Genomic DNA, 461,373 nt, shown 5'->3' on the forward strand with positions numbered 1-461,373 from the left:
TCGGCTGTCGCCGCACTTACGTGGCAACCCTTTATCAAGCGGTTGTGTCGTGCAACCCAGGAGAATTGAAATGTCCCGTACCACCAAAAACACTATCGGTCTGCTTGGCGCTGTTTTGGCCGGTGGCATGATGTTGACCGGCTCCGTATTCGCTTCGCAGCCGTTGACTCAAGGCTACCTGCTGGCCTCGGCTGAACAGGTGGGGAAAACCCCTGAAGGCAAATGCGGTGAAGGCAAGTGTGGCGATGCATCGATGGCCAAAACCGACACCGATGACGACGGTAAAGTATCCCGTGCGGAATTCCTGAAAGTCGCGCCGAAGTCCAATTTCGACAAGATCGACACCAACCACGACGGCTTCATCGACGAGCAAGAGGCGTTTGATAACGTGAAAGCCAACTACGAAGCCAATGGCAAGAAAATGCCAAAAGGCCTGTTCGAGCACCTGAAAGACCAAGACGGCGCCTAAGCCTCTGAGTACCGCGCCCCGCCTTCTCCACCGAGAAGCGGGGTTTTTTTGATTTTCACAGACAAAAAAAATCCCCGTATCTTTCGATACGAGGATTTTTAATATGGTCGGGGTAAGGGGATTCGAACTCCTGACATCCTGCTCCCAAAGCAGGCGCGCTACCGGACTGCGCTATACCCCGGTAAAAAAAAGGCGACCTTTACAAGTCGCCTTCTTCGATCAGCGCTTTTGGCCTCTGATCTTAAGATTCGATTCCAGCGTTAACTGGTTTCAAAAATGGTGGGTCGTGTGGGATTCGAACCTACGACCAATTGGTTAAAAGCCAACTGCTCTACCAACTGAGCTAACGACCCAAAAATGGTCGGGGTAAGGGGATTCGAACTCCTGACATCCTGCTCCCAAAGCAGGCGCGCTACCGGACTGCGCTATACCCCGGTTTGAAATTGGCTCCGTGACCAGGACTCGAACCTGGGACCCAATGATTAACAGTCATTTGCTCTACCGACTGAGCTATCACGGAACTACATATTTCAATTTACAACGGTGAAGCTTTTTGCGTTCTCTTCGACCCGTTCGCATCGCTGCGTTCGTGTGTCTGAGGCGCGCTATTCTACAATCTTAAGCACCTCTGTCAACCCCCTAAATTGCTTTCAAGTTAATGATTTGCAACTTATTTCAGATTTCCGCTTGGGGAGCAGAAACCCTTCCGGGTGACTTACTGCGGGGCGCACTTTACAAGCCTTTTCCTTAGAGTTCAACAGCCTGGCGAAAAAAAGGCCTCGCAATGCGAGGCCTCGTCAGTTTTGTTGCCTGGAGGGGTCAGACGAATACGATTTCGTCGTTTTCCACCACACCCTTGGCGGTATCGCCGGGCATAAAACGACCCGACAGAATCAACTGAGCCAGCGGGTTCTCGATCCAGCGCTGAATCGCTCGTTTGAGCGGACGCGCGCCGTACACAGGGTCGTAACCCACCGCGATCAGCTTATCCATGGCCTCAGGGCTCAGATCAAGCTTCAGCTCACGCTCGGTCAGACGACTGCGCAGGCGTCCCAACTGGATCTCGGTAATGCCCGCGATCTGATCCCGCGCCAATGGCTCGAAGATCACCACTTCGTCGACCCGGTTGATGAACTCCGGCCGGAAGTGGGTGGAAATGGCATCCATCACCGCCGCACGCTGCGCCTCACGATCACCGACCAGTTCCTGGATCTGCACCGAACCCAGGTTGGATGTCATGACGATCACGGTATTCTTGAAATCCACCGTGCGGCCATGGCTGTCGGTCAAGCGGCCATCTTCCAGCACTTGCAGCAAGATGTTGAACACATCCGGGTGGGCCTTCTCGACCTCGTCCAGGAGGATCACCGAGTAAGGCTTGCGACGCACCGCCTCTGTCAGGTAACCGCCCTCTTCATAGCCTACGTACCCTGGTGGCGCACCGATCAGTCGAGCCACGGAATGTTTCTCCATGAACTCGGACATGTCGATCCGCACCATCGCCTCTTCGGTATCAAAGAGGAACTCGGCCAGTGCCTTGCACAACTCGGTTTTACCCACACCGGTCGGACCGAGGAACATGAACGAACCACTTGGGCGATTCGGGTCGGACAACCCGGCCCGCGAACGCCGCACCGCGTTGGAAACCGCGATCACCGCTTCGTCCTGACCAATCACACGCTGGTGCAACAGGCTTTCCATCTTCATCAGTTTGTCGCGCTCGCCTTCGAGCATTTTCGACACCGGAATGCCGGTCCACTTCGACACGACCTCAGCGATTTCTTCCTCAGTTACCTTGCTGCGCAGCAACTGGTTCTCGCTTTTTCCGTGCTGGTCGACCATTTGCAGGCTGCGCTCCAGGTCCGGGATCACCCCGTATTGCAGCTCGGCCATGCGGTTCAGGTCGCCTTTACGGCGCGCGGCTTCCAGCTCCTGACGGGACTGTTCGATTTTCTGCTGGATCTGCGCAGAACCCTGAACTTCGGCTTTTTCCGAATTCCAGATTTCTTCCAGGTCCGAGTACTCACGCTCAAGACGGACGATTTCTTCCTGGAGTTTCTCCAGACGCTTGATCGCCGCTTCATCGCTTTCTTTCTTCAGTGCCTGAGATTCCACCTTCAACTGAATCAGGCGACGCTCCAGACGGTCGAGCACTTCCGGCTTGGAGTCGATCTCCATGCGGATACGGCTGGCCGCTTCGTCGATCAGGTCGATGGCCTTGTCCGGCAGTTGGCGATCGGTAATGTAGCGATGGCTGAGCTTTGCCGCGGCAATGATCGCGCCGTCGGTGATCGCCACCTTGTGGTGAACTTCGTAACGCTCTTTGAGACCACGCAAAATCGCGATGGTGTCTTCTTCGCTCGGCTCGTCCACCAGGACTTTCTGGAAGCGCCGTTCGAGGGCGGCGTCCTTCTCTATATATTGGCGGTACTCGTTGAGCGTGGTCGCGCCGACGCAATGCAGCTCACCGCGAGCCAGTGCAGGCTTGAGCATGTTGCCCGCATCCATCGAGCCTTCGCCTTTACCAGCACCGACCATGGTATGCAGTTCGTCGATGAACAGAATGATCTGTCCTTCCTGCTTCGACAGCTCGTTGAGCAGCGACTTCAGGCGCTCTTCAAACTCACCGCGATACTTGGCGCCGGCAATCAGCGCCCCCATGTCGAGGGACAGCAGGCGCTTGCCTTTCAGGCCGTCCGGCACTTCGCCGTTGATGATGCGCTGGGCCAGGCCTTCGGCGATGGCGGTTTTACCCACGCCAGGCTCACCGATCAGCACCGGGTTGTTCTTGGTGCGGCGTTGCAGGACCTGAATGGTCCGGCGAATTTCGTCGTCACGGCCGATCACCGGATCGAGCTTGCCTTCTTCGGCACGCTTGGTCAGGTCGACGGTGTATTTATCCAGCGCCTGGCGCGACTCCTCGTGGTTGGCGTCGTTGACCGCTTCGCCGCCTCGCAGGTTATTGATCGCATTTTCCAGGGCTTTCTTGCTCACGCCCTGCCCCAGCAACAACTTGCCGAGCTTGCTGTTTTCGTCCATGGCGGCGAGCAGCACCAGCTCGCTGGAGATGAACTGGTCACCCTTCTGCTGGGCCAGGCGATCAGCCTGATTGAGCAGGCGCGCCAAGTCCTGCGACATGTTCACGTCGCCGGTCGGATTCTGGATTTTCGGCAGCTGGTCGAGCTCTTTGGTCAGCTCTTTACGCAGGCTGTTGACGTCGAAACCGACCTGCATCAGCAGGGGTTTGATCGAGCCGCCCTGCTGTTCAAGCATGGCCTGCATCAAGTGCGCCGGCTCGATGCCGGGATGGTCGAGGCCGACTGCCAGGGATTGGGCGTCGGAGAGTGCTAACTGCAATTTGCTGGTTAAACGGTCTATACGCATGGGTCACCTTCCTTTTAAGCAGGCCGGACCTATAAAACATCCTGAATGAAGAAACCTGCCAGATACCGTTATAGATGCGGTCGATTCCGGGAGTTTCAAGCGTCGTAACGTTGATGCAGATCAGGGGAGTTTAGCGTTCGAGCCAGATCAGGGAGGCAAACCGACCAGTGCGTGGGCTGCGGCGGTAAGAAAAGAAGCGGGGATCGGTCACGGTGCAGAAACCGCCACCATAAACAGCAGTGACACCCCGAGCCGCCAGACGCAAACGCGCCAGCTCATAGATGTCGGCCATGAACTTGCCAGCATTGGCACTCGGCACAAAGGCGTTGGCGGCTTCTGGCAGTTGCTGGACGAAGGTTTCGCGCACTTCCGGGCCGACTTCAAAGGCTTGCGGGCCAATGGCCGGGCCGAGCCAGACCAGCACGTCATCTGCCGGTAGGGCCAACGCGTCGAGGGTCGCTTCCAGCACCCCCGCCGCCAACCCGCGCCAACCGGCATGCGCCGCCGCAACGCGGGTGCCGGCACGGTCGCAAAACAGCGCCGGCAAGCAATCGGCAGTCATTGCCGCGCAGGCGATACGGGGCGTGGCCGTCCAGCTGGCATCAGCGGTAGCTACCAGGCTCGGGTCCGCGTGGGCCACGGCGATGCCGTGAACCTGTTGCAGCCAGGCCAGTTGAATAGAGAAATGATCGGTGAGGCGAAGGCGGTTCTCGGCCACAGCTTCGGGGCTGTCGTCGACATGATCGCCGAGATTGAGGCTGTCGAACGGCGTCAGGCTGACGCCGCCCGCACGGGTGGTCACACAGGCTTTCACCCCGGCAGGCGCAGGCCAGTCGGGAATCAGCCAGTCACTCATCCGATGAACGCCTCACGGTCTTGCTTGAGCAGGGTCAGCAACCAGACGAAATCGTCCGGCAGCGGCGATTCCCAGCTCATGCGTTTACCGGTAGTCGGGTGATCCAGCTCGAGGAACCGCGCATGCAGTGCCTGACGCGGGAACGCCTTCAACGACTCGACCATGGTCACACTGGCTGCCGGCGGGATACGGAAGCGACCGCCGTAGGCAGGGTCTCCGACCAACGGGTAGTTGATGTGAGCCATGTGCACACGAATCTGGTGGGTACGACCGGTTTCCAGCTTCACCCGCACGTGAGTGTGGGAGCGGAAACGCTCGAGCACGCGGTAGTGGCTGACGGCTTGCTTGCCACCTTCCATCACCGCCATGCGCTGGCGTTGCTGGCCGTGACGACCGATGGGAGCGTTGATCTTGCCACCCGCAGTCACAACACCGATCACGATGCACTCGTAGATCCGGCTTACACTGCGGCTCTGCAATTGCGTGACAAGCTGTGTCTGCGCCTGAATGGTCTTGGCCACCACCATCAAACCGGTGGTGTCCTTGTCCAGGCGATGCACGATACCGGCGCGGGGCACATTGATAATGTCCGGCACGTGGTGCAGCAAGGCGTTGAGCAAGGTGCCATCAGCGTGGCCGGCAGCCGGATGCACCACCAGACCCGCAGGTTTGTTGATCACCAGGATGTCGTCATCTTCGTAGACGATGTCCAGCTCGATGTCTTGAGCGATCCATTCGCCCTGAGCTTCCTGCTCGGCAGTCAGTTCAAGAATGGCGCCACCGTGAACGATGTCTCGCGGGCGGATAACCGTCCCATCCACAGTCAGGCGGCCGTCTTTGATCCAGGCGGAAAGGCGCGAGCGCGAGTGCTCAGCGAATAATTGTGCGGCGACTTGATCGAGGCGTTGGCCGCCCAATTCGGACGGCACCTCTGCGCGAAGTTCAATTTTATCGGACATGCTCAGACTAGGCGTCGGCACAGCTTTTGGTTTCAGCTGCGCGCTTGTGGTTAAATACGGCGTCTTTTGCCCCGAGGCTATACAACGGGGCGCTCATCATAACAGGACGGCCCCGCCCAAGACAGCGGCCGTCATAGGGACGCAAGCCGCCATGCAAGTGAAACACCTGCTGCTGATCGCCATCCTCGCATTGACCGCTGCTTGCTCATCGAAGGAAGTCGTAGACGAAAACCTTAGCGAAGTCGAGCTGTACCAGCAGGCTCAACAAGATTTGGACAAGAGTAGCTACACAAGCGCCATTACCAAGCTGAAGGCTCTGGAATCGCGTTATCCGTTCGGTCGCTACGCTGATCAGGCTCAACTCGAGCTCATCTACGCGAACTACAAAAACACCGAGCCAGAAGCTGCCAAGTCGGCCGCCGAGCGTTTCATTCGTCTGCACCCGCAGCACCCGAACGTGGATTACGCCTACTATATGAAAGGTCTGACGTCCTTTGATCAGGACGTCGGCCTGCTGGCGCGCTTTCTGCCGCTGGACATGACCAAGCGTGATCCGGGGGCCGCTCGCGACTCCTTCAACGAATTCGCCCAACTGACCAGCCGCTTCCCGAACAGCCGCTACTCGCCGGACGCCAAGCAGCGCATGATTTACCTGCGCAACTTGCTGGCGGCCTACGAGATTCACGTTGGCAACTATTACTTGACCCGTCAGGCTTATGTCGCCGCCGCTAACCGTGGGCGTTACGTAGTGGAAAACTTCCAGGATACCCCGTCCGTCGGAGACGGCCTGGCGATCATGACTGAAGCCTACCAGCGTATGCATCTGGACGAGCTGGCGGCCACCAGCCTCGAAACCCTGAAGCTCAGCTACCCGAACAACCCAAGCCTGGAAGACGGTCAGTTCAAGCCTTCGGTCGCCGAAGCTGACAACCGTTCGTGGTTGAGCAAGTCCACACTGGGCCTGATCGAGTCCCGTCCGCCGCTGCCCCCGGGCGAAACCCGCGCCAACCAGGACGTGCAGAGACAGTTCCAGGATGCCAAGGAAGCGATTCCGAGCGAACTGAAGCCTAAAGATGGAAATGGCGACGCGATCGAAGAAGAGCAACACGAGTCCGAAGGCAACAACAGCGACCGCTCGTGGTTCAGCTACATGACCTTTGGCGTGTTCGACTGATACGACCCGGCGGTGCAAAAAGGGAGACTCTTGAGTCTCCCTTTTTTATTGCGCCGTTTTTAAGTAGCGCAATTACGCTGTGCGCCTGTCATGACCTTGGCTAAACTGCCGGTTCATCAATCAAAAAGCAGCTCACCATGCTTCGTTTATTATTCTGGATCGCCGTGATTGCCGCCGCGGTGTGGTTCTGGCGCAAGTACAAGGGCCAGGCATCCGCGCCCAAGTCCCCTGCCGAGCTGGAAGCGGCGCCAATGGTCCGCTGCGCGCAATGCGGCGTGCACCTGCCCCGCGACCGCGCGCTGAAACTCGATCAACAGTGGTACTGCAGCCAGGCGCACCTTGAGCAAGGCAAGGATTCAAAGTAACTGCTGACCGTCGGCAGCCATTGGTCATGCCGCGCAGGTATTGCGCCAGCCGGAGGAACTGAACAACGCAGATCGACGTCTGACGCAGATTACTCAAGACCACGCTCAGCCAATGAATCGGGTAATCGAAAACCTCCTGCAACTGTCCCGCAAGCTGCGCGAACGCAACCAGGTCCGCCGAGACTTCAACCCACGCCAGGATGGCAGCTGCTTGCGCAGCACTTTCGCTCACGGACGGAAACACTGTTGAAGATCGACCCACGGCAAAAAGTCCTGATCGTCGACGACGAACCGGACATCCGCGAACTCCTGGAAGTCACCCTGGGGCGGATGAAGCTCGACACGTTCAGTGCCCGAAATATCACTGAGGCGCTAGCCCTGCTGAAACGCCATGCATTCGATCTGTGCCTGACCGACCTGCGCCTGCCGGGTGGAACCGGCCTAGAGCTGGTGCAGCACATTCAGCATCGCTACCCGCAAGTCCCGGTCGCCATGATCACCGCCCATGGCTGCCTCGACACGGCGATCAACGCGATCAAGGCGGGCGCCTTCGACTTCCTCACAAAACCGGTGGATCTCCCTCGCCTGCGGGACATGGTCACCCGCGCCCTGCTGCTGCCTGCCCCCGACATGGCGATCCGGCGCCGCTTGCTGGGTGACTCGGTGCCCATGCGTAACTTGCGCAAACACATCGCCAAACTGGCTCGCAGTCAGGCACCGGTGTACATCAGCGGCGAGTCCGGCAGCGGAAAAGAGCTGGTTGCGCGGCTGATCCATGATCAAGGCCCCCGAGCCAGGCAGCCATTCATCCCGATCAACTGCGGAGCAATTCCCTCGGAGTTAATGGAGAGCGAGTTTTTCGGCCATCGCAAAGGCAGCTTCAGTGGAGCCATCGAGGATAAACCCGGCCTTTTCCAGGCGGCTCATGGAGGCACACTGTTTCTCGATGAAGTGGCTGATTTGCCGCTGGCGATGCAGGTGAAACTGCTGCGGGCGATTCAAGAGAAAGCCGTGCGCAGCGTCGGCGGGCAGCAGGAAGTGATGGTCGACGTGCGCGTCCTCTGCGCAACGCACAAACACTTGGATGCCGAAGTGGCCGCCGAACGTTTCCGTCAGGATCTGTACTACCGCCTGAACGTGATCGAACTCCGCGTGCCGCCCTTGCGCGAGCGGCGCGACGACATCGAAATACTGGCCAGCCATATGCTCAAGCGCCTGGCCGCAGACACCGGTCAACCCGTCGCAAAACTTCACCCGCAGGCCCTCGATGCACTGAAAAGCTATCGCTTTCCGGGCAACGTACGCGAGTTGGAGAACATGCTCGAACGGGCTCATACCTTGTGCGAGAACAAGCAGATTGAGGCCAGCGACCTGCGTCTGGCCGAAGGCAACTGTGCCGCTGAATGCGGCGTGCCGGACCTCACGCAAATCGACAATCTGGAGGCATACCTGGAAAACGTCGAACGCCAACTGCTACTCCAGGCACTGGAGGAAACTCGCTGGAACCGCACGGCGGCGGCTCAGCGGTTGAATCTGTCTTTCAGATCGATGCGTTATCGACTTAAAAAGTTAGGCCTGGACTGAGCCTTTTGAAAAGGCCTTAGATCAGATCCGCCCGGCAGGCGCATACGGCGCCGGATCAATAATTGGCGCCCTTCCCAGCATCACATCAGCAAACAACTGACACGACGCCGGCGCCAGCACCAGACCGTTGCGGTAATGCCCGCAGTTGAGCCAAAGCCCCTCAACCCCCGGCACCCGACCGATATACGGAATGCCTTCTGGCGACCCCGGGCGCAAACCGGCCCAATGCCCGACCACTTCGGCGTCGGCCAGTGCCGGAATCAACTCCACCGCCGATGCCTTCAGGCTCTCCAGGGCTGACTCAGTCGGAGTCTTGTCGAAGCCTTCATGCTCCAGCGTGCTGCCAATCAGAATGTGCCCATCGCGTCGCGGAATCGCGTAACGCCCCTTGGCCAGGACCATGCTCGGCAAAAAGTCCGCCGCACACTTATAGAGAATCATCTGCCCCTTCACCGGTTCGACCGGCAGCGCCAGATCGAGACTCTTGAGCAAGTCGCCGCTCCAGGCACCCGCGGTCAGGACCACTTGATCGCCGCGAATAGCGCCGGCCGTGGTCTGCACACCGACAACTTGATCGGCCTCGCGAATGAAGCCGCTGACTTCACACTGCTCATGAATGGTCACGTTCGGCAGCGCCAGCAACGCCGCCTTGAGCGACTTCACCAGGCGCGGGTTGCGGACGTTGGCGACGTCGTCCATGTAGATCGCCCGGGAGAAACCGCTCCCCAGCACGGGCACCGCGTCGTGCGCAGCGCAGATATCCACCGCGCGCAACGGACGATTTTCACGGGCCGCCCAGGCCAGCGCTTCGGCCTCGTCGTCCAGATCCAGCCAGTACAGGCCGGTGGTGTGTACTTCAGGATCAACGCCGGTCGCGGCAAAAAGTCGCTCGCCCAGCTGTGGATAAAAATCCTGCGACCAATGGGCCAGCGCGGTCACTGCCGGGCTGTAGCGCCACGGATAAAGCGGCGAGACGATGCCGCCACCGGCCCAGGACGACTCCTGGCCCACGCTCGAGCGATCCAGCAGCACAATACTGTGCACTTCGGACGCGAGATTGAACGCCGTCAGCAAACCAATCACACCGCCGCCGACAATCACCACTTGCTGTTGCCTGGTCATGTTCTGATCCAACCGTTAAATAGACAGCGGGCGCAAAAGGCGCCCGAAAAGAAGAAACTCAACGCCCCCAGCAATCTTTGCTGGTCAGGCCGGACGTTGCATTGACCATGCTCAGCACACCGGTGTTGGTGACGGTCAAATCACCGCATTTATCCGTGGCCATGCTCGTGCCAGCCTTGCGCACCGCCGTCAGCAGGAAGGTCTGGTCGGTCAGCGTCGGGACAATGGTGTAGTAGTCATTGCCGGCACTGAGGCCTGTCGCGTCGGTGTACACATTTTTCTGCGAGTAGAAGCGCTCCAGGACCTGCGCTTGTTCGGAGAGTAGTCCAGCCACTTCGGTACGGCGGCCCTTGTTCATGTACTCGGTGAAGCTCGGGGCAGCAATGGTCAGGACAATCCCGATGATCGCAATCACGATCATGATTTCGATCAGGGTAAAACCGCGGTTGAATCTGTGCATGCCTCAACTCTCACTTACTGAATTTGTCGCCACATAATGCGACGGCTGCCGCCGCCAGGTTTTTCCACCACTGGGGTGATGCCACTGCTGGAATCGTTCACGTCGCCGGCCGCAGCGCTATCGGCGTCATCCGGGCCTGGATTATCGCCGATAAAGATCACCCCACTGGAAATCGAGTCGGGGTTATCCACAACCCCATCGCCGTTGCTGTCGAGCATCTTAACGCTGAACCCATCGGGCAGCTTCAGGCAGATGGGCTTGCGGCCCGGTTTGTCGCTATAAAAGCCGTACCAGTAACCACTGGCCAGGCAACGATTGCGATTCGGGGCCGGCGAATCCGGCGGCGTAAAGCAATAGGCTGATGCCGGCAGGCACAACGCCAGAACAGTAGCGCATAGCAGGGGCCGAACGCCAAACCGCCGTTCAGTACTTCGCATAAATGCTCTCCACTACGCTGCGCGAGTTGCCCACGATGCCTATCGCCGTGACCCGGTACAACGTGGCCGGCGTGTTGATCGGCACATTCACAGCAGTCCGGCTGATGCCGATGTTTTGCACACCATAAAAGCCATTGCCGGAGGCGACCCAGGTCACCCCCGAAGCGGAATTGAACCCGGCGACCTTGAGGCTCGACGACTCCGCTGGCGGCGCGCACCGACGGGTGCCGTTGCACACGGCCAACGAATAGCTGTCGAGTTGCACCGCGCTTTCGCCGACGCGTAGCGCCGCTTCGGCGCCCTGGAACGACTGATTACGCACGCTCACGCTGCCGGCCATTTTCTCCTGCAGGGTGGCGCTCTGCATGGATGAAATACCGATGAGTGTCAGTACCAGCAGGAACACCAGGCTGACCAGCAAGGCCATGCCGCGTTGCCCGCGAGCGGCCACAGAAATACAACTCATCGACCCTCCCCTCATGGCAAGCGGTTGCGCAGAGCGGCAACCACGTTGAAAGTTTGATCGCTCACGCGGTGGTGCGGGTCGTAGAGGGTCAGTGTCAGGCGAACACTGCGAATGCGGGCCGGGTCTGTTGGGGTACTGCTGTAACTGGACGCGGCCAGGTCAGTATTGGAGCTGGCGAGGCCGAAGCTGACGTCGAAGGCGCTGACGTTGTCCACCAGCGGCTGCTGGCGCGGCTTACCTTGGCCAATGCCCATCGTCAGCTGGTTATTCTTGAAGCTGTAAATCGTGCGCCGGATCGGAAAGGCCAACTGTCCCGACGCAGGGGAATGCCGGGCGGTGTGGGCCGTGGCAGTGTTTCGACAATCGGAAACCACCGTCCATGTTGGCTCGCCGCCATGGCTGCCGACATCCGCTGTCACCAGCGTCAACCGGGCATTGTCCCAGCTGATCGGCGTGAGCTGGCTGGCCTTGAAGTCACCCGCCGCAGTGGCATCAGTGATCGTTCCCAGGCAACCGAACATGCCGACCATGCGGATTTCCTGAATCATCTTGCTCAGGACAAAGCGCGCGTCTTCTTGCATCGCGGCTGCGCTGTTCTGACTGAGGTAGGTGTTTTTGGCCGCAATGAAAACCTGTACCACGCCCAGCACCACGATCAGGCTCAATGCCAGGGCGATCAGCATTTCGATCAGGCCGAACCCTCGATTGAAACGGCTCATGGTTTCGTCACCGGGTCGACGGTCGCTCGACTGGTAAGCACGAAGCTACGCCGATAATCGGCGACTTTGGCCGCCCGCGAGTCGTCCCAGGTGATGGTGATGGTGTACACGCGCTGATTGAGGGTGACGCTGCCGGTCGCCGTCGGGCCGCCGAAGTTGACGATGTTGCTGGTGAAGTCGTAAAGGTCCTGGTCCCGGGCGACGCTCAGGTTGCCCGAGGTCGGTGGCGTCACGGTGTAGTCGGCGCCAGCGTTGGCACGAATGCGGTCCATCATGTCGTAGGCGATAAAACTGGCCTGAGTGGTCATCCGCGCACTGTCGGTGTACTTCAGCGCATTGAGTTGCAGCGCCGCCGCTCCCAATAGCCCTACGCTCAGTATCAACAACGCCACCAAAACCTCGATCAACGTCATACCTTCCTGTGCAGGCTTGCTCCATTGCCTCATCCGCAATCCCCACCCGATAAAATTCGTCCGTTCAGGCACACGCTCAGCGTCCTGCTTTGCGTGCCCCGCACATAGCTGATCAGCACCGCCGTGGACGGCGACGACAACGCGCCCAAACTGTTGAAATCGATGGCGGTCACGCCTGAGGGTAGCGTCAGAGTCGCGCCGCCGCTCAGCGCTGGAACAGCCCGCAATACATTGGCCGGCGTGCCAGTATCGTCATAGACCGTCAATTCCCCGGTCCAGATGCTGCCGCCCGCCGTCGGGCGCAGCCGCGTGGTCACCCCACGATCAATCGCCGCCAGTCGGGCGAAATTCAGGCCGCGCTGCAGATCACCGATCTCGGTATCGGCCCTGGTCATTTGCGTCGAACGGGTAAACGCCGGGACTGCCAGCGTGATCAAGAGCAGAAAGATCGCCATGGCGACCAGCAACTCGATCAGCGTGAAACCTTTTGTACGATGATCCATCGGTGTCCTCTGACGCCCTCGGCTATACCTGCTTTTGCACACCACAACATTCGATCGCCAAGGCGTGGTTGATTGGCCATTCCTCGGGCAGGGATTGCTCGAGGCACAACTCCCCAAGGAGGGAAATATCATGCGTCAGCAAGGTTTCAGCCTGATCGAATTGCTTATGGGACTGGCGATTGCCGCAATTGTTCTGCACTTGGTCAGCCCGGCGTTCGCGGCGCTGACGGAATCGAACCATCGTGAGGACGTAGCGAAGTCACTTGTCGGCGGTTTGCGCAGCGCAAGGAGCGAAGCAATCACGCGAAACCAGACGGTGGTCATTCACAGTATTAACGATGACTGGAGCCAAGGCTGGCGGATCGTTCTGGATGTAAGCGGCAAGGGCTATGAGGACATCAGCAATCCACTGCTGACCGAGCACCAAAGTGGCACTCGAGTGCCGATTGTCGGCAATAAATTTGTCAGGACTTCCGTGCGATTCAGCCACTTGGGCGAACCGGTACATGGCGGCTTTCAATCGGGGACATTACACATTTGCGCCACCCGCGAACCGGTGAGCCAGTACCAGGTGGTGCTGGCCTCGAGCGGTCGCGTCAGCCTGCGCAGCGACAAGGCTGAACAGGCGTTATGCGCGGAAGGGAAAGAACTCAGAGCAGCGAGCGCACGCGCAGCTCTTTAGGCATGGAGAACGTGATGTTCTCCTCGCGACCGGCCAGCTCATCGGCACCGGTAGCACCCCAGGCCTGCAATTGCTGGATCACCCCACGCACCAACACTTCCGGAGCAGAAGCGCCGGCGGTAATGCCGATACGCTCGACACCGTCAAACCAGCTCTTTTGCAGGTCTTCGGCGCCGTCGATCAGGTACGCCGGGGTGGCCATGCGTTCGGCCAGCTCACGCAAACGATTGGAGTTGGAGCTGTTCGGGCTGCCGACCACCAGCACCACGTCGCATTCGTCGGCCAGTTGCTTGACGGCGTCCTGACGGTTTTGCGTGGCATAGCAGATGTCGTCCTTGCGCGGGCCACCAATCGCCGGGAAGCGCGTACGCAGTGCGTCGATCACGCGACTGGTGTCGTCCATGGACAGAGTGGTCTGGGTCACGAACGCCAGTTTTTCAGGGTTGTTGACCTGCAAGGCGGCGACGTCTTTCTCGTCTTCGACCAGATAGATCGCGCCACCGTTGCTGCCATCGTACTGGCCCATGGTGCCTTCGACTTCCGGATGACCGGCGTGGCCGATGAGGATGCATTCACGGCCGTCGCGGCTGTAGCGTGCAACTTCGATGTGTACCTTTGTCACCAGGGGACAGGTAGCGTCGAACACCTTCAGGCCACGACCTGCAGCTTCGGTGCGTACGGCTTGGGAAACACCGTGGGCACTGAAGATCACGATGACGTCATCCGGCACCTGATCCAGTTCCTCAACGAAGATCGCCCCGCGAGCACGCAGGTCTTCGACGACGAACTTGTTGTGGACCACTTCGTGGCGCACATAGATCGGCGGCCCGAACACTTCCAGGGCGCGGTTGACGATTTCGATCGCACGGTCCACACCGGCGCAGAAGCCACGGGGGTTGGCGAGTTTGATTTGCATGCTGTGCCTCGTGTCTTGCGCGCAAGAAATTAGATCATTACAACCCTGTAGGAGCAGAGCTTGCTCGCGAAAGCGGTGGGTCAATCGACATTGATGTTGAATGTGATGACGCCATCGACGGAACGCCGCCCGCAGCAAGCTCTGCTCCTACACTGGACCGTGTTCGGTCAGTTACAGCGATTTGACGCTGATGATCTCGACGTCAAAGGTCAATGTCTTGCCAGCCAGCGGGTGGTTGAAGTCGATGGTCACTTGCTCGTCATCGAATTCTTTCACCACGCCAGGCAGCTCAGTATTCGCCGCATCGTTGAAGATCACCAGCAAACCCGGCGAAAGGTCCATGTCCTTGAACTGTGAACGCGGGATGATCTGTACGTTCTGCGGGTTCGGCTGGCCGAAAGCGTTTTCCGGCTGAATGGTCAGCGTACGCTTGTCGCCCGCCTTGAAGCCGAACAGTGCCGCTTCGAAACCTGGCAACAGGTTGCCGTCGCCGACCTGAAAGGTCGCCGGGGCTTTGTCGAAGGTGCTGTCGACGGTGTCGCCGTTCTCCAGGCGCAGTGCAAAGTGCAAGGTGACTTCCGTGTTCTGGCGGATGCGTTGCTCAGCCAATACCTGTTCAGTCATGAACGGTTTCTCCGGTCTTCTTGGTTTTGAACATATCCAGTGCCAGCATCACGGCACCCACCGTGATTGCGCTGTCGGCAACGTTGAACGCCGGGAAATACCAGCGGTTCTGCCAATGCACCAGAATGAAATCGATCACATGGCCCAGGGCAATGCGGTCATACAAGTTGCCCAGCGCACCGCCCAGCACTAACGCCAAGGCGACAGCCAGCCAGGTTTCGTTGCGCCCCAGACGCTTGAGCCACACCACCAGCACCGCACTGACCACCACCGCGATCAGGGCAAACAACCAGCGCTGCCAGCCGGAGCTGTCGGCCAGGAAGCTGAACGCCGCGCCGGTGTTGTAGGCCAGGGTCCAACTGAACAAATCGGGGATCACCACGATTTGCTGGAACATCTCGAGCCTGTCTTCGAAGTAGAACTTGCTGGCCTGGTCGATGACCAGGACCAGCAAACTCAACCAGAGCCAGCTCAGCCGTCCGAAACGGCCAACGGCATTAGGCATAGTGACGGACCTCGCCAGCGCCGCTGATGTTGTCGACGCAACGACCGCAGATTTCCGGATGCTCCGGGTTCACGCCGACGTCTTCACGGCAATGCCAGCAACGGGCGCACTTGGCGTGGCTCGACTTGACCACTTGCAGCTTCAAACCGCTGACTTCGGTGACCACGGCATCGGCCGGTGCCTGCACGAATGGTGCGAGGGTTGCGGTCGAAGTGATCAACACGAAGCGCAGTTCGTTGCTCAGCTTGGCCAGGTCGGCGCTCAGCGCTTCTTCGGCGAACAGCGTCACTTCGGCTTGCAGGTTGCCACCGACGGCCTTGGCCGCGCGCTGGATTTCCATTTCTTTGTTGACGGCCACTTTGACGGCCATGATCCGCTCCCAGTAGGCGCGGTCCAGCTCGACGCCTTCCGGCAGCTCGGTCAAGCCTTCGTACCAGGTGTTGAGCATCACCGATTCGTTACGCTCGCCCGGCAGGTATTCCCACAGTTCGTCAGCAGTGAACGCGAGGATCGGTGCGATCCAGCGCACCAGCGCTTCAGAGATGTGATACAGCGCGGTTTGCGCCGAACGGCGGGCCTTGCTGTTGGCGCCAGTGGTGTACTGACGGTCCTTGATGATGTCGAGGTAGAAACCGCCCAACTCTTGCACGCAGAAGTTGTGGATCTTGGAGTACACGTTCCAGAAACGGTACTCGCCGTAGTGCTCTTGCAGCTCACGTTGCAGCAGCAGCGTGCGGTCCACGGCCCAACGATCCAGCGCGAGCATGTCCTCTGCCGGCAGGATGTCAGTGGCCGGGTTGAAGCCGGTCAGGTTCGAGAGCAGGAAGCGCGCGGTGTTACGGATACGCCGGTAGGCGTCCGCACTGCGTTGCAGGATCTGCTCGGAAACCGCCATTTCACCCGAGTAATCGGTGGAAGCCACCCACAGACGCATGATGTCGGCGCCCAGGGTGTCATTGACCTTTTGCGGTGCAATCACGTTGCCCAGCGATTTCGACATCTTGCGACCGGACTCATCAACAGTGAAGCCGTGGGTCAGCAGTTCGCGGTACGGCGCGTGATTGTCGATGGCGCAACCGGTCAGCAACGACGAGTGGAACCAGCCACGGTGCTGGTCCGAGCCTTCCAGGTACAGGTCGGCGCGTGGACCGGTTTCGTGGCCCATCGGGTGCGAACCGCGCAGGACGTGCCAGTGCGTGGTGCCCGAATCGAACCAGACGTCCAGGGTGTCGCTGATCTTGTCGTACTGCGGCGCTTCATCACCCAGCAGTTCAGCAGCGTCCATCTTGAACCAGGCTTCGATGCCTTCGACTTCGACGCGCTTGGCGACTTCTTCCATCAGTTCGGCGGTGCGTGGGTGCAGTTCGCCGCTTTCCTTGTTCAGGAAGAACGGGATCGGCACACCCCAGTTGCGCTGACGGGAGATGCACCAGTCCGGACGGTTGGCGATCATCGAATGCAGGCGCGCCTGGCCCCAGGTTGGAACGAACCTGGTGTCTTCGATGGCTTTGATCGCCCGCTTGCGCAGGGTGTCGCCGGTCACAGGCTCTTTGTCCATGCCGATGAACCACTGCGCGGTGGCGCGGTAGATCAGCGGGGTCTTGTGACGCCAGCAGTGCATGTAGCTGTGTTCGATGATGGTGGTGTGCAACAGCGCGCCGACTTCAGTCAGCTTGTCGACGATGGCCGGGTTGGCCTTCCAGATGAACTGGCCACCAAAGAATTCCAGCGACGTCGCGTATACGCCGTTGCTTTGTACCGGATTGAGGATGTCATCGTTGACCATGCCGTATTTCTTGCAGGTCACGAAGTCGTCCACGCCGTAGGCCGGAGCGGAGTGAACCACGCCCGTGCCGGCGCCCAGTTCAACGTACTCGGCCAGGTAAACCGGCGACAGGCGATCGTAGAACGGGTGACGGAAATTGATCAGTTCCAGTTGTTTACCGGTGGTGGTCGCGATGACCGAACCTTCCAGGCTGTAACGCGCCAGGCACGACTCGACCAGCTCTTCAGCCAGCACCAGCAGTTTGTCGCCGACATCGACCAGGGCGTAGTTGAATTCCGGGTGAACGTTCAGCGCCTGGTTGGCGGGGATGGTCCACGGGGTGGTGGTCCAGATCACGATCGAAGCCGGTTTGGCCAGCGATGGCAGACCGAAAGCGGCAGCCAGATTGGCTTCGTCGGCAATCGGGAAGGCTACGTCGATGGTCGAGGATTTCTTGTTCTCGTACTCGACTTCCGCTTCAGCCAGGGCCGAACCGCAGTCGAAGCACCAGTTCACAGGCTTGAGGCCTTTGAACACGAAACCGCCTTTGACGATTTCAGCCAAGGCGCGGATTTCACCGGCCTCGTTCTTGAAGTCCATGGTCTTGTACGGGTTGGCGAAGTCGCCCAACACGCCCAGACGGATGAATTCGGATTTCTGACCTTCGATCTGCTCGGTGGCGTAGGCACGACACAGTTCGCGGGTCTTGTCCGCGCCCAGGTTCTTGCCGTGGGTCACTTCGACTTTGTGCTCGATCGGCAGACCGTGGCAGTCCCAACCCGGCACATAAGGCGCGTCGAAACCCGACAGGGTCTTCGAGCGAATGATCATGTCCTTGAGAATCTTGTTCAGCGCATGACCGATGTGAATCGTGCCGTTGGCGTACGGAGGACCGTCGTGCAGGACGAACTTCGGACGATCCTTGCCAATCTCGCGCAACTTACCGTACAGGCCAATACTGTCCCAGCGCTGCAGAATCTGCGGTTCGCGCTGTGGCAGGCCGGCCTTCATTGGGAAGGCGGTGTCCGGAAGGTTTAGCGTGGCTTTATAGTCGGTCATTTAAGGCTCTTCATTAGCGATTGGCGCTAGGTGCGACAGGGCACGGGCGGCGGCGACATCCGCATTGATCGCCGTCTTAAGCGCCTCCAGAGAGGCGAAACGCTGCTCTTCACGCAGCTTGTGGTGGAAGACCACCGTCAAACGCCGGTCATACAGATCGCCGGCAAAATCTAAAAGATGCACTTCGAGGTGGGCTTTGCCATCACCTTGAACCGTTGGCCGCACGCCGATATTGGCGACACCTGGCCAGGTCTTGCCGTCGATGTCGACGTTGACCAGGTAAACCCCGGTCAGCGGCACGCGACGGCGCTTGAGTTGTATGTTGGCCGTGCGCGTACCCAACTGGCGCGCCAGCTTCTGGCCGTGCAGCACTCGCCCGGTAATCTGGAACGGTCGCCCGAGCAGTCGCTCGGCCAAGGCAAAATCGGCAGCGGCCAGAGCATTGCGGACCTGAGTGCTGCTGACCCGAATGCCGTCCAGCTCGACGGTTTGCGCCGCTTCGACGGTAAAGCCCTGAACGATGCCGGCTTGTTGCAGGAAATCGAAATCTCCTACGCGGTCGCAGCCGAAGCGGAAGTCGTCACCGACCTCAAGGTGCTGCACGCCAAGGCCGTCGACCAGAATGGTATCAACGAATTCACTGGCGCTGAGCTTGCTCAGCCGCTGGTTGAAGGCCAGGCACAGGACGCGGTCGACACCTTCGTCGGCCAGCAGTTGCAGTTTGTCCCGCAACCGGGCCAGTCGGGCAGGAGCCGTGTCCGGGGCGAAAAATTCTCGGGGCTGCGGCTCAAAAATCACCACGCAGCTGGGCACGCCCAACTCGAGCGCACGTTCACGCAGCCGCGCCAGGATAGCCTGGTGACCACGGTGAACACCGTCAAAGTTGCCAATAGTGGCGACACAGCCCCGATGCTGGGGGCGCAGATTTTGGAGGCCTCGAACCAGCTGCATAACGCGCTTCTTGCTCATAAAGTGGTCGATTATAACCACACCCGGCGGCCGACGACAGGCAACACCGTAACCAAAGTGATCGAGCCGACAAAACCACCGGCTCGCCCGTGTTTATCGAGGCCGCAACCTCAACTCAGTGCCTTGCGATTAAAGTCGCGCAAACGGAAGCCCATCAGCAGCAACATCCCGAAATAAGAGACGATACCGGCCGCGACCAAAGCGCCAAGGCGCAGGAACCGCTCCAGCATATGCCCCTGATCCCACGCCGGCATAAAGTGCATCCCGACCAGCAACACCGCAGACATCACCAACACGGCGATGACGAGCTTGGCGCCGAACTTTGCCCAACCCGGTTGCGGCTGGTACATCTGCTGCTTGCGCAACTGATAGAACAATAACCCGGCGTTGAGGCAGGCACCGGCACTGATGGCCAGTGCCAGACCGGCATGGGCCAGTGGACCGATCAACATCAAGTTGAATAACTGAGTCACCACCAGGGTGAAAATTGCAATTTTCACCGGCGTACGGATGTTTTGTTGCGCATAAAAGCCCGGCGCCAGCACTTTGATCACGATAATGCCCAGCAACCCGACCGAATAAGCGATCAACGCCCGTTGCGTCATCGACGCATCGAAGGCGCTGAACTGGCCGTACTGGAACAGCGAGACGGTCAGCGGCTCAGCCAGAATCCCCAGCGCCAGCGCACACGGCAACACCAGCACGAAGCACAGGCGCAGCCCCCAATCGAGGATGCGCGAATATTCGTGACGATCCTTGCTGGCGTAGGTTTTGGCCAGTGTGGGCAACAGAATCGTGCCCAACGCCACGCCCAATACACCGGACGGCAATTCCATCAAACGGTCGGCGTAGTACATCCAGGACACCGAACCGGCCACCAGGAACGACGCGAAAATAGTGTTGATGATCAGCGAAATCTGGCTCACGGACACGCCGAGAATCGCCGGCAGCATCTGTTTCATGACCCGCCAGACGCCGCTGTCACGCAGGTTCAGGCGTGGCAACACGAGCATGCCGATCTTTTTCAGGTGCGGCAGCTGATAGAGCAATTGCGCCAGACCACCCACCAGAACCGCCCAGCCCAACGCCATGACCGGTGGATCGAAATACGGAGTCAGGAACAGCGAAAAAACGATCATGCTGACGTTTAGCAGAGTCGGCACAAAGGCCGGCACTGAAAAACGGTTGTATGTATTGAGGATCGCACCAGCCAGGGACGACAGGGAGATCAACAAGATGTAGGGAAAGGTCACCCGCAACAGGCTGGAGGTCAGCTCGAACTTTTCCGGTGTATTGGTAAATCCCGGCGCGGTCGCCCAGATGACCCAGGGTGCAGCAATCATCCCCAATACCGTAACCAGGGCCAGCACCAGCGTCAGCAGGCCCGAGACGTACGCAACAAACGTTCGCGTCGCCTCCTCACCCTTCTGGCTTTTGTATTCGGCCAGAATCGGCACGAAAGCCTGGGAAAACGCCCCCTCGGCGAAGATCCGCCGCAGCAGATTGGGCAGTTTGAAGGCGATAAAGAAGGCGTCCGTCGCCATCCCGGCACCAAATGTGCGTGCAATAAGCGTGTCACGAACAAACCCCAAAACCCGGGAAATCATCGTGATAGAGCTGACGGCGGCCAACGATTTGAGCAGATTCATTGAAAGAGTTTGTGCCTGTCGATAAACAGCAGGCGAACAAAGCGCCTACTTATGCGATACTCCGCGCCGCAGCAGCACAGAGCCAAAGCTCGCGAGTTTACAGGTCAAGCGCCGGAAATAAATATCCCGCCTCTTTATACCTACCACTTAGCGGAACGTCTCAACCGCCCTTGACAAGACATCAACTCATCGGCATGATTCGCGGCCTATTTTGTTTGCTATTTCCTAAAAAGTCTTTCGAGGAGCTCGACGGTGGCCAACACACCTTCCGCCAAAAAACGTGCAAAACAGGCTGAGAAGCGTCGCAGCCACAACGCCAGCCTGCGTTCCATGGTTCGTACCTACATCAAGAATGTAGTTAAAGCCATCGACGCAAAAGACGCTGCTAAAGCTCAAGCTGCTTACGTTCTGGCCGTGCCAGTAATCGACCGTATGGCCGATAAAGGCATCATCCACAAGAACAAGGCTGCTCGTCATAAGAGCCGCCTGAACGGTCACGTCAAGGCTCTGAACCTTGCTGTTGCCGCTTAAGCGATAAGCTTGTTGAAAAACCGACCTCAGGGTCGGTTTTTTATTGCCTGCGATTTAGTGAATCCAGTACAAAAAAAAATGTGGGAGCGGGCTTGCTCGCGAAAGCGGTGTCTCAGGCGACATTTGTGTCGACTGATCCTCCCTATTCGCGAGCAAGCCCGCTCCCACATTTTGGATCTGCGCCAGGTTATTGAGCGTGCGTCCACGGCAAGATCGGAATCGCCGTCACCGCATTCTGCGGGCTGCCTTCGATCAAACGATCGCTGTAGACCAGGTACACCAGCGTATTGCGTTTCTTGTCGAGAAAACGCACCACCTGCATGGTCTTGAACACCAGCGATGTGCGCTCCTTGAACACCTCATCGCCATCCTTCAGCTCACCCTTGAAACTGATGGGCCCGACCTGACGGCAAGCGATAGAGGCCTCGGCGCGATCTTCAGCCAGACCCAGACCACCCTTAACGCCACCTGTCTTGGCGCGCGACAGGTAGCACGTCACGCCATCGACCTTCGGATCATCAAACGCCTCGACGACGATACGGTCGTTCGGGCCGACGAACTTGAACACCGTCGATACCTGGCCAATTTCCTCAGCCGAAGCCAGCAGCGGCATCGCCAGCAGCAGACCCAACAATCCTTTTGCTATACGCATTCAGGTATTCCTTCAGACCAGAATCAGGTTATCGCGGTGAACCAGCTCCGGCTCCGCCATGTAACCCAACAGACCGACAATCGCCTCAGACGACTGACCGATGATTTTTTGCGCTTCCAGCGCGCTGTAATTGGCCAGGCCACGGGCGATCTCGCGACCATCCGGCGCCACACACACCACCATTTCGCCGCGACGGAAGCTGCCCTGCACCAGCTTGACGCCCACCGGCAGCAAACTTTTATGGTCCTGGGCCAGCGCTTTCACTGCACCACCATCCAAGACCAGCGTGCCACGGGTTTGCAGGTGCCCGGCCAGCCATTGCTTGCGCGCCGCCAGCATGCCGCGCTCAGGCGAGAGCAAGGTGCCGATGCGCTCCCCTGCTTTCAGGCGATCCAGCACGCGCTCAATGCGCCCACCAACGATGATGGTGTGTGCCCCAGAGCGAGCCGCCAGACGCGCTGCACGCAACTTGGTCTGCATACCGCCACGCCCCAACGCACCACCCGTACCGCCAGCCACCGCATCCAACGCCGGATCATCGGCGCGCGCCTCGTAAATCAGGTTGGCGTCGGGGTTGTTGCGCGGATCAGCGTCAAACATGCCATCGCGATCCGTGAGAATCACCAGCAAATCGGCCTCGACCAGGTTGGCCACCAGCGCCGCCAGCGTGTCGTTGTCACCAAAACGGATTTCGTCCGTCACCACAGTGTCGTTTTCGTTGATCACCGGGATCACTTTCAATTCCACCAGTGCGCGCAAGGTGCTGCGGGCGTTCAGATAACGTTTGCGGTCGGACAAGTCATCGTGCGTCAGGAGAATCTGCGCGGTGTGCCGGCCATGCTCGGCAAAGCTCGATTCCCATGCCTGCACCAACCCCATCTGACCGATGGCAGCAGCAGCCTGCAACTCGTGCATCGCACTGGGTCGTACGGTCCAGCCCAAGCGACTCATGCCCGCAGCTACCGCACCGGAAGACACTAACACCAGTTCGACACCCGCTTCATGCAAAGCCACCATCTGCTCGACCCAGACACCCATTGCTGCGCGATCCAGGCCTTTACCGTCCGCCGTCAGCAAAGCGCTGCCGATCTTCACGACCCAACGCTGCGCACCTGTCACCTTGCTCCGCATCATCTTCAACCTTAGCTTGAGGACAGCGCGACCCAGCGCTGCCCGTAACGTTATTCGTGACTACCGATTTCCAGATACTAAAACGCCGCTCGATTGAGCGGCGCTTAGTGAGCCGGTCTGCCAGCGATGATAACACCGCGGTCAGACAGATAAACCGCCTTCGCGGGCAAGCCCTGCTCCTACAGAATCAGTCACGCACGTAAATGATTTCCGGACCGTCTTCGTCATCCACATCTTCTTCATCCCAATCATCGTCGCCGATGTCGTGAACCGACTTCACGCCGCTACGGCGCAGGGCACGCTGGTCATCCAGGGCCTGCAACTGAGCACGCGCTTCATCTTCGATGCGCTGATCGAGTTCTGCCAACTCTTCCTTGTAAGCCGGGTCGTTCGCCAGGCGATCAGCACGATCTTCCATGTAACGCATGATGTCGTGGCACAGACGTTCGGTACCGAGCTTGGAGATGGCCGAGATCACATAAACCGGACCAGCCCACTCCAGACGATCAACGATTTCCTTGACGCGAGCGTCGTGCTCTTCTTCAAGGATCTGGTCGCACTTGTTCAGCACCAACCAGCGATCACGCTCAGCCAGGGACGGGCTGAACTTGGTCAACTCGCTGACGATCACTTCAGCAGCATCCGGTGCGCTGGTGTCATCCAGCGGCGCCATGTCGACGAGGTGCAGCAGCAAGCGGGTACGCGACAAGTGCTTGAGGAAGCGAATCCCCAGGCCGGCGCCATCGGAAGCACCTTCGATCAGGCCCGGAATGTCCGCGACCACGAAGCTCTTCCAGCGATCGACGCTGACCACACCGAGGTTCGGCACCAAGGTGGTGAACGGGTAGTCGGCAACTTTCGGCTTGGCGGCCGAGACCGAGCGGATAAAGGTACTTTTACCGGCATTCGGCAAGCCCAGCAGACCGACGTCAGCCAGTACTTTCATTTCCAGCTTGAGGTCACGCGCCTCACCCGGTTTACCCGGAGTGGTCTGACGCGGAGCGCGGTTGGTACTGGATTTGAAACGGGTGTTACCCAGACCGTGCCAGCCGCCGTGAGCCACCAACAGCTTCTGACCAGCCTTGGTCAGGTCGCCGATCACTTCCTGAGTGGCCGCATCGATGACAGTTGTGCCGACCGGTACGCGCAGCACCAGCTCTTCACCTTTCTTGCCGGTGCAGTCGGTGCTGCCACCGTTGGAACCGCGCTCGGCATCGAAGTGACGGGTGTACCGGTAGTCGACCAGGGTATTGAGGTTTTCGTCGGCGATCATGTAGACCGAGCCGCCATCACCACCGTCACCGCCGTTCGGGCCGCCGTTTTCAATGAATTTTTCGCGACGGAAGCTCATGCAACCGTTGCCGCCGTCGCCGGCCTTTACTCGAATCGATACTTCATCAACAAACTTCATAACAAAACGCCTCTCGCCATACGGACGAGCCGAAAAAATCTAGACATAAGACTCTTGCAAAAATGAGCGCAGCGACCTCAATCAACGACCGCAAAACCTGCGCTGGAGCCCATCACAAACAGCTTTGCAAGAGACTCACCCCACAAACGAAAAAGCCCCGTCGCAAGACAGGGCTTTTCCAGCAACCACGTAATTATGCCGCGACGACGTCAGTCTTCGGGACAATGCTTACGTAACGGCGGTTGAAAGCGCCTTTTACTTCAAACTTGATCACGCCGTCGATTTTAGCGAACAGAGTGTGATCTTTACCCATGCCAACACCGTAACCGGCGTGGAATTGGGTGCCGCGCTGACGCACGATGATGTTGCCCGGAATGATAACCTGGCCGCCATACATCTTCACGCCAAGGCGTTTGGCTTCTGAGTCGCGACCGTTACGGGTACTACCACCAGCTTTTTTGTGTGCCATGAGTCAATTCTCCTAGTGAGGAATTAGGCTGAAATTAAGCCTGAATACCGGTGATTTTGATCTCGGTGTACCACTGGCGGTGGCCCATACGCTTCATGTGGTGCTTACGACGACGGAACTTGATGATGCGGACTTTATCGTGACGACCTTGGGAGATCACTTCAGCCACAACGGTAGCGCCAGCAACAACTGGAGCGCCGATGTTCACGTCATCGCCATTGGCGACCAACAGAACGCGATCAAAAGTAACGGATTCGCCGGTAGCGATTTCCAGTTTTTCGATCTTCAGGTATTCACCTGGGGCGACCTTGTATTGCTTGCCACCAGTAACAATTACTGCGTACGACATGGTATTTCTCCGATAATCCTGCTCACCCAGCTCTTTATAAGAAGAGGTATTGGCTGGCATGGCTGCATATGGCTGGAAGGCCGGTTTGCAATTGCGTAAGGCAGGTGCTGCCCAGGAAGTTCAGGGTGCGCGATTGTACGCAAGCTACCGGGGCGATGCAAGAGGCCGTCCATCGCGCCTTGACACTCGCCGACGTGGGTCCTAGCATGCCGCGCAACCCTTCTGGAGCAACTGTCGCTGATGCAACCCCAAGCTTTCTACCGCGCGGTGGCGGACGATTTTAGCGCCGTCGACGGCATCATCAAGAAACAGCTGACTTCCCGAGTGCCGCTGGTATCGAAAATCGGCGATTACATTACCTCGGCCGGCGGTAAACGCCTGCGTCCTTTATTAGTGTTGCTGTGTGGCAAGGCGCTGGGCCGCGAAGGCGATGACCTGCGTCTGCTGGCCGCGACCATCGAGTTTCTGCACACCGCCACCCTGCTGCACGACGACGTGGTCGACATGTCCGGCATGCGCCGTGGCCGCTCGACCGCCAACGCCATGTGGGGCAACGCACCGAGCGTGCTGGTCGGCGACTTCCTCTATTCGCGCTCCTTCGAAATGATGGTCGAACTGGGCTCCATGCCGGTGATGAAGATCCTTTCGCAAGCGACCCGAATCATCGCCGAAGGCGAAGTGTTGCAGCTGTCGAAGGTCCGTGACGCCAGCACCACCGAAGAAACCTACATGGAAGTCATCCGCGGCAAGACCGCGATGCTCTTCGAGGCTTCGACCCACAGTGCTGCCGCGCTCTGCGAAGCCACAGCGGAACAGGCTGAAGCCCTGCGCACCTTTGGCGACCACCTGGGCGTGGCCTTCCAACTGGTCGACGACCTGCTGGATTACAAAGGCGACGCGGAAACCCTGGGCAAGAACGTCGGCGACGATCTGGCCGAAGGCAAGCCGACCTTGCCGCTGATCTACACCATGCGCGAAGGCACGCCAGAACAGGCGGCACTGGTGCGCAAGGCGATCCAGAAAGGTGGCATCGAAGACCTGGAAAGCATCCGCGAAGCGGTAGAAGCCTCTGGTTCGCTGGAATACACCGCGCAACTGGCCCGTGATTACGTGGCACGTGCGATCAAATGCCTCGACGCGCTGCCTGCCAGCGAGTATCGCGATGCATTGGTTGAGCTGAGTGAATTTGCGGTAGCCCGCACTCACTGATACCCACTTGTTAGAACCCCGCCCCTGTAGGAGCCTTGCCAGCGATGGCATCAACTCGGTCTGACGATAAACCGCGGTGATCCAATCGCGGGCAAGCCCGGCTCCTACAAGGAACGCGCTGCCCCACCACCTGCCTAAAACCCTATATAATGTGCGCTTTTTAGCCGTCCTGAATTCAAGGAGCTTTAGTGAGCACGTTGCCACCCTGCCCAAAATGCAACTCCGAATACACCTATGAAGACGGCGCACAGCTGATCTGCCCCGAGTGCGCGCACGAATGGTCTGCCAGCGGCGAAGCCGACGTGGCGTCCGATGACACCGTGAAAAAGGATTCGGTCGGCAATGTCCTGCAGGACGGCGATACCATCACCGTGATCAAGGACCTAAAGGTCAAAGGCACGTCGCTGGTGGTCAAGGTCGGCACCAAGGTCAAGAACATCCGCCTGTGCGATGGCGATCACGACATCGACTGCAAGATCGACGGCATCGGCCCGATGAAACTCAAATCCGAGTTCGTCAGAAAAGTCTGAACCGGCTGTATTCCATCCCGCGCCTTGCGTGGGATGCTGCTTCGCCCTCCTCCCGCTTCATCCCGCCTACACGCGCAATAGCCAAACGCCAGCCGTTTTGACCTTACGCAATCTTTACCCGGAAAAAAGCACAAAGCGCCAATAGGCTCTTGCTATTTGATGAATAAGAATTATTCTCATTGAAATCTATTCAATGGAGATAAGACATGACTTATTTGATCGATGCCTGGCTGGACCGCCCACACCCTTACCTCAGGATCCTGCATCGGGAAACCGGGGAAGTCTGTGCGGTGCTTGAAGAAGAAGCCTTGAGCGAGCTGCAGGATCAGGGGGATCTGGACGTCAGCGACTTGAGTTCCAGCGAGCCGGTGGTGCTCAAGGAACTGGTGCGTAATCTGTTTCTGTTCTGCTACGCCCGGGCGTTGCGCCCGTCGAGTGAACTGCACCACAAGATCGAACTATGAGAAACGCTGAAAAAACTTGTAGGAGAAAAGCTTGCTCGCGATGCAGGCGACTCGGTTTCAGTTCAAAACCGAGGTGATGCAATCGCGGGCAAGCCTCGCTCCTACAGGATCACGTTGATCACACGATCCGGATTACAAAACGTCGAGCAGTTCGACGTCGAATACCAATACGCTGTGCGGTGGAATGCTGCCAACGCCTTGAGCGCCGTAAGCCAGTTCGCTCGGCACATACAGACGCCATTTGCTGCCGGCGTTCATCAGTTGCAGGGCTTCGGTCCAGCCAGCGATCACGCCGCCAACCGGGAATTCTGCCGGCTCGCCGCGCTCGTAGGAGCTGTCGAACACAGTGCCGTCGATCAGGGTGCCGTGGTAATGCGTACGCACTTGATCTTCACGGGTTGGCTTGGCGCCTTCACCGGCAGTCAGTACTTCGAACTGCAGGCCGGAAGCCAAGGTGGTGATGCCATCACGCTTGGCGTTTTCAGCCAAAAAGGCCAGGCCTTCGCCAGCAGCGGCTTGAGCTTTGGCAGCGGCTTCGGCTTGCATGATTTCGCGGATGACCTTGAAGCTCGCGGACATTTCTTCCTGGCCAACACGGCTATCTTTGCCGGTGAAGGCGTCAGTCAGGCCAGCCAGGATCGCATCCAGGCTAACGCCCGGTGGAGGGTTGTCGCGCAGTTGGTCGCCCAACTGACGGCCTATACCGTAGCTGACGCGGGTTTCGTCGGTGGACAGATTTACTTCGGACATGACATTGCTCCGCTGTGCGGACGGCTCAGGAACTCGCCGTGCTCGCACAGCGCATCCCGGAGAGCGCCCGGAACCAAAAGGGCCAGCAGACTAGCACAGATGTCATTGTGTTGATGAGAGCCGTCAGTGATGCCAGGAAGAGCGGAAGGCTATCGGCACCTTCAGGTTTTCCCCCTCGATCGCACCCAGCCCGCACATTTCATCATGAACCGAGGCGTGAACAAGATTGAAGGGTAAGGAAGGGAAGTCATGCAGCACTTCACGAGCATGCTCGACCGAGCGCAGTTGAAACATTTGGTCGTGGGCATCACTCAGCGGATACGCGGCACCATGCATGCGCGCCTCCAGCAGGTAGATCCCGCCCTCCATGGAGATCAGATTCAACTCATCGACCTTCCCTGCGATGGCATAAGCGCGTAGTTCAACAAGGTTCATGAATGCACCTCATACAGTGGCGAGCCAAGACTACTTACAGGGATAGGCCTCGGCGAATCAAAGTACAAGCCAGAAATCACACCACCCGTCCGGTTCGACCAAATTCCCTAGTAGGAGCCTGGCTTGCAAGCGATGGCATCAACTTGGTCTGACGATAAACCGCGGTGATGCCATCGCTGGCAAGCCAGACTCCTACAGGGGGGGGGACGAATCAGTGCTTGGTCAGCTTGTCCAGATAGCCCATGGCAAACGCCGACACGACGAACGTCATGTGAATGATCACGTACCACTTCAAATGCTCGGGATCGACGTTCTTGGCGTCCATGAAGATCCGCAGCAGGTGGATAGAGGAAATCGCCACGATGGAAGCGGCCACCTTCATCTTCAGAGAAGATGAATCCATGGTGCCCAGCCAGTTGAGCTTTTCCTTGTGGTCATCGATGTCCAGTTCAGAGACGAAGTTCTCGTAACCGGAAATCATCACCATCACCAGCAAACCGCCCACCAGCGCCATGTCGATCAGCGACAGCAGCACCAGAATCAGATCCGATTCTGCCATCGAGAAAACGTTAGGGATTACGTGGAAAACCTCTTGGAAGAACTTCAGCGCCAGCGCCAGCAGACCAAGGGATAGCCCGAAGTAGATCGGCGCCAGCAGCCAGCGGGAGGCGTACATTGCATTTTCGATAAAGCGTTCCATTGAATCTCACACGTGGGTTGAAAATGGCCGCGAGTATACCAGCCACCTGTCTATACCCAGAAGCAGCCAGAAACCGTCGAAAAATCCGCTACCTGCGCCTGTGCCACAAATTTTTTCTGCTAGTGTCCAGACTATTGACTGCTCAGCGACGTCGGACAGGAAGACTGGAAAATGGATGTGCGATTGCCTTTAACGAGTACCGGCATTTGCCTGATCTTGCTGATGAGCGGCTGCTCGCCCAGCGAGGACAAGCGTCAGGTCAGTCTCGAGGAAAAAACCGCACAGTTCGAGCAATCGCTGGATCAGATCCAGGACCCGAAGCTCAAGGACGCGGTCTCTGAACTTGGCGGCTCACTCTTGTTGCTCGAACGTGCGCAACTCAAGCTCGACAGTAAACCGGTGGAAACCGAATACGGCGAAGACGCCCTCGCCGTGCTCAAGCACTACCCCACGCCCCAGGCCCTGGTCGACACCTACATCAATGGCCTGTTCGTGCTGCACAAGGACTCCAGCTCCGATTACCTGACCGATCTGCAACCGGTATTCCCCTTCAATTTCAGTATTCCGGCGGCGTTCCTTTTCCCCCATGGCCTGGAATGGCAATCGGTGACACTGAACAACAAACGGGTCATCCCCTTCCAGCCCGAATGGTCGGAAACCGATCCCGGCATCCAGTTCAGCCCGTCGAGCTCCAACCTGACCAGCCCCGATGACCTGACGGTGACCTACCCCTTCATCAACGGCCTGGACGTCGACAAAAAAAACCAGCCGCAACCGGTGAGCGTGCAAGGCAAAGTCGAAGTGATCGCGCCACGCCGGCTCTACAGCTTCGACCTGACCAAAAAGGATGTCGGACAGACGCGCACCAACGACAACCTCAGCGTCACCCTGCTGAAGCTTGAAAAGAACTACGCCGAAATTGAATACAGCAACAGCGCGCCACTGCCCCCCGAAGTCGCTGAAACCCGGTTGATTCCACTGATTGTTCAGGCCAAAGACACCACAGGGCAATTTCTCGCGCGCGCAGGCTCGATCAATGAAACCGCCACGCAAATTGCTTTCTATCAAAAACAACTGGCGAAAATGCAGCAGCAGAAGGCCTGGAGCGAGGCGTTCGAACAACAGCTCAATGAAGAACAGCGCACGTTCGAGCAGCAGCAGGGACAGCAATATTCCAAGGTGTACTTCAACGGGCCGATCGAGACCCTTGAGGTCAGCCTTTTGGACTTCTCCGCCGCGACCATAACCCGCAAAGATCTAAACCTGCCGATACGCCGCTTCGACCCGCACACCACGAAAAAAACCATCCCGCCACTGACCTTACCGGTAGTGGTGTATGACGATCAGACGGCGAACTGGCTCAAGGGCGCGACACTGAGTGAGGAACAGCTGAAAAAAAGCATCAACGTCAATCAGTCGGTGGAGGACCCGAGCGCCGCGCGCATCGAATTCGATCACCCCAGAAGCTTCAATGACGAGTTGCTCGGCAGCACCTTCAGCCCCGGCGATAGCCCGCTCAGTTTTTTTACCGCGGACAGTAGCGGCAAACGCGATGAGCCGATCGAACTGCCATCGCAGGCGTATCAGGTCGACCCTCTGCGCGGCACGATCACTTACGACCTGAACCTGTTTCCACAAACGCCAGCGTACGCAGTGGGCTCCATGCCGTTGTTTCTGGCCACGATCGAGAAGCAGACGCTCGACACCCGGAAATTGCCCAAGGGACTGGAGCTCAGAGGCAATGCGCTGGTGGTGGATGTGAAAGTGTTCCCTGCGCAGGACTGGCGATTTTTCGCCAAGGACGACAGCGGGAACTATCTGAAAGAGATTCTTGCGGTCACGCATGACGCAAGCGCCGAAGGCCCGGCGTTATTCGAGGTGCATTACTTTTATGGTCAGCCGACACGCCTGGAAAGCTTTCAGCGAACCGACCTCACCACCGTGCAATATGGTTTCGAGGTTCAACTATCCAAGGCTGATCCAAGTGAACTTGATCAATAACCCGTTCAGTGATCGGGCCGGTACTCGAAGCCACCGAGATTGCGGCAACGGCCACCGTTGATTTCCCGCAACTGGGCTTGCAGGTGCAGGCACCAGATTTGTGGGTCGTCGGCCAGTTCGTAGCCGTGCAAGGTCAGGCTTTCAACGATGGTGTCGAGAATTGATTCAGCCACGATAGGACCATGAAACGGGCCTTGCGCCTTGATGGCCGAGGGCTGCTCGCCGGCCATCCCGGCGGCGAAGAGCAAGGTCCACATACCCGTATCTCCCGCCAGAGGGCGGATGGCACACTCGATACGGGTTACAAGGCCCAGGCATTGACGGGTGAGGCAGAGGTTGCGCGACATGGCGGCGACCCTCGGTAGATCCGGTATTCAGCCCCACAGAGGAGCTGTCTCGATCCAGTGATTACTGTCGACATCCTTGAAGCAGAGAATAGAAGAAAAGTCCGCCCCGTACGTCAGGCGAGACCAGAAGGCGCCGAATGGTCATTGTGTGAAGCTTGACGTCAGAGTGATGGCACTTTTCACGACTGACACAAAACAAATGTGGGAGTGACGGTACGACGATTCGACCTGCTCGCGATGAGGCACTGACATCCAACATCTCTGTTGTCTGAAAGTCAGCAATCGCGAGCAGGTCGAATCGTCGCACCGTCGCTCCCACAGTGGATCCGTGTGATCCCATTGATTATTTGTATCAGGCCGGTTTTGTTTCTGCCAACGCCTCTTGCGCCATCTCTTTTTCGGCTTCCTTGAGGTCTTCTTCGCTGATCATTTCCGCAATCACGCGCAGTCGCTCCACCACCCGCGCATTGACGCTGCCTTCCGGAAACTCGCCATTCTCATCCGGCGCACCGGCAGGCTCGCCGACCAACAGGCTCAAGGCCTCGTCCGCCTGACGCACCGCGTAAACATGGAACTGCCCCGCGCGCACCGCCGCCAATACCTTCTCGTCGAGCATCAATGTGGCAACGTTCGCTTGCGGAATGATCGCCCCTTGCTGACCGGTCAGCCCGCGCGCTTCGCAGAGCCGGAAGAAGCCTTCGATCTTCTCGTTGACCCCGCCTACCGCCTGCACTTCGCCGAACTGATTGATGGAACCTGTGATCGCAAAGCACTGCTTGAGCGGTGTTTTCGACAAGGCCGAAATCAGCGTACAGGCCTCGCCCAGCGACGCACTGTCGCCATCGACATAACCGTAGGACTGCTCCAGGGCGATGCTCGCGGAAATCGCCAGCGGGAATTCCTGGGCGTAACGACTTCCCAGATACCCGGTGAGGATCATCACGCCTTTTGAGTGAATCGGCTGCCCCAGGTTGACCTCACGCTCGATGTCGACAATGCCACTGCCGCCCGGATACACCGTGGCGGAAATCCGTGCCGGCACACCGAAAGCCGAGTCGCCGACTTCCAGCACCGTCAGCCCGTTGCACTTGCCGACGGCCGCGCCATCGGTATCGATCAGGATGATCCCGGCCAGCATGTCGTCGAGAATCCGCGCCGAGACGCGCCCGGTGCGGGTGGCCTTGGCCTTGAGCGCACGCTCGATGTGCCCCGCGTCGGTCATTTCATCACCGGCCAGGTCGCGAATGAAATCCGCCTCGCTGACCAGCTGGAACAGATCACCGATCCGCGCCGACAAACGCCCTTGGTGTTCGGCCAGACGCGCGCTATAGGTGGCCAGACGCGCCACGGCATCCGCCGTCAACGGGGCCATGCCCTCTTCGGAGGTGCGGGTTTTGAGCAACTGGGCGAACTGCTCCAGGCTCTCGTCGACCATCGGGATGTCTTCGTCGAAGTCCACCAGGACGCGGAACATCTCCTGGAAGTCCGGATCGAGGTCTTGCAGCGTGTAATACAGCTGACGGGCACCGATGATGACGACTTTGACCTGCAACGGGATGTGTTGCGGCGTCAGGGTCACGGTGGCCAGACGGCCCAGCTCACCCAATGGCGATTCCATTTTCAGCTTGCGCGATTGCAGGGCGCGCTTGAGCGCATCCCAGACGAACGGCTCGCTGAGCATTTTTTCCGCTTCAAGGATCAGAAAACCACCGTTGGCCCGGTGCAAGGCACCCGGTCGCAGTTGCCGATAGGTCGTGTACAGGGCGCCCTGATCGGTGCTGTATTCGATGCGGCCAAACAGATTTTCATAAGTCGGGTGCGGTTCGAACACCACCGGCGCACCGCCGCTGGCTGAATGCCCGACCACCAGGCTCGGTGCGTATTGCTCTTCCAGCAGCTTGCGGGCAATGGCGTCGGTCTTGCTGTCGTCCACCAGTTGCTCGACCACCGTTTTCAGCAGGTAAACCTGCATCGCTTGCAGGTAACCGCACACGGCCGCGTTCTCGGCGTACTTCTCCGACAAAGGCGACAGCAACGGCTGCAACGCCAGCGTGATGGTTTCTTCGTTGAGGTGGCGCAGTTGATTGCTCGATTCACGCTTCCATTGCGGCAGGCTGGCGAGCTCTTCGTTCAGACGCTCTTCCAGGCCGGAAATGTCCTCGTGAAAACGTTCGCGATCGGCTTCCGGCAACTGGGCGAATTCCGCTTCATCCAGCGCTTTGCCTTCGCTCATCGGGGTAAAGGCGATGTTGCTGGCGTCGCGGTACAGGGCGACTTCTTTTTCCAGGGCCAGACGCTCGATGACGTCCAGCGCCTTGTCGTAGCGTTGGTTGAAGGCGCGGTCGATGGCGCTTTTCTTCTGCTGGTAGGACGGGTGTTCGAACACCGCCGGAAAGGTCGCCAGCAAGTTGTCGATCAAGCCATTGATGTCGCCGATGAAAGCGCCCGCGGTGCCTGACGGCAATTCCAGGGCGCGAGGCTCGCGCGGTTCATCGAAATTGTTGACATAGACCCAGTCCGCCGGGGTCTGCAGGCGTTTGCCTTCGGCTTTCAGGTAACGTTTGACGAACGAGAACCGGCCGGTGCCAGGCTCACCCATGACAAAGACGTTGTAACCGGGGCGTGGCATGGCCACACCGAACTGCAAGGCTTCGACCGCACGTTCCTGGCCAAGCACACCGCGGAAGGGCTCCAGATCATTGGTGGTAGAGAAGCTGAACTGTTCAGCGGAAAACGGACGGGTCAGCGCTTCAGGCGCTAGACGCAAGCTGGCAGCAACAGGATCAGGCATCGGGCTTCCTTACATCAGGCGGGGCAGATAGCGGCATTCTGGCGCTGCCCATACCTCACTTGCAAGGCGCGCCTCCAGCCAAAGCATAGACAAACTGGCAACCCCAGGCGGGCCGGGGCCAAATCAATGATTTCAGCGGGTGTTTTGCAAAAAATCACGGAACCCCGGGATCGCGCCTAAACTCCAAACTGCGCGGCTGGACTAATGACCGGCCTAACTGGCGCCAAAGTGGCACCAGTCTCCCTTGTCCATCGGTATGCACACAAAGAGAACATTGCTATGAAACGGATTCTTCTCGGTACTCTCTTCACCGTTGTATCCCTCAACGCCATGGCGCAAGCCCCAGGCGGCCCGGATTGCGGTTGGGGCAACATGCTGTTCGAAGGTCAGCGTGGCACCCCGGCTCACTTCATGGCCTCCATCACCAACGGCACATCCGGCAACGCGACCTTTGGTATGACCTCCGGCACCAATGGCTGCGCAACGAATGCGTCGCTGACCTACGGCGGCAAATCCTGGTTTGCCATGAACGGCATGATGAACGAGCTGTCCGAAGACATGGCTAAAGGTCAGGGCGAAGCGCTGACCACTTACGCCGTAGTCCTGGGCGTGGCGCCGGAAGACCGTGCGCATTTCGCCGCCGTGACTCACGAGCATTTCCAGCAAATCTTCAGCAAGGCGGATGTGACCGCTGAAGACGTGCATACCAACACCCTGGCCGTTCTGAAGAACGATCCGCGTCTGGCCAAGTACGCCACTCAAGCTTAAGCTCGACCCGCCCGCTCCTTTCGGGGAGCGGATTTATTTTTTAGGCCTGCCCCTCTTTGGGTCTTTGTTTTTTTCGACTTAAGTTGCCCATTATGCTCAAACGCCTTGCCTGGCTGGCGCTCTGTGTCTGCGCCCCGCTGTCTGCTGCGCCGCACATCGACCCTCAACGTTTGCAGCAATTGGCCAATGACCCCTTCTGGATTTCTCTGGGACACTACGAAACCGCCAAGCTCGGCGGCTGGCGCAGCTATATCAGCGACAAGACGTTCTTCCTGGCGCCCGACGGCAACGAACACCCCGACCGTGAACTGGCCGCCACCGTGCAAGCGTTGTACGCCCCGACCAGTGCTGGCGAACAACACGCCCAATGCGTCTATCCGGCCCGTACCCGCTGGCTGAAGGCGCAGCTCAACCTGACCGGTCTGCCGACGCTTGCCTGCACTGAGTTCAAGCAATGGTTCAAAGACGTCTCGCCGCACAGTGCGGTGATGATTTTCCCGGCGGCTTACTTGAACAGTCCGTCATCGATGTTCGGCCACACGTTGCTGCGCATCGATCAGGCGGATGTGCAAAGCGACCACACGGCCCTGCTCAGTTACGCAATCAACTTCGGCGCCTTCATCGAAGGTTCGGACAACAGCATCCTCTTCGCCTGGAAAGGCTTGATGGGTGGCTATCCGGGGCTTTTTTCGCTGGTGCCCTATCAGGAAAAACTCTCGGAATACCGCAGCCTCGAGAACCGGGACTTGTGGGAGTACCGGCTGAACCTGACCCCGCCAGAAACCGAACGCATGGTCGAGCACGTCTGGGAGCTGAAGCAGGTCCGATTCGACTATTTCTTCTTCGACGAAAACTGCTCTTATCGCTTGCTTGAATTGCTGCAAGTGGCGCGGCCGAGCCTGCGCCTGACTGAGCAATTCCCGCTGACCGCGATTCCTACCGACACCGTCAAAGCCGTGAAAGCCGCCGGTTTGGTGGAATCGATTCAATATCGCCCGTCCCGCGAGCGTGAGTTGTTAAGTCGTGCCGAACCGCTGAATCCTGATGAACAGCAATGGGTGTTGAAAGTCAGCGCTGACCAGAAGCAGTTGCAGGAACCCGCCTTCAAGGCACAACCCAAGGATCGCCAGGCGCTGATCATCGACGCCGCCTATCGTCTGGAACGCTACCGTGCCAACGGCCAGGAACGCGACCCCGCGCAGGCTCAGCGCAGTTTTGAATTGCTGCGGGCGATCAACCAGAACCCGGCGCCGGAACTGGATATCCCGCAACCTAGCCTGCCCGAGGATGGCCATGAATCCCGCACCTGGCAGGCCGGTATCGGCACCCGGGGTGACAAGGCGTTCGGCGAATACGGCCTGCGTATGGCCTATCACGACCTCAACGACAACGCCGAGAGCTTCCCGCTCGGCGCACAAATTGAAATCCTGCAAATGAAACTGCGCCAGTACGAAGGCAATCACTGGCAGTTTCAGCAGCTTGATCTGGCGACGATTCGCTCCTTCACCCCACGCAACGAGCTGCTGCAACCGCTGTCATGGCAGGTGACTGGCGGCCTGGAACGCGTGCCGGGCAAACATGACGACGAAACCCTGGTCAGCCACATCAATGGCGGAGGCGGCGGCACCTGGCAACTGGGCGATGACATGCTCGGTTTTGCCTTGGGTACCGCGCGCATCGAACACAACAACGACTTCGCCGGTTTCATCGCCCCGGCGGCGGGTTTCAACACCGGCGTTCTGTGGAAAAACCCGCTGGGTAATTTCAGTCTGGAGACCAAAGGCGATTTCTTCACCAATGGTGAAGTGCGCCGTAGCATCAGCCTGAATCAGCAGTGGGAGCTGTCCCGCAACCTGGGCCTGCGCCTGAGCGCCCAGCGCGAATTCAGCCACCTCGCCACCCCCGAGAATGAAGTGATGCTTGAGGTGAAGTGGTATCACTACTGACCGCCCCGCTTTACCTGTAGGAGCCCAGCTTGCTGGCGATGGCATCGATGCGGTTAATCAGACAGACCGAGGTGATGCCATCGCCAGCAAGCTGGGCTCCTACATACCTGTCACCATGGCCCAAACGCTATACGGGAGAAGAGCATGAGCCGGGCATTCGTCAACGAAGATAACGCCGCCGCGCAAGCCGATCAGCCGGTCGAACGGCAGGTCAGCGCGCAGCCCAATTACGTCACGCCCGCGGGCCTGGCCCAATTGCAGGCGAAAGTGTCCGAACTGCAACACCAGCACAGCGAGCAATCGGCCAAAGGGGAGCAAGCAGACAAGCAGCGCCAAGCGGATATTGAGCGCGATTTGCGGTATTTCAACCAGCGCCTGCAAAGCGCCCAGGTAGTGACCTGCGCCAGCTCGACTGAAAAAGTGCAGATTGGCAGCCGTGTGACGTTCGCTGACGAACACGACTCCCGGCAAACCGTGCAGTTGGTGGGTGAAGACCAGGCCGACGCGGCGGCGGGTCTGATCAATTGGGGCTCCCCGTTGGGTCGGGCGTTGCTCGGGGCGCAGCTCGGCGACGAGGTGCTGTGGCAACGTCCGGCGGGTGATCAACTGATCGAGATCACCCGCATCGAACCGGCTTAAAACACGCCTTGGGCGAGCATGGCGTGGCGACTTTGACGAAGCCGGCGATGTTCGCGCCTTTGACATAGTTGACCCGGCCGTTCTCTTCACCGTAATGCACGCAAGCATGGTGGATCGACTGCATGATCGCGTGAAGCGTGTTGTCAACTTCACCACCGGTCCACAGCAGGCGCATGGCATTCTGCGACATCTCCAGCCCGCTCACCGCCACACCGCCCGCGTTGGAAGCCTTGCCCGGCGCGAACAGAATCCCCGCCTCGATAAACAGGTCCACGACCTCCAGGGTGGTCGGCATGTTTGCCCCTTCCGCTACACAGTTACAGCCGTTGCGTTGCAACGCTTCCCGAGCAAGCTCGCACCTACAGGGTTATGTGATCGACGCCAGTGTGGGAGCGAGCCTGCTCGCGAAGGGCGCAACACGGCGCCTCTGAAAAATGCGCAAAAAAACGGAGCCCGAAGGCTCCGTTCTTTCATGCAACCAACCTGAAATCAGGCCAGTTTCTTGTGCCGTACACGATGCGGCTGAGTAGCCGCTTCGCCAAGACGCTTGCGGCGATCGGCTTCGTATTCGCTGTAGTTACCTTCGAAGAACACTGCTTGCGAGTCGTCTTCGTACGCCAGGATGTGCGTCGCGACGCGGTCAAGGAACCACCGATCGTGAGAGATCACAATGGCGGCGCCCGGGAAGTCCAGCAGGGCTTCTTCCAGGGAACGCAGGGTTTCAACGTCGAGGTCGTTGGACGGTTCGTCGAGCAGCAGGACGTTGCCGCCCTCTTTCAGGGTCAGGGCCAGATGCAAGCGACCGCGCTCACCACCGGACAGGTCCTTGACGAACTTCTGCTGATCGCCGCCCTTGAAGTTGAAGCGACCGACGTAGGTACGCGACGGGATCTCGTAGTTGCCAATGCGGATCTGATCCGAACCGTCGGAGATTTGCTGGAATACGGTCTTGCTGCCGTCGAGGTCTTCGCGGCTCTGATCGACACACGCCAGCTGCACGGTTTCGCCGACTTCGATGCTGCCCGAGTCCGGCGTTTCCTTGCCCATCAACATGCGGAACAGGGTCGATTTACCGGCACCGTTACCGCCGATCACGCCAACGATGGCGCCTTTAGGCATGGAGAACGACAGGTTGTCGATCAACACGCGATCGCCGTAGCCCTTGGTGACGTTCTTGAATTCGATGACCTTGTCGCCCAGGCGCGGACCGGCCGGGATGTAGATCTCGTTGGTTTCGCTGCGCTTCTGGAATTCCTGCGATTGCATTTCTTCGAAGCGTTGCAGACGAGCCTTGGATTTCGACTGACGGGCCTTCGCGCCTTTGCGCACCCACTCCAGTTCTTCCTTCATCGCCTTTTCGTGAGCCGACTGCTGCTTGGATTCGGCCGCCAGACGATCGGACTTGGCTTCGAGCCAACCCGAATAGTTGCCCTCGTACGGAATACCCGCACCGCGGTCGAGTTCCAGAATCCAGCCGGCAACGTTGTCCAGGAAATACCGGTCGTGCGTGATCGCAACCACGGTGCCCGGGAAATCGTGCAGGAAGTGCTCCAGCCAGGCGACGGAATCGGCGTCCAGGTGGTTGGTCGGTTCGTCGAGCAACAGCATGTCCGGCGCGGACAGCAGCAGGCGGCACAGGGCCACACGACGCTTTTCACCACCGGAGAGGAATTCGACCTTGGCGTCCCACGCCGGCAGGCGCAGCGCATCGGCGGCGACTTCCAGTTGGCGGTCAAGGTTGTGACCGTCGCTGGCTTGCAGGATGGCTTCGAGCTTGGCCTGTTCTGCCGCCAGTTTGTCGAAGTCGGCATCTTCTTCAGCGTAAGCCGCGTAAACCTCGTCCAGGCGTGCCTGGGCGTTCTTGATCACGCTGACCGCTTCCTCGACCACTTCACGCACGGTCTTGGTCGGATCCAGGATCGGTTCCTGTGGCAGGTAGCCGATGTTCAGCTCTGGCATCGGGCGGGCCTCGCCCTCGAACTCGGTTTCGACGCCAGCCATGATTTTCAGCAGCGTGGACTTACCCGAGCCGTTGAGGCCCAGTACACCGATCTTGGCGCCAGGGAAGAACGACAGAGAAATGTTTTTCAGGATTTCCCGCTTCGGCGGAACAACTTTGCCCAGCCGATGCATGGTGAAGACGTATTGAGCCATGGAGAACCTTGGGTCAGTGACAGATGAATGATTGGAGCGCAGGCAAAGCCCGACCAGACCGTGCGCGTCGTCCGATTGATGGGGATCAATGCGTGCGCGCTGAAAAAGTCTGAGTTTAGGAGCTGGAACGCTCCCGCGTAACCGGCAAAGCTACCTGATTGACGGAAGGCAGTCCAGCCGAGCGGGACTGGCACTTCGCCACAACTCAAGGCATGCTAGCCGCCCTTCGGGCGTGCGACTTATAGTGCACGTCGCGCCAGCCCAGCCAAACCGCAGGATTTCAGTTTGTCTAATGCCACTCCGCCTATTTCCGTGAGCGCCCCCAGTCCTGCGACCGGCTCGCCCCTGCGCGGAACCTTGAAGGGCACATTGGCCACCCTCGTCCTGTTGCTGCTCGCCCTGCTGTTCTGGCAGTTGCTGGATCAGCTTCGCGAAACCCAGAAAAGCCAACGCCAATACACCATCGATTACACCGCCGATCTGGCCGCGCAAGTCAGCTTGAACATGTCGCTCAACGCCCAGATCGCCCTCAACCTGCTACCGATCGTCGAACAACCGCAAAGCGCCGACGAACAGCAGGCACTGCTGCGCAAGCTGCAACGGTCATTGCCCGAGCTGCGCAGCCTGGCGTTGCTCAGCCCTTCCGGAAAAATCCTCAGTGACAGCGCCGATGACAACCAGGACGCCGATTACCTGAGTGAACTGGTGCGGCGCAGTCACGCCCAGGCGCACTATTTCAGCAACGCCGATGACGGTTCGGTGGTGCATCTCCTGTTGCATCAAGCCAGCGGTAGCACCCGAGGTTATTGGGCCCTGCGCCTGACGCCGACTTTTTTCTCAGGCCTGACCAAACAAGACGAAGCCGGTATCCGCCCGCTGTGGCTGGTGGAAAACCGGGTCAATCGCCAGATCATCAGCCGCGATGATGCATTGCCCTCAAGCACGCCAGCCGTGCTGACGCCGGATGAACTGGCCAGCAGTGTGCTGACCGTTCCCTTGAGCAACAGCGACTGGCAACTGCGTGGGTTGTTTGATCGGCATCGCGTGCTCGAAGACCTGCTGCCGGCGTTCATTGGCAAATGCCTGCTGGGGCTGGCGCTTTCTCTACTGCCATTCATTGCACTGCTGAACATGCGCCGGCGTCAACGCCAACTGAATGAGGGTCGCCGACGTTATCAGGACATTTTCGAAGGCACCGGCGTTGCCCTCTGCGTACTCGACGTGGCCGGGCTCAAGAGCTTTTTCGACAAGGCTCAGCTGCACAGCCGCGAACAATTGCAAACCTGGCTCGATTCCCCGGAACAACGTCGACAACTGCTTCAGCAATTGCGCATCACCGAGGTCAACCAGGTTGCCCTGCAACTGCTCAACGTCACATCTTGCGATCAAGCCTGGGACCTGCTGATCGACGGCAACCCGCTGGACGGCACCGCCATCGGCAATCAAGTGCTCGAAGCGGTGTTCAATCAGCAGAAGCAGCTTGAGCTGGAAATCAAACTGCAGGACGCCCATGACCGCGATCAGCATTTGTGGCTGGTCCTGCGTCTGCCGGTCGATCAGGACGACTATAAAGCCGTGATCCTCAGCATCACCGACATCACCAGCCGCAAGCTGATCGAGCTGTCGCTGCTGGAACGTGAAGGGTTCTGGTCCGATGTGGTGCGCACCGTGCCGGATCACCTGTACGTGCAGGACGTGATCAGCCAGCGGATGATTTACAGCAACCACCACCTGGGGCAGACCCTGGGTTACGACCGCACCGAACTGCATCAAATGGGTGAGTACTTCTGGGAAATCCTGCTGCACCCCGAAGACGCCGATTTCTACCACCGCTCACGCCAGATCCAGCGCCAGGGTGGTTACAGCCAATTGATGCAGTGCCAACTGCGCTTCCGCCACCGTGATGGCCAATGGCGGCGGTTCGAGATTCGCGAACAAGCCTTGGCACGGGACAAGCACAATCAGGTCACGCGCATCATCGGTGTGGCCAAGGACATCACCGATCAGATCGAGGCCAGTGAGTCGTTGCGCGATAGCGAGCAGCGCTACCGGATGCTCGCTGAAAGCATCAGCGACGTGATTTTCTCCACCGACAGCAAGCTGTCGCTCAACTACGTCAGCCCCTCGGTGCAAGCCGTGCTGGGCTATGACGCTGAATGGATCTTTCAAAACGGCTGGCAATCGATCGTCGCCAACCCGCAACAACTGACCGGCATCTTCAACCTGATGGACCGGGTCGGCAAAGCGCTGGATAAACCCGAGCAACTGGCGCTGTTGCGCAGCCAGGTGCAGACCCAATTGTTTCTGTTCGATTGCCTGCGGGCCGACGGGCGCAAGATTCCCATCGAGCTGCGGGTGGTGCTGGTCTGGGACGAACACGGCGCATTCGAAGGCGTGCTCGGTGTCGGTCGCGACATCAGTCAGCAGCGCCGGGCCGAGAAAGACCTGCGCATGGCAGCCACGGTATTTGAACACTCGACCTCGGCCATTCTGATCACCGACCCGGCCGGTTACATCGTTCAGGCCAACGAAGCGTTCAGTCGCGTCAGCGGGTATGCCGTGGAGCAAGTGCTCGACCAGTTGCCGAACATGCTGACCGTCGACGAGCAGCAGGAAGCGCATCTGCGCTACGTGCTCAAGCAACTTCATCAAAACAACACCTGGGAAGGCGAAGTCTGGCTCAAGCGTCGCAGTGGCGAACACTATCCGGCCTGGGTCGGCATCACGGCCGTGCTCGACGATGAAGGTGATCTGGCCAGTTACGTGTGCTTCTTCAGCGACATCAGCGAACGCAAGGCCAGTGAACAGCGGATTCACCGCCTCGCCTACTACGACGCCCTGACTCACCTGCCCAACCGCACGCTGTTCCAGGATCGCCTGCACACCGCGCTGCAATCGGCGGAACGGCAGAAGTCGTGGGTGGTGTTGATGTTCCTTGACCTCGACCGCTTCAAACCGATCAACGACTCCCTCGGTCACGCTGCCGGCGACCGCATGCTCAAGGAAATGGCCACGCGCCTGCTCGGCTGCGTCGATGACGACGACACCGTGGCACGCATGGGCGGCGATGAATTCACCTTGTTGCTGCAACCCAAGGTCAACCGTGAAATCGCGCTGAACCGGGCGATTCATGTGGCAGAACAGATTCTCGCCAGCCTCGTGAAACCCTTTGTGCTGGAAGGCCGCGAGTTCTTCGTCACGGCCAGCATCGGGATCGCCCTGAGCCCGCAGGACGGCAACGAACTCAGCCAGTTGATGAAGAACGCCGACACGGCGATGTACCACGCCAAAGAACGCGGCAAAAACAACTTCCAGTTTTATCAGGCGGACATGAACGCCAGCGCCCTGGAGCGGCTGGAGCTGGAAAGCGACCTTCGCCATGCCCTCGAACAGAACGAATTCGTGCTGTATTACCAACCGCAGTTCAGCGGCGATGGCAAACGATTGACCGGTGCCGAAGCCTTGCTGCGCTGGCGTCATCCGCGACGCGGGCTGGTGCCGCCGGGGGACTTCATTCCGGTGCTCGAAGAGCTCGGCCTGGTGGTGGATGTCGGTGACTGGGTGATCAGCGAAGCGTGCCGCCAGCTCAAGACCTGGCACCAGACGAAGGTCCGTGTGCCGAAGGTTTCGGTGAACATTTCGGCGCGGCAGTTTTCCGACGGCCAGTTGGGCACGCGGATCGCCAACATCCTCAAGGAAACCGGCCTGCCGCCAGCGTGCCTGGAGCTGGAGCTGACCGAAAGTATCCTGATGCGCGAAGTCAGCGAGGCGATGCAGATTCTTGCCGGGTTGAAAAACCTCGGCCTGAGCATCGCGGTCGACGACTTCGGCACCGGTTATTCATCGCTCAACTACCTCAAGCAATTCCCGATCGACGTGCTGAAAATCGACCGCACGTTTGTCGACGGTCTGCCGTCCGGTGAACAGGACGCGCAAATCGCCCGGGCGATCATCGCCATGGCTCACAGCCTGAACCTGGCGGTAATCGCCGAGGGCGTGGAAACCCACGAGCAACTGGACTTCCTGCGTGAGCATGGTTGCGATGAGGTTCAGGGCTATCTGTTCGGCCGGCCGATGCCGCCCAGCCAGTTTGAAGCGCAGTTCAGCAATGATGCGCTTTTCATGTTCGACTGAGATTTTGTGGTGCAGCGACCGGCCCCTTCGACTTGCTCGCGAAGGGGCCCTGACGGGCACCGCACATCTGGACATGAAGCCCACTTGTCTGCGACATGATGTCCTTTCATATGCCATCTAAAAGCGGTTGGGTTAGAATGCCCCCTTTTCTGCCCCGATCCTTGAGGACCGCCATGTTCAGCCGTGATTTGACTATTGCCAAGTACGACGCCGATCTTTTTGCCGCCATGGAGCAAGAAGCTCAGCGCCAGGAAGAACACATCGAGCTGATCGCTTCAGAAAACTACACCAGCCCAGCGGTGATGGAAGCTCAAGGCTCGGTACTGACCAACAAGTACGCCGAAGGCTACCCGGGCAAGCGCTACTACGGTGGTTGCGAGTTCGTTGACATCGTTGAGCAGCTTGCTATTGATAGAGCCAAGCAACTGTTCGGCGCCGATTACGCCAACGTTCAGCCACACGCCGGTTCGCAAGCCAACAGCGCCGTTTACCTGGCCCTGCTGTCCGCTGGCGACACCATCCTGGGCATGAGCCTGGCCCACGGTGGTCACCTGACCCACGGTGCCAGCGTTTCGTCCTCCGGCAAGCTGTACAACGCCATCCAGTACGGCATCGACGCCAACGGCCTGATCGACTACGACGAAGTCGAGCGCCTGGCGGTTGAGCACAAGCCAAAAATGATCGTGGCCGGTTTCTCTGCCTACTCGCAGATTCTGGACTTCCCGCGTTTCCGCGAAATCGCCGACAAAGTGGGCGCTTACCTGTTCGTCGACATGGCCCACGTGGCCGGTCTGGTCGCCGCTGGCGTCTACCCGAACCCGGTGCCATTCGCTGACGTCGTGACTACCACCACGCACAAGACCCTGCGCGGTCCACGTGGCGGCCTGATCCTGGCTCGCGCCAACGCCGACATCGAGAAGAAGCTGAACTCCGCCGTATTCCCGGGCGCCCAGGGTGGCCCGCTGGAGCACGTAATCGCTGCCAAGGCGATCTGCTTCAAGGAAGCGCTGCAGCCTGAGTTCAAGACCTATCAGCAACAAGTGGTGAAAAACGCCAAGGCCATGGCTGGCGTGTTCATCGAGCGCGGTTTCGACGTGGTTTCCGGCGGTACCGAGAACCACCTGTTCCTGCTGTCGCTGATCAAGCAGGAAATCTCCGGTAAAGACGCCGATGCCGCTCTGGGCAAAGCGTTCATCACCGTGAACAAGAACTCCGTGCCAAACGATCCACGCTCCCCGTTCGTCACCTCCGGCCTGCGCTTCGGCACTCCGGCTGTGACCACTCGCGGCTTCAAGGAAGCAGAGTGCAAGGAACTGGCCGGCTGGATCTGCGACATCCTGGCAGACCTGAACAACGAAGCGGTGATCGACGCCGTTCGTGAGAAGGTCAAGGCTATCTGCAAGAAGCTGCCGGTGTACGGCGCTTAATTGCACCGCTAAATCGCAGCAATAAAAAACCGGCCAGAGATGGCCGGTTTTTTTATGCCCTCGAATCAGTCGGCGGCCACCCGCGCAAACCCCTCGCGAATTTTCTCTTCCGGCAAATCATCGGCAATGAACACGATCACGCTTTCACGCGATTCACCGTCCGCCCATTCCGTGTCCCAATCGAACCCGTACAACTTCAGCACGCCTTGAAACACCATCCGCCGCGGTTCACCCAAGATGCTCAACACCCCTTTATAGCGCAGCAATTGCTTGCCATGGTCTTCCAGCAGTTCGTTCATGAACTCACTGAGTTTGTCGATATCCAGCGGCTTGTCGGTGCGCAGCACCACACTGGAAATACGGTCAATGGAAGGCGCTTTGCTCACCGGGCGCAAACTCACGCCACCGCCGAGGTCGGCATTCAGGTTAAAACCGCGCACATCGAGCAATTCGGCCAAATCGATCTTGCCATGATCCACCACGCGGATCGGTGCACGTCGGTTGATGCGGGTCAGGCGCTCACTCAATGCAGTGAACGTCGGCTCGTCCACCAGATCGCGCTTGCTCACCAGCAAGCGGTCGGCGAAACCGATTTGCGCCTGGGCGATGGTTTGGGTCAGGTGAGTCTCGGCATGCGCCGCGTCCACCAGGGTGATGATGCCGTCGAGGATGTAGCGCTCGCGCAGTTCTTCGTCGATGAAGAAGGTTTGCGCCACCGGAGCCGGATCGGCCAGGCCGGTGCATTCGATCACCAGACGGTCGAAGGCGATGTCGCCGCTGTCCAGGCGTTCGAGCAACAGGTAAAGCGCCTTGGTCAGATCGGTGTGGATGGTGCAGCAGACGCAGCCGTTGGACAGCGTCATGACTTGTACCGGCTCGTCGCCCAATAGCTGGGTGTCGATACCGGCATCACTGAATTCGTTTTCGATCACGGCGATTTTCAGCCCGTGCTCGGCTTTGAGCAGGTGGCGCAACAGCGTGGTCTTGCCGGCGCCGAGGAAGCCGCTGAGGATTGTTACCGGAATGGGAGAGGACAAACTGGATCTCCTTCTACTGCACAAAAAAAGGGAGCGGTGCTGTGGGAGCGAGCCTGCTCGCGATAGCGGTGGGTCATCAACATCAATGCTGACTGACACGCCCTCATCGCAAGCAGGCTCACTCCCACAAAAGCCCGCTCCACATTACATCTGATAACCCGCCGCTAGCGGATCAACAGCACTTCGGCCCACCCTTGCCACCGTAACGAGCTTCCTGGCGTTCGCGGAAGAACATTTCGTAGCTCATCACCGGTTTGTCCGGGTGTTTGGTCTGCATATGCTCGACGTAGTTGTCGTAGTCGGGCATGCCGACCATCAGGCGCGCGGCCTGACCGAGGTATTTGCCGAGGCGACTCAAGTCATTGAACATGTTTGCAATCCTCGATTACGCGTCCGGCAAGGCCTGGAATGGAGATTCTTTATCCGTACGCTCTTTTTTACCCCAGGAGGCAATGCCGACCTTGAGTGCGTAGAACAGGATACTGAACACCACGAACAAGAACAGCGCCGTCAGCGTTGCGTTGGTGTAGGCATTGAAGATCACATGCTGCATCTGCGTGATGTCCTTGGCCGGGGCGAGGATCTGACCATTGGCCAGCGCATCGCTGTATTTCTTGGCCAAAGACAGGAAGCCGATCGCCGGGTTGGCGTCGAACAGCTTGATGAAGCCTGCGGTGGTGGTGCAGATCAGCAGCCAGGTCGCGGGCACCAACGTCACCCAGATGTAGCGTTGGCGTTTCATTTTGATCAGCACAACGGTGCCGAGCATCAGCGCGATACCGGCGAGCATCTGGTTGGAGATGCCGAACAGCGGCCACAAGGTGTTGATGCCGCCCAATGGGTCGATCACGCCCTGGTAGAGCAACCAACCCCACATCGCTACACAACCGGCGGTGGCGATCAGGTTGGCGGTCCAGGATTCGGTACGTTTGAGCGCCGGCACGAAGGAGCCGAGCAAATCCTGGAGCATGAAACGACCGGCACGGGTGCCAGCGTCGACAGCGGTCAGGATGAACAGTGCTTCGAACAGGATCGCGAAGTGGTACCAGAATGCCATGGTGTTTTCACCCGGCAGGACACTGTGCAGGATCTGCGCGATACCCACCGCCAAGGTCGGCGCACCACCGGCACGGGCCAGGATGGTGGTTTCGCCGATGTCATGGGCCACCGCTTGCAGGGCTTCCGGGGTTATTGCAAAGCCCCAGTTGCTGACCGCTTGCGCCACCGCCACCACATCACCGCCGACCACGGCTGCCGGGCTGTTCATCGCGAAGTACACGCCCGGCTCGATCACCGAAGCGGCAACGATGGCCATGATGGCCACGAACGACTCCATCAGCATGCCGCCGTAACCGATGTAACGGGCGTTGGTTTCGTTATCCAGCAGCTTCGGCGTGGTGCCGGAGGAGATCAGTGCGTGGAAACCCGAGACCGCACCACAAGCGATGGTGATGAACAGGAACGGGAACAGACCGCCCTTCCACACCGGCCCCGTGCCGTCGATGAACTGGGTCAGCGCCGGCATTTTCAGCTCGGGCATGGTTACCAGAATACCGATCGCCAAAGCGACGATGGTGCCGATTTTCAGGAAGGTCGACAGGTAGTCGCGCGGGGCCAGAATCAGCCACACCGGCAACACTGCCGCAACAAAACCGTAGCCAATCAACATCCAGGTAATCTCAATCCCGGTGAAGCTGAACGCCTTGGACCAGACCGGGTCAGCAGCAATCTGCCCACCGAGCCAGATCGAACCCAGCAGCAACAGCACGCCGACCACGGAGATTTCACCAATGCGGCCCGGGCGGATGTAGCGCATGTAGATACCCATGAACATCGCAATCGGGATGGTCGCCATCACCGTGAAAATGCCCCACGGGCTCTCGGCCAGGGCCTTGACCACGATCAGCGCCAGCACCGCGAGGATGATGATCATGATCAGGAAGCAGCCAAACAGCGCGATGGTACCGGGAATGCGGCCCATTTCTTCACGGACCATGTCACCCAGAGACCGGCCATTACGGCGGGTCGACATGAACAACACCATGAAGTCCTGAACGGAACCGGCCAGCACCACGCCCGCGATCAGCCACAGCGTACCTGGCAAGTAGCCCATCTGCGCCGCCAATACCGGACCGACCAGAGGACCAGCGCCAGCGATGGCCGCGAAGTGGTGACCGAAAAGAATGTGTTTGTTGGTCGGAACGTAGTCCAGACCGTCATTATTGAGTACGGCGGGGGTGGCCCGTCGCGGGTCGAGTTGCATCACATTGTTAGCGATGAACAGACTGTAGTAGCGATACGCAACCAGATAAATGGCCACCGCAGCAACGACAATCCACAAGGCGTTGATCGCCTCACCTCGGCGCAATGCCACTACACCCAGGGCGCACGCACCGACGATTGCCAGCAGAAGCCAAGGTAAGTGGCGTAGCGGGCTATTATTATTTTTCATTTTATGATTCCAGCCAGAGTGGACAAGAAAGACAGCCACCCCGAGTTTAGCTCTCCTGACGGCAAAGGCCATACCCTGACATTGGTCTGGACGCCTGTCTGCGCTGGCAGGCCTTGAGAATGCGGGTCTATAGTCAGCGTACCTTTTCGAGGATTGCGCCATGAGCGAACACACAGCCAACCGCCGCCGCTTCAAACGTATCGCGTTCGATGCCAGGACCGAGCTGAGTCAGGGGGAATACATCTGGCCGGTGAAGTTGATCGACCTGTCGCTCAAGGGGCTTTTGATCGAGAAGCCCGAGCCGTGGCTGGGTAATCGAGAGTGGCATTTCCTCGTCGATATTCATCTCACCGATGACGTTGCCATCAAGATGGATGTGCTACTGACCCACGATGATCATGGCCAACTCGGCTTCGTCTGCAAACACATCAGCCTGGAGTCCATCGAGCGCCTGCGGCGGTTGATCGAACTCAACCTGGGCGACCCGCAAGAGCTGGAACGTGAACTCGGGGCACTGATCGAAATCTGAACTCACTACCTATCCACTGTGGGAGCCGGGCTTGCCCGCGATGACGGCTTCACATTCATCATCATCGGTGAATGACAGATCGCTATCGCGGGCAAGCCCGGCTCCTACAGGGGTTGCGGACTACTCGAATAACGCGTCGAGTGCCTGTTCCAGACGCGTCACGGCAATAATCTGCAACCCCGGCGGCGCCTCTTTCGGCGCATTGCCCTTTGGCACGATGGCGCGCTTGAAGCCGTGCTTGGCGGCTTCTTTCAGGCGCTCCTGACCGCTTGGCACCGGGCGCACTTCGCCGGACAGACCGACTTCGCCAAACACCAACAGATCATGCGGCAGCGGACGGTTGCGCAAACTGGACATCACAGCCGCCATCAGCGCCAGGTCAGAAGCGGTTTCCAGGACCTTCACACCCCCGACCACGTTGAGGAACACGTCCTGATCGTGGGTCGGAATGCCGCCGTGACGGTGCAAGACCGCCAACAACATCGCCAGACGATTCTGATCCAGCCCCAGCGTGACCCGGCGCGGGTTGGCCAAATGACTGTCGTCCACCAACGCCTGGACTTCCACCAGCATTGGCCGTGTCCCTTCCCACGTCGCCATGACCACACTGCCCGGGACTTCTTCCTGAGCGCGGGTGAGAAAAATCGCCGAAGGGTTAGAGACTTCTTTCAGGCCCTTGTCCGTCATGCCGAACACACCCAATTCGTTGACCGCGCCGAAACGGTTTTTTACCGCACGCAGCAAACGCAAACGGCCATCGGATTCGCCTTCGAAATACAGAACGGTGTCGACCATGTGCTCCAGCACGCGAGGACCGGCCAGTGCGCCTTCTTTAGTCACGTGGCCCACCAGGAAAATCGCGGTGCCGCTCTGCTTGGCATAACGCACCAGCAAGGCCGCACTCTCGCGAACCTGGGAGACGCCGCCCGGCGCCGATTGCAGTTGTTCGGTGAAGATCGTCTGGATCGAGTCGATCACCATGACTTTGGGCTTTTCCACCCGGGCCGTGGCGATGATGGTTTCGATGCAGGTTTCGGTCATCACCCGCAGTTGATCCTGAGGCAAACCCAACCGGCGGGCACGCATGGCCACTTGCTGCTGCGATTCTTCGCCGGTGACGTACAGCGCCGGCATGCTCTTGGCGAGGTTGCACAAGGTTTGCAACAGGATGGTCGACTTACCGATACCCGGGTCACCGCCGATCAGAACTACCGAACCGTCGACCAAGCCACCGCCCAGCACCCGATCGAGTTCGCTGGAGGCCGTGGAAAAGCGCGGGATTTCTTCGACGCTGACTTCGGCCAGAGTCTTGATCTGGGCCTGTTGGCCGGTCCACCCGGTGCGACCGCTCGGGGCGGCGGCGCCACCACTTTCCACCATGGTTTCGGTCAGCGTGTTCCAGGCCCCGCACTCGCCGCACTGGCCGGCCCACTTGGGGAAGGTTGAGCCACACTCGGTGCAGCCGTACATGCGTTTGGCCTTGGCCATCTGAACTCCCGGCAAAAACCGCGATGATAGCTCAGCTGACGCCGATCAGCGCGACGCTGCGGTGAGGATTTCAGCGATATTCATCGCGCATCCTGATTACCGTTGCTCACCGCAACTTTTGGAGCGTTGATCGGCAACTGAAGTGCATGGGTGTGTCCGTTGAAAGAGTTGGGTATCGGCATAAAAAAACCCTCGGCCTTGAAATAAGCGATCTGCCAAAGGATCTATACCGTAAACAAGATTGGCAGGTGCCACGGCAACTTGATTTGTTTGCTGAAAACATCCGAAAGATTACGATTCAAAACCATTTGTCCAACTTTTCGTTCAGGAACTCCGGATGAGATCTTCGTTGCCCCCAATGGATCGATATCAAACCTATACAAGTCTTGCGCTTTCAAAAGCTGATCGTACAAGTTCAACTTTGAATATCGATTTTTTCAATACATGCAAACACGCCATTGATCATTTGACAGAAGTCTTGACGTTGCACTTTTGTAACTGATTCGGCTCGAACTATCACCCCATGCGAATGAAGTAGGCCGGGAGTTATTACCCAGCAGAGGCCTGTTGCCGTCGGCGGTGAAAAACCGGGTGTCGACACCGCGAGGATCGCGCGGGCCTTGCGGTGAATAGTTGTCATGGACAACGGTGCAGCAACGCACGAATTCGGGGGTGCTATGGCAGTCAGAGAACACTTCCACCTTGGTCAGGTCGCCGAGGTGCTTGGTCACGGTGAAGGTGCCATGGGCGTCGGTGCCGCGTATTCCACGCGCGATTGTGGGCAATTTCAAATTAATTGCCGACAGACAGGTCGATAACCTCGAGCACTGTAACGAGGTGTTTCGAGCAAGAGTTGTCATGCTGAATTACACTGCGCTCACCAACCTCATCTGTAACAAGGAAATAACCTATGGGCGTGATAAGTGAGTTCAAGGCCTTCGCGGTCAAAGGTAATGTGATCGACATGGCGGTCGGTATCATCATCGGCGCGGCCTTCGGCAAGATCGTTACGTCGTTTGTCGGTGACGTGGTCATGCCGCCCATTGGCTTGCTGATCGGCGGGGTGGACTTCAGTGATCTGGCCATTACGCTCAAGGCTGCCGAAGGCAATGCCCCGGCAGTGGTGCTGGCCTACGGCAAATTCATCCAGAGCATGATTGACTTTATCATTGTCGCTTTCGCGATTTTCATGGGGATCAAAGCGATCAACCAACTGAAGCGCGAAGAGGCCGCTGCTCCAACGCTGCCGCCGGTTCCGAGCAAGGAAGAAGAGTTGTTGAGCGAGATCCGTGATTTGCTCAAGACCCAGAACAGTCGGCTCTGAACGCTGGTTACAACTAGAAACGGCGCCCGTGAGGCGCCGTTTTTTTTACCAGAAGTTTTCCACAGCCACTTGGCCCGGACGTCGGCTGAGGCTCAGGTGCATGTCGCGCTGCTTGAGCAGCTTGCGCGTGTCATCGATCATCTGCGGGTTACCGCAAAGCATGACCCGCGAGTGTTCAGGTGTCAGAGCCACGCCTGCAGCCCGCTCCAGCTCGCCATTTTCGATCAGCGTAGTGATCCGCCCGCTCAAGGCGCCGGGGTGTTGTTCGCGAGTGACGGTGGAGATGAATTGCAATTTGTGGGCGTTTTCAGCCAGATAGTCACGCTGCTCCAGCCCGGCGATCAACGCTTGGTACGCCAGCTCCCGAGCTTCGCGCACGCTATAGACGAGGATAATGCGGTCGAATGCCTCCCAGACCTCAAAGTCTTGCAGGATGGACAGAAAAGGGGCAATGCCGGTACCTGTGGATAACAACCAAAGATCACGCCCATCGACAAAACGATCAGGGGTCAAATAACCAAAGGCCTGGCGGTCGACCAGCAACGTATCGCCGACCTCCAGGCGACTCAGCTCACTGGTGAACTCCCCACCTGGCACGACAATGGAGAAGAACTCGAGAAATTCGTCATGGGGTGCAGAAACCATGGAATAAGCACGCCAGACCGTACTGCCATCGGCCTTGGTAACGCCTAATCGGGCGAACTGCCCTGCCCTGAAACGAAATCCCGGATCCCTGGTGGCCCGCAGGGTAAACAGGTTCGGGGTCAACGGCTGGACATCGAGCAAGGTTTGGCGAGTGAATTTATCGGCACTGGCGGTCATGGGCTGCTCCATTGAACTGACCCTGCCAGTGTCGCGCAAAGCAGGCGATGTAAACACCGGTGATTTGTAGTGTCTTTGGAAATGAGATCCACTGTTAGTTATATGGCTGACTCTATATTGCTAACGACACGCACCAATTCTCGTACAAAAAAAAGACAAATAAAATGATGTGCGCCATGTGACTGAGTTTTACTGGGCTATTGATTTATAAGAACCAAACATACACTTTAGAAAACTATCAAGAGCAAAATAATTGCAGCATGTGTCAAGGATTACTCCTACACTCGGCACGTGCTGGATCCCGGATCCAATATGCACCCCAAGATATCCTCATGGAGCTACTGCAATGGAAATGTGGAAGGAATCACATTTAAGACAGATATCCGACGCCAAGGAAATTAAATCTGCGTATGAAATTTCACTCGATCTCATTCAGAGTCTCGGCTTCACTTTCTGTGCTTTTTCAATTACATCCCCCATCGAAGCGCATCATCGCGAAAATATGTGTTTTAACAACTACCCGCTCGAATGGAATACGAAATATGAACACGACCATTTCGGTGACATAGATCCAGTACTGGCTCATTGCAATCAATCAGATCTGCCGATTCTTTGGGAGGATGAGGTCTTCTCAAAGGCATCTCAGTTGAGGCAGGCGCAAAAAAAACTAGGCTTGCAATATGGATGGTCACAATCGTTTCATGACTGCAGCGGTCTTCGCAGCATGTTTAGCCTGGCTAGAAGCAACAACCCGATCACTGCCTTTGAATTTTATGAAAATCTGGGCTACGCCATTTTCATCAACCACCAGTTGCATAGGCACGTGGCTCAAAAACTGCGTCATCGCCTGCCGAATGCATGCGCACCTCTGTTGTCGAGACGTGAAATCGAAATTTTGAGATTGTCAGCCGACGGCAAGACGGCTTATGAATGCTCCAGAATCCTCAGCATCAGTGAACGCACCATCCATTTCCACGTGCACAGTGCAATCCAGAAATTTGGCGTGAACAACAAGATTGCAGCGGTGATAAAGGCTGTGAGGACGGGGGCCATCTGAATCCACGCCACGCCAGGAAAACCTGCGAGTAATCCAACAGAAAAAAACGTACCATTTGCGGTCCCCTGAGTGATGTCGTCTATAACCTCACGACGCAGTGCACTTGGACGGCCCCGCCCGCTACAACGCCTCCGGCAGCGGGACACCACACTCGTTGACTACCCAGAGCCTCGCCTCATGCCCCTGCTCGAAACGCCCTTCGCCCAACTCGATCTGATCCGTCAGCCAGAACAGCAGAACGAACCGCTGCAAGCTTTCGATGCGGCCGACGAATACCTGCTCAACCATCTAGCCGAACAACCCCCGTCGGCCGAGACTCGGGTACTGGTGCTGAATGACAGTTTTGGCGCGTTGGCCGCCAGCCTCGCAGGCAAGGTGCGGGTGATCAGCAGTGGCGACTCGTTTCTGGCGTTTCAGGGGCTGGAGAAAAACCTGATCCGTAACAACCAGGCGTTTGACGCCGTGCCGAGCGTGCCCGCCAGCGAAGCACTCAGCGGCCCGTTTGACCGGGTATTGATCCGGGTGCCGAAAACCCTGGCGTTGCTGGAAGAACAGCTTATTCGCCTGCAAGGCCAGTTGGCGCCGGGCGCGCAAGTGATTGCTGCGGCGATGATCAAGCATCTGCCACGTGCTGCCGGTGATCTGCTTGAACGCTACATCGGCCCGGTGCAAGCCTCCCTGGCGGTGAAAAAGGCCCGGCTATTGATCGCCACACCTGAAGCAAAAGCCCCAGTCGTGTCCCCCTACCCTTCGCGCTATCAACTCGATGAACCGGCCATTGAACTGCTGAACCACGCCAATGTGTTTTGCCGCGAAGGACTGGATATCGGCACCCGGGCCTTTCTGCCACACCTGCCAAAGAACCTCGGCACGGCGCGAGTCGCGGACCTCGGTTGCGGTAATGGCGTGCTGGCCATCGCCAGTGCGCTGCAAAACCCGGAGGCGCAGTACACGCTGGTGGACGAGTCGTACATGGCCGTGCAATCGGCCGCCGAAAACTGGCGCGCGGCACTCGGTGACAGAGAAGTCATTGTAAGGGCCGGCGATGGCCTCGCGGGGCAGGAATCTCAATCCCTGGACGTGGTGTTGTGCAATCCGCCGTTCCATCAGCAACAAGTCGTTGGCGACTTCCTCGCCTGGCGCATGTTCCAGCAAGCCCGAGAGGCGCTGGTGGTGGGCGGTGCGCTGTATATCGTCGGCAACCGTCACTTGGGTTACCACAGCAAGCTTGCCCGACTGTTCCGTGGTGTAGAGCAAGTGGCCGCCACGCCAAAATTCGTGATTCTCAAAGCCCGCAAATAAGCACTGAAAAAAACCCTCCGCGCAGGAGGGTTGTAAATCCGTGCCCCAAGGCAACGGGATGGGATCTTTAGTGCGTGGTCAGACCTGCAGCATTCATGAACATGCGCATCAGGCTGGCCACGATAAACAGGGCGCCGACGCTACCGACCCAAATCAAGGCCAGCCATCCAAGCCGTTGCCACAGCGGCTTCTTCTCGGCGGCTTCGATGTCCTGCAAGGAATGTTTGCCCGTCATCATCGTGATCTCCTCTGAAGCGGCGCAGGCCTTAGCGCTGCGCCGTCATCGTGTGCCCTAGTGATAACCGTCTTCGTGGGTCACCTTGCCGCGAAACACGTAGTAGCTCCAGAAGGTGTAACCCAGGATAAACGGGATGATGAACAACGTGCCCACCAGCATGAAACCCTGGCTTTGCGGCGGTGCGGCAGCGTCCCAGATCGAGATGGACGGTGGCACGATGTTTGGCCACAGGCTGATGCCCAAACCGCTGTAGCCGAGGAAGATCAGCACAAGCGTCAGCAGGAACGGCGTGTAGTGCGCATTGCGGGCGACGGCGCGGATCAAACCGTACATGGTCACCAGCACCAGAATCGGCACGGGCATGAACCAGAACAGATTGGGCAGCGTGAACCAGCGATCGGCGATTTCGGCGTGGGCCAATGGCGTCCAGATGCTGACGATGCCGATCACCGCCAACACCACGAAGGCCAGCGGCCGGGCCAGATCGTGCATTTGCTCTTGCAGCTTGCCTTCGGTCTTCATGATCAGCCACGTGCAACCGAGCAACGCATAAGCCACCACCAGCGCCAAACCGCAAAACAGGGTGAACGGTGTCAGCCAGTCCAGTGAACCACCGGCAAACTGGCGATTAACCACCGGCAACCCATCAATGAAGGCCCCCAATGCCACGCCCTGGAAGAAGGTTGCGGTGACGGAGCCACCGATAAAGGCCTTGTCCCAAAGGTGACGTTTGTCGTCCCTGGCCTTGAAGCGAAACTCGAACGCCACGCCCCGGAAGATCAGCCCGATCAGCATCAGAATCAGCGGCAGGTACAGCGCCGAGAGCACCACCGAATAGGCCAGCGGAAAGGCACCGAATAACGCAGCGCCGCCCAGTACCAGCCAGGTTTCGTTACCGTCCCACACCGGTGCGACGGTGTTCATCATCACGTCACGGTCGGTCTTGCCGGGGATGAACGGGAAGAGAATCCCGATCCCCAGGTCGAAACCGTCCATGACCACGTACATCATGATGCCGAAGATGATGATCACGGCCCAGATCAGCGGAAGATCAATACCCATGACTCAAATCTCCTTGGTCAGGCTGGGGCTGTGGTCACTGGCGCCATCATCGTCAGCCGCAGAGAGCGGACGGGCCGGCGTACGTTTTTTGCCTGGACCACCGTCGTTGGTTTCCTTGCCTTCGTCGATTTTCGGTCCTTTGCGCACCAGGCGCATCATGTAGCCCAGACCGGCACCGAACAGCGCGAAATACACCACAACGAACAGAATCAGCGTGATGCTCATCTGCATGAAACTATGGTTGGAGGACGCGTCCGCCGTGCGCATCAGACCGTAGACTACCCACGGCTGACGACCGATTTCGGTGGTAAACCAACCCGCGAGGATCGCGATCAAGCCAGAAGGCCCCATCCACAACGCCAGGTAAAGGAACGGCCGCGACGTGTAGAGCTTGTCGCGTTTGCGCAGCCACAGGCTGCACAAACCGGTGAAGATCATCAGCATGCCCAGGCCGACCATGATTCGGAACGACCAGAACACAATGGTCGAATTTGGCCGGTCTTCAGGCGGGAACTCCTTGAGCGCTGGCACCTGTTTGTCCAGCGAGTGAGTGAGAATCAGGCTGCCGAGGTACGGAATCTCGACGGCGAATTTGGTTCTCTCTTCTTTCATGTCCGGCCAGCCGAACAGGATCAGAGGGGTCGGTTCATCCCCGATGTTTTCCCAGTGCCCTTCAATCGCAGCAATTTTCGCCGGCTGATACTTGAGGGTATTGAGGCCATGGGAGTCACCGATGACGGCTTGAATCGGCGCCACGATCAAGGCCATCCACATGGCCATCGACAGCATCTTGCGGATGGCCGGGTTGTCCTTGCCGCGCAGCAAGTGCCAGGCGGCTGAGGACCCGACGAAGAACGCGGTGGCCAGGAACGCCGCCGTTGCCATGTGCAGAAGGCGGTAGGGGAACGAAGGGTTGAAGATCACCGCCAGCCAGTCGGTGGGAATCACCTGGCCATTAACGATTTCGAAACCCTGCGGTGTTTGCATCCAGCTGTTGGAGGCCAGAATCCAGAAGGTCGAGATCAGTGTGCCGATGGCCACCATGACCGTGGCGAAGAAGTGCAAATTGCGCCCGACCTTGTTCCAGCCAAACAGCATGACGCCCAGGAAGCCGGCTTCGAGGAAGAAGGCGGTCAGCACCTCGTACGTCAGCAATGGCCCGGTTACCGAACCGGCGAAGTCCGAGAAACGGCTCCAGTTGGTGCCGAACTGATAAGCCATCACCAACCCGGAGACCACGCCCATGCCGAAGTTGACGGCAAAGATCTTCGACCAAAAGTGATACAGGTCGCGGTAAGTGTCGTTATGGGTTTTCAGCCACAAGCCTTCGAGCACCGCCAGGTAACTCGCCAAGCCAATGGTGATGGCCGGGAACAGAATGTGAAACGAAATAGTAAACGCGAACTGAATTCGGGCGAGATCAAGTGCCTCTAAACCGAACATAAGTCTTCCTCTGTCAGGTAATACGGCTGCGGGCTGGAAGCCTGCACCCAACGGCCCCCACGGGTATGGAGTGCGGCGAATTCAAATTCGTTCTTTTTTAATAGCATCTCAACGCAGGGAGTCTGGCCGGATGGCCGTCGGATCAATTCCTTTTGGGGTTTTGATCTGGATCAATCAACGTTGAAAGAGTAGTCGCATTTCTGGCCATGAACCGCGTGGTCTTTTGCCGCGTGACAAGTTGCCTCATGGCTACCGTTACAGGCGGATACATTCCCCCTGTGGGAGCGAGCTTGCTCCGGGCGGCGTTCCGACGAAGGCGGAGTGTCGATCGACATCAATGCTGGACGTGCCAGCCTCTTCGCGGGCAAGCCCGCTCCTACAAGGATTTGTGGCGCTATTAAGATCGGTGTCTAGCTAACTAAATTTGCGGCGACTGCAACTTCTGGTTACAGGTTGGTGATAACCTCGCCCTTCCCCTCTCCCAGATTTCCCCGCAGATGCCCAGCCAAGAGCCCTTGCTGTTACGTCATCACCGTCCTTTCATCGCGTTTTGGCTGGCCCGGGTGTTTACCGCCAGTGGTTTCCAGATGCTCACGGTGGCCATTGGCTGGAACCTGTATCAGTTGACCGGCAACGTGCTCGATCTGGGTCTGATCGGGTTGGTGGAATTTGCGCCACGCGTGCTGTTCATGCTGCACACCGGGCACGTTGCGGACCGCTATGACCGGCGCAAAGTCGCGGCGATTTGCCAGTCCCTGCAAGCGCTGATCGCCCTGTCGCTGGCCATCGGCAGTGCAACCGATCAGGTCACCCGGGAAATGATCTTCATCCTCGCGTTCCTGCTCGGTGCCGCGCGCTCCTTCGAAATGCCCACCACTCAAGCCCTGTTGCCGAGCATCGTGCCCAGTGCGCTGTTTCCCCGTGCGGTGGCCGCCGCACAATCTGCGCAGCAATCAGCCACCATCGTCGCCCCGGCACTCGGCGGTTTGCTCTACGCCTTCGGCAGCGTCTGGGTGTATGGCCCGACGGTGATTATCTACATCATTGCCTGCGTGTTGATGCTCAACCTGCCAGCCCGGCAAACGCCGCTGAACAAGGGCAAGGCGACGCTGGATTCGCTGCTGGCGGGCATTCGCTTCATTCGCAGTCGCCCGGACATTCTCGGGGCGATCTCTCTGGACTTGTTTGCGGTCTTGCTCGGTGGTGCGACGGCGCTGCTGCCGGTGTTTGCCAAGGACATCCTGCTCACCGGCCCGTGGGGTCTGGGCCTGCTGCGTTCCGCGCCGGCAGTCGGAGCGTTATTGATGTCGTTGTTCCTGGCGCGATACGCCGTTGAACGCAACGTCGGACGGGTGATGTTCACGGCAGTCGGTGTGTTCGGCGTGGCCACCATCGCCTTCGGCCTCTCGACCTCGTTCTGGTTCTCTCTTGCGGTGTTGGTTGTGCTGGGCGCAGCAGACATGATCAGCATGGTGATCCGCGCCTCGTTCGTGCAACTGGAAACCCCGGACGAAATGCGTGGCCGGGTCAGCGCCGTAAACGGCCTGTTCATCGGGGCATCGAACCAGTTGGGCGAATTCGAATCCGGGCTGACCGCCCACTGGTTCGGCACCGTGCCGGCGGTGGTCATGGGTGGGATCGGCACCCTGGTGGTGACCGGGGTCTGGGTGAAACTGTTCCCGAGCCTGGCCAACCGCGACCGCATGCATGTGCCGGTGGAGGAAGTGAAGGTCTGAAGCAGGTTGCTGGCATAAATTGACCGGCCAGGTGCAATACATAGATACCGCTTGCGGTGTAATGTATCGCCTTACACTTCGCCCATGATCAAATCCTTTCAGCACAAGGGCCTTCGTGGCCTCTAGGAAACAGGTTCGACTCGCGGGATTCGCGCAGACCATGCGAAGCGTCTGTCTCGGATACTTCAGTTTATGGACCGTGCAGCGCTACCCGGCGACCTCGATATTGCGGGATGGCGACTGCATCCACTCAGGGGAGCGTTGACCGAATTCTGGTCACTGAGTGTTTCAGGGAACTGGCGAGTTGTTTTTCGGTTTATCGGTTCAGACATCGAACTGGTCGACTATCTGGACTACCACTGACAGGAGGCAGGAAATGCCCATGCACAACCCGCCACACCCTGGCGAAACGCTATTGATGGATGTCTTGCCCGAACTCGGCATCAGCGTCACTGAACTGGCCCGCCATCTGGGTTTTGCACGACCGCATCTTTCTCGGGTTCTGCATGGACATGCGCCGATCAGTCCAGACCTGGCCGTGCGCCTGGAGCGGGCGGGGATTGGCAAGGCTCGCATGTGGCTCGGGGTTCAGACCGATTTTGATCTCTGGCAAGCGGAACAGCGTGAGCAACCGGCGATCAAGCCCATTGCCATTCACGCCTGACGTCCCCTCAAGCCAACAACTCCCCCGCCACCACCATGCGTGTGGTTTTGCCGCAGAGCTGTTCCACCAGCGTCAGGGCAAATGCCAAGGCGGCCCCTGAACCCTGGGCGGTCACGCAGTTGCCGTCAACCACCACCGGTTGGTCGACAAAGTTGCAGCCCAACAGCTGATGACTGGCCGAGGGCAGGCACGTCATGCGCCGCTGACGCAACACACCGAACTGTTGCAGCGCGACCGCCGGGGCTTCGGCGATGCCGGCGAACAAGCGTCCGGCGGCGGCCTGATCCTTGATCAGTTGTTGCAGGGGTTGATGGGCCGCCAGATGCTGCGCACCAACGGCGCCGCCGGGCAAGGCAATAAGGTCGAACGGCTGGGCCAGCAGATCCACCAGCATGGCATCGGCCGTCAGCCGGGTGCCACGGGCGCAGGTGAGCATGCGCCGCCCCTCGATGCTGGCCACCACCACTTCAACGTTGGCACGGCGCAGAACATCGACCAGGGTCACTGTTTGCAGGTCATCGATGCCCTCGGCGAGGGTAATCAAAGCTCTAAAGGTCATGGGTGCAGTCCACAGGAAGATCTTTAAAGCGTAGTCAGCTTTCCTGACGCTTGTTTGAGTGCAGCCGTTACTTGATGTAAAGCTGCGTCGACATCGTGTTGCCCGGCGCGTTGATCGAGGTATCGCTGAAGGTGAAGACGCCGTTCTGCTTGCCGGCCAGGTCCAGGACATACAGATAGCCGACGGTTTTTCTCCCGACGGTGCACTCGGTCAGGTTGCCGGTATCAAAAGCACAGACCGGCGTGCGGGTACCGTTCAGTTCAAACCCGTCCAGCGCGACAAACGCCTCACGTCCGTAGCCGACTTCCAACACATAGACCTTGATACTCGGGCCGCTGTGGTCGCAGCGCGTCTGTTCCTGCCCTGCGGCAATGTCTTCAAAACCACAACCTGGCGATTCGACTTTGAGCACTTTCAACTGACTCAACGGCGGAGCCATTGCGGCCGAAGCGTTTTGCGCCCCCAGCAACAAGGCAAACACGACGCCAATCCCGGCGTTCACGGGCTTTTTCACGCAATACATAGATACCCCCAAAACCAGCGCGCAGTATGGCTCACTTCACTTGACGGCAAAACATCGACGACGATCGCAGCCATAAGCAGCCATAACCCCACGCGGCTGGTATGATGCGCGGCTTTTTCCGGCCCACAGTAATTTCCCAGGCGCGTTCAGCGGTCTGTGCTTTGCTGTTGAGGTCGATACATTCACGGCGCCGGGCGCGCCACGGGGAGCAGACATGCTGGAAAGGCTGTTTCAACTCAAGGCACACAACACCAACGTACGCACCGAGATTCTGGCGGGCGTCACGACCTTTTTGGCCATGGCCTACATCCTATTCGTCAACCCGAGCATTCTCGGCGAGACCGGCATGGACAAGGGCGCCGTGTTCGTCGCCACCTGCCTGGCAGCCGCCTTCGGCTCGACAGTGATGGGCCTGATCGCCAACTACCCGATCGCACTCGCACCGGGCATGGGACTGAACGCCTTCTTTACCTACACCGTGGTTCTGCACATGGGCCACACCTGGCAAGTGGCGCTGGGGGCGGTGTTCATCTCGGCGGTGTGCTTCTTCCTGCTGTCGATCTTCCGCATCCGTGAATGGATCATCAACAGCATCCCGCTGCCGCTGCGCTCGGCGATTGCCGCTGGTATCGGTCTGTTCCTGGCGCTGATAGCCCTGCATAACGCGGGTATCGTGGTCAGCAACCCGGCGACCATGGTCGGCCTCGGTGACCTGAAACAACCGGCCCCGATCCTCGCGACCTTGGGTTTTGCCCTGATCGTTGCTCTCGAAGCCCTGGCCGTACGCGGCGCAGTGCTGATCGGCATTCTGGTGGTAACCACCGTTTCGATCGTGATGGGCTTCACCCCGTTCGGCGGCGTGATGTCGATGCCTCCGTCGCTGGCCCCGACCTTCCTGCAACTGGACATCAAAGGCGCACTGGACATCGGTCTGGTCAGCGTGATTTTCGCCTTCCTGTTTGTCGACCTGTTCGACAACTCCGGCACCCTGATCGGCGTCGCCAAACGCGCCGGCCTGATGGGCAAGGACGGCCACATGCCGAAAATGGGCCGTGCCCTGATCGCCGATAGCACCGCCGCCATGGCCGGCTCGCTGTTGGGCACCTCGACCACCACCAGCTACATCGAATCCGCAGCTGGCGTGAGTGCCGGTGGCCGCACCGGCCTGACCGCCGTTGTGGTTGCGATTCTGTTCCTGCTGGCATTGTTCTTCTCGCCACTGGCCGCCAGCGTTCCGGCGTTTGCCACGGCACCGGCACTGCTGTTCGTCGCCGTACTGATGACCTCCGGCCTGGCCGAAATAGACTGGGACGACATTACCGTCGCCGCACCGGTCGTGATCACCGCTCTGGCCATGCCGTTCACTTATTCAATCGCCAATGGCATCGCCTTCGGTTTCATTTCCTGGACCGCAATCAAGCTGATGTCAGGTCGCGGCCGTGAGCTGAACCCGGCGCTGGTGATTCTGTCGATTCTGTTCGTGATCAAGTTGGGTTGGTTCAACGCATGACTTTTGATTCCCAGGCCTACGCCGTTCAGCTCGAAGAAAAGGTCACGCGCCTGCGTGACCTGCTGGCCCCGTTCGATGCACCTGAACCGGCCGTCTTCGACTCGCCGCTGCAAAACTTCCGCCTGCGCGCCGAGTTCCGCCTGTGGCGTGAAGCCGGCGAGCGGCACTACGCGATGTTTTCCCAGGAAGACAAACGTACGCCGATCCTGATCGAAGAGTTTCCAATCGCCAGCTTGCGCATCAATCAGTTGATGCCGCAGCTCAAAGCGGCATGGAAAGCCAGTGCGGCCCTGAGCCACAAGCTGTTTCAGGTGGAGTTCCTGACCACCCTGGCTGGCGATGCGATGATCACCCTGTGCTATCACCGCCCGCTGGACGAGCATTGGCATGCAGCAGCCACGAAACTGGCCGCCGACCTGAACGTCAGCATCATCGGTCGCTCCAAGGGCAAACGCGAAGTGATCGGCCACGATTATGTGGTGGAGAAGCTCGACGTCGGCGGCCGCACCTTCAGCTATCGCCAGCCGGAAGGCGCGTTCACCCAGCCCAACGGCACCGTCAACCAGAAGATGCTCAACTGGGCTTACGATGCTCTCGGTGATCGCACCGACGATTTGCTGGAGTTGTACTGCGGCAACGGCAACTTCACCCTGCCGCTCGCCACCCGCGTACGCAAAGTGCTGGCCACGGAAATCAGCAAGACATCAGTCAACGCAGCCTTGAGCAACCTCAGCGAAAACGCGGTGGATGACGTTACGTTGGTGCGCCTGTCCGCTGAAGAGCTGACCGAAGCGCTGAACGAAGTCCGCCCGTTCCGTCGCCTGCACGGCATCGACCTCAAGAGCTACGAGTTCGGTAGCGTGTTCGTCGACCCGCCCCGTGCCGGCATGGACCCGGACACCTGCGAGTTGACCCGACGCTTCGACAACATCCTCTACATCTCCTGCAATCCGGAAACGCTGGCGGCGAACATCGCCCAGTTGCACGACACGCATCGCATCACTCAGTGCGCGATGTTTGACCAGTTCCCATGGACGCATCACATGGAATCCGGGGTGTTGTTGACCCGTCGTTGATAGCAGTTGCCGGTACAAATCAGCCGTCATGACGACGGCTTTGTGGGCGATCAAAGAACCGAATCCACCTTGCGCGGGCGACCGCCCTTTTTGCCATTGGCCCGCGCAGCCTCGGCCTTGGCAACACTGCTCTGACGACCATTGCGCGAGGCGATGACTGAAGACGCCATGTCCATCAGTGGCTTGCTCGCTGAAATCAGTCCAGCGATGGACACCTGTAAATCCCTGCCTTCATGACAGAGCGCGGTTCCCGAAAAGCCAACCTTCAAGTCGGCGAAGTCCCCATCGTCAAAGCCATCAAACTCCGGGTAGTTCTTCGCCGGTAGCAGCACGCCACTGCCGTCTTCAAAGCCGATGACCAGGCAATGCCCTGTGCAGGTCACTGCTGTCGCATTCAAACCGCTACGACGACTCAACTCGCCTCGCTGAATGGCCTGATCCAGTGTTTCTTCGGTAACGGGGCGATCCGCCTGAATGTTCGCCTGTATCGTTTTCATAATTCGATTTCCACTCCCTCGGCAGCCCCCATCAGGGACAACAACGTCTTGTTCGTTTCGGGCTCGTAACAGGCCGAGCCAATCAGGTAGGTCGTGCAGGCGATTCGTTTCATCACGACCACTTCATTGCCCTCCCAATCCCACAACTGATTATCGAGGCAGGCCGTACGCAATTTGCTCCACCAGAAGCCGCGTGCTCGCCGTAAATGCGCCGGTTGCCGCAACGCCTGACGCAATCCCTCCAGCACCGCTGCAGGGGGTCGTTGCGAATGAGGTACGACATCCCAGAGCTCCACGCCGTTGTGCCAGAAACAGAATTTGAAGCGTGCGCTCCACGTTCGAGCATCGACGTGGACATGAGGCGGACAATGTTCATCGCGCAGCATGACGACCAATGAATAGCCCTTGTAGCGACAAACGTTCATGCTAACCCATCCGTTAGGTTATAGAGTGCAAAGATTCTCCATTCCTTGAAGAACCCGATAATGGGTGAGATTCGATTTCAGACTAGCGCTTCAGCGTTTTTTGACTCGCCGTCTACTGCATCAAAATAGTAAGCAATCCTTTCACCATGCCTGCAAAAAGCCGCCGCTCCAGATAAGCACTGCCACGGCTATTTCATCTACAGTGACGCCATTGCGTCCCTCATTTGATCCCCGGTGTAATCAATCATGCAGCGAGTCTTCGATGATCTTCAGCTGGGCAGCATCGAACTGTTTTGCCTGGCGGCTGAGGCCGGGAGCTTTACTGCCGCCGCGCTGGTGGCGGGCGTAACGCCGGCCGCCGTCAGCCGTTCGGTATCGCGCATGGAAGAACGCCTGGGCGTGCGGCTGTTCGCGCGCACGACCCGTAGCGTGAAGTTGACCGACAGTGGTAGCCGGTATTACGAAGAATGCCGCCAGGCGCTGGCGCAACTGATCGAAGCCCAACGCGAGGTCATGGGCCAGCAGCAGCAACCGTCCGGCACGTTGCGGATCAGCATTCCCACGACTTATGCACACCACCGGATTTTGCCGTTGCTGCCGACGTTTCGGGCGCGCTTTCCCGATGTAAAGGTCGAGTCGCACATCAGCAATCGCAACATCGATTTCGTTGGCGAAGGTTATGACATGGCCATCCGCGTACGGGCGATTCCGGATTCCGGCTTGATTGCCCGACATCTGGAGGACGCCGCGCTGGTGATGATTGCCAGCCCCGAATACCTCAAACGCGCGGGCGTCCCACAAAGCTTGGACGACCTGGCGCAGCACGAATGCATTCAGTACGAATTGCCCAGCAGCGGTCGGCGGATTGCCTGGTTGTTCAACGACAACGATGCGCCACGGGAGATTCTCGCCGAGGGCAGCCTCAGTTGCTCTGACGATGTGCTGGGTGGCGTGACCCTGGCAAAACACGGCGCGGGACTGTTTCAGACGTACCGGTTTATCGTCGAAAACGAACTGGCCGATGGCTCGCTGGTGGAAGTATTGAAGCCTTACTGCGGACGCTCGCGACCGTTCACGTTGCTGTATCCGCAAAGCCGCCATGTGCCCCTGAGATTGCGCGCTTTTATCGATTTTCTGGTTGAGCATCTGCCGCGATAAACAGCGAAACCGTCCGATCACCGCCCACAAATCCCCTTCGCGACGTCTCTTCAATTGACCAAATTAACCAGCTAGTACAATTTATCTCCACAGGCTGAAACCTACAGCCTATTCCAAAAATAATAAGTGGAGAGACCCTCGATGCCCCCTATCGTTCTGGTGCTCAACGGCCCGAACCTGAACCTGCTCGGCACCCGTGAACCGGCGACTTATGGCCACGAAACCCTGGCAGACATCTCGGCGCTGTGCGGACGTGCCGCTGAAGAATTCGGCTTGATCGTGGAATTTCGCCAGACCAACCACGAAGGTGAATTGCTCGACTGGATTCACGCCGCTCGCGGTCGTTGCGCCGGGATTGTGATCAACCCCGCCGCGTGGACCCACACCTCGGTTGCGATCCGCGATGCCCTTGTCGCCAGCGAACTGCCCGTGATCGAAGTCCACCTGTCGAACGTCCACGCCCGCGAGCCTTTCCGGCATCACTCGTTCGTCTCGGCCATCGCCACCGCCGTGATGGCCGGTTTCGGCAGCCATGGCTATCGCCTGGCCCTGGAACATTTCAGTCTGCAGTTGAAGGGGTTAACGCAATGACTCAGCACAACAGCGTATTGGCCGGGCTGATCGGCGCCGGAATTCAAGCCTCCCGGACACCGGCGCTGCATGAACATGAAGGCGAAGCGCAGGGCATGCGCTACCTCTATCGCTTGATCGACCTGGATCAGTTGAAGCTCGACAGCAGCGCCCTGCCCGACTTGCTGATGGCGGCCGAGCAGATGAATTTCACCGGCCTGAACATCACCTTCCCGTGCAAGCAGGCGATCATCCCGCTGCTCGACGAACTGTCGCCGGAAGCGCGCGGCATCGGCGCGGTGAACACGGTGGTGTTGAAGGACGGTAAGCGCATCGGCCATAACACCGACTGCCTGGGTTTTGCCGAAGGTTTTCGCCGTGGCTTGAAGGACGCTGCCCGTGAGCGCGTCGTACAAATGGGTGCCGGAGGTGCAGGTGCGGCAGTGGCCCACGCGCTGTTGAGCGAAGGCGTACAACTGCTGAGTATTTTTGACGTGGAGCCAGGCCGCGCGCAGGCACTGGCGGACAATCTCAATCAACACTTCGGGGCTGGCCGTGCGGTGGCCGGGCACGATTTGCCGAGCACTTTGGGCCTGGCTGATGGCTTGGTGAACACTACGCCCATGGGCATGAAAAAGCTGCCGGGCACGCCGGTGCCGGTCGAGTTGCTTCGCACAGAATTGTGGGTGGCGGAGATCGTTTACTTCCCGCTGGAAACCGAACTGCTGCGCAACGCCCGCGTGCTCGGTTGCCGCACGCTGGATGGCGGCACCATGGCGGTGTTTCAGGCGGTGAAGGCGTTTGAATTGTTCAGCGGCGTAGTGCCGGATGCGCAGCGAATGCTGGCACACTTTCAGAGCATGAACGACTGAGGGGATGCAGTGAGGGGATAGCCCCCTCACCTCCTGTCAGGCCTGCAAGTAACGCAAAACCGACTCGCAAATCATCGCCCGATGGCGCTGTTTGATGGCTTCGTCCGGCAAGTCGATCTGAAAAATCTCACCGAAGGTATGACGGTTCGATACGCGATAGAAGCAGAACGAACTGATCAACAGATGCACATCCAGCGGCACAAGCCCTGCGCGGAACAGACCCTCCTCGGCACCGCGACGCAAAATCTCGCCCAGTGAATCGAGGATCGTATTGTTCATCGCCTTGATCGCATCGGAGCGCTTCACGTATTCAGCGTTGTGAATGTTCTCGATGCTGACGATGCGCACGAAATCGACATTGTGATCATGGTGGTCGAAGGTGAATTCCACCAGGCGCCGAATTGCCTCGACCGGTTCCAGCTCGGTCAGGAGCAAACGGTTTTCAGTGCTGCGAATGTCCCCGTAGAGCTTTTCCAGCACTTCAACGTAGAGCTGCTCTTTACTGCCGAAGTAGTAATAGATCATGCGTTTGGAGGTGTGGATACGCTCGGCGATTGCATCGACGCGAGCACCGGAAAGCCCCTGTTGGACGAACTCGACAATCGCCTCTTGAAGGATGTTCTCGCGGGTCTTTTCCGGGTTGTTTTTGCGGCTTTTGCGAGGCTCGACGATCGGTTCGGCGGGCACTGCGGAGCGTTCTGAAGTCATTGTCATTGCGGGCTCACGGCCATCACTGCACAGGCTGGCGATTATGGGCCGCGCCGCACAGTGAAGGAAGCCGCGCGGCAGCGGTTTGTCCCGGCGTTTACGATTTTCCTACAACTTGGCCTGACGAATGGCACCGCTGCGGGATTTGGCCATCGCCGCCAGTCGCACCGCGACGTTGGCCGCGCCGTAGCCGGCATAGCCGTTCTTGCGCTGAATGATTTCAAAGAAGAATCGCCCTTCGAACGGCTCGGTGTACACATGAAACAGTTCGCCGCCCTGGGCATCGCGGTCGTACAGCACGTTGAAGTACGCCAGTTCGCTGAGGAACTCGTCATCGAAGTCGAACCGCGCGGCGAGGTCATCGTAGTAATTGAGCGGGATGTCCAGCAACGGCACGCCCGCCTCTTTCGCGCGGCTGACTTGCGCAAAGATGTCATCGCAATCGAACGCGATGTGATGCACACCGGAGCCGCGATAACTCGACAGCGCGTGTGAGATCGCGGTGTTACGGTTCTCGGAAATGTTCAACGGCAAGCGAATCGAACTGTCGCGGCTGCGTAGCGCGCGGCTTTTTACCAGACCATACGGGTCGGGCAACACCACTTCGTCATCGGCCTCGAAATCCAGCAAGCTTTTGTAGAACAGCACCCAACTGTCGAGGCTGTCGGCTGGCAACGCCATGGCCATGTGGTCGATGCGCTTGAGGCCGCCGCTGGCCACGGCCGCTGGAAGCAGATTGAAGTCGGTGCCGTAGACGTCGGCTTCCTGGTCCACCAGATAAATCAGGCTGCCATCCGGTGCGCGTACCGCGGCCAGTTCCAATTCATTGGGGCCGACCAGTCCGCGATACGGCTGGCCTTTGTAAGCCACGGCCCGGGCCAGCGCGCTCGCGCTGTCTTTGATCCGCACAGCAGTGGCACACAGCGATGGACCGTGCGCTTCGAAAAAGCTGTGGGCGAACGAGTAAGGCTCGGAGTTGAGGATCAGATTGATATCGCCCTGACGCAACAGGCTCACGCTCTTGGAGCGATGCTGCCCGGCCTTGACGAAACCCAGCCGCTCCAGCCAATGGGAAAGCTTGGCGCCGAGGCTTTCGTCCACCGCAAACTCGAGAAACTCGATGCCGTTGTACACGCTGGCCGTCGGGGTCTCGAACAGGATGTCGAGGTTAGTCGCCGGTTGGGCTTTCTGCGCCAGGCGCTGGCGGGTTTTCTCTTCGAGGTACAGCAACGAACGCAAACCGTCAGCGGCATTGGCCCGAGGGGGCGCGGCGCGGAAACCGTCATTGAAGATTTCCAGCGACAGCGGCCCGGTGTAACCACTCTTGATGATCGGCGCGAGGAAACCCGGCAAATCGAATTCGCCCTGGCCGGGGAAGCAGCGGAAATGTCGGCTCCACTCCAGCACGTCCATCGCCAGGATCGGTGCGTCGGCCATTTGCACAAAGAAAATCTTGTCGCCTGGAATCTCGGCGATGGCGCTCGGGTCGCCCTTGAGCGACAGCGTGTGAAAGCTATCCAGCAACACGCCAAGGCTCGGGTGATCAGCCTGGCGGACGATGTTCCACACCTGTTGATAAGTGTTCACATGCCGGCCCCAGGCCAGCGCTTCGTAACCGATTCGCAGGCCTCGCGCACCAGCGCGTTCGGCCAGCAGGCGCAAGTCGTCGACGAGGATTTGCTCATCGCCGACGGAATCGGCGGACGCGTTGCTGCACACCAACACCAGGTCGGTGCCCAGTTCCTGCATCAAGTCGAACTTGCGCTCGGCCCGTTCCAGATTGCGCGGCAGTCGGTCACGGCGGCACCCTTCGAAGTCGCGGAACGGTTGAAACAGCGTGATCGCGATCCCGAGATCGGCGCACATCTGTTTAATTTCCCGCGGGCTGCCGTCGTAGTAGAGAAGGTCGTTCTCGAAAATCTCCACCCCGTCAAAACCGGCGGCGGCAATGGCTTCGAGTTTTTCCGGCAGGGTACCGCTCAAGGACACGGTGGCAATGGAACGCTGCATATTTCGACTCCCGGTGGTGGAGACAGTCTTGTTGGGGCGCTGCACGCTTGCTTTATGTAGGAGTACGGCTTGCCGGCGATGGCGATCTCGCGGCTGCCATCGCCGGCAAGCCGTGCTCCTACAGGACTGCGTTTTTCTTGAAGTGAATTATTGGCTGAGCAATCCCGCACAGCAATTCAAAGTGTACTATCCGGTTAGTTTTGCGTGCGATTATCGAACACAATGGCCTTTGGCGAATTGACGATTTTTTGTCCACTGCGCAACATCAACTCCACATTGAGCCCGGTCATAAACCATCAGGTTCGGTTACCAAAGACCCAGAACACCACATAAAAACAATCGGTGGACTACATGACTCCTTCTCAAAGTTCTCCCGTGGAGCGCTCCTCCATGACTCCTGCCATCGGCGGTATCGGCGACAAGATCCGCGGTGCCATGGCGGTCGGCAAAACCCGTTGGGGCATGCTGGCGCTGGTGTTTTTTGCGACGACCCTGAACTACATCGACCGTGCCGCCCTCGGCGTCATGCAGCCCATCCTCGCCAAGGAAATGAGCTGGACGGCGATGGACTACGCCAACATCAACTTCTGGTTCCAGGTCGGCTATGCCATCGGTTTCGTGCTGCAAGGCCGGTTGATCGACCGGGTCGGCGTCAAGCGTGTGTTCTTCTGCGCGGTGCTGCTCTGGAGCATCGCCACCGGTGCTCATGGCCTGGCCACTTCGGCAGTCGGCTTCATGGTCTGCCGCTTTATCCTCGGTCTGACCGAAGCCGCCAATTACCCGGCCTGCGTGAAAACCACGCGCCTGTGGTTCCCGGCTGGCGAACGTGCGGTGGCGACCGGTATTTTCAATGCCGGGACCAACGTCGGCGCGATGTTCACCCCGATGCTGTTGCCGCTGATCCTCCACGTGTGGGGCTGGCAGGCTGCGTTCCTGTGCATGTCGGCGCTGGGCGGTATCTGGTTGCTGTTCTGGGGCTTGAAGTACTTCAACCCGGAAGATCATCCAGGCGTCAAACAATCAGAGCTGGACTACATCCAGAAAGAAGTGGAACCGGAACAGGCCCACGTATCGTTTTCGACAATCCTGCGCATGCGCGGCACCTGGGCCTTCGCCCTCGCCTACTCGATGACCGCGCCGGTGTTCTGGTTCTACCTGTACTGGCTGCCGCCGTTCCTCAATCAGCAATACAACCTGGGGATCAACGTGACCCAGATGGGTATTCCGCTGATCATCATCTACCTGACGGCGGACTTCGGCAGTGTCGGTGGCGGGATTCTCTCTTCGTTCCTGATCGGTCGCGGCATCAACCCGATCAAGGCGCGGCTGATGTCCATGTTTCTGTTCGCCTGCTGCATCATCGGCGTAATCATGGCAGCCGGTTCGAGCAGTCTGTGGGTCGCGGTGGCCGCCATTTCCCTGGCCATCGGCGCGCACCAGGCCTGGACCGCAAACATCTGGAGCCTGGTAATGGACTACACGCCTAAACACATGATGAGTACGGTATTTGGTTTTGGCGGCATGTGCGCAGCCATCGGCGGGATGTTCATGACGCAGTTGGTCGGCCACATTCTGACCGTCACCAACAACAACTACACCGTGCTGTTCACCCTGATTCCGGCGATGTACTTCATCGCCCTGACCTGGATGTACTTCATGGCACCGCGCAAGATTCCTGCCGTTACCGAGTAATTGCCCTTCCCCTGGCAGGCCTGATTCCAGGCCTGCCTTTTTGTTTCGCCTACCGACGACTCTGTTGCCACGCCGCCGTCAACCCGCTGCAGCAAATCACCGCGATCCCGACCACGGTGGTCAGGGTTGGCGTGTGGGAAAACAGCAGCCAGCCCAGCAACCCGGCAAACACAATCTGGCAATAACCGAACGGCGCCAGCAGCGCAGGCGCGGCGTAGCGGAACGCCTGAGTCAAAAACAAGTGAGCCGTCATCCCGCAAGCACCCAACGCCACCATCATCAAGCCATGCCCAAAGGTTGGCATTTGCCAGAAGAACGGCACCAGTACACACATCACCAAGGTGTTGCACAGGCCGGCGAAGAAGTTACTGGTGGTCGGGCTGTCGATGTTACTGAGCTTGCGGGTGAGCAATTGATAGAAGCAGAAAAACAGCGCCGAGCAGAACGGCAACAGCACCGCAGGCGTGAACAGATCACCGCCCGGGTGGACGATGATCAATACGCCGATAAAGCCACAAATCACCGCGATCCATTGGCCACGGGTGACGTGCTCACCCAGCAACGGCACCGACAACGCGGTGACCAGCACCGGCGCAAGAAAGTTGACCGCCGTGGCTTCGGCCAACGGGATGTATTGCAAACCGGTGGTGAAAAACAGACTGGTGCCCAGCAGACACAACGCCCTCATCACCTGCAGCAAAGGTCGCTTGGTACGAAGCACGCCCAACCCTGATTGCGGCAGAAAAATCCCGGCCATCAACAAGGTGTGAACCACATAACGCGCCCAAACGACCATGACCATCGGGTAAAAGCCCAAGAGGTATTTGGACAGGGCGTCGTGACTGGAAAAGAGGAAGGTGGCAACAACGATCAGCAAAATCCCTTTGAAGGGGCGATTTACGCCGGAAAGCGGGGTGCTGATGGTCATATGGGTTCCCTTGCGCCTGGCGAATTCCAATAATTTAGAACCTGGTTCCAGATTCCTATACAAGCATAGGCCGAAAGTGTTCGAACAACGCACAGTTTTCAGATGAACAGAGATCAATTTTGGGAGGTGGTGTGCCCAAATTAACTGAACAACTCTGAAGCAAGGCTCGCCGCCGACAACTCTTGGGCAAACGTCAACAACAGCGGTGCCAACTCATGCAACCGCGCGCCCGGCATTCGCGCACTCGGTCCGGCGATGCTCAGCACCCCCAGCACCCGCCCCTCGCTCGGGTGCCTCACCACGGCAGCAATCGCCGAGGTGCCCACCGCCGAGCTCTCTTCAACCCAGGCATAGCCCTGATCGCGCGCCAGACGTAGACGTTCCAGCAATTCAATGTTGGAACGCGGCGCATTCGGCCCCAGGTCCTTCGGTCGCTCACCGCCCTGACGTTCTACCAGCGACAACGCCTCGGCATCGCTCATGCACGCCAGCCACGCGTGGCCCGAGGCGGTATAGAACAACGGCGCATCGCGGCCCATGTCCGGGTCGTATCGCAGGCCGGACCGGGCACCTTGAGACTTGGCGATCCATATCTGCCGCTCGCCCTCAATGATGCCCAGGCGCACCAGTTCACCGGTCTCCTGAGCCAGGCGATCCAGCACCGGCTGCACGATATCGGCGCCGCTGCCCGCCAGGTAACGAAACCCCATCGCCACCAGTTTGGTCGACAGGTGATAGCGCAGGTTCTCCGGATTCTGTCGCACATAACCCAAGCGGATCAGCTCGGCGAGCAAGCGATGGGTTGCGCTTTTAGGGATGTCCAGCTGTTCCGCCAGCGTCTGCATCTGCAGGCCGCGAGGGTCACTGGTAAGACGTTCCAGCACGCTGAAAACACGTTCGATCTGACTGCCGGCCATGGGAGATTCCAAACAGAATTTGCATTATTCTAGAAGATGAACCGCATAACGCGAAATCTGGAACTGAACAGTCGACAAGCACAGGCATTCACCCATTCGATAAAAACCCATCGCCTGACGGAATTCGATGGGCTATCCATGTTCCTACAGTCTGCAAGGTTCCCGATGCCGTCAAAGCTGCATTGCATGCTGGCACACGCAGAAACCCGGACGACCGGACTGGCGTCGCCCCCGTACACCAGCAACACTCATCCCCACGGACAATGAGAGGATTCCCACATGCTATGGAAAAAAGGCCGACGCAGCGACAACGTGGTCGATGCCCGTGGTGATGATGTCGGCGGTGGCGGCGGCGGGATGCGTTTCGGTGGCGGCAAGGGCCTGAGCCTGACCGCGATCATTTTGATTGTCGGCATCGGCTGGATCACCGGCCAGGATCCGATGCAGATCCTCGGACAACTCACCGGCCAAATGAGCGAGCAATCTGCGCCGGCCACCAATCAAACGCGCAAGGCGCCGCCGGCCAACGATGAGGGCGCCGAGTTTGTGCGCTCAGTCCTCGGCGACACCGAAGACACTTGGGGCCAGATTTTCCAGCAGGCGGGCCGGCAGTATAAGAACCCGACCCTGGTGCTGTTCAGCAATCGCGTCAATTCCGCCTGTGGTCTGGCGACATCGGCAACCGGTCCGTTCTATTGCCCGGCCGATCAGAAGGTCTACCTGGACATGGCGTTCTTCCAGGAAATGTCGCAACGCTTTTCCGCCGCCGGTGACTTCGCGCAGGCCTATGTGATCGCTCACGAAGTCGGACACCACGTTCAGACCTTGCTCGGCGTTTCCGCGAAAATTCAGACCGCCCAAGCGCAAGGCCGGCAAATGGAAGGCGATGGCGGTTTACTCGTGCGCCAGGAATTGCAGGCCGATTGCCTGGCCGGGGTTTGGGCCAACAATGCGCAAAAGCGTCTGAACTGGCTGGAACCCGGCGATATCGAAGAAGCCTTGAACGCCGCCAACGCCATCGGCGACGACCGCTTGCAGCAGCAAGGTCAGGGTCGCGTGGTGCCGGACTCGTTTACCCATGGTACGTCAGCGCAAAGAGTGCGCTGGTTTAAAACCGGATTTGCACAAGGCCAGGTGGGCCAGTGCGATACTTTTGCGGCGAAAAACCTGTAAATGAATAAGTGGCTGTCAGCTGTACTGTTTACCTGCGCAAGTACCCAAGCTGCCGAGCATGCGGTCAAAGAACTCAGCCCCGGCCGGCTGTTACTCAAAGAAGGCGAGATGGCGGTGAGCCTCGGCGCCGCGCCAGCGAAAATCGAGCGGGTGCTGATCATCATCCACGGCCGTTTACGCAACGCTGAAACCTACCGCCAGAGCGCCGAGCAGGCAGCGGAACTGGCAGGACAAAACCAAACCACACTGGTGATTGCCCCACAATTTCTCAACGAAACCGATGTAGCCCTGCATCCAGTGGCGGACACCGTCCTGCGCTGGCAGGGCAATGACTGGATGGCCGGCGGTTTATCCACCGCCCCGTTTGCGCTGAGCTCCTATGGGGCACTGGATCAGATCATCGCGAGAGTCAGCGACCAGCAACAGTTTCCGGATGTGAAACAAATCGTCATCGCCGGTCATTCCGGGGGTGCCCAGGTGGTTCAGCGTTATGCGTTGCTGGCTCACGACCAACCGGCGCTCACGGCGGCCGGTGTGAAAGTCCGTTATGTGGTCGCCAACCCTTCCTCGTATGCGTATTTCGATGAGCGGCGCCCCGTGGCGTTTGATCATGCGAAATGCCCCGGTTTCAACCGCTGGAAGTATGGCCTGACGGATTTACCCCTCTATGCCAGTGGGCAAACAGCGCCACAGATTGAAGGCAGTTACGTCAAGCGTGACGTGACGTATCTGCTCGGACAGCAAGACACAGACCCGCAGCATCCTGCGCTGGATAAAGGTTGCGAAGCGCAAGCCCAGGGCACCAATCGGCTGGCTCGCGGGCATTTTTACTTTGATTATTTGCTGCGTCGTAACCCGCGTGGGGTGAACCAGCGGCTGGTCGAAGTGCCGGGGGTTGGGCATAACGGGGATGGGATGTTTACGTCGCCTGAGGGGCAGAAGGTGTTGTTCGGGCAGTGAGTTTTTTGGTGCCCGAACTGGCGCCTTCGCGAGCAAGCCCGCTCCCACATTCGACCGCATTCCTCTGGTAGAACTCGGTTAAATGTGGGAGAGGGCTTGCTCGCGAAGGGGCCCTCAAGCCAACACCATTTCCCGCAACACCCCGCAATCCGCTGCATGCCAATCCGTCAGCTCCGGCCACGGGTTATCCGGCAAATTCACCAACACCGTCCGCGCTCCCGCCGCCCGTCCGCAATCCAGATCAAAGCGGTAATCACCGACTATCACCAACTCGCTCGCCGGCACCTTCCAGGCCTCGGCCAGTTTCAGCAAACCACCGGGATGCGGCTTGGGCGGTGCTTCATCGCGGCCCAGCACATCCTCCACCGCGAAACAGTCGGCCAGGCCGATCGCCTCCAGGGTCACATGCGCCAGTTCCCGGGCATTGCGCGTCAGAATGCCCAGACGATAACCGCGCCCGGCCAACTCACGCACCAGTTCCACCGCGCCCGGCGCCGGTTTCGAACTCAGCGCCAGATCACGTTCATGCTCCAGCAGCCACGCATGTTTAGCCGCCGCTTCATCGGCTGGCAGCGCCGCGAGGTGCGTCAGGATGTCGTCTTCGGCCGGGATCGCCAACGCCACGCGAATCGCCACGAAGTCATGCACGGCCACCGTCAGGGTGCCGTCCATGTCGAAGACCCAATGACGCACCTCGGCCAGGCTCATGCCCAATCCTTGCGATGACGAATCAGGCCTTCTTGCGTGACCGAAGCCACCAGCTGCCCGGCGCGATTGAACACGCTGCCACGGTTGAAGCCACGGGAGTTGCCCGCCCACGGGCTGTCCATCGCATAAAGCAACCAGTCATCGGCGCGCAGATCCTGATGGAACCACAGCGCGTGATCGAGGCTGGCAACCTGCATGTCTTTCTGCCAGACCGACTTGCCATGGGGCTGCATCGAGGTCACCAGCAGACCGAAGTCCGAGGCATAGGCCAGCAAGTATTTGTGCAGCGCCGGTGAGTCGGCCAACGCACCGTCGGCACGAAACCACACGTACTTGACCGGGTCGGACGGCTGCGGGTTGTAAGGGTCTTTCTCAGTCACCGGGCGGAATTCGATCGGCTTCGGGCACAGCAGCTTTTCGCGCATTTTTTCCGGGATCAGGTGCGCGCGCTGTTGGGTCAGCTCCAGTTCCGACGGCAGGTTTTCCGGGCCGACCACCACCGGCATCTCGAGTTGGTGCTGGAAGCCTTCTTCGTCGTACTGGAACGAGGCGCTGCAAGTGAAAATCGGGTGGCCTTTCTGGATCGCCGTCACCCGGCGCGTACTGAAACTGCCGCCGTCGCGTACCCGGTCAACCTGATACACCACTGGCAACCCGGCATCGCCCGGACGCAGGAAATACCCGTGCATCGAATGTACGTGGCGCGTTTCTTCTACCGTCTGACTGGCCGCCGACAGCGACTGGCCGAGCACCTGACCGCCGAACAACTGGCGAAAACCCAGGTCCTGACTGCGGCCACGGAACAGGTTTTCCTCGATCGGTTCCAGGGTCAACAGGTCGACCAGATCATCCAACACTTGGCTCATTCAGACTCTCCTCACGCAAAACATTGCCGCGCAGTCTTGGCTGCGACGGTCGATTCAGTTTCTGGCCCGGGCCAACAATATGGGAGCCATTGTAAACGTCCGCGTCGGCTTATCCATGCAAGGTTTGCAGCCATTGTTCACGGGTGATGCGGTACAGCACATGGTGACGCAGGGGATGGTCGGCCGCGAGCTTGGGATGCTCGAAGTCATCGGCTGAATCATGGTGCATGCCGATCGCCTGCATGACTTTCTCGGAAGGCGTGTTGGTTTGGGTGGTGAAGGACACGACTTCTGTCAGCCCCAACCGGTCAAACCCACAACGCAGAGCGGTCCACGCCGCTTCACCGGCATACCCCAGGCCCCAATGTTCGCGGGCCAGGCGCCAACCGATTTCGGTCGCGGGGGTGAAGGGCGCGTCGAAACCCACCACACCCAGGCCGGTAAACCCGATGAACTGGCCGGTGTCCTTGCGTTGCAGTGCCCACAGGCCGAAACCGTGCTCGGCAAAATGCCCGCGAATGCGTCCGATCAGCGAGGCGCTTTCCAGACGGCTCAACGGCGCCGGAAAATAACGCATCACCTGCGGATCGGCACACATCGCCGCAAACTCCGGCAAATCCTCATCGCGCCACTGCCGCAACAGCAGTCGCGCACTTTCGAGTTGCAGTATTGGCTCCATTGCGTTCCCCCGTTTCCATGCCGCAAGTCTACATCGCTGGTAGGATCCTTCTCTCATTCCTACATGAAATCATCATGCCGCTGCCGCTGATTTATCACGAAGACTACAGCCCCGAGTTCCCGGTGGATCACCGCTTCCCCATGGACAAGTTTCGCCTGCTGCGCGATCACCTGGTGGACAGCGGCCTCACCCGGGACGCCGACCTGCTGCGCCCCGAACTCTGCCCCCCGGAGATTCTCGCTCTCGCCCATGACGCTGCCTATATCGAACGTTACATGAGTGGCGAGTTGTCCCGCGAAGACCAACGGCGCCTCGGCCTGCCCTGGAGCGAAGCCCTGGCCCGGCGCACAGTGCGCGCGGTCGGCGGTTCGTTGCTGGCGGCGGAACAGGCGCTGGAGCACGGGCTGGCCTGTCACTTGGCCGGCGGCACCCATCACGCGCATTACGATTACCCGGCCGGCTTCTGCATTTTCAATGACCTGGCAGTGATCAGCCATTATCTGCTGGAAAGTGGCCGGGTGAATCGGGTGCTGATATTCGATTGCGACGTGCATCAGGGCGACGGGACTGCACGAATCCTGCACAACACCCCGGACGCGGTGACGGTTTCCCTGCACTGCGAAAAGAATTTTCCTGCACGCAAAGCCGAAAGTGACTGGGACATCCCGTTGCCCAAGGGCATGGGCGATGCCGACTACCTGAAAGTGGTCGACGATGCGCTCAACTATTTGCTACCGCTCTATCAACCGGATCTGGTGTTGTATGACGCCGGCGTCGATGTGCACAAGGACGACGCCCTGGGTTATTTGAAGCTGACGGACGAAGGCGTGGCGGCGCGGGATGAAAGCGTGATGCGTCATTGTCTGGGCCGGGATATTCCGGTGGTGGGGGTGATTGGCGGCGGCTACAGCAAGGACCGCAAGGCGTTGGCGCGCCGGCATGGGATTTTGCATCACAGTGCGCAACGGGTGTGGCAGTCATCAGGTTGTCATTGAAACGTGGGGGTTTACCCACAATGCCTGTGGAACTGCCTGTGGATAACCTGAGTGGAAGGGCCTACAGCCCTTGCGGCGTATAGGCTACACAGCTGTGTGTTGTTTTTTAACCAGCCCATCAAAGCAACATCGAACTCCTGTGGGAACAAGCCCGCTCCCACAGGGATTGGTGCTGGTAGAATGCCCGCCTTCATTCCGCCAAACCGCAGCGCATTCCATGACCCGATCTTCCTCCGCCCTCTCCCCTCACGTCGCCATCATCGGCGGCGGCCCTGCCGGCCTGATGGCGGCTGAAGTGTTGAGTCAGGCCGGGATCAAGGTCGATCTGTACGACGGCATGCCTTCGGTGGGACGCAAATTCCTGCTGGCCGGGGTCGGCGGCATGAACATTACCCATTCCGAAGCCTACCCGGCGTTTCTCTCGCGCTACGCCGAACGCGCGCCACAGATTGCGCCGCTGCTGCGCTCCTTTGGCGCCGACGCGCTGTGCCAATGGATTCATGACCTGGGCATCGAAACCTTCGTCGGCAGCTCCGGCCGGGTGTTTCCGACCGACATGAAAGCCGCGCCCCTGCTGCGCGCCTGGCTCAAACGGTTGCGCGATGCCAGCGTAGTTATCCACACCCGCCACCGCTGGCTCGGTTGGGATGACAGCGGTGGTTTGCGAATCGACAGCCCCGAGGGCGAAAAAACCGTCAAGGCTGACGCCACCCTGCTGGCCCTCGGCGGCGGCAGTTGGTCGCGCCTCGGTTCGGACGGCGCGTGGATGCTGCCGCTGGAACAACGCGGCGTAGGACTGACCCCGATGCAACCGAGCAACTGCGGCTTCGAGGTGCAGGCCTGGAGCGATTTGATGGTCAGTAAATTCGCCGGTGCGCCGCTGAAAAACATCGCCATCGGCCTCAATGACGACGTGCCGCGCTTGGGCGAGTGCGTGATCACTGCGACCGGGATTGAAGGCAGTTTGATTTACGCCCTCTCGGCGCCGATCCGCGAAGCCATCAACCGGCACGGCTCGGCGACCATTCACCTCGACCTGCTGCCGGGCCGGCCTGTGGATAAAATTCAGGTTGCGCTGAGCAAACCGCGTGGGTCGCGCTCCATGTCCAAACACCTGCACAGCCAGCTTGGGATTGACGGTGTGAAAGCGGCGTTGTTGCGCGAACTCACGCCGGCCGAATGTTTCGCTGATCCAGCGCTGCTGGCCAAAGCGATCAAGGCGTTGCCCCTGACGCTGGTAAAAACCCGCCCACTGGACGAGGCCATCAGCAGCGCCGGCGGCGTGATGTTCGAGTCGATGGATGAACGCTTGATGCTCAAGCCATTGCCTGGCGTGTTCTGTGCGGGGGAAATGCTGGATTGGGAAGCGCCGACGGGCGGCTATCTGCTGACCGCGTGTTTCGCCAGTGGGCGTGCGGCAGGGTTGGGGATGGTGGAGTGGTTGAAGCGCCAGAGCTGAAGACCGAGGCGCGCCCTTCGCGAGCAAGCCCGCTCCCACATTTGACCGAGTTCTTTCAGAAAGAATGCGATCAGTGTGGGAGCGGGCTTGCTCGCGAAAGCGGCCTAACAGACGCCCGTGTATTCAAGGCTTCTTTTTACGCGGCCCGGTGTTGAACACCGGCACTTTGCGCACGGGTTTGATCGAAGGCTCCGGCGCCGAAGCATCCCCGCTCTCAACCCATTTGCCCAGGTTGCGCTTGCCGCCACCGGAGGTCTTCGGTTTCTTCGGCTTTTTCGGCTTCTTCACCACCTGACCGCTGGCATCGGTATCCGGTACGCGGTGTTCAGGCTCGAAGTCATGCTCCATCTGCCGAGGCAATGTCTGACGAGTCAACGTCTCGATGGCCGACAGCAGATTCACTTCATCGGCGCACACCAGCGAAATCGCCTGCCCGGTGTTACCCGCACGGCCGGTACGCCCGATGCGGTGGATGTAATCCTCGGCCACGATCGGCAGGTCGAAGTTGACCACCAACGGCAAATCTTCGATATCCAAACCACGGGCCGCGACGTCAGTAGCCACCAGGATCTGCACTTCACTGGCCTTGAAACGGTCCAGCGCGCGCTGACGCGTGGCCTGCGGTTTGTCGCCGTGGATGCCGTCGGCATTGATGCCCAGGCCCTGGAGTTTTTCCACCAGCGCGTCGACACCGTTGCGGGTCTTGGCGAACACCAGCACCTGCTTCCACTTGCCTTTGCGCAGCAAGTGAACGAACAGCTCGGGCTTGCGCTTCTTGTCGACCGTCACCACCCACTGTTTAACCGTGTTGGCCGCCACGTTACGCGGGCTGACTTCGATGCTCAGCGGATCGTTGAGCATTTGCCCGGCCAGGGTGCGGATCGCATCGGAGAATGTCGCCGAGAACAACAGCGTCTGACGTTTCTTCGGCAGCGCCTTGTAAATGTTGCCCAGTTCCTCGGAAAAGCCCAGATCGAGCATGCGATCGGCTTCGTCCAGCACCAGGGTTTGCAGCTGATTGAACTTGAGCGCGTTCTGGCGGAACAGATCGAGCAAACGACCCGGCGTGGCCACCAGCAGGTCGACGCCTTTGCGCAGTTTCATCATTTGCGGGTTGATGCTGACGCCGCCATACACCGCATAAGTGCTCAACGGCAGGTTCTCGGCGTACTGACGCACGGCTTCGTGAACCTGTTCGGCCAGCTCGCGGGTCGGCACCAGAATCAGCGCGCGCACGGAGTTGGCGGTGACTTTCGGCCCTTCCATAGCCAGCAATTGCAGGAGCGGCAGCGCGAAACCGGCGGTCTTGCCAGTGCCGGTCTGGGCCGCGGCCATCAGGTCGCGACCGGCCAGCACCGCCGGAATGGCTTGCGCCTGAACCGGCGTCGGGGTCTGGTAGCCGAGCGTCTCGAGAGAGCGCAGCAAGGGTTCGATCAGGCCAAGGGTGGCGAAAGTCATGGGATTACCGTAGGAAAATTCAGCGCGGGTTTTTCAAAACAAGTGTGCAAAACAACATGCAATGGCGCGCAGTTTACCCTAATTCACACGGGATTCTGTCGGCGCGACTACAGCCGGCTGCACAGGCGCCCGGCGCCACTGGGGCAATCCGATCAACACCACAGCGCTGATGATCACCAACATCGCCAACCCTTCTTCGATTCCGATGGTCTCGCCGACAAACACGATGCCCAACAACACCGCCACGGCCGGGTTGACGTAGGCATAACTGGTCGCCGCCGCTGGACGCACGTTATTCAACAGATACATATACGCGTTGAACGCGATGATCGAGCCAAAGAACGTCAGATACGCCAGGGCCGCCCAGCCTTCGATCGGTGGCATGGCTTGCAGATGCTCGCCGCTCAGCGCACTGCCGATCAGCAGCGCCACGCCGCCGACCAGCATTTCCACAGCACTGGCCATCGCACCCGCTGGCAACGGCAAGTGTTTGCTCCAGACCGAGCCGAACGCCCAGGAAGCCGCCGCGAACACCAGCAACAGCGCCCCCTGCGGGCTCGATTGCAGGTTCGAACCGAGATTCAACATGGCAATGCCGATCAACCCGAGCGCAATCCCGGCCCATTCGAGACGGGTATTACGCGCGCCCCAGAAATAGCCGCACAACAAGGTAAACAACGGCACCGTTGCCACCGCCAATGCCGCCACACCGGAGGCCACACCCATGTGCTCGGCCACACTGACGCCGCCGTTACCGCACGCGAGCAACAAAATCCCGATCATGCCGGCCGCTTTCCACTGCGCCCAGGTCGGTGCCGGCGCCCCGCGCCAGCGCAGGAAGGCGTACATCAAGGTCCCGGCGAGCACAAAACGGATCCCGGCGAGCAGCAACGGCGGCCAGTATTCCACGCCGATGCGGATCACCAGATAAGTCGAGCCCCAGATCACGTACAACGCGAAAAAGGCAGCGATCAACGGTAAAGGAAAACGACGTAAGCCAGTCATGGGCAGCTCGATGACAGAACAATGTGAACAGCTATTCTAGAAAGGCCAAGCGCTAAAAATAAGTTACAAAACCTGTTTATAGCGCCGGTACACTTTTCAAAGAACGGAGATCAGCGCTATAAACCGTGCTTTCGAAAGTCAGTCATTTTCAAGGAATACGCCGATGGATAAATACGACCGCATGCTCCTCAGCGCTCTGTTGGAAAACGGTCGTGCGTCCTACGCCGACCTCGCGCGCAAGGTCAACCTGTCCGCCCCGGCCGTAGCGGAGCGCGTGGCCAAGCTTGAAGCCAGCGGCGTGATTACCGGTTACCAGGCGAAAGTCGACATGGCCAAGCTCGGCTTGCCAATCCAGTGCGTGATTGAACTGCGCCTGAACCAGCACGGCAATCAGAAGGCCTACGACGACTTGATCAAAATCCCGCAATTGACCGAGTGCCACCGGGTGACCGGCGATCCGTGCGTGATCATGCAAGCGGCGGTGGGTTCGATGCCGGAGCTGGAGGAGTTGATTAATCGGATTGCCAAATTCGGGTTCAGCAAGACATCGATTGTGCTTTCGAGCGCGATAGAAAAGCGCGTGCCGTTGGGGCAGTTGGAAGGGAATGGCTGTAGGAGCTGAGCTTGCTCGCGATGGCGGCATGTCAGTCACCATCAATGTTGACTGTTAAACCGTCATCGCGAGCAAGCTCAGCTCCTACAAGGGATTTGCAGCGTACTTAGAAACCGCGATGGCGCTTGAGGTGCTCGTTGATCTTCGCCGCCGGCACTTTCTGCAAGCTGACCAGCAGATCATGGGACAACTCTCGCAACCCATGCTTGCGCCGCAACTCTTCAGCCAGATGCGCCGTCAGGTTGGCAGCCATCTCGGCATCAGCCATGGCCCGGTGCGCCTTGCCGGTATTGGGCAGGTTGGCGAAGGTGGTGAGGGTGCCGAGTTTGTGGTTCGGCGCAGCTGGCATCAACCGCCGGGCCAATAGCAGCGAGCAGGCAAAGTTCTGCAAACGCGTTCGCTTGATCCGCCCCAGCTCAAAGTCCCAGAACTTCTGGTCGAAGGCCGCGTTGTGCGCCAGCAGCGGCGTGATGCCGACAAACTCGTTGACCTCGTTCATCACCTGCTCCGCCGACGGCGCAGTGCGCAGCATGGCGTTGCTGATGCCGGTCAGTTGCTCGATGAAGGCCGGTACGCGCACGCCGGCATTCATCAGGCTTTGGTAACGCTCGACGATGCGCCCCTGTTCAAGAATCACCACTGCAATTTCCGTGGCCCGGCAGCTGCTGCTCGGGGAGATCCCGGTGGTTTCAAAGTCGATGACTGCTATGCGTTCCAAACCTGTTTCAACTCCGTAAAAATCAATTCTTGAGCAGCAACGCGCCTTCGATGGGCACATAACGGCTGGCGGCGCGGATCAGCGAATTGGCGGTCAGGCCCGGCACGCCGTAGGCCACCGCTTGCACCCCGTGCTTGCTGATGATGCGTTCCAGCAGCATGTCGAAATCACCGTCGCCAGAGGCCAGCACCACTTCGTCAACATGATCGGCGGCGTCCATGATGTCGAGGGTGATGCCCACGTCCCAGTCGCCCTTGGCCGAACCGTCGCTGCGCTGGATGTAAGGCTTGAGCTTCACGGTGAAGCCGAGGTTGCGCAGGATCTGCTGAAACTGCTGCTGTTTGCTGTCGCCACGATCGATCGCGTAGGCATAGGCCTCGACGATCTCGCCCTGTTTGCTGATGTCAGCCCACAACGCGGCGTAGTTGAAGTGGCAACCATAGGCCTGACGCACGGTGTAATAGAGGTTTTGAACATCGGCGAACACTGCGATTTTTTTCACCGCGGACTTCCTCTTGGCGCACAGGCGCGCAGACGAGATCAGGCACCAGGCCCGAAAAGTTGCCCAGTATGCCAGCCCGAAGGATTGTTCCGCGAATAATCGGCTATGTGGCGAGGGAGCTCGCTCCCTCGCCACAGGTGTCAGACGAAGGAATCGTCGTCGCTGCCGAAGAACGACGAGTCGTCATTGCTGTAATCAGTGTCGGCAAAACCGCCTTGATCGCTGGAGTTATCAGCCATGCGCTGGTCGTCGCCCCAGCCATTGCCGCTATCGTTCTGATCGCTGACCTGAGCCGGCTCTTCCTTGATCACTTCAACCACTTCCGGCTGCTGGTTTTGATGGAACAGGCTGCTGATGCCTTGTGCCAGCATCACGCCACCCGCCACGCCGGCCGCGGTCTTCAGCGCACCACCGAGAAAACTGCTGCCAGCCGCCGGAGCTTGCTGTTGTGGGGCGTAATTGTGCTGAGGCGGTGCTGCGCCGAAGTTTTGCTGTGGCGATTGCGAATTGAACGATGGCCGTGCCGGTTCGCGCCAGCCGCCCGTGGACGGCGCTGCGCTCTGGCTCGGTGCTGGCTGCGGATCGCGGGCACTGCCACCGAAGATGCTCGACAAAAAGCCACCACCGCTCGAGGCCGGCGCTGCTGTCTGAGCCTTGGCCGATTGCAATTCAGCTTGCAATTGCTGCACCTGCTGGATCAGTTGTTTGTTCTGTTCGTCGAGGCTCTTGAGGGTGGCTTCTTGAACCAGGATCGCCTGGGTCATGAAATAGCCGGCCACAGGCTGGCGAGTCAGGTGTTCCTTGATCCGCGCCTCGGCTTGGGCGTCGCGCGAGGCTGAATCCGTTTCGGCCTGTTGCAGCCGGGAAAACAGTCCATCGATCAGGGTTTGTTCTTCGCTGTTCATGGCGACCTCGTAGATTGCCGGGAAAATCGTTGTCCTTTTCCGATGAGGATAAGGTGCTCCACCTTAATGGAGGCTGAAACAAGTTGTTTCAACGACCTTTACCTTACGTTTACGTTTGCGCCTCAAAGGGGTTCATCGGTTAAAGTGGGCCACCGCTTCCAACCAGCGATACCGACTGATGAATCCGTTCGATGTACTGCGTGACTCCCTGTATTTCTTCAAGCGCAATTTGGGCCAGATCGTGCAGCTGTGCCTGCCGCTGGTGATCTTCGAGTCGCTCCTGCAACGAGTGGTGGACCACTCCACCGAGCCGGACAGTTTTCCCGGCGTCAGTGTGATCGTCGGCTTGCTGGTTTATCCGCTGTACACCGCCGCCCTGATCCTGTTTCTCGACGCCCGCAGCCGTGGCGAATCGCCGGGCAATCGCGCTTTGCTGTCGAGGGCCGCTTACCTGTGGCCGCGCTTCGCCTTGCTGACAGCGCTCAATACCCTGCTGATCCTGCTCGGCCTGTCGCTGTACTTCCTGCCCGGTATCTATCTGATGGTGACCCTGGCGTTCGGCGAATACCTGCTGGTGCTACGAGGCCTGGCTCCGCTGGCGGCGATGAAGGAAAGCCTGCGCCTGACCCGCGGACACTTCATGCGCATTCTGGTGTGCATCTTGTGTGTGATGGGCCCGTTGTGGTTGCTCAAGGGCGCAACCTTCGCTGTGTATCCGGAGCCACAGAACCCGGTGATCAGCCTGGTGATCGACAGTGCTCACAGCTTCCTGCAACTGTTCACCAGCGTGGTGTTGTTCCGCTTGTTCATGCTGATCAGCGAGGAACCCGAGAGGATTGATAGGCCGCTCTGACCGTGGGCTTCGGCGCGGCGCTCGGTTATGCTCAGGGCCATCTTTTGTAACGCTATAAGCCGAGCCATGACCCGTCTACTGCGCTACACCCTGCCAAGCCTGTTGATCGTGATCGGCGTAACCGCCCTGATCTACAACCTGACCTGGCGCCCCGACGCCAGGGAAGTGGTGCCGGTCAGCTGCACGGTTCAAGCGCCATCCCTGGTGTCCGGCCAGGCGCTGAAGGTGATGACCTGGAACGTTCAGTACCTGGCGGGCAAACGCTACGTGTTCTGGAACGACCTGGCGCAGGGTGAGGACGAGAAGCCGACACTGGCAGACATGGCTTTCAGCCTCGACGAAGTGGCGCGGGTGATTCGCGACGAAAACCCCGACATCGTGGTGTTGCAGGAACTCGATGACAATGCCAAGACCAGCGATTACCAGAACCAGTTCAAGCTCCTGCAAGAGCGGGTCGCCGACCTGTATCCGTGCAGCGCTCGCGCCTTCGACTGGAAGGCCGATTTCGTGCCCCAGCCGCACATTTTCGGCAGCGTTGGCCGACAACTGGTAACGCTCAGCCGCTACCAGATCGAACACGCCGAACGCCTGCAATTGCCGGTCGCGCCGGCCAACGTGATCAGCCGCCAGTTCAAACCGAAAAACGCCCTGTTGGTGACTTATCTGCCGTTGAACAACGGCGGTCAGATGGCGATTCTCAATACCCATCTGGACCGCGTCCTCCAGCCTGACGAAACCCTGCAAGCCCAAGTAATGGCCATTGCCAAAGTCCTCGACAAGTTCGAAAGCCTTGGCACGCCGTGGCTGATCGGTGGCGACTTCAATCTGTTGCCGCTGGGGCAATTTCGCCGACTGCCCGACGATCAACGCACGCCCTACTCTGCCGACAGCGCGCTGCATGTGCTGTGGGACAAGTACCCGATGATCCCGACCAACAACGAAGCCGGTGGAATCGACCGCGCGCGCTGGCTGACCCACTACCCGAACGATCCGGGCCTGAACGGCCCGGACCGGACCGTCGACTATTTGTTCTACAGCCCACGCATCAAACGGGTCGAGGCGACGGTGAGGCAGGACGATACCCTGCGCATCTCCGATCACCTTCCCGTCATTGCGCGGTTCCTGTTGCCGGCCGCGCTATAGGAGGTTCTCGGAGGAGCCTAGCAGTGATACTTATGACCAAGACAATGATTATCTCGGGGTGCGGCAACCGAAGGAAATAAAGCCTGTAGAGACTACGCCTCGCTACATACCTGGATCTATTCCTCTTCAGACCGCAGCAAATCGTAAAGCATGGCTGGATAGACCGTAACCCCTGTTTTTTGATGCCCTTTCTGTTTGAGGTTAAAAACGATGCCACGTAACCAACGCGAAATCCCCTATGAAGCGCTTCATCCAGGGTGATCATCGCGACCCGAGTATTTGTTTCCCGAACGCCTCGATGACCACCTCCAATCCAGCCGGCACCGAAGACACATCAGACCTTACGCGGTTTTATTCGCGCAGTAGCCTGCGCCACCAATGGATCGTCCGGCCAGTAGTGTTTCGGGTAACGGCCCTTCAAATCCTTTTTCACCTCGGCGTAAGTGCTGCGCCAGAAATTCGCCAAATCCTGAGTCACCTGCACCGGCCGCCGCGCCGGGGACAGCAGATGCAGCTTCACCACTTGCCGCCCACCGGCAATGCGTGGGGTCTCGGCCAGGCCAAACAGCTCCTGCAATCGCACTGCCAGAATCGGTGGTTGCTCGCTGTAATCCAGACGAATCGACGACCCCGACGGCACGCTCAAATGATGCGGCGCCAGCTCATCGAGCCGTTGCGGCAGCGGCCACGGCAACAGGTTATGGACGATGCTCGACAGGTCGAGATTAGCGAAGTGACTGAGCCGCGAGACTTTGCCCAGATACGGCATCAGCCAATGCTCGAGGCTTTTGAGCAGCGCGGCGTCGCTGACATCCGGCCACTCACTTTCGCCCTTGCCGGCCATATCCAACTGACGCAGCAAGGCGACCCGCGCCTGCCACTGGCGCAGCTCCGGGGTCCACGGCAACAGCTCCAGACCTTTGCGTTGCACCAGATTCACTAGCGCCTGGCTGCGCGCGGTTTCATCGAGGCCGGTCAACGGTTCGCGGCTGAGGATCAACTCGCCCACCTTGCGCTGACGTTCGGCGCGAAGCACGCCTTCACGCTCGTCCCAATCCAGTTGATCGACGACACGCACTTGCTCGGCGAGCACCGAATCGAACAGCGCCGGATCGAAATCCGCCGCCAAGTAAATCCGTTCCTCACGCTGGCCCTGTCGACTGCCGAGGTCGGCAATCACCAGCCACGCCTGTTTCATCAGGCTGTCAGCCTCGGCGAACAACGCGGCACGGCCGTTCGCCAAGCGATATTCCGCGCCACCGGCACGCCGTTGCTGGGCAACGCGGTCGGGATAGGCCAGCGCCAGCAGCGCGCCGAGCCAGCGCGGGTGATCCGGATCGCTGACCGGCTCCGAGGCTTTGCCTCGCAGATAACCGCGATACTGCCGCGCCAGTTGCCGGGCCCGCTGCACACCGCCCTGAGCGCCACGCGCGGCGCGCTCTTCGCCGGACAAAAGTACCAAGCGGCTGTGCAAATCGGCGCCAGCACCGCGCAAAATATCGCGCTCGCCGAGCAACGCCGCGACATCGCAGGCCATATCGGCCAAGCCGAGCGCCTGGCCGCGCAACAACAAATGCGCGATACGTGGATGCGCCGGCAGCTCGGCCATGGCCTGACCGTGGCGAGTCAGCGCTTCGCCCTCCAATGCGCCCAGACGCTCCAGCAAGTCCTGAGCCTGTGCATAAGCGGCCGCCGGAGGCACGTCGAGCCATTTAAGCTGAGTCGGCTGAACGCCCCAACGTGCAAGCTGAAGCGCCAAACCCGCAAGGTCAGCCTGCTGAATCTCTGGAGTGCTGAAGCCAGCCAGTTGTTCATGTTGAGCTTCAGACCACAATCGATAGCAGACACCAGGTTCCAGACGCCCTGCTCGACCTGCGCGCTGAGTGGCACTGGCTTTTGAGATTCGCTGAGTGTCGAGCCTAGTCATGCCGCTACGGGGGTCAAAGCGAGGTACTCGCTCAAGGCCTGCATCGATTACCACGCACACGCCGTTTATAGTGATACTCGTTTCCGCGATGTTGGTGGCCAGCACGACCTTCCGCGCTCCAGGAGGCGCAGAATCAATAGCGGCGCGTTGTGCATTTAGATCAAGTTCGCCATGCAATGGACAAAGCAGGATGTCTTGGCGTTGTTGCAGATGGTCTTGCAGCCCCTGATAAACGCGACGGATCTCTGCTTGGCCTGGTAGGAAGATTAGGACACTCCCCTCTTGCTCGTCCAAAGCATCCAGGCAAGTCGCAATGACGCGAGGCTCGATAAGATCGCCCGGTTGCTGCGGCTTGCCCCAGATGGTTGTGACTGGGTACATCCGCCCCTCACTGGTCACGATGGGCGCATCATCAAGCAGTTGAGAAAGCCGCTCCCCTTCCAAGGTAGCGGACATCAACAGTACCTTCAGCGGCAAATCATCACGAAAAAGCTCTCGGCCATTGAGCGCCAGTGCCAAGGCCAAATCGGCATCAAGATTACGAAGATGGAATTCGTCGAAAATGACGAGCCCCACACCGTCTAAGGACGGATCTTCTTGCAGCCTACGAGCAAGAATCCCTTCGGTTACGACCTCAATACGAGTTTTCGAACTTACCTTACTCTCAAGCCGAATACGGTAGCCAACCGTCTCCCCTACCCGCTCACCAAGCTCAGCAGCCATTCGCTCAGCAGCTGCTCGAGCCGCGAGTCGTCGAGGCTCGAGCATCACGATTGTCTGACCTTTCAGCCACTCCTCACCGAGAAGAGCAAGCGGCACGCGCGTGGTTTTACCTGCTCCGGGTGGCGCTTGTAGAACGACCTCATCACGATAATTCAACGCGTTTAGAAGGGCCGGTAGGGCGGCATCGATTGGCAACGTGCTCATACTGACTCCGAACTGTAGGGCGCCAGTATAAGGTGGTCAGGGAGTACGATGCATGGGGTGCCAGTGATTGATCGACATGGCTCGAAAGTCTGCGGCTTTTAAAGCGGACATTAGGGGCTTATCCTAGTTCGAGGGCCTGCCCACAGAATATGACGCTCAACAATTCGGGCGCAGGCTGTTGCAGAAAAATGGCTAGGTAGATGGGAGGCCAGGCAGAAACCTGCCTATGAGGGCTGCCAAAAATTGCAACTGAAGTTGTTCAAGCCTCCCCCATATTTGGCTAGGCCGCGCCGCAAACTCTTCAGGGATGTCGCTGCCGTCGCCCCCCTTACGGAAGAAATCCCGGACAGAGCATAGCGCCTGGATCTTCAAGTGCTCCCATTCACGGTACATCGCTGGCCGCTTTGGCCGCGCTTGGCTTACGCTTAGGCACCGGCTGGGTGTAGTCAGGGATGGGAGAATGGTCATAAGTGAACGTCGTTTGACGATGAGTCCACTCCCCTGCCGGCGATGATCGCCAGTGGTAGCGAATTCTGACCGTCAATCGTTTACTGAAATGGGACGGCGGCAAAATCTGATCATCGATGCGAAACAGGAGTTCTTCCTGCTGCTCGATTTCAACTCGCCCCTTCATCTGCTGTACAGCATGCAGCAGGTCGCTCCCGGCGCGCTGGGCGGCATAACGTGTTTCCTCGCGTTTGGCATGGGCCTTAGCTTTGCCGTACGAAGCTATCGCCCGCTCGAACGCCCGCAGGTTAGAAGCGACAAAATCACCGCAGTCATGCAGAGCCAGATCGTTGAGCAACCAAGTCTGCTCTTCGCTCAGACACCGGTCTACAGCAGCCTCGAGGGTGTTCAGATCGACACCAAGGATTGCCCACTACTGCTCGCGAGGTAAGTTGATAAAGCTCATATAGTGAACCGTCCTTGTATTTTTGTTCTGGTCGGCGCTTTAGTCGACGCTCTTGTCCGTACCAGTAGAAACGTATGTTTTCTCGACCCCGGCCTTACGACACAGGCTGATCAAAGCATTTGCCCGCAAATGGTCGAATACGCGCATCGGTTGCAGTGATCTCCGCGACTAGCGGAACGCTCACCTGCACGCAGAGCCGAGATCGCCTTGAACACTTTCGTAGTGGTAGCTCTGGCAGAGGGAACAGAGCTTTTGGAACGTCCGGTGACGAGCGAATGAATGGCAATGGTGTCGCAGCGACTACCACCGAGGTTTTCCAGGATGGGGCGTACATTGTTGGAAATTTCGGATAGCCCGATACCTGTGCGAAGCCAAACCAAATCGCCATTATCGTCGCGAAGCATCCAAGGCATGGTGATGACCTGTCCATTCACGCTGGCCGTACTTTCAGGGACGTAGTGTGCGATACCTGGCTGCAATGCGGTGCCACGATCAAAAGCGATCTTGGCATGCTCCAAAAGAGTCTTGTCCTCGGCCCGACTCGGTAATGGCCTCTCGCTCCATGCCTGCTCAAAGGCATCCTGAGACCTCACTCCATCACGATAGAAATACTCAAGCCCGGCCAGCACTGATCGACGAGCTCGGAACGCTACGTCCAGCTCCTGCTCAGTCGGTAGGTTGAGCTCATGCGCGTAGTGGTACTGGAGGGAGCAGGACATGAAGCCGTCGAGCACGGAGAAACTGATCGTAGCGGGCGCAGTCATTGGAACACGAGCCGATGAAACCGCGCCTACCAACCTATTCGCGACTCCACTGATCGGAGTAAGGATTGATGGGTCGCAGAGGGGGCTGGGGATCTTAGACATATCCGTGCCGCAATATACGTTGAGCCGATTTTTGGCCCTCGAAACGCCCACGTACAGCAAGTTGTTACGCTCGATAGCTTCGCCCGCAGCCCGCAACTGGGCTGTGCTGTTGAGCGTCTCTGGAGGAAGCAAAAGGGCTTTGCGATCATCAAAGCGGGGCGGGGCATCGGCACCAAACCGGGAGTTCTCGACGTTGGCCATGTGCACGACGTCGAATTCGAGCCCCTTGCTGCCGTGAACCGTCATGAGCCTGACCGCGTCAATCACAGCGGCCTCCGGCGGTAACGAACGCATTGCCGACTGTTGTTCGAGATAGCGCCGGAAATCCTCCCTTACCAGAAACTTGGACAAAGTTGCCTCGCTACCGGCGCCATCACTATTGCGCACACCGTAGAGAAATTGCCACAGGGCCAGGCGCCGAATTTGAGCAGTCGCGGATTGGTCGCTCAAAGAGCCCAGTCCGAAACCCTTTTCGAACATCAGGTCGCACACGAAAGCCCAAGGACGGGAGTTGCGCGTCGACGTACCTAGCAACTCATTCAACGCATTCACGACCTGCTGTCCCTGAGGGGACAAGCCTGGCACTTGCTGCTTCAGCCAACGTCCGTGCTGATAATCGGGGCCTAGCTTGCACAGGTTCGTCAGCAGGGCTACGTCCGACGCTGGCATGCTCAGATCGCTGTACCGCAGCAAGCCCAGGAGCGCACCAGGCGAGCGCTGAGTCAGGAGTTGCATCAGGCACATGAATTCCTTCACTTCAGCCCGCTCGTTCAACTCGCCGATGTGAAGCACAGGGATTCCAGCGCGCTCAAGGTCATGGGCCAGCTTGTCCACCTGAGAGTTGGTAGAGCTGATGATGCCTTGGCTACCATAGGGATGACCGCCCACCCGACACTGTTCGATCTGACCGACGATGCTGCTACTTTGAGCGTCTTTCGCCGTCTGAATCAGGTTCGGCATGACCCCACTCGCAGGGCGAGAAGCTGAGACAGTATCGAGGGGCACGACAGGCTGCAGTACGTGATCTGTGCCAGCCCTTTCGACTACGCGGAGAATCTCAGGGGCACTACGGCGATTTATGTCCAGGCTGTACCGCGCGATCGAATCTGTCTGCCCGCGCGCGACGTAGGCTTCATCGAACTTGAGCAGACTTTGGATCGACGCCCCGCGCCAATGGTGGATAGCCTGGCGAATGTCACCGACGACCCACAGATGGCGCCTAGGCAGCCCAATTGTCTTAACAAATTCAATCATGACGTGGTTGACGTCCTGATATTCGTCCACCAACACATGGTCGTACTGGTCAAGAAAGGCGGCTATCGAGGGGCGGTCTTCGCGCGCTTTGATCGTCGGGCGCACCATCAGGTCTGGGTAATCGACCCAACCCTCCCGTCGCAGGACAGCCTCATACGCCCTATACAGGGTGGCGATATCTTCTCGCTCCAGCGCTACGTCCGGGTCGACGGCTGGCAATTTTTGAAGAATTGCTAAGTATTCGTATGGAAAGACCAGCTCTTCTTTCAGTCGGTGAATAGTTTTCAAGACGTCAGGCAGCCAATCATAGGGGTTGAGCAACCTGAAAAAATATTTGAGCTCCAGAGCCGGTAGCTCATCCACCATCATCCTGACCTGCTGCAGCAGATCCGCGACCTTGATCTGAGGGGTCAACCCGAAGAGCTGATAATGCTTGCGCAGCAGCTCCAATCCGAAGGAGTGGAAAGTGCCTGCCCAGATATGGGAGGCATTCGGGACATTGGCCGCTGTGAGTCGCTCTACAAGCTCCTGCGCGGCACGGTTGGTGAACGTCATGACCAGGATTTTATCGGCAGGCACACCACTTGCGATTAAGTGGGCCACGCGGTGCACCAGGGTCGTTGTCTTGCCCGTACCAGGCCCCGCAACGACATTGACGTACCTCTCAGGTGCCTGAGCCGCTTGACGCTGAGCATCGCTGGGAGGGTGCGTCGGCGCGGGAAGCGCAGGGGGAACATCCGGGAGCAACAACGCATCAGCCAGTTGCTGCCGCACGACCTCTAGGGGCAGGAGAAAATGCGTGGCAATTAGCCGGGAACGCCAGCCGCTTGACCACAGCGCCCTTGCTGCCGACTTGGGGAATAACAATTCCCGTGCAAAGACGTTGGCCTGAAGCTCCTGGCGCTCCCACGCGCCATAGCCATCAACGACCGCAGATCCAGCCGATTGTCCCGCATCTTCGGCAAGGAACGATGACGAAGCTGAGCCCTGTGGCAGTTGAGGCGAATCGAGATACCAATGGCCGAGCTCATGAGCCAACAGATAGGCTTTTTCTTCCTGGCGAACATCGTTACGAACCAGGATTGTGAGCATGGATCGCTGTATGAGGGCATCCCCGCCACACAGCGCATAATCGTCCGGAGCCACCCATTCGATTGCAAGGCCCAGAGTATCTTCAACGACTGCGAGCAACTGCTCACTGCTTGGATAGGCCTCACCACACGCAGCGATGAGTTTCGCCCGCGCATCCATTGCCTGAATTCGTGCACGGTCGAAAGGATTCACCTCAGTCTCCCAAGGCCAACAGTTCAGCTTCCTCATCGTGAGGCAGATTGAGCGCCCTCACCGCCTCTTCCCACGAAACAGGCTCAGTCAAAATCTTCGGTTGACCATTGGGTGCCTTGAAGGACGGTGCTTGCAACTGACGGAAATTGAGACTGACAGCCTGGGCTATTGCTTGCTGGGAAACCTCGAAGAACTCAGCAGCACGATCAAATAGAACACTGGGGGCACGTACTATCCCGCAAACCAGTTCATTCACCAGCTTGCGCTTGCCCGGCAGCCCAAGAGCTATGGCCAGCTCGCTAGCCTTCGGGCCCACGAATCCGGCCATAGCGGCCTGTGCTTGCTGAACCTCCACGGCGGTGCAGAGGGTCACTGCTTGGGTCTGCAGGCAGTAGGAGAGTTCCTCGGCTAAAAAACCTCCAACGATCTGAGACGCCGAGCGACCGTACTCCTTGGCGGTCAGCTTGATCTCCAAGCTAAGGGTACGGTCAAGCCTGGCCATCCACTGAGAATTTTCCCCACTGTAGGCCGCGACTTTTTGCTCATAACCGTCGAGAACTTTTCTACCACTACGCTGTTCGAGTGCTTCCTCAAAACGGTCATAGCCTCTTTCGACCAATTCTCGGATGAGCACTGAAAACTTCTTGCCTTGATTCCTGGCAACCGACTTCAGCGCCTCATGCATGGATTCAGGTACGTAAACACCAAACGTCTGCAAGACGTCCTTGGTGCTGGTTACCGGCCCCGTCCGAGTCGTTTCTGATGCACGAGGCAACGCTGGTTCGTAATGACTGCGCATAGACACCTCCTTTGGCGACACATCCTTTTGTGACACAACCTGGACAGGCGATGAACTCAATGGTTCTGCTGAGCAGGAAACGTGTGGAGGAACTACTAAGTTGGAGGTCAGCTCTGCCATGACCTTTTTAGCGAGCAAATCTGCAGAGGGCGCCTCTACCTTGAGTAGATGGCCATCTGGCAGGGGTACCGTACACTGGTGGAAGCCTGCCACCTCCCGAAACTCACTCGCGCTGGACACCCACGCGAGATAATCTGCCCAAGCTCGGAGGGGCGTGGAAGTCAAATTGACATTACTTTTCATGGTAGACTTTGGCCATCGTGACGGTAGGAGCTACGTGATTACGGGCGCTCGTATATCATCTTTATATCACTTGCCATGTAGGGACACAATTGATCGACGCTCATTTTTCACGGGCTATCCACGGCGCAGTGAGCGGCTGGATGCTCGATAATTCTCTCGAATCATGCCTTTCAGCTCTTGATCATCCCTCGCAGCTTAGCTCCCTTCTGCTTCCCGCCGTGGAGGCATATCTGGCGAACGTGGGTATCGAGCTGTATGACGTCCAGGAGCATGCTTGGACGAACCCACTGATTCATCTGCGCGCAGTGTTTGATGTGCACCAAGATTTGCCAGAAACCCCTTCCGCTTTCATTCCGGTTCCGGACGTTGCTACCACCATTGCAGCAAGAGCCTGTGCCGTGGCCTGCTTGGCCGCGCTGAATTCGGATACCGTGTCTTACGGCTCGGAGAATGACGGCCATTTGTTCGTGAATCTGATCGTGCTGCCAGGCGAAGATGAATTCGCGGAAAAATCCAAAGGCGGCATGCGCGGGCATACCGACGGCGTCTCGTTCCCCCTCCGTGGACAACCTCATGAATTCGACCAGCGAGTAGCGCCTTCACCGGACTTCGTTTGCTTGAGCGGCCTTCGGAATCCGGACAGCACTTCTACGACCGTCATGCCGCTGGCGCTCGTTCTGCAGCAACTGTCGGATGAGGACATTGCCGAGCTGACAAAGCCTCAGTATGTGATCCGGCCCCAGAAAACCTTCAAGCTTGGCTTGGAAAGGATGTTCGGTAAGCGGCACCCACTTGCTAGTTCAATGGAAAACATCCAGTTGCTGTTCCAGGCCGGTACTGGATACTGGATCCGGTACAGTCACAGCGCCGGGGATGCGGGCTTCGATTCAGATCTGCCCAAACGCGCCCTGGATCGATTTGAGAAAGCATGCCTAGATTGTTCAAACTCGGTTGTCATTTCGCCTGGCGATCTTCTGGTTGTAAACAATCGCGTAGGCCTGCACGGTCGTAGCGAGGTCGGTGGCGAAGCAGGCGGCGAATCTCGATGGCTATTGCGTACCTACGGGCTGGATACCCGCGATCTGACTTCGGATCAACGCTATACAGGAAGCTCGTTCAAGCTTTTTCCCTGAACACGCATCCCATTCTTGATAATGGCCAATCATCGCTGAAACGGCGACGGGGCACGTCCTAGCCGCCGAACAAGCAGGGAGTCTTTTGCATGGATGAAGCAGTATGAAGTGGAGCAAGTCTCGTATTGGCTGGACAAGCATCCTGGCGGGATTACTTTTCCTGGTTCCGTTTCTCAGAGACGTGTCGACCATCATAGGGCCATGGGCAGCCTACATCGTTCAACCCAGTACATCCGACGGCCTGAACCCCAACCTCCTGGGCTTGTGGCATGAAAAATATCAATATCCCCAACGCAATGGCGTTGTTAGCTTTGAGGGCACCACGGAGTTCTTCCGCAACAAGACATACCGAATCACCGGTCTGTTGAAGAGCACTACTTTCTTGCCTATACCACTCTCGCCATTCACCACAAGCTATAACTTCGACGGTAATGGAGAATGGCAAGCCACCGGCGATGAGCTGGTCATCAAACTGCTGAATGTGAAAACGCGCGTAACCGCCCTATCGCTAGCCGGCATGACCTTCAAAATCCGTGACACCTCGCATCCTCGGAATGCTGAAGAAACCGAATTGGAGCAAGGCTTGCTCTTGGCCCAGTCTCAGCGGTACGACATTCGCAGCACGAAAAAGAATGAAGTAATACTGGAGACCAATGGCCTATTCGCTGACAGCTACGTCATCAAGATGACTCGCACCAAACAGATGTCCATGAGATAGCTGGAGCGCACAGGCTCAAGACCAAATTCGCGCAATGTCATCCTGTCACTCACCATCGTCTTGGAAGACCCCCTTGGTCACGCTCGCAATCGAAAAGAATGACTTTTTGAACTTCATCCCCGCAGAGAAGATTGCTAATTACTTGAACAAGATGATGGTGATGGTGATGGTGATGGTGATGGACATGATTGCGCGTTGAGAAGCGCTCGGGAGACATGCCCGCATCCTCTCTCGCATCTGGTTGGCCGACGTGATCAAAACTCGCGCAGGCCAACCATTCCATTGCAGCAGTAACGATTGAGGCACCTGCTATCTCTGTGCCTAAACAGCCTGTTAGGACATGTATCAGGTCATAGCAACCAACTGACCTAGCGAGTTCTTCTCGTCGTTATACGCCTTACAAAGCGCATGCATGACTTCAGAGGTCTCATCCTCGCCCCAATCTTGATCAAGAGCCCACTTGGAATCGTACAGTCCCATTAAGGTATCCTCAAAACCAGTGCTTGCAACAATCACCGCTCCCGTAGGAAACGACACCTCCGGATCTGCCAGCAGCCCATATATGGGCATATAGCCTTCCAGTCCTGGCTTACCTTCAAAGTCGGGCATTCTATAAATCGGCCAGCCTTTCTGACCGAAGCAAACGTTCCAAAGTACACCAGACACGACTGCACCACCGCCCCGCTCATAATAGTGGGGTGCCACGCTGTGTTCGTTGCCCGGAATCACCAATCGGTCAGCCAGGATAAACGCAAAAGTGGGGCCTTGCTCGAACTGGGTGGACTTGAATGCAGAATTTGCCTTATTGATGAGCGTATTGGTTACCGCCAGCAGTGAGCGAGGATCGTACGAGTTATCGTTGAAGGCGCGCTTATAAGGAGCGATTTCTCTCTCCGCCATCGCAACTCGCCGCCCTTGTTTGAGCTGGTCTTCAAGTTCAATTTGCTGTTGCATGGCATCTTCGTGCATCTGATTCGGCCTATACGGCGCATCAACGATGTCGAGAGACTTGACCTCAACAAAGAACTCCTTCCCATTTGGTAGCAGGCAAGCAAAGTCCGGCATGGAGTTATTTCTCGCGTCTACCCTTCTCGTCTTGAAGCGCTTACTGAGCATCCCATAAACGAGTGCCTCACCGTAATACTCAAACGTCTGACGAAAGTTATTACTATCATTCACATGAGAAACAAGGCTGAAACCATGTTTCAGTTCATCAATGAGCCCCTTCAACTCAGGATCTGTATACGCATCCTCTTCGAGCTTCTTTAAATGGCTCCACGAAATTGAACTGAGGCTATGATCTGCCGACACCCCATGCAACTCATGACACCAGTACAGGTATTTCTGGCTTACTGGAAAGGCCATCTCAAGACACCGGTTATACGCTTCTCGAAGTTCTACCCCCTGTTCCGCAGTGGGAGCAGAGTGAGTAGCAGCGCTTAATAGTTTGCGGACTGTATCCAAGTCAGACTTGATGCCCGGAACGTGTTGTTCGACATGAGAGAGCCCTTCCAACCTGTCGAATTCCAAGCTGCCCATGTGAGTAATCCTTTCCTCCCGAGGCAAGGCGCGTTGGTACATGAGAGCGTCATACAGTGCGGCTGACAGCGGGTTTTCCGGGCGACTAGGTTTTGAAGGAGCTGTAGAGTTGTTCAGAGGTGATTCCATTCCTTATCGAGCCTCGAAATAACATGATGGCAACACACCAACATCTTGGGTGCGCCCCCCCTGAGAGATTGCATTCGGTTCAACCAGCAGGCACTCACTTGGCAATTCACTGGCTGCTTCTTTATGACTGCTGGGCGAGCCATGGTGCGTAAACTAACCTGAACATTCAATAGGCTTTGACGCGGCTCAAGGAAGCTCGTTGAGCGGGCACATAGGATGGGTATGGAATCAGGATTCTGAGGCTGGTTGGCTGGTTGGCTGGTTGGCTGGAAGGGGATCGTTTGGATTAAGGCGAATGGTGGGCTGCCTGAGTAGAGAGTTGAGGGTGGGGCCTTGGAGGGGAGATCCTGGACAGGAGGTGAGTCAGGAGGAGGTTTTGAGCTGTAGGGTTTTCGGTTTCAGGGCATTTTTGACAGAAAACAGCATTATTTCAGTGCAAGTGACAAAACGTGGAATTCATCAAAGATCAGCAGACCTACGCCTTCCAGCGCCGGGTCATCCTGCAAACGGCGCGTGAGAATGCCTTCGGTGACCACTTCAATGCGGGTGTTGGGGCCGACTTTGCTGTCCAGCCGAATCCGATAGCCGACGGTTTCACCGACCTTCTCGCCCAATTCACTGGCCAACCGCTCCGCCGCCGCCCGCGCTGCCAACCGGCGCGGTTCAAGCATCAGAATGGTCTGCCCGGCCAGCCAAACCTCGTTGAGCAAGGCCAACGGCACGCGGGTGGTTTTACCGGCGCCGGGCGGTGCTTCGAGCACGGCTTCGTGGCGTGTCGCCAAGGCTTCACGCAGGGCGGGTAAAACTTCATCAATCGGCAAAGAAATCATGCTGGCTCCTCAGGGCGTGCCCACAGTAAATTGCGAGTCACGTTGAAGCTGTGGGCGTGCCAGGCAAGGCGCGGGACGCAGGTAAGGGTCGTTTCCTTGCCAAGTCCCGCAACGCAGCATGGCGCGTCCACAGCTTCAGCCCGGAGGGCCGAACCCCGATAACCTTCATCAGCCGTTGCGCGTTGTCGATCTGAAAAAAACAACATCAATCCTCAACTATCCCAATGGGGGTGAGACGCGGCCGCAATTTACTGTGGGCACGCCCTGCCGGCGCGAGTATAACGGCGAACTGCTCGGCTTTTATCACGGTCCTAATTCATAACGACGTCGCTTCGTTTTCCAGATGACCCAGGAGTTTTTATATGCGTGTTCCCTTTCGCTTGATTGGCGGTGTATTGGTCGCAACTCTGCTGACCCAGGTTACCGCTTGCGGCTCGATTTTCTTTCCCGACCGCCGTGGGCAGATTGACGGCAAGATCGACCCGGTCGTTGCGGCGCTGGATGCCGTGGGCCTGCTGTTCTACATCATCCCCGGCCTTATCGCTTTTGCGGTCGACTTCGCCACCGGCGCGATTTATTTAGAGCCGGGCAAGACCGCTCAAGTGGCCCCGGAAAAACTCAAGGAAGCGATCGGCGCCGACGGCAAGGTCGATAACCACAAACTGCAGACTATTCTCGAAACAGAACTGGGCCGCAGCGTCCCGCTGGACGACCCACGCCTGATTCAACACAAGGGCAGCGCCCAGCAACTGGCGATGTTCGGCCTGCAACCCGCCGCGTAAACCGTGCATTAGAAGGAAAAGCCGCACTTATGATTTCCAGCTCTGAACACGCCCGCCTGCTGCGGCTGGCCACCCGCGCCTCGGTGGCGGTGGCGTGTACGCTGATCGTCGCCAAAGCCATCGCCTGGTGGTTGAGCGGGTCGGTGAGCATGCTCGCCGGGCTGACCGACTCGGCGCTCGACGGCGTCACGTCGCTGCTCAACCTGCTGGCGGTGCATTACGCCTTGCGCCCGGCCGATGACGATCACCGTTACGGGCATGGCAAGGCCGAGTCACTGGCGGGCATGGCCCAGGCGTTGTTCATTGGTGGCAGTGCGGTGTTGATTGCCTTGCAGGCGTTTGAACGACTGCAACATCCGGAGCCTGTGGGTGCGCCGTGGATCAGCATCGGCGTGATTGTGCTGTCCCTGGCGCTGACGCTGGCGTTGCTGATGTTGCAACATCGCGTCGTCAAAGCCACCGGCTCCAACGCAGTGCGCGCGGACTCGCTGCATTACCGCTCGGACATGCTGCTCAACGGCAGCATTCTGGTGGCGCTGGTGCTGGCCGGGTTTGGCTGGCATCAGGTCGACCCTTGGTTCGGTCTGGGGATTGCCGCGTACATTCTCTGGAGCGCGATTCAGATCGCCCGGGAAAGTTTTACGGTGCTGATGGATGAAGAGCTGCCGCCGGATGTCAGTCAGCACATGCTTGAACTGGCGTGCAGCGTGCCGGGGGTTTTGGGTGCGCATGATCTGCGTACGCGGGTTTCCGGTAGCCAGTGGTTCGTGCAATTGCACCTGGAGTTGCCGGGGGATTTGACCTTGTCAGTCGCCCATGGCATCAGCGATCAGGCCGCCGATGCGATTCACGCCGCCTACCCGCGAGCCGAAGTGCTGGTGCACGCCGACCCGCAGGAAGTGGTGCAGGCCGCCAGGGGTCAGAAACTCACCTGATAACCGCGGCTGCTCAGGCAGTTGCCCTGGGCCTGGCGGTAGGTTTGAACCACCGATGGGTCCGGTTGATAGGTCGCGGTTCGCGGGTCGAACCCACTCTGCTGCACCGCGTATTGATAGCACTCGTAACCATCCTGATTGACCTGCTCCGCCGACTGCCCGTTTGCTGGATACGCCTCCACGTCATATCCGTTGCTGGCGACTTGCGGCTGCTGTTGCGGTTGCAAGGTGCCAGCCGGTGGCTCGACCACGACGTAATCCCGGGTGCTCTCCTGATAGGCGTAATACGATCCTGCCGCCAGGAACAGCACCGACCCGCCGATCAACACCTGCTCCGCGTAATCCGGCAAATAGCTGACGCGAATCCCGCGCGGCGGTTCAACCACCACATAGCGTGGGCCCAACGGGCGATACCAGTAACCGCCAGAGTAGAAATAATCCATGCCACGGTAAGGCACGCGGTACTCGCGGTCCGGGAAGCGGTCGATCACGTGTCCCGGGCGATACTGCGGGCCGGGGCCCCAGCCATTTCCGTAGCCACTGGGACGACCCTGCCAATGATTATCATAGGCTGGAACGCCGATATAGCCGTTCCAGCGCTGGTTGTTGTCGTTGCGTCGCGGCACGTCCTGATAGTAACCGCGCTGCGGCGGCTGGGTCTGGTGCACGGTGTCAGGCCGCGGCTGGATCGGCAGGTCATTGGCCGGCAGTTGTGGCGGGGGCGGAGGCGATCGAATCGGATTGTTGAAGTCAGGCTGCGGGCGGCTCTGCCACTGGCCATTGTTCTGCTTCTGGCCGTTGTGCTCGAACTGGCGGCTGTTGTCGCCACGATTGATGTCGTTGTTTTGCGGGTGCTGCGGGTTCTGTTGCTGACCATTATTCTGCGGGTGCGGCTGATTATTACCGACATCGGGCCCACGGTTTTGCTGATCATCGGCCAGCGATTGCGCAGCAACACCGACACACAGCAAACCAACACCGGCCAAACGCCAGATGCGCGACTTCATGCTTTTCCTCACTGCGAGTTAGGGCCTGTACGTAGGACTGGAAAAGCACAGGCCGGTTCTGCAACAGGTTATCAGTCGCGAAACTTATTTATTGAGGGCAGAACAGGAATAGCGGGCAAAAGAAAAGGGAGACCCGTCGGCCTCCCTTTGAGAACTTCGTCCGTGCTCGACGCTTTTGACGTCGGCTCACCTCACGCCGTCTTCTGGACAGTGTGCAGCTCGGGGGCCGGCACATCCCCGGTGGGGGTGGCGGCCGCGGCTGGCCTGGTTGGGCGAGCCGCTGTGGACTGTTTGTCCGAGCAGTGATTCTGGTGATAAGAATAGGCCTGTGGCGCCGGCAGATGATTGCGAAGATTGCTCAATTAAACATCACTTGCGCAATTTTTAACCCTGGATAGATAATCCGCCGCAATAGTTACGACAAAGGACTCAATGATGAGCAAACTCGACCGATACGACTTGAGCATTTTGGCGGAATTGCAGCGTGACGCGCGCATCTCCAACCAGGAGTTGGCCGAACGCATCGGCCTGTCGCCTTCGCCATGCTCGCGCCGGGTCAAGCAACTGGAAGACGACGGCTATATCTCCCGCCAGGTCGCCCTGCTGGACCGCAAGATGCTCGGTTTGAGCCTGACGGCTTACGTACTGATCGGTATGGACCGGCACACACCGGAACGATTCGAGAACTTCGAAGCGGCGATTCGTACATTGCCGCAGGTGCTTGAATGCAGCCTGGTGACGGGGATGGATGCCGACTATCAGCTCAAGGTGGTGGTGCCGGACATGGATCACTACCAGAAACTGCTGCTGGGGCATTTGACGCGGATTGAAGGGGTGACCAGTGTGCGGTCGAGTTTTGTGTTGAATCAGGTGCTCAATAGCACTGAACTGCCGTTGACTCATCTGCGCAACTGAAACCGCCTTCGCTGGCAAGCCAGCTCCTACAGGGTTAGTGTGGACCGCAATTTCGCGGCCGACACAAATCCTGTAGGAGCTGGCTTGCCAGCGAAGGGGCCGGCCCAGGCGACGAATGCCTGCGGCACACCGACGCAGGTCAATGCTGCGCCAATCCAGCATGGCGTATACTCGCCGCGCCCTTTTAGCCCCGCCCGCGCTGGAGATGTTCGATGGATCCTGCAGTATTTGAAGAGTGGATGATGACTGGCCTTGTCAGCATCCTGATCATTTTCATGGGTTTCATCGTCTGGGATCTGGCGAAGAAGTCCAAGGCCGGGCGCTTTGGCTCGCTCATTCTGTTCTTTGTACTGGGTCTGGGCGTGGCCGCGTTCGTGATCAAAAGCGTAGTGATCGGCCTGATCGAATCCGGCACGTTATAACCGCGCCGGGACTTCCTTCCACTGGCCCTGATCGAGCCCTTCGATTGTCCAGTCGCCGATTCTGACCCGCACCAGACGCAATGTCGGCAAGCCGACCGCCGCCGTCATGCGCCGCACCTGACGGTTTCGCCCCTCGCGAATCACCAGCTCCAGCCAGCTCGTCGGCACGCTTTTGCGAAAGCGCACGGGCGGGTTGCGTGGCCACAGCTCAGGCTCATCCAGCTGCCGCGCCTCGGCCGGCAAGGTCATGCCGTCGTTCAGTTCAACGCCATCACGCAAACGCTGCAATTGCTCGGCACTCGGCTCACCTTCGACCTGCACCCAATAGGTCTTGGCCAGTTTGTGTTTCGGGTCGGCAATCCGCGCCTGGAGCTGGCCGTCGTTGGTCAGCAAAAGCAAACCTTCGCTGTCGCGGTCCAGCCGTCCTGCCGGGTACATCCCCGGGATGTCGATGTAATCCTTGAGCGTCGCCCGCCCTTCGCCGTCGCTGAATTGGGTCAGCACATCAAAAGGTTTGTTGAACAGAATCAGCTTTGGCTCGGCCGGCGGTGCTTTGGCGACACGGCGCGGGGCTGAGGACAGACTATTCGCGCCAGGACGGCGAGGTGCGGGACGTTGTGGACGAGACATGGGGAAAGGAACATCTAACGGTCAGGGCTGCTAATGCTAGTGCCCTGACCGCCAAATGACCATGACAACCGTTAGCGGAACGGTGGCTCGTCGAAACTGCGCAGTTTGCGCGAGTGCAGCGAGTTGAGTTCCGTGCGTAACAGATCTACCGCTTCGATGCCGATCTTCAAGTGCTGGCTGACCGCACGCTCATAGAAGGCGTTGGCCGAACCCGGCAGCTTGATTTCGCTGTGCAACGGCTTGTCCGAAACACACAACAACGTGCCATACGGCACGCGCAAACGATAACCCTGAGCAGCGATGGTGCCGCTCTCCATGTCCACCGCTACAGCGCGAGACAGGTTGATCAGCGGACGTTCCTGCGCCCAGCGCAGTTCCCAGTTGCGGTCGTCGTAAGTCAACACAGTACCGGTGCGCAGGCGTTTCTTCAGCTCGTCACCCTTCTCGCCGGTGATGTTGGCCGCCGCTTGCTGCAACGCCATCTGCACTTCAGCCAAGGCCGGAATCGGAATGTTCGGCGGCACGACCCGGTCGAGAATCCCGTCGCGGCGCATGTAAGCGTGCGCCAGTACGTAGTCGCCAATGGTCTGCGACTGACGCAAGCCGCCGCAGTGACCGATCATCAGCCAGCAATGCGGACGCAGCACGGCCAAGTGGTCGGTGATGTTTTTGGCGTTGGACGGGCCGACACCGATGTTCACCAGGGTCACGCCGTGGCCATCGCTGGCGATCAGGTGATAGGCCGGCATCTGGTAACGGTGCCAGACCACACCCGCGGCAATCGCCGACGCTTCGCCGTGATCCATGCTCTTTTCGATGATCACGTTGCCCGGCAAGACCATGCGCACGAAACGCGGGTCGCTACGCAATTGTTCCAGACCATGGACGATGAACTGGTCAACATAGCGATGGTAGTTGGTCAGCAGAATCCATGGCTGCACATGACGCCAGTCACTGCCGGTGTAATGCACCAGTCGGCGCAGGGAGAAATCCACCCGCGCCGCATCGAACAGGGCCAGTGGCAACGGGTCGGTGTTTTCCCAATCGTATAAACCATCGGCAATGCCGTCAGTCGCGGCCGACAAATCGGTACTCGGGAACACGCGCGCCAGCACGGCAGCGGTCACGCCGGAGCCGGCCAGTTCATCGCCTTGCTCGACCACGTACGGATAAGGAATATTTTGCTGGCTGATGCCGACTTCGACGGTCACGGTGAAGTCGTGCATCAACGGCACGAGTTGTTCCAGCAGGTATTTACGGAAAGCGGCCGGATGGGTGACGGTGACGCTGTAGGTCCCCGGCAGTTGAACCTTGGCATAGGCGCGCGTGGTCTGCGGGACTTCGCCCTGGCAGTGATAGGTCAGACGCAGTTCGGGATAACGAAACATCGCACGCTGTTCGGCGTCCGGTTCGACACGGTCCTTGAGGTAACGCTTGAGCGCCTGATTCAGCGCGGTGGTTGCACGATTGTGCAAAAGCGCAAGCTGGTCCACGGCTTGCTCGGCGGTTTGAACGACAATAAAAGCTTCGGTCACGATCAGCATCCTGTGTTCTGACTTGCAGACCCTCATCTTGCCTGCATCGTCGCTTCACGGGAACAGTGGCGTGCTGATTCACAGCTCCTGTGCACACCACTTGGCCACTGTGGGAGCAAGCTCGCTCCCACAGGGTTCAGCGTCGACCGACAGTCAGAAGTTCTGCGGGGTCGACCGGGCCACAATCGCCTCTACCTCCAACCCACGCGGCAAAGCGCCATACACCCGCCCCGCCGAACCCAGGCGACTGGCAATGAACGCATCGCTGACCGCCGCATTCCCCGCCTCCAGCAACAGCTTGGCCTGAAGCCCCAACGCAATGTCTTCAGTGAGCTGTCGCGCGCGGTACTGAATGTCGCGGGTGTCCTTGAACGCCGTCTGCAACTGGCTGATGTGCGCGGCCAGGCGTTTGTCGCCATGACCATCACCCAGTTCGCTGAACAACACATCCAGCACACCCGGCTCCTTCGACAAGGCACGCAAAACATCCAGGCACTGCACGTTGCCAGAACCTTCCCACGTTGAATTGACCGGTGCCTCTCTATACAGGCGCGGCAGGATGCTTTCTTCGACGTACCCGGCACCGCCCATGCATTCGGCAGCTTCGTTGATCATTGCGGGCGCGCGTTTGCAGATCCAGTACTTGCCCACCGCCGTCACCAGCCGGGCAAATTTCGCTTCATGGCTGTCGTCCAGATGATCAAGCGCCTTGCCCATGCGCAGGCTCAACGCCAGGGCGGCTTCGCTTTCCAGCGCCAGATCGGCGAGCACGTTTTGCATCAACGGTTGTTCGCTGAGCAGCTTGCCTCCGACCGAGCGGTGAGCGCAGTGATGGCTGGCCTGAGTCAGGGCCTGACGCATCAATGCGCTGGAGCCGACCATGCAATCGAAGCGGGTCATGGCGACCATCTCTATGATGGTCGGCACGCCCCGCCCTTCTTCGCCGATCATCCACGCCAGCGCCCCACGAAATTCCACTTCGCTGGAGGCGTTCGAGCAATTGCCCAGTTTGTTTTTCAGGCGCTGGATGTAGAACTGATTGCGCGTGTCGTCAGGGCGATGGCGCGGCAGCAGGAAACAGGTCAAGCCCTTGTCAGTCTGCGCCAGGGTCAGGAAGGCATCGCACATCGGCGCCGAGCAGAACCACTTGTGCCCCACCAATTCGTATGCCTGGCCCGGGCCGCTGGCACCGACCGGATAGGCTTTGGTGGTGTTGGCGCGCACGTCGGTGCCGCCCTGCTTCTCGGTCATGGCCATGCCGATGGTTACACCGGCCTTGTGGGCCATGCCGATGTTGCGCGGGTCGTATTCGGTAGACAGGATTTTCGGCAGCCACTGCTCGGCCAGATCCGGTTGCAGGCGCATCGCCGGGACGCTGGCAAAGGTCATGGTCAACGGGCAACCGCTGCCGGCTTCGGCCTGGCTGTGCAGATAGCTCATGGACGCGCGGGCCACATGCGCACCGGATTGCGGATGCGCCCAAGGCAACGAAGTCAGCCCGTGCTCGACCGCGGTGCGCATCAATTGGTGATAGGCCGGATGGAATTCCACCAGATCAATGCGATGGCCATAACGGTCATGACTGACAAATACCGGCTTGTTCTGATTGGCCAGGAACCCGGCTTCCATCAGCGGCCCGCCGGCCAGTGCGCCATACGCGTCGATCCGCGACTCGGCCCAACCGGCCCCGAACCGCCGCGACCATTCTTGCAACGGCAAGTCGATACGATAAAGGTTGGTGCCGTCCAGCGACGGAGGCTGGTTGGTGACTTCGTGGGTTTCGGCGAACTGATGCAGGTTCATGACGGGGGCTCCTTTGGGTCAGCCAAGGGAGTCAGTTAAGCACTGCCCCGAGACTGAACAAAGTGGCATATCCGCCTAACTGTCGGCGCTTTCGCCCTAGCCTGGGCACAACACCCGACGAAAGAGCGCAGCCTGCAAATCTTCGAATTTCACCGGTTTGCTCAAGTAATCGATCAAGTCGCCGGTCGGGCAATGTTCACGATCAGCACTCAGAGCCACCACGAACACCGGCAATTCGGCGCAACCCGGCAACGCGCGGATCCGGCAGCACAGGGAGATGCCGTCTTGAGGTAGCAACTGACCATCGACCAGCACCGCATCAAAGGTTTCACGCTGCAATTGATCGAGCGCAGTCAGGCCGTTATCAGTGGAACGCACCCGGAACCCGAGTTTGAGCAACATGCCGCGCATCACTAACTGATTGACGCTGTTGTCATCCACCAGCAACACACTGCAATCCTGCGGCAAGCGCATACGCGCAAAATTGTCGCCCATCAACGGTACGGGCGGTCGCTCTACAACCGGCACTTCAAAGTCGACATCAAGCTGGAAGCGGCTGCCACTGCCCGGCTCGGAACGGTGCGTCAGGCGACCACCGAGCAGTTCGACCAGTTGCCGACAAATCGCCAGCCCCACGCCCAAACCGCCGTATTCGCGAGTCATTGAACCGTCGAGCTGGAAAAAACGCTGATACATCGTCGCCTCCCCCAGATCGGTGAAGCCGATACCCGTGTCGATCACCGCAAACGACAACGACAACCGACCGTTTTCCACCGTCTTGCCCGTCACCCGCAGCGCCAGCCCACCGACCCGAGTGAACTTGATCGCGTTGTCCAGCAGGCATTCCAGGCATTGCGTGAGTTTGGCGCTGTCACCGTGCAAGCGATCCGGCAGCCCCGGGGTTACGTCAACTTTGAAGTCCAGCGATTTGCTCGATGCGTTGCCCTCGAACTGCGCACGCAAGGCATCGACCACGCCCCGCAAGCTGAACGCTGCCGGGGAGGCCTTGAGCTTGCCGGCCTGCAATTCGGTCAAGGTCAGGATGCCATTGACCATGCGCATCATATCCCGCGCCGAACCGGCGGCGGTTTGCTGGTATTGCTCCAGCTCAGGGTCCATCTCGACGGTCTGCATCAATTCCAGCGAACCGATCACACCGTTCATGGGGGTGCGCAATTCGTGGGTCAGGGTCGCGAGGAACTCATCTTTGAGCTTGTTACTGTGAGCCAGTTGCTGGTTCAGCACTTCGAGTTTTTGACCCGCATCGAACAGCGTTTGCGCTTGCTGCTCGCGCATGGCATTGATTCGATCAGCCAGGGCCAGCGACAGCAAGGCGACTTCGATCGCTGAGCCGATCTGGCTCGAATACATGGTCAGGAACACGTTGGGCAGGTAACCCAGCACCATCAGCGTGTTGACGATGCCCCCGAGCAAAAAAGCCGACCAGGCAATGATGAAATACCGCGCCACACGCAAGCCACGCAACCAGGCACACAACCCGGCGGCGAAAATCACCACCGTGAAGGTCAAGGCCAACGCAGTGGCCAGGCGCAAGGCCAGGGCATAACTGGCCATCAATGACAGCCCGATCACCACCGCGCCGAATGCAATCAATGCCAGCAGCAAGCGATCGAGCCAGCGCCCGTAAGACCCTGTCTGCAAGAAGCTACGGGCGAACTGGCTGCCGAACAGCCCGGCGCAACCGATGAAGAACGGTGTTGCTGCGTTGGCCCACCACGGGTTATTCGGCCAGAAATACTGCACGGCCGCGCCGTTGACTGACAGCTGATACAACCCGAATGAGGCGATATAGAAGATGTAATAGAGGTAGCTGGTGTCGCGCACGCTGAGGTAGATGAACAAGTTGTAAACCAGCATCCCCAACAACACGCCATAGATCAGCCCCAACACATAAAGCCGGACCGGCTGTTCTTCGAGGAAAGCGGTGCTCGACCATAAGGTGACCGGCGCCTGGATCGAGCCTTCACTTTGCAGGCGCAGGTACACCGTTTGTGCCTGGTCAGGCGTGAAATTCAAATCGAACAGGAAGTTGTTCTGGCGGATCTCGCGCGTGGCAAACGGCAAGGCATCGCCGGTCTGCCGCACCAATTGATAGCTGCCGGTAGCATCGGGCAAGTACAGATCAAGGTGATCAAGGGGCGGATAGGCCAGTTCGAGCAGCCAGGTGCGTTGCGCTGCCGGGTTGGTCGGTCGGTAGTGCAGATCAATTTTCAGCCAGAACGCCGAACGCGAATAGCCCGCGTTGAGCGTCGCTTTGTCGTGGGTTTTAAAGTTTCCGGCTGCGGCTTGCGTACGGACATCGGCGATGGTCGCCTGACCGCCCGCGTCTTCGAACACTTGCAGGCTTTGGCCCAAAGGCAGGCTTTGAGTGAACTCGTCGAACTCGACGGCGCTCGCCATGAGGGGCAAGCAAAGCAGCAACATCAGCAAATAGCGCATTTAAGCCCCAGCGTGGCCTGTCCGGTTATCTCAGGAAGCCCCTCATTCCTTTTGAGTAGACGTAAAACCGGCATTACCTGTTATTGGTTTGGATCCACTCTAGCATAGCCGTTGATGGCCATTGAACACCATTGAAATATTTACAGCAAAGGCTCTAGAACGGGCGTTACAGCCGCAACCATTGATATAGAGCTGTTTGCCCGGTCAGAGCGAGAGAATGACGCTGCTGCCTACCGCATTCCTGTAACAGCCGGACGCAGGCTTCGCCAGTTGCTACACAGTCCGTCTCATGACTCACCGGTCGACTGGTGGTAAGCTCGCGCACCATGAATATCTACAGCTCTCGCCCCGTTGTCCTCTGTCTCTCCGGCCACGACCCAAGTGGTGGCGCCGGCTTGCAGGCAGATATCGAAGCCCTGCTCGCTCAGGGTTGTCATGCGGCCCCGGCCGTCACCGCCCTGACCGTGCAAGACACGGTCAACGTCACTGACTTTCGCGTCCTCGACCGTGAGTGGGTGTTGGCCCAGGCCAATGCCGTACTCAACGACTCCGAAGTCGCCGCGGTCAAACTGGGCATGCTCGGTTCCCTGGAGATGGTCGACACGGTAGTCGAACTGCTCTCGGCGCACCCGCACCTGCCAGTGGTCTGCGACCCGGTGCTACGCGCCGGCGGTGGCGGACGACTGGGAAAGGACGAAGTCGGCTATGCCATGCGCGAACGCCTGCTGCCACTTTCGATCATTGCCACCCCCAACCTTCCCGAAGCCCGCATCCTCGCCGAACTGCCCGAAGGCACCGCCGACGAGTGCGCCGAAAAACTGCTGCCATTCGTCAAACACCTGCTGATCACCGGTGGCCATGGCGACGAACACGAAATCCACAATCGCCTGTACAGCCGCGACGGCCACCGCGCGACCTTCACTTGCCAGCGCTTGCCCGGCAGTTATCACGGTTCCGGTTGCACATTGGCCAGCGCCCTGGCCGGTCGTCTGGCCCAGGGAGAAAACCTCGCCAGCGCCGTGCAGACCGCGCTTAACTACACATGGCGAACCCTGCGTGATGCGGAGCAATTGGGCAAAGGCCAGTTCGTGCCGCGCCGCCTGCCGCTGGATTTCTGTTCGTAACTTTCTATTTGTCATGCGGTGAGGCTTGTTCGATGAAACTACGTGGCCTGTACGCTATTACCGACCGCCAATTGCTGGCCGGTAAACTACTTGAGTACGTGGAGGCGGCGCTGGAAGGCGGCGTCACCCTGCTGCAGTACCGCGACAAGAGCAGCGACGAGGCCCGACGCCTGCGTGAGGCCGAAGCCTTGCGCGATCTGTGCGACCGCTATAAAACCCAGCTGATCATCAATGACGATGCCGAACTGGCCGCACGTCTGAACGTCGGCGTGCACCTGGGCCAGACCGATGGTCCGTTGTCGCCGACCCGCGCTCTGCTCGGCTCCAAAGCCATCATCGGTTCGACCTGCCACGCGCAACTCGAACTCGCCGAACAAGCCGCGAAGGAAGGTGCCAGTTATGTCGCCTTCGGTCGTTTCTTCAACTCCAACACCAAACCCGGCGCCCCCACTTGCAGCCTGGAACTGCTCGACCAGGCACGCCGCACACTGCACCTGCCGATTTGCGCGATTGGTGGCATCACCCTGGAAAACGCCGCGCCACTGGTGGCCCATGGGATTGATCTGCTGGCAGTCGTCCACGGCCTGTTTGGCGCCGAGAGCCCGGCTGAAGTGACACGCCGCGCCCGCGCCTTTAATGAATTACTTAAAATCTGATTTGAGAGCCCGACCATGTCTCGTTCCGAAACCCTGTTTGCCAATGCCCAGAAACACATTCCCGGGGGCGTGAACTCGCCTGTTCGCGCGTTCAAAAGCGTGGGTGGCACCCCGCTGTTTTTCAAACACGCTGAAGGCGCCTACGTCACCGACGAAGACGACAAGCGTTATGTCGATTACGTGGGTTCCTGGGGTCCGATGATCCTCGGCCACAGCCATCCGGACGTGCTCGACGCGGTGCGTAAACAGCTGGAACACGGGTTGTCCTACGGCGCCCCGACCGCGATGGAAACCGAGATGGCCGACCTGGTCTGCTCGATCGTGCCGTCGATGGAAATGGTGCGCATGGTCAGCTCCGGCACTGAAGCGACCATGAGCGCAATCCGCCTGGCCCGTGGTTTCACTGGCCGCGACAACATCATCAAGTTCGAAGGCTGCTACCACGGTCACTCCGACAGCCTGCTGGTCAAGGCCGGTTCCGGCGCATTGACCCAAGGCGTACCGAGCTCGGCCGGCGTGCCGGCGGACTTCGCCAAACACACCCTGACCTTGCCGTTCAATGACATCGACGCGGTGGAAACCATGCTCGCCGAAGTCGGCCAGGACGTGGCGTGTATCATCGTCGAGCCGGTTGCCGGCAACATGAACTGCGTACCGCCAGCGCCGGGCTTCCTCGAAGGCCTGCGGACCCTGTGCGACAAGCATGGCGTGGTACTGATTTTCGACGAAGTGATGACCGGTTTCCGCGTTGCCCTTGGCGGTGCCCAAGCACACTTCGGCGTGACGCCGGACCTGAGCACGTTTGGCAAGATCATCGGCGGCGGTATGCCAGTCGGCTGCTTCGGCGGCAAACGCGAAATCATGTCGCACATCGCGCCACTGGGCCCGGTGTACCAGGCGGGCACGTTGTCGGGTAACCCGCTGGCCATGGCCGCCGGCCTGACCACCCTGCGCCTGATCAGCCGCCCGGGCTTCCATGCCGAGCTGAGCGACTACACCAGCCGCCTGCTCGACGGCCTGCAACAGCGCGCCGACGCCGCGGGCATTCCATTCGTGACCACGCAGGCCGGTGGCATGTTCGGTCTGTACTTCAGTGGCGCTGACGACATCGTGACCTTCGATGACGTGATGGCCAGCGACGCGGCCCTGTTCGGTCGCTTCTTCCACTTGATGCTCGAAGGCGGTGTGTACCTGGCGCCGAGCGCTTTCGAAGCCGGCTTCACCTCGATCGCCCATGGCGAAGCCGAGTTGAAACTGACGCTGGATGCCGCCGAGCGTGCATTCGCCGCATTGAAATAACGCTTTGCCGCTGACGTTGGCGACTGCCAGCGTCAGCTTTTACCTACATCCGCACCGTTCTTCCTACGCTACTGCTAATAATCTCCCGCAAATTGGGCGATATATTCCCCGCGCAGCAGAAAAACGAGTAAAGACTTTGTAAGGTTGGCCCTGCTTATTTCATAATGCGCGCTTATTGGATCCCTCGATGGGTCCGCGCGCCCTTCAGAGGTAAGTCGATTCTCATGAACCGCACCGGCCGCGCCCTTTCATTGGGCTGCCTGTTGCTCCTTCAGCCCCTGCTCGCGCTCGCACAAGCAGGCGGCAACTCGTTGTTAATCCCAGCGATGGGTCGCTGCACCCTCAATACTCAGCCGCAAGACCTGACGCAAGCGCTTGCCGCCTGCCAGAAAGCGTCGGATGAAGGGGATGCGCAAGCGCAATACGAGTTGGGTGAGTTCTACTACAACGGCAAAAACACGCCGCGCGACCTCAATCAAGCCCTCAGTTATTTCGAGAAAGCCTCGCTGCAAGGCCATGCCCAGGCGCAGTTCAAACTGGGCACCATGTTTTTCCACGGCGAAGGCGTACCGGCCAACAACATTCAGGCATACATCGTACTGAAGATGGCGGCGGTCAATGGTGCGGAAGATGCACTGGACACGGCTGACGAAGTCGCCGAGAAAATGCCGCGCGAAGAGCTGGAAGTGGCGACTCAGGTGCTGGGGCAAATCTTTCGTAAATACCTGATGGAATTGCAGAGTGCGGATGGGCGAACGCCTTTTGCACCGTTACCCTGATTTCTGCGTCGAACTTTCTGGCCCCTTCGCGAGCAAGTCGAATGGGGCAACTCGGTTTTAAATCTTACTTCTCAGGCATCGGCATCGGAAACGGCATGACATTGCCGACCGCGCCACGGGCTTCGCTGATTTTCGGTGTGCCCAGACGCTCTACCTCGTCGATGCGCACAATCGAATGCATCGGCACAAAACTGCGCACCACGCCTTCAAACTGAGCCTTGAGCTTTTCTTCGCTCGGATCGACGACCACTTGCGTGCGCTCGCCAAAGACGAACTCTTCCACTTCCAGAAAGCCCCACAGATCACTTTGATAGATCTGCTTGGCATACATTTCGTACACCTGGCCCTGGTTGAGGAAAATCACCTTGTAGATTGGAGCTTCACGTTTGGTCATGGTGGGCGAGCAACACATTTGGGATGAAAATGAGGGCGCGAACTATAGCATAGCCACCGGACGCACAACGGTAGGAACCTTGGGACATGTTCCCTATAATGCGCGGTTCTTTGAATCACGTGATGACTGTATCCATGGCCAAGAAGCTTTACATCGAAACCCACGGTTGCCAGATGAACGAGTACGACAGCTCGCGCATGGTCGACTTGCTGGGTGAACACCAGGCCCTGGAAGTCACTGCTCGCGCTGAAGACGCCGACGTGATCCTGCTCAACACCTGTTCGATTCGCGAGCGCGCCCAGGACCGGGTGTACTCCCAGCTCGGCCGCTGGCGTGAACTGAAACTCGCCAACCCGGACATGGTGATCGCCGTCGGCGGTTGCGTGGCCAGCCAGGAAGGCGCCGCCATTCGTGATCGCGCGCCGTATGTCGACGTGGTCTTCGGCCCGCAAACCCTGCACCGTCTGCCGGAAATGATCGACGCCGCACGCGCCACCAAGCTGCCGCAAGTCGACGTCTCGTTCCCGGAAATTGAAAAGTTCGACCATTTGCCCGAGCCGCGCATTGATGGCCCGAGCGCGTACGTGTCGGTCATGGAAGGTTGCAGCAAGTACTGCACCTTCTGCGTGGTGCCCTACACCCGTGGCGAAGAAGTCAGCCGCCCGTTCGACGACGTAATTGCCGAGATCATTCACCTGGCCGAAAACGGCGTGCGCGAAGTGACGCTGCTGGGTCAGAACGTCAACGGTTATCGCGGCACTACGCACGACGGGCGCTTGGCTGATCTGGCCGAACTGATCCGCGTTGTGGCCGCTGTCGATGGCATCGACCGGATTCGCTATACCACCTCGCACCCGCTGGAATTCTCCGACAGCCTGATCCAGGCCCACGCCGATGTGCCGGAACTGGTGAAACACCTGCACTTGCCGGTGCAGTCGGGTTCGGACCGGATTCTCTCGGCAATGAAACGCAACCACACTGCGCTGGAATACAAATCCAAACTGCGCAAATTGCGGGCCGCCGTGCCGGGCATCTGCATCAGTTCGGACTTTATCGTCGGCTTCCCGGGCGAAACCGAGAAAGACTTCGAGCAGACCATGAAGTTGATCGAAGACGTCGGCTTCGACTTTTCCTATTCATTCGTCTACAGCCAGCGCCCCGGCACTCCGGCTGCCGATCTGGCCGACGAGACACCGGAAGCGTTGAAGAAAGAACGCCTGAACGCCCTGCAACATCGTTTGAACCAGCAAGGTTTCGAGATCAGCCGACAAATGGTCGGCTCGATCCAGCGGATTCTGGTCACCGACTACTCGAAAAAAGACCCCGGCGAGCTGCAAGGGCGGACCGAGAATAATCGTATCGTCAACTTCCGCTGCGACAATCCGACCTTGATTGGCCAGTTCGCCGACGTGCACATCGATGCCGCACAACCGCACTCGCTGCGGGGCTCGCTCATTCAATAACACCACACATCACTGTAGAAGCCGAGCTTGCTCGCGATGACGCCAGGTCAGACGACAATCATGTTGAATGCCAGGCAGCCATCGCGAGCAAGCTCGGCTCCTACAGGGATGGTGTTTGAGGTTGGGATATTTAAGAGCTTTCGCACCCAGCCCACTGGCGTTATCCTTGATTTCATCTTAATTGCCCCAGGGCGGCTAAATACGACCTTGAACGCACCCATAGAACCACATCGTTTCATCCTCGAGCCCTTTGAGGCTCGACGCTTCGCCAATCTGTGCGGGCAATTCGACGAGCATTTGCGCTTGATCGAACAGCGCCTGACCATTGAGATCCGCAACCGCGGAAACCAGTTCGAATTGATCGGCGAGCCTAAACACACCACCTCCGCGGAAAACCTCCTGCGCCGTCTGTACCGGGAAACCAAGGGTACCGAGCTGTCGCCGGACATGGTTCACCTGTTCCTGCAGGAATCGGCCGTCGAAGAGCTGGACAACGTCTCCCCTTCCGAACCCTCCGTAGCATTGCGCACCAAAAAAGGCATGATTCGCCCTCGCGGCTTGAATCAGCTGCGTTACGTAAAGGAAATTCTCGGCAACGACATCAACTTCGGCATCGGCCCTGCCGGTACCGGCAAGACCTATCTGGCCGTTGCCTGCGCGGTAGATGCGCTGGAGCGTGAGCAGATTCGCCGCATCCTGCTGGTGCGCCCGGCGGTTGAAGCTGGCGAGAAGCTCGGCTTCCTGCCCGGCGACTTGTCGCAGAAGATCGACCCTTACTTGCGCCCGCTCTACGACGCCCTCTACGAAATGCTCGGCTTCGAACACGTCGCCAAGCTGATCGAGCGCCAGGTCATCGAAGTTGCGCCGCTGGCTTACATGCGCGGTCGCACGCTGAACAACAGTTTCATCATCCTCGACGAAAGCCAGAACACCACGGTCGAGCAGATGAAGATGTTCCTGACCCGTATCGGCTTTGGCTCCACCGCGGTCATCACCGGTGACATTACCCAGGTCGACTTGCCGAAAGGCACCAAGTCAGGGCTGCACCATGTGATCGAGGTGCTCAAAGACGTGCCGGGCATCAGCTTCACCCATTTCAAGCCCAAGGACGTTGTGCGCCATCCACTGGTGCAGCGCATCGTTGAAGCCTACGAGCGCTTCGAGAACCGCGCGGCCGAAGAAGCCCCCAAGGACAACCGCCGCGATGCTTGAGCTTGATCTGCAACTGGCGACACAAGCGTCCGCCCCCACTGAAGCCGAGTTCCGCCAATGGTGCGAACTGGCCCTGCGCCAGCGCACTGCCTATTCGGAGATGACCATTCGCCTGGTCGACGAAGCAGAAGGCCGCGAACTGAATCACACCTGGCGGCAAAAGGATTACGCCACTAACGTTCTGTCGTTCCCCGCCGATGTGCCTGATGAGTTTCTGGATATCCCGCTGCTGGGCGATCTGGTGATCTGCGTGGCCGTGGTTGAGCGCGAAGCGGCCGAACAAGGCAAGGAACTGAAGGCCCATTGGGCACATCTGGTCATTCACGGCTGCTTGCATCTGCTGGGTTACGACCATATAGATGACGACGAAGCCGAAGAAATGGAAGCACTGGAACGAACGTTGCTTGCAGAATTGGGCTATCCGGACCCGTACGCGGACGACGAAACCGAAACATCCCCTATCGTTACAACAAAGGATTCAGAGTAATCGCTATGAGCGAAGATCGATCGAGCAACGGGCAGAAGTCTTGGCTGGGTAAGCTCACCCAGGCTTTTGCCCACGAGCCGAAAAATCGTCAGGAGCTGCTGGAGCTCCTGCGCGATGCACACCAGAACAAACTGTTGGACAGCGAAGCGCTGGCCATCGTCGAAGGCGCGATCCAGGTTGCGGACCTGCAAGTACGGGACATCATGGTCCCGCGCTCGCAAATGGTCAGCATCAAGGCGACCCAGACCCCTCGCGAGTTCCTGCCCGCCGTGGTTGACTCGGCCCACTCCCGCTACCCGGTCATCGGCGAAAGCCACGATGACGTGATGGGTGTGTTGCTGGCCAAGGACTTGCTGCCGTTGATCCTCAAGGAGAATGGCGACCGCTTCAACATCAAGGATCTGCTGCGCCCGGCCACTTTCGTGCCCGAGTCCAAGCGCCTGAATGTGCTGCTGCGCGAATTTCGCGCCAACCACAACCACATGGCCATCGTCATTGACGAGTACGGCGGCGTGGCGGGCCTGGTGACCATCGAAGACGTGCTGGAACAAATCGTCGGCGATATCGAAGACGAGCACGACGTCGAGGAAGACAGCTACATCAAGCCGCTGCCTAGCGGTGACTTCCTGATCAAGGCGCTGACGCCGATCGAAAACTTCAACGAGTTTTTCGACAGCGAATTCTCCGACGACGAGTTTGACACCGTCGGCGGCCTGGTGATGAGCGCGTTCGGGCACTTGCCAAAACGCAACGAAATCACTGAAATCGGTCCTTATCGCTTCCGCATTCTGAACGCCGACAGCCGTCGAATTCACTTGCTGCGCCTGACTCCAATTGCCCGTTAAGGATTGACATGCTCCGCGTAACCCGCCCCGGCTGGCCCGGTAACCTGCTGGCCGTGGCGGCCGGTGCACTCACCACTCTGGCCTTGGCGCCATTCGATATCTGGCCGTTGGCATTGCTGGCGGTCGGTTTCTTTTACGCTGGTTTGCGTGAACTGAGCCCACGTCAGGCCCTGGGCCGTGGCTGGTGTTTCGGCTTTGGTCTGTTTGGCGCCGGCACCAGTTGGATCTACTACAGCATTCACAACTTCGGTGGCGCTTCGGTGTTGCTGGCGGGGTTATTGATGCTGGCATTCACGGCCGCGATTGCCTGGTTCTTCGCCCTGCCTGCCTGGATTTGGGCGCGCTGGTTGCGTCGCAATGAAGCGCCACTGGCGGATGCCTTGGCGTTTGCCGCGTTGTGGGTCGGCCAGGAAGCGTTTCGCGGCTGGTTCCTCACCGGTTTCCCGTGGCTCTACTCCGGCTACAGTCAGCTCAACGGTCCATTGTCCGGGCTCGCGCCTTTGGGCGGGATGTGGCTGATTTCCTTCACCCTCGCCCTGACGGCTGCACTGATCTACAACGCGTTGCGTCTGGTGCGCACCGGGCGTAAAGGGTTTATCGCCGCAGGCGCGTTGCTGCTTATCGGCCCGTGGGTGGCCGGCTTGGCCTTGAAAGAACATGCCTGGACCAGCCCGGCGGGCCCACCGCTCAGCGTTGCGGCGATTCAGGGCAACATCGAACAAAGCATGAAGTGGGACCCGGCGCAGCTCAACGCGCAACTGGAGCTGTACCGCGACATGAGCTTCAGCTCCAAACGCGTCGACCTGCTGATCTGGCCGGAAACCGCTGTACCGGTGCTCAAGTCGTCCGCAGAGGGCTACCTGAACATGATGGGCAACTTCGCCGCGGAGCGTAATTCGGCGCTGATTACCGGCGTACCGATCCGTCAGGAAGTGCGTCACGAGAAACGCTTCTTCAACGGCATTACTGTCGTCGGCGAAGGCGATGGCACCTACCTCAAGCAGAAACTGGTGCCGTTCGGTGAATACGTGCCGTTGCAGGATGTGCTGCGCGGGCTGATCGCGTTCTTCGACCTGCCCATGTCCGATTTCGCTCGTGGACCGGCCGATCAGCCAATGTTGCAGGCCAAGGGTTATCAGATTGCGCCATTCATCTGCTACGAAGTGGTCTACCCGGAATTCGCCGCCAGCCTCGCGGCCCGCAGTGACTTGCTGCTGACCATCAGCAATGACACCTGGTTCGGCACCTCCATCGGCCCTCTGCAACATTTGCAGATGGCGCAGATGCGTGCGCTTGAGGCGGGCCGCTGGATGATCCGCGCCACCAACAATGGCGTGTCCGGGCTGATTAACCCGTTTGGGCAAATTACTGCGCAGATCCCGCAGTTCGAACGCGGCATCCTGTACGGCGAAGTCGTGCCGATGCACAACCTGACGCCTTACCTGCAATGGCGCTCTTGGCCGCTGATCATTGTTTGCGTGCTGTTGTTTGGCTGGGCGTTGATTGCCAGCCGGATGGCCAAGACCGTCTGACCCCCACACCTGATCGTTCCCACGCGGAGCGTGGGAACGATCATCGGTAGAAAAGCGAATACCCGATCTGCCCCACCGCCTCATTCAGCAATTGCCCGGATTGCCAGATCGATTTGAATTCCGGCATCCAGCCGCCCAGCGGTCGGGCATTGTCCACGCCTAAAAACCCTACCGGCGCGGGCACTACTTCAAATCCTGCCTTCTGGAAACTCCAGACAGACCGCGGCATGTGCCAGGCCTGAGTCACGACCACGACCCGTTTGATGCCCTGAGGCAATAACACTTCGGCACTGAACTGTGCGTTCTCCCACGTCGTACGGCTGCGCCCTTCCTGCCAGCGTACCGTCACGCCGAAATCATCGAGCAGCGAGTCCGCCATCAACTTCGCTTCGGTGGGTGGCGTGCCGTAGTGCAGACCACCGCTGGTCAGAACCGGCAAACCAGAAGCCTTGGCCAGACGCGCCGCATAGCGCTCGCGCTCCAACCCCACGCCAGTCGGCTGGTCGGCGCCCCAAGCCAGGTCGCCGCGTTCACGCCCGGAACCCAACACCACGATGGCGTCCGCGCGCTGATCCAGCGTCGCCCACTCGTCGCGTGCCAGCGGTGGTTCGCGCTCAAGCGCTTTAGCGCTCCACTGCACCACCGCGGGCAAACTCATCAGCCAGAAGCCCCCGCAACCCAAGACAAAGCACACACCCGCAAGCCTTGGCCTTGAGCGGCGCAACCACCACGCAAGAACCAGCAACAGCAAAAGAAGGCCGGGCGGCAACAGAAGTTGTTTCACGAAATATCGAAAAGGCATCGAGCATCTCCAGAGATGCCCGAAGCCTAAGTGGGTTGACGCAAAGCGACAACAAATACGGAAGGACTACGCTTTGGAATGAGTCAAAAGAAGGGGCCAATAGCTCACGCACCCTTACTTGAATTGCAGAGACCGGACCTTTACCGCATCCCTGTCAGGTACTTTATCCTTGAGCCAGATGATTTTGGCCGAACGTGGTGCGTCGAGTTGCTGCACTGCTGCTGACAAGCATCCACGTGTTTCCCGTTCACTGCGATCCAGATAGGCTTTGACCAATTCAAACTCTGCGGGACTAAGACCACGCAGTTCCAGCTCAAGGGGACGCTCATCGCGTAGCCGACCAGCAGTTTTTGCAACGTCCAGAGCCATTCCCAGACGATCAATCAGTCTTTCGTACAGCTCCGGTTTTGTAGCTTTTTGCCGTGACTCAACCATCCCTCACCTCATTGAAGATATGACTCGCTCCCCATTTAGAGCTTAGCTTCCATGAACAAACCGGCTGAGCGCTGCGACCAACGGCCCTCGCAGCGTTTTTTACAAGACGCGCGACAGTAATCAGGGTTTCCCTCGGTAGAGTGCGGTCATGTATGCTACGGCGCTTCCTGTAACTCCACTTCCAGCTCGTCTGGGCACCAAAACGCCGATTTGGCGTGATCACCGCCCAGCGTTGCATTGAAGAGGATTAGGCCACCCCTATTCAGTTCAAAAGTAGCCATGCACGAACAATATCAGCCCCGTGAAATCGAAGCCGCCGCCCAGTCATTCTGGGATGAGCAAAAGTCCTTTGAAGTCAGTGAACAGCCAGGCAAGGAGACGTTCTACTGCCTGTCGATGTTCCCTTACCCCAGCGGCAAGCTACACATGGGGCACGTGCGTAACTACACCATCGGCGACGTGATCTCCCGCTATCAGCGCATGCAAGGCAAGAACGTTCTGCAACCCATGGGTTGGGACGCCTTCGGCATGCCGGCGGAAAACGCCGCGATGAAGAACAACGTAGCGCCCGCCAAGTGGACCTACGAAAACATCGCCTACATGAAAACCCAGCTGCGCAGCCTGGGCCTCGCGGTGGACTGGTCCCGCGAAGTCACCACCTGCAAGCCTGATTACTACCGCTGGGAACAATGGCTGTTCACTCGCTTGTTCGAAAAAGGTGTGATCTACAAGAAAAGCGGCACCGTGAACTGGGACCCGGTCGATCAGACCGTTCTGGCCAACGAACAGGTGATCGACGGTCGCGGCTGGCGTTCCGGCGCGCTGATCGAAAAGCGCGAAATCCCGATGTACTACTTCAAGATCACCGCGTACGCGGATGAGCTGCTGACGAGCCTCGACGACTTGCCGGGCTGGCCTGAACAGGTCAAGACCATGCAGCGCAACTGGATCGGCAAATCCCGCGGCATGGAAGTGCAGTTCCCGTACAACGTCGACTCCATCGGCGAAACGGGCGCGCTGAAAGTCTTCACCACCCGTCCGGACACCTTGATGGGCGCAACCTACGTTGCCGTGGCCGCCGAACACCCTTTGGCCACCCTGGCCGCGCAGAATAATCCTGAGCTGCAAGCATTCATCGCTGAATGCAAGGGCGGCAGCGTCGCTGAAGCCGACGTCGCCACTCAAGAGAAAAAAGGCCTGCCGACCTCGCTGTTCGTCGAGCATCCGCTGACCGGCGAGAAGTTGCCGGTGTGGGTCGCCAACTATGTGCTGATGCACTACGGCGATGGCGCGGTCATGGCCGTCCCGGCTCACGACGAACGTGATTTCGAGTTCGCCACCAAGTACAACCTGCCGATCAAGTCCGTGGTGCGTACAAGCGCAGGCGACACCAACCCAACGCCATGGCAGGACGCTTATGGCGAGCACGGCACGCTGATCAATTCCGGCGAGTTCGACGGGCTCGATTTCGCAGGCGCATTCGATGCGATTGAAGTCGCGCTGATCAAGAAAAACCTCGGTGCTTCGCGCACCCAGTTCCGCCTGCGCGACTGGGGCATCAGCCGCCAGCGCTATTGGGGTTGCCCGATCCCGATCATCCACTGCGATACCTGCGGTGATGTGCCGGTGCCGGAAGATCAACTGCCTGTCGTGCTGCCGGAAGACGTCGTACCCGATGGTGCCGGTTCGCCACTTGCACGCATGCCCGAGTTCTACGAGTGCAGCTGCCCGAAATGCGGCCAGCCTGCCAAGCGTGAAACCGACACCATGGACACCTTCGTCGAGTCCTCGTGGTACTACGCCCGTTACGCCTCGCCACACTATGCAGGCGGCCTGGTGGAAAAATCCGCGGCCGACCATTGGTTGCCGGTGGATCAGTACATTGGCGGCATCGAACACGCAATTCTTCACCTGCTCTATGCGCGCTTCTTCCACAAGCTGATGCGCGACGAAGGCCTGGTGAGCTCCAACGAGCCGTTCAAGAACCTGCTGACCCAAGGCATGGTGATCGCCGAGACCTACTATCGCCGCGAAGCCAACGGTGCCTACACGTGGTTCAACCCGGCGGACGTCGAACTCGAACGCGACAGCAAGGCCAAGGTCATTAGCGCCAAGCTGATCGCAGACGGCCTGCCGGTGGAAATCGGTGGCACCGAGAAGATGGCCAAATCAAAAAACAACGGCGTTGACCCACAGTCGATGATTGACCAGTTCGGCGCAGACACCTGCCGCCTGTTCATGATGTTCGCCTCCCCGCCTGACATGAGCGCGGAATGGTCCGACTCCGGCGTAGAAGGTTCGCACCGCTTCCTCAAGCGCGTCTGGCGCCTGGCTCAAGCGCACGTCACTCAGGGCCTGCCGGGCAAACTGGACGTCGCCAGCCTGAACGACGAGCAGAAAGCCATTCGCCGTTCGATCCACCAGGCCATCAAGCAGGCCAGCCACGACGTCGGCCAGAACCACAAATTCAACACCGCCATCGCCCAGGTGATGACGCTGATGAACGTGCTGGAAAAAGCCGCGCAAGGTACCGAGCAGGATCGCGCGCTGGTTCACGAAGGTCTGGAAGCCGTGACGCTGCTGCTGGCCCCGATCACCCCGCACATCTGCCACGAGCTGTGGAATCAACTGGGTCACGCTGATCCTGTGATCGACGCCGGTTGGCCAGTGCTGGACGACAGCGCGCTGGTGCAGGACAGCCTGACACTGGTGATCCAGGTCAACGGCAAGCTGCGCGGCCAGATCGAAATGCCGGCCAGCGCGACACGTGAAGAAGTCGAAGCCGCCGCACGGGCCAACGAAAACGTGCTGCGCTTTGTCGACGGCCTGACTATTCGCAAAGTGATCGTGGTGCCCGGGAAACTGGTCAATATCGTCGCCAGCTAATTGGACCAGGCGCCGGGTCATGCCCGGCGCCGAGTAAAACCTTACGGGCCGCCAGATCGGCCCACATGGTTTCAAGGGGAGCAACAAAATGATCAAACGCAATCTGCTGGTGATGGGCCTTGCGGTCCTGTTGAGCGCCTGCGGTTTCCAGCTGCGCGGCACCGGCACCACCGAACTGGCGATCACCGAAATCGACCTGAGCGCCCGCAACGCCTACGGCGAAACCGTGGTGCTACTGCGTCAGGCGCTGGAAGGCAGTGGCGTCAAGGTCTACGCCGGCGCACCTTACAAACTGGTGCTGACCAATGAGCAAGACAACCGGCGCACCCTCAGCTACACAGGCGGTGGCGGTACCGGCGAATATGAACTGATCACCGTGTTGAACTACGACATTCGTGGGGCACATAACCTGCCGCTGATGAGCGACAAGCTCGAAGTGCAGAAGACCTACGTTCAAGACGGCAACAACCTGTTGGGTTCGGACCAGGAAGCGAGCGGCGTCCGCAACGAAAGCCGTCGCGAGCTGGTTCAACGCATGATGCTGCGTCTGCAACAGATTACCCCGGCGCAACTGGACCAACTGCAACAGACCGCCGAAGCCAAGGCCAAGGCCGAAGCCCAGGCGCTGGAAGCCGCACAGAAGGCTGAAGCGAATACTCCGCGCCAGTCGCCTGTCCAGATCCCGCAGCAGTAAGACTTTCGGGGCGTTCCGGCGCCCCGTTCGGCCTCTCTTATGAAACTTGCCCCCGCCCAACTCGGTAAACACCTGCAAGGTGCCCTCGCGCCGGTCTATATCATCAGTGGCGATGACCCGCTGCTGTGCCAGGAAGCGGCCGATGCCATTCGCGCGGCCGCGCGCCAACAGGGCTTCGACGAACGTCAGGTCTTCGCCGCCGACGCCAGTTTCGACTGGGGAACGTTGTTGCAGGCAGGGGCAAGCATGTCCCTGTTTGCCGAAAAACGCCTGCTGGAACTGCGCCTGCCGTCCGGCAAACCCGGCGACAAAGGCGCCGCAGCGTTCATCGAGTACTGCTCGCGCCCGGCCGAAGACACGATATTGCTGATCAGCCTGCCCAAGCTCGACGGCAGTGCGCAGAAGACCAAATGGGGCAAGGCGCTGATCGAAGGTCAGCAAACTCAGTTCGTGCAGATCTGGCCGGTGGATGCCAACCAGTTGCCAAGCTGGATCCGCCAGCGCCTGTCTCAGGCCGGTTTGTCGGCCAGCCAGGACGCGGTCGAACTGATTGCAGCCCGCGTCGAGGGCAACCTGCTCGCCGCCGCGCAAGAAATCGAAAAGCTCAAATTGATGGCCGAAGGTGGGCAGATCACCGTCGAAACCGTACAGGCTGCCGTGGCCGACAGTGCACGTTTCGACGTATTTGGCCTGACCGATGCCATACTCAATGGCGAAGCGGCCCACGCGCTGCGCATGCTGGAAGGGCTGCGCGGTGAAGGTGTCGAACCACCGGTGATTCTCTGGGCGCTGGCCCGGGAACTGCGCCTGCTGGCGAACCTGTCGCTGCAATACAGTCAGGGCGTGCCGCTGGATAAGGCATTCAGCTCGGCCCGACCGCCGATCTGGGACAAGCGCAAGCCGCTGATGAGCAAGGCGCTGCAACGCTACTCGGCGCAACGCTGGGCACAGTTGCTGCTGGAGGCGCAACGGATCGACGCACAGATCAAAGGGCAGGCAGCCGGTTCGCCGTGGATGAGCCTCAGTCGACTGTCGCTGTTGATGGCCGGTCAGCGCCTTACCTTGCCCGCCGAGTAAAGTGGCGAGGGGGCTTGTCGGAACACCGCACCGCCCCGTTCGGCTGCGCAGCAGTCGCAAATCAGATCACGGCGTTTTACCTGCTGTACCTCGACAGCCGGTTCTGGGGCTGCTTCGCAACCCAACGGGGGCAAGCCCCCCGCCACAAAAACCTGCCTTACGGCAAAAAAACCGAAAGATCCTACACAATGCGGGGACTGGACAGATCCTCAACTTCGGCCGATGATTTGCCCCGCAAAATCCACTCACTTGCGAGAAATCATCATGAGCAAAAAGCCATCAACGCATGGCCCCAACAAGGCCAAATCCATCATCGCCCAGCCACTGTTCCGCAGCCGTCAGGAACGAGCCGGCAAGGGCAAAGGTAGCTACCGCCGCGAAGCCTTCCAGTCTAATAGCTGGGAGGCTTCTTACTTTCTGGCTGCGTAAAGCAGAACACCCCTTCTACATGTTAAGGTCTGCACTTGAATCGATTGCCCTGGACCTGTGCATGCCCCTTTGTCTTTCCCGTCGTTGGCCCGTTCGCCAACTGATCGCTGCCTCCAGCCTCATTTTGCTTGTCGCCTGCGCGGAAAAACCGACTGCCGCCGACGCCCAGCCGCTCAAAACCCTTCCTGTCGCGATAGCTCCTGCGGTCAATCCGCCCGCAGTGCCGACGGGTGAAACCCCCGACATCCAGCCCACCCAGTCGTTCGCTGAATGGCAAGCGGGTTTCCGCAAAGACGCGCTGGCCGCCGGTATCCGCGCCGATCTGTTCGACCGCGCCTTTGCCGATGTCAGCTTCGACCCCAGCGTGATCCGTGCCGATCGCAGCCAGCCGGAATTTTCCCGCCCGGTGTGGGAATACCTCGATGGCGCCGTTTCGCCACTTCGAGTACGTAAAGGCCAAGCGCTGATCCGCGAAAACGCTGCCATCTTGCAAAGCATCGAACAGCGTTATGGCGTCGACCGCCAGGTACTGGTGTCGGTGTGGGGCATGGAGAGTAACTTCGGCCAATTCCAGGGCAGCAAGTCGGTCATCAACTCCCTGGCGACCCTGGCGTACGAAGGCCGGCGCCCGGGCTTTGCGCACGATCAACTGATCGCTGCCCTGCAAATCCTGCAACAAGGCGACATCACCCCCGAGAAAATGCTCGGTTCCTGGGCCGGCGCCATGGGCCAGACCCAGTTCATCCCGACCACTTACAACACCCACGCCGTGGATTTCGACGGTGATGGCCGCCGCGACATCTGGGACAACCCCGCCGACGCATTGGCCTCGACTGCGCACTACTTGCAAAGCTCCGGCTGGCAGAAAGGCCAGCCGTGGGGTTTTGAGGTACGACTGCCAAGCAGTTTCAACTATGTTCTGGCCGATGGCACTATTCGCAAAAGCGTCGCCGAGTGGCAGCAACTGGGGGTCTCGCTGCCCCCGGGGGCTCAGGTTCCGCCAGGCTCGGAACACCTCTCCGCTGCCCTGTTGCTGCCGGCCGGTTATCGTGGCCCTGCGTTCCTGGTCCTCGACAACTTCCGCGCGATTCTCAAGTACAACAACTCGTCGTCCTATGCGTTGGCCGTGAGTTTGTTGTCCGAACGCTTCGACGGTGCAGGACTGATCAGTGGCGCCTGGCCCAAAGATGACTTGCCCTTGAGCCGCACCGAGCGCTTGGAACTGCAAAGCCTGCTGAGTGCCCAGAACTACGACGCGGGCATCCCTGACGGAATTATTGGCGCCAACACGCGCAAGGCGATTCGCAGTGCACAACAGTCGTTTGGCTGGCCGGCGGATGGGTATCCGACGCACAAGTTGCTGGAAGGACTGCGTAACCGCTAAAAGCATCGCGGGCAGGCTCGCTCCCACAGGTTTTGTGTCGTTCACAGACCCAATGTGGGAGCGAGCCGGCTCCGGGCGGCGTTCCGACGATGACTGACTATCAGGCAACGAAACTCTAGCGCCTGACCACCACATCCTGCTCCAACACCAACTCCTTCTTCCCCGCATCCAATCGAACCAACGCCCCCATCGGCAACGTCAGGTTCGGATCACAATGCCCGCTGCGCCACCCGGCCAGCACCGGAATCCGCAAGGGTTCGAAAGTCTGCTTGAGCAAACCCTCCAGTGCGGCCACATCGACCCCTGCCACATCCCCCACCAAAACCCCACGAAGCTTGCCCAGCGCGCCAGCCAGCCGCAGATGGGTCAGTAGCCGGTCAATGCGATACAGCGGCTCGTTGACGTCCTCGATCAGCAGGATGACGCCCTCGGCATCCATCTCATAAGGCGTGCCCATGGTCGCGGCAATCATCGACAGGTTGCCACCCAGCAAACGCCCGTGAGCGATACCGGGCTCGATCGTGGTCAACGGCCAGGCCACCGGATGCGACAGTACACTGCCGGCCTTCACCTGCCCTCTGAGCATGTTGAAAAACGATGACTCGGTTGGCTTCTGCTTGTCGCCCAGCAAATCGGCATTGAGCATCGGGCCATGAAAGGTCACAAAACCGGCATAACGGCTGATCGCCAAGTGCAGCGCCGTGATGTCGCTGTAGCCGATGAACGGTTTGGCGTTGTTTTGCAGCAGTTCGAAATCGATACGGTCGAGCAAACGCGGTGTGCCATAACCACCGCGCAGGCAAATGATGGCATCCACCTCGGGGTCAGCGAACGCCGCGTGCAGATCATTGAGCCGCACCTCGTCACTGCCGGCCAGATAGCCATCCTTTTCATACACCCCGGGAAACACCCGCAACGCATAGCCGCGAGCGCGCATCCAGGCGATGGCTTTGTCAGTGTCCAGCCCGGCAGGACCGGCGGGTGCAATCACGCCGATCAGCCCTTGCGACGGCAAGGCCGGAACCGGTTTATGCGGATACAGCGTGTGGGTCGGTCGAACGGTCATCCATGAATCTCCCTGCGCCAAAATCTTCAGCACACAGTAGTCAGGAACGGGGACAAACAGAAGAGGGTCAGTCGCCCGCAGGTGGCAGGAAAAAACACTGGCTGGCGCAGTCCAGGCAAAAAAACGCCCGCAAGGCCTGAAAAGCCATGCGGGCGCCTTTTATGTCATCGCCAAATTACAAGGACGACATCAGCTCGGCTTTAACCAGCTTCGCTTGCTCGTCGGCGTGGTACGAGGAGCGTACCAACGGGCCGGACGCGACGTTCTTGAAGCCCATCTTGTAACCTTCCTCGGCGAACCAGGCGAAGGTGTCCGGGTGCACAAAACGCTCCACCGGCAAGTGGCTGCGGGACGGTTGCAGGTACTGGCCCAGGGTCAGCATGTCGATGTCATGTTCGCGCATGCGCTTCATGACGTCGATGACTTCTTCGTCGGTTTCGCCCAGGCCCAGCATCAGACCGGACTTGGTTGGAATGTGCGGCATCATCTGCTTGAAGCGCTGCAGAAGGGTCAGCGACCACTGGTAGTCCGAGCCCGGACGCGCAGCCTTGTACAGGCGCGGCACGGTTTCCAGGTTGTGGTTGAACACATCAGGTGGCTCGGCGGCGGTGATTTCCAGCGCCACGTCCATCCGGCCACGGTAATCCGGAACCAGGGTTTCGAGCTGCACGCTCGGCGACAGCTTGCGGATCTCGCGGATGCAGTCGGCAAAGTGCTGGGCACCGCCGTCACGCAGGTCGTCGCGGTCTACCGAGGTAATCACTACGTATTTAAGCTTCAGGTCGGCGATGGCGATGGCCAGGCTTTCCGGCTCATTGACGTCCAGTGGTTTCGGACGGCCGTGGCCAACGTCGCAGAACGGGCAGCGACGGGTGCAGATGTCGCCCATGATCATGAACGTCGCGGTGCCGCCGGAGAAGCACTCGCCCAGGTTCGGGCAGGACGCTTCTTCGCACACGCTGTGCAGCTTGTGTTTGCGCAGCAGGGCCTTGATGCGGTCGACTTCCGGGGAAACCGGGATGCGCACGCGAATCCAGTCGGGTTTCTTCGGCAGTTCGGTGGTCGGAATGATCTTCACCGGGATACGTGCAACCTTCTCGGCGCCGCGCAGCTTGACGCCGGCTTCAACCTTGGCACGCGGGGCCGGACGCTCGGTGACATCAAGCGTCGGGATCATGGTTTGCACTGCATCAGTAGTCATATCAGTCGATTCCGCCCGTTAGGGTCGTCTGCTCAGCATAGTCGAGGTGTTTGACGAGCTGCGCGCGCAGCCGGGCACTTACCTCGGCAAATTCAATCGATCCTGCGTGATCGCTCAGCTGGGTCATCGCCAGCCCGGCGTAACCGCAGGGATTAATCCGTCGAAACGGTTCCAGGTTCATGTCCACGTTCAGGGCCAGGCCGTGAAAGGAACAACCGTGGCGGATCCGCAGACCCAGGGAAGCGATTTTCGCCCCATTGACGTAGACACCCGGCGCGTCTGGCTTGGCGGCGGCAGTGACGCCGTAGCTCGCCAGCAGTTCGATCAGGCAGAGCTCCATGCGGGTGACAAGGTCACGCACGCCAAACCCCAGCTTGCGAACATCCAGCAGCAGATAGGCCACCAGTTGGCCAGGGCCGTGATAGGTCACCTGACCACCGCGATCGACCTGTACCACCGGAATATCCCCCGGTAGCAACAGGTGCTCGGCCTTGCCAGCCTGACCCTGGGTGAATACCGGCGGGTGCTCGACCAGCCAGATCTCGTCTGCGGCATCGCTGCCGCGCTCGTTGGTGAAGCGCTGCATGGCGTGCCAGACCGGCTCGTAAGCCATCTGGCCGAGCTCACGAAAGCCCAGCGTGCCAGACATCACAGCACCATGTGCACGAAACCGGTAGCCCGCAATTCGCTGTTGATGTCGTACAGCTGGTCTTGACCGGTGGCGATGATGTGCAGCTGGATGGTGGTGTACTTGCCGTTGCTGCTTTGGCGTTCGTCTACACGCTCATCATTGATTTTTGCGTGTTTCCTGACGATGTCGATGATCTTGTCCTTATTACCCACGCCGGTGTCGCTGATCACCTTAACCGGGTAATCATTGGCAGGGAATTCGATCTTTGGCGCCTTTACTTCGGTATCGGTCATGGCGTAACGGCCTCGTAAGCGTAAGCCGTGGCGACGGGCATGACACCGCGCCGGATCAGAGCGGAGTCATGCTGGTGCACACTGAATTCAGTTGAACATGCTGTAGAAGAATAGACGGATGCTATCCCACATACGGCGGAAGATACCACCCTCCTCGACAGCGTCCAGGGCGATCAGGTCGGCGCTGTGCACCACCTTGTCTTCCAGCTTCACTTCGACTTTACCGATCACGTCGCCCTTGGCGATTGGCGCAATCAGCTGCGGGTTCATGGTCATGCTGGCAGCGAGCTTTTTCAGCTGGCCTTTTGGCAGGGTCATGGTCAGGTCTTCAGCCAGGCCGGCCTTGACTTGATTGGTCGCGCCTTTCCAGACAGGGGCCTGAGCCAGCTCGGCGCCTTTCTGATAGAAGGTCTGGGTTTCGAAGAAGCGGAAACCGTAAGTCAGCAGCTTCTGGGTTTCGGCGGCGCGAGCCACCTCGCTGCTGGTGCCGAACACCACCGCGATCAGGCGCATGCCATCACGTACAGCCGAAGACACCATGCAGTAGCCGGCTTCGTCGGTGTGGCCGGTTTTCAGACCGTCGACGGTCTTGTCGCGCCACAGCAGCAGGTTGCGGTTAGGTTGCTTGATGCCGTTCCAGAAGAACTCTTTCTGCGAGTAGATCGCGTAGTGAGCCGGGTCTTCGTGGATGATCGCGCGAGCCAGCACCGCCATGTCGTGAGCCGACGAGTAGTGCTCAGGGTTCGGCAGACCGGTCGGGTTCATGAAGTGGGTGTTGGTCATGCCCAGGTCAGCCACGGTTTTGTTCATCACGTCGGCGAAGGCGTCTTCGCTGCCGGCGATGTGCTCGGAGAGTGCAACACTGGCGTCGTTACCCGACTGAATGATGATGCCGTGCAGCAGGTCGCTGACAGTCACCTGCGAGCCCACCTTGATGAACATCCGCGAACCGCCGGTACGCCAGGCGTTTTCGCTGACGGTCACCGGGTCGTTTTCGCCGATCTGACCACGACGGATTTCCAGGGTCGCGATGTACGCGGTCATCAGCTTGGTCAGACTGGCTGGCGGCAGACGCTGGTCACCATTGTTCTCGACCAGCACGTTGCCGCTGCTGGCATCCATGAGCACGTAGGCTTTGGCGGCCAGTTGTGGTGGAGCTGGCATCACCTCGAGCGCGAACGCAGCCGGTGAGAGGAGCAGCGGGACTAACAGGAACAGGCGTTTGGCAAAGGTGGTGATGTTCATCCGTCTCTCGAAATCGCTAATGGAAACTGCCTAGGGGCAAAACTAATCAGACAGCTTTCTAACGAGCTGTCGCGTGTTCAGTTGTTCACTCAGAACCCTTGCCGGGCTTTTGTTCTTTAACGAGCCAACAACCAGGTTCACCCCCTAAACCGCAAGTGAACCGTCAATCAAGTACTACGTATTACTCGGCGGTGACCAGGCTCGGCGAACCGAGATTGGCCATGCGCACGCTGTTCTGCACTTGCTGGATTTCACCCTGAGAACCGATCGGCCCCAGACGCACCCGATGCAGTGTCTGTTGGTTGCGCACGATCGAGCTGATGAACACCGGGGCGCTCACCATCCCGCTGAGCTTCGATCTCAGGAGTTCTGCAGCGTCCGGGTTGGCGAACGCGCCCACCTGCAGATACTGGCCAGAGGCTGGTACAGAAGCGTTTTTTTTTGCATCCAGCTGCACAGGCACGACGGCCGCGGCGTGTTGCTGCGCCGGAGGCGTCCATTGCTCGACGGTACCGGCCGAAGCCGTAATCACCGGGGCGCTATTTTGCGCGACTTTCGGCTCGTTGAGCATCAAAGGCGCTGGACGGCCTTTTTGGGCCCACCACTGTTGCGGGTCGATACCCTCGACCTTGACCCGCGCCGTGCCGATTTCGGCATAACCGAGCTTTTTGGCGGCGGCATAGGACAAGTCGATGATACGGTCCGAATAAAACGGCCCACGGTCGTTGACCCGCAGGATCACGCTCTTGTTGTTGTCCAGGTTGGTCACCCGGACGTAACTCGGCAGTGGCAATGTCTTGTGCGCGGCACTCATGCCGTACAGGTCGTAAACTTCGCCATTGGCGGTGTTCTGGCCGTGGAACTTGGTGCCATACCAGGACGCCGTGCCCGAGGCGACGTAAGTCTTGGATTCTTGCAGCGGGAAGTAGGTCTTGCCCAGCACCGTGTACGGGTTGGCCTTATAAGGACCGCTGTGCAGGGTCGGCGTGGCATCCGGGATGCGTGATACGTCGACATCCCACCACGGCGCGCCATCTTTGTGGGCGCGGTTGATGTCCAGCCCCGGCGTCGCGCGCACGGAAGTGGACGAGGATTTCTGAGCGGGTGCGCGACTGGTCGAACAACTGGCGAGCAGCACCGCCAACGCGGCGAAAGCCATGAGCTTCAGGGGTTTATTCATAGGCAATGCCCGCATTACTTGACGCCCCGTGCTTGGACCAGCTGTTCAGACAGTTGATGTACGGCCATGGCGTACATCACGCTGCGGTTATAACGCGTGATCGCATAAAAATTCTGCAGGCCCATCCAGTACTCGGGGCCCATGTCACCTTCCAGGCGGAAAGCCGTGACCGGCATATCATCGCGCAGCGCATCATGACTTGACCACCCTAGAGCCCGCAACTCCCCTACGGTTTTAGTCGGCTCGATACCCGTGGTCAAACCGTCCTCGATCTGCTCGCCTCGAGCATCGGCGCGGCTGACCACCGGTTCGCCGGCGACCCAGCCGTGACGTTTGAAGTAACTGGCGACGCTACCAATGGCATCGTCGGGATTGGTCCAGATATTAATGTGACCGTCACCGTCGAAGTCCACCGCATACGCGCGAAAACTGCTCGGCATGAACTGCGGCAACCCCATGGCACCTGCGTAGGAGCCTTTGAGGGTCAACGGATCGACCTGCTCTTCCCGGGCCAGCAGCAAAAACTCACGCAATTCCTTGCGAAAGAATTCAGCGCGGGGAGGATAGTCGAAGCCCAGGGTCGACAATGCGTCGATCACCCGGTAATTGCCGGTATTGCGACCGAAAAAGGTTTCAACGCCGATGATCGAGACGATCACCTGCGCGGGCACACCGTATTCCTGCTCCGCACGCGCCAGGACCGCTTCGTGCTGACGCCAGAAGTCCACACCACGGGCGATACGCGCATCGGTGATGAACATCGGGCGGTATTCGTTCCATTGCTTGACCCGCTCGGCGGGTTTCGAGATCGCGTCCAGAATCGACTGCTTGCGCTCGGCTTCGCGGAACACGCCCATCAGCTGTTCACCGGCGAAACCGTAATCGCGGGTCATTTCGCCGACGAATTCGGCCACCTGGGGTGAGCCTTCGTACTCGCCGGCCAACGCGTGCTGCGTTGTGCCAAGGATGCTTACCAGGCCGACCCATGGCGCGTATCGAGTCGCCCAGCCACGCATTACTTGCATTGAAATCTTCACCTTATTCAAACCTGTGCGATCCACTTACGATGGGTATGGATCGACATCAAAACCCCAAACGCTGACAGCAGCGTTACCAGCGAAGTTCCTCCGTAGCTAATGAACGGCAACGGCACCCCCACCACCGGCAACAGGCCACTGACCATACCGATGTTGACGAAAACATAAACAAAAAACGTCATGGTCAAACTGCCCGCGAGCAATTTGCCGAACAATGTCTGGGCCTGAGCGGTAATCACCAGCCCGCGACCGATCAACAGCAGGTAAATCAACAGCAACGCGCAAATGCCGACCAGGCCGAACTCTTCGCCCAATACCGCAATAATGAAGTCGGTGTGGCTTTCCGGCAGGAAGTCCAGGTGCGACTGGGTGCCCAGCAGCCAGCCCTTGCCAAACACACCACCGGAACCGATGGCGGCTTTCGACTGAATGATGTTCCAGCCAGTCCCCAACGGATCGCTCTCCGGGTCGAGGAACGTCAGGATTCGCTGCTTCTGATAGTCGTGCATGATGAAGTACCACATGCCCACGGCCACTGGCACGGCAGCCGCCAGCACGCTGATGATCCAGCGCCAGCGCAGGCCACCCATGAACAACACAAACGCGCCACCCGCGAGGATCAGGAGCGATGTCCCCAGGTCCGGCTGACGCACGATCAAGATAAATGGCAAGCCAATCAGAAACAGACTGACCGCAACGTGCTTGAGCTGCGGCGGCAAAGTGCGCTTGGACAAATACCAGGCGATGGTCGCCGGCATCAGGATTTTCATGAACTCCGAGGGCTGGAAGCGGATCACCCCGGGAATGTTGATCCAGCGCGTGGCGCCCATGGCGTTGTGCCCCATGACGTCCACCACTACCAGCAACAGCACACCGAGCACATAACCGACCGGCACCCACCGCGCCATGAAACGCGGTTCGAACTGCGCGATGACGACCATCGACACCAGGCCAATACCAAACGAAGTGGCTTGCTTGGCCAGCAGGTCCCAGCTCTTGCCACTGGCCGAATACAGGACGAACAGGCTGCCGGCGGCGAGGGTCAGCAACAAAATGAGCAACGGCCCATCGATGTGCAGGCGTTGCAACAGCGTCGCGCGGCGACGCATCACATCTTCGCTTGAGAGCATGCGATCAAAATTATTCATCATGGGCCGTAACCTCCGCACTGACAGGGCTGGCGTACTCGGCTTTGAGATGACCGTCCTGGTCCAGGAGCCAGGCATCCATGATTTGACGCACCACTGGCGCGGCGACCCCGGAACCGGACTCGCCGTTCTCGACCATCACCGACACCACGATTTGCGGGTTGTCAGCCGGCGCAAAGCCGACAAACAAGGCGTGGTCGCGGTGACGTTCCTGAACCTTGGAGCGGTCGTACTTCTCGCCCTGCTTGATCGCGACTACCTGGGCCGTACCACTTTTCCCGGCAATCCGGTATTGCGCGCCAATCGATGCCTTGCGCGCCGTACCGCGAGCGCCGTGCATCACCTGTTGCATACCGTGGTTGACCTTGGTCCAGTCCGACGGATCGCGCAGAACGATATTCGGCATCGGATTTTCATCCTTGGGCTTCTCGCCTTCGACCGTCTTGGCCAGGTGCGGACGGTTCCACACACCTTTGTTGGCCACCAGCGCCGTGGCCTGGGCCAGTTGCAGCGGCGTGGACTGCATATAGCCCTGACCGATCCCCAGAATCAGGGTTTCGCCCGGGAACCAGGCTTGGCGGCGGGTCGCACGTTTCCACTCGCGGGACGGCATCAGGCCCGGCGATTCTTCGAACATGTCCAGCGAGACCTTTTGGCCGATACCGAATTTGCCCAGGTACGCCGACAACCGATCAATCCCCAGCTTGTGGGCCAGGTCATAGAAGTAGGTATCGTTGGAACGCATGATCGCCGTGTCCAGATCCACGTAACCGTCGCCGGTACGGTTCCAGTTACGGTATTTGTGATCGTAATTGGGCAGTTGGTAATAACCGGGGTCGAACACGCGGGTCGACGCGGTGACCACACCCGAATCCAGGCCGGCAATCGCCACCGCCGGCTTGATGGTCGAACCCGGTGGGTACAGACCTCGCAGCACGCGGTTGAACAGCGGCCGGTCGATGGAGTCGCGCAGTTCGGAATAGGCCTTGGAACTGATGCCTGTGACGAACAGGTTCGGGTCGAAACTTGGCTGGCTGACCATCGCCAGCACTTCGCCGGTTTTCGGGTCCAGCGCCACGACGGCACCACGACGACCGCCCAGTGCCGCTTCGGCCGCTTCCTGCAATTTGATGTCCAGGCTCAGGACGATGTCCTTGCCGGAAATCGGTTCGGTACGCTTGAGCACACGCAATACGCGGCCCCGAGCGTTGGTTTCGACTTCTTCGTAACCGACCTGACCGTGCAATTCCGGCTCATAGAAACGTTCGATGCCGGTTTTGCCAATTTGATGGGTGCCGCTGTAACTCACAGGATCCAGTGACTTGAGCTCTTTCTCGTTGATTCGCCCCATGTAACCCACCGAGTGCGCAAAGTGCGCGCCCTGCGGATAGTGACGAACCAGCTGCGCAACCACTTCCACGCCCGGCAGGCGGAACTGGTTCACGGCGATCCGGGCGATCTGTTCTTCGGTCAGCTCGAACAGAATGGGCACCGGCTCGAATGGCCGACGCCCCTGACGCATGCGTTTCTCGAAGATCACCCGGTCCTCGGGTGTCAGCTCCAGCACTTCGACAATCACGTCGAGCACTTGCTGCCAGTCGCCGGAACGCTCGCGGGTCATGCTCAGGCTGAAGCTGGGCCGGTTATCAGCCACCACCACGCCATTACGGTCGAAGATCAGCCCACGGGTGGGCGGAATCGGCTGCACATGGACGCGGTTGTTTTCCGACAGGGTCGAGTGGTACTCGTACTGGATCACCTGCAGGAAATACAACCGCGCAATCAGCACACAAATCAGCGCTACTACCGCAATTGCACCGAACACGACGCGACCACGCACCAGACGGGCGTCTTTTTCGTGGTCCTTGATACGGATCGGCTGAGACATGAGGGCAGAACTACTTGTGGTAAGGGTGGCCGGACAAGACTGTCCAGGCACGATACAGCTGTTCGCCGATCAGGATTCGCACCAGCGGGTGCGGCAACGTCAACGGCGACAATGACCAGCGCTGATCGGCTCGGGCACAGACTTCCGGCGCCAGCCCTTCGGGACCGCCGACCATGAAATTCACCGTGCGCGAGTCCAGGCGCCAGCGATCGAGTTCGACCGCCAACTGCTCAGTGCTCCAGGGCTTGCCGTGGACTTCGAGGGTGACAACACGCTCATTCGGCCCGACCTTGGCCAGCATGGCTTCGCCTTCCTGACGGATGAAGCGCGCCACGTCGGCGTTCTTGCCACGGGTGTTGAGCGGTATTTCCACCAGTTCCAGCGCCAGTTCGGACGGAAGACGCTTGGCATATTCATGCCAGCCTTCTTCCACCCACTTGGGCATCCGTGAACCGACGGCGATCAGTCGCAGTCGCACAGCGGGCCCTTATTGCTGGTCTTTGTTGAGCTTGATGAAATGCTCGTGGGTATTTTCCGGGCTGTGGTGAGCCGCGTTCAGAGCACGGCTCTGTTCGGCGCCGGACCACAGACGCTCCAGGTCATAGAACTGGCGAGCCGAGGCAGTCATCATGTGCACGATGACGTCGTCCATATCCAGCAGCACCCAGTCGCTGTCGCCCTTGCCTTCTTCACCCAGCGGCTTCACGCCCTGGGCTTTGACGGCTTCGCGCACCTTGTCCAGCATCGCGCCGATCTGGCGGTTGGACGTACCGGTAGCGATGATCATGAAGTCAGTGATGCTCTGCTTTTCACGAACGTCGATCACCTGAATGTCCTGGGCCTTGACGTCTTCCAGGGCCGCTACGGCAACCTTGACCAGCTCCTCACCGGCCAGCTCCGGGCCGGTGGGTGCTACTACTGGCAGTGGGGCGCTTTTGAATGTGCCTTTGCGCTTTACTTTAGCTACGTCTTTGTCAGTCATATAAAACTCGTTTTGCTCGTATGTTCGGGGGCTTCGATACACGTGATCACGTGCCTTGAAGCGCGCCTCTTTTCAGTTCGACGCACGGTAAAGTCCGTGCGCATCGATGTAGGCCAGGACCGCGTCGGGCACCAGGAAACGTACCGACTTACCGCTGGCCAGCAGTTGACGGATCTGGGTGGCGGATACCGCGAGCGGTGTCTGCCAGACGAATGCAATCTGTCCGCTCGGCCCTTTGAGGGCCAGCGGGTCGCTCACCGAGCGCGCTGCCAGCAGGTTGCGCAAGGCATCCGGCGGTTCGCTGTCGGCATCCGGGCGTTGCAGCACCAGGATGTGGCAATGCTGGAGCAACTCTTCCCAGCGGTGCCAAGTGGGCAGGCCGCAAAATGCGTCCCAGCCCAAAAGTAGAAAAACCTGGGTCTGGGCGGGCAGTTCGGCGCGCATCAGCTCCAGGGTATCAATAGTGTAGGACGGTTTGTCCCGCTGCAATTCGCGGGCGTCCACCACCAACGGCGCCACACCGGCCACCGCGCACTCGACCATCGCCAGACGGTCTTTTGCCGACACCTGCGGCGTACCGCGATGCGGCGGTCTGGCACTGGGTGTCAGACGCAACTCATCGAGCGCCAACGATTCGGCGACTTCCAGCGCACCGCGCAGATGGCCGATGTGCACCGGGTCGAACGTACCGCCCAGCATGCCAATCCGGCGAGGTTGAGGCTCGCTTGAAGTGGCTGGGGCTGTCGGGTCGAGGTCGCCCAAGTCAGACCGACGCCTGGCCGCGCAACTGGCCATCACCGACGACGATGTACTTCTCGCAGGTCAAACCTTCGAGGCCCACCGGGCCGCGGGCGTGCAGCTTATCAGTAGAAATGCCAATCTCGGCACCCAATCCGTATTCGAAGCCATCGGCGAAGCACGTCGGGGTGTTGATCATCACCGACGACGAATCGACTTGCGCGACAAAACGCCGTGTGTCGGCGAGGTTTTCGCTGACGATCGAGTCGGTGTGATGGGAGCCGTGCTTATTAATATGCTCGATGGCCTGGTCCAGCCCGTCGACCACGCGGATCGACAAAATCGGCGCCAGGTATTCGGTAGTCCAGTCTTCTTCGGTGGCCGCTACTGCATCGATAATCGCCCGCGTCCTCTCGCAACCACGCAGCTCGACGCCTTTTTCGCGGAACTGGGCAGCCATCGATGGCAGGAAATCTTTGGCAACGGCTTGGTCCACCAGCAGCGTTTCCATGGCGCCGCAGATGCCATAACGGTACGTCTTGGCGTTGAACGCGATGCGCTGGGCTTTCGCCAGATCGGCATGTTCACTCACGTAGACGTGGCAGATGCCGTCCAGGTGTTTGATCACCGGCACACGGGCGTCACGGCTGACGCGTTCGATCAGGCCACGGCCACCACGGGGCACGATGACGTCGACGTATTCCGGCATGGTGATCAGTGCGCCAACGGCGGCACGATCGGTGGTTTCGACCACTTGAACCACGGCGGCTGGCAGTTCGGCTTCGGCCAGACCGCGCTGGATGCAGGCGGCGATGGCGCGATTGGAATGGATCGCTTCGGAGCCGCCACGCAGAATGGTTGCATTGCCAGACTTGAGGCACAGGCTGGCGGCATCGATGGTCACGTTGGGACGGGATTCGTAGATGATCCCGATCACGCCCAGCGGCACGCGCATTTTACCGACCTGAATGCCCGACGGGCGGAAGCTCATGTCGCGAATCGCGCCGACCGGGTCCGGCAATGCGGCCACCTGGCGCAGGCCGACAATCATGCCGTCGATGCGTTCCGGGGTCAGCGCCAGACGCTCCAGCAGGGCCGGTTCAAGACCATTGGCGCGACCCGCGGCCAAATCCAGTTCATTGGCCGACGTCAACTCGGCGCGTGCAGCGTCCAGCGCATTGGCAGCAGCCTGCAAGGCGCGGTTTTTCTGCGCGGTGCTGGCGCAGCCGATGACGCGAGAGGCTTCGCGGGCAGCGCGACCCAGGCGGGTCATGTAGTCAAGAACGGACTCAGTCATGGTCTGGATTGGTCTTTGCTAAGGTCTTGGTAAAGAGTAAAGCGGCAGATTATAGCTGTCGCGTCTCCCGACTAACAGCGGTGACGGGCGGATGGTCGAAATCGAGGGCAATTTGCCGACGTTCAGCCGTGATTAAGCTGCAAATTGTTATCATCGCCGCTCTATAAGCCCTGACAAACACCGTTCATCATGTCTAACCTGACTGTTCGAGCGTCCGCTACAAGCCTGCCTACGGGGCTTGCGGACGCGTTTTTCGACCGTGACGCGCAAGCGCTGGCCCGTGATTTACTCGGCAAAGTCATTCGTCACCGGGTCGGCAACCTGTGGCTCAGCGCCCGGATTATTGAAACCGAAGCCTATTACCTTGAAGAAAAAGGCAGCCACGCCTCCCTCGGCTACACAGAAAAACGTAAGGCTTTGTTTCTGGATGGCGGGCACATCTATATGTATTACGCCCGTGGCGGCGATTCGCTGAATTTCAGTGCCAAAGGCCCCGGCAACGCGGTGCTGATCAAATCGGCCTATCCATGGGTCGATGAACTGAGCGGGCCGGCGAGCCTGGCGCAAATGCTGCTGAACAACCCCGACGCCCAAGGCCGCCCTCGACCCTCGCAAAAGCTGTGTGCCGGGCAGACCCTGTTGTGCAAGGCCCTGGGTTTGAAGGTGCCGGTCTGGGACGCCAAGCGTTTCGATCATGAAGTGTTACTGGTGGAAGACATTGGTCCGACGCCCGCTCACATCATCCAGACCACGCGCTTGGGCATTCCCCATGGGCGCGACGAACATTTGATGTACCGCTTTGTCGATGCGGCTTACGCGCCGTATTGCACGCACAACCCGCTGCGACGGGGGCAGGTCGAAGGTCGCGATTTTTGTTGCCTTGATGACGCCCCCCGGTGGGAGATTCTATGTTGCAGGGGAACCCTGCAGCCTTAAAACAGGTTGGAATTCGCTCTGGTTTTTCATGAGGGCAAGCCCCCTCGCCACAGATCGCTCCCACAAGGGATCTGTAGTGTTTTGAAGATTGCGTTCGTCCCCCATGGGACCAATGAACATTTATGGAGTTGTTTTTATGGGCCCATGGCTCGATAGCGTCACCGGTTGGTTGACGGTCAACCCGCAATGGCTGGCTGCGGCGGTGTTCTTAGTGGCCTTTGTGGAGTGCCTGGCGATTGCCGGGCTGATCGTGCCCGGCACGGTGTTGCTGTTTGCCGTGGCGGTCCTGGCCGGCAGTGGCGCGCTGTCGCTGAGTGAAACGCTGCTGCTGGGGTTCGTTGCCGGGGTGCTGGGTGACGTCGTTTCGTACTTCGTCGGACGGCATTTCCACCAGAACATCCGACGCCTGCCCGGCTTACGCCATCACCCGGAATGGATTGCCGGCGCCGAGGCGTATTTCCAACGTTATGGCATCGCCAGCCTGCTGGTCGGACGCTTTATCGGACCGCTGCGCCCGATGTTGCCGATGGTTGCCGGGATGTTCGATATGCCATTCCCTCGATTTTTCGCCGTCAGCCTGCTGGCTGCCGCTGGCTGGAGTGTCGCGTATCTGCTGCCTGGTTGGGCGACGGGTGCGGCGATTCGCTTGCCGTTGCCGGAAGGTTTCTGGCCTGAGGCGGGAGTCGTCGCTGGCGCTATTGCCGTCATGGTTGGTTTGAGCATCACCAGCAGCCTGCGCCGTCATCGCAAGGCGACGATGCTGGTTGCCGGGATGAGCTTGCTGATTCTGGCGGGACTGTTTATCGGCTATCCGCACCTGACCGCGCTTGATCAGGGCGTGATGACGTTGGTGCAGGAACACCGCGGCCCGATGCTCGATGAAGTGGCTGTCGTCTTTACGCTGATTGGCGAGTTTCGCAACATGCTGTTGTTCAGCGCACTGCTGACCGGTTTGCTGCTGATCACTCGACAATGGCGGCAGGCAATTTTTGCCGGCAGCACCCTGCTCTGCACCGCGCTGGGCAATACGGCAACCAAACACTTCTTCGCCCGCGTGCGCCCGGAAGTGCTCAGCGATCCGCTGACCAGCTACAGCATGCCCAGCGGCCATGCCTCGGGATCATTCGCGCTGTTCCTGACCCTCGCCGTGCTGGCGGGCCGAGGACAACCACCGCGGATGCGCCTGACCTGGTTGCTGCTGGGCTGCTTGCCTGCGCTGGCGATTGCGTTGTCGCGGGTGTACCTGGGCGCGCACTGGCCGACGGATGTATTGGCCGGCGCCATGTTGGCTGCCTGTGTTTGTGCGGCGAGCCTGTGGTTGAGTCAGCGCAAGACACCGCTCAACGCCATGCCTCCCAAGGTCTGGTGGTTGGTGTTGCCGGCGCTGATGGCGTTGTTTGCGTACTTTGCTTTGCGGCATTTGCCGCACGCGATGTTGCGGTATGCGTATTGACGTGCGACTTATCGGCCGCAGTCAGGCAAACAACTCCCCCTGCAACTCATCCAGCAGCGCCTGAATCGCATCCAGTCGCTGCTGCGGATCGTCGAGTTGAAGCAGGTCAATCTTGTCCACTTCCGCGAACGGCAGCAAATAGGCCAACTGATTGGCCAATGATTGTTGCCCGGTCGCCTCAATGCCCATGTTCAACGCTTCAACCATCGGGTGTTCAGCCAACGCTTTGAGCAACGCGACCAGGTCGGCGTCTTCATCCTGCAGCGGCTGCTCAGGTTCATCTTCCAGCCATTCGACGTCGGCGACGGTCAACTGGTCGCGCTGCACCTCGGTGCGCAAGACATGAAAACGCCGCCCGCCCTGCACGCGAATCCCCAGCAGGCCGTTGTCCTGCTGCTTGAAATCGGTGATCAGCGCTTCACACCCCACCAAGGCATACCCTGCCGGAGCGATGCCGACTTCTTCGCCGTCGAGGATGCATACCACGCCGAAGCCGACGCCCTGTTTCATGCAGCGGCTGATCATGTCCAGGTAGCGCGCCTCGAAGATCTGCAAGTCGAGGATGCAGCCAGGAAACAGCACCGTGTTCAGTGGGAAAAGCGGCAAGATCATAGACATTTCCTTACACCACCATCGACACCGCCAACGGCAGGAACACCGCCGTGGCCACGCCCATCAGACTCATCGCCAGCGCCGCAAACGCGCCGCACTCTTCACTTTCCTGCAAGGCCACCGAAGTGCCGACCGCGTGGGCGGTCATGCCCAATGCCATGCCGCGGGCCTCAGGGCTGTGCACGCCGAGACGGGTCAACAGACTCGGGCCGAAGATCGCACCGATCACGCCGGTGATCAACACGAACACCGCTGCCAGCGCCGCGACGCCGCCGATCTGCTCGGCCACCAGCATGGCAATCGGTGACGTCACCGACTTCGGTGCCATGGTCATCAGGACCATGTGCCCGGCACCGAACCCCCAGCCCAGCAATACGCCCAGGCCCGTGGCCACCACGCCACCTATCACCAGCGTAGTAAATATCGGCCAGAACAACTGCCGAATCCGTCGCAAATTGAGGTACAGCGGCACGGCCAGTGCAACGGTCGCAGGCCCGAGCAAAATGCTGAGGATCTCGGTGCTCTTGCGGTATTCGGCGTATGTCAGGCCGCATGTCAGGAGAACACCGATCACCACCAACATGGAGACCAGTACCGGTTGCAAAAAAATCCAGCGGGTTTTTTCGAAAGCCGCCAACACCAGCTGATAAGCACCCAATGTAATGCCGATGCCGAACAACGGATGATGAATCACCGCGTCGAGTGCGCCGTGCCAATCAAGGGTCATTGGTCATCTCCACGATGGGCGTGGCGCTTGACCATGCGCTGCATCAGCACCCCGGCAAACGCCATGGACAGCACCAGGGACAACACCAGCGCACCGACGATGGCCCAGAAGTCTGCGGCAATATCCTTGGCATACACCATCACGCCCACGGCCGGTGGCACCAGTAGCAACGGCAAGTAACGCAGCAGGCTGCTGGCCGCCAGGCTCAGCGCCTCGCCGACCTGCCCGCGTGAAATCAGGTACACCAGCAACAGCAGCAAGCCAATAATCGGCCCCGGCAGCACCGGCAAAAACAAGTGGTTGAGGGCTGTGCCCAGCAATTGGAACAGCACCAGCCAGGTCAGGCCACGTAACAACATCCAGCATCTCCCGCGCTCTCCCCACCAAAAAGGGGCCGAGCATTATAAGCACGTCAGTGCTATGGATCGGCATTCGCGAAAAGCATGTTCAGTTGACCGGAGCAATTGGCCATGTTGATCTAAAGTGGTTCACTGGGAGGTGAAAGCCCCTCACTCGAAAAACTATAAAACCAAGAAACCCAAGGAGAAACTCAATGCCCCATGTTCCGGTTGCAGAAATCAAAGATTATGTCGGCAAGGAACTCGGACGTTCCCAATGGCTCACCATCGATCAGGAGCGCATCAACCTGTTCGCAGAAGCCACAGGTGATTTTCAGTTTATTCATGTCGATCCGGTCAAAGCCGCGAAAACGCCATTTGGCAGCACCATCGCACATGGATTCCTGTCGCTGTCATTGATCCCGAAACTGATGGAAGACATCCTCATCCTCCCCGAAGGCGTGAAGATGGTAGTCAACTACGGTCTCGACGGCGTACGTTTCATTCAACCGGTCAAGGTCGATTCGAGAGTGCGCCTCAAGGTTGACCTCTCCGACGCCGTCGAGAAAAAACCCGGTCAATGGCTTCTCAAGGCCACCACCACCCTTGAGATAGAAGGCTCGGACAAACCGGCCTATGTCGCTGAATCCCTGTCCCTCTGTTTCGTATAACCCTCTCGGATGCGAAGCAGCTCACGCTGTTTCGCGACCGTCTCTATATATACGACACATAGCTACGGCATACTCCGTCGCCTAATTGCCCGGATCCCGCTATGCGCTCACTTGCACTCCTTGCCTTGACCCTGTTGCTCACCGCTTGCGGCGATGGCGAATCGCTGCTGCCCCCCGATGCCCGCTTGCCGGACGGTGGACGCTATCGCGGGGATCTGGTCGACGGCTTGCTGCAAGGCCAGGGCCGCATCGACTACCCGAACAAGAGCTGGTACGCCGGCGAGTTCGACAAGGGTCAATGGCATGGCCAAGGCGAATGGCATGGCAGCAACGGCGAGGTCTTTCGCGGACAATTCAATCAGGGCCTGTTCGACGGCCAAGGCACGCTGACCACGCCTGACAGCAATTACACCGGCGGTTTCAAACTCGGTCGGCGCGATGGCGAAGGCACGCTCAAAGAAAACGGCATGACCTATCGCGGCGAATTCAAGGCCGATCAATATTCAGGGCTCGGTCGTCTCGAACTCGACGACGGCAGCTCCTACCAGGGTCAGTTCACCCAAGGCAAACCCAACGGTGAAGGCCAGCGCGGCGACGCCAGCGGCAATCAGTTCACCGGACATTTTGTCAACGGACAACTGGAAGGCAACGGCACCTTCAACAGCGCCGAGGGCGACATTTACGTCGGCGGTTTCAAGAACAATCAACTGCATGGCAAGGGCCGCTACGAGAATGCCGATGGCGATGTCTGGCTGGGCCAGTTCAAGGAAGGCTCGCTGAATGGCAAGGGCGAGTTGATCGGTGCCGATGGCAGCCATTACATCGGCCGATTCAGCGACTGGCGCTTCACCGGCCAAGGGCGACTGAACCTGCCGGACGGCAGCTTTTACACCGGCCAGTTCGACAATGACAGTTACTCAGGACGCGGCACACTGGTGCTGACTGACGGCACCGTGCAAAGCGGCACGTGGCTCAATGGCCAACGTGTGCGTGACGCCGATGGCAAGCTGCTGCCCGATAGCCTGGAGCTCGGTTTGCTGGCTCAGGGCCGCTTGCTCGACGACGCACTGCTTAATGTTCCGAGCTCGACTCCGGCCGTCGAGTTGTACACCCTGACCCTCGGTGGTGACGGCAAACAAAGCGTGTTCCTGCGCGAATCCGATTACGTCAGCAACATGCTCAGCAGCCGCTTCGGTGCGTTTGGCCAGATCCGTCTGGTGAATCATCGGGACCACCTCGTCGACCGGCCGATGGCCACCCGGGAAAACCTGCGCCGCGCCGCGCTGACGCTGGCCGAGCGCAGCGGCCCGGAAGATTTGATCTTCATCTACCTGACCAGCCACGGCACCAGCGAACACGAACTGGTGCTCGATCAACCGCGCATGGAACTGCCCGATCTGCCGGCCGATGAACTCGCCGCAGTGCTTGCACCCTTGAAGAATCGCGACAAAATCATTGTGATTTCGTCCTGCTATTCCGGCGGTTTCATCCCCGCCCTCAAGGACGAACGTACCCTGATCATCACCGCCTCGCGGGCAGACCGCGTGTCCTTCGGCTGCTCCGAAGAGGCCAACTCTACCTACTTCGGCGATGCGCTGTTCACCCAGGCACTGAACCAGACCGACGACCTGGAGCAAGCCTTCAAACTGGCCAAGGCTACTGTCGCCGAACGCGAACTGGCGGACAGCTTCGAAGCTTCCGAGCCGCAGATGTGGGCGCCTAAAGGGGTGATCTCGCACTGGCAGCTGTTACGCAAGCAGCAGGCACGAAAAGCGCTACAAAGTATCTCTACTGACAGCAAGGATTCAAAGAGCAACTAAGCTGAACAGTATCAAGGGGGAAACATTATGTACTTGACGCCTCAGCATGTATTGCTTGCCGGAGCTACCGGATTGACCGGTGAACACCTGCTTGATCGCTTGCTCAATGAACCGACGATTTCAAGGGTATTAGCCCCTTCACGCCGACCACTGGCCACACATCCGCACCTGGAAAATCCGGTCGGCGACCCGACGGTGTTTCTGCCGCAACTGAACGGTCGCGTCGATATTGCCTACTGCTGCCTTGGCACCACGATCAAACAGGCAGGCTCCGAACAAGCGTTTCGTGCAGTGGACCTGGACATGGTCGTGGCGTTTGCCAAACGTGCGCGAGAAATGGGCGCACGCCACCTGATCGTGATCAGCGCCTTGGGCGCTGATCGCAGATCCTCGATTTTCTACAACCGGGTTAAAGGCGAGATGGAACACGCATTGCGCGCGCAGGACTGGCCGCAACTGACCATTTGCCGCCCGTCTCTGTTGCTGGGCGATCGCATCGTGCCTCGCATGGGCGAGAAAGTCGCCGGCCCCCTGTCACGCCTGATCCCGGGCAAATATCACGGCATCGAAGCCTGCCAACTGGCCCGGGCGATGTGGCGCTTGGCGCTGGAAGAGCAGGATGGGGTTCGGATTGTTGAATCGGATGAGTTGCGCAAGCTAGGCAAATAACTCTTCGGCGCCTATAAGTCCGTCATCGCGAGCAGGCTCGCTCCCACACTGATCCGCGTGGGCCACAAATCCAATGTGGGAGCGAGCCTGCTCGCGATAGAGCGCGAAGCGCTCTCCTACAACCCGCCCGTCGCCTGAAAACTCACGCCAATCACCGTCAGCAATGACAACGGCAACAGCAACGTGTCGAGCAGTGCACTGGCTGGCAGGTCCAAGCCAGGGTAACTCGGCGCCTCGGCGCCAAAGTGGTCCTTGGCGCAGCACCCACCGTTCATGGCATACACGTCCAGACGCGTCCCCGAATACACCAACGGTGCCCCGGGTTTGGCCGCATCAAGCGTGCGCGCCGTGGCGCAGCCCGTCAGTTGCAATACCAGCAGAAGGATCAGTAGCTTATTCATCGCTGCTCAAATGATGTTCGCCCCAGCGTGGCAGCATGTCCTGCGGAATGTTCAACAGATTGAGAATCCGCGCCACGACAAAGTCGATCAGGTCATCAATCGTCTGCGGCTGATGGTAGAAGCCCGGCGAAGCCGGCAAGATCGTCACGCCCATGTGAGACAGCTTGAGCATGTGCTCCAGATGGATGCTCGAGTACGGCGCTTCACGCGGGACCAGAATCAACTGGCGACGCTCCTTCAAGGTGACGTCGGCGGCACGTTCGATCAGGTTGTTGCAGGCACCGGTCGCAATGGCCGACAACGTCCCCGTGGAACACGGCACCACCACCATCGCCGCCGGCGCACCGGAGCCCGAAGCCACCGGCGACATCCAGTCTTCCTTGCCATACACCTTGATTTGCCCGGCTGCAGCGCCGGTGTATTCGGTGAGGAAGGCCTGCATCATCTGCGGTTTTGGTGGCAGCGTGACGTCAGTCTCGGTAGCCATCACCAGTTGCGCCGCCTTGGAAATCAGGAAGTGCACTTCGCGATCTTCACGCACCAGGCAATCGAGCAGGCGCAAACCATATTGGGCGCCAGAAGCGCCGGTCATGGCCAGCGTGATGCGATCCGGGCCGCTGATCATTGCAGCGCCTCGGCGAGTTTGCCGTGCAGGCCGCCGAAGCCGCCGTTGCTCATGATCACCACGTGGGTGCCGGGCTGGGCCTGGCTCTTCACGCGTTCGATGATGCCTTCCAGCGAATCGCTGACAATCGACGGCACAGTGCACAGCGCGGCAGTGCCGGCCAGGTCCCAACCGAGGTTGGCCGGGGCATACCAGATCACCTGATCGGCATCGACCACGCTTTCCGGCAACCCGTCGCGGTGCGCCCCGAGCTTCATGGAGTTGGAGCGCGGCTCGATGATCGCGATCAATGGCGCATCGCCGATGCGTTTGCGCAAGCCATCAAGGGTGGTGGCGATGGCGGTCGGATGGTGCGCGAAGTCGTCATAGATGGTGATGCCACGTATGTCGGCGACTTTTTCCATGCGGCGCTTCACGCTTTTGAACGCGCTCAACGCGGCAATACCCATGGAAGGCACTACGCCGACATGACGCGCGGCCGCCAATGTAGCCAAGGCATTGGCCACGTTGTGCTGGCCGGTCATGTCCCACTCGACCACGCCTTGGGTGACGCCTTCGAACATCACTTCAAACTTCGACCCGTCTTCGCTGAGCAGTTTGACCTGCCACTGACCGCCCACACCGGTGGTTTGCACCGGGGTCCAGCAGCCCATTTCGATGACACGTTGCAACGCCGGTTCGGTGGTCGGATGGATCACCAGGCCTTCGCTTGGAATGGTTCGCACCAAATGGTGGAATTGCCGCTCGATGGCCGGCAAATCGGGAAAGATGTCGGCGTGATCGAACTCAAGATTGTTCAGGATCGCCGTGCGCGGGCGGTAGTGAACAAACTTGGAGCGTTTATCGAAGAAGGCGCTGTCATATTCGTCGGCTTCGATCACGAAAAACGGTGTGCCGCCCAAGCGCGCCGACACCGAGAAATTCTGCGGCACGCCGCCGATCAGGAAGCCAGGGCTCATACCCGCGTGCTCAAGCACCCAGGCGAGCATGCTGCTGGTGGTGGTTTTGCCATGAGTACCGGCGACCGCCAGCACCCAGCGACCTTGCAACACATGATCGGCCAGCCATTGCGGGCCGGAAACATAAGGCAGGCCTTTGTTCAGAACGTATTCAACAGCCGGGTTGCCACGCGACATGGCATTGCCGATGACTACCAGGTCCGGTGCCGGATCAAGCTGGGAAGGATCGTAGCCTTGGGTCAACTGAATGCCCTGAGCCTCAAGCTGAGTGCTCATCGGCGGATAGACGTTGGCATCGGAGCCGGTCACGTGATGGCCCAGTTCTTTGGCCAACACCGCCATCGAACCCATAAAAGTGCCGCAGATACCCAGAATATGAATGTGCATAGTCGACCTCGTAAAACATGGCCGCAGGTTAGCGTAGGGAGGGGAAAATCGCACCTTGTGTTTCGGTCTCACGGACGCCAATCGCGGGCAAGCCCGCTCCCCCAGTGGTTCAGCGGTGTTCGCATAATTTGTGTCCGCTGAAAATCTAATGTGTGCGAGCCTGCTCGCGATTGGCCGCGACCGGTTTTAGCGCTCGATACCGTGTTTGCGCAGCTTTCTATACAAAGTATTGCGACTGACACCCAACTGCTCAGCCGTATGGGTCATATGCCAACGCGTGTGCTCCAGCGCATTAAGCAACGCCAGCCGCTCGGCATCGTCCAGCGGGTGTTCGGACGGTTCTTCGACCGCCACTGCAACCGCCGGCCGCGCCTGACGAATCATCGCAGGCAAATCCTCCAGCCCGATCCGCCCGCCGTCACACAATGCCGCCAAGGTGCGCAGCACATTGCGTAGTTGCCGCACGTTGCCCGGCCAGGCAAAACCCAGCATGGCTTCCCGCGCCGGTCCGTCGATCAGGATGGTTTCCCCGCCCGCCTCCTCCGCCAGCAAGAAATCGAGTAGCTGGGATTTGTCACTGCGATCACGCAACGCCGGTAGCGCCACTTCCAGCCCATTGAGCCGGTAATACAAATCCTCACGGAAGCTACCGTCCTGCACCCGATCCAGCAGATTACGGTGAGTGGCGCTGATGATTCGCACGTTGACCGCTTCCGGCTCCCCGCCAATCGGCACGACCTGTCGATCTTCCAACACCCTTAAAAGCCGGGTCTGCAAGGCCAGCGGCATGTCGCCGATTTCGTCGAGAAACAGGGTCCCGCCATCGGCCTGCTGCAACTTGCCTCGCATGCCTTCCTTGCGCGCGCCGGTGAAGCTGCCGCCGCGATAGCCAAACAATTCGCTTTCGATCAGGCTTTCAGGAATGGCCGCACAGTTAAGGGCGACGAAGGCTTTTTCCGCCCTTTGACTGGCCTGATGCACGGCTTTGGCGAACGCCTCTTTGCCGGAACCGGTTTCGCCGTGGATCAGCAGCGGTACATCGCGCTCGAATACCCGCAGCGACTTGCGAAAATCCTCCTGCAACGCGGTATCACCGATGCAGATGCCCGACAGCCGTGGACGTTCGGTAATCGCCGGGCTTTGCATAACGGGCACTGGAATGCTGCGCGGCTGCCCACGCAACACGGCAAACAGACTACGGCCGTCGCGGGTGCGCAGCGGCCAACTGGCACTGGCATTAACACTGGCGCGGCCGAGCAACTCATCCAGCGAACAGTCGAAAAACGCTTCGACCGGCTTACCCAACAAGCCACCGCGAATGTGTCCGAGCAGGTTCAGTGCGCTTTGATTGACCGCACAGATCCGCCCTTCGCCGTCGAATGCCAGCAGCCCCTCGCTGAACAGCCCGACGGACTCGGCCTGCAAGTGAAAACGCAGCAACCATTGATTGTCGAAGTAGCGCAGGAAATAACAGCTCTCAATCATCTTCGCCGACAGATTGACCAGCGCCATCGTGTGGAACTGGCTCTGGCGCGATACATCGTGGCGCGCCGAGGACACGTCGAGCACCGCCAGCAGTTCGCCATGTGGGTCGAACACCGGGCTCGCCGAGCAGGTCAGGCCGGTGTGGCGTCCGCGAAAGTGTTCGTCCTGATGAATGGTCAGCGACTGACGCTCCACCAGGCAGGTGCCGATGCCGTTGGTGCCTTCGCAGGCTTCACTCCAGTCGGCGCCGAGCCAGAGGCCGGCGCGTTCGAAAATCTTCCGTTCGGCGGGCGCGGTGACGCAATTGAGGATCACACCCCGGGCATCCGTCAGCAGCACCGCGTGGCCGGCGCCGGAGAGCTGTTGGTGGAGGCTGGACATTTCATTACCGGCGATGTGCAGCACTTGCTGCAAACGTTCGCGGCTTTCCAGCACGCGGCCATGTTCCAACACGGTGGGCGCCATCGTCAGGGCCGGGTCGAGGTGATAATCCTCAAGACAGCGCAGCCAGGAGCGGGCAATGGACGGATCGCTGCCGGGACCGTGCAGGTGCGATTTGCCCTGAGTCACGGTCAAGACTTGCTGGGCATGGCGACTCAAATGGTTGTCGTGCATTTCTTATTATTCTCCCCGGGAGTTGTGCTGGAGCCCACTGACGGGTCGGCACTGCCTTGTGGCGAGGGAGCTTGCTCCCGCTCGAGTGCGAAGCGCTCGCCAAAGACTATGATCGGTAGACATTCAAGGGCCGCTTCGCTGCCCAGCGGTAGCAAGCTCCCTCGCCAAAAAGGTCGACTGTGTAGCAACTGAGGCCGAGCATCCTCCAGCCTGACCCGCATTGCAACGCTGGCAAGACTCGTCAGTCACACGCTGTGCCACGAGCGGTACAAAGTGTCACGGGGTCTGTACCGAAAGCGTCACAGCGCGCATCCGCCGGTCCGACAAAAACTACGCAAGGCCTTGATTTCCCTGACCTGCAAGGCAGTGGCCCGACCTTTGCTCTACGCTTATGGTATGCGCACATGCGCTCTCCCTTATAAGCACAAAAGCCAAGGAGAAATCACCATGCGTTACGCTCACCCCGGTACTGAAGGCGCTATCGTTTCGTACAAGAGCAAATACGGTAACTACATCGGCGGCGAGTTCGTCGCGCCTGTCAAAGGTCAGTACTTCACCAATACCTCGCCAGTGAATGGCCAACCGATTGCCGAATTCCCACGCTCCACCGCCGAAGATATCGACAAGGCCCTGGACGCGGCCCACGCCGCCGCCGAGGCCTGGGGCGCCACCTCCGCCCAGGCGCGCTCGCTGGTGCTGCTGAAAATCGCCGACCGCATCGAGCAAAACCTGGAACTGCTGGCAATCACCGAATCCTGGGACAACGGCAAAGCCGTTCGCGAAACCCTCAACGCCGACATCCCGCTGGCGGCCGACCATTTCCGCTACTTCGCCGGTTGCATCCGCGCCCAGGAAGGCAGCGCTGCCGAGATCGACGGCAACACCGTGGCGTATCACATCCATGAACCATTGGGCGTGGTCGGGCAGATCATCCCGTGGAACTTCCCGATCCTGATGGCTGCCTGGAAACTCGCCCCGGCCCTGGCGGCTGGCAACTGCGTGGTGCTCAAGCCTGCCGAGCAAACCCCGCTGGGCATCACGGTGCTGATGGAACTGATCGGCGACCTGCTGCCGCCGGGCGTGCTCAACGTGGTGCAAGGCTATGGCAAAGAGGCCGGCGAAGCGCTGGCCACCAGCAAACGCATCGCCAAGATCGCGTTCACCGGCTCGACCCCGGTCGGCTCGCACATCATGAAATGCGCTGCCGAAAACATCATCCCGTCCACCGTGGAGCTGGGTGGCAAATCGCCAAACATTTTCTTCGAAGACATCATGCAAGCCGAACCGACCTTCATCGAAAAAGCCGCCGAAGGTTTGGTGCTGGCATTCTTCAATCAAGGCGAAGTCTGCACCTGCCCGTCCCGAGCCCTGGTGCAAGAATCGATCTACGACGACTTCATGAAAGTAGTGATGAAGAAAGTGCTGTCGATCAAACGTGGCGACCCCCTGGATACCGACACCATGGTCGGCGCCCAGGCGTCCGAGCAGCAATTCGACAAAATCCTTTCGTACCTGGAAATCGCCAAGGGCGAAGGCGCCGAGCTGTTGACCGGCGGTAAAATCGAAAAACTCGAGGGCAACCTGGCGACCGGGTATTACATCCAGCCGACCCTGCTCAAGGGCACCAACAAAATGCGCGTGTTCCAGGAAGAAATCTTTGGCCCGGTGGTGAGCATCACCACCTTCAAGGACGAAGCCGAAGCCCTGGCCATCGCCAACGACACCGAGTTCGGCCTTGGTGCCGGCCTCTGGACCCGCGACATCAACCGCGCCTACCGCATGGGCCGCGCCATCAAGGCCGGTCGTGTGTGGACCAACTGCTACCACCTGTACCCGGCGCACGCCGCGTTCGGCGGTTACAAAAAGTCCGGCGTCGGTCGTGAAACCCACAAAATGATGCTCGATCACTATCAGCAGACCAAAAACCTGCTGGTGAGCTACGACATCAACCCGTTGGGCTTCTTCTAAAAACCGAGGGCGATGCAGGTATTCCAGTGTCGCCCTTTCTATCGCCTTCGCGAGCAAGCCCGCTCCCACAGGGGATTTGTGTCGGCCCACCCATGGGAATTCATCACACATCCCTTGTGGGAGCGGGCTTGCTCGCGAAGGCGCCATCACTGACTCACCACACTTGGCCTGGCCGCTCTGGCACGGGCTTTGCGTGCCCGCTTTACACCTGAAACGTCGTACCGCAAGTCCAAAAGATCAAACAATAAAAAAGACAGCGAGGACTTATGACTGCTTCTACACAGCTCAAACCCACACTCGGCACCCTGCACCTATGGGGTATTGCCGTCGGCCTGGTGATTTCTGGCGAGTACTTCGGCTGGAGTTACGGCTGGGGCACCGCAGGCACCCTGGGTTTTCTCGTCACTGCCCTGATGGTGGCGACGATGTACACCTGCTTCATTTTCAGCTTCACCGAACTGACAACCGCGATTCCCCACGCTGGAGGGCCGTTTGCCTACAGTCGGCGGGCGTTTGGCGAGAAAGGCGGACTGATCGCCGGCATCGCCACCCTGATCGAATTCGTGTTTGCGCCACCGGCCATTGCCATGGCCATCGGCGCCTACCTCAACGTGCAATACCCGGAACTTGACCCCAAAATCGCCGCAGTGGGCGCGTATTTCGTGTTCATGGGCCTGAATATCCTCGGGGTCAGCATCGCCGCCACCTTTGAATTGGTAGTCACCGTGCTCGCCGTCGCCGAGTTGCTGGTGTTCATGGGCGTCGTCGCGCCAGGCTTCAGCTTCAGTAACTTCGTACTCAATGGCTGGTCAGGTTCCAATGAGTTCACGATCGCTTCCATTCCCGGCATTTTTGCCGCCATTCCCTTTGCGATCTGGTTTTTCCTCGCGATTGAGGGGGCGGCGATGGCCGCTGAAGAAGCCAAGGACCCGAAACGCACGATTCCCAAGGCTTACGTCAGCGGCATTCTGACCCTGGTGTTCTTGGCCATCGGCGTGATGGTGATGGCCGGCGGCGTCGGTGACTGGCGTCAACTGTCGAACATCAACGACCCGCTGCCACAGGCGATGAAAGCCGTGGTCGGCAACAACTCGACCTGGATGCACATGCTGGTCTGGATTGGTCTGTTTGGCCTGGTGGCGAGCTTTCACGGGATCATCCTCGGCTACTCGCGACAGTTCTTCGCCTTGGCGCGTGCAGGGTACCTGCCCAGCGGTCTGGCCAAACTCTCGCGCTTCCAGACCCCGCACCGCGCCATTCTGGCCGGTGGCGTGATCGGCATCGCGGCGATTTACAGCGATGGCCTGGTCAACCTGCAAGGCATGACCCTGACGGCGGCGATGATCACCATGTCGGTATTCGGTGCCATCGTGATGTACATCATCAGTATGCTGAGCCTGTTCAAACTGCGTAAAACCGAACCGAACCTGGAACGCACCTTCCGCGCACCGGGCTATCCGATTGTCCCGGGGATTGCGCTGTTTCTGGCGGTGGTGTGCCTGGTAGCAATGGCCTGGTTCAACACGCTGATCGGCTGTGTGTTCCTCGGCTTCATGGCGGCCGGTTACCTGTACTTCCAGTTGACCGCCAAGCAACGCGCCGACGCGCCGGCCGATGCGATGCTCGAAGGCATTTAAGTTGCACCGGCGCCGGGCCAATCCCCCGGCGCCTGCCACATAGAAGTGCATGCAATTCCCCTGTGGGAGCCAGCCTGCTGGCTCCCACAATGGAATGTCAGTGTTATCAAGAATTGTGCAAATCAGGAGGAATCGTCCCATGGCCGCATTTGCCCACTCCGTCGGCGCTCAGACCTATCGCTTCGAGAGCCTCAAGGACGTCATGGCCAAGGCGAGTCCGGCGCGCTCCGGGGATTTCCTGGCAGGTGTCGCTGCGCTCAATGATGGAGAGCGTGTTGCCGCGCAGATGGCCCTGGCTGACATCCCGCTGACCCACTTCCTGCAGGAAGTACTGATTCCTTATGAGGCCGATGAGGTCACCCGACTGATCATCGATACTCACGACAAACACGCCTTTGCCGTGGTCAGCCATCTCACCGTCGGCGGGTTTCGCGACTGGCTGCTCAGCGATGCCGCCGATGAACAGAGCCTGCGCGCGCTCGCACCCGGTCTGACACCGGAAATGGCGGCCGCCGTGTCGAAGATCATGCGCGTCCAGGACCTGGTGCTGGTGGCGCAAAAAATCCGCGTGGTCACCCAGTTTCGCGGCACCATGGGATTGCGCGGCCGGCTATCCACCCGCCTGCAACCCAATCATCCCACCGACCAGCCCTCGGGCATTGCGGCGAGCATTCTCGACGGCCTGCTGTATGGAAACGGCGACGCGATGATCGGCATCAACCCGGCCACTGACAGCATCGCGTCGATCTGCGCCATGCTGGAAATGCTCGATGCGATCATCCAGCGCTACGAAATCCCGACTCAGGCCTGCGTGCTGACCCACGTCACCACGTCGATCGAGGCGATCAATCGCGGGGTTCCGCTGGATCTGATGTTTCAGTCGATTGCCGGCACCGAAGCGGCCAATGCCAGTTTCGGCATCAACCTGAATGTTTTGAAGGAAGGTTATGACGCCGGTTTGAGCCTCAATCGCGGCACGTTGGGTCAGAACCTGATGTATTTCGAAACCGGTCAGGGCAGCGCGCTGTCGGCCAACGCCCACCACGGGATCGATCAGCAGACCTGCGAAACCCGCGCCTACGCCGTGGCGCGTCATTTCAAGCCGTTTCTGGTCAACACGGTTGTCGGCTTCATCGGCCCGGAATACCTCTACAACGGCAAACAGATCATTCGCGCCGGCCTCGAAGACCACTTCTGCGGCAAGTTGCTGGGCGTGCCAATGGGCTGTGACATCTGTTACACCAACCACGCCGAAGCCGACCAGGACGACATGGACACCCTGCTGACCTTGCTGGGCGTGGCCGGGATCAACTTCATCATGGGCATACCCGGTTCCGACGACATCATGCTCAACTACCAGACCACCTCGTTCCACGATGCCCTCTACGCCCGTCAGACCCTGGGCCTGAAACCCGCGCCAGAATTCGAACAGTGGCTGACAAAGATGGGCATCTTCACCCAGGCAGACGGCAAAATTCACTTCGGCGACAGCCTGCCCCCGGCCTTCCGCCAGGCGATGGCGCAATTGGGATGAGTGCTTTCATGGAAAAACCACCCGTTGATCCACAGAATCCATTGCTGGAACTGCGGCGCCTGACACCGGCGCGAATTGCCCTGGGACGCACGGGCACCAGCATGCCGACCAGCGCCCAACTGGATTTCCAGTACGCCCACGCTCAGGCGCGGGATGCGGTGCATCTGCCGTTCGACTCGGCAGGGCTCAGCTCGCAACTGGCCGAGATCGGGCGCGACAGTGTGTTGCTGCACAGCGCCGCCACGAACCGGGACAGCTATTTGCAGCGCCCCGATCTGGGGCGCAAGTTGAGCGATGAATCCGCGCAGACCCTGCGTAAATATGCGCAGGCCAATCCCGGCGGTGTCGATCTGGTGATCGTAGTGGCCGATGGACTGTCGGCGCTGGCCGTGCATCGCCATACCCTGCCGTTTCTCGCACGTCTGGAAGAACAGGTGCAGGCCGAAGGCTGGTCCGTAGCACCGGTGATGCTGGTGGAACAGGGCCGGGTCGCGGTGGCGGACGAGATCGGTGAACTGATCGGGGCGAAAATGACGGTCATTCTGATCGGTGAACGCCCCGGGCTCAGCTCCCCTGACAGTCTGGGTTTATATTTCACCTACAATCCAAAGGTCGGCCTGACGGATGCTTATCGCAATTGCATCTCCAATGTTCGACTCGAAGGCCTGAGTTATGGAATGGCGGCCCATCGCTTGTTGTATTTGATGCGCGAGGCCTGTCGTAGACAGCTGTCGGGGGTCCATCTCAAGGACGAGGCGCAGCTTCAGACACTGGAGTCTGACGCCGGAACGGACATGAAACGAAACTTCCTGCTGGGTCAGACAGATGCCTGAACCGTTTCCGCATTGCGTTTGCGAACCGGTTTCAGGCAGGATCGACGAACGGCCGCCACGGGTTTCCCATCGCCGTCAATGCAGTAAGACAGCCACTTGCAGACGAGACCTACCATGCGGATTATTCAAGCGACCCTCGAACACCTGGACCAATTGGCGCCAATGTTCGTGAAATATCGTGAATTTTATGGATCCCTGCCCTACCCGGACTCGTCGCGTGCGTTCCTCGAAAAACGCCTGCGCCGCAAGGAATCGGTAATTTATCTGGCGCTGTCCGATGACGACAGCAACAAACTGATGGGTTTCTGTCAGTTGTACCCGAGCTTTTCGTCCCTTTCGCTGAAACGTGTATGGATCCTCAACGACATTTATGTCGCCGAAGACGCCCGCCGCCAATTGGTGGCCGACAACCTGATCCGTACCGCGAAGAAAATGGCCAAGGAAACCAATGCCGTGCGCATGCGCGTTTCTACCAGCAGCAACAATGAAGTCGCGCGTAAAACCTACGAATCCATCGGGTTCAAGGAAGACACCGAGTTCAAGAACTACGTGCTGCCGATCAGCGACGGGCTCTGACTCACAGAGACCCCTGTGGGAGTGAGCCTGCACGCGATAGCCGCACCTCGGATTGACTGATTCACCGAGTGAGGCTATCGCGAGCAGGCTCACTCCTACAGAACCTCCGTTTCAACCATCGGTCTACTGCGATATCCCCCGCTGCAAACTGAACGCTCTTTTCACTTTTCAGTCCGTATAATCCCGAGCTTTCCGACTTGTAAGAAAAACTACACCCCTAAGTAGTCTTACGCGAAGTCATCCGCACAGGCCTGCTGAGTCGGGCCGTTACCACAGGTGCCCCTATGGATTTCAACCCGATCGACATTGTTCTGCATCTCGACGTTTACCTCGACATGTTGGTAACCAACTACGGGACCTGGATCTACGCCATTCTGTTCCTGGTGATTTTCTGTGAAACGGGCCTGGTAGTGACGCCGTTCTTGCCGGGTGACTCCCTGCTATTCATCGCCGGTGCCGTTGCGGCCGGTGGCGGCATGGACCCCGTATTACTGGGCGGCCTGTTGATGCTCGCGGCGATTCTCGGCGACAGCACCAACTACCTCATTGGTCGAACAGCAGGCGAAAAATTGTTCAGTAACCCGGACTCGAAAATCTTCCGTCGCGACTACCTGCAACAAACCCACGACTTTTATGACAAGCACGGTGGTAAAACCGTGACGCTGGCGCGTTTCCTGCCGATCATCCGCACCTTTGCACCGTTCGTCGCCGGTGTCGGCAATATGCCTTACCCGCGTTTCTTTTTCTTCAGTGTGGTCGGCACGATCCTGTGGGTCGGTGGCCTGGTAACTCTCGGTTACTTCTTCGGCAACGTACCGTTCATCAAGCAAAACCTGTCGCTGCTGGTGGTGGGTATCATCCTGCTGTCGCTGGTTCCGATGATCATTGGCATGGTCCGCAGCCGCCTCGGCAACGCCGCGTCCAAAGCCCAGTCGCGCTGATCCGCGATGTGGTCGCTTAGCGCCTGGCGCCGCCAGCGCATCCTGGCCAGGCACCCGATTGCCGACGACATGTGGCAGCGGGTGCGCCATCACCTGAGCTTTCTCGACGGCATCAGCGCCACTGAAGACCAGTGGCTGCGCGAAGCCTGCGTGCTGTTCCTCGAAGACAAACACCTGACGGCCCTGCCCGGCGTCGAACTGCATCAGGAGCAGCGCCTGCTGCTGGCAGCGCAGGCGCAATTGCCACTGCTGAATCTGGGCGACTTGAACTGGTATCAGGGTTTCCACGAAATAATTCTCTACCCCGACGACTTCCTCAGCCCCCAGCGCCATCGCGACGCCAGCGGCGTCGAACATGAGTGGGACGGCGAACACAGTGGCGAGGCGTGGCAGCAAGGTCCGATCATCCTCGCCTGGCCGGGCGTGATGGCCAGTGGTGGCTGGGAAGGCTACAACCTGGTCATCCATGAGCTCGCCCACAAACTCGACATGCTCAACGGTGTTGCCAACGGCTTGCCGCCGCTGCACCCCGACATGCGGGTCAGCGACTGGGCCAAGGTGATGCAAGAGGCCTACGACGACCTCGACCAGCAACTGGAGCGCAACCCGGACGCTGAAACCGCGATCGATCCCTACGCCGCGGAAAATCCCGCCGAGTTTTTCGCCGTCACCAGCGAATATTTCTTCAGCGCCCCGGATTTACTGTTCGAGGCTTATCCGCGGGTCTATGAGCAGCTCAAGCTTTTCTACCGGCAGGATCCACTGAGCCGGTTACGGCAACTTCTGGCTGAAGACCCGGTCTATCAGCCACGCGACTAAGGTCTCTACGACCCTTGGTACGTAGCATCAACGGCGGAATATGCCTATAATCGCCGCCACTTTTTGGTCAATCCGGCCAAGTATCTTTGGTCAACTAACGGGGGCACCGCCCAATGAGCTACAGCAAGATTCCGGCTGGCAAAGACCTGCCGAACGACATCTACGTCGCGATCGAGATTCCGGCCAACCACGCGCCGATCAAATACGAAATCGACAAAGACAGCGATTGCCTGTTCGTTGACCGTTTCATGGCCACCCCGATGTTCTACCCGGCCAACTACGGTTACATCCCGAACACCCTGGCTGACGACGGTGATCCCCTCGACGTGTTGGTAGTGACCCCTTACCCGGTGGCTCCAGGCGCGGTAATCCGCGCCCGTCCGGTCGGCATCCTGAACATGACCGACGACGGCGGCGGCGATGCCAAAGTCATCGCTGTGCCACACGACAAGCTGTCCCAGCTGTACGTCGACGTGAAGGAATACACCGACCTGCCACCGCTGCTGATCCAGCAGATCGAGCACTTCTTCGCGAACTACAAAGATCTCGAAAAAGGCAAATGGGTGAAGATCGAAGGCTGGGCCGGCGCAGATGCCGCCCGCGACGCGATCACCAAGTCGGTTGCTGCCTATAAAGGCTAAGACGCCATCGGCCTCGCGCCATTGACGCCTTGAAAAAACCCCGGTTGAACCGGGGTTTTTTATGGGCGCTCATAAAGCGCTTTAAACAGCGCGTTTATCTTTCAATCGCTGCGGTTTTTTTCTGTTTAATTTGTTCCAAATACGTCTTACATCCAGTCGTAAATTTCCCTCGAAATTTGAACGGTTCGTTTATTCAAAGCCCCGCCCTGCGCCCGTAGACTCGTGTTTATGAAAAAGAACACTAGCGGCCCACGGTTCAAAGCACTCCTCGAAAAAGCGAACATCACGACGACAGGATTTGCCGCTTTTTTCGACACGGAAGCACAAAACATCCACAACTGGTACACCCGCGGCGTGCCCGCCTACCGCATGGAAGAGGTCTCCAGATTACTATCGGTCAACAGCCACTGGCTCAAAACCGGCGAAGGCCCGGAAGACGCCAAGCACCTGCGCCTGCTCGACGAGTCCGGCAACACCTTCGACGCCCAGGCGATTCGGGGCATCTACACGGTAATCGAGCCGACGGATGTCGAACTGCCCCTCTACAAAGAAATGCCCATCGCCCCGGGCTCCCATAAAACCCGCATCGTGGAAGACACCGGCCAATTCATCCGCCTACCCAAAAACCACCTCGACTCCCTGGAAATCAATCATGCCGACGTGATCTGCGTTTACATGCTCGGTAATAGCATGGGCGCGAGGATTGAGGACGGCTCAACACTGGCCATCGACCGCGGACTGACCAAGGTGATTGATGGGGAGATCTACGCCATCGATCATGACGGGATGCTGCGAATCAAATACCTGCACCGGATGCCGGGCAATGCATTGAGATTGCGCAGTTACAACAAAACCGAGCACCCGGATGAGATCTTCAGCGCGGAACAGATTGATAAACAGAACATCAGGGTGCTGGGGTGGGTGTTTTGGTGGTCGACGCTTAACAAGCGCAGGCCGTCGGTGCCGTTCTTGTGAGAACGCAGCCCTGTAGCAGCCGGACGCAGGCTTCGCCAGCTGCTACAGGTCAGCGCAATCGCCCTACCCCGCACACCACGCTGGGAATTCCCCAAAAAAATCAGTATGCTGCGCCCCACATTTGCGCATCGACCCGCCCCGCGGCTCAGATCGCACCGACACGGCAGATGATTTTCTCGCCAAGTCCCACAGCCGGACGCAAGATCCGGGTGTACGTTTTGAAGGCTGGCGCGGTTTACCAAAAATGAACCAAGCCAGTCCCCGAGAAGCCGGCCACAAGCCGGCTTTTTAATGCCTGAAATTCATGTAATTACTGACCTCGCACGAAGCACCTGATCCACCCCACACCTCACTTAATCTCCGTATCCGTTTCACCGAACCACTTGCACAATATCCCCGCAAAAAATATCGACGCTGCCATCCTCGGGGGTCGTACGCACAAGGATGGAGTATTTTCCGGACAACAGGTCTGGAAGCGGAATTGGCGCACTTCGGTAAAAAGTCCAACCCGCTTCAGCAGCGCGTTGAGTAGTAATCCTGTCGTTCATGTCGTAGGCGACCGGGCCAGGCTGTTGGCAAATGCCTTTATTGACGAAGGTGAAGATGCGCAATGGCAGGGTGGTGCCATCTGGAACGCCGGAGAGATAGAAGTCGAAATTGGTTTCACCATCCACTGGGTTCAACGTCGCATTGGCGATCTGGCCGGCATTCTTTTGAGTGGCTTTCAAAGGAACGGTGATCGTAGGGTTGGAAGAACTGGTGCAGCCTAAGAGACTTGCGGTGACTAATAGTGCTGTCAGTGGAGTGCTGTAATTCATTGGCAACCTCTATCGGTGGAAGAAGTGCGTGGGGAAATGTCGGTAAAGCTCTTTAGCATCGTGCTGCACTACCCCGCCACGCTATGGAGTAGCACCCCATACGATTGCAGAAACTCCACCGTGCCGTGAAATATTAAGCCAACCCCCATCGCAGAGACGAAGAAACCGACAATTCGTGTGGCGGCATCGATACCTTGCGGGCCGATTTTCTTGAGGATGACTTGAGCGTAGGCCAGTGACAAATAGGTGGTGAACATGGTGGCGCAGATGGCCAGCGCCACCACGGCGAAAGATAACAGGCCCCGATCGGCATCCTTGATGGTGCTGGTCAGTCCGATCACGGTGGCAATTGCACCGGGGCCAAACATGATTGGCATGGCCATGGGGATGAAGGACACATCTTGATTAGTGTCGTGGCTAGTGGGAATCAGGGTGCTGTTGGGCGAGGGCGCGAAAAGTTCAAAACCGATACGCATCAGAATTATCCCGCCAACCACTCGAATCATACTCAGTGGCACCTCGAACAGACGCAGTAGCAGGTTGCCGAAAATCAGGAAAAAGAACATCAGCAGTAATGCATAGATGCAAGCTTTACGTGCCACCCGGCGGAGCTCGGCTTTGTCCTTGCCTTGCAACAAACCAAGGAACACGGGAATCGCCTCCAAGGGATTGATGATGGCCAGTAACGTGGTGAACATACCGATAAACAACGTGAAATATGAATTCATGGCGCTCCCTCGATAACAGACCGTTTTACATCACCATAGCGGATGGGAAGAGACGAGCTCGTCCGGGACTTGCTCTACCGCCGGGACTGGCAGCGTTGAACTCCATCGCCACTGAACCTATCGCTGAGGTGCGTGGCGTCCAGACACCCGGTAAAACTAGCTTACAAACGGGCAACAGGGGGCGAAACCGGCCTGAATAGCAACTATTACCAAACCATCTACACTGCACTCCCAACTGACTGCTGTAGTCATTGGAAAAGTGAGCAGCCATGTAACCGCCAACGTTTTACCAATCCAACCAAAGGTAAACATCATGAAATTCATGATTTTGGTGCAGCGTACCTGGAGCTCCGTCATCTCTGCGAACCGTCCTGACGGTCATGTCAGGCGACGTTTTGGTTCGCCCCTTGCCGTACTTGGGCTGAGTTTGATTGCTTCGACGGCGGTGTTCGCTGCCGACCCGCTGCCTTCGTGGAATGAAGGGCCGGCCAAGCAAGCCATCGTAGAATTCGTCAAGGCGACCACCCAGGAAGGCGGTGCTCAGTTCGTATCGCCGACTGAGCGCATCGCGACCTTCGACCAAGACGGCACACTGTGGGTCGAGCAACCTGCCTATAGCCAATTATTCTATTGCCTGAGTCGCGTGCCTGCCGCAGTCCAGGCAAGGCCAGAGTTGGCTCACGTGGAACCCTTCAAGACAGTGCTGTCGGGGGACCGTGCCGCCATGGCGAAACTGACCCTTGATGATTACCTTAAAATTGCCATGGTGACCCTGAGCGGCATGCCCACGGATGAGTTCAAGCAGCAAGTCCATGAATGGCTGGCCAAAGCCCGTGACCCTCGCTGGAAGCGCCCTTTTACCGAGCTGACGTACCAGCCGATGAAGGAAGTGATGCAATACCTGCGTGCCAATGGCTACAAAACCTACATCGTCACCGGAGGTGGTCAGGACTTCGTTCGCGCTTATGCCGAAGAAGTCTATGGTGTGCCTCCAGAACAGGTAGTCGGCAGTGCCGGGGCTACCGAATATGGCTACGACAAAAGCGGTAAACCCGAGCTGATCAAGCTGCCCAAGATGCTGCTCAACGACAACGATGCGGGCAAGGCAGAGAACATTTACCTGATGGTCGGCCGTCAGCCTTACGCAGCCTTCGGCAATTCCACCGGTGACAAGCAAATGCTGGAGTACACCAAAGCCGGCAAGGGTGCGCGGCTGGCGATGTTGGTGCTCCATGACGACGCCGACCGAGAGTACGCTTATGGCCCTGCGCAAGGACTACCGGATTCCAAGGTAGGCACCTTTACCGAATCGTTGTTTAACCAGGCGACAAATGAGGGCTGGACTGTGATCAGCATGAAAAAGGACTGGAAGAAGATTTTTGCATTCGAGTGAAACGCAGATGTAGTTGAATTTTTGATTGTCCAGCAGCCCGCTGGACAATCATTTCATCATGGATAACTAAACGATTTCACCAACGTCAACTCCCCCACCGCCCGCATCGGCACCAGAAACGTCTCCATCTTCTCGCTCGGCGTTCCTTCCTCGGTAATCACCGTCACCTGCGCCGTCGTCAGCGCTTGAACCGCGTCCTCCTGCCCTTCTTCATCACTGCGATACCCACCGCCAAAGTAGTTCACGTAAACCAGATACTGCCCCTTGATCGGCGCAGGCATGGCGAAAATTTCCGGGCCATACCCGGTCGTCACATCAACATCCAGCGCCGCACCATTGGGCGCAACACGATCCCCGTACCAGATGTGCCTCCCCTCCGGCGTAATCAGGTGCAAATCCAGATCCGTGTTATCGCTGTCCCAAGAAAGCAACACCCGTAACTTGGCCGGTGTGGCACCGCCACTGGCATTGAGAAATTGCGTGCGATGCCGCTGCTGGCCATCAGGGCTGCGCACTTCAACGCTGTTGCTGCCATTGGGAAACGAAAACGGGCGATCAAAGCGGCCCGCCGAGTCGATTTTCAGCGGCATGCTCACGCCGTTGACGATCAAACGACCAGGCTCCGCAGTTTTGGGCGTGGATTTGATCTGGCCACTGATACGCGCGGTGTTGGCCTGACCCACTGGGGTGTTCACCGAGGAAGCCGGGTAGTTGACGGTCTGGCGAAAGCTTTCACCCTCGCCCTCATCCGCGCCGGTGCGCCAGCCACCGACGGGTGTATCGAGTTTGACGGCGCTATCCGCCGCAAAAATCGTCGGCATCACGCAAAAAGAACAAAGGAACAGGATGACCTGTGGATAACGGAGTTTCATGGCCTATTCCAGCAAGAGGTGGCGGGCGAGCCCTTCGATGTAGGTTTCATCCTGGCCGTTGGGGTGTGCTTCGAAGGCCAAGTGCAGGTATTCGTGGGTCAGGTCGAGGCGGTCTTGCAGCGAGAGCACGCCGCGCACGTAGATGCGCTGGCGCTCGCGGTCGACGTAGGGGCGACCGAAGGCCAGGCGGCAGACGGCGAAGGTGCTGACTTCGTTGTAGCCGACCTCGCTTTCCAACCGCACACGCCAGCCGCGGCGCTGGGTTTGCAGCCAGTCTTGCGCGGCGGGCAGTGCTTCGCAGGAGGCGACGGGGTTGTCCCAGCGGCTGAGGCTCGCGCGTGGGTAAGCGTGCAGCAGGATGGCGTCGAAGCGTTGGCCGGCGTTGGCTTGTTCGACGGCTTGCTGCCAGGAGAGTTTGTTCGGGCCGGGTTGGTCGGAGTGGTAGGTGACGGTGCTGCCGGCCAGCACGAGGTCGCTGGTCCAGGCGGCGATGTGGCGCGATTCGGTGGTGGCCGGGCGTGGGGCGACGCGTTGGCGGCTGCTGCTGTCGTCGATGCTCAGGCAGTCACCGTGGCGCGTGGCGTTTTGCAGGAGGTAGGTGCGGATGGCGACGGCCAGGGCTTTCGCGGCTTCGGCGGGCTCGGGTCTGGCTTCGCGCTGAAGGACGCGGGCGACGTATTCTTCGCGATCCAGGCGGGCGACGAGCTGATCCTTGAGCAAGAAGAGTTCGCCGTCGCTGTGGATATCGAGCTGGTTGCCGTTTGCAAACTCGACGCGGTAGTCGCCCTGCAATGGCCCGGTAGAGACAACGCGATCCCCCGCCAGAACCCGCTCGATCGGATAGCGAGAAAACAGTCCGACTTCGACGCAGCGCCCCGCATCCGCCGGCCATTCAGTCGGCAACACTGAGGCTAATGCCTCGCCGTAATGGCGCAGCACCCTTTGACTGGTCCCGCGCCCACCGGCCCAGATCGGCGTGCCATCCGCCGTCCAACCGGCAAACCCGCCCTGACGTGACGACGTGTCCTGATCCCCCAGCCAGCTCCAGGTTTTCACCCGCAACCGGCCACCGAGTTCGCCCACGACATTGCCGTCGGCGGCTTTCAGCACTACGTCCAGCAACACCCGCCGCGCCTGATCCTGAGCCGGCATCACGGCCAGCACCTTGAGTAATTCAGCGACGGAAATTCGTGTAGAGGGCTTTAATGAGGGCAAATCCAGCAACCACTCCGGTGCCTGTCGCGCTTGCCAATACGTGCGCCAGTCAGCGTCGGTGATGCCCAAACGTGCCGGTTCAAAGTACAAGCCGCACGATTTCACCAACGCCTGATCGCGCTCGATCTTGCCGCCGGCCGTGCAGCAATAAACTTCTTCTTTTGACTGCCCGCGACATTCATAAGGCGATTCTTGAGCGCCGGTATCCACCAGCCAACCGTACACAAACAACTTCCACAAACTACCTAAAGGCGCCTGAAAATCAGCAGGCAAAGGTTCGCGTGAAATCACCTGAGTCCGGTTCAACGACAGTAGTTCGCCCTTGAAACCCAGCCGCAGCGGTTCGTCCTGCGCTGTCGCCAGCGCAGGGATCAAACACAGCAGCAACCAGACCAGAGGCCGGGTCATATCAGTTGACCGTGACCTGGCCCAAGGCCGGCTTCTGTTCCTGCGCCTGATGTTGCGGCGCATAAACCTGAGTGAAACGCACCGGCGGCAGATTGAACTGACCCTTCTGCGAGAAGCGCACCAAGTGACGCAAGCGCATTTCCCCGCTCAAGGCATCCACCGGAATCGCGTAAGCCATTTGCCCCGGCTCGAAACGCGCCTTCTCCAGCGCCGTCGGTTCGGTGCCAGCCTTGCCCATCAACTTGATGCCCCACGTCGTGCGCTCAACATCGGCGCCCGGCGGCAGCGGCACTTCGAGCAGGCCGTAACGCAGCGGTTTCGCGGCTTTGCTGGTGATGATCACTTCGTCCAGATACAGACTGTCGCTGGACAACGGCGGGGCGCCGACCGCTTCGAGTTTGAAGGTGAAGGCTTCGTCACCCGGCACCAATCGAGACAAGCGACGAGTGATGGTCACGGCCATCGGATCGATCGGCGGTTGTTTGGTCCGGTAGCTCAACGCGGCACGCAATGGCCGTTCCTGCGTCCCCGCCAACGACAATACGGCCGGCACCGACGGAGAACCCTGCCACGTCCAATACATCTCACCAGTATCACCGTACTGCTTCTTCCAGCCTTCACCCGGCGCCAGTGCAATGGTCGGCGAAGCTTGTTCGATACTGCGCTGCAACCAGGTCAGCGCCAGGGCACGTTCCAGCGTCGATTGCTGCGGTAGCAAGCGTTGCAACAACGCTTGAACGTGCGCCTGATCGAAGGCCTGCAGCGACAGGTTCAACGCTTCGGCAAACGGCTGCGAGCTGACCGCCAGACGCTGCTGCGCATCCGCCAGTTGACGATTGAAAGCTTCCGGCAGCGTCACCTTGGACTGACGCGCCAGTGATGCCGTCAACACGCGCGCAGCGGCCAGGCCGAGTGCCGAATCCGGATCGCTCATGACGAGGCTGTCTTCACCGTCCTCCATCAGGTTCGCGGCGTTACCCTCGCCCGCTTTCGCCAGATCGTCCATCAAACCACTGAGCAAGGTGTTCACCGGCAATTGCATCTGTTTGGCGAACGACAGGATCAACGCGCGCTGCAAAAACGGCGTGTTTTTGGCCTGCTTCGAATACACCTCCAACACCCGCTGCCAATGCTCCGGCGGCAGGCTGAGCTCCAGCGCTTTGCTGGCGTACCAGTCGGCGTAATAAGCGTAAGCCGTGAGGAAGGCATCCGGCTCGCCGTCCATGCCCCACCAGGTGAAGTTCGCGGAAGGCCCGGCCATTTGCACCAGGCGCAGACGGCTGTTTTGCATGATCAGGCGTAAGCGATCGCGGATTTTCGGGTTCGACGCCAAGGTTGGATACGCGATGCTCAGTGGCAACAATCGACTGGCGGTTTGTTCAACGCCGCCGTATGGATAACTGAGCAAATCATCCAACGCCGAACGGAACAACGCTTGCGGGCTGTCATCCAGACGCAGGCGAATATCCGTCGCGTCCGCCGGCAAGCTCAGCGGTGTATCGCCGCTGGCCACGTCCAGACTTTGGCTTTGTGTAACCTGCCAACCTTCACCGGTGGCGGTCAGGCGCACGGCCAGCGCATCGGCGATTTTGCCGTCCTGCACCAGCTCCGCCGTCCACTCGCCAGTGGCCAACGCGAACGCCGGCAACGCGATGTAGTTGATGCCGTTGTTCAGGGTCACCGGCACCCGCTGATCAATGCCACCGTAATGAATCACCAACTCAGCCTTGACTGGTTTTTCAGCCTGACTGAAGGCGAACACCCCAAGTGCCGGCTTATCGCCGCTGCGGAATTTGGTCGGCCCGCTCCACTTCAAGTACAGCGGTTTTTCCGAACGCACGAACTGTTTCTTCTGGCCGACTTGCCCGCCATCGGCGATGGCCCGGGCGGTGATACGCCAGCGGGTCAGCGAGTCCGGCATCTTGAAGGTAAAGCGGGTTTTGCCGTTGGCGTCGGTGATCAATTCCGGCTGCCACGCGGCGGTGTCGACGTCTTCACGACGCGGGCGTTCCAACACTTTCACCCCGCGTTCGCTGCGGTTGGCTTTGCCCGGTGCGCCGGGGCTGCCCGGCAACGCCACGTCGTAGCTGATGAACGACAGGCTGGCGCTGGTGCGCACGTTGTTGCGGCGCGGGTGGTAGAAGAATTGGTCAATGGTCGGCGCGACTTCCGGTTGCAGCGCGTAGACCATTTCGTCGACCACGCTGACCGTCAGATGCGCCGGAATCGGCTTGCCGGCGAACTGCGTGGTGAGATCGACCGACACCGTATCGCCCGGCAAATACGCCTCTTTATCGGTGACGATGGCCACGTCGATTTGCGGCGCAATCACCTTGATGCCGGCGTTCTGGAAGCTGTACTGACCTCCCTTGGTGTACAGCACGGAGAAGGTCAGGTTCGGCGCGAAATTGTCCTTCACCGCAATGCGCGCGCGGTATTGGGTGTCGCTGAGTTTTTCCATCTTCAGCCAGTCGCCGCCCTTGGACAGAAGCGCCGTGGCCTCGACCTTGTCGCGCTCCAACGACAGCAGCGCATCGCTGATGGGTTCCGGAAAAGTGATCAGTGCCAGGGCTTCATCACCAGCCTTGTACTCGGGCTTATCGAGGACGATTTCGACGGTGCCCGGCACGGCTTTTACGCCGTCGCCAGTGACCGAATGGCCGGTCGCACCGACCACGCGATCATGGTCATCCTTCAACGTCAGGTTGTAAGTGCCCGGACGGTCGAAGGCCACGGTGAAGCCTTTGTCCTTCACGGCAAGTTTGCCGTCCCCGGTGCTCTGGTCTTCCAGACGCACCCAGCTGTAGCTGCCCGGCGTGACCGCTTTGCTCTCTTCGCTGCCACCTTCGTTGGCGTAGCTGAACGCAACTTTGTCGCCTACGGCACTGAACCGCTGCGGTGCGCTCAAGCGGAAACTCGCGGCGCCACGGTCGATGAGGATTTCCTTGGTGGTCTTGACCCGATACGCCGCACCATCGCTGGCAAATACGGTGAGCATATAGCGGCTCGGCTTCTCGGCGGCCGGCAGGTCGAGCGTCGCGTTACCCTTGGCGTCAGTGGTCAGTTCGGTGCTGGTCAACTCCACCGGGAATTGCCCGAGGTATTGCAGTTCGTTGTCGACCATCGACAGTTGCTGGGCACGCAGGCTCAGGCTCAACTTGGCGTTGGCCACCGGTTTACCGTCCGGGTATAGCAGCACCAGGCTGCCCTTGACCGGTTCGCCGGTGCGGTAATCCTGCTTGGCCAGGTTCAGCGAGATTTCGAAGTGCGGCTTGATGTATTCAGCCACGCGGAACGCACTGCTGTAGGTCTGATCCTTGTAGCTGAAACGCAGCTCATAACCGCCTGCCACCGCATTGTCCGGCAACTGGAAACGGCCTTGGGCGCCCGCCTTGGAATCGAGTTTCAACGCCAGCGATTGCAGCGCCGTGCCCGTGGCATCGAGCACTGTCACGTTGACGTCGGCTGCGGTCGGCGCCACCGAATCACGCGCATTCCTGAATTCGCGCCCAACGATTTTCAGCGACACCCAATCCCCCGGCCGGTACAGCGGACGGTCGGTGAAGGCGTAGAGTTTGGTGTCGTAGATTTCGCTGTCGTAGTAGAAGTTCTCGGAGACAAACACACCGCCCTCTTCGTCCTCGCCGATCACGAACGAACGCTCGGGGCTGACGTGTTTCAGACGCAGCAAACCGTCGGTGTCAGTGGCGCCGCTGCTCATCACGCCGAGGCCATCGGTCCACAACACATTCACTTTCGGCACCGAACTGCCTTCGTGTTTGCGTGCGGCCCAGACCACCAGTTCATCGTCGGCGATCTTGCTCACCGCCACAGTGTTCGAGACAAACACCATGGTCGTCGCGCGGTACTTGCCGATCAGCGCTTCCACCAGGTACAGCCCCGGTTTCAGATTACCCAACGGGATGTACACATTGCCCGGCGCGACGCTGACAAACTCGCTGGATGAACCAGCCAGGTTCACTCCCTCAGGTGGCTGGATCGGTTTGGCTTGCCACAGCGGATAGCGGAATTGACTGACCACCGGCAGGCCCGGAATCAGTGCGAATTGCGGTTGGGCGTCGTAAGGCGTTGGCGCAGCAATCGCGGTGCCCATCTTCAGTTCCGGCACTGCCTCGGTGACTTGTTGACGCGACTCGTAGGAAAACGCCCGCTGCATTACGCGACGGGATTTTCGGTACCAGTTGTCCCACAGATACGCGAGCGTATTCGACAGGCCTTCGCCCTTGAACTGGCCGTCACTGACCACGCGGTGCAGGTTCTTTTGGCGCTTGAGGAAATCCAGCGGCTTGTCGATGCGGTACACGCGAATGTCGGCGCCACCATAAGGCTCCATGCGAAACCGGCGATAGTCTCGGCCTGGCGCTTCGAGGCGCACCATCGCTTGTTCGTCGCTGGCGAAACTGCTGTCGGCCAGCAGAAAAAAGCTTTCACCGGCCACCGGCGTATAGCCGCTCGGCTCGACGGTGTCTTCGGCGTTGACCGCTGAATAAGGCAGCACCAAGACCCACAGCAGAGGCAGAAAACGCAACATGCGGGCACCGATCATTGGGAGAGAAAGTTCAGTCGATAGACGCCGATGAAGTTGGGGTTGGCTGCGTCGGGTATCCATCGGGTGTCCTTCCATGTCATGAGTTGCTGCAGGCTCGCGGAACGCATGCCGTTGTCAGTGGGGGGGGGGTGGGGGGGGCATTGTGGAGCCGTTGTGATAGACGATGTAGCGGCCCATCCAGATCATCAGGTGTTGGTCGTCGCCCTGATCGAAAAACATCAGGTCGCCGGGCCGGGCTTGCGCCACGTCGCGGCTAATCAAATGGCTGTTGAACTGAATCAATTTGATCGCGTTGACGTACGGCCCGACCTTGCCACCGCCCTGCTGCCATTGCTGGGCGAGACCGCGCTGCGCTTCGCTCAATTGCAGTTCCGGCGGCAGGTAGCGGTTGGAGAGGCCATTGCTGCGCAGCCATTTATCGTCATGGACTTTCAACGCTTCGTTGGCGGCGAAACGCACCAGTCCCGCGCAGTCCTGCTGATACCAACGCGGGCTCGGGCCTTGGGTCAGTTGTTCCTGGGCGATGCGCACGAACCAGGCACGAAACACCTGGGATTGCTGCACATCGAGCGGTGGCGCCTCAGTGGCAAATGCGCGACTGCCCAGCAACATGGCCAGCAAGCCGAGGCCTCGGATGAGTGCGGTCACAGGGCTTTCCATTCCAGCGGCAGCCAATGCCAGTGGCCGTCGGGTTCACTGCCTTCGGGCAAGGTCAGGGCGTATTTGCCATAGCCACCGAGTTTGCGCAATTTCGGGATCAGGTAAGTTTGCGCCGCGTTGTAAAACACCGGTTCCATGTCCTGCGGCAGGCTGTCGAGGGTTTCCTGTTGCATCAGTTGCGCCATGGACTCCGGGCCGAAGTAGACCGGCATCAACAGGTCTTTAGGCACCACGTCGGCCATCGGCGGGAAGCGTTTGTCGAGGGTGCCGAGGGCCTTGTCCACGAGTTTGTCGTCAAGGGAGAACAGCAGCGTCGAGCCGTGACGGGCGAGGCTGACTTTCAGAAAGGCCTTAGCGGAAATGGCGTCCGGGTCTTCAGCCTCCTTGGCTTTGTAGGGGCCGAAGTTGGAGCTGACCTGACGCTGCCACTGATGCGTTGGACCCTGCTGTTTCTCGACCACCGGGAACGCGTGTTCTTCGACATTGGGTTCAAAGGCGCCGACCATCGAACCGAACAAACTGCCCAGATCACCGTCGAGCTTGGCGCTGTCATCGTCGTTCAGGCTGGCCACCAACAGCGGTGTGTAGAGACGCGAATCGGCATACCAGCACAGGCCGGCGGCACCGGCCATCTGTTCGGTCAGGGCCTGGGCCACGGTGTCTTCGGCGCCGAGTTTCACCAGCAGCGGTTTCTGTTGTTCGGCGGCGAGCGGCAAGGCGACGCAAGCACTGGCGCCCATCGGCATGGCTTGCCAGATCGGTTTGAAATCGAAGTCCGGTTGATTGTCCAGTTCGTCCATGGCGAGGAAGCTGTGCCAGCCCTTGTCGTCCATGTCGAAGCGCAGCCCGGCGAAGTTCGGGATGAAGCGCTGGTAACCCATGGCCAGAACGCTGGAGTTCACCGAGAGACGTTGTTTCACTTGCGGTGTGCGCGGAGGCAGGCCGAAGGCTTCGGGAAACAGTTTGTCGCCGTTCAGCAGTGCCGCCAGCGCCAGGGTCGAAACGCTGCCCGGACCTTCAGCCGGGCCGTTACTCGGGTCGTAAAGTTTGGAGGGATTGGACAGCACCACCAGTTTGTCGCCATGGGAGGCGAACACCAGTGCTTTGCTGTTGTTGTAGGAAAGCTGATACAGCGCCACGTCGTCGGCGCCGACTTTCACGTCACTGAGTTTGGTCAGCTGCGAATCGTCCAGCGCCACTTTCGCCAGCGGCTCCAGCACCTTGGCCAGCCCACCGCGATCCATCACCAGCAGAAAATCCTTGAGCCGGCCATCCGCCCCGCGCCACAGCGCCACGTCGGCTGGTTGATCGAAAAGCTGTTCGATCAGGCTGTCCTGCAATTTCAGGTCATGTTCGTAAATGATCCGCCGCAGACTGCCGATCAAGCCGAGGCGATCGACATGCGTTTCGTAATAGAAGACGAAATCTTCAGTCAGGGTTTCCTTGAGAAACGGCACTGTCAGCAAGTCCTTGGGCAATTGACTCAAGGAATGGGTTTCGAGCAAACCGTCCGGTCGGCTCATCCCCAGTTTTTCGCTGGCCAACTCCGCCGGGGGAGCCTTGGGTTTGTGCATGAACCACCCCAACCCGCCCGTCACGCCGGCCACCAGGCACAGCCCGACCAGCAGCGCCGGCCAACGGCGGGGATCTTTGGCAGCAGGTGCGTCAGCGGCCGGGGAAACAGTCTTTTCGCTCATGTTCACAACGCCCAATTCATCCGTGGTGCGGGATGCTTAATAGTTGAAAGTCTTGACCAGCAGCAGGTCACCGATCGCGCGCAAGGGCACGATGAAGGTCTCGCGTTTTTCGTCGACGGTGTTTTCGTTGAGCACCAGATTGATTTGCGAGGTGATGACCTCGTTCTGGTTGCTGGCCTCCTCGAAGTTATAGCCGCCGCTGCCGAAGTTGCCCCAATAGTTCACGTAAACCAGATAGGTGCCATGCAGGGGCGCGGTCATGGTGAACATTTCCGGGCCGGGGCCGTCCACGCCGTCCGGGTCCAGGCCGCCGCCGTTGGTCAGCGCCGAGTGAGCCCAAAACGCATGCAGGCCGTCAGGGGTAATGATGTGCAGGTCGAGTTCCGCTTTCGGGTCATCCCAACCCAGCACCACACGAATCCGCGCCGGGGTGCGCAGGTTGTTGGCTTCATAGAATTGAACGCGCTTGAGCGACTGGCCTTCGGCACTGCGCACTTCGACGCTGTTGGAACCCGCGCCAAAGGCATACGGCCGGGCGAAACGCCCTTCGTCGTCGGTGTACAGATTCAGCGGATTGCCGTTGACCGCCAACGTGTGCGGCCCACGTTGAGTGCCGATGGCCTTGAGCTGGCCTTCGATCATCGTGCGATTGCGCTGCACACCCCGGTCAATGGGCGGCGTGGGATAGGCAACTTGCGGGTTTTCGCTACGGTCGAGCAGACCGCTAAAGCGCCAGCCGCCGACCGGTTCCGACAGCTCAGCCGTCGGCTCTGCCCAGGCAGCGGTCGCGCAGACCAGCCCCATCGCCAGCAGAAGAAATGAACGCATGTGATGCCTCCTGCCATGCATAACGAAACCTTGCGCCCGATCCTCGGCGCGTTACAGATCCAAATACTGCGTTTCGTCAGAAAGACCCGTGACTATTGGGTCGTAGAAGGCGCGAAGGTTAGCGATTCGGCAGTTTTTTAACAATCGGATACATCTTGATTTGCTGTAGGCATCACGAAGAAGTTGGGACGTGAGCCGAATAGCGATGTTATTCGGCTCACAAAATGAGCCGATTGAGACTATTATTCGGCTCATTCACTCTGGAGTAACCCGTGGTCATGGCACCTCACTGGATTTGGCAACAGCCTGACTGGCCGAATTTCACCTGGCAATCCGAACGTCTGACGCCGCTATTGCGTGAGTGCGTGCAGGCGCAAGGTCGGTTGATGGGCATGGCCAGTGCGGTGGATGGCTCGCTCAGCGCACAGAACGAACTGGATGCGTTGTTACAAAACATCGTGACGTCTTCAGCCATCGAAGGCGAACAGCTCAATGTGGGCTCGGTCCGCTCATCGCTGGCGCGGCGTCTGGGTCTGCCAGTGGTCGATGGCGATAAAGTCAGCCAACGCAGCGAAGGGCTGGCGCAGTTAATGCTCGATGCCACTCAGCACTTTGCGCAACCGCTGACACTGCCGCGATTACTGGAATGGCATACATGGCTGTTTCCCGATCAGGACATGAATGTTGCCGCCCGCTCGATCCATGTCGGCGAATTGCGCGGCGAAGAGCCGATGCAGGTGGTGTCCGGGCGACTGGACAAACCGACCATTCACTTCGAAGCGCCACCACGCCTTGGGCTTGAACAGCAGCTCGATATGTTTCTTGCCTGGTTTGAAACCAGCCAGAAGCAGGACGGGCTCGATCCACTGCTTAGGGCCGGCATCGCGCACTTCTGGTTCGTCACCCTGCATCCCTTTGACGACGGCAATGGTCGCCTCACGCGAACCATTACCGATCTCGCCCTGGCTCAAGGAGAGGCGCAGGCGATCCGGTTCTACGCCATGTCCGCGAGCATCCTTGAGGATCGCTCCGGCTATTACCGAGTGCTGGAAACCAGCCAGAAAAGCTCCACGGACATTACCGAGTGGCTGCAATGGTTTCTGCAAACCCTGCTGCGCAGCTTGCAGCAAGCCATGACCCGGATCGAAGCGGTACTGGGCAAGGCGCGCTTCTGGCAGGCGCATCGGGACGCAAAACTGTCAGCCGAGCAGATCAAGGTACTGAATCGCTTGCTCGATGGTGGGGAGCGAGGCTTCGAGGACGGGATCAGCGCGGCTCAATATCAAGCCGTGGCGAAGGTATCGAAAGCCACCGCGACCCGTCATTTGGTGGAGTTGCTGGAGAAGGGTTGCCTGCAACGCCTGCCCGGTGGTGGACGTAGTACACGCTATCAAGTCCGCTATCCGGATGACTCAACATAATTAAGCCATAAGGTGACCCTGTAGCAGTTGAAGTGGTTGCCGCCGGTGCAGAGGCCGAAATGCCCTGCTTATTTGCCCATAACCCCCATGTCTGCTAGTGTCGCGCCGGTTTAACGTCAACCGGAAATAGCCGCCATGGCCCGCAAAAAAGCTGCACTGGATTTCGAACAATCGCTCGCTGACCTGCAAACGCTGGTAGAGCGTCTGGAGAACGGCGAACTGTCGCTGGAAGACTCGCTGACGGCTTTCGAGCAAGGCATCGGTCTGACCCGCGATTGCCAGGCGGCGCTGGCCCAGGCCGAGCAAAAGGTTCAAGTGCTGCTCGAACGTGATGGCGAGTTGGCCGAGGAACCTTTCGACGCGGATCAGCCAGAATGATTGCAGCGTATTCGGCAACCAGCCAGGCCCGTGTCAACGCGGCACTGGAAACCCTGTTCAACGCCCCGAGCCGTGAACTTGCCCGTCTCTATGAAGCCATGCGCTACAGCGTGATGAATGGCGGCAAGCGCGTACGTCCATTGCTGGCTTATGCGGCCTGCGAAGCGTTGGGCGGCAAGGCTGAGCAAGCCAACGGCGCAGCCTGCGCGGTGGAGCTGATTCACGCGTATTCCCTGGTACACGACGATTTGCCGGCCATGGACGATGACGACCTGCGTCGCGGCCAGCCGACGACTCACAAGAAATTCGATGAAGCCTGCGCAATCCTTGCCGGTGACGGCTTGCAGAGCCTGGCGTTCAGCGCCCTGCTCGACCCGCGCCTGAACGGGGCGGACGCCGAGATCCGCCTGCAGATGGTCAGCGCCCTGGCCGTCGCGGCAGGCCCGGCGGGCATGGTCGGCGGTCAAGCCATCGACCTCGGCTCGGTCGGTCTGAAGCTCGATCAAAAAGCCCTTGAGTACATGCACCGGCACAAGACCGGCGCGCTGATTGAAGTCAGCGTCAAACTCGGCGCCCTGGCCAGCGGCCGCGCCGAGAAGGACGAACTGAAAGCGTTGCAGACCTATGCACAGGCCATTGGTCTGGCGTTTCAGGTGCAGGACGACATTCTCGACGTTGAAAGCGATACCGAAACCCTCGGCAAACGCCAGGGCGCCGACATCGCTCGCGACAAACCGACTTACCCGGCGCTGCTCGGCCTCGACGCGGCCAAGGCTTACGCCCTGGAACTGCGCGATCAGGCCCTGCACGTGCTGCGACCGTTTGACGCGGCCGCCGAGCCCTTGCGTGACCTGGCCCGCTACATCGTCGACCGGCGTAGCTGACAGCGTATCGGCCAAGTTAAGACCAACGCGTGGGCAGGGGGCGATGCATCAGGTAAACTGCCGCATCTTTTATACCTATAACGATTCGCCTGATGCCCACGACGTTTCATGAGATTCCCCGCAAGCGCCCGACCACGCCCCTGCTCGACCGTGCCAACACGCCGGACGGCCTGCGCCGGTTAGGCGAAGCCGAGCTGGAAACCCTGGCCGATGAGTTGCGCCTGGAATTGCTCTACACGGTCGGTCAGACCGGCGGGCATTTCGGTGCAGGCCTGGGCGTCATCGAACTGACCATCGCGTTGCATTACGTCTTTGACACCCCGGACGACCGGCTGGTGTGGGACGTGGGTCATCAGGCTTATCCGCACAAAATCCTCACCGGCCGTCGCGAGCGCATGGGCACACTGCGCCAGAAGGACGGTGTCGCGGCTTTCCCGCGCCGCTCCGAGAGCGAGTACGACACCTTCGGCGTCGGCCACTCCAGCACTTCGATCAGCGCAGCGCTGGGCATGGCCATTGCCGCCCGCCTGCAGAACAGTGATCGCAAGGCCATTGCCGTGATCGGCGACGGCGCGCTGACCGCCGGCATGGCGTTCGAGGCGTTGAACCACGCGCCGGAAGTGAACGCCAACATGCTGGTGATCCTCAACGACAACGACATGTCGATCTCGCGCAATGTCGGAGGGTTGTCGAACTACCTGGCGAAGATCCTTTCCAGCCGCACTTACGCGAGCATGCGTGAAGGCAGCAAAAAGGTCCTGTCGCGCCTGCCCGGCGCCTGGGAAATCGCCCGTCGTACCGAAGAATACGCAAAGGGCATGCTGGTGCCCGGCACGCTGTTCGAAGAGCTGGGCTGGAACTACATCGGCCCTATCGACGGCCACGACCTGCCGACCCTGATCGCCACCTTGCGCAACATGCGCGATCTCAAAGGCCCGCAGTTCCTGCACGTTGTCACCAAGAAAGGCAAAGGTTTCGCCCCGGCGGAAGTCGACCCGATCGGCTACCACGCCATCACTAAACTCGAACCGCTGGACGCACCGGCCGCTGCGCCGAAGAAAGCCGGCGGGCCGAAGTATTCCGGCGTGTTCGGTGAATGGCTGTGCGACATGGCCGCTGCTGATCCGCGTTTGGTGGGTATCACCCCGGCGATGAAAGAAGGCTCCGACCTGGTCGCCTTCAGCGAGCGTTTCCCGCTGCGCTACTTCGACGTGGCGATTGCCGAGCAACACGCCGTGACCCTTGCTGCCGGCATGGCTTGTGAAGGCGCGAAACCGGTGGTGGCGATCTATTCGACGTTCCTGCAACGTGGCTACGACCAGCTTGTGCATGATGTGGCGGTGCAAAACCTCGACGTATTGTTCGCCATCGACCGCGCCGGTCTGGTGGGCGAAGACGGCCCGACTCACGCTGGCAGTTTCGACCTGTCGTTCCTGCGCTGCATCCCCGGCATGCTGGTGATGACCCCGAGCGACGAAAACGAACTGCGCAAAATGCTCACCACCGGCCACTTGTACAACGGCCCGGCGGCGGTGCGTTATCCGCGCGGCGCGGGTCCCAATGCGACCATTGAGAAAGACCTGCAACCGATTGAAATCGGCAAAGGCATTGTTCGTCGTCAGGGCAGCAAAGTCGCCTTGCTGGTGTTCGGTGTGCAACTGGCCGAGGCACTAAAAGTCGCCGAAACGCTGGATGCGACAGTGGTCGATATGCGTTTCGTCAAACCACTGGATGAAGCGCTGGTTCGCGAAATCGCCGGCAGCCACGGGCTGTTGGTGACCGTCGAAGAAAACGCAATCATGGGCGGTGCGGGCGGCGCGGTCAGCGAGTTCCTCGCTCGCGAAAATATCCTTAAGTCGGTACTGCACCTGGGCTTGCCGGACCTCTACGTCGAACACGCCAAGCCTGCGCAGATGCTGGCCGAGTGTGGGCTGGATGAGGCCGGGATCGAAGCGGCGGTGCGTGAGCGTCTGCAACTGCTCAACACTTAAAATTCAAGCCAATGCAAAACCCTTTGTGGGAGCGGGCTTGCTCGCGAATGCGGTGTATCAGTCAGCATTAATATTGACTGATACACCGCATTCGCGAGCAAGCCCGCTCCCACATTTGATTTGTGCTTACCCCGAAATACCACGGATTGCCTGATGAAACTCTCCCCCCTCGCCCTGACGCTGACCCTGCTGCCGGCCGGTCAACTGCTGGCCGACACTTTCGAACGCGATCAAGCGTTGAAACTGCCCGACGTGTTGATCACCGCCAACCGTCAGGTCGAAGCGCGCAACGACAGCCGTGCCGCCAATACAGTGTTCACCCGCGAGGACATCGACCGTCTGCAACCGGACAGCATCACCGATTTGCTCAAACGGGTGCCGGGCGTGCAAGTGGCACAAACCGGCGGGCTCGGCAGTCTGCCGGGGGTTTATATTCGCGGCACCCAGTCGGCGCAAAGCCTGGTGCTGGTGGATGGTCAGCGTATCGGCAACTCGACCTCGGGCGACAGCAACCTGCAACACATCAACATCGAACAGGTCGAGCGCGTGGAGGTGCTTCGCGGCTCCCGTTCGGTGCTTTATGGCAGTGACGCCATCGGCGGGGTGATTCAAATCTTCACCCGGCGCGGCGGCGAACAAGGCCTGCAACCGCGGATGCACGTGGGATTTGGCAGCAACCAGACTTGGGAACGCAGCCTTGGGCTGTCCGGTGGCGATGAGAAAACCCGCTTCAACCTCGGCGCCAGCCTCAATGAAACCGCCGGGATCAATCGCACACGCGAGTCGTATCCCAGCGACAGCGATCATGATGAGTACCGCAATCAATCGGTCAGTTTCAGCCTGAGCCACGCACTCACCGATGACCTTGAAATCGGCGCCAATGTGCTGGATAACCGGGGCAAAAGCGAGTTCGACAACCCGTTTGGCCGCTTTGACCTGAACACTTTTCAGTCAGTCCAGCAGCAGCCTTACAGCGATTTCGAGGTGAGCAGCGTCAGCAGTTACGTCGACGCACGGGTTAACGATGCCTGGAAGACCCGCGTCGAATTCGGCCACAGCGAAAACCGCGAGAAGACCCTCGACAAGCTCAGCGATGAGCGCAGCGTCTTCAACACCTACCGCGACTCGGTGAACTGGCAAAACGACCTGACGCTCACCGAGCGCAACAGCCTGATCCTCGGCGGTGACTGGTACGAAGACCAGATCAACAGCAGCACGCCCTTCGACGAAGACAGCCGCTGGAACCGGGCCGCCTTTGTTCAGCATCACTACCAGGCGGACAGTTTCTCCACCGAACTGGGCCTGCGCCGTGACCAGAACCAGCAGTTCGGCGGCCAGAACAGCTGGAGTGGCACCTTCACCCTGCCGCTTAACCCGGGCAATGATGTGCTGCTGACGTACAGCGAAGGTTTTCGCGCACCGACGTTCAACGACTTGTATTACCCGGATTTCAGCAACCCGGACCTGAAACCTGAAACATCAAAAAACTATGAGCTGCAATGGCGTAGCCAGTTAACAGAAACCAGTCGCCTGGAAACGTCGCTGTATCGCATCGATCTTGAAGACGCGATTATTTTCGGCAGTAACTCTCAGCCAGAGAACGTGGCCTCGGCGCGGATCAATGGTTTCGAAGCAGCATTGAAACAGGAATTGTTCGGCTGGCAGAGCAACCTTGGCGTAGCGATCATCGACCCGCGCGACCGCGATACCGGCCATACCCTCGCCCGTCGTGCACGGCGGACGTTGAGCCTGGACCTGGATCGACAGTTTGATCGCCTGGGCCTCGGCGGCAGCTGGCAAGCGGTCAGCAGCAGTTATGACGACTTGAACAATCAACAGTCGTTGGGTGGCTACGGCTTGTTGGGGTTGCGCAGCAGCTGGGAACTCAATCGTGAAATCACGCTTGAGATGAAGCTCGATAACCTCCTGGATAAAAGCTATAGCCGGGCAATGTATAGCCATGAGGGCAGTCAGTATGGGTATCGCGAGGAAGGTCGGGCGTTGATGTTTGGGGTGACCTGGACGCCGGAGATCTGACCTGAGGTTTGTGGTGTTTGGGCTGGCCTCTTCGCGAGCAAGCCCGCTCCCACATTAAATCGGGGGCAGACATACTTTTTGTGCGCGACACCTATCCAGTGTGGGAGCGGGCTTGCTCGCGAAGCAGGCACCTCGGTCTCACTGGCCTGGCGCGATAAGTTGGCAAAGCTTGGCCGTCGCCTCGACCATCTGCCCACTCGGCCGCTCCAGCCCCTTATCCGTCACCAACAGCAATTGCCCATGCGCCACTGCCGCCACCTGCGGCCACGCCTTCCATGCGTCGAGTTGGGCCTGATCACTGGCCAGAATCACCTCGGGATTGCGCTGCAACACCGCCTCGACACTGACCTGCGGCGCGGGCAGTGTCAGGTCGGCAAACACGTTGCGCGCGCCGCACACCTCTAGCGCATCACTGATGATCTGCCCGCCACCCACGGTGTACAGCGGCCGATCCCAGACTTGATAAAACACCCGCAACGGCTCATCCCGTCGATAACGCTGACGCAGGGTATCCAGTTTTTGGCGCAGATCGACCGCCAACGTTACACCCCGTTCGGACCGACCGAGCTGCGTGGCAATCGCTTCTATTTGCGCCGCGAGTTGGTTGAGCGTGTGAGGTTCGGCGACATACGTGGGAATGTTCAACCGCTTGAGTTGCTCACGCTGGGCCGGGCCAACGCTGCCCGGCCAAAGCAGCAGTAAATCGGGCTGGAGACTGAGCAAACGCTCCATATCCAATTGACCGTAGCGGCCAACCGAAGGAAGGTGTTCAAGCTCGGCGGGACGTTCACCGGCATCCAGCACACCGACCAGCAGGTCGGCTGAACCCAGTTCGACAACGATTTCAGAGAGGGACGGCGCCAGGCTGACGACCCGCCCGACAGCAACCGCCGAACCGCTGACGGCCAGCAGCAGAACCGCCAGCCAGGCTCGAAGCATCAGCCGAGTTGACGCGGAATACGATAGAGGTAGAACAGCACCGTGGTCGACAGCGCCAGCAGCATCAACGGCACGGCTTCGAGGCCGACGAACACTGCCAGCGCGCCAATCCAGGCGGGCAATGCGGCCGCCAGGAACGCGGTACGCCGCTTGGCGGCCAAGGCGATCCAGGCGGAGGGTTCCTCAGGCGTGTCGAGGGCTTTTTGGGTGGCGATCAGGGCGTGCTTGTAGCCACCGAAAAACTTCAGGCTGACAAACATCGAGGCCACCCCGGCGATGAACAACGGCATCGCCAGTACCGGCAGAATCGCCTCGCCCTGGCCAAATACGCCATTGATCACCAACAGCGGCAACAAGGCCAGCGCCAGGTATTGCCACCAATTGAACGACAGCCGCCGCCGAACCTGACCGCGGGTCACGCTCGATCCGCCTCGCCTTGATGCTCGTTGCCCATCATGTGGTCGAGCTTGCTGGCCTTGGTCGCCAAGTAGAGTTTGTTGTGCGGGTTGTGGCCGGTGTGCAGCGGCACGCGCTCGGCGACCAAGATGCCCATGTCGGTCAAGGCTTTGACCTTGCGCGGGTTGTTGGTCATCAGACGCAGGGATTTTACGCCCAGGTGCTCAAGCATCGGCAGGCATATGGCGTAATCACGCTGGTCAGCAGCGAAGCCCAGGCGCTCGTTGGCCTCAACGGTGTCAGCACCACCGTCCTGCAATTCATAGGCGCGGATCTTGTTCAGCAGGCCAATGCCGCGGCCTTCCTGACGCAAGTAAAGCAGCACGCCACGTCCTTCACGGGCAATGGCTTGCAAGGCGGCTTCAAGTTGCGAGCCGCAGTCACAGCGCTGGCTGAACAAGGCATCACCTGTCAGACATTCGGAGTGCAACCGGCCGAGTACCGGGGCACCGTCGGCAAACTCACCCAGGCTCAGCACCACGTGCTCGCGGCCGGTGGCTTCATCGAGAAAGCCATGCATGGTGAATAGCGCAAAAGGCGTTGGCAGCTTGGAAGCGGCGACAAAAACGACAGGCACCGGTGTGCTCCTGATCAATAAGTGCTGGAGATTCGCAGACGCGGCATTGTAACAGCAGGTTCCTAAGGACGCTTAGGCTGAATTATGGAGCATAACGATCAAAAAGTTAGATTTCAGGCCACCACTCCCACAGGGGATCGGTGCCAGTCACAGGAATTGTGTTCAGTTCTCGTTGAACGGGTAGGGCTGTGTCCAGCGCTCGAAGATCGGTTTCAACGCGCCGCTTTTCACCAGCAGATCCATGCGCTGGTCGAACAATGCCATCAACGTCCGAGCCTCGGGTGTATTGGCGAAGCACAGATACAGCGGCAATTCAGCGATATGCGTGCGGCGGTACTGGGAAGGATCCTTGGCCCGTTTGACGATGTAATCGATCTCGGTCAGCGCGTCGATGTAAAAGTCGGCGCGGTTGTGGGTCAGCATCGACAAAATGCCCGCGCGCCGCACGACCTCGTTATAGCGCTGCACATTGGGCAGGTACTTCTGGTACTCGTAACCGCGGACCCAGGCCAGTCGATAGTTGCCGAGGGTCTCCGGGGTCGGCGCCGGATTACTGGCCAGGCCCAGGGCGTAGATGTGATCGGTATCGTAATTCCAGCGTGGATAAAGCACATCGCTGGCCTCGTCACGGTAAGAACCGACACAGGCATCCACTTCACCGCGTTGGGCCAGGCCCACGGCGCGGGTGTAGGGTTCGATGCGCAAGTCCAGCTTGACCCCGGCAGGCTCGTAGATAGCCCGCAGCACGTCCCAGCCCAGGCCATGCCCGTCAGCGGCGGTGTAGTCTTCCCATTCTTCGCTGGCCAGATGAATCACAGACGGCGTCGGCGCTGCATCCCCCGCCTGAGCGAGTGAGTAAAACATTGCAAAAAAAACCGCCAACCAGCGCCGAGCCATCCTAGTCCCCTTGCTTCGCCCGTCAGGCGAAAATCCATACCAGCCCTTGCATTGCCAACCACGCAAATACGCCTGCCAACACGTCGTCGAGCATGATCCCCACGCCGCCATGCACATGCCGGTCGATCCAGTGAATCGGCCAGGGCTTGAGAATGTCGAAGAAGCGGAACATCAGGAAACCCGCCAGCAACCAGTACCAACCTTCCGGCACCAGCCACAGGGTAATCCACATCCCGACCATCTCGTCCCAGACGATGCCCTCGTGGTCGTGCACTCGCAAATCATCGGCCACTTTGCCGCACAGCCAGAAGCCGAACAGCATAGTGATACCGAGCATCAGCCAGTAACCCCAGTCGGGCAGCATTTGCCACAACGGGATAAAGGGTAGCGCAACTAACGAACCCCAGGTGCCCGGTGCTTTTGGCAGGGTGCCCGAGCCGAAGCCGAACGCCAGGAAATGCCAGGGATTGCGCCAGACCGATGGCGGCACGAATTCCGCCGGGACCTGTTTGGGATGATCTGTCACGGTGTCTCCCGAAAATGTTGATAGCCCCGGGTTTGCGGGGTGATGTCTTGGCCATCGGCATCCAGCAGCGTCACGCCCTGCCCCGTCACGACACGCCCGACCACATGTATCGGCCAGCCGTCCTCCAGCAATGAAGACAACTCGACGGACGGTAAGGTGAAGGCCAGTACATAATCGTCGCCGCCACTCAGGGCTGCCGTTTCGGCACCGGATTGACCGAAGAACGCCACTAACGCCGCCGACACGGGCAGCTTACTCCGCTCAACCTGAATACCGACCTTCGACGCTAGCGCTATGTGCCCGCAGTCAGCGAGCAGGCCGTCGGAGATGTCCAGCGCCGAGGTCGCCTTGCCGCGCAATGCCTGGCCCAACGCCAATTGCGGCTGCGGCGACCAGTAATGCGCCAGCAGCGGCGCGGCGATGGCTGCGTCAGCGCTTCGTTGACCCAACACCAGTGGCAAAGCCCCCGCCGCGTTGCCCAGTTCACCGCCAACGCAAAGCAAGTCACCGGGTTGCGCGCCGCTACGGATCAGCGCCTTTCCGGCCGGCACACGACCGAACACGGTCATGGTCAGGCTCAGCGACCCCCGGGTGGTATCGCCGCCCACCAGTGCCACGCCGCAGCGTTGCGCCATGAGGTTCAAACCACGGGAGTACGCCTCCAGCCAATCGGCGGTCACAGTCGGCAAGGTCAGGGCAAGGGTAAAGGCGACGGGGGTGGCGCCCATGGCAGCCAGGTCGCTGACGGCTACAGCCAGCGAACGCTGACCGAGTAGAAACGGATCGCAGGGATCTGCGAAATGCACGCCGGCAACCAGCGTGTCGGTGGAAATGGCCAACTGCTCCCCGGGGGGAACAGCCAGCAGGGCGCAATCATCGCCGATCCCAAGGGCAACGCCCTCGCCGCCTTGCGCACAAGGCGCGGCGGCGAAGAAGTTGCGGATCAGCTCAAACTCGCCCATCGCGATATCAAGCGCTGACTAGCGCTTGAACGCCTTCACTTCAGCTTCACGCAGACGCGGGGCCAGCTTGTCGAGTACGCCGTTGACGAACTTGTGGCCGTCGGTGGAACCGTAGACCTTGGCCAGTTCGATCCCTTCGTTGATCACAACGCGGTACGGCACATCGACACGCTTGATCAGCTCCCAGGTGGACAGGCGCAGAACGGCCAGTTCAACCGGATCGAGCTCATCAATGGTGATGTCCAGGCACGGCGCGAGCGCAGAATCGATCTCGGTCTTGTGCGCTGGTACACCGTGCAGGATGTCGTGGAAGTAAGCGGCATCGACATCACTGAAATCGTTATCGACCCGAAACTGCGCTTCGATCTCGTTCAGCGAAGTTTTGGCCATGTGCCATTGGTACAGCGCCTGAGTCGCGAGCTGACGGGCTTCGCGACGCTTGACGCTCTTGGATGGCTTGCCAGCGTCCGCAGGTTTCGGATCACGCGGGTTGAAACGATCGCTTTCGTCGCTAATCACTTGGCCTCCAACTGCGCCAGCAGGCTGACCATTTCCAGAGCGGACAGGGCAGCTTCGGCACCTTTGTTACCGGCCTTGGTGCCGGAACGTTCGATGGCTTGCTCGATGGAATCAACGGTCAGCACGCCGAAAGCGACTGGAACGCCGAACTCCATGGACACCTGGGCCAGGCCCTTGGTGCATTCGCCCGCCACGTATTCGAAGTGCGGAGTACCGCCACGAATGACCGCGCCCAGAGCGATGATTGCCGAGTATTCGCCCTTCTGAGCGACTTTCTGCGCAACCAGCGGAATTTCGAAGGCGCCAGGAGCGCGGATGATGGTGATGTCGCTTTCGCTTACGCCGTGGCGAACCAGGGCATCCACTGCACCGCTGACCAGACTTTCAACGACGAAACTGTTGAAACGGCCCACTACCAAAGCGTAGCGGCCTTTAGGGGCGATGAAGGTACCTTCGATGGTCTTCAGGGTCATTCGTTAGATCTCTTAAAGAGCCGGGACGCGTTTTCTACGCGTCCCTCAGTGATTTTTTAGCCGCGAATCAAGGACTGGAAACAACCGGTCATTATTCGGAGGGCACGTATTCTACAACTTCCAGATCGAAACCGGATATCGCATTAAATTTCATTGGCGCACTCATCAGGCGCATTTTGCGTACGCCCAAGTCCCGAAGGATCTGCGAACCGGCACCAACGATGCTGTAGGTGGTCGGTTTTTTCACGGCCGCCTGGTCGGCGGTTTCGCGAATGTGCGCCAGCAGCACATCGCCATCGAGCGGGTGACCGAGCAACAGCACCACACCGCTGCCGGCCTCGGCGACCGCAGCCATGGCTGCGCGCAGGCTCCAGCGGCCCGGTTGCCTGACCATCAACAGGTCACGCAGCGGGTCCATGTTGTGCACGCGAACCAGAGTCGGTTCTTCGGCGCAGACAGTGCCAAGGGTCAGGGCCATGTGCACGTCGCCTTCCACGGAATCACGATAGGTCACCAGGTTGAATTGGCCCAGTTCGCTGTCCAGTGGCTGCTCGGCAATCCGCTGAACGGTACGTTCGTGGATCATCCGGTAGTGGATCAGGTCGGCGATGGTGCCGATCTTGATGTCGTGTTCAGCGGCGAAAGCTTCCAGTTCGGCGCGACGGGACATGGTGCCGTCGTCGTTCATCACTTCGCAGATCACGCCGCTCGGCTCGAAACCGGCCATGCGCGCCAGGTCGCAGGCGGCTTCAGTGTGGCCCGCGCGGGCCAGAGTGCCACCAGCCTGGGCCATCAGCGGGAAGATGTGACCCGGGCTGACGATGTCTTCAGCCTTGGCGTCTTTCGCGGCGGCCGCTTGCACGGTGCGCGCACGGTCGGCGGCGGAGATGCCGGTGGTCACGCCTTCGGCCGCCTCGATGGAAACGGTGAACTTGGTGCCGAAACCGGAACCGTTGCGTGGTGCCATCAGCGGCAGCTTCAGCAGTTCGCAACGCTCGCGGCTCATCGGCATGCAAATCAGGCCACGGGCATGCTTGGCCATGAAGTTGATGTGCTCGGGCTTGCAGCACTCGGCGGCCATGATCAGGTCGCCTTCGTTCTCGCGGTCTTCGTCATCCATGAGGATGACCATCTTGCCTTGGCGGATGTCTTCAACCAGTTCTTCGATGCTATTGAGCGCCACAAGGCACCCCCTTTCTTTGAAATTTGAGCTTCAGGATTTGAGGTAGCCGTTTTGGGCCAGAAAGCTTTCAGTAATGGTGCTGCCGGCAGTCGGCTCTGCAGCCTTGTCGCCCAGCAACAGACGCTCCAGATAACGCGCCAGCAAGTCGACTTCCAGGTTCACCCGGCGACCTGGCTGATACGACGCCATGATGGTTTCGCTCAGGGTGTGCGGAATGATCGTCAGCAGGAACTCGGCGCCATCGACCGCGTTCACGGTCAGGCTGGTGCCGTCGACAGTGATCGAGCCTTTATGGGCGATGTACTTGGCCAGCTCTTTAGGCGCGCGGATGCGGAATTCCACGGCACGCGCATTTTCGGTACGGGTAACCACTTCGCCCACGCCATCGACATGACCACTGACCAGATGCCCGCCGAGGCGAGTGGTCGGGGTCAGGGCTTTTTCCAGGTTTACCGGGCTGCCGCTTTTGAGGTCGTTCATGGCCGTGCAGTCGAGGGTTTCGCGGCTGACATCGGCGGCAAAGCCGTTGCCAGGCAACTCAACGGCGGTCAGGCACACGCCGTTGACCGCGATGCTGTCGCCCAGTTTGACGTCGCTCAGGTCGAGCTTGCCGGTTTCTACGTGTACCCGTACATCTCCGCCTTTTGGGGTCAATGCACGAATACTGCCGATGGATTCGATGATGCCGGTAAACATGGAGTCCTCCTCGAGAACAAAGCCGTCGCTAGGCTGCGGCCGGGAATTATACGCTCGCCGCTGATGAAGGAATGGCAGTGACCCGCCAGTCATCGCCAACCGCGCGAATTTCGGTGATTTTGAGCTCGGGCGCATCTTTCATTTGCGCGAGCGGCCAGTCGAGCAGTGGCCGCGCCGAGGAGCCGAGGAACTTGCCGGCGATGAAAATCTGGAATTCATCCACCAGACCTTGCTGAGCGAAAGCGCCGGCCAGACGCGGGCCGGCTTCGACCAGCACTTCATTGACCCCGCGATGGGCGAGTTCGACCAGCAACTGACGCAGATCGACCTGACCATCAACGCCGGGCACGATCAGACATTCAGGGCCATTAGCGTACTGTTCCTCCACCGCCACGCAGGTGGCGACCAACGCCGGACCGGCCTTGAAAAACGGTGCATTCAGCGGCACTCGCAGACGACCGTCGATCAGCACGCGCAGCGGCAGTCGGCTCATGGCCAAAGCGGTTTGCTCCGGGTCCAGACCCAATTCGTCAGCACGCACGGTCAACCGGGCGTTGTCCGCCAGCACCGTGTCGGCGCCGGTCAGCACCACGCTGGCCTGTGCACGCAGGCGTTGCACCGCCGAACGCGCCGCTGTGCCTGTGATCCATTGGCTTTCGCCGCTTTCCATCGCGGTGCGACCGTCCAGGCTCATGGCCAATTTGACCCGCACGAACGGCAAACCGTGTTCCATGCGCTTGAGAAAACCTTGATTGAGCTTGCGCGCTTCACCTTCCAGCACGCCACTTTCGGTGGAGATCCCGGCCTGGGCCAGGCGTTGCAGACCGCGACCGGCGACTTCCGGATTCGGATCCTGCATGGCCGCGACCACGCGGGCGACCCCGGCATTCACCAGTGCATCGGCGCAGGGCGGCGTGCGGCCGTGGTGGCTGCACGGTTCCAGTGTCACGTAAGCGGTAGCGCCACGGGCCTTGTCACCGGCGGCTTGCAGGGCGTGGACTTCAGCATGTGGCTCGCCGGCGCGCACGTGCCAGCCTTCGCCGACAATCTGCCCGTCACGCACGATCACACAGCCCACCCGAGGGTTGGGGTGCGTCGTGTAATGGCCTTTGCGCGCCAGTTCCAGCGCGCGGGCGATGTAATGGGCGTCGAGGATGGCTTGTTCGGCGGGCGTATTCATTCTTTCACCGGCTCACGGGCCAGGCGATCGATCTCTTCGCGGAACTCGTTGAGGTCCTGGAAGCGGCGATACACCGAAGCAAAGCGGATGTAGGCGACTTCGTCGAGCTTTTGCAGCTCGGCCATCACCAGTTCACCGACCACGAGGGATTTGACCTCACGCTCGCCGGTGGCACGCAGTTTGTGTTTGATGTGCACCAGCGACGATTCGAGGCGCTCGACACTCACCGGGCGCTTCTCCAGCGCACGCTGCATACCGGCGCGCAGTTTTTCTTCGTCGAACGGCTGACGGCTGCCGTCGGTTTTGATCAGGCGCGGCAACACCAGTTCGGCAGTCTCGAACGTCGTGAAACGCTCGCCGCAGGCCAGGCATTCACGCCGGCGGCGCACCTGTTCGCCCTCGGCGACCAGACGCGAGTCGATGACCTTGGTGTCGTTGGCACCGCAGAAGGGACAGTGCATGGTGGCAGGCAACAAAAAAAGGGAGGGCCATGGTAGCGCATCCCCGTGGCAAGACAAGCCATAGGGTTTGCGGTATACAGACGGCTATAGTGTTTGATCCATGGATTTCACCTTGCTGGAGCCGTAAATGTCCCTAAGACCGCTCGTATTGCTCAGTCTTTTCAGCCTGCTGGTGGCCTGCGGCAGCGATGCACCCAAGTCCCAGCCGCCGACGCCAGGGCCCGCCCCACAGGCGGCGCAGAAAAAAGCGCAAGAGTCGGCCAACCTCGGACCGCTGCCGGCGTATCAACGTGAATTGAGCGGCACCTTGCAAGGCGTGCCGGCCGGCGCCGAAGTCGAACTGGCGCTGCTGGTGATCGACGAAAAGGATCGCCCGCAACAATTGCTCGCCAGCTCCAGCCTGATCGGCACCAATCAAGTGCTGCCGTTTCACCTGCGCTTCAACCCGGAATCGTTCCCGTCCGGTGCCCGCGTCGAACTGCGCGGCCGCGCCAGCCAGTCCGGCCAGTTGATTCTGCATCTGCCGTCACAGGTCATCTCCCAGCCCACCACGCAGGCCCTGGGTCAGCTGCAATTCGTCAAAGCGCCATGATTGCCCCGCTCGACCTGCAACAGGCCTTGGGTGAACTGCTCGGTGATGCGCAGCTTGTCCCTGTTGCATTGCCCGAGACCGACCTGAAACTCTGGCTGATCGACGGCGACAACATGGACCGCGCGTTCAGCCCGGAAGAAACCCGACGGATCCTGCATGAACCGCCCTACTGGAGTTTCTGCTGGGCCAGTGGTCTGGCGGTCGCGCGTTATCTCGCCGAATTCCCCGAGTGGGTGAAAGGCAAACGGGTGCTGGATTTCGGTGCCGGCTCCGGGGTGGCGGGCATAGCGGCCGTAAAGGCCGGCGCGCTGGAAGTGGTGGCCTGTGACCTCGACCCGCTGGCGATTGCCGCGTGCCGGGCGAATGCGCAACTCAATGACGTACACCTCAACTACTCGACCGACTTTTTCGCCGAGGCGGACCGGTTTGATCTGATCTTGGTTGCCGATGTGCTCTACGATCGCGCGAACCTGCCATTGCTCGATGAGTTTTTAACGCGTGGCCAAGAGGCGCTGGTGGCCGATTCGCGCGTCAGGGATTTTCGCCATCCGTTGTATCAGCGCATTGAAATGCTGGAAGCGATGACCCTGCCGGATCTGGCCGAGCCTGAAGAGTTTCAGCATGTGAGCCTCTACCACGCCACCCGAACATGATCATTCCCACGCCGAGCGTGGGAACGATCATGCTCCGACTTCCGGCCCCACCCCGCCAAGCCGTATAGTTGCCCCATTCACGCTTCCAAGAGATCCCCCATGAGTCAGGAAACGCCGTACATCTTCGACGCCACGACTGCTGATTTCGACCAGTCGGTGATCGAGAACTCCTTCCACAAACCGGTGCTGGTGGACTTCTGGGCCGAATGGTGTGCGCCCTGCAAAGTGCTGATGCCATTGCTGCAAACCATCGCCGAGAGCTATCAGGGCGAGTTGCTGCTGGCCAAGGTCAACTGCGATCTGGAACAAGACATCGTCGCCCGCTTCGGGATTCGCAGCCTGCCGACCGTGGTGTTGTTTAAAGATGGTCAACCGGTCGACGGTTTTGCCGGTGCACAGCCGGAATCCGCCGTGCGGGCGATGCTTGAGCCTCACGTACAAATGCCGCCACCGGCCGCCGCCGACCCGTTCGAGCAGGCTCAGGCCTTGTTCGATGACAGTCGTTTCGCCGACGCCGAAGCCGTGCTGAAAGTGCTGCTGGGCGAAGACAACACCAACGCCAAAGCGCTGATTCTCTACGCCCGCTGCCTCACCGAGCGCGGTGAGTTGAGTGAAGCGCAAACCGTGCTCGACGCGGTCAAGAGCGATGAACACAAAGCGGCGCTGGCTGGCGCCAAGGCGCAGATCCAGTTTCTCGCCCAGGCCAAGGATTTGCCGGATGCGGCAGACCTGAAAGCGCGTCTGGCGAAAAATCCGCAGGATGATGAAGCGGTGTATCAGCTGGCGGTTCAGCAACTGGCTCGCCAGCAGTACGACGCGGCGCTGGATGCGTTGCTCAAGCTGTTCATCCGCAATCGCAGCTACAGCGAAGGCTTGCCGCACAAGACCTTGCTGCAGGTGTTCGAACTGCTGGGCAACGACCACCCGCTGGTGACCACCTACCGCCGCAAGTTGTTTGCTGCGCTGTACTAAACCGCCTCGTAGGAGCACGGCTTGCCGGCGATGGCGTCCCAGAGATCGCCATCGCCAGCAAGCTTCGCTCCTACGACCACCCGCTGGTGACCACCTACCGCCGCAAGATGTTTGCTGCACTTTACTAAACCGCCTTGTAGGAGCACGGCTTGCCGGCGATGGCGCCCCTGAGATCGCCATCGTCGGATCGCCGCCCGCAGCAAGCTGTGCTCCTACGCGGGCTCTTGCCAGCTGTAGAGCGGCGTATCGCCGCCGCTCGACACCTTCACATCGGCGCTATGGCGCAAGCGCACCAACAAGCGCTTGCCCGACGCCGCGCTGCCCGTCAGAGCTTCCAGCTGATCGAGCAAATCCGGCCCGCTCAATTGCCCGGCCTTACGCAACAGGTCCCTGGCGATCTGCCACAACACCTCATCCTGAATCACCGGTTTGGCTGGGGCGACACTCGCTTCGGGCCTGCTCACTTGCAACTGCGAGCCAAGTTTCGTCCAGTCACCGTCATCCATCTCCAGCGTCAAATCCACCGGCCAGTCGCCGATGCTTCCGCGTATACGCAACATACGTCTGCTCCTGCACATTTCTGACCTGCATGCTCCCATGGGACTTGTGCAACGCCAAGTAGCCGGTCAAACTCCTCGCACTTACGTTATAAGATTACATAACAAACTCTTCACTTTACTTTCCGGAGACCCGCCATGCGCCGTCTGCTGCTCGCTTTGCCGTTTGCCTTGTTGCCGTTGGCCGTCGCCCACGCCGCGGATGAACATGATCATGAGCACGGTAGCCTTGGCGCCCACGAACATGGCGTCGGTCGCTTGAATGCGGCGCTGGATGGTCAAACCCTGGAGCTGGAACTGGAAAGCCCGGCGATGAACCTGGTGGGCTTCGAACACGCCGCCACCACGGATGCCGACAAAGCCAAGGTCGCCGCGGTCCGTGCACAGCTTGAGAAACCGCTGGCGCTGTTTAATCTGCCGAAAGCCGCTGGTTGCGTAGTCGCCATGCAGGAACTGGAAAGCCCGTTGTTCGGTGACAAACCGGACGCCGACGATGATCACGATGAAGATGCCAAAGACGAACATCATCACGACCACAGCGAAATCCACGCTCACTATCAATTCATTTGCGCAGCGCCTGGTGCAGTGAAAACCCTCGACCTTGCGAACATTTTCAACACGTTCCCGGCGACCCAGAAAATTCAGGTTCAACTGATCAGCCCGAGCGGGCAGCAGGGCGTTGAAGTGACTGCCAAGGCGGCAGCCCTCAAGTTCTGAGCTCACTGAAAATCTAATGTGGGAGCGGGCTTGCTCGCGAATGCGGTGTGTCATGCAACATTGATGTCGACTGACACACCGCATTCGCGAGCAAGCCCGCTCCCACAGGGTTCACCACCAATCTGACCGGTTTCACATGACCCAAGCACTCATCGAACTGTCCGACCTGGGCTTCAGCTGGCCTGGTCACCCGCCACTGCTGGACATCCCGGCGTTTCGCCTGGAGCCCGGCGAAACCCTGTTCCTCAAAGGCCCCAGCGGCAGTGGCAAAACCACCCTGCTCGGTCTGCTCGGCGGCGTGCAGAAGCCGGATCGCGGCAGCATTCGCCTGCTCGGCCAGGAACTGACGGAGCTCGGTGCCGGAGCGCGCGACCGCTTCCGTGTCGACCACACCGGCTACATCTTCCAGCAGTTCAATTTGCTGCCATTTCTGTCAGTGCGCGAGAACGTCGAACTGCCCTGTCACTTCTCCAGATTGCGCGCCGAACGGGCGAAACAGCGCCACGGCAGCGTCGATCAGGCCGCGGCCACCCTCCTCGCCCACTTGGGCTTGAAGGATGAAAGCATCCTCAGCCGTCGCGCCGATCCGTTGTCCATCGGCCAGCAACAACGTGTGGCCGCAGCACGCGCACTGATCGGCCAGCCGGAACTGGTCATCGCCGATGAACCGACGTCGGCGCTGGACTACGACGCTCGGGAAAACTTCATTCGATTGTTGTTCGCCGAATGCCGTGAAGCCGGGTCGAGCCTGTTGTTTGTCAGCCATGACCAGAGCCTCGCACCGCTGTTCGATCGCCACTTGTCGCTGGCCGAACTCAATCGCGCCGCCACCCCGTTCGAGGTCTGAGATGTATTTGTTTCGTCTAGCCATGGCCAGTCTGGCTAACCGGCGCTTTACCGCGATCCTCACCGCGTTCGCCATCGCCCTGTCGGTGTGCCTGCTGTTGGCGGTGGAACGAGTACGCACCGAAGCCAAAGCCAGTTTCGCCAGCACCATCAGCGGCACCGACTTGATCGTCGGTGCGCGTTCCGGTTCGGTAAACCTGTTGCTGTACTCGGTGTTCCGCATCGGCAACGCCACCAACAACATCCGCTGGGACAGCTTCGAACACTTCGCCAACAACCCGAAAGTGAAGTGGGCGATTCCGATGTCCCTCGGCGACTCCCATCGCGGTTATCGGGTGATGGGCACCACAGAGGCCTACTTCGAGCACTACCAGTACGGCCGTCAGCAACACCTGGAATTGGCCGACGGCCGCGCCTTCGCCACCGACCCGTTTGAAGTGGTGCTCGGTGCCGAAGTGGCGGATGCATTGCACTACAAGCTCGGCGACAAACTGGTACTGGCCCACGGCGTGGCGGTGATCAGCCTGGTCAAGCACGACGACAAACCATTCACCGTGGTCGGCATTCTCAAACGCACCGGTACCCCGGTGGACCGCACGCTGCACATCAGCCTCGGCGGCATGGAAGCGATTCACGTCGATTGGCACAACGGTGTGCCAGCACAAGGCAACGGCCGGATCAGTGCCGATCAGGCGCGCAACATGGACCTCACGCCGCAAGCGATTACTGCGTTCATGCTCGGCCTCAACAGCAAGATTTCGACCTTTGCGATGCAACGCGAAATCAATGAATTCCGTGGTGAGCCGATGTTGGCGATCCTGCCCGGTGTGGCACTGCAAGAGCTGTGGAGTTTGATGAGCACGGCTGAAAAAGCCTTGTTTGTGGTCTCTCTGTTTGTGGTGCTGACTGGATTGATCGGCATGCTCACGGCGATTCTCACCAGCCTGAACGAACGTCGACGCGAGATGGCGATTCTGCGTTCAGTGGGTGCCCGGCCATGGCACATCGCGACGCTGCTGGTGCTGGAAGCGTTCGCCTTGGCGCTGTCCGGGGTGATCGCCGGCGTGGCGTTGTTGTATGTGTGCATCGCCGCCGCCCAGGGTTACGTGCAAGCCAATTACGGCTTGTACCTGCCACTGGCGTGGCCCAGCGAGTATGAATGGACGCTGCTCGGTGGCATCCTGATCGCCGCCTTGCTGATGGGCAGCGTGCCGGCCTGGCGCGCGTATCGCCAATCGTTGGCCGATGGCCTGTCGATTCGACTATGAGGACGTTGAACATGCCCCGCACCTTACTTGCGCTGCTGATGCTGGTCGCCCTGCCCCTGTGGGCGGCCGAGCCGAAAGACCTGACCTGGTCGGAAATGATCCCGCCGGATGCCGCGCCGGAAGTGCCAAACATGACGCCCCTGCACGACTTGTCGCAGATGAGCAGCACGCTGTCTGCCGAGTCGGCACCCGCCGCCAGACAGGACATGCCTAATGCGCCGGTGGTGAAGAGCCTTGATGGCCAGAATATTCGCCTGCCGGGCTACATCGTTCCACTGGAAGTGAGTGAAGACGGGCGTACCACGGAGTTTCTGCTGGTGCCGTATTTCGGCGCATGCATCCACGTGCCGCCACCGCCGTCGAACCAGATCGTGCATGTTAAAAGCGAAGTCGGCGTGAAGCTGGATGAGCTGTATCAGCCTTACTGGATCGAGGGGGCGATGCAGGTCAAGGCATCAACCAGTGAGCTGGCGGATGCCGGATACCAGATGGAAGCGGACAAGATTTATGTGTATGAATTGCCGGAGTGAATCTGGTGGTCATGTGGTGTTTGATCTATAGCCTTCGCGAGCAAGTCGAAGGGGTTCTCAGAAACACCACAAAAACCATCCCCATCACAGTTTCATTGAGCTGCATCAAAAGACCGTATCAGACCGCTTTGTACCATTGGACATCGAAAATTTTTAACGTCCTCTGGAGCCCTCCATGCACAAGTCCTTGCTCAGTGCTTCGCTGTTTGCCTTAGCGCTCACAGCCCCGCTCGCCCACGCCTTTGAGGCCGGCGACATCCTCATTCGTGCCGGTGCGATCACCGTCAACCCGAAAGCCGACAGCTCCAGCGTCAAGGTCGACCAAGGCCCGCTGGCCGGTACAGACCTGGGTGGCAAGGCCACCATGGACAGCGACACCCAACTGGGTCTGAACTTCGCGTACATGTTCGACAGTCACTGGGGTATCGAGCTGCTGGCAGCCACTCCGTTCGAGCATGATGTGAAACTCAAAGGCACTGCTTTGGGTTCAGCGGCCAACGGTAAACTCGGCACCCTGAAACACCTGCCGCCGACTTTGAGCGTTGTGTACTACCCGCTGGACTCGAAGTCCGATTTCCAACCGTACCTCGGCGCCGGCATCAACTACACCGTGATCTACGACGAACACGTCGGCAGCGAAGCCCAGGCCAAGGGCTTCAGCAACTTCGATGCAGACAACTCGTGGGGCCTGGCATTTCAGGTCGGTGCTGATTACATGATCACCGACAACATCTTGATCAACGCCCAAGTGCGTTACATCGACATCGACACCACCGCGACTGTTGAAAACAACGCGATTGCGCCGGGTACCCGGGCTAAAGTCGATGTTGATGTAGACCCGTTCGTTTACATGGTGGGCCTGGGTTACAAGTTCTAAGAAAGCCATTGTGGCGAGGGAGCTTGCTCTCGCTGGGCTGCGAAGCAGCCTTTGGATTGATGGCGACTGCTGCGCAGTCGAGCGGGACGGTGCGGCGTTCCGACGAGCTCCCTCGCCACAGATATTGCATCAACCATTCGGCCACAAAAAAGGCGCTTTCCGAGGCGCCTTTTTTGTGATCGCGAAAATCTCAGCGCTCCAACAACCGTGCCAGGCCAACACTCATGGGTGTCTGCGCAGGGTAGGTAAAGCGCTCCAGCAAACGCCGGTTGTTCGCCCGCGAATGGCGGATATCGCCAGAGCGCGCCGGGACGTAGCTGATGGGCGGCAACTCGCCGACCACCGCTTCCAGCGCTTGTAGCAATTGCTTGAGACTAGTCGCCTGGTTCCAGCCGACATTCACCGCACCGGCTTCAACTTGAGGCTTTTCGATGGCCTGCACCAGCAGTTCAATCAGATCCTCGACGTAGACGAAATCGCGCGTCTGCTCGCCATCACCGAACACGGTAATCGGCAGACCTTGGCGCGCCCGTTCGCTGAAAATGCTGATGACCCCGGAGTACGGCGAGGAGGGGTCCTGACGCGGGCCGAAGATGTTGAAGAAGCGGAAAATCACCGGCTCCAGCGCATGCTGGCGACGGTAGAATTCGAAGTAGTGCTCGCTCGCCAACTTGTCCACTGCGTAAGGCGTCAATGGCGCCTTGGGTGTGTCTTCGTCGATCGACTCACCTTCGCCATTGTTACCGTAAACCGCCGCACTGGAGGCAAACAGCACGCGTTTGACGCCGGCCTGGCGCATGGCTTCGCAGACATTCAGCGAACTGATGAAATTGCTTTGGTGAGTCTTCACCGGATCGGCCACCGAGGCCTGAACCGAGGCCACCGCGGCCAGGTGCGCCACGGCGCTGCAACCGACCATCGCCTGAGCCACCAAAGCAGCGTCGGCGACATCACCTACGATCAATTCGAGGTTGGGGTTATCCAGTGGCAGGTTGCTGCGTTTGCCGGTGGACAGGTCATCGAGAATGCGCACCGAATGACCCTTGGCGAGCAAGGCATCGGTCAGGTGCGAACCGATGAAACCGGCACCGCCGGTGATTAAAACAGGTCCGTCAGCCATGGCGATAAAACCTATCCAGTAGGCCCGGGAGTGCAGCGCGCCAGGCGCGAGGTTTGATCCCGAACGTGTGCAGAATTTTCTTGCAGGCCAGCACCGCGTGTTGCGGCTCTTCGGCGGCATCCGGTCGCGCGGCGTGAGCCTGGGCGGTCGGCGCTTCAATGGCCAGCGGATGCAGGCTGCGTGCTTCGGTCAGGATAGCCTGACCTAGTGCCAGCGGCGTGGTCGCCTCATGACCGGCGTAATGATAGGTGCCCCACAGCGGCGCCGCACAATCGAGTTGTTTGAGCACCGAGATGATCACACGGGCCGCATCATCGACCGGTGTCGGGTTGCCCCGGCGGTCGTCGGCCAACAGCAGTTCGTCAGGCGTTTCGGCCCGCGCGAGGAAACGCCCGAGCGTGCCGTCAGGACTGTCATCGAGCAACCAGCCGAAACGCAGCAACACGTGCTGCGGGCAAGTCGCGCGAACGCTTTGCTCGATGCGCCACAACGCCTGACCGCGCAGCCCCAGCGGAACCGGTTCGTCTTTTTCGCTGTAGGCGGTGGCACGGGAGCCATCGAACACGCGATAGCTCGAGGGTTGCAGCAGAACGATGTTGTGATGCTGGCACAGTTCGGCCAGACGCTCGATTGCTCGCTCCTGCCCGGCCAGACGTTGCTCGCTGACCGCTTCCGCCTGAAACCAGTCGAAGTAGTAGGCGAGGTTGATCAACGCGTCCGGGCGGGTGTCGTCGAGCAGTTGCGTCAGGCTCGCGGCATCCCAGCCGTCTTGTGGGGGGCGGGGGGCGAGGAAGCCGATGTCTTCCTCCGCACCGAGGCGAATCAGCGCCTGCCCAAGGGCATTTCCGCCGCCCAGTAACATAAGGCGCATTCGCATAGAGTCAGCAGGCCCAGTCAGATTGGAACGATGGCTTTATCGGCACGGCCCGCGGGCAATGCCGTTGATAGATGCCGGAATCGTTGCATTTTGCGGGTTTAGTGCGCAACCGTCATCCGTAAAGTGTAGTGATCCTGATATGAGGCGCTGCTACTGCCCCTTCGCGAGCAGGCTCGCTCCCACACTGGATCTGTGCATCAACACATATCCCCTGTGGGAACGAGGTACTAAGCGGTACTTGCATCTTCATCCCCCCACCCGCATAAATTACTGCATGAATCTGCCAATCCCGACGGACAGCGCCCTGGCAGGCTTCCACCCCGCCGTCAGCGCCTGGTTCAGCAACACCTTCCCGACGGTCACCGCCGCCCAGGCCCGGGCGTGGCCATTGATTCGCCAGCGCCGCTCGACCCTGATCGCCGCGCCCACCGGCTCCGGCAAAACCCTCACCGCCTTCCTCGCCGTCATCGACGACCTGGTTCACCGGGGGCTGGAAACCGACGACGGGCTGCCGGACGAAACTCTGGTGGTCTATGTCTCGCCGCTCAAGGCCTTGTCCAACGACATCCAGATCAACCTGCAAAACCCGCTCGCCGGGATCACCGAGCAATTACGGGTGATGGGCCTGCCTGCATTGCAGATCAACACCGCCGTGCGCACCGGCGACACACCGCAGAAAGATCGCTCAGCCATGCGCAAGTCCGCGCCGCACATTCTGGTGACCACCCCGGAATCCCTTTACGTGCTGCTCGGCTCGGACTCCGGCCGACAGATGCTCGGCACCACACGCACAGTGATCGTCGATGAAATCCACGCCATCGCCGCCAGCAAACGCGGCAGCCATTTGGCCTTGAGCCTTGAACGCTTGCAGGCGCTGTGCGCAGAACCGCTGGTGCGCATTGGTCTGTCCGCCACGCAAAAGCCCATCGAAGCGGTGTCGCACTTTCTGGTGGGGCGCGACCGTCCATGCGACATCGTCGACATCGGCCACGCCCGCCCAAGGGACCTGGACATCGAAGTCCCACCCGTGCCGTTGTCAGCAGTCATGGCCAACGATGTGTGGGAACTGGTCTACGATCGCCTCGCCGCCCTCGCCCGCGAACACCGGACCACGCTGATTTTCGTCAACACCCGGCGTCTTGCCGAACGCCTGAGCCGGCATCTGAGCGAACGTCTGGGCAAGGACGCCGTGGCCGCCCACCATGGCAGCCTGGCCAAAGAGTTTCGTCTGGACGCCGAACAACGACTCAAGCGCGGCGATCTGCAAGTGTTGATCGCCACCGCTTCGCTGGAATTGGGGATCGACATTGGCGACGTTGACCTGGTCTGCCAAATCGCCTCGCCGCGCTCGATTTCAGGGTTTCTGCAACGGGTCGGCCGTTCCGGGCACCAGGTCGGCGGTATGCCCAAGGGCCGCTTGTTCGCCACCACCCGCGACGACCTGATCGAATGCACCGCGCTGCTCGATTGTGTACGGCGCGGCGAACTCGACACCTTGCAGATTCCCACTGCGCCACTGGACGTACTAGCGCAACAAATCATCGCCGAGGTCAGTTGCCAGGAATGGTCAGAGCAAGCGTTGCTGGCGATGCTGCGTAACGCCTCGCCTTACGCCGAACTCGACGAAAAACATTATCAGGCACTGCTGCACATGCTCGCCGAGGGCTACAACGGGCGTCAGGGCATCCGCAGCGCTTACCTGCACCGCGACGCCGTCACTCGCACCCTGCGCGGTCGTCGGGGCGCCAAATTGACCGCCGTGACCAGCGGCGGGACCATTCCGGACAACGCCGACTACAGCGTTTTGCTGGAGCCCCAAGGGCTTAACATCGGCAGCGTCAACGAAGACTTTGCGGTGGAAAGCATTGCCGGGGACGTGTTCCAGTTGGGCAATACCTCCTACCGAATCCTGCGGGTCGAAACCGGCAAGGTCCGGGTCGAAGACGCTCAGGGCCAGCCGCCGACCATTCCGTTCTGGCTGGGTGAAGCACCGGGGCGCAGCCCGGAGCTTTCGTTCGCCGTCGCTCGCTTGCAAGCGCACCTCGACGACCTGCTCGGCGCCACACCGGGCAATCTGCAACCGGCCCTCGACTGGCTGACCGACACCCTCGGCCTGAACTTCGCCAGCGCCGAACAACTGGTCGATTACCTCGCCCGTGCCCGCCTGACGCTGGGTGCCTTGCCGTCACAAGACACGTTGCTGATGGAGCGGTTTTTCGACGAGTCCGGCGGCACGCAACTGATCATCCACACCCCGTTCGGCAGCCGCATCAACCGCGCCTGGGGCCTGGCCCTGCGCAAACGCTTCTGCCGCACCTTCAACTTCGAATTGCAGGCCGCCGCCAGCGAAGATGCGATCGTGCTGTCGCTGTCCACCAGCCACAGTTTTGAACTCGACGACGTCTGGCGCTACCTGCACAGCAACAGCGCCGAGCACCTGCTGATTCAAGCGGTGCTCGACGCGCCGCTGTTCGGTGTGCGCTGGCGCTGGAATGCCGGCGTTGCGCTGGCCCTTCCGCGCTACAGCGGCGGACGTAAAGTCCCGCCGCAGATCCAGCGGATGAAAAGCGAAGACCTGATCGCCAGCGTCTTCCCCGATCAGATTGCCTGCGTGGAAAACCTCGCCGGTGAGCGTGAAATTCCCGACCATCCGCTGGTGGAACAGACCCTCGACGATTGTCTGCACGAGGCGATGGACAGCGAAGGTTGGCTGGCTCTCTTGCGACGCATGGAACATGGCGACGTGCGGTTGATCAGTCGTGACTTGCCTGCGCCGTCCCCACTGGCGGCGGAAATCCTCAGCGCCCGGCCCTACACCTTTCTCGACGATGCGCCGCTGGAGGAGCGCCGCACGCAAGCAGTGCTCAACCGGCGCTGGACCGATCCACAGTCCACCAACGACCTCGGTGCGCTGGATGCCGACGCGATTCAAGCGGTACGCGATGAGGCTTGGCCGACGCCCACCGGAATCGATGAAATGCACGAGGCATTAATGAGCCTTGCATGCATCACCGATGCCGAGGGCCAGGCCAATGCGCAATGGCTCGACTGGCTGAACGCCCTGGCCACCAGCGGTCGCGCCAGCCGTTTGCAGATCAACGCCAGGCAAGGCTTGTGGCTGGCACTGGAGCGACTGACCTGCTTGCAGGCAATTTATCCACAGGCGACATTAGTGCCGGCGCTGCATGCGTTACCCGGTTTCGATGAGGCCTGGACGCCAGACGAAGCCGTGCTTGAAGTGATCCGCGCACGGCTCAGCGCGTTTGGGCCGCTGCCGCTCACGGCGATTGCCGAGCCGCTGGGATTGGCGGCGAATCATGTCACCCAGGCCTTGGCGCAACTGGAACGCGAAGGCTATGTGTTGCGCGGCCGCTTCACGCCCGGCGCAGAGTTTGAGCAATGGTGCGAACGACATTTGCTGGCGCGAATTCATCGCTACACGGTCAAGCGTTTGCGGCGCGAAATCGAGCCGGTGGCGTTGCAGGATTTCATGCGTTTTCTCTTCGATTGGCAGCACCTGTCGGCGGCGACTCAGGGCCAGGGCAGCGCGGTATTGCCCGCCATTGTCAGTCAGTTCGAAGGCTACCCCGCCGCCGCGTCAGCCTGGGACAGCGACATTCTGTCGGCGCGGATCAAAGACTATTCACCGGGCTGGCTGGACGATCTGTGCCGCAGCGGCAAACTGGTCTGGACACGCCTGACCGCCCGCAACAAAAGCGCCAGCACGGCGCTGCGCAGCACGCCGATTCTGCTGCTGCCGCGCAGTCAGGTTGGATTGTGGAGCGGCTTGACCGAGCAGACACCAATCAGCGAGCTGTCACCCAAGACACAAAAGGTTCATGAAGCGCTCAGCCAACACGGCGCGCTGTTTTTCGATGAGCTGATGCACGAAGCTCATCTGCTGCGCTCGGAACTGGAAATCGCCTTGCAGGAACTGGTCGGCGCCGGGCTAGTGAATGCCGACAGCTTCGCCGGGTTACGGGCGCTGATCACCCCAGCCAGCAAACGCCAGAATCGCAGCAGCCGACGCGGGCGCGGGCGCGGGGCGTTTGTCGGCGGCATGGACGACGCCGGGCGCTGGGCCTTGTTGCGCCGCGGACCGGCCGCGCCGGTTGTGGATAACCAACGTCCGGCGCCGACACCGACCGAGACACTGGAACACATCGCCATGACCTTGCTGCGACGCTACGGCGTGGTGTTCTGGCGCTTGCTGGAACGTGAGGCGGATTGGCTGCCGAGCTGGCGCGAACTGCTGCGTACGTTTCATCGGCTGGAAGCTCGGGGCGAGATACGCGGCGGGCGGTTCGTCAGTGGCTTGGCCGGTGAGCAGTTTGCGTTGCCCGAGGCGATTCCACTGCTGCGCGATGTACGTCGACGGCCGCATGACGGCAGTTTGATTGCGGTATGCGGGGTTGACCCGTTGAACCTGGCCGGGACGCTGTTACCCGGTGCGAAAGTACCGGCGTTGGCGAGTAATCGGCTGGTGTACCGCGATGGGCTTCCGGCGGCGGCGGAGATTGCCGGCAAGCCGCATTTTTGGTTGGAGCTGGATCAGCAAGCAGCTACTGAAATACGCAGTAAGTTGACTCGCCACTGATCGTTCCCACGCTCCGCGTGGGGAACGATCGGTCAGCCTAAACACACATCACTGGGTACGCGGCTGATCCGGCAACAACATCGACGAATGCTCCTGCGCCAACTCGCCATCCCCATCCATCTGCCGCTTGGGCATGAAAACCTGCTGTGGATAAGTCTGCGCAAAATGCACCCACGGGCTGTTATCCACAAGCTTTTTCAAACGCTGGTTGAATGCTCGGCTCACCGCATATTGCCCACCCGACACGGTGCGGAACTGCGCCGTCAGCACCACGCCATTGAGGTCCATTTTGTCGACACCGAATACGTCGAGTGGCCCTTGCAGGTTGTACTTGAGAAACGGGTCGTCGCTGATCGAATGCCCGGCTTCGCGGATCAACTCAATCGCCTTGTCGACATCGGTGTCGTAGGTGAATTGCACCGAGAAGAACGCATAAGCGAATTGCCGGGATTGGTTGGTCACGGCCTTGATCTGGCCGAACGGTACCGAGTGCACAAAGCCCTTGCCGTCGCGCAGACGCAGGGTGCGAATGGTCAGGCCTTCGACCGTGCCGGCATGCCCGGAATCGAGCACCACCCAATCACCGATCGACAAGGTGTCTTCGATGATGATGAACAGCCCGGTGATGACGTCCTGTACCAGCTGCTGGGAGCCGAAACCGATGGCCAGCCCCACGACCCCGGCACCGGCCAGAAACGGCGCCACGTTAATCCCAAGGTTAGCCATGGTGGTGATCGCACAAATCACCACCAGCAGGATTTTGACCGCGTTGCGCAGCAGCGGCAGGATGGTTTTCACCCGCGTACTCGGCTGGCGTGCAGAGCGTTTGTTGACCGGTGGCTTCAGGGCTTCCTGAATCGCTGTGTCGAGCACCACCCAGACCATCCAGGTCACCAGGAAAATCAGACCGATGCGGCTAAGCGAATCACTGATCGCTCGCCCGACCGTGTTGCTCATCGCGAACTCCAGGAGTGACAGCCCCCAGATACGCCCCAGGATATCGATGAAAACAATCGCCATGCCGATCCGCAGCAACGCGTGTGAAAGGCTCAGGAAACGCTCTTTGTAGGCATTGCTGCGACGCGCCGCTTGCTCGCTGCGGGACTTGAAAAGGTGATGCAGCGTCGTGCTGAGAAACACCGTCGCAATCAACAACACGGTGGTGAACAGTGCGCTGCGCAGCACTTGTTGATTGTCATCGCTGATGCTGACCAGGTTGATGACCGAGACCATCACCATCAACAGAATTGGCCAGTACCACAAACCGGAAAATATCCGCAGCGTCTCGCGCAGTGCCGGTTGTTTGAGGCGCTGGGCCAACGGCAGAATGCGGATCAGATGAGCAACCGGGCGACGCATTTTGATCACCAGCAGACCAAAGGCAATGGAGGCCCCCAGCCCGGTCAATACCGCGACACTGCTGGTGAGATTGCTGCCCAACTGGTGGGCGATCTGCGGGCTGGTCAAAGCATCGCTGATGGCGACCAGAAAGCCGATTCCAAACAACGGCCGAGGGCTGTATTGACGAAGGATTTGCACCGCCCGACGCTTGTGGCCGGCATTGAACAGGACCACCAATGTCAGCACCAGCGAGGCGGCGAAGATGCCGCTGCTGGTGGCATAGGCGAAACACAATGCCAGCGCCCGGCCGGCCGACACTGGCAAGTAGTGGCTGACAAAAATCGTCAACGGCAGGCTGATCAGCGCCGGAATGCTGAACGGCAACACATAACCGAGCACGGCCTGGCCGCGTTCGCGAGTGAGCAGCAAGCGGTGCTGGCTCAGTCGTTTGGCGAGCATTCCGCCAAGTAGCCAGAGCAACGCAAAGACGCCCGCCCACACGCCGGACAACAGCAGGAAATCCCCCCCCACGCTCCAGCTTGAACGCGCCGATGGATGATTGACCAGTTGATCGACTTCATCGGCTGCACGGTCTGCGCGCAGACGCCAAGCGTCGACCAAGCCTTCGTTGAGATCGAGTTTTCCCTCGACTTCATCGATGCTCGAACTGATCGCCCCCAGCAAACCACCCTGGACCAGTGGCTCCGGGTGGGCCGGTGGGGTCGCGGCGGTGCTGGTCGCCGGCAGGCCCGGTATCGCCGCCGCTTGCAGCCCGACGCTACCCGTCATGAGAAGTAGCGCCAGCAGTATCGCAGTCTTGAACGGATGCAAACGCAGTGCTCCTTTTGAATAGACGTAATGAAGGCGAAAGATCGCAGCCCTCGGCCGCGCCTACAAGCGTAGATCGGCTAAGCGCCTTGAAGGTCTCGAATCTTCGATCATTGTGGCCGGCTGATCAGTTGCGGCCAAACACCACCCCCCTTGTGGGAGCGAGCCTGCTCGCGATAGCGGTGTGTCAGTCAATATTTCGGTGACTGACACACCGCTATCGCGAGCAGGCTCACTCCTACATTGAATATTGTGTGGGTCCTTACCGTCCGTAGCCCCGTCGAAACTTTCTCCCACGCCCGGCAGTCATCAAAAGACAGTGCGGTGCGAAGACCATCAGGCGGGAGGCGACATGGCGGCGATTCAAATGGGTATTTCAGGCTGGCTCAAACGCCTGCGGGACGTCCACCCACTGGCGAGCGTCTTCGCATCCGGCGAATCGTTGGCCAAAGGTGTGCGGCCATGACCGTTTCCGAGCCGCTCGGCGCAGCCGATGATCCGTCGCCAACCCTCACCGCCGTGCGCCGCTTCACTGTGCTGACGGTCAACACGCATAAAGGTTTTACCGCGCTCAACCGGCGTTTCATCTTGCCGGAATTGCGCGAAGCGGTGCGCAGCGTGTCTGCCGACGTAGTGTTTTTGCAGGAAGTCCACGGCGCCCATGAACAGCATCCCATGCGCTACAGCAATTGGCCGGCGATGCCGCAATACGAATTCCTTGCCGACACCTTGTGGCCGCAGTTCGCTTATGGCCGTAACGCGGTCTACCCGGCGGGCGATCATGGGAATGCGCTGCTGTCAAAATTCCAGATCATTGAGCATGACAATCTTGACGTCTCGATTAGCGGCCACGAGAACCGTGGCCTCTTGCATTGCGTGCTGCGCCTGCCCGGTGACGGCCGGGAAGTTCACGCCATCTGTGTGCACCTGGGGCTGCGCGAAACCCATCGCACCGAACAGCTCAAACTGTTGAGCCGCCGCCTTGCAGAGTTGCCGGACGATGCGCCGGTAATCGTTGCCGGAGACTTCAATGACTGGCGCCAGCGGGCCGATACGCTGCTCAAACCCTGTGGTCTGCGCGAAGTGTTCGCCGAACATCACGGCAAACCGGCGCGCAGTTTTCCGGCGCGAATGCCGGCATTACGACTCGACCGCATCTACGTGCGCAACCTCAAGGCCAACCGTCCGCAGGTGTTGGCGGCACGGCCCTGGTCACACCTTTCCGACCACGCACCGCTGTCGGTGGAGATCGAGTTATGAACATCCCGTCGGTGGAAAAAACCAGCGTGGAACACTTGGCCCCCTCCCCGACGACCGGCAAACCCGGCGTGGTCGATGTCGACTATGGCTGGCAAGGCAACAACCGGGTCGAGTTGTTGGAAAACGGCGAGGCGTATTTCCCACGGGTGTTCGAAGCCATGCGTCAGGCCAAGGCTGAAATCCTCCTGGAAACCTTCATTGTGTTCGAGGACAAGGTCGGTAACGAGATGCAGCAAGTGCTGATCGATGCAGCCCGGCGCGGCGTGCGGGTCACCGCCAGTCTCGACGGCTTCGGCTGCGGCGAATTGAGCACCGGGTTCCTGGCCGCGTTGAGCGAGGCCGGTGTGCACATTCAGATATTCGACCCGGCACCGAAGCATCTGGGCATTCGCACCAACTGGTTCCGCCGCCTGCACCGCAAAATCGTCGTGGTCGACGGAACGATTGCCTTCATCGGCGGGATCAACTTCTCCGCCGACCACTTAGGCGACTTCGGCCCCGAGGCCAAACAGGATTATTCCGTTGAAGTGCAAGGCCCGGCGGTGGCCGACATTCATCACTTTGCGCTGCTGCAATGCGGTCGACCGGCCCGCGCCAAATACTGGTGGCAGCGACGCCGGCAACGGCGTTCGGAAATGGCCTTCAACGATCATGACGGCCAGGTTCGGCTGGTGTACCGCGACAATGGCGACCACAGCACCGATATCGAAGAGGTTTACCGGTTGGTGTTGCGCAGTGCAAAGCGCCGCGTGGTGATCGCCAACGCCTACTTCTTTCCCGGTTATCGCTTGCTGCGCGAGATCCGTAATGCAGCGCGCCGTGGCGTCGATGTGCGGCTGATTCTGCAAGGCCAGCCAGACATGCTGGTGGCCAAACTCGCAGCGCGTATGACCTATGACTATCTGCTGAAGTCGGGCGTGCAGATTCACGAATATTGCGAGCGGCCACTGCACGGCAAAGTCGCGCTGGTCGATGAAGACTGGAGCACCGTCGGCTCAAGCAACCTCGACCCGTTGAGCCTGTCCATGAACCTGGAAGCCAATGTGTTGATCCGCGACCGGGCGTTCAACCGCACACTGTTCGAACGGCTTGAACACCTGAGCGACAACCACTGCAAAGCCATGTCCGTCGACACGGCCCCGCGTGGACGAATCTGGCACATGACGGTCGGCTTTCTGGTGTTTCACTTCCTGCGGTATTTCCCGGCCTGGGCGGGTTGGCTGCCGGCACACAAGCCGCGTCTGAAACCCTTCACTCAGCCGACCGGGAGTGATCAACATGTCCCGCGCTGAAGCTCACGCGACCAGCCACGCCGCGCACTCGGGAAAATCCCGCTGGAGCCGTTGGAAACGACCGCTGACGATGCTGTTTTTCCTGGCGCTGATCGTCCTGTTGACGATGCTCGCCCAGCGTCTGGAATGGAACGAAGTATTCGACACCCTGGCCGAATTCAAGGTGCGCACGCTGGTCATCGCCTCGGGCCTGACGCTGTTGAGTTTTCTGGTGTACGCCTGTTTCGACCTGATCGGCCGCAGCTACATTCGCCAGGACCTGACGTGGAAACAGATCCTGCCGGTGGGGATCATCAGCTATGCCTTCAACCTCAATTTGAGCGCGTGGGTGGGCGGCATCGCCATGCGTTATCGGCTGTATTCACGATTGGGCGTGAGCAAGGGCAATATCGCGAAAATCCTCGGCTTGAGCCTGGCGACCAATTGGTTTGGCTACATGGTGATTGCCGGCGCGGTGTTCAGCACGGGTCTGGTGCGGATGCCGCCCGGCTGGAAATTGAGCAGCGACGCATTACAAGGGGTGGGTGTGCTGTTGCTGCTGGTGAGCGCGGGCTATCTGGCGGCCTGTCGATTTTCCAAGCTTCGGGAATGGGCCATTCGCGGGGTGGAAATCAACCTGCCGTCACTGCGCATGGCGGTGCTGCAACTGGCACTGGGGGCGCTGAACTGGTCGTTGATGGCAGCGGTGATTTTTACCTTGCTGCCGAGCAAGCTGGACTATCCGCTGGTGCTGGGGGTGTTATTGATCAGCGCCATAGCCGGGGTCATCACGCATATTCCGGCGGGGCTTGGCGTGCTGGAGGCGGTGTTTGTGGCGTTGCTGCAACACGAGGTTTCGCGGGGCAGTCTGGTGGCGGGGTTGCTGGCGTATCGGGCGATTTATTTCATATTGCCGTTGTTGATTACGTTGGTGATGTATTTGATGGTTGAGGCGAAGGCCAAGTCGTTGCGGATCTCGAAGAAACCTTCATGAGGATGCGGTGAATCGAGCGCCGCCTTCGCTGGCAAGCCAGCTCCTACAGGAGCGAGCCTGCTCGCGAATCATCTCAAGTCGATTGAATAATGCTCAACCGCTCACCCACCACCATTTCGGTAATCCAGTCCACCAGGATCGAGGTGTACGCCTGCTGTGAAACGGGGTCGCTCAAGGCGTGATCGGCACCGTCGATTATCCGGTGAGTCAGCGAGTGGGTCTGCTGACAGGCCGCGCGGTAACTCATGATGGTCGCGTGGGGCACATATTCGTCGGTCTCGGATTCCACCAGCAGCACGTCACCGGTGAAATTCGAACAGGCATGCAGCGCCCGGTTGCTGTCGGCGCGGATCAGTGTGCGGCGGTAATCGCGCAGATCAATCTTGTCCAGGTCACGTTTGGGCGTGTGCCATTGATCGTCGCGGTATAGCGCCGGCACCCGCAACGCCAGCCAGCGCACTGGACGCAATGACGTCAGGATCGAGGCCAGATAGCCGCCATAACTGGTGCCGACCACGGCGATGGCCGACGTATCGAGCGCCGGGTGCGCAAGCAATCGGTCATACGCCGCCAACAGGTCGCGCAAATTGTCCTCACGGGAGACGCGCGTCAGCGGGATTCCAGTACCGCCGGTGTGGCCGCGCAAGTCGAACGTCAGGCACACGCATCCCAGACCGGCAATGCCTTTGGCCCGTTCCAGATCCCGTTCCTGACTGCCGCCCCAACCGTGCACAAACAGCACGCCAGGGACTTTGGATTTGGGGCTGAGAAAAGTCCCGCTCATCTGTTCATCGTCGATGTCGATCTGAATGGTTTCGCTTCTAGCCGTCATAGGGTTTGACCGTTACGTACTTGAGTAGAAAATCACTGTTTTCTGCTGGGCCTCGGTACACCTCGATGGCGTCCGCTGGCAGCGCTTGATCGATGTAAGTTTCCACCGAAGACACGCGAATCGCGCGCATCGCCGGATCGTTGACGAAGCTCTGCAATGCCGCCACTTCTGCACTGCTGGCACCGCCCATGCGCCAGGATTGCTCCAGCACACCACTGCGCTGTTTGCCGTTGCTGTCCAGGCCCTGGGCGATGTCATAGTTGCGCCGTGACGCATAAAAACCGGAATAGGCTTCATCGGCGGCGCTGTCGAACACCTGCGCCTGCTGGATCGCCAACCGCACATTGTCAGGCAAGGACAGCTTGAGCAAATCCTCGTAATACCCCGGTACCACCAGCAGGTTGGAACCACCGTACACCTGCTCGCCCTGCCCGTCTTCGATCAAGTATTGCTCACCGCAGTAACTCAGCACGGTGTCGCCGATAAAACTCTGGCCGACACTGTGGGTAATCACGTTGCCCAGGTCCTGCTCCAGCACCACGCCTTCGGTGAACAGCTTGCGGGCGTCGGGCCTGGCGAGGATGGCGTCGAACTGGTCGAGACTGTCGATGACTTCCTGTCCACGCCCGGCGCAGGCATGGACGGGCTTGAGGCGGATCGGGCCGTTGTAGAGCAAGTGTTCAGCCGCGGGTCGCGCATCGTCGAGAGAAAACACGCTGAGGCCATCCAGCACCACGTTACGAACGCGCTCGGAAAAAAGCGGTGACCAGCCTGGCGGGGCATGAGCTTTTTTGTTGAGCAAGCCATGGCTGATGGCTTTGGTGCAGATGAAGTCGTGGTCAACGTAACCGCCCCACAAATCTTCAGGCCCTCTTACGCCCACTTGCCGGGCGGCAGCGGCGCCCACCAGCGTCTGGGTCGGCAGCACATAAAGGTCGCGACCGTTATGCCGCTCCTGATCGAAACTACCGCCGTATTTAAGGCCCAGAATCTGCGCGAGCCAACGGGCCAGGGCACGATTGGTTTCAACTTCATGTTGCGGTGCATTGGGGTGCACGGAATGGGCGACCACCAGTTTTTTGCGGTTTGTTGGGGTCATGCGTCCCCCTTCAATTGGCGTTTGATGAGTGTAGAGGGAGGGGTGCAGAGATCAGGCCAAGCGGGGCTCGGGGCAAACCACTGTTAAATCAGGTGGTTGCTCGAACAGTAATGGCATCAGGCCTGTTTGATTCTGCACGACAGCCGATTTGCCTCCTGCATGTTGCACGATTCATGTGGGAGCCAGCCTGCTGGCGATAGCAATCTGTCAGCTACATCAGTGTTGAATGTACTGCCGCCATCGCCAGCAGGCTGGCTGGCTGGCTCCCACAGGGGATTTGAGGTGGTGCGGCTAGCGGGTAGCCGCCACCGGCGACACACCAAACCGCGTCCGGTAATCACTCGGCGCCAGCCCGGTAATCTTCTTGAACGTCGCCCGAAACGCACTCGGGTCCTGATACCCCACGGTCCAGGCAATGTGATCGATGGTGCCGTTGGTGAATTCGAGCATTTCCCGGGCCTTGCCGACTCGCAGGTGCTGGCAATATTCGGTCGGTTTGAGACCGGTCGCCGCGCGGAACCGACGCAGGAACGTACGTTCTTCCAGCGCTGCCCGCTCGGCCATGGCCGTTAGCGATACATTGGTCGCCCCGGTGCTTTGCAGCCAGTGCTGGACCTTGAGAATCGACGCATCGCCATGACTGAGAATCGGTGAAAAGTTGCTGCCGCACTCGCTCGCACTGTCGCTGTGCTCCACCACCAGAAACCGCGCCGTGCCGGTCGCAATGCTCGGCCCCAGCAAACGGTCCACCAGGCGCAACCCCAACTCGGACCAGGCCATCAGCCCGGCCGTGGTGATCAGATCGCCGTCGTCGACAATCGGCGTATCGGCCTTGAGCTTGATCGCCGGGTAACGCTCGGCGAAGGTTTTGGCCGAGGTCCAGTGAGTGGTGGCGCTGCGACCGTCGAGCAAGCCGCTTTCGGCCAATAGAATCGAGCCCACGCAGACGCCACCGAGGGTCGCGCCGCGAGCGTGTTGCTGACGAACCCATTGAAGCAACGCCTGCGGCACCTGGCCGGTGTAAAAACTGTCGATCGACGGCGGGATCAACACGGCCACCAAGGCCGAGTCCGGCGCGGGGTGACTGTCGTAGACCCGAACCGGGGCCTGATCGCCCTCCACGTGCCAATGACTGACGCGCAGCAGCGGCAACCGCGCAGCCTGATGATCGGCGGCGATCCGGTTAGCCACACCGAACAGGTCGGTCAACCCATGCACCGCAGCCATCTGCGCACCAGGATAAATCAGCACGCCCAGCTCGGCGATTGGCCTTTCTGCGTCCATTGTCAGTTTTCCCCTTTCTATTGTCGGTGCGGCCAATCCTCGGACGGCCTGCTAAACCCAATACTTCATTCCACACCCAACACGCACTTCGAGGACACCGTCATGGCCAAGCAAGCACTCATCGTAGTTGATATCCAAAACGACTACTTCCCACAAGGCAAGTGGCCGCTGGTCGGCGCCGACGCCGCGGCGGATAACGCCGTTCGACTACTCAAGGCCTTTCGTGAGGCCGGTGATTCGGTGGTGCACATCCGCCACGAATTCACCTCCGAAGCAGCACCGTTCTTTACCCCCGGTTCCGAAGGCGCAAAGTTGCACCCCAAAGTGCTCAACCGTGCCAATGAACCCGTCGTCCTCAAGCACTTCGTCAACTCGTTCCGCGAAACTGAACTAAAGTCGATCCTCGATGAGCAAGAAATCAAGGAATTGGTGGTGGTCGGCAGCATGAGCCACATGTGCGTCGACGGCATCACCCGCGCCGCCAACGACCTCGGTTACACCGTCACGGTCATCCATGATGCCTGTGCCTCACGTGACCTGGAGTTTAACGGTCTGACGGTGCCGGCCGCTCACGTCCACGCCGCGTTCATGTCGGCCCTGGGTTTTGCCTATGCCAGCGTGGTGTCCACCGACGAATTCCTGTCCCGCAATTAAACGTACGACCCACGCACCTCACCGGAGATCATCGACATGGCTACTCTGACGACTCGCGAAGGCAACACACTTTATTACAAGGACTGGGGCAGCGGACAACCGGTGGTGTTCAGCCACGGTTGGCCCTTGAGCGCCGACAGTTGGGAATCGCAGATGCTGCACTTCGCCAACAACGGTTTCCGTGCCATCGCGCATGATCGTCGGGGCCATGGCCGGTCGAGCCAGCCGTGGGACGGCAACGACATGGATCATTACGCCGATGACCTGGCCGAGCTGATCGAACATCTCGACCTGAAGGACGTGATCCTTTTTGGCTTCTCGACGGGTGGCGGCGAAGTCGCCCGCTACATCGGTCGCCACGGCACTCGACGTCTGGCCAAGGCCGGGCTGATTTCCGCGGTACCGCCATTGATGCTGAAAACCGACACCAACCCCAAAGGCCTGCCGATTGAAGTGTTTGACGGTATCCGCGCCGCGTCTATCGCCGACCGTTCGCAACTCTACAAGGACGTCGCCAGCGGCCCGTTTTTCGGCTTCAACCGCCCCGGCGCTACGTCATCGCAAGGGTTGATCGACTCGTTCTGGATGCAAGGCATGATGGGCGGTCACAAGAACACCCTGGACAGCATCAAGGCCTTCTCGGAAACCGATTTCCGTGAAGACCTGAAGAAGTTTGATGTCCCGACTTTGATCATCCATGGCGATGACGACCAGATTGTGCCGATTCAGGCCGCAGGGCTGGAGAGTAAGCGGTTGATCGAACATGCCCAACTGATTGTGTATCCAGGGGCGCCGCATGGGCTGACGGACACCCATAAAGAACAGGTGAATGAGGACATGCTGGCCTTCGCCAAGGGCTGAGAAACACCTTGAAATACTACAGGCCCGCCTTGCTGCGGGCCTTTTCGCTTGCGGTAACAAAATCTCACGCGTGAGCCGTTGATGGTGTACTTCTTTGGTTGTAGGGTTGCTCACGCGTGAGATGTTCACAACGGAGTCACCCCATGAAAAGCCGCTCCCCGTCAGACCCGCCTCGCGAGCCTGTTGCTACATCAAAAAGCCCCAAGGGAGAGCGTTCGAAACCGTCCGTGAAGAAACCATCAAGCTTCTACATGAAGCAGATGCGTGCAGGCCTGGCAGCCGCCGGCTATGTGAAACACGAAACTTGGGTGCTTCCGGAAAACCGAAGCTTGCTCAAGCACATGGAACAACAGCTACGCCAACCGATTCTGGCTGGCTCATTCATGTCGGAGAATTACATGAGCGCAAGCAACAATTGGAACATCGATAGCCTCTTTAATGCTCTCAAGGCGCTTGATGAGGTGGCTTCGCAAGAGATCACGCTTTCCCTGATCCAAAGCGCCGAACCCACCCTGAGGCTGGAGATGAACGAGTTTGGCGGTCTGCCAATCCACATCGCCGTCGCCGGTGAGCAGATCATCGTCGACACCGTTCTGGTCGACGTCGAGTCCATCAACGACGTGCCGGCCTTCAACGATGCCGTGCTGCGCAGCCGGGAAATGTTCCCGCTGTCCTCGATCGGTATCGAGTCCATGCCCAACGGCCAAGTCGTTTACAACATGTTCGGCGCGCTGAGTTCCGACTCCAGCCTGACCAACGTGGTGACCGAGGTAAAAACCCTGGTCGACAACGTCCAGCGTGCCATCGAAGCCTTCGAGCGCTTCTTCAAGTAATTATCAGGAAAGGAAGATCCAATGACTCAGTCCATCTGGAGCAAGTTGTTCACCGCGTTGCGCGGCGGCGCCACCGAAGTGGGCGAATCGATCGTCGACCAACAGGCCCTGCGCATTCTCGACCAGGAAATTCGCGATGCTGACAGCGCGCTGGCCAATGCCAAGCGTGAGCTGGTCACCATCATGGCCAAGCACAAACTGTCGGCCGACCGCGTCAGCGAGTACAACGCCAAAATCAAGGACCTGGAATCCAAGGCCATGGCCGCGATCCAGGCCAACCGCGAAGACTTGGCGCTGGAAGTGGCCGAAGCGATTTCGACCCTGACCAACGAACTTGATGTCGAGCAAAAGCAGGCCAGCGAATTCGGTGGTTACGCGGATAGCATGCGCAAAGACATCACCAAGGCCGAAGCCCGCATCAAGAGCCTGCGCCAGCAAGTAGACATGGCCAAGGCGCGCGATAGCGTACAGAAAGCCCAGGTCAGCGCATCCATCGCCAGCGGCGGCGCCAACGGCAAGCTGGAAACCGCCGTCGGCACACTGAACCGTTTGCAGGCCAAGCAGCAGCAACGCGCCGCAGAACTGCAAGCGCAGGACGAACTGGCCGACGCATCGACCGGCAACGACCTGGAGCGCAAACTGCGCGAAGCCGGCATCACGCCGAACGAAGGCAGCGCCAACGCGATTCTGGAACGCCTGAAGCAAAAATCGGCCGAGTAATCGACTCAGGTGCCGGATGCATAACCTGTGGGAGCGAGCAGGCTCGCTCCCACATTGTTTGCGTTTCAGTTTTTTCTCGTGTCGAGGTCAAGGATGGATGCCCTGAAGGGTTTCAAGATAATCGCCGGCCTGGCCATCTTCATGGTCGCGCTGCAAGTGATCAATGCCGCGACCGGCTACAGCCTTATGGCATTCGGCCTGATTCCGAGAACCGTGAATGGACTGCTCGGCATCGTCACTTCACCTTTTTTGCACGCGTCCTTTTCGCACCTGAGCGCCAACCTGGTGGCCTTTTTGGTCCTGGGTACGCTGGTGATGATCGAAGGGCTCAATCGGTTCATGGCCGTCAGTGCCATCATTATTTTGCTGGGCGGCTCGCTGGTCTGGCTGTTCGGCTTTACAGGCGTACACATTGGCGCCAGCGGCTGGGTTTTCGGGCTGTGGACGTACATTCTGTCGCGCGCCTGGTTCCAGAAGAGCTGGGGCAATGTGCTCACGGCGGGCGTCGTTGCCCTGTTGTATGGCGGCCTGATCTTTGGCTTTTTACCTCGGCGGGGCATTTCATTTGAAGGGCATCTATTCGGGGCATTCGCCGGTTTTATTGCCGCCAAAGTACTTTTATCTGCGCCACGCGGCAGATTTAATGCCGCCCGGTAAGCGCACTTGAACACTCAGATGCCGAAGCGATTGCATTGTCTCCACTCGCCTCAAGGAAACTTCCAATGGGATGGTTTAAACAGTTGATGGGGCTTGAGGCCCCGAACACGGACACAAACACCCAGTCGAAATGGACCGCCAGCGTCACGCCGCCGGTCACCGGCCCGCTGGGCCTGGCATTGGGTAAGGGCGTGATGTTCGACACCAGCCTGAGGTTGTTGCTCGACGGCAACACCACGGTGACAATCCCGGGCTCCCAGCAAATCTGGAGCGCCGGCACTATCGATCTCGGGCAGTCGACCTGGCTGTCGCGCTATTACATGAACGATGAAGACTACTGGCTGCAAGTGCACACCACCGGCGATATCGCCGGCCAGGTCGAGTCGGTGATCCTGTTCAATTACATCAGCTACATCACCATCAGCAGCGAAGCGGAGTTGCGTCGACTGGCCGGCCCGCAAAGCCTGATCGGATTGCCGACCTACACCCACAACGGTGTCGAATACACCCGCGAATGGGGCACCGATAATGGCCAGACAGAACTGGTGGCGCTGAGCGAACAGCTGAAAAATCCGGATGAGTCCTACAGCATCGAGCACCGTTCGATGCTGTACGCCCGCGAAACCGGCCTGACCGATCGCCGGGAATTCTTGTTGTTTTCCGTCGAAGAAGACGCCGAAGGCACCATCAGTTTGAGCACGTCGCTGGGCATCTCGCTGTACACCACCGACCTGAACACTTTTTAACAAGGTAGACGTCCATGCTAGAAGCACTCTCCATCTCCCTGAACCCGGCGGCCGTGCTCGGGTTTGTTTCGTACATCCTCGGCGCCGCCGTGCTGTTCGCGCTATTCCAGTTCATCTACACCCGCATCACACCGCACAAGGAGTTCGAACTGATCCGTTCGGGCAACGTGGCGGCCGCGATTGCACTGGGTGGCGCCATCATCGGCTTCGCCATTCCGGCCAGCAATGTGATTGCCTATTCGATCAGCCTCCTCGACTTCGTCGTCTGGGCGGTGATCGCTGCGTTTGTACAACTGCTGGCATTCCTGATGACCAGCCTGGTACTGAAAGGCACCTCGGAACGCATTAAAAAAGGTGAGATTGCAGCGGGCATCTATGTCGCGGCAGTGGCCATCAGCGTCGGCATGTTGAATGCCGCGTGCATGACCCCTTCCCAGAATTGATTGCGCAGCGGAGCCCCTGATGAAACGAAGCAAGTACGTTCAGCTCTCGCTGGCAGCATCGGTCGCCATGGCGATATCCGGTTGCGGGCCAACGGAAAAAACCTACCCGATACAGAAGCAGTACAACTTTCAGTCCGTTCAGCAATGCGCGGATGAAAAACTCCCGGTGGACGTCTGCTCGGACGCCTACATGACCGCCATGGCCGAGCATCGCCGTATTGCGCCGGTGTATGACAACCAGGCTGATTGCGATGCCGACTTTGTCGCCGACTGGTGCCAGCAGGATTCGGCCGGCAAGTTCATCCCCAAACTCGGCGGCTTCGAGCTCACAGCCGATGGCCAGGTGACGCAATCCCAGGTAGACGCCGCCAAGGCGCAACTGCCTGCCTCGGAAGCCAACACCGGCGGTTCGGGCTTCTCCACCAGCAGCCTGCTCACCGGGCTGTTGATCGGCAATATGCTGAGCAACAACCGCAGCAGCTATTTCTCCCAGCCGGTCTACCGCTACCGCGATAATCGCGGTAACTACGGCACTTCAACACTCAACCAGCGCATTGCCAGCGGTTCAACGTTTAACCGATCCAACCAGGCGAAGTACGGTAGCGGGTACAGCACTTCCATCAGCAAATCGGCCAGCAAGCCGGTTTCCGTTGCCTCGTCGACGTCGCGTGGCGGCTTCGGCAGCAAGGCCAGTGCACGCAGCGGCTGGGGCGGCGGGTCGAGCAGTTAAGGAAACCGGGCCATGAAGAAGATCCATTGCGCAGAGCGTCATGACTGGAAACAAACCGCCGAAGGTCTCGGCTTTATGTTCCACACCATCGACGGCGAACCCTATTGGGACGAGCGCGCGTATTACCAGTTCACGCTCAAGCAGATCGAAAACGACCTGGAAGACCCGACCACCGAGATCCATGAAATGTGCATGGACCTGGTGGCCCGGGTGGTGCAGAACGAGGAATTGCTGGAGCGCCTGAGCATTCCCCCGGCGTTCTACGACATGATTCGCACGTCATGGCTCGAAGGTCACCCGCACCTGTATGGGCGTATGGATTTCTCCTACAACGGCACCGGGCCGGCCAAGTTGCTGGAACTCAACTATGACACGCCGACCAGCCTGTATGAGGCCGCTGCGTTTCAATGGGGCTGGCTGGAGCAATGCATCGAACGTGGTTTGCTGCCCAAGCATGCCGACCAGTTCAACAGCATCGACACCAAGCTACATCAAGCCTTTGCTCAGTTGCAGCTCAAGAAACCGTTCTATTTCGCCTCGATGAAACACTCCGTCGAAGACAAGGGCACCACCGACTACCTGCGACTGGTCGCGGAGAAGGTCGGCATCGAATCACGCCACATTGATATTGAAGACATCGGCCTGACCAGTGACGGACGCTTCGTCGATCTTGAGGATCGCTGGATTCCTCATCTGTTCAAACTGCACGCCTGGGAATTCATCTTCCACGAGCCCTTCGGCGCTGCAATTGCCCAAAGTGATACGCAGTTTTTTGAGCCGGCCTGGAAGTCCATCATTTCCAACAAAGGCATCCTGCCGTTGCTGTGGGAGTTCAACAGAGGTCACCCCAACCTGCTCGCGGCGCACCTGGACACCGATCCGAATAAATCGGTGCCCAAGGGTTGGGTTCGCAAGCCGTTCTTCTCCCGGGAAGGCGCCAATATCGAGCTGCAAACCGCCGATGGCCTGATCGTGAAAGAGGACGGGCCCTACACCGATGCGCCATTTATCCTTCAGGAATTCGCGCCGCTGCCCAAGTTTGGCGACAGCTATACGCTGATTGGCTCTTGGGTGATTGGTGATCAGGCGGCCGGTATTGGTGTGCGGGAAGACAACAGTTTGATCACCAAGGATTCGAGCCGCTTTTTGCCGCACCTGATCCTCGACTGACCCATCCATCGCCGGCGTGGACATATAGTAAGACGCCCGCAAGACATATGACTGAAAAGCCGGATAATGGCGGCCAATTCGTCTAGCCCGTTATTCTGGTAATCCCCAATGGAAATCAAGGTCAACTTTCTCGACAACCTTCGGCTTGAAGCAAAGTTCGATGACTTCACCGTGATCGCCGATCAGCCTATCCGCTATAAGGGCGATGGCTCGGCACCGGGTCCGTTCGATTACTTTCTGGCTTCATCGGCTTTGTGTGCGGCTTATTTCGTGAAGTTGTACTGCGACACTCGCAGCATTCCCACCGAAAACATCCGCCTGTCGCAGAACAACATTGTTGATCCGGAAAACCGCTACAACCAGATTTTCAAGATTCAGGTCGAGTTGCCGGCGGACATCTCCGACAAGGACCGCCAGGGCATCCTGCGCTCCATCGACCGTTGCACCGTGAAAAAAGTGGTGCAAGCCGGGCCTGAGTTTGTGATCGAAGAGGTCGAAAACCTCGACGCCGATGCCCAGGCGTTGCTGATGCCTGCTTCTAACTCAGAGGCGAGCACCTATATCGCGGGCAAGGACCTGCCGCTGGAGCAGACCATCGCCAATATGTCAGCCATTCTGGCGGACTTGGGCATGAAGATTGAAATCGCTTCGTGGCGCAATATCGTGCCCAATGTGTGGTCCCTGCACATCCGCGATGCGCATTCGCCGATGTGCTTTACCAACGGTAAGGGTACGACCAAGGAAGGCGCGTTGGCGTCGGCGCTGGGCGAGTTTATCGAGCGTCTGAACTGCAACTTCTTCTACAACGACCAGTTCTGGGGCGAAGACATCGCCAACGCGCCGTTTGTGCATTACCCGGATGAGCGCTGGTTCAAACCTGGCCGCAAGGATGCGCTGCCCACTGAAATTCTCGACGAATACTGCCTGAAGATTTACAACCGCGACGGCGAACTGCGCGGCTCACATCTGATTGACACCAACTCGGGCAATGAAGAGCGCGGCATCTGTTCACTGCCGTATGTACGCCAATCGGACGGCGAAGTGGTGTATTTCCCGTCCAACCTGATTGAAAACCTGTTCCTGAGCAACGGCATGAGCGCTGGCAACACGCTGGCCGAAGCCCAGGTTCAGTGCCTGTCGGAGATTTTCGAGCGCGCGGTAAAACGCGAAATCATCGAAGGAGAATTTGCACTGCCGGATGTGCCGGCCGATGTGCTGGCGAAGTACCCCGGGATACTGTCCGGTATTCAGGCGCTGGAAGAGCAAGGGTTCCCCGTGCTGGTGAAGGATGCGTCCCTGGGCGGTGAATTCCCGGTGATGTGCGTCACATTGATGAACCCGCGTACCGGCGGTGTATTCGCCTCGTTCGGTGCACACCCAAGCCTGGAAGTAGCGCTGGAACGCAGCCTGACCGAATTGTTGCAGGGCCGTAGTTTCGAAGGCCTCAACGACCTGCCCCAGCCGACGTTTGAAGGGCATGCGGTGACCGAGCCGAATAACTTCGTCGAGCACTTTATCGATTCCAGCGGCGTGGTGTCGTGGCGCTTCTTCAGTGCCAAATCGGAGTACGAATTCGTGGAGTGGGACTTCTCCGGCCAGGGTGAAAACTCAAATGCCGAGGAAGCCGCGACCTTGTTCGGCATTCTGAAAGGCATGGGCAAAGAAGTGTACATGGCGGTCTACGAGCATATCGGCGCGAAGGCCTGCCGCATCCTGGTGCCGGACTATTCGGAAATCTATCCTGCGGACGATCTGATCTGGGATAACACCAACAAAGCGCTGTTCTTCCGCGCCGATATCCTCAACCTGCATCGCCTGGACGAAGAAGAACTGCAATCGCTGGTTGAACGTCTGGTGGAAAGTGAGCTGGACGACTACACCGACATCACCAGCTTGATCGGCATCGAATTTGACGACAATACGGCTTGGGGTCAGCTGACGATCCTGGAGTTGAAGCTGCTGATCTATCTCGCCTTGCAGCAATATGAAGAGGCGAAAGAGGCGGTGGAAATGTTCCTGCAGTACAACGACAACACGGTTGAGCGTGGTTTGTTCTACCAGGCCGTCAATGTGGTGCTGGAAATGAAGCTGGACGAAGACCTGGAATTGGAAGACTACGAGGCCAATTTCCGCCGGATGTTTGGCAACGAGCGTACGGATGCAGCCATCGGATCGGTGGACGGCAGCGTGCGCTTCCACGGCTTGACGCCGACCAGCATGAAACTGGAAGGGCTCGACAGGCACCTGCGCTTGATCGAGAGCTACAAGAAACTGCACTCGGCACGGGCCAACGTGACCACGTTATCCAGTTAACGGTGCCCACAAAAAAGCGAAGCCAGATGGCTTCGCTTTTTTTTACTGACTGGATAGCTGCTTTTTTAGAACGGAATATCGTCGTCAAAGCTGTCGAAATCCGGAGCCGGCTGAGGCGCAGCCTGCTGCTGTGGAGCCGGACGCGACTGTTGCGGTGCCGACGACTGCTGCGGACGCGGAGCCTGCTGGCGTGGAGCCGGGGCGGACTGCTGGTAGTTGTTGCCCCCGCCTTGTTGGTCGCCCTGTTGTGGACGGCCGCCCAGCAGTTGCATGGTGCCTTGCATGTCGACCACGATTTCAGTGGTGTAACGCTTGATACCGTCTTTTTCCCACTCGCGGGTCTGCAGCTTGCCTTCGATGTACACCTGCGAGCCTTTACGCAGGTATTCGCCGGCGATTTCCGCAACCTTGCCGAACATCGAAACACGGTGCCATTCGGTCTTCTCGACCTTCTGACCGGTTTGCTTGTCGGTCCATTGTTCGCTGGTCGCCAGACTCAGGTTGGTCACGGCGTTACCGTTAGGCAAGTAGCGAACTTCGGGATCCTGGCCGCAAGTGCCGACCAATATGACTTTGTTAACCCCACGGGCCATAACGTTCTCCTAGGCTACGCACGCTGCCTCGGCCGGGTTGTTCACCAGGCGCTCGAGGGTGGTGCGATCCAATAGTTCGGTGTCCAATTTGATGTAAATCGCCGCTTCGTCTGCGACGATCACTGCATCTGTTACCCCTACGACAGCCTTCAGGCGCTCGACCAGACCCGCTTCGCGGATCGCCTCGGGCGACAACGGCAAGCGCAGACTCGTCACGTAGGGAGGTTCGCGCATGGTAACAGCAAAGGCCAGCCAGAGGGCAGCGAGACCGGCGCACCCAAGGAACACAACCGACAGACCGCCATGCTGATACATCCAGCCGCCGAGGATACCGCCCAGTGCCGAACCGAGGAACTGGCTGGTGGAATAAACCCCCATCGCCGTGCCCTTGCCACCTGCTGGTGAAACCTTGCTGATCAGCGAAGGCAACGAAGCTTCCAGCAGATTGAACGCTGTGAAAAACACCACAGTCCCGATCACCAGAGCCCGCAAGCTATCGCCGAACTGCCAGAAGAATAGCTCAGTGAGCATCAGCGTCACGACGGCGCCGAGTAAAACTCGTTTCATTTTGCGTTTTTTCTCGCCGTAGATAATGAACGGGATCATGGCGAAGAAGGAAATCAGCAGTGCGGTCAGGTACACCCACCAGTGCTGCTCTTTAGGCAGACCGGCTTTTTCGACCAGTGCCAAAGGTAATGCAACGAAGCTCGACATCAACATCGCGTGCAACACAAAAATGCCGAGGTCCAGGCGCAACAGGTCCGGGTGCTTGAGCGTCGGCATCAACGCCTGACGCGCGACACCAGACTCGCGATGCTGCAACGGCCCGGTGGATTTCGGCACCATGAACATCACGATGACGATGCCTAACAGCGCCATGCCGCCCGTAGCGATGAACAGCCCGGACAGGCCGAAGGCACGGGTCACCAATGGCCCGACCACCATGGCGACAGCGAACGACAGGCCAATCGTCATGCCGATCATGGCCATCGCTTTGGTCCGATGCTGCTCGCGGGTGAGGTCTGACAACAAAGCCATGACGGCGGCAGAAATCGCCCCCGCGCCTTGCAGGACTCGTCCGGCGATAACGCCCCAGATCGAATCGGCATTGGCCGCCAATACGCTACCCAGGGCGAAGACAATCAGCCCCAGGTAAATCACCGGACGGCGACCAATACGGTCGGAAATGATACCGAAAGGAATCTGGAAGATTGCTTGGGTCAGGCCGTAAGCGCCGATCGCCAGCCCGATGAGGGCCGGTGTTGCGCCTGCCAGATCCATCCCATAGGTCGCCAGTACCGGCAACACCATGAACATGCCAAGCATACGGAAGGCGAACACCAGGGCCAGACCGCTTGCTGCGCGGGTCTCACTGCCACTCATGCGTTCGCTGTGGGGATCGTGCATGGAAAAACCTCATGTGAACCGGCCGCGATTCTACCAGTCCCATCGAATGACAGGGTATATCGCGACGCTTTGACGCGTTCGGCTGACAGACTCTTCATGTAAGACAATCACCCACTCGTTTGACAGTGTGCATCCATCCAGTATTTGGCCGTATACTCCTACGTTTTCGACGCCCGCCAAGCGAGGCTACTTTGGACAAGATCCTGATTCGTGGGGCCCGGACCCACAACCTGAAGAACATCGACTTGACCCTGCCACGGGACAAACTGATCGTCATCACCGGCCTGTCCGGGTCGGGCAAATCGTCCCTGGCGTTCGACACGCTGTACGCCGAAGGCCAGCGCCGCTACGTCGAATCGTTGTCGGCCTACGCCCGGCAGTTTTTGTCGATGATGGAAAAACCTGACGTCGACACCATCGAAGGTCTGTCGCCTGCCATTTCCATCGAACAGAAGTCGACCTCGCACAATCCGCGATCGACAGTCGGCACCATCACCGAAATCTACGACTACCTGCGACTGCTGTATGCACGCGTAGGTATTCCGCGCTGCCCGGATCACGACATTCCACTGGAAGCGCAGACCGTCAGCCAGATGGTCGACCTGGTCCTCGCCCAACCGGAAGGCAGCAAACTGATGCTGCTGGCGCCGGTGATCCGCGAGCGCAAAGGCGAACATCTGTCGGTATTCGAAGAATTGCGCGCGCAAGGTTTTGTGCGGGCGCGAGTCAACGGCCGGCTCTGCGAGCTGGACGAACTACCAAAACTGGATAAACAGAAGAAGCACACGATCGATGTCGTGGTCGATCGCTTCAAGGTTCGCGCCGACCTGCAACAGCGTCTGGCCGAGTCGTTCGAGACCGCACTGAAGCTGGCGGACGGCATTGCGCTGGTTGCGCCGATGGACGACGAACCGGGTGAAGAGATGATCTTCTCCGCCCGCTTCGCTTGCCCGATTTGCGGCCATGCCATCAGTGAACTGGAACCCAAGCTCTTCTCTTTCAACAACCCGGCCGGCGCCTGCCCGACCTGTGATGGCCTGGGCGTGAAGCAGTTTTTCGACATCAAGCGCCTGGTGAACGGCGAGCTGACACTGGCCGAGGGTGCGATTCGTGGCTGGGACAGGCGTAACGTCTATTACTTCCAGATGCTCGGGTCGTTGGCGTCCCACTACAAATTCAGCCTGGAAGTACCGTTCAACGAACTGCCGGCCGATCAGCAGAAATTCATCCTGCATGGCAGCGGCTCGCAGAACGTCGATTTCAAATACCTGAACGACCGTGGCGACATCGTCAAGCGCTCGCACCCGTTCGAAGGCATCGTGCCGAACCTTGAACGCCGCTATCGCGAAACCGAGTCCGCTTCGGTGCGTGAAGAGCTGGCCAAGTTTCTCAGCACTCAGCCATGTCCGGATTGCCGAGGCACGCGCCTCCGTCGCGAGGCGCGGCACGTTTGGGTGGGTGAGAAGACGCTGCCGGCAGTGACAAATCTGCCGATTGGCGACGCGTGTGATTACTTCGGCGTGCTGAAGCTGACTGGCCGTCGCGGCGAGATCGCCGACAAGATTCTCAAGGAAATCCGCGAGCGACTGCAGTTCCTGGTCAACGTGGGGCTCGATTACCTGTCGCTGGATCGCAGTGCCGACACCTTGTCCGGCGGTGAAGCGCAGCGGATTCGTCTGGCCAGCCAGATTGGCGCTGGTCTTGTGGGCGTTCTGTACATCCTCGATGAACCGTCGATTGGTCTGCACCAACGGGACAATGATCGACTGCTGGGCACACTCAAGCACCTGCGCGACATCGGCAACACGGTGATTGTGGTCGAGCACGACGAAGACGCGATTCGCCTGGCGGACTACGTTGTGGATATCGGTCCGGGCGCTGGCATACACGGCGGGCATATTGTTGCCGAAGGTACACCGGCCGAGGTCATGGCTCACCCTGACTCGTTGACCGGCAAGTACTTGTCGGGTCGGGTGAAGATTGCCGTTCCGGCCAATCGCACACCGCGCAACAAGAAGTTGTCGCTGTCGCTCAAGGGTGCTCGCGGCAACAACTTGCGCAATGTCGACCTGGACATTCCGATCGGTCTGCTGACCTGCGTGACCGGCGTGTCCGGCTCCGGCAAGTCGACGCTGATCAACAATACGCTGTTTCCTTTGAGCGCTACGGCCCTCAACGGCGCTACGACGCTGGAAGCTGCCGCGCACGACAGCATCAAGGGCCTGGAGCATCTGGACAAGGTCGTCGATATTGACCAAAGCCCAATCGGCCGGACGCCGCGCTCCAACCCTGCCACCTACACCGGACTGTTCACACCGATTCGCGAGCTATTCGCCGGCGTCCCGGAGTCTCGTTCACGGGGTTACGGTCCGGGCCGCTTCTCCTTCAACGTAAAGGGCGGACGTTGCGAGGCCTGCCAGGGCGACGGTTTGATCAAGGTGGAAATGCACTTCCTGCCCGACATCTATGTTCCTTGTGACGTCTGCAAGAGCAAGCGCTACAACCGCGAAACCCTTGAGATCAAGTACAAGGGCAAGAGCATCCACGAAACCCTCGAGATGACCATCGAGGAAGCCCGGGTGTTCTTCGACGCGGTTCCAGCACTGGCGCGCAAACTTCAGACGCTGATGGATGTTGGCCTGTCGTACATCAAGCTGGGGCAATCGGCGACCACGCTGTCCGGTGGTGAGGCGCAGCGGGTCAAGCTATCCCGCGAACTGTCCAAGCGCGATACCGGCAAGACACTGTACATCCTCGATGAGCCAACCACTGGCCTGCACTTCGCGGATATCCAGCAACTGCTCGATGTGCTGCATCGCCTTCGCGACCACGGCAACACCGTGGTGGTGATCGAGCATAACCTCGACGTGATCAAGACCGCTGACTGGTTGGTGGACCTTGGACCGGAGGGCGGTTCCAAGGGCGGGCAGATCATTGCTGTTGGTACACCGGAAGAAGTGTCCGAGATGAAGCAGTCTCACACTGGCTTCTACCTCAAGCCGCTGCTGGAGCGCGATCGGGCCTGAATCCAGCGCAAAAAAAAACCCCTGTCACTTGCTCAGTGACAGGGGCTTTTTTTGTATCGGTGCAATCAGGCGTGAGATTGCAGGTAGTTCTCGAGACCGATCAACTTGATCAGACCCATCTGCTTTTCAAGCCAGTAGGTGTGGTCTTCTTCGGTGTCATGCAATTGAACCCGCAGCATCTCGCGGCTGACATAGTCCTTGTGCTGTTCGCAAAGCTTGATGCCCTTGCAGAGCGCGGCGCGGACTTTGTATTCCAGTCGCAGGTCGGCGGCGAGCATGTCCGGCACGGTGGTGCCGACATCAAGGTCGTCCGGACGCATGCGAGGTGTGCCTTCAAGCATCAGAATCCGACGCATCAGGGCATCAGCATGCCCGGCCTCTTCTTCCATTTCGTGGTTGATACGTTCGTAGAGCTTGGTGAAACCCCAGTCCTCATACATCCGCGAATGGACGAAATATTGATCACGCGCCGCCAATTCGCCGGTCAGCAACGTGTTGAGGTAATCGATTACGTCTGGGTGGCCTTGCATCGCCCTACATCTCCCTGCTTGAAAGTTTGTAGTTTGAACCAAGGCGACCGCTTGGTCACTTCGTTTGCACGATAAAAGCGAAGATATTCTGAGAAAAGTGGTTTAAATAACGCAAAAACCGCCCAATCGAGGGCGGTTCTGCTTCTCATTTAGACTTCGTTAAGCTGTACGTTGAGCAGCTTTGCGATTGCGTCTCCATACGCCGGATCGGCTTTGTAGAAATGCTGCAATTGGCGGTCAACCACATCGCAAGAAACCCCGGCCATTGCGCCGGCAATGTTGCTGACCAGCAACGCTTTCTGCTCGTCGTTCATCAAACGGAACAACGCACCGGCGTGGCTGTAATAATCGGTATCTTCGCGGTGATCGTAGCGATCCGCCGCACCGCTCAACGCCAATGGTGGCTCTGCATAGCGAGGCGCTTGCTTAGGCGATTCAACGTAGCTGTTCGGCTCATAGTTAGGCGCCGCACCGCCGTTACTGCCAAACGCCATCGCCCCATCACGCTGGTAGCTGTTCACCGGGCTGCGAGGCGCATTCACCGGCAGTTGCTGGTGATTGGTGCCGATGCGGTAGCGGTGAGCATCCGCGTAAGCGAATACACGACCTTGCAGCATGCGGTCAGGCGAGAGACCGACACCCGGCACCATGTTGCTCGGACCGAACGCCGCTTGCTCGACTTCCGCAAAGTAATTAAGTGGGTTGCGGTTGAGCTCCAGCTCGCCGACTTCGACCAGTGGAAACTCTTTCTGCGACCAGGTTTTGGTCACATCGAACGGGTTCTCGTAATGCGCCGCGGCTTGGGCCTCGGTCATGATCTGGATGCACACACGCCATTTCGGGAAGTCGCCGCGCTCGATTGCACCGAACAGATCACGCTGGGCGTATTCAGGGTCGGTACCTGCCAGGCGTGCAGCGTCTGCCGGTGCGAGGTTTTTGATCCCTTGTTGGGTCTTGTAATGCCATTTCACCCAGTGCCGCTCGCCATTGGCGTTGATCAGGCTATAGGTGTGACTGCCGAAGCCGTGCATGTGACGGTAGCCGTCAGGAATGCCGCGATCCGAGAACAGAATGGTGACCTGGTGCAGCGCTTCAGGTGAGTGCGACCAGAAGTCCCACATCATCTGCGCACTTTTCAAGTTGCTTTGCGGCAGGCGTTTTTGAGTGTGGATGAAGTCCGGAAACTTCAAAGGATCGCGGATGAAGAACACGGGCGTGTTGTTGCCAACGATGTCCCAGTTACCTTCTTCAGTGTAAAACTTCAGGGCAAAACCACGTGGATCGCGCTCGGTGTCGGCCGAACCACGCTCACCGCCGACGGTGGAGAACCGCAGGAACGTTGGGGTTTGCTTACCGACGGACTCGAACAGTTTGGCACTGGTGTACTCGGTGATGTCACGCGTAACGGTGAAAGTACCGTAAGCACCCGAGCCCTTGGCGTGTACACGGCGCTCCGGGATGTTTTCGCGGTTGAAGTGAGCAAGCTTCTCGATCAGGTGAAAGTCGTCGAGCAGCAGCGGGCCACGAGGGCCGGCGGAGCGGGAATTCTGGTTATCGGCGACAGGAGCGCCACTGGCGGTGGTAAGCGTTTTACTTTGGCTCATGCGATCTCTTCCTTTGTCAGTCTATAACTGCCGGCTAATCGGCTGAGAAGGAGTATTGATCACCAACGTTACACCTACAAATTCATTAACCTTTCAGTAGCGATAGAAAATAACTAACAGCGAGGCACTTTTCGAACGCCCACAAAAAACCGGGCACTAGGCCCGGTTTTTCGTTTCAGACTGACGTCTTACTCGGCGGTTACAGCTTCGCCGGCAGTAGCACGATCAACCAACTCGACGTACGCCATAGGCGCGTTGTCGCCAGTGCGGAAGCCGCACTTGAGGATGCGCAGGTAGCCACCCTCACGGGTAGCGTAACGCTTGCCCAGGTCGTTGAAGAGCTTACCAACGATAGCTTTCGAACGAGTACGGTCGAAAGCCAGACGGCGGTTAGCCAGGCTGTCTGTCTTGGCCAAAGTGATCAGCGGCTCAGCAACGCGACGCAGTTCTTTAGCTTTCGGCAGTGTAGTTTTGATCAGCTCGTGCTCGAACAGCGACACTGCCATGTTTTGAAACATGGCCTTGCGGTGCGAGCTAGTGCGGCTCAGGTGACGACCACTTTTACGATGACGCATGGTTCATTCCTTACCAAACACGACGTTCGGTGATTACGACGATCAGGCAGTCGCCTTGTCGTCCTTCTTAAGACTTGCAGGCGGCCAGTTGTCGAGGCGCATGCCGAGGGACAGACCGCGGGAGGCCAGAACGTCCTTGATTTCAGTCAAGGATTTCTTGCCAAGGTTCGGAGTCTTCAACAGCTCTACTTCGGTACGCTGAATCAGGTCACCGATGTAGTAGATGTTTTCCGCCTTAAGGCAGTTAGCCGAACGTACAGTCAGTTCCAGATCGTCAACCGGGCGAAGCAGGATCGGATCGATCTCGTCTTCCTGCTCGACAACCACTGGCTCACTGTCACCTTTGAGATCGACGAACGCAGCCAACTGCTGTTGCAGAATGGTTGCAGCGCGGCGGATAGCCTCTTCAGGATCCAGAGTACCGTTGGTTTCCAGATCAATAACCAGCTTGTCCAGGTTAGTACGCTGCTCGACACGGGCGTTTTCCACCACGTATGCGATACGGCGAACCGGGCTGAACGAAGAGTCAAGCTGCAAGCGACCGATGCTGCGGCTTTCGTCTTCATCGCTCTGACGCGAGTCTGCCGGTTCATAACCACGACCACGAGCTACGGTGAGCTTCATGTTCAGGGCGCCGTTAGACGCCAGGTTAGCGATTACGTGATCGGGGTTAACGATCTCGACATCATGATCCAGCTGAATATCGGCAGCGGTAACCACCCCCGAACCCTTCTTCGACAAGGTCAGCGTAACTTCGTCACGACCGTGCAGCTTGATAGCCAGACCTTTAAGGTTCAACAGGATTTCAATTACGTCTTCCTGTACGCCTTCGATGGCGCTGTACTCATGGAGTACACCGTCAATCTCGGCCTCGACTACTGCACAGCCGGGCATTGAGGACAACAGGATGCGGCGCAGCGCGTTGCCCAGGGTGTGGCCGAAACCACGCTCGAGAGGCTCGAGAGTGATCTTGGCGCGGGTTGGACTGACAACCTGCACATCAATGTGGCGGGGTGTCAGGAACTCATTTACCGAAATCTGCATGGATGCACCTATTTTCTAGCCCTTACTTGGAGTAGAGCTCGACAATCAGGCTTTCGTTGATGTCGGCGGACAGATCACTGCGAGCTGGAACGTTCTTGAAAACGCCCGACTTCTTCTCAGTGTCTACTTCTACCCATTCTACGCGGCCACGTTGGGCACACAGATCGAGAGCTTGGACAATGCGAAGTTGGTTCTTTGCTTTCTCGCGAATCGCGACCACGTCACCAGCACGAACCTGGTAAGACGGTACGTTTACGGTCTGACCGTTAACGCTGACGGATTTGTGCGATACCAGCTGACGGGATTCGGCACGAGTAGAGCCAAAACCCATACGGTATACAACGTTGTCCAGACGGCATTCGAGCAGTTGCAGCAGGTTTTCACCGGTTGCACCTTTCTTGCCAGCAGCTTCTTTGTAGTAGCCGCTGAATTGACGCTCGAGAACGCCGTAAATACGACGGACCTTCTGCTTTTCACGCAGTTGGGTGCCGTAATCGGACTGGCGACCGCGGCGTTGGCCGTGGATACCAGGTGCTGCTTCGATGTTGCACTTCGATTCGATCGCGCGCACGCCGCTCTTCAGAAAGAGATCGGTGCCTTCGCGACGAGCGAGTTTGCATTTTGGACCAATGTAACGAGCCATTCTTTACAATCTCCTGGATTACACGCGGCGCTTCTTCGGCGGACGGCACCCGTTGTGCGGGATTGGCGTCACGTCGGTGATGCTGGCGATCTTGTAGCCACAGCCGTTCAAAGCGCGGACTGCAGATTCACGACCTGGGCCTGGACCTTTGACGTTAACGTCGAGGTTTTTCAGACCGTATTCCAGCGCAGCTTGACCAGCACGTTCAGCAGCTACTTGAGCAGCAAACGGGGTGGACTTGCGGGAACCGCGGAAACCCGAGCCACCGGAGGTAGCCCAGGAAAGAGCGTTGCCTTGACGGTCGGTGATGGTCACGATTGTGTTGTTAAAAGATGCATGGATGTGGGCGATGCCATCAACCACTGTCTTTTTAACTTTTTTACGAGGACGAGCAGCAGGTTTAGCCATGATTAATTTCCTGTCGATTCGCTGGGGCGATTACTTGCGGATCGGCTTACGCGGACCTTTACGGGTACGCGCGTTAGTCTTGGTACGCTGACCGCGCACTGGAAGACCACGACGATGACGCAGACCGCGATAGCAACCGAGGTCCATCAAACGCTTGATTTTCATGTTGATTTCGCGACGCAGGTCACCTTCAGTGGTGAACTTCGCCACTTCGCCACGCAGCTGTTCAATCTGCTCGTCGCTCAGATCTTTGATCTTTGCGGCTGGGTTTACCCCAGTCACTGCACAGATCTTCTGTGCAGTAGTGCGACCAACACCATAGATGTAGGTCAGCGAGATAACAGTATGCTTGTTATCTGGAATGTTAACGCCTGCAATACGGGCCATTCAGTGGGACTCCAATTGACAGCTACCTACGCCCCGGAAGCCAAGAAATAGGGCGCGAGATAATATCGCTGTAATAACAAATAATCAACCCGGTAGCGCACTAGCTACCGGGCTTGAAGCACAATCACACTCAGCCTTGGCGCTGTTTGTGACGCGGTTCCGCGCTGCAAATTACTCGAACAACACCTTCGCGGCGAATAATTTTGCAGTTACGGCACAGCTTTTTCACCGATGCACGAACTTTCATCACCAACTCCTCGAACCTTATGGGTACTCAGCGCAACATGCCGCTGCCGTAACCCTTCAGGTTGGCTTTCTTCATCAGGGATTCGTACTGGTGCGAAACGAGGTGCGATTGTACTTGGGACATGAAGTCCATCACAACCACGACGACGATCAGCAACGAGGTCCCGCCAAGGTAGAACGGAACGTTGGCTGCAACCACCAGGAACTGGGGAAGCAGACACACGGCCGTCATATAAAGAGCACCGAACAGAGTCAAACGGGTCAAAACGCCATCAATATAGCGTGCCGACTGTTCGCCCGGACGGATACCCGGAATAAAGGCACCGGACTTCTTCAGGTTTTCCGCTACGTCTTTCGGATTGAACATCAACGCCGTATAGAAGAAGCAGAAGAAAATAATCCCTGCACTAAACAGCAGAATATTCAACGGCTGACCAGGAGCGATCGACTGCGAGATGTCCTGCAACCAGCCCATACCTTCAGACTGACCGAACCAGGCACCCAACGAAGCCGGGAACAGCAAAATGCTGCTCGCGAAAATGGCCGGAATAACACCGGCCATGTTCACCTTCAGCGGCAAGTGGCTAGTCTGCGCAGCAAAAACCTTACGGCCCTGCTGACGCTTGGCGTAGTGAACAGCAATACGACGCTGACCACGCTCAATGAACACCACGAAACCGATAATCGCTACTGCCAGCAAACCGATGGCAACCAGGGCGAAGATATTGATATCACCCTGACGGGCAGACTCGAAAGACTGCCCGATCGCTCTCGGAAGACCGGCGACGATACCCGAAAAAATCAACATCGAGATACCGTTGCCAACACCACGCTCAGTAATCTGCTCACCCAGCCACATCATGAACATCGCACCAGCCACAAAAGTGGTTACCGCGACGAAATGGAAGCTAAAGTCACCAGTGAACGAAACGCCCTGCCCCGCCAGACCAATGGACATGCCAATAGCCTGGACAAGAGCAAGAGCGACAGTGAGGTAGCGGGTGTACTGGCTGATCTTGCGACGGCCAGCTTCACCTTCCTTCTTCAACTGCTCCAGCTGCGGGCTGACGGCCGTCATCAGTTGCATGATGATCGATGCCGAAATGTACGGCATGATCCCCAGTGCAAAGATGCTCATCCGCTCCAGCGCGCCGCCGGAAAACATGTTGAACAAGCTAAGAATGGTCCCCTCATTCTGTCGAAACAGGTCCGCGAGTCGGTCCGGGTTGATACCTGGAACCGGGATGTGTGCGCCTATTCGGTAGACGATAATCGCCAGGAACAGAAAACGCAGACGAGCCCAGAGTTCAGACATACCGCCTTTGCCGAGCGCAGAGAGAGCACCTTGCTTAGCCATTTATTCCTCGAACTTGCCGCCAGCTGCTTCGATAGCCGCACGCGCACCTTTGGTGGCGCCGATTCCCTTTCCGATGGTAACAGCGCGAGTAACTTCGCCGGACAGCATGATTTTCACACGCTGTACGTTGACGTTGATCACGTTGGCATCTTTCAGGGACTGCACGGTGACGATGTCGCCTTCCACTTTAGCCAGCTCGGACAGACGCACTTCTGCGCGGTCCATGGCTTTCAGGGAAACGAAACCGAACTTCGGCAGGCGACGATGCAGCGGCTGTTGACCGCCTTCAAAGCCTGGAGCAATGGTGCCACCGGAGCGGGAGGACTGACCTTTGTGGCCACGGCCACCGGTCTTGCCCAAACCACTACCGATACCACGGCCCGGACGATGCTTTTCGCGACGGGAACCCGGCGCTGGACTCAGATCATTGAGTTTCATCGATTAACCCTCGACACGCAGCATGTAGTAAGCCTTGTTGATCATCCCGCGATTCTCGGGAGTATCAAGTACTTCTACAGTGTGACCGATGCGACGCAGACCCAGACCCTTAACGCACAGTTTGTGGTTAGGGATGCGGCCGGTCATGCTTTTGATCAGCGTAACTTTAACGGTAGCCATGATCAGAAGATCTCCTTGACGCTTTTGCCACGCTTGGCGGCAATGGATTCAGGAGACTGCATAGCTTTCAAACCTTTGAAAGTGGCGTGAACCACGTTTACCGGGTTAGTCGAGCCGTAGCACTTGGCCAGAACGTTCTGAACGCCAGCAACTTCGAGGACAGCACGCATAGCGCCGCCAGCGATGATACCGGTACCTTCAGAAGCAGGCTGCATGTACACCTTCGAAGCGCCGTGACCGGACTTCATTGCGTACTGCAGAGTGGTGCCGTTCAGGTCGACTTGGATCATGTTGCGGCGAGCAGCTTCCATTGCCTTCTGGATCGCAGCAGGCACTTCACGCGACTTGCCACGGCCGAAGCCAACACGCCCTTTACCATCACCAACCACGGTCAACGCGGTGAAAGTGAAGATACGGCCGCCTTTAACGGTTTTGGCTACGCGGTTAACTTGAACCAGCTTCTCGATGTAGCCTTCGTCGCGCTTTTGGTCGTTATTTGACATAACTTAGAACTCCAGCCCAGCTTCACGAGCAGCATCAGCCAGCGCCTTGACGCGGCCGTGGTACTTGAAGCCAGAGCGGTCGAAAGCCACCTGCGAGACGCCAGCGGCTTTAGCACGCGTAGCGACCAGCTGGCCAACCTTAGTGGCCGCGTCGATGTTGCCAGTGGCGCCATCACGCAGTTCTTTATCCAAAGTCGAGGCAGATGCCAGGACTTTGTTGCCGTCGGCCGAAATGACCTGGGCGTAGATGTGCTGCGACGAGCGGAACACGCAGAGACGCACGACTTCGAGTTCGTGCATTTTCAGGCGTGCTTTGCGAGCGCGACGCAGTCGAGTAACTTTTTTGTCGGTCATTTGCTATGCCCTACTTCTTCTTGGCTTCTTTACGACGGACGACTTCGTCCGCGTAGCGCACACCTTTGCCTTTGTACGGCTCTGGTGGACGGAAGTCGCGGATCTCGGCGGCCACTTGACCTACCAGCTGCTTATCGATGCCCTTGATCAGGATATCGGTCTGGCTAGGAGTCTCAGCGGTGATGCCTTCCGGCAGTTCATAATCCACTGGGTGCGAGAAGCCAAGAGCCAGGTTCAGCACTGTGCCTTTTGCTTGCGCTTTGTAACCAACACCGACCAGCTGGAGCTTGCGCTCGAAGCCTTGGCTTACGCCTTGGACCATGTTGTTTACCAACGCACGAGTGGTACCAGCCATTGCGCGAGTTTGTTGATCGCCATTGCGAGCAGCGAAACGCAGCTCACCAGCTTCTTCAACGATCTCAACGGACGAATGGATGTTCAGTTCGAGAGTGCCCTTGGCACCCTTCACCGAAAGCTGTTGGCCTGCGAATTTGACTTCGACACCGGCTGGCAGCTTAACGGGGTTCTTAGCGACGCGTGACATGCTTATCCCCCCTTAGAACACAGTGCAAAGAACTTCGCCGCCGACACCGGCAGCGCGCGCAGCACGATCCGTCATCACACCTTTGTTGGTGGAGACGATAGACACACCGAGACCGCCACGAACTTTTGGCAGATCATCGACGGACTTGTACTGACGCAGGCCTGGACGGCTAACGCGCTTCACTTCTTCGATGACCGGACGGCCTTCGAAGTACTTCAGCTCGATGGACAGCAGTGGTTTGATTTCGCTGCTGATCTGATAACCCGCAATGTAACCTTCGTCCTTCAGGACTTTGGCAACAGCTACCTTCAAAGTAGAAGATGGCATGCTTACGACGGACTTTTCAGCCATCTGGGCATTACGGATTCGAGTTAGCATGTCCGCTAACGGGTCCTGCATACTCATGGGCTAGACGCTCCTAATACAAAAAAATTAGCCTTGCGGCTACTACTTGTCGCCGAGCTCATCCATGCGGAAAAAGCACGGGCTCAGGCGAGCCGGGTATTCTAGACACACCCCACAAATGAATCAAGCCCCAAAAGGGGCTTGATTCAAGTTCAAGGTCACCGGCGGTCAGGATCTTGCGATCCCGAACACCGAGACTTTGATAGTGCTTACCAGCTGGCTTTAACCAGACCAGGTACGTCACCACGCATTGCAGCTTCACGCAGCTTGTTACGGCCGAGGCCGAACTTGCGGTAAACGCCGTGTGGACGACCGGTCAGGCGGCAGCGGTTACGCATGCGCGAGGCGCTTGCGTCACGTGGCTGCTTCTGCAGAGCTACTGTAGCTTCCCAACGTGCTTCTGGACTTGCGTTCAGATCAACGATGATAGCTTTCAGTGCTGCACGCTTTTTGGCGTACTTGGCAACCGTGAGCTGACGCTTCAGCTCGCGGTTTTTCATGCTCATCTTGGCCATTTTCCTACTCCAATCAGTTGCGGAACGGGAATTTGAAAGCACGCAACAGGGCGCGACCTTCATCATCGTTCTTGGCAGTGGTGGTCAGGGTAATGTCCAGACCGCGGAGAGCATCGATCTTGTCGTAGTCGATTTCCGGGAAGATGATCTGCTCTTTAACGCCCATGCTGTAGTTACCACGACCATCGAAGGACTTGGCATTCAGGCCGCGGAAGTCGCGAACCCGAGGCAGGGAGATCGACAGCAGACGATCCAGGAACTCGTACATACGCTCACGGCGCAGGGTCACTTTGACGCCGATCGGCCAACCTTCACGGACTTTAAAGCCAGCGATGGATTTCCGAGCGTAGGTCACAACAACTTTCTGGCCGGTGATCTTTTCCAGGTCGGCAACAGCGTGCTCGATGACTTTTTTGTCACCGACTGCTTCGCCCAGACCCATGTTCAGGGTGATTTTTGTAACGCGTGGAACTTCCATCACGTTCGAAAGCTTAAGTTCTTCCTTAAGCTTCGGTGCGATTTCCTTCCAGTAAATCTCTTTTAGTCGTGCCATGGTCTTCTACCTAGCAGTGTTCAAGCATCAACCGCTTTTTGGGTCGACTTGAAGACACGAATTTTCTTGCCGTCTTCTACTTTGAAACCAACGCGGTCAGCCTTGTTGGTTTCGCCGTTGAAAATGGCGACGTTAGAAGCGTCCAGTGGAGCTTCTTTTTCGACGATACCGCCTTGTACGCCCGACATCGGGTTAGGCTTGGTATGACGCTTAACCAGGTTCAGACCGCCAATAACCAGACGGTTATTAGCGAGAACCTTAAGCACCTTACCGCGCTTACCTTTGTCTTTGCCGGCGATCACGATGATCTCGTCGTCACGACGAATCTTTTGCATGTCGGATCTCCTTACAGCACTTCTGGGGCGAGCGAGACGATCTTCATGAACTTCTCAGTACGAAGTTCACGGGTCACTGGCCCAAAGATACGGGTGCCGATCGGCTCTTGCTTGTTGTTCAGAAGAACAGCAGCGTTGCCATCAAAGCGGATAATGGAGCCATCAGCACGACGTACGCCGTGACGAGTGCGGACTACAACAGCAGTCATCACTTGGCCTTTTTTCACTTTACCGCGAGGAATTGCTTCCTTCACGGTAACTTTGATGATGTCACCGATACCAGCGTAACGACGATGGGAGCCACCCAGCACCTTGATGCACATAACACGGCGAGCGCCGCTGTTATCGGCCACATCGAGCATGGATTGAGTCTGAATCATATAATTTCTCCGACCCCTAGTCCTTAGACTTCCACAGCGCGTTCGAGAACATCAACCAGCGCCCAAGACTTGGTCTTGGCCAAAGGACGAGTTTCACGAATAGTGACTTTGTCGCCGATGTGGCACTGATTGGTTTCGTCGTGCGCGTGCAGCTTAGTCGAACGCTTAACGTATTTACCGTAGATCGGGTGCTTAACGCGACGCTCGATCAGTACGGTGATGGTTTTGTCCATCTTGTCGCTGACAACACGGCCAGTCAGCGTACGGACAGTTTTTTCGGCTTCAGCCATGATTACTTACCTGCCTGCTGGTTGAGCACAGTCTTCACGCGAGCGATGTCACGCTTAACTTGCGAGAGCAGATGAGACTGCCCCAACTGGCCAGTTGCTTTCTGCATACGCAGATTGAACTGGTCGCGCAGCAAGCCGAGCAGTTGCTCGTTCAGCTGCTGTGCGGATTTTTCACGAAGTTCATTCGCTTTCATCACATCACCGTCCGTTTAACAAAGGCGGTGGCGAGCGGCAGCTTTGCAGCAGCCAGGGCAAAAGCCTCACGCGCCAGCTCTTCAGAAACACCCTCGATTTCATACAGGACTTTGCCTGGCTGAATCTGGGCAACCCAGTACTCCACACTACCCTTACCTTTACCCATCCGAACTTCGAGGGGCTTTTTGGAAATAGGCTTGTCCGGGAATACACGGATCCAGATCTTGCCGCCACGTTTAACGTGACGGGTCAGAGCACGACGCGCTGACTCGATCTGACGAGCGGTGAGACGACCACGAGCTACAGACTTCAGCGCATATTCGCCGAAGCTGACTTTGCTACCGCGCTGAGCCAGACCACGGTTGTGGCCTGTCATCTGCTTGCGGAACTTCGTACGCTTTGGTTGCAACATTTGGCGTACCCCTTACTTAGCAGCTTTTTTACGAGGCGCTGGTGCTTGTGGTTTCAGTTCTTCTTGGCGACCACCAATTACTTCGCCTTTGAAGATCCAAACCTTTACACCGATCACACCGTAAGTGGTGTGAGCTTCGTAGTTGGCATAGTCGATGTCGGCACGCAGGGTGTGCAGTGGCACACGACCTTCGCGATACCATTCAGTACGTGCGATTTCAGCACCGCCGAGACGACCGCTCACTTGGATTTTGATGCCTTTGGCACCAATGCGCATGGCGTTCTGAACAGCGCGCTTCATAGCGCGACGGAACATTACGCGACGCTCCAGCTGCTGAGCTACGCTCTGCGCAACCAGCATACCGTCGAGCTCCGGCTTGCGGATCTCTTCGATATTGATGTGCACAGGCACACCCATTTGCTTGGTCAGGTCCTGACGCAGTTTCTCAACATCTTCACCTTTCTTCCCGATAACGATACCTGGACGAGCGGTGTGGATGGTGATACGTGCAGTCTGAGCCGGACGATGGATATCGATACGGCTTACGGACGCGCTTTTTAGTTTGTCTTGGAGATACTCACGCACCTTCAGATCAGCGAACAAATAGTCCGCATAAGTCCGACCGTCTGCGTACCAGACGGAGGTGTGCTCCTTGACGATTCCCAGGCGAATGCCAATGGGATGTACTTTCTGACCCATCTCTTCGACTCCGTTACTTGTCAGCAACCTTGACAGTGATATGGCAAGACCGCTTGACGATGCGATCAGCACGGCCTTTGGCACGTGGCATGATGCGCTTCAGCGAACGCCCTTCGTTGACGAAAACGGTGCTGACTTTAAGGTCATCAACGTCTGCACCTTCGTTATGCTCGGCGTTGGCTACGGCCGACTCCAGCACTTTCTTCATGATCTCGGCGGCTTTCTTACTGCTGAAAGCCAACAAGTTGAGCGCTTCGCCCACCTTCTTCCCGCGGATCTGGTCGGCGACCAAGCGGGCTTTCTGGGCGGAGATTCGAGCGCCCGACAACTTAGCGGCTACTTCCATTTCCTAACCCCTTAACGCTTGGCTTTCTTGTCTGCCACGTGCCCACGATAAGTGCGGGTACCGGCGAACTCGCCCAGTTTGTGGCCGACCATGTCTTCGTTAACGAGAACTGGGACGTGTTGACGACCGTTGTGTACTGCGATGGTCAAACCGACCATTTGTGGCAGGATCATCGAACGACGCGACCAGGTTTTCACCGGTTTGCGATCATTCTTTTCCGCCGCCACTTCGATCTTCTTCAATAGGTGAAGATCGATAAAAGGACCTTTTTTCAGAGAACGTGGCACTGTCGTATCCCTCTATTTACTTGCGACGACGGACGATCATTTTGTCGGTACGCTTATTACCACGAGTCTTCGCGCCCTTAGTCGGGAAGCCCCATGGCGATACCGGATGACGACCACCAGAGGTACGACCTTCACCACCACCATGTGGGTGGTCAACCGGGTTCATGGCAACACCACGAACGGTTGGGCGAACGCCACGCCAGCGTTTGGCACCAGCTTTACCCAGCGAACGCAGGCTGTGCTCGGAGTTCGAGACTTCACCCAGGGTCGCGCGGCATTCAGCCAGCACTTTACGCATCTCACCAGAACGCAGACGCAGGGTCACGTAGACACCTTCACGAGCGATCAGCTGAGCCGAAGCACCAGCGGAACGAGCGATTTGCGCGCCTTTACCTGGCTTCAATTCGATGCCGTGTACGGTGCTACCAACTGGAATGTTACGCAGTTGCAGAGCGTTGCCCGGCTTGATCGGCGCCAGAGCACCTGCGATCAGCTGGTCACCAGCACTCACGCCTTTAGGGGCGATGATGTAGCGACGCTCGCCATCTGCGTACAGCAGCAGAGCGATGTGAGCAGTACGGTTTGGATCGTATTCGATACGCTCGACAGTGGCAGAGATGCCATCTTTGTCGTTGCGACGGAAATCGACCAGACGATAATGCTGCTTATGGCCACCACCGATGTGACGAGTGGTAATGCGACCATTATTGTTACGACCACCAGTCTTCGATTTTTTCTCGAGCAGCGGTGCGTGAGGAGCGCCTTTATGCAGCTCCTGGTTGACCACCTTGACCACAAAACGGCGGCCAGGGGAAGTCGGTTTGCATTTAACGATTGCCATGATGCACCCCTTCCTTACTCAGCACTGCTGCTGAAATCGAGATCTTGGCCTGGCTGAAGGGAGATAACTGCCTTCTTCCAGTCATTACGCTTGCCCAGACCGCGAGCAGTGCGCTTGCTCTTACCCAGAACATTCAGGGTAGTAACACGCTCTACTTTCACGCTGAACAGGCTTTCGACGGCCTTCTTGATTTCCAGCTTGGTTGCGTCAGTTGCAACCTTGAAAACGAACTGGCCTTTCTTGTCAGCCAGAACCGTAGCCTTCTCGGAAACGTGCGGGCCAAGCAGAACTTTAAATACGCGTTCCTGGTTCATCCCAGCAGCTCCTCGAATTTCTTCACGGCCGACACGGTGATCAACACCTTGTCGTATGCGATCAGACTAACTGGATCGGAACCTTGCACGTCACGTACATCAACGTGTGGCAGGTTACGGGCAGCCAGGTACAGGTTCTGATCAACGACTTCAGACACGATCAAGACGTCAGTCAAGCCCATGCCGGTCAGTTTGTTCAGCAGATCTTTGGTCTTCGGTGCATCAACAGCGAAGTCCTGAACCACGACCAGACGATCAGTACGCACCAGCTCAGCAAGGATGGAACGCATTGCTGCGCGATACATCTTCTTGTTCAGCTTCTGGGTGTGATCCTGAGGACGAGCTGCGAAAGTGGTACCGCCGCCACGCCAGATTGGGCTACGGATAGTACCGGCACGAGCACGGCCAGTACCTTTCTGACGCCATGGGCGCTTACCGCCACCACGAACGTCGGAACGGGTCTTTTGCTGCTTGGAACCCTGACGGCCGCCGGCCATGTAGGCCACGACTGCTTGGTGAACCAGCGTCTCGTTGAATTCGCCGCCAAATGTCAGTTCGGAAACTTCGATCGCTTGAGCGTCATTTACATTTAATTGCATGTCAGCTTCCCCTTAACCGCGAGCCTTGGCTGCTGGACGTACAACCAAGTTGCCGCCAGTAGCGCCAGGAACAGCGCCCTTGACCAACAACAGATTGCGTTCAGCGTCCACGCGCACTACTTCGAGGGACTGCACGGTCACGCGCTCAGCGCCCATATGACCGGACATTTTTTTGCCCTTGAATACACGACCAGGAGTCTGGCACTGGCCGATAGAGCCTGGAACGCGGTGGGACACGGAGTTACCGTGGGTATTATCTTGCCCGCGGAAATTCCAACGCTTGATCGTACCCTGGAAGCCTTTACCCTTGGACTGACCGGTTACATCAACCAGTTGACCAGCGGCGAAGATTTCAGCGTTGATCAGATCGCCGGCCTGGTACTCGCCTTCTTCAAGACGGAATTCCATTACGGTACGACCAGCGGCAACGTTCGCTTTAGCGAAGTGGCCAGCTTGAGCAGCTGTAACACGCGAAGCACGACGCTCGCCTACAGTGACTTGCACTGCACGATAGCCATCGGTCTCTTCAGTTTTGAACTGGGTGACGCGATTCGGTTCGATCTCAATGACCGTGACCGGAATGGAGACACCTTCTTCGGTGAAAATACGGGTCATACCGCATTTACGACCGACTACACCAATAGTCATGTTGTAAACCTCATGAGTGTACGGGGCTTTCACCCGCTATGGCCGCCCATTTCAGAGCGTTACACGACTAAGACCGAGTCTTAGCCGAGGCTGATCTGCACTTCCACACCGGCCGCAAGATCAAGCTTCATAAGAGCATCAACGGTTTTATCCGTTGGCTGGACGATGTCCAGAACGCGCTTATGAGTACGGATCTCGTACTGGTCACGCGCGTCTTTGTTGACGTGCGGGGAGACCAGAACGGTGAACCGCTCTTTACGGGTAGGCAGTGGAATTGGACCACGCACTTGAGCACCAGTACGTTTCGCGGTTTCCACGATTTCCTGGGTGGATTGGTCGATCAGGCGATGGTCAAAAGCCTTCAACCTGATACGGATTTGCTGATTTTGCATTGGATTTCAGACTCCGGCTGCTATTCCCACCGAGCGCAATACGCCCGTTAAAAGGAGGCGCAATTCTATAGACGCCCCAGATAGGTGTCAACCCAATAAAAAAGCCCCCGCTAAGCGGGGGCTTTTTCAATTCATCAAGCTGACTCTAAAAAGAGGCTTACTCGATGATTTTGGCTACGACGCCAGCGCCGACGGTACGACCGCCTTCACGGATAGCGAAACGCAGACCATCTTCCATCGCGATGGTTTTGATCAGGGTAACAGTCATCTGAATGTTGTCACCTGGCATTACCATTTCAACGCCTTCTGGCAGCTCGCAGTTACCAGTCACGTCAGTAGTACGGAAGTAGAACTGTGGACGGTAGCCTTTGAAGAACGGAGTATGACGACCGCCTTCTTCCTTGCTCAGAACGTAAACTTCTGCGGTGAACTTGGTGTGCGGCTTAACCGAACCCGGCTTAACCAGAACCTGACCACGCTCAACGTCGTCACGCTTGGTGCCGCGCAGCAGCACGCCGCAGTTCTCGCCAGCACGACCTTCGTCGAGCAGCTTGCGGAACATTTCAACACCGGTGCAGGTGGTGACGGTAGTGTCACGCAGACCAACGATTTCCAGCGGATCCTGAACGCGAACGATACCGCGCTCGATACGACCAGTCACAACAGTACCGCGACCGGAGATCGAGAATACGTCTTCGATTGGCATCAGGAACGGCTTGTCGGTCAGACGAACTGGTTCTGGGATGTAGCTGTCCAGAGTTTCAACCAGTTTACGAACGGCAGTGGTGCCCATTTCGTTGTCGTCTTTGCCTTCCAGAGCCATACGAGCAGAACCGATGATGATCGGAGTGTCGTCGCCTGGGAAGTCGTAAGTGCTCAGCAGATCGCGCACTTCCATCTCAACCAGTTCCAGCAGCTCAGCGTCGTCTACCAGGTCAGCCTTGTTCAGGAAAACCACGATGTACGGAACGCCTACCTGACGGGACAGCAGGATGTGCTCACGGGTTTGTGGCATCGGACCATCAGCGGCCGAGCAAACCAGGATAGCGCCGTCCATCTGGGCAGCACCAGTGATCATGTTCTTCACATAGTCAGCGTGACCTGGGCAGTCAACGTGAGCGTAGTGACGGATCTTCGAGTTGTACTCGACGTGTGCGGTGTTGATGGTGATACCACGAGCTTTTTCTTCTGGCGCGCTGTCGATTTTATCGAAATCAACGATGGCCGAACCGAATACTTCGGAGCAGACGCGAGTCAGAGCTGCGGTCAGAGTGGTTTTACCGTGGTCAACGTGACCGATGGTGCCAACGTTGACGTGCGGTAGGGAACGATCAAATTTTTCTTTAGCCACGACAATTAACTCCTTGCCTAAAGGGCTGAATCAGCCTTGTTTTTTGGTAACAGTTTCGACGATGTGCGACGGAGCTGTATTGTATTTTTTGAATTCCATAGAGTAGCTTGCGCGACCCTGGGACATGGAACGAACGTCGGTCGCATAACCGAACATCTCGCCCAGCGGAACTTCGGCGCGAATTACCTTGCCGGAGACCGTGTCTTCCATACCCAAAATCATGCCGCGACGACGGTTAAGGTCGCCCATCACGTCACCCATATAGTCTTCAGGCGTAACAACCTCTACCGCCATGATCGGCTCAAGCAACTCACCACCGCCCTTCTGGGCCAGTTGCTTGGTCGCCATGGAAGCAGCCACCTTAAACGCCATCTCGTTGGAGTCGACGTCGTGGTAAGAACCATCAAACACGGTAGCCTTCAGGCCGATCAGCGGATAGCCGGCAACAACGCCGTTCTTCATCTGCTCTTCGATACCCTTCTGGATCGCCGGGATGTATTCCTTAGGAACCACACCACCCACGACTTCGTTCACGAATTGCAGACCTTCCTGACCTTCGTCAGCAGGAGCAAAACGAATCCAGCAGTGGCCGAACTGACCACGACCGCCGGATTGACGAACGAACTTGCCTTCGATTTCACAGTTCTTCGTGATGCGCTCACGATAGGAAACCTGAGGCTTACCAATGTTGGCTTCGACGTTGAACTCACGGCGCATCCGGTCAACCAGGATGTCCAGGTGCAGCTCGCCCATGCCGGAGATGATCGTTTGACCAGTCTCTTCATCGGTTTTGACGCGGAAAGATGGATCTTCCTGAGCAAGCTTGCCCAGAGCGATGCCCATTTTTTCCTGGTCGTCCTTGGTCTTAGGCTCTACGGCAACCGAAATAACCGGCTCCGGGAAGTCCATACGAACCAGGATGATTGGCTTGTCAGCGTTGCACAAAGTCTCACCAGTGGTGACGTCCTTCATGCCGATCAAGGCCGCGATGTCACCAGCGCGCACTTCCTTGATTTCTTCACGGGCGTTTGCGTGCATTTGCACCATACGACCCACGCGCTCTTTCTTGCCTTTAACCGAGTTGATCACGCCGTCGCCGGAGGCCAACACGCCCGAGTAAACTCGAACGAAGGTCAAGGTACCCACGAATGGGTCGGTAGCGATCTTGAACGCCAGAGCCGAGAACGGCTCGTTGTCGTCTGCATGACGCTCCAGCTCGATAGTCTCGTCATCCGGGTCAGTACCCTTGATGGCAGGAATTTCGGAAGGAGCAGGCAGGTAGTCGATAACGGCGTCGAGAACCAGGGGAACACCCTTGTTCTTGAAGGAAGAACCGCAAACAGCCAGAACGATCTCACCAGCGATAGTACGCTGACGCAGAGCCGCCTTGATTTCCGCGTTGGTGAGTTCTTCACCTTCGAGGTACTTGTTCATCAGCTCTTCGCTGGCTTCTGCCGCAGCTTCAATCATGTTGCCGCGCCACTCGTCTGCCAGCTCCTGCAGTTCAGCAGGGATAGGCTTACGAACTGGAACCATGCCTTTGTCAGAGTCATTCCAGTAAACAGCTTCCATAGCCATCAGATCGATCTGACCCTGGAAGTTGTCTTCGGAACCGATAGCCAACTGGATCGGCACTGGAGTGTGACCCAGACGCTGCTTGATCTGACCGATCACGCGCAGGAAGTTCGCACCAGCACGGTCCATCTTGTTTACGTAAACAAGACGTGGAACGCCGTACTTGTTGGCTTGACGCCATACGGTTTCCGACTGAGGCTCAACACCCGAGGTGCCGCAGAACACAACGACCGCGCCGTCGAGAACACGCAGGGAACGCTCAACTTCAATAGTGAAGTCTACGTGGCCCGGGGTGTCGATGACGTTGAAACGGTATTGGTCCTTGTGCTGCTTCTCGGAACCCTGCCAGAAGGCGGTAATAGCAGCAGAAGTAATGGTAATACCACGCTCCTGCTCCTGCACCATCCAGTCTGTGGTCGCGGCGCCGTCATGCACCTCGCCCATCTTGTGACTTTTGCCAGTGTAAAAAAGGACGCGCTCGGTGGTGGTGGTTTTACCAGCATCCACGTGTGCAACGATACCAATGTTACGGTAGCGATTAATCGGTGTTGTACGAGCCATAAAGCCCTCGCAAAATTAGTGACGCTAAAATTAGAAGCGGTAGTGCGAGAAAGCCTTGTTGGCTTCAGCCATACGGTGCACGTCTTCACGCTTCTTAACTGCAGCACCTTTACCTTCAGCGGCGTCCAACAGTTCGCCAGCCAAACGCAGAGCCATAGACTTCTCGCCGCGCTTGCGGGCGAAGTCTACCAACCAGCGCATTGCCAGAGCGTTACGACGGGACGGACGAACTTCGACCGGAACCTGGTAAGTAGCACCGCCTACACGGCGCGACTTTACTTCGACCAGCGGAGCGATGGCGTCGAGAGCTTTCTCGAAGATTTCCAGGGGATCGCTGTTCTTGCGTTCTTTAACTTTTTCCAGCGCGCCATAAACGATACGTTCGGCAACGGCTTTCTTGCCGCTTTCCATAACGTGGTTCATGAACTTGGCCAGGATCTGGCTGCCGTACTTTGGATCGTCAAGCACTTCGCGCTTGGCTGCTACGCGTCTTCTTGGCATGGATAAGCCCTCAAACGGTCTTCAGGTTCGCTCGGAATCGGTGCCCTTGCGGGACGCCTCCGACCTTACTCTTATCGACTCAGAAAAATAGAAAATCAGTTTTTACAAAAAGCCGCTACTACTTAGGCTTCTTGGTACCGTACTTCGAGCGACCCTGGTTACGACCTTTAACGCCGGAAGTATCCAAAGAACCGCGTACGGTGTGGTAACGAACACCTGGCAAGTCTTTTACACGACCGCCGCGGATCAGTACCACGCTGTGCTCTTGCAGGTTGTGGCCTTCACCGCCGATGTACGAGGAAACCTCGAAACCGTTGGTCAGACGCACACGGCATACTTTACGCAGTGCCGAGTTAGGTTTTTTCGGCGTGGTGGTATACACACGGGTGCATACGCCACGACGTTGCGGGCAGTTCTGCAGCGCAGGCACGTCGGATTTCTCGACGATACGCTTACGCGGCTGACGTACCAGCTGGTTGATAGTTGCCATCTACTAGCTCCACTGTTGTCTTGCGACGCTATTGTCTTGCAAGAAAAGCAAAATGGCAGGAACGAATTCCCGCCAAATTTAGGGGTACAAGAGTCTAAAGAGGATCTTGTCCCCAGTCAAGGCAAGGCCCCGACCTCCCCACCCATCCAACCTCGACAAATTGTCTCGATTCGATGAACGGAGCAGCCAGGGCCTTAGCTCATTTATCGCAGAACTCAGTTACCGCTAGAGTTCAGCGCTTCGGTCAGTGCAGCTTCCACTTCACTGGCGCTTACGCGCAACGGTTTGTCAGCATCACGGCGACGCTTACGCTCGCTGTGATAAGCCAGACCGGTACCAGCCGGGATCAGACGACCCACGACCACGTTTTCTTTCAGGCCGCGCAGGTAATCGCGCTTGCCGGTTACCGCCGCCTCGGTCAATACGCGAGTGGTTTCCTGGAAGGAAGCCGCCGAGATGAACGATTCGGTGGACAACGACGCCTTGGTGATACCCAGCAACACACGAGTGAACTTGGAAACGAATTTCTCGTCGCCCGCCAGACGCTCGTTCTCTACCAGAACGTGAGTCAACTCCATCTGGTCGCCCTTGATGAAAGTCGAGTCGCCGGATTCAGCGATTTCAACCTTACGCAACATCTGACGCAGGATGGTCTCGATGTGCTTGTCGTTGATCTTCACGCCTTGCAGACGATAAACGTCCTGGATCTCGTTCACGATGTACTTGGCCAGCGCACTCACACCCAGCAGACGCAGGATGTCGTGTGGATCGCTCGGGCCGTCGGAGATAACTTCGCCGCGGTTTACCTGTTCGCCTTCGAAGACGTTCAGGTGACGCCACTTCGGAATCAGCTCTTCGTACGGATCGGTGCCGTCGTTCGGAGTGATAACCAGACGGCGCTTGCCTTTGGTCTCTTTACCGAACGCGATGGTGCCGCTGACTTCAGCCAGAATCGAGGCTTCTTTCGGACGACGTGCTTCGAACAAGTCGGCAACACGCGGCAGACCACCGGTGATGTCACGGGTCTTCGAAGTCTCTTGCGGGATACGAGCGATAACATCACCGATCGCAATCTTCGCACCATCCGCTACACCAACCAGGGCGTTAGCAGGCAGGAAGTACTGAGCAATTACGTCAGTACCCGGCAGCAAGAGATCCTTGCCGTTGTCATCAACCATCTTCACAGCAGGACGGATATCTTTACCGGCAGCTGGACGGTCTTTGGCGTCGAGTACTTCAATGTTGGTCATACCGGTCAATTCGTCAGTCTGACGCTTGATCGTGATGCCTTCTTCCATGCCCACGTAGGTCACGGTACCTTTCATTTCGGTAACGATTGGGTGAGTGTGCGGATCCCACTTGGCCACGATTGCGCCAGCGTCGACCTTGTCACCTTCTTTAACCGAAATCACAGCACCGTACGGCAGCTTGTAACGCTCGCGCTCACGACCAAAGTCATCAGCGATTGCCAGCTCACCCGAACGGGACACAGCAACCAGGCAACCGTCCACTCGCTCAACGTGTTTCAGGTTGTGCAGACGGACGGTACCGCCATTCTTCACCTGAACGCTGTCAGCTGCGGAGGTCCGGCTTGCCGCACCACCGATGTGGAACGTACGCATGGTCAGCTGGGTACCCGGCTCACCGATGGACTGGGCAGCAATAACGCCGACCGCTTCACCGATGTTCACCTGGTGACCACGAGCCAGGTCACGGCCGTAGCACTTGGCGCAAATGCCGTAGCGGGTTTCGCAGCTGATTGGCGAACGCACGATCACTTCATCGATGCTGTTCAGCTCGATGAACTCAACCCACTTCTCGTCTACCAGTGTGCCGGCAGGAACGATGATTTCTTCGGTACCTGGTTTGAACACGTCACGGGCAATAACACGACCCAATACGCGCTCACCCAGCGGCTCAACAACGTCACCGCCTTCAATGTGCGGTGTCATTACCAGGCCATGTTCGGTGCCGCAATCGATCTCGGTCACAACCAGATCCTGCGCCACGTCTACCAGACGACGAGTCAGGTAACCGGAGTTCGCAGTTTTCAACGCGGTATCCGCCAAACCTTTACGAGCACCGTGAGTGGAGATGAAGTACTGAAGTACGCTCAAACCTTCACGGAAGTTCGCAGTAATCGGCGTTTCAATGATGGAGCCGTCCGGCTTGGCCATCAGGCCACGCATACCGGCGAGCTGACGGATCTGCGCAGCAGAACCCCGTGCGCCCGAGTCGGCCATCATGTACATCGAGTTGAAAGACTCTTGGTCGACTTCGACGCCATGACGATCGATAACTTTCTCTTTCGAGAGGTTGGCCATCATCGCCTTGGAAACTTCGTCGTTCGCCTTGGACCAAAGGTCGATCACTTTGTTGTACTTCTCGCCCTGGGTTACCAGGCCGGAGGCGTACTGACTTTCGATCTCTTTCACTTCATCAGTAGCAGCGTTGATGATGCGGGCTTTTTCATCCGGGATAACGAAGTCGTTAACGCCAATGGAAACGCCGGAGATGGTCGAATAAGCAAAACCGGTGTACATCAACTGGTCAGCGAAGATCACGGTCTCTTTCAAACCAACCACGCGGTAGCACTGGTTGATCAGCTTGGAGATCGCCTTTTTCTTCATCGGCTGGTTGACGACGTCGTACGACAGGCCAGGTGGAACAACCTGGAACAACAGCGCACGGCCGACGGTAGTGTCGACGATACGGGTGTTCTTGACGCTGCCACCATCACGATCGTTAACGGTTTCATTGATCCGCACTTTGACTTTAGCGTGCAGTGCGGCTTCGCCGGCACGGAACACACGGTCAACTTCTTGCAGATCCGCGAACACACGACCTTCGCCCTTGGCGTTGATCGCTTCACGAGTCATGTAGTACAGACCCAATACAACGTCCTGCGACGGAACGATGATTGGCTCACCGTTGGCTGGCGACAGAATGTTGTTGGTCGACATCATCAACGCACGCGCTTCCAACTGGGCTTCCAGTGTCAGCGGTACGTGCACGGCCATTTGGTCGCCGTCGAAGTCGGCGTTGTACGCAGCACAGACCAGAGGGTGCAGCTGGATAGCCTTACCTTCGATCAGTACTGGTTCAAACGCCTGGATACCCAGACGGTGAAGGGTCGGTGCACGGTTGAGGAGAACCGGGTGTTCGCGAATGACTTCAGCGAGAACATCCCAAACTTCCGGCAGCTCGCGCTCGACCATCTTCTTGGCAGCTTTGATGGTGGTAGCGAGACCACGCATTTCCAGCTTGCCGAAAATGAACGGCTTGAACAGCTCGAGAGCCATTTTCTTCGGCAGACCGCACTGGTGCAGACGCAGGGTCGGACCTACGGTAATTACCGAACGACCGGAGTAGTCAACACGCTTACCGAGCAAGTTCTGACGGAAACGACCCTGCTTACCCTTGATCATGTCAGCCAGGGATTTCAGAGGACGCTTGTTGGAACCCGTGATAGCGCGACCACGACGACCGTTGTCGAGCAGTGCGTCGACGGCTTCCTGCAACATACGCTTTTCGTTGCGCACAATGATGTCCGGAGCGGACAAATCAAGCAGACGCTTCAAGCGGTTGTTACGGTTGATCACTCGACGATACAGATCGTTGAGGTCGGAAGTCGCGAAACGACCGCCATCCAGCGGGACCAGTGGACGCAGATCTGGCGGCAGAACCGGCAGAACGGTCAGCACCATCCATTCTGGAAGATTGCCGGAACCCTGGAAGGCTTCCATCAACTTCAGACGCTTGGACAGCTTCTTGATTTTGGTTTCGGAGTTGGTTTGCGGAATTTCTTCACGCAGACGGCCAATCTCGTGTTCCAGATCGATAGCGTGCAGCAGTTCACGGACAGCTTCGGCACCCATGCGGGCATCGAAATCGTCGCCGAACTCTTCCAGCGCTTCGAAGTACTGCTCGTCGTTGAGCAGCTGACCTTTTTCAAGGGTGGTCATGCCTGGATCGATAACGACATAGCTCTCGAAGTAGAGAACGCGTTCGATATCACGCAGGGTCATGTCCATCAGCAAGCCGATACGCGACGGCAGCGATTTCAGGAACCAGATGTGGGCAACTGGCGAGGCCAGTTCAATGTGCGCCATGCGCTCACGACGAACTTTAGCCAGCGCGACTTCAACGCCGCACTTCTCGCAGATCACACCACGGTGCTTCAAGCGCTTGTACTTACCGCACAGGCACTCGTAATCCTTGACCGGGCCAAAGATCTTGGCGCAGAACAGGCCGTCACGTTCAGGTTTGAACGTACGGTAGTTGATGGTTTCCGGCTTTTTAACTTCACCGAACGACCACGAACGGATCATCTCAGGCGATGCCAATCCAATACGGATGGCGTCGAACTCTTCGACTTGACCCTGGTTTTTCAGCAAATTCAGTAGGTCTTTCAAGGCCTTTCCTCCTGGCGGAGCAGAGAGCGGGCAATCCTGCCCCGCTCTCGATTCGCGTCACGTGTTATTCGGTTTCCAGATCGATATCGATGCCGAGGGAACGAATTTCCTTGATCAACACGTTGAAAGACTCGGGCATGCCCGGCTCCATACGGTGATCGCCATCCACGATGTTTTTGTACATCTTGGTACGGCCGTTCACATCGTCCGACTTCACTGTGAGCATTTCTTGCAGAGTGTAAGCGGCACCGTAAGCTTCCAGTGCCCAGACCTCCATCTCCCCGAAACGCTGACCACCGAACTGTGCCTTACCACCCAGCGGCTGCTGGGTAACCAGGCTGTACGAACCGGTAGAACGAGCGTGCATCTTGTCGTCTACCAAGTGGTTCAGCTTCAGCATGTACATGTAGCCAACAGTAACCGGGCGCTCGAACTTGTTGCCGGTACGGCCGTCGGTCAGCTGCATCTGGCCGCTTTCTGGCAGGTCTGCCAGTTTCAGCATGGCCTTGATTTCGCTTTCCTTGGCGCCGTCGAACACTGGAGTGGCCATTGGAACGCCGCCACGCAGGTTCTTCGCCAGATCCAGGATTTCCTGGTCGGAGAAGCTATCCAGATCTTCGTTACGACCGCCGATCTGGTTGTAGATCTCGTCGAGGAAGGTACGAAGCTCAGCAACTTTGCGCTGCTCTTCGATCATCCGGTTGATCTTCTCGCCCAGACCTTTGGCCGCGAGGCCGAGGTGGGTTTCAAGGATCTGACCAACGTTCATACGCGAAGGTACGCCCAACGGGTTGAGGACAACGTCGACCGGGGTGCCATTGGCATCGTGCGGCATGTCTTCAACCGGCATGATCACGGAGACCACACCTTTGTTACCGTGACGACCGGCCATCTTGTCGCCCGGCTGGATGCGGCGACGGATTGCCAGGTAAACCTTGACGATTTTCAGCACGCCTGGAGCCAGGTCATCGCCCTGCTGCAGTTTGCGCTTCTTGTCTTCGAACTTGTCGTCCAGCAGACGGCGGCGATCAACGATGTAGGCCTGAGCCTTCTCGAGCTGCTCGTTCAGAGCATCTTCAGCCATGCGCAGCTTGAACCACTGACCATGCTCAAGACCGTCGAGAACTTCGTCGGTGATGTCCTGACCTTTCTTCAGACCGGCGCCGCCTTCGGCTTTGTGGCCGACCAGAGCGGAACGCAGACGTTCGAAAGTGGCGCCTTCAACGATACGGAACTCTTCGTTCAGATCCTTACGGATCTCGTCGAGTTGAGTCTTCTCGATCGACAGTGCACGAGCATCACGCTCAACGCCGTCACGGGTGAAGACCTGTACGTCGATGACGGTACCCTTGGTGCCGGTTGGCACGCGCAGGGAGGTGTCTTTAACGTCGCTGGCTTTTTCACCGAAGATGGCACGCAACAGCTTCTCTTCCGGAGTCAGTTGGGTCTCGCCTTTCGGAGTGACCTTACCAACCAGAATGTCGCCTGCGCCAACTTCAGCACCTACGTAAACGATACCGGCTTCGTCCAGTTTGTTCAGTGCAGCTTCACCCACGTTCGGGATGTCTGCAGTGATTTCCTCTGGCCCAAGCTTGGTGTCACGTGCCACACAGGTCAGTTCCTGAATGTGGATCGTGGTGAAGCGATCTTCCTGAACCACACGCTCGGACAGGCAGATGGAGTCTTCGAAGTTGAAGCCGTTCCATGCCATGAACGCGATGCGCATGTTCTGACCCAGAGCAAGCTCACCCATGTCGGTGGACGGACCATCAGCCATGATGTCGCTGCGCTGAACCCGATCACCTTTACGCACCAGCGGACGCTGGTTGATGCAGGTGTTCTGGTTGGAGCGGGTGTACTTGGTCAGGTTGTAGATGTCGACACCAGCTTCGCCGGTTTCAACTTCGTCATCAGCAACACGAACCACGATACGGCTGGCGTCGACGGAATCGATAACACCGCCACGACGAGCCACGACGCAAACGCCGGAGTCACGAGCTACGTTACGCTCCATACCGGTACCGACCAGCGGCTTGTCAGCGCGCAGGGTTGGCACAGCTTGACGCTGCATGTTCGAACCCATCAGCGCACGGTTGGCGTCGTCGTGCTCGAGGAACGGGATCAGCGACGCTGCAACCGAAACTACCTGCTTCGGCGATACGTCCATCAAGGTGACGTCTTCCGGCGCCTTGACGGTGAACTCGTTCAAGTGACGGACAGCTACCAGCTCGTCGATCAGGACTTTCTTGTCGTTCATCGTGGCCGAAGCCTGAGCGATCACGTGATCAGCTTCTTCGATGGCGGACAGGAACACGATCTCGTCGGTGACCAGAGCGTCTTTCACCACACGGTACGGGCTCTCGAGGAAACCGTACTGGTTGGTGCGCGCATAAGCGGCCAGGGAGTTGATCAGACCGATGTTCGGACCTTCCGGCGTTTCAATCGGGCATACACGACCGTAGTGAGTCGGGTGTACGTCACGAACTTCAAATCCAGCACGCTCACGAGTCAAACCGCCAGGGCCGAGTGCAGAAACACGACGCTTGTGGGTGATCTCGGACAGCGGGTTGTTCTGGTCCATGAACTGGGACAGCTGGCTGGAACCGAAGAACTCTTTCACCGCCGCAGCTACAGGCTTGGCGTTGATCAGGTCTTGCGGCATCAGGCCTTCGCTTTCAGCCATCGACAGACGCTCTTTGACCGCACGCTCAACACGTACCAGGCCAACGCGGAACTGGTTCTCGGCCATTTCGCCTACGCAGCGAACACGACGGTTACCCAGGTGGTCGATGTCATCGACGATGCCTTTGCCGTTACGGATGTCGACCAGAGTCTTCAGTACCGCGACGATGTCTTCTTTGCACAACACGCCCGAACCTTCGATCTCGGTACGACCGATACGACGGTTGAACTTCATCCGGCCGACCGCAGACAGGTCATAGCGCTCAGGGCTGAAGAACAGGTTGTTGAACAGGGTCTCGGCAGCGTCTTTGGTTGGCGGCTCGCCTGGACGCATCATGCGATAGATCTCGACCAGCGCTTCCAATTGGTTGCTGGTGGAGTCGATCTTCAGTGTGTCGGAGACGAACGGACCGCAGTCGATATCGTTGGTGTACAGAGTTTCAATGCGAACAACCTGAGCCTTGGCGATTTTGGCCAGGATCTCGGTGTTCAGCTCGGTGTTGCACTCTGCCAGGATTTCGCCGGTTGCCGGATGCACGATGGCTTTGGCGGTAGTGCGGCCCAGGACGTAGTCCAGAGGCACTTCCAGGGTCTTGAGACCGGCTTTTTCGATCTGGTTGATGTGGCGCGCAGTAATACGGCGACCAGCCTCAACGATGACCTTGCCCTTCTCGTCCTGAATATCAAGAACAGCGATTTCACCACGCAGACGCGAAGCAATCAGTTCCAGACTGAGGGTTTCGCCGCTCAGGTGGAAAACGTTGGTGGTGTAGAACGCGTCCAGCACTTCTTCAGTGGTATAGCCCAGCGCGCGCAGCAATACCGATGCAGGCAGCTTGCGACGACGGTCGATACGCACGAACACGCAGTCTTTCGGATCGAACTCGAAGTCCAACCACGAACCGCGGTAAGGAATGATGCGCGCGGAGTACAGCAGTTTGCCGGAGCTGTGCGTCTTGCCACGGTCGTGGTCGAAGAACACGCCCGGGGAACGGTGCAGCTGGGAAACGATTACACGCTCGGTACCGTTGATTACGAAGGTACCGTTCTCAGTCATCAGGGGGATTTCACCCATGTAGACTTCTTGCTCTTTAATGTCCTTGATCGCTTTGTTCGACGATTCTTTGTCGAAAATGATCAGGCGCACTTTTACCCGCAAAGGTACGGCGTAAGTTACACCGCGCAATACGCATTCTTTGACATCAAATGCCGGTTCGCCCAGGCGATAACCGACGTACTCCAGCGCAGCATTGCCGGAGTAGCTGATGATCGGGAAAACGGATTTGAAGGCCGCATGCAGGCCCACGTCGCGGAACTGATCTTTAGTCGCTCCCGCTTGCAAGAATTCACGATACGAATCCAGCTGGATGGCCAGGAGGTACGGCACATCCATGACGTCCGGCAACTTGCTAAAGTCCTTGCGGATACGTTTTTTCTCAGTATATGAGTAAGCCATCAGCGTTCCCCAGCTTGGTCACCTGCTTGTTTGGCCCCTCCCGACGGGAGCAGCCAGAAAATCGTGCAAACCCCATGGTTTGCGCCACCACATCGGGTGGTTACAGCTCGTTATCAGCACCGACCCAGTCGGCTGCCAATAACGGAAAAAGGCCGGTGGCAAGAGCCACCAGCCATCAGCCTTTTGCTTAACGCTCGGGCTGGAGGAGCAAAGTCGATGCTTACTTCAGCTCGACTTTAGCGCCTGCTTCTTCCAGAGTAGCTTTGGCTTTGTCACCGGCATCTTTCGAAACGGCTTCCAGAACCATGGCAGGTGCGCCGTCAACTACAGCCTTGGCTTCTTTCAAGCCCAGGCCGGTCAGTTCACGTACTGCCTTGATCACGTTAACTTTCTTCTCGCCAGCTTCCAGCAGCATGACGTTGAATTCGGTTTGCTCTTCAACAACAGCGGCAGCAGCAGCTGGACCAGCCGATGCAGCAGCAGCGGTAACGCCGAATTTTTCTTCGAAAGCTTTGATCAGCTCAACAACCTGCAGAACCGACATTTCAGCTACGGCGTTGAGGATATCGTCTTGAGAGATAGACATGAATCTAATTCCTGAATTGGGGGACGGCCTACGCGACCATCGAAATTAACAAAAAACGCGAGAAGGAGACGAGCCTTAGGCTGCAACTGCTTCTTTTTGGTCGCGAATTGCCGCCAGAGTACGAGCCAATTTGCTGGTAGCGCCTTGAATCACGCTCATCAGCTGAGAAATTGCTTCGTCACGGGTCGGCAGAGTTGCCAGTACGTCGATTTGGTTAGCTGCGAGGAACTTGCCCTCGAACGCAGCTGCCTTGATCTCGAACTTATCCTGACTCTTGGCGAATTCCTTGAACAAACGGGCAGCAGCGCCTGGATGATCCTTGGAGAACGCGATCAGAGTCGGGCCAGTGAACACGTCGTTGAGGACACTGTATTCAGTGTCAGCAACAGCGCGCTTGAGCAGGGTATTACGTACAACACGTACGTAAACGCCAGCTTCACGAGCCTCTTTACGGAGTCCGGTCATCGCGCCTACTGTTACGCCACGGGCATCAGCCACGACAGCGGACAGAGCGACTTTGGCAGCCTCGTTGACTTCAGCGACGATGGCCTTCTTGTCTTCGAGATTAATTGCCACGGGTTTAACTCCTGCTTGTTACCGTTTCATCTGGCCGGAGCCGGATGTCGTTTTGGTGTCTGATTCGGTAAGGAACCGGGAGCACCATCTGCGTAGGCTTTAGGTTTAAGACTTGCGTCGCCTACGGTCTTGGATAGCCCCCGCCAGGCAGGGACCCCAATCTTTCAATTGGCGCAATCGCTTGCGCCAACCTGTGTCTTACGCGTCGAGCGAACTTTGGTCGATGACCAGACCTGGGCCCATAGTGGTGCTCAGGGTAACGCGCTTGACGTAAATGCCTTTCGAGGAAGCTGGCTTGATACGCTTCAGATCAGCGATCAGGGCTTCAACGTTTTCCTTCAGCTTGACGGCGTCGAAGCCGATCTTGCCAACGGAAGTGTGGATGATGCCGTTTTTGTCGGTGCGATAACGAACCTGACCAGCCTTGGCGTTCTTAACCGCGGTAGCTACGTCTGGAGTTACGGTGCCGACTTTAGGGTTAGGCATCAGGCCGCGTGGACCGAGGATCTGACCCAACTGACCAACAACGCGCATTGCATCCGGGGATGCGATCACTACGTCATAGTTCAGGTCGCCGCCTTTCATTTCGGCAGCCAGATCGTCCATACCTACACGGTCAGCGCCGGCAGCCAGAGCGGCCTCAGCAGCTGGACCCTGGGTGAACACAGCAACGCGAACGGTCTTGCCAGTGCCGTGTGGCAGCACAGTAGCGCTACGAACAACCTGGTCAGATTTACGCGGGTCAACACCCAGGTTAACAGCTACGTCGAACGACTCGCTGAACTTGACAGTCGACAGCTCAGCCAACAGAGCAGCAGCGTCTACAAAGTTGTAGGACTTGCCTGCTTCGATTTTGCCGGCGATAGCCTTTTGACGCTTGGTCAACTTAGCCATTACACACCCTCCACGTTAAGGCCCATGCTACGAGCAGAACCGGCGATAGTACGCACGGCTGCGTCCATATCAGCTGCAGTCAGATCCGCGTTTTTGGTTTTCGCGATTTCTTCCAGCTGAGCACGGGTCACGGTGCCAACCTTAACGGTGTTCGGACGAGCGGAACCGCTAGTCAGACCAGCAGCCTTCTTCAGCAGAACCGAAGCAGGGGTGGACTTGGTTTCAAAAGTGAAGCTACGGTCGCTGTAGACAGTGATGATCACTGGAGTCGGCAGACCTGGCTCAAGACCCTGAGTACGGGCGTTGAAGGCCTTGCAGAATTCCATGATGTTCACGCCGTGCTGACCCAGAGCAGGACCAACAGGTGGGCTTGGGTTAGCCTGAGCGGCCTTCACTTGCAGCTTGATGTAAGCGGTAATTTTCTTGGCCATGAGGCACTCCAATTACGGGTTCAAACGCCTCGAAAGGCTCCCCGGTTACTTGCGCGTTTATCCCAGTGACGACAAAACCCCACAGCCTAGGGCTGCGGGGTTGGGATGCTTGCTCAGCTAGACTTTTTCGACCTGGCTGAACTCTAACTCTACCGGAGTAGAGCGACCGAAAATGAGCACTGCCACTTGGATCCGGCTCTTCTCGTAGTTAACTTCTTCGACCGTGCCAGTAAAATCAGCAAACGGCCCATCATTGACACGTACCGACTCGCCTGGCTCGAACAACGTCTTCGGCTTCGGTTTGTCGCTACCATCAGCAACGCGACGCAGAATTGCTTCTGCCTCTTTATCAGTGATTGGTGCTGGCTTATCGGCAGTACCGCCAATGAAGCCCATCACCCGAGGAGTATCCTTGACCAAGTGCCAAGTACCCTCATTCATATCCATCTGTACCAGCACATAACCTGGGAAGAACTTGCGCTCGCTTTTGCGTTTCTGGCCATTACGCATTTCAACCACTTCTTCAGTGGGAACCAGAATTTCGCCAAAGCCATCTTCCATGCCAGCCAGCTTTACGCGCTCTACCAACGAGCGCATGACATGCTTCTCGTAACCGGAGTAAGCATGCACAACGTACCAACGCTTAGCCACGGGACACCCTTAGCCGACAATCAAGGAAACAAGCCAGCCGAGCAGGGAATCAAGCCCCCACAACAGCAACGCCATAACCAGAACAACAGCCACAACAATCAACGTGGTCTGCGTGGTTTCTTGGCGAGTTGGCCATACGACTTTACGAATCTCGGTGCGAGCTTCCTTAACCAGTACAAAGAAAGACTTGCCCTTGACTGTCTGCAGGCCTACAAAGGCAGCTACAGCAGCAATGACGAGCAATGCAAGTACGCGGTACAGGATCGGCGAAGCAGAGTAATACTGATTGCCAACAACGCCAACAACCACCAAAGCGACTACTACTAGCCACTTGAGCAGATCGAAGCGAGAGCCTTGAGCTTCAGCTTTAGGAGTCATCTATGAAGATCCTGTGAAAAGAAAGCCAGACACACCAAGTGAATCTGGCAGGTCAGGAGGGAATCGAACCCCCAACCTACGGTTTTGGAGACCGTCGCTCTGCCAATTGAGCTACTGACCTAAAACAAAATCAGGCCGACCATTATGCCGGCCCGAAAAAGACATTACAACAATTTACTCGATGATTTTGGCTACGACACCAGCGCCGACGGTACGACCGCCTTCACGGATAGCGAAACGCAGACCATCTTCCATCGCGATGGTTTTGATCAGGGTAACAGTCATCTGAATGTTGTCACCTGGCATTACCATTTCAACGCCTTCTGGCAGCTCGCAGTTACCAGTCACGTCAGTAGTACGGAAGTAGAACTGTGGACGGTAGCCTTTGAAGAACGGAGTATGACGACCGCCTTCTTCCTTGCTCAGAACGTAAACTTCTGCGGTGAACTTGGTGTGCGGCTTAACCGAACCCGGCTTAACCAGAACCTGACCACGCTCAACGTCGTCACGCTTGGTGCCGCGCAGCAGCACGCCGCAGTTCTCGCCAGCACGACCTTCGTCGAGCAGCTTGCGGAACATTTCAACACCGGTGCAGGTGGTGACGGTAGTGTCACGCAGACCAACGATTTCCAGCGGATCCTGAACGCGAACGATACCGCGCTCGATACGACCAGTCACAACAGTACCGCGACCGGAGATCGAGAATACGTCTTCGATTGGCATCAGGAACGGCTTGTCGGTCAGACGAACTGGTTCTGGGATGTAGCTGTCCAGAGTTTCAACCAGTTTACGAACGGCAGTGGTGCCCATTTCGTTGTCGTCTTTGCCTTCCAGAGCCATACGAGCAGAACCGATGATGATCGGAGTGTCGTCACCTGGGAAGTCGTAAGTGCTCAGCAGATCGCGCACTTCCATCTCAACCAGTTCCAGCAGCTCAGCGTCGTCTACCAGGTCAGCCTTGTTCAGGAAAACCACGATGTACGGAACGCCTACCTGACGGGACAGCAGGATGTGCTCACGGGTTTGTGGCATCGGACCATCAGCGGCCGAGCAAACCAGGATAGCGCCGTCCATCTGGGCAGCACCAGTGATCATGTTCTTCACATAGTCAGCGTGACCTGGGCAGTCAACGTGAGCGTAGTGACGGATCTTCGAGTTGTACTCGACGTGTGCGGTGTTGATGGTGATACCACGAGCTTTTTCTTCTGGCGCGCTGTCGATTTTATCGAAATCAACGATGGCCGAACCGAAAACCTCGGAGCAAACACGAGTCAGAGCAGCAGTCAGCGTAGTCTTACCATGGTCAACGTGACCGATAGTACCAACGTTAACGTGCGGCAGCGAACGATCGAACTTTTCCTTAGCCATCGAAACAACCCCCAACAAACGAATTGAGCAAGTAATATCAACCATTAAAACAAAGGCAGATATTTTCATATCTGCCTTGTTATATGGAGCTCTTGAGCGGATTTGAACCGCTGACCTCACCCTTACCAAGGGTGTGCTCTACCAACTGAGCTACAAGAGCGCAACACTTTGCAGGATCTGCAAACTTGGAGCGGGTAGCGGGAATCGAACCCGCATCATCAGCTTGGAAGGCTGAGGTTCTACCACTAAACTATACCCGCGGAGCTTGCAGCTCTCGCTAAAAATGGTGGAGGGGGAAGGATTCGAACCTTCGAAGTCGTAGACGTCAGATTTACAGTCTGATCCCTTTGGCCGCTCGGGAACCCCTCCTAAGCGAGCCGGCATTCTACATCATGCCAGCCTTCTGTCAAGCATTTTTCTCATTAAAAACCTGAGCTTAGCTGCGTCGACATCGCTCCAGCACCGTTGACCGTTAAAGGTCTTCACTGCGAAGCGGGCGCCATTCTATGCAAACTATTCAGCCGGCGCAACCCCCTCACACGGCATTATTTTATGTTTTAACTCATTGAATTCTTTAGAAAGGTTTAGCAGCTGCAAATCATCCAGCAAACGCTGGCTTTCGGGCGCTACGCGCACCCAATAACCCGACGATTCAGCGGTGTCTTTCGGCAGAGACTGAAACTTGACTCCGATCTCGCCGAGTCGTCGCCCAGCCGCCAAAGCGGACTCCTGACGGACAAAGCCCCCCAAATAGAGACAGCCATTTCCCACCACTGCGGGCTTTCCCTTGTCACTGGTCACATCAGTTGCCTCGCTTAGCAAGCGAATATCCTGTTGCGCCCCTCGGTACAAGCTCAAAGGGGTTACATCTTTCGCCCGTAGCGGGGCCTCTTGTTGATGCCAAATGTAATAAAAGACGTTGAGAACGAGCAGCAACAGAAACAACCAACGCATAAAAACCTCAGGACAAGGGACACGCCATCGCTAAACCTACAAAAATCAGATCTGGAACCAGCCTGGCCTCAGGCACGATTCCGGAGACCAGAGTCGCATCCCCCCCGGTGAGGAACACAGCAAAGTCATTCCCCCAATAACTACGCGCCAGCTCCAACTGAGTCATTACAAACCCCCTCAACATAAGAGAGCATCCTCGCTCAACCGCTTCGACGGTTGTACGACCAGGAGCGAGACTCTCGAGCGCGCGCTCGGCAGCCAAGTCACCGTATCGGATTCTGCGGGTATGGGTTCGCAGCTGGTTGCGCATCAAGGGCATTCCAGGGCAAATAAAACCGCCAAGGTGCTCTCCATCCCGAGCAATGAAGTCAGCAGTCACAGCCGTACCAAAATCAAGCACCAGACACGCACCAGAAGCCAGATGGTACCCTCCAAGCATCGCAAGCCAGCGATCAAGCCCCAGCCGCTCAAACTCGTCGTACCCGTTGCGCACACCAGCCATTTCGCGAGCAGGTGTCGCACACACTACGGCCACGCCGAAAGTTTGCGTCAATATAGAAGTTAAAGCGGCGGTTTCTTCGGCTGTTCTGACGCTAACCAACCGACAATGCCTAAGAGCGAGCCCACCAAGCCTGCTCAAACCCTCCAGCAAAGCGTCATCCGAATCAACCACGCCTTCGCTAAACACCCGCCTGACATCAGCACAGAGCACACGCCACTTGATAAAACTATTTCCACAGTCGAGCTCAAGAATCATCGCGCAACCTCAGACTGAGCTCACCGCCACTAAAGACTTTTTCAACGCCATTCACTTTCAAGCGCAAAGCCCCCTGACTGTCGATACCCAATACCTCACCATCTATCTGGCTTACGCCGGCAATAAGAGACACTGCCCGCCCCTGCCATAGGTGGTTCTGCTCCCACTCTGACTGAATCGAGGAAAATCCGTCGAGCTGGTGCCGAGCCAGGTATACCTGGAGCATCGAGCCCAACTCCGAAACCAGGCAATTGCGATCAAATACCTTGCCTGACTCCAGACGCATTGACGTCCATAACTGATCGACCTCATCCGCAATCTGCATGTTGACGTTAATCCCGACACCCAACACCACGTGACATACATCCGCAGGATCGCCAACCAACTCGAGCAATATCCCGGCGATCTTTTTCTGCCCCACCAAAACATCGTTAGGCCATTTTAATCCCACTCCCGGAACACCGAGCGTTCGCAAGGTCTGCATGACCGCAAGACCGACAACGAGACTCAACCCTTCCAGTTGCCGCATTCCGCCTTCAATACGCAATACCAGACTGTAATAGATGTTTTCTGCAAAAGGACTGACCCATTTGCGGCCTCGCCGCCCGCGACCAGCCGTCTGACGTTCGGCAAGCACCAAAAATGGCGCAGCTTGGCCACGCTCAATAGCCCGCAAAGCTTCAGCGTTGGTGGAGTCTATTGAATCGAAGACCAAAATCGGCCAGTCACACGTAGGTGCGTTGTTTTTTATGGCGACAGGATCAAGCAACGTCAGCGGTGCCGCCAGCTGATATCCGCGACCGCGCACCTTATGAATTGACAAACCAAGCTCAGCCTCTAAATGCTGAAGCTGCTTCCACACCGCACTACGACTGACACCTAGGGCAACACCCAGGGCCTGGCCCGAATGGAACCGGCCATCCTTAAGAAGCTTTAACAACGTCAGCATGCAAGTCTCGCCTCACAATGAGGCCCGCATGATAGCCATGCCCCGAGCCGTTGCATAGAAACCCGACAAGACGGATTTCCTGCGGACAAAACAAAACCCCTACCTGCATACGCAGATAGGGGTTTCGGAATTTAATCTTGACGATGACCTACTCTCACATGGGGAAACCCCACACTACCATCGGCGATGCATCGTTTCACTGCTGAGTTCGGGATGGGATCAGGTGGTTCCAATGCTCTATGGTCGTCAAGAAATTCGGTAGCCAGGTCGTTTTCTCTTGCGAGATCACGCTCCAGCGAATGGGTATGTAATAGATTTGTGTGTTTCGTTTCGAATTTTCGAATGTGTATCGTCTTCACACACCGCAATCTGGTCTCTTTCGAGTTCACAGATTGCTTGGGTGTTATATGGTCAAGCCTCACGGGCAATTAGTATTGGTTAGCTCAACGCCTCACAGCGCTTACACACCCAACCTATCAACGTCGTAGTCTTCGACGGCCCTTCAGGGGACTCAAGGTCCCAGTGAGATCTCATCTTGAGGCTAGTTTCCCGCTTAGATGCTTTCAGCGGTTATCTATTCCGAACATAGCTACCCGGCAATGCCACTGGCGTGACAACCGGAACACCAGAGGTTCGTCCACTCCGGTCCTCTCGTACTAGGAGCAGCCCCTCTCAAATCTCAAACGTCCACGGCAGATAGGGACCGAACTGTCTCACGACGTTCTAAACCCAGCTCGCGTACCACTTTAAATGGCGAACAGCCATACCCTTGGGACCGGCTTCAGCCCCAGGATGTGATGAGCCGACATCGAGGTGCCAAACACCGCCGTCGATATGAACTCTTGGGCGGTATCAGCCTGTTATCCCCGGAGTACCTTTTATCCGTTGAGCGATGGCCCTTCCATACAGAACCACCGGATCACTAAGACCTACTTTCGTACCTGCTCGACGTGTCTGTCTCGCAGTCAAGCGCGCTTTTGCCTTTATACTCTACGACCGATTTCCGACCGGTCTGAGCGCACCTTCGTACTCCTCCGTTACTCTTTAGGAGGAGACCGCCCCAGTCAAACTACCCACCATACACTGTCCTCGATCCGGATAACGGACCTGAGTTAGAACCTCAAAGTTGCCAGGGTGGTATTTCAAGGTTGGCTCCACGCGAACTGGCGTCCACGCTTCAAAGCCTCCCACCTATCCTACACAAGCAAATTCAAAGTCCAGTGCAAAGCTATAGTAAAGGTTCACGGGGTCTTTCCGTCTAGCCGCGGATACACTGCATCTTCACAGCGATTTCAATTTCACTGAGTCTCGGGTGGAGACAGCGCCGCCATCGTTACGCCATTCGTGCAGGTCGGAACTTACCCGACAAGGAATTTCGCTACCTTAGGACCGTTATAGTTACGGCCGCCGTTTACCGGGGCTTCGATCAAGAGCTTCGCGTTAGCTAACCCCATCAATTAACCTTCCGGCACCGGGCAGGCGTCACACCCTATACGTCCACTTTCGTGTTTGCAGAGTGCTGTGTTTTTAATAAACAGTCGCAGCGGCCTGGTATCTTCGACCGGCATGGGCTTACGCAGTAAATGCTTCACCCTCACCGGCGCACCTTCTCCCGAAGTTACGGTGCCATTTTGCCTAGTTCCTTCACCCGAGTTCTCTCAAGCGCCTTGGTATTCTCTACCCAACCACCTGTGTCGGTTTGGGGTACGGTTCCTGGTTACCTGAAGCTTAGAAGCTTTTCTTGGAAGCATGGCATCAACCACTTCGTGTACTAAAAGTACACTCGTCATCAGCTCTCGGCCTTAGAATCCCGGATTTACCTAAGATTCCAGCCTACCACCTTAAACTTGGACAACCAACGCCAAGCTGGCCTAGCCTTCTCCGTCCCTCCATCGCAATAACCAGAAGTACAGGAATATTAACCTGTTTTCCATCGACTACGCTTTTCAGCCTCGCCTTAGGGACCGACTAACCCTGCGTCGATTAACGTTGCGCAGGAAACCTTGGTCTTTCGGCGTGGGTGTTTTTCACACCCATTGTCGTTACTCATGTCAGCATTCGCACTTCTGATACCTCCAGCAAGCTTCTCAACTCACCTTCACAGGCTTACAGAACGCTCCTCTACCGCATCACCTAAGTGATACCCGTAGCTTCGGTGTATGGTTTGAGCCCCGTTACATCTTCCGCGCAGGCCGACTCGACTAGTGAGCTATTACGCTTTCTTTAAAGGGTGGCTGCTTCTAAGCCAACCTCCTAGCTGTCTAAGCCTTCCCACATCGTTTCCCACTTAACCATAACTTTGGGACCTTAGCTGACGGTCTGGGTTGTTTCCCTTTTCACGACGGACGTTAGCACCCGCCGTGTGTCTCCCATGCTCGGCACTTGTAGGTATTCGGAGTTTGCATCGGTTTGGTAAGTCGGGATGACCCCCTAGCCGAAACAGTGCTCTACCCCCTACAGTGATACATGAGGCGCTACCTAAATAGCTTTCGAGGAGAACCAGCTATCTCCGAGCTTGATTAGCCTTTCACTCCGATCCACAGGTCATCCGCTAACTTTTCAACGGTAGTCGGTTCGGTCCTCCAGTTAGTGTTACCCAACCTTCAACCTGCCCATGGATAGATCGCCCGGTTTCGGGTCTATTCCCAGCGACTAGACGCCCTATTAAGACTCGCTTTCGCTACGCCTCCCCTATTCGGTTAAGCTCGCCACTGAAAATAAGTCGCTGACCCATTATACAAAAGGTACGCAGTCACCCAACAAAGTGGGCTCCCACTGCTTGTACGCATACGGTTTCAGGATCTATTTCACTCCCCTCTCCGGGGTTCTTTTCGCCTTTCCCTCACGGTACTAGTTCACTATCGGTCAGTCAGTAGTATTTAGCCTTGGAGGATGGTCCCCCCATATTCAGACAAAGTTTCTCGTGCTCCGTCCTACTCGATTTCATGACCAAGAGATTTTCGCGTACAGGGCTATCACCCACTATGGCCGCACTTTCCAGAGCGTTCCGCTAATCTCAAAGCCACTTAAGGGCTAGTCCCCGTTCGCTCGCCACTACTAAGGGAATCTCGGTTGATTTCTTTTCCTCAGGGTACTTAGATGTTTCAGTTCCCCTGGTTCGCCTCTTAAGCCTATGTATTCAGCTTAAGATAACCATCTTATGATGGCTGGGTTCCCCCATTCAGACATCTCCGGATCAAAGTCTGTTTGCCGACTCCCCGAAGCTTTTCGCAGGCTACCACGTCTTTCATCGCCTCTGACTGCCAAGGCATCCACCGTATGCGCTTCTTCACTTGACCATATAACCCCAAGCAATCTGGTTATACTGTGAAGACGACATTCGCCGAAAATTCGCAATTTAACTCACAAATTTTACCTTAGCCTGATCCGCTACCAGTGAAAGTAACGTCCAGTCTATCTTTCTATCACATACCCAAATTTTTAAAGAACGAACTAGTCAAAGACTAGAAATCAACATTCACCATCACCACGATGGAATGCTCATTTCTAAGCTTTATACAAACAGAAGCAGTAGTGGTGGAGCCAAACGGGATCGAACCGTTGACCTCCTGCGTGCAAGGCAGGCGCTCTCCCAGCTGAGCTATGGCCCCGTATTTCTACAGGCGTTTCCCACACAAAATTGGTGGGTCTGGGCAGATTCGAACTGCCGACCTCACCCTTATCAGGGGTGCGCTCTAACCAACTGAGCTACAGACCCAATTTCGAGCTACTAAGGCCGACCTCACCCTGCTCTTTACCACAAAGCATGGGGTGCGCTCTAACCAACTCAGCTACAAACCGATACAGGCTGCTTCTTTCGTCTTCTTCAATGAATCAAGCAATTCGTGTGGGAGCTTATGGAGCAGCTGATGTCGTCGATTAAGGAGGTGATCCAGCCGCAGGTTCCCCTACGGCTACCTTGTTACGACTTCACCCCAGTCATGAATCACACCGTGGTAACCGTCCTCCCGAAGGTTAGACTAGCTACTTCTGGTGCAACCCACTCCCATGGTGTGACGGGCGGTGTGTACAAGGCCCGGGAACGTATTCACCGCGACATTCTGATTCGCGATTACTAGCGATTCCGACTTCACGCAGTCGAGTTGCAGACTGCGATCCGGACTACGATCGGTTTTATGGGATTAGCTCCACCTCGCGGCTTGGCAACCCTCTGTACCGACCATTGTAGCACGTGTGTAGCCCAGGCCGTAAGGGCCATGATGACTTGACGTCATCCCCACCTTCCTCCGGTTTGTCACCGGCAGTCTCCTTAGAGTGCCCACCATCACGTGCTGGTAACTAAGGACAAGGGTTGCGCTCGTTACGGGACTTAACCCAACATCTCACGACACGAGCTGACGACAGCCATGCAGCACCTGTCTCAATGTTCCCGAAGGCACCAATCCATCTCTGGAAAGTTCATTGGATGTCAAGGCCTGGTAAGGTTCTTCGCGTTGCTTCGAATTAAACCACATGCTCCACCGCTTGTGCGGGCCCCCGTCAATTCATTTGAGTTTTAACCTTGCGGCCGTACTCCCCAGGCGGTCAACTTAATGCGTTAGCTGCGCCACTAAGAGCTCAAGGCTCCCAACGGCTAGTTGACATCGTTTACGGCGTGGACTACCAGGGTATCTAATCCTGTTTGCTCCCCACGCTTTCGCACCTCAGTGTCAGTATCAGTCCAGGTGGTCGCCTTCGCCACTGGTGTTCCTTCCTATATCTACGCATTTCACCGCTACACAGGAAATTCCACCACCCTCTACCATACTCTAGCTTGTCAGTTTTGAATGCAGTTCCCAGGTTGAGCCCGGGGATTTCACATCCAACTTAACAAACCACCTACGCGCGCTTTACGCCCAGTAATTCCGATTAACGCTTGCACCCTCTGTATTACCGCGGCTGCTGGCACAGAGTTAGCCGGTGCTTATTCTGTCGGTAACGTCAAGGCACCAACGTATTAGGTTAATGCCCTTCCTCCCAACTTAAAGTGCTTTACAATCCGAAGACCTTCTTCACACACGCGGCATGGCTGGATCAGGCTTTCGCCCATTGTCCAATATTCCCCACTGCTGCCTCCCGTAGGAGTCTGGACCGTGTCTCAGTTCCAGTGTGACTGATCATCCTCTCAGACCAGTTACGGATTGTCGCCTTGGTGAGCCATTACCTCACCAACTAGCTAATCCGACCTAGGCTCATCTGATAGCGCAAGGCCCGAAGGTCCCCTGCTTTCTCCCGTAGGACGTATGCGGTATTAGCGTCCGTTTCCGAGCGTTATCCCCCACTACCAGGCAGATTCCTAGGCATTACTCACCCGTCCGCCGCTCTCAAGAGAAGCAAGCTCCTCTCTACCGCTCGACTTGCATGTGTTAGGCCTGCCGCCAGCGTTCAATCTGAGCCATGATCAAACTCTTCAGTTCAAACATCTTTGGGTTTTTAAGAAACCCTAAACTTGGCTCAGCAATCGTTGGTTACATCTTTGATTTCTCGCGGAGCAACTTGTGATGCTGATAATCTTGTTGACTATCAGTCTTACTCCACAAGCACCCACACGAATTGCTTGATTCAGTTGTTAAAGAGCGATTGGTTAAGATCTTTCGTCTCAACCGAGGCGCGCATTCTACAGCAGCCTCTGTTGCTGTCAAGCGGTTATTTTCAGAAGTTTTCAAAGTTTCCTTTGTAACTTCAACCACTTGCGCCTTCGATCTCTCGTCAGCGGGAGGCGAATTCTACAGCGTTACACGCTGCTGTCAACACCTCTTTTTCAACTCCTTTCGGGCTTCGATGACCTGAAGCCGCTTACTGCCAAAACCGCGTAACTCTTTGTTTATCAAGGAGTTTTCAGCTTCGACTGCGCCGGAAGTGGGGCGAATTATAGACACCCAGAATCTGGCGTCAAGCACTGATTGCGGCCTTACTCGGATTTCAGCGTAATTCGCGCAAATGACTTCTTGCCGGCTTGGCAAACGTGCGTTGCACCCAGTACGTATATAAAGGTGCGATCGACCACCTCACCATCTATACGCACACCGCCAGAGCTCAACAGGTCACGCGCCACTGCAGAATTCTTCACCAGCCCGGCCTTATTAAGAACAGCCGCAATCGGCATATCTTCAGCAGCAGTCAATTCGATCTCCGGCAGATCATCTGGTAGCTCGCCTTCTTTCATGCGATTGCCCGCTCCACGGTGCGCATTGGCGGCAGCTTCCTCGCCATGGAAGCGCGCAACGATCTCTTCTGCCAGTTTGATCTTGATGTCACGCGGGTTCGCACCAGCCTCGACATCCGCACGGAATGCATTGATCTCATCCATGGAGCGGAAGCTGAGCAGTTCGAAGTAGCGCCACATCAGCGCATCCGGAATGGATACCAGCTTGCTGTACATGACACCCGGTGCCTCCTGAATACCGACGTAGTTACCCAAGGACTTGGACATTTTCTTCACGCCATCCAGACCTTCGAGCAACGGCATCGTCAGAATGCACTGTGGCTCTTGACCGTATCCGCGCTGCAGTTCGCGCCCCATCAACAGGTTGAACTTCTGGTCGGTCCCGCCCAACTCGATATCCGCACGCAACGCCACCGAGTCGTAACCCTGAACCAGCGGATAGAGGAACTCGTGGATAGCGATTGGCTGATTGGTCGTGTAGCGCTTGTCGAAGTCGTCGCGCTCGAGCATGCGAGCAACCGTGTACTGCGAAGTCAGGCGAATGAAGTCTGCAGGCCCCATCTGGTCCATCCAGGTGGAGTTGAACGCAACTTCGGTTTTTGCCGGATCAAGAATCTTGAAGACTTGAGTCTTGTAGGTCTCGGCATTCTCGAGAACTTGCTCACGGGTAAGCGGCGGACGTGTCGCACTCTTACCGCTCGGATCCCCGATCATCCCGGTGAAGTCACCTATAAGGAAGATCACCTGATGCCCCAGCTCCTGGAACTGACGCAGCTTATTAATAAGCACGGTGTGACCCAGGTGCAAATCCGGCGCGGTCGGATCGAAGCCAGCCTTAATACGTAGCGGTTGGCCACGTTTGAGCTTCTCGATCAGCTCGGACTCGACCAACAGTTCTTCCGCACCACGTTTAATCAGCGCTAGCTGCTCTTCAACCGACTTCATAACAGACCCGCAAGGCTCGAATTCAAAGGGGACCAACCATACAAGATCACGCGTCAAATACAAAGTTTGGCCCGCGCAATGTCGCCAATCCGCCGGCAGAGTGTCCGCGGACTTGCTTCAGCGATGATTTGGTTATATTTTATACAGTTATTTCATCTTCATCATGTCATTCATCTTTTCCAATTCATCTTTTTCAAAGTCAAAAAATCACTTATGACCAAAGAATCGTCTAAAGCGCCGCCGCTTTACCCGAAGACCCATCTGCTCGCAGCAAGTGGCATCGCCGCCCTGCTGAGCCTGGCGCTTCTGGTATTCCCTTCCAGCGATGTTGAAGCCAAAAGGACCACCCTGAGTCTTGAACTGGAAAGCCCTGCTGAACAACTGTCACAAGACCAAGACGCTGCTGACGCCGCTCAAGCCACAAATGAGCCTGTAGTCACCCCTTTCGCGCAGATCGAAAACAGCACCGAAGAACCGCAGGAAACCGCTCAAGCCGCGCCTGCGGTTGAAGAAAAGAAGTCTCCAAGCCACAGGGAAGTGATCGTCACCAAAGGCGATACTCTGTCCACTCTGTTTGAAAAAGTCGGCCTCCCGGCTACGTCGGTGCATGAAATCCTGGCCAGCGACAAGCAAGCCAAGCAGTTCAGCCAGCTTAAACATGGCCAGAAGCTCGAATTCGAACTAAACCCGGAAGGCCAGCTGACTAACCTGCACAGCAAGCTCAGCGACCTCGAAAGCATTACCCTGACCAAGAATGACAAGGGTTATGTGTTCAACCGCGTCACCACCAAGCCTACCGTGCGCTCCGCCTACGTTCATGGCGTGATCAACAGTTCGCTGTCGCAATCCGCGGCTCGCGCCGGACTCTCCCACAGCCTGACCATGGACATGGCCAGCGTGTTTGGCTACGACGTCGACTTCGCCCAGGATATTCGCCAGGGTGACGAATTCGATGTGATCTACGAGCAGAAAGTCGTTAACGGCAAGGCCGTCGGCAACGGCCCGATACTCTCCGCGCGGTTCACCAACCGCGGCAAGACCTATACCGCCGTGCGTTACACCAACAAACAGGGCAACGCCAGTTACTACACCGCTGATGGCAACAGCATGCGCAAAGCGTTCATCCGCACCCCGGTAGACTTTGCCCGCATCAGTTCGAAATTCTCCATGGGACGCAAGCACCCGATCCTGAACAAGATCCGCGCCCACAAAGGCGTCGACTATGCAGCACCGCGCGGCACTCCGATCAAGGCCGCCGGTGACGGCAAAGTACTGCTGGCAGGGCGTCGTGGTGGCTATGGCAACACCGTGGTCATCCAGCACGGCGCCACCTACACCACGCTGTATGGCCACATGCAAGGCTTCGCCAAAGGCGTAAAGACCGGTAGCACTGTCAAACAAGGCCAGGTGATCGGCTACATCGGCACCACCGGACTGTCCACCGGGCCGCATTTGCATTACGAGTTCCAGGTCAATGGCGTGCACGTCGACCCACTAGGCCAGAAGGTGGCGATGGCTGATCCAATCTCCAAAGGCGAGCGCCCACGTTTCCTCGCGCAGAGCCAACCGCTGATGGCGCGCATGGATCAAGAGAAATCTACCTTGCTGGCTTCGAGCAAGCGCTAAGCCATGACGCTCTATATAGGTGTGATGTCTGGAACCAGTCTCGATGGCCTGGACATCGCGCTGGTCGAGCTCTCCCCGGCGATCAAGCTGATCGCCACTCACTACATCCCCATGCCTGAATCCCTGCGCACCGAGCTGCTTGGCTTGTGCGCCAGCGGCCCGGACGAGATTGCCCGCTCCGCCATCGCCCAACAAAACTGGGTAAAACTGGCTGCCCAGGGCATTCATACCCTGCTTGATCTACAAAACCTGAAACCTGAAGACATTCGTGCGATTGGCAGCCACGGCCAGACCATTCGCCACGAGCCGGCGCGCGGCTTCACGGTGCAGATCGGCAACCCTGCCCTGTTGACTGAGTTGACCGGCATCACCGTAGTCAGTGACTTTCGCAGTCGCGATGTTGCCGCTGGCGGACAGGGTGCGCCTCTGGTTCCGGCCTTCCACGAAGCCTTGTTTGATGAGTGCGCAGGTCATCGCGCGGTATTGAACGTTGGTGGATTCAGTAATCTCAGCCTGATCGAACCCGGCAAACCCGTTGCGGGCTTCGACTGCGGTCCGGGCAATGTGCTGCTGGATGCCTGGATCCATCAGCAGCGCGGCGACAACTTTGACCGTGACGGCCAATGGGCCGCCAGAGGCAACGTCGAACCAGCACTGCTGAATGAACTGCTCAGTGATCCCTTCTTCCTGACCAAAGGCCCCAAAAGCACCGGCCGCGAAGTGTTTAACCTGCCATGGCTGACACAACACCTCACGAAGTTACCGACTTTCGCTGCCGAAGATGTGCAAGCTACCCTGCTTGAGCTCACCGCCATGACCATCATCGAGTCACTGCAACACGCCCAATCGGATACTCAAGAATTGCTGGTCTGCGGTGGCGGCGCGCACAACGCCACGCTGATGAAGCGCTTGGCCGACTTACTGCCGAATGCGCAAGTCAGCAGCACCGCCACTCAGGGTGTAGACCCCGACTGGGTTGAAGCCATGGCATTCGCCTGGCTGGCCCATTGCTGTCTCGAAGGCATCGCCGCCAATCGCCCCAGCGTCACCGGTGCTCGCGGCCTGCGCGTACTCGGCGCTATCTACCCCGCCTGAGCGACAGACAGCAAAACGCCGCACAACCCATGAGGTTCTGCGGCGCTTTGCATTGCGCTGAAGTGCGATCAGATCGAAAACGAAGAGCCGCAGCCACAAGTAGTGCTGGCGTTCGGGTTCTTGATCACGAAGCGCGAACCTTCCAGACCTTCCTGATAATCCACCTCGGCACCTGCCAGGTACTGGAAGCTCATCGGGTCCACGACCAGGCTCACGCCTTCGCGTTCGACGATGGTGTCGTCATCGGCTACTTCTTCATCGAAGGTAAAGCCGTACTGAAAACCTGAACAACCGCCGCCCGTAACAAATACGCGCAGCTTCAAGCGATCATTCCCCTCTTCATCGACCAGGCTCTTCACCTTGTGCGCGGCACCGTGGGTGAATTGCAAAGCCGTGGGGGTGAAGGATTCGACGCTCATGCTGACTATCTCCCGGCGTTACGCCGCCATAATGCGTGATGACGCGCATTATCCGCTTGTCCTAGAAAAGCGGTCAACTATTGTTACGGTATATCAATCAAGCAAATCGTCGGGCCAGAATGCAAAAAGGCCCACTGAATGGGCCTTTTTGCTGTGCGGGTTAGCGCCTTAGGGCAGCATGCCCGCGTGGGACAAGCCCAGACGCTCATCCAGACCAAACAGGATGTTCATGTTCTGCACCGCCTGACCCGACGCACCTTTCACCAGGTTGTCGATCACCGACAGCACCACCACCAGATCGCCATCCTGCGGACGATGCACGGCAATACGGCACACGTTGGCACCGCGCACGCTGCGAGTTTCCGGATGGCTGCCGGTCGGCATCACGTCGACGAACGGTTCGTTGGCATAGCGTTTTTCAAACAACGCTTGCAGATCGACCGAGCGATCCACGACGGTCGCGTAAAGCGTTGAGTGAATGCCACGAATCATTGGCGTCAGGTGCGGAACGAACGTCAGACCGACATCCTTGCCCGCTGCGCGACGCAGCCCCTGGCGGATTTCCGGCAAGTGACGATGACCTTTGACCGAGTAAGCTTTCATGCTTTCTGACGTTTCGGAGTACAGCGATCCTACGGAGGCACCACGCCCGGCACCGCTGACGCCGGATTTGCAGTCAGCGATCAAACGAGTGGTATCGGCCAGACCCGCTTCGAGCAAGGGCAGGAAACCCAATTGCGTAGCGGTCGGGTAGCAACCCGGAACGGCGATCAAGCGAGCATCCTTGATCTGCTCACGATTGACTTCCGGCAAGCCATAGACCGCTTCTTCCAGCAGTTCCGGCGCACCGTGCGGCTGGCCGTACCACTTGGCCCACTCTGCGGCGTCTTGCAGACGGAAGTCCGCCGACAGGTCGATGACCTTGGTCCCGGCCGCGAGCAGTTCGCCGGCCAACGCATGGGCAACACCGTGAGGCGTGGCGAAGAACACCACATCACAGGCCCCCAGCGTCTTGATGTCCGGAACGCTGAACGCCAAGCCGTCGTAATGGCCTCGCAGGTTCGGGTACATGTCGGCCACGGCCAGGCCAGCCTCGGATCGGGAAGTGATCACTACCACTTCAGCTTGCGGATGCTGTGCCAACAGACGCAGCAGTTCGACACCGGTGTAACCCGTGCCGCCGACGATACCGACCTTGACCATAAACCTGCCCTCAACGAACCCACTGGAAAGCCGTCGATAATAGGGTGCGTATCGTCCTGCTACAACCAGCAAGGTGACGTGTGGATGCTCAAGCCTCTACTATCCGGGCTACCGTGAACCTGGGAATAACTAAAAATGCTTTATCTGTGGCTCAAAGCGCTTCACATCGTCAGCATGGTCTGCTGGTTTGCCGGCCTGTTCTACCTGCCGCGCCTGTTCGTTTATCATGCGCAAAGTGAAGACACCGTCAGCAAGGAACGCTTCAGCATCATGGAGCGCAAACTGTATCGCGGCATCATGGGCCCGGCGATGATCGCCACCCTGATTTTCGGCATTGCGCTGATCGGCCTCAACCCAAGCATCTTCAGTCAGGGTGGATGGATTCACGCCAAACTGACGCTGGTTGTGATCCTGATCGGCTACCACCACATGTGCGGCGCACAGATGAAGCGTTTTGCCCGTGGCGAAAACACCCGCAGCCATGTCTTTTATCGCTGGTTCAATGAAGTCCCGGTTCTGATATTGCTGGCTATCGTAATTCTGGTCGTGGTTCGGCCGTTCTAACGTCAATAATCACAACTCACCGGAGTACTTCCAATGTCGCTGCCCGCTCTGCTCGAACAACGTTTGCGTTTGCCCGTGGTGGCTGCGCCGATGTTCCTGATCTCCAATCCGCAATTGGTGCTCGCCTGCTGCCGTAATGGCGTGGTCGGCAGTTTCCCCGCGCTGAACCAGCGCGAGAGCAGCGGTTTCAAGGCCTGGCTGGAAGAGATCGAAGCAGGTTTGGCGACACTGGAGAATCCGGCACCTTATGCGGTCAATCTGATCGCCCACAACAGCAACCCGCGCCTGCAAGCGGATCTGGAGATCTGCATCGAGCACAAAGTGCCGATTGTGATCACAAGCCTGGGCGCCGTGAAAGAAGTGGTCGACGCCGTGCATAGCTACGGCGGTTTGGTATTCCACGACGTGACGACTCGCCGCCATGCGGAAAAAGCCGCCGAGGCCGGCGTGGACGGTTTGATAGCCGTGGCCGCTGGCGCCGGAGGCCACGCTGGCACGTGGAGCCCGTTCTCACTGATCGCCGAAATACGTCAGTTCTTCGACAAGACCCTGCTGTTGGCCGGCTGCCTGAACCACGGCCACGAGATTCTTGCCGCGCAATTGCTCGGTGCGGATTTGGCCTACTTCGGTACGCGATTTATAGGCACTACTGAAAGTCATGCGCCTGACGCCTACAAGGAGATGTTGCTGACTTCCAGGGCGGCGGACATCGTCCATACTCCAGCGGTGTCGGGCGTACCGGCGAGCTTCATGCGCCAAAGCCTGGAAGCAGCAGGTTTCGACATGGCAGCCCTGCAAAACAAGGGGGAGGTCAACTTCGGTTCCAAACTCAAACCGATCAGCGATGAAGCCAAGGCCTGGAAAACCGTGTGGTCTGCGGGCCAGGGCGTCGGGGAAATCGATGATTTGCCGAGTGTCGATCAATTGGTCGCACGGCTGGATGCGGAATACCGGAAGGCACTGGAATTGGCGGCACAGCTGCCAAAGCGCTGGCCGCGCTGAGATGAATGTTTCGGCCAGCCACGCCCGGCTGGCCCTACACTCCATCCATGCCTGTAACACTTCCTAACTCAAACACTCGCGACAAGGATGCCTCGCAATGAGCGAAAACCGTTTCAAGATCGTGTTCGACGGCGCTCTGCTGCCAGGTGTTGACCTCACTACCGCCAAACAGAGTCTCGCCGCGCTGTACAAAAGCGAAGTCGCAGCGATCGAGCGGCTGTTCACGGGCAAGACCGTCACGCTCAAGCAAGGTTTGTCGCAAGTCGAGGCGCAAACCTACCTTCAGGCACTGACGAAAACCGGCATCAATGCACGGATCGAAAGCGAATCGTCCATTGAGCTGAACCTGGCCGACGCTCACGAACACCTTCCCGCCAAGGCCCAACCTGCCTTCGTCGACCCGGTGTCCCCTTACGCCCCGCCTCAGGCTAGCGTCGGAGAAAGCCTGCCAGCTTTCGCCACACTCAAGCCGTTCAGTGTCGAAGGGCGTATCGGTCGCTTGCGGTATCTCGCGTGGACGATGGTCCTGACCCTTGTGATGCTGGGTGTCGGATCGGTACTCGCCATTTTCGCCTTGGCCCTGATCAGCGCAGACTCGACTGCCGGCCTGATTGGCGGTGGCCTGGTGGCGCTGATCCTGTTCATCGCGGTCGTGGTCGTCAGCATTCAGATCAGCGTGCAGCGTTTACACGACATCGGCTGGTCCGGGTGGCTTTGGCTGTTGAACTTCGTCCCGTTCGTGGGCAGCCTCTTTCCGTTCGTGATCATGGTCGTCCCCGGCTCCAACATCGCCAATCGCTACGGCCCACCTCCACCGCCCAACAGCACCGCCGTCAAAGTGCTGTCTTCGTTGTGGGTGGTGTTTATCGCCATCGCCTTCGTGGCTGCGCTGTCCGGCGGTTTTACTGCGATTCAGCAGGAGTATGAAAGCGCCGCTGAAAGCAGCTATGACAGCAGCTCCATGACGACCGACGAGGTTGAAGTCGAGCCGGCCGAAGCGACCGAAACTGCACCGGATTCTGCAGACGATGAAGCCGATGAAGCCCACTCCCCTGTAGACTCTGCGAAAGAATAAACAGCGCTCCCCGCCCGTGACACCTGCGTCGCGGCGCGGAGCTGTTGCGATGGAGAACTGCATGACCCGTTACGCTCTGATCACCGGCGCTTCCAGCGGCATCGGCCTGGCGATGGCCGAAGCGCTGGCCCGGCGTGGCCGCAGCCTGATTCTGGTGGCCCGACAGCGTGATCAGCTGGAAAGTATTGCGATAGAACTGACTCAACGTTTTGGCGTGGAAGTGCTTTTCCGTGCCTGTGACCTCGGCGAGCCGCTGCGGCTGTCGGGGTTTCTGCTGGAACTGGAGGAAGGCGACCGTCAAATTGATTTGCTGGTGAACTGCGCTGGCATGGGGACTTGCGGTCCCTTTCTCGCTCAAGACTGGATGACCGAGCAGGACCTGATCGAAGTGAACATTCTGGCACTCACCCGCCTCTGCCACGCCATCGGAAACAGCATGGCCTTGCAGGGTGGCGGGCAAATCCTCAATGTTGCCTCGGTCGCCGCGTTTCTGCCCGGCCCGTGGATGAGCACTTATTACGCCAGCAAGGCGTATGTGCTGCATTTTTCCGAAGGTTTGCGCGTCGAGCTCAAGAAATGCGCAGTCAAGGTCTCGGTGCTCTGCCCCGGCCCGACGCGCACCGGTTTTTTTCGTACCGCGCAGTTGGACACCGGCAAACTGATCGACAGCAAAATACTGATGAGTCCCGAAGAAGTGGCGCTTTATACCGTGCGCGCCCTGGAGAAAAATCGCGCGATCATTATTCCAGGCCGACGCAACCGTTGGCGCGCCTTTCTGCCGCGGCTCGGCTCTCGCTGGTTAAACCGGACAATCGCCGGCATGGTCAACAAGGTTTACTGCCCACGCTGAATGGTCCTACGGTAAAACCATGGGTACACTCAGGCCAGCCAAAACAACGGAGAAAACAGCTGTGGATACTCTGTTCACCAAGATCATCAATCGGGAAATCCCGGCAAAGATCATTTACGAGGACGACCAGGTACTGGCCTTCCACGATATCAACCCACAGGCACCGGTGCATTTTCTGGTGGTCCCGAAGAAACCCGTGCGCACCCTCAACGACCTCACCGAGGACGACAAGGCACTGGCCGGGCATATTCTGTTCACCGCGCAGCGTCTGGCGCTGGAGCTGGGTTGCGAAAAAGGCTTCCGCATTGTCATGAATTGCAATGAGGAAGGTGGACAGACCGTCTATCACATTCATATGCATGTGCTGGGTCAGCGCCAGATGCACTGGCCGCCGGGCTGATTGCAGACTGTTCCAGGGGAGTGGCCAGCCACTCCCGCATGACCCAGCGCAAACCTTCCCCGGCCGATTGGGTTAAACTGGCCGCCGAGATTTTTCCCGGAGGTCAGCATGACTACCCAACGTCACTACTCGCCGATTGACCGTCTTCTGCTGCAAGCTGACGCCGCCATGCGCACCCTGTTGCCCTTCGGCGGCCAGCCCTGCCGTCCGTCGCCGGCCATCGTCCAGCCCGATGCGAAATTGAGCGATGAAGACACCCGGCACGTTGCCGGCCTGATGCGCATCAACCATACCGGCGAGGTCTGCGCTCAGGCGCTGTATCAAGGGCAAGCCCTGACTGCCAAGCTCCCGCATGTGCGTGCCGCCATGGAGCATGCTGCCGAAGAAGAGATCGACCATTTGGTGTGGTGCGAGCAACGCATTCATCAGCTGGGCAGTCACACCAGCATTCTCAATCCGCTGTTTTATGGCATGTCGTTCGGGATCGGTGCGGTGGCCGGGTTGATCAGCGACAAAGTCAGCCTGGGGTTCGTTGCCGCCACTGAACATCAGGTGTGCAAGCACTTGAATGAACACCTTGAGCAATTGCCAGCCGAGGACGAAAAGTCCCGGGCGATTCTTGAGCAGATGCGAATTGATGAAGAACATCACGCGGAAAGTGCACTGGATGCCGGAGGGCTCCGTTTTCCGGCACCGGTCAAGTTCGGGATGAGTCTGTTGGCCAAGGTGATGACCAAGAGTACTTATCGGATCTGACCTCAGGGGCTTTTCGCAGGAGCATGGCTTGCCCGCGATGGCGATCTCGAGAACGCTATCGCGGGCAAGCCTTGCTCCTACAAAGGTTTTGCGACAGACATAAAAAAGGCGACTGCCGTGAGGGAGTCGCCTTTTTTGTGCCTGACTCAACCGAGTTCGATGATCTCGTAATCGTGGGTAATCGCCACGCCTGCCGCACCCAACATGATCGAGGCCGAGCAATACTTCTCTGCCGACAGCTCGATGGCGCGTTTGACCTGGGCTTCTTTCAACCCGCGCCCCTTGACCACAAAATGCATGTGAATCCTGGTGAAGACTTTAGGGTCCTCGGTCGCACGCTCGGCTTCGAGGAAGGCTTCGCAGCTTTCGACGGCCTGACGGGACTTCTTGAGGATGCTGACCACGTCGAAATTGCTGCAACCGCCAACACCGAGCAGGAGCATTTCCATCGGCCGGACACCCAGGTTGCGACCGCCGGCATCGGGCGGACCGTCCATGACCACCACGTGACCGCTGCCGGATTCACCGAGGAACATGGCTTCGCCAGCCCATTGGATGCGTGCCTTCATCGCCAAGACTCCACTGTCTAAAAAAGGGTCGCCAGCTTAGCACAGGGCCCTTGATTGACAGCGTCTCACCTTCCTAGGACGCAAGTGTCTACAACGTAGGTAAATTCTCAAATCTTGAAGGAAACGTCTGTTAAGCTGGCGCCAATTCACTGGCGCATAGCCAGCTTTGCATCGACCGTTGTCGGCGACTCACAAGAAAACCAACACACACCGTGAAGTCTTTTCGGGATACAACCATGGTTGCTATTACCCCAATACCCAAAATCAAAAACCTCGACAAGCTGTTGATGCATTGCCAACGCCGTCGCTATGCGGCCAAGAGCAACATTATTTGTGCGGGCGATCGCTCGGAAACGCTGTTTTTCATTATCAAAGGCTCGGTCACGATCCTGATCGAGGATGACGACGGTCGTGAAATGATCATCGCCTACCTGAACGCCGGGGATTTTTTCGGGGAGTTGGGGCTGTTCGAACAGGCCGGACTGGAACAGGCACGCAGCGCTTGGGTCCGCGCGAAGATCGAATGCGAGGTCGCGGAAATCAGCTACGCGAAATTCCGCGAGCTGTCCCAGCAAGATCCAGACATTCTTTACGTCCTCAGCGGACAAATCGCACAGCGTCTGCGCAACACCACGCGCAAGGTCGGTGACTTGGCGTTCTTCGACGTGACAGGTCGCGTCGCCCGTTGCCTGCTGGAACTGTGCAAGCAGCCGGACGCGATGACCCACCCGGACGGCATGCAGATCAAAGTGACCCGCCAGGAAATCGGCCGGATTGTCGGCTGTTCGCGTGAAATGGTCGGTCGCGTGCTCAAAGATCTGGAAGAACGCAACCTGGTGGACGTCAAAGGCAAGACCATGGTGGTCTTCGGTACGCGCTAAACCTTGAACATGTCTGCCAGCAACTGGCGATAAAGCGCATCGAGCCGACCGAGCGCATCGGGCGCGGCGAACTTCTCATGCAGGGCGATGTGGCTTTCGGCGCGAACGCGCTGATCCAGACCGCAGGCTTCATTGAAGCAATTGACCGCCGCCACCATCGATTCGCGCTCGTTATCCAGCAACAACGCACCGTGCACCAACCCGACCGGACGCGTGCCGCCCTTGCTTTGGCGCCAGCGTTGAGCGGTACCGACCATCTTGCGGCCATCAAGGTTGACGTTGAAACGGCCGTCGCAGAATGCGCCATCGATTTCGCCGAGGGACGACACGCCGCCCAGTTCGTCCAGCAACTGGCAGATCGGATCGCAGAGTCGGCGATAGGCGGTTTCGATCCGGTTCTGGTCGCCTTCACTGCGTGGTGGTGCGTAGACCAATGCGATGTTGATGGTTGATGCCGATTGCGGCACCGGTTCGCCGCCGGTTTCACGCAATAGGACCGGCCAACCGGCAGCGGCTGAAACTTCGCAGGCCGCGTCAAAACCGGGCAGACGATTCAAGCGTCGGGGCATGACCAAGGCCCGGTCGCTGGGTTGCCAGAACAGCAGGCCGAATTCCGAATCGGCGGCGCAGACCGATGCCAGCAAATCCTGTTCGGCTTGCAGGCCGGCTTCGATCGTCAGATTGGTCGGCTGGGTCATGGAATACTCCGCAAGGTTTTAGATCTTTGGAAACTTCGAGGGCCTCTTCGCGAGCAAGCCCGCTCCTACATTTGATCGTCGCTACCTGGATGAGCGCGGATTAAATGTAGGAGCGGGCTTGCTCGCGAAGGGCGCACCACGGTTTTCCTGTCGGAATCAGTCGAGTGTAGAACCACTCACCGCAGTACCGCGCTCCGGGAAGAACAGACGTTGCAACTCCGTCCCCGGGCTTTCGGCGCGCATGAACGCCTCGCCAACCAGGAACGCATAAACGTCGCTGATTTCCATCAGCTCGACATCGGCGCGGTTGAGGATGCCACTTTCGGTAATCACCAGACGATCACGAGGGATACGCGGCAACAGGTCGAGTGTGGTTTCCAGGCTGACGTCGAAGGTGTGCAGGTTACGGTTGTTGATGCCGACCAGCGGTGTGTCGAGGGTTTTCAAGGCCCGCTCCAGCTCGTCGCCGTCGTGAACTTCCACCAGCACATCGAGGCCGACACTTTTTGCCACGGCAGCCAGCTCGGCCATTTTCACGTCATCCAGCGCGGAAACGATCAACAACACGCAATCGGCGCCCAGCGCCCGCGCTTCGACGATCTGATAAGGATCGATCATGAAGTCCTTGCGGATCACCGGCAGTTTGCACGCCGCCCGGGCCTGTTGCAGATACGCATCGGCGCCCTGGAAATAATCGATATCGGTCAGCACCGACAAACACGTCGCGCCGCCCTTTTCATAGCTCTTGGCGATGTCGGCGGGAACGAAGTTCTCGCGGATCACGCCCTTGCTCGGCGAGGCTTTCTTGATTTCTGCAATCACCGCCGGCTGCTTGAGCTTGGCTTGCGCCAACAACGCCTGGGCAAAACCACGGGGTGCATCGGCCGCCTTGGCCAGACTTTCCAGCTCGGCCAGGCTCACACGAGCGCTACGCTCGGCGACTTCCTGGACCTTGCGCGCCAGAATGTTTTCCAGAACCGTCGGTACACTCATCCTTCATTCTCCACTTTGAATACCGCGGTAAATGCACCCAACTCCTCCAGTTTCTCCCGAGCGAGGCCTGTGTGCAGCGCATCGTGCGCCAGGGCAACGCCTTCTTTCAAACTGGTTGCATGGTCGGCGGCGTACAGCGCGGCACCGGCATTGAGCATAATCATCTCGGCGGCTTTCTGACCGCTTTCGGTTTTGCGTTTGCCCAAGGCATCGCGAATCAATTCCAGCGAGGCCGCCGGGCTTTCGACTGCCAGCCCATGCAGGCTCTGGCTTTTCATGCCCAGGTCTTCCGGCTCGACCCAATATTCGGTGATCTGGTCGTTTCTCAATTCCGCCACAAAGGTCGGCGCGGCCAGGCTGAATTCGTCCAGGCCATCCTTGGAATGCACTACCAGCACGTGCTTGCTGCCCAATCGCTGCAGGACTTCGGCCAACGGCCGGCACAGTGCCTGATTGAACACGCCCACCACCTGATGCTTCACGCCGGCCGGATTCGTAAGCGGGCCGAGCATGTTGAAAAGGGTACGCAGGCCAAGCTCCTTGCGCGGACCGGCGGCGTACTTCATGGCACGGTGGTGAGTCTGGGCGAACATGAAACCGATGCCGACGTTGTCGATGCATCGAGCCACCTGAACCGGCGTCAGGTTCAAGTAGATACCAGCCGCCTCCAGCAAATCGGCGCTGCCGCTTTTGCCCGACACCGCACGGTTACCGTGCTTGGCCACAGTGCAACCAGCCGCTGCAACAACGAAAGAAGAAGCGGTCGACACGTTGAAAATGTTGGCACCGTCACCGCCGGTACCGACCACATCGACCACGCCGTCGAGGGTCTTGAGTTCGACTTTGTCCGCCAGCTCGCGCATGACCGACACCGCGCCGACGATTTCGTCGATGCTTTCGCTCTTCATGCGCATGGCCATCATGAATGCGCCGATCTGCGCATCCGTGCATTGGCCGGTCATGATTTCGCGCATCACATCGCGCATCTCATCGGTGCTGAGGTCGAGATGATCGACGATACGGCCCAGGGCTGTCTTGATATTCATGAAAAGTCCTTAGCGCGTGCCGCCGGTTTGTTTGAGGAAGTTTGCGAACAGCTCATGGCCCTGCTCGGTGAGAATCGACTCGGGGTGGAACTGCACGCCTTCGATGTTCAGTGTCTTGTGGCGCAAGCCCATGATCTCGTCGACCGAACCGTCTTCAAGTTGGGTCCAGGCGGTGAGCTCCAGGCAATCGGGCAGGGTTTCACGCTTGACGATCAGCGAATGATAGCGCGTCACCGTCAGCGGGCGATTCAGGCCTTCGAATACGCCCTTGTCCTCGTGGAATACCGGGCTAGTCTTTCCGTGCATCACTTGACGGGCGCGAACCACATCACCGCCAAAGGCCTGGCCGATGGACTGATGGCCGAGGCAGACGCCAAGAATCGGCAGTTTGCCGGCGAAATGCTTGATCGCTTCAATCGAGATCCCGGCTTCGGTCGGGGTGCAAGGACCGGGGGACACCACGATGCGCTCTGGGTTGAGGGCTTCGATTTCAGCGATGGTCAGCTCATCGTTGCGCACGACTTTGACCTGGGAGCCGAGCTCACCGAGGTACTGCACAACGTTGTAGGTAAAGGAGTCGTAGTTATCGATCATCAGCAACATGGCGTTTTGAACCTCTTGAATTCACTGACTTTAAAGATGGCCTTCGAATGAATTACCCGCAGCGCGCTGCGCTTTGTCAGGTGCTGGAGTAGCGCCAGCAAAGCGGCATTTCAAACAGGTAACGAAGGCAAAGCGGGTACAAGTCCGGCGGGGCCGGCAAAAAGAATTCAGGCGCGCCAACGCCAGCGGGCGTGTGCCTTGATGACTTGATCCAGGAGTTTACTGATGATCAACACGGAGAAGGTCTCTTTCATACGTCCGGGCACAGTAACTTAGCCGGGCAGAGCGTGCAATATGGCCGGGGCCACTGCTCGCGAAACTATCAAAGGCTTCGCGACAGATGGCAAAAGGCTGGAAGTTTTTGGTACTGTCGTTTCGTTCACTACAACAATAAATAAATGGACTTGCTCATGATCAAACAGACGTTGTTTGTACCGCTCGCAGGATGCTTGCTCGCGATGGCCTGCGCCCAAGCGAACGCCGCACCGAATCCTTACACTAATTTCGTCGTCTTCGGCGACAGTCTCAACGACGCCGGAACCTTTGCCGACACCGGCGGGCCTGCCGGGGCGACGCAACGCTATACCAACCGGACGGGGCCGGTTTATCTGGATGGCAGCGGCGAAATCCGCTCACTCAACTCCACGCAGATACTGGGTGGAAAACTGGGGTACACCGCGGACCAGACCGCGTCATCGAATTCGGCGGTGCGCGCCAGCAATGGCCAGCCCGATGGCAACAACTGGGCCGTCGGCGGTTATCGCACCGATCAGATTCTCGATTCGATCACCAGTATTTCCGACACCGGCGAGCGTACCCGAGCGGGTTACCTGCCTTCGAACAACTTCCGTGCCGACCCGAACGCGCTGTATTACCTGTCGGGTGGCGGTAACGACTTCCTGCAGGGCCGCGTCACCAGCCTGCCTCAGGCCAGTGCCGCCGCCGACCGATTGGCTGATAGCGTACAGACGCTGCAAACCGCCGGCGCAAAATACGTCATGGTCTGGCTGCTGCCCGATATTGGTTTCACCCCGGCGTTCAACGGCTCCCCGCTGCAAGCGTTCACCTCCCAGCTCAGCGCCCAATTCAACACTGAACTGGTCAGCCGACTGCAGAACATCAATGCAGAAATCATCCCACTCAACATTCCAGTGCTTCTCAAAGAGACGTTCGCCAACCCGGCGCAATTTGGCCTGGCCACCGACCAGAACCTGAGCGCCACCTGCTTCAGCGGCAGCGGCTGCACCGAGAACGCCCGTTACGGTATCAACAGCGCCACACCAGACCCGACCAAGCTGATCTACAACGACTCGGTACACCCGACCGAAGCCGGGCAACGCCTGATTGCCGATTATGCGTATTCGCTGTTGTCAGCGCCGTGGGAGCTGACGCTACTGCCGCAAATGGCCCAAGGCACCCTGCGCGCGCATCAAGATGAACTGCGCAACCAATGGATGGCCGATTGGGAAAACTGGCAAGGCGTTGGTCAATGGCAAGCGATCGTTGCCGGCGGTGGCCAGCATCAGGATTTTGACGATCAGGGCAGCGCCGCCAGCGCCGACGGTAACGGTTACAACCTGAACATCGGCGGCAGCTATCGCCTCGACGATGCCTGGCGCGTGGGGGTGGCGGCCGGTTTCTACAACCAGAAACTCGAAGCCGGGAATAACGACTCCGACTACAAGCTCAACACGTACCTGGGCACCGCATTCGCCCAATACCAGCAAAACCGCGTGTGGGCCGACATGGCGTTGACGGGCGGGCATCTGGACTACGACAGCCTCAAGCGTAAATTCCAGCTGGGCGCCAACGAACGCAGCGAAAAAGGCGACACCAGTGGTTACGTCGAAGCCGCTAGCGCTCGCATCGGCTACGACATCGCACAACAAGCCAGCAGCCCTTGGCACCTGTCGCCGTTTGTCAGCGCCGATTTCTCCAAGGTAAAAGTCGATGGCTACTCGGAGCAAGCCAGTGACTCCACAGCGCTGACCTTTGCTGATCAGGAGAGTATTTCCCGGCGCCTCGGCGTCGGATTGCAGGGCAAATACCAGATCACCTCACAAACCGAGGTATTCGGCGAAGTGGCTCACGAGCGTGAGTACAACGACGATACCCAGGACGTGTCAATCAGCCTCAACAGCCTGCCGAACAATCAGTTCACGCTGGAAGGCTACACCCCGCAAACCAATCTGAACCGGGTGAACCTCGGGGTAAGCCACAACCTCACCAAGGAACTGGCACTGCGCGCCAGCTACAACATTCGCAAGGATGACGACTTTACTCAGCAAGGGATTAACCTAGGGGTTGCGCTGGACTTCTAAATCGCGAGGCCATAAAAAAACGCGGCGCCCTCACAGGCGCCGCGTTTTTTTATGCTGAACACTTACTGTGGAGAGGGGGTTTGTTCGGCCAGGGCCACGGCGCGGAACATCGCTCGCCGTTTGTTCAGGGTTTCTTCCCATTCCAGCGCCGGCACCGAGTCGGCGACGATGCCGCCACCGGCCTGCACATGCAGTTCGCCGTTCTTGATCACTGCGGTGCGGATCGCAATCGCGGTGTCCATGTTGCCGTTCCAGGCAAAGTAACCGACCGCGCCGCCGTAGACGCCACGTTTCACCGGTTCCAATTCGTCGATGATTTCCATCGCACGAATCTTCGGTGCGCCCGACAACGTGCCAGCCGGCAGAATCGCCCGCAGCGCGTCCATCGCCGTCAGACCGGCCTTCAACTGCCCGGTGACGTTGGACACGATGTGCATCACGTTGGAATAACGCTCGATGACCATCTTCTCGGTGAGCTTCACCGAGCCGATTTCCGAGACCCGACCGGTGTCGTTGCGGCCCAGGTCGATCAGCATCAAATGCTCGGCGATTTCCTTGTCGTCGGACAGCAGGTCTTTTTCCAGTGCCAGATCGGCTTCTTCGTTGGCGCCGCGTGGACGGGTGCCTGCAATCGGGCGCACGGTAATCAGATTGTCTTCGACCCGCACCAGCACTTCCGGCGAACTGCCGACGACATGGAAGTCGCCGAAGTTGAAGAAGTACATATAAGGCGTCGGGTTGAAGCAGCGCAGCGCCCGGTACAGATCGATCGGCGCAGCCTTGAAGTCGATCGACATGCGCTGGGACGGCACGACCTGCATGCAGTCACCAGCCAGGATGTATTCCTTGATGGTGTCGACGGCTTTTTCGTAATCGTCCTGGGTGAAACTCGAACGGAACACCGGATCAGCCGACTGCTGCTTGCTGAAATCCAGGCCACGGCGCGGTGTGATCGGCTGGCGGAGTTTTTCCAGCAATTCTTCCAGACGTTCCAGGCCTTGCTCGAAAGCACCGGCCTGGGTCGGATCAGCCAGCACAATCGCGTGCATCTTGCCGGCGAGGTTGTCGAACACCACGACGGCGTCGGAAACCATCAGCAGAATGTCCGGCACGCCCAGTGGATCCGGGTTCGGGCATTTGCCCAAGCGCTTCTCCACGTACCGCACGCAGTCATAACCGAAGTAACCCACCAGACCGCCGTTGAAACGCGGCAGGCCGGCGATGGTCGGCACGTTGTAACGGGCCTTGAAGGTTTCAACGAAGGCCAACGGGTCTTCAACGTCGTGGCTTTCGGTCTCGACGCCGTCGACGGTCACACTGACGTGATGGTCATGCACCCGCAGCACGGTGCGGCACGGCAGACCAATGATCGAATACCGGCCCCACTTTTCCCCGCCCTGAACCGATTCCAGCAGGTAGGAGTTCGGCTCGTCGGCCAGTTTCAGGTAGATCGACAGCGGCGTGTCAAAGTCAGCCAGGGTTTCGCAGGCAAGCGGGATGCGGTTGTAGCCGGCAGCAGCCAAACGCAGGAATTCTTCGCGGATCATAGGGTAGCCTCGTGGCTTGAGGGTCTAACGGTCAGGTATGCAAACGCGCCGGTACGCCGGCCAGGAACAAGTCAGGCGCGCCAACGCCAGCGGGCCAGGGCCTTGATGACTTTCATCCAGAGTTTGCGAGTGACCACCACGATGGCGTTTCCAGCAGGGGGTTGAACAGCGTCGCGCAACGTTATCTCAGCGGCTGGATCCAGGCAACCGGGAATTAGTTTGCGCAGATCGTCGATCACCAGCGCCGGCGACTCTTCGGCGATCGGCCGGCCATGGTTATAGCCGTAACTGAGCGCCACACACTTGACCCCTGCCGCTTTCGCCGCCAGCACATCGCTGCGCGAATCGCCGACGAACAAGGATTGCGAGGCCGGGATGTTGGCCATTTTCATCACGAAAAACAGCGCGGCCGGATCGGGTTTTTTCTGCGGCAAAGTATCGCCACCGATGATCCATTTGAAGTAGCGGCCGATTTTCATCTGATCCAGCAACGGCGCGACGAAACGCTCCGGTTTGTTGGTGATCAGCGCCATCTCCACGCCCTGCTTGTGCAGCCACTTCAAGGTGTCGCGCACACCGGGGTAAACCACGGTCAGCTCATGGCTTGCGCCATAGGCCTGCATGAAAATCTCCAGCGCGTGTTCAGCCTCAACGTTGTCGACGGCAGAGTGCTCGATGGCACCCGCCAGCGCACGACGCACCAATACCGGCGCGCCGTTACCGACCCATTCACGTACCGACTCGATGCCGGCAGGCTGGCGGCCCAGCTTGAGCAGCATGTTATCCACAGCCGCTGCGAGGTCCGGGAGCGAATCGATCAGCGTGCCATCCAGATCGAACATCACCAGCCGCGGCAGACGCCCCGGGAACAACTGCTCAAAACCACTCATGGGCGAGCCAGTGCCAGTTCGGCGCGCATCTTCTCGATCACTTCCTGATAGTTCGGCGCATTGAAAATCGCCGAGCCCGCAACGAAAGTGTCAGCGCCAGCGGCGGCGATTTCACGGATGTTGTTCACGTTCACGCCGCCGTCGATTTCCAGGCGAATGTCACGCCCGGAGGCATCGATCAACGCCCGCGCCTGACGCAGTTTGTCGAGGGTGCCAGGGATGAACTTCTGCCCGCCAAAGCCCGGGTTGACGCTCATCAGCAAGATCATGTCGACCTTGTCCATCACGTATTCGAGCACGCTCAGCGGGGTCGCCGGATTGAACACCAGGCCCGACTTGCAGCCGCCCTCGCGGATCAGTTGCAGGGAACGGTCGACGTGCTGCGAGGCTTCCGGGTGGAAGGTGATGTAGGTCGCGCCGGCTTCAATGAAATCACCGACGATGCGGTCCACCGGGCTGACCATCAGGTGCGCGTCGATTGGCGCGGTCACGCCGTACTTGCGTAGCGCCGCGCATACCATCGGGCCGATGGTCAGGTTGGGCACGTAATGGTTGTCCATGACATCGAAGTGCACGAAGTCGGCACCGGCGGCCAGGACGTTGTCCACTTCTTCGCCCAGGCGGGCGAAGTCGGCGGAGAGAATCGACGGAGCAATAACGAAGGGCTGCATGACGCACCTTTTTGAGCGGAATCACGATGGCGCGCATTGTATACCTCATACTTTGGCGCGCGCACTGTGACCGCGATGATTGGGCCTGCCTTCGATCATTATGTGACGGCAGGCTCTAGTACGCCGCTCGGTAGATTTTCTCGATATCGACGGCACTCAGTTTGCGAGGATTGTTGCGCATCAGGCGCTCGATCCCCGCCGCTTCCGCAGCCATGGCCGGGATGGCGTCTTCGGGAACACCGAAACTGCGCAAGCCCAACGGGATTTCTACCGCTGCACACAGAGCGGTCATCGCCTCCACGGCTTTGTCCGCCGCTTCGTTGGCGCTCAGATGAGCGGTCTTCACCCCCATGGCTTCGGCAATATCTTGCATGCGCTCAACGCACGCCATCTTGTTCCAGGTCATGACATAAGGCAGCAACAAGGCGTTGCTGACACCGTGGGCGATATTGAAACGTCCGCCCAACGGGTACGCCAACGCGTGCACCGCGCCGACCCCCGCATTGCCGAACGCCATGCCCGCCATCAGGCTGGCGGTGGCCATGTCTTCACGGGCCTGCAGGTTGGACGGATTGGCATAGGCCTTGGGCAGCGCTTTGGCGATCAGTTTGATGGCGCCGATGGCCAAGGCGTCGGTGATCGGCGAGGCATTGACCGACAGGTAGGACTCGATGGCATGCACCAGCGCATCGACGCCGCTGGCAGCGGTGACACTGCGCGGACAGGTCAGGGTCATTTGTGGACTGACCAGCGCCACGTCCGGTAATAGATAGTCGCTGACGATGCCTTTTTTCAGCTGCGCGACCTTGTCGGAGAGGATGGCCACGTTGGTGACTTCCGAACCCGTACCGGCCGTGGTCGGGATGGCGATCAGCGGCGGGCCTTTGCGCGGCACTTGATCGACGCCGAACAAATCTTCGAGTGCGCCGTGATAACCGGCATACGCCGCCACGCTCTTGGCGATGTCTATGGCACTGCCGCCGCCTAAACCAATCAAGCCGTCATGCCCGCCGTCGCGATACACCCGCATGCAGTCTTCGACGATGGCGATTTCCGGGTCTGGCAGGACCCGGTCGAAAATCTCGTAGGACCGGTCTCCCAGTTGTGCCAGCGCCAATTCGACCGTGCCGGACTGGACCAGCGCCGCATCGGTAACGATCAGCGGGTTATCGACATCAAGACGCGTCAGTTCAGCGGCGAGCTGCTCGATGGCACCTGCGCCGGTGATCAATTTGTGAGCGATTTTGAAAGAGGAAAGACTCATCGTGCGCAGCCTCTTATAGGTAGGGGAGCTGGGCACAATAGTAGCTGGGGATTGGGGGTTGTCTGCTATTCAGGACATGAATGACCGAAGCCGGGTTTCCACACCGTCCCTGTAGGAGCTGGCTTGCCAGCGAAAGCGGTGTATCAGGTACACCGCGTTGCTCCATTCGCCGGCAAGCCGGCTCCTACAGAAGGACATGAATGACCGAAGCCGGGTTTCCACACCGTCCCTGTAGGAGCTGGCTTGCCAGCGAAAGCGGTGTATCAGGTACACCGCGTTGCTCCATTCGCCAGCAAGCCGGCTCCTACAGAAGGACATGAATGACCGAAGCCGGGTTTCCACACCGTCCCTGTAGGAGCTGGCTTGCCAGCGAAAGCGGTGTATCAGGTACACCGCGTTGCTCCATTCGCCGGCAAGCCGGCTCCTACAGAAGGACATGAATGACCGAAGCCGGGTTTCCACACCGTCCCTGTAGGAGCTGGCTTGCCAGCGAAAGCGGTGTATCAGGTACACCGCGTTGCTCCATTCGCCAGCAAGCCGGCTCCTACAGGGAGTGGTATCAGACCTGGGCGGTACGCAGTTTTTCGCTGCGACCGCGCAGCCATTCCAGGGTCAGCAGCAGGATCACCGAGAAGGCGATCAGCAACGTCGCCGCAGCCGCAATCGTCGGGCTGAGGTTTTCGCGGATCCCGCTGAACATCTGCCGTGGCAAGGTCGCTTGTTCCGGACCGGCCAGGAACAACGTCACCACCACTTCATCGAACGATGTCGCAAAGGCAAACAGCGCCCCCGAAATCACGCCCGGCGCAATCAACGGCAACGTCACCCGGCGAAACGCCGTCAGTGGCGAGGCACCCAGGCTTGCAGCGGCGCGCACCAGATTCTGGTTGAACCCCTGCAACGTCGCCGACACGGTGATGATCACAAACGGCACACCCAACACCGCGTGCACCACGATCAGCGAAAAGAAGCTGTTGCCCAACCCCAACGGGGCAAAGAACAGGTAACTCGCTACACCAATGATCACCACCGGCACTACCATCGGCGAAATGACCAATGCCATGACCAGCGCTTTGCCCGGAAAATCGCCGCGCGTCAGGCCAATCGCCGCGAGCGTACCGAAGACCATCGCCAACACCGTCGCCGCCGGGGCAACAATGATGCTGTTCTTGAGTGAGCGCATCCATTCCGCCGAGGCGAAGAAGTCTTGATACCAGTGGAGCGAAAAGCCTTGCAGCGGGTACACCAGGAAACTGCCCGAGTTGAACGACAGCGGAATAATCACCAGCACCGGCAGAATCAGGAACAACAGAATCAAGCCGCAGAGAATCCGCAAACTGTAGAACCACACCCGCTCAACGGGCGACATATAAGGACTCAGCATTTCGTTCTCCCCTTAGCTCAGGCGCAGGCGACTGGCGCCCACCAGCCAGCTGTAAATCAGATAAAGCACCACGGTCGCCAGCAGCAACAGCCCGCCCAGTGCGGTCGCCATGCCCCAGTTGATGCTGGTGTTGGTGTAGAAGGCGACGAAGTAGCTGACCATCTGATCGTTCGGGCTGCCCAGCAACGCCGGGGTGATGTAGTAGCCGATGGCGAGGATGAACACCAACAGGCAACCGGCGCCGACACCGGCATAGGTCTGCGGGAAGTACACCCGCCAGAAACTGGCGAACGGGTGGCAGCCGAGGGAAATCGCGGCGCGCATGTACGTCGGCGAGATGCCTTTCATGACGCTGTAGATCGGCAGAATCATGAACGGCAGCAGGATGTGCACCATGGAGATGTAGACGCCAGTACGGTTGAACACCAGTTCCAGTGGCTTATCGATGATGCCCATGGCCATCAGGCCGCTGTTGATCAGCCCGCCCGATTGCAGCAATACGATCCAGGCGGCGACGCGCACCAGGATCGAGGTCCAGAACGGCAGCAGGACCAGAATCATCAACAGGTTGCTTTGACGCGAAGGCAGGTTCGCCAGCAAGTAGGCCAATGGATACGCCAGTACCAGGCAGATCGCCGTAATGATCAGGCCCATCCAGAAAGTCCGGGCAAAAATGTCGAGGTAAATCGCCTGGTCGGGTGTGGCCGGGGCCAGTTCGCCGAGGTCATCGATACGATGATCGACCGCCGCCAGCAGGTAGTAAGGCGTAATGCTGCTGACGTTGCGGCGCACGGCCTGCCAGTAGGCCGGGTCGCCCCAGCGCTCGTCGAGACCTTCCAGCGCTTCTTTATAGGAGGCCGGTTCAGTGGCGAACGGCAAGGCGCGGGCGGTTTTGGTCAGCAGGCTGCGGTAGCCGGCCAATTCCATGTTCAAGCGCTTGGACAAGTCGCCCAGGGTTTGATTCTTGCGGGCTTCGGCGAGGTCTTCGCTGGCCGCTTTGTAAACCGGTTCAGCGGGCAGGCCTCGGCCGTCCCAGCTAGCGATGGCCGACACGGTGCGCGGCATGCCGCCGACCACTTCCGGGTTACCCACGCTTTTGTAGAGTAGCGCCACGATGGGCACCAGGAACACCAGCAACAGAAACAGCACCAACGGCGCGATCAAGGCTTGAGCCTTCCAGCGGTTGATCCGCTCGGCGTGCTTGAGTCGCTGCTTCAAGGTGGGGTCAGTGCCCGCGTTCAGGGGAATGGCGGTGGCCATGGCGTACTCCGGAAATCTTTGATCGTTACAGAAGTGGCACTCTTTGAGGGCAAGGCCACTTCTGTTCTTGATAACAATTGATCACCTGTAGGAGCCTGGCTTGCCAGCGATGAACGATAACGGGGTCTGGCTGATACACCGTGCCGCCCGGATCGCTGGCAAGCCAGCTCCTACAGGTTCAATCGCAAGTTACTTCGCAGCCCAGGAATTGAAACGCTGTTCCAGTTGCTCGCCGTTGTCAGCCCAGAAGCTGACGTCGATCTGCACCTGGTTGGCGATGTTTTCCGGGGTGGTCGGCATGTCTTTCAGGACATCCTTGGGCAGCAACGGTACGGCCAGGATATTGGCCGGGCCGTAGGCGATGTTTTCCGAGTAGGTCTTCTGCTGCTGTGGCTGCACGGTGAAAGCGATGAATTTCTTCGCCGCTTCTGCCCGTGCTTTATCCAGACCTTTTGGAATCGCCCATGCGTCGAAGTCGTAGATGCCGCCGTTCCACACCACTTTCAGGTTGCTTTCTTTCTGCACGGCAGCGATCCGGCCGTTGTAGGCCGAGCTCATGACCACGTCACCGGAAGCGAGGTACTGCGGCGGTTGTGCGCCGGCTTCCCACCACTGGATGCTTGGTTTCAGCTCATCGAGCTTCTTGAACGCGCGGTCCTGACCATCCTTGCCAGCCAGTACTTTGTAGACGTCTTTGGGCGCAACGCCGTCGGCCATCAGAGCGAATTCCAGGGTGTACTTGGCGCCTTTACGCAGGCCACGTTTGCCCGGGAATTTCTTGGTGTCCCAGAAATCCACCCAGCTGGTTGGCGCGGAAGCCAGTTTGTCGGCGTTGTAGGCCAACACGGTCGACCACACGAAGAAACCCACGCCGCACGGCTGGATAGCGCCTTTGACGTAGTCTTCGGTTTTGCCGAACAACTTCGGATCAAGCTGCTCGAACATGTCTTCGTCGCAGCCACGGGACAGTTCTGGCGATTCAACTTCTACCAGGTCCCAGGACACGCTCTTGGTGTCGACCATGGCTTTGACCTTGGCCATTTCGCCGTTGTACTCACCTGCCACGATCTTGCCGTTGCCTGCCGCTTCCCACGGCGCGTAGAAGGCTTTGACCTGCGCAGCCTTGTTCGCCCCGCCAAAGGACACCACAGTCAGGTCCGGACCCGCGGCCATCGCGTGTGCCGCACCGATCATGCCCATGACCAGGGCGGTGAATTTCAGGGATCTCAACATTTATTGTTCTCTCCACGTGCAGGGTTGGTTGAAGCAGGGGGGCGATCAGTTCGCCTCTAAAAGTGGGTCGAGCGCGCGTACGTGTTCGACCTGCCAGCCAAGCGGTACCACGTCGCCGACAGCCAGCGCGGGATCGAGCTCGGCAATCGGTTGTTTCACGAAGAAGTCGGTCTTGCCGCAGACTTCCAGGCGAACCCGGACGTGATCGCCCAGATAGATGAATTCCGCTACCCTCCCTGAGAAGCGGTTGACGCATGATTCGCTGGAACCATTGAGGCTGATGCGCTCGGGACGAATCGACAGCGTGACCGGTTCGCCGGTCTTGCCGACGTTGACCGCCAGCGCTTCAACTTTTTCGCCGCGACCCAGTTCAACGATGCAGCGATCACCGGTCTGGCTGTGCAAGCGGCCGTTGAGGCGGTTGTTCTCGCCGATGAAGTTGGCGACGAAGGTATTTTTCGGCTCTTCGTAGAGAGTGCGCGGTGGCGCGATCTGCTGAATTTCGCCTTGATGGAACACCGCCACCCGGTCAGACATGGTCAGGGCTTCACCCTGGTCATGGGTCACGTAGACCACGGTCACACCGAGGCGTTGATGCAGGTGTTTGATCTCCATCTGCATGTGTTCGCGCAGTTGTTTATCGAGTGCGCCGAGGGGTTCGTCCATCAGCACCAGCTGCGGCTCGAACACCAGCGCCCGGGCCAGCGCCACACGCTGCTGCTGTCCGCCGGACAGTTGTGCCGGATAGCGCTGAGCAAAGGCGTCGAGCTGGACCATGCTCAGGACTTTCTTGACCTTGTCGCTGACGTCGCTCTTGTTCATGCCGCGCACGGTCAGCGGGAACGCGAGGTTCTCGGCGACGGTCATGTGCGGGAACAACGCGTAGTTCTGGAACACCATGCCGATGTCACGCTTGTGTGGCGGCACGTTGTTGATGGAACGCCCGGACAGCAGGATTTCGCCCGCGGTCGGTGTTTCAAAACCGGCGAGCATCATCAGGCTGGTGGTCTTGCCGGAGCCGGATGGCCCGAGCAAGGTGAGGAATTCGCCTTTGCGAATGTCCAGGTTGAGGTCTTTGACGATCAGGTTCTCGCCGTCGTAGCTTTTCTGCACTCCACGAAAGCTGACCAGAATGTCGCTGGCCCCTGCGTTTGAATCGACCTGGCTCATACCCGCACCTTTGTTGTTGATGACTGCTGTGGGCTAAGCCTAGTGGACACTGCCGGCCACGCAAATCGGGGTGCAGGAGAGAATGGCCTCAGCCGGATGGAAGGTTGGGGGTAGGGATTGCCCTACAAGGATGGCGGGGATGGGTATGTCGATTCGCTATAGCGACGGGCGGTCGGCTGCAAGCCGCAAGAATCGGTAAAAGCGGGTTATCAGGTATGTCGCAAATGGATACGGCTACGCTTCATCCCTTGTAGGAGCACAGCTTGCCGGCGATGGCGTCCTTAGATCGCCATCGCCAGCAAGCTGTGCTCCTACAAGGGTAACGCTACCTTTAGAGGAGTTTGTGTTCCATCGCGTACTTAACCAACTCCGCCAGCGAGGTGATGTTGAGCTTCTGCATCAATCGCGCCTTGTGGGTGCTGATGGTTTTGCTGCTCAGGGCCAGTTGCTGGGCGATGTCATTGACGTTGACACCCAGGGCCAGACGTTCGAACACCGAAAACTCGCGCTCCGACAGCAATGAGTGCAACGGCCGGGAGTCGGTCAAGCCGACTTCGAAAACCATCCGGTCGGCGAGGTCCGGGTCGATGTAGCGCCCACCCGCCGCCACTTTACGGATAGCGGTTAACAACAGCGCCGGATCACTGTCCTTGGTCGCGTAACCCGCAGCACCGACTTTCAATGCCCGAGCGGCCATTTGCGCCTCGTCGTGCATCGACAACACCAGGATGGCCGGCGGATTGTTCAGCGCACGAATCCGCGGAATCGCTTCCAGGCCATTCACGCCCGGCATGGAGATATCCAGCAATACCACCTCGCACGGCACATGACGCAAGGTCTCGAGCAACTGCTCGCCATTGCTCGCCTCCCCCACCACCAGCAAATCCTTGGCCAGGCCAATCAATTGCTTGATGCCTTCGCGGACGATGGTGTGGTCTTCGGCTACCAGTACACGGATCACGTTTTTCTCCAGATTCAAGATCATTCGCGAGCAAGCCCGCTCCCACAGGGGAATTGGGTCAGTACACAAATCTCTGATTCACCCCAATCACTGTAGGCGCGGGCTTGCCCGCGAGGGCGTCAGTATGGTCAACACACATTCTTCAGACTGCATCCAGCGGCACCCGCACACTCAACGTAGTGCCCTCCCCCGGCTCACTTTCAAGCAACAACCGCCCACCCATAATCAACACCCGCTCACGCATGCCGACCACACCAAAAGATGTCGGCCTGCCGGTTGCGGCGACAAATCCTACGCCATCATCACTGACGGTCAGACACAACTCGTCGCCTTCCAGCGCCAATGACAGTTCAACAGTATGCGCCTGGGCATGGCGCATGACATTGGTCAGCGCTTCCTGGAGGATCCGGAACAAGCCGATGGCCTTGGCATCGCTAAGCACCGGCAGATTGTCTGGCACCTGTACCAGACATGGTATTTGCGTGCGCGCCTCGAAACGCCGGGCCTGCCACTCGATGGCAGAAGCGATCCCGGCATCGAGAATCGGTGGTCGCAGCGCCGTGGCCACGTCGCGCACCAGTTGGAACAGCTGAGCGATCAAGCGTTTCATGCTGTTCAAGCGTTCGTTCAGCCCGGGGTCGAGTTGGGCGTAGGCCAATTCGCACATAGACGTTTCCAGTTTGAGCACGGTCAGCATCTGGCCCAGTTCGTCATGAACTTCCCTGGCGATACGCGCTTTTTCCTCTTCGCGCACGCTCTCCAGGTGGGCGGACAACTCACGCAGTTGTTCGCGGGAGCTGGCGAGTTCCAGCTCAATACGCTTGCTCTCGCTGATGTCCCAGACGATACCGTCCCAGACGTAAGTCCCGTCGTCGAGCCGACGGGTGATGGCTTTGATCTCGGCCCAGCGCTGTTCGCCCGAACGGGTCAAAATCCGTCCTTGCCATGACCAGTCACTGTCGGTATCCAGCGCATGGTCCTGAGTCAGGTGATAGCTGGCCTTGTCGTCCGGGTGCACCAGACTGCGCAGGCCTTTGTCGCGATGGGCCAGTGTGGCCGGCGAGTACCCCACCAGACTTTCACTGCCTTCACTGATGTAGGCAAAGTCGATCTGCCCTGTCACGGGCGCGCGCTCCAGGCGAAAGACCAGTCCCGGAACGTTGGCGGCGATCCCTTGCAACCGCGCCTCGCTTTCCTGCAACGCGGCCAGTGCACGGCGGCGTTCGGTCACGTCGTTGAGGTAAACAACCAGGTATTCGCCGTCGCGAAACCGCAGGAAACTCAACGAAACATCCGTCGGCAAAATGCTGCCGTCGGCCCGCACGCAGTTAGTTTCGAAACTTGGCGGTCCATCCTCACTGGCCCGCGCGCGTTTCCACAGATTCAGCCAGCGATCCATGTGCAGGCCGGGTTCGAAGTCGATCAGCGGTCGATCGATGATCCCGCCCGGCGGGTAGCCGAGCATGCTTTCGGCGGCGCGGTTGGCGTAGCGCACATGGCTGTCCCAATTGACCCAGAGAATGCCGACGGTGCTCTGATCGATGGAAAACTGGGTCAGGCGCAGCGCCTCTTCACTGGCCTCACGCAGAGCAATGTCTTCGCGCGCAGCCAACAGGCTTTGCTCCAGACCGTGCTGTTGGCGCCGCTGCCAGAACACGATAGCCAGGCTGCTCAGCAGCATGACGGCGAACAGCAAGCAAAGGTTTTGCCAGAACCCCGGGGACTCGGAAAGCCTTGGGTATTTAGGCTGCAACCATTGGTTATGCAGTTGCTCCAGGTCCTTGGCCGGGATCGCCCGCAGCGCACTTTCGACAATGCCGGCCAGCTCCGGCCAATCCCGGCGAGTGGCTACTCGCAGCAATTGCGGCAGGCCGATGTCGCCTACCACCACCAGCCCGGCGAACTCAGGCTCGGCGGACAAGCGTCCCAACTGGGCCTCGTCGACCACGGCGTAACCGGCCTGCTGACTCAGCAACAATTGCAGCGCCTGGCGCTCGATGGGCACGCCTTGAAGGTTCAAATGGGGATAGTTGCTGCGCAGATAATCGGCGGTCGCGCTGGGCATGCGCACCGCGACGCGGGTCTGGCTGTCGAGCTTCTCCAGCTCCACGACACCGGTGCCTTTCTGGTCACTGACCACCAGTTGCGGAACCCGCATGTACGGATCGGTAAATTGCCACAGGCGCAAACCGGCCGGCGTTTGCGTCAGCCCCACAGCGATGTCGATTTCACCCTCGCGTGCGGCGCCTTCCAGTTGCGCGATATCCGGAAAATTGCGCCAGCTGAGCTCAACCTTGAGCGCATCAGCCAGCCATTTCATCAACTCGACGTTCACCCCGGACAACCGCTGCAAGCGGCGATCGTATTGCGCAAAAGGCGCCTGCAACACCACGCCGACACGCAGCTCGCGATGGTCTGCCAGCCATTGCTGTTGCTGGGGTGACAATGGTGCGGCATGCACCGCTGGCGCAGACGCCGCCCACCCCATCAAGGGAAACCACAAACAGCCGATAACCCACAGGCAGCGAAAACGCATCATCGAAGTCTCACACACTGACAAACACTGACTAACCCATTAGGCTGCCGGAAACACTTCTGGCCTGGAATATCCGATGCCCCCTGTCTACCGCCTGGCACTGCCAGCATTGTGCCTGTCGCTGATCCTGCCTTGTGCCTTTTCTGTCGAGGCCGCGGACCTGGCGCCTGGCGCAGAAGAAAAACCGGCCGAACGCCAGCCATTGCTTGAGCGTAGTCAGGAAGAAGCCACAGCACTTGAGCGAAAAATCCCTGCTCAGGAACAGCAACAACTGCAAGCCGGCACCGACAACTTTCTGGCCTTGTGGAAGCCGGCCAATACCGCCGAGCCCAAGGGCGCGGTGATTATCATCCCCGGCGCTGGTGAAACCGTTGACTGGCCGCAAGCAATTGGGCCTTTGCGCCGCCAATTGCCGGACGCCCAGTGGAGCAGCCTGAGTATCACCTTGCCAGACCTGCAAAGCGACGCCATTGCGCCACGTATCGTTGAAGTCGCACCCGCGCCAAAAGCGCCGGATACCGGCAGCAAAGATTCCACCACCGCAGCGCCCATCGAGCAGGCCGCCGGCGGTGAAGCGCAAGTGGCCGACAAGGCCATCGTCGAAACCAGCGAAGAGCAAGCCAAAGCCGACGCTGAACGAATCTTCGCGCGTATCGACGCTGCCATTGCGTATGCCGAACAACAAAGCGCCCGCAGCATTGTCGTGCTGGGTCATGGCACCGGTGCTTACTGGGCCGCGCGCTACCTGAGTGAGAGGCAGCCCACGCAAGTGGAGAAATTTGTGATGGTCGCTGCCCGGACACCGGTTGCGACAAAGCCTGAGTTGGCTGAACTGACGCCGACGTTGAAGCTCGCGACGGCTGATCTCTTCTATGTGGATAAACCGCTGGATCGCAAAGCAGCGCTGGAGCGTTTGCAGGCCAGCAAGCGTTTGAAGACGTCGGCGTTCAGCCAGGTGTCGCTGAAGGCGTTGCCTGGGAATGCCAAGGCTGAGCAGGAGCAACTGGTGCGCCGGGTGCGCGGCTGGTTGAATCCGCAGAACGCGGCGGGCTGATAGACCGAGGCGCTGCCATCGCGGGCTTGCTCGCGAAGGCGTCCTCACAGGCGACAGAAGCCCTAGCGAAAACCCCGCCGCTCACGAATCAACGTATAAGCCGTGTGCAACTCGCGAGTCTTGTCCGTTGCCTCACGAACCTGCACTGCCGTCGCCCCGCTGCCGGCAATCTTGTCCGGGTGATGGCGACTCAGCAGGCGCCGATAAGCGCGCTTGATATGCTCCGGCTCGCTGGTTGCCGATACCCCCAAAAGCCGTAACGCATCTTGATAGCTAATGACACTGCTGACCTGTGGCCGCTTGTGCTGTTCATAATCGGCGGCCAATGCCTGAACCTGATGCGGCGTCCAGCCCAGCCACTTACCCCACTGGGCAATCAACTCGCGCTCACGACTGCCGGCACGGCCATCGGCCCAGACCATCCGCCAACAGGCGCGCAACACACCTTCTGCCGCATGAGGCTGTGCACTCAAGCGCCGCAAATAGCCGCGTAACCGGTCATTGCCCGACTTGCCGCGATTGAACGCAACAATGGCACGACGCTGCGCCGAGTCCGTCATGTCCAAGGAACGCATTTCCTGTCGGGCCTGCTGGATGTGGCCATCCAATACCCGCCCATCACTCTTGGCCAACCGTCCCAGCAACACGAAAAGCAGTTCATCATTGCGCAGCATCGGACGACCGCCGAGCTTTTCACACAGATGCCCAAAGCTTTGCAGATGCATGCGCCGATCCAGAGCCTGCCCCAACAAAGCGCCGAGCATGGCCCCCGGAATGCTGGCTATGGCAAAACCTGCTCCGGCTCCGATCAGAGTCCCTGGCCACAACATCTCAGCGGCTCGCTTCTATCAAGGCTTCAACTTCGGCCAGACGCTCGTGCGTGCCGACATCCACCCATTGGCCTTTCAGCCGTTCACCCGTCACTTGCCCGTCGGCCATGGCTTTGCGCAACAGCGGCGCAAGCTTGAAGGCCCCATCCGAACAACCGTCGAACAGCTGCGGGTGCAACACCGCGATGCCGCTGTACGTCAGGGTCGTGGTGCCTGGCTGACCGTCGCGCACGTGCCCGTCGGCCAGCGTGAAGTCGCCTGCCGGGTGATGGACCGGGTTATCCGCCAGCACCAGGTGAGCCAACCCGGCGCCGGGTTGATGCAGCACGCTGAAATCGTAGTCGGTCCAGATGTCACCGTTGACCACCACAAAGGCGTCATCACCCAGTAACGGCAACGCGCGGAAAATCCCGCCGCCGGTTTCCAGCGGCTCACCTTCCGGTGAATACTGGATGCTGACGCCGTAGCGCGAACCGTCGCCCAGATAATCTTCGATTTGCTGACCGAGCCAGGCGTGGTTGATCACGATTTCGCTAAACCCGGCTGCCGCCAGGGCGCGCAGGTGATACTCGATCAGCGGCACGCCGCCGGCGCGAACCAGCGGTTTGGGGGTGGTCAAGGTCAACGGGCGCATGCGCTCACCTTTGCCTGCCGCCAGAATCATTGCCTTCATGCATTCGCTCCGGCACGCAGACTCAGCAGCAACACATCCAGTTCGGCCAGTTCAGGCCGGCGGGCAATCACAGCTTCTATATAGGCAAAGAAGCGCGGTACATCGGCAAGGTAGCGCGGCTTGCCATCGCGATGGCAGATGCGGGCGAAGATGCCGATGACCTTCAGGTGACGCTGCACGCCCATCAGGTCGCTGGCACGCAGGAACTCTTCGAAATCCGGTTGAACCGGAATGTCGAGGGCGCCGGCTTGCTGCCAGTAAGTTTCGAGCCAGCCGCGCACACGCTCTTCAGGCCAACTGAGGAAGGCGTCTTTGAACAGGCAGGTCACGTCGTAGGTCACGGGCCCATACACCGCATCCTGGAAATCCAGCACACCCGGGTTCGGTTGGCTGAGCATCAAGTTGCGTGGCATGTAGTCGCGATGAACCAGGACTTTGGGCTGGGCCAGGGCGCTATCAATCAACAGATCGGTCACATTCTGCCAGAGCATTTTCTGCGCAGCATCGAACTCGATGCCCAGCTCATGTTTTACATACCAGTCGGGAAACAGTTCCAGCTCGCGACGCAACAGTGCGACGTCATAACTCGGCAACGGCGCAACCATCGGCAACTGCTGAAAAGCCAGCAATGCTTGTAGGGCATCGTTGAACAAATCATCCGCGTTTTCGCTGTCGATCACGTCCAGATAGGTCTTGTTGCCCAAGTCATTGAGCAAAAGAAAACCGCGTTCGAGGTCTTCGGCATATATTTGCGGCACGTTTATTCCGGATTTCGCCAGCAAAAAAGCGATATCCACGAAGGGTTTACAGTTTTCCTGAGGCGGTGGAGCGTCCATCACGATGAAGCTTTTACCTTCGCCTTCCCAGCGAAAATAGCGCCGAAAACTCGCATCGCTGCTGGCCGCAGTCAACGTGGCCGGGGGGACGGCGCCCCAGCCTTGTGCTGCAAAGAGAATCGCCAACTGCTCATCGAGCCAAACTTTCAGGTGTTGCAAACGTACATCTTGATCAGGCATTGCAAGGGTCTCCGACGGCGCTAGCCGTCAAGCGGGGCATGCTTTATTATCCAGCATCTTTTTCAGACCATCGAGAGGCGTGCGGCCCACACCGCGGGCAGATGGCACGCAGGAAGCCCGGACTAATAAGATGGCATTGAAATCCCCCGCGTTTCGTAAAAAATTTCCGTTGTTGGTTACCGGCAGTTTGCTGGCCCTGCAACCCTTGGCCACTTCATTCGTGGTTGCCGCGGAACAGTATGACTGCTCAGCCTCTGCTTCGGGTGCCTGGAGCTGCGCGCCAAAAGCGACGACGGCGACATTACCACCGCGCCCTGTCCATGAAGACAGCGCAGTTCCCGCCACTGGCGAAACTGCAGCCCAGAGCGGCTCCAGCGAAGAGACCGGCGCCAAGCCTGCACTCGTTACCGAGTCCAAGGGCCGCGGCCTGAAGTCGCGTAGTGAAGACTACAGCCACCTCGACTGGGTGCCACGCGAAAATCTCACTGCTGCACAGTTGGCCGAAACCGGTCCTTACTGCGCTGGCGCCTATGTCGAACCGATTCGTCCTGGCATGAATGACAAGACGAATAAAAGTGACGCGCCTACCTTTATCGGCGCCAAAGCCTCGCGCTATAACACCGAAGATCAGGTCGGCACGCTGGCCGGTGACGTCGTGTTGCGTCAGGGCAGCATGCAGGTCGAGTCCGACGAGGCCAGCCTGTATCAGGCCGAGAGCCGCGCCGAACTCAATGGCGACGTGCGCATCCGCGACAACGGCGCACTGATCGTCGGCGACCACGCCGATGTGCAGCTCGACACCGGTGAAGCCAAGGTCGACAACGCCGAATACGTGATGCACAAATCCCGTATCCGCGGTAACGCGCTGTACGCCAAGCGTGCTGAAAACGCGATCATCCGCCTCAAGGATGGTACGTACACCACGTGCGAACCGAACAGCAACGCCTGGCAGCTCAAGGGTAACAACATCACCCTGAACCCGGCGACCGGCTTCGGCACCGCGACCAACGTGACATTGCGGGTCAAGGACATTCCTGTCCTGTACACGCCGTACATCTATTTCCCGATTGATGATCGTCGCCAGTCCGGCTTCCTGCCGCCGACCATCGGCACCGGCAGCGATACCGGCTTCATGCTGGTCACACCGTATTACTTCAACCTGGCACCGAACTACGATGCCACGTTGTACCCGCGCTACATGGAAAAGCATGGCTTGTTGATGGAAGGCGAATTCCGCTACCTCACCCAGTCCAGCGAAGGTCAGTTCGGTGGTGCGTACCTCAACGACGAAGACACCGAGCGCAGTAAAGAGACCGACTACCGCAAAGACCGCTACATGTATAACTGGCAGCACAAGGGTGGTCTGGATTCGCGCGTATTCACGCAAGTCGACTACACCAAGATCAGCGATCCTTATTACTTCCAGGACCTGCAGACCGACCAGATTGGCGTGAAAAGCGCTGACTACGTGAACCAGCAAGGCTCGGTCAGCTACCGGGGTGACAGTTATACGGCGCGCGTGAACGCTCAGGCATTTCAGTTGGCGACCGTTCAGAACGTCACCCCTTACGATCGATTGCCGCAGATCACCTTCGATGGTGCGCTGCCTTATCATCCAAGCGGCCTGAATTTCAGCTACAACACTGAAATCGTGCGGTTTGATCGTGACCTGAAAAATGGCACGTTCACCGATCAAGACGGCAATGTGAGCCCTCAGATAGACACCAACACTCAGGGCTTGGCGCGCGCTACCGGCGACCGTCTCAACCTGGCACCCGCCGTCAGCCTGCCGCTGGACTGGACTTATGGTTTCCTGAAGCCGTCGCTCAAGTACCAATACACCCAGTATCAACTGGACCTGGACAGTATCGGTAAAAGCCAAATCGTGGCTCAAGATCAAGCCGCAGCTGCAGCTGGGACAGAAAATTTAAATGGCAATTTCGACAGCAACCAGAATCGTGGTGTGCCGATCGCCAGCATCGACAGCGGCCTGTATTTCGATCGAAAAACCCAATGGTTCGGCAAGAACTATCGCCAGACCCTTGAGCCGCGCCTGTACTACCTCTATGTGCCAGAGGTTGACCAGGAAGACATTCCTGTTTTCGACACCAGCGAAAGCACTTTCAGCTACTCGTCGCTGTTCCGTGACAACCGCTTTACCGGCTCCGACCGTGTCGGCGACGAGAACAAACTGTCGCTGGGCATCACCAACCGCTGGATCGAAGACAACGGCTTTGAACGTCAACGCATCAGCGTGGGCCAGGCCTTGTTCTTCCAGGACCGCAAAGTACAGATGCCAGGCGTCGCAGATACCCGTGCCGACTCTACAGCCAGCGTTTCGCCGTACGCACTGGAATACGAATACCGCTGGAACCGCGACTGGCGCACCACCGCCGACTACAATTGGGACCCGGACAGCCGCAGCCCTCGCTCGGGTAGCGCGATGTTCCACTACCAGCCTGAAGACAACCCGAACAAGGTCGTCAACGCCGGCTATCGCTATCGCAACGATCAGGTGCTCTACAACCAGAACACCGGTCAATGGCAGTTCGGCGGTGACTACGGCGTTGAGGGCCAGCCTGGCTTCGTGAAGGACTACTACAAGATCAAGCAGCACGACTTCTCGGTGATCTGGCCGATCGTGCCTCAGTGGAACGCCATCAGCCGCTGGCAGTATGACTACAACCAAAACCGTACCCTGGAAGCCTTCGGTGGTTTCGAGTACGACAACTGCTGCTGGAAACTGCGCCTGATCAACCGTTACTGGGTTGCCTATGACGAGTTCAGTCAGAACGCGCCACAAAACGAAACGGGCGACCACGGCGTCTTCCTCCAAATTGTTCTGAAGGGACTCGGCGGCCTCACCGGCGCCAAAGTAGAGAGCTTCCTCGACAAAGGCATCCAAGGTTATCGTGAACGTGAAAACCAAGCTTTCTGATTGTCTGCGCCCGCTACTGCTGGGCGCGCTGTTTCTGGGTACTGCGGCCAACGCCGCCGTACAGTCCATCGATAAAGTGGTGGCCATCGTCGACAACGACGTGGTCATGCAGAGCCAACTGGACCAACGCGTTCATGAAGTTCAGCAAACCATTGCCAAGCGTGGCACTGCCGTGCCGCCAGCCAGCGTGCTGGAGCAGCAGGTGCTTGAGCGTTTGATCGTCGAAAACCTGCAATTGCAGATCGGCGAACGTTCGGGCATCCGCATTACCGATGAAGAACTGAACCAGGCGGTGGGCACCATTGCCCAGCGCAACAACATGACCGTGGATCAATTCCGCGCCGCGCTGGCTCACGACGGTCTGTCCTACGACGACGCCCGTGAACAGATTCGCCGCGAAATGGTCATCAGCCGCGTGCGTCAGCGTCGCGTGGCCGAGCGCATCCAGGTGTCCGAACAGGAAGTGAAGAACTTCCTCGCCTCCGACCTTGGCAAGATGCAATTGTCCCAAGAGTTCCGCTTGGCCAACATCCTGATTCCTACGCCGGAAAGCGCCAACTCCGACGCGATTCAGAATGCTGCCAAGCAGGCCGACGCGGTTTACCAGCAGCTCAAGCAAGGTGCTGATTTCGGTCAGTTGGCCATCGCCAAGTCTGCCAGCGAAACCGCACTGGAAGGCGGCGACATGGGCTGGCGTAAAGCGGCTCAATTGCCACCTCCGTTCGATCGCATGTTGAGCACCATGTCCGTTGGCGAAATCACCCAACCCATGCGCACACCCGGCGGCTTCATCATCCTCAAGATTCTCGACAAGCGCGGCGGCGAAACCCAGGTGCGCGACGAAGTGCACGTGCGCCACATCCTGGTCAAACCAAGCCCGATCCGTGACGAAGCAAAAACCAAGGCCCTGGCTCAGTCGCTCTACGCGCGTATCGAAGCGGGTGAAGACTTCAGCGAATTGGCCAAGAGTTACTCGGAAGACCCGGGTTCTGCCCTCAACGGCGGCGACCTGAACTGGATCGACCCGAACGCACTGGTACCGGAATTCCGCGAAGTGATGGCCAAGACCCCGCAGGGCAAGCTGTCCAAGCCGTTCCAGACTCAGTACGGCTGGCACGTTCTGGAAGTGCTTGGCCGTCGCGCCACCGACAGCACCGCCCAGGCTCGCGAGCAACAGGCAATGACCGTACTGCGTAACCGCAAATACGACGAAGAGCTGCAAACCTGGCTGCGTCAGATCCGTGACGAAGCGTACGTAGAAATCAAACTCCCTGGTGCAAGCCAGGCAGCACAGTGAAACCCAAGCGTTTCGCGCTGACTCCCGGCGAACCGGCCGGCATAGGTCCAGACCTGTGCCTGCTGCTCGCCTCGCACGCCCAGCCATACCCCCTGATTGCCATTACCAGCGCCGACCTGCTCCTTGAGCGGGCCGCGCAGCTGGGTGTGGTTGTCAATCTGTTGCCGGTAACGCCGGACAGTTGGCCGGATGTTCCTGCTCCAGCCAACAGCTTGTATGTCTGGGATACACCGCTCAATGCGCCGGTCACCGCCGGCCAACTGGACAAGGCCAATGCCGCGTTTGTCCTGGAAACCCTGACCCGTGCGGGTCAAGGCTGCCTGGACGGGCATTTCGCCGGCATGATTACCGCCCCCGTGCACAAGGGTGTCATCAACGAATCCGGTATTGCCTTCTCCGGGCACACCGAGTTTCTCGCTGACCTGACCCATACCGCACAGGTGGTGATGATGCTGGCCACGCGTGGATTGCGCGTGGCGCTGGTCACCACTCACCTGCCCCTTCGCGAGATTGCCGATGCGATCACGCCGGAGCGCCTGGAGCGGGTCACACGAATTCTGTACGCCGACCTGCAAGAAAAATTCGGCATCGCCCAGCCACGCATCCTGGTCTGCGGGCTCAACCCGCATGCCGGTGAAGGCGGACATCTGGGTCATGAAGAAATCGACATCATCGAACCTACATTAGAGCGCCTGCGCGGTGAGGGCATGGACCTTCGCGGCCCCCTGCCCGCCGACACTCTGTTCACCCCCAAATATCTGGAGCACTGCGACGCAGTGCTGGCGATGTACCACGACCAGGGCTTGCCCGTGCTGAAGTACAAAGGCTTCGGCGCGGCAGTCAACGTGACCCTCGGCTTGCCGATCATCCGCACTTCGGTCGACCACGGCACCGCCCTGGACCTGGCCGGCAGCGGTAAAATTGACACCGGCAGCCTGCAAGTCGCCCTGGAAACCGCCTACCAGATGGCCGAGACCCGTTTATGACCGAGCATTACCAACACAAGGCGCGCAAACGCTTTGGCCAGAACTTCCTGCACGATGCCGGCGTTATCGACCGTATCTTGCGCTCTATCCACGCCAAAGCCGAAGACCGCGTGCTGGAAATCGGCCCGGGTCAGGGTGCCCTGACTCAAGGCCTGCTCAACAGCGGTGCCCAGTTGGACGTGGTGGAACTGGACAAGGACCTCGTCCCGATCCTCAATCAGCAGTTCGCCGACAGGAGCAATTTCAGCCTGCATCAGGGCGATGCGCTGAAGTTCGATTTCACCAGCCTGAATGCTGCGCCGGGTAGCCTGCGTGTGGTCGGCAACTTGCCGTACAACATTTCCACGCCGCTGATTTTTCACCTGCTGCATAACGCCAGCCTGATCCGCGACATGCACTTCATGCTGCAAAAAGAAGTTGTCGAGCGCATGGCGGCAGGCCCGGGTGGCGGTGATTGGGGCCGTCTGTCGATCATGGTTCAGTACCACTGCCGGGTCGAGCATCTGTTCAACGTCGGCCCGGGCGCGTTCAATCCGCCGCCGAAAGTTGATTCGGCCATCGTGCGCCTCGTGCCTCACGCGGTACTGCCACACCCGGCCAAAGACCATAAATTGCTGGAACGCGTCGTTCGCGAAGCCTTCAACCAGCGCCGCAAGACCCTGCGCAATACCCTCAAGTTGCTGCTGAGCAATGCCGAAATCGAAGCCGCCGGCGTCGATGGCAGCCTGCGTCCCGAGCAGCTCGACCTGGCCGCCTTCGTGCGCCTGGCCGACAAGCTCAGCGAACAAGTCCTGAACCCGCCCGCCGTCGACTGACAGGTGACAAGCGTTATCGGGTAGGACGCCAGACGCGATGTCTGGTTTACTACCCGGTACTTGGCCTAGACTGATCTCCATCAGCTACGCCCCGCGTCCCGCTTCGTTTTTAAGGCCTCTTGCATGTCCGATCCTCGTTATCAGGTCGACGTCAGCGTCGTCACCCGCTATCTGGCAGAACAATCGCAACCCGAGCACAACCGCTTTGCCTTCGCGTACACCATTACCGTGCACAACAATGGCGAGCTACCGGCCAAACTGTTGTCGCGGCACTGGGTGATCACCGACGGTGACGGGCATGTCGAGGAGGTCAAGGGTGCAGGCGTCGTGGGCTTGCAGCCGCTGATCCAGGTCGGCGAAAACCACACCTACAGCAGCGGCACGGTCATGACCACTAAAGTCGGCACCATGCAAGGCACCTATCAGATGATTGCCGACGACGGTAAGCATTTCGACGCCATCATCGCTCCATTCCGTCTGGCGGTGCCCGGAGCCTTGCACTAATGGCAACGTACGCCGTTGGTGACTTGCAGGGCTGCCTCGAACCCCTGCAGTGCCTGCTCAAGCAAGTCGCTTTCGACCCGGCCAAGGATCGTCTCTGGCTGGTGGGCGACCTGGTCAACCGTGGTCCGCAGTCGCTGGCAACCTTGCGCTTTCTCTATGGACTTCGCGAATCGCTGGTGTGCGTACTGGGCAATCATGACCTGCACTTGCTGGCCGCCGGGCGTAACATCGAACGCCTGAAAAAAAACGACACCCTGCGCGAGATTCTCGAAGCACCCGATCGTGCGCAGCTGCTGGAGTGGTTGCGCCAGCAAAAGCTCATGCACTACGACGAACAGCGCGACATCGCCCTGGTACATGCCGGCATTCCACCGCAGTGGTCACTGCGCAAAGCCCTGAAATGCGCCGCCGAAGTTGAAGAAGCCCTGCGCGACGACAACCGTATCGCCCCGTACCTCGACGGCATGTACGGCAACGATCCGGTGAAATGGGACAACGACCTCAAGGGCGTGACCCGCCTGCGAGTCATCACCAACTATTTCACCCGCATGCGTTTCTGCACCAACGAGGGCAAACTCGACCTCAAGAGCAAGGAAGGTGTCGGCACAGCGCTACCGGGCTATAAGCCATGGTTCACGCACAAGGAGCGCAAGACCAAGGGCCTGAAGATCATCTTTGGACACTGGGCGGCACTTGAAGGTCAATGTGACGAGCCGGGGATCTTCGCTCTCGACTCCGGTTGTGTCTGGGGTGGAGCGATGACCCTGATGAATGTCGATACCGGCGAGCGCCTGCAGTGCGAATGCAGCGAGCAAGGCCATGCCCTGCCACCCGTCGCCCCCATCATTAATGAACAATCACCAGCCAGCGCCCCGCGCTAGGCTGCTCTATCAGCCGAGCCACAGGAACCCGCCATGAGCGAATTCAAACGTATCCCCCCGGAGCAGGCCCAGGCCCTGCGCGAACAAGGCGCAGTGGTGGTCGATGTCCGTGATCCTGCCACATTCGCCGCGCTGCACATCAGCGGCTCGAAGCATCTGGACAACCACTCCTTGCATGCCTTTATTCAGGGCGCAGATCTGGACGCGCCGACGGTAGTTGTTTGCTACCACGGCAATTCCAGCCAGGGCGCCGCGGCTTACCTCATCAGTCAGGGTTTCTCCGACGTCTACAGCATGGATGGCGGTTTTGAGCTGTGGCGCACGACTTATCCTGCGGAAACAGCGCAAGGCACCTCGGAATAATTTTTTTTGTAACGTGCAAGCCCCGCCCCCCGCGGGCTCGCGCGGTGGCAGACGAACGGTCTGCCACAACTAATTACGTATCTCGCCTTTACCTCCCGAATTAGCAACTATCCTTAAGCGCAGGCCATCCAAAACAGGGGAGAGCCGGTACACCGGCGCGCGGGTCATCGGGAGTAGCTTTCGGAGTGGTCAGCTCCGTTAGAGTTCTGGGGGGTAAACAGCGACCGCCTGTTCGGTTGCTGCCAGCATCGACTGAGTGATCCGGCGTCGGCTCCACGTATCGAGCGAGGTGACGTCATGAGTATCTTTAGCCACTTCCAACAACGATTCGAGTCCACACGCCAGGAAGAACTCTCGCTGCAAGAGTATCTTGAGCTGTGCAAACAGGACCGCAGCGCCTACGCCTCCGCCGCCGAGCGTCTATTGCTGGCCATCGGAGAACCGGAGCTGCTCGACACCTCGACCAACTCGAGACTGTCGCGAATTTTTTCCAACAAAGTGATCCGCCGCTATCCGGCCTTTGAAGACTTCCACGGGATGGAAGAATGCATCGACCAGATCGTGTCGTATTTCCGCCATGCCGCTCAGGGCCTGGAAGAGAAGAAACAGATCCTCTATCTGCTCGGCCCCGTCGGTGGCGGTAAGTCATCCCTGGCCGAGAAACTGAAACAGCTGATCGAAAAAGTGCCCTTCTACGCGATCAAGGGCTCACCGGTATTCGAGTCGCCACTGGGTCTGTTCAACGCCACCGAAGATGGCGCGATCCTCGAAGAAGACTTCGGCATCCCGCGGCGCTACCTCAATACCATCATGTCGCCATGGGCCACCAAGCGCCTGGCCGAATTCGGCGGCGACATCAGCCAGTTCAGGGTAGTGAAACTCTATCCGTCGATCCTCAATCAGATCGCCGTGGCCAAAACCGAGCCGGGAGACGAAAACAACCAGGACATCTCGGCCCTGGTGGGCAAGGTCGATATCCGCAAACTGGAAGAATATCCACAGAACGACGCCGATGCTTATAGCTACTCGGGCGCGCTGTGCCGGGCCAACCAGGGCCTGATGGAATTTGTCGAAATGTTCAAGGCGCCGATCAAGGTGCTGCACCCATTGCTGACGGCCACCCAGGAAGGCAACTACAACAGTACCGAAGGCCTTGGCGCGATTCCGTTTACCGGGATCCTGCTGGCCCACTCCAACGAGTCGGAATGGCACACCTTCCGCAACAACAAGAACAACGAAGCGTTCATCGACCGGATCTACATCGTCAAAGTGCCGTACTGCCTGCGGGTCAGCGACGAAGTGAAGATCTACGACAAGCTGCTGTTCAACAGCTCTCTGGCCAAGGCCCATTGCGCGCCCGACACGCTGAAGATGCTCGCCCAGTTCACCGTGCTCTCGCGCCTCAAGGAGCCGGAAAACTCGAACATCTACTCCAAGATGCGCGTGTACGACGGTGAAAATCTCAAGGACACCGATCCGAAGGCCAAGTCGATCCAGGAATATCGCGACAACGCCGGTGTCGACGAAGGCATGAACGGTCTGTCGACCCGGTTTGCGTTCAAGATTCTGTCGAAGGTCTTCAACTTCGATCCGCACGAAATCGCCGCCAACCCGGTGCACTTGCTGTACGTGCTGGAACAACAGATCGAACAGGAACAGTTCCAGGCCGAAACCCGCGAACGCTACCTGCGCTTCCTCAAGGAATACCTGGCACCTCGCTACATCGAGTTCATCGGCAAGGAGATCCAGACTGCTTACCTCGAGTCGTACAGCGAGTACGGCCAGAACATCTTCGATCGCTACGTGCTGTACGCCGACTTCTGGATCCAGGACCAGGAATACCGCGATCCGGAAACCGGCGAAATCCTCAACCGCGTCGCCCTGAACGAAGAACTGGAGAAAATCGAAAAACCGGCCGGCATCAGCAATCCGAAGGATTTCCGCAACGAAATCGTCAACTTCGTACTGCGCGCCCGGGCTAACAATAACGGCAAAAACCCGACCTGGCTCAGCTACGAAAAACTGCGGGTGGTTATCGAGAAGAAAATGTTTTCCAACACCGAAGACCTCCTGCCGGTCATCAGCTTCAACGCCAAGGCCAGCAAAGAGGACCAGCAGAAGCACAACGACTTCGTCACACGGATGGTCGAGCGCGGTTACACCGACAAACAGGTACGACTGCTGTCCGAGTGGTATCTGCGGGTCAGAAAATCACAATAACCCGCTGCCGGCAAGACCGGTTGTCGTCAGCCAGAGGCCTGTGTACGCATTTTCTGTTACACAAGCCTCTGGAAGGTGTTCGAAAGTCGGTAGCGAGTTCAAGCAGCATCCACAGCGCTTGGGGGAGCGTCGCATATCCCTTGGCCCTCGGTTCGATGCTGCATCACCGCTCGCCCCTTTCAGGACAGCTTCTAAGGAGCAGTCATGAGCTATGTGATCGACCGACGTCTCAATGGCAAGAACAAGAGCACGGTGAACCGTCAGCGGTTTCTGCGGCGTTACCGTGACCACATCAAAAAGGCTGTCGAAGAGGCGGTCAGCCGGCGCTCCATTACCGATATGGAGCACGGCGAGCAGATCAGCATTCCCGGCCGCGACATCGACGAGCCAGTGCTCCACCATGGCCGTGGCGGCAAGCAAACCGTCGTGCACCCGGGCAACAAGGAATTCACCAGCGGCGAGCACATTGCCCGTCCGCCCGGAGGTGGCGGCGGCAGAGGCCCCGGCAAGGCGGGCAACTCGGGTGAGGGGATGGATGAGTTCGTCTTCCAGATCACCCAGGAGGAATTTCTCGAGTTCATGTTCGAAGACCTCGAGTTGCCGAACCTGGTCAAACGCAACCTGACCGGCACCGACACGTTCAAAACGGTGCGCGCAGGCATCAGCAACGAAGGCAACCCGTCGCGCATCAACATCATCCGCACCTTGCGCTCAGCCCATGCACGGCGCATTGCCCTGTCCGGCAGCAGTCGGACAAAACTGCGTGAGGCCAAAGAAGAACTTCTGCGACTCAAACAGGAAGAACCGGATAACTTCGGCGATATTCAGAAAATCGAAGCAGAAATCGAAAAGCTCAGTGCGCGCATTCATCGCATCCCGTTCCTCGACACCTTCGACCTCAAGTACAACCTGCTGATCAAGCAGCCGAACCCCAGTTCCAAGGCGGTGATGTTCTGCCTGATGGACGTATCCGGCTCCATGACGCAGGCGACCAAGGACATCGCCAAGCGTTTCTTCATCCTGCTTTACCTGTTTCTCAAGCGTAACTACGACAAGATCGACGTCGTGTTTATCCGCCACCACACCAGCGCGCGGGAAGTGGATGAAGAAGAGTTCTTCTACTCGCGCGAAACCGGCGGCACCATTGTGTCCAGCGCCTTGAAACTGATGCAGGAAATCATGGCCGAGCGCTATCCGAGCAACGAGTGGAACATTTACGCCGCCCAGGCTTCAGACGGCGATAACTGGAACGACGACTCGCCGATCTGCCGCGACATTCTGATCAACCAGATCATGCCGTTCGTGCAGTACTACACTTACGTTGAGATCACACCGCGCGAACATCAGGCCCTTTGGTTCGAATACGAACGCATCGCCGAAGCCTTCTCTGACACTTTTGCCCAGCAGCAACTGGTCTCGGCCGGGGATATTTACCCGGTCTTCCGTGAACTCTTCCAGCGCAGGTTAGTGACATGACCGCCAAAGAGCAGAAGCGCCAACCCATTTCCACCGGCTCCGAATGGACGTTCGAGCTGATCCAGGCCTATGACAAAGAAATCAGTCGTCTGGCGGCTCGTTACGCACTCGATACGTACCCCAACCAGATCGAAGTAATCACCGCCGAGCAGATGATGGACGCCTATGCCTCCGTCGGCATGCCGCTGGGTTATCACCATTGGTCCTATGGCAAACACTTCCTCAGCACTGAAAAATCCTACAGCCGTGGGCAGATGGGGCTGGCCTACGAGATTGTGATCAACTCGGACCCGTGCATCGCTTATCTGATGGAAGAGAACACCATCTGCATGCAGGCGCTGGTTGTGGCGCATGCCTGCTATGGACACAACAGTTTTTTCAAAGGCAATTACCTGTTCCGCACCTGGACCGACGCCAGTTCAATCATTGATTACCTGGTGTTCGCCAAGCAGTACATCATGCAGTGTGAGGAACGCCACGGCATAGATGCGGTAGAAGACCTGCTCGATTCCTGCCACGCGCTGATGAACTACGGCGTAGACCGCTACAAACGTCCCTACCCGATTTCGGCTGAAGAAGAACGGCGTCGGCAAAAGGACCGGGAAGAGCATTTGCAGAAACAGATCAACGATCTGTGGCGCACCATTCCAAAAGGTGCAGACAAATACAGCGACAAGGACAATGCGCGCTTCCCCGCCGAACCTCAGGAAAATATCCTGTACTTCATCGAAAAACACGCGCCGCTACTGGAGCCCTGGCAGCGGGAAATCGTGCGGATCGTGCGCAAGATTGCTCAATACTTCTATCCACAACGCCAGACCCAGGTGATGAACGAAGGCTGGGCCACGTTCTGGCATTACACGCTGATGAACGATCTGTACGACGAAGGCCTGGTCACCGATGGCTTCATGATGGAGTTCCTGACGTCCCACACCAGCGTCGTCTTTCAGCCGGGCTTTGACAGTCCTTACTACAGCGGAATCAACCCTTATACCCTTGGGTTTGCCATGTACCGGGACATTCGGCGCATGTGCGAAGAACCCACCGATGAAGATCGCCACTGGTTCCCGGAAATCGCCGGCACCGACTGGCTGTCGGCCATCAAGTTCGCCATGAGTAGCTTCAAAGATGAGAGCTTCATCCTGCAGTACCTGTCACCGAAAGTGATCCGCGACCTGAAGTTGTTCAGCATTCTCGATGACGACCAAAAGGACGACCTGCTGGTGCCAGCGATCCACGATGAAGATGGCTATCGCATCATCCGTGAAACCCTCGCGGCGCAATACAACCTGGGCAATCGCGAGCCTAACGTGCAGATTTACAGCATTGACCGGCGTGGCGACCGCTCCCTGACCCTGCGGCACCAGCAACATGATCGCAAGCCGCTGGGCGAGTCCACCGAGGAAGTACTCAAGCACTTGCACCGTCTGTGGGGCTTCGATATTCACCTGGAAACCCTGCAAGGGGATCAGGTGATGAAAACCCATCATGTACCCCCCAGAAATGAGCACAGCGAAGGAGATTACGGGCGGCTGGACTTGGCCGTCATTCATCTTTGAGCGAGCCAGAACCTCCGAAAGTTCGACGCAACGGTTATTCTGTCGAGCTAACGGAGGTTTTTTATGCAGATTTATAAAGTCGGCGGTGCAGTACGTGATCGCCTGCTGGGCAAACCTGTCACCGATATTGACTGGGTGGTGGTGGGCGCCACGACCGAAGAAATGCTCGCCAAGGGTTTTCGCCCGGTGGGCGCGGACTTCCCGGTATTTCTTCATCCAAAAAGTGGTGAGGAGTACGCGCTTGCTCGCACCGAACGCAAAAGCGGACGCGGCTATGGCGGCTTTACCTTTTACGCCAGTCCCGAGGTCACCCTCGAAGAAGACCTGATTCGCCGCGACCTTACAATCAATGCCATGGCCGAAGACGATCAGCAGAATTTGACCGACCCTTACCATGGCCAGCGCGATCTCGAAGCTCGCTTGCTCCGCCACGTTTCCCCCGCGTTCGCCGAAGATCCACTCCGTGTCCTGCGCGTTGCCCGCTTTGCTGCGCGTTATGCGGCGCTGGGTTTTACCGTCGCGCCAGAGACTATGGCGTTGATGCGCCAGCTCAGCGAATCCGGCGAACTGGAAGCCTTGACCGCAGAACGCAGCTGGAAAGAAATCTCCCGCGCTTTGCTGGAAAATCAGCCGCAAGTGTTCATTGAAGTGCTGCGCGAGTGCGGCGCACTCAAGGTGCTGATGCCTGAAGTCGACGCGTTGTTCGGCGTCCCACAGCCACAAGCTCATCACCCGGAAATCGACACCGGGCTGCACACCCTGAGCGTGCTGGAGCAAGCGGCACTGCACAAACAACCGCTGACCGTGCGCTGGGCGTGCTTGCTGCATGACCTGGGCAAAGGGCTGACACCAGAAGAAGAGTGGCCACGCCATATTGCTCACGAGCACACGGGCTTGAAGCTGATCAAAGCGGTCAACGAACGCTTCAAGGCACCGAAGGATTGTCAGGAACTGGCTCTATTGGTGGGCGAATATCACACCCACGGCCATCGTGCGCTGGAGCTGAAGCCATCGACTTTGCTGGAGTTGCTGCAAAGCTTTGACATATACCGCCGTCCGCAGCGCTTTGAGGAGTTTATTGCCGCGTGCGAGATGGATGCCCGCGGTCGCAAAGGGCTGGAGCAGAGAAGTTATCCACAGGCGGAATACTTGCGCGGCGCGGCCACAGCAGCGCGGAGCGTGGCGGTTCAGCCGTTGCTGGAGAAGGGATTCAAGGGACCGGAGCTGGGTGAGGCGATCAAGCGTGAACGGCTTAATGCGCTGAAAGCCTACAAAGAAGCGGCGTCTGTCTGAAAAGCATCGCGGGCAAGTCACAACAAACTCGAAGGGGTCAGCTGCTCACCGCGCCACTCAAAAGCCACCGGCGCCAACACCTGATCAATCTGCGCTTCACTCCACAAGGCTGCAAAGCTCTTTCCTACGCCCGGGTGCACACGATCCGGCGCTATCAGCGATAACGGCCACAATACAAAAGCATTCTTCAAGATCTCTGCCCGCGGCAGGATCAATCCATCGAAATTGCCCACCAGCTCACCAAACAACAGCACGTCGATATCCAGCGGTAGACCCTTACGGTCTGGCGCATAACGACCATTGTCCGCCTCGATGAATTTCAATCGACGGTCCAGCTCCATCAGCGGCAGATCGGTGTACGCCGCCACCACGAAATTGAAGAACGACCCGCTCTTGATGCCCACTGGTTGGCTTTCAAACACGGCCGAACAGCGGATATCCACCAAAAACGCCGCCAAAGCCTCCAGACCCGCCTGCAAATGGGTTTCACGCTCGATATTGCTACCGAGTCCGAGGTACACCTGAGTCAGCGACATCCGCGCTCGATCTCCACGCCCACACCGCCCCTGGCAGCCGGAATGGCGCCAGGCTTGGTCAGCTTGAGACGCACCCAGGTGATCTTGAATTCGCTCATCAGCACCTCAACCAGATGCTCGGCAAAGGTCTCGACCAGTTGATACTGCGCCTGCTCGGCAAACGCCTGGATTCGCGATGAAACACTGGCGTAATCGAGCGCCAGGGTCAGGTCATCACCGGCTGCCGCCGGGCGATTATCCCAGGCGAAGCTCAGATCAAGACGCAGACATTGCCGTATGCCTCGCTCCCAGTCATAGGCACCAATCACGGTGTCGACTTCCAGGCCCTCGATAAACACTCTGTCCACGCACTCTTCTCCACTGCACGACAAGGGCGCAATGCGCCGTTAGAATCAGGGCGTCCTCGCCCGGAATAGTTAGCATGTTTTGGTTATTGGCGATCCTCGCCTACCTGCTTGGCTCTCTGTCCTTCGCCATTTTGCTCAGCCGCCTGACGGGTAATCCCGATCCGCGAATGAGTGGTTCGGGCAATGCCGGCGCCACCAACATGTTGCGCCTGGCCGGCAAGAAACTCGCCATCCTGACTTTGCTCGGCGACCTCTGCAAAGGCCTGCTGCCAGTGCTGATCGCCGGCCTTGCGGGCCTTTCGCTGCAAGAACAGGCCTGGATCGGCATCTGCGCCGTCATCGGTCATCTGTTTCCAGTGTACTTCCGTTTTCGCGGTGGCAAAGGTGTCGCCACCGCTGCCGGTATGCTGCTGGGGCTTTACCCGCCCGCTGCACTGCTGGCGGTCTGTGCCTGGCTGCTGACGTTCTACCTGACCCGCACCAGCTCGCTTGCCGCACTGATCGCCACACCGCTGACCCTGCCACTGCTTGCCTGGCAGGAACCGGCGGCTTTGCTGCCCATGAGCGTGCTCACCGGGCTGATTGTCTGGCGTCATCGCGGCAATCTACGCGACCTGTTTGCCGGGCGCGAACGGCATTTTTAGATACCACACGTGAGCGCCGCTCATTACAGCGCCGACAATTGCTCCATCGGCCAACGCGCTTGCACGCTGATCGCCAGGCTTTCATGCTGACCGGCCTGCAAGCGCTGGCATCCGGCAAACGCAATCATCGCGCCATTGTCGGTGCAGAACTCAGGACGGGCGTAAAACACATCGCCCTTCAAGTCGCCGAGCATTTTCTCCAGCGAGGTGCGCAGCGCCTTGTTGGCGCTGACGCCCCCAGCGATCACCAGACGCTTCATGCCCGCTTGCTTGAGGGCTCGCTTGCACTTGATGGTCAAAGTCTCCACCACGGCCTGCTGGAACGCCAGAGAGATGTCGCAACGGGCTTGCTCGCTGTCGTCCCCGGCGCTGACGCTCTGCTGCCAGGTGTTCAAGGCGAAGGTTTTCAAGCCACTGAAGCTGAATGCCAGACCCGGGCGGTCGCACATCGGTCGAGGGAAAGTGAATCGTCCCGCAACACCTTGCTCCGCCAGGCGCGCAATTTCCGGACCGCCCGGATAATTGAGCCCCATCATTTTCGCGGTTTTGTCAAAAGCCTCACCGGCGGCATCGTCCAGAGTCTCGCCCAACAGCGTGTACTGACCGATCCCGTCGACCTGAACCAGCTGCGTATGACCACCGGACACCAACAAAGCGACGAACGGAAATTCTGGCGGTTGCGCCTCCAGCATCGGTGCCAACAAATGGCCTTCCATATGGTGCACGCCCAAGGCCGGAATACCCCAGGCAAAGGCCAGCGCCTGGGCGCATGAAGCCCCCACCAGCAACGCACCGACCAGGCCAGGACCCGCGGTATAGGCGATCGCGTCGATCTCTGTCGGGACACAGTCAGCTTCGGCCAACACCTGACGAATCAAGGGCAGCATCCGTTTGACGTGGTCGCGCGAGGCCAGCTCCGGCACCACGCCACCATAGGCACGGTGCAGGTCGATCTGACTGAACAGTGCGTCGGCCAACAGCCCGCGTTCACTGTCATATAATGCGACACCGGTTTCGTCGCAGGAGGTTTCTAATCCCAGTACTAGCATGGGTTTGCGCCTTGTTTAGGCTGAATTCGAAGGCGCGCATAATAGTCGCCGCGTGATGCCCCGACCAGCGGTTTTCGATCAGAGGCTTTGCATTCCGAGCGATGAGGAGTTAACATCCGCAACCCTTAAAAACCGACGTCTTCAAGTGCTCTTTTGCCGCGAGGATGTTGACCCCGGTAATGAATGAAGGTAGCTCTGGATGCCAGCCGTCAAAGTAAAAGAGAACGAACCCTTCGACGTAGCTCTGCGTCGTTTCAAGCGCTCCTGCGAAAAAGCCGGTGTACTGGCTGAAGTTCGTAGCCGCGAATTTTACGAGAAGCCAACTTCTGAGCGTAAGCGCAAAGCAGCAGCCGCTGTTAAGCGTCACGCGAAGAAAGTTCAGCGCGAACAGCGCCGCGCCGTTCGTCTGTACTAATACACAGACGATCGTAGCAAGCTTCTGCCAAGCCCGGCCCTCAGCCGGGCTAATGGCATTTGCGTAAAACGCTTGATGCTTCACTGTCGACGCCGCAGACGCGACCGAGACAAATCTGCTTTACAGCGTCAGACCTGGCTCTTTTGCCAGCGGTGCACGTCTTTTCTGACGAGCCTTCCAAGGCTACTGACGAGCACACCCACTGATTCCTCTCACGACGATCAGCCCAAGGCACCTGCTTGTGTGCCCGCTTATTGAGCTATCCGAGGCCATCGACTGGCCGCAGCGGATTCAGCGCAACACTTTCAGACAGTCGATTACTGATTGGTATTAACGTCAGTGGATTTTCGGCAGATACACTTCCCGATAGCGATTACGCAGACGACACCGGTCGAGCCGCACATTTTGCGCGCCTCAAACAACGACCAGCGTTCGGCCGCCCTTCGTTTTGGGTCCATTTCAGCGCAGATGACGAGAACGCCATGGCCGGGCTAATTCCCCAGAGCTTCATTGACGACCTTCTGAACCGCACCGACATCGTCGATGTGGTCAGCTCGCGCCTGCAAATGAAAAAGGCCGGCAAGAACTACACCGCTTGCTGCCCGTTCCACAAAGAAAAAACCCCGTCTTTCAGCGTCAGCCCCGACAAACAGTTCTATTACTGCTTCGGTTGCGGCGCTGGCGGTAACGCCCTCGGCTTCATGATGGACCACGACAACCTGGACTTCGTCCAGGCCGTCGAAGAACTGGCCAAAGCCGCCGGCATGGAAATCCCCCGCGAAGAAAGCGGCCGACCGCACAAACCGCGGCAACCGACCGATTCGCCGCTGTACCCACTGCTCACCGCCGCCGCCGACTTTTACCGTCAGGCACTGAAAAGCCATCCATCACGCAAAGCAGCTGTGGATTACTTGAAAGGTCGCGGACTGACCGGCGAGATTGCCCGCGACTTCGGCCTCGGCTTTGCTCCGCCGGGCTGGGACAATCTGTTCAAACATTTGAGCAGTGACACCCTGCAACAAAAAGCCATGGTCGATGCCGGCCTGCTGATCGAGAACGCCGAAACCGGCAAACGCTATGACCGCTTCCGCGATCGCGTGATGTTCCCGATTCGCGATAGCCGCGGGCGCATCATCGCCTTCGGCGGCCGGGTACTGGGCGACGACAAGCCGAAATACCTGAACTCACCGGAAACCCCGGTATTCCATAAAGGCCAGGAACTCTATGGCCTTTATGAAGCACGCAAAAACAACCGCAACCTCGACGAAATCATCGTCGTCGAAGGCTATATGGACGTCATTGCCCTCGCCCAGCAAGGCCTGCGCAATGCCGTGGCGACCTTGGGCACCGCCACCAGCGAAGAGCACTTGAAGCGACTGTTTCGTGTCGTGCCCAACGTGCTGTTCTGTTTCGACGGCGACCAGGCAGGCCGCAATGCCGCCTGGCGAGCATTGGAAGCGACGCTGCCCTGCCTGCAAGACGGCCGGCGCGCACGCTTTTTGTTCCTGCCGGAAGGCGAAGACCCGGATACGCTGGTCCGCTCCGAAGGCACAGATGCTTTCCGGGCGCGGATCAACCAGCACGCCCAGCCATTGGCGGATTATTTCTTCCAGCAGTTGACCGAAGAGTCGGACCCGCGCTCGCTCGAAGGCAAGGCCCACATGGCCACCCTCGCTGCGCCGCTGATCGACAAAGTTCCGGGCGCGAACCTGCGCATCCTGATGCGCCAGCGCCTGACCGAAATCACCGGCCTTAGCGGCGAAGCAGTCAGCCAACTGGTGCAAAGCGCCCCTCAGGACGCGCCACCGGCTTACGATCCAGGCATCGATTACGACGCCATGCCCGACTACAGCGACTACCATCAGCCGCAGTCACAAGAGATGTATGTGCCGCAGCAGGAATGGACGCCGAAGAAACCCGGCGCTGGCGGCAAAAAGTGGGACAAGAAGCCGTGGGACAAGAATGGCAAGCGCGGCGGCGATCGTGATCAACCGAGCGCCCCGCGCACACCGATTGCCGTAGAAGCACCCACGCTGATCGCACTGCGCACCCTCATTCATCATCCGGATCTGGCTGGCCGGGTAGAAACCGCCAACCACTTTGCCAACGAGAGCAATACCTACGCACAACTGCTTGTCGCCCTGATCGAGGCCGTGCAAAAAAATCCTAAGCTAAACTCAATTCAGCTAATGGCGCGCTGGCACGGAACCGAACAGGGACGCTTGCTCAAGGCATTGGCAGAAAAGGAATGGTTGATTGCAGGCGACAACCTTGAACAACAGTTTTTAGACACCATTACTAGGTTATCGGCAGCTCAACACACCGATAGCCTGGAAGCACTTATCAGGAAAGCCAGGCAGCCAGGCTTGACCGCAGAGGAAGCAAATCAGATCGCAAATCAGATGCGCGACCTATTAAAACGCAATATGGCTGTATCAAACCCGACCTCAACTGGCGCGTGAGGTCATAGCTCAGGTATAATCCTCGGCTTGTTTTTTGCCCGCCAAGACCTTCAGTGGATAGGGTGTTATGTCCGGAAAAGCGCAACAGCAGTCTCGTATCAAAGAGTTGATCACACTTGGTCGTGAGCAGGGTTACCTGACTTACGCGGAGGTCAACGACCACCTGCCGGAGGATATTTCAGATCCGGAACAGGTGGAAGACATCATCCGCATGATCAATGACATGGGGATCAACGTATTCGAGGTTGCGCCAGATAAGGATTCCCTTATGCTGGCCGACGCCGATACCGACGAAGCCGCGGCCGAAGAGGCAGCAGCAGCGTTGGCAGCGGTCGAGACCGACATTGGTCGCACCACCGACCCAGTGCGCATGTACATGCGCGAAATGGGTACGGTAGAGCTCCTCACACGTGAAGGCGAAATCGAAATCGCCAAACGTATTGAAGAGGGCATCCGCGAAGTGATGGGCGCAATTGCGCACTTCCCTGGCACGGTTGATCATATTCTCTCCGAGTACACTCGCGTCACCACCGAAGGTGGCCGCCTGTCCGACGTCCTGAGCGGTTATATCGACCCGGACGACGGCATTGCGCCGCCTGCTGCAGAAGTGCCACCGCCGATCGATCCGAAAGCCGCGCCAGCTGCCGACGACACCGACGACGATGACGCCGAAGCAACGGATGACGAAGAAGAAGCCGAAAGCGGCCCGGATCCGATCATCGCAGCCCAGCGTTTTGGCGCTGTCTCCGATCAGATGGAAATCACCCGCAAGGCGCTGAAAAAGCACGGTCGTGGCAATAAGCTGGCAATCGCCGAGCTGTTGGCCCTGGCTGAGCTGTTCATGCCGATCAAACTGGTTCCGAAGCAATTCGAAGGCCTGGTCGAGCGTGTTCGCAGTGCCCTGGATCGCCTGCGTCAACAAGAGCGCGCGATCATGCAACTTTGCGTTCGTGATGCCCGCATGCCGCGTGCCGACTTCCTGCGCCAGTTCCCGGGCAACGAAGTTGACGAAAGCTGGACCGATGCTCTGGCCAAAGGCAAAAGCAAATACGCTGAAGCCATCGGTCGTCTGCAACCGGACATCATTCGTTGCCAGCAGAAGCTGACCGCGCTGCAAACCGAAACCGGTTTGACGATCGCCGAGATCAAGGACATCAACCGTCGCATGTCGATCGGTGAGGCCAAGGCCCGCCGCGCGAAGAAAGAGATGGTCGAAGCGAACTTGCGTCTGGTGATCTCCATCGCCAAGAAGTACACCAACCGTGGCCTGCAATTCCTCGATCTGATCCAGGAAGGCAATATCGGTTTGATGAAAGCGGTAGACAAGTTCGAATACCGCCGCGGCTACAAATTCTCGACTTATGCCACCTGGTGGATCCGTCAGGCGATCACTCGCTCGATCGCCGACCAGGCCCGCACCATCCGTATTCCGGTGCACATGATCGAGACGATCAACAAGCTCAACCGTATTTCCCGGCAGATGTTGCAGGAAATGGGTCGCGAACCGACCCCGGAAGAGCTGGGCGAACGCATGGAAATGCCTGAGGACAAGATCCGCAAGGTATTGAAGATCGCTAAAGAGCCGATCTCCATGGAAACCCCGATCGGTGATGACGAAGACTCCCATCTGGGTGACTTCATCGAAGACTCGACCATGCAGTCGCCAATCGATGTCGCCACTGTTGAGAGCCTTAAAGAAGCGACTCGCGAAGTACTGTCCGGCCTCACTGCCCGTGAAGCCAAGGTTCTGCGCATGCGCTTCGGTATCGACATGAATACCGACCACACCCTTGAGGAGGTTGGTAAGCAGTTCGACGTGACCCGTGAACGGATTCGTCAGATCGAAGCCAAGGCACTGCGCAAGCTGCGCCACCCGACGAGAAGCGAGCATTTGCGCTCCTTCCTCGACGAGTAACAATAAACCCCCCGGCCCAGGCCGGGGGTTTTGCTTTATGCAGATTAAATCCCCCGCACGTCCCCCCCTGCCGTTTTGCCCGTCTACACTCGAAACATTCCCCCGAGCCATAACGAGACCGTTATGCCCAGACTGCCGTCCGTGCTTTTTTTGCTGTCTCTGATGACCTGGACCGCAACGGCTGGCGCGCTGACTCTGACCGATGACGAACGTAGGTGGCTGGCCGCACACCCGGATTTACACCTGAGTGTGGACGCGTCTTGGCCGCCATTTGAGTTCCGCGACGAACAAGGCCGTTATCAGGGCCTGGTGGTGGACTACATCAATGTGATCCGTCACCGGCTGGCCATCGAGCTAACACCCATCGAGCCGGGCAGCTGGACCGCTCTGCTGGAACAGGCCAAGCAAAGCAAACTGGACGTTATCCCGGGCATCATGTCGACCCCGGAGCGCCAGTCGTTCCTGTCGTTTACTCGCCCCTATCTCGACTTTCCGATTGTCATCCTGGCCCACGTTGGAGGCGCCCAACCGCACAAAATCGAAGACCTGTACGGGCTGAAAATCGCCGTGGTGAAAAACTATGCGCCCCATGAGCTGTTGCGTGCCCACCACCCGGATCTGAGTCTGGTGCCGATGCCCAATGTGAGTTCAGCCTTGCAAGCGCTGGCCACGGACGAAGTGGACGCCGTCGTGGGCGATCTCGCTTCCAGCGTCTGGAGCCTTCGCCAGCTAAAGCTCGCAGGGCTCTATGTCAGTGGCGAAACCCCCTATCGCTATCAACTGGCAATGGCCGCGTCTCCCGACAACAAGGTGCTGGTCAGCATTCTGGACAAAGCACTGGCGGACATGAGTCCGAGTGAAATCAACGCCATTCAGCAACGCTGGGTGGGCAATGTCCTGGATCAGCGAAGCTTCTGGCCGGATGTGCTGATTTACGGCCTGCCAGGGTTGCTGTTTCTGATGGGCATGCTGGCCGTGGTGATCCGGATCAACCGTCGATTGAGTTCTGAAATTGCGCGTCGGGTCGACCTCGAACAGGAACTGCGCAGCAGCGAGTACCATTATCGCGGGCTGGTCGAGAGTCTGTCGGCCATCGCCTGGGAAGCACGGATGAGCGATTACACCTACAGCTACGTGTCGCCGCACGCCGAAGACTTGCTGGGGTATCCCCTGTCTCATTGGCTGATTCCGGGGTTCTGGCGCAACATCATCCACCCTGCGGACCTGACTCGCGCCCAAACCTACTGCGATCACGAAGTACTGGCCGGGCGCGATCACAGCATCGATTACCGCGTCATAACCGCCGATGGCCGCTGCCTGTGGGTGCGAGACATCGTCAGCCTGATCGAACATGGTCATGAGCCGGTGTTGCGCGGGTTGATGATCGACATCAGTGAGGCCAAGCGTACTGAAGAAGCATTGCGCCTTTCCGAGCAAAAATTCGCCTCGGTCTTCCAGCAAAACCCGGACATTCTGGTGATCGCGCGCCTATCCGACGGTTGCCTGCTGGAAGTGAACAAAGCGTTCGAAGAGCAAATCGGCCTCAAGCCCGAAGAAGTCATCGGCCAGACCGCCACTGACCTGAATATCTGGGGCATCCCCGGCGTTGGGCCGGGGCTGTTGCAAAGACTGCAGTCCGGCAGCATCCGCAACCTGGAGATGCCCTTTCGCCGCAGCAACGGCCAGGTGTTTACCGGCCTGATTTCCGCCGAGCCTTTCGATCTCGACACGACCCCTGCCCTCGTGGTGGTGGTGCGTGATATCAGCAAGCTAAAAGAAACCCAGCAACAACTGCAAACCTCTGAAGAGAAATTCGCCAAGGCGTTCCACGCCTCCCCGGACGGTTTGTTGTTGTCGCGGCAGAGCGACGGGTTGCTGCTGGAGGTCAATGAAGGTTTCAGCCGCATTACTGGCTTCAACAGCACTATGTCCGTTGATCGATCGTCCCTGGACCTCGGTATATGGGTCAACCTCAACGAACGCAAACAGATGCTCGACCTGCTGCACAGGGATGGCTTCGTCCGCGATTTCAGTTGCCACATCCGCCGCAGCGACGGACAGATCCGACTGTGCGAGGTGTCGAGCCGCCCATTGCCGATCGGCGATGAAGACTGCATGTTGACCATTGCCCGGGACATCACCGAGCGACACCTGATGCAGGAGAGGCTACAACAGGCCGCCACCGTGTTCGAAAGCACGGCCGAGGGCGTTCTGATCACCGACACCCATCAGCACATCAGTGCGGTCAACCGCGCGTTTACCGAAATTACCGGCTACAGCGAGAGCGAAGCATTGGGCCATACCCCACGCCTGCTCGCTTCGGGCCTTCACGACAGCGCGTTTTACGCGGCAATGTGGCACCAACTGACGGCCGAAGGACATTGGCAAGGCGAGATCTCCAACCGCCGCAAGAATGGCGAGCTCTACCCCAGCTGGCTGACCATCAGCGCAGTACGTAACAGGGACAAGTTCATCACCCACTTCGTGGCAGTATTCGCGGACATTTCCAGCCTCAAACACGCCCAGGCCAAACTTGACTACCAGGCGCACCACGACCCGCTGACCGGTCTGCCAAACCGCACACTGTTCGAGAGCCGACTGCTGACCGCCCTCAACACCCAACAGGAAAATGGGGGCCAGGGTGCCGTGCTGTTCCTCGACCTCGACCGCTTCAAACACATCAACGACAGCCTCGGCCATCCGGTCGGCGACCTGCTGCTCAAAGGCATCGCCGTGCGCCTCAAAGAGCAGTTGCGCGATATCGACACCGTTGCGCGCCTGGGCGGTGACGAATTCATCATCCTGCTACCGGGCCTGCAACAGAATAGCGATGCCGACAACATCGCGACCAAGCTGCTCAATTGTTTCGCCGCGCCGTTCCAGGCGGGTGATCACGAGTTTTTTATCAGCGCCAGTATCGGCACCAGCCTGTACCCCAAGGATGGCTGCGACGTCGCCACACTGGTCAAAAACGCCGACGCAGCGATGTACCGCTCCAAAGCCAAGGGGCGCAACCGGATTGAACGCTACACCCGTGACCTCACCGCCCAGGCCAGCGAACGCGTGGCGCTGGAATATGAATTGCGGCGCGCCATCGAGCGCAACGAGCTGACGCTGCACTACCAACCGAAAATCAGCCTTGATGACCATCGACTGGTCGGTGCTGAAGCACTGATTCGTTGGCATCACCCGACCTTCGGCACCGTGCCGCCGGAACACTTCATTCCCTTGGCCGAAGAAAACGGCATGATTCTGCAAATCGGTGACTGGGTACTTGAGACCGCCTGCCACCAGATGTATGAGTGGAATCAGGTATATGAGTGCCTCGGCCCGCTCTCGGTCAACCTCGCAGGCGCCCAACTGCGCCAACCAAACCTGCTGGGACGGATCGAGCAACTGCTCAAGGACAGCCGCCTCCAACCCAACTTTTTGCAACTGGAGATTACCGAAAACTTCATCATGAGCCAGGCCGAAGAAGCGCTGGCGGTGCTGCATCAACTCAAACAGTTGGGTGTGCAATTAGCCATCGATGACTTCGGTACCGGCTACTCGTCCTTGAGCTACCTCAAACGACTGCCACTGGATATTCTCAAGATCGATCAGTCGTTCGTCCGCGGCCTGCCTGACGATCCGCATGATGCGGCCATTGTTCGAGCGATCATCGCGTTGGGCCGCAGCATGCAATTTACCGTCATTGCCGAGGGCGTTGAGACCCTGGCTCAACAGGAGTTCTTAGCCGCCGAAGGCTGCGAACAGATCCAGGGCTACATCGTGAGCCCGCCTCTTCCCGCCGAAGAATTCGCCGCGACGTTTCTTCGTATAGCCTTATCGGATTTTTCGGATAGCACAGCAGAGAAACCGTCGCTATAATCCGCGGCCTACTGAGGGCCTATAGCTCAGTTGGTTAGAGCAGAGGACTCATAATCCTTTGGTCCACGGTTCAAGTCCGTGTGGGCCCACCAAAAAATGTCTACAAAAAAGGCCAATCATCGCGATTGGCCTTTTTTGTTTTTGATGAATTTCTCAGCACTGCTAAGCACCCAACGGAAAAAAGGCCAGCTTAACGACTGGTCTTGCGCGATTAATCCGGAACGGCGACTCGGGACATGGCGATTCAGCATCCGTCCATAGCAACGCTGCGGCGTTGTAGTTTGCGGCACCCTGCTCCAAGGCAAAAAATGCAGAACCGGGAAAACGCCGTTTCAAAGCGGTCACTAAAAGACATTTCATTGGATCGCGCTTCGACACTGCTCCATTCGAGAAGTGATCGAGACAGTTTTACGTTAACGCACCTCAATATCTATAGCGTCGGTGTCCGAAGAGATGGATATATCTCTATGCCTGCATGCGTTCAAGGTAGATGTATAAAAACACCTGAAGGTGGTGGATAGTTATATGCTTCATAAATAATGGTAGGCGCCTCGTAAATGACGGGAGGTGATTCATAAATAAAAACAGGCGGATGATTATAACGATGATTTGATAGTGGAAATTGATGATAAGTAGAGGGTGCTCGATGAACTACCACTGGCGGGGGACGAGAGATGTAAGTCGTTACCTCCGGGAAAACCTCGAAATAACCATCTGCAGTACAGGATATAGACAAGAGGGAAGCCGTAATAACGATGACATACTTAGCAATACGATGACACATGAGCTCACCCCAAAATAAAGCTGGAGACTTGGGCTCCAGAGCTTTTTCGTATGTGTTTGTCTTTTTAGAAGCAGGCAGCAGCAAGAGCCACACTACGATACGCATGCAGTAGCTGCCGAGCAGGACTCTAGTTGAGCAATGACTCCTCAGAATCTACCAAAATAGGTTCTATTAAGTATTATCGCTATCGGGGGTGTACTGCAAAATATCCCCAGGCTGACAATCCAGGACCTTGCATATTATCTCCAGCGTAGAGAATCGTACGGCTTTCGCCTTGCCGGTTTTTAGAATAGAGAGATTAGAGAGGGTGATCCCGGTTCTCTCGGCCAGTTCACCAAGTCGCATCTTCCGTTTGGCGAGTACCACATCCAAATTGACAATTATTGGCATCAATATCCGCCTTAAATTACAGACTCTAATTCTTGCTCGGCTTCTGCAAGTCTTTTGGTTGCCATGCATCCAATCCAAATAGCAATGCCAGTGGCAAGCATCGGGAGATTAAGGCTGAGATTCACTGTAAAAATATCATTGTCCAACGCTGAAAAAACGCCTCCCAAAATTTGACCCAGAAGAGCGGCTATTGGCCAAATAAGTGTGACGACTGCGATTTTTCGTAGCCCAATGGCAAAATGTGCAGCTGTCGGCTGATGACGCAATGATGAGAGAAGACCTCTTAGTGTCAAAAAAAGCGCGATGGAGAAGCATACTTCAATAATGATATCGATCACGGCACTGAAGACCCCAGCTGACTTGTCAACCGAGAAAGTCAGTCCTTCGCTGGCTGTGTTAATGGCCTCTGACGGGATGTGAACTGAGGGGCGAGAAAGATCCAAATAGCTCATCGATTGGTCTCCAGTGGTCAAAAACAGTGCGAGCCCACCGAATAAGGCTGTGCAGATTGCCAATACGATGCATGCGTTTTCAAGTCCTTTGATGAGCCTGTCTGAAAGGGTATGGGCTGATTGGTTCCAGCTGGCTGGTAATGAGCGTGTCATGGGCGACTCCTTTGTTATGGATTGCCCAATAATGCCGTGTTTTTTACGTATTACAATATTTATTTATCGTTTATCGATAATTTATTGATGCTTTGCGATCAATTCACAGGAGGGATTCTGCGCTCCAAAGGTGGTGTCGTAAACACCGTATGATGCAAGCCCATGAGACCACCGCGCCAATGTGGGAGCCTGAACCAAAACGAAAAAGCCGCGCTAATGCGCGGCTTTTTCGTACTTGCGATTCAGCCTCTACTCAGGCAACGCATACGCAATCACATAATCCCCACGATCCGTCGACTGACGCGCACCGCCAACAGTCAGCAGGATGTACTGCTTGCCGGTCTTGGGCGAAACGTACGTCATCGGCCCCGACTGACTGCCCACAGGCAAACGCGACTTCCAGATTTCATTACCGTTGCCAGTATCGAAAGCACGCAGGTAGAAATCCTGCGTGCCCGCGAAGAACAGCAGCCCCGACTGGGTCGCGAGTGAGGCGCCCAGCGTTGGCATGCCAATCGGGATCTGCAAGTGCATGCGAATACCCAGCGGGCCGGTGTCTTGCACAGTGCCAACCGGGACCTGCCACATCAATTTGTGGGTCTTGAGGTCGATGGCGGACATGGTGCCGAACGGTGGTTTCTGGCACGGAATGCCGGCCGCCGAGAGGAAGCGTTCGCGCATCGCACCAAACGGCGTGCCTTCCTGCGGCACAACACCCATTTCGATACCGCTGGCTCCGGCGGCGATCTTGTTGCGCGGGATCATGTAGTTGGCGAGGCCGAGGCGCATGTCGTTGACGAACATGTAATTCGTGTTCGGGTCCACCGAAACACTGCCCCAGTTCATGCCACCCAACGAGCCCGGGAACTGCAACGCGCGGTCCATGCCCGGCGGCGTGTAGACGCCTTGATGGCGCATGCCTTTGAATTGGATGCGGCACATCAGTTGATCGAACGGCGTGGCGCCCCACATGTCGGACTCGGTCAATGTTTTGTTGCCGATTGACGGCATGTCCACCGAGAACGGCTGGGTCGGTGAATAGCGCTCGCCGGGCACGTTGCCTTGCGGCACCGGGCGTTCTTCGACGCGGGCGATTGGTACGCCGGTTTCGCGGTTGAGCAGGAAGATTTCGCCCTGCTTGGTCACTTGCGCCAAGGCTGGCTGCAGGCCGCCCTTGTCGTCCGGCACGTCGTACAGCAGCGGTTGGGCCGGCAGGTCGAAGTCCCAGAGGTCGTGGTGAGTGGTCTGGAAGTGCCAACGCACCTGACCGGTCTTGACGTCGATGGCCACAATAGACGAGTTCCATTTGTCATCGAATACCGTGCGCTGGCCGCCGAAGAAGTCCGGGGTGGCGTTGCCGGTTGGCAGGTACACCAGACCGAGCTTGGCGTCGTAAGACATGGCCGACCAAACGTTCGGCGTGCCACGGGTATAGGTCTCACCGGCAGGCGGGCGTTTGGTGGTGTTCGGATTGCCCGGATCCCAGGCCCACACCAGTTCGCCACTGCGCACGTCATAGGCGCGGACCACACCTGGCGGTTCGCCGGTGGAGTAGTTATCGGCCACGCGGCCACCGACGATCACCACGTTACCGGCGACCAACGGGGTCGATGTTTGTTGGTAATAGCCCGGCTTCACTTCGCCCATATCCGTTGTCAGGTCGACCGTGCCCTGGTTACCAAACTCCTCGCACGGCTTGCCGGTATCAGCATTGATGGCGATCAGACGGGCATCTCCGGTCGGCAGAAACAGACGTTTCGTACAAGCCGTTGGCTGGTTATCTGAGGATGCAGGGCGTTCGGAGTAACCTAGGCCACGGCAGCGCTGCCAGTTCGGCGCAGTGCCTAGCGGGTCAAACTTCCAGCGCTGGGCACCGGTGTCGGCATCGAGGGCGAAGACTTTTCCGTAAGCGGTGCAGGTGTAGACCGTGTCGCCGATTTGCAACGGGGTGTTCTGGTCTTCTGCACCAGCACCGGTGCTTACAGGGACGTCGCCGGTATGGAAGGTCCACGCGACCTGCAGCTTGTCGATGTTGCCTTTGTTGATCTGGTCCAGAGCGGCAAAGCGATTGCCGGCAGTCGTGTTGCCCCAATGCGCCCAGTCTTTCTGCTCAGTGCCCGGCGTCACCGGCGTTACCGTCGGTTCGATGGAGGCCTTGACCACATGCGTCGGCACAAACATATAGGCCATCGTTGCGACGACGCCGACGCCCAGGATACCGGCCAGGCCATATGCACCGCGGCCCGCCGTCGCGCCCGAGGCGCGCACCAGCGTCGGGTAAATCAGCGCAACGACCAGACCGATCACGGCGAATGTCAGCACGCGCGAGACCAGCGGCCAGTAGTCGAAACCGGCATCCCACACGGCCCAAATCGCGGTCAGGATCAACGCCAGACCATACAGCCACGCGCCTTGCGGCTTGCAACGGGCAATCATCAGCCCGGACACCAACATCGCCAGGCCCATCAGCAGGAAGTAAGCACTACCGCCCAGCGCAATCAGATAGCCACCGCCACCTGCCAGGCCCAGCCCGATCAAGGCAATCAGCAGACCCAGACCGCGCAACAGCCATTTGCCGCCGCCGGCAGCCCCAGAATTATTCATGTCGGAAATTTTCCCCATTTGTGACAAGCGCGGAATGATGTACCACCTAGTTACTTATGGCAATTTGTCGCAGTTATAAATGTTCTGAACGGTACAAAGACCCGTTCGAATATCGCCCACAAGCGTCCAGTCGGACGAGCCTGTAACATGCTCAGCCATTGTTCCACGCCACTGGAGACGCCCCTTGCCTGACACACGCCCGCCCGTTCTTGACGAGATCGACCGCCAGTTGATCGCCGCCCTGCAGATCAACGCCCGCGAGAGCGTGGCTATGTTGGCTCGGCAATTGGGCATCGCTCGTACGACCGTCACCTCGCGTCTGGCGCGACTGGAAAAGGCCAGAGTCATCACCGGTTACGGTGTGCGCCTCGGTCAGCGCGTGGTGGATGGCGGGTTGCAGGCGTATGTCGGGATCACTGTGCAACCGCGCTCGGGCAAGGAAGTGCTGCGCCGGCTCAGTGCGATGGTGCAGGTTCAACAGTTGTGTGCAGTGAGTGGTGAATTTGATTATGTGGCGTGGTTGCGGACTGACTCGCCAGAGCAGCTGGATCAGTTGCTGGATCAGATAGGCAGTGTGGATGGGGTGGAGAAGACGACGACCTCGATTATTTTGAGTAGCAAGATTGATCGGGGGCAGCCGGTTTAGGTTTCTGGTTTGGGCACTTTGGTGGCTGATCGGGCCTCATCGCGAGCAGGCTCACTTCTACAGGGGATCGGCTTTCGTCAGGTTGAATTACGCAGTCGTCATATTGATTGATTTATTGGCAAAACGACGACACATTGCGTCTTATTAACGTGTTCTACGCTCACTAGAATGGCTGCCATCTTTTCCTATACTCAGACGCGCATCCCGCGTCGGGTCGCCAGCAAGGTCAGCCATGAACAAGAACAATCGCCATCCTGCAGACGGTAAGAAACCAGTCACCATTTTCGGTCCGGACTTCCCTTTCGCCTTCGACGACTGGATCGAACACCCGGCGGGCCTGGGTAGCATTCCTGCGCACAACCACGGTGCCGAGGTCGCGATTGTCGGTGCGGGTATTGCCGGTTTGGTGGCGGCTTACGAACTGATGAAGCTGGGCTTGAAACCGGTCGTCTACGAAGCCTCGAAAATGGGCGGTCGCCTGCGCTCCCAAGCGTTCAATGGCGCCGAAGGCATCATCGCCGAGCTCGGCGGCATGCGCTTCCCGGTCTCGTCCACCGCGTTCTATCACTACGTCGACAAGCTCGGCCTTGAGACCAAACCCTTCCCGAACCCGCTGACGCCCGCATCCGGCAGCACCGTGATCGACCTGGAAGGCAAAACCCATTACGCACAGAAACTGGCGGATCTTCCTGCGTTGTTCCAGGAAGTGGCTGACGCTTGGGCCGATGCCCTTGAAGCCGGCTCGCAGTTCTCTGATATACAGCAAGCGATCCGCGACCGCGACGTGCCACGCCTCAAAGAGCTGTGGAATACCCTCGTCCCGTTGTGGGACGACCGCACGTTCTACGACTTCGTCGCCACCTCCAAAGCCTTCGCCAAACTGTCGTTCCATCACCGCGAAGTGTTCGGCCAGGTCGGTTTCGGCACCGGTGGCTGGGACTCGGACTTCCCGAACTCGATGCTGGAAATCTTCCGCGTGGTGATGACCAACTGCGACGATCACCAGCACTTGGTGGTCGGGGGTGTGGAACAAGTACCGCAGGGCATCTGGCGTCATGTGCCGGAACGTTGCGTGCATTGGCCTGAAGGCACCAGCCTCAGCTCGCTGCACAGTGGCGCGCCGCGTACCGGGGTGAAAAAGATTGCCCACGCCGAAGGTGGCCGTTTCGCCGTCACCGATAACTGGGGCGACACCCGCGAATACGCGGCGGTGTTGACCACTTGCCAGAGCTGGCTGCTGACCACCCAGATCGAATGCGATGAAAGCCTGTTCTCGCAAAAGATGTGGATGGCCCTCGACCGCACCCGCTACATGCAGTCGTCGAAGACTTTCGTGATGGTTGACCGCCCGTTCTGGAAGGACAAGGATCCGGAAACCGGCCGCGACCTGATGAGCATGACCCTCACCGACCGACTGACCCGTGGCACTTATCTGTTCGATAGCGGCGACGACAAGCCGGGGGTGATTTGCCTGTCGTACTCGTGGATGAGCGACGCGCTGAAAATGCTCCCGCACCCCGTGGAAAAACGCGTGAAACTGGCGCTGGACGCGTTGAAAAAGATCTACCCGAAAGTCGACATCGCCGCGCGCATCATTGGCGATCCGATCACCGTGTCGTGGGAAGCCGACCCGCATTTCCTCGGAGCCTTCAAAGGCGCCCTGCCCGGCCATTACCGTTACAACCAGCGCATGTACGCGCACTTCATGCAGGACGACATGCCGGCCGAGCAACGCGGGATTTTCATCGCTGGCGACGACGTATCGTGGACGCCGGCGTGGGTTGAAGGTGCGGTGCAGACCTCGCTCAACGCGGTGTGGGGCATCATGAAACACTTCGGCGGTGAAACTCACGCCGAGAACCCGGGTCCAGGTGATGTGTTCAACGAGATCGGTCCGATCGCCCTGCCCGAGTAAGAGGAATCCGAAATGCGCGTAGCCCTTTACCAATGTCCACCGCTGCCCCTGGACGTTGCAGGCAATCTGCAACGCCTGCATCAGCTTGTACTGGAAGCGAAAGGTGCCGACCTGTTGGTGGTGCCGGAGATGTTCCTGACCGGCTACAACATCGGCGTCGATGCCGTCAGCGTCCTTGCTGAGGTGCACAACGGTGAGTCGGCGCAGCAGATTGCGCGCATTGCCAAGACTGCCGGGATTGCCATTTTGTATGGCTACCCGGAGCGCACTGAGGACGGGCAGATCTACAACGCCGTGCAGTTGATCGACGCCCACGGCGAGCGGTTGTGCAACTACCGCAAGACTCACTTGTTCGGCGACCTCGATCACTCGATGTTCAGCGCCGGGCAGGATGATTTTCCGCTGGTGGAGCTCAATGGCTGGAAGCTTGGCTTCCTGATTTGCTACGACATGGAGTTCCCGGAAAACGCCCGGCGCCTGGCCCTGGCCGGTGCCGAGCTGATCCTGGTGCCGACGGCGAACATGATTCCCTTCGACTTCGTCGCCGACGTCACTGTCCGCGCCCGCGCTTTCGAGAATCAGTGCTACGTGGCCTACGCCAATTACTGCGGCCATGAGGGTGAGATCCACTACTGCGGCCAGAGCAGCATCGCCGCACCGGATGGCAGTCGCATCGCTCAGGCCGGTCTGGATGAAGCGCTGATTGTCGGCGAACTGGATCGTCAATTGATGGCCGACTCACGCGCCGCCAATCGCTACTTGCTCGATCGCCGTCCCGAGCTTTACGGCGACCTTAACAAGCGCTGATCCCCCGTAATCCGCTAGCATTAGCGCTTCTCTGTACTGGAAGTGCTCATGCCTGCGCTGAATCACCCTCGCCCCCACACTGAAACCCTGGCCAATGGCTTGCGGGTGACGCTGCGTCATGCCCCGAATTTAAAGCGCTGCGCGGCGGTGCTGCGCGTGGCGGCGGGCAGTCACGATGTGCCACTGGCATGGCCCGGCATGGCGCATTTTCTGGAGCATTTACTGTTTCTCGGCACCGAGCGCTTTCCTGCTGGCCACGGATTGATGGCTTACGTTCAGGGTCATGGCGGTCAGGTCAACGCGCGAACCAATGAACGGACCACCGACTTCTTTTTCGAGCTGCCGACTCAGGCGTTTGCTGGAGGGCTGGAGCGTCTGTCAAACATGCTCGCTCATCCGCGTATGAATCCGGACGATCAGTTGCGCGAACGGGAAGTGCTGCACGCGGAATTCGTCGCCTGGTCGCAGGATGCGGTGGCGCAACAGCAATTGGCATTGTTCGATGGACTTTCGCCGATTCATCCCTTGCGCGGGTTTCATGCCGGCAACCGCGACAGCCTGCCGGTGCCGCAGCCTGAGTTTCAGCAAGCGTTGCAGGATTTCCATCAGCGGTTTTATCAGACCGGGCAGATGACACTCAGCCTGGCCGGGCCGCAGAGTCTAGATGAGTTACGCGAGATGGCTCAGCGTTTTGGCACCGGGATTCCTGTCGGGCAACGAGTCCCGCAACGATCACCTGAAGCGCTGATGAACGCTTCGGAAAAAACTTATCAACAGGCTGGCGAGCGTCGGCTGGATCTTCTGTTCGCGTTCGAAGCGTTACCTGAGTCATCGCCTGAAGCATTGGCGTTTCTGTGTCATTGGTTGAACGCCGCTAAATCTGGCGGTCTGCTGGCGAAGCTGCGTGAACGGGGTCTGGCTGACAGCCTGAAAGCCGCACCGCTGTATCAGTTCGCCGGGCAAGCCTTGCTGCACATCGAATTCACCACCACACAACCGGGGAGCGTGATCCGCGAGAGGTTGCTCGACTGGCTGGGCTTTTTTGCCTCCCATCAAGACTGGGTCGACTTGCGAGAAGAGTACATCGCCCTGTTTGAACGCCAACAGCAAGTCAGCGGCCCCTTACAACTGGCCCAACGAGACAGCGAGCAACTGGAAATAGGGCTATCCGAGCAAGGCGTTGCAGCCCTTAAGGACATCCTGAAGAAAATCGGCGCTGTGGATAACTTCAGCGGCGAATGGCAACTGCCGACGGCTAACCCGTTTTTGCGCACCGAAGCACCTGCGGCCAATGCCGGGCTGATTCGCGGCCAGACCAGCAAACACCGTGGTCTGCGCACGTTTGCCCAAGACCGCTCGCGCAGTCGTCGCGAAAACTCCCCGATGCAGTTCAGTTCGGTGTTGCCAGATAACACCGATGAAGGCGCGATTTATGTGCGCTGGCGACTCGACTTCAAACCTCTTGCCAGCCTTCAGTCGGGCCTTGAAAACCACCTGCAGCCATTGCGTGAAGATGCGCGTCAGGCCGGCGTCGACTTTTCCTTCAGCGCATCAGGCAATGAATGGCTGCTGAAGATGACCGGGCTACAGGCATCGATGCCAACTGTTCTCGAACACGCATTGAAAGAGCTGACCACACCAGAATACGATTTCTCACAGAATGAATCGCCAACCGCCCCATTGATACCGATCAAACACCTGCTGAAGGCGCTGCCTGATCTCTGCCTTGAACCCGCCGTTGACTCAGGGGATTTGCAGCAGCTTTGGTCGAGCGCGCGCTGGGAAGGTCTGGCCGTTGGCTTGTCGTCCCACACCCAAGCGGCAATGGGTTTGGCGCTAAGCCGCGTGCCCGGCGTTGCAGATCAACCATCGTCGCCGCCCTCGATCAACTTGCAGCGCCTGTGGACAACTGTCGACACCGGCTCCAGCGAACACGCGCTGTTGCTGTTCTGTCCGACGGCCACGCCGGATATCGCCGACGAAGCCGCCTGGCGGCTGCTCGCGCACCTGTGCCAGACGCCGTTCTATCAGCGTCTGCGGGTCGAACTACAACTGGGTTATGCCGTGTTCAGCGCATTGCGCCAAATCCATGGGCAGACCGGGATTCTGTTCGGCGTGCAATCACCGAGCGTTGCACCCGCAGGCTTGCTGGAACACATCGAACACTTTTTGAGTGAGCTGCCAGGAATGATCGAAGGCATGGCCGAGGCGGATTTCACCACCCAACGTCAATCTTTGGCAGACCAATTCGACTTGAACGCCCTGCCCGTCCTTCAGGCAGCCGAACTGCTCTGGCAGGGCAAACTGGCGGGCCACTCGTCGGATTATCTGGAGCGTCTGCCTGAAACAATTTTGCTGATCGACCGCGAAGCATTACTGGCCGCCACTCAGCGTTTGAATCAAGCGCTCGGCGGATGGCGCTGCCTGGCCAGCAGCCCAAGCCCGAGCGGGATTTGGCAAGTGACAAAATGATCATTACAGGCGTTGCAATTAGCTTTCTCAAAGTTTCACGGGCAACCGCGCTGTAATTTTGAGTAACATAGCAACCTAACTATCTGAACATCTCCGGCTGGAGGTGGACTATATGTATAGATCTCAACTGTCCCATCACCTGAAGGAGCGCTCCCATGTCTTGGTCCAAACCTGCTTACACCGACCTGCGTATCGGCTTTGAAGTCACCATGTACTTCGCAAGCCGCTAATCTTTTTGTATCGCAGCGCCAACGCCTCGGCTCGCCGAGGCGTTTTTATTTTCAGTTTTCGAATGATGGAGCGGCCATGTTTGTCCAGATTCTAGGTTCCGCCGCCGGCGGCGGTTTCCCCCAATGGAACTGCAACTGCGTGAACTGCGCCGGTTATCGCGATGGCAGCCTGAACGCCAAGGCGCGGACCCAATCGTCCATCGCAATTTCCGATGACGGTGTGAGCTGGGTGCTGTGCAATGCCTCACCGGACATTCGCGCTCAACTCCAGAGCTTCGCCCCCATGCAACCGGGTCGGGCCCTGCGCGATACCGGCATCAGCGCGATCATCCTGATGGACAGCCAGATCGACCACACCACCGGCCTGCTCAGCCTGCGTGAAGGCTGCCCGCATCAAGTCTGGTGCACCGATATGGTCCATGAAGATTTGAGCACCGGTTTTCCGCTGTTCACCATGCTGACCCACTGGAACGGTGGACTGAACTGGAACCAGATCGAACTTGACCGCAGTTTCACCATTGCGGCTTGCCCGGGCCTGCGTTTCACCCCGCTGCCACTGCGCAGCGCAGCGCCGCCGTATTCACCACACCGCTTCGACCCGCATCCCGGCGATAACATCGGCCTGATCGTTGAAGACTTGAACACCGGCGGCAAGTTGTTCTATGCACCGGGGCTGGGCAAGGTCGACGCGCCTTTGCTGGAGATCATGGCGAGCAGCGATTGCTTGCTGGTGGATGGCACGATGTGGGACGACGACGAAATGCAGCGCCGTGGCGTGGGCACCCGCACCGGTCGGGAGATGGGCCACCTGGCGCAGAACGGCCCTGGCGGCATGCTTGAAGTGCTGGAGCAACTGCCGAAACAGCGCAAGGTGCTTATCCACATCAACAACACCAATCCGATTCTGGATGAGGATTCGCCGGAGCGTGCCGAGCTGGTTCGGCGAGGTGTTGAAGTGGCGTATGACGGCATGAGTATTGTGTTGTAGCCAATGGCCTCTTCGCGAGCAAGCCCGCTCCCACATTGGAATGCATTTCAATGTGGGAGCGGGCTTGCTCGCGAAGGCGTCAGACCAGACACCAAAGAATCCACCGGTTGTTTTCCGGAGAACCGCAATGACTGACACCCCGCTGTCCCCCGCCGAATTCGAGGCCGCCCTGCGTGCCAAAGGCGCCTATTACCACATCCATCACCCCTACCACGTGGCGATGTATGAAGGCCGGGCGACCCGCGAGCAGATCCAGGGCTGGGTCGCCAACCGCTTCTACTATCAGGTGAACATTCCCCTGAAAGACGCCGCGATCCTCGCCAATTGCCCGGACCGCGAGATCCGCCGCGAGTGGATACAGCGTCTGCTCGACCACGACGGCGCCCCCGGCGAAGACGGCGGCATCGAAGCCTGGCTGCGGCTGGGCCAAGCCGTCGGCCTGGACCCGGATCAAATGCGCTCGCAGGAATTGGTCCTGCCCGGCGTGCGCTTCGCTGTCGACGCCTACGTCAACTTCGCCCGCCGGGCCAGTTGGCAGGAAGCCGCCAGCAGCTCGCTGACCGAACTGTTCGCGCCGCAGATCCACCAATCGCGCCTGGACAGCTGGCCGCAGCATTACCCGTGGATCGATCCGGTCGGGTATGAGTATTTCCGCACCCGCCTGGGCCAGGCGCGCCGCGATGTGGAACACGGTCTGGCCATCACCTTGCAGCACTACACGACGCGGGAAGGCCAGGAGCGCATGCTGGAAATTCTCCAGTTCAAACTGGACATTCTTTGGAGCATGCTCGATGCCATGAGCATGGCCTACGAACTGAAACGCCCGCCGTATCACAGCGTGACCGAACAACGGGTCTGGCACAAAGGAATCACCTTATGAGTTTTGACCGCAGCAAGACCCCAATCTGGCGTACCGGATACCGCTTCCAGTACGAGCCGGCGCAGAAAGGCCATGTGCTGCTGTACCCGGAAGGCATGATCAAACTCAATGAAAGCGCCGCGCTGATTGGCGGCCTGATCGATGGCGAACGCGATGTCGCCGCGATCATTGCCGAACTGGACGCGCAGTTCCCCGGCGTGCCCGAGCTCGGTGAAGACATCGAGCAATTCATGGAGGTCGCCCGTGCTCAGCACTGGATCGAACTTGCCTGATTCTGCGTCAGACACGTTACCGCCAAAACCGGAAATCGGCCTGCCGTTGTGGTTGCTGGCCGAACTGACCTACCGCTGCCCGCTGCAATGCCCGTACTGCTCCAATCCGCTGGATTTCGCCGAGCAAGGCAAAGAGCTGAGCACAGAGCAGTGGATCAAGGTGTTTCGCGAAGCGCGGGAGATGGGCGCGGCGCAACTCGGCTTTTCCGGAGGTGAACCGTTGGTACGACAGGACCTCGGCGAGCTGATTGCCGAGGCGCGCAAGCTGGGTTTCTACACCAACCTGATCACCTCCGGCATTGGCCTGACCGAGCAGAAAATCAGCGACTTCAAGAAGGCTGGTCTGGACCACATCCAGATCAGCTTTCAGGCCAGCGATGAGCAAGTGAACAACTTGCTGGCCGGTTCGAAAAAAGCCTTCGCGCAGAAGCTGGAAATGGCCCGTGCGGTGAAGGCTCATGGTTATCCGATGGTCCTGAACTTCGTCACCCATCGGCACAATATCGACAAGATCGACCGCATCATCGAGCTGTGCATCGCCCTTGAGGCGGACTTCGTAGAACTCGCCACCTGCCAGTTCTACGGCTGGGCGCAGCTCAATCGCGTCGGTCTGTTGCCGACCAAGGAACAACTGGTCCGCGCCGAACGCATCACCAACGAATACCGCGCCAAACTGGAAGCCGAAGGGCATCCGTGCAAGCTGATTTTCGTCACGCCGGACTATTACGAAGAGCGCCCGAAAGCCTGCATGAACGGCTGGGGCAGCATCTTTCTGACGGTCACGCCGGACGGCACCGCCCTGCCCTGCCACGGCGCCCGGCAGATGCCGGTGCAGTTTCCCAACGTGCGCGACCACAGCATGCAGCACATCTGGTACGACTCGTTTGGCTTCAACCGCTTTCGCGGTTACGACTGGATGCCCGAACCGTGCCGCTCCTGTGACGAGAAAGAAAAGGACTTCGGCGGCTGCCGCTGCCAGGCGTTCATGCTCACGGGTGATGCGAGCAATGCCGACCCGGTGTGCAGCAAATCCGAACATCACGGCGTGATCCTCAAGGCCCGCGAAGAAGCCGAGCACGCGACCCAGACCATCGAACAACTGGCCTTTCGCAATGAACGAAACTCACGCCTCATCGCAAAAAGCTGAGCCCTTCAGCGCGGCTAAAGCCGTCGCGGCCGGTGTCGATTTTGCCGAGTTGCAGGTAGGCCGCAATGGCGTGTTCTGGAACGAATACCGACCTGAAGACGGCGCCTGCCGGATCTGGCATTGGCGCGATGGCCAGGCACATTGCCTGACACCTATAGGTTTCAGCGTGCGCAGTCGGGTGTACGAATACGGCGGTGGCGCGTTTTGCCTGACCGATGACGGGACAGTGTTCGTCAACGAGGCGGACCAGCAGTTGTATCGGCAATCGCTCACAGGCGAGCCTTTGTTGCTGACGTCGGGCGATTGTCGTTACGGCGATCTGCAATTCGCCAACGGCCAGGTTTTGGCGGTTGAAGAGAACCACGACCGGCATCGATTGGTGGCGATTGATGTGAAGGACGGCACGCGTCACCTGTTGGCAGAAGGTGCCGACTTCTACGCGGCGCCGACCTTGAGCCGAGACGCGCAACGCCTCGCGTGGATCGAGTGGAGCCGGCCGGATCAGCCCTGGACCGCGACGCGGCTGATGGTTGCCGAACGTCAGAGCGATGGCGGATTTGCGTCGCCCCGTTGCGTGGCGGGCGAAGGTGCTCAGGAATCACTGCAACAACCCCGATTCGATGACAGCGGTCGATTGCTTTGTCTGACGGACCGTGGCGGTTTTTGGCAGCCATGGGTGGAGTCTGCAGACGGTTTGAGCCCATTGCCCGGTGCCGCAGCGGATCATGGGCCGGCACCGTGGCAACTGGGAGGTTGCACCTGGCTGCCTTTGGGCGAAGACGATTACTTGGCCACTTGGACGGAAGAAGGTTTTGGCCGACTGGGTCTTTGCGGTGAGACCACCGAAGATTTCACCGGTGACTACAGCCGCTTCCGCAACCTGGCGCTGGATGAGCGATTCATTTACTGCATCGCCGCATCACCGGTCAGTTCGTCGGCGGTGATCGCCATCGACCGCGACAGCCGCCAGGTCAAGGTCCTGGCCGGTGGGATTGCACCGTTACCCGCCGAGCAAATCAGCGTCCCGCAAACGCTGCGTTACCCGAGCGGCTCAGGTGAAGCCCACGGTTTCTTCTATCCAGCGATGATCGGGAATGCAACGCCGCCGCTGGTGGTGTTCATCCACGGAGGTCCGACGTCGGCGTGCTACCCGATGCTCGATCCGCGCATTCAATACTGGGCGCAACGCGGTTTTGCCGTGGCCGATCTCAACTATCGAGGCAGCAGCGGTTATGGCCGGGCTTATCGCCAGGCACTGCATTTGAGTTGGGGCGTTGTGGATGTGGAAGATGCCTGCGCGGTCGTCGCACATCTGGCCGAACGAGGCGTGATCGACGGCGACAAGGCATTTATTCGCGGTGGCAGTGCAGGTGGCTACACCACCCTTTGTGCGCTGGCCTTTCACAACGTCTTCCGCGCCGGCGCCAGTTTGTACGGCGTCAGCGATCCCGTCGCACTGGGCCGCGCCACTCACAAATTCGAAGGCGATTATCTGGACTGGCTGATCGGCGATCCGGTGCTGGATGCCGAGCGCTATGCCGCGCGAACGCCACTGCTGCATGCGGGCAACATCAGCGTGCCGGTGATTTTCTTTCAAGGGGAACTGGACGCCGTGGTCGTACCGCAGCAGACCCGCGACATGGTTACCGCGCTGCAGGACAACGGTATTTTGGTTGAAGCGCATTACTACGCCGACGAACGCCATGGCTTTCGCAAGGCCGGCAATCAAGCACATGCGCTGGAGCAGGAGTGGCTGTTTTATCGGCGGGTGATGGAGCTTGGGGACAATGCCTGATTAGCGGCGCGTCCATCGCGAGCAGGCTCACTCCACAGGGATCTTTGCAACACCGTAGATCCAGTGTGGGAGCGAGCCTGCTCGCGAAAGCGATCTAACTGACGACGCTAAGCTCAGCGCTTGGCGATGATGTATACCGCATGCACGATCCCCGGAATATAACCGCACAACGTCAGCAGAATATTCAGCCAGAACGCCCCGGCGAAACCGACTTGCAGAAACACACCCAATGGCGGCAACAGAATGGCGATGATGATTCGAATAAAGTCCATGGGGGCAGCTCCTGATGGGAAGTGGCTCGTGTGAGCCCTACAGTTAATCGACCAGTGCCGTTCGTCAGGGTTCAGTCCCTTCCCCCCTTCAGCCAAAACTTCGCTGTGCTTTGCACACAAAAAAACGCCCCACGCGAAGAATCAAACGTGGGGCGATGCGTTATTACCGCGAGACGGTTCTGGAATGTGTGAGGGAAAGGTCCGGTCAGACCGCAATCCCTTTGCGGCACTGCAATTGCGCGGTGCGCACACGGGAGAAGGCGCGGGTCAGGCGCAGAAGCATTTCGTCGATGTTGGCGTTGCTGACCGTCAGTGCGGGGGTGAAGCGCAGGCAGTCGGGTTGCGGGGCGCTGAGCAACAGACCTTCGTACAGCGCGGCACTGACTACGGCGTCGGCTGAATCGTCCGACAGCGTCAGCCCCCAGAACAGACCTTGCCCACGCAATTCGCCGTGGCCATGACGATGAGCCAGGCGTCCGAGGCCTTCACGCAGGTGTTGACCGGTTTCCCTGACATGCTCGAGAAAACCCTTGTCCTGCACGCTGTCGAATACCGCCAGCCCGGCCGCCGTCATCAAGGCATTGCCATGATGGGTGCCACTTAGATCGCCGATCTCAAAACAGCAGGCCTTGCCTCTCGCCAGCAACGCAGCCAGCGGCACGCCACCGCCCAGCCCTTCGCCGAGGACGACGATATCTGCCCGAACGCCGTAGGACTGTTCAGCGAGCAACGTGCCGCAACGACCGATACCGGTTTGCACTTCGTCGATAATCAGCAGAATCCCCAGCTCACGACACAGGCGTTCCACACCCTTGAGGTAATGCTCCGCGGCCGGGATCACTCCCGCTGCGTTCTGGATCGGTTCAAGCATGATTGCTACGGTCCGGGCGTCGACCGCTGCGTGCATTGCCGCAAGATCATTGAAGGGAACGAGGTGCAAATCCGCCATCGCCCCAAAACTACGACCATGGTGGCCTTCGTTGGTAACGACAATGCGCGAAGCTCCACCGCGATAGCGCTGACCCCACTTACACACCAGTTTGATCGCCGCTTCACACGCTTCGCGACCACTGTTGAGCAGGTACGCCTGATCACTGCCAGTGTCGGTGCAGAGGCGCCCGGCAAGGTTGAGCATGCCGCGATTATGCACAGCAAAACCAGGGTTGATCAGTGATTGAGCCTGTTGCGAAATCGCCTGGCCCAATACCGAGGGACTGTGCCCCAGGCTGTTGGCCCCGCCACCTTGGGTGAAATCCAGGTAAGCGCGGTCATCGCTGTCCCACAACCAGGAGCCTTGGCCACGCACGAAAATCTGTTTCGGCCGCTCGACGCTGGGCATCAGGTACTCGCTGGAAAGGTTGTCGCGGTGGGACGGCTGGAAATTGTCCACGGCAAGGTCATCAAGACTTGGCGGAGTACGCCGCAAATTGAACAGATTCATCCGAAAAAACCTAGAGTGAGGTTTTTTGCCTTACCTATGTAAACACCTTCGGCACAAACGATATTCATCGCGTTCTATGGCCCTGTAAGCCTTGTGAATGCGGTTAGACTAGGCCCTTACCCGGCCTCGAGCTATTTCGATTTCCCAGCATTTTCGATAAGCATCCCTTATGGATTTCAAGCAACTGCGTTATTTCGTCGCGGTCTACGAAGAAGGCCACGTCGGCCGGGCTGCCGAGCGGCTTTCAATCTCCCAGCCGGCGCTGTCCCAGCAGATCCGCCACCTCGAACAGAACCTCGATGTGGGTCTTTTTGAACGCAGCAGCAAACGCCTGCTGCCCACTCTGGCTGCTCACACCTTGTACAACCACGCAGTGCCACTGCTCGACGGCATGCAGCGGGCGCGCGAAGCATTGGGCAATTTCAAGGGACAGGCGCTGCGCACATTGGCCATCGGTGTATTGCAAACCGTGCACACCAGCCTGGTGCCGCAGATGCTTGAGCGGGTACGCAAGGCTCAACCGCATCTGGTGGTGCAAATCTACGAACTGACCGGGCTGGAAATCGAGCGACGACTGCTTAACGGCTCGCTGGACATCGGCATCAGCTACCTGCCGCCGCGTCAGCCAGGGTTGCATGGCGTGATGCTGTACGAAGATGAACTGACCCTGGTCATCCCCGCCGATCACCCGTTGCGTGAATTCAAGAAAGTCTCCATGAGTCAGGCCGCCGAGTTGCCGATGCTGTTGCTGGGAGAAGAGTTCCAGGTCCGTCAGATCTGGCAGACGCAGCTGGCCAGCCTCGGCAGGCGCCCGCAGGTGCAGGCGGAGTTGAACAACATGGCGGGGATTCTCGACAGCCTGCCACATACCCGACTGGCGACTGTATTGCCCGGACGCTCGCAAAAGGCGCTCGGCAACAACGAACTGCTGTGGAAACCGCTGACCGAGCCGCGAGTGCCGCTGAAAGTCGGATTGGTCTGCCGGGATGTCCAGCGGCAACAGACCTCGATGGCCTTGCTGCGCACGCTGCTGGAGGACGTGATGAACGGGCCCGATGACCGTTTGAACAGCTCGAAAACCCTTGATGGGCTGAGCTAGAAACTTTTCTGCGGGCAAAAGAAAACCCCGCCGAAGCGGGGCTTTGCAGACTGTTTCCCTGACATCCATTTCACTCCGCCGTCCTGGCAGAATCCTACGTGTCCGTGTTGTTGCTTTGCGCTTCCTGCGCGACGTCCATGTGAAGAAGATTAACTGTGGATCCAATCTTCGCCTATGGGAGAACAGCAGCACGTCATGTAAGAGATTGCTTACATGACGTCGTATTGGTCAGAACTGTGCAGCATCCAGCAGGAACAGCGATTCGCTACCGGCTTTCACCGATGCGCTCAACGAGTGAATGCGTGGCAACAGACGGGCGAAATAGAAACGCGCCGTGCCCAACTTGCTCGCATAGAAATCGTCCTGCGCTTCCTTGCCGAAAGCAGCCTTGGCCATCAGTGCCCACATGTAGGCGTAGGCGACATAACCGAAGGCTTGCAGGTACTCGACCGAAGCAGCGCCGATTTCATTCGGGTTGTTTTTCGCGCGATCCAGCACCCAGGCAGTCAGTTCGTCGAGGGTGGTCACGGCATCGTTCAGCGGCTTGGTGAACTCCGCCAGATCGGCGCTGGCCGTTGCGGTGAAGTGACGGATCTCGTCAGCGAACAGGTTGTAGAACGCCCCGCCGGTGCCAACGATCTTGCGCCCGACCAGGTCCAGCGCCTGAATGCCGTTGGTGCCTTCGTAGATCTGGGTGATACGCACGTCGCGCACCAGTTGCTCCTGGCCCCACTCACGGATGTAACCGTGGCCGCCGAACACTTGCTGGCCATGTACGGTTGTTTCCAGACCCAGGTCGGTCAGGAACGCCTTGGCCACCGGGGTCAACAAGGCCACCAGATCTTCAGCGCGCTTGCGGGTGGTCGCGTCTTCGCTGAACTTGGCGGTATCCAGTTGCATCGCCACGTAAGTGGAAAACGCACGGCCGCCTTCGTTCGAGGCTTTCATGGTTAACAGCATGCGACGCACGTCCGGGTGGACGATGATCGGGTCAGCAACCTTGTCTTTGTTTTGAGCGCCAGTCGGCGAACGGCTTTGCAGACGGTCGCGAGCGTACTCAACGGCGTTCTGATAAGAGCGCTCGCCAGTGGCCAGGCCCTGGATACCGACGCCCAGACGCTCGTAGTTCATCATGGTGAACATCGCCGCCAGGCCTTTGTTCGGCTCGCCGACCAGGTAACCGACGGCTTCGTCGAAGTTCATCACACAGGTCGCGGATGCCTGGATGCCCATCTTGTGTTCGATCGAACCGCAGTTCGCCGGGTTGCGGGCGCCAAGGCTGCCGTCGGCATTAACCATGAACTTCGGCACCAGGAACAGCGAAATTCCTTTCGGACCGGCCGGCGCATCCGGCAGTTTGGCCAGCACCAGGTGGATGATGTTCTCGGTCAGGTCGTGCTCGCCACCAGTGATGAAGATCTTGGTGCCACTGACTTTGTAGGAACCGTCGGCCTGAGGTTCGGCCTTTGTGCGAATGATCCCCAGATCAGTACCAGCGTGCGGCTCAGTCAGGCACATGGAACCGGCCCAGACGCCGGCGTACATGTTCGGCAGGTAAGCGGCTTTCAGCTCTTCGCTGGCGTGGGCGTTGATCGACAGGCAGGCACCGGCCGTCAGCATCGGGTACAGACCAAACGACAGGCTGGCGGAGTTGACCATTTCTTCGACTTGAGCCGAAACAGCCTTGGGCATGCCCATGCCGCCGTAGGTCGGATCACCACCGACGCCAACCCAGCCGCCTTCAGCATAAGTCTGATAAGCCTGTGGGAAACCTGTCGGAGTGGTGACGGCTCCGTCTACCCAATGGCAACCTTCTTCGTCAGCCGCACGGCTCAATGGCGCGATGCTTTTGCTGGTGACCTTGCCGGCTTCTTCAAGAATGGCTTCGACGGTTTCCGCATCGACGGTCTCAGCCAGCGCAGGCAGCTCGGCCCAGAGTTTGGCAACCTCGAAAACTTCATTGAGAACGAAGCGCATATCGCGCAGGGGCGCTTTGTAGTCAGCCATGGCAAACCTCACAAGATCTAAACAGGTGATTCGTAGGAGTGGTGCTTTCGTTGGGTCCGAGTGTAACCCAACAACTTTTACGACACATAGGGTCAGCCCATGACCATTTTGTAATGTTTAGTCACCGACTGTTCAGTCATTAAAAAACCCGCAATTACGCGGGTTCTCCTTTGTGACGGATTTTAAAGACTAAAGCGCAAACATCTCTGCCGGCAGCTTCATCAGACAATCACTTCCCGCCTCGATGGCCGCCCGATGAGCGGCAGTGCGTGGCAGCAAACGCTTGAAGTAAAACTCGTTGGTCGCGAGCTTGCCCTGGCAATAATCGGCATCAGCGCTACCCGCATCGAGTTGCGCCTGAGCCACCAGCGCCATGCGCAGCCACAGATAGCCGAGGATGATGTAACCGCTGTACATCAGGTAATCCACCGATGCAGCGCCGACTTCGTCGGCATTCTTCATCGCAGCCATGCCGACTTTGGTGGTCACCTCGCCCCACTGCTGATTCAGTGCGTTGAGCTGCGCCACATAGCTGGCAAGTTGCGGATGCTCGGCGTTCGCCGCGCAGAACTTATGCACGATTTTGGTGAAGCCGCGCAGCAGCTTGCCCTGACTGCCGAGCACTTTGCGCCCGAGCAAGTCCAGTGCCTGAATGCCGTTGGTGCCTTCGTAGATCGGCGCAATCCGGCAATCGCGAACCAACTGCTCCATGCCCCACTCACGAATGAAACCGTGCCCGCCAAACACCTGCATGCCGTGATTGGTCACTTCCAGCCCGGTGTCGGTCATGAAGGCTTTGCAGATGGGCGTCAGGAAGGCCAGCAGGTCTTCGGCGTCCTGACGTGCGGTTGCATCCGGACTCAGATGCGCCACGTCCAGCAGTTGCGCAGTGAAATAGGTCAGTGCGCGGTTGCCTTCGTTGAAGGCTTTCATGGTCAACAACATCCGGCGCACGTCAGGATGAACGATGATCGGATCGGCGGCTTTCTCCGGCGCTTTCGGGCCGGTCAGCGAGCGCATTTGCAGGCGGTCATTGGCGTATTTGATTGCGCCCTGAAAGCTTGCCTCTCCCAGACACAAACCCTGCATCCCGGTGCCGAGGCGCGCGTGGTTCATCATGGTGAACATGCAGTTCAGGCCTTTGTTCAGTTCGCCGATCAAGAAACCTTTGGCACCATCGAAGTTCAGTACGCAGGTCGCCGAAGCCTTGATGCCCATTTTATGTTCGATCGACCCGCAGGAAACGCCGTTGCGCTCGCCCGCCTCGCCCTCGGCATCGGGCAAGAACTTGGGCACGATAAACAGCGAAATGCCCTTGGTGCCGGCCGGTGCATCCGGCAGTTTCGCCAGCACCAAATGAATGATGTTGTCACTCATGTCGTGCTCGCCGGCCGAGATAAAAATCTTGCTGCCGGAGATCGCGTAGCTGCCATCGGCTGAAGGCACGGCGCGAGTTTTGATCATGCCCAGGTCGGTGCCGCAATGGGCCTCGGTCAAGCACATGGTGCCGGTCCATTGGCCCGCAGTGAGTTTTCTCAGATAGGTGTTTTTCTGTTCTTCGGTGCCGTGAGCGTGGATCGCCGACATCGCGCCGTGGGTCAGGCCCGGATACATGCCCCAGGACGTGTTGCTGGAACCGACCATCTCGCCGATGACCAGCCCCAGCGAACTCGGCAAACCCTGACCGCCGTACGCCGGATCCGCCGCCAGACCATGCCAGCCGCCCTCGACGTATTGTGCGAAAGCCTGCTTGAAACCTGTAGGCGTTGTCACCACGCCATTGTCGAAATGGCAGCCCTCTTCGTCACCGCTGCGATTCAGCGGGGCCAGAACGTTCTCACAGAATTTCGCGCCTTCTTCGAGGATCGCGTTCACCATGTCCGGGCTGGCGTCGGTGGCGCCCAGCGCAGCGTAGCTGCTGTGGAAATCGAAGACGTGGTCGATCAGAAAGCGCATGTCGCGCAGGGGAGCTTTGTACTCAGGCATGGTCGTTTCTCCATCAGCAGATGCTTCAAACCTACTGTCGCGCGCCACGCCTAACAATCACAGTCCAGACGCTGAATGCGTCATCATCACTCAACCCGCAGCGGCGTCCATGCGCACCGCGCCACGGCGCGTCTGACCAAACGCCACCACGCAGTTTCGCCCGGCGCCTTTGGCGTTGTAGAGCGCTTCGTCCGCAGACTTGAGGACCTTTTCGGGGGTCCGCTGCTCCAGGCGTTCGGCGACACCGATGCTGACCGTAACCGACACACTGGATGCGCCCGTGCCCGAGCGACGCTGGCGACCTTGCTGATCATCCTGAGGCCGGCTGTCCTGATTGCGCAGCTGAATATTGTAGGTGGCGATGGATTCGCGGATGACTTCCAGATGCGGCATGCATTCTTCAAGCGTCTTGCCCGCGAACACCAGCGCAAATTCCTCACCGCCGTAGCGATACGCCCTACCGCCTCCGCCAATTTTCGACAGCTTGCTGGCGACCAGTCGCAGCACCTGGTCACCGACATCGTGACCGTGGGTGTCGTTGAATTTCTTGAAGTGATCGACGTCGCTCATGGCCAGCACGTAATTGCGCCCCAACCGCTGCATCCGTTCGTTCAAGGCGCGACGACCCGGCAGGCCGGTGAGTTCGTCGCGGAAGGCCATTTGATAGGCCTCGTGGGCGACCGCCGCGGCAATCATCAACATCACCTGACTGCACATGATGTTGAGAGTAAACGGAAGAATGAAGGTTTTCGGCAGCGCCCAGAACAACCCGAGCAAACCGACCAACTGAGCCGCATGCAGCGGTCGTGGGTTGCGCCAGTATTGCCAACACAGCAACAGGAACGAAGCGATGAACACCGGATAAGACAGCTGAATCAGGCTCATCCAGGCGCCATGCAGCGCCGGCCAGCGGATCTCCGACAACCACACCAACAAGGCCTGCGGGTAACTTTGCTCCAGCGCCAGCGCCACACTGCCAACGGCCAGCAACACAGCGAAGCGCGCCACCATGTCCTGAAACAGATGTGTGCGTTCCTGCCAGGCGGCGAACACGCCAAACATCAGCGGCAGCAACAGGCAACACAAATGGAAGACCACGGCGGCGTCATCACGGACTTTGCCGTTGTCGCGGTAATAGTCGGTCTGGGTGTCGAGCAAAAAATAGGCGATGTACACCGTGACCATCAGAAACAGCTCACGTTGACGTCGGTACACCGCGCAGTAAGCACCGCCGAGCAACAGCACCAGTGTTGGCAGTACGTTGAACAGCGAGGTGAAGAAAACGTTCAGCTCCTTGATGTAGGCAGCCGCAAGCCCCGCAAGCAAGAGCAGTAACGACGGTAGGAAATGGCTGAAACGCACAGCGGAAGAACGCGGCAAGGGTAAAGCTCCGTCCGTCATGACAAATAGATGGCATTGTGCCCACCTACTGTAACGGCAGAAACGTCGACTTACTGAGCGAAATGTCAGGTTTTTTTAGCGTGTGCGTGACGGGCTGCAAACCAGGCAGCCAGCCACGCTCAGCTATCAGAGGTCGTTGTAGAACGGCAGCAGCGGGCCCTCTTCAACTTTGCGGCCTTCAGCGCCATAGGGTTTGAGGCTGATCAACGCGTCCGCCGCTTGTCGGGTGGTGACTTTGGGACTGACCGGCTTCAAGGTCACCGCGTTTTCGTCACCCACGTGGCCTTGGGGAATGACCAGCGACGGATGATCGAACGGGGCTTGCTCCCAAGCGACGCGCGGATCGGTCAAGCTGACCTCCATGAACTTGACCAACGCATCCACTTCGTCCGGTGTGAGGTTCAGCGGTGTCATGTCCGGATCAAGGTTCGAGGTGTTGTGCTGGTTCGCACTCGGATGCTCGAACCCGCTGGTGTTGTTCGCCTCCGAGCCGCGCCGGTCGCCGCCACGGTTGTAGAACTCGACCACTTGCTTGAGCGTCGAGCGGCTGCCGTTGTGGAAATACGGCCCGGTCAGCGCGATGTTGCGCAGCGTCGGGGTTTTGAACGCGCCGTCGACCGCATCATGGAAGCCCACATTGGGTTTGAGCGTCGAGTCGCAGGGCAGTCCCGCACTCAGTAACGCTTCGAAGGTGCACACATCCACGTCCAGCGGATCTGGCACATTGATGCCCTGCAGTTGGGTGTTGTATTCGCGAGTGAACGACAGCGGGTTGCCCCATGCGTCGGATCCGCCGAGCGCCAGGTCCTCCGACGTCGGGCGCACACCGGTGTTGTAGAAGCCGTTGTCGTAAAGCGCGGTGAGGTTGTCAGCCATCAGCATCCGTTCGATGCGCTCACGGGGATGGAACAGCAAGCGGCTGCCGGCGTTAGTCAATTCCGCGCCGCCGTGGCAATTGACGCACTTGCCCTTGCCGAGGAACAGATTCATGCCCTGGACTTGCTGGGCGCTCATCGCCTGCTGATTGCCTTGCAGGTAGGCGTCAAGCGGTGCCTGGTCCGAGACCAGCGTGGCTTCGTAGAGCTGAATCGCCAGCCCGAAGAACAACGGGAAGTTGGCCTCCATCTGAGTGTACGGCGCGCCACCGAGCGAAACCTGTTGTGTGGCGTTCCACAGCCGAGGCTGGAAAGCGGCCTTGATCAGTTCACGGTAGGTCGGACGGCGCGCACCGGACACCGAGGCCAACACCGAATCGGTGGATGAAATCCGCTGCTGCTTGAGCATCAGCGTGTCGAGCATGCGCCGCCCGATGTCGGCGAAGGTGCGCCCGCCGCAGGACATTTCCACTGGGCTGCCGGGCGGTCCCACGGCCTGCGAGGCGGCAGAAGCATCGTTGAGTGCCAGCCGAACCTTAGTGGCCACCCCACTGCGATCGCTGGTGACGAAAATCCCGGCATCGGGATCGCGATTGCCGAACGGCGAGAAGCCGTTGAACACATTATTGGCCCGGCCATCCCAGAAGTTGCGCACGTTGAAAACGGCGTTGATCACCGTCGGTGCATTGCGTCCGGTACTGCGACGGACGTTGATGCCGCCGACCTGGAAAATCCCGTCCGGCTGCTGCGTGCACTTGTCGAAACGCGGTTGATTCGGCTTCACGAAATTAGCGTCATACACACCTTGCGAGCCGACCACATCGTCGGTCGAGTAGAGGATGGGCGAGTTGCGATCGCGCGGATCTGCCAGCACATGGGTCGGGAAGTCGGTTTTTTTCAGCGTGTAGTTCGGACCGCCCTTGCCCGCGGACAGGGTCGCGTAAGACGCCACGTCGCCGGGGATGTCCGACGCTACGAAGGGTTTGTTGAAGATCGATGCGACGTTTGTATGGGTGCTCGCCTGGCCGGGATTGATCTGGTTCGTGATTCGATGGTCCACGCCTGCGTGAAAGTGGCACGACGCGCACGCGGTGGAACCATCGCTGCCGATCTCCATGTCCCAGAAAAGCGCTTTACCCAACAGCACCGCCGCACTGCGGTTGAGCACGTAATCCGTCATCAGATCGACTTTGCGTCCGCCTTCGGTGCCCGAGGGATCGGGCGGCAGGATGCCGTGCAGCGATTGCAGGGAAGGCACCTCGGGGACGGGAGGATCGACTTCTGTCGCGGTTGCCGCGAATGCGCTCTGGACAGGTAAAGCGAGCATGCAGGCCAAACGGATTATTCGAAGGATCTTCATGCGCTTCACCCTGACGACACCGGCGATTCATAGGCAGTTGTCAGTGGTTTTGCAATTAATCTGCCAAGCCATTAAAGCCCCATTGTGTGCGACGAAGACCCCTTCAGCCTCGCCACTGCGCGGGGTGTCAGGCCCGTTATTGCTGGGGAAGAGGCCCCAGAAACGGGGTCGGATGCAAGGCAAAAAAAAGCCGCTGTTCCCGAAGGAACAGCGGCTTTTGAAGAACCGCGTTACGGCTTAGTAGCCCAGTGCGAAGTCTTCTTCTTTCATGTCCATCAGGTTGTTGGCGCCCGACAGCATGGTTGCAACGTGAGTGCGGGTACGCGGCAGGATGCGCTGGAAGTAGAAGCGCGCAGTCTGCAGCTTGGCGGTGTAGAACGCCTCTTCGGAAGTGCCGGCAGCCAGTTTTTCGGCAGCCAGACGCGCCATGTCAGCCCAGAAGTAGGCCAGGCAGGCGTAACCGGAGTACATCAGGTAGTCCACGGAGGCCGCGCCGACTTCTTCGCGATCCTTCATGGCTGCCATACCGACCTTCATGGTCAGCTCGCCCCATTCTTTGTTCAGTGCAGCCAACGGCGCGACGAACTCTTGAACGGCTTCGTTGCCTTCGTTGGTCTGGCAGAATTTGTGGACGATCTTGGTGAAGCCTTTCAAGGCTTCGCCTTGAGTCATCAGCACTTTACGACCCAGCAGGTCGAGCGCCTGAATACCGGTGGTGCCTTCGTACAGCATCGAAATGCGGCTGTCGCGAACGTTCTGCTCCATGCCCCATTCGGCGATAAAGCCGTGGCCGCCGTAGATTTGCACACCGTGGTTGGCGGATTCAAAACCGACTTCAGTCATGAAGGCTTTGGCGATTGGAGTCATGAAGGCCAGCAGTGCGTCGGCTTTCTTCTTCTCTTCTTCATCCACGCCGTACTTGACGATGTCGACTTGCTTGGCAGTGAAGTAAACCATCGCGCGGTTGCCTTCGGCGAATGCCTTCATGGTCAACAGCATGCGACGTACGTCTGGGTGAACGATGATCGGGTCAGCGGCTTTTTCCGGCGCTTTCGGGCCAGTCAGCGAACGCATTTGCAGGCGATCACGAGCGTATTTCAGACCGCCCTGGAAGCCGATCTCGGCATGAGCCAGACCTTGCAGCGCAGTGCCCAGGCGAGCGGTGTTCATAAAGGTGAACATGCAGTTCAGGCCTTTGTTCGCCGCGCCAATCAGGAAACCGGTGGCGGCGTCGAAGTTCATCACGCAAGTGGCGTTACCGTGGATGCCCATCTTGTGTTCCAGGGAACCACAGCTCACCGCGTTGCGAGCGCCGATCGAACCGTCCGCATTCGGCATGAATTTCGGCACGATGAACAGCGAAATGCCTTTGGTGCCAGCCGGTGCATCCGGCAGGCGGGCCAGTACGATGTGGACGATGTTGTCGGCCATGTCGTGTTCGCCGGCCGAGATGAAGATCTTGGTGCCGGAGACTTTGTAGGAACCGTCAGCCTGAGGTTCGGCCTTGGTGCGCAACATGCCAAGGTCGGTGCCGCAGTGTGGTTCGGTCAGGCACATGGTGCCGGTCCACTCACCGGAAACCAGTTTGGTCAGGTAAGCCTCTTGCTGCTCGGGCGTACCGTGCTCGGAAATGGTGTTCATCGCGCCATGGGACAGGCCTGGGTACATGCCCCACGACCAGTTGGCTTCGCCAACCATTTCACTGACAGCCAGACCCAGGGACTCCGGCAGGCCTTGGCCACCGTGCTCTACGTCGTGAGCCAGGCTTGGCCAGCCGCCTTCAACGAATTGCTTGTAGGCTTCTTTGAAACCAGTCGGGGTTTTAACGCCGGACTCGCTCCAGGTGCAGCCTTCGGTGTCACCTACGCGGTTCAGCGGGGCCAGTACCTGCTCACAAAACTTGGCGCCTTCCTCGAGAATGGCGTCAACCATGTCTGGAGTTGCGTCCGCGCAAGCCGGAAGGCTCTGATAGTGCGCTTCGTAGCCGAGCAGTTCGTCACGAACGAAGCGAATATCACGCAAGGGGGCCTTGTAGTCAGGCATAGCGAAAAACCTCTGCTGATGTAACCGGGAATGAACGACCGCGTTGATTTGTCGTGGCGGTCAAACAGTTGTTTGAAACATACGTTTACGCCCAAATCTTGTCAAGCATCGATCTTTAGCCGTTTGTCATCACATCGTTGATCTGTTGGACACGCAGCAGCGCACCACTGCTGAACAAGCCTGGCGCTGTTTAGAAAAGATTAGTTGAGGGAGAAGGACTTACGCAGAAAAACGCTGCGAACAGCGCGCGGCGCCGAGGGACAATTCAGCGAGGAATCAAGCGAATGTATCGATCAACGTACCGAGCATTTCATCCGAAGCCTTGGCCACTTTGGCACCCGCTTCAACCTGAAATTTACCCTGGGCCATGTCGATTACATTGCTGGCCAGGTCGGATTGCTGACTGCGATCAACCGAACGCAGACGATCCACCTGAGCCTCGGAAGACTGGCTGGTTACTGAACGCTCGATGGTGATGTTGGCGATCTGCCCGGACGCTTGATCAACGCGGTTCTGCCCTGTCTGAATAGTGCTCAGACCAGCATAAAAAGCGGTGTTTCCTGAGATTTCCATGGGGAGACGTCGTCCTGCAAGGGATCAATAGCGGCCATTGAATCAGACATGATGGCAAAATGCCCGACAAAAACACTAATGGCACAGTCCTTTGCCATAGCTAAAACCTAGTCCAGCAAATCCAGCTGCAAATGCTCCGCCACGGATTCTGCCGTGACCGATTTGAGTTTCGGTACTCGCCCGAGGCAAGGCGCGGGGATACGTTCGGCGAGAGTCGCTAGGTTCTCTTCCAGACGCGAAGTCTTGGAATCAATAATATTGGCCACCCAGCCCGCCAACTGCAATCCATCCCGGGCAATCGCCTCTGCCGTCAGCAGCGCATGATTGATGCAGCCCAACCGCACACCGACCACCAGAATCACGGGCAAATCCAGCGCTATCGCCAGGTCAGACAGATTGGCTTGATCTGCCAATGGCACGCGCCAGCCGCCCGCCCCTTCGATCAAAGTGAAATCCGCCTGCAAATCGAGAATCTCGCGCATGGGCGTTAACAGCGAGTGCACAGTCAATGCCACCCCGGCCTCCCGCGCGGCCAGGTGCGGAGCGATGGCCGGCTCGAACGCGACCGGGTTGACCTGGGCATACGTCAGCGGCAAAGAGCACTCGGCCAACAACGCCAGCGCATCGGCGTTACGCAATCCCTTGGGCGTCACGTCGCAGCCAGAGGCCACCGGTTTTCCCGCCGCCGTGCTCAAGCCCGCCGACCGCGCGGCATGCAACAAACCGGCGGCAACGGTGGTCTTGCCGACGTCAGTGTCAGTACCGGTGATGAAATAGGCTGCGCTCATATAGGTTTCTCCAACACGGCGTAAACCACTTGGTAAGTCGCTGGCAATCCTTGGGCCTGACGAAATTGCTCATAGGCCTCGATCAAGCCAAGGATCCGCGCCCGCCCCGTCAAACCACCCGGTCGTCCAGGGTTCAAGTTGTGCGCACCCAATGCCTTGAGTTCATGAGTCAGGCTACGCACATCCGGGTAATGCAACACGTGAGGACGCGTTTGCAAGCTGACCGTTTTCAAGCCACTGGTCGCACACAGTTGTTGATAAACACCCAACTCGCGGAAGCGGTTGACGTGCACCATGCCATCCACCTGACGCCAACTGTCACGCAGCTCAAATAACGTCCCTACACAGAGACTAGCAAACGCGAAAATTCCGCCCGGCTTCAGCACCCGATACGCTTCACTGAGCACCGCTTCAAAATCCGCACACCATTGCACGGCAAGGCTGGAGAAGATCAAATCGCAGGTCGAGTCCTGCAGCGGCAACCGCTCCGCATCGCCCGCGATGAAATGGGTGGCACCACCCAATGGGCGAGCGTGATTGAGCATGCCTTCGGCGATGTCGAGGGCGACACCGTGACCGGTCGGAAACCGCTCACCCAACGCTCGGCTGAAATACCCGGTGCCGCAGCCCAGGTCCAGCCAGCGACTCGGGACAAAATCATCCGGTAAACGACTCAACAACTGGCTGCCAACATCACGCTGCAACTCGGCCACGCTGTCGTAACTCGCCGCCGCGCGAGAAAAGGAGGCTGCCACCTGGCGCTTGTCGGGCAAACCGCCGGACAGGTTGGGAAGGGATAAATCAGTCATCACCGGACTCGTGCAAAAAGGCCTGAATCGCCCCCGCCACACCGTGGGGGTCTTCCAGAAGAAACGCGTGACTGGCCTGTTCAATCAGACCAATTTCGACATCCGGCAGCAACACCAGCAGGTCCCCCGCCGCTTCGGCCGGGACCAGGCCGTCGAGGCCGGCGAACAAATGCAGTTGCGGACCGCGGAACGCCTGCAACGCTTGGCGAGTGTCCAGTTGTGCAAGCACTTCCAGACCACTCATCAACACCGATGCAGAAGTCTGGGGTGCACCGCCGAGCAACAGCCGCGACAACCCGCGAGGGTCTTGCGCGCCTTGGGCACACAGCAACGAAAACCGTTTCAACGTCATGCGCGGATCTGCCTTGCAGCCGGCCAGAAACGCATCGAACGTCTCGGCGGGCATCGCGTTCGGCCATTGCTCATGAGCGACAAAAGCGGCACTACTGGCCAGGGTCAGCAAGCCGCAGCAACGATCACCCCGACGCGCCGCCAATTCGGCCGCCAGCATGCCGCCCAAGGACCAGCCACCGAGCCAAGCGTCCTGCGGCACTGTCGAATCAAGTTCATCGAGCCATTCTTGAAGATCGCTCGATTCCAGTTCCGGCAACGGCTCGATCTCGACTCGCAGGTGCTCATCCAGCCCCTGCAAGGCCGCCGCCAAAGGTTCCAGCGGCGAAATCCCGAGGCCCCAACCGGGTAACAGAATCAGTCGGTCACGCATGGTTTGGCTCCGACTTCAATTGTGCGAAACAATCGGCCAGTCCATTTAACAACAGTTGCACCTGTGCCTCGCTGTGAGCGGCGGTCAAGGTCACCCGCAAACGGGCGCTGCCGGCCGGCACGGTCGGCGGACGGATCGCAGTCACCATCAGCCCACGCTCGCGCAGCATCTGCGACAGCCGAACCGCAAGCCCGGCATCGCCGATCATGATCGGCTGAATCGGCGTGAAGCTGTCCATCAGTTCCAGACCGATTTGCTCGGCGCCCTGGCGGAATTGGCGGATCAACGTCTTCAGATGCTCACGTCGCCAGTGTTCAGTGCGCAGCAGTTCGAGGCTTTTCAGCGTCGCACAAGCCAGCGCCGGTGGCTGGCTGGTGGTGTAAATGTAGGGACGGGCGAACTGGATCAGGCTTTCGATCAACTCTTCGCTGCCCGCGACAAAGGCCCCGGCGGTACCGAAAGCCTTGCCCAGCGTGCCGACCAAAACCGGCACGTCTTCCTGGCTCAGGCCGAAATGCTCGACGATCCCGCCGCCATTGGCGCCCAGCGGGCCAAACCCGTGAGCGTCATCGACCATCAGCCACGCGCCTTTGGCCTTTGCTTCGCGCGCCAGCGCCGGCAGGTCGGCAATGTCACCGTCCATGCTGAACACGCCGTCGGTGACCACGAGCGTATTACCGGTGGCTTTCTCCAGGCGCTTGGCCAGACTGACCGCGTCGTTGTGCAGGTACCGATTGAAGCGTGCGCCGGACAGCAAACCGGCATCGAGTAGCGAGGCGTGATTGAGCCGGTCCTCCAGCACCGTATCGCCCTGCCCGACCAGCGCCGTGACCGCGCCGAGATTGGCCATATAACCGGTGGTGAACAACAACGCACGCGGGCGGCAGGTCAGATCAGCCAAGGCTTCTTCCAGCGCGTGATGGGGCGTGCTGTGACCGATGACCAAGTGCGACGCCCCGCCACCCACGCCCCAACGAGCAGCGCCAGCGCGCCAGGCTTCGATCACTTGCGGGTGATTGGCCAGGCCCAGGTAATCGTTGTTACAGAACGCCAGCAACGGCTGGCCATCGACCACCACTTCCGGGCCTTGAGGGCTGTCGAGCAGCGGGCGCTGGCGGTAGAGGTTTTCGGCACGACGGGCAGCAAGGCGTGCGGCGAGATCGAAAGACATGCAGGCCTCGCGAGTGGGAATGGGGTACCGCCCCTGCAGGAGCAAAGCTTGCTCGCGATAGGATCGCCGCAGTCATCAGACAGACCGAGGTGTTTCCATCGCGGGCAAGCCTTGCTCCTACAAGACAGAGGACTTAAACAGCAGCGTTGTAGAACTGCTCGCTGCTCTTCTGCTCAACCAGTGCCTGCTCAATGGCGGCCTGATGCACCTCATCCGCGTGCTCTTCGCGCGCTTCCGGCAGAATCCCCAGGCGCGAGAACAGTTGCATGTCCTTGTCGGCCTGCGGGTTGGCAGTGGTCAGCAGTTTTTCGCCGTAGAAAATCGAGTTGGCGCCGGCGAAGAATGCCAAAGCCTGCATCTGCTCGTTCATCGCTTCGCGGCCAGCGGACAGGCGCACGTGGGATTTCGGCATCAGGATGCGGGCAACGGCGAGCATGCGGATGAAGTCGAACGGATCGATCTCTTCGGCATTTTCCAGCGGCGTACCGGCGACTTTCACCAGCATGTTGATCGGCACCGATTCCGGGTGCTCCGGCAGGTTGGCCAACTGGATCAGCAGGTTGGCGCGGTCATCGAGGGACTCGCCCATGCCGAGAATACCGCCCGAGCAGATCTTCATCCCCGAATCACGCACGTACGCCAGGGTTTGCAGGCGCTCGCTGTAGGTGCGGGTGGTGATGATGCTGCCGTAGAACTCCGGCGAGGTGTCGAGGTTGTGGTTGTAGTAGTCGAGACCGGCCTGAGCCAGCGCTTCGGTCTGGTCCTGGTCCAGACGGCCCAGGGTCATGCAGGTTTCCAGGCCCATGGCTTTTACGCCTTTGACCATTTCCAGCACGTACGGCATGTCTTTGGCCGACGGGTGTTTCCACGCCGCGCCCATGCAGAAACGGGTCGAACCGATGGCCTTGGCGCGAGCGGCCTCTTCGAGGACCTTCTGCACTTCCATCAGCTTTTCTTTTTCCAGGCCGGTGTTGTAGTGACCGGACTGTGGGCAATATTTGCAATCTTCCGGGCAGGCGCCGGTTTTGATCGAGAGCAGCGTGGAAACCTGGACGCGGTTGGCGTCGAAATGCGCGCGATGCACCGTCTGTGCCTGGAACAACAGGTCGTTGAATGGCTGAACGAAGAGTGCTTTGACTTCGGCCAAAGACCAGTCATGACGCAGGGTTGCAGAGGTGCTGGCGCTCATGGGCGTTTCCTTTGTTTTATGCTTGGCAAGCGACTGGGGGATGCAATACCCACAGACGCGACACGGATGTTCGGCATATTTAAGGAAGACTCATGCGCTGTCAACCACGTTACGAAGGACCGGTTTACATCTGGTTAAAAAACAAACAATGCTGTTTGCTCTGTGCTGAACCGACCGATGAACACATCCCTATTTGCATGGCCTGCGAAACGGAACTGCCCTGGCTTGGAGATCACTGCCAAACCTGCGCACTGCCCTTACCGGGCGCCGGGCTGACCTGCGGCCCGTGCCTGAATCAACCGCCCGCCTTCGAACGAGTCGCCACACCGTGGACTTACAGCTTCCCGGTGGACACCCTGATCACACGTTTCAAGCACTCTGCAAAGTGGCCGTTTGGCCGCCTGCTCGCCGAACTTCTTGCGCAATACCTGCAACATCGCTTCGACGAAGACCTGAATCGTCCCGACGCGCTCGTTCCGGTGCCGCTGGCCTCTAAACGTCTGCGCCAACGGGGTTTCAATCAAGCCGCCATGCTTGCTCGCTGGCTCGGCGCCTATCTGGACATGCCTTGCGAAGAAACGCTGCTGTTGAGGACTCAAGACACCAGCGCGCAGCAGGATTTGAATGCCGAGGCCCGCAAAAAGAACCTGCGCAACGCCTTTACCCTGGCGCCCGGCGCACGCATCAAGGGCCGTCATTTGGCGCTGGTGGACGACGTGCTGACCACCGGAGCCACGGCGCAAGCCCTCGCTCGCCTGTTAATGGACGCGGGCGCTGCGCGGGTTGACGTCTACTGCCTGGCCCGCACACCCAAACCGGGCGACGTCACCTGACTGAATGCTTTCCAGTGTGGGAGTGAGCCTGCTCGCGATAGCAGTGTGTCAGGCGACATCAATGGTGAATGTCAGACCGCCATCGCGAGCAGGCTCACTCCTACAGGGATTGCGGCCTGACTTGACTCCCGCAGCCCAAGCGGCCAACGTCTTCTCCATTGTCTCAGCCCAAAGCGCCTGCCATGTCCTTGCCTACGTTGTTGTCCCAGCACATTGTCCGTCGTCCGCAGCGCATTGCGTTGCTGCAACACATCGCCGAACAAGGCTCGATCACCCGTGCCGCGAAAAGTGCGGGCCTGAGCTACAAGGCGGCGTGGGATGCTATTGACGAGCTGAACAACCTGGCGCAGAAGCCGCTGGTGGAGCGCAGCGTCGGCGGCAAGGGCGGCGGTGGCGCCAAACTCTCCAGCGAAGGCCTGCGCGTATTGCGCCTTTATCAAAAGCTGCAAGTTTTGCAGGCCCAAGTGCTGGAAGCTGCCGAAGATGCCAGCGATCTGGACCTGCTCGGCCGCCTGATGCTCCGGACCAGCGCGCGCAATCAACTGCACGGCACAGTCGTAGGGATCGAAGCTCAGGGGCGCAACGACCGGATCCGTCTTGAACTGGCCGAAGGCTTGACCATCGATGCGCAGATCACCCACGACAGCACCCTGCGCCTGGAGCTGGAAACTGGCACCGGAGTGGTGGCGTTGATCAAGGCCGGTTGGCTTGAATTGTTGGGCATCGATCAACAAGCAACACCCGGCAACAACTTCTTGAAAGGCATTATCGAAGCCATTCTCGACGCCGAAGACAGCCCCAGCGAAGTACGCATCGGCTTGCCCAATGGTCAGACACTCTGCGCGTTGGCCGAGCCGCTGCATTTGCGAACGCTGGGGCTTGCCGCTGCCAAACCGGTGCTGGTGCAGTTCGCGCCATCCAACGTGTTGCTCGGTACACCGCTCTGAAACAAAAGCTTCATCAAGGCTCTTTAAGGTGGCTGCAAAAACCCGCAGGGAGCCTGATGTGAGCCTATTAGAAGAAAACCAGTCCACCGACCTCGAAAAGATGGTCGGCCTCAGCCGTCGCGGCTTCATCAGCGCCGGTGCCCTCTGCGGTGCCGCCATGTTCCTCGGTGGCAACCTGCTGAGCCGCAGCGTGCTGGCCGCGAGTGTCAGCGCCGGCACCAGCAAGCTGTTGGGTTTTGACAGTATCCCCGCAGCCACCAGCGACGCCATCAGCCTGCCAGCAGGTTACAAATCCTCGGTATTGATCAGCTGGGGCCAGCCCTTGCACAACAACGGTCCGGCGTTCGACCCCAGCGGCAACGGCACGGCCGAGCAACAGGAAGTCCAGTTCGGCGACAACAATGACGGCATGAGCCTGTTCGAGTTCCCCGGTGAAAAAGACCGGGCGCTGATGGCGATCAACAACGAATACACCAACTATCGCTACCTCTACCCGCATGGCGGCATGCCGCAGTCCGCCGAAGAAGTGCGCAAGGCGCTGGCCTGTGAGGGCGTGACGGTGATCGAAGTGCAGCGCAAGAACGGCCATTGGCAATTCGTCCAGGGCTCGCGCTACAACCGGCGTATTCACGGCAACGCACCGATCAGCCTGAGCGGCCCGGCCGCCGGCCATGAACTGCTGAAAACCAGCGCCGACCTGCACGGCAAGAATGTCCTCGGCACCTTCCAGAACTGCGCCAACGGCAAGACGCCGTGGGGCACGTATTTGACGTGCGAAGAGAACTTCACCGACTGCTTCGGCAGCAGCAACGCCGAGCAGAAATTCGACGCCGCGCAGAAACGCTACGGCGCGGTAGCGACCAGTAAAGAGATCAACTGGCATCAGCACGATGAGCGATTCGACCTGGCGAAGAATCCCAACGAACTCAACCGTCACGGCTGGGTGGTAGAAATCGACCCGTTCGATCCGCAATCGACCCCGGTCAAGCGCACAGCCCTGGGCCGCTTCAAGCATGAAAACGCCGCACTGGCCGAAACCCATGACGGCCACGCCGTGGTGTACATGGGCGACGACGAACGCGGCGAGTTCATCTACAAATTCGTCAGCCGCGACAAAATCAACCATAAAAACCCCAAGGCCAACCGCGACCTGTTGGATCACGGCACCTTGTACGTGGCGCGCTTCGACGCCGGCGACGGCAATGCCGACCACCCGAAAGGCCAAGGCGAGTGGGTCGAACTGACGCACGGCAAAAACGGCATCGACGCCAGCAGCGGCTTTGCCGATCAGGCCGAAGTGCTGATCCACGCGCGCCTCGCCGCCAGCGTGGTGAAAGCCACGCGCATGGATCGCCCGGAATGGATCGTGGTCAGCCCCAAGGATGGCCAGGTTTATTGCACCCTGACCAACAACGCCAAGCGCGGCGAAGAGGGCCAACCGGTGGGCGGGCCAAACCCACGCGAGAAAAACGTCTACGGGCAGATTCTGCGCTGGCGCACCGACCGCGATGATCACGCCTCGAAAAGCTTTGCCTGGGACCTGTTTGTGGTCGCCGGCAACCCGGGGGTCCACGCCGACACGCCAAAGGGTGGTTCGTCGAACATCACACCGCAGAACATGTTCAACAGCCCGGATGGCTTGGGCTTCGACAAGGCCGGGCGGTTGTGGATTCTCACTGATGGTGATTCGAGCAATGCCGGTGATTTTGCCGGCATGGGCAATAACCAGATGCTGTGTGCCGACCCGGTGACCGGGGAGATCCGCCGCTTCATGGTCGGGCCAATTGGCTGCGAAGTCACCGGGATCAGCTTTTCGCCGGATCAGAAGACGCTGTTTGTCGGGATTCAGCATCCGGGAGAAAACGGTGGGTCGACGTTCCCTGAGCACTTACCGAACGGGAAGCCGCGGTCCTCGGTGATGGCGATTTCCCGTGAAGATGGCGGGATCGTCGGCGCCTGATAAGGCCCCTTCGCGGGCAAGCCTCGCTCCTACATGGGATCACGCTGTACCTGTAGGAGCGGGCTTGCCCGCGAAGGCGCCAGCCCAGACAACACTCATCTCAAGTGCAGGCCCTAAAGACAGCTCGTCTGCGCTACCATGCTTGGCCGGACGCGGCAGCCTGCTGCGCGCAGGAGTCAGCATGGCCCACCCGTTTGCAACCCTCACCCCAGACCTCGTGCTCGATGCCGTCGAAAGCATCGGCTTTCTCAGCGACGCGCGCATTCTGGCGCTCAACAGCTACGAAAACCGCGTCTATCAAGTCGGCATCGAAGACTCCGAGCCGCTGATCGCCAAGTTCTACCGCCCGCAGCGCTGGACCAACGAAGCGATTCTCGAAGAGCATCAGTTCACCTTCGAACTCGCCGAGTGCGACGTGCCCGTGGTCGCGCCGATGATCCACAACGGCGCCAGCCTGCACGAACACAACGGGTTTCGTTTCACCCTGTTTCCCCGCCGTGGCGGCCGTGCGCCGGAGCCGGGCAATCTCGATCAACTCTATCGCCTGGGTCAGTTGTTGGGGCGTCTGCACGCCGTGGGTTCGACCAAACCGTTCGAACACCGTGAAGCGCTGGGCGTGAAAAACTTCGGCCACGACTCGCTGACTACTTTGCTCGAAGGCAATTTTGTTCCCAAAAGCCTGCTGCCGGCCTACGAGTCCGTGGCCCGCGACCTGCTCAAGCGGGTGGAAGAGGTCTATAAGGCGACGCCGCACCAGAACATCCGCATGCACGGCGACTGCCACCCCGGCAACATGATGTGCCGCGACGAGATGTTCCACATCGTCGACCTCGACGACTGCCGCATGGGTCCGGCGGTGCAGGACATCTGGATGATGCTGGCCGGTGATCGTCAGGAATGTCTCGGGCAGTTGTCGGAACTGATGGACGGCTACAACGAATTTCACGATTTCGATCCGCGAGAACTGGCGCTCATCGAACCGCTGCGCGCCTTGCGCCTGATGCACTACAGCGCCTGGCTCGCCCGTCGCTGGGACGACCCGGCGTTCCCTCACAGTTTTCCGTGGTTCGGCAGTGAGCGGTACTGGGGGGACCAGGTGTTGGCGTTGCGTGAGCAATTGGCAGCGCTCAATGAAGAACCACTAAAACTCTTCTGACCAGCGCGGCCCTGTAGGAGCAAGGCTTGCCCGCGATGGGAACGACGCGGTTTGCCAATCGAACCGCGTCATCGTTTATCGCGGGCAAGCCTTGCTCCTACAAAAGTCATGACACATCTATACAATCCCCACTTTGTTAGCTGCCTAAGCAAGGATTCTGCATGCAAGCCGCCAACCCGCGTCGCGGGTACATTCTGGGCCTTACTGCCTACATCATCTGGGGACTGTTCCCGATCTACTTCAAAGCCATCGCCAGCGTGCCTGCCGCGGAGATCATCATCCATCGCGTGCTTTGGTCCGCGCTGTTCGGCGCCTTGTTGCTGATGGTGTGGAAACATCCAGGCTGGTGGCGCGAGTTGCGTGACAACCCCAAACGCCTGGCGATCCTGGCCCTGAGCGGCACGCTGATCGCGGCCAACTGGCTGACTTACGTGTGGGCAGTGAACAACGGACGGATGCTCGAAGCCAGCCTCGGCTACTACATCAACCCGCTGGTGAACGTCCTGCTGGGCATGCTGATCCTCGGCGAACGATTGCGGCGCATGCAGTGGATCGCCGTAGGTCTGGCGGCAGTCGGCGTGGCGCAACAGGTGTGGCAAGTCGGCAGCCTGCCATGGGTGTCGCTGGTGCTGGCGTTGTCCTTTGGTTTCTACGGATTGATCCGCAAGCAGGCGCCCGTCAAAGCGCTGCCCGGTCTGGTGGTGGAAACCTGGATGCTGGTGCCGATTGCGGTCGCGTGGTTGCTGTTCAACCCGACAGCGGCCAGCGCGCAACCAGAGTTCTGGACCACCTCCGAAGCCTGGTGGCTGGTCGCCGCCGGCCCGATCACGCTGGTACCGCTGATCTGTTTCAACGCCGCAGCAAGGCATATACCCTACATGACCTTGGGATTCCTCCAGTACCTGGCGCCGACGCTGGTGCTGTTGCAAGCCGTCCTGCTGTTTGGCGAACACCTGTCGTCCAGCACGCTCGTGGCGTTCATCTTTATTTGGGCGGGCCTGGCGGTTTACAGCGTTGATGCGTGGATAAGTCTGCGCCGCCGCACCTGATCAAAAAACACACAAACCTCTACAGGCCACGTCTCTCGTGGCCTGCATCGATCTTTCCCAAGGTTATCCACAGCGTGATCCCCGGCGTTTGTGTGCAACTCGTTGAAACTGATGGTTTTTTGATCAGATCCTGAAGAAGCCCGGCCGGCGTGGGCTGGCGGGCTGTCTCTACAGGTTATCCACAGGCGGGTGCACGTTTAACTTGGATAACCCTGTCAAGGCTCACTGCGCAGCACCAGCTCCACCATCAAATCGTCTGCCAGGGTTTCCAGGCGCGACTGCAATACGTCCAGCGACAAGGTCAGCGGCACCGCAAGGATTGCTTCAGCGTGAAACAGTGGCTCGCTGCTCATCGGCGCCGGGCGCACTTCAGTGACCAACCTTTCCAGGTTCACACCTTGCTCGCTGAGCAGACGGGTGATGTCACGCACGATCCCCGGGCGATCATTGCCCACCAACTCCATCGCAATGGGTTTCCAGGTGCAGGACTGTTCGATGCCGCTCTCGGCAATCAGCACGCGAATGCCTTGGGATGACAAAGCTTGCAGGGCATCGACCAATTCATCGTAGGCCTCGGCCGGCACGCCCACTCGAAGAATCCCGGCGAACTGCCCAGCCATGCGTGACATGCGGCTTTCCAGCCAGTTGCCGCCGTGCTCGGCAATGCACTGGGCGATGCGCTCGACCTGCCCGGCCTTGTCTGGAGCAAATACTGTGAGTACGAGGTGGTCCATGGCGCAGCCCTCTGTCATGACTTTTGTTATAGAAAACCAAGTATAGGCAAGGGGCCGAGGGGTGATGCGACAGATCCGGACTTGCGGTGAATGGACCAGCCTCATCGCGGGCAAGCCTTGCTCCTACAGGTCTGCGTCAATCACTCAGTTCGGGCTTCCCCCAATCCAGTAGGAGCAAGGCTTGCCCGCGATGGCCACCCACGGATGAACCTGCTGAAAACAAATCGTGTACAACTTTTTATATTTAACTGGAACAATCCAATAGTTTTTTGAGAACATCCCGTACCCCGGCGTGACTGCAATGCGTCACGGGGTCGCAGAACGACGTAATTAGTCTGATTTTCACAAGCGCAATTCATCATGTAGTATGCCGCAGCGTGCACTACATAACGTTGGATCGATGTCTGCCACAGGCACACTCGCAACCCTGAAAAGCCCTGTCAGCAAGGCCTCCAAGCCGTTGATCGGACCGAACCCAGCCGCCCGCAAGGGCATGTACTGGCGGACGGGTTTGTGGTTTAAATGGCCAGAGGCTTCATTGTCAAAATTGAAGAGCTGAAAAGCGAAATAGCTGAGCAGAGTGAGGCAAGCAATGACTGAACACGTTCAAGTCGGTGGCCTGCAGGTCGCCAAAGTCCTGTTCGACTTCGTGAACAACGAAGCCATTCCCGGTACCGGCCTCTCCGCCGACAAGTTCTGGGCCGGTGCCGACAAGGTCATTCATGACCTGGCTCCGAAGAACAAAGCCCTACTCGCCAAACGCGATGATTTCCAGGCTCGTATCGATGGCTGGCACCAATCCCGCCAAGCTCTTGGGTCAGCCCAGGTGCACGATCCGAAGGCCTATAAGGCCTTCTTGCAAGACATCGGTTATCTGCTGCCAGAAGCAGCCGATTTCCAGGCAACGACGCAAAACGTCGATGACGAAATCGCCCGCATGGCCGGTCCACAGCTCGTGGTCCCGGTAATGAATGCCCGTTTCGCGCTCAATGCTTCGAACGCCCGCTGGGGTTCGCTGTACGACGCGCTCTACGGCACCGACGCCATTAGCGAAGCCGATGGCGCGGAAAAAGGCAAAGGCTACAACAAGGTTCGCGGCGACAAGGTTATTGCCTTCGCCCGTGCTTTCCTCGACGAAGCCGCGCCGTTGGCTGCCGGCTCCCACGTCGATTCCACTGGCTACAAGATCGTTGACGGCAAACTGGTGGTCGCCCTTGAAGGCGGCAGCAACACCGGCCTGCGCAACGACGCCCAGCTGATCGGTTTCCACGGCGATGCAGCCGCACCGACCGCGATCCTGCTGAAAAACAACGGCCTGCACTTCGAAATCCAGGTCGACGCCAGCACCCCGGTCGGCCAGACCGACGCTGCCGGCATCAAAGACATCCTGATGGAAGCCGCGCTGACCACCATTATGGACTGCGAAGACTCCGTCGCTGCTGTCGATGCCGATGACAAAGTGGTGATCTACCGCAACTGGCTCGGCCTGATGAAGGGCGATCTGTCGGAAGAAGTCTCCAAGGGCGGTCAGACCTTTACCCGCACCATGAACGCTGATCGCACCTACACCGGTGTCGACGGCAAGGAACTGAGCCTGCACGGTCGTTCGCTGTTGTTCGTGCGCAACGTCGGTCACCTGATGACCATCGACGCGATTCTCGACAAGGACGGCAACGAAGTGCCGGAAGGCATTCTCGACGGCCTGATCACCAGCCTCGCGGCGATCCACAGCCTCAACGGCAACAGCTCGCGCAAGAACAGCCGCACCGGTTCGGTCTACATCGTCAAACCGAAAATGCACGGCCCGGAAGAAGCCGCGTTCACCAACGAGCTGTTCGGTCGCATCGAAGAAGTGCTCGACCTGCCGCGTAACACGCTGAAAGTCGGGATCATGGACGAGGAGCGCCGTACTACGGTCAACCTCAAGGCCTGCATCAAGGCCGCCAGCGAGCGCGTGGTGTTCATCAACACCGGTTTCCTCGACCGCACGGGCGACGAAATCCACACTTCCATGGAAGCCGGCCCGATGGTGCGCAAGGCCGACATGAAGGCCGAGAAGTGGATCGGCGCCTACGAAAACTGGAACGTCGATATCGGTTTGAGCACCGGCCTGCAAGGCCGCGCGCAGATCGGTAAAGGCATGTGGGCCATGCCCGACCTGATGGCCGCGATGCTCGAACAAAAAATCGCTCACCCGCTGGCCGGCGCGAACACTGCCTGGGTTCCATCGCCGACGGCTGCTGCGCTGCACGCATTGCACTACCACAAGGTTGACGTGTTCGCCCGTCAGGCCGAACTGGCCAAACGTGCTCGCGCTTCAGTGGACGACATCCTGACCATTCCGTTGGCGGTGAACCCGCAATGGACCGCAGAGCAGATCAAGAACGAACTGGACAACAACGCCCAGGGCATTCTCGGTTACGTGGTGCGCTGGATCGACCAGGGCGTGGGTTGCTCGAAAGTGCCGGACATCAACGATGTCGGCCTGATGGAAGACCGTGCGACGCTGCGTATTTCCAGCCAGCACATCGCCAACTGGCTGCGTCATGGCATCGTCACCGAAGATCAAGTGATGGAAAGCCTCAAGCGCATGGCGCCGGTGGTTGACCGTCAGAACGCCAATGACGCGCTGTACCGTCCGCTGGCTCCGAACTTCGACAGCAACATCGCCTTCCAGGCAGCGGTTGAACTGGTGGTCGAAGGCACTAAACAGCCGAACGGCTACACCGAGCCGGTCCTGCACCGTCGTCGTCGCGAGTTCAAGGCTGCCAATGGCCTGTAACTAAGCGCTGACGCCGGATAAAAAAAGGCCCTGATCGAAAGATCAGGGCCTTTTTGTTTCAAATCGGTTCTTGCACATCCATTCCCAACTCATGCTTGACCAGCGCCAACAGCTTGCCGGTATCGACAGGTTTGAGCAGGAAGTCGACCACGCTTAAATGCATGGCGGCGATCGCATCTTTCACGTCGGCGTCACCGGAAACGATGATGAATGGCATTGCCGCCCGAACCGACTCACGAACCTGGCGGATCAGGTCCAGACCATCGACATTTCCCATCCGCAGATCGGTAATCACCAGGCCAATCGATGGCATCGTCTCCAACATCCTGAGTGCCGTTTCGCCACTGGCGGCAGTCATGCAGCGCACCCCGTCCACCGCCAGAATCAACGACAGCAACTCGCGCGAGTCTTTATCGTCGTCGACGATCAGCACCCGCTGCGGCGGCAGGTCTGGTTCCAGCATGACGTCACTCAGCGCCTTGCGCTCGGCGTCACTCAAAATATCGTGGTCGGACATGGCTTACTCTACGTTTTCATTTCTATTCCCTAGCACATCCGTCAGACATCGCTAAGCAGACCTTCAATGTGCACTTCGTCGGAAAAGTTTCCTATAGCCAATGTAGGAGGTTTTTCCCACAGTTGCGTGAGACTTTTCCCAAATACCGACACCCGTACTGCCTACCTAGACTTACGTCCAATGGGCACCCTGCGCGCAGGGGCCGACCATGGCTGGGTCATCCGACAACAATAACTCCAACGACTGCGGTAATGGTTATGAGTAAAGCGGACGCCTTCACACAGGCTGGGAAAACCGCGGTGTTGCAGAACATCCAGGGCACGTTGCAATTCCTTCAGCGTTTTCCGCCCTTCAATCAGATGGAACACGCTCACCTGGCGTACCTGGTTGAGCAATGTCAGCTGCGTTTTTATGCCCCCGGCGAGAGTATCATCAAGCCCGCCGATGGACCGCTTGAGCATTTCTACATCGTCAAACAGGGCCGCGTCGTTGGTGAGCGCCCCCACACCGCCAAGGGCGGCACCGAAACCACCTTCGAAATCACCACCGGCGAGTGCTTCCCCCTCGCCGCGCTGCTGGGTGAGCGTGCGACCCGCACCGAACACCTTGCTGCCGAAGACACCTTTTGCCTGCAACTGAACAAGCTGGCCTTCATCAAACTGTTCGCGCTTTCCAGCACCTTTCGCGACTTTGCCCTGCGTGGCGTCAGTAGCTTGCTGGATCAGGTAAACCAGCAAGTCCAGCAAAAAGCCGTGGAGACCCTCGGCACTCAGTATTCGCTGAACACACGCCTGGGCGAATTGGCCATGCGCCACCCTGTGACTTGCAGCCCGGCGACGCCGCTGCGTGAAGCGGTGAAGCTGATGCACGAGCAACAGGTCGGCAGCATCGTCGTGGTCGATGAGCACAAAGCCCCGCTGGGGATTTTCACCCTGCGCGACCTGCGTCATGTCGTGGCCGAGGGCACCAACGACTTCAACGAAGCCATCGAGCGGCACATGACTCAGGCGCCGTTTTTCCTGACGCCGGACCACAGCGCTTTCGACGCGGCAATCGCCATGACCGAGCGGCACATCGCCCACGTCTGCCTGGTGAAAGAACACCGCCTGTGCGGCGTGGTCTCGGAGCGGGACCTGTTTTCCCTGCAACGGGTCGATCTGGTGCACCTGGCACGGACGATTCGCAGTGCCCAGCGCGTGGAAAACCTGGTGTTGATGCGCGGCGAGATCGGCCAACTGGTCGAGCGCATGCTGGCGCACGGCGCGTCGTCGACACAGATCACTCACATCATCACCCTGCTCAACGACCACACCGTGTGCCGGGTGATCGAACTGACCCTCGCCGAGAAAGGCGACCCCGGTGTGCCGTTCAGTTGGTTGTGCTTCGGCAGCGAAGGCCGTCGCGAGCAGACGCTGCATACCGATCAGGACAACGGCATTTTGTTCGAGGCACGTGACGCGGCGCATGCGGCAGAAATACGCGGCAAGCTGTTGCCGATTGCCCAGCAGATCAACCAAAGTCTGGCGCTCTGCGGTTTCACGCTGTGCAAGGGCAACATCATGGCGGGCAATCCGGAGCTGTGCTTGTCGCGTGCCGAATGGGCTCGGCGGTTTGCAGCGTTTATCCGCGAGGCGACGCCGGAAAACCTGCTGGGCTCGAGCATTTATTTCGACTTGCGCGTGGTCTGGGGTGACGAACAAGGATGCGAGCAGTTACGCCGCGGGGTTCTCGATCAGGTTGGCGATAACCGGCTGTTCCAGCGGATGTTGGCCGAGAACGCCTTGCGCAATCGTCCGCCTGTCGGGCGTTTCCGTGAGTTCGTACTGGCGCGCAAGAACGGTGAAAAAGCCACGCTGGACTTGAAGGTGCAGGGGCTGACGCCTTTCGTCGACGGCGCGCGGTTGCTGGCATTGGCTCACGGCATCGAGACCAACAATACCCTGGAGCGATTTCGCCAACTGGTTGCCAAGGAAATCATTCAGCCGCTGGACGGTGCGGCGTATGAAGAGGCGTACCACTTCATTCAGCAAACCCGCATGCAGCAGCATCAGTTACAGACCCGGGAGAACTTGCCCTATTCCAACCGGGTCGATCCGGACAGCCTCAACCATCTGGACCGACGGATCCTGCGTGAATCCCTGCGCCAAGCGCAACGTCTGCAAAGCAGCCTGACTCTGCGGTATCAGCTATGAGCCTGTTTTCATGGCTGCGCCCGGTCACCCCGATCCTGACAGACGAATGGCAACAACGTTTGCAGCGCTTTCCAGCGGTGACCGAGCTGGGTGGATGCAGCCTGCGCGAACAGCGTTGGGTGGTGCTCGACCTGGAAACCACCGGGCTGAACCTGAACAAGGACCGAGTGTTGTCCATCGGTGCCGTGGTGATCGAGGACGGCGCCATCGATTTCAGCCAGCAGTTCGAACGCACGCTGCGATGCGCCGACATGAAGCTGGCACCCAGCGTGCTGATTCACGGGTTGGGCCCAAGTGCCATTGCGGCCGGCAGCGACCCGGCGCAAGCCTTGCTCGAATTCATGGAGTTCGTCGGCGACAGCCCGGTGCTGGCGTTTCATGCCCCCTTCGATCAGCACATGCTTGGCCGCGCACTGAAAGACCATTTGGGCTACAAGTTGGCCCATCCGTTTCTGGATGTGGCAGACATCGCCCCGCTGCTGTGCCCACAGGCTCACATTCGAGACGCCGGGCTGGATGAGTGGATCGACTGGTTCAAACTGGAAGTGTTCGAGCGACATAACGCCAGTGCCGACGCCTTGGCGACGGCCGAATTGGCATTGATCCTGTTCAGCCGGGCGCGGCAGCAACAGATTCATAGCCCACTGAACCTGCAGCAGCGGCTGAGCCAGTGGAAACGCAGGCAGCGACAACCTTCCTTTTAAATATGCAGTGGCTGTTCTGACGCCTTCGCGGGCAAGCCGCTCCTACAGGGGTACTCGGTCACCTGTGGGAGCGTGGCTTGCACGTGATGAACGATAACGCGGTAAAGCTGAATGCATACAGCTCAATCCACCCGACCAGTGCCAATTGCGTACCATCCCCGCCTCTGCGACAATCGCGAACAATTCTCGTTAGTTAACACTTCCCAATCGGTGATGCTGCGTGTCGTCAATCCAAAGCCCCCACAGTGAGCTCGTTGGTGCGTTATATCGCGACCATCGCGGCTGGCTATTGGCCTGGCTGCGACGCAACGTGGCTTGTGCGCAACGTGCAGAAGACCTGAGTCAGGACACTTTCGTGCGGTTGCTGGGCCGGGATGAACTTAAAGAGCCTCGCGAGCCGCGGGCGTTTCTGGTGGCGATTGCCAAAGGCCTGCTGTTCGACTATTTCCGCCGCGCCGCGCTGGAACAGGCCTACCTCGCCGAACTGATGCTGATCCCCGAAGGCGAACAACCGTCGGTCGAGGAGCAGCAGATGATCCTCGAGGACCTCAAAGCCATCGACCGCCTGCTGGTTCAGCTGTCGAGCAAGGCCCGGGCCGCATTTCTCTATAACCGCCTCGACGGCCTCGGTCATGCCGAAATCGCCCAGCGACTGGGCGTCTCGGTGCCGCGTGTTCGGCAATACCTGGCCCAAGGGATTCGTCAGTGCTACATCGCGTTGTACGGTGAGCCGGTATGAACCCGGTCAGTTCCAAACCGGTATCGGCCAAGGTGCTGGATGCGGCGATTGCCTGGCAATTGTCCCTGGACTCCGGCAATCCGGTGGAGCGCGAAGCGTTCAGTCAATGGCACGCGGCCCACGAGGAACATGCCCGAGCCTGGCGCCAGTTGGGCATGCTCGACCAGCGCTTCAGCGTTGCTAACGGCCCTGCCCGTACGGCGTTGCTGCAATCGCGTGAAAGCATTCGCCGCCGTGTGCGCAAACTGGGCAGCGGCGTGGCCAGCGTTGTCGCGGTGATCGGGCTGGCCCTGTTTGCCGGTGATCGTTATCTGCCCCTCGACTACTGGCTGGCCGACCAGCGCACCGCCACCGGCGAGCAGCGCACCCTGCGCCTGGCGGATGGCACGCTGATCAACCTCAATACCCACAGCGCCGTGGACATCCGTTTTGATGAGAAGCAGCGGCGGATCATCCTTCAAGAAGGCGAAATCCTCGTTGAGACCGGTCACGGCGATGCCCGGCCGTTTATCGTCGAAACCCGCGAAGGCAGCATGCAAGCGCTAGGGACGCTCTTCCTGGTCAAGCGCGAGGAAGAAGGCACGCGCCTGAGCGTGTTGAAGTCCGCGGTGGCGGTGCATCCGCAATCAAGTTCCCAGGAACAGATTCTGCACGAAGGTCAGCAAGTGCTGATGCGCAGCAATGGCCTGGGGCCGGTTGTCGCCATCAACTTCGGCGCCGACGCCTGGACCCGCGGCATGCTGGTGGTCGACAACGCTCGCCTGGAAGATCTGGTGCATGAGCTCGCTCGTTATCGGCGCGGGTATCTAGGCGTAGCACCGGAGATTGCCAACCTGCGTATTACCGGCAGTTTTCCACTACACGACACCGACAAGGCCCTGAGCACCCTGTTGCCGACCCTGCCGGTGCAGATTGAACAGTACACACCGTGGTGGGTGACGGTGGCGAAAGCTGACGCCAAACCCTGAACCATATGCCCCCTGTAAATAATCGTTCCCACGCTCCCGCGTGGGAATGCAGCCCCTGACGCTCCGCGTCACATGCCGAAGCGGACGCAGAGCGTCCATTGAGGCATTCCCACGCTGAGCGTGGGAACGATCAGCTTCCAGATCAGCATCCAATTGCTGAATCTAAATTATTTTCATCCAGCCCTATCACTTTTCGAATCTCGTGCGGCACCTAAGCAATTGAGAAATATTTCCATTCAGGAGCCGCTGCATGCCCCGTTCGCTCTACACCTTGTTGCGCCCCAGCTTGCTGGCTGTCGCCATTGCCTTTTGCACGCCTTTGGCCAGTGGCCAACTGATCGCCGCTGAACAGGCATCCAGCGTTCGCGCCTACAACCTGCCGGCCGCACCGTTGGCCAGCACCCTGAACCAGATTGCGAGTCAGGCCGGTCTGGCGCTGTCGTTGAACCCATCGCTGGCCGCAGGCAAGTCCTCCGCACCGGTGAAGGGTCAGTTCGACGCTGCCGGCGCCTTGCGTGAAGCCTTGCGCGGCACGGGTCTGCAACTGGAACAAAGCAGCACCGGCACCTACAGCCTGGTCGCCATTCCCGAGGGCGCACTGGCCCTGCCGGAAACCGCCGTCATCGGCGTGGACAATACCGAAAGCGCCTGGGGCCCGGTAGAAGGCTACCTGGCCACTCGCACCGCCGCCGGCACCAAGACCGATACAGCGCTAGTCGACGTACCGCGCTCGATTTCGGTCGTCACCCGCGACCAAATGGATGATCGCAATGTGCAAAACCTCGATGACGCCGTGCGCTATATGCCCGGTATCACTGCCAGCAGCTACGGCAGCGACACCCGCGCCGATTGGCTGCGCGTTCGCGGTTTTGAACCGACCCAGTTCCTCGACGGCCTGCCACTGCCAAAAGGCGTGTATGCCAACCCGAAACAAGAAACCTGGAACCTCGATCGCCTGTCCGTGCTGCGCGGCCCGGCCTCCTCGGTTTACGGCCAGACCCCGCCGGGTGGCCTGCTGGACATGGTCAGCCGGCGTCCAACGGCTATAGAGAGCAACGAGATCGATCTGCAATACGGCAGCTACAATTATCGTCAGATCAACTTCGCCAACACCGGCAAGATTGATGACGAAGGCCAGTTTCTTTACAGCCTGAGCGGTGTGGTGCGCGACAGCGGCACGCAGATCGACCACGTCGACAACAAGCGCTACAACATCGCACCCAGCCTGACCTGGAACATCGACCCGGACACCCAGTTCACCTTGCTGACGCAATTCACCCGCGACGATACCGGCATCACCAGCCAGTTCCTGCCGGTGCAAGGCACCAAAATCGACATGCCGTTCGGTGATATTTCACATCACAAGAACCTTGGCGATCCGGACTGGGAATACTACGATCGCACCTACTACGCGCTGGGCTATGCGTTCGAACATCGCCTGAACGACGTCTGGCAGTTCAAGCAGAACCTGCGTTACACCAAGTCGGACCTGTCATTCCAGGCCATCACCGTCGGCGCGTATCCGTTCACCCAGGTTGATGACGCTGGCAACGTCGGCCGCACCACCACCAGCGTCGAAGAAGACATCAGCCAGTTCGCCGTGGATAACAACTTCCAGGCCGACTTCGCGACGGGCGACGTGCGTCACACCGTGTTGCTGGGTCTCGACCACCAGCGCAGCAACACCAACTACACCTCGATCTTCGGCACCGCACCGCCGATCAACGTCAACAACCCGATCCACGGTTTGCCGATCGAGCGTCCGGACCGCTCCACCGCGTTCTACGATTACGACCAGAAGACCTACCAGACCGGCCTGTACGCGCAGGATCAGATGGTCCTCGACCATTGGCTCCTGACCCTCGGCGGACGGGAGGACTGGGTGCACACCGGCACCAAGTTCTTCAACAAAGGCGATGCCACCAACACCGAACGTGACAAGAACTTCAGCGGCAACGCGGCGATCAGCTATGTGTTTGACTCGGGCTTTGTGCCGTACCTGTCGTACGCCGAGTCCTTCCAGCCCACGACCGGTGCATCAGCCTCGGCCACCGAATCGTTCAAACCCACCAAAGGCAATCAGTGGGAACTGGGGATCAAGTACCAACCACCCGGCAGCGACACCCTGCTGACCGCCGCTATCTACGACCTGACCCAGAAAAACGTTTCGGTCACCACCAACGTTGGCGGCACGTCGATCACCAGCCAGACCGGCGAAGTCAAAGTCAAAGGCCTGGAGCTGGAAGCCGTTTCCGACGTCAACGAAAACCTCAAGCTCATCGCGGCGTACACCCTGGCCAAATCCGAAGTACAAGATGGCGAATTCAAGGGCAATCGCCTGCAACTGATGCCTAACCAACAGGCGTCGCTGTGGGCTGATTACACCTGGCACAACGGCGTGCTGGATGGCTTCGGCGCAGGTGCCGGCGCTCGCTACACCGGCAATACCTACGGCGATCAGGCCAACACCGAGCTGGGCAAGGCAGATGCCTACACCGTGTTCGACGCCGCTGTTCATTACGACCTCGGCCGTTTGGACAACAGCCTGAAAGGCGCATCCCTGGCCTTGAACGCCACCAACCTGTTCAACAAGGACTACATCTCCACTTGTGACAGTTTCTACTGCTACTACGGCGACCAACGCAGCGTCGTCGCCAGTGCAAGCTACAAGTGGTAATCGTCTGACCTGATATGCCCCAAAACCAGGCCACCCTATTCCGGGCGGCTTTGGTATTTCTGAAGGCTTGGAAATGAAAAGTAAAACAATTCGTCGCTGGTCCTTTGTCCACACCTGGACCAGCCTGCTTTGCACGGTCTTTTTGCTGATGCTGGCATTGACCGGTCTGCCGTTGATCTTCCACCACGAGATCGACCATCTGCTGGGCGATGCCCCCGAGTTGAAGCAAATGCCGGCGGACACACCCATGCTCGATTTGCAGCAGTTGGTGCTGGCGGCTGAAAAGCATCGCCCCGGTGAGGTCATGCAGTATTTCGGTTTTGATGAAGATGAGCCCAACGGCGCCTTTGCAATCATGGCCGCTACCGCGGGTACAGAACCGAACTCGTCGCACACCTTCATGCTCGACGCCCGCACCGGCGAAGCCCTGGAAATGCCATCGGCCAACGGGGGGTTCATGATGGTCATGCTGCGCCTGCATGTGGACATGTTTGCCGGTCTGCCGGGCAAGTTGTTCCTGGCATTCATGGGGCTGTTGTTTGTGGTCGCCATCATTTCCGGGGCGGTGCTGTATTTGCCGTTCATGCGCCGCTTGAAGTTCGCCACCGTACGCCAGGACAAATCCACCCGCCTGCGCTGGCTTGATCTGCACAACCTGATCGGTGTGGTCACACTGACCTGGGCACTGGTCGTTGGCGTGACAGGCGTTATCAGCGCCTGCGCCGACCTGCTGATTGCCGCTTGGCGCAATGAAAGCCTGAACGCGATGGTCGCGCCGTACCGCGACGTGCCACCCCTGACGCAACTCGCGCCGGCGACCCGTCTGTTCGACATTGCCAAGGAGGTTGCGCCGGACATGACGCCGGACTTCATCGCCTTCCCCGGCACGCGGTTTTCCAGCGAGCACCATTACGCGGTGTTCATGAAAGGCAGCACCCACCTGACTTCGCACCTGCTGACACCGGTGCTGATCGACGCCAGCACCCTGCAAGTCACCGCCGTGGCGGAACGGCCGTGGTACATGGACGTAATGGGCATGTCGCAGCCACTGCACTTTGGCGATTACGGCGGCATGCCGATGAAGATCCTGTGGGGGACGCTCGATGTGCTGACTATCATCGTGCTCGGCAGCGGGGTTTACCTGTGGGTGGTGCGGCGCAAAGCGGCAAAACCTGTACTCGAACACGCCGAGGCTCAAGCATGAAGCCACGGCAATCGAACTTCTGGAAGGTCTTCGGCACGCCCACGGTGATCGCCTTGCTCAGCGCCGCCGGGTTATTCGCGGCGCTGCTGGGTGATGGTGTGTGGGACGCCTTGAGCTGGCTTGGCCTGGGCGTTCCGGCCTTCTTCGCCCTGCGCGGCCTGCTGCAACGCCACTGATTTTTGTGGGAGCGAGCCGGCTCCGGGCGGCGTTCCGACGATAGCGGAAAGACATTCAATGATGTTGTTGGATGTTATGACCTCATCGCGAGCAGGCTCGCTCCCACAGGGTTGGGGTGAACTTGTCAGCTTGAGCTCCCGCATCAACGCGCTATGCTGCCCTGCACTGACCCAGACTGAGATGTCGCCATGTCCGCCCCCAGCATGACCCTGTACCACAACGCTTTATCGCCCTTCGTTCGTAAAGTCATGGTGCTTCTGCATGAGACCGGTCAGACCGGCCGCGTGGCACTGCAAGACTGTGTGCTCACTCCGGTCAGCCCCGATCAGTCACTCAACGAAGACAACCCGCTGGGCAAAATCCCCGCCCTGCGCCTGGCCGACGGCACCGTTATCCATGACAGCCGGGTGATCCTCGATTACCTCGATCATCAGCACGTCGGCAACCCGCTGATCCCGCGTGAAGGTTCGGCCCGCTGGCGGCGCCTGACCGTGGCCTCGCTGGCCGACGGGATCATGGACGCGTCGGTGATGGTTCGTTACGAGATGGTCTTGCGCGACCCGCAGAAACATTGGGACGAGTGGCTGGACGCCCAGCGCGACAAGATTCGTCGCGGGTTGGCGTTGCTGGAAAAAGATGCAATTGCCGAGCTGACCAGCCATTTTGATGTCGCGGCCATCAGCGTTGCCTGTGCGTTGGGTTACCTCGACTTGCGCCATCCGGATCTGCAATGGCGCGAGGCGAATCCGCAGTTGGCGGCGTGGTATTTCGAGGTGAGTCAGCGGCCTTCGATGTTGGCGACGATGCCTAAGGTTTAGATCTTCGCTGACTGTCAGGGCCTCTTCGTCGGGTCCACTGGAAATGCCCCAAGGCTCACTTCACGTCAATGAGACCGCTTGAATTCAGCAGTCGGGTTTGTCGGCGGTAAAACGTCGTGCCGGATTCACCGCCGCGCCGAATTCACGCAAGGCTTTGGCACCGATCAGCAGCGGATAATTGAAGCTGCTGCGGTCGGTCAGGTTGACCTCCACGGTGCGCTTGACGTTGCCCAGGCACAGCTCCAGATCGACCACCGGGCGCTTGGTGGGTTCGATCACTTCCTTGTCTTCGTCCTCTTCTTCGGAGCGGGTCTTGATCTTGCTGATCCGCGCGACTTTGTGTTCGTAGACCTTGTTGCTGGCGTCCTTGGTGGCGAGGCGGAAACGCACCCATTCTTCGCCGTCGCGGGTGAAGGTTTCGATGTCCTTGGCCGACAGCGACGCGGTCAGGGCACCGGTGTCCATCTTGGCCTTGAGGACTTCGCCACCGATTTCCGGCAGCGCGATGTATTCGTAACGCCCATACAGGCTCGGCTCGGCGGCCAGGACCGGCAGGGCCACCAGGGAAAGCAGTGCGAGGATCGATTTCACGTAATGGGCATCCATAAGGAGTGGGCAGCGGGATTTTAGACCGTCAGCTGGGAATTCGTTCGTTCTTCAGATCCTTTCGCGAGCAGGCGCGCTCCCACAGGTATTGCGCAGAACCTGTGGGAGCGAGCCTGCTCGCGAAGAGGCCAGATCAATCACCACAACAGCCTGACCAGTCCAATTTCACTCAAGCATAACGCTCCAAAAGTGAAACATTCGTCACCCCCGATTTGGCCTCCCGCCCCAAGCTGCTTATCATGGCGCGCCCAAATGATTCCAAGAGTTACTTATGCGCCGCCTGCTCACCGGCTGTTTCGTAACCCTGCTGCTGTTGCTCAACACCCTGGTCCTGATCGGGCCGCTGATGGTGTTTGCCCTGCTCAAATTGGTCCTGCCCAGTCGCTCTCGCGAAAACGCCTCATCGGCGGTGATGTGGATAGCCGAAACCTGGGCCGAGATCGACAAGCTGATCTTTCGGCTCTGCATCCCGACCCGGTGGGCCATCCGTGGCGGCGATGGCTTGCGCGTCGATACGTCTTATCTGGTGATCAGCAATCATCAGTCCTGGGTCGATATCCCGGCCCTGATCCAGGCCCTGAATCGACGCACACCGTTCTTCAAGTTCTTTCTCAAGAAAGAGCTGATCTGGGTGCCGTTCCTGGGCCTGGCGTGGTGGGCGCTGGACTACCCGTTCATGAAGCGCTACACCAAGGCCTTCCTGGCCAAGCATCCAGAGCTGGCCGGCAAGGATCTGGAGATCACCAAAGCGGCGTGCGAGTTGTACAAGCGCCAGCCCGTGACGGTGGTCAACTACTTGGAAGGCACACGCTATACCGCCGCGAAAAGCGTCCAACAACCATCGCCCTTCACTCACCTGCTTCGGCCCAAGACTGGTGGTGTGGCGTTTGTGCTGGCGGCGATGGGCGAGCAGCTGGATGCCGTGCTCGATGTGACGGTGGTGTATCCGCAGCAGCCGATTCCGGGGTTCTGGGATTTGATCAGCGGCAACGTGCCGAAGGTCATCATCGACATCAAGACCCGCGAACTCGACCCCGCGCTGTGGCAGGGCGATTACGGAAACGATTCGCTGTTTCGCGAAAAAATCCAGAACTGGGTCAACCAGCTCTGGATCGAAAAGGACCAGCGCATCGACGCATTGCACGCTGAGTGACGTTGAATCAAATACCGGTACCCGCACCCCAGATCCCGCCCAGGCTTTCCAGCAACGAACCGCCAACGCCCTGTTGACCGAGGTATTGCAGAAGCACCGGGGCAAACTGGCCGATCATTCCACTGTCCATCCCCAATGCGCTGAATGCGTTGCTCAGGTCGTTGGTGTTCTTCACATTGCCCAGGGCGTTGTCCAGACCGGCGGCTTTGCCGGACGAACCGAGCAAGCCCGCGAGGGCGCCCAGCTCACCACCGCCCGACAAAATGTCGATGCCCGGTACGCTTTTGGCCAACTCTGAGTAATCAGTCGAACTCAATTGATTCTTGGCCAACCCGAGCATCGCCCCGGCGCCGCCAACGGCTTGTTGTGGCGTCACGTTCAATTGGGTCAGCGCACTCAGCAGATCGGCCGTCTGCGGGGTCGGCGCGGCTGCGGCGGCTGCGTTATCGCCCTTCATGCCGGAGATGGCATTGGCCGCATCGTTCAGGCTGAACTGAGCAAAGACCGGACTGGCCGCCAGACTCATCAGCGAAGCCAGTGCAAAACCGCGTGAAATCTTCATTCAGACATCCTCTTGTGCCATGAAAACCGCCCGTGAGCGGACGGGAAAGCTGCCGGTTTGACTCGGTATCTACTGCCTTGTTCCGAAGCGGCACCGCCATATTTACCGCTTCCACGTTGATAAATCGTGAAATCCGGACGCCGCGTGTGCGGGCGTTACTGAACTGGATGATCACATTTACCAGATCGTTCCCACGCTCTGCGTGGTCACGCCTACTGTGACGCTCCGCGTCACGCGTTGGGACGCAGAGCATCCAGGGCTGTATTCCCACGCAGAGCGTGGGAACGATCATAATTCCCCAAAAAAAACGGCGCCCCGAAGGTCGCCGTTATGCGTTGCTTGAAGCCTTACGCCGCGCTGAACAGTTTGTGCGGATCAATCACAAACTTCTTCGGCACGCCCGCATCGAACTCGCCATACCCGCGTGGCGCGTCATCCAGGCTGATGACTTCCACCCCTACGATGTCGGCAATATGAATGCGGTCCCACATGATCGCCTGCATCAACTGGCGGTTGTACTTCATCACCGGTGTCTGGCCGGTGTGGAAGCTGTGGGATTTGGCCCAGCCCAGACCGAAGCGAATGCTCAGGCTGCCCATTTTCGCGGCGGCGTCCACGGCACCCGGGTCTTCCGTCACGTACAGGCCAGGAATACCGATTTTGCCGGCCACACGAACCACGCCCATCAGCGAGTTGAGCACGGTGGCCGGAGCCTCGTGTTTCACCCCGTCATGGCCATGGCCGCGTGCTTCGAAGCCTACGGCGTCGACGGCGCAATCCACTTCCGGTTCGCCCAGCAGGGCAGCGATTTGTTCGTGCAGCGGGGTGTCCAGGGACAGGTCAGCGATTTCGAAACCTTGGGCCTTGGCGTGCGCCAGGCGAACAGTATTGACGTCTCCGATGATCACCACTGCCGCGCCCAACAGGCGAGCGGAAGCAGCTGCGGCAAGGCCAACCGGGCCAGCGCCGGCGATGTACACGGTGCTGCCTGGACCGACGCCGGCAGTCACTGCGCCGTGGTAACCGGTTGGCAAGATGTCGGAGAGGCAGGTCAGGTCGCGGATTTTTTCCATCGCGCGATCGCGATCAGGCAGTTTCAGCAGGTTGAAGTCGGCGTACGGCACCATCGCGTATTCGGCCTGGCCGCCGGTCCAGTCGCCCATGTCGACATAACCGTAGGCACCGCCCGGACGCGCCGGGTTAACGCTCAAGCAGACGCCGGTGTGCATTTCCTTGCAGGAACGGCAGCGCCCGCAAGCGACGTTGAACGGTACAGACACCAGATCGCCGATTTGCAGGTTTTCGACGTCGCTGCCCTTCTCGATGACTTCGCCGGTGATTTCGTGGCCCAGCACCAGACCGGTCTGAGCGGTGGTACGGCCGCGCACCATGTGCTGGTCGGAACCACAGATGTTGGTGGAAACCACACGCAGGATGACAGCGTGGTTAATCTTCCTGCCGCGCGGGTCCTGCATTTTTGGATAGTCGATTTTCTGTATTTCGACTTTGCCATTGCCGAGATACACCACACCACGATTGCCAGACATGCTTTCACCTCGCTGTTGTTTTTATGTAGCGGTCGCGTCGCCATGGATCGGCGGCGCGTTGATTGCCCGGGTTATTGCCTGTGTCTTTTTGCGTTGTTTGTGAGGGCCTCTTCGCTGGCAAGCCAGCTCCTGCGGGGGAAACGCGATCAACCGTAGGAGCTGGCTTGCCAGCGAAAGCGATCTAAAGAACGACCGTGCGATTGGCGTTGAGAAATACCCTTCGTTCAATGTGATAACCGACGGCTCTGGCCAATGTCAGCCCCTCGATATCCCGCCCCTTGGCGATCAGATCTTCCGGGTAATGACTGTGGTCCACCGCCTCCACGCCCTGGGCAATGATCGGCCCCTCGTCCAGGTCGTTGTTGATGTAATGCGCCGTGGCGCCGACCAGTTTCACGCCCTTGTTGTAGGCCTGGTGATACGGCTTGGCACCCTTGAAACCAGGCAGCAGGGAGTGATGAATATTGATCGCCTTGCCGTCGAGCTTGCGGCACAGCTCGGGCGACAGCACTTGCATATAACGCGCAAGGATCACCAGTTCGGCGCCGGACTCTTCGATCACCTGCCACACCTGACGCTCCTGCGACGGTTTGTCGTTGGGGTCCAGCGGGAAGTGGTAGTACGGAATCTGGTGCCAGTCCGCCAGCGGCTTGAGGTCGGGGTGATTGGAAACCACGGCGGCCACGTCCATCGACAATTGACCGATGCGCTGGCGATAGAGCAAGTCGTTGAGGCAGTGATCGGCCTTGGAGACCATGATCACCACTTTTGGCCGGTAGTTCGGCGCAGTCAGTTCGAAGATCATGCCGAAATTGGCACCTCGCTCTTCGAGACCGGCGCGGAAGGCTTGCTCGTCGAAGCCGTCGGGTTGACGGAATTCCACGCGAATGAAAAAACGGCCCGAGAGCCGGTCATCGAAGGAATGGTGCTCGGTGACGTAGCAGCCCTGCTCGAACAAAAAGCGGGTCACCGCGTCCACGGTGCCGAGAACGCTTGGGCAGTCGGCGGTCAGAATCCATGTGTCTGGGGCGCGGCTCATAGTGCGGTGACTCCTGTTCGTTATGGGCAACCGCTGCGCGGTTGATCGCTGGCAAGCCAGCTCCTACATTCGTTCGCATTGTCACCCTCGAACCTGTAGGAGCTGGCTTGCCAGCGAAGGCGATTTCAAGCCTGAACGCTAAGCCCGTACTCGGCCGCCGCATCCTGCAACCACAACCACCAGTAATCCGAGAAGCTGCGACGGATGAGCAGTTCCCAGGTGTCTTCAGCGGTATGGCGGATCACCAGTTGCGACTTGGCGAACACCGTGCCCACAGCCTTGCCCACCGGGAAGCTGTTGGGGTGCACGTCGTAGCTGGTGGATTTCATCAGCACCTGACGCACCTTCGGGCCGCTGAGTTCGAGGATCTGCTGGCCGCCGCTGACGTTGGTGATTGCGATGTGCAGATCACCCAGCGCTTCACGCAGTTTTTGCTCGGCGGCGAATTCTTCACCGGTCGGCACGATCAGCAGCCATTCATCCGGCCCCATCCATTGCAGGCTGGTTTCGCCTTTGATGACGACGGTCAGCGCACCCGGCAATTCGATGCCGAGCGCCTTGTGCACGCCAGCGGCAAATGCGGCATCGTGGCCATCGCCACGAAGGGTCAGGTGGCCGAGGAGTTTTTTCTCACGCACGATCACGCCGGCGTTTTTGCGACCCTTGCCCGCCAGGCTGGCGAGGTCGGCATGATGCAGCGACGACTCGGCCTTGGCCCCGGTGGTTGGGCGTTGTTGGTAAATATTGGCTGCGGTCATAAAGCACCTTTTCCTGAATTCGTACTACACACCTGTGGGAGCAAGGCTTGCCCGCGATTGGGGCAACGCGGTTTGGCTGATACACCGCGTCATCGTTCATCGCGGGCAAGCCTTGCTCCTACAGGGGCTGTGTGGTTACACGTTCTGGCGATCGCCTTTCGGATCGAAGAACACCGAAGAAACGATTTCCGCCTCGATCACGCTGCCATCGGCCAGCGGTGCGAACACACGCTCACCGATGCGCTTCAACCCGCCTTTCACCACACCCATGGCAAACGAATAGCCGAGGGAGTTGTGCAGGTAGCTGGAGGTGACGTGGCCGACCATGGTCATCGGGATCGCTTGCTTGGTGTTGAACACCAGTTGCGCGCCTTCCGGCAGCCATTTGGTCGGATCGATCGGCTTCAGGCCCACCAGCTGTTTGCGTTGATCACGCACGCAGTCTTCGCGGTTCATGCCGCGCTGGCCGATCCATGAGAACGGTTTGGTGCGACCCACACACCAGCCCATGTTCAAGTCGTCCGGGGTCATCGAGCCGTCAGTGTCCTGACCGACGATGATGAAGCCCTTCTCGGCCCGCAGAATGTGCATGGTCTCGGTGCCGTACGGCGTCAGGTTGTACGGCTTGCCGGCCTCGACGATTTTTTCCAGCACGCCCATGGCGTAGTCGGCTTGCACGTTGACTTCGTACGACAGTTCACCGGTAAACGAAATCCGGAACACCCGCGCCGGCACACCACCCACCAGACCTTCTTTCCAGGTCATGAACGGGAAGGCTTCGTTGCTCAGATCAATGTCGGTGACGTGGCTGAGCAGCTTGCGGCTGTTCGGCCCGGACAGGGTCATGGTTGCCCAGTGATCCGTCACGGAAGTGAAGTACACCTTCAGTTCCGGCCATTCGGTCTGGTGGTAGATTTCCAGCCATTGCAGCACGCGTGCAGCGCCGCCGGTGGTGGTGGTCATCACGAAATGGTTGTCGGCGAGGCAGGCAGTTACGCCGTCGTCGAAGACCATGCCATCTTCTTTGCACATCAGACCGTAGCGCGCCTTGCCCACATCGAGCTTGGTCCAGGCGTTGGTGTAGATGCGATTGAGGAACTCACGGCAATCCGGGCCCTGGATATCGATCTTGCCCAAGGTGGACGCATCCAGCAGGCCGACGCTGTCGCGCACGGCTTTGCATTCGCGTTTCACGGCGGCGTGAATGTCTTCACCGGTTTTCGGGAAGTACCACGGACGTTTCCACTGACCGACATCTTCAAACTCGGCACCGTTTTTCACGTGCCAGTGATGCAGCGCTGTGTGACGGACCGGCTCGAAAATGTGCCCACAGTGACGACCGGCCACAGCGCCAAAAGTGACCGGCGTGTAGTTCGGACGGAACATGGTGGTGCCCATCTGCGGGATGGTCACGTTCAGCGAACGGGCGGCGATGGCCAGGCCGTTGACGTTGCCGAGCTTGCCCTGGTCCGTACCGAAACCCAGTGCGGTGTAGCGTTTGACGTGCTCGACCGACTCGAAGCCTTCGCGGGTCGCCAGTTCGATGGCGGCGGCGGTGACGTCGTTTTGCAGGTCGACGAATTGCTTCGGCGCCCGTGCGGTCGCTTTTTCGTGCGGCACCTGGAACAGCGCCAGGGTTGGCTCTTCCAGACGGCTCAGGGCTTTCGGCAGTACGCCTTCGACCGTTTGGAACCCGGCTTCGGCAGCGGCGCGCGCGCCCCCTTCAAAACCGTCGGCCAGGGAATCACCGAGGCCATAGACGCCGTTGATGCCACCGACGCACACGCGTTTTTGCGGTGCTTCGCCCGGTACGAAACCAAGGATGTCTTCACGCCAGATCGGTTTGCCGCCCAGGTGCGAAGCCAGGTGAACCACCGGACTGTAACCACCGGAGCTGGCCACCAGATCGCATTCAAGCCACTCGCCAGGGCTGGTCACGGCGTGTGCTTTGACATCAATCGCCGCCACACGAGCAGCGGTCACGTGCTTGCTGCCACGGGCCTCGATCACGGCGCTGCCGGTCAGGATGCGGATACCTTTGGCGCGTGCTTCTTCAACCAGGGCGCCACGCGGATTGCTGCGGGCATCAGCGATGGCGACGACTTGCAGGCTGGCGTCGAGCCAGTCCAGCGCCACGCGGTAGGCGTGATCGTTGTTGGTCGACAGCACCAGTTTTTTACCCGGCGCTACACCGTAGCGGCGTATGTAAGTCGAGACTGCACCAGCAAGCATGTTGCCCGGCACGTCGTTGTTGCCGTAAACCAGTGGACGCTCGTGAGCGCCGGTCGCGAGTACGACGCGCTTGGCGCGAACCCGGTGGATGCGCTGACGCACCTGGCCAATTGGCGCGCGGTCGCCGAGGTGATCGGTCAAACGCTCGTGAATGGTCAGGAAGTTATGGTCGTGGTAACCGTTGACCGTGGCGCGCGGCAACAGCAGCACGTCAGGGGTGTCTTTGAGCTCGGCGATGACGCTGGCGATCCATTCGGCGGCAGGCTTGCCGTCGAGGCTTTCGCGGGAGTCGAGCAGGCTGCCGCCGAACTCTTCCTGTTCATCGGCCAGAATGACGCGAGCACCGCTGCGTGCAGCCGCCAGTGCAGCGGCCAGGCCAGCAGGGCCACCGCCGACGATCAGCACGTCACAGTGCTGGTTCATGTAGTCGTAGGTGTCCGGGTCGTTTTCGGTCGGCGAACGGCCAAGACCGGCGGCTTTACGAATGTACTTCTCGTAAGTCATCCAGAACGATTGCGGGTACATGAAGGTTTTGTAGTAGAAGCCCGGCGGCATCAGCTTGCCGCCGACCTTGCCGAGAATCCCCATCATGTCGGTGTTCACGCTCGGCCAGCCGTTGGTGCTGGTGGCGACCAGGCCTTGGTACAGCGCTTGTTGCGTGGCGCGCACGTTCGGAATCTGAGTGGCTTCAGTCGCGCCGATTTGCAGCACGGCGTTCGGCTCTTCGGCACCGGCGGCGAAGATGCCGCGTGGGCGGGAATACTTGAAGCTGCGACCGATGATGTCGACACCGTTGGCCAGCAGGGCGGCGGCCAGCGAGTCGCCTTCAAAGCCTTTGTAGCTCTGGCCGTTGAAGGTGAAGTTCAGCACTTTGTTGCGGTCGATCCGTCCACCGTTGGACAGGCGATTGATCTGGCTCATACCTTCGCTCCCAGAGCCTGCGCGGCCGCTTTCGGACTTTCAGTCTTGTCGGTGAACTGCGGCTTGGTGCCGATCTTGTAGGTCTCGAGAATCTCGTAGGTGACGGTGTCGCGGGTGACGTTGAAGTACTGACGGCAACCGGCGACGTGATCCCACAGCTCATGGTGCAGACCGCGAGGGTTATCGCGGAAGAACATATAGTCGCCCCACTCCTCGTCGGTGCAGGTGGTCGGGTCCAGTGGACGCGGGATGTGCGCCTGGCCGGATGCGTGGAATTCCTCTTCGGAGCGCAGTTCGCCGCAGTGAGGACAGAAGATATGCAACATGGGGATTTCTCCTGTTAGTGGGCAACCGCAGCAGCGCCGTGTTCATCGATCAACGCACCGTTGTGGAAACGGTCGATGGAGAAAGGTGCGGCCAATGGGTGCATTTCACCCTTGGCCAGACTCGCGGCAAACACGTTGCCCGAGCCAGGTGTCGCCTTGAAGCCACCGGTGCCCCAACCGCAGTTGAAGAACATGTTCGGCACCGGGGTTTTCGAAATGATCGGGCAGGCATCCGGCGTGGTGTCGACGATGCCGCCCCACTGTCGGTTCATGCGTACGCGGGACAAGACAGGGAACATCTCGACGATCGCCTGGATGGTGTGCTCGATCACCGGGTACGAACCGCGCTGGCCATAGCCGTTGTAGCCGTCGATACCGGCGCCGATCACCAGGTCGCCCTTGTCGGACTGGCTGATGTAACCGTGTACGGCGTTGGACATGATCACGCTGTCGATAATCGGCTTGATCGGCTCGGACACCAGCGCTTGCAGCGGGTGCGATTCGATCGGCAGGCGGAAACCGGCGAGCTTGGCCATGTGCCCGGAGTTACCGGCGGTCACTACACCGACGCGCTTGGCGCCGATGAAGCCCTTGTTGGTTTCAACGCCGATGCACACGCCGTTTTCCTTGCGGAAACCGATCACTTCGGTCTGCTGGATCAGGTCCACACCCAAGGCGTCAGCGGCACGGGCAAAGCCCCACGCCACGGCATCGTGACGGGCCACGCCGCCGCGACGTTGAACGGTTGCGCCCATCACCGGGTAACGGGTGTTCTTCGAGCAGTCGAGGTACGGAATCTCGTCCGCCACTTGCTTGGCATCGAGCAGTTCACCGTCCACGCCATTGAGGCGGTTGGCGCTGACCCGACGCTCGGAATCACGGATGTCCTGCAGGGTGTGGCACAGGTTGTAAACGCCACGCTGGGAGAACATCACGTTGTAGTTCAGGTCCTGGGACAGGCCTTCCCACAGTTTCATCGCGTGTTCGTACAGGTGCGCCGACTCGTCCCACAGGTAGTTGGAGCGAACGATGGTGGTGTTGCGCGCGGTGTTACCGCCACCCAGCCAGCCTTTCTCGACCACGGCCACGTTGGTGATGCCGTGTTCCTTGGCGAGGTAGTAGGCGGTCGCCAGACCATGCCCGCCACCGCCGACGATGACCACGTCATAGACCTTTTTAGGGGTCGGCGTGCGCCACATTTTCTGCCAGTTTTCGTGATGGCTGAGGGAGTGTTTGAAGAGGCCGAAGCCCGAGTAGCGTTGCATAGTCATTTACTCCAAAACCGCGCTCAGCGATAAACCGGGAAGTCCGCGCACAGGGCCGACACTTGCTCGGCGACGTTGGCCTCGACATCGGCATCGCCGAGGTTATCGAGGATGTCGCAGATCCAGCCGGCCAGCGTGACGCACTGGGTCACCTTGAAGCCGCGCGTAGTCACCGCCGGGGTGCCGATGCGCAGACCGGAGGTCACGAACGGCGACTGTGGATCGTTCGGGACAGCGTTCTTGTTCACGGTGATGTGGGCGCGACCGAGTGCTGCGTCCGCCTCTTTGCCGGTGAGGCCCTGACGAATCAGGCTGACCAGGAACAGATGGTTATCGGTGCCGCCGGACACTACATCGTAGCCGCGTTTGATAAACACGCCGGCCATGGCCTGGGCGTTGTCGATCACTTGTTGTTGATAAACCTTGAAGCCCGGCTCCAGCGCTTCCTTGAAGCACACCGCTTTACCCGCGATGACATGCATCAGCGGGCCGCCCTGACCGCCGGGGAACACGGCGGCGTTGAATTTCTTTTCCAGCTCTTCGTTGGCTTTCGCCAGGATCAGACCGCCACGTGGACCGCGCAGGGTTTTGTGGGTGGTGGTGGTCACCACGTCGGCGTACGGCAGCGGGTTCGGGTACAGGCCGGCGGCGACCAGACCGGCGACGTGGGCCATGTCGACGAATAAGTACGCGCCGACTTTGTCAGCGATCTGACGGAAGCGCGGGAAGTCCAGGGTCTTCGAATAAGCCGAGAACCCGGCGATGATCATTTTCGGCTTGTGCTCGACCGCCAGACGTTCGACTTCGTCGTAATCGATCAGGCCGGTAGTGGTGTCGATGCCGTACTGCACCGCGTTGTAGAGCTTGCCGGAGAAGCTGACTTTGGCGCCGTGGGTCAAGTGACCGCCGTGGGCCAGACTCATGCCCAGCACGGTGTCGCCTGCATTCAACAGTGCGAGGTAAACAGCGGCGTTGGCCTGGCTGCCGGAGTGCGGCTGGACGTTGGCGTAGTCGGCACCGAACAATTGCTTGGCGCGTTCGATGGCCAGGGCTTCCACCTTGTCGACGTGCTCGCAGCCACCGTAGTAGCGCTTGCCCGGATAGCCTTCGGCGTATTTGTTGGTCAGACCACTGCCTTGCGCTTCCATGACGCGTTTGCTGGTGTAGTTCTCTGACGCGATCAGCTCGATGTGATCTTCCTGGCGTTGCTCCTCGGCATTCATCGCCGCCAGCAGTGCATCGTCGTAACCCTGGATCTGGTCTTGCTTGCTGAACATCGCGTCTCTCCCAGCGGCGGTGGTGCGCCATTCGTCTCGGTGAGGCATGTGCCTTTCGGCAGTGCCCTTTGAATGCGATGGTATGACCGGCGCAGGCAGGTCAAATGCCTATGGACGCCACGCAAAGGTGCGTTTACGACATGAGCCGAAATGCCTGACCGGACACGGTCCTTGAAGCAACATGGATCCCTGTGGGAGCGAGCCTGCTCGGGATGGCGGTGTATCAGCTACATTGATGTCGACTGACACTCCCTCTTCGCTGGCAAGCCAGCTCCTACAAGGGTTAGGCGGCGATCTGGCGGACGAGTAACAGCAGGAAAAAATGCAGCGGATACAGGGCATAGGCCCAGCGCCGCATCGGCGGTGGATGGACGCCTTTGACCTGTCGCAAAAGCAACATTCCAAGCAATGGCGCGATCAGACAAGCAACGATGCCGGGAACGGCAGCACTGTTGCCCAGCTTTGCAGCGTAATACAGCACGTGCCATTCATTGGCCGCCAGGCAGATCACACCCGGCAACAGGCTGAAGTACCAAGGCCGATTGATCACCAGCAACATCGCCAACGGCAACAGCACCCCGAAGAAACCAAACATCACGTGCTCCCGGAACAATGCCGCCAGCGTCAGCGCGCCGACCGCGAGCAGTCGCGATGGCAGTGTCGGGTGCTGCCAGCCACGCGCAACCAACAGACCGAGCGCCAGCGTGGGCATCACATTCAAGGTGGCGGGATCAGGAATGTACAGCCTGTAAGGGATCTCGCTGATAGCACTGAACAGCAGCAACCAGCCCAGATACCGCCATTGATGTGTAACTTCCTGTGCACGGGAAACATTCACCGCCATCGCCAGACAAAACCACGGAAACGCGAGTCGTCCCGGGACATACAGCAGATCGACGGAATAACCGACATATCGCAGGTGATCAAGCACCATACTCAATAGCGCCAGCCACTTGAGCAGATCCAGTGCCCCATCCCGTTGCGTCATGTGCATAATTGCCCGTCGTCTTTGTGTTTTTCTGTCAGACGCATCGCGTGTGCTCCCCGGATGATCTTCGGTAAAGTGCGCACCATCATTGACCACGAGGCGCTTCACCATAAGCGACTCGACCACGGAAAGCAGGGCCATGACCGATAAGAGCCAACAATTCGCCAGCGACAACTATTCCGGTATCTGCCCTGAAGCCTGGGCGGCCATGGAACAGGCCAACCACGGCCACCAGCGCGCTTACGGCGACGACGAATGGACCGCTCGCGCGTCCGACGACTTCCGCAAACTGTTCGAAACCGACTGCGAAGTGTTCTTCGCCTTCAACGGCACCGCTGCCAACTCATTGGCCCTGTCGTCGCTGTGCCAGAGTTACCACAGCGTGATCTGCTCGGAAACTGCCCACGTCGAAACCGACGAATGCGGCGCGCCGGAATTTTTCTCCAACGGTTCCAAACTGCTGATCGCCCGCACTGAAAACGGCAAGCTGACCCCGGAATCGATCCGCGAAGTGGCCCTCAAGCGCCAGGACATCCACTACCCGAAACCGCGCGTCGTAACCCTGACCCAGGCGACTGAAGTTGGCAGCGTCTACACCCCGGAAGAAATCCGCGCCATCAGCGTTACTTGCAAAGAGCTGGGCCTGAACCTGCACATGGACGGCGCGCGCTTCTCCAACGCCTGTGCGTTCCTCGGTTGCTCCCCGGCAGACCTGACCTGGAAGGCCGGCGTTGATGTGTTGTGCTTCGGCGGCACGAAAAACGGTATGGCGGTCGGTGAGGCGATTTTGTTCTTCAACCACAAACTGGCTGAGGACTTCGACTACCGCTGCAAACAGGCCGGTCAACTGGCCTCGAAGATGCGCTTCCTCTCGGCGCCGTGGGTCGGGATTCTGGAAAACGACGCCTGGCTCAAATACGCCCACCACGCCAACCGCTGCGCGCAGTTGCTGGCCGAACTGGTGAGTGACATTCCCGGCGTGGAACTGATGTTCCCGGTGCAAGCCAACGGCGTGTTCCTGCAACTCTCGGAACCGGCCATCGCCGCACTGACCGCCAAGGGCTGGCGCTTCTACACCTTCATCGGCAACGGCGGCGCACGCTTCATGTGCTCGTGGGACACCGAAGAAGAGCGCGTACGGGAATTGGCCGCAGACATACGCGAAGTCATGTCCCGCTAACTCTTTCCACTGATCGTTCCCACGCTCCGCGTGGGAATGCCTCTCGGGACGCTCCGGGTTCCTGCATCACCACTGGTGCAGAGTCGAACATCGTTTCGACGCGGAGCGTCAGGGGCTGCATTCCCTCGCGGAGCGTGGGAACGATCAGTCGTGCCGCAACTCTTGGTCTACATTGTCTGCGAGCGGTGTTGATCCGCTCTCATAACAATAATCAGGAGCGCACGCATGTCATTGAAAGGCAAAACCCTCTTTATCACCGGCGCCAGTCGCGGGATTGGCCGTGAGATCGCGCTACGCGCGGCGCAGGATGGGGCCAACATTGTGATTGCAGCCAAAAGCGCCGAGCCGCACCCCAAGTTGCCGGGCACGATTTTCAGTGTGGCGCAGGAGGTCGAAGCGGCGGGTGGCAAGGCGTTGGCCTTGCAGGTGGATGTGCGCGACGAAGACGCGGTGCGAAAAGCGCTGGCCCAGGCTAACGAGCATTTCGGAGGTATTGACGCGCTGATCAACAATGCCGGGGCGATCAAACTGACCGGCGTTCAACACATCGAACTCAAGCGTTTCGACCTGATGCACCAGATCAATACCCGCGCCGTCTTGCTGTGCAGCCAGGCCGCCCTGCCCTATCTGAAAAAAACCGGCGGGCACATTCTCAACCTGTCGCCGCCGTTGAATCTGGCGCCCCAATGGTTCGCGCAATACAGCCCTTACACCGTGACCAAATACGGCATGAGCATGCTGACGATTGGCATGAGTGAGGAGTTCAAAAATTACGGCATCAGCGTCAATTCGCTGTGGCCACAGACCATGATCGCTACTGCCGCCATCGAGTTTCAGCTCGGCTCACGCGAATCCTTCAAGTATGCGCGCACGCCGGCGATCATGGCGGATGCCGCCCACGTCATCCTGGACAGCAGCGGGCGCAGCATCACTGGGCGATTGCTGATTGATGAGGAGATTCTGCGGGAGCATGGCGTGACCGAATTCGATCACTACCGCTTTGAGCCCGGCACCAACGACAAGTTGATGCCTGACTTATTCGTGGACTGAAACACAAACCATTGTGGGAGCGGGCTTGCTCGCGAAGGCGTACTGACATTCAACATTAATGTTGACTGATACGACGCCTTCGCGAGCAAGCCCGCTCCCACATTAGTTTTGCGGTGTTGCTTAGAACTCGATACGCACGTCACCCTTCGGCACGCTGCAGCACGACAGAATGAACCCTTCGGCTTCGTCTTCTTCGGTGATCCCGCCGTTGTGGTCCATCTCGACTTCGCCACCCAGCTTCATCACCTTGCACGTCCCGCAGATCCCCATCCCGCACGCTTTCGGAATCAACAGCCCCAGCTTCGCCGCGGCGGCGTGAACGGTTTCACCCGGTGCCACGCGAATGCTTTTGCCGGAGGCGGTGAATTCCACCTGATGCAGGTCCGCCAGGTCGACTTCCGGCGCATCCGCCGCTTGTTCGGCTTGCTCCACGGCATCGGCGCGGGCTTCCGGTGGCGTCGCGCCGAACGATTCCTCGTGGTAACGCGACATGTCAAAGCCGGCGGTCTCGAGCATGCGTTTCACCGCATTCATGTACGGCGTCGGGCCACAGCAGAATACTTCGCGCTCCAGGAAGTCCGGCGCCATCAATTCGAGCATCTTGTGGTTCAGGTAACCGCGATAACCGGCCCACGGTTCGCCCAGACCATGCTTCTCGCAGATCAGGTGCAGGCTGAAGTTATCGATCCGCGACGCCATGTGTTCCAGCTCGCGGTGGTAAATGATGTCTTTGGGCGAGCGGGCGCTGTGGATAAACACCATGTCGACGTTGCCGTTGGTGTCGTAGAACCAGCGTGTCATGGACATGACCGGCGTGATGCCGACGCCGCCGCTGAGGTAGAGCACCTTCGGCGCGGTGAAGTCCATGGCGTTGAACAGCCCGACCGGGCCGTGCACCGCCAGTTCCTGACCTTCATGCAGGGTGTCGTGCAGCCAGTTCGAGACCTTGCCGCCGGGTACGCGCTTGATCGTCACCGAGAAGCTGTAAGGCACCGAGGGCGAGCTGGAAATGGTGTAGGAGCGCATGATCGGCACGCCTTCGATTTCCAGCTCCAGGGTGACGAACTGCCCCGGCTTGAAAAAGAACAGGATCGGCTGGTCGGCCATAAAGCAGAACGTGCGCACATCCCAGGTTTCCTGGATGACTTTGACGCAACGGACGATGTGTCGACCATTGGCCCAGGTCTGGGTCGTTACCGGATTCAGGAAGCTGTTGGACATGCTGTTCTCCACCGCCGATGCTCGGCCTTATGTTGGCGATTCTGCGTAACGTGCGAACCACCCATTTACCTATCTGCGACATTCACATACTTATCGCGACCAGCCTGCATCTACCGGGGGTTGCGCGTCGGGAACAGATTGGGCCATGTCGCCCATGGATAAGGTTCCAGGCAACAGCGGCCCCACACTCGCCCCATACCAAGACACATCCTTTACACCTTGCGTAGCAAACCTGATTAGCCACTATTTCGCCGGCCACACAGAATGGCCATGAGGATCACATCGATGGACGTCACCGCAAAAATCAGTCTGGGCGATCCACTGGAACCCGCACGCAAGGCCACCGCGCAGATGCTGCAAGAGCGCGAGCGTACTTTCTCGCTGCCGCAGCCGTTTTACTCTGACGAGCGGCTGTTTGATATCGACATGCAGGAAATCTTCCAGAAAGAGTGGTTGATCGCCGGCATGACCTGCGAGATCCCGACCAAGGGCAACTACCTGACCCTGCAGGTCGGCAAGAACCCGATCATCGTGATTCGCGGCGCTGAAGGCGTGGTGCATGCGTTTCACAACGTCTGCCGCCACCGTGGATCGCGCCTGTGCACCAGTGAAAAAGGCAAAGTCGCCAAACTGGTCTGCCATTACCACCAGTGGACGTATGAGCTGGACGGTCGTTTGCTGTTCGCTGGCACCGAAATGGGCGCCGACTTCGACATGAACCAGTACGGCCTCAAGCCGGTGAATGTGAAAACCGCTGGTGGCTACATTTTCATCAGCCTGTCGGAGAACCCGCCGGCCATTGATGACTTCCTGTCGACGCTCAACCATTACATGGAACCGTACGACATGGAGAACACCAAGGTGGCGATTACCACCACCTTGATGGAAAAGGCCAACTGGAAACTGGTGCTGGAAAACAACCGCGAGTGCTACCACTGCAACGCGTCGCACCCGGAACTGCTGAAAACCCTGCTGGAGTGGGACGACGTCACCGACCCGCGCGCCGATCAGGCCTTCAAGGACCACGTAGCCGCCTCCGCTGCTGCCTGGGAAGCCGAGAAGATCCCTTACGCCCACGCCAGTTTCGGCCTGCGTAACCGCATCGTGCGCATGCCGCTGCTCAAAGGCACCGTGTCCATGACCCTGGACGGCAAACAGGGCTGCGCCAAGCTCATGGGCCGCATCAAGAACCCGGACCTGGGCTCGATGCGCATCCTGCACCTGCCGCACTCGTGGAACCACTGCATGGGCGATCACATCATCGTGTTCACCGTGTGGCCGATCAGCGCCCAGGAAACCATGGTCACCACCAAGTGGATCGTGCACAAAGACGCGGTTGAAGGCGTGGACTACGACGTGGAGCGCATGCGCAAGGTTTGGGACGCCACCAACGACCAGGACCGTCGCCTGGCCGAAGAGAACCAGCGCGGCATCAACTCCACCGCGTACCAGCCTGGGCCTTACTCCAAGACCTATGAATTTGGCGTGGTGAACTTTGTGGACTGGTACAGCGAGCGTTTGCTGAACAACCTGGGGGCCGAGCCTGCGCCGTACCTCAAAGGGGTTCCTGTTCAGGGCTAAAGTCAAAAGCTTCGCGAGCAGGCTCGCTCCCACAGTAGATCGGAGCACACCCGACCATGTGGGAGCGAGCCTGCTCGCGATAGCGCCCTCCCTAACAACACATCCTTCCCCGATATCTTTCTCCCGACTCAGAGCTGTACGAAATATGACCTATTCCGTTCAGCGCTATGCCGCCCGCACCTCCCAGCCTTCCACAAACAAGTTATCCACACCTCCACCCACAGCTATTGGGGACAAGTGGGGTTTTACCGAAAACTTTCTCCACAGAAACCGAAGAAAATCCGTGACTTATCCAAAAGCAGGGTTTTTGACAGCGGCTGGTTGTTTTTTGATCGAAAGCTTACAGGGCACGTTCGACGTGGCTTGCAGCGGATGGCAAACACCTTATCCACAGAAGCGCCAACAGACTTTGGGGGCAACTTCCGTCTTGCTGTGGAAAACCGATGAAAGCCGCGAAAAATCGGGGTTTGCGCGACGTTTACCGGTCCAGATCGACGATTTGATCGTTTTTTAATCAATCACCTGAAACATCCGGTTTACATGGCCTGTAGCGGTTAGCGAACATCTTATCCACAGAAGCGCCAACAGAGATTGGGGGCAAGTATTAGAGAACGGGAAACCTTATCCACCGCAAAAAGCCTGTAAAAACCGCCAGTTAGCCTGGTTGTTTTTTGTACGATGGCTTGCAGCGCTTGATTTGTATGGGGTGTAGCGAGGGGCAAACACGTTATCCACAGAAGCGCTAACAGGGTTTGTGGGTAAATCAGATTTTATTCAGGCATGAGCGACCTGATTCAGTGTCCAGGTTCAATTCATAATCATTGAATGCCCGCCACCCAAGCAGAATCGAAGGCACGTACTGTCCTGACATCAACGACGGAGGGATGGTGAAGCCCGGGTAGTATTTGTAGGTCACTACCCTGATGTTCCCGGACAAATCCAACTCGCCCTTGAAGGTCTGGTGATGCGGGTGTTCGGCGATGTGAATGGGCGAGTCACCAGGCGAGGCCGATGTCAGGTAATCCACATTCCCGGTATCAAGAATCGCCAGCGTCGCCCGACGATCCAGCCGTGCGGAAATGGTCAGTCTTTGATTGATGTCCGCACGCGAATAGGTAACGGGAGAATCGCATCGCGCGGGACGTTCAGCGTTGAGTTCCAAGGTCTTTTTCTTGAGCTTCAATTGCCCCAACTTTCCGATCAGATCAAGCCCCAACAAGTTATCCCGGTCACTGACAAACACCAGGACGTTTCTGAACTCGCTCCCGCCGACCTTCAACGATTGAAAGATCCCGAGTTTGGCCGACAGGTCGTGCTCCCCATAAAACGTGCTGTAGCCGTAATGGGAGTCGGTTAACAACGTGATGCCCATCCGCTTCGCGGTTTCGTCGTTGACCCGGGTTTGCGGGGCGCCGGTGTCGACAATAAAGCGTGAGGAGACGCCATTGGCCGCTTTGACGTCGACGTAGGGCAGCACTTCGTCCGTGACGTAACCCTCACTGGGGCGGGGATAAATCGTCAGCACCTCGTGCCGTCGGGAGCGGGTTACCGAAAAATCGCCGACCGCGCGCAGGGTGGCGATCGATTGGCGGCCAAACATGGAAAACAAGACGTTGAGCTCGGGGTCATTCGCGATGGCCTGAGCATGGCGACGCTTGATCGCCAGGTAGTAATCAGGGAGCTGGTTGGAGGCTTTGGCTTCAAACATGCGGGCGAAAACGGTCACTGAGCAATCGAGGTGATTTGCGGCGTCCACAACCATGTCGCATTGCTTGCGCAGTTGGGCCAAGGACGCATTTTGCCCTTGCTCGGACTCCATCCACTGATAAAAATCCTGATCAGCCTCATTGCGTGGTTCGACAGTGTCTGGCTTGGCAGCCGCCATCAACCCCGCAGGCATGCACATCACCGCGCAGAGCAACCAGGTCGTACGCCGCCACAAAGCCTTCATGTTCAACCCACGCATAAAAACGGGTTTTATGACTCAGCGCTGAACGTCTGAAAGCTCCGTAAACCGTGCTGCACCCTTGACCAGCGCACAGCAAAACTGTAGTTCACCGAGCGGCATGGCGGGAGGCAGCCCTACGGCCGGTACATCAGATAGGCTTCACCCGTGACCCGAATCATTGGGTGGGGTGTGATCTGGCAGGTGTCGACGACTCGAAAGCCATGCCGCTCGTAAAACCGCCGGGCGCCGGTGTTGGCCGCATAGTCGATCAGGCTCAGGCCATTGAGCCCCAACAGGTTGGCTCGGTCGTAGGCGTAAGCGAGGAATTGCTTGCCCAGGCCCAGGTTCCGCCAACCCTCATGCAGCGCGAGGCTGGAGATATACAGGGTGTCGGGGATTTCCATTTTGGCGTACGGCGCCAGCACTGGATCGGTGACGGGGGCCGCCATCGGATCATGACGCTTCACGTAGCTGTGCATCATGCCAATGACATTGCCTTCGGCCTGCGCAATCACGCAGTTCTGCCAGGAAAAATCGACATCGTCACGGGCGTAACGACTGGCGCCCACATCAAGCAGGTCCTGGCCGGGCTGCGCCAACTGGCTCCAGATGTAATCCGAAGCGCCCGCTGCTGAAATCTGGAACAACCGCGCTATCTCCCGCGCATCGCTGCGCAGGGCTGAACGAAATTCAACTGCCATTTACCTGCCCCCACAGGACCGCTAGCGGACCACGCCTTCTTCGATCAATAACTTGAGAATGGCTTCGGCACCCACTTGCGCCGTCACGCCTTTAAGCACCTGCCCGCCGCCGCCACTGGCCTTGGCCGTGGCTGCTTTCATCCGGTCCGCGCCGCTCTTGGCCTTGATCACCTTGAGGCGTTTAGGCCGGGGTTTGGCCGGTTGCAACGTGGCGACCGTCAGCAGTTCATCGTCGATCACTTCGACTTCATCGGCTTGCAGCACGCCACGTCGAGCCGGGCCGTAGGCGCTTTGCCGAGGCTTCGGCGCAGCGTTATCCACAGTGGCGAGAAACGGCAGGCGCACTTTCAAGCGACGACGCTGACCACGCGGCAAGGCTTGAAGAACCAGCGCCGAATTGCCGTCGATGGATTCCACCTGCGCCAAACCAACCACCAGCGGCCAGCCGAGGCTTTCCGCCAGCAGGAACGGCAACATGCCCGAGCCTTCGCCGGTTTCTGCCTGACTGCCGGTCAGTACGACCTGGGCCCCCGCATCGCGCAAATAAGCGGTCAACGCCGGTAATGCATCAGCACCCGACGGTTGTTCCAGTACATGCAACTGCTCCAGGCCCATGCCCAGATACGCGCGCAGCGCCGGTTCCGCGACGTCGCCGGCATGCAGCACTTGCAGGTTATCCCCGGCCAGTTGCAGGCCCAGCTCCACCGCCCGTGCATCCTGCTCCGCGCGACGTGGCCGGCCAGAAGTCGGGTGGGCGCCGATGGACACCAGGCTGATGATTTTCGTGCTCATAACCCTTTCCTTCCCTTAAGCCGCATCGCGCTTGGCGTCGTCGCGGTAAGCCGCTACCGCATCGATCAAGGCTTGAAGAATCTCGGCGCTCTCGCCGATCACCGACAGGTCGGCCCGTTTGATCATGTCGCAGCCAGGGTCGAGGTTGATCGCCACCACCTTGTCGCAGGCACCGATGCCTTGCAGGTGCTGAATCGCCCCGGAAATGCCTACGGCCACGTAAACCCGCGCGGTGACCCAGGTGCCGGACGCGCCGACCTGACGGTCGCGCGCCATAAAGCCATCGTCCACCGCCACGCGGGAGGCGCCTTCGGTGGCGCCCAACGCTTGGGCGGTCCTGTGGAAAAGTCCCCAGTCCTTGACCCCGTTGCCGCCAGAGAAGATGAACTCGGCTTCGGCCATCGGAATCGCCGCTGGGTCCACCGCCACCGCGCCCAAGTCCTCGATACGCGACAAACTGCGCGCCACGGCTGTGGATAACTCAACCGGCAAGGCTTCGTGACGGGTTTCGCTGACCGGTTCGGCGCATTCGGCAGCCGCCAGAATCAGTCGAGCAACCGGACGCGCGAGGTCTTGCAGACCGGCACCGGCGCGGCCTATGCACTCCTGATCCTTGACCTGCCAGACCCGCGTGGCCGGGCGTTCGCCCAGCGCAGCAGCAAAGCGCCGACCGAGTTCTCCACCGCCGCTGCGACTGTCCGGCAGCAACCAGTGACGCGGGCTGAACTGGTTATCCACAGCCCGTAGACCCTGGACACGTTGTTCCGGTGCATAACCGCTGAATTCGTCGCCCTCCAATACCAGCAAGCGATCAACGCCTGCCGTGGCGAAGGCATTCTCTTTGTGCTCGCCAAAGACCACGGCCAATACCGCGCCGTCCTTGCCGGCCAATTGATGAGCCAGACCTAGCAAATCGCGGTCGTGGCTGCTCAAGCGGCCGCCGACCATGTCCGGTACTACGCTGATGTAAAACGCCGGTGCAGGCACCTGATGCAGCGGCAATTGCACTTCAACAGCGGCAGTGCGTTTAGTCGCCCCGCCCTGCTGAGCGCCGCTGCGGTCAATGCGCTTGATGCCGTTGGGGCCGATAAAACCGATGCCATGCAGATTCTTGCGGATGACGCCGTTCGGCCCCATCCAGCTGTGTTGCGCCGGTTGCATGGCCGCGTGCAGCGGGTGCAAGCGGTTACGGGCAATCCATTCGGCGCGGGGGTCGCGGCGGATAATGTCGCTCATCAATGAGCCTCCGCAGGTTCACGTTGGGCCGGTGCAGCCGGTTTGCTCGGTGCGGCATCTTCGAGCAATGCATCGGCGACCAGTTCGGCGATGTCCTTGATCAGCGGACGCGGTTCGACTACGCCTTCGAGCATCGCGGTGCATTGTGGACAACCCACGGCCACCAGTTCCGCACCGGTTTCGCGGATGTCCTCCATGCGCATGTCAGGGATCCGTTGCTTGCCGGGAATGTCGGTGATCGGCGCACCGCCACCACCGCCGCAGCAGCGCGAGCGGAATCCGGAGCGTTGCATCTCTTTCACTTCAATCCCGAGGGCGCGCAGCACTTCGCGCGGCGCCTCGTATTCGCCGTTGTAGCGACCGAGGTAGCACGGGTCGTGATAGGTCACGCTACTGCCTTTGTGCTGACCGAGGTTCAGGGCGCCAGCGCCGATAATTTCCGCCATGTACGTACTGTGGTGCTGCACGAGGTAGTGGCCGTCGAAGGCGCCGTACTCGTTTTTCAGCACGTGGAAGCTGTGCGGGTCGCAGGTGACGATGCGGTTGAAGCTGTACTTGGCCAGGGTCTGGATGTTGCGCTTGGCCAACAACTGGAACGTCGCTTCGTCGCCCAGACGTCGGGCCACGTCACCGCTGTCGCGCTCTTCCAGACCGAGTACCGCGAAGTCGACCTTGGCCGCTTTCAGCACTTTGACGAAGGCACGCAGGGTGCGCTGGTTGCGCATGTCGAAGGCGCCGTCACCGACCCAGAACAGCACGTCGACGGATTTCTTCTCGCTCATCAGCGTGAGGTTCAAATCCGCCGCCCAGTTCATCCGCCCGCCCGGCGCAAAGCCGCCCGGGTTGTCGGTGGCGATCAGGTTTTCCAGGACTTCGGCGCCCTTGTTCGGAGTCGCGCCTTTTTCCAGAGTCAGATGGCGACGCATGTCGACGATGGCGTCGACGTGCTCGATCATCATCGGGCATTCCTCGACGCAAGCGCGGCAGGTGGTGCAGGACCACAGGGTTTCAGCGTCCACCAGGCCGTTGACAATCGGTTGATGCGGATTGCCGGCGTGCTCGCCAATCGCTTTGCCACCGCCGTCAAGGGATGGGTAAGGGCTGCCGGCGAATTTGGCGTCGGTGCCTCCGGCCAGGCCAACGACCATGTCTTGAATGAGTTTTTTCGGGTTCAGCGGCTGGCCGGCGGCGTAGGCCGGGCACGCGGCTTCGCATTTACCGCACTGCACGCAGGCGTCGAAACCGAGCAGTTGGTTCCAGGTGAAATCCTTGGGTTTTTCCACGCCCAGTGGCGCGGTTGGATCGTTCAGGTCCAGCGGTTTCAAACCGGTGGAACGGCCGCCACCAAAACGCTCGGCACGGCGGTGCCAGGCCAGGTGCAGCGCGCCGGCGAAGGCGTGCTTCATCGGCCCGCCCCAGGTCATGCCGAAGAACAGTTCCGAAACGCCCCACAACACGCCGACGCCAAGGATCGCAGCTACCAGCCAACCACCGAAATTTTCCGGCAGGATGCCGGCGACCGGCAGGGTCAACAGGAAGAACGATGCCGAGAACGCCAGCAAGCTTTTTGGCAGGCGCATCCACGGGCCTTTGGACAAACGCGCTGGCGGATTGCGCCGACGCAGGTAGACAAAGATCGCGCCGACGAACATCACGACCGTCATCAACAGTAGCGCATAACCCAAGATGCGGTTATGCAGGCCGAAACCGTGCACCAGAATCGCCAGCACGATGGACGCCACCGCACCACCGGCTGTGGCAACGTGAGTGTTGGCGATGTATTTGTCCCGCGCGACGACATGGTGCAAGTCGACCATGTAGCGCTTGGGCATGGCAAACAGGCCGCCGATCAGGGCGACCTTCGAGGCTCGGCCCCGGCGCCACATGGCCACCCGCCGTAACGCGCCCAGAACCGCAAGGCCCAGGGCAGCGAACAACAGGATTGGAAGAAGGGTGTTCAACATGGTGGAGCTCCCAAAGACCGCAGGGTCTTGCAGGCCAAACTACCTGGATGCCTTGCCCGATTCCCTGTAGGAGCAGAGCTTGCTCGCGATGGCGGTATTGCTACCGCACAGAATGCATCGGATGTTCCAACGCTATCGCGAGCAAGCTCTGCTCCTACAGGGGTTATCCACAAGCTCTTAGAAATCCTTGCACAACCGCAGCGCGTCGTAGATGGCGGCGTGGGTGTTGCGCTGCGCCACGCAGTCGCCGATGCGGAACAGCAAGTAGCCGTCGCCCGCCTGGCTCAGTGAAGGTTGTGGCTTGATCGCGAACAAGGCTTCGATGTCCATCTGGCCTTTGTTGCGCGAACCTTCCTTCAGGGCGTAGTAGATTTCTTCGTCCGGACGCACGCCGTTTTCGACGACGACCTGGTCCACCACCCGCTCCTCTTTGGCGCCGGTGTATTCGTTTTCCAGCACCGCCACCAGCTTGTCGCCTTCGCGGTAAACCTTCTCCAGCATCATGTCCCCGGTCATGATCACTTCTTTGGGGTACATGCTGCGGTAGTAGGTCGGGAACGAGGTGCCGCCAATCGCCACGCCCGGTTTGATGTCGTCAGTGACGATCTCGACCTGGCTGCCCTTGTCGGCGAGGAAGTCGGCCGTCGACATCCCGGTGAACTCGCAAATGGTGTCGTAGACCAGCACGTTCTTGCCCGGTGCCACCTTGCCGTCGAGGATGTCCCAGCTGCTGACCACCAGGCCTTCAGCCGCGCCCCAGTGTTCGTTCTGCTCCAGGAACGGATGCCCGCCAACGGCGAGCACCACCACGTCCGGACGCAGGTCGAGAATGGTCGCTGCATCCGCCGCCACGCCCAGGCGCAGGTCGACTTTCAAACGCGCCAGTTCCAGCTGGAACCAGCGGGTGATACCGGCAATCTGGTCCCGTTGCGGGGCTTTCGAAGCGGTGGTGATCTGGCCGCCGATGAATTCTTTCTTCTCGAACAGGGTCACGTCGTGGCCACGTTCGGCGGACACACGAGCGGCTTCCATCCCGGCAGGGCCGGCACCGACCACCACAACCTTGCGCTTCACACCGGTCGATTTCTCGATGATGTGCGGCACGCCCATGTATTCACGGGAGGTCGCGGCGTTCTGGATGCACAGCACGTCCAGGCCCTGGTACTGACGGTCGATGCAATAGTTGGCGCCGACGCATTGTTTGATCTGGTCGACCTGGCCCATCTTGATCTTGGCGATCAGGTGCGGGTCAGCGATGTGGGCGCGGGTCATGCCGACCATGTCGACGTAGCCGCCCTCCAGAATACGGGTCGCCTGGTTCGGGTCCTTGATGTTCTGCGCGTGCAGGACCGGGGCCTTGACCACTTCTTTGATACCGGCCGCCAAGTGCAAAAACGGCTCCGGTGGATAACTCATGTTCGGGATAACGTTGGCCAGGGTGTTGTGGGTGTCGCAACCCGAACCGACCACGCCGATGAAGTCGATCATGCCGGTGTCGTCGTAATACTTGGCGATCTGCTTCATGTCCTCGTGGGACAAGCCGTCCGGGTGGAATTCATCACCGCACAGACGGATGCCGACGCAGAAATCCGGGCCGACTTCCGCCCGCACAGCCTTGATCACTTCGAGGCCGAAACGCATGCGGTTCTCGAAGCTGCCGCCCCATTCGTCGGTACGTTTGTTGACCCGTGGGCTCCAGAACTGGTCGATCATGTGCTGGTGCACCGCCGACAGTTCGACGCCGTCCAGGCCACCGGCCTTGGCCCGCGCCGCAGCGCTGGCGTAGTTGCCGATCACCCGCCAGATTTCTTCAGGCTCGATGGTTTTGCAAGTCGCGCGGTGCACCGGCTCGCGGATGCCCGACGGCGACAGCAGGGTTGGCCAGTGCTCGCCGTCCCAGCGGGAACGACGGCCCATGTGGGTAATCTGGATCATGATCTTGGCGCCATGCTTGTGCATGGCATCGGCCAGGTTCTGGAAGTGCGGAATGATCCGGTCGTCGGCCAGGTTGACCGACTTCCACCAGCCTTGCGGGCTGTCGATGGCCACGCTGGAGGAACCGCCGCAAATCGCCAGGCCGATCCCGCCCTTGGCTTTCTCTTCGTAATACTTGACGTACCGGTCGGTGGTCATGCCGCCATCGGTGGCATACACCTCGGCATGCGCGGTGCTGAGCACGCGGTTACGGATGGTCAGTTTGCCGATCTGGATCGGCTGGAACATTGCTTCGAAAGCCATGGCGGGTTCCTCGACTTACAACGGCTTGACGGTGAACAGGCCGTCGTCGTGGCCTTCTTCGGAGCCACCGTAGACTTGCTCGGCAACCGTACGGATCTTGCTGCCACGGGCTTGCAGAATCTGGTCCATGGCGCCGGCAAACCAGCCGGTGAACATGTAGTCGACCTTGCGCCCGACTTTGCCGTACACGTAGACGAACGCCGAGTGTTCGAGCTTGACGCTGGCGGTGCCCTTGTCGAGGTCGATGTCCTGGATCTTGAACAGGCCCCAGCCGCGTTGCGACAGGCGCTTCATGTAGTGCTCGAACACCGCAACGCCTTCCAGGCCGTGGCATTCAGCTTCTTTTTCACACCAGTGCCAGGCAGATTTGTAGCCGGCCTTGTAGAGGATTTCGGCGTAGGCCTCGGCGCCCAGCACTTCCTCGATGCCCATGTGGTTGTTGACGAAGAAGTGACGCGGTACGTACAGCATCGGCAGAGCGTCGGAGGTCCAGACACCGGTTTCGCTGTCGACTTCGATTGGCAATTGCGGGGCGATCTTGGCCATGGAAACTTAACTCCAGAAAAATTCGTGGTCGGTGCTGAGCAAAGCTTTTGCTTTGCTCTTATAAAAAAGCCGTATGAATGACTTTGGAGCCGTAGCGAGCACGTCGAGAGCAAGGAAGGACCGGAGCGACAAGCGAGACAGTACGGGACGTACGGCGAGCTTGGCGCGAGGACCTGACGCAGCTATCGGCGAGCGGAGTAGGCTCCAGAGTTATTCATTCGCCCCAGACGTCTTTCAGGACGCTGACCCAGTTCTCGCCCATGATCTTGCGCACCACGCGCTCGGAATGACCGCGTTTGAGCAAGGTTTCGGTCAGGTTCGGGAACTCGCCGACGGTGCGAATGCCCAGCGGGTTGATGATCTTGCCGAAGCTGGTCAGACGGCGGGCGTAGCCCTTGTCATGGGTCAGGTATTCGAAGAAATCCTGGCCGTGGCCCTGGGTGAAGTCGGTGCCGATGCCGATGGCGTCTTCGCCAACAATATTCATGGTGTATTCGATGGCTTCGGCGTAATCGTCGATGGTCGAATCGATGCCCTTGGCCAGGAACGGCGCAAACATGGTCACGCCAACAAAACCGCCGTGATCGGCGATGAACTTCAGTTCTTCATCGGATTTGTTGCGCGGGTGAATTTTCAGACCCGACGGCAGGCAATGGGAGTAGCAAACCGGCTTTTTGGATTCGAGGATGACTTCTTCGGAAGTCTTGGAGCCGACGTGGGACAGGTCGCACATGACGCCGACGCGGTTCATCTCGGCAACGATTTCGCGACCGAAGCCCGACAGGCCGCCATCACGCTCGTAGCAACCGGTGCCGACCAGGTTCTGGGTGTTGTAGCACATCTGCACGATGCCGACGCCGAGCTGCTTGAACACCTCGACATAGCCGAGCTGGTCTTCAAACGCGTGAGCATTCTGGAAGCCGAAGAGGATGCCGGTCTTGCCCTGCTCTTTGGCCTTGCGGATATCGGCGGTGGTGCGTACCGGAATCACCAGGTCGCTGTTTTCGCGGATCAGCTTCTGGCTGGCGGCGATGTTGTTGACGGTGGCCTGGAAGCCCTCCCACACAGACACGGTGCAGTTGGCCGCGGTCAGACCGCCCTTGCGCATGTCTTCGAACAGCTCACGGTTCCACTTGGCAATAATCAGACCGTCGATAACGATGCTGTCGGCGTGCAATTCGGCTGGGCTCATCAGGCTGTCCCCTATTAGCGATTCATGCGCCGAATCGTGTGCCGGCGCTTTGGGGCCAGCATATGCCTGAGGGACGGGGTAGCCGGGTGCAAAAACGACAGGGGGTTTGCCGAAAGCGTCAATCCGCGACAAAGGGTCGACGTTGGACGTCATGGGCCACCTGTTCAAGGGCCTGCGCATAGGCCAGAATTCCCGGCATTACTGAATGCACTATTGGATTGGGGCGGCGGCGCAATGAAATCGATCTTCCTGGCTTTGGCACTGATAGCGACCGGCGTACACGCGGCTGAAGAGTCCGAAGACACCCCCTGCGACAAAGTCGAAAACGACATCCAGACCCTGGAATGCTCGGTCTACAGCAGAACCACGGCCGAAGACCTGCTCAAGGACAACTACCAGAGCCTGGCCGAGCGCATGCAAACGGCCTACGGCAAGAACCCGGCAAAACTGGCCGACATCACCGCCAAACTCAAGGTCGCCCAGCAGCAATGGCTGAAGACCCGGGATGCGGATTGCGCGGTTGAAGCGTTTCCGGCGACCAGCGGTAGCAAGGCCTTCACCATTGCGCAGAATGACTGCGTGGCGCGGATGAGTGATGAGCGGTCGGAGTTTTTGGAGTCGATTGGGCAGGAGTGATGTAATTCGTTTTTCGGTCGCTGGCGCCACTTCCTGCGTTCGCCCCTCAAGGAATGATCTTTCCCAGGATGAAGTTGCCAAACGCATGGGCATCTCCCAACCAGCCTTCGCTCAACAGGAAATGGTCGCCAAGCCCCGCAAGGCGACACGTGAGAAAATTGCCACCGCTTACGGAATCAACGCCAGCCAGCTAGAACTGTAAGGGCTCGCCCCCCCCGCCCTCAATTCCAGAAACCTTCATGTGCCTTGGCCGCTTCGTCTTCAAGCATGGGACCAAAAGTTGGAATCTCTCGCTGGCCGCGGGCGAACACTTCTCGACAAGGCAACGAGAAGGTCGGGTTCTCCGGGTGGGCGCCGGTGAGTTCAAGCAATGCATGCTCGGACAGCGCGTAAACTACACGACCGATGCCCGTCCAATAGATCGCGCCGGCACACATGCAGCAAGGTTCGGCGCTGGTATAGAGGGTGCAGAGGGCCAGAGCGGCCGGGCTCAACAGTTTCGCTGCCTGAGCCGCGGCGGCCAATTCGGCGTGCTGGGTAGGATCACCTTTTGGTGGCATCGAATTGTTGCCCGCCGCCGCGATGACGTTACCGTCCCTATCCGCCACCAGCGCGGCAAACGGATGGCGGCCACGGGCTTTGGAGTCTTGCGCAAGTTCAAGGGAGCGACGCAGCAGATGCAGATCAAGTTGTGTGATGCCGGCAGGTACAACGGAAGTGAAGCGTGTCATATGAACTCCTTATTATTTTCAAACAGGCCCCTCACCGGTGGGGATCGGGGCGAAAAACGCCCTAGTCGGTGAGCTCCGTGCCCTGGGTCACCGGCTGAATTTTGTCTTTAGGGTTAAGCAAAACGTTGAGCACGATTGCGGTGATCGCCCCGAGAAATATTCCGCTTTCAAGAACCAGTTTGAGGGTGCCGCTGGCATGTTCGAACAGGGCCGGAAAAGACATCGGCAACACCCCGACACTGACCGATACCGCGACGATAATGCCGTTGCGGGTGCCTTCGAATTGCACACGCGATAGCTCCTGAATCCCGGCCACCGTGGTCATGCCGAACATCACGACAGCACAACCACCGAGCACCGGCGCCGGGACAGCGGCAATCAGCGCTCCCAGCTTGGGGAACAACCCCATAAGCACCATGATTGCCCCCGCCGAAGCCACGACGAATCGGCTTTTGACGTTGGAGAGAGCGATCAGACCGGTGTTCTGCGTGAAGGCGTTGTAAGGAAAGCTGTTGAACATGCCACCCAGCATCGTTGACAGACCATCAGCCCGAAATGCATTGCCGAGGGTTTGCTGGGTAGTGATCTTGCCCGTCAGCTTGCCGATCGCCAGACAATTGCCAGTCGTCTCGGCCATGATCACCAACATGGCCAGAGTCATTACCAGAATCGGCATCGGCGAAAACTGCGGCATGCCGAAGGCCATGGGAGGGCTCAGCTCGAACCAGGCGGCGCTACTCACCTGGCCGAAGTGAGTCATGCCACAAGCCGCTGCGATCAGGCTGCCAACGAACAACCCGATCAATACGCTGAGATTGCCGATGAACCCGGAAAACCTGGCGTAAACCACCAAGGTCACGACCACCGTGACCAGCCCCAGTAACAAATTCGACATCGAACCAAATTCCGCCGAGTCGGGATTGCCGCCGCCAAGCCAGATTGCTGCCGCTGGCATCAAGGAGATGCCAATGATGGTGATCAGGCTGCCGATCACCACCGGTGGAAAAAACCGCAACAGGCGGCTGAACACCGGTGCCATAGCGATGGTAATCGCCCCGGCGGCGATCACCGCGCCAAAAACTTCGGTGAGCCCGAACTCCTTGCCGATCATGATCATGGGCGCCAAGGCTATGAATGAGCAGCCTTGAATCAAGGGCAGACGGGCGCCGAACTTCCAGAAACCGAGGGTCTGGATCATCGTCGCAATTCCCGACGTCAGCAGGTTCGCGTTAATCAATGTGATCACCTGCGCCGCCGTCAGCCCTAGCGCGCTGCCCAGTATCAGCGGCACCGCTACTGCCCCCGCATACATCACCAACACATGCTGCAAGCCAAATGTCAGCAGTTGGCGGATGGGCAAGACTTCGTCCACCGGATGAACCTGTGAATTGCTCATATCGAATGTCTCCTGAAGTGCTTTTCTTATTGTCCTGAGGGCATCCACAGGCCAGGCACAGCGCAAGTCGGTGCAGCAGAAGAACTGACGTCAGGAAGTAGAATCCGTGCTTAAATTCGATGGAGCAAATGAGCATCCATCGTTTTTTACGATGGACTGAGAAGTCGACCTGGGCTCAAGGAGAAACCGATGCAGTTCTCGCTGGATCAGTTGCAAATGTTCGTGCAGGCCGTGCAAAGCGGGTCGTTCTCTGCTGCCGCGCGCAAGATGGGCAAGACTCAATCGACCGTCAGTGTGGCGATCTCCAACCTGGAAGATGACCTCGGCGTGGCACTGTTCGACCGCTCCACTCGCAGCCCGGTCCTGACGGCGGCTGGCCACAAAATGCTACTGCAGGCTCAGTCAGTTTTGGAGCGCTGCCTGACGCTGCAGGCCCATGCCGACTGCTTGTCGGATGTGCTTGAGCCCAGCCTGTCTCTGGCAATCGAAACGCCTTACAACGCCGTGATGCCGGCGCTGCTGGATTTCGAACAGGCCTTCCCGTATGTCGATCTGATTATTCGGCACCCGGTGTATGGGGATGTCAGCGAACTGGTGGCCAAGGGTCAGGCCGTGCTGGGGATCGCCTTCTCCCAACCCCAATACCCGCCGGAACTGGAATTCCAGCAAATGGGCAAGTTGATCATGCTGCATGTCTGTCACCCGGAGCATGCTCTGGCGAAACTGGAGAGCGTGAACTTCGACGACTTGCACGTGCACCGTCGGCTGGCATTCAGTGCACATGCCGAAAAATTTCCCAGCAGCGAGTACCTGTGCTCCACCCGTATCTGGCAGGCAGAAAATTATCTGGCGCTACTGGAAATGGTCCGCGCGGGGCTCGGCTGGGCGACATTGCCACGACAGTTGATTCAACGCGAGCTGGCCAATGGCGAACTGGTCGAACTGCAACTTGACGCCTACCCCAATACGGACTGGCACGTCGGGGTTGACCTGCTCTGGGCCCGTACACGGAAGATGGGAAAAGCAGAACGCTGGCTCAAGGCGCGCCTGCAACAGAACAAAGTCTTCGAGCTGGACCGTCGCGGGCAATCGACCACCCTGTAGCACTCAATTCGTGACTTCACGCCCCCGCTGCGCCACCATCCAGCCTCCACCGCCTGACCCAAAAGGGATCGAAATGAAAGTCTGCGGCATCGAAATCAAAGGCAGCGAAGCGATCATCGCCCTAGCCTCCCTCGACGACCAAGTGCTGAGCCACATTGCGCTGGCCACCAAGAAAATCGCCCTCGACGATGACGAGGACGCGGCGAACGTCAAAGTCTTTGCCGCCCAGGTCGCATCGTTCGTGCGTGAGAACTCCGTCGACCGGATCGCGATCAAGAAGCGCAGCAAGAAAGGCGAGTTTGCGGGTGGGCCGACCACGTTCAAGATCGAAGGTGTGTTCCAGTTGCTGGAGAATTGCGAGGTGACACTGCTGTCGCCGCAGACGATCAATGCGCAGCACAAAAAACACAATTTCGAACTGCCAGCGACACTGAACAAGTACCAGCATGAAGCGTTTAAAGCGGCCTGCTCAATGCTGATGAAGAAATAAAAGCGAACGCAGATCGAATGTGGGAGCGGGCTTGCTCGCGAAAGCGGTCAGTCATTCAACATTGATGTTGGCCGACACAACGCCTTCGCGAGCAAGCCCGCTCCCACATTGGATCTGCGTTTGGCTCAGACCAGTTCCCGCCCATCCCCTAGCCGCCGTCGGTCTTCCCGTGGACACCGCTCAAACTTCGCCCGATAGCTACGCGTGAAATACGACGGCGATTCAAACCCGCACGCAATGCTCACCTCCAGCACACTCATATCCGTCTGCCGCAACAACTGCCGAGCCTTTTCCAACCGTAAACGCAGGTAGAAATTGCTCGGCGTGTCGTTCAGGTGCAGGCGAAACAATCGCTCCAGCTGCCGCCGTGTCACTTTGATCGATTCCGCCAGTTCCAGTGTGCTCAGCGGCGGTTCGCTGTGCTGCTCCATCTCGCCGATAACGTGGACAAGCTTCTTGTTGCTGATGCCATACCGCGTAGCGACTTCCATGCGCTGGTGGTCTTTGCGCGGGCGGATGCGGCCGAGTACGAATTGTTCGCTGACCTGGATCGCCAGTTCCGGGCCGTGGGCCTGGGCGATGAGGTCGAGCATCAGGTCGATGGAGGCGGTGCCGCCAGCCGAGGTGATGCGCCGGCGGTCGATCTCAAACAGCTCCTGGGTGACGCTGAGCTGTGGATAGGATTCCTTGAACGCGTCGATGGCTTCCCAGTGCAGGGTCAGGCGGTGGCCGTCGAGAAGGCCGGCCTCAGCGAGGATGAAGCTGCCGGTGTCGATGGCCCCGAGGGTCACGCCTTCGTTGTCGAGGCGACGCAGCCAGTGCTCCAGTGCCGGGGTGGCAAATTTCAGCGGCTCGAAACCCGCGACGACGAGCAGGATCGCACCTTTCTTCAATGGCTCCAGCGCCGCATCGGCGTTGACCGACATGCCATTGCTGGCAAGCACCGCGCCGCCGTCGGCGCTCAACACATGCCAGCGATACAGCTCGCCGCGAAAGCGGTTGGCGACCCGCAGCGGTTCGATGGCCGAGATAAATCCAATGGCCGAGAAACCCGGCATCAACAAGAAGTAGAAATCCTGGGACATGGAGCGCACTCGATAGGCGGGTAACGTGAGGGCGGGTAGCGTGAGGATGTTGATACGCCACTTGCAACAGGCATTCAAGAGGACAGGTCGCTGCAGTGCAAGAGCTGGTCGCCGTAGTGCGTTTTCATAGGGCCTTAGCTGCGTAACGTGGCATCACCGGCGCACAAAGACGACCGGACCCACAATAACGAACTGCCGAGGAACCTGAGATGAAACGACTGATCAGCAGCTGTGTTCTTGCACTCAGCGGTACCGCTTTGCTGAGCGCCAGTGTCATGGCAGCCGAACCCGCGTCGTGCCAGAACGTACGCATGGGCGTAGTGAACTGGACTGACGTAATCGCCACCAGCGCCATGACCCAGGTCCTGCTCGACGGCCTCGGCTACAACACCAAACAAACCAGCGCGTCCCAGCAAATCATCTTCGCCGGGATCCGCGACCAGCGCCTGGACTTGTTCCTGGGCTACTGGAACCCGCTGATGACCCAGACCATCACCCCGTTCGTCGATGGCAACCAGGTCAAAGTGCTGCAAGCCCCCAGCCTGAAAGACGCCCGCGCCACCCTCGCAGTACCGACATACCTTGCCGACAAGGGCCTGAAAACCTTCGCCGACATCGCCAAGTTCGAGAAGGAACTGGGCGGCAAAATCTACGGTATCGAGCCAGGTTCAGGCGCCAACACCCAAATCAAGGCAATGATCGCCAAGAACCAGTTCGGCCTCGGTAAGTTCCAACTGGTCGAGTCCAGTGAAGCCGGCATGCTCGCGGCGGTGGATCGCGCCGTGCGCCGCAATGAGGCCGTGGTGTTCTTCGGCTGGGCGCCGCACCCGATGAACGTCAACGTGAAGATGACCTACCTCACCGGCAGTGACGACGCCCTGGGCCCGAATGAAGGCATGGCCACGGTCTGGACCGTCACTGCGCCGAAATACAGCGAACAATGCCCGAACATCGGCCGTTTGCTGAGCAACCTGACCTACACCGCCGAAGACGAGAGCCGGATGATGCAGCCGCTGCTCGATCACAAAGATGCCTTCGAATCGGCCAGGCAATGGCTGAAAGATCACCCGCAAGACCAGCAGCGCTGGCTCGAAGGCGTGACCACCTTCGACGGCAAACCTGCGGCTGAAAACCTGAAACTGACCAGTAAATAGACCTGAACCGAACCACCGTTCGCAGCCCGACCGGGCTGCGAACGGGATTATTACGCCTTGCCTTTCTCCTGAAAAGCACTTGCCTGTAAGGAACCGCCCAATGAACCACGACGTCATCATCACCTGCGCACTCACCGGTGCTGGCGACACGACCAGCAAAAGCCCTCACGTGCCGGTCACCCCGAAACAAATCGCCGCCGCCGCCGTGGAAGCCGCCAAGGCCGGTGCCACCGTGGTTCACTGCCACGTACGCAACCCTGAAACCGGCAAGTTCAGCCGCGACGTGGCGCTGTACCGCGAAGTGATGGAGCGCATCCGCGAGGCCGATGTCGACATCATCGTCAACCTCACCGCTGGCATGGGCGGCGACCTGGAAATCGGTGCGGGCGAGAACCCGATGGAGTTCGGCCCGAACACTGACCTGGTCGGCCCGTTGACCCGTCTGGCGCATGTCGAAGAACTGCTGCCGGAGATCTGCACCCTCGATTGCGGCACCCTGAACTTCGGCGATGGCGACACCATTTACGTGTCCACCCCGGCGCAACTTCGAGCGGGCGCGAAGCGAATTCAAGAGCTGGGCGTGAAAGCCGAGCTGGAAATTTTCGACACCGGTCACCTGTGGTTCGCCAAACAGTTGATCAAGGAAGGCCTGCTCGACGACCCGCTGTTCCAGCTGTGCCTGGGCATCCCGTGGGGCGCGCCGGCCGACACCACCACCATGAAAGCCATGGTCGACAACCTGCCGGCCAATGCGGTGTGGGCCGGGTTCGGCATCGGTCGCATGCAGATGCCAATGGCGGCGCAAGCGGTGCTGCTTGGCGGCAACGTGCGGGTTGGTCTGGAAGACAATATCTGGCTGGACAAGGGTGTACTGGCGACCAACGGCCAACTGGTCGAACGCGCCAGCGAAATCCTCAGCCGCCTCGGAGCCCGGGTGCTGACCCCGGCTGAAGGTCGCAAAAAAATGGGCCTGACCAAGCGCGGCTAAGCCCTTATCCCCACCCCCTGTAGGAGCCGGCTTGCCGGCGAAGAGGCCGGTACATCCGCCGCATTTTCTGCGGTGCTGAAATCGCCTTCGCCGGCAAGCCGGCTCCTACAGCAGATCATCGAATCTTTCAGGAAGTCGCCATGACCTTCATCACCGAAATCAAAACCTTCGCAGCCTTGGGCAGCGGTGTCATCGGCAGCGGTTGGGTGTCCCGCGCCCTCGCCCATGGCCTCGATGTGGTGGCTTGGGACCCGGCGCCAGGTGCCGAAGCCGCCCTGCGTAAACGCGTCGCCAACGCCTGGGGTGCACTGGAAAAACAAGGCCTGGCGCCTGGCGCCTCTCAGGATCGCTTGCGCTTTGTCGCGACGATCGAGGAATGCGTTCGCGATGCCGACTTCATCCAGGAAAGCGCCCCCGAGCGCCTCGACCTGAAACTGGAACTGCACAGCAAAATCAGCGCGGCGGCCAAACCCAATGCCTTGATCGGCTCCAGCACATCGGGCCTGTTGCCGAGCGAGTTCTACGAGAGTGCAACGCACCCGGAACGCTGCGTGGTCGGGCACCCGTTCAACCCGGTTTATTTGCTGCCGCTGGTGGAAGTGGTCGGTGGCAAAAACACCGCACCGCAAGCCGTTCAAGCAGCAATGAAAGTCTATGAATCCCTCGGAATGCGTCCGCTGCATGTACGCAAGGAAGTCCCCGGCTTTATCGCCGACCGCTTGCTCGAAGCGCTCTGGCGCGAGGCGCTGCACCTGGTTAACGACGGGGTGGCGACCACGGGTGAAATCGACGATGCGATTCGTTTTGGCGCGGGCCTGCGCTGGTCGTTCATGGGCACGTTCTTGACGTACACCCTGGCCGGCGGCGATGCCGGAATGCGCCACTTCATGGCGCAGTTCGGGCCGGCCTTGCAGTTGCCCTGGACCTATCTGCCAGCGCCGGAGTTGACCGACAAATTGATCGATGATGTGGTGGATGGCACCACTGACCAGCTGGGGACGCACAGCATTTCGGCGCTGGAGCGCTATCGTGATGATTGCCTGCTGGCGGTGCTGGAGGCGGTGAAGACCACCAAAGAGAAGCATGGGATGGCCTTTGCCGACTAGCGGTGTATCTGTCACACCGCGCTGCCCCATTCGCCGGCAAGCCGGCTCCTACAGGCTCTCCTTACTACAGGACCTGATCGCATGCCCGCTCTTACGACCTACAGCACCAAAATCATCCCCGACTGGGTCGACTACAACGGCCACCTGCGCGACGCTTACTACCTGCTGATCTTCAGCTACGCCACCGACGCGCTGATGGATCGTCTGGGCATGGACAGTAACAATCGCGAAGCCAGTGGCAACTCGCTGTTCACCCTGGAACTGCACCTCAATTACCTGCACGAAGTGAAGCTCGACGCTGACGTCGAAGTGCATACGCAAATCATTGGCCACGACAGCAAACGCCTGCACCTCTATCACAGCCTCCACCTGGTGGGCGATGACAAGGAGCTGGCCGGCAACGAGCAAATGTTGCTTCACGTCGACCTCGCCGGGCCGCGTTCTGCGCCATTCAGCGAACTGTCGCTCACTAAGCTGCAAGCCATCGTTGCCGAACAAGCCGACCTGCCCACCCCCGACTACGTTGGCCGAGTGATCGCGTTACCCCCCCAAAAATAACAAGGAGATCGCCATTGAACACCGCCGCTGCTTTTGCCGACTTCCGTACTTATCCGTTGATCAGCGCGCTGGCTGGCGTGCAACCCTTGGCGGACTAAGTTCTGGTGAAGTGGGCCGATGATCGCGTCAGCCCCTTTCATCACCAATGGTTGCGAGACAACTGCCCGTGCCCGCAATGCGTCTATACCGTGACCCGCGAGCAAGTGCTGGAAATCGTCGATGTCGAGCAAAACCTGATGCCGAGCGGGACAAGGGTCGATGCCGAAGGTTGCCTCAGCATCGATTGGCAGGACGGCCACCACAGCCGCTTCGACCCAGGCTGGTTGCGCGCCCACGCCTACGACGATGAATCCCGCGCCGAGCGCCAGGCCGGCAAACCCAAAGCGCGCCTTTGGCGCAACGATATGCAGTTGCCGGTGTTCGATTACCAGGCGCTGATGAATGACAACGACGCCCTGCTGCAATGGCTGCTGGCGGTGCGCGATGTCGGCCTGACCCAGGTTCGCGGCGTGCCTACTGAGCCGGGTTCGCTGAAGCTGATCGCCCAGCGGATTTCCTTTATCCGTGAGAGCAATTTCGGCGTGCTGTTCAACGTGCAATCCAAGGCTGATGCCGACAGCAATGCTTACACCGCTTTCAATTTGCCTTTACACAGCGATCTGCCAACCCGGGAGCTGCAACCGGGGCTGCAATTTCTGCATTGCCTGGTCAATGACGCCGACGGTGGCGAGAGTATTTTCGTCGACGGTTTTGCCATTGCCGAAGCCTTGCGCAATGAGGACCCCGAGGCGTTCCAAAGCCTTTGCGAAATCCCTGTGGAGTTCCGCAACAAGGACCGTCACAGCGACTACCGCTGCCTGGCGCCAATCATCGCGCTGGATGCACGCGGGCAAGTGTCGGAAATCCGCATGGCGAATTTTCTGCGTGGGCCGTTTGATGCGTCCGTGGAGCAGATGCCCAAGCTGTATCACGCTTACCGTCGGTTCATTGCGATGACCAGGGAAGCGCGGTTCCGGCTGATGACGCGGCTGAATCCGGGTGAGCTGTGGTGCTTTGATAACCGTCGCACGCTGCATGCGCGCAATGCGTTTGATCCTGCCAGCGGTGCGCGGCATTTTCAGGGCTGCTATGTCGATCGTGATGAGTTGTTGTCGCGGATTCTTGTGTTGCAACGCTAAAACCGCGTCATCGTTCTTCGCGAGCAGGCTCACTCCTACAGTTGATCGAGTTCTTTCAGAGGAATGCGGTTGAGTGTAGGAGTGAGCCTGCTCGCGATGGCTTAATCCCAGACACCCCATCCCTCCCTGATTCACAGGCAAAAAAAACCCCGATCAAGCCGTGACAGGATCGGAGCTGAGGAGGGTACTGTTGAGGAGCCGTTGCGCGAGGGTGACCAAACCTTCGTGTTGCCAGCTGAGTCCAGTGTGCCCACTCCGTTGATTCACAAGTTAGTCGAAAACGACCTGTTCATAGGTATTGCGGCCATTGCGTCAAATCGCCCTTGCCGCCACTTCATCCCCCTACCAGAATCGAGCCACGACACCGTTCCCTGAAGAAGGATTGCGTCATGATGTACGCCGATTTGATTGACCAGGAAGATCTGTTGGGCCAGCTCAAGGCACTGGGCTTTGCAGTGCCCCCTGGCGCCACCGCCGAACAGGCCTGCGAATGCGCGGTACGGGGTTTGAACAACGAACGGGCAATGGAACTGCGGACCATGGTCAAGCAGATGTACACCAGCAGCGCCACCATCCTGCCGGCGGTGCGTCAGGCCATCGACAAACAATTGTTGCCAGCGTTGGCGGAGTATCAGCAGAGCCGTAGCGCCTGACAGGACGCCATCGCGGGCAAGCCCGGCTCCTACACTGGATCTCCATCACACTGAAGATCCCCTGTGGGAGCTGGGCTTGCCCGCGATGAAGTCGCCTCGGTTTAGAGCCTGACGCTGGCGAACGTCGACTCATTACGCGCCTGACTCAACGCCGACAACGGCCCGGACAACGGCGACAGCACCAGTGCCTGCGGCAGCGGCATCATCGCCACCTGTTGCGTGGTATTGGAACCTACGCGCTCGTCACGCGGTGGAATGCCGAAGTATTCGCGGTAGCACTTGGAGAAGTGCGGCGTGGAAACAAAGCCACACACCGAAGCCACTTCGATGATCGACATCGGCGTTTGCTTGAGCAACTGCCGGGCGCGGATCAGGCGCAGTTTCAAGTAGTAACGCGACGGCGAGCAGTGCAGATACTTCTGGAACAGTCGCTCCAGCTGACGTCGCGACACAGCGACGTACACCGCCAGTTCATCGAGGTCGATCGGCTCTTCGAGGTTGGCTTCCATCAGCGCAACGATTTCCTGCAACTTCGGCTGATTGGTCCCCAGCATATGCTTGAGCGGCACGCGCTGGTGATCTTGTTCGTTGCGGATACGTTCGTAGACAAACATTTCCGAAATTGCGGCGGACAGTTCACGGCCGTGATCGCGGCTGATCAGGTGCAGCATCATGTCCAGTGGCGCGGTGCCGCCGGAACTGGTGAAACGGTTACGGTCCAGGGTGAACAAGCGCGTGCTCATGACCACACGCGGGAAGGCTTCCTGCATCGAGGCCAGGCATTCCCAGTGCACGCTGCAATCAAAACCGTCCAGCAGGCCGGCGCAGGCCAGGGCCCAACTGCCGGTGCAGACCGCGCCGAGACGACGTGACTGACGCGCCTGGCTTTGCAGCCATGACACGTGCTCACGGGTGACCGTGCGTTGGATACCGATACCGCCGCAGACGATGATGGTGTCCAGGGCGGGTGCTTTGTGCATGGAGCAGTCGGGGGTGATCTGCAGGCCGTCACTGGCCCAGACCTGACCGCCATCAACTGTGATCGTGGTCCAGCGATACAGTTCACGGCCGGACAATTGGTTGGCCATGCGCAGGGGTTCGACTGCGGAGGCCAGAGAAATCAGCGTGAAATTGTCCAACAGCAGAAAGCCGATGGATTGAGGCGCACGGTTCTGGGGTTGGGCCCCGGAGTTGAACGTCGTCATCGCGGTATCTCCTCACACAAAGCGGGTGATGGCCTCAGGCGGAGGCTCTTTTTATTGCCATCGTTCTCGCGTGGGAGACGGGCTTTGTAATGACAGAGCAATTGCCATGCCTAAAATTGAATGCGCGTTCAATAACTCCTGAAAACGACGTCGCGACATGTCTATATAAGCCGCGCGGCGAAGGGGGGATATAAGTGCCATTATCGGCGATAGACGCCCTGCCCCGCTGGGCGTGAGCAAATCGGTAGCACTTGTGGGAACAGGGCTGCGAGGTGCCGGGAAAGAGTGTCACCGCAGGCACGGGTGACGGGTGGTCAGGGGTGGTTTGGATCCCTGTATCTTGCAAAGGCGCTTATCTGTAAGCGACGCGCTAAAAGGTGGCGTGTTTTGAATCGGGTGTTCATTTAGCGCGCAATTTTGACTGGTCTGACGCCATCGCGAGCAAGCTTTGCTCCTACAGAAGACAGCAAACCTGTAGGAGCAAAGCTTGCTCGCGATTGGGCAACTCGGTCTCAGCACTCTACGGCGCTAACTGCCAACCCACCCCGCGAGGTCTCTTTATATTTGTCATGCATGTCGGCGCCGGTATCGCGCATGGTGCGGATCACCCGGTCCAGCGAGATAAAGTGCTGACCATCGCCACGCAGCGCCATCTGTGCCGCGTTGATCGCTTTCACCGCCGCAATCGCGTTGCGCTCGATGCAGGGTACTTGTACCAGCCCGCCCACCGGGTCGCAGGTCAGGCCGAGGTTGTGTTCCAGGCCGATTTCGGCGGCGTTGCACAGTTGTTCCGGCGTGGCGCCGAGAATCTCCGCCAACCCCGCCGCCGCCATCGCGCAGGCCGAACCGACTTCGCCCTGGCAGCCGACTTCGGCACCGGAGATCGAGGCGTTCTTTTTGCACAGAATTCCCACGGCTGCGGCGCTGAGGAAATAGTCGACGACATTGGCATCCGTCACCGCTTCACTGAACTTCATAAAGTAGTGCAACACCGCCGGAATGATCCCCGCCGCGCCGTTGGTCGGCGCTGTCACCATGCGCCCGCCAGCGGCGTTCTCTTCGTTGACCGCCAGCGCGAACAGGTTGACCCACTCCATAGCGCTCAAGGTCGAGCCGATCACATTCGGTTTGCCCAGCTCCTGCAAGCTGCGATGCAGCTTCGCCGCGCGACGACGCACATTCAAACCGCCAGGCAAGATGCCTTCGTGCTTGAGGCCCTGGTCGACGCAATCCTGCATGGCGCGCCATAGCTTCATCAGGCCGGCGCGGATTTCTTCTTCACTGCGCCAGACTTTCTCGTTGGCCATCATTAACTCAGCCACGCGCAGGTTGTGCGTCTGGCAAAGGCTCAGCAGCTCGACGGCGCTGGAGAAATCGTACGGCAACACGGTGCGATCCAGATCGACCACACCGCTGGACGCCTGGGCTTCATCCACGACAAAACCGCCGCCGACGGAATAGTAGGTGTCGCGATGCAGTTCGCCGTGATCGCCTTCGACGATCAGGGTCATGGCATTGGGGTGGAAAGGCAGGTTTTCGTCGATCAAGCGCATGTCCCGCGCCCAGATGAAGGGAACCGACAAGCGACCATCGAGGAGCAGCGTGTGGGTTTCGCGCAGGGTTTCGATGCGGATGCCGATTTGCGACGGGTCGATCGCGTCCGGCCACTCGCCCATCAGGCCCATGATCACCGCGTTGTCGCTGCCGTGACCGATGCCGGTGGCCGACAACGAACCGTACAGTTGAACTTCGACGCGACACACTTGCTCCAGCAAATGCTTCTCCCGCAGCGACTCAACAAACAACGCGGCGGCCCGCATAGGCCCCACGGTGTGCGAACTGGAAGGGCCGATGCCGATTTTGAACAGGTCGAAAACACTGATAGCCATTGCTGCCGAACTCCTGGATGTGCCGACTCCAGACGCAAAAAGCGCCCAGTGGCGGAGCTGCTACGCTCAAGCTGCAATCCGCCGAGATGGCCGCATCATCAGGCTTTTGTCATGTCGTTCGACGTCTCACACCGACGCACTCATGCCCACCAACGCCGCAGGGCGGCGACGCAATGTTTTCGCCGCTTTTTAGCGGATCAGAGGGAGAAAGAGGGCTGAAAAAAGCTGTAAACGACGTCACCGACACTGGATGCGACCCTCCCTGTACTGGTTACGACGCACCCTGTAGGCGTCAGATTTTCACTGGTACATGATCGTATCGACTCGATTGCAAGGCGCCGTGGTAGAGATGTCTCCAGAACGCCATCCAACCGCAACCTATAAGTGCGGTGGTCCAGTCGGAACACTGCCAAAAAAAACACCAAGGAGTCCATCCATGAAAGGTTCCCCGTCGTTGTTGTTGGCCGCCATGCTGAGTCTGCCGTTACTGGCTCAAGCTGCTGAACCCGCCCAGTGCAGCACCGTAAACTTCTCCGATGTCGGCTGGACCGACATTACCGCGACAACCGCCACCACTAGCGTCGTGCTCAACGCCCTCGGCTACAAGACCAAAACCACGATGATTTCCGTGCCGGTGACCTACAAGTCCCTCGCTGATGGCAAGAACATGGACATCTTCCTGGGGAACTGGATGCCGACCATGGAAAACGACATCAAGGCCTACCGCGATGCCGGCACCGTCGACGTCGTGCGCACCAACCTGACAGGCGCCAAGTACACCCTCGCCGTGCCACAAGCGCTGTACGACAAAGGGCTGCATGACTTCGCCGACATCCCCAAATTCAAGAAAGAACTCGACGGCAAAATCTACGGCATCGAGCCAGGGAACGACGGCAATCGCCTGATCCAGAGTATGATCGACAAGAACGCCTTCGGCCTTAAAGACGCCGGTTTCAAAGTGGTCGAGTCCAGCGAAGCCGGCATGTTGTCGCAGGTCGATCGCGCGCAGAAGCGCGACACCGCCGTGGTCTTCCTCGGCTGGGCACCGCACCCGATGAACAAGCGCTTCAAGATTCAATACCTGACCGGTGGTGACGACTTCTTCGGCCCGGACTTCGGCGCCGCCACCGTGGCAACCAACACCCGCAAGGGTTACACCCAGGAATGCAGCAACGTCGGCCAACTGCTGAAGAACCTGGAATTTACCGTCGACATGGAAAGCGCTCTGATGGGCAACATCCTGGACGACAAGATGAAGCCTGACGCGGCCGCCAAGGCCTGGCTGAAAAATAATCCACAGGTCCTCGATACCTGGCTCGCTGGCGTGACCACCATTGACGGTAAACCTGGCCTGGAGGCCGTGAAAGCCAAGCTCGCGCAGCCTTGAATTAAGGAGCAACGCTTACGCCGGGCGGCTCGAGCCGTCCGGGCTGTTTATTCCTTGCATGCGGACGTTCACTACCATGCTGATTGATCAGAAAATCCCTTTAGGCCAGTACATCGCGGGCTTCGTTGAATGGTTGACGCAACACGGCGCCAACACCTTCGACGCAATCGCCGTGACACTGGAAACGATGATCCACGGCGTGACTTTTGCGCTGACCTGGTTCAACCCGCTGGCATTGATCGGCCTCATCGCGCTACTGGCACACTTCATTCAACGCAAGTGGGGACTGACGGTTTTCGTCATCGCCTCCTTCCTGCTGATCCTCAACCTGGGGTACTGGCAGGAAACCATGGAAACCCTCGCCCAGGTGCTGTTCGCCACCCTGGTCTGCGTGGTCATCGGCGTGCCGTTGGGCATTGTCGCCGCGCACAAACCGATGTTCTACACACTGATGCGCCCGGTGCTCGATCTGATGCAGACCGTGCCGACCTTCGTGTACCTCATTCCTACCCTGACCCTCTTCGGGCTGGGTGTGGTCCCGGGCTTGATCTCGACGGTGGTGTTCGCGATTGCCGCGCCTATCCGCCTGACTTACCTGGGCATTCGCGATGTTCCACAGGAACTGATGGACGCCGGCAAAGCCTTCGGCTGCTCGCGCCGTCAACTGCTCTCACGGATTGAATTGCCCCACGCCATGCCAAGCATCGCGGCCGGCATCACCCAGTGCATCATGCTGTCGCTGTCGATGGTGGTGATCGCGGCACTGGTGGGCGCCGACGGCCTGGGCAAACCCGTGGTCAACGCACTGAACACTGCTGATATCGCCTTGGGCTTTGAAGCGGGCCTGGCGATCGTATTGCTGGCGATCATGCTCGACCGTATCTGCAAACAACCCGACGCTAAAGTAGGGGGTGACGCATGAGCATTATTCGCTTCGAAGACGTCGACGTAATCTTCTCCAAAGACCCGCGAGAGGCCCTCAAGCTTCTCGATCAGGGCATGACCCGCGACCAGATTCTGAAAAAAACCGGGCAGATTGTCGGCGTTGAAAAGGCCAGCCTGGACATCGAAAAAGGTGAAATCTGCGTACTGATGGGCCTGTCCGGCTCGGGCAAGTCCAGCCTGCTGCGCTGCATCAACGGCCTCAACACCGTCAGCCGTGGCAAGTTGTTCGTCGAGCACGAAGGCAAGCAGATCGACATTGCCTCGTGCACCCCGGCAGAACTGAAAATGATGCGCACCAAGCGCATTGCGATGGTGTTCCAGAAGTTCGCTTTGATGCCTTGGCTGACGGTGCGCGAGAACATCAGTTTCGGTCTGGAAATGCAGGGTCGCCCGGAAAAAGAACGGCGCAAACTGGTGGACGAAAAGCTGGAACTGGTGGGCCTGGCCCAGTGGCGCAACAAGAAACCCGATGAACTCTCCGGCGGTATGCAGCAACGTGTGGGCCTGGCCCGCGCGCTGGCGATGGATGCCGACATTCTGCTGATGGACGAACCGTTTTCGGCACTCGACCCGCTGATCCGCCAAGGCTTGCAAGACGAACTGCTGGAACTGCAAAGCAAGCTGAACAAAACCATCGTGTTCGTGAGCCACGACCTCGATGAAGCCCTGAAGCTCGGCAGCCGTATCGCAATCATGAAAGACGGCCGCATTGTTCAGTACAGCGTGCCGGAAGAGATCGTGTTGAACCCTGCGGACGATTACGTGCGGACCTTCGTGGCCCACACCAACCCGCTGAACGTACTGTGCGGTCGCAGCCTGATGCGCACCCTCGACAACTGCAAACGCATCAACGGTTCGGTATGCCTGGATCCGGGCGGCGATTCGTGGCTGGACCTGGCGGAAGGCAACACCATCAAGGGCGCTCGCCAAAACGGCGCGAGCCTGGATCTGCAGAACTGGGTGCCGGGTCAAGCGGTTGAAGGGTTGGGTCGTCGGCCAACGGTAGTGGATTCGAACATCGGCATGCGCGAAGCGCTGCAGATTCGCTATCAGACGGGTAATAAGCTGGTGCTGCACGACAATCACAAAGTGGTCGGGATTCTGGGTGACAGCGAGCTGTATCACGCGTTGCTCGGCAAGAACCTGGGTTAAGGCAACACACACAAAAACGCCGCGAGAGGATCGCGGCGTTTTTGTTTATCGAGATATCGGGTCGATTGTGTATCGACCCTGGCGACCCCATCGCGAGCAAGCTCAGCGCCTACAGGTGTTGCGCCGTTCCTGTAGGAGCAAGGCTTGCCCGCGATGAACGCGACGCGGTGTCACTGAAACACCACATCACCTCAAGTTTTAGCTATAGACACGGCCAAGGAGCTGCCGATGGCTTTCAAACTGATCGAGCACGTCACGGGTGATCTGATCCTGGGTGAAGCCCATCAAGTCATAGTCCTGGCTGCCATTGTGCAGGTACACCTCGGCGCGGTAGTAACGCGCACGCGGTTCATCAGCGCTTTCAGCCGACGCCGTGTCGCTCGCCGCGGCCAGATAGCCATCCAGGCTCACTTCGTAGACAAAAGGGTTGCCCTCTTCCATCTCGATCCGCACGCCCATGCAGCGTTTCGACTTGCCCAGCAAGGTCTGCACATCCAGACCCTGACCACGCAATTGCACCGCCGCATCTTCCAGTGCCGGGCTGACTTGCTTGTCCATGAACCGCTGAACGATCGACTGGTTCGGCTGCAAGTCCAGCTGAGTCAAACGCTCGCTGAAACCACGACGACCGCGCGCAGCCAACTCCGCTTGCTCTTGTTCGATCTGCACGTCCTGGCGCATGGCCTTGTGCAAGCCGAACATAAAGAACACCAGCACCACCGAGAACGGCAGACCGGCCAGCACCACCATGGTTTGCATGGCTTCGAAGTTACCGGCGAACAGCAGGCCGATAGTCACCAGAGTAATCACCGCCGACCAGAAGATCCGCAGCCAGTGCGGCGCGTCTTCGTCGACATTGCCGCCCTTGCACGAAAGGTTGGCCATCATCACTGCGCCGGAGTCCGCCGGGGTCAGGAACAGCACGAAACCGACAAAAATCGACACGCCGATCACAATCTTCGACGCCGGGTAATGCTCAAGCAACTGATAGATCGCCATGGACGGCTGTTCGAGTGCCGTCTTCCCGAGTTCCACCGCCCCATGGTTCATCACCAGGTCCAGGGCCGAGTTACCGAAGATCGACAACCACGCCAGGGTGAAACCCAGCGGAATCAGCAGCACGCCGGCCACCAGTTCACGCACCGTGCGACCACGGGAAATACGCGCGATGAACATACCCACAAATGGTGCCCAGGAAATCCACCACGCCCAGTAGAACAGTGTCCACAGGCCCAACCAGCGGTCGGACTTCTCACTGTCGCCTTCGTACACGTAGAGGTCGAAGGTTTTCAGGACCACACCGTTCAGGTAGTCACCAATGTTCTGCACGAAGCCGTTGAGCAGATGCAGGGTCGGGCCGAACAGCAGCACAAAAATCAGCAAACCGCTGAACAGCACGATGTTCAGGTTGGACAGACGGCGGATACCGTTTTCCACACCGGACACAGCGGCGATGGTCGCCACGGTGCTCATCACGATGATCACAATCAGCAGGTTGGTGTTGCTGTGTTCCATGCCGAACAGGTTTTCGAGGCCCGAGGACACTTGCAACGAACCAATCCCCAGGTTCGTCACCAGACCCAGCAAGGTCACGAACATGCCAAAGCCGTCTACCGCATGACCGGCCGCGCCTTTGACCCAACGTTCGCCGACCAGCGGATACAACGCCGAACGCAGCGCCAGCGGCTGGTTATGACGGTAAGCAAAGTAGGCAACGGCCAGACCGACCAGTGCGTAAATCGCCCAGCCATGCAGGCCCCAGTGCAGGAACGTCAGCTGAACGGCCTGACGCGCCGCCATGTTGCTGGCGGCCACGCCTTCCGGCGGGTTGAAATAGTGATCCAGTGGCTCGGAAGCACCAAAGTACAACAGCGAGATGCCGATACCCGAGGAGAACAACATCCCCGCCCAGGCGCCGTAGCTGAAGTCCGGGGTATCGTCCTTGCTGCCCAGTTTGAGCTTGCCGTAAGAGGAAAACGCCAGGCCGACCACGAACACGAGGTAAGCGGCGATCACCACCATGTAGTACCAGCCGAAGCTGCGGGACAACCAGGCCTGAGCAATACCGAGCAATCTGCCGGCCTCTTGCGGGGCGATGATCAGAATGGCGGTCAACAACAGGATCAACGCGGTAGAGGTGTAGAACACCCAACCGTTGACCGTCACCTTATCGGGTGGGGTCTTTATAAGAGAGGCAGAACTCATGGCACAGATGCTCCAGGCAGTGCGAGAGAAGAACACAAGGCAACGCGTTACCCGACTAATCGGTTAGTGGGCAGCCGACCAGTGGGTGATATAAAGACACCCCGAAAAAAGCCCGAAACCCCGAGAGCGCCAGTGCGCGTAGGTTTCGAGCATTTTCGAATGTCGTTTTTCCGCCCGCTACATGTAGGAAAAACCTGTAGGCAGCGACGATTTGTCGCAGATCTTATTCTTTGTTGATTGAACGTTCAATCAAAACAAAATAGACTGGCCCTCAATCCGGTAGCCGTTTGACGTCCACCGGAAGGCCTAAGGAGATGTGCAAGATGCCCAAGGTCGGTATGCAACCCATCCGCCGCCAGCAATTGATCGAAGCCACATTGCTGGCCGTCGATCAGGTCGGCATGGGGGACGCCAGCATTGCGCTGATCGCCCGTTTGGCCGGTGTCTCGAATGGCATCATCAGCCACTACTTTCAGGACAAAAATGGCCTGATTGCCGCCACCATGGGGTACCTGATGACTGTCCTGAGCGAGAACGTCACCGCGCGCCGTTTGGCGCTGACAGATGACAGCCCGCGGGCGCATCTGCAGGTGATCATCGAAGGCAACTTCGACGCCAGCCAGGTCAATGGCCCGGCAATGAAAACCTGGCTGGCCTTCTGGGCCACCAGCATGCACCAGCCGTCTTTGCACAGGTTGCAGCGGATCAACGATCACCGTCTGTATTCCAACCTGTGCTGCCAGTTCCGCCGTGTATTGCCGCTCGATGATGCGCGCAGTGCAGCCCGTGGCCTGGCAGCCCTCATTGACGGTTTGTGGTTGCGCGGCGCGCTGTCGGGAGACGCTTTCGACACCGGGCAGGCGCAACAGATTGCTTACGAATACATGGATATCCAACTGGCCAAGCGGGTGAGTTAGAGCACACATAAACGCTCAACCCCCGAACCGCCACTGACCAGCGTCGCCAATGCTTCACGGCACGCCCAGTGGTCAACGCCAACCATTTATGCACTTGCGAGGACACTATGGCCCGTTTCGAACTGCAAAAACTCTACATCGATGGCGGTTACTCTGATGCCAGCAGCGACGCCACTTTCGAAGCCATCAACCCGGCTAACGGTGAAGTCCTCGCAAAAGTACAGCGTGCGACCAAGGAAGACGTTGAACGCGCTGTCGTCAGTGCCGAAAAGGGCCAGAAAATCTGGGCTGCAATGACCGCCATGGAGCGTTCGCGCATCCTGCGTCGTGCCGTCGACATCCTGCGCGAGCGCAACGATGAACTGGCCGCCCTGGAAACCCTGGACACCGGCAAGTCGTACTCCGAAACCCGCTACGTCGACATCGTCACCGGCGCTGACGTGCTGGAATACTACGCAGGCCTGGTACCCGCCATCGAAGGCGAGCAGATTCCGTTGCGCACCACCTCGTTCGTCTACACCCGTCGCGAGCCACTGGGCGTCGTGGCCGGTATCGGCGCGTGGAACTACCCGATCCAGATCGCGCTGTGGAAATCCGCACCTGCCCTGGCGGCCGGTAACGCGATGATCTTCAAGCCAAGCGAAGTCACCTCCCTGACCACCCTGAAACTGGCCGAGATCTACACCGAAGCCGGCCTGCCAGCGGGCGTGTTCAACGTACTGACCGGCAGTGGCCGTGAAGTCGGCACCTGGTTGACCGAGCACCCACGCATCGAAAAAATCTCCTTCACCGGCGGCACCGACACTGGCAAGAAGGTCATGGCCAGCGCTTCCGCTTCGTCCTTGAAAGACGTGACCATGGAACTGGGCGGCAAATCCCCGCTGATCATTTTCGACGACGCCGACCTCGATCGCGCCGCCGACACTGCGATGATGGCCAACTTCTACAGCTCCGGTCAGGTCTGCACCAACGGCACTCGCGTGTTCGTACCGAGCCACCTCAAAGCCGCCTTCGAAGCCAAGATCGTTGAACGCGTTGCGCGCATCCGCGTTGGCAACCCGGAAGACGAGAACACCAACTTCGGTCCTCTGGTCAGCTTCGCCCACATGGAAAGCGTGCTGGGTTACATCGCCAAAGGTAAGGAAGAAGGCGCTCGCGTGTTGTGCGGCGGCGGTCGTATGACTGACGGCGAATTCGCCAAAGGCGCATTCGTGGCCCCGACCGTGTTCACCGACTGCACCGACGAGATGACCATCGTTCGCGAAGAAATCTTCGGCCCGGTGATGAGCATCCTGACTTACGAAACCGAAGAAGAAGTAATCCGCCGCGCCAACGACACCGACTTCGGCCTGGCCGCGGGTGTCGTCACCAAGGACCTGAACCGCGCGCACCGCGTGATTCATCAACTGGAAGCCGGTATCTGCTGGATCAACGCCTGGGGCGAGTCCGACGCGAAGATGCCGGTCGGCGGTTACAAGCAGTCGGGCGTGGGTCGTGAAAACGGCATCAGCTCGCTGAACAACTTCACCCGCATCAAATCGGTACAGGTCGAACTGGGCGATTACGCCTCGGTGTTCTAAGGCGCCAGTTATGCGTCGCCCGTGATGCCGTCATCGCGGGCAAGCCATGCTCCTACAGGAATGGGAGCTGCCGCAGGTTTTGTGCATGACGCCAAATCTGTAGGAGCAAGGCTTGCCCGCGATCGAGTGCGAAGCACTCGCAAGGCCTCAAGGCACTTTCGATCTGCCACCATTCAAAGAGGGTGCATTCAATGTCCCAAGAATTCGATTACATCATCATCGGTGCCGGCTCGGCCGGTAACACCCTGGCGACCCGTCTGACTGAAGACGAAGGCGTCACCGTCCTGCTGCTCGAAGCCGGCGGCCCGGACTACCGTTTCGACTTCCGCACGCAAATGCCGGCCGCCCTGGCGTTCCCGCTGCAAGGCCGCCGCTACAACTGGGCCTATGAAACCGATCCAGAGCCACACATGGACGGTCGCCGGATGGAATGCGGTCGCGGCAAGGGCCTCGGTGGTTCCTCGCTGATCAACGGCATGTGCTACATCCGTGGCAACGCGATGGATTACGACAACTGGGCCAAGCTGCCAGGTCTGGAAGACTGGGACTACCTGAACTGCCTGCCGTATTTCCGCAAAGCCGAAACCCGTGACATCGGCCCGAACGACTACCACGGTGGCGACGGTCCGGTCAGCGTGACCACGCCGAAAGCCGGCAACAACCCGCTGTTCCACGCCATGGTTGAAGCCGGCGTGCAAGCCGGTTACCCCGCCACCTCCGACCTGAACGGTTACCAGCAAGAAGGCTTCGGCCCGATGGACCGTACCGTGACGCCGAAGGGCCGTCGCGCCAGCACCGCTCGCGGTTACCTGGACGTTGCCAAGAAGCGGTCGACCCTGACCATCGTCACCCACGCCCTGACCGACAAGATCCTGTTCGAAGGCAAGCGTGCAATCGGCGTGCGTTACCTGATCGGCGCCGCTGAAGAGCGCGTTGAAGTCCGCGCCCGCAAAGAAGTGCTGCTGTGCTCCGGCGCCATCGCGTCACCGCAGATTCTGCAACGCTCCGGTGTCGGCCCGGCCGAACTGCTGAACAAGCTCGACATCCCGGTGGTCCATGACCTGCCAGGCGTCGGCGAAAACCTGCAGGATCACCTTGAGCTGTACCTGCAATACGCCTGCACCCAACCGGTTTCGCTGTACCCGTCGCTGCTCTGGTACAACCAGCCGGCCATCGGTGCCGAATGGCTGTTCAACGGCACCGGTATCGGCGCCAGCAACCAGTTCGAAGCCGGCGGTTTCATCCGCACCCGTCCGGAATTCGATTGGCCGAACATCCAGTACCACTTCCTGCCGGTCGCGATTAACTACAACGGCAGCAACGGTGTGAAAGAGCACGGTTTCCAGGCGCACATGGGTTCCATGCGTTCGCCAAGCCGTGGTCGTATTCAAGCGAAGTCAAAAGACCCGCGCGAATACCCGAGCATCCTGTTCAATTACATGGCCACCGAGCAGGACTGGCAGGAATTCCGCGATGGCATCCGCCTGACCCGTGAAATCATGCAGCAGCCAGCACTGGACGCTTTCCGTGGCCGCGAAATCAGCCCGGGCATCGACGTGCAAACCGATGAGCAACTCGACAAGTTCATCCGTGAACACGCCGAAACCGCGTTCCACCCGTCCTGCTCGTGCAAGATGGGCACCGATGAGATGGCCGTGGTTGATGGTGAAGGTCGTGTGCATGGCATGCAAGGTCTGCGTGTGGTCGATGCCTCGATCATGCCGATCATCACCACCGGCAACCTGAACGCGCCGACGATCATGATCGCCGAGAAAATCGCCGACAAGATTCGCGGTCGCCAGCCGCTGCCGCGCAGCAAGGCTGCTTACTTCGTGGCCGGTGATGCACCGGTGCGGGGCAAGCCGATGCGGGATGTGAGCGCTACTGCTCAGTAAGACCGTTACACCAAAGTGCGCCCATCGCGAGCAAGCTCAGCGCCTACAGTTCGAGGTTGAATCACATTTTGTGATCTTCCCAATCCCGTAGGAGCCGAGCTTGCTCGCGATGAGGCCCGACCGGACAACACATCTCTACCAGGCACACCCTGGTAATCTCTCCTACACCGATCCAAGCTTGATCCTACCCCCCGCGCAGGCCTAATCTAGCGCCACGCAAACGTTTCACCCCCCTTCGCAGTACCGCAACACCACCACTCCATACCAAGGAGGTTCCCGAATGTTCGATTTCCACCCCCAGCTCAAGCAGCGCTTCGCTGCCTTGCGCACGGGCGCTGAATTCTTTTCGCTGCGTTATGTGCGCGAGTCCGGCCAGTACCTGTCGGTGCGCAAGAACGTCGCCGAGCCTCCAAGCCTGAGCCGTGATGAAGGCGCGATGCTGACCGTGCGCGTCAACGGCGTCGAAGCCTACGCCGCCACCAACGACCTGTCCCAACAAGGCCTGCAATCGGCGCTGGACCGCGCCGAACAACAAGCCCGCCGGCTCAAGCCCCATGCACTGCTCGACCTGCGTGACCACGCCGTCTCGAGCGACCGCGCCGACTACTTTTCGCCGAACCTCGACCAGCCTTTCCCGTCCTTGAGCGATTGCTACCAGTTGCTCGGCGCAGAATCCGCGTCCGTGCCCAAGGACGAGCGATTGGTGAACTGGCAGGTCAGCATCGGCATCACTCACGTCGAGCAGATCTACCTCAACAGCGCCGGTGCAGAACTGCGCCAGGCCCAACGTTTCGTCTACCCGGGCCTCGACGTCACCGCCTACGACGGCAACGACAGCCAGACCCGTAGCCTGGGTCGCGAGAACTTCGGCCAGCAGGGCGGCGCCGACGTGATTAGCCGTTGCGGCTTGATCGGTGCCGGCCCGCAAGTCGCCGATCAGGCGTTGCAATTGCTGCTCGCGCCGAACACCCCGCAAGGCCCGCGCGACCTGCTGCTGATGCCCGACCAGATGATGCTGCAGATCCACGAATCCATCGGTCACCCGCTGGAACTGGACCGCATCTTGGGCGATGAGCGCAATTACGCCGGCACCAGCTTCGTCAAGGCAGAAGACTTCGGCCACCTGCAATACGGCTCGAAACTGCTCAACGTGACGTTCGACCCGGACATCCCCGAACAGCTCGCCAGTTACGGGCATGACGACGACGGCACCGCCGCGAGCAAGCAATTCCTGATCAAGGAAGGTGTGCTGCTACGCCCATTGGGCGGCGCGCTGTCGCAATTCCGCGCTGGCATGAACGGCGTCGCCAACAGCCGCGCCTGCGGCTGGAACCGTCCACCGATCGACCGCATGGCCAACCTCAACATCGAACCCGGCGATCAACCGCTGGCGCACCTGATCGGCAACATCGAGCAGGGCATCATGATGTCGACCAACCGCTCGTGGTCCATCGACGATGCACGCAACAAGTTCCAGTTCGGCTGCGAATGGGCGCAGTTGATCGAAAACGGCGAGCTCAAAGGCGTGGTGAAAAACCCCAACTACCGGGCCATTTCCGCACAGTTCTGGAAAAGCCTCAGCGCCGTCGGTGACGCCAACACCGTCAAGGTCTTGGGTACGCCGAATTGCGGCAAGGGTGAGCCGAACCAAGTGATCCGCGTCGGCCATGCGTCGCCGGCCTGCGTGTTCAGCCATGTGGATGTGTTTGGGGGAGACGCCTGATGAGTACGTCGAACAATCAGGCCAATGCGTTCAAGGCCTTGGTCAACTGGCTGCGCGATGCGATTCGCGAGCCGGAACAGTTCACCCTCAGCTACGCCGCCGAGTCCTCGGCCTTCGTGCGTTTCAACCACGCCAAGGTGCGTCAGGCGGGTCAGGTGCAGCAGGCGAGTGTCGGCTTCAAACTGATCAACGATGGCCGGCATGCCGACCTCGACATCACGCTGGCCGGCGACCCGGAAGTGGACGTGCAGCGTCTTGCCGAAGGTCTGCAACAGTTGCGCGACACCCTGCCGTTGCTGCCTCAGGATCCGTACCTGCTGCTCAACCACAACGGCTGGCAGAGCCAGAATGTGCAGGAGCATCCGCTGCCGGACACCGAGCAGGTGGTTGCTGAAATCACTCAGGCCGCAGAAGGACTGGACCTGGTGGGCTTCTATGCGGCGGGTCCGATCAGTCGCGGTTTCGCCAGTTCCTCGGGTGCGTTTGGCTGGCATCAAGCCAACAGCTTCAACTTCGACTTCAGCCTGTTCCACGAAAATGGCCAGGCGGTGAAAGCCAGCTACGCCGGACATGACTGGAACAGCGAAGGGTTCGCCAAGCGCTTCCGGCAGGCTCGCGAGCAGTTGGCATTTCTCGGTCGGCCGTTGCGCACCTTGGCCCCCGGTCATTACCGCGCCTACCTCGCACCGGCGGCACTCGAAGAAATCATGGGCATGCTCTGCTGGGGCGGGTTTTCGGCGCAGTCGATCGCCAGCAAAACCAGTCCGCTGCAAAAGCTTTATGCGGGGGACAGTGCGTTCAGTGCGCAGGTGTCCATTGATGAAAAGGTCAGTGGCTCCTTGAGCCCGGCTTTCTCCGGCGAAGGGTATCCACGCAGTGATCTGGGGTTGATCGTCGAAGGCCAGGCCGGCGCGCAAATGGTCAGTTCACGCAGCGCGGCCGAGTACGGCTTGAGCGCCAACGGGGCGGGTGGCGGTGAGATGCCGAGTGCATTGAACATGGCGGCCGGGACGTTGCCTGAAGCCGAGATCCTCAAGCAACTGGGCACGGGTTTGTACATCAGCAATCTGTGGTACTTGAACTACTCCGACCAGCCGGGGGCGCGCATGACCGGCATGACCCGCTTCGCGACGTTCTGGGTCGAGAACGGCGAGATTCAGGCACCGGTCAGCACAATGCGTTTTGATGACAGTGCCTACAGCTTGCTGGGTTCGCAGTTGGAGGCGTTGACCGAGGAGCGGGAGTTGTTGCTGTCGGCGAGTACCTACAGTCAGCGGGCCACGGCTTCGGCGTTGTTGCCGGGGGCGATAGTCCGTCGGCTGACGTTGACCCTGTAAACACGCAACACCTGTAGGAGCTGGCTTGCCAGCGAAGGCGATTTGTCAGTCGACAATTACGTACAGATCGTTCCCAAGCTCCGCGTGGGAACGATCAACTCCAACCCGCAAGAGGTCCCATGCCCAACCGCCCGCCTCTCGACGCTGTCACTGCCCGTTGGGTGCCGTGGGTCGTCGCCATCGCTTTTTTCATGCAATCGCTCGACGGCACCATCCTCAACACCGCCCTGCCGGCCATGGCCCGGGACCTAGAGGAAGATCCGTTGCGCATGCAGGGCGTGATCATTGCCTACATGCTCACCGTTGCCTTGCTGATCCCCGCCTCCGGCTGGATCGCCGATCGTTTCGGCACCAAGAAAATCTTCTTCGGCGCGATTATTTTGTTCAGCCTCGGCTCGTTGCTCTGCGCCTTGTCGAGCAGCCTCAGCCTGCTGATCAGCGCCCGGGTGATTCAGGGCCTGGGCGGCGCACTGATGTTGCCGGTCGGGCGCCTCGTGGTACTGCGCGCCTACCCGCGTTCGGAACTGGTGCGGATCATGGGCTTCATCACCATTCCCGGACTGCTCGGTCCCTTGATCGGCCCGACCATGGGCGGCTGGATGGTCGAATACCTGACCTGGCACTGGATCTTCCTGATCAACCTGCCCGTCGGGTTGGTCGGCTGCTACGCCGTGTGGAAATTCATCCCGGACCTGCGCGGTTCTGAGCGGACCCGTTTCGATAGCCTGGGATTTGTGCTGTTCGGCGCGGCGATGATTCTGATCACCATCGCCATGGAAGGCCTCGGTGAACTGCATCTGCCCCACCTGCGTGTGATGCTGCTGCTGTTCGGTGGCATGGCTTGTCTCGCGGCGTACTGGTTGCGCGCCGGGCATACTGAAAACCCGCTGTTCGCCCCGTCGCTGTTCAAGACCCGAACCTTCGCCGTGGGCATCCTCGGCAACCTGTTCGCCCGTCTCGGCAGCGGCGCCCTGCCCTTCCTCGTGCCGTTGTTGCTGCAAGTGGCGCTGGGTTATTCGCCGTCACAGGCCGGGATGAGCATGCTGCCGCTGGCTGCGGCGGCGATGATCGCCAAGTGGGTGGCGCGGCCGCTGATCGAACGGTTGGGCTATCGCATCGTGCTGACCGGCAACACCGTGGCGCTGGGCATCATGCTCGCGAGCATGGGCCTGGTCAGTGAACAGACGCCGTACTGGCTGCTGCTGTGCCTGCTGGCGATTCTCGGGGCGATCAACTCCCTGCAATTTACCGCGATGAACACCGTCACCCTGATCGACCTCGACGATGCCAGCGCCAGCAGCGGCAACAGCCTGTTGTCGGTGGTCGCGCAATTGTCCCTGAGCCTGGGCGTTGCCTGTGCCGGTGCATTGCTCGGCGGTTTTACGGCAGAGATCGGAAACGATGGCGTTGCGACGGTTTTGGGCGCGTTTCAACTGACGTTTGTCACGGTCGGAATCATGGCAATGCTGGCCGCGACCATCTTCTCGCAGCTCTCAAAGGAAGACGGACGGCGCGTCAGGCGTCCGGAAGAACACATCGAACCTTAGGGTGAATGGCCCCGGGACTGATACACTGCGCGACATTTTGTTTTGCAGGCCAGTCCCGTGACCACCATCGCCACCGCTTTTAATACTTTGCCGCTGTCCGCCGCCATGCTGGCTAACCTCGACTCCCTCGGTTATGCCCAGATGACGCCGATCCAGGCGCAAAGCTTGCCGGTGATCCTCAAGGGGATGGACCTGATCGCCCAGGCCAAGACCGGCAGCGGCAAGACCGCCGCCTTCGGTATCGGCCTGCTGAACCCGATCAATCCGCGCTACTTCGGTTGCCAGGCGCTGATCCTTTGCCCGACCCGCGAGCTGGCGGATCAGGTCGCCAAGGAAATCCGTCGCCTGGCCCGCGCCGAAGACAACATCAAGGTTCTGACCCTGTGCGGCGGCGTATCCCTCGGCCCGCAGATCGCTTCGCTGGAGCATGGCGCACACATCATCGTCGGCACGCCGGGGCGCATTCAGCAGCACCTGCGCAAAGGTTCGCTGGTACTGCACGGCCTGAACACGCTGATTCTCGACGAAGCTGACCGCATGCTCGACATGGGTTTCTACGATTCCATCGAAGAAATCATCATGCAGGCCCCGGAACGCCGCCAGACACTGCTGTTCTCCGCCACGTACCCGGTGGGCATCAAGCAACTGGCCTCGAAATTCATGCGCAACCCGCAGCAAGTGAAGGCCGAAGCGTTCCACGATGACACGCAGATCGAACAGCGCTTCTACGAGATTTCCCCGGAAGAGCGCATGAGCGCCGTGACCAAGGTCCTCGGCCACTTCCGCCCGGCATCCTGCGTGGCCTTCTGCTACACCAAGCAGCAGGTTCAGGAAACCGTCGACCACCTGACCGCCAAAGGCATCTCCGCCGTCGGTCTGCATGGCGATCTGGAACAGCGTGATCGCGACCAGGTGCTGGCGATGTTCGCCAACCGCAGTACTTCGGTACTGGTGGCCACCGACGTCGCCGCTCGCGGTCTGGACATCGATTCGCTGGACATGGTGATCAACGTCGAACTGGCCCGTGATTCGGAAATCCACATTCACCGTGTCGGCCGTACCGGTCGTGCCGGTGAGAAAGGCCTCGCGATCAGCCTGGTCGCACCGCCCGAAGCGCAGCGCGCCCAAGCCATCGAACAACTGCAGCAGTCGCCGTTGACCTGGGACCTGGTGGACAACCTCACCAATCAGGGCGGCGGGCCGCTGCTGCCGCTGATGAGCACGCTGTGCATCGGTGCCGGCCGTAAAGACAAGGTTCGTCCGGGCGACATTCTGGGCGCACTGACCGGCGATGCCGGCATTCCGGGCGCTCAGGTGGGCAAGATCGCAATTTTCGACTTCCAGGCGTATGTGGCGGTTGAACGCAGTATCGCCAAGCAAGCCTTGCAGCGTTTGAATGACGGCAAGATCAAAGGCCGTTCATTGCGCGTGCGCATCCTGTAAAACCGCCACCGCCCTGTAGGAGCAAAGCTTGCTCGCGATTGAGGCGCCGCGGTCCGATAGGTGGACCGCGTTATCGTTCATCGCGGGCAAGCCTTGCTCCTACAGGAGTGCGCCAGCCCTGAGTTTTGTGTGAGGACACCGTTTTGCGCTCTACCGAAGTCGTGATCATTGGCGCTGGCGCCGCAGGGTTGATGTGTGCGCTGACCGCCGCCGGGCGTGGGCGCAAGGTGATGTTGCTCGACCATGCGAACAAGGCCGGCAAGAAAATCCTGATGTCGGGCGGTGGCCGCTGTAATTTCACCAACATGTACACCGAACCTGGCAATTTCCTCTCGCAGAACGAACACTTCTGCAAATCCGCACTGGCGCGCTACACCCAGTGGGATTTCATCGGCATGGTCGCCAAACATGGCGTGCCGTACCACGAGAAAAAGCTCGGGCAGTTGTTCTGCGATAACAAATCCAGCGACATCCTCGAAATGCTGCTCAACGAGTGCGATCAGGTCGGCGCGAGCCTGCACCTGGACACCTCGATCCAGACCATCGAAAAACTCGAAAGCGGTTACCTGCTGGACACCACGATGGGCCAGATCACCTGTGAGTCTTTGGTGATCGCCACGGGCGGACTGTCGATCCCGACCTTGGGTGCGACCGGTTTCGGTTATCAGGTCGCCAGACAGTTCGGCCACGAACTGCTGCCAACCCGCGCCGGCCTGGTGCCGTTCACCATCACTGATCAGCTGAAAGAGCTTTGCACCGAGCTGTCCGGTACGTCGGTGGATTGCCTGGTGAGCTGCAACGATCAGAGTTTCCGCGAGAACATCCTGTTCACTCACCGCGGCCTCAGCGGCCCGGCGATTTTGCAGATTTCTTCGTTTTGGGAATCCGGCGACACGGTCGAGATCAACCTGATGCCGGACCACGACGTGCATGGCTGGCTGCAACAGCAGCAAGTCGAACGTCCGAACAGCGAATTGAAAACCCTGCTGGGGGAAATCTTCACCAAGAAGATGGCCAACCTGCTGGCGGATAACTGGTTCGCGTCCAAACCGATGAAGCAGTACACCCACGCCGAAATCGCCGACATCGCCGAAAAACTGGCGAGCTGGAAAGTGATACCGGCCGGCACCGAAGGCTACCGCACCGCCGAAGTCACCTTGGGTGGCGTCAACACAAACGAAGTGTCGTCCAAAACCATGGAATCGCTGAAAAGCCCTGGTTTGTACTTCATCGGCGAAGTGCTCGACGTGACCGGGCATCTGGGCGGCTTCAACTTCCAGTGGGCCTGGGCTTCAGCCTACGCCGCCGCACAGTACGCCTGAACTACCGCGTTATCGTTTCCCCCTGTAGGAGCCGAGCTTGCTCGCGATAGCGGTCTAACAGCCAACATCATCGTTGAATGTTAACCCGCCATCGCGAGCAAGCTCGGCTCCTACAATTGCGGGGGGCTTGCAAGGAAGGAACAGATTTTGCTGTCAGATGTGATCGGCGCCATTGCGTCGGCGTCATTACTGGCTCAATTTAGCGTCATTGCCTCGGAAGGCCTTCGCACTTCATGTCATCGACTCCTCTCAGTCAGTCTCTGCGTCGCCTCTGGGCGCTGGATAAATTCAGCTACAGCGTGCGGGTATTCATTGCCCTGACCGGCAGCATGGCGGTCTGTTGGTATCAGGATGAAATGGGGCTGCTGATCCCGTTATTCCTGGGGATCATCGCCAGCGCCCTGGCCGAAACCGACGACAGTTGGCAGGGCCGCCTCAACGCACTCGCCGTGACGCTGGTGTGTTTCAGCGTCGCCGCCTTCTCCGTCGAACTGCTCTTCCCCTCCCCCTATATCTTCATCATCGCCCTGGCCTTGGCCAGTTTTTGCCTGACCATGCTCGGCGCCCTCGGCGAGCGCTATGGCGCCATTGCCTCGGCGACGCTGATTCTGTCGGTCTACACCATGATCGGCGTCGACCAACGCGGCGGCGCCGTCACCGATTTCTGGCATGAACCGGTGCTGCTGGTGGCCGGTGCGGCCTGGTACGGTTTGCTGTCGGTGCTGTGGCAGGCGCTGTTTTCCAACCAGCCCGTGCAGCAGAGCCTGGCGCGATTGTTTCGCGAGTTGGGTTATTACCTGAAGCTGAAATCGTCGCTGTTCGAGCCGATCCGGCAAATGGACGTGGAAGCACGTCGACTGGAACTGGCCCAGCAGAACGGACGCGTGGTGGCGGCCCTGAACGCCGCCAAGGAAATCATTCTGCACCGGGTCGGCAACGGTCGGCCGGGATCGAAAGTCAGCCGCTACCTGAAACTGTACTTCCTCGCTCAGGACATCCACGAGCGCGCCAGTTCTTCGCATTACCCCTATAACGCACTCGCCGAGGCGTTTTTCCACAGCGACGTCCTGTTCCGCTGTCAGCGTCTGTTGCGTCAGCAAGGCAAGGCTTGCCGTGCACTGGCGGAATCGATCCAGATGCGTCAGCCGTTCGTCTATGACGCAAGCTTCGCAGAAGCTCTCGGCGACCTGCATGCCTCCATCGAACACCTGCGCATTCAGAGCAACCCGGCCTGGCGCGGGCTGTTGCGTTCGCTGCGGGCGCTGGCGGCCAACCTCGCCACACTCGACCATTTGCTCAGCGATGCGAGCAACCCGGAAGCCTTGGCCGATGCCACCGACAGCAGCCTGCTCGACCGTTCGCCCCGCAGCCTCAAAGATGTGTGGGTACGTTTGCGCACGCAACTGACGCCGACGTCGCTGCTGTTCCGCCATGCACTGCGTTTGCCCCTGGCGCTAAGCATCGGCTACGGCATGGTGCATTTGATTCACCCTTCTCAGGGTTACTGGATCATCCTCACCACGCTGTTCGTTTGCCAGCCGAACTACGGCGCTACCCGACGCAAACTCGGTCAACGGATCATAGGCACCGCAATCGGCCTGACGATGGCGTGGGCGCTGTTCGATCTGTTCCCGAATCCGTTGATCCAGTCATGCTTTGCGATTGCCGCAGGGGTGGTGTTCTTTATCAACAGAACCACTCGCTATACCTTGGCCACGGCCGCGATCACCTTGATGGTGCTGTTCTGCTTCAACCAGGTCGGGGACGGTTATGGGCTGCTCCTGCCGCGACTGCTTGATACCTTGCTCGGCAGCCTGATTGCCGGGCTCGCGGTATTCCTGTTCCTGCCGGACTGGCAGGGCCGACGCCTGAACAAAGTGCTGGCCAACACCCTGACCTGCAACAGCATTTACCTGCGGCAAATAATGCAGCAATACGCGGCCGGCAAAAGCGACGACCTGGCTTATCGCCTGGCTCGACGCAACGCACACAACGCCGACGCGGCACTGTCGACGACACTGGCCAACATGCTCATGGAGCCTGGGCACTTCCGGAAAGAAGCAGATGTCGGGTTTCGTTTTCTGGTGCTGTCGCACACGCTGCTCAGCTATTTGTCCGGGCTGGGGGCGCACCGGGAAACGGCGCTACCTGCGGATGTGCGTGAGCAGTTGATTGAGGGTGCCGGCGTGAGCCTGGCGGCGAGCATCGACGAGATCGCTCAAGGCCTGGCGAGCAAACAGCCGGTGGCGATTCAGAGTGATGAGGAGGAGGCCCTGGCGAATTCGCTTGAGCAGATGCCCGATGAAATCGATGAAGGGCAGCGGCTGGTGCAGACGCAGTTGGCGTTGATTTGTCGGCAACTGGGACCGTTGCGGACGTTGGCGGCGCATTTGATCAAGGACACCAGCGAGACTTGAGATTTGCGGAGGCTTGGCCGGCCTCTTCGCGAGCAAGCCCGATCCCACATTAGATCTCCAGCGATCACATATTGTATGAACAACAGAGATTAAATGTGGGAGCGGGCTTGCTCGCGAAGGGGCCATCAACTCCACCAAAAACCTCGGATCAACCTTACATCCCATGCTGCTTCATCAACCGCGCATAACTGCCATCAGCCTTCATCTCGGCAATCTCACGATCAAACCCGGCGACGATCTGCTCATGCTGCGGGTTCTTCAGGCTGACCAATATGTGCAGGCTGTTCTCGCTCAACGGCTTGGGTAAAAACTCCACCGCATTACGCACTTTGGATGATTCAAGCGCCAGGTAATAACGGGCGACGTACTCGTCCTCCAGCGTCAACTTGACCCGGTCTGCCGCCACCATGCGCACCGCCATGGAAAAGTTATGCACCGGGACTTTCTGCAGCGACGCGTCATCATCGAACTCCGGCGAATAGGCGTAGCCCCGCACAATCGCAATCGGATAGGTGTGCAGTTGCTGCAAGTTGTTGTATTCGATGGGTGCGTCTTTGCGTTTCAGAAAACGCACGCGGTTAAGCAGGTATTCGCCGGAGAATTGGCCCAGTTTGGTCCGATCGTCGGTGTACCAGGCGTTGACCAGCACGTCATATCGTCCCTCGCCTACGCCCAATAACGCCCGGGCCCAAGGCACCTGTTCAAAATCACTGGCATAGCCTGCGCGTGCCAGCGCAGTCGTGACGATGTCCGTCGCCAACCCACCGTTGACCAGCGTGGCGTCGGTGAAAGGCGGCCAGGCATCGGCGACCAGACGCAGCTTTTCCGCTGCCGCGCCCTGTGTCAGCAACAGCAATACGATCAAAGCAGAAGCTCGATGCAATCGCGGCATGCTAGAAAATCCTTAGCGGGCGGGTTACCCGGCGTGTTTTTTTCAGCCCAAACTCCAAGACCCATGTACCGGCAGCCAGGTACTCAAAATAGCTCATTGAAGCCAACGCACAGCGCTTCACCGCAGATTACACAAAGATGACAACACCGCGCGAAATGAATGATGGCATTTTGGCCTTTGTCACAGATTTTCCTGCCATAAAGACAACTGTCCTCAGGACGCTTAGTATCGGAGCGACGATGTTCAAGGAACGTGAAAATGACAATTGACTGGATCTGCAAACACCATAGCGACCTGGGTAAAGAACAGCTGTACGCCATTCTGCAATTGCGCGCAGAGGTGTTCGTCGTCGAGCAGAAATGCATCTATCAAGACATCGATGGCCAGGATCTGGAAGGTGACACCTGCCATTTGATGGCGTGGGACGAGAATCGGCTGGTGGGCTACCTGCGACTGCTCGACCCGCAATTGCAGGGTGGCGATGTGGTGATTGGTCGGGTCATTGTTGCCCCGGCGACACGTGGCACCGGGATAGGGCACGAGCTGATGACGCAGGCGTTGAAGCAGGTTGAGAAGCACTGGCCGGACATGCCGGTTTATCTGTCGGCCCAGGCGCATTTGCAGGGGTATTACCGACGGTATGGGTTTGTGGTGGCGGGTGAGGAGTATGTCGAGGATGGCATTCCGCACATTGGGATGCGTCGGCTTTAAGGGCCCCATCGCGAGCAGGCTCACTCCCACAGGGATCACCTCAATCCTGGGGTGTACTCAATCCTGTGGGAGCTGGGCTTGCGCGCGATGGCGTCAGTTGCCGCACCGCAGATGCTAGGGGTACTCCAGCACCGCTTTGATCTGCCGCAAATTGCGCTCGATCCACCCCCGATCAATCGCCCCCCACTCACGAATCCGATAGCGCCCCGCATGATTGCGTGCGCCCTCTTCCTGCTCGAATTCGCAAACAATGTCCAGATCCGCCAACGCCGCAATCGTGTCCTGCGCCGTGCGCCGGGGCATGCCGGTTACGTCGGTCAAGGCCGGGACGCTGCTCGCCTGCCCACTGTCGATCAGGTACGCCACGTACAACCGGCGATAGAAACTGCTCTTGGTCTTGCTGACTTCCATTCAAACACTCCCGGCTGTTGATCTGTTATTGCATGTCCCGCCAGGTCAGGTACACCCGCAGGTCAAACTCCACCTGGTGATAGCCCGGCAGCATGTGTTCGCAGAGTTTGTAGAACGCCTTGTTGTGATCGGACTCTTTGACGTGCGCCAGTTCATGCACCACGATCATTTTCAGAAACTGCGAAGGCGCTTCCTTGAACAGCGAGGCCACACGAATTTCTTTCTTGGCCTTGAGTTTGCCGCCCTGCACCCGCGAAATGGTTGTGTGCAAGCCAAGCGCGCGATGAGTGAGGTCCAGACGGTTATCGAATAGCACCTTGTCGATGGCCGGGGCGTTACGCAGGTATTCCTGCTTGAGGTCCAGCGCATAGGTGTACAGCGCCTTGTCGCTCTGTACACCGTGCTTTTGCGGGTAGCGCTTGTTCAGGTAGTCGCCCAGCCGATCTTCTGCGATCAGCTGGCGCACTTGATCCTGCAATGCAGCAGGATAGGCCTGGAGGTATTTCAACGCGGTCATTGGGGCGGCAACACGAATCACGAAAAGGTCGCCAGTGTAGCGAATTCAACTGTTCAGTGCGCTCCAGTCGAACAGTTGCACAAAGTCGCCGACGTCCTCGGCCATCATCGGCCGCGCCACCAGAAAACCTTGCATGTACTCAAAGCCATTCGCTTGCAGCCATTGATACTGAGCAACGGTTTCCACCCCTTCGGCGATCACCCGCATTCCATATTCCTTGCACAGGTCAATCACATTGCGCACCAGCGCTGCATCCCGCGAGGAATCGGGCAGGCGGGCGATCAAGTGCCGGTCGAACTTGAGCGTGTCCAGTTCCAGGTCGCGCAGATGTGACAGGGAGCAAGGCCCGGAACCGAAGTCATCCAATGCCACCCGAACCCCAAGATTGCGTAGCAAACGCAGGGTCTTGCGGGTTTCTTCGGGATTTTGCATCAGCGCTTCTTCCGTCACCTCGACTTCCAGATGACGCGGCTCCAGGCCATCGCGCCCCAGCACCTGGCGCAATTCAGTGACCAGGTTAGGCATGCCGAACTGGGTGCTGCTCAAACTGACACCAAGCACCAGATCCTCGGCAAACAAGGTTTCCCAGGCCTTTCGCTGCCCAACTCCACGATGGTAAATCCAGCTTCCCAGCCGACTGATCAGCCGCGCCTCTTCCAGCAATGGCAAAAACAGCCCCGGCGGGACATCGCCGACGCTCGGGTGCTGCCAACGCAGCAATGCCTCGAACCCGCGGATCTGCCCATTGGCGATGGACACTTGAGGTTGATACACCAAATTGAAATCACCGTTTTCGATAGCCGTTCGCACACTTTCTTCGAGCATCAGCCGCGAGCGCGCACGGCCGTTCATTTCGTGATCATAAAAACGGTACTGCTGACGGCCCGCACGCTTGGCTTCGTACATGGCAATGTCCGAGGCCCGCAACATACCGTCGAGGTTGGCCCCGCAATCCGGATACGTCGCAATCCCGATGCTGGCACCCAAGGTGATTTCCAGGCCATCAATCTGCTGACAGATCGATATCCGTTCGATGAGTTTTTCCGCAATCTTCGCCGCCTGCTCGGGAAACTCCAGATCCAGCAACGCCGTAAACTCATCGCCGCCCATGCGCGCCAGAATGTCGAAGGGCCGCAAACAAGCCTTCAACTGTTCGGACACCCAACGCAGCACGCGATCCCCGATATCGTGACCGAGGGAATCATTGACCCGTTTGAAGCCGTCGAGGTCCAGGTACAGCAGCACCCAGGCACTGTCGGCGCGTTCGCCTCGCAGCAGCAGGTTTTCAACGGTCTGGTAGAAGCCTCGGCGATTGAGCAGGCCAGTCAACGGGTCGGTCACAGCCTGGAACTCCAGTTGCTGATGCAGGTGACGCACCACCGACATGTCCAGCACCGTCACCACCATGGCGTGTTGTTCCGCGGGCAATGGCGCGCACGACAGCGCCACCGGCACCTGCTGGCCGGGGGCGGTACGCAACAGCGCGTCATGCAGGCGCAAGGTTTCGCCGCGCTTGTAACCGCTATAAATCTCGGAGTCTGCCCAGACCGGGATATGCGGTTTTTGCAGGAAATCCAGAAACTCTTTGCCTTGCAACTCCTGCACCGTGGCATTGAGCAGCCGCGACATGGCCGGGTTGGCAAAACGGATCACTCCGTCCTCACTCACCACCAGAATGCCTTCGGCTGCGTTCTCCAACACCGAGGCATTAAACGCGCGAGCGGCTTCCAGGTCATGGCTCAGGCGCTGCAACTCACGGCGATTACGCTGATGCTCCAGCAGGGCCTGAACTTTGGGTTTGAGAATTTGCGGGTCGAACGGCTTGAACAGGTAATCCACCGCACCGCTGGCGTAACCCTTGATCACGGCGTCTTGAGACTGTTCGTTGGCTGTCAGGAAAATGATCGGCGTGTGGCGCGTTCGCTGGCTACCGCGCATCAGGCGAGCCACTTCAAAACCGTCCATGCCCGGCATTTGCACATCGAGCAATACCAGGTCGACATCGTGTTTGAGCAACAGGCCGAGCGCTTCAAAGCCGGAGGCGGCGGTCATGACCTGCCAGTCCTGGCGCTGGAGCAACGCGCGCATGCTGATCAGGCTTTCAGGGTAATCATCGACGATTAAAAGGATCGAGCTGCCTTCGGTTGGCGTGGGTTGCGCGCATTCCATGCTGCTTCTCTTGTGCGGGGGCGTCAGGCCGATTTCTCATGAAAACCGGACAAATACTGTGTCTTGACTCTAGACCGGGATCCGCAAAAGCAGAAGCCATCAGAGCGCCATCATTTAACCAATGCGTTCATTTGCCGACTAACGGTCGGGCCTGCAAGCCCCGAAAACCGGGCGAGATGGCATTTCGACAGGATGTTGACGCCAATCATTTGCCATTCCGACTTTAACAAAGTGGCCTTCTACGCTTATAAAGACCGCCCTCCAAGGCGCGTGCTAGAGCTTCTGGTACGTGCGTGCAGTAAAAACTTTGTGGAAGCTTTGTCTATGATCGATCTCGCAACCTGGAACCTCAGCGTTCCTGTGGGCAATCCGCCGTACACCGTTGAAACCGCCAAACTGGTGGACGGCTTCAAGGACCAATACTTCCATTCCGACACTGGCACCTTGTTCTTCTGGGCCCCGGTAACGGGTTCGCGCACCGCAAATGCCATCTACCCTCGCACCGAACTGCGCGAAACCTACAGCAACGGCACCCTGAAAAACTGGTACTACCCGGACGCCGACAACTCCCTTCGCGCGACGCTGGCGGTGAATCAGGTGCCCAGCTCGGGCAAGATCGTCATTGGCCAGATCCATGCCTATGAAAGCCAGAAACCGTTGGTCAAGGTTGAATACCAGTACAAGACCAAGACCTCTACCGGCAACATCGTCGCCAAAGTGCGCATGCATCCGGATGATGATGAAGGCCGGGTAATCACCATTGCGACGGGCGTGAAACTGGATCAGGAGTTTTCCTATCTGATTCACCTGAGCCCGGGTGGTGCGTTGGGCATCAGTGCCGCGGGTTATCAGTGGGACACCAACATCAGCGCCACCTGGCGTGATAAACCGCTGTACTTCAAGGCTGGGGTTTATGTGCAAGACAACACTGGGTACACCAGCGAGGGTGGGAAAGTGACGTTTAGTAAGCTGGATATTGATCACGACAAATAGCCCACCATCCCGATCCATGTAGCAGCTGCCGAGCCCGCGAGCTCGACAGCTGCTACAAAAAAACATCTGAGCGTCCGAAAAACTCGTAGGACTCCTCCGACCGTGGCGAGGGAGCTTGCTCCCGCTGGGCTACGAAGTAGCCCCAAATCCTGCCACCTGATTTCCACAGACACACCACACCCCCGATTTACGGCGCCTGCGCCGCCGAACGGGAGCAAGCTTCCTCGTCACAATGTCCGCATACACGTCCTACAGCCCGGTTGCGGCTACCCGAATCGCTGCCTAAAGTTGGCCTGTCGCCGACATCGTTGGCGATAGGGTTTCGCAGCCCTAGCGATACGTGTAGTAACCTAGCGCCTCGAGAAAGATGGGCGCCTCAGCACTCGTCCTCCTTTTTATGGTGGCTGTGTGTGGGAGACCTTCGGGTCTGCCGGGTTCCTCGTATCCCTGGTCTGCGAACCCGCACATAGCTACCACCCCATTCGTTTCGCAGCGAACGGTAGTAGTTCTTCTTTCAGATACGAGGAAGATTTACTTATGACAATGAACAATCCGCCCCGCCGCTTCACCCCAATGTCCCAGTTGGCCACCGACTATCCGTCCTTCTCATCGACAATGACGCCCCGCTACGCGAACTCCATAACTGCGTCAGCGAACGCCTCAATGCCGTCCTCAAATACCTGAACCTGATGGCCTGCACCAGCCTGCCCGACTACGCCGAGAACGACATCAACACCGTTACCAACATCGCCCGGATCCTGATCCAGGATGCAAACGATGTGTTTCGAGTGATTGAACAGCGCGGCTTTGATCAACCGAAAGCGCAGTAGCCTATTTACAGCTAATAAAAACCCGCAGTAATGCGGGTTTTTATTGGGAGCATCCGACTTTCATCTTGCCTTTGGAATAAGCTGTGGGATATCTAGCTTTGTGATATCGCCGACTTTGATCGTTGTTTTTTCACCAGAACCAACCAAAGTTAACGCCAGTATGCCATCAGTGCAGGAATCAAAAAGACCTTGTACGACCTCGCCGCTACCCAGCGTCACATCAATTCGCTGCTTACTACTCAGCGACTCTAATCGCATCGGAATAGAAAGCTGAATATTACCGCCTCCGAATTTGCTATTTTCCATGGATATACTCTCCGTAAATAAATAATAAAAAATGGGGACATCCCAAAAGGTGAAGGGAAAGGGGACAGATCTATTTAATCTCCTCACCTCCTGCAGCTACACACTAACCATAGACAGAGCCAAACTTTAAATCACCTGAGAGAAATGACAGTTTTTAATACCTTTTGGCGATACAGGAGCAATCCAAACAAGAAAAAACACCGCGAATGACTCTTCAGACTGGATCACATCTATTTGATGCTACGCTTCCCCAATCACTACAAGGACGTAGGAGGCTATATGCCCAGAATGGCACGTATTGTTTTACCCAATTATCCGCATCACGTCGTGCAACGAGGCCACAACAAGCAGGTTGTATTCGCCGAACCGAGTGACTACAAGCGCTACCTGGAGGATCTTCGAGAGCTCAAAAACACTTTCGACGTGAAGGTGTATGCCTTTTGCTTGATGACCAATCATGTCCATTTATTGCTCGCGCCGGGGGACGCCGTTGCGGGTCTCGGACAATTAATGAAAAGCCTGGCGGGCCGCATGACACGATATCGCAACAAGCTGGAGGGACGCTCAGGTACGTTGTGGGAGAGTCGATACAAATCCAGCGTGGTTCAAACTGATACCTATCTGCTGGCATGTAGCCGATACATCGAGCTAAACCCGGTGCGCGCTCAGATGGTTCAGCATGCACAAGATTACCCTTGGTCGAGCTTGCACCTGCGTCTCAACGAAACTGCAGAAAACCATTGGCTGGATGAAGACCTTTGCTTCAACGAACTCGGTAAAACCCATACCGAGCGCCTTGCTCGCTATACCTCCTTCATGGACCAGGTGATTCCTCCCTCAGAATTACAGCTGATCAGAGGAGCACTCCAACGCGGTCAGTTGACGGGGGATTCTCGATTTACAAATGAAATTGAACAAATCACTGGATTGCGTATATCGCATCGAACGCGAGGTCGGCCTTCGAAACAGCCCGAATAGAAGCACTAGGGGATTAAATAGATCATTAAATAAATCTGTCCCCTTTTGGATCAAATAGATCATTAAATAAATCTGTCCCCTTTTGGATCAAATAGATCTGTCCCCTCTCCCGTCCCCTCTCCCTCACTTTTGTCCGCAAAAAATCTGTCCCCCTATAGAAAAAATATATCAAGAACTGTCATTTATTACAGGTGACCGTGCAACCTCACAGAACTAGTCTTATCTACGAAACACAATAAAAGAAGAACATAAATAAATCCGCCCCCTTTTCTGGTCCTTCTCTGCATGAGTTGCCAAACTAAAAATCGCGACATCTCTAACAGCACTAAGCACCAGAATCAAAAATCACAGGAAGGAAATAAAAGACTATTAAAGCCCCTTACTTTACAAGTCCGGAAGCTCACAGCACACACCCCCATAGCAACGTGCCTGTAATAGGCGTGGGAGAACCCCGCACTAACGTAAGTATCTGTATTGCCAACCACGGATACGAATTGGCTAGTGTTTTTTGTGACGAACGTGGTCATTTCTCTGCAACATTAAAACTTCAGGGACCTGAGACCCTATCCATTACAGCAAGGTGCGTGTTAGCCAACTCTTTCTCTGATTGGGGCCCAACTCTTACCATTAACTTAAGCTAAGGAAGAAAAAACTCAGACTTACTCGTCATTTTGAAAAACAACCATCCATGAACAACCCGTCTTACGACGGGTTGTTCATGTCAATATAACTTCAAAATATTTAGTTAATCTTAGCGTTCAACTCACCCTTCAAATACCGCTGATACATCCCTTCCAACGAGATCGGCTTGATCTTCGAAGCATTACCCGCCGTACCAAACGCTTCATAACGTGCAATACAAACATCACGCATCGCAGTCACAGTCGCACCAAAGAACTTACGCGGATCAAACTCGCTCGGGTTGGTCGCCATCAGGCGACGCATCGCACCGGTGGACGCCAAACGCAGGTCCGTATCAATGTTGACCTTGCGTACGCCGTGCTTGATGCCTTCGACGATTTCTTCAACCGGCACGCCGTAGGTTTCTTTGATGTCGCCGCCGTACTGGTTGATGATCGCCAGCCACTCTTGCGGAACCGAAGACGAACCGTGCATCACCAGGTGGGTGTTCGGGATGCGTTTGTGGATTTCTTTGATGCGGTCGATGGCCAGTACGTCGCCAGTAGGCGGCTTGGTGAACTTGTAAGCGCCGTGGCTGGTGCCGATGGCGATGGCCAGGGCGTCGACCTGGGTGCGTTTGACGAAGTCAGCGGCTTCTTCCGGGTCGGTCAGCATTTGGCTGTGATCCAGAACGCCTTCGGCGCCGATGCCGTCTTCTTCACCGGCCATGCCGGTTTCCAGCGAACCCAGGCAGCCCAACTCGCCTTCTACCGAGACGCCGCAGGCGTGAGCCAGGGCCACGGTTTGTTGAGTAACACGGACGTTGTAGTCGTAGTCGGTCGGGGTCTTGCCGTCTTCGCCCAGGGAACCGTCCATCATCACCGAGCTGAAGCCCAGTTGGATGGAACGCTGGCAGACGTCAGGGCTGGTGCCGTGGTCCTGGTGCATGCACACCGGGATGTGCGGGAATTCTTCGATTGCCGCGAGGATCAGGTGACGCAGGAACGGGGCGCCGGCGTATTTGCGAGCACCGGCCGAAGCCTGGACGATCACCGGGGAGTCAGTCTTGTCAGCGGCTTCCATGATGGCGCGCATCTGCTCAAGGTTGTTGACGTTGAAGGCTGGAACGCCGTAGCCGAACTCGGCTGCGTGGTCCAGCATCTGGCGCATGCTGATAAGTGCCATTGTGTATGTCTCTCCCGGTTTGGGTCGTTAATCGTGCCAGCCTGCCGTAGCGGCGGCGGCTATTCAAGTTATTGCAGATCGGGGGTTGGTCCGGGCTGCGAATTCGGTCAATGCGTACTGGCCAACACATCCCCTGTAGGAGCCGGCTTGCCGGCGAAGGCGTCCGCTGGGACACCACGTGCCTCAAGGGCCTCTTCGCTGGCAAGCCAGCTTCTACAGGTTTTGCGTTGGTTTCGTCTTACTGCGCTTTACAACCGCGGCCAATCAAATCATTGGTGGCGACCCAGTAAACCAGGCCTTCCTCACCTTTTATGTGAAACGCCAGCATGTCATTGCTGTACAGCGAACCTTCGGCGCCCGGCTCCTGTTTCAAGCGGTACACCTGGTCAGCCCCGCCCAGGCGCACGTCGACTTCCTTGCGGCTGTCGTCGGTGTAGCGCCACAGTACTTTGGCCTGACTGTCACAGGTCCAGGTGGTCCAGTTATCCACAGGTGCAGACGACTGGAACAGGTTCAACTGAGCGCAACCGGCCAGCAACGCCAGCGCCGTAACGGCGATAAAACCTTTCATCCATGTTCCTCGACTGACGGCGCACGCCGCCAGCCCTGAGTAATGAGTCAGACCCGTCAAGGACAACCCTGTTCCTTGGCGGGTGTCTGTGTCTCGTATTTATCCAGGCCATCCGGCCCGGAACGCTTGTTGATCACCGGGTTGGTTTCCGCTTGCCAGTCGGCCTGGTAGCAGCCTTTTTCCTGGGTCTGCGGCGCAGGCTCCGGCATGGCTTTCGGGTTACTCCCGCAAGCCGCCAGCATGCCCGCTGCGATCAACAGCGTTAACGTCTTGACCATGTAAACACTCCTTTGCCTGGTCAAATGGGCGGCCTCAGGCCTTGGCCCGGCTTTCCAGGACTTCAACGGCTGGCAGCACCTTGCCTTCGACGAACTCGAGGAACGCGCCGCCACCGGTAGAAATGTAGGAGATCTGCTCGGCCACGCCATATTTATCGATAGCCGCCAGGGTGTCGCCGCCGCCAGCGATGGAGAACGCCGAGCTTTCTGCAATGGCCTGGGCCAGCACTTTGGTGCCGTTACCGAACTGGTCGAACTCGAACACACCTACCGGACCGTTCCACAAAATGGTCTTGGACGACTTCAGCAGCTCGGCGAAATTCGCCGCAGTCTGCGGGCCGATGTCCAGGATCATGTCGTCGGCGGCCACGTCAGCGATCAGCTTGACGGTAGCAGTGGCGCTCTCGGCGAATTCCTTGGCAACCACGACGTCGACCGGTAGCGGCACGCTGACCTTGGCGGCGATAGCGCGAGCGGTGTCCAGCAGGTCCGGTTCGTACAGGGACTTGCCAATCGGGTGACCGGCAGCGGCCAGGAAGGTGTTGGCGATGCCGCCGCCGACGATCAACTGGTTGCAGATCTGGCTAAGGCTGTTCAGTACGTCGAGCTTGGTCGAGACCTTGGAGCCGGCAACGATGGCGGCCATTGGCTGAGCCGGGGCGCCGAGGGCTTTGCCCAGTGCGTCCAGTTCAGCAGCCAGCAGCGGGCCAGCGGCAGCGACTTTGGCGAACTTGGCCACGCCGTGGGTCGAACCCTCGGCACGATGAGCGGTGCCGAAGGCGTCCATCACGAACACGTCGCACAGGGCGGCGTATTGCTGGGCCAGTTCGTCAGCGTTCTTTTTCTCGCCTTTGTTAAAGCGCACGTTTTCGAACAGTACGATCTCGCCGGCTTTGACGTCGACGCCGCCCAGATAGTCAGCGACCAGCGGCACTTCACGACCCAGAGCCTTGCTCAGGTAGTCAGCAACGGGCTTGAGGCTGTTCTCGGCGGAAAATTCGCCTTCGGTCGGACGGCCAAGGTGCGAGCAGACCATCACGGCCGCGCCTTTCTCCAGGGCCAGCTTGATGGTCGGCAGCGAGGCCAGGATTCGCGCATCGCTGGTGACAACACCGTCCTTGACTGGGACGTTGAGGTCTTCGCGGATCAGTACGCGCTTACCTTGCAGATCGAGGTCGGTCATCTTCAACACGGTCATGGGTCGCAATTCCTGAGTTACTGTTTTGGAGAAGCTGTTGGAGTAGCTGTTTGCAGATAGTGTTCTGCAACGTCCAGCATTCGGTTGGCAAAACCCCATTCGTTGTCGAACCAGGCCAGAATGTTCACCAGCCGCGGGCCGGAAACTCGAGTCTGACTGGCATCGACGATCGCCGAATGTGGGTCATGGTTAAAATCACAACTGGCATGAGGCAACTCGGTATAGGCCAGCAAGCCTTTGAGCGGGCCACTGCTGGCGGCCTCGCGCAGAATCCTGTTGACCTCGGTGGCGTCGGTGTCGCTGACGGTCTGCATCGTAATATCAAGGCAAGACACGTTAACCGTCGGCACGCGTACGGCTTTGGCCTGAATTCGCCCGGCAAGTTCCGGCAGCAGGCGTTCGATGCCACGCGCCAGACCAGTGGACACCGGGATCACCGACTGGAACGCCGAACGGGTGCGGCGCAGGTCTTCGTGGTGATAAGCGTCGATCACCGGCTGATCGTTCATCGCCGAGTGAATGGTGGTGATCGACACGTATTCCAGACCGATCGCCTGATCCAGCAGGCGCAACAGCGGCACGCCGCAGTTGGTGGTGCAGGACGCGTTGGACACCAGCAGTTCATCGCCGGTCAGGCAATCCTGGTTCACGCCGTAGACGATGGTGGCGTCGACATCAGCCTCGCTGGCCATCGGCTGGGAAAACAACACACGCGGCGCGCCGGCGTCGAGGAAGCGCTGGCCATCGGCACGTGTGTGATAAGCGCCGGAGCACTCCAGCACCAGATCGACGCCCAGCGACGCCCAATCGATGCCTTCGGGGGTGGCACTGCGCAGGACTTTCACGCAGTCGCCATTAATATGCAGACAATCGCCCTCAACCCTCACTTCACCGGGAAAACGCCCGTGCGTGGAGTCGAAGCGTGTCAGGTATTCGATACTGGCCATGTCAGCCAGATCGTTGATCGCGACAATTTCAAACCCGGCCTTCTCGCCTCGCTCAAACAATGCACGCAAGACGCAACGACCAATCCGGCCGTAGCCGTTGAGTGCAACTTTGTAAGGACGCGGTTGAGGCATGGGGTTCTCGATAGACGCAGTCAGACGAAACTCTTGTGTGCAACGCAACCCTTGTAGGAGCTGTCTTGCCAGCGAAAGGGCCATCAGATTCAACATTGCTGTCGAATGAAAGGACGCCTTCGCTGGCAAGCCAGCTCCTACAAGGGATTGCGGTGGTCATGAAACCACCGCGCTGTGCTTAGTCTTCCAACAGCTCTTCAGCCTGACCCAGGATATTTTCCAGGGTGAAACCGAACTCTTCGAACAAGGCTGGCGCAGGCGCCGACTCGCCGTAGGTGGTCATGCCAATCACGCGGCCTTCCAGGCCCACGTACTTGTACCAGTAGTCCGCGTGAGCGGCTTCGATGGCGATACGGGCGCTGACCTGCAACGGCAGAACCGCTTGCTTGTAGCCGGCGTCCTGAGCATCGAACACGCTGGTGCAAGGCATCGAAACAACACGCACGTTGCGACCTTGCTCGGTCAGCTTGTCGTAAGCCTGAACCGCCAGGCCCACTTCGGAACCGGTGGAGATCAGAATCAGCTCAGGCTCGCCGTCACAGTCCTTCAACACATAACCGCCACGGGCGATGTCGGCGATTTGCAGCGCGTTGCGATCCTGGTGCTGCAGGTTCTGACGCGAGAAGATCAGCGCCGAAGGGCCGTCCTTGCGTTCCAGAGCCGCCTTCCAGCACACGGCCGATTCAACGGCATCGGCTGGGCGCCAGGTGTCGAGGTTCGGCGTGCTGCGCAGGCTGGTCAGTTGCTCGATTGGCTGGTGAGTCGGGCCGTCTTCGCCCAGGCCGATGGAGTCGTGGGTGTAGACGAACACCACGCGTTTCTTCATCAGCGACGCCATGCGTACCGCGTTGCGCGCATATTCCATGAACATCAGGAACGTTGCGCCGTAAGGCACCAGACCGCCGTGCAGGGCCACGCCGTTCATGATCGCGCTCATGCCGAACTCGCGAACGCCGTAGTACATGTAGTTGCCGCTGGCATCTTCAGCCGAAACACCTTTGCAACCTTTCCACAGGGTCAGGTTGGAACCGGCCAGGTCAGCGGAGCCGCCCAGCAGTTCAGGCAACAGCGGGCCGTAGGCATTCAGAGCGTTCTGGCTGGCTTTACGGCTGGCGATGGTTTCGCCCTTGGCCGCCACTTCAGCGATATAAGCCGAGGCTTTTTCCGCGAAATCAGCCGGCAGCTCGCCGCTCAGGCGACGAACCAGTTCGTTGGCCAGCTCAGGGAATGCAGCGGAGTAAGCAGCGAAACGCTGATCCCACTCGGCTTCGGCCGCTTTGCCGGCTTCCTTGGCGTCCCACTCGGCGTAGATGTCAGCCGGGATTTCGAACGGACCGTGGCTCCACTTCAGGGCAGCACGGGTCAGAGCGATTTCCGCGTCACCCAATGGGGCGCCGTGGCAGTCTTCCTTGCCTTGCTTGTTCGGCGAACCGAAACCAATGGTGGTCTTGCAGCAGATCAGGGTTGGCTGATCGCTTTTACGCGCGGTTTCGATGGCGGTCTTGATTTCCTCCGGGTCATGACCGTCGACGTTGCGGATCACTTGCCAGTTGTAGGCTTCGAAACGCTTCGGGGTGTCGTCGGTGAACCAGCCTTCGACTTCGCCGTCGATGGAAATGCCGTTGTCATCGTAGAAAGCGATCAATTTGCCCAGGCCCAAGGTACCGGCCAGGGAACCGACTTCGTGGGAAATGCCCTCCATCATGCAGCCATCACCCAGGAACACGTAGGTGTGGTGATCGACAACATTATGGCCAGGACGGTTGAACTGCGCCGCCAGGACTTTTTCTGCCAGGGCAAAACCAACGGCGTTGGCCAAGCCCTGACCCAGTGGACCGGTGGTGGTTTCAACGCCCGGGGTATAGCCGAGTTCCGGATGACCCGGGGTGCGGCTGTGCAATTGGCGGAACTGCTTCAGGTCATCGATCGACAGGTCGTAGCCGGTCAGGTGCAGCAGCGAGTAAATCAACATCGAACCGTGGCCGTTGGACAGGACGAAGCGGTCACGGTCGGCGAACGATGGATTGCTCGGGTTGTGCTTAAGGTAGTCACGCCAAAGTACTTCGGCGATATCCGCCATACCCATAGGGGCACCGGGATGGCCGCTGTTGGCTTTTTGCACGGCATCCATACTGAGGGCACGAATGGCGTTGGCACGCTCACGACGGCTTGGCATCGCTGTTCTCCTGCGGGTTCTGTAACGAGAGTGAATAAAACGAAATGGAAAAAAGGCGAGCATTTTCCCTCACCGGGCCGCCTCGGGGCAATGACAGATAGTCATCTGGAGGCGTTTTTCCAATGGATTAAGGTGGTTTCGACGGGTGAAACCTTTCTGCTATTCGTTTGTAGAGTGAACGACACGTTCGGAAGTGCCATCTATCGAGCAATATCAAAACTTTTTGATATTGCTCTTGCAGGGATTTCTACCCGTCACTAGACTGCTGGCCCTATGAATTTACCCGTGCCTTCCATTCAACATGACAATTGCGACGAGCTGGCGGCCCTCTGCAAGGCCGGCGGCGATCCTCTGCGTCTGAATGTATTGCGCGCCCTGGCCAACGATTCGTTCGGCGTACTGGAGCTGGCGCAGATCTTCGGCATCGGTCAGTCCGGCATGAGTCATCACCTCAAGGTATTGGCCCAGGCCGGCCTGGTGGCGACCCGCCGTGAAGGTAACGCGATTTTCTACCGTCGCGCCCTGCCCCATACCGACCTGCTGGGTGGCAAGCTGCACGCCGCG

417 protein-coding genes, 11 tRNA genes, 3 rRNA genes and 9 pseudogenes (1 of these 440 running past the window's edge) are annotated in these 461,373 nt (G+C 58.8%); 185 read left to right on the top strand and 255 right to left on the bottom strand.

Going from position 1 to position 461,373, the window contains the following annotated elements; genetic code table 11:
- Window positions 1-70: 70 nt before the first annotated feature.
- Window positions 71-469, top strand: a complete 399-nt coding sequence (locus ACA048_RS25225) for an HvfA family oxazolone/thioamide-modified RiPP metallophore (protein WP_497626748.1) — start codon at window positions 71-73, stop codon at window positions 467-469.
- Between the two features lie 104 nt (window positions 470-573).
- On the opposite strand, the gene ACA048_RS25230 is transcribed toward ACA048_RS25225, so the two are convergent.
- The 7 genes from ACA048_RS25230 to rluD form a co-directional block, all read right to left on the bottom strand.
- Window positions 574-650: transfer RNA gene (locus ACA048_RS25230), tRNA-Pro, on the bottom strand.
- Between the two features lie 96 nt (window positions 651-746).
- Window positions 747-822 (bottom strand) — tRNA-Lys (locus tag ACA048_RS25235).
- Window positions 823-827: 5 nt separating this feature from the next.
- Window positions 828-904, bottom strand: a tRNA-Pro gene (locus ACA048_RS25240).
- 9 nt (window positions 905-913) lie between these two features.
- Window positions 914-989: transfer RNA gene (locus ACA048_RS25245), tRNA-Asn, on the bottom strand.
- Window positions 990-1,288: 299 nt separating this feature from the next.
- A complete protein-coding gene (gene clpB / locus ACA048_RS25250) occupies window positions 1,289-3,853 on the bottom strand; it encodes an ATP-dependent chaperone ClpB (RefSeq protein WP_497626749.1) in 2,565 nt (854 codons plus the stop codon).
- Window positions 3,854-3,983: 130 nt separating this feature from the next.
- Window positions 3,984-4,709 carry a peptidoglycan editing factor PgeF gene (gene pgeF, locus ACA048_RS25255; RefSeq protein ID WP_497626750.1) on the bottom strand — a complete coding sequence of 242 codons (726 nt, stop codon included), beginning with the start codon at window positions 4,707-4,709 and terminating at the stop codon, window positions 3,984-3,986.
- Entirely contained in the window at window positions 4,706-5,668 is a 963-nt protein-coding gene (gene rluD / locus ACA048_RS25260; protein WP_497626751.1) for a 23S rRNA pseudouridine(1911/1915/1917) synthase RluD, read from the bottom strand. The genes pgeF and rluD overlap by 4 nt, the downstream gene beginning before the upstream one ends.
- Window positions 5,669-5,819: 151 nt before the next feature.
- Here rluD and ACA048_RS25265 point away from each other — a divergent pair, with 151 nt between their 5' ends.
- The 4 genes and pseudogenes from ACA048_RS25265 to ACA048_RS25280 all read left to right on the top strand — a co-directional run bounded on the left by ACA048_RS25265 (window position 5,820) and on the right by ACA048_RS25280 (window position 8,791).
- Window positions 5,820-6,842 (top strand): outer membrane protein assembly factor BamD, encoded by a 1,023-nt coding sequence (locus ACA048_RS25265; RefSeq protein WP_497626752.1) that lies wholly within the window; start codon window positions 5,820-5,822, stop codon window positions 6,840-6,842.
- 137 nt (window positions 6,843-6,979) lie between these two features.
- Complete coding sequence (locus tag ACA048_RS25270) at window positions 6,980-7,207, top strand: PP0621 family protein (protein WP_497626753.1); 228 nt, start codon at window positions 6,980-6,982, stop codon at window positions 7,205-7,207.
- A gap of 7 nt (window positions 7,208-7,214) precedes the next feature.
- A pseudogene (locus ACA048_RS25275) lies at window positions 7,215-7,400 on the top strand (PAS domain-containing sensor histidine kinase); the annotation flags it as partial.
- A gap of 53 nt (window positions 7,401-7,453) precedes the next feature.
- Entirely contained in the window at window positions 7,454-8,791 is a 1,338-nt protein-coding gene (locus tag ACA048_RS25280; RefSeq protein WP_497626754.1) for a sigma-54-dependent transcriptional regulator, read from the top strand.
- Window positions 8,792-8,812: 21 nt separating this feature from the next.
- Here ACA048_RS25280 and thiO read toward each other — a convergent pair whose 3' ends face one another.
- The 7 genes from thiO to ACA048_RS25315 are packed head-to-tail and all read right to left on the bottom strand — an operon-like array spanning window position 8,813 to window position 12,911.
- A complete protein-coding gene (gene thiO / locus ACA048_RS25285) occupies window positions 8,813-9,913 on the bottom strand; it encodes a glycine oxidase ThiO (RefSeq protein WP_497626755.1) in 1,101 nt (366 codons plus the stop codon).
- A 58-nt stretch (window positions 9,914-9,971) separates the two neighbouring features.
- Window positions 9,972-10,373: a type IV pilin protein gene (locus tag ACA048_RS25290; protein WP_497626756.1), complete on the bottom strand. Its 402-nt coding sequence runs from the start codon at window positions 10,371-10,373 to the stop codon at window positions 9,972-9,974.
- Between the two features lie 14 nt (window positions 10,374-10,387).
- Entirely contained in the window at window positions 10,388-10,810 is a 423-nt protein-coding gene (locus tag ACA048_RS25295; RefSeq protein ID WP_497626757.1) for a hypothetical protein, read from the bottom strand.
- Window positions 10,797-11,276 (bottom strand): pilus assembly PilX family protein, encoded by a 480-nt coding sequence (locus ACA048_RS25300; RefSeq protein ID WP_497626758.1) that lies wholly within the window; start codon window positions 11,274-11,276, stop codon window positions 10,797-10,799. The genes ACA048_RS25295 and ACA048_RS25300 overlap by 14 nt, the downstream gene beginning before the upstream one ends.
- Before the next feature lie 11 nt (window positions 11,277-11,287).
- The gene (locus tag ACA048_RS25305; RefSeq protein WP_497626759.1) at window positions 11,288-11,995 is read right to left on the bottom strand and encodes a PilW family protein; all 708 of its coding nucleotides are present in this window, start codon (window positions 11,993-11,995) and stop codon (window positions 11,288-11,290) included.
- Window positions 11,992-12,441, bottom strand: a complete 450-nt coding sequence (gene pilV / locus ACA048_RS25310; RefSeq protein ID WP_497626760.1) for a type IV pilus modification protein PilV — start codon at window positions 12,439-12,441, stop codon at window positions 11,992-11,994. Before pilV ends, ACA048_RS25305 begins: the two co-directional genes overlap by 4 nt.
- Entirely contained in the window at window positions 12,438-12,911 is a 474-nt protein-coding gene (locus tag ACA048_RS25315) for a pilus assembly FimT family protein (RefSeq protein ID WP_497626761.1), read from the bottom strand. The genes pilV and ACA048_RS25315 overlap by 4 nt, the downstream gene beginning before the upstream one ends.
- Window positions 12,912-13,041: 130 nt before the next feature.
- Between ACA048_RS25315 and ACA048_RS25320 the strand changes: the two genes are divergently transcribed.
- Window positions 13,042-13,593 (top strand): GspH/FimT family pseudopilin, encoded by a 552-nt coding sequence (locus tag ACA048_RS25320; protein WP_497626762.1) that lies wholly within the window; start codon window positions 13,042-13,044, stop codon window positions 13,591-13,593.
- Here ACA048_RS25320 and ispH read toward each other — a convergent pair.
- The 6 genes from ispH to murJ all read right to left on the bottom strand — a co-directional run bounded on the left by ispH (window position 13,562) and on the right by murJ (window position 21,080).
- Complete coding sequence (gene ispH, locus ACA048_RS25325; RefSeq protein WP_033054296.1) at window positions 13,562-14,509, bottom strand: 4-hydroxy-3-methylbut-2-enyl diphosphate reductase; 948 nt, start codon at window positions 14,507-14,509, stop codon at window positions 13,562-13,564. The two genes, ACA048_RS25320 and ispH, sit on opposite strands and share 32 nt — an antisense overlap.
- Window positions 14,510-14,680: 171 nt before the next feature.
- Window positions 14,681-15,118, bottom strand: a complete 438-nt coding sequence (gene fkpB / locus ACA048_RS25330; RefSeq protein ID WP_174602658.1) for an FKBP-type peptidyl-prolyl cis-trans isomerase — start codon at window positions 15,116-15,118, stop codon at window positions 14,681-14,683.
- Between the two features lie 7 nt (window positions 15,119-15,125).
- Entirely contained in the window at window positions 15,126-15,638 is a 513-nt protein-coding gene (lspA, locus tag ACA048_RS25335; RefSeq protein WP_497626763.1) for a signal peptidase II, read from the bottom strand.
- Entirely contained in the window at window positions 15,631-18,462 is a 2,832-nt protein-coding gene (ileS, locus tag ACA048_RS25340) for an isoleucine--tRNA ligase (RefSeq protein ID WP_497626764.1), read from the bottom strand. The genes lspA and ileS overlap by 8 nt, the downstream gene beginning before the upstream one ends.
- Window positions 18,463-19,413 carry a bifunctional riboflavin kinase/FAD synthetase gene (gene ribF, locus ACA048_RS25345; RefSeq protein WP_223515504.1) on the bottom strand — a complete coding sequence of 317 codons (951 nt, stop codon included), beginning with the start codon at window positions 19,411-19,413 and terminating at the stop codon, window positions 18,463-18,465.
- 128 nt (window positions 19,414-19,541) lie between these two features.
- Window positions 19,542-21,080 (bottom strand): murein biosynthesis integral membrane protein MurJ, encoded by a 1,539-nt coding sequence (murJ, locus tag ACA048_RS25350; protein ID WP_497626766.1) that lies wholly within the window; start codon window positions 21,078-21,080, stop codon window positions 19,542-19,544.
- Window positions 21,081-21,332: 252 nt separating this feature from the next.
- Between murJ and rpsT the strand changes: the two genes are divergently transcribed.
- Window positions 21,333-21,611, top strand: coding sequence for a 30S ribosomal protein S20 (gene rpsT / locus ACA048_RS25355; RefSeq protein ID WP_007942340.1), 279 nt, complete (start codon window positions 21,333-21,335; stop codon window positions 21,609-21,611).
- Window positions 21,612-21,798: 187 nt separating this feature from the next.
- Here rpsT and ACA048_RS25360 read toward each other — a convergent pair whose 3' ends face one another.
- From ACA048_RS25360 to rplU, 5 genes are all read right to left on the bottom strand, one after another.
- A complete protein-coding gene (locus ACA048_RS25360) occupies window positions 21,799-22,263 on the bottom strand; it encodes a CreA family protein (RefSeq protein ID WP_497626767.1) in 465 nt (154 codons plus the stop codon).
- 12 nt (window positions 22,264-22,275) lie between these two features.
- The gene (proB, locus tag ACA048_RS25365) at window positions 22,276-23,394 is read right to left on the bottom strand and encodes a glutamate 5-kinase (RefSeq protein ID WP_027924199.1); all 1,119 of its coding nucleotides are present in this window, start codon (window positions 23,392-23,394) and stop codon (window positions 22,276-22,278) included.
- A gap of 187 nt (window positions 23,395-23,581) precedes the next feature.
- Window positions 23,582-24,805: an Obg family GTPase CgtA gene (cgtA, locus tag ACA048_RS25370; protein ID WP_497626768.1), complete on the bottom strand. Its 1,224-nt coding sequence runs from the start codon at window positions 24,803-24,805 to the stop codon at window positions 23,582-23,584.
- A 193-nt stretch (window positions 24,806-24,998) separates the two neighbouring features.
- Entirely contained in the window at window positions 24,999-25,274 is a 276-nt protein-coding gene (gene rpmA, locus ACA048_RS25375; protein WP_007943982.1) for a 50S ribosomal protein L27, read from the bottom strand.
- 34 nt (window positions 25,275-25,308) lie between these two features.
- Window positions 25,309-25,623, bottom strand: coding sequence for a 50S ribosomal protein L21 (gene rplU, locus ACA048_RS25380; protein ID WP_003176051.1), 315 nt, complete (start codon window positions 25,621-25,623; stop codon window positions 25,309-25,311).
- A 240-nt stretch (window positions 25,624-25,863) separates the two neighbouring features.
- Here rplU and ACA048_RS25385 point away from each other — a divergent pair, with 240 nt between their 5' ends.
- The 3 genes from ACA048_RS25385 (at window position 25,864) to ACA048_RS25395 (ending at window position 27,826) form a co-directional block, all read left to right on the top strand.
- Window positions 25,864-26,832, top strand: coding sequence for a polyprenyl synthetase family protein (locus ACA048_RS25385; RefSeq protein ID WP_007943981.1), 969 nt, complete (start codon window positions 25,864-25,866; stop codon window positions 26,830-26,832).
- A gap of 188 nt (window positions 26,833-27,020) precedes the next feature.
- A complete protein-coding gene (locus ACA048_RS25390) occupies window positions 27,021-27,362 on the top strand; it encodes a zinc ribbon domain-containing protein YjdM (protein WP_046028563.1) in 342 nt (113 codons plus the stop codon).
- A 206-nt stretch (window positions 27,363-27,568) separates the two neighbouring features.
- Complete coding sequence (locus tag ACA048_RS25395) at window positions 27,569-27,826, top strand: PA4570 family protein (RefSeq protein WP_497626770.1); 258 nt, start codon at window positions 27,569-27,571, stop codon at window positions 27,824-27,826.
- A gap of 132 nt (window positions 27,827-27,958) precedes the next feature.
- Here the strand turns inward: ACA048_RS25395 and bamJ are convergent, their stop codons facing one another.
- The 3 genes from bamJ to ACA048_RS25410 form a co-directional block, all read right to left on the bottom strand.
- The gene (gene bamJ / locus ACA048_RS25400; protein WP_497626771.1) at window positions 27,959-28,576 is read right to left on the bottom strand and encodes a BamJ family beta-barrel-assembly machinery protein; all 618 of its coding nucleotides are present in this window, start codon (window positions 28,574-28,576) and stop codon (window positions 27,959-27,961) included.
- 123 nt (window positions 28,577-28,699) lie between these two features.
- The gene (locus tag ACA048_RS25405; RefSeq protein WP_497626772.1) at window positions 28,700-29,011 is read right to left on the bottom strand and encodes a DUF6482 family protein; all 312 of its coding nucleotides are present in this window, start codon (window positions 29,009-29,011) and stop codon (window positions 28,700-28,702) included.
- Window positions 29,012-29,222: 211 nt separating this feature from the next.
- A complete protein-coding gene (locus tag ACA048_RS25410; protein WP_027924206.1) occupies window positions 29,223-29,711 on the bottom strand; it encodes a TIGR00645 family protein in 489 nt (162 codons plus the stop codon).
- Window positions 29,712-29,882: 171 nt separating this feature from the next.
- On the opposite strand from ACA048_RS25410, the gene ACA048_RS25415 reads away from it, so the two are divergent.
- Window positions 29,883-31,712, top strand: coding sequence for a hypothetical protein (locus ACA048_RS25415; protein WP_497626773.1), 1,830 nt, complete (start codon window positions 29,883-29,885; stop codon window positions 31,710-31,712).
- Window positions 31,713-31,717: 5 nt separating this feature from the next.
- Here ACA048_RS25415 and ACA048_RS25420 read toward each other — a convergent pair whose 3' ends face one another.
- A complete protein-coding gene (locus ACA048_RS25420) occupies window positions 31,718-32,059 on the bottom strand; it encodes a PA4575 family protein (RefSeq protein ID WP_223515467.1) in 342 nt (113 codons plus the stop codon).
- A gap of 352 nt (window positions 32,060-32,411) precedes the next feature.
- Window positions 32,412-34,850 carry a Lon protease family protein gene (locus ACA048_RS25425; protein ID WP_497626774.1) on the bottom strand — a complete coding sequence of 813 codons (2,439 nt, stop codon included), beginning with the start codon at window positions 34,848-34,850 and terminating at the stop codon, window positions 32,412-32,414.
- 279 nt (window positions 34,851-35,129) lie between these two features.
- Here ACA048_RS25425 and ACA048_RS25430 point away from each other — a divergent pair, with 279 nt between their 5' ends.
- From ACA048_RS25430 to ACA048_RS25440, 3 genes are all read left to right on the top strand, one after another.
- Window positions 35,130-35,618, top strand: a complete 489-nt coding sequence (locus ACA048_RS25430; protein ID WP_497626775.1) for a DUF3015 domain-containing protein — start codon at window positions 35,130-35,132, stop codon at window positions 35,616-35,618.
- A 92-nt stretch (window positions 35,619-35,710) separates the two neighbouring features.
- On the top strand, window positions 35,711-37,564 hold the full coding sequence (locus ACA048_RS25435; RefSeq protein ID WP_497626776.1) for an Lnb N-terminal periplasmic domain-containing protein: 1,854 nt from the start codon (window positions 35,711-35,713) through the stop codon (window positions 37,562-37,564).
- A 144-nt stretch (window positions 37,565-37,708) separates the two neighbouring features.
- Window positions 37,709-38,203, top strand: a complete 495-nt coding sequence (locus ACA048_RS25440; protein WP_497626777.1) for a GreA/GreB family elongation factor — start codon at window positions 37,709-37,711, stop codon at window positions 38,201-38,203.
- On the opposite strand, the pseudogene ACA048_RS25445 reads toward ACA048_RS25440, so the two are convergent.
- Window positions 38,200-38,540, bottom strand: a pseudogene (locus ACA048_RS25445) (NADP-specific glutamate dehydrogenase); the annotation flags it as partial. The gene ACA048_RS25440 and the pseudogene ACA048_RS25445 sit on opposite strands and share 4 nt — an antisense overlap.
- Window positions 38,541-38,692: 152 nt before the next feature.
- On the bottom strand, window positions 38,693-40,357 hold the full coding sequence (gene ettA / locus ACA048_RS25450; protein WP_497626778.1) for an energy-dependent translational throttle protein EttA: 1,665 nt from the start codon (window positions 40,355-40,357) through the stop codon (window positions 38,693-38,695).
- Window positions 40,358-40,642: 285 nt separating this feature from the next.
- Here ettA and ACA048_RS25455 point away from each other — a divergent pair, with 285 nt between their 5' ends.
- Both ACA048_RS25455 and glyA (ACA048_RS25460) read left to right on the top strand, forming a co-directional pair.
- Complete coding sequence (locus tag ACA048_RS25455; RefSeq protein ID WP_497626779.1) at window positions 40,643-44,491, top strand: sensor domain-containing protein; 3,849 nt, start codon at window positions 40,643-40,645, stop codon at window positions 44,489-44,491.
- A 173-nt stretch (window positions 44,492-44,664) separates the two neighbouring features.
- Complete coding sequence (glyA, locus tag ACA048_RS25460) at window positions 44,665-45,918, top strand: serine hydroxymethyltransferase (RefSeq protein ID WP_497626781.1); 1,254 nt, start codon at window positions 44,665-44,667, stop codon at window positions 45,916-45,918.
- 65 nt (window positions 45,919-45,983) lie between these two features.
- On the opposite strand, the gene yjiA is transcribed toward glyA (ACA048_RS25460), so the two are convergent.
- From yjiA to ACA048_RS25475, 3 genes are all read right to left on the bottom strand, one after another.
- The gene (gene yjiA / locus ACA048_RS25465) at window positions 45,984-46,955 is read right to left on the bottom strand and encodes a GTPase (RefSeq protein ID WP_497626782.1); all 972 of its coding nucleotides are present in this window, start codon (window positions 46,953-46,955) and stop codon (window positions 45,984-45,986) included.
- A gap of 172 nt (window positions 46,956-47,127) precedes the next feature.
- Window positions 47,128-47,325 (bottom strand): YbdD/YjiX family protein, encoded by a 198-nt coding sequence (locus ACA048_RS25470; protein ID WP_007895266.1) that lies wholly within the window; start codon window positions 47,323-47,325, stop codon window positions 47,128-47,130.
- Between the two features lie 15 nt (window positions 47,326-47,340).
- The gene (locus tag ACA048_RS25475; protein ID WP_497626783.1) at window positions 47,341-49,407 is read right to left on the bottom strand and encodes a carbon starvation CstA family protein; all 2,067 of its coding nucleotides are present in this window, start codon (window positions 49,405-49,407) and stop codon (window positions 47,341-47,343) included.
- Window positions 49,408-49,567: 160 nt separating this feature from the next.
- On the opposite strand from ACA048_RS25475, the gene ACA048_RS25480 reads away from it, so the two are divergent.
- Window positions 49,568-49,936 carry a PilZ domain-containing protein gene (locus ACA048_RS25480; protein WP_497626784.1) on the top strand — a complete coding sequence of 123 codons (369 nt, stop codon included), beginning with the start codon at window positions 49,568-49,570 and terminating at the stop codon, window positions 49,934-49,936.
- 120 nt (window positions 49,937-50,056) lie between these two features.
- Here ACA048_RS25480 and radA read toward each other — a convergent pair whose 3' ends face one another.
- The 3 genes and pseudogenes from radA to ACA048_RS25495 form a co-directional block, all read right to left on the bottom strand.
- Window positions 50,057-51,424, bottom strand: a complete 1,368-nt coding sequence (gene radA, locus ACA048_RS25485; RefSeq protein ID WP_008040321.1) for a DNA repair protein RadA — start codon at window positions 51,422-51,424, stop codon at window positions 50,057-50,059.
- A gap of 89 nt (window positions 51,425-51,513) precedes the next feature.
- Window positions 51,514-51,929: pseudogene (locus ACA048_RS25490) on the bottom strand (catalase); the annotation flags it as partial.
- Entirely contained in the window at window positions 51,862-52,284 is a 423-nt protein-coding gene (locus ACA048_RS25495) for a catalase (RefSeq protein ID WP_497626785.1), read from the bottom strand. The gene ACA048_RS25495 and the pseudogene ACA048_RS25490, both read right to left, overlap by 68 nt.
- 50 nt (window positions 52,285-52,334) lie before the next feature.
- Here ACA048_RS25495 and mscL point away from each other — a divergent pair, with 50 nt between their 5' ends.
- Window positions 52,335-52,748, top strand: a complete 414-nt coding sequence (gene mscL / locus ACA048_RS25500) for a large-conductance mechanosensitive channel protein MscL (protein WP_497626786.1) — start codon at window positions 52,335-52,337, stop codon at window positions 52,746-52,748.
- Between the two features lie 45 nt (window positions 52,749-52,793).
- Here mscL and ACA048_RS25505 read toward each other — a convergent pair whose 3' ends face one another.
- Window positions 52,794-53,570 (bottom strand): ferredoxin--NADP reductase, encoded by a 777-nt coding sequence (locus tag ACA048_RS25505; RefSeq protein WP_497626787.1) that lies wholly within the window; start codon window positions 53,568-53,570, stop codon window positions 52,794-52,796.
- 346 nt (window positions 53,571-53,916) lie between these two features.
- Between ACA048_RS25505 and ACA048_RS25510 the strand changes: the two genes are divergently transcribed.
- Window positions 53,917-54,627 (top strand): autoinducer binding domain-containing protein, encoded by a 711-nt coding sequence (locus ACA048_RS25510; protein WP_497626788.1) that lies wholly within the window; start codon window positions 53,917-53,919, stop codon window positions 54,625-54,627.
- A gap of 177 nt (window positions 54,628-54,804) precedes the next feature.
- Window positions 54,805-55,929 carry a methyltransferase gene (locus ACA048_RS25515; RefSeq protein ID WP_497626789.1) on the top strand — a complete coding sequence of 375 codons (1,125 nt, stop codon included), beginning with the start codon at window positions 54,805-54,807 and terminating at the stop codon, window positions 55,927-55,929.
- A 67-nt stretch (window positions 55,930-55,996) separates the two neighbouring features.
- On the opposite strand, the gene ACA048_RS25520 is transcribed toward ACA048_RS25515, so the two are convergent.
- The 3 genes from ACA048_RS25520 to ACA048_RS25530 are packed head-to-tail and all read right to left on the bottom strand — an operon-like array spanning window position 55,997 to window position 58,672.
- A complete protein-coding gene (locus tag ACA048_RS25520) occupies window positions 55,997-56,164 on the bottom strand; it encodes a DUF2474 domain-containing protein (RefSeq protein ID WP_452629000.1) in 168 nt (55 codons plus the stop codon).
- 57 nt (window positions 56,165-56,221) lie between these two features.
- A complete protein-coding gene (cydB, locus tag ACA048_RS25525) occupies window positions 56,222-57,229 on the bottom strand; it encodes a cytochrome d ubiquinol oxidase subunit II (RefSeq protein WP_497626790.1) in 1,008 nt (335 codons plus the stop codon).
- A gap of 3 nt (window positions 57,230-57,232) precedes the next feature.
- Window positions 57,233-58,672: a cytochrome ubiquinol oxidase subunit I gene (locus ACA048_RS25530; RefSeq protein WP_497626791.1), complete on the bottom strand. Its 1,440-nt coding sequence runs from the start codon at window positions 58,670-58,672 to the stop codon at window positions 57,233-57,235.
- 497 nt (window positions 58,673-59,169) lie between these two features.
- On the opposite strand from ACA048_RS25530, the gene ACA048_RS25535 reads away from it, so the two are divergent.
- The 3 genes and pseudogenes from ACA048_RS25535 (at window position 59,170) to ACA048_RS25545 (ending at window position 61,072) form a co-directional block, all read left to right on the top strand.
- A complete protein-coding gene (locus tag ACA048_RS25535; RefSeq protein WP_497626792.1) occupies window positions 59,170-60,408 on the top strand; it encodes an MFS transporter in 1,239 nt (412 codons plus the stop codon).
- 84 nt (window positions 60,409-60,492) lie between these two features.
- A pseudogene (locus ACA048_RS25540) lies at window positions 60,493-60,771 on the top strand (type II toxin-antitoxin system RelE/ParE family toxin).
- A 13-nt stretch (window positions 60,772-60,784) separates the two neighbouring features.
- Window positions 60,785-61,072, top strand: coding sequence for a HigA family addiction module antitoxin (locus ACA048_RS25545; protein ID WP_497626793.1), 288 nt, complete (start codon window positions 60,785-60,787; stop codon window positions 61,070-61,072).
- Between the two features lie 7 nt (window positions 61,073-61,079).
- Here ACA048_RS25545 and ACA048_RS25550 read toward each other — a convergent pair whose 3' ends face one another.
- Entirely contained in the window at window positions 61,080-61,631 is a 552-nt protein-coding gene (locus ACA048_RS25550; RefSeq protein ID WP_497626794.1) for a DJ-1 family glyoxalase III, read from the bottom strand.
- Between the two features lie 67 nt (window positions 61,632-61,698).
- Window positions 61,699-62,154, bottom strand: a complete 456-nt coding sequence (locus ACA048_RS25555; protein ID WP_497626795.1) for a DUF4879 domain-containing protein — start codon at window positions 62,152-62,154, stop codon at window positions 61,699-61,701.
- Window positions 62,155-62,368: 214 nt separating this feature from the next.
- Here ACA048_RS25555 and ACA048_RS25560 point away from each other — a divergent pair, with 214 nt between their 5' ends.
- Both ACA048_RS25560 and trmA read left to right on the top strand, forming a co-directional pair.
- Window positions 62,369-63,664, top strand: coding sequence for an NCS2 family permease (locus tag ACA048_RS25560; protein ID WP_497626796.1), 1,296 nt, complete (start codon window positions 62,369-62,371; stop codon window positions 63,662-63,664).
- A complete protein-coding gene (gene trmA, locus ACA048_RS25565) occupies window positions 63,661-64,740 on the top strand; it encodes a tRNA (uridine(54)-C5)-methyltransferase TrmA (protein ID WP_497626797.1) in 1,080 nt (359 codons plus the stop codon). Before ACA048_RS25560 ends, trmA begins: the two co-directional genes overlap by 4 nt.
- A gap of 50 nt (window positions 64,741-64,790) precedes the next feature.
- Here the strand turns inward: trmA and ACA048_RS25570 are convergent, their stop codons facing one another.
- The gene (locus ACA048_RS25570) at window positions 64,791-65,237 is read right to left on the bottom strand and encodes a DUF2442 domain-containing protein (RefSeq protein WP_497626798.1); all 447 of its coding nucleotides are present in this window, start codon (window positions 65,235-65,237) and stop codon (window positions 64,791-64,793) included.
- Window positions 65,234-65,662, bottom strand: a complete 429-nt coding sequence (locus ACA048_RS25575) for a DUF4160 domain-containing protein (protein WP_497626799.1) — start codon at window positions 65,660-65,662, stop codon at window positions 65,234-65,236. Before ACA048_RS25575 ends, ACA048_RS25570 begins: the two co-directional genes overlap by 4 nt.
- Before the next feature lie 246 nt (window positions 65,663-65,908).
- Here ACA048_RS25575 and ACA048_RS25580 point away from each other — a divergent pair, with 246 nt between their 5' ends.
- From ACA048_RS25580 to ACA048_RS25590, 3 genes are all read left to right on the top strand, one after another.
- The gene (locus ACA048_RS25580; RefSeq protein ID WP_497626800.1) at window positions 65,909-66,820 is read left to right on the top strand and encodes a LysR family transcriptional regulator; all 912 of its coding nucleotides are present in this window, start codon (window positions 65,909-65,911) and stop codon (window positions 66,818-66,820) included.
- Between the two features lie 141 nt (window positions 66,821-66,961).
- Window positions 66,962-67,411 (top strand): type II 3-dehydroquinate dehydratase, encoded by a 450-nt coding sequence (aroQ, locus tag ACA048_RS25585; RefSeq protein ID WP_497626801.1) that lies wholly within the window; start codon window positions 66,962-66,964, stop codon window positions 67,409-67,411.
- Entirely contained in the window at window positions 67,408-68,262 is an 855-nt protein-coding gene (locus ACA048_RS25590) for a shikimate dehydrogenase (RefSeq protein WP_497626802.1), read from the top strand. The genes aroQ and ACA048_RS25590 overlap by 4 nt, the downstream gene beginning before the upstream one ends.
- 36 nt (window positions 68,263-68,298) lie before the next feature.
- Here the strand turns inward: ACA048_RS25590 and ACA048_RS25595 are convergent, their stop codons facing one another.
- Together ACA048_RS25595 and quiC are read right to left on the bottom strand one after the other, a co-directional pair.
- Entirely contained in the window at window positions 68,299-68,976 is a 678-nt protein-coding gene (locus ACA048_RS25595) for a TetR/AcrR family transcriptional regulator (protein ID WP_497626803.1), read from the bottom strand.
- Window positions 68,977-69,078: 102 nt separating this feature from the next.
- The gene (quiC, locus tag ACA048_RS25600) at window positions 69,079-70,980 is read right to left on the bottom strand and encodes a 3-dehydroshikimate dehydratase QuiC (RefSeq protein WP_497626804.1); all 1,902 of its coding nucleotides are present in this window, start codon (window positions 70,978-70,980) and stop codon (window positions 69,079-69,081) included.
- 390 nt (window positions 70,981-71,370) lie between these two features.
- On the opposite strand from quiC, the gene ACA048_RS25605 reads away from it, so the two are divergent.
- Entirely contained in the window at window positions 71,371-72,672 is a 1,302-nt protein-coding gene (locus ACA048_RS25605; RefSeq protein ID WP_497626805.1) for an MFS transporter, read from the top strand.
- Between the two features lie 49 nt (window positions 72,673-72,721).
- Here ACA048_RS25605 and ACA048_RS25610 read toward each other — a convergent pair whose 3' ends face one another.
- Together ACA048_RS25610 and ACA048_RS25615 are read right to left on the bottom strand one after the other, a co-directional pair.
- Entirely contained in the window at window positions 72,722-73,600 is an 879-nt protein-coding gene (locus tag ACA048_RS25610; RefSeq protein WP_497626806.1) for a DMT family transporter, read from the bottom strand.
- A 140-nt stretch (window positions 73,601-73,740) separates the two neighbouring features.
- Window positions 73,741-74,517, bottom strand: a complete 777-nt coding sequence (locus ACA048_RS25615) for an IclR family transcriptional regulator (protein ID WP_497626807.1) — start codon at window positions 74,515-74,517, stop codon at window positions 73,741-73,743.
- 279 nt (window positions 74,518-74,796) lie between these two features.
- Between ACA048_RS25615 and ypfJ the strand changes: the two genes are divergently transcribed.
- Together ypfJ and ACA048_RS25625 are read left to right on the top strand one after the other, a co-directional pair.
- Window positions 74,797-75,690, top strand: a complete 894-nt coding sequence (gene ypfJ, locus ACA048_RS25620; RefSeq protein ID WP_497626808.1) for a KPN_02809 family neutral zinc metallopeptidase — start codon at window positions 74,797-74,799, stop codon at window positions 75,688-75,690.
- The gene (locus ACA048_RS25625; protein WP_497626809.1) at window positions 75,691-76,650 is read left to right on the top strand and encodes an alpha/beta fold hydrolase; all 960 of its coding nucleotides are present in this window, start codon (window positions 75,691-75,693) and stop codon (window positions 76,648-76,650) included.
- Between the two features lie 114 nt (window positions 76,651-76,764).
- Here ACA048_RS25625 and ACA048_RS25630 read toward each other — a convergent pair whose 3' ends face one another.
- From ACA048_RS25630 to ACA048_RS25640, 3 genes are all read right to left on the bottom strand, one after another.
- Window positions 76,765-77,358 carry an HAD family hydrolase gene (locus tag ACA048_RS25630; protein ID WP_497626810.1) on the bottom strand — a complete coding sequence of 198 codons (594 nt, stop codon included), beginning with the start codon at window positions 77,356-77,358 and terminating at the stop codon, window positions 76,765-76,767.
- Window positions 77,355-78,224 carry an acyl-CoA thioesterase II gene (tesB, locus tag ACA048_RS25635; RefSeq protein WP_497626811.1) on the bottom strand — a complete coding sequence of 290 codons (870 nt, stop codon included), beginning with the start codon at window positions 78,222-78,224 and terminating at the stop codon, window positions 77,355-77,357. The genes ACA048_RS25630 and tesB overlap by 4 nt, the downstream gene beginning before the upstream one ends.
- A 109-nt stretch (window positions 78,225-78,333) precedes the next feature.
- Window positions 78,334-78,903, bottom strand: coding sequence for a GNAT family N-acetyltransferase (locus ACA048_RS25640; protein WP_497626812.1), 570 nt, complete (start codon window positions 78,901-78,903; stop codon window positions 78,334-78,336).
- Between the two features lie 74 nt (window positions 78,904-78,977).
- Between ACA048_RS25640 and ACA048_RS25645 the strand changes: the two genes are divergently transcribed.
- A complete protein-coding gene (locus ACA048_RS25645) occupies window positions 78,978-79,898 on the top strand; it encodes a histone deacetylase family protein (RefSeq protein WP_497626813.1) in 921 nt (306 codons plus the stop codon).
- Between the two features lie 217 nt (window positions 79,899-80,115).
- Window positions 80,116-81,357: a TIGR03862 family flavoprotein gene (locus ACA048_RS25650; RefSeq protein WP_497626814.1), complete on the top strand. Its 1,242-nt coding sequence runs from the start codon at window positions 80,116-80,118 to the stop codon at window positions 81,355-81,357.
- Window positions 81,358-81,480: 123 nt separating this feature from the next.
- Here ACA048_RS25650 and rhlE1 read toward each other — a convergent pair whose 3' ends face one another.
- Together rhlE1 and yedA are read right to left on the bottom strand one after the other, a co-directional pair.
- Window positions 81,481-82,815, bottom strand: a complete 1,335-nt coding sequence (gene rhlE1, locus ACA048_RS25655) for an RNA helicase RhlE1 (protein WP_497626815.1) — start codon at window positions 82,813-82,815, stop codon at window positions 81,481-81,483.
- Between the two features lie 78 nt (window positions 82,816-82,893).
- Entirely contained in the window at window positions 82,894-83,820 is a 927-nt protein-coding gene (gene yedA, locus ACA048_RS25660; protein ID WP_497626816.1) for a drug/metabolite exporter YedA, read from the bottom strand.
- Window positions 83,821-83,983: 163 nt separating this feature from the next.
- Between yedA and ACA048_RS25665 the strand changes: the two genes are divergently transcribed.
- A complete protein-coding gene (locus ACA048_RS25665; protein ID WP_497626817.1) occupies window positions 83,984-84,442 on the top strand; it encodes an Lrp/AsnC family transcriptional regulator in 459 nt (152 codons plus the stop codon).
- A gap of 97 nt (window positions 84,443-84,539) precedes the next feature.
- On the opposite strand, the gene ACA048_RS25670 is transcribed toward ACA048_RS25665, so the two are convergent.
- The 3 genes from ACA048_RS25670 to ACA048_RS25680 all read right to left on the bottom strand — a co-directional run bounded on the left by ACA048_RS25670 (window position 84,540) and on the right by ACA048_RS25680 (window position 86,558).
- Window positions 84,540-85,151, bottom strand: a complete 612-nt coding sequence (locus ACA048_RS25670) for a 3'-5' exonuclease (RefSeq protein WP_497626818.1) — start codon at window positions 85,149-85,151, stop codon at window positions 84,540-84,542.
- Between the two features lie 22 nt (window positions 85,152-85,173).
- Window positions 85,174-85,653: a LabA-like NYN domain-containing protein gene (locus ACA048_RS25675; protein ID WP_007946629.1), complete on the bottom strand. Its 480-nt coding sequence runs from the start codon at window positions 85,651-85,653 to the stop codon at window positions 85,174-85,176.
- 140 nt (window positions 85,654-85,793) lie between these two features.
- Window positions 85,794-86,558 carry a DUF2076 domain-containing protein gene (locus ACA048_RS25680; protein ID WP_497626819.1) on the bottom strand — a complete coding sequence of 255 codons (765 nt, stop codon included), beginning with the start codon at window positions 86,556-86,558 and terminating at the stop codon, window positions 85,794-85,796.
- A gap of 178 nt (window positions 86,559-86,736) precedes the next feature.
- Here ACA048_RS25680 and ACA048_RS25685 point away from each other — a divergent pair, with 178 nt between their 5' ends.
- Together ACA048_RS25685 and ACA048_RS25690 are read left to right on the top strand one after the other, a co-directional pair.
- Entirely contained in the window at window positions 86,737-87,411 is a 675-nt protein-coding gene (locus ACA048_RS25685; protein WP_497626820.1) for a hypothetical protein, read from the top strand.
- 66 nt (window positions 87,412-87,477) lie between these two features.
- Window positions 87,478-88,554: an endonuclease/exonuclease/phosphatase family protein gene (locus ACA048_RS25690; protein ID WP_497626821.1), complete on the top strand. Its 1,077-nt coding sequence runs from the start codon at window positions 87,478-87,480 to the stop codon at window positions 88,552-88,554.
- A gap of 334 nt (window positions 88,555-88,888) precedes the next feature.
- Here the strand turns inward: ACA048_RS25690 and hrpB are convergent, their stop codons facing one another.
- The 4 genes from hrpB to ACA048_RS25710 all read right to left on the bottom strand — a co-directional run bounded on the left by hrpB (window position 88,889) and on the right by ACA048_RS25710 (window position 96,524).
- On the bottom strand, window positions 88,889-91,408 hold the full coding sequence (hrpB, locus tag ACA048_RS25695) for an ATP-dependent helicase HrpB (protein WP_497626822.1): 2,520 nt from the start codon (window positions 91,406-91,408) through the stop codon (window positions 88,889-88,891).
- A gap of 382 nt (window positions 91,409-91,790) precedes the next feature.
- Window positions 91,791-92,213: a hypothetical protein gene (locus ACA048_RS25700; RefSeq protein ID WP_497626823.1), complete on the bottom strand. Its 423-nt coding sequence runs from the start codon at window positions 92,211-92,213 to the stop codon at window positions 91,791-91,793.
- A gap of 218 nt (window positions 92,214-92,431) precedes the next feature.
- Window positions 92,432-95,725, bottom strand: a complete 3,294-nt coding sequence (locus ACA048_RS25705; RefSeq protein WP_497626824.1) for a UvrD-helicase domain-containing protein — start codon at window positions 95,723-95,725, stop codon at window positions 92,432-92,434.
- 1 nt (window position 95,726) lies between these two features.
- Complete coding sequence (locus tag ACA048_RS25710) at window positions 95,727-96,524, bottom strand: hypothetical protein (protein WP_497626825.1); 798 nt, start codon at window positions 96,522-96,524, stop codon at window positions 95,727-95,729.
- Between the two features lie 443 nt (window positions 96,525-96,967).
- Here ACA048_RS25710 and ACA048_RS25715 point away from each other — a divergent pair, with 443 nt between their 5' ends.
- The 3 genes from ACA048_RS25715 to ACA048_RS25725 all read left to right on the top strand — a co-directional run bounded on the left by ACA048_RS25715 (window position 96,968) and on the right by ACA048_RS25725 (window position 98,877).
- Window positions 96,968-97,960 (top strand): TauD/TfdA family dioxygenase, encoded by a 993-nt coding sequence (locus ACA048_RS25715; RefSeq protein ID WP_497626826.1) that lies wholly within the window; start codon window positions 96,968-96,970, stop codon window positions 97,958-97,960.
- A gap of 103 nt (window positions 97,961-98,063) precedes the next feature.
- Entirely contained in the window at window positions 98,064-98,678 is a 615-nt protein-coding gene (locus ACA048_RS25720) for a hypothetical protein (protein ID WP_432751128.1), read from the top strand.
- A gap of 73 nt (window positions 98,679-98,751) precedes the next feature.
- On the top strand, window positions 98,752-98,877 hold the full coding sequence (locus ACA048_RS25725) for a hypothetical protein (RefSeq protein WP_497626827.1): 126 nt from the start codon (window positions 98,752-98,754) through the stop codon (window positions 98,875-98,877).
- A 146-nt stretch (window positions 98,878-99,023) separates the two neighbouring features.
- On the opposite strand, the gene ACA048_RS25730 is transcribed toward ACA048_RS25725, so the two are convergent.
- Both ACA048_RS25730 and ACA048_RS25735 read right to left on the bottom strand, forming a co-directional pair.
- Window positions 99,024-100,217, bottom strand: coding sequence for a hypothetical protein (locus ACA048_RS25730; protein ID WP_497626828.1), 1,194 nt, complete (start codon window positions 100,215-100,217; stop codon window positions 99,024-99,026).
- A 566-nt stretch (window positions 100,218-100,783) separates the two neighbouring features.
- Window positions 100,784-101,176 (bottom strand): annotated as a pseudogene (locus tag ACA048_RS25735) (DEAD/DEAH box helicase); the annotation flags it as partial.
- Window positions 101,177-101,538: 362 nt separating this feature from the next.
- On the opposite strand from ACA048_RS25735, the gene pmcY reads away from it, so the two are divergent.
- Both pmcY and ACA048_RS25745 read left to right on the top strand, forming a co-directional pair.
- The gene (gene pmcY, locus ACA048_RS25740; RefSeq protein ID WP_497626829.1) at window positions 101,539-101,958 is read left to right on the top strand and encodes a periplasmic Zn2+ metallochaperone PmcY; all 420 of its coding nucleotides are present in this window, start codon (window positions 101,539-101,541) and stop codon (window positions 101,956-101,958) included.
- Between the two features lie 29 nt (window positions 101,959-101,987).
- Window positions 101,988-102,893 (top strand): cation diffusion facilitator family transporter, encoded by a 906-nt coding sequence (locus ACA048_RS25745; protein ID WP_497626830.1) that lies wholly within the window; start codon window positions 101,988-101,990, stop codon window positions 102,891-102,893.
- Here the strand turns inward: ACA048_RS25745 and ACA048_RS25750 are convergent.
- Window positions 102,878-103,900 carry a DUF6515 family protein gene (locus ACA048_RS25750; RefSeq protein WP_497626831.1) on the bottom strand — a complete coding sequence of 341 codons (1,023 nt, stop codon included), beginning with the start codon at window positions 103,898-103,900 and terminating at the stop codon, window positions 102,878-102,880. The genes ACA048_RS25745 and ACA048_RS25750 overlap by 16 nt on opposite strands.
- A gap of 435 nt (window positions 103,901-104,335) precedes the next feature.
- Here ACA048_RS25750 and ACA048_RS25755 point away from each other — a divergent pair, with 435 nt between their 5' ends.
- Both ACA048_RS25755 and ACA048_RS25760 read left to right on the top strand, forming a co-directional pair.
- Window positions 104,336-104,815 (top strand): Lrp/AsnC family transcriptional regulator, encoded by a 480-nt coding sequence (locus ACA048_RS25755; protein ID WP_042934386.1) that lies wholly within the window; start codon window positions 104,336-104,338, stop codon window positions 104,813-104,815.
- 212 nt (window positions 104,816-105,027) lie between these two features.
- Complete coding sequence (locus ACA048_RS25760) at window positions 105,028-105,237, top strand: DUF2788 domain-containing protein (RefSeq protein ID WP_223522002.1); 210 nt, start codon at window positions 105,028-105,030, stop codon at window positions 105,235-105,237.
- Here the strand turns inward: ACA048_RS25760 and ACA048_RS25765 are convergent.
- The 4 genes from ACA048_RS25765 to ACA048_RS25780 all read right to left on the bottom strand — a co-directional run bounded on the left by ACA048_RS25765 (window position 105,232) and on the right by ACA048_RS25780 (window position 111,665).
- Entirely contained in the window at window positions 105,232-105,867 is a 636-nt protein-coding gene (locus ACA048_RS25765) for a pseudouridine synthase (protein WP_497626832.1), read from the bottom strand. The genes ACA048_RS25760 and ACA048_RS25765 overlap by 6 nt on opposite strands.
- 71 nt (window positions 105,868-105,938) lie before the next feature.
- Window positions 105,939-107,438: an AMP nucleosidase gene (gene amn / locus ACA048_RS25770; protein ID WP_497626833.1), complete on the bottom strand. Its 1,500-nt coding sequence runs from the start codon at window positions 107,436-107,438 to the stop codon at window positions 105,939-105,941.
- Window positions 107,439-107,555: 117 nt separating this feature from the next.
- Window positions 107,556-109,205 (bottom strand): acyl-CoA dehydrogenase family protein, encoded by a 1,650-nt coding sequence (locus ACA048_RS25775; protein ID WP_497626834.1) that lies wholly within the window; start codon window positions 109,203-109,205, stop codon window positions 107,556-107,558.
- A gap of 96 nt (window positions 109,206-109,301) precedes the next feature.
- On the bottom strand, window positions 109,302-111,665 hold the full coding sequence (locus tag ACA048_RS25780) for a hybrid sensor histidine kinase/response regulator (RefSeq protein WP_497626835.1): 2,364 nt from the start codon (window positions 111,663-111,665) through the stop codon (window positions 109,302-109,304).
- Between the two features lie 326 nt (window positions 111,666-111,991).
- Here ACA048_RS25780 and ACA048_RS25785 point away from each other — a divergent pair, with 326 nt between their 5' ends.
- From ACA048_RS25785 to ACA048_RS25800, 4 genes are all read left to right on the top strand, one after another.
- The gene (locus tag ACA048_RS25785; RefSeq protein ID WP_497626836.1) at window positions 111,992-112,789 is read left to right on the top strand and encodes a hydroxymethylpyrimidine/phosphomethylpyrimidine kinase; all 798 of its coding nucleotides are present in this window, start codon (window positions 111,992-111,994) and stop codon (window positions 112,787-112,789) included.
- Window positions 112,790-112,821: 32 nt separating this feature from the next.
- A complete protein-coding gene (gene thiE, locus ACA048_RS25790) occupies window positions 112,822-113,445 on the top strand; it encodes a thiamine phosphate synthase (RefSeq protein ID WP_497626837.1) in 624 nt (207 codons plus the stop codon).
- Between the two features lie 15 nt (window positions 113,446-113,460).
- Window positions 113,461-114,744: a glutamate-1-semialdehyde 2,1-aminomutase gene (gene hemL / locus ACA048_RS25795; protein ID WP_150781698.1), complete on the top strand. Its 1,284-nt coding sequence runs from the start codon at window positions 113,461-113,463 to the stop codon at window positions 114,742-114,744.
- A gap of 224 nt (window positions 114,745-114,968) precedes the next feature.
- The gene (locus tag ACA048_RS25800; protein WP_497626838.1) at window positions 114,969-115,523 is read left to right on the top strand and encodes a tetratricopeptide repeat protein; all 555 of its coding nucleotides are present in this window, start codon (window positions 114,969-114,971) and stop codon (window positions 115,521-115,523) included.
- A 64-nt stretch (window positions 115,524-115,587) separates the two neighbouring features.
- Here the strand turns inward: ACA048_RS25800 and ACA048_RS25805 are convergent, their stop codons facing one another.
- Window positions 115,588-115,917: a DUF1820 family protein gene (locus ACA048_RS25805; RefSeq protein WP_007894425.1), complete on the bottom strand. Its 330-nt coding sequence runs from the start codon at window positions 115,915-115,917 to the stop codon at window positions 115,588-115,590.
- A 134-nt stretch (window positions 115,918-116,051) separates the two neighbouring features.
- Between ACA048_RS25805 and miaB the strand changes: the two genes are divergently transcribed.
- The 5 genes from miaB (at window position 116,052) to lnt (ending at window position 121,456) form a co-directional block, all read left to right on the top strand.
- Window positions 116,052-117,380, top strand: coding sequence for a tRNA (N6-isopentenyl adenosine(37)-C2)-methylthiotransferase MiaB (miaB, locus tag ACA048_RS25810; protein WP_169372937.1), 1,329 nt, complete (start codon window positions 116,052-116,054; stop codon window positions 117,378-117,380).
- A gap of 207 nt (window positions 117,381-117,587) precedes the next feature.
- The gene (locus tag ACA048_RS25815) at window positions 117,588-118,592 is read left to right on the top strand and encodes a PhoH family protein (protein ID WP_497626839.1); all 1,005 of its coding nucleotides are present in this window, start codon (window positions 117,588-117,590) and stop codon (window positions 118,590-118,592) included.
- On the top strand, window positions 118,585-119,079 hold the full coding sequence (gene ybeY, locus ACA048_RS25820; protein ID WP_497626840.1) for an rRNA maturation RNase YbeY: 495 nt from the start codon (window positions 118,585-118,587) through the stop codon (window positions 119,077-119,079). The genes ACA048_RS25815 and ybeY overlap by 8 nt, the downstream gene beginning before the upstream one ends.
- Window positions 119,080-119,084: 5 nt before the next feature.
- On the top strand, window positions 119,085-119,924 hold the full coding sequence (locus ACA048_RS25825; RefSeq protein ID WP_223521987.1) for a CorC family transporter: 840 nt from the start codon (window positions 119,085-119,087) through the stop codon (window positions 119,922-119,924).
- A gap of 8 nt (window positions 119,925-119,932) precedes the next feature.
- Window positions 119,933-121,456, top strand: a complete 1,524-nt coding sequence (gene lnt, locus ACA048_RS25830) for an apolipoprotein N-acyltransferase (RefSeq protein WP_497626841.1) — start codon at window positions 119,933-119,935, stop codon at window positions 121,454-121,456.
- Between the two features lie 40 nt (window positions 121,457-121,496).
- On the opposite strand, the gene ACA048_RS25835 is transcribed toward lnt, so the two are convergent.
- Complete coding sequence (locus ACA048_RS25835) at window positions 121,497-122,258, bottom strand: YdcF family protein (protein WP_497626842.1); 762 nt, start codon at window positions 122,256-122,258, stop codon at window positions 121,497-121,499.
- Window positions 122,259-122,372: 114 nt separating this feature from the next.
- Entirely contained in the window at window positions 122,373-122,693 is a 321-nt protein-coding gene (locus ACA048_RS25840) for a hypothetical protein (protein WP_497626843.1), read from the bottom strand.
- Window positions 122,694-122,972: 279 nt separating this feature from the next.
- Here ACA048_RS25840 and leuS point away from each other — a divergent pair, with 279 nt between their 5' ends.
- The 5 genes from leuS (at window position 122,973) to ACA048_RS25865 (ending at window position 129,163) form a co-directional block, all read left to right on the top strand.
- Entirely contained in the window at window positions 122,973-125,579 is a 2,607-nt protein-coding gene (leuS, locus tag ACA048_RS25845; RefSeq protein WP_497626844.1) for a leucine--tRNA ligase, read from the top strand.
- Between the two features lie 88 nt (window positions 125,580-125,667).
- Window positions 125,668-126,273 (top strand): LPS-assembly lipoprotein LptE, encoded by a 606-nt coding sequence (locus ACA048_RS25850; RefSeq protein ID WP_497626845.1) that lies wholly within the window; start codon window positions 125,668-125,670, stop codon window positions 126,271-126,273.
- Between the two features lie 39 nt (window positions 126,274-126,312).
- A complete protein-coding gene (holA, locus tag ACA048_RS25855; RefSeq protein WP_497626846.1) occupies window positions 126,313-127,350 on the top strand; it encodes a DNA polymerase III subunit delta in 1,038 nt (345 codons plus the stop codon).
- 264 nt (window positions 127,351-127,614) lie between these two features.
- On the top strand, window positions 127,615-127,779 hold the full coding sequence (gene arfA / locus ACA048_RS25860) for an alternative ribosome rescue factor ArfA (RefSeq protein ID WP_007946659.1): 165 nt from the start codon (window positions 127,615-127,617) through the stop codon (window positions 127,777-127,779).
- Window positions 127,780-127,840: 61 nt separating this feature from the next.
- On the top strand, window positions 127,841-129,163 hold the full coding sequence (locus ACA048_RS25865) for a lytic murein transglycosylase (protein WP_497626847.1): 1,323 nt from the start codon (window positions 127,841-127,843) through the stop codon (window positions 129,161-129,163).
- Window positions 129,164-129,278: 115 nt separating this feature from the next.
- On the opposite strand, the gene ACA048_RS25870 is transcribed toward ACA048_RS25865, so the two are convergent.
- From ACA048_RS25870 to ACA048_RS25930, 13 genes are all read right to left on the bottom strand, one after another.
- Window positions 129,279-130,229 (bottom strand): S66 peptidase family protein, encoded by a 951-nt coding sequence (locus ACA048_RS25870; protein ID WP_497626848.1) that lies wholly within the window; start codon window positions 130,227-130,229, stop codon window positions 129,279-129,281.
- A gap of 175 nt (window positions 130,230-130,404) precedes the next feature.
- Window positions 130,405-131,430: a lipoyl synthase gene (lipA, locus tag ACA048_RS25875; RefSeq protein ID WP_497626849.1), complete on the bottom strand. Its 1,026-nt coding sequence runs from the start codon at window positions 131,428-131,430 to the stop codon at window positions 130,405-130,407.
- Window position 131,431: 1 nt separating this feature from the next.
- A complete protein-coding gene (gene lipB, locus ACA048_RS25880; protein WP_175387931.1) occupies window positions 131,432-132,079 on the bottom strand; it encodes a lipoyl(octanoyl) transferase LipB in 648 nt (215 codons plus the stop codon).
- Window positions 132,079-132,354 (bottom strand): DUF493 domain-containing protein, encoded by a 276-nt coding sequence (locus ACA048_RS25885; RefSeq protein ID WP_497626850.1) that lies wholly within the window; start codon window positions 132,352-132,354, stop codon window positions 132,079-132,081. The genes lipB and ACA048_RS25885 overlap by 1 nt, the downstream gene beginning before the upstream one ends.
- 87 nt (window positions 132,355-132,441) lie before the next feature.
- Complete coding sequence (locus ACA048_RS25890) at window positions 132,442-133,599, bottom strand: D-alanyl-D-alanine carboxypeptidase family protein (RefSeq protein WP_223521965.1); 1,158 nt, start codon at window positions 133,597-133,599, stop codon at window positions 132,442-132,444.
- Between the two features lie 181 nt (window positions 133,600-133,780).
- The gene (locus ACA048_RS25895) at window positions 133,781-134,794 is read right to left on the bottom strand and encodes a septal ring lytic transglycosylase RlpA family protein (RefSeq protein WP_497626851.1); all 1,014 of its coding nucleotides are present in this window, start codon (window positions 134,792-134,794) and stop codon (window positions 133,781-133,783) included.
- Window positions 134,794-135,804, bottom strand: coding sequence for a lytic murein transglycosylase B (gene mltB, locus ACA048_RS25900; RefSeq protein ID WP_497626852.1), 1,011 nt, complete (start codon window positions 135,802-135,804; stop codon window positions 134,794-134,796). Before mltB ends, ACA048_RS25895 begins: the two co-directional genes overlap by 1 nt.
- A 17-nt stretch (window positions 135,805-135,821) precedes the next feature.
- On the bottom strand, window positions 135,822-136,925 hold the full coding sequence (gene rodA / locus ACA048_RS25905; RefSeq protein ID WP_452629001.1) for a rod shape-determining protein RodA: 1,104 nt from the start codon (window positions 136,923-136,925) through the stop codon (window positions 135,822-135,824).
- A gap of 31 nt (window positions 136,926-136,956) precedes the next feature.
- Entirely contained in the window at window positions 136,957-138,852 is a 1,896-nt protein-coding gene (gene mrdA, locus ACA048_RS25910; RefSeq protein ID WP_497626853.1) for a penicillin-binding protein 2, read from the bottom strand.
- Between the two features lie 10 nt (window positions 138,853-138,862).
- Window positions 138,863-139,330 (bottom strand): 23S rRNA (pseudouridine(1915)-N(3))-methyltransferase RlmH, encoded by a 468-nt coding sequence (gene rlmH, locus ACA048_RS25915; RefSeq protein WP_007937439.1) that lies wholly within the window; start codon window positions 139,328-139,330, stop codon window positions 138,863-138,865.
- A gap of 9 nt (window positions 139,331-139,339) precedes the next feature.
- Window positions 139,340-139,834, bottom strand: coding sequence for a ribosome silencing factor (rsfS, locus tag ACA048_RS25920; RefSeq protein WP_497626854.1), 495 nt, complete (start codon window positions 139,832-139,834; stop codon window positions 139,340-139,342).
- A 72-nt stretch (window positions 139,835-139,906) separates the two neighbouring features.
- A complete protein-coding gene (nadD, locus tag ACA048_RS25925) occupies window positions 139,907-140,596 on the bottom strand; it encodes a nicotinate-nucleotide adenylyltransferase (protein ID WP_497626855.1) in 690 nt (229 codons plus the stop codon).
- 1 nt (window position 140,597) lies between these two features.
- Window positions 140,598-141,869, bottom strand: a complete 1,272-nt coding sequence (locus ACA048_RS25930) for a glutamate-5-semialdehyde dehydrogenase (RefSeq protein WP_497626856.1) — start codon at window positions 141,867-141,869, stop codon at window positions 140,598-140,600.
- 189 nt (window positions 141,870-142,058) lie between these two features.
- Here ACA048_RS25930 and ACA048_RS25935 point away from each other — a divergent pair, with 189 nt between their 5' ends.
- Window positions 142,059-142,805 carry a DNA-3-methyladenine glycosylase gene (locus tag ACA048_RS25935; RefSeq protein ID WP_497626857.1) on the top strand — a complete coding sequence of 249 codons (747 nt, stop codon included), beginning with the start codon at window positions 142,059-142,061 and terminating at the stop codon, window positions 142,803-142,805.
- Window positions 142,806-142,941: 136 nt separating this feature from the next.
- Window positions 142,942-144,258 carry a bifunctional DedA family/phosphatase PAP2 family protein gene (locus tag ACA048_RS25940; protein WP_497626858.1) on the top strand — a complete coding sequence of 439 codons (1,317 nt, stop codon included), beginning with the start codon at window positions 142,942-142,944 and terminating at the stop codon, window positions 144,256-144,258.
- Between the two features lie 21 nt (window positions 144,259-144,279).
- Here the strand turns inward: ACA048_RS25940 and ACA048_RS25945 are convergent, their stop codons facing one another.
- The 3 genes from ACA048_RS25945 to ACA048_RS25955 are packed head-to-tail and all read right to left on the bottom strand — an operon-like array spanning window position 144,280 to window position 145,956.
- Window positions 144,280-144,870 carry an LON peptidase substrate-binding domain-containing protein gene (locus ACA048_RS25945; RefSeq protein ID WP_497626859.1) on the bottom strand — a complete coding sequence of 197 codons (591 nt, stop codon included), beginning with the start codon at window positions 144,868-144,870 and terminating at the stop codon, window positions 144,280-144,282.
- A gap of 10 nt (window positions 144,871-144,880) precedes the next feature.
- Window positions 144,881-145,597, bottom strand: coding sequence for an LrgB family protein (locus ACA048_RS25950; protein ID WP_497626860.1), 717 nt, complete (start codon window positions 145,595-145,597; stop codon window positions 144,881-144,883).
- Window positions 145,594-145,956, bottom strand: a complete 363-nt coding sequence (locus ACA048_RS25955; protein ID WP_497626861.1) for a CidA/LrgA family protein — start codon at window positions 145,954-145,956, stop codon at window positions 145,594-145,596. The genes ACA048_RS25950 and ACA048_RS25955 overlap by 4 nt, the downstream gene beginning before the upstream one ends.
- Window positions 145,957-146,150: 194 nt before the next feature.
- Here ACA048_RS25955 and ACA048_RS25960 point away from each other — a divergent pair, with 194 nt between their 5' ends.
- The 3 genes from ACA048_RS25960 (at window position 146,151) to ACA048_RS25970 (ending at window position 149,095) form a co-directional block, all read left to right on the top strand.
- Window positions 146,151-146,606: a MaoC family dehydratase gene (locus tag ACA048_RS25960; protein ID WP_497626862.1), complete on the top strand. Its 456-nt coding sequence runs from the start codon at window positions 146,151-146,153 to the stop codon at window positions 146,604-146,606.
- A gap of 101 nt (window positions 146,607-146,707) precedes the next feature.
- Window positions 146,708-148,426 carry a C13 family peptidase gene (locus ACA048_RS25965; RefSeq protein ID WP_497626863.1) on the top strand — a complete coding sequence of 573 codons (1,719 nt, stop codon included), beginning with the start codon at window positions 146,708-146,710 and terminating at the stop codon, window positions 148,424-148,426.
- Between the two features lie 27 nt (window positions 148,427-148,453).
- Window positions 148,454-149,095 carry an oxidoreductase gene (locus ACA048_RS25970; RefSeq protein ID WP_497626864.1) on the top strand — a complete coding sequence of 214 codons (642 nt, stop codon included), beginning with the start codon at window positions 148,454-148,456 and terminating at the stop codon, window positions 149,093-149,095.
- A gap of 116 nt (window positions 149,096-149,211) precedes the next feature.
- Here the strand turns inward: ACA048_RS25970 and ACA048_RS25975 are convergent, their stop codons facing one another.
- The 4 genes from ACA048_RS25975 to ACA048_RS25990 form a co-directional block, all read right to left on the bottom strand.
- Window positions 149,212-149,496, bottom strand: a complete 285-nt coding sequence (locus ACA048_RS25975; RefSeq protein WP_497626865.1) for a YceK/YidQ family lipoprotein — start codon at window positions 149,494-149,496, stop codon at window positions 149,212-149,214.
- Window positions 149,489-150,118: a flavin prenyltransferase UbiX gene (gene ubiX / locus ACA048_RS25980; protein ID WP_497629932.1), complete on the bottom strand. Its 630-nt coding sequence runs from the start codon at window positions 150,116-150,118 to the stop codon at window positions 149,489-149,491. Before ubiX ends, ACA048_RS25975 begins: the two co-directional genes overlap by 8 nt.
- Window positions 150,118-151,467, bottom strand: coding sequence for a UDP-N-acetylmuramate:L-alanyl-gamma-D-glutamyl-meso-diaminopimelate ligase (gene mpl / locus ACA048_RS25985; RefSeq protein ID WP_497626866.1), 1,350 nt, complete (start codon window positions 151,465-151,467; stop codon window positions 150,118-150,120). Before mpl ends, ubiX begins: the two co-directional genes overlap by 1 nt.
- Window positions 151,468-151,653: 186 nt before the next feature.
- Entirely contained in the window at window positions 151,654-153,567 is a 1,914-nt protein-coding gene (locus tag ACA048_RS25990; protein ID WP_497626867.1) for a sigma-54-dependent Fis family transcriptional regulator, read from the bottom strand.
- A 447-nt stretch (window positions 153,568-154,014) separates the two neighbouring features.
- Between ACA048_RS25990 and exaC the strand changes: the two genes are divergently transcribed.
- From exaC to ACA048_RS26035, 9 genes are all read left to right on the top strand, one after another.
- A complete protein-coding gene (exaC, locus tag ACA048_RS25995; protein ID WP_497626868.1) occupies window positions 154,015-155,535 on the top strand; it encodes an acetaldehyde dehydrogenase ExaC in 1,521 nt (506 codons plus the stop codon).
- A gap of 266 nt (window positions 155,536-155,801) precedes the next feature.
- Window positions 155,802-157,172 (top strand): ethanolamine permease, encoded by a 1,371-nt coding sequence (eat, locus tag ACA048_RS26000; RefSeq protein ID WP_497626869.1) that lies wholly within the window; start codon window positions 155,802-155,804, stop codon window positions 157,170-157,172.
- 139 nt (window positions 157,173-157,311) lie between these two features.
- Window positions 157,312-158,706, top strand: coding sequence for an ethanolamine ammonia-lyase subunit EutB (locus ACA048_RS26005; protein WP_497626870.1), 1,395 nt, complete (start codon window positions 157,312-157,314; stop codon window positions 158,704-158,706).
- An 8-nt stretch (window positions 158,707-158,714) separates the two neighbouring features.
- Complete coding sequence (gene eutC, locus ACA048_RS26010) at window positions 158,715-159,539, top strand: ethanolamine ammonia-lyase subunit EutC (RefSeq protein WP_497626871.1); 825 nt, start codon at window positions 158,715-158,717, stop codon at window positions 159,537-159,539.
- A gap of 114 nt (window positions 159,540-159,653) precedes the next feature.
- Window positions 159,654-160,115, top strand: a complete 462-nt coding sequence (locus ACA048_RS26015) for a GNAT family N-acetyltransferase (RefSeq protein WP_497626872.1) — start codon at window positions 159,654-159,656, stop codon at window positions 160,113-160,115.
- A 284-nt stretch (window positions 160,116-160,399) separates the two neighbouring features.
- Window positions 160,400-161,056 (top strand): DedA family protein, encoded by a 657-nt coding sequence (locus tag ACA048_RS26020; protein WP_497626873.1) that lies wholly within the window; start codon window positions 160,400-160,402, stop codon window positions 161,054-161,056.
- A gap of 6 nt (window positions 161,057-161,062) precedes the next feature.
- On the top strand, window positions 161,063-161,875 hold the full coding sequence (locus ACA048_RS26025; RefSeq protein ID WP_497626874.1) for a M90 family metallopeptidase: 813 nt from the start codon (window positions 161,063-161,065) through the stop codon (window positions 161,873-161,875).
- Window positions 161,876-161,988: 113 nt separating this feature from the next.
- Entirely contained in the window at window positions 161,989-162,516 is a 528-nt protein-coding gene (gene ppa, locus ACA048_RS26030; RefSeq protein WP_497626875.1) for an inorganic diphosphatase, read from the top strand.
- A gap of 228 nt (window positions 162,517-162,744) precedes the next feature.
- On the top strand, window positions 162,745-163,491 hold the full coding sequence (locus tag ACA048_RS26035) for a S24 family peptidase (protein ID WP_497626876.1): 747 nt from the start codon (window positions 162,745-162,747) through the stop codon (window positions 163,489-163,491).
- Window positions 163,492-163,862: 371 nt separating this feature from the next.
- On the opposite strand, the gene ACA048_RS26040 is transcribed toward ACA048_RS26035, so the two are convergent.
- Both ACA048_RS26040 and ACA048_RS26045 read right to left on the bottom strand, forming a co-directional pair.
- Window positions 163,863-164,309 carry a hypothetical protein gene (locus ACA048_RS26040; protein ID WP_497626877.1) on the bottom strand — a complete coding sequence of 149 codons (447 nt, stop codon included), beginning with the start codon at window positions 164,307-164,309 and terminating at the stop codon, window positions 163,863-163,865.
- A gap of 68 nt (window positions 164,310-164,377) precedes the next feature.
- On the bottom strand, window positions 164,378-165,037 hold the full coding sequence (locus tag ACA048_RS26045) for a MarC family protein (RefSeq protein ID WP_497626878.1): 660 nt from the start codon (window positions 165,035-165,037) through the stop codon (window positions 164,378-164,380).
- Between the two features lie 313 nt (window positions 165,038-165,350).
- Here ACA048_RS26045 and ACA048_RS26050 point away from each other — a divergent pair, with 313 nt between their 5' ends.
- Window positions 165,351-166,430, top strand: a complete 1,080-nt coding sequence (locus ACA048_RS26050) for an HAD family hydrolase (RefSeq protein WP_497626879.1) — start codon at window positions 165,351-165,353, stop codon at window positions 166,428-166,430.
- A gap of 56 nt (window positions 166,431-166,486) precedes the next feature.
- On the opposite strand, the gene ACA048_RS26055 is transcribed toward ACA048_RS26050, so the two are convergent.
- The 6 genes and pseudogenes from ACA048_RS26055 to ACA048_RS26080 form a co-directional block, all read right to left on the bottom strand.
- The gene (locus tag ACA048_RS26055; RefSeq protein ID WP_497626880.1) at window positions 166,487-167,302 is read right to left on the bottom strand and encodes a YfaP family protein; all 816 of its coding nucleotides are present in this window, start codon (window positions 167,300-167,302) and stop codon (window positions 166,487-166,489) included.
- Between the two features lie 3 nt (window positions 167,303-167,305).
- Window positions 167,306-168,925, bottom strand: a complete 1,620-nt coding sequence (locus ACA048_RS26060; RefSeq protein ID WP_497626881.1) for a DUF2300 domain-containing protein — start codon at window positions 168,923-168,925, stop codon at window positions 167,306-167,308.
- Window position 168,926: 1 nt separating this feature from the next.
- Window positions 168,927-173,492: an alpha-2-macroglobulin family protein gene (locus ACA048_RS26065; RefSeq protein ID WP_497629933.1), complete on the bottom strand. Its 4,566-nt coding sequence runs from the start codon at window positions 173,490-173,492 to the stop codon at window positions 168,927-168,929.
- Window positions 173,489-174,155 (bottom strand): annotated as a pseudogene (locus tag ACA048_RS26070) (DUF1175 domain-containing protein). The gene ACA048_RS26065 and the pseudogene ACA048_RS26070 overlap by 4 nt, the downstream one beginning before the upstream one ends.
- Window positions 174,140-175,852, bottom strand: a complete 1,713-nt coding sequence (locus ACA048_RS26075; protein WP_497626882.1) for a DUF2138 domain-containing protein — start codon at window positions 175,850-175,852, stop codon at window positions 174,140-174,142. Before ACA048_RS26075 ends, ACA048_RS26070 begins: the two are co-directional and overlap by 16 nt.
- A 36-nt stretch (window positions 175,853-175,888) precedes the next feature.
- Complete coding sequence (locus tag ACA048_RS26080) at window positions 175,889-176,680, bottom strand: YfaP family protein (RefSeq protein ID WP_497626883.1); 792 nt, start codon at window positions 176,678-176,680, stop codon at window positions 175,889-175,891.
- A gap of 278 nt (window positions 176,681-176,958) precedes the next feature.
- On the opposite strand from ACA048_RS26080, the gene ACA048_RS26085 reads away from it, so the two are divergent.
- From ACA048_RS26085 to ACA048_RS26105, 5 genes are all read left to right on the top strand, one after another.
- Window positions 176,959-178,101 (top strand): Fic family protein, encoded by a 1,143-nt coding sequence (locus tag ACA048_RS26085; protein WP_497626884.1) that lies wholly within the window; start codon window positions 176,959-176,961, stop codon window positions 178,099-178,101.
- A gap of 135 nt (window positions 178,102-178,236) precedes the next feature.
- Complete coding sequence (locus ACA048_RS26090; protein WP_007894317.1) at window positions 178,237-178,479, top strand: exodeoxyribonuclease VII small subunit; 243 nt, start codon at window positions 178,237-178,239, stop codon at window positions 178,477-178,479.
- Window positions 178,476-179,363, top strand: coding sequence for a polyprenyl synthetase family protein (locus ACA048_RS26095; protein ID WP_497626885.1), 888 nt, complete (start codon window positions 178,476-178,478; stop codon window positions 179,361-179,363). Before ACA048_RS26090 ends, ACA048_RS26095 begins: the two co-directional genes overlap by 4 nt.
- A 92-nt stretch (window positions 179,364-179,455) precedes the next feature.
- Window positions 179,456-181,354, top strand: a complete 1,899-nt coding sequence (gene dxs, locus ACA048_RS26100; RefSeq protein WP_497626886.1) for a 1-deoxy-D-xylulose-5-phosphate synthase — start codon at window positions 179,456-179,458, stop codon at window positions 181,352-181,354.
- A 153-nt stretch (window positions 181,355-181,507) separates the two neighbouring features.
- Entirely contained in the window at window positions 181,508-183,391 is a 1,884-nt protein-coding gene (locus tag ACA048_RS26105) for a TonB-dependent receptor domain-containing protein (protein WP_497626887.1), read from the top strand.
- Between the two features lie 138 nt (window positions 183,392-183,529).
- Here the strand turns inward: ACA048_RS26105 and ACA048_RS26110 are convergent, their stop codons facing one another.
- The 12 genes from ACA048_RS26110 to nrdR form a co-directional block, all read right to left on the bottom strand.
- Entirely contained in the window at window positions 183,530-184,330 is an 801-nt protein-coding gene (locus ACA048_RS26110; protein ID WP_497626888.1) for a cobalamin-binding protein, read from the bottom strand.
- Window positions 184,330-184,749: an MFS transporter gene (locus tag ACA048_RS26115; protein ID WP_497626889.1), complete on the bottom strand. Its 420-nt coding sequence runs from the start codon at window positions 184,747-184,749 to the stop codon at window positions 184,330-184,332. The genes ACA048_RS26110 and ACA048_RS26115 overlap by 1 nt, the downstream gene beginning before the upstream one ends.
- Window positions 184,746-185,363: a GTP cyclohydrolase II gene (gene ribA / locus ACA048_RS26120; protein WP_497626890.1), complete on the bottom strand. Its 618-nt coding sequence runs from the start codon at window positions 185,361-185,363 to the stop codon at window positions 184,746-184,748. The genes ACA048_RS26115 and ribA overlap by 4 nt, the downstream gene beginning before the upstream one ends.
- 162 nt (window positions 185,364-185,525) lie before the next feature.
- Window positions 185,526-186,260: a substrate-binding periplasmic protein gene (locus tag ACA048_RS26125; RefSeq protein ID WP_497626891.1), complete on the bottom strand. Its 735-nt coding sequence runs from the start codon at window positions 186,258-186,260 to the stop codon at window positions 185,526-185,528.
- A gap of 22 nt (window positions 186,261-186,282) precedes the next feature.
- Complete coding sequence (locus ACA048_RS26130) at window positions 186,283-186,786, bottom strand: phosphatidylglycerophosphatase A family protein (protein WP_150782649.1); 504 nt, start codon at window positions 186,784-186,786, stop codon at window positions 186,283-186,285.
- On the bottom strand, window positions 186,783-187,748 hold the full coding sequence (gene thiL, locus ACA048_RS26135; protein WP_497626892.1) for a thiamine-phosphate kinase: 966 nt from the start codon (window positions 187,746-187,748) through the stop codon (window positions 186,783-186,785). Before thiL ends, ACA048_RS26130 begins: the two co-directional genes overlap by 4 nt.
- An 18-nt stretch (window positions 187,749-187,766) precedes the next feature.
- Window positions 187,767-188,267, bottom strand: a complete 501-nt coding sequence (nusB, locus tag ACA048_RS26140) for a transcription antitermination factor NusB (RefSeq protein WP_123423461.1) — start codon at window positions 188,265-188,267, stop codon at window positions 187,767-187,769.
- Window positions 188,264-188,740, bottom strand: coding sequence for a 6,7-dimethyl-8-ribityllumazine synthase (gene ribH / locus ACA048_RS26145; protein ID WP_497626893.1), 477 nt, complete (start codon window positions 188,738-188,740; stop codon window positions 188,264-188,266). Before ribH ends, nusB begins: the two co-directional genes overlap by 4 nt.
- A gap of 91 nt (window positions 188,741-188,831) precedes the next feature.
- Complete coding sequence (ribBA, locus tag ACA048_RS26150) at window positions 188,832-189,923, bottom strand: bifunctional 3,4-dihydroxy-2-butanone-4-phosphate synthase/GTP cyclohydrolase II (RefSeq protein WP_497626894.1); 1,092 nt, start codon at window positions 189,921-189,923, stop codon at window positions 188,832-188,834.
- Between the two features lie 30 nt (window positions 189,924-189,953).
- Complete coding sequence (locus ACA048_RS26155; RefSeq protein WP_497626895.1) at window positions 189,954-190,619, bottom strand: riboflavin synthase; 666 nt, start codon at window positions 190,617-190,619, stop codon at window positions 189,954-189,956.
- A 46-nt stretch (window positions 190,620-190,665) separates the two neighbouring features.
- Window positions 190,666-191,799: a bifunctional diaminohydroxyphosphoribosylaminopyrimidine deaminase/5-amino-6-(5-phosphoribosylamino)uracil reductase RibD gene (gene ribD, locus ACA048_RS26160; RefSeq protein ID WP_497626896.1), complete on the bottom strand. Its 1,134-nt coding sequence runs from the start codon at window positions 191,797-191,799 to the stop codon at window positions 190,666-190,668.
- Complete coding sequence (nrdR, locus tag ACA048_RS26165; protein WP_003228656.1) at window positions 191,796-192,260, bottom strand: transcriptional regulator NrdR; 465 nt, start codon at window positions 192,258-192,260, stop codon at window positions 191,796-191,798. Before nrdR ends, ribD begins: the two co-directional genes overlap by 4 nt.
- 127 nt (window positions 192,261-192,387) lie before the next feature.
- Here nrdR and ACA048_RS26170 point away from each other — a divergent pair, with 127 nt between their 5' ends.
- The 3 genes from ACA048_RS26170 to trxA all read left to right on the top strand — a co-directional run bounded on the left by ACA048_RS26170 (window position 192,388) and on the right by trxA (window position 194,477).
- Window positions 192,388-192,852: a YbaY family lipoprotein gene (locus tag ACA048_RS26170; protein ID WP_497626897.1), complete on the top strand. Its 465-nt coding sequence runs from the start codon at window positions 192,388-192,390 to the stop codon at window positions 192,850-192,852.
- Window positions 192,849-193,505, top strand: a complete 657-nt coding sequence (locus tag ACA048_RS26175) for a class I SAM-dependent methyltransferase (protein WP_497626898.1) — start codon at window positions 192,849-192,851, stop codon at window positions 193,503-193,505. Before ACA048_RS26170 ends, ACA048_RS26175 begins: the two co-directional genes overlap by 4 nt.
- A gap of 99 nt (window positions 193,506-193,604) precedes the next feature.
- Complete coding sequence (gene trxA / locus ACA048_RS26180) at window positions 193,605-194,477, top strand: thioredoxin (RefSeq protein WP_497626899.1); 873 nt, start codon at window positions 193,605-193,607, stop codon at window positions 194,475-194,477.
- 212 nt (window positions 194,478-194,689) lie between these two features.
- Here the strand turns inward: trxA and ACA048_RS26185 are convergent, their stop codons facing one another.
- Complete coding sequence (locus ACA048_RS26185) at window positions 194,690-195,037, bottom strand: hypothetical protein (protein ID WP_497626900.1); 348 nt, start codon at window positions 195,035-195,037, stop codon at window positions 194,690-194,692.
- 135 nt (window positions 195,038-195,172) lie between these two features.
- Between ACA048_RS26185 and ACA048_RS26190 the strand changes: the two genes are divergently transcribed.
- From ACA048_RS26190 to ACA048_RS26210, 5 genes are all read left to right on the top strand, one after another.
- A complete protein-coding gene (locus ACA048_RS26190; RefSeq protein WP_497626901.1) occupies window positions 195,173-195,751 on the top strand; it encodes a DUF2796 domain-containing protein in 579 nt (192 codons plus the stop codon).
- 136 nt (window positions 195,752-195,887) lie between these two features.
- Window positions 195,888-196,598: an ABC transporter ATP-binding protein gene (locus ACA048_RS26195; protein WP_497626902.1), complete on the top strand. Its 711-nt coding sequence runs from the start codon at window positions 195,888-195,890 to the stop codon at window positions 196,596-196,598.
- 1 nt (window position 196,599) lies between these two features.
- The gene (locus ACA048_RS26200) at window positions 196,600-197,865 is read left to right on the top strand and encodes an ABC transporter permease (RefSeq protein ID WP_497626903.1); all 1,266 of its coding nucleotides are present in this window, start codon (window positions 196,600-196,602) and stop codon (window positions 197,863-197,865) included.
- 11 nt (window positions 197,866-197,876) lie between these two features.
- Complete coding sequence (locus tag ACA048_RS26205) at window positions 197,877-198,395, top strand: DUF3299 domain-containing protein (RefSeq protein WP_497626904.1); 519 nt, start codon at window positions 197,877-197,879, stop codon at window positions 198,393-198,395.
- Window positions 198,396-198,570: 175 nt separating this feature from the next.
- Window positions 198,571-199,272 carry an OmpW/AlkL family protein gene (locus ACA048_RS26210; RefSeq protein ID WP_497626905.1) on the top strand — a complete coding sequence of 234 codons (702 nt, stop codon included), beginning with the start codon at window positions 198,571-198,573 and terminating at the stop codon, window positions 199,270-199,272.
- Between the two features lie 190 nt (window positions 199,273-199,462).
- Here the strand turns inward: ACA048_RS26210 and pgnE are convergent, their stop codons facing one another.
- Together pgnE and ACA048_RS26220 are read right to left on the bottom strand one after the other, a co-directional pair.
- On the bottom strand, window positions 199,463-200,392 hold the full coding sequence (pgnE, locus tag ACA048_RS26215; protein ID WP_497626906.1) for a UDP-N-acetylglucosamine epimerase PgnE: 930 nt from the start codon (window positions 200,390-200,392) through the stop codon (window positions 199,463-199,465).
- The gene (locus ACA048_RS26220) at window positions 200,385-201,269 is read right to left on the bottom strand and encodes a sugar nucleotide-binding protein (RefSeq protein ID WP_497626907.1); all 885 of its coding nucleotides are present in this window, start codon (window positions 201,267-201,269) and stop codon (window positions 200,385-200,387) included. The genes pgnE and ACA048_RS26220 overlap by 8 nt, the downstream gene beginning before the upstream one ends.
- Before the next feature lie 274 nt (window positions 201,270-201,543).
- Here ACA048_RS26220 and ACA048_RS26225 point away from each other — a divergent pair, with 274 nt between their 5' ends.
- Window positions 201,544-205,866 carry an Lhr family helicase gene (locus ACA048_RS26225; protein ID WP_497626908.1) on the top strand — a complete coding sequence of 1,441 codons (4,323 nt, stop codon included), beginning with the start codon at window positions 201,544-201,546 and terminating at the stop codon, window positions 205,864-205,866.
- A gap of 48 nt (window positions 205,867-205,914) precedes the next feature.
- Here the strand turns inward: ACA048_RS26225 and ACA048_RS26230 are convergent, their stop codons facing one another.
- Entirely contained in the window at window positions 205,915-207,996 is a 2,082-nt protein-coding gene (locus ACA048_RS26230; protein WP_497629934.1) for a mechanosensitive ion channel family protein, read from the bottom strand.
- Between the two features lie 501 nt (window positions 207,997-208,497).
- Between ACA048_RS26230 and ACA048_RS26235 the strand changes: the two genes are divergently transcribed.
- Genes ACA048_RS26235 through ACA048_RS26245 form a run of 3 tightly spaced genes read left to right on the top strand, consistent with a single transcriptional unit; the run spans window position 208,498 to window position 211,560 of the window.
- Window positions 208,498-209,295 carry an endonuclease/exonuclease/phosphatase family protein gene (locus ACA048_RS26235; RefSeq protein ID WP_497626909.1) on the top strand — a complete coding sequence of 266 codons (798 nt, stop codon included), beginning with the start codon at window positions 208,498-208,500 and terminating at the stop codon, window positions 209,293-209,295.
- The gene (gene clsB, locus ACA048_RS26240; RefSeq protein ID WP_497626910.1) at window positions 209,292-210,587 is read left to right on the top strand and encodes a cardiolipin synthase ClsB; all 1,296 of its coding nucleotides are present in this window, start codon (window positions 209,292-209,294) and stop codon (window positions 210,585-210,587) included. Before ACA048_RS26235 ends, clsB begins: the two co-directional genes overlap by 4 nt.
- A complete protein-coding gene (locus tag ACA048_RS26245; protein ID WP_497626911.1) occupies window positions 210,574-211,560 on the top strand; it encodes a lysylphosphatidylglycerol synthase domain-containing protein in 987 nt (328 codons plus the stop codon). Before clsB ends, ACA048_RS26245 begins: the two co-directional genes overlap by 14 nt.
- A gap of 73 nt (window positions 211,561-211,633) precedes the next feature.
- Here the strand turns inward: ACA048_RS26245 and ACA048_RS26250 are convergent, their stop codons facing one another.
- The 3 genes from ACA048_RS26250 to ACA048_RS26260 all read right to left on the bottom strand — a co-directional run bounded on the left by ACA048_RS26250 (window position 211,634) and on the right by ACA048_RS26260 (window position 214,775).
- The gene (locus ACA048_RS26250; protein WP_497626912.1) at window positions 211,634-212,392 is read right to left on the bottom strand and encodes an alpha/beta hydrolase family protein; all 759 of its coding nucleotides are present in this window, start codon (window positions 212,390-212,392) and stop codon (window positions 211,634-211,636) included.
- Complete coding sequence (locus tag ACA048_RS26255) at window positions 212,382-213,491, bottom strand: DUF3182 family protein (RefSeq protein ID WP_497626913.1); 1,110 nt, start codon at window positions 213,489-213,491, stop codon at window positions 212,382-212,384. The genes ACA048_RS26250 and ACA048_RS26255 overlap by 11 nt, the downstream gene beginning before the upstream one ends.
- A 291-nt stretch (window positions 213,492-213,782) precedes the next feature.
- Entirely contained in the window at window positions 213,783-214,775 is a 993-nt protein-coding gene (locus tag ACA048_RS26260; RefSeq protein WP_497626914.1) for a GlxA family transcriptional regulator, read from the bottom strand.
- A gap of 102 nt (window positions 214,776-214,877) precedes the next feature.
- Between ACA048_RS26260 and ACA048_RS26265 the strand changes: the two genes are divergently transcribed.
- From ACA048_RS26265 to ACA048_RS26310, 10 genes are all read left to right on the top strand, one after another.
- Window positions 214,878-215,429, top strand: a complete 552-nt coding sequence (locus ACA048_RS26265) for a cysteine hydrolase family protein (RefSeq protein WP_497626915.1) — start codon at window positions 214,878-214,880, stop codon at window positions 215,427-215,429.
- Between the two features lie 36 nt (window positions 215,430-215,465).
- Entirely contained in the window at window positions 215,466-216,290 is an 825-nt protein-coding gene (locus tag ACA048_RS26270) for an alpha/beta fold hydrolase (RefSeq protein ID WP_497626916.1), read from the top strand.
- Window positions 216,291-216,433: 143 nt separating this feature from the next.
- Window positions 216,434-217,123, top strand: coding sequence for a YjfI family protein (locus tag ACA048_RS26275; RefSeq protein WP_497626917.1), 690 nt, complete (start codon window positions 216,434-216,436; stop codon window positions 217,121-217,123).
- 21 nt (window positions 217,124-217,144) lie between these two features.
- Window positions 217,145-217,843: a PspA/IM30 family protein gene (locus ACA048_RS26280; protein ID WP_477790166.1), complete on the top strand. Its 699-nt coding sequence runs from the start codon at window positions 217,145-217,147 to the stop codon at window positions 217,841-217,843.
- A 93-nt stretch (window positions 217,844-217,936) separates the two neighbouring features.
- Window positions 217,937-218,500: a rhomboid family intramembrane serine protease gene (locus ACA048_RS26285; protein ID WP_497626918.1), complete on the top strand. Its 564-nt coding sequence runs from the start codon at window positions 217,937-217,939 to the stop codon at window positions 218,498-218,500.
- Window positions 218,501-218,565: 65 nt separating this feature from the next.
- On the top strand, window positions 218,566-219,246 hold the full coding sequence (locus ACA048_RS26290) for a DUF2491 family protein (protein WP_497626919.1): 681 nt from the start codon (window positions 218,566-218,568) through the stop codon (window positions 219,244-219,246).
- A gap of 14 nt (window positions 219,247-219,260) precedes the next feature.
- Window positions 219,261-219,689, top strand: a complete 429-nt coding sequence (locus ACA048_RS26295) for a DUF350 domain-containing protein (RefSeq protein ID WP_027924370.1) — start codon at window positions 219,261-219,263, stop codon at window positions 219,687-219,689.
- A gap of 19 nt (window positions 219,690-219,708) precedes the next feature.
- Window positions 219,709-220,419: a DUF1190 domain-containing protein gene (locus tag ACA048_RS26300; protein ID WP_497626920.1), complete on the top strand. Its 711-nt coding sequence runs from the start codon at window positions 219,709-219,711 to the stop codon at window positions 220,417-220,419.
- Between the two features lie 12 nt (window positions 220,420-220,431).
- The gene (locus ACA048_RS26305; RefSeq protein ID WP_497626921.1) at window positions 220,432-221,589 is read left to right on the top strand and encodes a glutathionylspermidine synthase family protein; all 1,158 of its coding nucleotides are present in this window, start codon (window positions 220,432-220,434) and stop codon (window positions 221,587-221,589) included.
- 108 nt (window positions 221,590-221,697) lie between these two features.
- Window positions 221,698-223,902 carry an OsmC domain/YcaO domain-containing protein gene (locus ACA048_RS26310; protein ID WP_497626922.1) on the top strand — a complete coding sequence of 735 codons (2,205 nt, stop codon included), beginning with the start codon at window positions 221,698-221,700 and terminating at the stop codon, window positions 223,900-223,902.
- A gap of 65 nt (window positions 223,903-223,967) precedes the next feature.
- Here the strand turns inward: ACA048_RS26310 and ACA048_RS26315 are convergent, their stop codons facing one another.
- Together ACA048_RS26315 and ACA048_RS26320 are read right to left on the bottom strand one after the other, a co-directional pair.
- Window positions 223,968-224,495, bottom strand: a complete 528-nt coding sequence (locus ACA048_RS26315; RefSeq protein WP_017341065.1) for a single-stranded DNA-binding protein — start codon at window positions 224,493-224,495, stop codon at window positions 223,968-223,970.
- A 9-nt stretch (window positions 224,496-224,504) separates the two neighbouring features.
- The gene (locus ACA048_RS26320; protein ID WP_497626923.1) at window positions 224,505-225,902 is read right to left on the bottom strand and encodes an MFS transporter; all 1,398 of its coding nucleotides are present in this window, start codon (window positions 225,900-225,902) and stop codon (window positions 224,505-224,507) included.
- Window positions 225,903-226,093: 191 nt separating this feature from the next.
- Here ACA048_RS26320 and uvrA point away from each other — a divergent pair, with 191 nt between their 5' ends.
- Entirely contained in the window at window positions 226,094-228,928 is a 2,835-nt protein-coding gene (gene uvrA / locus ACA048_RS26325) for an excinuclease ABC subunit UvrA (protein WP_497626924.1), read from the top strand.
- Between the two features lie 65 nt (window positions 228,929-228,993).
- On the opposite strand, the gene bfr is transcribed toward uvrA, so the two are convergent.
- The 56 genes from bfr to tyrS all read right to left on the bottom strand — a co-directional run bounded on the left by bfr (window position 228,994) and on the right by tyrS (window position 272,638).
- Window positions 228,994-229,458, bottom strand: a complete 465-nt coding sequence (bfr, locus tag ACA048_RS26330) for a bacterioferritin (protein WP_007943775.1) — start codon at window positions 229,456-229,458, stop codon at window positions 228,994-228,996.
- Window positions 229,459-229,607: 149 nt separating this feature from the next.
- Window positions 229,608-231,062: a catalase gene (locus ACA048_RS26335; RefSeq protein ID WP_497626925.1), complete on the bottom strand. Its 1,455-nt coding sequence runs from the start codon at window positions 231,060-231,062 to the stop codon at window positions 229,608-229,610.
- A gap of 188 nt (window positions 231,063-231,250) precedes the next feature.
- Window positions 231,251-231,637: a 50S ribosomal protein L17 gene (rplQ, locus tag ACA048_RS26340; RefSeq protein WP_140671918.1), complete on the bottom strand. Its 387-nt coding sequence runs from the start codon at window positions 231,635-231,637 to the stop codon at window positions 231,251-231,253.
- Window positions 231,638-231,679: 42 nt separating this feature from the next.
- Entirely contained in the window at window positions 231,680-232,681 is a 1,002-nt protein-coding gene (locus ACA048_RS26345; protein WP_003186012.1) for a DNA-directed RNA polymerase subunit alpha, read from the bottom strand.
- A gap of 22 nt (window positions 232,682-232,703) precedes the next feature.
- A complete protein-coding gene (gene rpsD / locus ACA048_RS26350) occupies window positions 232,704-233,324 on the bottom strand; it encodes a 30S ribosomal protein S4 (protein ID WP_003210056.1) in 621 nt (206 codons plus the stop codon).
- 18 nt (window positions 233,325-233,342) lie between these two features.
- The gene (gene rpsK / locus ACA048_RS26355; RefSeq protein ID WP_002555466.1) at window positions 233,343-233,732 is read right to left on the bottom strand and encodes a 30S ribosomal protein S11; all 390 of its coding nucleotides are present in this window, start codon (window positions 233,730-233,732) and stop codon (window positions 233,343-233,345) included.
- 30 nt (window positions 233,733-233,762) lie between these two features.
- The gene (gene rpsM, locus ACA048_RS26360) at window positions 233,763-234,119 is read right to left on the bottom strand and encodes a 30S ribosomal protein S13 (RefSeq protein WP_003186020.1); all 357 of its coding nucleotides are present in this window, start codon (window positions 234,117-234,119) and stop codon (window positions 233,763-233,765) included.
- A gap of 130 nt (window positions 234,120-234,249) precedes the next feature.
- Window positions 234,250-234,366, bottom strand: a complete 117-nt coding sequence (gene rpmJ, locus ACA048_RS26365; protein ID WP_002555468.1) for a 50S ribosomal protein L36 — start codon at window positions 234,364-234,366, stop codon at window positions 234,250-234,252.
- Window positions 234,367-234,393: 27 nt separating this feature from the next.
- Entirely contained in the window at window positions 234,394-235,722 is a 1,329-nt protein-coding gene (secY, locus tag ACA048_RS26370; RefSeq protein WP_007943780.1) for a preprotein translocase subunit SecY, read from the bottom strand.
- Complete coding sequence (gene rplO, locus ACA048_RS26375; RefSeq protein WP_007896782.1) at window positions 235,723-236,160, bottom strand: 50S ribosomal protein L15; 438 nt, start codon at window positions 236,158-236,160, stop codon at window positions 235,723-235,725.
- Between the two features lie 3 nt (window positions 236,161-236,163).
- A complete protein-coding gene (rpmD, locus tag ACA048_RS26380) occupies window positions 236,164-236,340 on the bottom strand; it encodes a 50S ribosomal protein L30 (protein WP_003186033.1) in 177 nt (58 codons plus the stop codon).
- 2 nt (window positions 236,341-236,342) lie between these two features.
- Entirely contained in the window at window positions 236,343-236,843 is a 501-nt protein-coding gene (gene rpsE / locus ACA048_RS26385; RefSeq protein ID WP_007943782.1) for a 30S ribosomal protein S5, read from the bottom strand.
- A gap of 3 nt (window positions 236,844-236,846) precedes the next feature.
- Window positions 236,847-237,197, bottom strand: a complete 351-nt coding sequence (rplR, locus tag ACA048_RS26390) for a 50S ribosomal protein L18 (protein ID WP_003186037.1) — start codon at window positions 237,195-237,197, stop codon at window positions 236,847-236,849.
- A 10-nt stretch (window positions 237,198-237,207) separates the two neighbouring features.
- Window positions 237,208-237,741, bottom strand: coding sequence for a 50S ribosomal protein L6 (gene rplF, locus ACA048_RS26395; RefSeq protein ID WP_003176412.1), 534 nt, complete (start codon window positions 237,739-237,741; stop codon window positions 237,208-237,210).
- 12 nt (window positions 237,742-237,753) lie between these two features.
- Window positions 237,754-238,146: a 30S ribosomal protein S8 gene (gene rpsH / locus ACA048_RS26400; RefSeq protein ID WP_003186040.1), complete on the bottom strand. Its 393-nt coding sequence runs from the start codon at window positions 238,144-238,146 to the stop codon at window positions 237,754-237,756.
- 209 nt (window positions 238,147-238,355) lie between these two features.
- Window positions 238,356-238,661 (bottom strand): 30S ribosomal protein S14, encoded by a 306-nt coding sequence (gene rpsN, locus ACA048_RS26405; protein WP_003176414.1) that lies wholly within the window; start codon window positions 238,659-238,661, stop codon window positions 238,356-238,358.
- A gap of 13 nt (window positions 238,662-238,674) precedes the next feature.
- Window positions 238,675-239,214 carry a 50S ribosomal protein L5 gene (rplE, locus tag ACA048_RS26410; protein WP_003176415.1) on the bottom strand — a complete coding sequence of 180 codons (540 nt, stop codon included), beginning with the start codon at window positions 239,212-239,214 and terminating at the stop codon, window positions 238,675-238,677.
- Between the two features lie 20 nt (window positions 239,215-239,234).
- Complete coding sequence (gene rplX / locus ACA048_RS26415; protein WP_003176416.1) at window positions 239,235-239,549, bottom strand: 50S ribosomal protein L24; 315 nt, start codon at window positions 239,547-239,549, stop codon at window positions 239,235-239,237.
- Between the two features lie 11 nt (window positions 239,550-239,560).
- Entirely contained in the window at window positions 239,561-239,929 is a 369-nt protein-coding gene (gene rplN, locus ACA048_RS26420) for a 50S ribosomal protein L14 (RefSeq protein ID WP_002555479.1), read from the bottom strand.
- A 23-nt stretch (window positions 239,930-239,952) separates the two neighbouring features.
- Window positions 239,953-240,219 carry a 30S ribosomal protein S17 gene (rpsQ, locus tag ACA048_RS26425; RefSeq protein WP_003176419.1) on the bottom strand — a complete coding sequence of 89 codons (267 nt, stop codon included), beginning with the start codon at window positions 240,217-240,219 and terminating at the stop codon, window positions 239,953-239,955.
- 2 nt (window positions 240,220-240,221) lie between these two features.
- Window positions 240,222-240,413, bottom strand: coding sequence for a 50S ribosomal protein L29 (gene rpmC / locus ACA048_RS26430; RefSeq protein ID WP_002555481.1), 192 nt, complete (start codon window positions 240,411-240,413; stop codon window positions 240,222-240,224).
- Window positions 240,413-240,826, bottom strand: coding sequence for a 50S ribosomal protein L16 (gene rplP, locus ACA048_RS26435; RefSeq protein WP_007943783.1), 414 nt, complete (start codon window positions 240,824-240,826; stop codon window positions 240,413-240,415). Before rplP ends, rpmC begins: the two co-directional genes overlap by 1 nt.
- 12 nt (window positions 240,827-240,838) lie before the next feature.
- Window positions 240,839-241,525 (bottom strand): 30S ribosomal protein S3, encoded by a 687-nt coding sequence (rpsC, locus tag ACA048_RS26440; protein WP_003176422.1) that lies wholly within the window; start codon window positions 241,523-241,525, stop codon window positions 240,839-240,841.
- A gap of 13 nt (window positions 241,526-241,538) precedes the next feature.
- On the bottom strand, window positions 241,539-241,871 hold the full coding sequence (rplV, locus tag ACA048_RS26445) for a 50S ribosomal protein L22 (RefSeq protein WP_003103908.1): 333 nt from the start codon (window positions 241,869-241,871) through the stop codon (window positions 241,539-241,541).
- 11 nt (window positions 241,872-241,882) lie between these two features.
- On the bottom strand, window positions 241,883-242,158 hold the full coding sequence (gene rpsS / locus ACA048_RS26450; RefSeq protein WP_002555486.1) for a 30S ribosomal protein S19: 276 nt from the start codon (window positions 242,156-242,158) through the stop codon (window positions 241,883-241,885).
- 16 nt (window positions 242,159-242,174) lie between these two features.
- Complete coding sequence (gene rplB / locus ACA048_RS26455; protein WP_003176423.1) at window positions 242,175-242,999, bottom strand: 50S ribosomal protein L2; 825 nt, start codon at window positions 242,997-242,999, stop codon at window positions 242,175-242,177.
- Window positions 243,000-243,013: 14 nt separating this feature from the next.
- Window positions 243,014-243,313: a 50S ribosomal protein L23 gene (gene rplW / locus ACA048_RS26460; RefSeq protein WP_002555488.1), complete on the bottom strand. Its 300-nt coding sequence runs from the start codon at window positions 243,311-243,313 to the stop codon at window positions 243,014-243,016.
- Window positions 243,310-243,912 carry a 50S ribosomal protein L4 gene (gene rplD, locus ACA048_RS26465; RefSeq protein ID WP_007896707.1) on the bottom strand — a complete coding sequence of 201 codons (603 nt, stop codon included), beginning with the start codon at window positions 243,910-243,912 and terminating at the stop codon, window positions 243,310-243,312. Before rplD ends, rplW begins: the two co-directional genes overlap by 4 nt.
- A gap of 12 nt (window positions 243,913-243,924) precedes the next feature.
- A complete protein-coding gene (rplC, locus tag ACA048_RS26470; protein ID WP_003186059.1) occupies window positions 243,925-244,560 on the bottom strand; it encodes a 50S ribosomal protein L3 in 636 nt (211 codons plus the stop codon).
- A gap of 80 nt (window positions 244,561-244,640) precedes the next feature.
- Window positions 244,641-244,952, bottom strand: a complete 312-nt coding sequence (rpsJ, locus tag ACA048_RS26475) for a 30S ribosomal protein S10 (RefSeq protein WP_003186070.1) — start codon at window positions 244,950-244,952, stop codon at window positions 244,641-244,643.
- A 157-nt stretch (window positions 244,953-245,109) separates the two neighbouring features.
- Window positions 245,110-246,303, bottom strand: coding sequence for an elongation factor Tu (gene tuf / locus ACA048_RS26480; RefSeq protein WP_027924378.1), 1,194 nt, complete (start codon window positions 246,301-246,303; stop codon window positions 245,110-245,112).
- 30 nt (window positions 246,304-246,333) lie between these two features.
- Window positions 246,334-248,439: an elongation factor G gene (gene fusA, locus ACA048_RS26485; protein ID WP_140672297.1), complete on the bottom strand. Its 2,106-nt coding sequence runs from the start codon at window positions 248,437-248,439 to the stop codon at window positions 246,334-246,336.
- A 30-nt stretch (window positions 248,440-248,469) separates the two neighbouring features.
- Window positions 248,470-248,940 (bottom strand): 30S ribosomal protein S7, encoded by a 471-nt coding sequence (gene rpsG, locus ACA048_RS26490; RefSeq protein ID WP_002555493.1) that lies wholly within the window; start codon window positions 248,938-248,940, stop codon window positions 248,470-248,472.
- A 118-nt stretch (window positions 248,941-249,058) separates the two neighbouring features.
- A complete protein-coding gene (gene rpsL, locus ACA048_RS26495) occupies window positions 249,059-249,430 on the bottom strand; it encodes a 30S ribosomal protein S12 (protein ID WP_002555494.1) in 372 nt (123 codons plus the stop codon).
- A 215-nt stretch (window positions 249,431-249,645) separates the two neighbouring features.
- Window positions 249,646-253,845, bottom strand: coding sequence for a DNA-directed RNA polymerase subunit beta' (gene rpoC, locus ACA048_RS26500; RefSeq protein WP_008145492.1), 4,200 nt, complete (start codon window positions 253,843-253,845; stop codon window positions 249,646-249,648).
- 64 nt (window positions 253,846-253,909) lie between these two features.
- On the bottom strand, window positions 253,910-257,983 hold the full coding sequence (gene rpoB / locus ACA048_RS26505; RefSeq protein WP_007946139.1) for a DNA-directed RNA polymerase subunit beta: 4,074 nt from the start codon (window positions 257,981-257,983) through the stop codon (window positions 253,910-253,912).
- A 220-nt stretch (window positions 257,984-258,203) separates the two neighbouring features.
- Window positions 258,204-258,569 carry a 50S ribosomal protein L7/L12 gene (gene rplL, locus ACA048_RS26510; RefSeq protein ID WP_497626926.1) on the bottom strand — a complete coding sequence of 122 codons (366 nt, stop codon included), beginning with the start codon at window positions 258,567-258,569 and terminating at the stop codon, window positions 258,204-258,206.
- Between the two features lie 75 nt (window positions 258,570-258,644).
- Window positions 258,645-259,145: a 50S ribosomal protein L10 gene (rplJ, locus tag ACA048_RS26515; protein WP_497626927.1), complete on the bottom strand. Its 501-nt coding sequence runs from the start codon at window positions 259,143-259,145 to the stop codon at window positions 258,645-258,647.
- Window positions 259,146-259,343: 198 nt separating this feature from the next.
- Window positions 259,344-260,039, bottom strand: a complete 696-nt coding sequence (rplA, locus tag ACA048_RS26520) for a 50S ribosomal protein L1 (protein ID WP_008041297.1) — start codon at window positions 260,037-260,039, stop codon at window positions 259,344-259,346.
- The gene (rplK, locus tag ACA048_RS26525; RefSeq protein WP_003176435.1) at window positions 260,039-260,470 is read right to left on the bottom strand and encodes a 50S ribosomal protein L11; all 432 of its coding nucleotides are present in this window, start codon (window positions 260,468-260,470) and stop codon (window positions 260,039-260,041) included. Before rplK ends, rplA begins: the two co-directional genes overlap by 1 nt.
- 117 nt (window positions 260,471-260,587) lie before the next feature.
- Window positions 260,588-261,121, bottom strand: a complete 534-nt coding sequence (gene nusG / locus ACA048_RS26530; RefSeq protein ID WP_007896622.1) for a transcription termination/antitermination protein NusG — start codon at window positions 261,119-261,121, stop codon at window positions 260,588-260,590.
- Window positions 261,122-261,130: 9 nt separating this feature from the next.
- Window positions 261,131-261,499 (bottom strand): preprotein translocase subunit SecE, encoded by a 369-nt coding sequence (gene secE / locus ACA048_RS26535; RefSeq protein ID WP_007896620.1) that lies wholly within the window; start codon window positions 261,497-261,499, stop codon window positions 261,131-261,133.
- A 45-nt stretch (window positions 261,500-261,544) separates the two neighbouring features.
- Window positions 261,545-261,620: transfer RNA gene (locus ACA048_RS26540), tRNA-Trp, on the bottom strand.
- A gap of 53 nt (window positions 261,621-261,673) precedes the next feature.
- Window positions 261,674-262,867 carry an elongation factor Tu gene (gene tuf / locus ACA048_RS26545; RefSeq protein ID WP_027924378.1) on the bottom strand — a complete coding sequence of 398 codons (1,194 nt, stop codon included), beginning with the start codon at window positions 262,865-262,867 and terminating at the stop codon, window positions 261,674-261,676.
- A gap of 84 nt (window positions 262,868-262,951) precedes the next feature.
- A tRNA-Thr gene (locus ACA048_RS26550) sits at window positions 262,952-263,027 on the bottom strand.
- Between the two features lie 26 nt (window positions 263,028-263,053).
- Window positions 263,054-263,127 (bottom strand) — tRNA-Gly (locus ACA048_RS26555).
- 24 nt (window positions 263,128-263,151) lie between these two features.
- Window positions 263,152-263,236: transfer RNA gene (locus ACA048_RS26560), tRNA-Tyr, on the bottom strand.
- A gap of 144 nt (window positions 263,237-263,380) precedes the next feature.
- Window positions 263,381-263,821 (bottom strand): hypothetical protein, encoded by a 441-nt coding sequence (locus ACA048_RS26565; protein WP_497626928.1) that lies wholly within the window; start codon window positions 263,819-263,821, stop codon window positions 263,381-263,383.
- Between the two features lie 7 nt (window positions 263,822-263,828).
- The gene (locus ACA048_RS26570) at window positions 263,829-264,578 is read right to left on the bottom strand and encodes a pantothenate kinase (protein ID WP_497626929.1); all 750 of its coding nucleotides are present in this window, start codon (window positions 264,576-264,578) and stop codon (window positions 263,829-263,831) included.
- Window positions 264,568-265,527, bottom strand: a complete 960-nt coding sequence (gene birA / locus ACA048_RS26575; RefSeq protein ID WP_497626930.1) for a bifunctional biotin--[acetyl-CoA-carboxylase] ligase/biotin operon repressor BirA — start codon at window positions 265,525-265,527, stop codon at window positions 264,568-264,570. Before birA ends, ACA048_RS26570 begins: the two co-directional genes overlap by 11 nt.
- Before the next feature lie 135 nt (window positions 265,528-265,662).
- Window positions 265,663-265,778 (bottom strand): 5S ribosomal RNA (gene rrf / locus ACA048_RS26580).
- 156 nt (window positions 265,779-265,934) lie between these two features.
- Window positions 265,935-268,826, bottom strand: a 23S ribosomal RNA gene (locus ACA048_RS26585).
- Window positions 268,827-269,062: 236 nt separating this feature from the next.
- A tRNA-Ala gene (locus tag ACA048_RS26590) sits at window positions 269,063-269,138 on the bottom strand.
- Window positions 269,139-269,168: 30 nt separating this feature from the next.
- Window positions 269,169-269,245: transfer RNA gene (locus ACA048_RS26595), tRNA-Ile, on the bottom strand.
- 162 nt (window positions 269,246-269,407) lie between these two features.
- Window positions 269,408-270,944 (bottom strand): 16S ribosomal RNA (locus ACA048_RS26600).
- Together the 16S, 23S and 5S rRNA genes with 2 tRNA genes alongside form the textbook arrangement of a ribosomal RNA operon.
- Before the next feature lie 494 nt (window positions 270,945-271,438).
- Window positions 271,439-272,638, bottom strand: coding sequence for a tyrosine--tRNA ligase (gene tyrS, locus ACA048_RS26605; protein ID WP_497626931.1), 1,200 nt, complete (start codon window positions 272,636-272,638; stop codon window positions 271,439-271,441).
- Between the two features lie 213 nt (window positions 272,639-272,851).
- On the opposite strand from tyrS, the gene ACA048_RS26610 reads away from it, so the two are divergent.
- Window positions 272,852-274,264 carry a peptidoglycan DD-metalloendopeptidase family protein gene (locus ACA048_RS26610; RefSeq protein WP_497626932.1) on the top strand — a complete coding sequence of 471 codons (1,413 nt, stop codon included), beginning with the start codon at window positions 272,852-272,854 and terminating at the stop codon, window positions 274,262-274,264.
- Between the two features lie 3 nt (window positions 274,265-274,267).
- Complete coding sequence (locus tag ACA048_RS26615; RefSeq protein ID WP_497626933.1) at window positions 274,268-275,359, top strand: anhydro-N-acetylmuramic acid kinase; 1,092 nt, start codon at window positions 274,268-274,270, stop codon at window positions 275,357-275,359.
- A 68-nt stretch (window positions 275,360-275,427) separates the two neighbouring features.
- On the opposite strand, the gene erpA is transcribed toward ACA048_RS26615, so the two are convergent.
- Together erpA and argC are read right to left on the bottom strand one after the other, a co-directional pair.
- A complete protein-coding gene (gene erpA / locus ACA048_RS26620; protein ID WP_007947969.1) occupies window positions 275,428-275,778 on the bottom strand; it encodes an iron-sulfur cluster insertion protein ErpA in 351 nt (116 codons plus the stop codon).
- A 168-nt stretch (window positions 275,779-275,946) separates the two neighbouring features.
- Window positions 275,947-276,981 carry an N-acetyl-gamma-glutamyl-phosphate reductase gene (argC, locus tag ACA048_RS26625; protein WP_007947970.1) on the bottom strand — a complete coding sequence of 345 codons (1,035 nt, stop codon included), beginning with the start codon at window positions 276,979-276,981 and terminating at the stop codon, window positions 275,947-275,949.
- A gap of 135 nt (window positions 276,982-277,116) precedes the next feature.
- Here argC and hemJ point away from each other — a divergent pair, with 135 nt between their 5' ends.
- The 6 genes from hemJ (at window position 277,117) to coq7 (ending at window position 281,628) form a co-directional block, all read left to right on the top strand.
- Window positions 277,117-277,545, top strand: coding sequence for a protoporphyrinogen oxidase HemJ (gene hemJ / locus ACA048_RS26630; protein WP_497626934.1), 429 nt, complete (start codon window positions 277,117-277,119; stop codon window positions 277,543-277,545).
- Between the two features lie 33 nt (window positions 277,546-277,578).
- Complete coding sequence (locus ACA048_RS26635; protein ID WP_497626935.1) at window positions 277,579-278,547, top strand: NAD(P)H-dependent flavin oxidoreductase; 969 nt, start codon at window positions 277,579-277,581, stop codon at window positions 278,545-278,547.
- Window positions 278,548-278,644: 97 nt separating this feature from the next.
- Window positions 278,645-279,622, top strand: a complete 978-nt coding sequence (locus tag ACA048_RS26640) for a DUF805 domain-containing protein (RefSeq protein ID WP_497626936.1) — start codon at window positions 278,645-278,647, stop codon at window positions 279,620-279,622.
- A gap of 61 nt (window positions 279,623-279,683) precedes the next feature.
- Window positions 279,684-280,472, top strand: coding sequence for an SDR family NAD(P)-dependent oxidoreductase (locus ACA048_RS26645; protein ID WP_497626937.1), 789 nt, complete (start codon window positions 279,684-279,686; stop codon window positions 280,470-280,472).
- 61 nt (window positions 280,473-280,533) lie between these two features.
- On the top strand, window positions 280,534-280,872 hold the full coding sequence (locus tag ACA048_RS26650) for a histidine triad nucleotide-binding protein (protein WP_497626938.1): 339 nt from the start codon (window positions 280,534-280,536) through the stop codon (window positions 280,870-280,872).
- A 108-nt stretch (window positions 280,873-280,980) separates the two neighbouring features.
- Complete coding sequence (coq7, locus tag ACA048_RS26655) at window positions 280,981-281,628, top strand: 2-polyprenyl-3-methyl-6-methoxy-1,4-benzoquinone monooxygenase (RefSeq protein WP_497626939.1); 648 nt, start codon at window positions 280,981-280,983, stop codon at window positions 281,626-281,628.
- A 146-nt stretch (window positions 281,629-281,774) separates the two neighbouring features.
- Here the strand turns inward: coq7 and ACA048_RS26660 are convergent, their stop codons facing one another.
- Window positions 281,775-282,197, bottom strand: a complete 423-nt coding sequence (locus ACA048_RS26660; protein WP_007994936.1) for an OsmC family protein — start codon at window positions 282,195-282,197, stop codon at window positions 281,775-281,777.
- A gap of 236 nt (window positions 282,198-282,433) precedes the next feature.
- Between ACA048_RS26660 and crp the strand changes: the two genes are divergently transcribed.
- A complete protein-coding gene (crp, locus tag ACA048_RS26665; protein WP_027926750.1) occupies window positions 282,434-283,078 on the top strand; it encodes a cAMP-activated global transcriptional regulator CRP in 645 nt (214 codons plus the stop codon).
- Here crp and ACA048_RS26670 read toward each other — a convergent pair.
- The 4 genes from ACA048_RS26670 to ACA048_RS26685 form a co-directional block, all read right to left on the bottom strand.
- A complete protein-coding gene (locus ACA048_RS26670) occupies window positions 283,075-283,776 on the bottom strand; it encodes a lipoate--protein ligase family protein (protein WP_497626940.1) in 702 nt (233 codons plus the stop codon). The two genes, crp and ACA048_RS26670, sit on opposite strands and share 4 nt — an antisense overlap.
- 156 nt (window positions 283,777-283,932) lie before the next feature.
- Window positions 283,933-284,769: an indole-3-glycerol phosphate synthase TrpC gene (trpC, locus tag ACA048_RS26675; protein ID WP_223514854.1), complete on the bottom strand. Its 837-nt coding sequence runs from the start codon at window positions 284,767-284,769 to the stop codon at window positions 283,933-283,935.
- On the bottom strand, window positions 284,766-285,815 hold the full coding sequence (gene trpD / locus ACA048_RS26680) for an anthranilate phosphoribosyltransferase (RefSeq protein WP_497626941.1): 1,050 nt from the start codon (window positions 285,813-285,815) through the stop codon (window positions 284,766-284,768). Before trpD ends, trpC begins: the two co-directional genes overlap by 4 nt.
- Before the next feature lie 9 nt (window positions 285,816-285,824).
- Window positions 285,825-286,418: an aminodeoxychorismate/anthranilate synthase component II gene (locus ACA048_RS26685; protein ID WP_007906885.1), complete on the bottom strand. Its 594-nt coding sequence runs from the start codon at window positions 286,416-286,418 to the stop codon at window positions 285,825-285,827.
- Between the two features lie 410 nt (window positions 286,419-286,828).
- On the opposite strand from ACA048_RS26685, the gene estP reads away from it, so the two are divergent.
- Complete coding sequence (gene estP / locus ACA048_RS26690) at window positions 286,829-288,739, top strand: esterase EstP (protein ID WP_497626942.1); 1,911 nt, start codon at window positions 286,829-286,831, stop codon at window positions 288,737-288,739.
- A gap of 62 nt (window positions 288,740-288,801) precedes the next feature.
- Here the strand turns inward: estP and trpE are convergent, their stop codons facing one another.
- The 10 genes from trpE to ACA048_RS26740 form a co-directional block, all read right to left on the bottom strand.
- Window positions 288,802-290,286: an anthranilate synthase component I gene (gene trpE / locus ACA048_RS26695; protein ID WP_497626943.1), complete on the bottom strand. Its 1,485-nt coding sequence runs from the start codon at window positions 290,284-290,286 to the stop codon at window positions 288,802-288,804.
- A gap of 71 nt (window positions 290,287-290,357) precedes the next feature.
- Window positions 290,358-291,176 (bottom strand): phosphoglycolate phosphatase, encoded by an 819-nt coding sequence (locus ACA048_RS26700; protein ID WP_497626944.1) that lies wholly within the window; start codon window positions 291,174-291,176, stop codon window positions 290,358-290,360.
- The gene (gene rpe, locus ACA048_RS26705; RefSeq protein ID WP_027926743.1) at window positions 291,173-291,847 is read right to left on the bottom strand and encodes a ribulose-phosphate 3-epimerase; all 675 of its coding nucleotides are present in this window, start codon (window positions 291,845-291,847) and stop codon (window positions 291,173-291,175) included. Before rpe ends, ACA048_RS26700 begins: the two co-directional genes overlap by 4 nt.
- A 115-nt stretch (window positions 291,848-291,962) precedes the next feature.
- Window positions 291,963-293,111 (bottom strand): iron-containing alcohol dehydrogenase, encoded by a 1,149-nt coding sequence (locus ACA048_RS26710; RefSeq protein WP_497626945.1) that lies wholly within the window; start codon window positions 293,109-293,111, stop codon window positions 291,963-291,965.
- A gap of 559 nt (window positions 293,112-293,670) precedes the next feature.
- Window positions 293,671-294,495, bottom strand: coding sequence for an ABC transporter permease (locus ACA048_RS26715; RefSeq protein ID WP_497626946.1), 825 nt, complete (start codon window positions 294,493-294,495; stop codon window positions 293,671-293,673).
- Window positions 294,496-294,507: 12 nt separating this feature from the next.
- Window positions 294,508-295,755, bottom strand: a complete 1,248-nt coding sequence (locus ACA048_RS26720) for an ABC transporter permease (RefSeq protein ID WP_223514876.1) — start codon at window positions 295,753-295,755, stop codon at window positions 294,508-294,510.
- 189 nt (window positions 295,756-295,944) lie between these two features.
- Window positions 295,945-296,988, bottom strand: a complete 1,044-nt coding sequence (locus tag ACA048_RS26725; RefSeq protein WP_497626947.1) for an ABC transporter substrate-binding protein — start codon at window positions 296,986-296,988, stop codon at window positions 295,945-295,947.
- Window positions 296,989-297,033: 45 nt separating this feature from the next.
- Entirely contained in the window at window positions 297,034-298,158 is a 1,125-nt protein-coding gene (locus tag ACA048_RS26730; protein WP_497626948.1) for an ABC transporter ATP-binding protein, read from the bottom strand.
- A gap of 331 nt (window positions 298,159-298,489) precedes the next feature.
- Complete coding sequence (locus ACA048_RS26735) at window positions 298,490-299,143, bottom strand: response regulator (protein WP_497626949.1); 654 nt, start codon at window positions 299,141-299,143, stop codon at window positions 298,490-298,492.
- 118 nt (window positions 299,144-299,261) lie between these two features.
- The gene (locus ACA048_RS26740; RefSeq protein WP_497626950.1) at window positions 299,262-301,658 is read right to left on the bottom strand and encodes a PAS domain-containing sensor histidine kinase; all 2,397 of its coding nucleotides are present in this window, start codon (window positions 301,656-301,658) and stop codon (window positions 299,262-299,264) included.
- Window positions 301,659-301,731: 73 nt separating this feature from the next.
- Between ACA048_RS26740 and ACA048_RS26745 the strand changes: the two genes are divergently transcribed.
- The gene (locus ACA048_RS26745) at window positions 301,732-302,709 is read left to right on the top strand and encodes an alpha/beta hydrolase family protein (RefSeq protein ID WP_497626951.1); all 978 of its coding nucleotides are present in this window, start codon (window positions 301,732-301,734) and stop codon (window positions 302,707-302,709) included.
- A 62-nt stretch (window positions 302,710-302,771) separates the two neighbouring features.
- Here ACA048_RS26745 and ACA048_RS26750 read toward each other — a convergent pair whose 3' ends face one another.
- Genes ACA048_RS26750 through ACA048_RS26760 form a run of 3 tightly spaced genes read right to left on the bottom strand, consistent with a single transcriptional unit; the run spans window position 302,772 to window position 305,228 of the window.
- Window positions 302,772-303,539 (bottom strand): TerB family tellurite resistance protein, encoded by a 768-nt coding sequence (locus tag ACA048_RS26750; RefSeq protein WP_497626952.1) that lies wholly within the window; start codon window positions 303,537-303,539, stop codon window positions 302,772-302,774.
- A gap of 1 nt (window position 303,540) precedes the next feature.
- The gene (gene murU / locus ACA048_RS26755; RefSeq protein ID WP_497626953.1) at window positions 303,541-304,212 is read right to left on the bottom strand and encodes an N-acetylmuramate alpha-1-phosphate uridylyltransferase MurU; all 672 of its coding nucleotides are present in this window, start codon (window positions 304,210-304,212) and stop codon (window positions 303,541-303,543) included.
- A complete protein-coding gene (locus ACA048_RS26760; protein WP_497626954.1) occupies window positions 304,209-305,228 on the bottom strand; it encodes an aminoglycoside phosphotransferase family protein in 1,020 nt (339 codons plus the stop codon). Before ACA048_RS26760 ends, murU begins: the two co-directional genes overlap by 4 nt.
- Before the next feature lie 130 nt (window positions 305,229-305,358).
- Between ACA048_RS26760 and ACA048_RS26765 the strand changes: the two genes are divergently transcribed.
- The 11 genes from ACA048_RS26765 to ACA048_RS26815 all read left to right on the top strand — a co-directional run bounded on the left by ACA048_RS26765 (window position 305,359) and on the right by ACA048_RS26815 (window position 319,560).
- Window positions 305,359-308,166, top strand: coding sequence for an LPS-assembly protein LptD (locus ACA048_RS26765; RefSeq protein WP_497626955.1), 2,808 nt, complete (start codon window positions 305,359-305,361; stop codon window positions 308,164-308,166).
- The gene (gene surA, locus ACA048_RS26770; protein ID WP_497626956.1) at window positions 308,141-309,463 is read left to right on the top strand and encodes a peptidylprolyl isomerase SurA; all 1,323 of its coding nucleotides are present in this window, start codon (window positions 308,141-308,143) and stop codon (window positions 309,461-309,463) included. The genes ACA048_RS26765 and surA overlap by 26 nt, the downstream gene beginning before the upstream one ends.
- On the top strand, window positions 309,460-310,449 hold the full coding sequence (gene pdxA / locus ACA048_RS26775; RefSeq protein ID WP_497626957.1) for a 4-hydroxythreonine-4-phosphate dehydrogenase PdxA: 990 nt from the start codon (window positions 309,460-309,462) through the stop codon (window positions 310,447-310,449). Before surA ends, pdxA begins: the two co-directional genes overlap by 4 nt.
- Window positions 310,446-311,264: a 16S rRNA (adenine(1518)-N(6)/adenine(1519)-N(6))-dimethyltransferase RsmA gene (rsmA, locus tag ACA048_RS26780; RefSeq protein ID WP_497626958.1), complete on the top strand. Its 819-nt coding sequence runs from the start codon at window positions 310,446-310,448 to the stop codon at window positions 311,262-311,264. The genes pdxA and rsmA overlap by 4 nt, the downstream gene beginning before the upstream one ends.
- A gap of 123 nt (window positions 311,265-311,387) precedes the next feature.
- Entirely contained in the window at window positions 311,388-311,768 is a 381-nt protein-coding gene (apaG, locus tag ACA048_RS26785) for a Co2+/Mg2+ efflux facilitator ApaG/CorD (protein ID WP_497626959.1), read from the top strand.
- Window positions 311,768-312,649: a symmetrical bis(5'-nucleosyl)-tetraphosphatase gene (locus ACA048_RS26790; protein WP_497626960.1), complete on the top strand. Its 882-nt coding sequence runs from the start codon at window positions 311,768-311,770 to the stop codon at window positions 312,647-312,649. Before apaG ends, ACA048_RS26790 begins: the two co-directional genes overlap by 1 nt.
- Before the next feature lie 33 nt (window positions 312,650-312,682).
- Window positions 312,683-313,012, top strand: coding sequence for a thiosulfate sulfurtransferase GlpE (gene glpE / locus ACA048_RS26795; RefSeq protein WP_008061556.1), 330 nt, complete (start codon window positions 312,683-312,685; stop codon window positions 313,010-313,012).
- Between the two features lie 297 nt (window positions 313,013-313,309).
- Window positions 313,310-315,232: a PrkA family serine protein kinase gene (locus ACA048_RS26800; protein ID WP_010467160.1), complete on the top strand. Its 1,923-nt coding sequence runs from the start codon at window positions 313,310-313,312 to the stop codon at window positions 315,230-315,232.
- A gap of 204 nt (window positions 315,233-315,436) precedes the next feature.
- Window positions 315,437-316,708, top strand: coding sequence for a YeaH/YhbH family protein (locus ACA048_RS26805; protein ID WP_489334443.1), 1,272 nt, complete (start codon window positions 315,437-315,439; stop codon window positions 316,706-316,708).
- The gene (locus ACA048_RS26810) at window positions 316,705-318,267 is read left to right on the top strand and encodes a SpoVR family protein (RefSeq protein WP_497626961.1); all 1,563 of its coding nucleotides are present in this window, start codon (window positions 316,705-316,707) and stop codon (window positions 318,265-318,267) included. The genes ACA048_RS26805 and ACA048_RS26810 overlap by 4 nt, the downstream gene beginning before the upstream one ends.
- Window positions 318,268-318,330: 63 nt before the next feature.
- Window positions 318,331-319,560: a multifunctional CCA addition/repair protein gene (locus tag ACA048_RS26815; protein ID WP_497626962.1), complete on the top strand. Its 1,230-nt coding sequence runs from the start codon at window positions 318,331-318,333 to the stop codon at window positions 319,558-319,560.
- 17 nt (window positions 319,561-319,577) lie between these two features.
- Here the strand turns inward: ACA048_RS26815 and folK are convergent, their stop codons facing one another.
- Both folK and folB read right to left on the bottom strand, forming a co-directional pair.
- Complete coding sequence (gene folK, locus ACA048_RS26820) at window positions 319,578-320,096, bottom strand: 2-amino-4-hydroxy-6-hydroxymethyldihydropteridine diphosphokinase (RefSeq protein WP_497626963.1); 519 nt, start codon at window positions 320,094-320,096, stop codon at window positions 319,578-319,580.
- Window positions 320,087-320,443, bottom strand: coding sequence for a dihydroneopterin aldolase (gene folB / locus ACA048_RS26825; RefSeq protein ID WP_497626964.1), 357 nt, complete (start codon window positions 320,441-320,443; stop codon window positions 320,087-320,089). The genes folK and folB overlap by 10 nt, the downstream gene beginning before the upstream one ends.
- 74 nt (window positions 320,444-320,517) lie before the next feature.
- Here folB and plsY point away from each other — a divergent pair, with 74 nt between their 5' ends.
- Entirely contained in the window at window positions 320,518-321,087 is a 570-nt protein-coding gene (plsY, locus tag ACA048_RS26830) for a glycerol-3-phosphate 1-O-acyltransferase PlsY (RefSeq protein WP_223514934.1), read from the top strand.
- 23 nt (window positions 321,088-321,110) lie between these two features.
- Here plsY and tsaD read toward each other — a convergent pair whose 3' ends face one another.
- On the bottom strand, window positions 321,111-322,136 hold the full coding sequence (gene tsaD, locus ACA048_RS26835; RefSeq protein ID WP_497626965.1) for a tRNA (adenosine(37)-N6)-threonylcarbamoyltransferase complex transferase subunit TsaD: 1,026 nt from the start codon (window positions 322,134-322,136) through the stop codon (window positions 321,111-321,113).
- Window positions 322,137-322,335: 199 nt separating this feature from the next.
- On the opposite strand from tsaD, the gene rpsU reads away from it, so the two are divergent.
- The 5 genes from rpsU (at window position 322,336) to ACA048_RS26860 (ending at window position 330,890) form a co-directional block, all read left to right on the top strand.
- Window positions 322,336-322,551, top strand: coding sequence for a 30S ribosomal protein S21 (gene rpsU, locus ACA048_RS26840; RefSeq protein WP_002551877.1), 216 nt, complete (start codon window positions 322,336-322,338; stop codon window positions 322,549-322,551).
- A 482-nt stretch (window positions 322,552-323,033) separates the two neighbouring features.
- Window positions 323,034-325,013, top strand: a complete 1,980-nt coding sequence (dnaG, locus tag ACA048_RS26845) for a DNA primase (protein ID WP_489334450.1) — start codon at window positions 323,034-323,036, stop codon at window positions 325,011-325,013.
- 67 nt (window positions 325,014-325,080) lie between these two features.
- Entirely contained in the window at window positions 325,081-326,928 is a 1,848-nt protein-coding gene (gene rpoD, locus ACA048_RS26850; protein ID WP_477791845.1) for an RNA polymerase sigma factor RpoD, read from the top strand.
- 123 nt (window positions 326,929-327,051) lie between these two features.
- Entirely contained in the window at window positions 327,052-330,798 is a 3,747-nt protein-coding gene (locus tag ACA048_RS26855; protein WP_497626966.1) for an EAL domain-containing protein, read from the top strand.
- Window positions 330,799-330,813: 15 nt separating this feature from the next.
- Window positions 330,814-330,890 (top strand) — tRNA-Ile (locus ACA048_RS26860).
- A gap of 389 nt (window positions 330,891-331,279) precedes the next feature.
- Here ACA048_RS26860 and ACA048_RS26865 read toward each other — a convergent pair.
- The 4 genes from ACA048_RS26865 to ACA048_RS26880 all read right to left on the bottom strand — a co-directional run bounded on the left by ACA048_RS26865 (window position 331,280) and on the right by ACA048_RS26880 (window position 335,181).
- Window positions 331,280-331,687, bottom strand: coding sequence for a hypothetical protein (locus ACA048_RS26865; protein ID WP_497626967.1), 408 nt, complete (start codon window positions 331,685-331,687; stop codon window positions 331,280-331,282).
- A gap of 66 nt (window positions 331,688-331,753) precedes the next feature.
- On the bottom strand, window positions 331,754-331,972 hold the full coding sequence (locus tag ACA048_RS26870; RefSeq protein WP_150780512.1) for a helix-turn-helix domain-containing protein: 219 nt from the start codon (window positions 331,970-331,972) through the stop codon (window positions 331,754-331,756).
- Between the two features lie 11 nt (window positions 331,973-331,983).
- On the bottom strand, window positions 331,984-332,577 hold the full coding sequence (locus tag ACA048_RS26875; protein WP_497626968.1) for a hypothetical protein: 594 nt from the start codon (window positions 332,575-332,577) through the stop codon (window positions 331,984-331,986).
- A 249-nt stretch (window positions 332,578-332,826) separates the two neighbouring features.
- The gene (locus tag ACA048_RS26880; protein ID WP_497626969.1) at window positions 332,827-335,181 is read right to left on the bottom strand and encodes a glucose/quinate/shikimate family membrane-bound PQQ-dependent dehydrogenase; all 2,355 of its coding nucleotides are present in this window, start codon (window positions 335,179-335,181) and stop codon (window positions 332,827-332,829) included.
- A 184-nt stretch (window positions 335,182-335,365) separates the two neighbouring features.
- On the opposite strand from ACA048_RS26880, the gene ACA048_RS26885 reads away from it, so the two are divergent.
- The 10 genes from ACA048_RS26885 to ACA048_RS26930 all read left to right on the top strand — a co-directional run bounded on the left by ACA048_RS26885 (window position 335,366) and on the right by ACA048_RS26930 (window position 346,333).
- Complete coding sequence (locus tag ACA048_RS26885; protein WP_497626970.1) at window positions 335,366-335,827, top strand: Lrp/AsnC family transcriptional regulator; 462 nt, start codon at window positions 335,366-335,368, stop codon at window positions 335,825-335,827.
- 232 nt (window positions 335,828-336,059) lie between these two features.
- Window positions 336,060-337,742, top strand: coding sequence for a flavin monoamine oxidase family protein (locus ACA048_RS26890; RefSeq protein ID WP_497626971.1), 1,683 nt, complete (start codon window positions 336,060-336,062; stop codon window positions 337,740-337,742).
- A gap of 12 nt (window positions 337,743-337,754) precedes the next feature.
- Complete coding sequence (locus ACA048_RS26895; RefSeq protein WP_497626972.1) at window positions 337,755-338,549, top strand: carbon-nitrogen hydrolase family protein; 795 nt, start codon at window positions 337,755-337,757, stop codon at window positions 338,547-338,549.
- A gap of 48 nt (window positions 338,550-338,597) precedes the next feature.
- Complete coding sequence (gene pqqF, locus ACA048_RS26900; protein ID WP_497626973.1) at window positions 338,598-341,021, top strand: pyrroloquinoline quinone biosynthesis protein PqqF; 2,424 nt, start codon at window positions 338,598-338,600, stop codon at window positions 341,019-341,021.
- A 155-nt stretch (window positions 341,022-341,176) separates the two neighbouring features.
- Window positions 341,177-341,251, top strand: coding sequence for a pyrroloquinoline quinone precursor peptide PqqA (gene pqqA, locus ACA048_RS26905; RefSeq protein ID WP_009045898.1), 75 nt, complete (start codon window positions 341,177-341,179; stop codon window positions 341,249-341,251).
- 76 nt (window positions 341,252-341,327) lie between these two features.
- Window positions 341,328-342,239 (top strand): pyrroloquinoline quinone biosynthesis protein PqqB, encoded by a 912-nt coding sequence (gene pqqB, locus ACA048_RS26910; protein ID WP_497626974.1) that lies wholly within the window; start codon window positions 341,328-341,330, stop codon window positions 342,237-342,239.
- Window positions 342,240-342,366: 127 nt separating this feature from the next.
- Window positions 342,367-343,119 carry a pyrroloquinoline-quinone synthase PqqC gene (gene pqqC, locus ACA048_RS26915; protein WP_497626975.1) on the top strand — a complete coding sequence of 251 codons (753 nt, stop codon included), beginning with the start codon at window positions 342,367-342,369 and terminating at the stop codon, window positions 343,117-343,119.
- Window positions 343,116-343,391, top strand: coding sequence for a pyrroloquinoline quinone biosynthesis peptide chaperone PqqD (pqqD, locus tag ACA048_RS26920; RefSeq protein ID WP_497626976.1), 276 nt, complete (start codon window positions 343,116-343,118; stop codon window positions 343,389-343,391). The genes pqqC and pqqD overlap by 4 nt, the downstream gene beginning before the upstream one ends.
- A complete protein-coding gene (pqqE, locus tag ACA048_RS26925) occupies window positions 343,384-344,538 on the top strand; it encodes a pyrroloquinoline quinone biosynthesis protein PqqE (RefSeq protein WP_497626977.1) in 1,155 nt (384 codons plus the stop codon). Before pqqD ends, pqqE begins: the two co-directional genes overlap by 8 nt.
- Entirely contained in the window at window positions 344,504-346,333 is a 1,830-nt protein-coding gene (locus ACA048_RS26930; protein WP_497626978.1) for a S9 family peptidase, read from the top strand. Before pqqE ends, ACA048_RS26930 begins: the two co-directional genes overlap by 35 nt.
- Before the next feature lie 113 nt (window positions 346,334-346,446).
- Here ACA048_RS26930 and ACA048_RS26935 read toward each other — a convergent pair whose 3' ends face one another.
- Window positions 346,447-346,605 carry a YqaE/Pmp3 family membrane protein gene (locus tag ACA048_RS26935; protein WP_007904205.1) on the bottom strand — a complete coding sequence of 53 codons (159 nt, stop codon included), beginning with the start codon at window positions 346,603-346,605 and terminating at the stop codon, window positions 346,447-346,449.
- Between the two features lie 205 nt (window positions 346,606-346,810).
- Entirely contained in the window at window positions 346,811-348,046 is a 1,236-nt protein-coding gene (locus ACA048_RS26940; RefSeq protein WP_497626979.1) for an aspartate aminotransferase family protein, read from the bottom strand.
- A 169-nt stretch (window positions 348,047-348,215) separates the two neighbouring features.
- Here ACA048_RS26940 and ACA048_RS26945 point away from each other — a divergent pair, with 169 nt between their 5' ends.
- Window positions 348,216-349,145: a LysR family transcriptional regulator gene (locus ACA048_RS26945; RefSeq protein WP_497626980.1), complete on the top strand. Its 930-nt coding sequence runs from the start codon at window positions 348,216-348,218 to the stop codon at window positions 349,143-349,145.
- Window positions 349,146-349,373: 228 nt separating this feature from the next.
- On the opposite strand, the gene ACA048_RS26950 is transcribed toward ACA048_RS26945, so the two are convergent.
- The 11 genes from ACA048_RS26950 to bioB form a co-directional block, all read right to left on the bottom strand.
- Window positions 349,374-351,152 carry an acyl-CoA dehydrogenase C-terminal domain-containing protein gene (locus ACA048_RS26950; RefSeq protein ID WP_497626981.1) on the bottom strand — a complete coding sequence of 593 codons (1,779 nt, stop codon included), beginning with the start codon at window positions 351,150-351,152 and terminating at the stop codon, window positions 349,374-349,376.
- A 189-nt stretch (window positions 351,153-351,341) separates the two neighbouring features.
- Complete coding sequence (locus tag ACA048_RS26955) at window positions 351,342-353,138, bottom strand: acyl-CoA dehydrogenase C-terminal domain-containing protein (protein ID WP_497626982.1); 1,797 nt, start codon at window positions 353,136-353,138, stop codon at window positions 351,342-351,344.
- Window positions 353,139-353,228: 90 nt separating this feature from the next.
- Entirely contained in the window at window positions 353,229-354,518 is a 1,290-nt protein-coding gene (locus tag ACA048_RS26960; protein ID WP_497626983.1) for a GGDEF domain-containing protein, read from the bottom strand.
- Between the two features lie 147 nt (window positions 354,519-354,665).
- Window positions 354,666-356,774, bottom strand: coding sequence for a cytochrome-c peroxidase (locus ACA048_RS26965; protein ID WP_497626984.1), 2,109 nt, complete (start codon window positions 356,772-356,774; stop codon window positions 354,666-354,668).
- A gap of 237 nt (window positions 356,775-357,011) precedes the next feature.
- Window positions 357,012-358,817, bottom strand: coding sequence for a phenylacyl-CoA dehydrogenase (locus ACA048_RS26970; protein WP_497626985.1), 1,806 nt, complete (start codon window positions 358,815-358,817; stop codon window positions 357,012-357,014).
- Window positions 358,818-359,093: 276 nt separating this feature from the next.
- Window positions 359,094-359,390 carry a pyrroloquinoline quinone biosynthesis protein PqqE gene (locus tag ACA048_RS26975; protein ID WP_497626986.1) on the bottom strand — a complete coding sequence of 99 codons (297 nt, stop codon included), beginning with the start codon at window positions 359,388-359,390 and terminating at the stop codon, window positions 359,094-359,096.
- 107 nt (window positions 359,391-359,497) lie between these two features.
- Entirely contained in the window at window positions 359,498-360,178 is a 681-nt protein-coding gene (gene bioD / locus ACA048_RS26980; RefSeq protein ID WP_497626987.1) for a dethiobiotin synthase, read from the bottom strand.
- Window positions 360,175-360,987 carry a malonyl-ACP O-methyltransferase BioC gene (bioC, locus tag ACA048_RS26985; RefSeq protein WP_497626988.1) on the bottom strand — a complete coding sequence of 271 codons (813 nt, stop codon included), beginning with the start codon at window positions 360,985-360,987 and terminating at the stop codon, window positions 360,175-360,177. The genes bioD and bioC overlap by 4 nt, the downstream gene beginning before the upstream one ends.
- Window positions 360,980-361,711, bottom strand: a complete 732-nt coding sequence (locus ACA048_RS26990; RefSeq protein WP_497626989.1) for an alpha/beta fold hydrolase — start codon at window positions 361,709-361,711, stop codon at window positions 360,980-360,982. Before ACA048_RS26990 ends, bioC begins: the two co-directional genes overlap by 8 nt.
- Window positions 361,704-362,882, bottom strand: coding sequence for an 8-amino-7-oxononanoate synthase (gene bioF, locus ACA048_RS26995; RefSeq protein WP_497626990.1), 1,179 nt, complete (start codon window positions 362,880-362,882; stop codon window positions 361,704-361,706). The genes ACA048_RS26990 and bioF overlap by 8 nt, the downstream gene beginning before the upstream one ends.
- A 133-nt stretch (window positions 362,883-363,015) precedes the next feature.
- Complete coding sequence (bioB, locus tag ACA048_RS27000; RefSeq protein ID WP_223521027.1) at window positions 363,016-364,071, bottom strand: biotin synthase BioB; 1,056 nt, start codon at window positions 364,069-364,071, stop codon at window positions 363,016-363,018.
- A 92-nt stretch (window positions 364,072-364,163) separates the two neighbouring features.
- Between bioB and ACA048_RS27005 the strand changes: the two genes are divergently transcribed.
- The 5 genes from ACA048_RS27005 to rarD all read left to right on the top strand — a co-directional run bounded on the left by ACA048_RS27005 (window position 364,164) and on the right by rarD (window position 370,016).
- Window positions 364,164-364,904: a ComF family protein gene (locus ACA048_RS27005; protein WP_497626991.1), complete on the top strand. Its 741-nt coding sequence runs from the start codon at window positions 364,164-364,166 to the stop codon at window positions 364,902-364,904.
- A gap of 182 nt (window positions 364,905-365,086) precedes the next feature.
- A complete protein-coding gene (locus tag ACA048_RS27010) occupies window positions 365,087-365,851 on the top strand; it encodes a TOBE domain-containing protein (RefSeq protein WP_497626992.1) in 765 nt (254 codons plus the stop codon).
- Between the two features lie 58 nt (window positions 365,852-365,909).
- Window positions 365,910-367,811, top strand: coding sequence for a PhoX family protein (locus ACA048_RS27015; protein WP_497626993.1), 1,902 nt, complete (start codon window positions 365,910-365,912; stop codon window positions 367,809-367,811).
- Window positions 367,812-367,992: 181 nt separating this feature from the next.
- Window positions 367,993-368,967 carry a serine/threonine protein kinase gene (locus ACA048_RS27020; RefSeq protein WP_123433055.1) on the top strand — a complete coding sequence of 325 codons (975 nt, stop codon included), beginning with the start codon at window positions 367,993-367,995 and terminating at the stop codon, window positions 368,965-368,967.
- A gap of 161 nt (window positions 368,968-369,128) precedes the next feature.
- Window positions 369,129-370,016 (top strand): EamA family transporter RarD, encoded by an 888-nt coding sequence (gene rarD, locus ACA048_RS27025; RefSeq protein WP_497626994.1) that lies wholly within the window; start codon window positions 369,129-369,131, stop codon window positions 370,014-370,016.
- 215 nt (window positions 370,017-370,231) lie between these two features.
- Here the strand turns inward: rarD and ACA048_RS27030 are convergent, their stop codons facing one another.
- Complete coding sequence (locus ACA048_RS27030; protein WP_497626995.1) at window positions 370,232-370,750, bottom strand: glycine cleavage system transcriptional repressor; 519 nt, start codon at window positions 370,748-370,750, stop codon at window positions 370,232-370,234.
- Window positions 370,751-371,342: 592 nt separating this feature from the next.
- Here ACA048_RS27030 and ACA048_RS27035 point away from each other — a divergent pair.
- Window positions 371,343-373,532 (top strand): malate synthase G, encoded by a 2,190-nt coding sequence (locus ACA048_RS27035; protein ID WP_497626996.1) that lies wholly within the window; start codon window positions 371,343-371,345, stop codon window positions 373,530-373,532.
- 58 nt (window positions 373,533-373,590) lie between these two features.
- Here ACA048_RS27035 and ACA048_RS27040 read toward each other — a convergent pair whose 3' ends face one another.
- A complete protein-coding gene (locus tag ACA048_RS27040; RefSeq protein WP_497626997.1) occupies window positions 373,591-374,049 on the bottom strand; it encodes a response regulator in 459 nt (152 codons plus the stop codon).
- Between the two features lie 251 nt (window positions 374,050-374,300).
- On the opposite strand from ACA048_RS27040, the gene ACA048_RS27045 reads away from it, so the two are divergent.
- The 8 genes from ACA048_RS27045 to ACA048_RS27080 all read left to right on the top strand — a co-directional run bounded on the left by ACA048_RS27045 (window position 374,301) and on the right by ACA048_RS27080 (window position 383,528).
- Complete coding sequence (locus ACA048_RS27045; protein ID WP_497626998.1) at window positions 374,301-376,241, top strand: DUF294 nucleotidyltransferase-like domain-containing protein; 1,941 nt, start codon at window positions 374,301-374,303, stop codon at window positions 376,239-376,241.
- A complete protein-coding gene (locus ACA048_RS27050) occupies window positions 376,238-376,945 on the top strand; it encodes a 3'-5' exonuclease (RefSeq protein WP_497626999.1) in 708 nt (235 codons plus the stop codon). Before ACA048_RS27045 ends, ACA048_RS27050 begins: the two co-directional genes overlap by 4 nt.
- A gap of 220 nt (window positions 376,946-377,165) precedes the next feature.
- Complete coding sequence (locus tag ACA048_RS27055; protein ID WP_497627000.1) at window positions 377,166-377,684, top strand: RNA polymerase sigma factor; 519 nt, start codon at window positions 377,166-377,168, stop codon at window positions 377,682-377,684.
- The gene (locus ACA048_RS27060; RefSeq protein ID WP_497627001.1) at window positions 377,681-378,652 is read left to right on the top strand and encodes a FecR domain-containing protein; all 972 of its coding nucleotides are present in this window, start codon (window positions 377,681-377,683) and stop codon (window positions 378,650-378,652) included. Before ACA048_RS27055 ends, ACA048_RS27060 begins: the two co-directional genes overlap by 4 nt.
- 250 nt (window positions 378,653-378,902) lie before the next feature.
- The gene (locus tag ACA048_RS27065) at window positions 378,903-381,329 is read left to right on the top strand and encodes a TonB-dependent siderophore receptor (RefSeq protein ID WP_497627002.1); all 2,427 of its coding nucleotides are present in this window, start codon (window positions 378,903-378,905) and stop codon (window positions 381,327-381,329) included.
- 73 nt (window positions 381,330-381,402) lie between these two features.
- On the top strand, window positions 381,403-382,533 hold the full coding sequence (locus tag ACA048_RS27070; RefSeq protein ID WP_497627003.1) for a PepSY-associated TM helix domain-containing protein: 1,131 nt from the start codon (window positions 381,403-381,405) through the stop codon (window positions 382,531-382,533).
- The gene (locus ACA048_RS27075) at window positions 382,530-382,709 is read left to right on the top strand and encodes a hypothetical protein (protein WP_497627004.1); all 180 of its coding nucleotides are present in this window, start codon (window positions 382,530-382,532) and stop codon (window positions 382,707-382,709) included. Before ACA048_RS27070 ends, ACA048_RS27075 begins: the two co-directional genes overlap by 4 nt.
- A gap of 189 nt (window positions 382,710-382,898) precedes the next feature.
- Complete coding sequence (locus ACA048_RS27080; RefSeq protein ID WP_497627005.1) at window positions 382,899-383,528, top strand: glutathione S-transferase; 630 nt, start codon at window positions 382,899-382,901, stop codon at window positions 383,526-383,528.
- A gap of 84 nt (window positions 383,529-383,612) precedes the next feature.
- On the opposite strand, the gene rloA2 is transcribed toward ACA048_RS27080, so the two are convergent.
- A complete protein-coding gene (gene rloA2, locus ACA048_RS27085) occupies window positions 383,613-384,119 on the bottom strand; it encodes a retropepsin-like aspartic peptidase RloA2 (RefSeq protein WP_497627006.1) in 507 nt (168 codons plus the stop codon).
- 286 nt (window positions 384,120-384,405) lie between these two features.
- On the opposite strand from rloA2, the gene yihG reads away from it, so the two are divergent.
- A complete protein-coding gene (yihG, locus tag ACA048_RS27090; protein ID WP_497627007.1) occupies window positions 384,406-385,287 on the top strand; it encodes a 1-acylglycerol-3-phosphate O-acyltransferase, YihG family in 882 nt (293 codons plus the stop codon).
- A gap of 7 nt (window positions 385,288-385,294) precedes the next feature.
- Here the strand turns inward: yihG and ACA048_RS27095 are convergent, their stop codons facing one another.
- From ACA048_RS27095 to ACA048_RS27135, 9 genes are all read right to left on the bottom strand, one after another.
- The gene (locus ACA048_RS27095; RefSeq protein ID WP_497627008.1) at window positions 385,295-385,849 is read right to left on the bottom strand and encodes a DUF2780 domain-containing protein; all 555 of its coding nucleotides are present in this window, start codon (window positions 385,847-385,849) and stop codon (window positions 385,295-385,297) included.
- 347 nt (window positions 385,850-386,196) lie between these two features.
- Complete coding sequence (fdhA, locus tag ACA048_RS27100; protein ID WP_007947729.1) at window positions 386,197-387,396, bottom strand: formaldehyde dehydrogenase, glutathione-independent; 1,200 nt, start codon at window positions 387,394-387,396, stop codon at window positions 386,197-386,199.
- Between the two features lie 181 nt (window positions 387,397-387,577).
- Window positions 387,578-388,435, bottom strand: coding sequence for a formyltetrahydrofolate deformylase (purU, locus tag ACA048_RS27105; RefSeq protein ID WP_007947730.1), 858 nt, complete (start codon window positions 388,433-388,435; stop codon window positions 387,578-387,580).
- Between the two features lie 125 nt (window positions 388,436-388,560).
- The gene (locus ACA048_RS27110) at window positions 388,561-389,193 is read right to left on the bottom strand and encodes a sarcosine oxidase subunit gamma (RefSeq protein WP_497627009.1); all 633 of its coding nucleotides are present in this window, start codon (window positions 389,191-389,193) and stop codon (window positions 388,561-388,563) included.
- A gap of 135 nt (window positions 389,194-389,328) precedes the next feature.
- Window positions 389,329-392,346 carry a sarcosine oxidase subunit alpha gene (locus ACA048_RS27115; protein ID WP_497627010.1) on the bottom strand — a complete coding sequence of 1,006 codons (3,018 nt, stop codon included), beginning with the start codon at window positions 392,344-392,346 and terminating at the stop codon, window positions 389,329-389,331.
- Entirely contained in the window at window positions 392,343-392,672 is a 330-nt protein-coding gene (locus tag ACA048_RS27120) for a sarcosine oxidase subunit delta (protein ID WP_007947734.1), read from the bottom strand. Before ACA048_RS27120 ends, ACA048_RS27115 begins: the two co-directional genes overlap by 4 nt.
- Before the next feature lie 14 nt (window positions 392,673-392,686).
- A complete protein-coding gene (locus ACA048_RS27125; RefSeq protein WP_007947735.1) occupies window positions 392,687-393,937 on the bottom strand; it encodes a sarcosine oxidase subunit beta in 1,251 nt (416 codons plus the stop codon).
- Between the two features lie 23 nt (window positions 393,938-393,960).
- On the bottom strand, window positions 393,961-395,214 hold the full coding sequence (glyA, locus tag ACA048_RS27130) for a serine hydroxymethyltransferase (protein ID WP_497627011.1): 1,254 nt from the start codon (window positions 395,212-395,214) through the stop codon (window positions 393,961-393,963).
- A 283-nt stretch (window positions 395,215-395,497) separates the two neighbouring features.
- On the bottom strand, window positions 395,498-396,208 hold the full coding sequence (locus ACA048_RS27135) for a TraX family protein (RefSeq protein WP_497627012.1): 711 nt from the start codon (window positions 396,206-396,208) through the stop codon (window positions 395,498-395,500).
- Between the two features lie 133 nt (window positions 396,209-396,341).
- Between ACA048_RS27135 and ACA048_RS27140 the strand changes: the two genes are divergently transcribed.
- Both ACA048_RS27140 and ACA048_RS27145 read left to right on the top strand, forming a co-directional pair.
- A complete protein-coding gene (locus tag ACA048_RS27140) occupies window positions 396,342-397,382 on the top strand; it encodes a threonine aldolase family protein (protein ID WP_497627013.1) in 1,041 nt (346 codons plus the stop codon).
- Window positions 397,383-397,607: 225 nt separating this feature from the next.
- Window positions 397,608-398,432 (top strand): SDR family oxidoreductase, encoded by an 825-nt coding sequence (locus ACA048_RS27145; protein WP_497627014.1) that lies wholly within the window; start codon window positions 397,608-397,610, stop codon window positions 398,430-398,432.
- A gap of 120 nt (window positions 398,433-398,552) precedes the next feature.
- Here ACA048_RS27145 and gbcB read toward each other — a convergent pair whose 3' ends face one another.
- Entirely contained in the window at window positions 398,553-399,653 is a 1,101-nt protein-coding gene (gene gbcB / locus ACA048_RS27150) for a glycine betaine monooxygenase reductase subunit (protein ID WP_497627015.1), read from the bottom strand.
- A gap of 285 nt (window positions 399,654-399,938) precedes the next feature.
- On the opposite strand from gbcB, the gene gbca reads away from it, so the two are divergent.
- Together gbca and ACA048_RS27160 are read left to right on the top strand one after the other, a co-directional pair.
- Complete coding sequence (gbca, locus tag ACA048_RS27155; protein ID WP_310349823.1) at window positions 399,939-401,234, top strand: glycine betaine monooxygenase oxygenase subunit; 1,296 nt, start codon at window positions 399,939-399,941, stop codon at window positions 401,232-401,234.
- A gap of 145 nt (window positions 401,235-401,379) precedes the next feature.
- Window positions 401,380-401,748, top strand: coding sequence for a hypothetical protein (locus ACA048_RS27160; protein WP_497627016.1), 369 nt, complete (start codon window positions 401,380-401,382; stop codon window positions 401,746-401,748).
- A gap of 249 nt (window positions 401,749-401,997) precedes the next feature.
- On the opposite strand, the gene ACA048_RS27165 is transcribed toward ACA048_RS27160, so the two are convergent.
- The 8 genes from ACA048_RS27165 to ACA048_RS27200 all read right to left on the bottom strand — a co-directional run bounded on the left by ACA048_RS27165 (window position 401,998) and on the right by ACA048_RS27200 (window position 411,851).
- Window positions 401,998-403,185 carry a retropepsin-like aspartic protease gene (locus ACA048_RS27165; protein WP_497627017.1) on the bottom strand — a complete coding sequence of 396 codons (1,188 nt, stop codon included), beginning with the start codon at window positions 403,183-403,185 and terminating at the stop codon, window positions 401,998-402,000.
- A gap of 131 nt (window positions 403,186-403,316) precedes the next feature.
- Window positions 403,317-403,883 carry a GNAT family N-acetyltransferase gene (locus ACA048_RS27170; RefSeq protein WP_497627018.1) on the bottom strand — a complete coding sequence of 189 codons (567 nt, stop codon included), beginning with the start codon at window positions 403,881-403,883 and terminating at the stop codon, window positions 403,317-403,319.
- A 21-nt stretch (window positions 403,884-403,904) separates the two neighbouring features.
- On the bottom strand, window positions 403,905-404,675 hold the full coding sequence (gene etfB, locus ACA048_RS27175; protein ID WP_497627019.1) for an electron transfer flavoprotein subunit beta: 771 nt from the start codon (window positions 404,673-404,675) through the stop codon (window positions 403,905-403,907).
- 15 nt (window positions 404,676-404,690) lie between these two features.
- Window positions 404,691-405,911, bottom strand: coding sequence for an electron transfer flavoprotein subunit alpha (etfA, locus tag ACA048_RS27180; protein WP_497627020.1), 1,221 nt, complete (start codon window positions 405,909-405,911; stop codon window positions 404,691-404,693).
- Window positions 405,911-407,875, bottom strand: coding sequence for a dimethylglycine demethylation protein DgcB (gene dgcB, locus ACA048_RS27185; protein ID WP_497627021.1), 1,965 nt, complete (start codon window positions 407,873-407,875; stop codon window positions 405,911-405,913). Before dgcB ends, etfA begins: the two co-directional genes overlap by 1 nt.
- Before the next feature lie 177 nt (window positions 407,876-408,052).
- Window positions 408,053-410,113, bottom strand: coding sequence for a dimethylglycine demethylation protein DgcA (gene dgcA / locus ACA048_RS27190; RefSeq protein WP_046052432.1), 2,061 nt, complete (start codon window positions 410,111-410,113; stop codon window positions 408,053-408,055).
- 15 nt (window positions 410,114-410,128) lie between these two features.
- A complete protein-coding gene (locus tag ACA048_RS27195) occupies window positions 410,129-410,659 on the bottom strand; it encodes a DUF5943 domain-containing protein (RefSeq protein WP_007947752.1) in 531 nt (176 codons plus the stop codon).
- 214 nt (window positions 410,660-410,873) lie between these two features.
- The gene (locus tag ACA048_RS27200; RefSeq protein WP_497627022.1) at window positions 410,874-411,851 is read right to left on the bottom strand and encodes a dipeptidase; all 978 of its coding nucleotides are present in this window, start codon (window positions 411,849-411,851) and stop codon (window positions 410,874-410,876) included.
- A gap of 234 nt (window positions 411,852-412,085) precedes the next feature.
- On the opposite strand from ACA048_RS27200, the gene ACA048_RS27205 reads away from it, so the two are divergent.
- Together ACA048_RS27205 and ACA048_RS27210 are read left to right on the top strand one after the other, a co-directional pair.
- Window positions 412,086-412,487, top strand: coding sequence for a lysozyme inhibitor LprI family protein (locus ACA048_RS27205; RefSeq protein ID WP_497627023.1), 402 nt, complete (start codon window positions 412,086-412,088; stop codon window positions 412,485-412,487).
- Window positions 412,488-412,503: 16 nt separating this feature from the next.
- Window positions 412,504-412,689: pseudogene (locus tag ACA048_RS27210) on the top strand (helix-turn-helix domain-containing protein); the annotation flags it as partial.
- Window positions 412,690-412,708: 19 nt separating this feature from the next.
- On the opposite strand, the gene ACA048_RS27215 reads toward ACA048_RS27210, so the two are convergent.
- Both ACA048_RS27215 and ACA048_RS27220 read right to left on the bottom strand, forming a co-directional pair.
- On the bottom strand, window positions 412,709-413,218 hold the full coding sequence (locus tag ACA048_RS27215; protein ID WP_497627024.1) for a nucleoside deaminase: 510 nt from the start codon (window positions 413,216-413,218) through the stop codon (window positions 412,709-412,711).
- A 61-nt stretch (window positions 413,219-413,279) separates the two neighbouring features.
- Window positions 413,280-414,614 carry a nucleobase:cation symporter-2 family protein gene (locus ACA048_RS27220; RefSeq protein ID WP_497627025.1) on the bottom strand — a complete coding sequence of 445 codons (1,335 nt, stop codon included), beginning with the start codon at window positions 414,612-414,614 and terminating at the stop codon, window positions 413,280-413,282.
- A 189-nt stretch (window positions 414,615-414,803) separates the two neighbouring features.
- On the opposite strand from ACA048_RS27220, the gene ACA048_RS27225 reads away from it, so the two are divergent.
- Both ACA048_RS27225 and ACA048_RS27230 read left to right on the top strand, forming a co-directional pair.
- Window positions 414,804-415,718: a LysR family transcriptional regulator gene (locus ACA048_RS27225; protein WP_497627026.1), complete on the top strand. Its 915-nt coding sequence runs from the start codon at window positions 414,804-414,806 to the stop codon at window positions 415,716-415,718.
- 73 nt (window positions 415,719-415,791) lie between these two features.
- A complete protein-coding gene (locus tag ACA048_RS27230) occupies window positions 415,792-416,208 on the top strand; it encodes a DUF3010 family protein (RefSeq protein ID WP_497627027.1) in 417 nt (138 codons plus the stop codon).
- Window positions 416,209-416,333: 125 nt separating this feature from the next.
- On the opposite strand, the gene ACA048_RS27235 is transcribed toward ACA048_RS27230, so the two are convergent.
- A complete protein-coding gene (locus ACA048_RS27235; protein ID WP_497627028.1) occupies window positions 416,334-417,293 on the bottom strand; it encodes a GlxA family transcriptional regulator in 960 nt (319 codons plus the stop codon).
- Between the two features lie 209 nt (window positions 417,294-417,502).
- Here ACA048_RS27235 and ACA048_RS27240 point away from each other — a divergent pair, with 209 nt between their 5' ends.
- The 6 genes and pseudogenes from ACA048_RS27240 (at window position 417,503) to ACA048_RS27265 (ending at window position 422,930) form a co-directional block, all read left to right on the top strand.
- Window positions 417,503-418,447 carry a choline ABC transporter substrate-binding protein gene (locus ACA048_RS27240; RefSeq protein ID WP_497627029.1) on the top strand — a complete coding sequence of 315 codons (945 nt, stop codon included), beginning with the start codon at window positions 417,503-417,505 and terminating at the stop codon, window positions 418,445-418,447.
- Window positions 418,448-418,547: 100 nt separating this feature from the next.
- The gene (gene cdhC, locus ACA048_RS27245; RefSeq protein ID WP_223515850.1) at window positions 418,548-419,435 is read left to right on the top strand and encodes a 3-dehydrocarnitine:acetyl-CoA trimethylamine transferase CdhC; all 888 of its coding nucleotides are present in this window, start codon (window positions 418,548-418,550) and stop codon (window positions 419,433-419,435) included.
- A gap of 140 nt (window positions 419,436-419,575) precedes the next feature.
- Window positions 419,576-420,541 carry an L-carnitine dehydrogenase gene (locus ACA048_RS27250; protein WP_497627030.1) on the top strand — a complete coding sequence of 322 codons (966 nt, stop codon included), beginning with the start codon at window positions 419,576-419,578 and terminating at the stop codon, window positions 420,539-420,541.
- 81 nt (window positions 420,542-420,622) lie between these two features.
- On the top strand, window positions 420,623-421,099 hold the full coding sequence (locus ACA048_RS27255; RefSeq protein WP_497627031.1) for a thioesterase family protein: 477 nt from the start codon (window positions 420,623-420,625) through the stop codon (window positions 421,097-421,099).
- 14 nt (window positions 421,100-421,113) lie between these two features.
- A pseudogene (locus ACA048_RS27260) lies at window positions 421,114-422,277 on the top strand (gamma-butyrobetaine dioxygenase).
- Window positions 422,278-422,666: 389 nt separating this feature from the next.
- On the top strand, window positions 422,667-422,930 hold the full coding sequence (locus tag ACA048_RS27265; RefSeq protein WP_401354025.1) for a hypothetical protein: 264 nt from the start codon (window positions 422,667-422,669) through the stop codon (window positions 422,928-422,930).
- A gap of 101 nt (window positions 422,931-423,031) precedes the next feature.
- On the opposite strand, the gene gbdR is transcribed toward ACA048_RS27265, so the two are convergent.
- Window positions 423,032-424,135 carry a choline metabolism transcriptional regulator GbdR gene (gene gbdR, locus ACA048_RS27270; protein ID WP_150780568.1) on the bottom strand — a complete coding sequence of 368 codons (1,104 nt, stop codon included), beginning with the start codon at window positions 424,133-424,135 and terminating at the stop codon, window positions 423,032-423,034.
- A 512-nt stretch (window positions 424,136-424,647) separates the two neighbouring features.
- A complete protein-coding gene (locus tag ACA048_RS27275; protein WP_497627032.1) occupies window positions 424,648-426,024 on the bottom strand; it encodes an L-serine ammonia-lyase in 1,377 nt (458 codons plus the stop codon).
- A 436-nt stretch (window positions 426,025-426,460) separates the two neighbouring features.
- Between ACA048_RS27275 and ACA048_RS27280 the strand changes: the two genes are divergently transcribed.
- The 3 genes from ACA048_RS27280 to choV all read left to right on the top strand — a co-directional run bounded on the left by ACA048_RS27280 (window position 426,461) and on the right by choV (window position 429,508).
- Window positions 426,461-427,411: a choline ABC transporter substrate-binding protein gene (locus ACA048_RS27280; RefSeq protein WP_477791579.1), complete on the top strand. Its 951-nt coding sequence runs from the start codon at window positions 426,461-426,463 to the stop codon at window positions 427,409-427,411.
- A 76-nt stretch (window positions 427,412-427,487) separates the two neighbouring features.
- A complete protein-coding gene (choW, locus tag ACA048_RS27285) occupies window positions 427,488-428,333 on the top strand; it encodes a choline ABC transporter permease subunit (RefSeq protein WP_497627033.1) in 846 nt (281 codons plus the stop codon).
- Window positions 428,330-429,508, top strand: a complete 1,179-nt coding sequence (gene choV, locus ACA048_RS27290) for a choline ABC transporter ATP-binding protein (protein WP_497627034.1) — start codon at window positions 428,330-428,332, stop codon at window positions 429,506-429,508. The genes choW and choV overlap by 4 nt, the downstream gene beginning before the upstream one ends.
- Window positions 429,509-429,706: 198 nt before the next feature.
- Here the strand turns inward: choV and ACA048_RS27295 are convergent, their stop codons facing one another.
- Window positions 429,707-431,656 (bottom strand): BCCT family transporter, encoded by a 1,950-nt coding sequence (locus ACA048_RS27295; RefSeq protein WP_497629935.1) that lies wholly within the window; start codon window positions 431,654-431,656, stop codon window positions 429,707-429,709.
- Window positions 431,657-432,036: 380 nt separating this feature from the next.
- Between ACA048_RS27295 and betI the strand changes: the two genes are divergently transcribed.
- From betI to yccS, 9 genes are all read left to right on the top strand, one after another.
- Complete coding sequence (betI, locus tag ACA048_RS27300) at window positions 432,037-432,630, top strand: transcriptional regulator BetI (protein ID WP_477791582.1); 594 nt, start codon at window positions 432,037-432,039, stop codon at window positions 432,628-432,630.
- 107 nt (window positions 432,631-432,737) lie between these two features.
- Window positions 432,738-434,210: a betaine-aldehyde dehydrogenase gene (gene betB, locus ACA048_RS27305; protein ID WP_497627035.1), complete on the top strand. Its 1,473-nt coding sequence runs from the start codon at window positions 432,738-432,740 to the stop codon at window positions 434,208-434,210.
- A 191-nt stretch (window positions 434,211-434,401) separates the two neighbouring features.
- Window positions 434,402-436,105: a choline dehydrogenase gene (betA, locus tag ACA048_RS27310; RefSeq protein WP_497627036.1), complete on the top strand. Its 1,704-nt coding sequence runs from the start codon at window positions 434,402-434,404 to the stop codon at window positions 436,103-436,105.
- 280 nt (window positions 436,106-436,385) lie between these two features.
- Window positions 436,386-437,828, top strand: coding sequence for a TldD/PmbA family protein (locus ACA048_RS27315; protein ID WP_497627037.1), 1,443 nt, complete (start codon window positions 436,386-436,388; stop codon window positions 437,826-437,828).
- Window positions 437,828-439,165 carry a TldD/PmbA family protein gene (locus ACA048_RS27320; protein ID WP_497627038.1) on the top strand — a complete coding sequence of 446 codons (1,338 nt, stop codon included), beginning with the start codon at window positions 437,828-437,830 and terminating at the stop codon, window positions 439,163-439,165. Before ACA048_RS27315 ends, ACA048_RS27320 begins: the two co-directional genes overlap by 1 nt.
- 119 nt (window positions 439,166-439,284) lie before the next feature.
- Window positions 439,285-440,712 carry a multidrug transporter subunit MdtD gene (gene mdtD / locus ACA048_RS27325; RefSeq protein WP_497627039.1) on the top strand — a complete coding sequence of 476 codons (1,428 nt, stop codon included), beginning with the start codon at window positions 439,285-439,287 and terminating at the stop codon, window positions 440,710-440,712.
- A 105-nt stretch (window positions 440,713-440,817) separates the two neighbouring features.
- Window positions 440,818-442,155 carry an ATP-dependent RNA helicase DbpA gene (gene dbpA / locus ACA048_RS27330; RefSeq protein ID WP_497629936.1) on the top strand — a complete coding sequence of 446 codons (1,338 nt, stop codon included), beginning with the start codon at window positions 440,818-440,820 and terminating at the stop codon, window positions 442,153-442,155.
- A gap of 143 nt (window positions 442,156-442,298) precedes the next feature.
- The gene (locus ACA048_RS27335; RefSeq protein WP_497627040.1) at window positions 442,299-443,477 is read left to right on the top strand and encodes a BaiN/RdsA family NAD(P)/FAD-dependent oxidoreductase; all 1,179 of its coding nucleotides are present in this window, start codon (window positions 442,299-442,301) and stop codon (window positions 443,475-443,477) included.
- 233 nt (window positions 443,478-443,710) lie between these two features.
- Entirely contained in the window at window positions 443,711-445,894 is a 2,184-nt protein-coding gene (gene yccS / locus ACA048_RS27340) for a YccS family putative transporter (protein ID WP_497627041.1), read from the top strand.
- A gap of 154 nt (window positions 445,895-446,048) precedes the next feature.
- Here yccS and ACA048_RS27345 read toward each other — a convergent pair whose 3' ends face one another.
- On the bottom strand, window positions 446,049-446,786 hold the full coding sequence (locus ACA048_RS27345) for a substrate-binding periplasmic protein (RefSeq protein ID WP_497627042.1): 738 nt from the start codon (window positions 446,784-446,786) through the stop codon (window positions 446,049-446,051).
- Between the two features lie 258 nt (window positions 446,787-447,044).
- On the opposite strand from ACA048_RS27345, the gene ACA048_RS27350 reads away from it, so the two are divergent.
- Window positions 447,045-447,497, top strand: a complete 453-nt coding sequence (locus ACA048_RS27350; protein ID WP_497627043.1) for a GNAT family N-acetyltransferase — start codon at window positions 447,045-447,047, stop codon at window positions 447,495-447,497.
- Window positions 447,498-447,611: 114 nt separating this feature from the next.
- On the opposite strand, the gene ACA048_RS27355 is transcribed toward ACA048_RS27350, so the two are convergent.
- The 3 genes from ACA048_RS27355 to ACA048_RS27365 are packed head-to-tail and all read right to left on the bottom strand — an operon-like array spanning window position 447,612 to window position 450,594.
- Window positions 447,612-447,908, bottom strand: coding sequence for a winged helix-turn-helix domain-containing protein (locus ACA048_RS27355; RefSeq protein ID WP_497627044.1), 297 nt, complete (start codon window positions 447,906-447,908; stop codon window positions 447,612-447,614).
- 25 nt (window positions 447,909-447,933) lie between these two features.
- Entirely contained in the window at window positions 447,934-448,425 is a 492-nt protein-coding gene (locus ACA048_RS27360; protein ID WP_497629937.1) for a YgjP-like metallopeptidase domain-containing protein, read from the bottom strand.
- A 45-nt stretch (window positions 448,426-448,470) separates the two neighbouring features.
- Window positions 448,471-450,594, bottom strand: a complete 2,124-nt coding sequence (locus ACA048_RS27365) for a putative bifunctional diguanylate cyclase/phosphodiesterase (RefSeq protein WP_497627045.1) — start codon at window positions 450,592-450,594, stop codon at window positions 448,471-448,473.
- A 324-nt stretch (window positions 450,595-450,918) separates the two neighbouring features.
- On the opposite strand from ACA048_RS27365, the gene ACA048_RS27370 reads away from it, so the two are divergent.
- Complete coding sequence (locus ACA048_RS27370) at window positions 450,919-451,587, top strand: polysaccharide lyase family 7 protein (protein ID WP_497627046.1); 669 nt, start codon at window positions 450,919-450,921, stop codon at window positions 451,585-451,587.
- A gap of 537 nt (window positions 451,588-452,124) precedes the next feature.
- Window positions 452,125-452,417, top strand: a pseudogene (locus tag ACA048_RS27375) (fructose-bisphosphate aldolase).
- Window positions 452,418-452,477: 60 nt separating this feature from the next.
- Here ACA048_RS27375 and ACA048_RS27380 read toward each other — a convergent pair.
- The gene (locus ACA048_RS27380; RefSeq protein WP_497627047.1) at window positions 452,478-452,723 is read right to left on the bottom strand and encodes a hypothetical protein; all 246 of its coding nucleotides are present in this window, start codon (window positions 452,721-452,723) and stop codon (window positions 452,478-452,480) included.
- A gap of 279 nt (window positions 452,724-453,002) precedes the next feature.
- Here ACA048_RS27380 and ACA048_RS27385 point away from each other — a divergent pair, with 279 nt between their 5' ends.
- The gene (locus ACA048_RS27385) at window positions 453,003-453,701 is read left to right on the top strand and encodes a transposase (RefSeq protein ID WP_497627048.1); all 699 of its coding nucleotides are present in this window, start codon (window positions 453,003-453,005) and stop codon (window positions 453,699-453,701) included.
- A 741-nt stretch (window positions 453,702-454,442) separates the two neighbouring features.
- Here ACA048_RS27385 and fba read toward each other — a convergent pair.
- The 6 genes from fba to tkt all read right to left on the bottom strand — a co-directional run bounded on the left by fba (window position 454,443) and on the right by tkt (window position 460,809).
- Window positions 454,443-455,507, bottom strand: coding sequence for a class II fructose-bisphosphate aldolase (gene fba / locus ACA048_RS27390; RefSeq protein ID WP_497627049.1), 1,065 nt, complete (start codon window positions 455,505-455,507; stop codon window positions 454,443-454,445).
- A 238-nt stretch (window positions 455,508-455,745) separates the two neighbouring features.
- Entirely contained in the window at window positions 455,746-456,078 is a 333-nt protein-coding gene (locus ACA048_RS27395) for an MliC family protein (RefSeq protein ID WP_059182035.1), read from the bottom strand.
- Window positions 456,079-456,134: 56 nt separating this feature from the next.
- Window positions 456,135-456,356, bottom strand: coding sequence for a hypothetical protein (locus ACA048_RS27400; RefSeq protein ID WP_497627050.1), 222 nt, complete (start codon window positions 456,354-456,356; stop codon window positions 456,135-456,137).
- Between the two features lie 34 nt (window positions 456,357-456,390).
- A complete protein-coding gene (locus ACA048_RS27405; protein WP_497627051.1) occupies window positions 456,391-457,554 on the bottom strand; it encodes a phosphoglycerate kinase in 1,164 nt (387 codons plus the stop codon).
- Between the two features lie 17 nt (window positions 457,555-457,571).
- Window positions 457,572-458,633, bottom strand: a complete 1,062-nt coding sequence (gene epd / locus ACA048_RS27410) for an erythrose-4-phosphate dehydrogenase (RefSeq protein WP_497627052.1) — start codon at window positions 458,631-458,633, stop codon at window positions 457,572-457,574.
- 178 nt (window positions 458,634-458,811) lie between these two features.
- Window positions 458,812-460,809, bottom strand: coding sequence for a transketolase (tkt, locus tag ACA048_RS27415; protein WP_497627053.1), 1,998 nt, complete (start codon window positions 460,807-460,809; stop codon window positions 458,812-458,814).
- A 273-nt stretch (window positions 460,810-461,082) separates the two neighbouring features.
- Here tkt and ACA048_RS27420 point away from each other — a divergent pair, with 273 nt between their 5' ends.
- Window positions 461,083-461,373, top strand: the 5' end (the start) of a protein-coding gene (locus ACA048_RS27420; protein WP_497627054.1) for an ArsR/SmtB family transcription factor. The gene runs 705 nt beyond the window's last position; 291 of the gene's 996 nt are visible here — the first part of the coding sequence; its start codon is at window positions 461,083-461,085; its stop codon lies beyond the right edge, outside the window.

It is taken from the genome of Pseudomonas sp. LBUM1659, from assembly GCF_059716045.1.

Bases quoted from the DNA above. Each gene is read 5' to 3' on its own strand.
- ACA048_RS26220 (WP_497626907.1), bottom strand. From the start codon at position 201,269: ATGCGAATGCGCCTTATGTTACTGGGCGGCGGAAATGCCCTTGGGCAG.
- rplE (WP_003176415.1), bottom strand. From the start codon at position 239,214: ATGGCACGACTAAAAGAGATTTACTGGAAGGAAATCGCACCGAAGCTT.
- lipA (WP_497626849.1), bottom strand. From the start codon at position 131,430: ATGACTACTGATGCAGTGCAAACCATGATCCCGACGCTTGATGTCACC.
- ACA048_RS25225 (WP_497626748.1), top strand. From the start codon at position 71: ATGTCCCGTACCACCAAAAACACTATCGGTCTGCTTGGCGCTGTTTTG.
- apaG (WP_497626959.1), top strand. From the start codon at position 311,388: ATGTCCGATCCTCGTTATCAGGTCGACGTCAGCGTCGTCACCCGCTAT.
- trpE (WP_497626943.1), bottom strand. From the start codon at position 290,286: ATGATCCGCGAAGAATTCCTGCGTTTGGCTGCTGCCGGCTACAACCGC.
- ACA048_RS26895 (WP_497626972.1), top strand. From the start codon at position 337,755: ATGCGCGTAGCCCTTTACCAATGTCCACCGCTGCCCCTGGACGTTGCA.
- ACA048_RS25800 (WP_497626838.1), top strand. From the start codon at position 114,969: ATGAACCGCACCGGCCGCGCCCTTTCATTGGGCTGCCTGTTGCTCCTT.
- bioD (WP_497626987.1), bottom strand. From the start codon at position 360,178: ATGAGCGCAGCCTATTTCATCACCGGTACTGACACTGACGTCGGCAAG.
- ACA048_RS26955 (WP_497626982.1), bottom strand. From the start codon at position 353,138: ATGCCTGAGTACAAAGCTCCCCTGCGCGACATGCGCTTTCTGATCGAC.
- ACA048_RS27220 (WP_497627025.1), bottom strand. From the start codon at position 414,614: ATGAGCAATTCACAGGTTCATCCGGTGGACGAAGTCTTGCCCATCCGC.
- ACA048_RS26290 (WP_497626919.1), top strand. From the start codon at position 218,566: ATGGGATGGTTTAAACAGTTGATGGGGCTTGAGGCCCCGAACACGGAC.
- tkt (WP_497627053.1), bottom strand. From the start codon at position 460,809: ATGCCAAGCCGTCGTGAGCGTGCCAACGCCATTCGTGCCCTCAGTATG.
- ACA048_RS27135 (WP_497627012.1), bottom strand. From the start codon at position 396,208: ATGCACATGACGCAACGGGATGGGGCACTGGATCTGCTCAAGTGGCTG.
- lnt (WP_497626841.1), top strand. From the start codon at position 119,933: ATGCTCCGCGTAACCCGCCCCGGCTGGCCCGGTAACCTGCTGGCCGTG.
- ACA048_RS25385 (WP_007943981.1), top strand. From the start codon at position 25,864: ATGCAACCCCAAGCTTTCTACCGCGCGGTGGCGGACGATTTTAGCGCC.
- ribF (WP_223515504.1), bottom strand. From the start codon at position 19,413: ATGCAGCTGGTTCGAGGCCTCCAAAATCTGCGCCCCCAGCATCGGGGC.
- ppa (WP_497626875.1), top strand. From the start codon at position 161,989: ATGAGCTACAGCAAGATTCCGGCTGGCAAAGACCTGCCGAACGACATC.
- ACA048_RS25435 (WP_497626776.1), top strand. From the start codon at position 35,711: ATGCTCAAACGCCTTGCCTGGCTGGCGCTCTGTGTCTGCGCCCCGCTG.
- exaC (WP_497626868.1), top strand. From the start codon at position 154,015: ATGCGTTACGCTCACCCCGGTACTGAAGGCGCTATCGTTTCGTACAAG.
- ACA048_RS26670 (WP_497626940.1), bottom strand. From the start codon at position 283,776: ATGACCCAGCCGACCAATCTGACGATCGAAGCCGGCCTGCAAGCCGAA.
- ACA048_RS27240 (WP_497627029.1), top strand. From the start codon at position 417,503: ATGAAACGACTGATCAGCAGCTGTGTTCTTGCACTCAGCGGTACCGCT.
- ACA048_RS26730 (WP_497626948.1), bottom strand. From the start codon at position 298,158: ATGAGCCAGGTCGATTCAAACGCAGGGGCCAGCGACATTCTGGTCAGC.
- rpsC (WP_003176422.1), bottom strand. From the start codon at position 241,525: ATGGGTCAGAAAGTACATCCCATTGGCATTCGCCTGGGAATCGTCAAG.
- ACA048_RS27250 (WP_497627030.1), top strand. From the start codon at position 419,576: ATGACCTTCATCACCGAAATCAAAACCTTCGCAGCCTTGGGCAGCGGT.
- ACA048_RS25510 (WP_497626788.1), top strand. From the start codon at position 53,917: ATGGAAATGTGGAAGGAATCACATTTAAGACAGATATCCGACGCCAAG.
- ypfJ (WP_497626808.1), top strand. From the start codon at position 74,797: ATGCTATGGAAAAAAGGCCGACGCAGCGACAACGTGGTCGATGCCCGT.
- ACA048_RS25545 (WP_497626793.1), top strand. From the start codon at position 60,785: ATGCCCATGCACAACCCGCCACACCCTGGCGAAACGCTATTGATGGAT.
- ACA048_RS27355 (WP_497627044.1), bottom strand. From the start codon at position 447,908: ATGGAAGTCAGCAAGACCAAGAGCAGTTTCTATCGCCGGTTGTACGTG.
- rodA (WP_452629001.1), bottom strand. From the start codon at position 136,925: ATGCGTCGCCGCGCGACGCTGTTGCAACGCCTGCACATCGATGGGCCG.
- ACA048_RS27365 (WP_497627045.1), bottom strand. From the start codon at position 450,594: ATGGAATGCGCGCAACCCACGCCAACCGAAGGCAGCTCGATCCTTTTA.
- dnaG (WP_489334450.1), top strand. From the start codon at position 323,034: ATGGCCGGGCTAATTCCCCAGAGCTTCATTGACGACCTTCTGAACCGC.
- ACA048_RS27160 (WP_497627016.1), top strand. From the start codon at position 401,380: ATGACCTATTCCGTTCAGCGCTATGCCGCCCGCACCTCCCAGCCTTCC.
- ACA048_RS25760 (WP_223522002.1), top strand. From the start codon at position 105,028: ATGGATCCTGCAGTATTTGAAGAGTGGATGATGACTGGCCTTGTCAGC.
- ACA048_RS25470 (WP_007895266.1), bottom strand. From the start codon at position 47,325: ATGTTCAATGACTTGAGTCGCCTCGGCAAATACCTCGGTCAGGCCGCG.
- rplO (WP_007896782.1), bottom strand. From the start codon at position 236,160: ATGAAACTCAATGATCTGAGTCCAGCGCCGGGTTCCCGTCGCGAAAAG.
- rplF (WP_003176412.1), bottom strand. From the start codon at position 237,741: ATGTCACGCGTCGCTAAGAACCCCGTTAAGCTGCCAGCCGGTGTCGAA.
- eutC (WP_497626871.1), top strand. From the start codon at position 158,715: ATGGAAAAACCACCCGTTGATCCACAGAATCCATTGCTGGAACTGCGG.
- fdhA (WP_007947729.1), bottom strand. From the start codon at position 387,396: ATGTCTGGCAATCGTGGTGTGGTGTATCTCGGCAATGGCAAAGTCGAA.
- rsfS (WP_497626854.1), bottom strand. From the start codon at position 139,834: ATGACTGACAAAGACGTAGCTAAAGTAAAGCGCAAAGGCACATTCAAA.
- rpmJ (WP_002555468.1), bottom strand. From the start codon at position 234,366: ATGAAAGTTCGTGCATCGGTGAAAAAGCTGTGCCGTAACTGCAAAATT.
- ACA048_RS25395 (WP_497626770.1), top strand. From the start codon at position 27,569: ATGACTTATTTGATCGATGCCTGGCTGGACCGCCCACACCCTTACCTC.
- ACA048_RS25840 (WP_497626843.1), bottom strand. From the start codon at position 122,693: ATGGTTGAGTCACGGCAAAAAGCTACAAAACCGGAGCTGTACGAAAGA.
- ACA048_RS25990 (WP_497626867.1), bottom strand. From the start codon at position 153,567: ATGCACGACAACCATTTGAGTCGCCATGCCCAGCAAGTCTTGACCGTG.
- estP (WP_497626942.1), top strand. From the start codon at position 286,829: ATGATCAAACAGACGTTGTTTGTACCGCTCGCAGGATGCTTGCTCGCG.
- ACA048_RS25595 (WP_497626803.1), bottom strand. From the start codon at position 68,976: ATGACAATGACTTCAGAACGCTCCGCAGTGCCCGCCGAACCGATCGTC.
- bioC (WP_497626988.1), bottom strand. From the start codon at position 360,987: ATGACTGATTTATCCCTTCCCAACCTGTCCGGCGGTTTGCCCGACAAG.
- ACA048_RS26265 (WP_497626915.1), top strand. From the start codon at position 214,878: ATGGCCAAGCAAGCACTCATCGTAGTTGATATCCAAAACGACTACTTC.
- birA (WP_497626930.1), bottom strand. From the start codon at position 265,527: ATGCTGACGTTGTTAAAGCTTCTTAAGGATGGCCGGTTCCATTCGGGC.
- ACA048_RS26660 (WP_007994936.1), bottom strand. From the start codon at position 282,197: ATGAAGGCACGCATCCAATGGGCTGGCGAAGCCATGTTCCTCGGTGAA.
- ACA048_RS25755 (WP_042934386.1), top strand. From the start codon at position 104,336: ATGAGCAAACTCGACCGATACGACTTGAGCATTTTGGCGGAATTGCAG.
- ACA048_RS26280 (WP_477790166.1), top strand. From the start codon at position 217,145: ATGACTCAGTCCATCTGGAGCAAGTTGTTCACCGCGTTGCGCGGCGGC.
- hemJ (WP_497626934.1), top strand. From the start codon at position 277,117: ATGCTTTATCTGTGGCTCAAAGCGCTTCACATCGTCAGCATGGTCTGC.
- ACA048_RS25315 (WP_497626761.1), bottom strand. From the start codon at position 12,911: ATGGATCATCGTACAAAAGGTTTCACGCTGATCGAGTTGCTGGTCGCC.
- nrdR (WP_003228656.1), bottom strand. From the start codon at position 192,260: ATGCACTGTCCCTTCTGCGGTGCCAACGACACCAAGGTCATCGACTCG.
- ACA048_RS26075 (WP_497626882.1), bottom strand. From the start codon at position 175,852: ATGAGCGAAAAGACTGTTTCCCCGGCCGCTGACGCACCTGCTGCCAAA.
- rplP (WP_007943783.1), bottom strand. From the start codon at position 240,826: ATGTTGCAACCAAAGCGTACGAAGTTCCGCAAGCAGATGACAGGCCAC.
- ACA048_RS25290 (WP_497626756.1), bottom strand. From the start codon at position 10,373: ATGCACAGATTCAACCGCGGTTTTACCCTGATCGAAATCATGATCGTG.
- ACA048_RS26615 (WP_497626933.1), top strand. From the start codon at position 274,268: ATGACGCTCTATATAGGTGTGATGTCTGGAACCAGTCTCGATGGCCTG.
- ACA048_RS27350 (WP_497627043.1), top strand. From the start codon at position 447,045: ATGACAATTGACTGGATCTGCAAACACCATAGCGACCTGGGTAAAGAA.
- rplQ (WP_140671918.1), bottom strand. From the start codon at position 231,637: ATGCGTCATCGTAAAAGTGGTCGTCACCTGAGCCGCACTAGCTCGCAC.
- ACA048_RS25680 (WP_497626819.1), bottom strand. From the start codon at position 86,558: ATGAACAGCGAAGAACAAACCCTGATCGATGGACTGTTTTCCCGGCTG.
- ACA048_RS26810 (WP_497626961.1), top strand. From the start codon at position 316,705: ATGACCGCCAAAGAGCAGAAGCGCCAACCCATTTCCACCGGCTCCGAA.
- ACA048_RS25775 (WP_497626834.1), bottom strand. From the start codon at position 109,205: ATGAACCTGCATCAGTTCGCCGAAACCCACGAAGTCACCAACCAGCCT.
- rpsD (WP_003210056.1), bottom strand. From the start codon at position 233,324: ATGGCTCGTTACATTGGTCCAAAATGCAAACTCGCTCGTCGCGAAGGC.
- ACA048_RS25935 (WP_497626857.1), top strand. From the start codon at position 142,059: ATGTCTAACCTGACTGTTCGAGCGTCCGCTACAAGCCTGCCTACGGGG.
- arfA (WP_007946659.1), top strand. From the start codon at position 127,615: ATGAGCAAAAAGCCATCAACGCATGGCCCCAACAAGGCCAAATCCATC.
- ACA048_RS27370 (WP_497627046.1), top strand. From the start codon at position 450,919: ATGATCGATCTCGCAACCTGGAACCTCAGCGTTCCTGTGGGCAATCCG.
- trpD (WP_497626941.1), bottom strand. From the start codon at position 285,815: ATGAATATCAAGACAGCCCTGGGCCGTATCGTCGATCATCTCGACCTC.
- pqqC (WP_497626975.1), top strand. From the start codon at position 342,367: ATGACTGACACCCCGCTGTCCCCCGCCGAATTCGAGGCCGCCCTGCGT.
- rsmA (WP_497626958.1), top strand. From the start codon at position 310,446: ATGACCGAGCATTACCAACACAAGGCGCGCAAACGCTTTGGCCAGAAC.
- ACA048_RS27345 (WP_497627042.1), bottom strand. From the start codon at position 446,786: ATGCCGCGATTGCATCGAGCTTCTGCTTTGATCGTATTGCTGTTGCTG.
- argC (WP_007947970.1), bottom strand. From the start codon at position 276,981: ATGGTCAAGGTCGGTATCGTCGGCGGCACGGGTTACACCGGTGTCGAA.
- ACA048_RS25850 (WP_497626845.1), top strand. From the start codon at position 125,668: ATGATCAAACGCAATCTGCTGGTGATGGGCCTTGCGGTCCTGTTGAGC.
- rplD (WP_007896707.1), bottom strand. From the start codon at position 243,912: ATGCAATTAAATGTAAATGACGCTCAAGCGATCGAAGTTTCCGAACTG.
- cydB (WP_497626790.1), bottom strand. From the start codon at position 57,229: ATGGGTATTGATCTTCCGCTGATCTGGGCCGTGATCATCATCTTCGGC.
- ACA048_RS25640 (WP_497626812.1), bottom strand. From the start codon at position 78,903: ATGGAGCCAATACTGCAACTCGAAAGTGCGCGACTGCTGTTGCGGCAG.
- ACA048_RS25590 (WP_497626802.1), top strand. From the start codon at position 67,408: ATGACTCAGCACAACAGCGTATTGGCCGGGCTGATCGGCGCCGGAATT.
- ACA048_RS27035 (WP_497626996.1), top strand. From the start codon at position 371,343: ATGACTGAACACGTTCAAGTCGGTGGCCTGCAGGTCGCCAAAGTCCTG.
- ribH (WP_497626893.1), bottom strand. From the start codon at position 188,740: ATGACCCTGAAGACCATCGAAGGTACCTTCATCGCCCCTAAAGGCCGC.
- ettA (WP_497626778.1), bottom strand. From the start codon at position 40,357: ATGGCTCAATACGTCTTCACCATGCATCGGCTGGGCAAAGTTGTTCCG.
- thiL (WP_497626892.1), bottom strand. From the start codon at position 187,748: ATGGGCGAGTTTGAGCTGATCCGCAACTTCTTCGCCGCCGCGCCTTGT.
- ACA048_RS26735 (WP_497626949.1), bottom strand. From the start codon at position 299,143: ATGATCTTGAATCTGGAGAAAAACGTGATCCGTGTACTGGTAGCCGAA.
- dbpA (WP_497629936.1), top strand. From the start codon at position 440,818: ATGCTGGCTAACCTCGACTCCCTCGGTTATGCCCAGATGACGCCGATC.
- ACA048_RS27045 (WP_497626998.1), top strand. From the start codon at position 374,301: ATGGTTATGAGTAAAGCGGACGCCTTCACACAGGCTGGGAAAACCGCG.
- rpmD (WP_003186033.1), bottom strand. From the start codon at position 236,340: ATGGCTACCGTTAAAGTTACGCTGATCAAAAGCATGACCGGCCGCATC.
- ACA048_RS26105 (WP_497626887.1), top strand. From the start codon at position 181,508: ATGAAACTCTCCCCCCTCGCCCTGACGCTGACCCTGCTGCCGGCCGGT.
- ACA048_RS27255 (WP_497627031.1), top strand. From the start codon at position 420,623: ATGCCCGCTCTTACGACCTACAGCACCAAAATCATCCCCGACTGGGTC.
- ACA048_RS26110 (WP_497626888.1), bottom strand. From the start codon at position 184,330: ATGCTTCGAGCCTGGCTGGCGGTTCTGCTGCTGGCCGTCAGCGGTTCG.
- ACA048_RS26880 (WP_497626969.1), bottom strand. From the start codon at position 335,181: ATGAATAATTCTGGGGCTGCCGGCGGCGGCAAATGGCTGTTGCGCGGT.
- rpe (WP_027926743.1), bottom strand. From the start codon at position 291,847: ATGCAGCCCTTCGTTATTGCTCCGTCGATTCTCTCCGCCGACTTCGCC.
- ACA048_RS25360 (WP_497626767.1), bottom strand. From the start codon at position 22,263: ATGCGTATAGCAAAAGGATTGTTGGGTCTGCTGCTGGCGATGCCGCTG.
- rpsE (WP_007943782.1), bottom strand. From the start codon at position 236,843: ATGTCAAATAACGACCAAAAGCGCGACGAAGGCTACATCGAGAAGCTG.
- ACA048_RS25415 (WP_497626773.1), top strand. From the start codon at position 29,883: ATGGATGTGCGATTGCCTTTAACGAGTACCGGCATTTGCCTGATCTTG.
- murJ (WP_497626766.1), bottom strand. From the start codon at position 21,080: ATGAATCTGCTCAAATCGTTGGCCGCCGTCAGCTCTATCACGATGATT.
- mrdA (WP_497626853.1), bottom strand. From the start codon at position 138,852: ATGTCTCAGCCGATCCGTATCAAGGACCACGAAAAAGACGCCCGTCTG.
- dxs (WP_497626886.1), top strand. From the start codon at position 179,456: ATGCCCACGACGTTTCATGAGATTCCCCGCAAGCGCCCGACCACGCCC.
- ACA048_RS26185 (WP_497626900.1), bottom strand. From the start codon at position 195,037: ATGTTGCGTATACGCGGAAGCATCGGCGACTGGCCGGTGGATTTGACG.
- rplR (WP_003186037.1), bottom strand. From the start codon at position 237,197: ATGACCGACAAAAAAGTTACTCGACTGCGTCGCGCTCGCAAAGCACGC.
- rplW (WP_002555488.1), bottom strand. From the start codon at position 243,313: ATGAACCAGGAACGCGTATTTAAAGTTCTGCTTGGCCCGCACGTTTCC.
- trmA (WP_497626797.1), top strand. From the start codon at position 63,661: ATGACTTTTGATTCCCAGGCCTACGCCGTTCAGCTCGAAGAAAAGGTC.
- hemL (WP_150781698.1), top strand. From the start codon at position 113,461: ATGTCTCGTTCCGAAACCCTGTTTGCCAATGCCCAGAAACACATTCCC.
- cgtA (WP_497626768.1), bottom strand. From the start codon at position 24,805: ATGAAGTTTGTTGATGAAGTATCGATTCGAGTAAAGGCCGGCGACGGC.
- ACA048_RS27385 (WP_497627048.1), top strand. From the start codon at position 453,003: ATGCCCAGAATGGCACGTATTGTTTTACCCAATTATCCGCATCACGTC.
- dgcB (WP_497627021.1), bottom strand. From the start codon at position 407,875: ATGTTGAACACCCTTCTTCCAATCCTGTTGTTCGCTGCCCTGGGCCTT.
- ACA048_RS27315 (WP_497627037.1), top strand. From the start codon at position 436,386: ATGTTCGATTTCCACCCCCAGCTCAAGCAGCGCTTCGCTGCCTTGCGC.
- trpC (WP_223514854.1), bottom strand. From the start codon at position 284,769: ATGAGTGTACCGACGGTTCTGGAAAACATTCTGGCGCGCAAGGTCCAG.
- epd (WP_497627052.1), bottom strand. From the start codon at position 458,633: ATGCCTCAACCGCGTCCTTACAAAGTTGCACTCAACGGCTACGGCCGG.
- ACA048_RS27060 (WP_497627001.1), top strand. From the start codon at position 377,681: ATGAACCCGGTCAGTTCCAAACCGGTATCGGCCAAGGTGCTGGATGCG.
- ACA048_RS26870 (WP_150780512.1), bottom strand. From the start codon at position 331,972: ATGCCAATAATTGTCAATTTGGATGTGGTACTCGCCAAACGGAAGATG.
- ACA048_RS25715 (WP_497626826.1), top strand. From the start codon at position 96,968: ATGCTCGATAATTCTCTCGAATCATGCCTTTCAGCTCTTGATCATCCC.
- ACA048_RS25765 (WP_497626832.1), bottom strand. From the start codon at position 105,867: ATGTCTCGTCCACAACGTCCCGCACCTCGCCGTCCTGGCGCGAATAGT.
- ACA048_RS26640 (WP_497626936.1), top strand. From the start codon at position 278,645: ATGAGCGAAAACCGTTTCAAGATCGTGTTCGACGGCGCTCTGCTGCCA.
- ACA048_RS25690 (WP_497626821.1), top strand. From the start codon at position 87,478: ATGACCCGTCTACTGCGCTACACCCTGCCAAGCCTGTTGATCGTGATC.
- mdtD (WP_497627039.1), top strand. From the start codon at position 439,285: ATGCCCAACCGCCCGCCTCTCGACGCTGTCACTGCCCGTTGGGTGCCG.
- ACA048_RS25960 (WP_497626862.1), top strand. From the start codon at position 146,151: ATGCCCCATGTTCCGGTTGCAGAAATCAAAGATTATGTCGGCAAGGAA.
- rplC (WP_003186059.1), bottom strand. From the start codon at position 244,560: ATGACTATTGGTGTAGTCGGTCGTAAATGCGGTATGACCCGTATTTTC.
- gbca (WP_310349823.1), top strand. From the start codon at position 399,939: ATGGACGTCACCGCAAAAATCAGTCTGGGCGATCCACTGGAACCCGCA.
- ACA048_RS25480 (WP_497626784.1), top strand. From the start codon at position 49,568: ATGAGCGAACACACAGCCAACCGCCGCCGCTTCAAACGTATCGCGTTC.
- leuS (WP_497626844.1), top strand. From the start codon at position 122,973: ATGCACGAACAATATCAGCCCCGTGAAATCGAAGCCGCCGCCCAGTCA.
- ACA048_RS25550 (WP_497626794.1), bottom strand. From the start codon at position 61,631: ATGACCTTTAGAGCTTTGATTACCCTCGCCGAGGGCATCGATGACCTG.
- rpsQ (WP_003176419.1), bottom strand. From the start codon at position 240,219: ATGGCTGAAGCCGAAAAAACTGTCCGTACGCTGACTGGCCGTGTTGTC.
- ACA048_RS26990 (WP_497626989.1), bottom strand. From the start codon at position 361,711: ATGCGTGACCGACTGATTCTGTTACCCGGTTGGGGCCTCGGGATTTCG.
- ACA048_RS25780 (WP_497626835.1), bottom strand. From the start codon at position 111,665: ATGCGCTATTTGCTGATGTTGCTGCTTTGCTTGCCCCTCATGGCGAGC.
- ACA048_RS26875 (WP_497626968.1), bottom strand. From the start codon at position 332,577: ATGACACGCTCATTACCAGCCAGCTGGAACCAATCAGCCCATACCCTT.
- ACA048_RS27040 (WP_497626997.1), bottom strand. From the start codon at position 374,049: ATGTCCGACCACGATATTTTGAGTGACGCCGAGCGCAAGGCGCTGAGT.
- ACA048_RS26195 (WP_497626902.1), top strand. From the start codon at position 195,888: ATGACCCAAGCACTCATCGAACTGTCCGACCTGGGCTTCAGCTGGCCT.
- mpl (WP_497626866.1), bottom strand. From the start codon at position 151,467: ATGCACATTCATATTCTGGGTATCTGCGGCACTTTTATGGGTTCGATG.
- ACA048_RS27205 (WP_497627023.1), top strand. From the start codon at position 412,086: ATGAAATCGATCTTCCTGGCTTTGGCACTGATAGCGACCGGCGTACAC.
- mscL (WP_497626786.1), top strand. From the start codon at position 52,335: ATGGGCGTGATAAGTGAGTTCAAGGCCTTCGCGGTCAAAGGTAATGTG.
- ACA048_RS25975 (WP_497626865.1), bottom strand. From the start codon at position 149,496: ATGAATAAGCTACTGATCCTTCTGCTGGTATTGCAACTGACGGGCTGC.
- ACA048_RS26045 (WP_497626878.1), bottom strand. From the start codon at position 165,037: ATGAATTCATATTTCACGTTGTTTATCGGTATGTTCACCACGTTACTG.
- rpmC (WP_002555481.1), bottom strand. From the start codon at position 240,413: ATGAAAGCGAATGAACTTCGTGAAAAATCCGCACAGCAGCTGAACGAG.
- ACA048_RS26800 (WP_010467160.1), top strand. From the start codon at position 313,310: ATGAGTATCTTTAGCCACTTCCAACAACGATTCGAGTCCACACGCCAG.
- ACA048_RS26685 (WP_007906885.1), bottom strand. From the start codon at position 286,418: ATGTTGCTGATGATCGATAACTACGACTCCTTTACCTACAACGTTGTG.
- ACA048_RS25430 (WP_497626775.1), top strand. From the start codon at position 35,130: ATGAAACGGATTCTTCTCGGTACTCTCTTCACCGTTGTATCCCTCAAC.
- ACA048_RS25320 (WP_497626762.1), top strand. From the start codon at position 13,042: ATGCGTCAGCAAGGTTTCAGCCTGATCGAATTGCTTATGGGACTGGCG.
- ACA048_RS26975 (WP_497626986.1), bottom strand. From the start codon at position 359,390: ATGGAAATCTCAGGAAACACCGCTTTTTATGCTGGTCTGAGCACTATT.
- cdhC (WP_223515850.1), top strand. From the start codon at position 418,548: ATGAACCACGACGTCATCATCACCTGCGCACTCACCGGTGCTGGCGAC.
- rplU (WP_003176051.1), bottom strand. From the start codon at position 25,623: ATGTCGTACGCAGTAATTGTTACTGGTGGCAAGCAATACAAGGTCGCC.
- ACA048_RS25515 (WP_497626789.1), top strand. From the start codon at position 54,805: ATGCCCCTGCTCGAAACGCCCTTCGCCCAACTCGATCTGATCCGTCAG.
- ACA048_RS26635 (WP_497626935.1), top strand. From the start codon at position 277,579: ATGTCGCTGCCCGCTCTGCTCGAACAACGTTTGCGTTTGCCCGTGGTG.
- ACA048_RS26005 (WP_497626870.1), top strand. From the start codon at position 157,312: ATGGCCGCATTTGCCCACTCCGTCGGCGCTCAGACCTATCGCTTCGAG.
- rpmA (WP_007943982.1), bottom strand. From the start codon at position 25,274: ATGGCACACAAAAAAGCTGGTGGTAGTACCCGTAACGGTCGCGACTCA.
- ACA048_RS26700 (WP_497626944.1), bottom strand. From the start codon at position 291,176: ATGAGTGGTTTTGAGCAGTTGTTCCCGGGGCGTCTGCCGCGGCTGGTG.
- ACA048_RS25865 (WP_497626847.1), top strand. From the start codon at position 127,841: ATGCCCCTTTGTCTTTCCCGTCGTTGGCCCGTTCGCCAACTGATCGCT.
- tsaD (WP_497626965.1), bottom strand. From the start codon at position 322,136: ATGCTAGTACTGGGATTAGAAACCTCCTGCGACGAAACCGGTGTCGCA.
- rpsK (WP_002555466.1), bottom strand. From the start codon at position 233,732: ATGGCTAAACCTGCTGCTCGTCCTCGTAAAAAAGTTAAAAAGACAGTG.
- ACA048_RS26740 (WP_497626950.1), bottom strand. From the start codon at position 301,658: ATGATGCGTTTTCGCTGCCTGTGGGTTATCGGCTGTTTGTGGTTTCCC.
- clsB (WP_497626910.1), top strand. From the start codon at position 209,292: ATGAACATCCCGTCGGTGGAAAAAACCAGCGTGGAACACTTGGCCCCC.
- ACA048_RS25895 (WP_497626851.1), bottom strand. From the start codon at position 134,794: ATGCGGGCATTGCCTATGAATAAACCCCTGAAGCTCATGGCTTTCGCC.
- ACA048_RS25685 (WP_497626820.1), top strand. From the start codon at position 86,737: ATGAATCCGTTCGATGTACTGCGTGACTCCCTGTATTTCTTCAAGCGC.
- ACA048_RS27280 (WP_477791579.1), top strand. From the start codon at position 426,461: ATGAAAGGTTCCCCGTCGTTGTTGTTGGCCGCCATGCTGAGTCTGCCG.
- ACA048_RS25710 (WP_497626825.1), bottom strand. From the start codon at position 96,524: ATGCGCAGTCATTACGAACCAGCGTTGCCTCGTGCATCAGAAACGACT.
- ACA048_RS25805 (WP_007894425.1), bottom strand. From the start codon at position 115,917: ATGACCAAACGTGAAGCTCCAATCTACAAGGTGATTTTCCTCAACCAG.
- ACA048_RS26565 (WP_497626928.1), bottom strand. From the start codon at position 263,821: ATGCGTTGGTTGTTTCTGTTGCTGCTCGTTCTCAACGTCTTTTATTAC.
- quiC (WP_497626804.1), bottom strand. From the start codon at position 70,980: ATGCAGCGTTCCATTGCCACCGTGTCCTTGAGCGGTACCCTGCCGGAA.
- ACA048_RS25945 (WP_497626859.1), bottom strand. From the start codon at position 144,870: ATGATCTTGCCGCTTTTCCCACTGAACACGGTGCTGTTTCCTGGCTGC.
- bioF (WP_497626990.1), bottom strand. From the start codon at position 362,882: ATGTCTTTCGATCTCGCCGCACGCCTTGCTGCCCGTCGTGCCGAAAAC.
- ACA048_RS26055 (WP_497626880.1), bottom strand. From the start codon at position 167,302: ATGAAACTCCGTTATCCACAGGTCATCCTGTTCCTTTGTTCTTTTTGC.
- ACA048_RS25425 (WP_497626774.1), bottom strand. From the start codon at position 34,850: ATGCCTGATCCTGTTGCTGCCAGCTTGCGTCTAGCGCCTGAAGCGCTG.
- ACA048_RS26285 (WP_497626918.1), top strand. From the start codon at position 217,937: ATGGATGCCCTGAAGGGTTTCAAGATAATCGCCGGCCTGGCCATCTTC.
- ACA048_RS25475 (WP_497626783.1), bottom strand. From the start codon at position 49,407: ATGAAAAATAATAATAGCCCGCTACGCCACTTACCTTGGCTTCTGCTG.
- ACA048_RS26125 (WP_497626891.1), bottom strand. From the start codon at position 186,260: ATGGCTCGGCGCTGGTTGGCGGTTTTTTTTGCAATGTTTTACTCACTC.
- etfB (WP_497627019.1), bottom strand. From the start codon at position 404,675: ATGAGCACGAAAATCATCAGCCTGGTGTCCATCGGCGCCCACCCGACT.
- tyrS (WP_497626931.1), bottom strand. From the start codon at position 272,638: ATGAAGTCGGTTGAAGAGCAGCTAGCGCTGATTAAACGTGGTGCGGAA.
- ACA048_RS26855 (WP_497626966.1), top strand. From the start codon at position 327,052: ATGCCCAGACTGCCGTCCGTGCTTTTTTTGCTGTCTCTGATGACCTGG.
- ACA048_RS27405 (WP_497627051.1), bottom strand. From the start codon at position 457,554: ATGACCGTGTTGAAGATGACCGACCTCGATCTGCAAGGTAAGCGCGTA.
- ACA048_RS26760 (WP_497626954.1), bottom strand. From the start codon at position 305,228: ATGCCTGATCAAGATGTACGTTTGCAACACCTGAAAGTTTGGCTCGAT.
- ACA048_RS26710 (WP_497626945.1), bottom strand. From the start codon at position 293,111: ATGAGTCTTTCCTCTTTCAAAATCGCTCACAAATTGATCACCGGCGCA.
- ACA048_RS26645 (WP_497626937.1), top strand. From the start codon at position 279,684: ATGACCCGTTACGCTCTGATCACCGGCGCTTCCAGCGGCATCGGCCTG.
- ACA048_RS27320 (WP_497627038.1), top strand. From the start codon at position 437,828: ATGAGTACGTCGAACAATCAGGCCAATGCGTTCAAGGCCTTGGTCAAC.
- ACA048_RS26940 (WP_497626979.1), bottom strand. From the start codon at position 348,046: ATGAATCTGTTCAATTTGCGGCGTACTCCGCCAAGTCTTGATGACCTT.
- ACA048_RS27395 (WP_059182035.1), bottom strand. From the start codon at position 456,078: ATGAAAGGTTTTATCGCCGTTACGGCGCTGGCGTTGCTGGCCGGTTGC.
- ACA048_RS25265 (WP_497626752.1), top strand. From the start codon at position 5,820: ATGCAAGTGAAACACCTGCTGCTGATCGCCATCCTCGCATTGACCGCT.
- fba (WP_497627049.1), bottom strand. From the start codon at position 455,507: ATGGCACTTATCAGCATGCGCCAGATGCTGGACCACGCAGCCGAGTTC.
- ACA048_RS25305 (WP_497626759.1), bottom strand. From the start codon at position 11,995: ATGAGCCGTTTCAATCGAGGGTTCGGCCTGATCGAAATGCTGATCGCC.
- gbdR (WP_150780568.1), bottom strand. From the start codon at position 424,135: ATGACGACGTTCAACTCCGGGGCCCAACCCCAGAACCGTGCGCCTCAA.
- ACA048_RS25955 (WP_497626861.1), bottom strand. From the start codon at position 145,956: ATGTTGTTACGTGGCCTGACCTGGCTGGTGCTGTTCCAATTGCTGGGC.
- ACA048_RS27360 (WP_497629937.1), bottom strand. From the start codon at position 448,425: ATGACCGCGTTGAAATACCTCCAGGCCTATCCTGCTGCATTGCAGGAT.
- aroQ (WP_497626801.1), top strand. From the start codon at position 66,962: ATGCCCCCTATCGTTCTGGTGCTCAACGGCCCGAACCTGAACCTGCTC.
- bfr (WP_007943775.1), bottom strand. From the start codon at position 229,458: ATGCAAGGCCACCCAGACGTAATCGATTACCTCAACACGTTGCTGACC.
- ACA048_RS25870 (WP_497626848.1), bottom strand. From the start codon at position 130,229: ATGACCGTTCGACCGACCCACACGCTGTATCCGCATAAACCGGTTCCG.
- yedA (WP_497626816.1), bottom strand. From the start codon at position 83,820: ATGACTGGCTTACGTCGTTTTCCTTTACCGTTGATCGCTGCCTTTTTC.
- ACA048_RS26950 (WP_497626981.1), bottom strand. From the start codon at position 351,152: ATGGCTGACTACAAAGCGCCCCTGCGCGATATGCGCTTCGTTCTCAAT.
- ACA048_RS27400 (WP_497627050.1), bottom strand. From the start codon at position 456,356: ATGGTCAAGACGTTAACGCTGTTGATCGCAGCGGGCATGCTGGCGGCT.
- plsY (WP_223514934.1), top strand. From the start codon at position 320,518: ATGTTTTGGTTATTGGCGATCCTCGCCTACCTGCTTGGCTCTCTGTCC.
- ACA048_RS26750 (WP_497626952.1), bottom strand. From the start codon at position 303,539: ATGTTGTGGCCAGGGACTCTGATCGGAGCCGGAGCAGGTTTTGCCATA.
- ACA048_RS25295 (WP_497626757.1), bottom strand. From the start codon at position 10,810: ATGCGAAGTACTGAACGGCGGTTTGGCGTTCGGCCCCTGCTATGCGCT.
- thiO (WP_497626755.1), bottom strand. From the start codon at position 9,913: ATGACCAGGCAACAGCAAGTGGTGATTGTCGGCGGCGGTGTGATTGGT.
- pqqD (WP_497626976.1), top strand. From the start codon at position 343,116: ATGAGTTTTGACCGCAGCAAGACCCCAATCTGGCGTACCGGATACCGC.
- ACA048_RS25625 (WP_497626809.1), top strand. From the start codon at position 75,691: ATGAATAAGTGGCTGTCAGCTGTACTGTTTACCTGCGCAAGTACCCAA.
- betI (WP_477791582.1), top strand. From the start codon at position 432,037: ATGCCCAAGGTCGGTATGCAACCCATCCGCCGCCAGCAATTGATCGAA.
- ACA048_RS25535 (WP_497626792.1), top strand. From the start codon at position 59,170: ATGCCCAGCCAAGAGCCCTTGCTGTTACGTCATCACCGTCCTTTCATC.
- ACA048_RS27005 (WP_497626991.1), top strand. From the start codon at position 364,164: ATGCGCTGTCAACCACGTTACGAAGGACCGGTTTACATCTGGTTAAAA.
- ACA048_RS25580 (WP_497626800.1), top strand. From the start codon at position 65,909: ATGCAGCGAGTCTTCGATGATCTTCAGCTGGGCAGCATCGAACTGTTT.
- ACA048_RS26225 (WP_497626908.1), top strand. From the start codon at position 201,544: ATGAATCTGCCAATCCCGACGGACAGCGCCCTGGCAGGCTTCCACCCC.
- ACA048_RS26090 (WP_007894317.1), top strand. From the start codon at position 178,237: ATGGCCCGCAAAAAAGCTGCACTGGATTTCGAACAATCGCTCGCTGAC.
- ACA048_RS25615 (WP_497626807.1), bottom strand. From the start codon at position 74,517: ATGGCCGGCAGTCAGATCGAACGTGTTTTCAGCGTGCTGGAACGTCTT.
- ACA048_RS26765 (WP_497626955.1), top strand. From the start codon at position 305,359: ATGGCATTGAAATCCCCCGCGTTTCGTAAAAAATTTCCGTTGTTGGTT.
- ACA048_RS27115 (WP_497627010.1), bottom strand. From the start codon at position 392,346: ATGAGCCAGATCAATCGCCTGTCCAACGGTGGACGGATCGACCGCAAC.
- ACA048_RS25610 (WP_497626806.1), bottom strand. From the start codon at position 73,600: ATGACCATCAGCACCCCGCTTTCCGGCGTAAATCGCCCCTTCAAAGGG.
- mltB (WP_497626852.1), bottom strand. From the start codon at position 135,804: ATGCAAGTAATGCGTGGCTGGGCGACTCGATACGCGCCATGGGTCGGC.
- ACA048_RS25970 (WP_497626864.1), top strand. From the start codon at position 148,454: ATGTACTTGACGCCTCAGCATGTATTGCTTGCCGGAGCTACCGGATTG.
- ACA048_RS27380 (WP_497627047.1), bottom strand. From the start codon at position 452,723: ATGGAAAATAGCAAATTCGGAGGCGGTAATATTCAGCTTTCTATTCCG.
- ACA048_RS27120 (WP_007947734.1), bottom strand. From the start codon at position 392,672: ATGTTGCATATCTTCTGTCCTCACTGCGGCGAACTGCGCTCCGAAGAG.
- rluD (WP_497626751.1), bottom strand. From the start codon at position 5,668: ATGTCCGATAAAATTGAACTTCGCGCAGAGGTGCCGTCCGAATTGGGC.
- rpsL (WP_002555494.1), bottom strand. From the start codon at position 249,430: ATGGCAACTATCAACCAGCTGGTACGTCAGCCGCGTAAGCGTATCGTC.
- ACA048_RS27070 (WP_497627003.1), top strand. From the start codon at position 381,403: ATGAAAAGTAAAACAATTCGTCGCTGGTCCTTTGTCCACACCTGGACC.
- secE (WP_007896620.1), bottom strand. From the start codon at position 261,499: ATGACTCCTAAAGCTGAAGCTCAAGGCTCTCGCTTCGATCTGCTCAAG.
- rplV (WP_003103908.1), bottom strand. From the start codon at position 241,871: ATGGAAGTAGCCGCTAAGTTGTCGGGCGCTCGAATCTCCGCCCAGAAA.
- ACA048_RS25440 (WP_497626777.1), top strand. From the start codon at position 37,709: ATGAGCCGGGCATTCGTCAACGAAGATAACGCCGCCGCGCAAGCCGAT.
- ACA048_RS25750 (WP_497626831.1), bottom strand. From the start codon at position 103,900: ATGAAGTCGCGCATCTGGCGTTTGGCCGGTGTTGGTTTGCTGTGTGTC.
- ACA048_RS26945 (WP_497626980.1), top strand. From the start codon at position 348,216: ATGGATTTCAAGCAACTGCGTTATTTCGTCGCGGTCTACGAAGAAGGC.
- ACA048_RS26310 (WP_497626922.1), top strand. From the start codon at position 221,698: ATGGAAATCAAGGTCAACTTTCTCGACAACCTTCGGCTTGAAGCAAAG.
- ACA048_RS26345 (WP_003186012.1), bottom strand. From the start codon at position 232,681: ATGCAGATTTCGGTAAATGAGTTCCTGACACCCCGCCACATTGATGTG.
- eat (WP_497626869.1), top strand. From the start codon at position 155,802: ATGACTGCTTCTACACAGCTCAAACCCACACTCGGCACCCTGCACCTA.
- ACA048_RS25405 (WP_497626772.1), bottom strand. From the start codon at position 29,011: ATGAACCTTGTTGAACTACGCGCTTATGCCATCGCAGGGAAGGTCGAT.
- ileS (WP_497626764.1), bottom strand. From the start codon at position 18,462: ATGACCGACTATAAAGCCACGCTAAACCTTCCGGACACCGCCTTCCCA.
- ACA048_RS26865 (WP_497626967.1), bottom strand. From the start codon at position 331,687: ATGCGTATCGTAGTGTGGCTCTTGCTGCTGCCTGCTTCTAAAAAGACA.
- ACA048_RS26200 (WP_497626903.1), top strand. From the start codon at position 196,600: ATGTATTTGTTTCGTCTAGCCATGGCCAGTCTGGCTAACCGGCGCTTT.
- ACA048_RS26020 (WP_497626873.1), top strand. From the start codon at position 160,400: ATGGATTTCAACCCGATCGACATTGTTCTGCATCTCGACGTTTACCTC.
- ACA048_RS26155 (WP_497626895.1), bottom strand. From the start codon at position 190,619: ATGTTTACCGGCATCATCGAATCCATCGGCAGTATTCGTGCATTGACC.
- pgeF (WP_497626750.1), bottom strand. From the start codon at position 4,709: ATGAGTGACTGGCTGATTCCCGACTGGCCTGCGCCTGCCGGGGTGAAA.
- ACA048_RS27095 (WP_497627008.1), bottom strand. From the start codon at position 385,849: ATGAAGATTTCACGCGGTTTTGCACTGGCTTCGCTGATGAGTCTGGCG.
- ACA048_RS26270 (WP_497626916.1), top strand. From the start codon at position 215,466: ATGGCTACTCTGACGACTCGCGAAGGCAACACACTTTATTACAAGGAC.
- ACA048_RS25940 (WP_497626858.1), top strand. From the start codon at position 142,942: ATGGGCCCATGGCTCGATAGCGTCACCGGTTGGTTGACGGTCAACCCG.
- ACA048_RS26305 (WP_497626921.1), top strand. From the start codon at position 220,432: ATGAAGAAGATCCATTGCGCAGAGCGTCATGACTGGAAACAAACCGCC.
- ACA048_RS26610 (WP_497626932.1), top strand. From the start codon at position 272,852: ATGACCAAAGAATCGTCTAAAGCGCCGCCGCTTTACCCGAAGACCCAT.
- ACA048_RS25950 (WP_497626860.1), bottom strand. From the start codon at position 145,597: ATGACCCTTGATTGGCACGGCGCACTCGACGCGGTGATTCATCATCCG.
- secY (WP_007943780.1), bottom strand. From the start codon at position 235,722: ATGGCTAAGCAAGGTGCTCTCTCTGCGCTCGGCAAAGGCGGTATGTCT.
- ACA048_RS27010 (WP_497626992.1), top strand. From the start codon at position 365,087: ATGTCCTTGCCTACGTTGTTGTCCCAGCACATTGTCCGTCGTCCGCAG.
- amn (WP_497626833.1), bottom strand. From the start codon at position 107,438: ATGAGGGTCTGCAAGTCAGAACACAGGATGCTGATCGTGACCGAAGCT.
- ACA048_RS26085 (WP_497626884.1), top strand. From the start codon at position 176,959: ATGGCACCTCACTGGATTTGGCAACAGCCTGACTGGCCGAATTTCACC.
- ACA048_RS27020 (WP_123433055.1), top strand. From the start codon at position 367,993: ATGGCCCACCCGTTTGCAACCCTCACCCCAGACCTCGTGCTCGATGCC.
- ACA048_RS25555 (WP_497626795.1), bottom strand. From the start codon at position 62,154: ATGTATTGCGTGAAAAAGCCCGTGAACGCCGGGATTGGCGTCGTGTTT.
- ACA048_RS26095 (WP_497626885.1), top strand. From the start codon at position 178,476: ATGATTGCAGCGTATTCGGCAACCAGCCAGGCCCGTGTCAACGCGGCA.
- ACA048_RS25300 (WP_497626758.1), bottom strand. From the start codon at position 11,276: ATGAGTTGTATTTCTGTGGCCGCTCGCGGGCAACGCGGCATGGCCTTG.
- rpsM (WP_003186020.1), bottom strand. From the start codon at position 234,119: ATGGCCCGTATTGCAGGCGTTAACATTCCAGATAACAAGCATACTGTT.
- rplK (WP_003176435.1), bottom strand. From the start codon at position 260,470: ATGGCCAAGAAAATTACCGCTTACATCAAGCTGCAAGTGAAGGCCGCT.
- betB (WP_497627035.1), top strand. From the start codon at position 432,738: ATGGCCCGTTTCGAACTGCAAAAACTCTACATCGATGGCGGTTACTCT.
- ACA048_RS26060 (WP_497626881.1), bottom strand. From the start codon at position 168,925: ATGACCCGGCCTCTGGTCTGGTTGCTGCTGTGTTTGATCCCTGCGCTG.
- ACA048_RS25645 (WP_497626813.1), top strand. From the start codon at position 78,978: ATGCCGCTGCCGCTGATTTATCACGAAGACTACAGCCCCGAGTTCCCG.
- rplB (WP_003176423.1), bottom strand. From the start codon at position 242,999: ATGGCAATCGTTAAATGCAAACCGACTTCCCCTGGCCGCCGTTTTGTG.
- ACA048_RS27165 (WP_497627017.1), bottom strand. From the start codon at position 403,185: ATGAAGGCTTTGTGGCGGCGTACGACCTGGTTGCTCTGCGCGGTGATG.
- ACA048_RS25605 (WP_497626805.1), top strand. From the start codon at position 71,371: ATGACTCCTGCCATCGGCGGTATCGGCGACAAGATCCGCGGTGCCATG.
- ACA048_RS25650 (WP_497626814.1), top strand. From the start codon at position 80,116: ATGACCCGATCTTCCTCCGCCCTCTCCCCTCACGTCGCCATCATCGGC.
- bioB (WP_223521027.1), bottom strand. From the start codon at position 364,071: ATGAGCGCCAGCACCTCTGCAACCCTGCGTCATGACTGGTCTTTGGCC.
- hrpB (WP_497626822.1), bottom strand. From the start codon at position 91,408: ATGAGCACGTTGCCAATCGATGCCGCCCTACCGGCCCTTCTAAACGCG.
- ACA048_RS26815 (WP_497626962.1), top strand. From the start codon at position 318,331: ATGCAGATTTATAAAGTCGGCGGTGCAGTACGTGATCGCCTGCTGGGC.
- ACA048_RS26190 (WP_497626901.1), top strand. From the start codon at position 195,173: ATGCGCCGTCTGCTGCTCGCTTTGCCGTTTGCCTTGTTGCCGTTGGCC.
- ACA048_RS25575 (WP_497626799.1), bottom strand. From the start codon at position 65,662: ATGAACGTTTGTCGCTACAAGGGCTATTCATTGGTCGTCATGCTGCGC.
- ACA048_RS26335 (WP_497626925.1), bottom strand. From the start codon at position 231,062: ATGAGCCAAAGTAAAACGCTTACCACCGCCAGTGGCGCTCCTGTCGCC.
- ACA048_RS26930 (WP_497626978.1), top strand. From the start codon at position 344,504: ATGAACGAAACTCACGCCTCATCGCAAAAAGCTGAGCCCTTCAGCGCG.
- rpoB (WP_007946139.1), bottom strand. From the start codon at position 257,983: ATGGCTTACTCATATACTGAGAAAAAACGTATCCGCAAGGACTTTAGC.
- miaB (WP_169372937.1), top strand. From the start codon at position 116,052: ATGGCCAAGAAGCTTTACATCGAAACCCACGGTTGCCAGATGAACGAG.
- ACA048_RS27080 (WP_497627005.1), top strand. From the start codon at position 382,899: ATGTCCGCCCCCAGCATGACCCTGTACCACAACGCTTTATCGCCCTTC.
- ACA048_RS25410 (WP_027924206.1), bottom strand. From the start codon at position 29,711: ATGGAACGCTTTATCGAAAATGCAATGTACGCCTCCCGCTGGCTGCTG.
- thiE (WP_497626837.1), top strand. From the start codon at position 112,822: ATGAAACTACGTGGCCTGTACGCTATTACCGACCGCCAATTGCTGGCC.
- ACA048_RS25665 (WP_497626817.1), top strand. From the start codon at position 83,984: ATGGATAAATACGACCGCATGCTCCTCAGCGCTCTGTTGGAAAACGGT.
- ACA048_RS25730 (WP_497626828.1), bottom strand. From the start codon at position 100,217: ATGGGCAGCTTGGAATTCGACAGGTTGGAAGGGCTCTCTCATGTCGAA.
- lipB (WP_175387931.1), bottom strand. From the start codon at position 132,079: ATGTCTGGCACGCTGGGCTTTCGTGAGCTCGGCCAGATGGCTTACGAG.
- rplA (WP_008041297.1), bottom strand. From the start codon at position 260,039: ATGGCTAAGTTGACCAAGCGTCAAAAGGCTATCGCCGGCAAAATCGAA.
- pgnE (WP_497626906.1), bottom strand. From the start codon at position 200,392: ATGGCTGACGGACCTGTTTTAATCACCGGCGGTGCCGGTTTCATCGGT.
- ACA048_RS26320 (WP_497626923.1), bottom strand. From the start codon at position 225,902: ATGCACGATCCCCACAGCGAACGCATGAGTGGCAGTGAGACCCGCGCA.
- choV (WP_497627034.1), top strand. From the start codon at position 428,330: ATGAGCATTATTCGCTTCGAAGACGTCGACGTAATCTTCTCCAAAGAC.
- ACA048_RS25520 (WP_452629000.1), bottom strand. From the start codon at position 56,164: ATGACGGGCAAACATTCCTTGCAGGACATCGAAGCCGCCGAGAAGAAG.
- ribD (WP_497626896.1), bottom strand. From the start codon at position 191,799: ATGAATACGCCCGCCGAACAAGCCATCCTCGACGCCCATTACATCGCC.
- ACA048_RS25890 (WP_223521965.1), bottom strand. From the start codon at position 133,599: ATGAACATCACCACCTTTGCCAAACGCCTGTTCCTGTTAGTCCCGCTG.
- ACA048_RS26035 (WP_497626876.1), top strand. From the start codon at position 162,745: ATGAAAAAGAACACTAGCGGCCCACGGTTCAAAGCACTCCTCGAAAAA.
- pqqF (WP_497626973.1), top strand. From the start codon at position 338,598: ATGCCTGCGCTGAATCACCCTCGCCCCCACACTGAAACCCTGGCCAAT.
- ACA048_RS25495 (WP_497626785.1), bottom strand. From the start codon at position 52,284: ATGACAACTCTTGCTCGAAACACCTCGTTACAGTGCTCGAGGTTATCG.
- ACA048_RS26720 (WP_223514876.1), bottom strand. From the start codon at position 295,755: ATGGCCACCGCCATTCCCCTGAACGCGGGCACTGACCCCACCTTGAAG.
- glpE (WP_008061556.1), top strand. From the start codon at position 312,683: ATGAGCGAATTCAAACGTATCCCCCCGGAGCAGGCCCAGGCCCTGCGC.
- murU (WP_497626953.1), bottom strand. From the start codon at position 304,212: ATGAAGGCAATGATTCTGGCGGCAGGCAAAGGTGAGCGCATGCGCCCG.
- ACA048_RS26295 (WP_027924370.1), top strand. From the start codon at position 219,261: ATGCTAGAAGCACTCTCCATCTCCCTGAACCCGGCGGCCGTGCTCGGG.
- ACA048_RS26970 (WP_497626985.1), bottom strand. From the start codon at position 358,817: ATGCCTGACTACAAGGCCCCCTTGCGTGATATTCGCTTCGTTCGTGAC.
- ACA048_RS26935 (WP_007904205.1), bottom strand. From the start codon at position 346,605: ATGGACTTTATTCGAATCATCATCGCCATTCTGTTGCCGCCATTGGGT.
- dgcA (WP_046052432.1), bottom strand. From the start codon at position 410,113: ATGGCTTTCGAAGCAATGTTCCAGCCGATCCAGATCGGCAAACTGACC.
- betA (WP_497627036.1), top strand. From the start codon at position 434,402: ATGTCCCAAGAATTCGATTACATCATCATCGGTGCCGGCTCGGCCGGT.
- ACA048_RS25965 (WP_497626863.1), top strand. From the start codon at position 146,708: ATGCGCTCACTTGCACTCCTTGCCTTGACCCTGTTGCTCACCGCTTGC.
- crp (WP_027926750.1), top strand. From the start codon at position 282,434: ATGGTTGCTATTACCCCAATACCCAAAATCAAAAACCTCGACAAGCTG.
- ACA048_RS26790 (WP_497626960.1), top strand. From the start codon at position 311,768: ATGGCAACGTACGCCGTTGGTGACTTGCAGGGCTGCCTCGAACCCCTG.
- ACA048_RS26890 (WP_497626971.1), top strand. From the start codon at position 336,060: ATGAACAAGAACAATCGCCATCCTGCAGACGGTAAGAAACCAGTCACC.
- ACA048_RS26065 (WP_497629933.1), bottom strand. From the start codon at position 173,492: ATGATCGGTGCCCGCATGTTGCGTTTTCTGCCTCTGCTGTGGGTCTTG.
- ACA048_RS26170 (WP_497626897.1), top strand. From the start codon at position 192,388: ATGTCCCTAAGACCGCTCGTATTGCTCAGTCTTTTCAGCCTGCTGGTG.
- glyA (WP_497627011.1), bottom strand. From the start codon at position 395,214: ATGTTCAGCAAGCAAGACCAGATCCAGGGTTACGACGATGCACTGCTG.
- ACA048_RS27110 (WP_497627009.1), bottom strand. From the start codon at position 389,193: ATGACCGCAGCCAATATTTACCAACAACGCCCAACCACCGGGGCCAAG.
- ACA048_RS27170 (WP_497627018.1), bottom strand. From the start codon at position 403,883: ATGGCAGTTGAATTTCGTTCAGCCCTGCGCAGCGATGCGCGGGAGATA.
- ACA048_RS26040 (WP_497626877.1), bottom strand. From the start codon at position 164,309: ATGAATTACAGCACTCCACTGACAGCACTATTAGTCACCGCAAGTCTC.
- ACA048_RS27230 (WP_497627027.1), top strand. From the start codon at position 415,792: ATGAAAGTCTGCGGCATCGAAATCAAAGGCAGCGAAGCGATCATCGCC.
- ACA048_RS26175 (WP_497626898.1), top strand. From the start codon at position 192,849: ATGATTGCCCCGCTCGACCTGCAACAGGCCTTGGGTGAACTGCTCGGT.
- ACA048_RS25745 (WP_497626830.1), top strand. From the start codon at position 101,988: ATGATTTCCAGCTCTGAACACGCCCGCCTGCTGCGGCTGGCCACCCGC.
- ispH (WP_033054296.1), bottom strand. From the start codon at position 14,509: ATGCAAATCAAACTCGCCAACCCCCGTGGCTTCTGCGCCGGTGTGGAC.
- etfA (WP_497627020.1), bottom strand. From the start codon at position 405,911: ATGAGCGACATTATCCGCCGCGACCCCCGCGCCGAATGGATTGCCCGT.
- ACA048_RS27235 (WP_497627028.1), bottom strand. From the start codon at position 417,293: ATGTCCCAGGATTTCTACTTCTTGTTGATGCCGGGTTTCTCGGCCATT.
- pmcY (WP_497626829.1), top strand. From the start codon at position 101,539: ATGCGTGTTCCCTTTCGCTTGATTGGCGGTGTATTGGTCGCAACTCTG.
- pqqB (WP_497626974.1), top strand. From the start codon at position 341,328: ATGTTTGTCCAGATTCTAGGTTCCGCCGCCGGCGGCGGTTTCCCCCAA.
- ACA048_RS25785 (WP_497626836.1), top strand. From the start codon at position 111,992: ATGAATATCTACAGCTCTCGCCCCGTTGTCCTCTGTCTCTCCGGCCAC.
- ACA048_RS26205 (WP_497626904.1), top strand. From the start codon at position 197,877: ATGCCCCGCACCTTACTTGCGCTGCTGATGCTGGTCGCCCTGCCCCTG.
- ACA048_RS27275 (WP_497627032.1), bottom strand. From the start codon at position 426,024: ATGGCTATCAGTGTTTTCGACCTGTTCAAAATCGGCATCGGCCCTTCC.
- ACA048_RS26745 (WP_497626951.1), top strand. From the start codon at position 301,732: ATGCCCCCTGTCTACCGCCTGGCACTGCCAGCATTGTGCCTGTCGCTG.
- ACA048_RS27265 (WP_401354025.1), top strand. From the start codon at position 422,667: ATGATGTACGCCGATTTGATTGACCAGGAAGATCTGTTGGGCCAGCTC.
- ybeY (WP_497626840.1), top strand. From the start codon at position 118,585: ATGCTTGAGCTTGATCTGCAACTGGCGACACAAGCGTCCGCCCCCACT.
- ACA048_RS25630 (WP_497626810.1), bottom strand. From the start codon at position 77,358: ATGAGCCTGGCCGAGGTGCGTCATTGGGTCTTCGACATGGACGGCACC.
- proB (WP_027924199.1), bottom strand. From the start codon at position 23,394: ATGCGGAGCAAGGTGACAGGTGCGCAGCGTTGGGTCGTGAAGATCGGC.
- rpoD (WP_477791845.1), top strand. From the start codon at position 325,081: ATGTCCGGAAAAGCGCAACAGCAGTCTCGTATCAAAGAGTTGATCACA.
- ACA048_RS25835 (WP_497626842.1), bottom strand. From the start codon at position 122,258: ATGCCTTTTCGATATTTCGTGAAACAACTTCTGTTGCCGCCCGGCCTT.
- glyA (WP_497626781.1), top strand. From the start codon at position 44,665: ATGTTCAGCCGTGATTTGACTATTGCCAAGTACGACGCCGATCTTTTT.
- rpsN (WP_003176414.1), bottom strand. From the start codon at position 238,661: ATGGCCAAGATGAGCATGAAAAACCGCGAGCTGAAGCGTCAGCTCACG.
- gbcB (WP_497627015.1), bottom strand. From the start codon at position 399,653: ATGTCCAACAGCTTCCTGAATCCGGTAACGACCCAGACCTGGGCCAAT.
- rplX (WP_003176416.1), bottom strand. From the start codon at position 239,549: ATGCAAAAGATTCGTCGTGACGACGAGATCATCGTGATCGCCGGCAAA.
- ACA048_RS26715 (WP_497626946.1), bottom strand. From the start codon at position 294,495: ATGCTGAGTCCTTATATGTCGCCCGTTGAGCGGGTGTGGTTCTACAGT.
- ACA048_RS26300 (WP_497626920.1), top strand. From the start codon at position 219,709: ATGAAACGAAGCAAGTACGTTCAGCTCTCGCTGGCAGCATCGGTCGCC.
- ACA048_RS26570 (WP_497626929.1), bottom strand. From the start codon at position 264,578: ATGATTCTTGAGCTCGACTGTGGAAATAGTTTTATCAAGTGGCGTGTG.
- ACA048_RS26250 (WP_497626912.1), bottom strand. From the start codon at position 212,392: ATGACGGCTAGAAGCGAAACCATTCAGATCGACATCGACGATGAACAG.
- yihG (WP_497627007.1), top strand. From the start codon at position 384,406: ATGCGCCGCCTGCTCACCGGCTGTTTCGTAACCCTGCTGCTGTTGCTC.
- pilV (WP_497626760.1), bottom strand. From the start codon at position 12,441: ATGAGGCAATGGAGCAAGCCTGCACAGGAAGGTATGACGTTGATCGAG.
- ACA048_RS25930 (WP_497626856.1), bottom strand. From the start codon at position 141,869: ATGACTGAGTCCGTTCTTGACTACATGACCCGCCTGGGTCGCGCTGCC.
- ACA048_RS26015 (WP_497626872.1), top strand. From the start codon at position 159,654: ATGCGGATTATTCAAGCGACCCTCGAACACCTGGACCAATTGGCGCCA.
- ACA048_RS27200 (WP_497627022.1), bottom strand. From the start codon at position 411,851: ATGAGCCCAGCCGAATTGCACGCCGACAGCATCGTTATCGACGGTCTG.
- ACA048_RS25885 (WP_497626850.1), bottom strand. From the start codon at position 132,354: ATGACCGATACCGAAGTAAAGGCGCCAAAGATCGAATTCCCTGCCAAT.
- ACA048_RS27195 (WP_007947752.1), bottom strand. From the start codon at position 410,659: ATGGCCAAGATCGCCCCGCAATTGCCAATCGAAGTCGACAGCGAAACC.
- radA (WP_008040321.1), bottom strand. From the start codon at position 51,424: ATGGCCAAGGCCAAACGCATGTACGGCTGCACCGAGTGTGGCTCAACC.
- rpsJ (WP_003186070.1), bottom strand. From the start codon at position 244,952: ATGCAAAATCAGCAAATCCGTATCAGGTTGAAGGCTTTTGACCATCGC.
- erpA (WP_007947969.1), bottom strand. From the start codon at position 275,778: ATGAGCGTCGAATCCTTCACCCCCACGGCTTTGCAATTCACCCACGGT.
- ACA048_RS26050 (WP_497626879.1), top strand. From the start codon at position 165,351: ATGAAATTCATGATTTTGGTGCAGCGTACCTGGAGCTCCGTCATCTCT.
- purU (WP_007947730.1), bottom strand. From the start codon at position 388,435: ATGAGCCGCGCCCCAGACACATGGATTCTGACCGCCGACTGCCCAAGC.
- rpsU (WP_002551877.1), top strand. From the start codon at position 322,336: ATGCCAGCCGTCAAAGTAAAAGAGAACGAACCCTTCGACGTAGCTCTG.
- ACA048_RS26260 (WP_497626914.1), bottom strand. From the start codon at position 214,775: ATGGACGCAGAAAGGCCAATCGCCGAGCTGGGCGTGCTGATTTATCCT.
- clpB (WP_497626749.1), bottom strand. From the start codon at position 3,853: ATGCGTATAGACCGTTTAACCAGCAAATTGCAGTTAGCACTCTCCGAC.
- choW (WP_497627033.1), top strand. From the start codon at position 427,488: ATGCTGATTGATCAGAAAATCCCTTTAGGCCAGTACATCGCGGGCTTC.
- rpsG (WP_002555493.1), bottom strand. From the start codon at position 248,940: ATGCCAAGAAGACGCGTAGCAGCCAAGCGCGAAGTGCTTGACGATCCA.
- rplL (WP_497626926.1), bottom strand. From the start codon at position 258,569: ATGTCTATCTCTCAAGACGATATCCTCAACGCCGTAGCTGAAATGTCG.
- ACA048_RS27030 (WP_497626995.1), bottom strand. From the start codon at position 370,750: ATGGACCACCTCGTACTCACAGTATTTGCTCCAGACAAGGCCGGGCAG.
- ACA048_RS25560 (WP_497626796.1), top strand. From the start codon at position 62,369: ATGCTGGAAAGGCTGTTTCAACTCAAGGCACACAACACCAACGTACGC.
- ACA048_RS26080 (WP_497626883.1), bottom strand. From the start codon at position 176,680: ATGCGTTCATTTCTTCTGCTGGCGATGGGGCTGGTCTGCGCGACCGCT.
- ACA048_RS27145 (WP_497627014.1), top strand. From the start codon at position 397,608: ATGTCATTGAAAGGCAAAACCCTCTTTATCACCGGCGCCAGTCGCGGG.
- rarD (WP_497626994.1), top strand. From the start codon at position 369,129: ATGCAAGCCGCCAACCCGCGTCGCGGGTACATTCTGGGCCTTACTGCC.
- ACA048_RS25720 (WP_432751128.1), top strand. From the start codon at position 98,064: ATGAAGTGGAGCAAGTCTCGTATTGGCTGGACAAGCATCCTGGCGGGA.
- ACA048_RS26210 (WP_497626905.1), top strand. From the start codon at position 198,571: ATGCACAAGTCCTTGCTCAGTGCTTCGCTGTTTGCCTTAGCGCTCACA.
- ACA048_RS26275 (WP_497626917.1), top strand. From the start codon at position 216,434: ATGAAAAGCCGCTCCCCGTCAGACCCGCCTCGCGAGCCTGTTGCTACA.
- tesB (WP_497626811.1), bottom strand. From the start codon at position 78,224: ATGAGCCAAGTGTTGGATGATCTGGTCGACCTGTTGACCCTGGAACCG.
- ACA048_RS26230 (WP_497629934.1), bottom strand. From the start codon at position 207,996: ATGACGGGTAGCGTCGGGCTGCAAGCGGCGGCGATACCGGGCCTGCCG.
- ACA048_RS27140 (WP_497627013.1), top strand. From the start codon at position 396,342: ATGACCGATAAGAGCCAACAATTCGCCAGCGACAACTATTCCGGTATC.
- ACA048_RS26255 (WP_497626913.1), bottom strand. From the start codon at position 213,491: ATGACCCCAACAAACCGCAAAAAACTGGTGGTCGCCCATTCCGTGCAC.
- bamJ (WP_497626771.1), bottom strand. From the start codon at position 28,576: ATGTCCGAAGTAAATCTGTCCACCGACGAAACCCGCGTCAGCTACGGT.
- ACA048_RS26245 (WP_497626911.1), top strand. From the start codon at position 210,574: ATGTCCCGCGCTGAAGCTCACGCGACCAGCCACGCCGCGCACTCGGGA.
- ACA048_RS27225 (WP_497627026.1), top strand. From the start codon at position 414,804: ATGCAGTTCTCGCTGGATCAGTTGCAAATGTTCGTGCAGGCCGTGCAA.
- ACA048_RS25505 (WP_497626787.1), bottom strand. From the start codon at position 53,570: ATGACCGCCAGTGCCGATAAATTCACTCGCCAAACCTTGCTCGATGTC.
- trxA (WP_497626899.1), top strand. From the start codon at position 193,605: ATGAGTCAGGAAACGCCGTACATCTTCGACGCCACGACTGCTGATTTC.
- ACA048_RS25270 (WP_497626753.1), top strand. From the start codon at position 6,980: ATGCTTCGTTTATTATTCTGGATCGCCGTGATTGCCGCCGCGGTGTGG.
- ACA048_RS26235 (WP_497626909.1), top strand. From the start codon at position 208,498: ATGACCGTTTCCGAGCCGCTCGGCGCAGCCGATGATCCGTCGCCAACC.
- ACA048_RS25420 (WP_223515467.1), bottom strand. From the start codon at position 32,059: ATGTCGCGCAACCTCTGCCTCACCCGTCAATGCCTGGGCCTTGTAACC.
- ACA048_RS25825 (WP_223521987.1), top strand. From the start codon at position 119,085: ATGAGCGAAGATCGATCGAGCAACGGGCAGAAGTCTTGGCTGGGTAAG.
- tuf (WP_027924378.1), bottom strand. From the start codon at position 262,867: ATGGCTAAGGAAAAGTTCGATCGTTCGCTGCCGCACGTTAACGTTGGT.
- coq7 (WP_497626939.1), top strand. From the start codon at position 280,981: ATGACTACCCAACGTCACTACTCGCCGATTGACCGTCTTCTGCTGCAA.
- ACA048_RS26805 (WP_489334443.1), top strand. From the start codon at position 315,437: ATGAGCTATGTGATCGACCGACGTCTCAATGGCAAGAACAAGAGCACG.
- holA (WP_497626846.1), top strand. From the start codon at position 126,313: ATGAAACTTGCCCCCGCCCAACTCGGTAAACACCTGCAAGGTGCCCTC.
- rpsH (WP_003186040.1), bottom strand. From the start codon at position 238,146: ATGAGTATGCAGGACCCGTTAGCGGACATGCTAACTCGAATCCGTAAT.
- ACA048_RS26025 (WP_497626874.1), top strand. From the start codon at position 161,063: ATGTGGTCGCTTAGCGCCTGGCGCCGCCAGCGCATCCTGGCCAGGCAC.
- folK (WP_497626963.1), bottom strand. From the start codon at position 320,096: ATGTCGCTGACTCAGGTGTACCTCGGACTCGGTAGCAATATCGAGCGT.
- ACA048_RS27125 (WP_007947735.1), bottom strand. From the start codon at position 393,937: ATGCAACGCTACTCGGGCTTCGGCCTCTTCAAACACTCCCTCAGCCAT.
- yccS (WP_497627041.1), top strand. From the start codon at position 443,711: ATGTCATCGACTCCTCTCAGTCAGTCTCTGCGTCGCCTCTGGGCGCTG.
- ACA048_RS27075 (WP_497627004.1), top strand. From the start codon at position 382,530: ATGAAGCCACGGCAATCGAACTTCTGGAAGGTCTTCGGCACGCCCACG.
- rplN (WP_002555479.1), bottom strand. From the start codon at position 239,929: ATGATTCAGACTCAATCCATGCTCGATGTGGCCGATAACAGCGGCGCT.
- ACA048_RS25570 (WP_497626798.1), bottom strand. From the start codon at position 65,237: ATGAAAACGATACAGGCGAACATTCAGGCGGATCGCCCCGTTACCGAA.
- rhlE1 (WP_497626815.1), bottom strand. From the start codon at position 82,815: ATGACTTTCGCCACCCTTGGCCTGATCGAACCCTTGCTGCGCTCTCTC.
- lspA (WP_497626763.1), bottom strand. From the start codon at position 15,638: ATGCCTAATGCCGTTGGCCGTTTCGGACGGCTGAGCTGGCTCTGGTTG.
- fusA (WP_140672297.1), bottom strand. From the start codon at position 248,439: ATGGCTCGTACAACACCGATTAATCGCTACCGTAACATTGGTATCGTT.
- ACA048_RS26965 (WP_497626984.1), bottom strand. From the start codon at position 356,774: ATGAAGATCCTTCGAATAATCCGTTTGGCCTGCATGCTCGCTTTACCT.
- ACA048_RS27215 (WP_497627024.1), bottom strand. From the start codon at position 413,218: ATGACACGCTTCACTTCCGTTGTACCTGCCGGCATCACACAACTTGAT.
- ACA048_RS27065 (WP_497627002.1), top strand. From the start codon at position 378,903: ATGCCCCGTTCGCTCTACACCTTGTTGCGCCCCAGCTTGCTGGCTGTC.
- ACA048_RS27050 (WP_497626999.1), top strand. From the start codon at position 376,238: ATGAGCCTGTTTTCATGGCTGCGCCCGGTCACCCCGATCCTGACAGAC.
- ACA048_RS26725 (WP_497626947.1), bottom strand. From the start codon at position 296,988: ATGTTGAGATCCCTGAAATTCACCGCCCTGGTCATGGGCATGATCGGT.
- ACA048_RS26315 (WP_017341065.1), bottom strand. From the start codon at position 224,495: ATGGCCCGTGGGGTTAACAAAGTCATATTGGTCGGCACTTGCGGCCAG.
- ACA048_RS25530 (WP_497626791.1), bottom strand. From the start codon at position 58,672: ATGTTCGGTTTAGAGGCACTTGATCTCGCCCGAATTCAGTTCGCGTTT.